This window comes from Streptomyces sp. NBC_00203, assembly GCF_045206325.1.
GTDB classification, from domain to species: domain Bacteria; phylum Actinomycetota; class Actinomycetes; order Streptomycetales; family Streptomycetaceae; genus Streptomyces; species Streptomyces lutosisoli.
Window position 1 is genome coordinate 2,393,913 of sequence record NZ_CP108126.1, and the last position, 460,092, is coordinate 2,854,004.

The 460,092-nt window shown below is 70.1% G+C and carries 408 protein-coding genes, 1 tRNA gene, 2 pseudogenes and 3 riboswitches (1 of these 414 cut by a window edge); of the genes and pseudogenes, 163 read left to right on the forward strand and 248 right to left on the reverse strand.

Features of this window, described 5'->3' with window-relative positions; all coding sequences use genetic code 11:
* The first annotated feature begins 150 nt into the window (after positions 1-150).
* A riboswitch (cobalamin riboswitch) is annotated at positions 151-292 on the forward strand.
* Positions 293-410: 118 nt separating this feature from the next.
* The 7 genes from OG975_RS11065 to cobI are packed head-to-tail and all read left to right on the forward strand — an operon-like array spanning position 411 to position 11,222.
* Positions 411-1,367, forward strand: a complete 957-nt coding sequence (locus OG975_RS11065; protein WP_406328951.1) for a cobalamin biosynthesis protein — start codon at positions 411-413, stop codon at positions 1,365-1,367.
* On the forward strand, positions 1,364-2,896 hold the full coding sequence (locus tag OG975_RS11070) for a cobyric acid synthase (protein ID WP_406328952.1): 1,533 nt from the start codon (positions 1,364-1,366) through the stop codon (positions 2,894-2,896). Before OG975_RS11065 ends, OG975_RS11070 begins: the two co-directional genes overlap by 4 nt.
* On the forward strand, positions 2,893-6,546 hold the full coding sequence (cobN, locus tag OG975_RS11075; protein ID WP_406328953.1) for a cobaltochelatase subunit CobN: 3,654 nt from the start codon (positions 2,893-2,895) through the stop codon (positions 6,544-6,546). Before OG975_RS11070 ends, cobN begins: the two co-directional genes overlap by 4 nt.
* A complete protein-coding gene (locus OG975_RS11080; RefSeq protein WP_406328954.1) occupies positions 6,543-8,552 on the forward strand; it encodes a putative cobaltochelatase in 2,010 nt (669 codons plus the stop codon). Before cobN ends, OG975_RS11080 begins: the two co-directional genes overlap by 4 nt.
* Positions 8,552-9,151: a cob(I)yrinic acid a,c-diamide adenosyltransferase gene (gene cobO / locus OG975_RS11085; protein ID WP_054232271.1), complete on the forward strand. Its 600-nt coding sequence runs from the start codon at positions 8,552-8,554 to the stop codon at positions 9,149-9,151. The genes OG975_RS11080 and cobO overlap by 1 nt, the downstream gene beginning before the upstream one ends.
* On the forward strand, positions 9,148-10,494 hold the full coding sequence (locus tag OG975_RS11090) for a cobyrinate a,c-diamide synthase (RefSeq protein ID WP_406328955.1): 1,347 nt from the start codon (positions 9,148-9,150) through the stop codon (positions 10,492-10,494). The genes cobO and OG975_RS11090 overlap by 4 nt, the downstream gene beginning before the upstream one ends.
* The gene (cobI, locus tag OG975_RS11095) at positions 10,491-11,222 is read left to right on the forward strand and encodes a precorrin-2 C(20)-methyltransferase (protein ID WP_406328956.1); all 732 of its coding nucleotides are present in this window, start codon (positions 10,491-10,493) and stop codon (positions 11,220-11,222) included. The genes OG975_RS11090 and cobI overlap by 4 nt, the downstream gene beginning before the upstream one ends.
* Before the next feature lie 17 nt (positions 11,223-11,239).
* On the opposite strand, the gene OG975_RS11100 is transcribed toward cobI, so the two are convergent.
* Positions 11,240-11,968: a ZIP family metal transporter gene (locus OG975_RS11100; protein WP_406328957.1), complete on the reverse strand. Its 729-nt coding sequence runs from the start codon at positions 11,966-11,968 to the stop codon at positions 11,240-11,242.
* 105 nt (positions 11,969-12,073) lie between these two features.
* Here OG975_RS11100 and cobM point away from each other — a divergent pair, with 105 nt between their 5' ends.
* From cobM to cobC, 6 genes are read left to right on the forward strand one after another with little or no spacing between them, the layout of a single operon-like run.
* The gene (cobM, locus tag OG975_RS11105) at positions 12,074-12,898 is read left to right on the forward strand and encodes a precorrin-4 C(11)-methyltransferase (protein WP_406328958.1); all 825 of its coding nucleotides are present in this window, start codon (positions 12,074-12,076) and stop codon (positions 12,896-12,898) included.
* Positions 12,895-14,148: a precorrin-6y C5,15-methyltransferase (decarboxylating) subunit CbiE gene (gene cbiE / locus OG975_RS11110; protein WP_406328959.1), complete on the forward strand. Its 1,254-nt coding sequence runs from the start codon at positions 12,895-12,897 to the stop codon at positions 14,146-14,148. Before cobM ends, cbiE begins: the two co-directional genes overlap by 4 nt.
* Positions 14,145-15,854, forward strand: coding sequence for a precorrin-3B C(17)-methyltransferase (gene cobJ, locus OG975_RS11115; protein WP_406328960.1), 1,710 nt, complete (start codon positions 14,145-14,147; stop codon positions 15,852-15,854). The genes cbiE and cobJ overlap by 4 nt, the downstream gene beginning before the upstream one ends.
* A 5-nt stretch (positions 15,855-15,859) precedes the next feature.
* Positions 15,860-16,489: a precorrin-8X methylmutase gene (locus OG975_RS11120; RefSeq protein WP_406336236.1), complete on the forward strand. Its 630-nt coding sequence runs from the start codon at positions 15,860-15,862 to the stop codon at positions 16,487-16,489.
* Positions 16,486-17,424 (forward strand): sirohydrochlorin chelatase, encoded by a 939-nt coding sequence (locus OG975_RS11125; RefSeq protein ID WP_406328961.1) that lies wholly within the window; start codon positions 16,486-16,488, stop codon positions 17,422-17,424. The genes OG975_RS11120 and OG975_RS11125 overlap by 4 nt, the downstream gene beginning before the upstream one ends.
* Positions 17,414-18,529, forward strand: a complete 1,116-nt coding sequence (gene cobC, locus OG975_RS11130; protein ID WP_406328962.1) for an Rv2231c family pyridoxal phosphate-dependent protein CobC — start codon at positions 17,414-17,416, stop codon at positions 18,527-18,529. Before OG975_RS11125 ends, cobC begins: the two co-directional genes overlap by 11 nt.
* A gap of 267 nt (positions 18,530-18,796) precedes the next feature.
* On the opposite strand, the gene OG975_RS11135 is transcribed toward cobC, so the two are convergent.
* On the reverse strand, positions 18,797-19,690 hold the full coding sequence (locus OG975_RS11135) for an SCO1860 family LAETG-anchored protein (protein ID WP_406328963.1): 894 nt from the start codon (positions 19,688-19,690) through the stop codon (positions 18,797-18,799).
* Between the two features lie 381 nt (positions 19,691-20,071).
* Between OG975_RS11135 and OG975_RS11140 the strand changes: the two genes are divergently transcribed.
* On the forward strand, positions 20,072-21,355 hold the full coding sequence (locus tag OG975_RS11140) for a serine hydrolase domain-containing protein (protein ID WP_406328964.1): 1,284 nt from the start codon (positions 20,072-20,074) through the stop codon (positions 21,353-21,355).
* Positions 21,356-21,443: 88 nt separating this feature from the next.
* On the opposite strand, the gene OG975_RS11145 is transcribed toward OG975_RS11140, so the two are convergent.
* The 4 genes from OG975_RS11145 to OG975_RS11160 are packed head-to-tail and all read right to left on the reverse strand — an operon-like array spanning position 21,444 to position 25,052.
* Positions 21,444-22,535: an amidohydrolase family protein gene (locus OG975_RS11145; RefSeq protein WP_406328965.1), complete on the reverse strand. Its 1,092-nt coding sequence runs from the start codon at positions 22,533-22,535 to the stop codon at positions 21,444-21,446.
* A 35-nt stretch (positions 22,536-22,570) separates the two neighbouring features.
* Positions 22,571-23,368, reverse strand: coding sequence for an amino acid ABC transporter ATP-binding protein (locus tag OG975_RS11150; RefSeq protein WP_406328966.1), 798 nt, complete (start codon positions 23,366-23,368; stop codon positions 22,571-22,573).
* Entirely contained in the window at positions 23,365-24,198 is an 834-nt protein-coding gene (locus OG975_RS11155) for an amino acid ABC transporter permease (RefSeq protein ID WP_406328967.1), read from the reverse strand. Before OG975_RS11155 ends, OG975_RS11150 begins: the two co-directional genes overlap by 4 nt.
* The gene (locus OG975_RS11160; RefSeq protein ID WP_406328968.1) at positions 24,195-25,052 is read right to left on the reverse strand and encodes a transporter substrate-binding domain-containing protein; all 858 of its coding nucleotides are present in this window, start codon (positions 25,050-25,052) and stop codon (positions 24,195-24,197) included. Before OG975_RS11160 ends, OG975_RS11155 begins: the two co-directional genes overlap by 4 nt.
* Before the next feature lie 186 nt (positions 25,053-25,238).
* On the opposite strand from OG975_RS11160, the gene OG975_RS11165 reads away from it, so the two are divergent.
* The 5 genes from OG975_RS11165 to thpD all read left to right on the forward strand — a co-directional run bounded on the left by OG975_RS11165 (position 25,239) and on the right by thpD (position 29,962).
* Positions 25,239-26,360: a pyridoxal-phosphate-dependent aminotransferase family protein gene (locus OG975_RS11165; protein WP_406328969.1), complete on the forward strand. Its 1,122-nt coding sequence runs from the start codon at positions 25,239-25,241 to the stop codon at positions 26,358-26,360.
* A 376-nt stretch (positions 26,361-26,736) separates the two neighbouring features.
* A complete protein-coding gene (gene ectA / locus OG975_RS11170) occupies positions 26,737-27,300 on the forward strand; it encodes a diaminobutyrate acetyltransferase (RefSeq protein WP_406328970.1) in 564 nt (187 codons plus the stop codon).
* Positions 27,301-27,352: 52 nt separating this feature from the next.
* Positions 27,353-28,624 carry a diaminobutyrate--2-oxoglutarate transaminase gene (ectB, locus tag OG975_RS11175; protein ID WP_406328971.1) on the forward strand — a complete coding sequence of 424 codons (1,272 nt, stop codon included), beginning with the start codon at positions 27,353-27,355 and terminating at the stop codon, positions 28,622-28,624.
* A 38-nt stretch (positions 28,625-28,662) separates the two neighbouring features.
* Positions 28,663-29,067 carry an ectoine synthase gene (locus OG975_RS11180; protein ID WP_406328972.1) on the forward strand — a complete coding sequence of 135 codons (405 nt, stop codon included), beginning with the start codon at positions 28,663-28,665 and terminating at the stop codon, positions 29,065-29,067.
* Positions 29,068-29,074: 7 nt separating this feature from the next.
* Positions 29,075-29,962, forward strand: coding sequence for an ectoine hydroxylase (gene thpD / locus OG975_RS11185; protein WP_406328973.1), 888 nt, complete (start codon positions 29,075-29,077; stop codon positions 29,960-29,962).
* Positions 29,963-29,997: 35 nt separating this feature from the next.
* Here thpD and OG975_RS11190 read toward each other — a convergent pair whose 3' ends face one another.
* From OG975_RS11190 to OG975_RS11215, 6 genes are all read right to left on the reverse strand, one after another.
* Positions 29,998-31,026: a maleylpyruvate isomerase family mycothiol-dependent enzyme gene (locus tag OG975_RS11190; protein WP_406328974.1), complete on the reverse strand. Its 1,029-nt coding sequence runs from the start codon at positions 31,024-31,026 to the stop codon at positions 29,998-30,000.
* 103 nt (positions 31,027-31,129) lie between these two features.
* On the reverse strand, positions 31,130-31,726 hold the full coding sequence (locus OG975_RS11195; protein WP_330303653.1) for a sigma-70 family RNA polymerase sigma factor: 597 nt from the start codon (positions 31,724-31,726) through the stop codon (positions 31,130-31,132).
* A 65-nt stretch (positions 31,727-31,791) separates the two neighbouring features.
* Positions 31,792-32,841 (reverse strand): aminotransferase class V-fold PLP-dependent enzyme, encoded by a 1,050-nt coding sequence (locus OG975_RS11200; RefSeq protein WP_406328975.1) that lies wholly within the window; start codon positions 32,839-32,841, stop codon positions 31,792-31,794.
* Between the two features lie 149 nt (positions 32,842-32,990).
* Positions 32,991-33,710: a DsbA family oxidoreductase gene (locus tag OG975_RS11205; RefSeq protein WP_406328976.1), complete on the reverse strand. Its 720-nt coding sequence runs from the start codon at positions 33,708-33,710 to the stop codon at positions 32,991-32,993.
* A gap of 126 nt (positions 33,711-33,836) precedes the next feature.
* Positions 33,837-34,352 carry a GNAT family N-acetyltransferase gene (locus tag OG975_RS11210; protein ID WP_406328977.1) on the reverse strand — a complete coding sequence of 172 codons (516 nt, stop codon included), beginning with the start codon at positions 34,350-34,352 and terminating at the stop codon, positions 33,837-33,839.
* Positions 34,349-35,287, reverse strand: a complete 939-nt coding sequence (locus OG975_RS11215; RefSeq protein ID WP_406336237.1) for a GlxA family transcriptional regulator — start codon at positions 35,285-35,287, stop codon at positions 34,349-34,351. Before OG975_RS11215 ends, OG975_RS11210 begins: the two co-directional genes overlap by 4 nt.
* Positions 35,288-35,420: 133 nt before the next feature.
* Between OG975_RS11215 and OG975_RS11220 the strand changes: the two genes are divergently transcribed.
* Entirely contained in the window at positions 35,421-36,806 is a 1,386-nt protein-coding gene (locus OG975_RS11220) for an MFS transporter (protein WP_406328978.1), read from the forward strand.
* 334 nt (positions 36,807-37,140) lie between these two features.
* Here OG975_RS11220 and OG975_RS11225 read toward each other — a convergent pair whose 3' ends face one another.
* Positions 37,141-37,749, reverse strand: a complete 609-nt coding sequence (locus OG975_RS11225; RefSeq protein ID WP_330303657.1) for a DUF1349 domain-containing protein — start codon at positions 37,747-37,749, stop codon at positions 37,141-37,143.
* Positions 37,750-37,799: 50 nt separating this feature from the next.
* Positions 37,800-39,329, reverse strand: coding sequence for an aldehyde dehydrogenase (NADP(+)) (locus OG975_RS11230; RefSeq protein WP_406328979.1), 1,530 nt, complete (start codon positions 39,327-39,329; stop codon positions 37,800-37,802).
* 144 nt (positions 39,330-39,473) lie between these two features.
* On the opposite strand from OG975_RS11230, the gene OG975_RS11235 reads away from it, so the two are divergent.
* Both OG975_RS11235 and OG975_RS11240 read left to right on the forward strand, forming a co-directional pair.
* Positions 39,474-40,247, forward strand: a complete 774-nt coding sequence (locus tag OG975_RS11235) for an IclR family transcriptional regulator (protein ID WP_028803360.1) — start codon at positions 39,474-39,476, stop codon at positions 40,245-40,247.
* A gap of 115 nt (positions 40,248-40,362) precedes the next feature.
* Positions 40,363-41,814: a peptidoglycan D,D-transpeptidase FtsI family protein gene (locus tag OG975_RS11240; protein ID WP_406328980.1), complete on the forward strand. Its 1,452-nt coding sequence runs from the start codon at positions 40,363-40,365 to the stop codon at positions 41,812-41,814.
* A 131-nt stretch (positions 41,815-41,945) separates the two neighbouring features.
* Here the strand turns inward: OG975_RS11240 and OG975_RS11245 are convergent, their stop codons facing one another.
* Entirely contained in the window at positions 41,946-43,397 is a 1,452-nt protein-coding gene (locus OG975_RS11245) for an NCS2 family permease (RefSeq protein ID WP_406328981.1), read from the reverse strand.
* 258 nt (positions 43,398-43,655) lie between these two features.
* Between OG975_RS11245 and OG975_RS11250 the strand changes: the two genes are divergently transcribed.
* From OG975_RS11250 to OG975_RS11265, 4 genes are all read left to right on the forward strand, one after another.
* A complete protein-coding gene (locus tag OG975_RS11250) occupies positions 43,656-44,222 on the forward strand; it encodes a SigE family RNA polymerase sigma factor (RefSeq protein ID WP_369257506.1) in 567 nt (188 codons plus the stop codon).
* Entirely contained in the window at positions 44,219-45,103 is an 885-nt protein-coding gene (locus tag OG975_RS11255) for a hypothetical protein (protein WP_406328982.1), read from the forward strand. Before OG975_RS11250 ends, OG975_RS11255 begins: the two co-directional genes overlap by 4 nt.
* A gap of 85 nt (positions 45,104-45,188) precedes the next feature.
* The gene (locus OG975_RS11260) at positions 45,189-46,019 is read left to right on the forward strand and encodes a pectate lyase (protein ID WP_369257510.1); all 831 of its coding nucleotides are present in this window, start codon (positions 45,189-45,191) and stop codon (positions 46,017-46,019) included.
* Positions 46,020-46,050: 31 nt separating this feature from the next.
* On the forward strand, positions 46,051-47,733 hold the full coding sequence (locus OG975_RS11265) for a rhamnogalacturonan lyase B N-terminal domain-containing protein (protein ID WP_406328983.1): 1,683 nt from the start codon (positions 46,051-46,053) through the stop codon (positions 47,731-47,733).
* 175 nt (positions 47,734-47,908) lie between these two features.
* On the opposite strand, the gene OG975_RS11270 is transcribed toward OG975_RS11265, so the two are convergent.
* Positions 47,909-49,066: a right-handed parallel beta-helix repeat-containing protein gene (locus OG975_RS11270; RefSeq protein ID WP_406328984.1), complete on the reverse strand. Its 1,158-nt coding sequence runs from the start codon at positions 49,064-49,066 to the stop codon at positions 47,909-47,911.
* A gap of 241 nt (positions 49,067-49,307) precedes the next feature.
* Between OG975_RS11270 and OG975_RS11275 the strand changes: the two genes are divergently transcribed.
* Positions 49,308-51,557, forward strand: coding sequence for a family 43 glycosylhydrolase (locus tag OG975_RS11275; RefSeq protein ID WP_406328985.1), 2,250 nt, complete (start codon positions 49,308-49,310; stop codon positions 51,555-51,557).
* Here OG975_RS11275 and OG975_RS11280 read toward each other — a convergent pair.
* The 21 genes from OG975_RS11280 to OG975_RS11380 form a co-directional block, all read right to left on the reverse strand.
* Positions 51,554-52,351, reverse strand: coding sequence for an HAD family acid phosphatase (locus tag OG975_RS11280; protein ID WP_406328986.1), 798 nt, complete (start codon positions 52,349-52,351; stop codon positions 51,554-51,556). The two genes, OG975_RS11275 and OG975_RS11280, sit on opposite strands and share 4 nt — an antisense overlap.
* Before the next feature lie 96 nt (positions 52,352-52,447).
* The gene (locus OG975_RS11285) at positions 52,448-53,560 is read right to left on the reverse strand and encodes a right-handed parallel beta-helix repeat-containing protein (RefSeq protein ID WP_327427774.1); all 1,113 of its coding nucleotides are present in this window, start codon (positions 53,558-53,560) and stop codon (positions 52,448-52,450) included.
* Between the two features lie 48 nt (positions 53,561-53,608).
* Positions 53,609-53,827 carry a hypothetical protein gene (locus OG975_RS11290; RefSeq protein WP_406328987.1) on the reverse strand — a complete coding sequence of 73 codons (219 nt, stop codon included), beginning with the start codon at positions 53,825-53,827 and terminating at the stop codon, positions 53,609-53,611.
* On the reverse strand, positions 53,820-54,857 hold the full coding sequence (locus tag OG975_RS11295; protein WP_406328988.1) for a pectinesterase family protein: 1,038 nt from the start codon (positions 54,855-54,857) through the stop codon (positions 53,820-53,822). The genes OG975_RS11290 and OG975_RS11295 overlap by 8 nt, the downstream gene beginning before the upstream one ends.
* Position 54,858: 1 nt before the next feature.
* On the reverse strand, positions 54,859-56,028 hold the full coding sequence (locus OG975_RS11300; protein ID WP_406328989.1) for a pectinesterase family protein: 1,170 nt from the start codon (positions 56,026-56,028) through the stop codon (positions 54,859-54,861).
* A gap of 173 nt (positions 56,029-56,201) precedes the next feature.
* Positions 56,202-57,521, reverse strand: coding sequence for a polysaccharide lyase family 1 protein (locus tag OG975_RS11305; protein ID WP_406328990.1), 1,320 nt, complete (start codon positions 57,519-57,521; stop codon positions 56,202-56,204).
* A gap of 41 nt (positions 57,522-57,562) precedes the next feature.
* Positions 57,563-58,363 carry a rhamnogalacturonan acetylesterase gene (locus OG975_RS11310; protein WP_406328991.1) on the reverse strand — a complete coding sequence of 267 codons (801 nt, stop codon included), beginning with the start codon at positions 58,361-58,363 and terminating at the stop codon, positions 57,563-57,565.
* A gap of 135 nt (positions 58,364-58,498) precedes the next feature.
* On the reverse strand, positions 58,499-59,833 hold the full coding sequence (locus OG975_RS11315) for an ABC transporter substrate-binding protein (RefSeq protein ID WP_406328992.1): 1,335 nt from the start codon (positions 59,831-59,833) through the stop codon (positions 58,499-58,501).
* 104 nt (positions 59,834-59,937) lie between these two features.
* The gene (locus OG975_RS11320; RefSeq protein WP_406328993.1) at positions 59,938-61,950 is read right to left on the reverse strand and encodes a pectinesterase family protein; all 2,013 of its coding nucleotides are present in this window, start codon (positions 61,948-61,950) and stop codon (positions 59,938-59,940) included.
* Positions 61,951-61,990: 40 nt separating this feature from the next.
* Positions 61,991-63,523: a family 43 glycosylhydrolase gene (locus OG975_RS11325; protein WP_406328994.1), complete on the reverse strand. Its 1,533-nt coding sequence runs from the start codon at positions 63,521-63,523 to the stop codon at positions 61,991-61,993.
* Positions 63,523-64,365, reverse strand: coding sequence for a PmoA family protein (locus OG975_RS11330; RefSeq protein WP_406328995.1), 843 nt, complete (start codon positions 64,363-64,365; stop codon positions 63,523-63,525). The genes OG975_RS11325 and OG975_RS11330 overlap by 1 nt, the downstream gene beginning before the upstream one ends.
* Positions 64,362-65,534: a Gfo/Idh/MocA family protein gene (locus OG975_RS11335; RefSeq protein WP_406328996.1), complete on the reverse strand. Its 1,173-nt coding sequence runs from the start codon at positions 65,532-65,534 to the stop codon at positions 64,362-64,364. The genes OG975_RS11330 and OG975_RS11335 overlap by 4 nt, the downstream gene beginning before the upstream one ends.
* Positions 65,531-66,826 (reverse strand): polysaccharide lyase family 1 protein, encoded by a 1,296-nt coding sequence (locus OG975_RS11340; protein WP_406328997.1) that lies wholly within the window; start codon positions 66,824-66,826, stop codon positions 65,531-65,533. The genes OG975_RS11335 and OG975_RS11340 overlap by 4 nt, the downstream gene beginning before the upstream one ends.
* Positions 66,827-66,840: 14 nt before the next feature.
* Positions 66,841-67,680, reverse strand: a complete 840-nt coding sequence (locus OG975_RS11345) for a carbohydrate ABC transporter permease (protein WP_406336238.1) — start codon at positions 67,678-67,680, stop codon at positions 66,841-66,843.
* 80 nt (positions 67,681-67,760) lie between these two features.
* Positions 67,761-68,696 carry a carbohydrate ABC transporter permease gene (locus OG975_RS11350; RefSeq protein WP_406328998.1) on the reverse strand — a complete coding sequence of 312 codons (936 nt, stop codon included), beginning with the start codon at positions 68,694-68,696 and terminating at the stop codon, positions 67,761-67,763.
* Positions 68,697-68,814: 118 nt separating this feature from the next.
* Complete coding sequence (gene araD, locus OG975_RS11355) at positions 68,815-70,566, reverse strand: L-arabinonate dehydratase (RefSeq protein ID WP_406328999.1); 1,752 nt, start codon at positions 70,564-70,566, stop codon at positions 68,815-68,817.
* Positions 70,563-71,471, reverse strand: a complete 909-nt coding sequence (locus OG975_RS11360) for a dihydrodipicolinate synthase family protein (RefSeq protein WP_327427788.1) — start codon at positions 71,469-71,471, stop codon at positions 70,563-70,565. Before OG975_RS11360 ends, araD begins: the two co-directional genes overlap by 4 nt.
* Positions 71,468-72,124, reverse strand: a complete 657-nt coding sequence (locus OG975_RS11365; protein ID WP_406329000.1) for a GntR family transcriptional regulator — start codon at positions 72,122-72,124, stop codon at positions 71,468-71,470. The genes OG975_RS11360 and OG975_RS11365 overlap by 4 nt, the downstream gene beginning before the upstream one ends.
* A gap of 192 nt (positions 72,125-72,316) precedes the next feature.
* Positions 72,317-73,072, reverse strand: a complete 756-nt coding sequence (locus OG975_RS11370) for an MBL fold metallo-hydrolase (RefSeq protein WP_406329001.1) — start codon at positions 73,070-73,072, stop codon at positions 72,317-72,319.
* Positions 73,073-73,329: 257 nt separating this feature from the next.
* Complete coding sequence (locus OG975_RS11375; protein ID WP_406329002.1) at positions 73,330-73,917, reverse strand: TIGR03086 family metal-binding protein; 588 nt, start codon at positions 73,915-73,917, stop codon at positions 73,330-73,332.
* A gap of 666 nt (positions 73,918-74,583) precedes the next feature.
* Entirely contained in the window at positions 74,584-74,883 is a 300-nt protein-coding gene (locus OG975_RS11380; protein WP_406329003.1) for a hypothetical protein, read from the reverse strand.
* Between OG975_RS11380 and OG975_RS11385 the strand changes: the two genes are divergently transcribed.
* Together OG975_RS11385 and OG975_RS11390 are read left to right on the forward strand one after the other, a co-directional pair.
* Positions 74,873-75,241: a CAP domain-containing protein gene (locus tag OG975_RS11385; RefSeq protein ID WP_406329004.1), complete on the forward strand. Its 369-nt coding sequence runs from the start codon at positions 74,873-74,875 to the stop codon at positions 75,239-75,241. The genes OG975_RS11380 and OG975_RS11385 overlap by 11 nt on opposite strands.
* 182 nt (positions 75,242-75,423) lie before the next feature.
* Positions 75,424-76,620, forward strand: coding sequence for an MFS transporter (locus OG975_RS11390; protein WP_406329005.1), 1,197 nt, complete (start codon positions 75,424-75,426; stop codon positions 76,618-76,620).
* Between the two features lie 433 nt (positions 76,621-77,053).
* On the opposite strand, the gene OG975_RS11395 is transcribed toward OG975_RS11390, so the two are convergent.
* Complete coding sequence (locus OG975_RS11395; protein WP_406329006.1) at positions 77,054-78,214, reverse strand: hypothetical protein; 1,161 nt, start codon at positions 78,212-78,214, stop codon at positions 77,054-77,056.
* Positions 78,211-79,152 (reverse strand): 5-dehydro-4-deoxyglucarate dehydratase, encoded by a 942-nt coding sequence (locus tag OG975_RS11400; RefSeq protein ID WP_406329007.1) that lies wholly within the window; start codon positions 79,150-79,152, stop codon positions 78,211-78,213. Before OG975_RS11400 ends, OG975_RS11395 begins: the two co-directional genes overlap by 4 nt.
* Positions 79,153-79,426: 274 nt before the next feature.
* On the opposite strand from OG975_RS11400, the gene OG975_RS11405 reads away from it, so the two are divergent.
* The 7 genes from OG975_RS11405 (at position 79,427) to OG975_RS11435 (ending at position 87,139) form a co-directional block, all read left to right on the forward strand.
* Positions 79,427-80,251, forward strand: a complete 825-nt coding sequence (locus OG975_RS11405) for an NAD-dependent epimerase/dehydratase family protein (RefSeq protein WP_406329008.1) — start codon at positions 79,427-79,429, stop codon at positions 80,249-80,251.
* Positions 80,252-80,526: 275 nt separating this feature from the next.
* Positions 80,527-81,297, forward strand: coding sequence for a DeoR/GlpR family DNA-binding transcription regulator (locus OG975_RS11410; protein ID WP_406329009.1), 771 nt, complete (start codon positions 80,527-80,529; stop codon positions 81,295-81,297).
* A 129-nt stretch (positions 81,298-81,426) separates the two neighbouring features.
* A complete protein-coding gene (locus tag OG975_RS11415; RefSeq protein ID WP_406329010.1) occupies positions 81,427-82,797 on the forward strand; it encodes an ABC transporter substrate-binding protein in 1,371 nt (456 codons plus the stop codon).
* On the forward strand, positions 82,794-83,732 hold the full coding sequence (locus OG975_RS11420; RefSeq protein ID WP_406329011.1) for a carbohydrate ABC transporter permease: 939 nt from the start codon (positions 82,794-82,796) through the stop codon (positions 83,730-83,732). The genes OG975_RS11415 and OG975_RS11420 overlap by 4 nt, the downstream gene beginning before the upstream one ends.
* Positions 83,729-84,610: a carbohydrate ABC transporter permease gene (locus OG975_RS11425; protein WP_406329012.1), complete on the forward strand. Its 882-nt coding sequence runs from the start codon at positions 83,729-83,731 to the stop codon at positions 84,608-84,610. Before OG975_RS11420 ends, OG975_RS11425 begins: the two co-directional genes overlap by 4 nt.
* Complete coding sequence (locus OG975_RS11430) at positions 84,607-85,596, forward strand: zinc-dependent alcohol dehydrogenase family protein (protein ID WP_406329013.1); 990 nt, start codon at positions 84,607-84,609, stop codon at positions 85,594-85,596. The genes OG975_RS11425 and OG975_RS11430 overlap by 4 nt, the downstream gene beginning before the upstream one ends.
* Before the next feature lie 325 nt (positions 85,597-85,921).
* Positions 85,922-87,139 carry a TerD family protein gene (locus OG975_RS11435; RefSeq protein ID WP_406336239.1) on the forward strand — a complete coding sequence of 406 codons (1,218 nt, stop codon included), beginning with the start codon at positions 85,922-85,924 and terminating at the stop codon, positions 87,137-87,139.
* 94 nt (positions 87,140-87,233) lie between these two features.
* On the opposite strand, the gene OG975_RS11440 is transcribed toward OG975_RS11435, so the two are convergent.
* Complete coding sequence (locus tag OG975_RS11440) at positions 87,234-87,800, reverse strand: TetR/AcrR family transcriptional regulator (RefSeq protein ID WP_406329014.1); 567 nt, start codon at positions 87,798-87,800, stop codon at positions 87,234-87,236.
* 136 nt (positions 87,801-87,936) lie between these two features.
* On the opposite strand from OG975_RS11440, the gene OG975_RS11445 reads away from it, so the two are divergent.
* Positions 87,937-89,379: an MFS transporter gene (locus tag OG975_RS11445; protein ID WP_406329015.1), complete on the forward strand. Its 1,443-nt coding sequence runs from the start codon at positions 87,937-87,939 to the stop codon at positions 89,377-89,379.
* 34 nt (positions 89,380-89,413) lie between these two features.
* Here OG975_RS11445 and OG975_RS11450 read toward each other — a convergent pair whose 3' ends face one another.
* The 4 genes from OG975_RS11450 to OG975_RS11465 all read right to left on the reverse strand — a co-directional run bounded on the left by OG975_RS11450 (position 89,414) and on the right by OG975_RS11465 (position 94,768).
* The gene (locus tag OG975_RS11450) at positions 89,414-90,472 is read right to left on the reverse strand and encodes a 1-aminocyclopropane-1-carboxylate deaminase (RefSeq protein WP_406329016.1); all 1,059 of its coding nucleotides are present in this window, start codon (positions 90,470-90,472) and stop codon (positions 89,414-89,416) included.
* 13 nt (positions 90,473-90,485) lie between these two features.
* Entirely contained in the window at positions 90,486-91,139 is a 654-nt protein-coding gene (locus tag OG975_RS11455; RefSeq protein WP_406329017.1) for a GntR family transcriptional regulator, read from the reverse strand.
* A gap of 83 nt (positions 91,140-91,222) precedes the next feature.
* The gene (locus OG975_RS11460; protein ID WP_406329018.1) at positions 91,223-92,806 is read right to left on the reverse strand and encodes a TROVE domain-containing protein; all 1,584 of its coding nucleotides are present in this window, start codon (positions 92,804-92,806) and stop codon (positions 91,223-91,225) included.
* Positions 92,807-93,310: 504 nt separating this feature from the next.
* A complete protein-coding gene (locus OG975_RS11465) occupies positions 93,311-94,768 on the reverse strand; it encodes an alkaline phosphatase PhoX (protein WP_406329019.1) in 1,458 nt (485 codons plus the stop codon).
* Positions 94,769-95,070: 302 nt separating this feature from the next.
* Between OG975_RS11465 and OG975_RS11470 the strand changes: the two genes are divergently transcribed.
* From OG975_RS11470 to OG975_RS11480, 3 genes are all read left to right on the forward strand, one after another.
* Positions 95,071-95,310, forward strand: coding sequence for a hypothetical protein (locus tag OG975_RS11470; protein ID WP_406329020.1), 240 nt, complete (start codon positions 95,071-95,073; stop codon positions 95,308-95,310).
* Between the two features lie 71 nt (positions 95,311-95,381).
* A complete protein-coding gene (locus OG975_RS11475) occupies positions 95,382-96,542 on the forward strand; it encodes a hypothetical protein (protein WP_381261157.1) in 1,161 nt (386 codons plus the stop codon).
* Positions 96,543-96,579: 37 nt separating this feature from the next.
* Complete coding sequence (locus OG975_RS11480; protein ID WP_406329021.1) at positions 96,580-97,026, forward strand: hypothetical protein; 447 nt, start codon at positions 96,580-96,582, stop codon at positions 97,024-97,026.
* 123 nt (positions 97,027-97,149) lie between these two features.
* Here OG975_RS11480 and OG975_RS11485 read toward each other — a convergent pair whose 3' ends face one another.
* On the reverse strand, positions 97,150-98,583 hold the full coding sequence (locus OG975_RS11485; RefSeq protein WP_406329022.1) for a hypothetical protein: 1,434 nt from the start codon (positions 98,581-98,583) through the stop codon (positions 97,150-97,152).
* Positions 98,584-98,864: 281 nt separating this feature from the next.
* Between OG975_RS11485 and OG975_RS11490 the strand changes: the two genes are divergently transcribed.
* The gene (locus tag OG975_RS11490) at positions 98,865-100,688 is read left to right on the forward strand and encodes an endonuclease/exonuclease/phosphatase family protein (RefSeq protein ID WP_406329023.1); all 1,824 of its coding nucleotides are present in this window, start codon (positions 98,865-98,867) and stop codon (positions 100,686-100,688) included.
* Positions 100,689-100,780: 92 nt separating this feature from the next.
* On the opposite strand, the gene OG975_RS11495 is transcribed toward OG975_RS11490, so the two are convergent.
* The 4 genes from OG975_RS11495 to OG975_RS11510 all read right to left on the reverse strand — a co-directional run bounded on the left by OG975_RS11495 (position 100,781) and on the right by OG975_RS11510 (position 103,244).
* A complete protein-coding gene (locus OG975_RS11495; RefSeq protein WP_406329024.1) occupies positions 100,781-101,515 on the reverse strand; it encodes an SRPBCC domain-containing protein in 735 nt (244 codons plus the stop codon).
* A gap of 19 nt (positions 101,516-101,534) precedes the next feature.
* Complete coding sequence (locus OG975_RS11500) at positions 101,535-102,203, reverse strand: ArsR/SmtB family transcription factor (protein ID WP_406329025.1); 669 nt, start codon at positions 102,201-102,203, stop codon at positions 101,535-101,537.
* Between the two features lie 250 nt (positions 102,204-102,453).
* The gene (locus OG975_RS11505) at positions 102,454-103,119 is read right to left on the reverse strand and encodes a hypothetical protein (RefSeq protein WP_406329026.1); all 666 of its coding nucleotides are present in this window, start codon (positions 103,117-103,119) and stop codon (positions 102,454-102,456) included.
* The gene (locus OG975_RS11510) at positions 103,116-103,244 is read right to left on the reverse strand and encodes a hypothetical protein (RefSeq protein ID WP_327427816.1); all 129 of its coding nucleotides are present in this window, start codon (positions 103,242-103,244) and stop codon (positions 103,116-103,118) included. The genes OG975_RS11505 and OG975_RS11510 overlap by 4 nt, the downstream gene beginning before the upstream one ends.
* A 174-nt stretch (positions 103,245-103,418) precedes the next feature.
* Between OG975_RS11510 and dapA the strand changes: the two genes are divergently transcribed.
* Positions 103,419-104,318, forward strand: coding sequence for a 4-hydroxy-tetrahydrodipicolinate synthase (dapA, locus tag OG975_RS11515; protein ID WP_406329027.1), 900 nt, complete (start codon positions 103,419-103,421; stop codon positions 104,316-104,318).
* On the opposite strand, the gene OG975_RS11520 is transcribed toward dapA, so the two are convergent.
* Positions 104,305-105,516 carry a WD40 repeat domain-containing protein gene (locus tag OG975_RS11520; protein WP_406329028.1) on the reverse strand — a complete coding sequence of 404 codons (1,212 nt, stop codon included), beginning with the start codon at positions 105,514-105,516 and terminating at the stop codon, positions 104,305-104,307. The genes dapA and OG975_RS11520 overlap by 14 nt on opposite strands.
* The gene (locus tag OG975_RS11525) at positions 105,513-106,070 is read right to left on the reverse strand and encodes a SigE family RNA polymerase sigma factor (protein WP_406329029.1); all 558 of its coding nucleotides are present in this window, start codon (positions 106,068-106,070) and stop codon (positions 105,513-105,515) included. The genes OG975_RS11520 and OG975_RS11525 overlap by 4 nt, the downstream gene beginning before the upstream one ends.
* Positions 106,071-106,206: 136 nt before the next feature.
* On the opposite strand from OG975_RS11525, the gene OG975_RS11530 reads away from it, so the two are divergent.
* A complete protein-coding gene (locus OG975_RS11530) occupies positions 106,207-106,716 on the forward strand; it encodes a hypothetical protein (protein ID WP_406329030.1) in 510 nt (169 codons plus the stop codon).
* Here OG975_RS11530 and OG975_RS11535 read toward each other — a convergent pair.
* From OG975_RS11535 to OG975_RS11550, 4 genes are all read right to left on the reverse strand, one after another.
* Positions 106,698-108,602, reverse strand: coding sequence for a M48 family metalloprotease (locus tag OG975_RS11535; protein ID WP_406329031.1), 1,905 nt, complete (start codon positions 108,600-108,602; stop codon positions 106,698-106,700). The genes OG975_RS11530 and OG975_RS11535 overlap by 19 nt on opposite strands.
* Before the next feature lie 276 nt (positions 108,603-108,878).
* Complete coding sequence (dapD, locus tag OG975_RS11540) at positions 108,879-109,868, reverse strand: 2,3,4,5-tetrahydropyridine-2,6-dicarboxylate N-succinyltransferase (protein WP_327427822.1); 990 nt, start codon at positions 109,866-109,868, stop codon at positions 108,879-108,881.
* Between the two features lie 131 nt (positions 109,869-109,999).
* Entirely contained in the window at positions 110,000-110,536 is a 537-nt protein-coding gene (locus OG975_RS11545) for a TetR/AcrR family transcriptional regulator (protein WP_406329032.1), read from the reverse strand.
* Positions 110,536-110,856, reverse strand: coding sequence for a multidrug efflux SMR transporter (locus OG975_RS11550; RefSeq protein ID WP_330303719.1), 321 nt, complete (start codon positions 110,854-110,856; stop codon positions 110,536-110,538). The genes OG975_RS11545 and OG975_RS11550 overlap by 1 nt, the downstream gene beginning before the upstream one ends.
* Positions 110,857-111,003: 147 nt before the next feature.
* Between OG975_RS11550 and OG975_RS11555 the strand changes: the two genes are divergently transcribed.
* Both OG975_RS11555 and OG975_RS11560 read left to right on the forward strand, forming a co-directional pair.
* Positions 111,004-112,107, forward strand: coding sequence for a hypothetical protein (locus OG975_RS11555; protein WP_406329033.1), 1,104 nt, complete (start codon positions 111,004-111,006; stop codon positions 112,105-112,107).
* A 282-nt stretch (positions 112,108-112,389) separates the two neighbouring features.
* A complete protein-coding gene (locus OG975_RS11560; protein ID WP_406329034.1) occupies positions 112,390-114,189 on the forward strand; it encodes an endonuclease/exonuclease/phosphatase family protein in 1,800 nt (599 codons plus the stop codon).
* A 60-nt stretch (positions 114,190-114,249) separates the two neighbouring features.
* Here OG975_RS11560 and OG975_RS11565 read toward each other — a convergent pair whose 3' ends face one another.
* Complete coding sequence (locus tag OG975_RS11565) at positions 114,250-115,254, reverse strand: sulfotransferase family protein (protein ID WP_406329035.1); 1,005 nt, start codon at positions 115,252-115,254, stop codon at positions 114,250-114,252.
* A 349-nt stretch (positions 115,255-115,603) separates the two neighbouring features.
* On the opposite strand from OG975_RS11565, the gene OG975_RS11570 reads away from it, so the two are divergent.
* Positions 115,604-116,551: an AbfB domain-containing protein gene (locus OG975_RS11570; protein WP_406329036.1), complete on the forward strand. Its 948-nt coding sequence runs from the start codon at positions 115,604-115,606 to the stop codon at positions 116,549-116,551.
* A 63-nt stretch (positions 116,552-116,614) separates the two neighbouring features.
* Here the strand turns inward: OG975_RS11570 and OG975_RS11575 are convergent, their stop codons facing one another.
* The 9 genes from OG975_RS11575 to OG975_RS11615 all read right to left on the reverse strand — a co-directional run bounded on the left by OG975_RS11575 (position 116,615) and on the right by OG975_RS11615 (position 123,733).
* Positions 116,615-116,965 (reverse strand): hypothetical protein, encoded by a 351-nt coding sequence (locus OG975_RS11575; RefSeq protein WP_406329037.1) that lies wholly within the window; start codon positions 116,963-116,965, stop codon positions 116,615-116,617.
* A 202-nt stretch (positions 116,966-117,167) separates the two neighbouring features.
* Entirely contained in the window at positions 117,168-117,506 is a 339-nt protein-coding gene (locus OG975_RS11580; RefSeq protein WP_028803403.1) for a metal-sulfur cluster assembly factor, read from the reverse strand.
* On the reverse strand, positions 117,503-117,967 hold the full coding sequence (gene sufU, locus OG975_RS11585; protein ID WP_406329038.1) for a Fe-S cluster assembly sulfur transfer protein SufU: 465 nt from the start codon (positions 117,965-117,967) through the stop codon (positions 117,503-117,505). Before sufU ends, OG975_RS11580 begins: the two co-directional genes overlap by 4 nt.
* A gap of 14 nt (positions 117,968-117,981) precedes the next feature.
* On the reverse strand, positions 117,982-119,238 hold the full coding sequence (locus OG975_RS11590) for a cysteine desulfurase (protein ID WP_327427830.1): 1,257 nt from the start codon (positions 119,236-119,238) through the stop codon (positions 117,982-117,984).
* On the reverse strand, positions 119,235-119,999 hold the full coding sequence (sufC, locus tag OG975_RS11595; protein ID WP_406329039.1) for a Fe-S cluster assembly ATPase SufC: 765 nt from the start codon (positions 119,997-119,999) through the stop codon (positions 119,235-119,237). Before sufC ends, OG975_RS11590 begins: the two co-directional genes overlap by 4 nt.
* A gap of 7 nt (positions 120,000-120,006) precedes the next feature.
* A complete protein-coding gene (locus OG975_RS11600; protein ID WP_124004478.1) occupies positions 120,007-120,336 on the reverse strand; it encodes a bifunctional 3-phenylpropionate/cinnamic acid dioxygenase ferredoxin subunit in 330 nt (109 codons plus the stop codon).
* Positions 120,336-121,517, reverse strand: coding sequence for a Fe-S cluster assembly protein SufD (sufD, locus tag OG975_RS11605; RefSeq protein WP_406329040.1), 1,182 nt, complete (start codon positions 121,515-121,517; stop codon positions 120,336-120,338). Before sufD ends, OG975_RS11600 begins: the two co-directional genes overlap by 1 nt.
* Before the next feature lie 60 nt (positions 121,518-121,577).
* Entirely contained in the window at positions 121,578-123,002 is a 1,425-nt protein-coding gene (gene sufB / locus OG975_RS11610; RefSeq protein WP_327427833.1) for a Fe-S cluster assembly protein SufB, read from the reverse strand.
* Positions 122,999-123,733, reverse strand: a complete 735-nt coding sequence (locus OG975_RS11615; RefSeq protein ID WP_406329041.1) for a helix-turn-helix transcriptional regulator — start codon at positions 123,731-123,733, stop codon at positions 122,999-123,001. The genes sufB and OG975_RS11615 overlap by 4 nt, the downstream gene beginning before the upstream one ends.
* Positions 123,734-123,894: 161 nt before the next feature.
* On the opposite strand from OG975_RS11615, the gene OG975_RS11620 reads away from it, so the two are divergent.
* From OG975_RS11620 to OG975_RS11635, 4 genes are all read left to right on the forward strand, one after another.
* The gene (locus OG975_RS11620; protein WP_406329042.1) at positions 123,895-124,731 is read left to right on the forward strand and encodes an aminoglycoside N(3)-acetyltransferase; all 837 of its coding nucleotides are present in this window, start codon (positions 123,895-123,897) and stop codon (positions 124,729-124,731) included.
* Between the two features lie 11 nt (positions 124,732-124,742).
* Positions 124,743-125,666 carry an ABC transporter ATP-binding protein gene (locus OG975_RS11625; RefSeq protein ID WP_406329043.1) on the forward strand — a complete coding sequence of 308 codons (924 nt, stop codon included), beginning with the start codon at positions 124,743-124,745 and terminating at the stop codon, positions 125,664-125,666.
* Positions 125,667-125,716: 50 nt separating this feature from the next.
* Entirely contained in the window at positions 125,717-126,433 is a 717-nt protein-coding gene (locus OG975_RS11630) for an ABC transporter permease (protein ID WP_330310053.1), read from the forward strand.
* A 64-nt stretch (positions 126,434-126,497) separates the two neighbouring features.
* Entirely contained in the window at positions 126,498-127,505 is a 1,008-nt protein-coding gene (locus OG975_RS11635; protein ID WP_406329044.1) for a COX15/CtaA family protein, read from the forward strand.
* A gap of 13 nt (positions 127,506-127,518) precedes the next feature.
* Here the strand turns inward: OG975_RS11635 and OG975_RS11640 are convergent, their stop codons facing one another.
* The 4 genes from OG975_RS11640 to OG975_RS11655 form a co-directional block, all read right to left on the reverse strand.
* A complete protein-coding gene (locus OG975_RS11640; RefSeq protein ID WP_406329045.1) occupies positions 127,519-128,283 on the reverse strand; it encodes a nucleotidyltransferase domain-containing protein in 765 nt (254 codons plus the stop codon).
* A complete protein-coding gene (locus OG975_RS11645; protein WP_406329046.1) occupies positions 128,273-129,433 on the reverse strand; it encodes an amidohydrolase family protein in 1,161 nt (386 codons plus the stop codon). Before OG975_RS11645 ends, OG975_RS11640 begins: the two co-directional genes overlap by 11 nt.
* Before the next feature lie 90 nt (positions 129,434-129,523).
* Positions 129,524-129,880 (reverse strand): hypothetical protein, encoded by a 357-nt coding sequence (locus tag OG975_RS11650; protein WP_406329047.1) that lies wholly within the window; start codon positions 129,878-129,880, stop codon positions 129,524-129,526.
* Positions 129,881-129,975: 95 nt separating this feature from the next.
* Positions 129,976-130,929: a heme o synthase gene (locus OG975_RS11655; protein ID WP_406336240.1), complete on the reverse strand. Its 954-nt coding sequence runs from the start codon at positions 130,927-130,929 to the stop codon at positions 129,976-129,978.
* 355 nt (positions 130,930-131,284) lie between these two features.
* Between OG975_RS11655 and tkt the strand changes: the two genes are divergently transcribed.
* The 5 genes from tkt to pgl are packed head-to-tail and all read left to right on the forward strand — an operon-like array spanning position 131,285 to position 137,891.
* The gene (tkt, locus tag OG975_RS11660; protein ID WP_406329048.1) at positions 131,285-133,372 is read left to right on the forward strand and encodes a transketolase; all 2,088 of its coding nucleotides are present in this window, start codon (positions 131,285-131,287) and stop codon (positions 133,370-133,372) included.
* A 35-nt stretch (positions 133,373-133,407) separates the two neighbouring features.
* Complete coding sequence (gene tal, locus OG975_RS11665; RefSeq protein WP_406329049.1) at positions 133,408-134,526, forward strand: transaldolase; 1,119 nt, start codon at positions 133,408-133,410, stop codon at positions 134,524-134,526.
* A gap of 1 nt (position 134,527) precedes the next feature.
* A complete protein-coding gene (zwf, locus tag OG975_RS11670) occupies positions 134,528-136,054 on the forward strand; it encodes a glucose-6-phosphate dehydrogenase (RefSeq protein WP_406336242.1) in 1,527 nt (508 codons plus the stop codon).
* Positions 136,051-137,112, forward strand: coding sequence for a glucose-6-phosphate dehydrogenase assembly protein OpcA (gene opcA / locus OG975_RS11675; RefSeq protein ID WP_406329050.1), 1,062 nt, complete (start codon positions 136,051-136,053; stop codon positions 137,110-137,112). Before zwf ends, opcA begins: the two co-directional genes overlap by 4 nt.
* Positions 137,109-137,891: a 6-phosphogluconolactonase gene (gene pgl / locus OG975_RS11680; protein WP_406329051.1), complete on the forward strand. Its 783-nt coding sequence runs from the start codon at positions 137,109-137,111 to the stop codon at positions 137,889-137,891. The genes opcA and pgl overlap by 4 nt, the downstream gene beginning before the upstream one ends.
* Before the next feature lie 308 nt (positions 137,892-138,199).
* Here the strand turns inward: pgl and OG975_RS11685 are convergent, their stop codons facing one another.
* The 5 genes from OG975_RS11685 to OG975_RS11705 form a co-directional block, all read right to left on the reverse strand.
* A complete protein-coding gene (locus OG975_RS11685; RefSeq protein WP_406329052.1) occupies positions 138,200-139,039 on the reverse strand; it encodes a carbohydrate ABC transporter permease in 840 nt (279 codons plus the stop codon).
* On the reverse strand, positions 139,036-140,394 hold the full coding sequence (locus tag OG975_RS11690; protein ID WP_406329053.1) for an ABC transporter permease subunit: 1,359 nt from the start codon (positions 140,392-140,394) through the stop codon (positions 139,036-139,038). The genes OG975_RS11685 and OG975_RS11690 overlap by 4 nt, the downstream gene beginning before the upstream one ends.
* Positions 140,395-140,399: 5 nt before the next feature.
* Positions 140,400-141,725, reverse strand: coding sequence for an ABC transporter substrate-binding protein (locus tag OG975_RS11695; RefSeq protein ID WP_406329054.1), 1,326 nt, complete (start codon positions 141,723-141,725; stop codon positions 140,400-140,402).
* 73 nt (positions 141,726-141,798) lie between these two features.
* Positions 141,799-143,472, reverse strand: a complete 1,674-nt coding sequence (locus OG975_RS11700; protein WP_406329055.1) for a glycoside hydrolase family 13 protein — start codon at positions 143,470-143,472, stop codon at positions 141,799-141,801.
* 162 nt (positions 143,473-143,634) lie between these two features.
* Positions 143,635-144,909 (reverse strand): ABC transporter substrate-binding protein, encoded by a 1,275-nt coding sequence (locus OG975_RS11705; protein WP_406329056.1) that lies wholly within the window; start codon positions 144,907-144,909, stop codon positions 143,635-143,637.
* A gap of 154 nt (positions 144,910-145,063) precedes the next feature.
* Here OG975_RS11705 and OG975_RS11710 point away from each other — a divergent pair, with 154 nt between their 5' ends.
* The 3 genes from OG975_RS11710 (at position 145,064) to OG975_RS11720 (ending at position 148,737) form a co-directional block, all read left to right on the forward strand.
* Positions 145,064-145,579, forward strand: a complete 516-nt coding sequence (locus OG975_RS11710) for a PadR family transcriptional regulator (RefSeq protein WP_406329057.1) — start codon at positions 145,064-145,066, stop codon at positions 145,577-145,579.
* On the forward strand, positions 145,576-146,346 hold the full coding sequence (locus OG975_RS11715; RefSeq protein ID WP_406329058.1) for an ABC transporter ATP-binding protein: 771 nt from the start codon (positions 145,576-145,578) through the stop codon (positions 146,344-146,346). Before OG975_RS11710 ends, OG975_RS11715 begins: the two co-directional genes overlap by 4 nt.
* A gap of 99 nt (positions 146,347-146,445) precedes the next feature.
* The gene (locus tag OG975_RS11720) at positions 146,446-148,737 is read left to right on the forward strand and encodes an ABC transporter permease (protein WP_406329059.1); all 2,292 of its coding nucleotides are present in this window, start codon (positions 146,446-146,448) and stop codon (positions 148,735-148,737) included.
* Positions 148,738-148,743: 6 nt separating this feature from the next.
* Here OG975_RS11720 and OG975_RS11725 read toward each other — a convergent pair whose 3' ends face one another.
* The 16 genes from OG975_RS11725 to OG975_RS11800 form a co-directional block, all read right to left on the reverse strand.
* A complete protein-coding gene (locus OG975_RS11725; RefSeq protein ID WP_406329060.1) occupies positions 148,744-149,670 on the reverse strand; it encodes a hypothetical protein in 927 nt (308 codons plus the stop codon).
* 117 nt (positions 149,671-149,787) lie between these two features.
* A complete protein-coding gene (gene pgi, locus OG975_RS11730; RefSeq protein ID WP_406329061.1) occupies positions 149,788-151,440 on the reverse strand; it encodes a glucose-6-phosphate isomerase in 1,653 nt (550 codons plus the stop codon).
* A gap of 72 nt (positions 151,441-151,512) precedes the next feature.
* The gene (locus tag OG975_RS11735; RefSeq protein ID WP_406329062.1) at positions 151,513-152,781 is read right to left on the reverse strand and encodes an MFS transporter; all 1,269 of its coding nucleotides are present in this window, start codon (positions 152,779-152,781) and stop codon (positions 151,513-151,515) included.
* A gap of 227 nt (positions 152,782-153,008) precedes the next feature.
* The gene (locus OG975_RS11740) at positions 153,009-153,344 is read right to left on the reverse strand and encodes an RNA polymerase-binding protein RbpA (protein WP_078615979.1); all 336 of its coding nucleotides are present in this window, start codon (positions 153,342-153,344) and stop codon (positions 153,009-153,011) included.
* Positions 153,345-153,580: 236 nt separating this feature from the next.
* Complete coding sequence (gene secG, locus OG975_RS11745; RefSeq protein ID WP_102907469.1) at positions 153,581-153,811, reverse strand: preprotein translocase subunit SecG; 231 nt, start codon at positions 153,809-153,811, stop codon at positions 153,581-153,583.
* A 141-nt stretch (positions 153,812-153,952) separates the two neighbouring features.
* Entirely contained in the window at positions 153,953-154,729 is a 777-nt protein-coding gene (tpiA, locus tag OG975_RS11750; RefSeq protein ID WP_327427857.1) for a triose-phosphate isomerase, read from the reverse strand.
* A gap of 6 nt (positions 154,730-154,735) precedes the next feature.
* Positions 154,736-155,947 (reverse strand): phosphoglycerate kinase, encoded by a 1,212-nt coding sequence (locus tag OG975_RS11755; RefSeq protein ID WP_406329063.1) that lies wholly within the window; start codon positions 155,945-155,947, stop codon positions 154,736-154,738.
* A gap of 128 nt (positions 155,948-156,075) precedes the next feature.
* On the reverse strand, positions 156,076-157,086 hold the full coding sequence (gene gap / locus OG975_RS11760) for a type I glyceraldehyde-3-phosphate dehydrogenase (protein ID WP_406329064.1): 1,011 nt from the start codon (positions 157,084-157,086) through the stop codon (positions 156,076-156,078).
* 192 nt (positions 157,087-157,278) lie between these two features.
* The gene (locus OG975_RS11765) at positions 157,279-160,236 is read right to left on the reverse strand and encodes a M14 family zinc carboxypeptidase (protein WP_406329065.1); all 2,958 of its coding nucleotides are present in this window, start codon (positions 160,234-160,236) and stop codon (positions 157,279-157,281) included.
* Between the two features lie 164 nt (positions 160,237-160,400).
* Positions 160,401-161,390 (reverse strand): DNA-binding protein WhiA, encoded by a 990-nt coding sequence (gene whiA / locus OG975_RS11770; RefSeq protein WP_010987695.1) that lies wholly within the window; start codon positions 161,388-161,390, stop codon positions 160,401-160,403.
* The gene (yvcK, locus tag OG975_RS11775) at positions 161,381-162,451 is read right to left on the reverse strand and encodes a uridine diphosphate-N-acetylglucosamine-binding protein YvcK (protein ID WP_406329066.1); all 1,071 of its coding nucleotides are present in this window, start codon (positions 162,449-162,451) and stop codon (positions 161,381-161,383) included. The genes whiA and yvcK overlap by 10 nt, the downstream gene beginning before the upstream one ends.
* A complete protein-coding gene (rapZ, locus tag OG975_RS11780; protein ID WP_406329067.1) occupies positions 162,448-163,470 on the reverse strand; it encodes an RNase adapter RapZ in 1,023 nt (340 codons plus the stop codon). Before rapZ ends, yvcK begins: the two co-directional genes overlap by 4 nt.
* Positions 163,467-165,512, reverse strand: coding sequence for an excinuclease ABC subunit UvrC (uvrC, locus tag OG975_RS11785; RefSeq protein ID WP_406329068.1), 2,046 nt, complete (start codon positions 165,510-165,512; stop codon positions 163,467-163,469). The genes rapZ and uvrC overlap by 4 nt, the downstream gene beginning before the upstream one ends.
* A gap of 87 nt (positions 165,513-165,599) precedes the next feature.
* Positions 165,600-166,271, reverse strand: coding sequence for a response regulator (locus OG975_RS11790; protein ID WP_406329069.1), 672 nt, complete (start codon positions 166,269-166,271; stop codon positions 165,600-165,602).
* 431 nt (positions 166,272-166,702) lie between these two features.
* Positions 166,703-169,417, reverse strand: a complete 2,715-nt coding sequence (locus tag OG975_RS11795) for a PAS domain S-box protein (RefSeq protein ID WP_406329070.1) — start codon at positions 169,415-169,417, stop codon at positions 166,703-166,705.
* Positions 169,414-170,781 carry an ABC transporter substrate-binding protein gene (locus OG975_RS11800; RefSeq protein ID WP_406329071.1) on the reverse strand — a complete coding sequence of 456 codons (1,368 nt, stop codon included), beginning with the start codon at positions 170,779-170,781 and terminating at the stop codon, positions 169,414-169,416. Before OG975_RS11800 ends, OG975_RS11795 begins: the two co-directional genes overlap by 4 nt.
* 172 nt (positions 170,782-170,953) lie before the next feature.
* Here OG975_RS11800 and OG975_RS11805 point away from each other — a divergent pair, with 172 nt between their 5' ends.
* The gene (locus tag OG975_RS11805) at positions 170,954-171,310 is read left to right on the forward strand and encodes a response regulator (RefSeq protein ID WP_406329072.1); all 357 of its coding nucleotides are present in this window, start codon (positions 170,954-170,956) and stop codon (positions 171,308-171,310) included.
* Positions 171,311-171,447: 137 nt separating this feature from the next.
* On the opposite strand, the gene OG975_RS11810 is transcribed toward OG975_RS11805, so the two are convergent.
* Complete coding sequence (locus OG975_RS11810; protein WP_406329073.1) at positions 171,448-172,266, reverse strand: hypothetical protein; 819 nt, start codon at positions 172,264-172,266, stop codon at positions 171,448-171,450.
* Positions 172,267-172,271: 5 nt separating this feature from the next.
* Positions 172,272-172,874, reverse strand: coding sequence for a papain-like cysteine protease family protein (locus tag OG975_RS11815; protein WP_406329074.1), 603 nt, complete (start codon positions 172,872-172,874; stop codon positions 172,272-172,274).
* Between the two features lie 236 nt (positions 172,875-173,110).
* Here OG975_RS11815 and OG975_RS11820 point away from each other — a divergent pair, with 236 nt between their 5' ends.
* Positions 173,111-174,058, forward strand: a complete 948-nt coding sequence (locus OG975_RS11820; protein WP_406329075.1) for a hypothetical protein — start codon at positions 173,111-173,113, stop codon at positions 174,056-174,058.
* A 63-nt stretch (positions 174,059-174,121) separates the two neighbouring features.
* Here the strand turns inward: OG975_RS11820 and OG975_RS11825 are convergent, their stop codons facing one another.
* Positions 174,122-174,544: a Rieske (2Fe-2S) protein gene (locus tag OG975_RS11825; RefSeq protein WP_406329076.1), complete on the reverse strand. Its 423-nt coding sequence runs from the start codon at positions 174,542-174,544 to the stop codon at positions 174,122-174,124.
* Between the two features lie 177 nt (positions 174,545-174,721).
* On the opposite strand from OG975_RS11825, the gene OG975_RS11830 reads away from it, so the two are divergent.
* On the forward strand, positions 174,722-175,780 hold the full coding sequence (locus OG975_RS11830) for a LacI family DNA-binding transcriptional regulator (protein WP_406329077.1): 1,059 nt from the start codon (positions 174,722-174,724) through the stop codon (positions 175,778-175,780).
* Entirely contained in the window at positions 175,777-176,688 is a 912-nt protein-coding gene (locus tag OG975_RS11835; RefSeq protein WP_406329078.1) for a carbohydrate kinase, read from the forward strand. Before OG975_RS11830 ends, OG975_RS11835 begins: the two co-directional genes overlap by 4 nt.
* 8 nt (positions 176,689-176,696) lie before the next feature.
* Here OG975_RS11835 and OG975_RS11840 read toward each other — a convergent pair whose 3' ends face one another.
* Positions 176,697-177,551 (reverse strand): helix-turn-helix domain-containing protein, encoded by an 855-nt coding sequence (locus tag OG975_RS11840; protein ID WP_406329079.1) that lies wholly within the window; start codon positions 177,549-177,551, stop codon positions 176,697-176,699.
* A gap of 100 nt (positions 177,552-177,651) precedes the next feature.
* Between OG975_RS11840 and OG975_RS11845 the strand changes: the two genes are divergently transcribed.
* Positions 177,652-178,221, forward strand: a complete 570-nt coding sequence (locus tag OG975_RS11845) for a YceI family protein (protein WP_406329080.1) — start codon at positions 177,652-177,654, stop codon at positions 178,219-178,221.
* A gap of 61 nt (positions 178,222-178,282) precedes the next feature.
* Here OG975_RS11845 and uvrA read toward each other — a convergent pair whose 3' ends face one another.
* Entirely contained in the window at positions 178,283-181,321 is a 3,039-nt protein-coding gene (gene uvrA / locus OG975_RS11850; protein ID WP_406329081.1) for an excinuclease ABC subunit UvrA, read from the reverse strand.
* A gap of 223 nt (positions 181,322-181,544) precedes the next feature.
* On the opposite strand from uvrA, the gene OG975_RS11855 reads away from it, so the two are divergent.
* The 5 genes from OG975_RS11855 (at position 181,545) to OG975_RS11875 (ending at position 186,017) form a co-directional block, all read left to right on the forward strand.
* On the forward strand, positions 181,545-182,234 hold the full coding sequence (locus OG975_RS11855; RefSeq protein ID WP_406329082.1) for a maleylpyruvate isomerase family mycothiol-dependent enzyme: 690 nt from the start codon (positions 181,545-181,547) through the stop codon (positions 182,232-182,234).
* 9 nt (positions 182,235-182,243) lie between these two features.
* Entirely contained in the window at positions 182,244-182,900 is a 657-nt protein-coding gene (locus OG975_RS11860; RefSeq protein WP_381256133.1) for an MBL fold metallo-hydrolase, read from the forward strand.
* A gap of 560 nt (positions 182,901-183,460) precedes the next feature.
* A complete protein-coding gene (locus OG975_RS11865; protein ID WP_406329083.1) occupies positions 183,461-184,345 on the forward strand; it encodes an ABC transporter substrate-binding protein in 885 nt (294 codons plus the stop codon).
* On the forward strand, positions 184,342-185,253 hold the full coding sequence (locus OG975_RS11870) for an amino acid ABC transporter permease (RefSeq protein ID WP_406329084.1): 912 nt from the start codon (positions 184,342-184,344) through the stop codon (positions 185,251-185,253). The genes OG975_RS11865 and OG975_RS11870 overlap by 4 nt, the downstream gene beginning before the upstream one ends.
* A gap of 35 nt (positions 185,254-185,288) precedes the next feature.
* Positions 185,289-186,017, forward strand: coding sequence for an amino acid ABC transporter ATP-binding protein (locus tag OG975_RS11875; RefSeq protein WP_406336243.1), 729 nt, complete (start codon positions 185,289-185,291; stop codon positions 186,015-186,017).
* Between the two features lie 24 nt (positions 186,018-186,041).
* Here OG975_RS11875 and OG975_RS11880 read toward each other — a convergent pair whose 3' ends face one another.
* Positions 186,042-187,808, reverse strand: coding sequence for an ankyrin repeat domain-containing protein (locus OG975_RS11880; RefSeq protein ID WP_406329085.1), 1,767 nt, complete (start codon positions 187,806-187,808; stop codon positions 186,042-186,044).
* Positions 187,809-187,908: 100 nt separating this feature from the next.
* Positions 187,909-188,382, reverse strand: a complete 474-nt coding sequence (gene aroQ / locus OG975_RS11885; RefSeq protein ID WP_406329086.1) for a type II 3-dehydroquinate dehydratase — start codon at positions 188,380-188,382, stop codon at positions 187,909-187,911.
* A gap of 101 nt (positions 188,383-188,483) precedes the next feature.
* Between aroQ and OG975_RS11890 the strand changes: the two genes are divergently transcribed.
* A complete protein-coding gene (locus OG975_RS11890) occupies positions 188,484-189,530 on the forward strand; it encodes a S66 peptidase family protein (RefSeq protein WP_406329087.1) in 1,047 nt (348 codons plus the stop codon).
* A gap of 61 nt (positions 189,531-189,591) precedes the next feature.
* Complete coding sequence (locus tag OG975_RS11895) at positions 189,592-190,893, forward strand: MFS transporter (RefSeq protein WP_406329088.1); 1,302 nt, start codon at positions 189,592-189,594, stop codon at positions 190,891-190,893.
* Between the two features lie 30 nt (positions 190,894-190,923).
* Here the strand turns inward: OG975_RS11895 and OG975_RS11900 are convergent, their stop codons facing one another.
* From OG975_RS11900 to OG975_RS11930, 7 genes are all read right to left on the reverse strand, one after another.
* Positions 190,924-192,024, reverse strand: a complete 1,101-nt coding sequence (locus tag OG975_RS11900; protein ID WP_406329089.1) for a calcium:proton antiporter — start codon at positions 192,022-192,024, stop codon at positions 190,924-190,926.
* Between the two features lie 96 nt (positions 192,025-192,120).
* Positions 192,121-192,423 carry a hypothetical protein gene (locus OG975_RS11905; RefSeq protein ID WP_406329090.1) on the reverse strand — a complete coding sequence of 101 codons (303 nt, stop codon included), beginning with the start codon at positions 192,421-192,423 and terminating at the stop codon, positions 192,121-192,123.
* Positions 192,424-192,551: 128 nt separating this feature from the next.
* Positions 192,552-193,541, reverse strand: a complete 990-nt coding sequence (locus tag OG975_RS11910) for a TerC family protein (protein WP_406329091.1) — start codon at positions 193,539-193,541, stop codon at positions 192,552-192,554.
* Between the two features lie 272 nt (positions 193,542-193,813).
* Positions 193,814-195,835: a TerD family protein gene (locus tag OG975_RS11915; protein WP_406329092.1), complete on the reverse strand. Its 2,022-nt coding sequence runs from the start codon at positions 195,833-195,835 to the stop codon at positions 193,814-193,816.
* A gap of 45 nt (positions 195,836-195,880) precedes the next feature.
* Positions 195,881-196,459, reverse strand: coding sequence for a TerD family protein (locus tag OG975_RS11920; RefSeq protein ID WP_327427888.1), 579 nt, complete (start codon positions 196,457-196,459; stop codon positions 195,881-195,883).
* A 160-nt stretch (positions 196,460-196,619) separates the two neighbouring features.
* Complete coding sequence (gene uvrB, locus OG975_RS11925) at positions 196,620-198,749, reverse strand: excinuclease ABC subunit UvrB (RefSeq protein ID WP_406329093.1); 2,130 nt, start codon at positions 198,747-198,749, stop codon at positions 196,620-196,622.
* Positions 198,750-198,789: 40 nt separating this feature from the next.
* Positions 198,790-199,656, reverse strand: coding sequence for an MHYT domain-containing protein (locus tag OG975_RS11930; RefSeq protein WP_406329094.1), 867 nt, complete (start codon positions 199,654-199,656; stop codon positions 198,790-198,792).
* A 279-nt stretch (positions 199,657-199,935) separates the two neighbouring features.
* On the opposite strand from OG975_RS11930, the gene OG975_RS11935 reads away from it, so the two are divergent.
* From OG975_RS11935 to OG975_RS11945, 3 genes are all read left to right on the forward strand, one after another.
* Positions 199,936-200,805: a glycerophosphodiester phosphodiesterase gene (locus OG975_RS11935; protein ID WP_406329095.1), complete on the forward strand. Its 870-nt coding sequence runs from the start codon at positions 199,936-199,938 to the stop codon at positions 200,803-200,805.
* A gap of 87 nt (positions 200,806-200,892) precedes the next feature.
* A complete protein-coding gene (locus OG975_RS11940; protein ID WP_406329096.1) occupies positions 200,893-201,447 on the forward strand; it encodes a methylated-DNA--[protein]-cysteine S-methyltransferase in 555 nt (184 codons plus the stop codon).
* A gap of 220 nt (positions 201,448-201,667) precedes the next feature.
* Complete coding sequence (locus tag OG975_RS11945) at positions 201,668-202,960, forward strand: MFS transporter (protein WP_406336244.1); 1,293 nt, start codon at positions 201,668-201,670, stop codon at positions 202,958-202,960.
* A 43-nt stretch (positions 202,961-203,003) separates the two neighbouring features.
* Here the strand turns inward: OG975_RS11945 and OG975_RS11950 are convergent, their stop codons facing one another.
* Positions 203,004-203,366, reverse strand: coding sequence for a cupin domain-containing protein (locus OG975_RS11950; protein ID WP_330303786.1), 363 nt, complete (start codon positions 203,364-203,366; stop codon positions 203,004-203,006).
* 135 nt (positions 203,367-203,501) lie between these two features.
* Complete coding sequence (locus OG975_RS11955; RefSeq protein ID WP_330303787.1) at positions 203,502-203,930, reverse strand: VOC family protein; 429 nt, start codon at positions 203,928-203,930, stop codon at positions 203,502-203,504.
* Positions 203,931-204,035: 105 nt separating this feature from the next.
* On the opposite strand from OG975_RS11955, the gene OG975_RS11960 reads away from it, so the two are divergent.
* Positions 204,036-204,941 carry a pseudouridine-5'-phosphate glycosidase gene (locus OG975_RS11960; RefSeq protein ID WP_406329097.1) on the forward strand — a complete coding sequence of 302 codons (906 nt, stop codon included), beginning with the start codon at positions 204,036-204,038 and terminating at the stop codon, positions 204,939-204,941.
* Positions 204,938-205,885, forward strand: a complete 948-nt coding sequence (locus OG975_RS11965; protein WP_406329098.1) for a carbohydrate kinase family protein — start codon at positions 204,938-204,940, stop codon at positions 205,883-205,885. The genes OG975_RS11960 and OG975_RS11965 overlap by 4 nt, the downstream gene beginning before the upstream one ends.
* A 123-nt stretch (positions 205,886-206,008) precedes the next feature.
* Here OG975_RS11965 and OG975_RS11970 read toward each other — a convergent pair whose 3' ends face one another.
* Complete coding sequence (locus OG975_RS11970) at positions 206,009-206,803, reverse strand: class I SAM-dependent methyltransferase (protein WP_406329099.1); 795 nt, start codon at positions 206,801-206,803, stop codon at positions 206,009-206,011.
* Positions 206,804-207,018: 215 nt separating this feature from the next.
* Here OG975_RS11970 and OG975_RS11975 point away from each other — a divergent pair, with 215 nt between their 5' ends.
* Positions 207,019-208,146, forward strand: coding sequence for a magnesium and cobalt transport protein CorA (locus OG975_RS11975; RefSeq protein WP_406329100.1), 1,128 nt, complete (start codon positions 207,019-207,021; stop codon positions 208,144-208,146).
* 81 nt (positions 208,147-208,227) lie between these two features.
* Here the strand turns inward: OG975_RS11975 and OG975_RS11980 are convergent, their stop codons facing one another.
* The 3 genes from OG975_RS11980 to OG975_RS11990 all read right to left on the reverse strand — a co-directional run bounded on the left by OG975_RS11980 (position 208,228) and on the right by OG975_RS11990 (position 209,981).
* Positions 208,228-208,656 (reverse strand): CBS domain-containing protein, encoded by a 429-nt coding sequence (locus OG975_RS11980; protein ID WP_406329101.1) that lies wholly within the window; start codon positions 208,654-208,656, stop codon positions 208,228-208,230.
* Positions 208,657-208,818: 162 nt separating this feature from the next.
* A complete protein-coding gene (locus tag OG975_RS11985) occupies positions 208,819-209,232 on the reverse strand; it encodes a PPOX class F420-dependent oxidoreductase (protein ID WP_406329102.1) in 414 nt (137 codons plus the stop codon).
* A 107-nt stretch (positions 209,233-209,339) separates the two neighbouring features.
* Positions 209,340-209,981, reverse strand: coding sequence for a uridine kinase (locus tag OG975_RS11990; protein ID WP_406329103.1), 642 nt, complete (start codon positions 209,979-209,981; stop codon positions 209,340-209,342).
* Positions 209,982-210,304: 323 nt separating this feature from the next.
* Between OG975_RS11990 and OG975_RS11995 the strand changes: the two genes are divergently transcribed.
* The 3 genes from OG975_RS11995 to OG975_RS12005 all read left to right on the forward strand — a co-directional run bounded on the left by OG975_RS11995 (position 210,305) and on the right by OG975_RS12005 (position 213,346).
* Entirely contained in the window at positions 210,305-211,000 is a 696-nt protein-coding gene (locus OG975_RS11995; protein ID WP_406329104.1) for a DUF2293 domain-containing protein, read from the forward strand.
* 255 nt (positions 211,001-211,255) lie between these two features.
* Complete coding sequence (locus OG975_RS12000; protein WP_406329105.1) at positions 211,256-211,735, forward strand: DUF1772 domain-containing protein; 480 nt, start codon at positions 211,256-211,258, stop codon at positions 211,733-211,735.
* Positions 211,736-211,858: 123 nt separating this feature from the next.
* Positions 211,859-213,346, forward strand: coding sequence for a glutamate synthase subunit beta (locus OG975_RS12005; RefSeq protein ID WP_406329106.1), 1,488 nt, complete (start codon positions 211,859-211,861; stop codon positions 213,344-213,346).
* A gap of 97 nt (positions 213,347-213,443) precedes the next feature.
* Here the strand turns inward: OG975_RS12005 and OG975_RS12010 are convergent, their stop codons facing one another.
* The gene (locus tag OG975_RS12010) at positions 213,444-213,971 is read right to left on the reverse strand and encodes a carboxymuconolactone decarboxylase family protein (RefSeq protein WP_406329107.1); all 528 of its coding nucleotides are present in this window, start codon (positions 213,969-213,971) and stop codon (positions 213,444-213,446) included.
* Between the two features lie 47 nt (positions 213,972-214,018).
* On the opposite strand from OG975_RS12010, the gene OG975_RS12015 reads away from it, so the two are divergent.
* Positions 214,019-215,428 (forward strand): PLP-dependent aminotransferase family protein, encoded by a 1,410-nt coding sequence (locus OG975_RS12015; protein ID WP_406329108.1) that lies wholly within the window; start codon positions 214,019-214,021, stop codon positions 215,426-215,428.
* A gap of 189 nt (positions 215,429-215,617) precedes the next feature.
* Positions 215,618-216,100 (forward strand): fused DSP-PTPase phosphatase/NAD kinase-like protein, encoded by a 483-nt coding sequence (locus OG975_RS12020; protein ID WP_406329109.1) that lies wholly within the window; start codon positions 215,618-215,620, stop codon positions 216,098-216,100.
* A 103-nt stretch (positions 216,101-216,203) separates the two neighbouring features.
* Here the strand turns inward: OG975_RS12020 and OG975_RS12025 are convergent, their stop codons facing one another.
* Together OG975_RS12025 and OG975_RS12030 are read right to left on the reverse strand one after the other, a co-directional pair.
* Positions 216,204-216,467: a DUF397 domain-containing protein gene (locus OG975_RS12025; protein WP_327427909.1), complete on the reverse strand. Its 264-nt coding sequence runs from the start codon at positions 216,465-216,467 to the stop codon at positions 216,204-216,206.
* Positions 216,468-217,328 (reverse strand): helix-turn-helix transcriptional regulator, encoded by an 861-nt coding sequence (locus OG975_RS12030; RefSeq protein WP_327427910.1) that lies wholly within the window; start codon positions 217,326-217,328, stop codon positions 216,468-216,470. It abuts the gene before it with no gap.
* 211 nt (positions 217,329-217,539) lie between these two features.
* Between OG975_RS12030 and OG975_RS12035 the strand changes: the two genes are divergently transcribed.
* From OG975_RS12035 to OG975_RS12045, 3 genes are all read left to right on the forward strand, one after another.
* A complete protein-coding gene (locus tag OG975_RS12035) occupies positions 217,540-218,193 on the forward strand; it encodes an ATP-binding protein (RefSeq protein WP_406329110.1) in 654 nt (217 codons plus the stop codon).
* Positions 218,194-218,243: 50 nt separating this feature from the next.
* A complete protein-coding gene (locus tag OG975_RS12040; protein WP_330303803.1) occupies positions 218,244-218,636 on the forward strand; it encodes a hypothetical protein in 393 nt (130 codons plus the stop codon).
* Between the two features lie 317 nt (positions 218,637-218,953).
* Positions 218,954-220,825: an ABC transporter ATP-binding protein gene (locus OG975_RS12045; RefSeq protein ID WP_406329111.1), complete on the forward strand. Its 1,872-nt coding sequence runs from the start codon at positions 218,954-218,956 to the stop codon at positions 220,823-220,825.
* 59 nt (positions 220,826-220,884) lie between these two features.
* Here the strand turns inward: OG975_RS12045 and OG975_RS12050 are convergent, their stop codons facing one another.
* The 3 genes from OG975_RS12050 to OG975_RS12060 form a co-directional block, all read right to left on the reverse strand.
* A complete protein-coding gene (locus tag OG975_RS12050; protein ID WP_327427913.1) occupies positions 220,885-221,058 on the reverse strand; it encodes a hypothetical protein in 174 nt (57 codons plus the stop codon).
* Positions 221,059-221,181: 123 nt separating this feature from the next.
* Positions 221,182-221,883: a DUF899 domain-containing protein gene (locus tag OG975_RS12055; protein WP_406329112.1), complete on the reverse strand. Its 702-nt coding sequence runs from the start codon at positions 221,881-221,883 to the stop codon at positions 221,182-221,184.
* Between the two features lie 96 nt (positions 221,884-221,979).
* Positions 221,980-223,323, reverse strand: coding sequence for an amidohydrolase (locus OG975_RS12060; RefSeq protein WP_406329113.1), 1,344 nt, complete (start codon positions 223,321-223,323; stop codon positions 221,980-221,982).
* A 128-nt stretch (positions 223,324-223,451) separates the two neighbouring features.
* On the opposite strand from OG975_RS12060, the gene OG975_RS12065 reads away from it, so the two are divergent.
* Positions 223,452-224,405, forward strand: a complete 954-nt coding sequence (locus tag OG975_RS12065; RefSeq protein WP_406329114.1) for an endonuclease/exonuclease/phosphatase family protein — start codon at positions 223,452-223,454, stop codon at positions 224,403-224,405.
* Between the two features lie 52 nt (positions 224,406-224,457).
* Here the strand turns inward: OG975_RS12065 and OG975_RS12070 are convergent, their stop codons facing one another.
* The 3 genes from OG975_RS12070 to OG975_RS12080 all read right to left on the reverse strand — a co-directional run bounded on the left by OG975_RS12070 (position 224,458) and on the right by OG975_RS12080 (position 228,690).
* Complete coding sequence (locus OG975_RS12070; protein ID WP_406329115.1) at positions 224,458-226,329, reverse strand: FUSC family protein; 1,872 nt, start codon at positions 226,327-226,329, stop codon at positions 224,458-224,460.
* A 586-nt stretch (positions 226,330-226,915) separates the two neighbouring features.
* Positions 226,916-227,647 carry a hypothetical protein gene (locus OG975_RS12075; protein ID WP_327427918.1) on the reverse strand — a complete coding sequence of 244 codons (732 nt, stop codon included), beginning with the start codon at positions 227,645-227,647 and terminating at the stop codon, positions 226,916-226,918.
* A gap of 284 nt (positions 227,648-227,931) precedes the next feature.
* The gene (locus OG975_RS12080; RefSeq protein WP_406329116.1) at positions 227,932-228,690 is read right to left on the reverse strand and encodes a nucleotidyltransferase domain-containing protein; all 759 of its coding nucleotides are present in this window, start codon (positions 228,688-228,690) and stop codon (positions 227,932-227,934) included.
* A gap of 291 nt (positions 228,691-228,981) precedes the next feature.
* Here OG975_RS12080 and OG975_RS12085 point away from each other — a divergent pair.
* Positions 228,982-229,092: pseudogene (locus OG975_RS12085) on the forward strand (ATP-binding protein); the annotation flags it as partial.
* Between the two features lie 29 nt (positions 229,093-229,121).
* On the opposite strand, the gene OG975_RS12090 reads toward OG975_RS12085, so the two are convergent.
* The gene (locus OG975_RS12090; protein ID WP_406329117.1) at positions 229,122-229,586 is read right to left on the reverse strand and encodes a hypothetical protein; all 465 of its coding nucleotides are present in this window, start codon (positions 229,584-229,586) and stop codon (positions 229,122-229,124) included.
* Positions 229,587-229,636: 50 nt separating this feature from the next.
* Positions 229,637-230,821 carry an amidase domain-containing protein gene (locus OG975_RS12095; RefSeq protein WP_406329118.1) on the reverse strand — a complete coding sequence of 395 codons (1,185 nt, stop codon included), beginning with the start codon at positions 230,819-230,821 and terminating at the stop codon, positions 229,637-229,639.
* A 1,173-nt stretch (positions 230,822-231,994) separates the two neighbouring features.
* On the opposite strand from OG975_RS12095, the gene OG975_RS12100 reads away from it, so the two are divergent.
* Both OG975_RS12100 and OG975_RS12105 read left to right on the forward strand, forming a co-directional pair.
* Entirely contained in the window at positions 231,995-233,035 is a 1,041-nt protein-coding gene (locus tag OG975_RS12100; protein WP_406329119.1) for a GNAT family N-acetyltransferase, read from the forward strand.
* A 302-nt stretch (positions 233,036-233,337) separates the two neighbouring features.
* Positions 233,338-233,745 carry a RidA family protein gene (locus OG975_RS12105; protein ID WP_406329120.1) on the forward strand — a complete coding sequence of 136 codons (408 nt, stop codon included), beginning with the start codon at positions 233,338-233,340 and terminating at the stop codon, positions 233,743-233,745.
* A 213-nt stretch (positions 233,746-233,958) separates the two neighbouring features.
* Here OG975_RS12105 and OG975_RS12110 read toward each other — a convergent pair whose 3' ends face one another.
* Entirely contained in the window at positions 233,959-234,696 is a 738-nt protein-coding gene (locus OG975_RS12110) for an aspartate/glutamate racemase family protein (protein ID WP_406329121.1), read from the reverse strand.
* A 2-nt stretch (positions 234,697-234,698) separates the two neighbouring features.
* Positions 234,699-236,192, reverse strand: coding sequence for an NCS1 family nucleobase:cation symporter-1 (locus tag OG975_RS12115; protein WP_406329122.1), 1,494 nt, complete (start codon positions 236,190-236,192; stop codon positions 234,699-234,701).
* Between the two features lie 170 nt (positions 236,193-236,362).
* Between OG975_RS12115 and OG975_RS12120 the strand changes: the two genes are divergently transcribed.
* Entirely contained in the window at positions 236,363-237,040 is a 678-nt protein-coding gene (locus OG975_RS12120; RefSeq protein ID WP_406329123.1) for a GntR family transcriptional regulator, read from the forward strand.
* On the opposite strand, the gene pip is transcribed toward OG975_RS12120, so the two are convergent.
* Complete coding sequence (gene pip, locus OG975_RS12125; protein ID WP_406329124.1) at positions 237,037-238,008, reverse strand: prolyl aminopeptidase; 972 nt, start codon at positions 238,006-238,008, stop codon at positions 237,037-237,039. The genes OG975_RS12120 and pip overlap by 4 nt on opposite strands.
* A 9-nt stretch (positions 238,009-238,017) precedes the next feature.
* The gene (locus tag OG975_RS12130) at positions 238,018-238,848 is read right to left on the reverse strand and encodes a uracil-DNA glycosylase (protein ID WP_406329125.1); all 831 of its coding nucleotides are present in this window, start codon (positions 238,846-238,848) and stop codon (positions 238,018-238,020) included.
* Between the two features lie 158 nt (positions 238,849-239,006).
* On the opposite strand from OG975_RS12130, the gene OG975_RS12135 reads away from it, so the two are divergent.
* Positions 239,007-239,603, forward strand: a complete 597-nt coding sequence (locus tag OG975_RS12135; RefSeq protein WP_406329126.1) for an RNA-binding S4 domain-containing protein — start codon at positions 239,007-239,009, stop codon at positions 239,601-239,603.
* A 64-nt stretch (positions 239,604-239,667) separates the two neighbouring features.
* On the opposite strand, the gene OG975_RS12140 is transcribed toward OG975_RS12135, so the two are convergent.
* From OG975_RS12140 to OG975_RS12150, 3 genes are all read right to left on the reverse strand, one after another.
* Positions 239,668-240,123 carry a DoxX family protein gene (locus tag OG975_RS12140; RefSeq protein ID WP_406329127.1) on the reverse strand — a complete coding sequence of 152 codons (456 nt, stop codon included), beginning with the start codon at positions 240,121-240,123 and terminating at the stop codon, positions 239,668-239,670.
* A 459-nt stretch (positions 240,124-240,582) separates the two neighbouring features.
* Positions 240,583-241,296: a class I SAM-dependent methyltransferase gene (locus OG975_RS12145; RefSeq protein ID WP_406329128.1), complete on the reverse strand. Its 714-nt coding sequence runs from the start codon at positions 241,294-241,296 to the stop codon at positions 240,583-240,585.
* A gap of 45 nt (positions 241,297-241,341) precedes the next feature.
* Complete coding sequence (locus tag OG975_RS12150) at positions 241,342-242,328, reverse strand: acyltransferase domain-containing protein (protein WP_406329129.1); 987 nt, start codon at positions 242,326-242,328, stop codon at positions 241,342-241,344.
* Positions 242,329-242,421: 93 nt separating this feature from the next.
* On the opposite strand from OG975_RS12150, the gene OG975_RS12155 reads away from it, so the two are divergent.
* Positions 242,422-242,742 (forward strand): DUF6343 family protein, encoded by a 321-nt coding sequence (locus OG975_RS12155; RefSeq protein WP_406329130.1) that lies wholly within the window; start codon positions 242,422-242,424, stop codon positions 242,740-242,742.
* A gap of 47 nt (positions 242,743-242,789) precedes the next feature.
* On the opposite strand, the gene OG975_RS12160 is transcribed toward OG975_RS12155, so the two are convergent.
* The 5 genes from OG975_RS12160 to rpsA form a co-directional block, all read right to left on the reverse strand.
* Positions 242,790-243,170, reverse strand: coding sequence for a tetratricopeptide repeat protein (locus OG975_RS12160; RefSeq protein WP_327427934.1), 381 nt, complete (start codon positions 243,168-243,170; stop codon positions 242,790-242,792).
* 50 nt (positions 243,171-243,220) lie between these two features.
* Positions 243,221-243,838, reverse strand: a complete 618-nt coding sequence (coaE, locus tag OG975_RS12165; protein WP_406329131.1) for a dephospho-CoA kinase — start codon at positions 243,836-243,838, stop codon at positions 243,221-243,223.
* Positions 243,839-243,898: 60 nt separating this feature from the next.
* The gene (locus OG975_RS12170) at positions 243,899-244,837 is read right to left on the reverse strand and encodes a PAC2 family protein (RefSeq protein WP_406329132.1); all 939 of its coding nucleotides are present in this window, start codon (positions 244,835-244,837) and stop codon (positions 243,899-243,901) included.
* Between the two features lie 177 nt (positions 244,838-245,014).
* Positions 245,015-246,541: a flavin monoamine oxidase family protein gene (locus OG975_RS12175; RefSeq protein ID WP_406336245.1), complete on the reverse strand. Its 1,527-nt coding sequence runs from the start codon at positions 246,539-246,541 to the stop codon at positions 245,015-245,017.
* A 274-nt stretch (positions 246,542-246,815) separates the two neighbouring features.
* A complete protein-coding gene (gene rpsA, locus OG975_RS12180; protein ID WP_406329133.1) occupies positions 246,816-248,318 on the reverse strand; it encodes a 30S ribosomal protein S1 in 1,503 nt (500 codons plus the stop codon).
* A 247-nt stretch (positions 248,319-248,565) separates the two neighbouring features.
* On the opposite strand from rpsA, the gene OG975_RS12185 reads away from it, so the two are divergent.
* Entirely contained in the window at positions 248,566-249,516 is a 951-nt protein-coding gene (locus tag OG975_RS12185) for a class I SAM-dependent methyltransferase (protein WP_406329134.1), read from the forward strand.
* Between the two features lie 145 nt (positions 249,517-249,661).
* Entirely contained in the window at positions 249,662-252,340 is a 2,679-nt protein-coding gene (locus OG975_RS12190; RefSeq protein ID WP_406329135.1) for an ATP-dependent RNA helicase, read from the forward strand.
* Here OG975_RS12190 and OG975_RS12195 read toward each other — a convergent pair.
* From OG975_RS12195 to OG975_RS12205, 3 genes are all read right to left on the reverse strand, one after another.
* The gene (locus OG975_RS12195) at positions 252,330-253,322 is read right to left on the reverse strand and encodes a DUF3068 domain-containing protein (RefSeq protein ID WP_406329136.1); all 993 of its coding nucleotides are present in this window, start codon (positions 253,320-253,322) and stop codon (positions 252,330-252,332) included. The two genes, OG975_RS12190 and OG975_RS12195, sit on opposite strands and share 11 nt — an antisense overlap.
* Positions 253,323-253,364: 42 nt before the next feature.
* Positions 253,365-253,499, reverse strand: coding sequence for an SPW_0924 family protein (locus OG975_RS12200; RefSeq protein ID WP_330303828.1), 135 nt, complete (start codon positions 253,497-253,499; stop codon positions 253,365-253,367).
* A 178-nt stretch (positions 253,500-253,677) separates the two neighbouring features.
* On the reverse strand, positions 253,678-255,390 hold the full coding sequence (locus OG975_RS12205) for a lytic transglycosylase domain-containing protein (RefSeq protein WP_406329137.1): 1,713 nt from the start codon (positions 255,388-255,390) through the stop codon (positions 253,678-253,680).
* Between the two features lie 273 nt (positions 255,391-255,663).
* Between OG975_RS12205 and OG975_RS12210 the strand changes: the two genes are divergently transcribed.
* Entirely contained in the window at positions 255,664-256,518 is an 855-nt protein-coding gene (locus tag OG975_RS12210) for a DUF4184 family protein (protein ID WP_406329138.1), read from the forward strand.
* Here OG975_RS12210 and OG975_RS12215 read toward each other — a convergent pair.
* Together OG975_RS12215 and polA are read right to left on the reverse strand one after the other, a co-directional pair.
* Positions 256,439-257,422, reverse strand: a complete 984-nt coding sequence (locus tag OG975_RS12215; RefSeq protein WP_406329139.1) for a serine hydrolase — start codon at positions 257,420-257,422, stop codon at positions 256,439-256,441. The genes OG975_RS12210 and OG975_RS12215 overlap by 80 nt on opposite strands.
* A 766-nt stretch (positions 257,423-258,188) precedes the next feature.
* On the reverse strand, positions 258,189-260,915 hold the full coding sequence (polA, locus tag OG975_RS12220; protein ID WP_406329140.1) for a DNA polymerase I: 2,727 nt from the start codon (positions 260,913-260,915) through the stop codon (positions 258,189-258,191).
* Positions 260,916-261,039: 124 nt separating this feature from the next.
* Between polA and OG975_RS12225 the strand changes: the two genes are divergently transcribed.
* From OG975_RS12225 to OG975_RS12260, 8 genes are all read left to right on the forward strand, one after another.
* Positions 261,040-263,319, forward strand: coding sequence for an FdhF/YdeP family oxidoreductase (locus OG975_RS12225; RefSeq protein WP_406329141.1), 2,280 nt, complete (start codon positions 261,040-261,042; stop codon positions 263,317-263,319).
* Positions 263,320-263,392: 73 nt separating this feature from the next.
* Positions 263,393-263,854: a PaaI family thioesterase gene (locus OG975_RS12230; protein ID WP_406329142.1), complete on the forward strand. Its 462-nt coding sequence runs from the start codon at positions 263,393-263,395 to the stop codon at positions 263,852-263,854.
* A 191-nt stretch (positions 263,855-264,045) separates the two neighbouring features.
* Complete coding sequence (locus OG975_RS12235; protein ID WP_406329143.1) at positions 264,046-264,708, forward strand: hypothetical protein; 663 nt, start codon at positions 264,046-264,048, stop codon at positions 264,706-264,708.
* 396 nt (positions 264,709-265,104) lie between these two features.
* A complete protein-coding gene (locus tag OG975_RS12240; RefSeq protein WP_406329144.1) occupies positions 265,105-266,325 on the forward strand; it encodes a branched-chain amino acid ABC transporter substrate-binding protein in 1,221 nt (406 codons plus the stop codon).
* 113 nt (positions 266,326-266,438) lie between these two features.
* Positions 266,439-267,371 carry a branched-chain amino acid ABC transporter permease gene (locus OG975_RS12245; RefSeq protein WP_406329145.1) on the forward strand — a complete coding sequence of 311 codons (933 nt, stop codon included), beginning with the start codon at positions 266,439-266,441 and terminating at the stop codon, positions 267,369-267,371.
* Positions 267,372-267,376: 5 nt separating this feature from the next.
* Entirely contained in the window at positions 267,377-269,146 is a 1,770-nt protein-coding gene (locus OG975_RS12250; protein WP_406336246.1) for a branched-chain amino acid ABC transporter permease, read from the forward strand.
* Between the two features lie 5 nt (positions 269,147-269,151).
* On the forward strand, positions 269,152-270,060 hold the full coding sequence (locus tag OG975_RS12255; RefSeq protein WP_406329146.1) for an ABC transporter ATP-binding protein: 909 nt from the start codon (positions 269,152-269,154) through the stop codon (positions 270,058-270,060).
* Positions 270,057-270,773 carry an ABC transporter ATP-binding protein gene (locus OG975_RS12260; RefSeq protein WP_406329147.1) on the forward strand — a complete coding sequence of 239 codons (717 nt, stop codon included), beginning with the start codon at positions 270,057-270,059 and terminating at the stop codon, positions 270,771-270,773. The genes OG975_RS12255 and OG975_RS12260 overlap by 4 nt, the downstream gene beginning before the upstream one ends.
* A gap of 81 nt (positions 270,774-270,854) precedes the next feature.
* Here the strand turns inward: OG975_RS12260 and OG975_RS12265 are convergent, their stop codons facing one another.
* A complete protein-coding gene (locus tag OG975_RS12265) occupies positions 270,855-271,511 on the reverse strand; it encodes a response regulator (protein WP_327427952.1) in 657 nt (218 codons plus the stop codon).
* Between the two features lie 98 nt (positions 271,512-271,609).
* Between OG975_RS12265 and OG975_RS12270 the strand changes: the two genes are divergently transcribed.
* The 3 genes from OG975_RS12270 (at position 271,610) to OG975_RS12280 (ending at position 274,582) form a co-directional block, all read left to right on the forward strand.
* Positions 271,610-271,684, forward strand: a tRNA-Leu gene (locus OG975_RS12270).
* A gap of 106 nt (positions 271,685-271,790) precedes the next feature.
* Entirely contained in the window at positions 271,791-272,555 is a 765-nt protein-coding gene (locus OG975_RS12275) for a helix-turn-helix domain-containing protein (protein WP_406329148.1), read from the forward strand.
* Between the two features lie 107 nt (positions 272,556-272,662).
* Positions 272,663-274,582 (forward strand): alkyl/aryl-sulfatase, encoded by a 1,920-nt coding sequence (locus tag OG975_RS12280; RefSeq protein ID WP_406329149.1) that lies wholly within the window; start codon positions 272,663-272,665, stop codon positions 274,580-274,582.
* A 53-nt stretch (positions 274,583-274,635) separates the two neighbouring features.
* Here the strand turns inward: OG975_RS12280 and pyk are convergent, their stop codons facing one another.
* On the reverse strand, positions 274,636-276,072 hold the full coding sequence (gene pyk / locus OG975_RS12285) for a pyruvate kinase (RefSeq protein WP_406329150.1): 1,437 nt from the start codon (positions 276,070-276,072) through the stop codon (positions 274,636-274,638).
* 182 nt (positions 276,073-276,254) lie between these two features.
* Complete coding sequence (locus OG975_RS12290; protein WP_406329151.1) at positions 276,255-276,989, reverse strand: SIMPL domain-containing protein; 735 nt, start codon at positions 276,987-276,989, stop codon at positions 276,255-276,257.
* A 139-nt stretch (positions 276,990-277,128) separates the two neighbouring features.
* On the opposite strand from OG975_RS12290, the gene OG975_RS12295 reads away from it, so the two are divergent.
* Entirely contained in the window at positions 277,129-278,934 is a 1,806-nt protein-coding gene (locus OG975_RS12295; protein WP_406329152.1) for a bifunctional metallophosphatase/5'-nucleotidase, read from the forward strand.
* Positions 278,935-279,080: 146 nt separating this feature from the next.
* On the opposite strand, the gene OG975_RS12300 is transcribed toward OG975_RS12295, so the two are convergent.
* From OG975_RS12300 to OG975_RS12325, 6 genes are all read right to left on the reverse strand, one after another.
* Positions 279,081-280,502: a lysine N(6)-hydroxylase/L-ornithine N(5)-oxygenase family protein gene (locus OG975_RS12300; protein WP_406329153.1), complete on the reverse strand. Its 1,422-nt coding sequence runs from the start codon at positions 280,500-280,502 to the stop codon at positions 279,081-279,083.
* Complete coding sequence (locus OG975_RS12305) at positions 280,499-281,869, reverse strand: pyridoxal phosphate-dependent decarboxylase family protein (protein WP_406329154.1); 1,371 nt, start codon at positions 281,867-281,869, stop codon at positions 280,499-280,501. Before OG975_RS12305 ends, OG975_RS12300 begins: the two co-directional genes overlap by 4 nt.
* Positions 281,870-282,326: 457 nt before the next feature.
* Positions 282,327-284,816 carry an aminopeptidase N gene (gene pepN, locus OG975_RS12310; protein ID WP_406329155.1) on the reverse strand — a complete coding sequence of 830 codons (2,490 nt, stop codon included), beginning with the start codon at positions 284,814-284,816 and terminating at the stop codon, positions 282,327-282,329.
* 92 nt (positions 284,817-284,908) lie between these two features.
* Complete coding sequence (locus OG975_RS12315) at positions 284,909-285,439, reverse strand: two-component system response regulator (protein WP_406329156.1); 531 nt, start codon at positions 285,437-285,439, stop codon at positions 284,909-284,911.
* Positions 285,440-285,555: 116 nt separating this feature from the next.
* Positions 285,556-285,900, reverse strand: coding sequence for a chorismate mutase (locus OG975_RS12320; protein WP_406329157.1), 345 nt, complete (start codon positions 285,898-285,900; stop codon positions 285,556-285,558).
* A gap of 11 nt (positions 285,901-285,911) precedes the next feature.
* A complete protein-coding gene (locus OG975_RS12325; protein ID WP_406329158.1) occupies positions 285,912-286,796 on the reverse strand; it encodes a helix-turn-helix domain-containing protein in 885 nt (294 codons plus the stop codon).
* 96 nt (positions 286,797-286,892) lie between these two features.
* Here OG975_RS12325 and OG975_RS12330 point away from each other — a divergent pair, with 96 nt between their 5' ends.
* Positions 286,893-288,710: a glycoside hydrolase family 35 protein gene (locus OG975_RS12330; RefSeq protein WP_406329159.1), complete on the forward strand. Its 1,818-nt coding sequence runs from the start codon at positions 286,893-286,895 to the stop codon at positions 288,708-288,710.
* Here OG975_RS12330 and OG975_RS12335 read toward each other — a convergent pair.
* Positions 288,602-291,655 (reverse strand): annotated as a pseudogene (locus tag OG975_RS12335) (endo-alpha-N-acetylgalactosaminidase family protein); the annotation flags it as partial. The gene OG975_RS12330 and the pseudogene OG975_RS12335 overlap by 109 nt on opposite strands.
* Before the next feature lie 193 nt (positions 291,656-291,848).
* Entirely contained in the window at positions 291,849-292,631 is a 783-nt protein-coding gene (locus OG975_RS12340; RefSeq protein WP_406329160.1) for a S1 family peptidase, read from the reverse strand.
* A gap of 260 nt (positions 292,632-292,891) precedes the next feature.
* Here OG975_RS12340 and OG975_RS12345 point away from each other — a divergent pair, with 260 nt between their 5' ends.
* Positions 292,892-293,788: a hypothetical protein gene (locus tag OG975_RS12345; RefSeq protein ID WP_406329161.1), complete on the forward strand. Its 897-nt coding sequence runs from the start codon at positions 292,892-292,894 to the stop codon at positions 293,786-293,788.
* Positions 293,789-293,895: 107 nt separating this feature from the next.
* The gene (locus OG975_RS12350) at positions 293,896-294,624 is read left to right on the forward strand and encodes an ankyrin repeat domain-containing protein (protein WP_406329162.1); all 729 of its coding nucleotides are present in this window, start codon (positions 293,896-293,898) and stop codon (positions 294,622-294,624) included.
* A 224-nt stretch (positions 294,625-294,848) separates the two neighbouring features.
* Here OG975_RS12350 and OG975_RS12355 read toward each other — a convergent pair whose 3' ends face one another.
* Together OG975_RS12355 and OG975_RS12360 are read right to left on the reverse strand one after the other, a co-directional pair.
* A complete protein-coding gene (locus OG975_RS12355; RefSeq protein WP_406329163.1) occupies positions 294,849-295,763 on the reverse strand; it encodes an SDR family oxidoreductase in 915 nt (304 codons plus the stop codon).
* 1 nt (position 295,764) lies between these two features.
* Positions 295,765-296,505: an SDR family oxidoreductase gene (locus OG975_RS12360; protein WP_406336247.1), complete on the reverse strand. Its 741-nt coding sequence runs from the start codon at positions 296,503-296,505 to the stop codon at positions 295,765-295,767.
* Between the two features lie 91 nt (positions 296,506-296,596).
* On the opposite strand from OG975_RS12360, the gene OG975_RS12365 reads away from it, so the two are divergent.
* The 5 genes from OG975_RS12365 to OG975_RS12385 are packed head-to-tail and all read left to right on the forward strand — an operon-like array spanning position 296,597 to position 300,700.
* Positions 296,597-297,379, forward strand: a complete 783-nt coding sequence (locus OG975_RS12365) for an enoyl-CoA hydratase family protein (RefSeq protein WP_406329164.1) — start codon at positions 296,597-296,599, stop codon at positions 297,377-297,379.
* Entirely contained in the window at positions 297,376-298,242 is an 867-nt protein-coding gene (locus tag OG975_RS12370) for a CoA transferase subunit A (protein ID WP_406329165.1), read from the forward strand. The genes OG975_RS12365 and OG975_RS12370 overlap by 4 nt, the downstream gene beginning before the upstream one ends.
* The gene (locus OG975_RS12375; protein WP_406329166.1) at positions 298,239-298,988 is read left to right on the forward strand and encodes a CoA-transferase subunit beta; all 750 of its coding nucleotides are present in this window, start codon (positions 298,239-298,241) and stop codon (positions 298,986-298,988) included. The genes OG975_RS12370 and OG975_RS12375 overlap by 4 nt, the downstream gene beginning before the upstream one ends.
* Positions 298,988-300,052, forward strand: coding sequence for an NAD(P)H-dependent flavin oxidoreductase (locus tag OG975_RS12380; RefSeq protein WP_406329167.1), 1,065 nt, complete (start codon positions 298,988-298,990; stop codon positions 300,050-300,052). The genes OG975_RS12375 and OG975_RS12380 overlap by 1 nt, the downstream gene beginning before the upstream one ends.
* Positions 300,053-300,061: 9 nt before the next feature.
* A complete protein-coding gene (locus OG975_RS12385) occupies positions 300,062-300,700 on the forward strand; it encodes an SIMPL domain-containing protein (protein ID WP_406329168.1) in 639 nt (212 codons plus the stop codon).
* 85 nt (positions 300,701-300,785) lie between these two features.
* Here OG975_RS12385 and OG975_RS12390 read toward each other — a convergent pair whose 3' ends face one another.
* The 3 genes from OG975_RS12390 to OG975_RS12400 are packed head-to-tail and all read right to left on the reverse strand — an operon-like array spanning position 300,786 to position 303,427.
* On the reverse strand, positions 300,786-301,943 hold the full coding sequence (locus tag OG975_RS12390) for an acetyl-CoA C-acetyltransferase (protein WP_406329169.1): 1,158 nt from the start codon (positions 301,941-301,943) through the stop codon (positions 300,786-300,788).
* Positions 301,944-301,966: 23 nt separating this feature from the next.
* Positions 301,967-302,578 (reverse strand): TetR/AcrR family transcriptional regulator, encoded by a 612-nt coding sequence (locus OG975_RS12395; protein WP_381256374.1) that lies wholly within the window; start codon positions 302,576-302,578, stop codon positions 301,967-301,969.
* A 57-nt stretch (positions 302,579-302,635) separates the two neighbouring features.
* The gene (locus tag OG975_RS12400; RefSeq protein ID WP_406329170.1) at positions 302,636-303,427 is read right to left on the reverse strand and encodes an SDR family oxidoreductase; all 792 of its coding nucleotides are present in this window, start codon (positions 303,425-303,427) and stop codon (positions 302,636-302,638) included.
* Positions 303,428-303,509: 82 nt separating this feature from the next.
* Here OG975_RS12400 and OG975_RS12405 point away from each other — a divergent pair, with 82 nt between their 5' ends.
* Both OG975_RS12405 and OG975_RS12410 read left to right on the forward strand, forming a co-directional pair.
* Positions 303,510-304,655, forward strand: a complete 1,146-nt coding sequence (locus OG975_RS12405) for an acyl-CoA dehydrogenase family protein (RefSeq protein ID WP_406329171.1) — start codon at positions 303,510-303,512, stop codon at positions 304,653-304,655.
* The gene (locus tag OG975_RS12410; protein ID WP_406329172.1) at positions 304,655-305,644 is read left to right on the forward strand and encodes an acyl-CoA dehydrogenase family protein; all 990 of its coding nucleotides are present in this window, start codon (positions 304,655-304,657) and stop codon (positions 305,642-305,644) included. The genes OG975_RS12405 and OG975_RS12410 overlap by 1 nt, the downstream gene beginning before the upstream one ends.
* On the opposite strand, the gene OG975_RS12415 is transcribed toward OG975_RS12410, so the two are convergent.
* The 3 genes from OG975_RS12415 to OG975_RS12425 form a co-directional block, all read right to left on the reverse strand.
* Positions 305,619-307,340 (reverse strand): cytochrome bc complex cytochrome b subunit, encoded by a 1,722-nt coding sequence (locus OG975_RS12415; protein WP_406329173.1) that lies wholly within the window; start codon positions 307,338-307,340, stop codon positions 305,619-305,621. The genes OG975_RS12410 and OG975_RS12415 overlap by 26 nt on opposite strands.
* 73 nt (positions 307,341-307,413) lie before the next feature.
* On the reverse strand, positions 307,414-307,974 hold the full coding sequence (locus OG975_RS12420) for a HutD family protein (protein WP_406329174.1): 561 nt from the start codon (positions 307,972-307,974) through the stop codon (positions 307,414-307,416).
* Positions 307,971-308,690 carry a vWA domain-containing protein gene (locus OG975_RS12425; protein ID WP_406329175.1) on the reverse strand — a complete coding sequence of 240 codons (720 nt, stop codon included), beginning with the start codon at positions 308,688-308,690 and terminating at the stop codon, positions 307,971-307,973. The genes OG975_RS12420 and OG975_RS12425 overlap by 4 nt, the downstream gene beginning before the upstream one ends.
* A gap of 166 nt (positions 308,691-308,856) precedes the next feature.
* On the opposite strand from OG975_RS12425, the gene OG975_RS12430 reads away from it, so the two are divergent.
* Together OG975_RS12430 and OG975_RS12435 are read left to right on the forward strand one after the other, a co-directional pair.
* Positions 308,857-309,777 carry a rhomboid family intramembrane serine protease gene (locus OG975_RS12430; RefSeq protein WP_406329176.1) on the forward strand — a complete coding sequence of 307 codons (921 nt, stop codon included), beginning with the start codon at positions 308,857-308,859 and terminating at the stop codon, positions 309,775-309,777.
* 20 nt (positions 309,778-309,797) lie between these two features.
* Positions 309,798-310,646 (forward strand): chitosanase, encoded by an 849-nt coding sequence (locus OG975_RS12435; protein ID WP_406329177.1) that lies wholly within the window; start codon positions 309,798-309,800, stop codon positions 310,644-310,646.
* A gap of 145 nt (positions 310,647-310,791) precedes the next feature.
* Here the strand turns inward: OG975_RS12435 and OG975_RS12440 are convergent, their stop codons facing one another.
* From OG975_RS12440 to OG975_RS12450, 3 genes are all read right to left on the reverse strand, one after another.
* The gene (locus tag OG975_RS12440) at positions 310,792-312,252 is read right to left on the reverse strand and encodes a glutamate synthase subunit beta (RefSeq protein WP_327427986.1); all 1,461 of its coding nucleotides are present in this window, start codon (positions 312,250-312,252) and stop codon (positions 310,792-310,794) included.
* Complete coding sequence (gltB, locus tag OG975_RS12445; protein WP_406329178.1) at positions 312,245-316,837, reverse strand: glutamate synthase large subunit; 4,593 nt, start codon at positions 316,835-316,837, stop codon at positions 312,245-312,247. Before gltB ends, OG975_RS12440 begins: the two co-directional genes overlap by 8 nt.
* 367 nt (positions 316,838-317,204) lie before the next feature.
* A complete protein-coding gene (locus OG975_RS12450; RefSeq protein ID WP_406329179.1) occupies positions 317,205-317,936 on the reverse strand; it encodes a VIT1/CCC1 transporter family protein in 732 nt (243 codons plus the stop codon).
* A gap of 284 nt (positions 317,937-318,220) precedes the next feature.
* Between OG975_RS12450 and OG975_RS12455 the strand changes: the two genes are divergently transcribed.
* From OG975_RS12455 to OG975_RS12485, 7 genes are all read left to right on the forward strand, one after another.
* Positions 318,221-319,462, forward strand: a complete 1,242-nt coding sequence (locus OG975_RS12455; protein WP_406329180.1) for an ADP-ribosylglycohydrolase family protein — start codon at positions 318,221-318,223, stop codon at positions 319,460-319,462.
* Positions 319,463-319,830: 368 nt separating this feature from the next.
* Entirely contained in the window at positions 319,831-321,057 is a 1,227-nt protein-coding gene (locus OG975_RS12460; RefSeq protein ID WP_406336248.1) for an ADP-ribosylglycohydrolase family protein, read from the forward strand.
* A gap of 7 nt (positions 321,058-321,064) precedes the next feature.
* Positions 321,065-322,237: an ADP-ribosylglycohydrolase family protein gene (locus OG975_RS12465; RefSeq protein WP_406329181.1), complete on the forward strand. Its 1,173-nt coding sequence runs from the start codon at positions 321,065-321,067 to the stop codon at positions 322,235-322,237.
* On the forward strand, positions 322,225-323,598 hold the full coding sequence (locus OG975_RS12470; RefSeq protein ID WP_406329182.1) for an ADP-ribosylglycohydrolase family protein: 1,374 nt from the start codon (positions 322,225-322,227) through the stop codon (positions 323,596-323,598). Before OG975_RS12465 ends, OG975_RS12470 begins: the two co-directional genes overlap by 13 nt.
* Positions 323,595-324,488, forward strand: a complete 894-nt coding sequence (rbsK, locus tag OG975_RS12475) for a ribokinase (protein ID WP_330303878.1) — start codon at positions 323,595-323,597, stop codon at positions 324,486-324,488. The genes OG975_RS12470 and rbsK overlap by 4 nt, the downstream gene beginning before the upstream one ends.
* Entirely contained in the window at positions 324,485-325,687 is a 1,203-nt protein-coding gene (locus OG975_RS12480; protein WP_406329183.1) for a CaiB/BaiF CoA transferase family protein, read from the forward strand. Before rbsK ends, OG975_RS12480 begins: the two co-directional genes overlap by 4 nt.
* Positions 325,684-326,520: an HpcH/HpaI aldolase/citrate lyase family protein gene (locus OG975_RS12485; RefSeq protein ID WP_406329184.1), complete on the forward strand. Its 837-nt coding sequence runs from the start codon at positions 325,684-325,686 to the stop codon at positions 326,518-326,520. The genes OG975_RS12480 and OG975_RS12485 overlap by 4 nt, the downstream gene beginning before the upstream one ends.
* A gap of 382 nt (positions 326,521-326,902) precedes the next feature.
* Here OG975_RS12485 and lgt read toward each other — a convergent pair whose 3' ends face one another.
* The 11 genes from lgt to hisI form a co-directional block, all read right to left on the reverse strand.
* A complete protein-coding gene (lgt, locus tag OG975_RS12490) occupies positions 326,903-327,913 on the reverse strand; it encodes a prolipoprotein diacylglyceryl transferase (protein ID WP_406329185.1) in 1,011 nt (336 codons plus the stop codon).
* 129 nt (positions 327,914-328,042) lie between these two features.
* Positions 328,043-328,819, reverse strand: coding sequence for a DsbA family protein (locus OG975_RS12495; protein WP_406329186.1), 777 nt, complete (start codon positions 328,817-328,819; stop codon positions 328,043-328,045).
* Between the two features lie 103 nt (positions 328,820-328,922).
* Entirely contained in the window at positions 328,923-329,738 is an 816-nt protein-coding gene (trpA, locus tag OG975_RS12500) for a tryptophan synthase subunit alpha (RefSeq protein WP_406329187.1), read from the reverse strand.
* Positions 329,735-331,027 (reverse strand): tryptophan synthase subunit beta, encoded by a 1,293-nt coding sequence (gene trpB / locus OG975_RS12505; protein WP_327427999.1) that lies wholly within the window; start codon positions 331,025-331,027, stop codon positions 329,735-329,737. Before trpB ends, trpA begins: the two co-directional genes overlap by 4 nt.
* Before the next feature lie 57 nt (positions 331,028-331,084).
* Entirely contained in the window at positions 331,085-331,480 is a 396-nt protein-coding gene (gene trpM, locus OG975_RS12510) for a tryptophan biosynthesis modulator TrpM (RefSeq protein WP_406329188.1), read from the reverse strand.
* Positions 331,481-331,487: 7 nt separating this feature from the next.
* Positions 331,488-332,297: an indole-3-glycerol phosphate synthase TrpC gene (gene trpC / locus OG975_RS12515; protein WP_327428001.1), complete on the reverse strand. Its 810-nt coding sequence runs from the start codon at positions 332,295-332,297 to the stop codon at positions 331,488-331,490.
* Between the two features lie 166 nt (positions 332,298-332,463).
* Complete coding sequence (locus OG975_RS12520) at positions 332,464-332,997, reverse strand: DUF2752 domain-containing protein (RefSeq protein ID WP_406329189.1); 534 nt, start codon at positions 332,995-332,997, stop codon at positions 332,464-332,466.
* A 92-nt stretch (positions 332,998-333,089) separates the two neighbouring features.
* Positions 333,090-333,338, reverse strand: a complete 249-nt coding sequence (locus OG975_RS12525) for an HGxxPAAW family protein (protein ID WP_406329190.1) — start codon at positions 333,336-333,338, stop codon at positions 333,090-333,092.
* 202 nt (positions 333,339-333,540) lie between these two features.
* A complete protein-coding gene (locus OG975_RS12530; protein ID WP_406329191.1) occupies positions 333,541-334,194 on the reverse strand; it encodes a TIGR02234 family membrane protein in 654 nt (217 codons plus the stop codon).
* 96 nt (positions 334,195-334,290) lie between these two features.
* Positions 334,291-335,769, reverse strand: a complete 1,479-nt coding sequence (locus OG975_RS12535; protein ID WP_406329192.1) for an anthranilate synthase component I — start codon at positions 335,767-335,769, stop codon at positions 334,291-334,293.
* 11 nt (positions 335,770-335,780) lie between these two features.
* Positions 335,781-336,203: a phosphoribosyl-AMP cyclohydrolase gene (gene hisI, locus OG975_RS12540; protein WP_406329193.1), complete on the reverse strand. Its 423-nt coding sequence runs from the start codon at positions 336,201-336,203 to the stop codon at positions 335,781-335,783.
* Positions 336,204-336,310: 107 nt separating this feature from the next.
* On the opposite strand from hisI, the gene OG975_RS12545 reads away from it, so the two are divergent.
* Positions 336,311-336,946: a TIGR03085 family metal-binding protein gene (locus tag OG975_RS12545; protein WP_406329194.1), complete on the forward strand. Its 636-nt coding sequence runs from the start codon at positions 336,311-336,313 to the stop codon at positions 336,944-336,946.
* Between the two features lie 21 nt (positions 336,947-336,967).
* On the opposite strand, the gene OG975_RS12550 is transcribed toward OG975_RS12545, so the two are convergent.
* From OG975_RS12550 to hisD, 10 genes are all read right to left on the reverse strand, one after another.
* Positions 336,968-338,239 (reverse strand): MFS transporter, encoded by a 1,272-nt coding sequence (locus OG975_RS12550; protein WP_406329195.1) that lies wholly within the window; start codon positions 338,237-338,239, stop codon positions 336,968-336,970.
* A 13-nt stretch (positions 338,240-338,252) separates the two neighbouring features.
* Positions 338,253-338,840, reverse strand: coding sequence for a helix-turn-helix domain-containing protein (locus OG975_RS12555; protein WP_330303890.1), 588 nt, complete (start codon positions 338,838-338,840; stop codon positions 338,253-338,255).
* A gap of 119 nt (positions 338,841-338,959) precedes the next feature.
* Positions 338,960-339,715: an imidazole glycerol phosphate synthase subunit HisF gene (hisF, locus tag OG975_RS12560; protein WP_406329196.1), complete on the reverse strand. Its 756-nt coding sequence runs from the start codon at positions 339,713-339,715 to the stop codon at positions 338,960-338,962.
* Positions 339,712-340,110, reverse strand: coding sequence for a RidA family protein (locus tag OG975_RS12565; RefSeq protein WP_406329197.1), 399 nt, complete (start codon positions 340,108-340,110; stop codon positions 339,712-339,714). The genes hisF and OG975_RS12565 overlap by 4 nt, the downstream gene beginning before the upstream one ends.
* Positions 340,107-340,832, reverse strand: coding sequence for a bifunctional 1-(5-phosphoribosyl)-5-((5-phosphoribosylamino)methylideneamino)imidazole-4-carboxamide isomerase/phosphoribosylanthranilate isomerase PriA (priA, locus tag OG975_RS12570; RefSeq protein ID WP_330303893.1), 726 nt, complete (start codon positions 340,830-340,832; stop codon positions 340,107-340,109). The genes OG975_RS12565 and priA overlap by 4 nt, the downstream gene beginning before the upstream one ends.
* Positions 340,829-341,476, reverse strand: coding sequence for an imidazole glycerol phosphate synthase subunit HisH (gene hisH / locus OG975_RS12575; protein ID WP_406329198.1), 648 nt, complete (start codon positions 341,474-341,476; stop codon positions 340,829-340,831). The genes priA and hisH overlap by 4 nt, the downstream gene beginning before the upstream one ends.
* Complete coding sequence (locus tag OG975_RS12580) at positions 341,467-341,631, reverse strand: hypothetical protein (protein ID WP_189187717.1); 165 nt, start codon at positions 341,629-341,631, stop codon at positions 341,467-341,469. The genes hisH and OG975_RS12580 overlap by 10 nt, the downstream gene beginning before the upstream one ends.
* Positions 341,628-342,221: an imidazoleglycerol-phosphate dehydratase HisB gene (hisB, locus tag OG975_RS12585; protein WP_280856988.1), complete on the reverse strand. Its 594-nt coding sequence runs from the start codon at positions 342,219-342,221 to the stop codon at positions 341,628-341,630. The genes OG975_RS12580 and hisB overlap by 4 nt, the downstream gene beginning before the upstream one ends.
* Positions 342,218-343,336 carry a histidinol-phosphate transaminase gene (locus OG975_RS12590; protein ID WP_406329199.1) on the reverse strand — a complete coding sequence of 373 codons (1,119 nt, stop codon included), beginning with the start codon at positions 343,334-343,336 and terminating at the stop codon, positions 342,218-342,220. The genes hisB and OG975_RS12590 overlap by 4 nt, the downstream gene beginning before the upstream one ends.
* On the reverse strand, positions 343,333-344,658 hold the full coding sequence (gene hisD, locus OG975_RS12595) for a histidinol dehydrogenase (RefSeq protein ID WP_406329200.1): 1,326 nt from the start codon (positions 344,656-344,658) through the stop codon (positions 343,333-343,335). The genes OG975_RS12590 and hisD overlap by 4 nt, the downstream gene beginning before the upstream one ends.
* Positions 344,659-344,866: 208 nt before the next feature.
* On the opposite strand from hisD, the gene OG975_RS12600 reads away from it, so the two are divergent.
* The 4 genes from OG975_RS12600 to ybaK all read left to right on the forward strand — a co-directional run bounded on the left by OG975_RS12600 (position 344,867) and on the right by ybaK (position 348,939).
* Positions 344,867-346,447, forward strand: a complete 1,581-nt coding sequence (locus tag OG975_RS12600) for an oxidoreductase (protein WP_406329201.1) — start codon at positions 344,867-344,869, stop codon at positions 346,445-346,447.
* Between the two features lie 164 nt (positions 346,448-346,611).
* Positions 346,612-347,652: a hypothetical protein gene (locus OG975_RS12605; protein ID WP_406336249.1), complete on the forward strand. Its 1,041-nt coding sequence runs from the start codon at positions 346,612-346,614 to the stop codon at positions 347,650-347,652.
* A gap of 11 nt (positions 347,653-347,663) precedes the next feature.
* Positions 347,664-348,404 (forward strand): LON peptidase substrate-binding domain-containing protein, encoded by a 741-nt coding sequence (locus OG975_RS12610; protein ID WP_406329202.1) that lies wholly within the window; start codon positions 347,664-347,666, stop codon positions 348,402-348,404.
* 31 nt (positions 348,405-348,435) lie between these two features.
* Positions 348,436-348,939, forward strand: coding sequence for a Cys-tRNA(Pro) deacylase (gene ybaK, locus OG975_RS12615; RefSeq protein WP_406329203.1), 504 nt, complete (start codon positions 348,436-348,438; stop codon positions 348,937-348,939).
* A gap of 355 nt (positions 348,940-349,294) precedes the next feature.
* Here ybaK and OG975_RS12620 read toward each other — a convergent pair whose 3' ends face one another.
* From OG975_RS12620 to OG975_RS12635, 4 genes are all read right to left on the reverse strand, one after another.
* Positions 349,295-349,951, reverse strand: coding sequence for an AAA family ATPase (locus tag OG975_RS12620; protein ID WP_406329204.1), 657 nt, complete (start codon positions 349,949-349,951; stop codon positions 349,295-349,297).
* A 34-nt stretch (positions 349,952-349,985) separates the two neighbouring features.
* Complete coding sequence (locus OG975_RS12625; protein WP_406329205.1) at positions 349,986-350,807, reverse strand: ABC transporter permease; 822 nt, start codon at positions 350,805-350,807, stop codon at positions 349,986-349,988.
* A gap of 115 nt (positions 350,808-350,922) precedes the next feature.
* Positions 350,923-351,945 carry an ABC transporter ATP-binding protein gene (locus OG975_RS12630; RefSeq protein ID WP_406329206.1) on the reverse strand — a complete coding sequence of 341 codons (1,023 nt, stop codon included), beginning with the start codon at positions 351,943-351,945 and terminating at the stop codon, positions 350,923-350,925.
* A gap of 249 nt (positions 351,946-352,194) precedes the next feature.
* Positions 352,195-353,412 carry an NYN domain-containing protein gene (locus OG975_RS12635; RefSeq protein ID WP_406329207.1) on the reverse strand — a complete coding sequence of 406 codons (1,218 nt, stop codon included), beginning with the start codon at positions 353,410-353,412 and terminating at the stop codon, positions 352,195-352,197.
* A 224-nt stretch (positions 353,413-353,636) separates the two neighbouring features.
* Between OG975_RS12635 and OG975_RS12640 the strand changes: the two genes are divergently transcribed.
* Positions 353,637-353,816 (forward strand): hypothetical protein, encoded by a 180-nt coding sequence (locus OG975_RS12640; protein WP_330303903.1) that lies wholly within the window; start codon positions 353,637-353,639, stop codon positions 353,814-353,816.
* Positions 353,817-353,975: 159 nt separating this feature from the next.
* Here OG975_RS12640 and dnaE read toward each other — a convergent pair whose 3' ends face one another.
* A complete protein-coding gene (dnaE, locus tag OG975_RS12645; protein WP_406329208.1) occupies positions 353,976-357,515 on the reverse strand; it encodes a DNA polymerase III subunit alpha in 3,540 nt (1,179 codons plus the stop codon).
* 237 nt (positions 357,516-357,752) lie between these two features.
* On the opposite strand from dnaE, the gene OG975_RS12650 reads away from it, so the two are divergent.
* The 4 genes from OG975_RS12650 to OG975_RS12665 all read left to right on the forward strand — a co-directional run bounded on the left by OG975_RS12650 (position 357,753) and on the right by OG975_RS12665 (position 362,595).
* Positions 357,753-359,081, forward strand: a complete 1,329-nt coding sequence (locus OG975_RS12650) for a DUF2252 domain-containing protein (RefSeq protein WP_406329209.1) — start codon at positions 357,753-357,755, stop codon at positions 359,079-359,081.
* A 133-nt stretch (positions 359,082-359,214) separates the two neighbouring features.
* The gene (locus OG975_RS12655) at positions 359,215-359,901 is read left to right on the forward strand and encodes a hypothetical protein (protein ID WP_406329210.1); all 687 of its coding nucleotides are present in this window, start codon (positions 359,215-359,217) and stop codon (positions 359,899-359,901) included.
* A gap of 94 nt (positions 359,902-359,995) precedes the next feature.
* Complete coding sequence (locus OG975_RS12660; protein WP_406329211.1) at positions 359,996-360,805, forward strand: thioredoxin domain-containing protein; 810 nt, start codon at positions 359,996-359,998, stop codon at positions 360,803-360,805.
* Positions 360,806-360,915: 110 nt separating this feature from the next.
* The gene (locus OG975_RS12665) at positions 360,916-362,595 is read left to right on the forward strand and encodes an alkaline phosphatase D family protein (protein ID WP_406329212.1); all 1,680 of its coding nucleotides are present in this window, start codon (positions 360,916-360,918) and stop codon (positions 362,593-362,595) included.
* Positions 362,596-362,676: 81 nt separating this feature from the next.
* On the opposite strand, the gene OG975_RS12670 is transcribed toward OG975_RS12665, so the two are convergent.
* Positions 362,677-363,246, reverse strand: coding sequence for a dienelactone hydrolase family protein (locus OG975_RS12670; protein WP_330303909.1), 570 nt, complete (start codon positions 363,244-363,246; stop codon positions 362,677-362,679).
* Between the two features lie 123 nt (positions 363,247-363,369).
* Here OG975_RS12670 and OG975_RS12675 point away from each other — a divergent pair, with 123 nt between their 5' ends.
* A complete protein-coding gene (locus OG975_RS12675) occupies positions 363,370-364,524 on the forward strand; it encodes a mechanosensitive ion channel family protein (RefSeq protein WP_406329213.1) in 1,155 nt (384 codons plus the stop codon).
* A 106-nt stretch (positions 364,525-364,630) separates the two neighbouring features.
* Here OG975_RS12675 and OG975_RS12680 read toward each other — a convergent pair whose 3' ends face one another.
* The 5 genes from OG975_RS12680 to OG975_RS12700 form a co-directional block, all read right to left on the reverse strand.
* Positions 364,631-366,217 carry a Na+/H+ antiporter gene (locus OG975_RS12680; protein WP_406329214.1) on the reverse strand — a complete coding sequence of 529 codons (1,587 nt, stop codon included), beginning with the start codon at positions 366,215-366,217 and terminating at the stop codon, positions 364,631-364,633.
* A gap of 97 nt (positions 366,218-366,314) precedes the next feature.
* Positions 366,315-366,782, reverse strand: coding sequence for a GNAT family N-acetyltransferase (locus OG975_RS12685; protein ID WP_406329215.1), 468 nt, complete (start codon positions 366,780-366,782; stop codon positions 366,315-366,317).
* Positions 366,779-367,723 carry an RluA family pseudouridine synthase gene (locus tag OG975_RS12690; RefSeq protein WP_327428032.1) on the reverse strand — a complete coding sequence of 315 codons (945 nt, stop codon included), beginning with the start codon at positions 367,721-367,723 and terminating at the stop codon, positions 366,779-366,781. Before OG975_RS12690 ends, OG975_RS12685 begins: the two co-directional genes overlap by 4 nt.
* 141 nt (positions 367,724-367,864) lie before the next feature.
* Complete coding sequence (gene lspA / locus OG975_RS12695; protein WP_406329216.1) at positions 367,865-368,488, reverse strand: signal peptidase II; 624 nt, start codon at positions 368,486-368,488, stop codon at positions 367,865-367,867.
* Between the two features lie 92 nt (positions 368,489-368,580).
* On the reverse strand, positions 368,581-369,600 hold the full coding sequence (locus tag OG975_RS12700; protein WP_406329217.1) for a TraR/DksA family transcriptional regulator: 1,020 nt from the start codon (positions 369,598-369,600) through the stop codon (positions 368,581-368,583).
* A 606-nt stretch (positions 369,601-370,206) separates the two neighbouring features.
* Here OG975_RS12700 and ileS point away from each other — a divergent pair.
* A complete protein-coding gene (gene ileS, locus OG975_RS12705) occupies positions 370,207-373,350 on the forward strand; it encodes an isoleucine--tRNA ligase (protein ID WP_406329218.1) in 3,144 nt (1,047 codons plus the stop codon).
* Positions 373,351-373,628: 278 nt separating this feature from the next.
* Here the strand turns inward: ileS and OG975_RS12710 are convergent, their stop codons facing one another.
* The 16 genes from OG975_RS12710 to rsmH form a co-directional block, all read right to left on the reverse strand.
* Positions 373,629-374,837 carry a DivIVA domain-containing protein gene (locus OG975_RS12710; protein ID WP_406329219.1) on the reverse strand — a complete coding sequence of 403 codons (1,209 nt, stop codon included), beginning with the start codon at positions 374,835-374,837 and terminating at the stop codon, positions 373,629-373,631.
* 46 nt (positions 374,838-374,883) lie between these two features.
* Entirely contained in the window at positions 374,884-375,168 is a 285-nt protein-coding gene (locus OG975_RS12715) for a YggT family protein (RefSeq protein ID WP_028803186.1), read from the reverse strand.
* A gap of 52 nt (positions 375,169-375,220) precedes the next feature.
* Positions 375,221-375,862 carry a cell division protein SepF gene (locus OG975_RS12720; RefSeq protein ID WP_406329220.1) on the reverse strand — a complete coding sequence of 214 codons (642 nt, stop codon included), beginning with the start codon at positions 375,860-375,862 and terminating at the stop codon, positions 375,221-375,223.
* A gap of 130 nt (positions 375,863-375,992) precedes the next feature.
* Positions 375,993-376,712, reverse strand: a complete 720-nt coding sequence (locus tag OG975_RS12725) for a YggS family pyridoxal phosphate-dependent enzyme (RefSeq protein ID WP_406329221.1) — start codon at positions 376,710-376,712, stop codon at positions 375,993-375,995.
* A 6-nt stretch (positions 376,713-376,718) separates the two neighbouring features.
* Positions 376,719-377,456, reverse strand: coding sequence for a peptidoglycan editing factor PgeF (gene pgeF / locus OG975_RS12730; protein WP_406329222.1), 738 nt, complete (start codon positions 377,454-377,456; stop codon positions 376,719-376,721).
* Entirely contained in the window at positions 377,453-378,643 is a 1,191-nt protein-coding gene (gene ftsZ / locus OG975_RS12735) for a cell division protein FtsZ (protein WP_330303921.1), read from the reverse strand. The genes pgeF and ftsZ overlap by 4 nt, the downstream gene beginning before the upstream one ends.
* A 275-nt stretch (positions 378,644-378,918) precedes the next feature.
* Positions 378,919-379,704 (reverse strand): cell division protein FtsQ/DivIB, encoded by a 786-nt coding sequence (locus tag OG975_RS12740; protein ID WP_406329223.1) that lies wholly within the window; start codon positions 379,702-379,704, stop codon positions 378,919-378,921.
* Positions 379,705-379,729: 25 nt separating this feature from the next.
* A complete protein-coding gene (gene murG / locus OG975_RS12745; RefSeq protein ID WP_406329224.1) occupies positions 379,730-380,821 on the reverse strand; it encodes an undecaprenyldiphospho-muramoylpentapeptide beta-N-acetylglucosaminyltransferase in 1,092 nt (363 codons plus the stop codon).
* Between the two features lie 6 nt (positions 380,822-380,827).
* The gene (ftsW, locus tag OG975_RS12750; protein WP_330303924.1) at positions 380,828-382,192 is read right to left on the reverse strand and encodes a putative lipid II flippase FtsW; all 1,365 of its coding nucleotides are present in this window, start codon (positions 382,190-382,192) and stop codon (positions 380,828-380,830) included.
* A 210-nt stretch (positions 382,193-382,402) separates the two neighbouring features.
* The gene (gene murD, locus OG975_RS12755; RefSeq protein WP_406329225.1) at positions 382,403-383,839 is read right to left on the reverse strand and encodes a UDP-N-acetylmuramoyl-L-alanine--D-glutamate ligase; all 1,437 of its coding nucleotides are present in this window, start codon (positions 383,837-383,839) and stop codon (positions 382,403-382,405) included.
* The gene (gene mraY / locus OG975_RS12760) at positions 383,821-384,894 is read right to left on the reverse strand and encodes a phospho-N-acetylmuramoyl-pentapeptide-transferase (RefSeq protein WP_381248175.1); all 1,074 of its coding nucleotides are present in this window, start codon (positions 384,892-384,894) and stop codon (positions 383,821-383,823) included. The genes murD and mraY overlap by 19 nt, the downstream gene beginning before the upstream one ends.
* Positions 384,891-386,312, reverse strand: coding sequence for a UDP-N-acetylmuramoyl-tripeptide--D-alanyl-D-alanine ligase (gene murF / locus OG975_RS12765; protein WP_327428046.1), 1,422 nt, complete (start codon positions 386,310-386,312; stop codon positions 384,891-384,893). Before murF ends, mraY begins: the two co-directional genes overlap by 4 nt.
* Before the next feature lie 4 nt (positions 386,313-386,316).
* Complete coding sequence (locus OG975_RS12770; protein WP_406329226.1) at positions 386,317-387,837, reverse strand: UDP-N-acetylmuramoyl-L-alanyl-D-glutamate--2,6-diaminopimelate ligase; 1,521 nt, start codon at positions 387,835-387,837, stop codon at positions 386,317-386,319.
* 192 nt (positions 387,838-388,029) lie between these two features.
* Positions 388,030-389,997 carry a penicillin-binding transpeptidase domain-containing protein gene (locus tag OG975_RS12775; protein WP_406329227.1) on the reverse strand — a complete coding sequence of 656 codons (1,968 nt, stop codon included), beginning with the start codon at positions 389,995-389,997 and terminating at the stop codon, positions 388,030-388,032.
* Between the two features lie 5 nt (positions 389,998-390,002).
* Entirely contained in the window at positions 390,003-390,575 is a 573-nt protein-coding gene (locus OG975_RS12780) for a septum formation initiator family protein (RefSeq protein WP_406329228.1), read from the reverse strand.
* A gap of 315 nt (positions 390,576-390,890) precedes the next feature.
* Positions 390,891-391,850 carry a 16S rRNA (cytosine(1402)-N(4))-methyltransferase RsmH gene (gene rsmH, locus OG975_RS12785; RefSeq protein ID WP_406329229.1) on the reverse strand — a complete coding sequence of 320 codons (960 nt, stop codon included), beginning with the start codon at positions 391,848-391,850 and terminating at the stop codon, positions 390,891-390,893.
* Between the two features lie 423 nt (positions 391,851-392,273).
* Between rsmH and OG975_RS12790 the strand changes: the two genes are divergently transcribed.
* The 4 genes from OG975_RS12790 (at position 392,274) to OG975_RS12805 (ending at position 397,876) form a co-directional block, all read left to right on the forward strand.
* Positions 392,274-392,822 (forward strand): beta-class carbonic anhydrase, encoded by a 549-nt coding sequence (locus OG975_RS12790; protein ID WP_406329230.1) that lies wholly within the window; start codon positions 392,274-392,276, stop codon positions 392,820-392,822.
* A gap of 265 nt (positions 392,823-393,087) precedes the next feature.
* Positions 393,088-394,125 carry a MoxR family ATPase gene (locus OG975_RS12795; protein WP_327428052.1) on the forward strand — a complete coding sequence of 346 codons (1,038 nt, stop codon included), beginning with the start codon at positions 393,088-393,090 and terminating at the stop codon, positions 394,123-394,125.
* Positions 394,125-395,489: a DUF58 domain-containing protein gene (locus OG975_RS12800; RefSeq protein WP_406329231.1), complete on the forward strand. Its 1,365-nt coding sequence runs from the start codon at positions 394,125-394,127 to the stop codon at positions 395,487-395,489. The genes OG975_RS12795 and OG975_RS12800 overlap by 1 nt, the downstream gene beginning before the upstream one ends.
* Positions 395,486-397,876 carry a DUF3488 and DUF4129 domain-containing transglutaminase family protein gene (locus OG975_RS12805; protein ID WP_406329232.1) on the forward strand — a complete coding sequence of 797 codons (2,391 nt, stop codon included), beginning with the start codon at positions 395,486-395,488 and terminating at the stop codon, positions 397,874-397,876. The genes OG975_RS12800 and OG975_RS12805 overlap by 4 nt, the downstream gene beginning before the upstream one ends.
* Before the next feature lie 246 nt (positions 397,877-398,122).
* Here OG975_RS12805 and OG975_RS12810 read toward each other — a convergent pair whose 3' ends face one another.
* The 3 genes from OG975_RS12810 to OG975_RS12820 all read right to left on the reverse strand — a co-directional run bounded on the left by OG975_RS12810 (position 398,123) and on the right by OG975_RS12820 (position 400,329).
* Positions 398,123-398,518 carry a DUF3040 domain-containing protein gene (locus OG975_RS12810; RefSeq protein WP_330303936.1) on the reverse strand — a complete coding sequence of 132 codons (396 nt, stop codon included), beginning with the start codon at positions 398,516-398,518 and terminating at the stop codon, positions 398,123-398,125.
* Positions 398,519-398,829: 311 nt separating this feature from the next.
* Positions 398,830-399,600, reverse strand: coding sequence for a methyltransferase (locus tag OG975_RS12815; protein ID WP_406329233.1), 771 nt, complete (start codon positions 399,598-399,600; stop codon positions 398,830-398,832).
* A 189-nt stretch (positions 399,601-399,789) separates the two neighbouring features.
* Positions 399,790-400,329, reverse strand: a complete 540-nt coding sequence (locus OG975_RS12820) for an SAV_6107 family HEPN domain-containing protein (RefSeq protein ID WP_327428057.1) — start codon at positions 400,327-400,329, stop codon at positions 399,790-399,792.
* Positions 400,330-400,498: 169 nt separating this feature from the next.
* Here OG975_RS12820 and OG975_RS12825 point away from each other — a divergent pair, with 169 nt between their 5' ends.
* From OG975_RS12825 to OG975_RS12845, 5 genes are all read left to right on the forward strand, one after another.
* Positions 400,499-401,269, forward strand: a complete 771-nt coding sequence (locus OG975_RS12825) for an ATP-binding cassette domain-containing protein (RefSeq protein ID WP_406329234.1) — start codon at positions 400,499-400,501, stop codon at positions 401,267-401,269.
* On the forward strand, positions 401,241-403,325 hold the full coding sequence (locus tag OG975_RS12830) for a YhgE/Pip family protein (RefSeq protein WP_406329235.1): 2,085 nt from the start codon (positions 401,241-401,243) through the stop codon (positions 403,323-403,325). The genes OG975_RS12825 and OG975_RS12830 overlap by 29 nt, the downstream gene beginning before the upstream one ends.
* A gap of 35 nt (positions 403,326-403,360) precedes the next feature.
* On the forward strand, positions 403,361-403,990 hold the full coding sequence (locus OG975_RS12835; protein ID WP_406329236.1) for a TetR/AcrR family transcriptional regulator: 630 nt from the start codon (positions 403,361-403,363) through the stop codon (positions 403,988-403,990).
* A 392-nt stretch (positions 403,991-404,382) separates the two neighbouring features.
* Positions 404,383-404,997, forward strand: a complete 615-nt coding sequence (locus OG975_RS12840; RefSeq protein WP_406329237.1) for a DUF4126 domain-containing protein — start codon at positions 404,383-404,385, stop codon at positions 404,995-404,997.
* Between the two features lie 45 nt (positions 404,998-405,042).
* Positions 405,043-406,536 carry a phytoene desaturase family protein gene (locus OG975_RS12845; protein WP_406329238.1) on the forward strand — a complete coding sequence of 498 codons (1,494 nt, stop codon included), beginning with the start codon at positions 405,043-405,045 and terminating at the stop codon, positions 406,534-406,536.
* 36 nt (positions 406,537-406,572) lie between these two features.
* Here the strand turns inward: OG975_RS12845 and OG975_RS12850 are convergent, their stop codons facing one another.
* From OG975_RS12850 to OG975_RS12875, 6 genes are all read right to left on the reverse strand, one after another.
* The gene (locus OG975_RS12850; RefSeq protein WP_406329239.1) at positions 406,573-407,562 is read right to left on the reverse strand and encodes a hypothetical protein; all 990 of its coding nucleotides are present in this window, start codon (positions 407,560-407,562) and stop codon (positions 406,573-406,575) included.
* Positions 407,563-407,619: 57 nt separating this feature from the next.
* Positions 407,620-408,543 carry a methylenetetrahydrofolate reductase [NAD(P)H] gene (metF, locus tag OG975_RS12855; protein WP_406329240.1) on the reverse strand — a complete coding sequence of 308 codons (924 nt, stop codon included), beginning with the start codon at positions 408,541-408,543 and terminating at the stop codon, positions 407,620-407,622.
* A gap of 136 nt (positions 408,544-408,679) precedes the next feature.
* Positions 408,680-409,339 (reverse strand): thiamine phosphate synthase, encoded by a 660-nt coding sequence (thiE, locus tag OG975_RS12860; protein ID WP_330303944.1) that lies wholly within the window; start codon positions 409,337-409,339, stop codon positions 408,680-408,682.
* Positions 409,340-409,432: 93 nt separating this feature from the next.
* Positions 409,433-409,813 carry an Rv2175c family DNA-binding protein gene (locus OG975_RS12865; RefSeq protein ID WP_327428066.1) on the reverse strand — a complete coding sequence of 127 codons (381 nt, stop codon included), beginning with the start codon at positions 409,811-409,813 and terminating at the stop codon, positions 409,433-409,435.
* Between the two features lie 64 nt (positions 409,814-409,877).
* Entirely contained in the window at positions 409,878-411,110 is a 1,233-nt protein-coding gene (locus tag OG975_RS12870; RefSeq protein WP_406329241.1) for an NAD(P)/FAD-dependent oxidoreductase, read from the reverse strand.
* 45 nt (positions 411,111-411,155) lie between these two features.
* A complete protein-coding gene (locus tag OG975_RS12875; protein WP_406329242.1) occupies positions 411,156-411,527 on the reverse strand; it encodes a hypothetical protein in 372 nt (123 codons plus the stop codon).
* 52 nt (positions 411,528-411,579) lie between these two features.
* Positions 411,580-411,693, forward strand: a riboswitch (TPP riboswitch).
* On the opposite strand from OG975_RS12875, the gene thiO reads away from it, so the two are divergent.
* The 6 genes from thiO to OG975_RS12905 all read left to right on the forward strand — a co-directional run bounded on the left by thiO (position 411,691) and on the right by OG975_RS12905 (position 417,625).
* Positions 411,691-412,857: a glycine oxidase ThiO gene (thiO, locus tag OG975_RS12880; RefSeq protein ID WP_406329243.1), complete on the forward strand. Its 1,167-nt coding sequence runs from the start codon at positions 411,691-411,693 to the stop codon at positions 412,855-412,857. Its footprint overlaps the riboswitch before it by 3 nt.
* Positions 412,854-413,054 carry a sulfur carrier protein ThiS gene (gene thiS / locus OG975_RS12885; RefSeq protein WP_327428069.1) on the forward strand — a complete coding sequence of 67 codons (201 nt, stop codon included), beginning with the start codon at positions 412,854-412,856 and terminating at the stop codon, positions 413,052-413,054. Before thiO ends, thiS begins: the two co-directional genes overlap by 4 nt.
* Positions 413,055-413,057: 3 nt before the next feature.
* On the forward strand, positions 413,058-413,852 hold the full coding sequence (locus OG975_RS12890) for a thiazole synthase (protein ID WP_406329244.1): 795 nt from the start codon (positions 413,058-413,060) through the stop codon (positions 413,850-413,852).
* A 228-nt stretch (positions 413,853-414,080) separates the two neighbouring features.
* Complete coding sequence (gene pknB, locus OG975_RS12895; protein WP_406329245.1) at positions 414,081-416,027, forward strand: Stk1 family PASTA domain-containing Ser/Thr kinase; 1,947 nt, start codon at positions 414,081-414,083, stop codon at positions 416,025-416,027.
* A 71-nt stretch (positions 416,028-416,098) separates the two neighbouring features.
* Positions 416,099-416,968: a deoxyribonuclease IV gene (locus OG975_RS12900; RefSeq protein WP_406329246.1), complete on the forward strand. Its 870-nt coding sequence runs from the start codon at positions 416,099-416,101 to the stop codon at positions 416,966-416,968.
* 114 nt (positions 416,969-417,082) lie between these two features.
* Positions 417,083-417,625 carry a DUF4396 domain-containing protein gene (locus OG975_RS12905; RefSeq protein ID WP_406329247.1) on the forward strand — a complete coding sequence of 181 codons (543 nt, stop codon included), beginning with the start codon at positions 417,083-417,085 and terminating at the stop codon, positions 417,623-417,625.
* Positions 417,626-417,684: 59 nt separating this feature from the next.
* Here OG975_RS12905 and OG975_RS12910 read toward each other — a convergent pair whose 3' ends face one another.
* Positions 417,685-418,317 (reverse strand): sulfite oxidase-like oxidoreductase, encoded by a 633-nt coding sequence (locus OG975_RS12910; protein ID WP_381248111.1) that lies wholly within the window; start codon positions 418,315-418,317, stop codon positions 417,685-417,687.
* Positions 418,318-418,473: 156 nt separating this feature from the next.
* On the opposite strand from OG975_RS12910, the gene bfr reads away from it, so the two are divergent.
* Positions 418,474-418,950 carry a bacterioferritin gene (bfr, locus tag OG975_RS12915; protein WP_330303953.1) on the forward strand — a complete coding sequence of 159 codons (477 nt, stop codon included), beginning with the start codon at positions 418,474-418,476 and terminating at the stop codon, positions 418,948-418,950.
* Between the two features lie 7 nt (positions 418,951-418,957).
* Here the strand turns inward: bfr and OG975_RS12920 are convergent, their stop codons facing one another.
* The 3 genes from OG975_RS12920 to OG975_RS12930 all read right to left on the reverse strand — a co-directional run bounded on the left by OG975_RS12920 (position 418,958) and on the right by OG975_RS12930 (position 422,075).
* Complete coding sequence (locus OG975_RS12920; RefSeq protein WP_406329248.1) at positions 418,958-419,200, reverse strand: bacterioferritin-associated ferredoxin; 243 nt, start codon at positions 419,198-419,200, stop codon at positions 418,958-418,960.
* A 164-nt stretch (positions 419,201-419,364) separates the two neighbouring features.
* Positions 419,365-420,717 carry a class II 3-deoxy-7-phosphoheptulonate synthase gene (locus OG975_RS12925; RefSeq protein ID WP_406329249.1) on the reverse strand — a complete coding sequence of 451 codons (1,353 nt, stop codon included), beginning with the start codon at positions 420,715-420,717 and terminating at the stop codon, positions 419,365-419,367.
* A 134-nt stretch (positions 420,718-420,851) separates the two neighbouring features.
* A complete protein-coding gene (locus OG975_RS12930; protein WP_406329250.1) occupies positions 420,852-422,075 on the reverse strand; it encodes a glycoside hydrolase domain-containing protein in 1,224 nt (407 codons plus the stop codon).
* A 120-nt stretch (positions 422,076-422,195) separates the two neighbouring features.
* On the opposite strand from OG975_RS12930, the gene OG975_RS12935 reads away from it, so the two are divergent.
* On the forward strand, positions 422,196-422,252 hold the full coding sequence (locus OG975_RS12935; protein ID WP_071528813.1) for a trp operon leader peptide: 57 nt from the start codon (positions 422,196-422,198) through the stop codon (positions 422,250-422,252).
* Between the two features lie 119 nt (positions 422,253-422,371).
* Complete coding sequence (locus tag OG975_RS12940) at positions 422,372-424,261, forward strand: anthranilate synthase family protein (protein WP_406329251.1); 1,890 nt, start codon at positions 422,372-422,374, stop codon at positions 424,259-424,261.
* Here OG975_RS12940 and OG975_RS12945 read toward each other — a convergent pair.
* The 5 genes from OG975_RS12945 to OG975_RS12965 all read right to left on the reverse strand — a co-directional run bounded on the left by OG975_RS12945 (position 424,213) and on the right by OG975_RS12965 (position 429,428).
* Complete coding sequence (locus OG975_RS12945; RefSeq protein WP_406329252.1) at positions 424,213-425,208, reverse strand: 2-hydroxyacid dehydrogenase; 996 nt, start codon at positions 425,206-425,208, stop codon at positions 424,213-424,215. The genes OG975_RS12940 and OG975_RS12945 overlap by 49 nt on opposite strands.
* A gap of 240 nt (positions 425,209-425,448) precedes the next feature.
* Positions 425,449-426,477, reverse strand: a complete 1,029-nt coding sequence (locus OG975_RS12950) for a 6-phosphofructokinase (RefSeq protein ID WP_406329253.1) — start codon at positions 426,475-426,477, stop codon at positions 425,449-425,451.
* A gap of 156 nt (positions 426,478-426,633) precedes the next feature.
* Positions 426,634-427,326: a response regulator gene (locus OG975_RS12955; RefSeq protein ID WP_406329254.1), complete on the reverse strand. Its 693-nt coding sequence runs from the start codon at positions 427,324-427,326 to the stop codon at positions 426,634-426,636.
* Between the two features lie 19 nt (positions 427,327-427,345).
* Positions 427,346-428,572: a MacS family sensor histidine kinase gene (gene macS, locus OG975_RS12960; protein WP_406329255.1), complete on the reverse strand. Its 1,227-nt coding sequence runs from the start codon at positions 428,570-428,572 to the stop codon at positions 427,346-427,348.
* A 76-nt stretch (positions 428,573-428,648) separates the two neighbouring features.
* On the reverse strand, positions 428,649-429,428 hold the full coding sequence (locus OG975_RS12965) for a lysophospholipid acyltransferase family protein (protein WP_406329256.1): 780 nt from the start codon (positions 429,426-429,428) through the stop codon (positions 428,649-428,651).
* Positions 429,429-429,598: 170 nt separating this feature from the next.
* Between OG975_RS12965 and OG975_RS12970 the strand changes: the two genes are divergently transcribed.
* Together OG975_RS12970 and OG975_RS12975 are read left to right on the forward strand one after the other, a co-directional pair.
* Complete coding sequence (locus OG975_RS12970) at positions 429,599-430,408, forward strand: alpha/beta hydrolase (protein WP_406336250.1); 810 nt, start codon at positions 429,599-429,601, stop codon at positions 430,406-430,408.
* Between the two features lie 121 nt (positions 430,409-430,529).
* The gene (locus OG975_RS12975; protein WP_406336251.1) at positions 430,530-431,216 is read left to right on the forward strand and encodes a hypothetical protein; all 687 of its coding nucleotides are present in this window, start codon (positions 430,530-430,532) and stop codon (positions 431,214-431,216) included.
* Positions 431,217-431,225: 9 nt separating this feature from the next.
* On the opposite strand, the gene OG975_RS12980 is transcribed toward OG975_RS12975, so the two are convergent.
* The 6 genes from OG975_RS12980 to OG975_RS13005 form a co-directional block, all read right to left on the reverse strand.
* On the reverse strand, positions 431,226-431,990 hold the full coding sequence (locus OG975_RS12980) for an endonuclease/exonuclease/phosphatase family protein (RefSeq protein ID WP_406329257.1): 765 nt from the start codon (positions 431,988-431,990) through the stop codon (positions 431,226-431,228).
* A 224-nt stretch (positions 431,991-432,214) separates the two neighbouring features.
* Positions 432,215-433,168 carry an ROK family glucokinase gene (locus OG975_RS12985; protein ID WP_406329258.1) on the reverse strand — a complete coding sequence of 318 codons (954 nt, stop codon included), beginning with the start codon at positions 433,166-433,168 and terminating at the stop codon, positions 432,215-432,217.
* A gap of 54 nt (positions 433,169-433,222) precedes the next feature.
* Entirely contained in the window at positions 433,223-433,708 is a 486-nt protein-coding gene (locus tag OG975_RS12990; protein WP_406329259.1) for a DUF5304 domain-containing protein, read from the reverse strand.
* A gap of 92 nt (positions 433,709-433,800) precedes the next feature.
* Positions 433,801-434,970, reverse strand: a complete 1,170-nt coding sequence (locus OG975_RS12995) for an ArsA family ATPase (RefSeq protein ID WP_406329260.1) — start codon at positions 434,968-434,970, stop codon at positions 433,801-433,803.
* A 214-nt stretch (positions 434,971-435,184) separates the two neighbouring features.
* Positions 435,185-435,628 (reverse strand): SRPBCC family protein, encoded by a 444-nt coding sequence (locus OG975_RS13000; protein WP_369246028.1) that lies wholly within the window; start codon positions 435,626-435,628, stop codon positions 435,185-435,187.
* Between the two features lie 124 nt (positions 435,629-435,752).
* Complete coding sequence (locus tag OG975_RS13005; protein ID WP_406329261.1) at positions 435,753-436,550, reverse strand: metallophosphoesterase; 798 nt, start codon at positions 436,548-436,550, stop codon at positions 435,753-435,755.
* Positions 436,551-436,846: 296 nt separating this feature from the next.
* Here OG975_RS13005 and OG975_RS13010 point away from each other — a divergent pair, with 296 nt between their 5' ends.
* Positions 436,847-438,643, forward strand: coding sequence for an AMP-dependent synthetase/ligase (locus OG975_RS13010; RefSeq protein WP_406329262.1), 1,797 nt, complete (start codon positions 436,847-436,849; stop codon positions 438,641-438,643).
* A 165-nt stretch (positions 438,644-438,808) separates the two neighbouring features.
* Here the strand turns inward: OG975_RS13010 and OG975_RS13015 are convergent, their stop codons facing one another.
* Positions 438,809-439,951 (reverse strand): glycosyltransferase family 4 protein, encoded by a 1,143-nt coding sequence (locus OG975_RS13015; RefSeq protein WP_406329263.1) that lies wholly within the window; start codon positions 439,949-439,951, stop codon positions 438,809-438,811.
* A gap of 167 nt (positions 439,952-440,118) precedes the next feature.
* On the opposite strand from OG975_RS13015, the gene OG975_RS13020 reads away from it, so the two are divergent.
* Positions 440,119-441,360: a glycosyltransferase 87 family protein gene (locus tag OG975_RS13020; RefSeq protein ID WP_406336252.1), complete on the forward strand. Its 1,242-nt coding sequence runs from the start codon at positions 440,119-440,121 to the stop codon at positions 441,358-441,360.
* Here the strand turns inward: OG975_RS13020 and OG975_RS13025 are convergent.
* The gene (locus tag OG975_RS13025; protein ID WP_406329264.1) at positions 441,321-442,637 is read right to left on the reverse strand and encodes an MATE family efflux transporter; all 1,317 of its coding nucleotides are present in this window, start codon (positions 442,635-442,637) and stop codon (positions 441,321-441,323) included. The genes OG975_RS13020 and OG975_RS13025 overlap by 40 nt on opposite strands.
* A 125-nt stretch (positions 442,638-442,762) precedes the next feature.
* Here OG975_RS13025 and OG975_RS13030 point away from each other — a divergent pair, with 125 nt between their 5' ends.
* Entirely contained in the window at positions 442,763-443,293 is a 531-nt protein-coding gene (locus OG975_RS13030; RefSeq protein WP_406329265.1) for a PadR family transcriptional regulator, read from the forward strand.
* Here OG975_RS13030 and OG975_RS13035 read toward each other — a convergent pair.
* The 5 genes from OG975_RS13035 to OG975_RS13055 form a co-directional block, all read right to left on the reverse strand.
* The gene (locus OG975_RS13035) at positions 443,281-444,477 is read right to left on the reverse strand and encodes a hypothetical protein (protein ID WP_406329266.1); all 1,197 of its coding nucleotides are present in this window, start codon (positions 444,475-444,477) and stop codon (positions 443,281-443,283) included. The genes OG975_RS13030 and OG975_RS13035 overlap by 13 nt on opposite strands.
* A gap of 32 nt (positions 444,478-444,509) precedes the next feature.
* Positions 444,510-445,532, reverse strand: a complete 1,023-nt coding sequence (locus OG975_RS13040) for an NlpC/P60 family protein (RefSeq protein ID WP_406329267.1) — start codon at positions 445,530-445,532, stop codon at positions 444,510-444,512.
* A 238-nt stretch (positions 445,533-445,770) separates the two neighbouring features.
* Positions 445,771-446,805 carry an NlpC/P60 family protein gene (locus OG975_RS13045; RefSeq protein WP_406329268.1) on the reverse strand — a complete coding sequence of 345 codons (1,035 nt, stop codon included), beginning with the start codon at positions 446,803-446,805 and terminating at the stop codon, positions 445,771-445,773.
* Positions 446,806-447,121: 316 nt separating this feature from the next.
* Positions 447,122-448,471, reverse strand: a complete 1,350-nt coding sequence (locus OG975_RS13050) for an NYN domain-containing protein (RefSeq protein WP_406329269.1) — start codon at positions 448,469-448,471, stop codon at positions 447,122-447,124.
* A gap of 34 nt (positions 448,472-448,505) precedes the next feature.
* Positions 448,506-448,745 (reverse strand): hypothetical protein, encoded by a 240-nt coding sequence (locus OG975_RS13055; protein ID WP_037624014.1) that lies wholly within the window; start codon positions 448,743-448,745, stop codon positions 448,506-448,508.
* A 153-nt stretch (positions 448,746-448,898) separates the two neighbouring features.
* Between OG975_RS13055 and OG975_RS13060 the strand changes: the two genes are divergently transcribed.
* The gene (locus tag OG975_RS13060) at positions 448,899-449,630 is read left to right on the forward strand and encodes a rhomboid family intramembrane serine protease (protein ID WP_406329270.1); all 732 of its coding nucleotides are present in this window, start codon (positions 448,899-448,901) and stop codon (positions 449,628-449,630) included.
* Complete coding sequence (locus tag OG975_RS13065; protein ID WP_327428101.1) at positions 449,627-449,908, forward strand: Lrp/AsnC ligand binding domain-containing protein; 282 nt, start codon at positions 449,627-449,629, stop codon at positions 449,906-449,908. Before OG975_RS13060 ends, OG975_RS13065 begins: the two co-directional genes overlap by 4 nt.
* A gap of 456 nt (positions 449,909-450,364) precedes the next feature.
* Here the strand turns inward: OG975_RS13065 and OG975_RS13070 are convergent, their stop codons facing one another.
* The 6 genes from OG975_RS13070 to OG975_RS13095 form a co-directional block, all read right to left on the reverse strand.
* A complete protein-coding gene (locus OG975_RS13070) occupies positions 450,365-451,741 on the reverse strand; it encodes an aminotransferase class V-fold PLP-dependent enzyme (protein ID WP_406329271.1) in 1,377 nt (458 codons plus the stop codon).
* Positions 451,742-451,944: 203 nt separating this feature from the next.
* Positions 451,945-452,061: riboswitch (SAM riboswitch) on the reverse strand.
* Between the two features lie 120 nt (positions 452,062-452,181).
* Complete coding sequence (trpD, locus tag OG975_RS13075) at positions 452,182-453,246, reverse strand: anthranilate phosphoribosyltransferase (RefSeq protein WP_406329272.1); 1,065 nt, start codon at positions 453,244-453,246, stop codon at positions 452,182-452,184.
* 161 nt (positions 453,247-453,407) lie between these two features.
* A complete protein-coding gene (locus tag OG975_RS13080) occupies positions 453,408-455,045 on the reverse strand; it encodes a cytochrome bc complex cytochrome b subunit (RefSeq protein WP_406329273.1) in 1,638 nt (545 codons plus the stop codon).
* On the reverse strand, positions 455,042-456,115 hold the full coding sequence (locus tag OG975_RS13085) for a Rieske 2Fe-2S domain-containing protein (RefSeq protein WP_406329274.1): 1,074 nt from the start codon (positions 456,113-456,115) through the stop codon (positions 455,042-455,044). The genes OG975_RS13080 and OG975_RS13085 overlap by 4 nt, the downstream gene beginning before the upstream one ends.
* Positions 456,112-456,921: a c-type cytochrome gene (locus tag OG975_RS13090; RefSeq protein WP_406329275.1), complete on the reverse strand. Its 810-nt coding sequence runs from the start codon at positions 456,919-456,921 to the stop codon at positions 456,112-456,114. Before OG975_RS13090 ends, OG975_RS13085 begins: the two co-directional genes overlap by 4 nt.
* Positions 456,922-456,985: 64 nt before the next feature.
* Positions 456,986-457,606 carry a heme-copper oxidase subunit III gene (locus tag OG975_RS13095; protein WP_327428107.1) on the reverse strand — a complete coding sequence of 207 codons (621 nt, stop codon included), beginning with the start codon at positions 457,604-457,606 and terminating at the stop codon, positions 456,986-456,988.
* 178 nt (positions 457,607-457,784) lie between these two features.
* Here OG975_RS13095 and OG975_RS13100 point away from each other — a divergent pair, with 178 nt between their 5' ends.
* Entirely contained in the window at positions 457,785-458,186 is a 402-nt protein-coding gene (locus OG975_RS13100; protein WP_406329276.1) for a hypothetical protein, read from the forward strand.
* A gap of 98 nt (positions 458,187-458,284) precedes the next feature.
* Here the strand turns inward: OG975_RS13100 and OG975_RS13105 are convergent, their stop codons facing one another.
* From OG975_RS13105 to ctaD, 3 genes are all read right to left on the reverse strand, one after another.
* Positions 458,285-459,556: an Ig-like domain-containing protein gene (locus OG975_RS13105; protein ID WP_406329277.1), complete on the reverse strand. Its 1,272-nt coding sequence runs from the start codon at positions 459,554-459,556 to the stop codon at positions 458,285-458,287.
* Positions 459,557-459,685: 129 nt separating this feature from the next.
* Positions 459,686-460,084, reverse strand: a complete 399-nt coding sequence (locus tag OG975_RS13110; RefSeq protein WP_406329278.1) for a cytochrome c oxidase subunit 4 — start codon at positions 460,082-460,084, stop codon at positions 459,686-459,688.
* On the reverse strand, positions 460,081-460,092 hold the final stretch of the coding sequence (gene ctaD, locus OG975_RS13115; protein ID WP_406329279.1) for a cytochrome c oxidase subunit I. 1,725 nt of this gene lie beyond the right edge of the window; the window shows 12 of its 1,737 coding nt (coding positions 1,726-1,737); its start codon lies off the right edge, out of view — the gene reads right to left on this strand; its stop codon occupies positions 460,081-460,083. Before ctaD ends, OG975_RS13110 begins: the two co-directional genes overlap by 4 nt.

Consider the following 460,092-nt stretch of genomic DNA (forward strand, 5'->3'; position numbering starts at 1 on the left):
ATGCCTACACTCCGTGATCATCAGCGCATCCGTGGACTGCCGCTCCCCACAGGGGAATTCGGCACAAGTCGGTCTCGGCGGGCAGGCCGGGGTGGTGGCGGTGTGGGTCTCAGCACACTCCCCCGTCGCAGGTCAACAGCAAGTTGACGGGTCTTCCAACCCCGTGGTGGACTGCCCGAGCCAAGTACGGCGGCATGAGAGGAAGCCGGTGTGAGTCCGGCGCGGTCCCGCCACTGTCACCGGGGAAGAAAGTCCCCGGGAGCCAGGAACTCTCACCGCCGGTCTCGTCGAACCAGGGCGTGGACACCCTGAGTGAGGACATATCGCCATGCGCGGCTGCCCAAGTGCCCTGCCAACGACGCGAGTGATGCGAACGACGGTCGTGCCCGACCCGACGGTCGGCTGAACCGATGCGTGCCGATCGCGTCTTCGCGTACGGCGCCACCGCCGGCCTCCTCGGCGACCTGCTGCTCGGCGACCCTCGCCGGGGGCATCCGGTCGCCGCGTTCGGGCGGGCCGCGGGAGCCGTGGAGCGGGTGTTGTGGCGGGACCACCGCGGGTGGGGCGCGCTGCACACCGCCGTGTGCGTGGGCGGTGCCGCAGGGCTGGCGGCGCTCGCGAGCCATTCCGTACGTTCCTCTCGTACCGCCTCCATCGCGCTGACCGCCGCCGCCACTTGGGCCGTCGTCGGGGGGACCTCCCTCGGGCGCGAGGCCCGCGCGATCGGCGACGCGCTCGCGGCCGGCGATGTCGAGGTGGCCCGGGAGCGGCTGCCCCATCTGTGCGGGCGGGATCCCCAGGCGCTGGACGCCCACGGGATCGCTCGGGCCGTCGTCGAGTCCGTCGCCGAGAACACCTCCGACGCGGTGGTGGGGGCGCTGGTGTGGGGCGCTGTGGGCGGCGTACCCGGGCTTGTCGCCTTCCGTGCCGTGAACACGCTCGACGCCATGGTCGGGCACAAGTCCCCCAAGTACCGGCGGTACGGGTGGGCTTCCGCACGCCTGGACGATGTGGCCGGGTGGCCGGGGGCCCGGCTGACCGCCGTGCTCGCGAGCGCGGCCGGAAGTGATCCGCGGGGTGCCGTACGCGCCTGGCGTGCCGACGCCCGTAAGCATCCGAGCCCCAACGCCGGGCCTGTGGAGGCCTCGTTCGCGGGGGCGCTCGGGGTGCGGCTCGGCGGGACTCTCGCGTACGGGGGGCGGGTCGAGCACCGGCCCGTACTCAACGGCACCGGGCGCGCCGTCCAAGTCGACGACATCGAGCGGGCCGTACGGCTGTCGCGGCGTGTGAGCTGGCTCGCCCTCGGCGTGAGTGCCGCCGGGCGACTGCTCTCCCAGAGACTTCTCGCGAAGGGGCGTACCTCATGAGTGGCGGAGCGAGCGGCGGAACGGGCGGCGGACTCCTCGTCGCCGGGACCACCTCCGACGCCGGCAAGAGCGTCGTCACCGCCGGGATCTGCCGGTGGCTGGTGCGGCAGGGCGTCAAGGTCGCGCCCTTCAAGGCGCAGAACATGTCGCTGAACTCGTTCGTGACGCGCGAGGGCGCCGAGATCGGGCGCGCGCAGGCCATGCAGGCGCAGGCCGCGCGCGTCGAGCCCACCGCGCTGATGAATCCCGTGCTGCTCAAGCCGGGGAGCGACCGCAGCAGTCAGGTCGTCCTCATGGGCAAGCCCGTGGGTGAGATGACCGCGCGCGGCTATCACGGCGGGCGCCAGGAGGCCCTTCTGGGGACCGTGCTGGACTGCCTCGCCGAGTTGCGGGGCACGTATGACGCGGTGATCTGTGAGGGGGCCGGGAGTCCTGCCGAGATCAATCTGCGGCGGACGGACATCGTGAACATGGGGATCGCGCGCAACGCGCGGCTGCCCGTGCTCGTCGTCGGCGACATCGACCGCGGGGGCGTGTTCGCCTCGTTCTTCGGGACGGTCGCGCTGCTGTCGCGCGAGGACCAGGAGTTCGTCGCCGGGTTCCTCGTCAACAAGTTCAGGGGGGATGTCTCCCTGCTGGAGCCGGGGCTCGACATGCTCCACGGTCTCACCGGGCGGCGCTCCTACGGCGTCCTCCCCTTCCAGCACGGTCTCGGCATCGACGAGGAGGACGGGCTGCGCGTCTCGCTGCGGGGTGCCGTGCGGGAGTCCGTCGTGGCGGAACCCGTCGGCGCGGACGTCCTGCGGGTCGCCGTCTGCGCGGTCCCCCTGATGTCCAACTTCACGGACGTGGACGCGCTGGCCGCCGAGCCGGGTGTCGTCGTGCGGTTCGTGGACCGGGCCGAGGAGCTGGCCGACGCCGACCTCGTCGTCGTACCGGGGACCCGGGGGACGGTGAAGGCGCTGGAGTGGCTGCGGGAGCGCGGACTCGCGGACGCGATCGCACGACGGGCCGCCGAGGGGCGGCCCGTGCTGGGCATCTGCGGTGGCTTCCAGGTCCTCGGCGAGCACATCGAGGACGAGGTCGAGTCGCGCGCCGGTCAGGTCGACGGGCTCGGACTCCTCCCCGTACGCGTGCGGTTCGCGCGCGAGAAGACCCTCACCCGGCCGGTCGGCGAGGCGCTCAGCGAGTACGTCGAGGGGTACGAGATCCATCATGGTGTCGCCGACGTCAACGGCGGCGAACCCTTCTTGGACGGGTGCCGGGTCGGCGCCGTCTGGGGCACGCACTGGCACGGCTCGCTGGAGTCGGACGGGTTCCGGCGTGCCTTTCTGCGCGAGGTGGCGGCCGCCGCGGGCCGCCGTTTCGTGCCGGCCGCCGACACGTCGTTCGCGGCGCTGCGCGAGGAGCAGCTGGACCGGCTCGGCGATCTGATCGAGGAACACGCGGACACGGACGCGCTCTGGCGGCTCATCGAGTCGGGCGCGCCATCAGGACTGCCTTTCATTCCACCGGGAGCGCCCGCATGAGCACAGTGTTGTTGTTGTCGACCGCCGACACGGATCTGCTGGCGGCCCGTGCCTCCGGCGCCCCGTACCGGATCGGCAATCCGACCCGGGTGGATGTCACGGCCGAGCTGCCCGCGCTCGTCGAGGGTGCGGACATCGCCGTCGTACGGCTGCTGGGCGGCAAGCGTGCCTGGGAGGACGGGCTCGCCTTCCTCAAGGCGTCCGGCGTCCCGACCGTGCTGCTGGGCGGAGAGGCCGTCCCGGACGCCGAGTTGATGGCCGAGTCGTCGGTGCCCGCGGGTGTGGTGGCCGAGGCGCTGCGGTATCTCGTCGAGGGCGGCCCGGAGAACCTGACCGAGCTGGCCCGCTTCCTCTCCGACACCGTGCTGCTGACGGGTGAGGGCTTCGAGGAGCCGCACAAGATGGCGGAGTACGGCGTCCACGGCGAGCGCGTGCTCGTCGAGGGCCGCCCGACCGTCGGCGTGCTCTTCTACCGGGCGCACCACCTGTCCGGCAACACCGGCTTCGTCGACACGCTGTGCGACGCGATCGAGGCGCGGGGCGTCAACGCCCTTGCCGTGTACTGCGGTTCGCTGCGCGGCGCGGACGCGGGCCTGTACGAGATCCTCGGGAAGGCCGACGCGCTGGTCGCCACCGTGCTCGCGGCGGGCGGCACGCACGCCTCGCAGGCGTCGGCGGGCGGCGACGAGGAGGCCTGGGACATCGGCGCGCTCGCCGACCTCAACGTCCCTGTCCTGCAAGGGCTTTGCCTCACCTCCTCGAAGCAGGCCTGGGACGAGTCGGACGCCGCCCTCTCCCCCATGGACGCGGCGATGCAGGTCGCGATCCCGGAGTTCGACGGCCGCCTCATTACGGTCCCCTTCTCCTTCAAGGAGCAGGGCCCGGACGACGTCCCGGTCTACGTCGCCGACCCCGAGCGGGCCGCGCGCGTCGCCGGAATCGCCGTGCGGCACGCCCAGTTGAAGCACAAGCCGAACGCGGACAAGAAGCTCGCGCTCGTCTTCACCGCCTACCCGACCAAGCACTCCCGGGTCGGCAACGCCGTCGGCCTCGACACGCCCGCGTCGGCGGTACGGGTGCTCGACGCACTGCGGGACGCCGGGTACGTCGTCGAGGGGCACCCCGACAACGGCGACGAGTTGATCCACCGGCTCATCAACGCCGGTGGCCACGACGTCGAATGGCTCACCGAGGAGCAGCTCGCCGCCGCCCCCGCGCGGGTACCGCTCGCCGACTACCAGGAATGGTTCGACAAGCTCGACCCCGAGCTGCGCGACGGCATGCTGGAGGCGTGGGGCGAGCCGCCGGGCAGCCTGTACGTGGACGGCGACGACATCGTGCTCGCTTCCCTCCAGTTCGGGAACGTCGTCGTGATGATCCAGCCGCCGCGCGGCTTCGGCGAGAACCCGATCGCGATCTACCACGACCCGGACATGCCGCCGTCGCACCACTACATGGCGGCGTACCGGTGGCTGGACAACTCGTTCGGCGCGGACGCCGTCGTGCACATGGGCAAGCACGGCACGATGGAATGGCTGCCGGGCAAGGGACTCGGGCTCAGCGGCGGCTGCGCGCCCGACGCCGTGCTCGGCGAACTCCCGCTCATCTACCCCTTCATCGTCAACGACCCCGGCGAGGGCACCCAGGCCAAGCGCCGCGGTCACGCCACGGTCGTCGACCACCTCGTACCGCCGATGGCGCGCGCGGACACGTACGGCGATCTCGCGAAGCTGGAGCAGCTCCTCGACGAGTACGCGCTCGTGTCGGACCTCGACCCGACGAAGGCCCCGGCCGTACGGGCGCAGATCTGGACGCTGGTCAAGGCGGCCGAGCTGCACCACGACCTGCATGTCGACGAGCAGCCGGACGACGGCGAGTTCGACTCGTTCGTCATGCACATCGACGGCTATCTGTGCGAGATCAAGGACGTGCAGATCCGCGACGGCCTGCACATTCTCGGCGGCGGCCCGGAGGCCGAGCCGCGTGTGAACCTCGTGCTGGCCGTGCTGCGGGCCTCGCAGGTGTGGGGCGGCGCCGCGAACGCGCTGCCGGGTCTGCGGGCCTGCCTCGCCGAGTACTTCGGCCTGGTCGAGAAGGAGCTGCTGGCCGAGCCCGGCGCGCCGGTGAAGGCGCCGGTGGAGCTGACGGACCTCGTCGAGGGCCCTGCCCGTACGGCGGCCGACGCGATCGACCTCCTTGAGCAGCTGTGCCGCCGGGTCGCGGAGGGCATGGAGGAGCGCGGCTGGGAGGCCGCGGCCGTTCCCGCTCTCGTACGAGAGGTCCTCGGCGTCGAACTCCCGGACGCCGTCGCGGTGTTGGAGTTCGCCTGCCGCGAGGTCGTACCGCGCCTCGCCCGTACGACGGACGAGATCACCCACATCCTCAAGGCACTTGACGGCGGTTACGTCCCGGCGGGCCCGTCCGGTTCGCCGACCCGCGGGCTGGTGAACGTGCTCCCGACCGGGCGCAACTTCTACTCCGTCGACCCCAAGGCCATTCCGTCCAGACTGAGTTGGGAGGTCGGGCAGTCGCTCGCCGACTCGCTCGTCCAGCGGTACCTCCAGGACACCGGCGAGTACCCGACGTCCGTCGGGCTGACGGTCTGGGGTACGTCCGCCATGCGCACCCAGGGCGACGACATCGCCGAGATCCTCGCGCTGCTCGGCTGCCGTCCGGTCTGGGACGACGCCTCGCGCCGCGTGACCGGTTTCGAGGTGGTGCCGCTCGCCGAGCTGGGCCGGCCGCGCATCGACGTCACCGTCCGGATCTCCGGCTTCTTCCGGGACGCGTTCCCGCATGTGGTCGGGCTCCTCGACGACGCGGTGCGGGCCGTGGCCGAACTGGACGAGCCCGCCGATCAGAACTACGTGCGCAAGCACGCCGACGAGGACACCGCCGAGCACGGCGACCGGCGGCGCGCGACGGCCCGTATCTTCGGCTCCAAGCCGGGCGCGTACGGCGCCGGTCTGCTGCCGCTCATCGACGCCCGCAACTGGCGCTCCGACGCCGACCTCGCCGAGGTGTACGCGGTGTGGGGCGGCTACGCCTACGGGCGCGGGCTCGACGGGCGGGCGGCGCGCGGCGACATGGAGACCGCGTTCAAGCGGATCGCCGTCGCCGCGAAGAACGTCGACACCCGCGAGCACGACCTCGTCGACGCCGACGACTACTTCCAGTACCACGGCGGCATGGTCGCCATGGTCCGGCATCTGACAGGCGCGAGCCCCGAGGCGTACGTCGGGGACAGCGCCGTACCGGACCAGGTCAAGACCCGCACCCTCGGCGAGGAGACACACCGCGTGTTCCGCGCCCGCGTGGTCAACCCGCGCTGGATGGCGGCCATGCGCCGGCACGGCTACAAGGGCGCCTTCGAGATGGCGGCGACCGTCGACTACCTCTTCGGGTACGACGCCACGGCGGGGGTCGTGGACGACTGGATGTACGAGAAGCTCAGCGCGGAGTACGTCTTCGACCCGGAGAACCGGGACTTCATGAAGAAGTCCAACCCGTGGGCGCTGCGCGGGATCACCGAACGTCTGCTGGAGGCCGCCGACCGGGGGCTGTGGGCCGAGCCGGACGCGGACACCCTTGAGCGGCTGCGCGCCACCTATCTGGAGCTCGAAGGCGACTTGGAGGGCGACGACCAGTGAGTACTCCGTTTCCGTTCACGGCCGTGGTCGGCCAGGACGATCTGCGGCTCGCGCTGCTGCTGAACGCCGTGTCGCCGGCCGTGGGCGGCGTGCTCGTCCGCGGCGAGAAGGGCACGGCCAAGTCCACCGCCGTACGCGCCCTTTCGGCTCTGATGCCGGCGGTGGACGTCGTCGCCGGGTGCCGTTTCTCGTGCGCACCCGCCGCGCCCGATCCGGCCTGCCCGGACGGCCCGCACGAGGTCGGCGCGGGCACCCAACGGCCCGCCCGTATGGTGGAGTTGCCCGTCGGTGCCTCCGAGGACCGGCTGGTCGGCGCGCTCGACATCGAGCGGGCGCTCGCGGAGGGCGTGAAGGCCTTCGAGCCGGGCCTGCTGGCCGACGCGCACCGCGGGATCCTGTACGTCGACGAGGTCAATCTTCTCCATGACCATCTCGTCGACCTGCTGCTGGACGCCGCTGCGATGGGCGCCTCGTACGTCGAGCGCGAGGGCGTCTCCGTACGGCATGCGGCCCGTTTCCTGCTCGTCGGGACCATGAACCCTGAGGAGGGTGAGCTCAGGCCTCAGCTCCTCGACCGGTTCGGGCTGACCGTCGAGGTCGCGGCCTCGCGGGAGCCCGATCAGCGGGTGGAGGTCGTACGGCGGCGGCTCGCGTACGACGACGATCCGGACGGTTTCGCCGTGCGGTGGGCGGATGAGGAGTCCGCCGTACGGGCGCGGATCGTGGCGGCGCGGGAGCTGTTGCCGTCCGTGCTGCTCGGCGACGGGGCGCTGCGGCAGATCGCGGCGACCTGCGCGGCCTTCGAGGTCGACGGTATGCGGGCCGACATCGTCATGGCCCGGACCGCGACCGCGCTGGCCGCCTGGGCGGGGCGGACCGAGGTGCTCGCCGAGGACGTACGGCAGGCGGCGCTGCTCGCGCTGCCGCACCGGCGGCGGCGCAACCCCTTCGACGCGCCGGGACTCGACGAGGACAAGCTCGACGAGACGCTGGAGGAGTTCGGCGGGCAGGGCGGGGACCAGGACGACGATCCGGATCCGGACGGGCCCGGCGGGGGCGGGCAGCCGCCGCAGGACGGGCCGGAGGGGGACTCCCCCGCCGGTGACGTTCCTGCGCAGGGCGAGCCCTCGGACGACGGGCAGGCACCGGCCGCGCGGGGTGGCGGCGAGCAGTCCCCCGTACGGGCCGGTGAACCCTTTCGCGCGAAGGTGCTGAGCGTGCCCGGGCTCGGCGAGGGTGCGGCCGGGCGGCGTTCGCGGGCGCGGACCGAGCACGGGCGGACCACCGGTTCGCGGCGGCCCCAGGGGGCGCTCACCAAGCTGCACCTGGCGGCGACCGTGCAGGCGGCGGCGCCGCATCAGCGAGCGCGTGGCCGGTCGGGGCGCGGTCTCGTCGTACGGCGGGACGATCTGCGGCAGGCGACGCGCGAGGGGCGTGAGGGCAACCTCGTGCTGTTCGTCGTGGACGCCTCCGGGTCGATGGCGGCGCGGCAGCGGATGAGTGCCGTGAAGGGTGCGGTGCTGTCGCTGCTGCTCGACGCGTATCAGCGGCGGGACAAGGTGGGGCTGGTGACCTTCCGGGGATCGGCCGCCGAGGTCGCGCTGCCGCCCACCTCTTCGGTGGACGCGGCGGCGGCCCGGCTGGAGTCGCTGCCCACGGGCGGGCGGACGCCGCTCGCGGCGGGGCTGCTGCGGGCGCACGATGTGCTGCGGGTCGAGCGGCTGCGGGACGCGGCGCGGCGGCCGTTGGTGGTCGTCGTGACCGACGGGCGGGCGACGGGCGGGCCGGAGCCGGTGGCGCTCGCGGGGCGTGCGGCGCGGCTGTTCGCGGCCGACGGGGTCGCGTCGGTGGTCGTCGACTGTGAGGCGGGGCCTGTGCGGCTCGGGCTCGCGGGGCAGCTCGCGGGTGAACTGGGCGGCACCGCGGTGACGCTGGAGGAGCTGCGGGCCGATTCCATCGCCGGTCTTGTCAGGGATGTGCAGGGGACTTCGAGGAGGGCCGCGTAATGCCGCAGGGGCAGCCGAGTGTCGTACCGGAGGACGGACTGACGACGCGTCAGCGTCGGAATCGTCCCCTTGTCGTGGTGCATACGGGGATCGGGAAGGGCAAGTCGACGGCCGCGTTCGGGCTGGCGCTGCGGGCCTGGAATCAGGGGTGGCCCATCGGGGTGTTCCAGTTCGTCAAGTCGGCGAAGTGGAAGGTCGGGGAGGAGAACGCGCTGCGCGTGCTCGGTGCCTCCGGCGAGGGCGGGTCCGTCGACTGGCACAAGATGGGCGAGGGCTGGTCCTGGGTGCAGCGCGACTCCCAGATGGACAACGAGGAGAAGGCCCGCGAGGGCTGGGAACAGGTCAAGCGGGACCTCGCCGCCGAGACGTACAAGCTGTATGTCCTGGACGAGTTCGCGTACCCCATGCACTGGGGGTGGGTGGATGTCGACGAGGTGGTGGCGGTGCTGCGGGACCGGCCCGGGACTCAGCATGTCGTGATCACCGGGCGCAACGCTCCCGAGAAGCTGGTCGAGTTCGCCGATCTCGTGACCGACATGTCCAAGGTCAAGCACCCGATGGACGCCGGCCAGAAGGGCCAGAGGGGTATCGAGTGGTGATGTCCGTCCCTCGGCTGGTCATCGCCGCGCCCTCCTCGGGCAGCGGCAAGACCACCGTTGCCACGGGGCTGATGGCGGCCTTCGCCTCGCGGGGGCTTGCCGTGTCCCCGCACAAGGTGGGGCCCGACTACATCGATCCCGGGTATCACGCGCTCGCGACCGGGCGCGTGGGACGGAATCTCGACGCCTATCTGTGCGGGGCGGAGCTGATCTCGCCGCTGTTCGCGCACGGTGCGCGGGGGTGCGATCTCGCTCTGGTCGAGGGCGTGATGGGGCTGTTCGACGGGGCCGCGGGGCAGGGGGAGCTGGCCTCCACGGCCCATGTCGCGAAGCTGCTCCGGGCGCCGGTGGTGCTGGTCGTCGACGCGTCGTCGCAGTCCCGGTCGGTGGCCGCGCTGGTGCACGGGTTCGCTTCCTGGGATCCCGGGGTGCGGGTCGCCGGGGTGATCCTCAACAAGGTCGGCTCCGAGCGGCATGAGCGGATGCTGCGGGAGGCTCTCGACGAGTCGGGGGTGCCCGTTCTCGGGGTGCTCCGGCGTGCCGCGCAGGTGGACACGCCGTCTCGGCACCTGGGGCTGGTGCCGGTCGCCGAGCGGCGCGCGGAGGCCGTGGAGGCCGTGGCCGCGCTCGCCGAGCAGGTGCGGCGAGGGTGCGACCTGGATGCGCTGCTGGCGCTGGCGCGCAGCGCGCCCGCACTGCCGGAGGATCCGTGGGAGCCGCCGTCCGGCGCCACGGGAGAACGCCCGGTCGTCGCCGTGGCCGGTGGCGCCGCCTTCACCTTCTCCTACGCCGAGCATGCCGAGCTCCTGGCCGCGGCCGGAGCCGAGGTCGTCCCCTTCGACCCGCTGCGCGATGAGCAACTGCCGGACGGTACGGCCGGGTTGGTCATCGGGGGCGGATTCCCCGAGGTGTACGCACCCGAGCTGTCCGCCAACGAGCCGCTGAGGAAGGCCGTCGCCGAACTCGCGCTCGGTGGCGCGCCCGTGGCCGCCGAGTGCGCCGGGCTGCTGTATCTCTCCCGCGAGCTCGACGGGCAGCCCATGTGCGGGGTGCTCGACGCCACCGCCCGGATGAGCGAACGGCTCACCCTGGGCTACCGGGACGCCGTGGCCGTCAGCGACAGTGTGCTCGCCGGCGTCGGGACCCGGATGCGCGGGCACGAGTTTCACCGGACCGTGGTCGAGCCGGGCGCCGGGGCGGCTCCCGCCTGGGGTGTGCACGCCCCTGAGCGGCGGGTCGAAGGTTTCGTACAACAAGGTGTGCACGCGAGTTATCTGCACACGCACTGGGCAGCCGAGCCCGGTGTCGCCCGTCGGTTCGTGGAGAGGTGCCTGACGTCATGAGCAGCAAGCTGATCGGAGTCGGGGTCGGGCCCGGTGACCCGGAGCTGGTGACCGTCAAGGGCGTCAACGCTCTGCGGACCGCCGAGGTCGTCGTCGTACCCGTGATGGACACCCTGGAGCGTGGGCGGGCGGAAGCGACCGTGCTGCACTACGTGCCCGAGGAGAAGGTCGTCCGGGTCGTGTTCGCGCTCAACGAGCGGTCCGACCGGGGGCGCCGCGAGGCCGCCTGGGACGCCGCCGGCGCGCGGGTCGCGGAGCTGCTCAAGAAGCACGCGGTCGTCGCGTTCGCCACCATCGGCGACCCCAATGTGTACTCGACCTTCACCTATCTCGCGCACACCATCGGCGAGCTCGTACCGGGTACGAGGATCGAGACTGTGCCCGGCATCACCGCCATGCAGGATCTCGCCGCCCGGTCGGGGGCCGTGCTCACGGAGGGGACCGAGCCGCTCACCCTGGTGCCGGTGACCGCCGGGGCCGAGGTGCTCAAGGACGCCCTGAACGGGCCCGGCACGGTCGTCGCGTACAAGTTCGGGCGGCAGGCGCAGGAGGTCGCGGAGGCGCTGCGCGAGACCGGGCGGATCGACGACGCCGTGTGGGGGTCCGCGCTCGGGCTGGAGGAGGAGTCGATCCGGCCCGCGGGCGAGCTCGACGGTGGACCGCTGCCGTATCTCTCCACGCTCATCGCGCCCGCCCGGCGCGACGGTCGGCGTGGCGGGAAACTGTGAGCGGTCCGGGCGGCGGGTCAGTTCGCGATGCCCACCACCAGCCAGATGAAGCCCACGCCCGCGACCGTGCACAGCAGGGTCGAGCGCGCCGGGTGCATGTGGTGTGCCTCGGGGAGGATCTCGGCGGCGGCGAGGTAGAGGAGTACGCCGCCGAAGAGGCCGAGATAGCCGCCGAGCAGCTCCTCCGGGATGGTCACGAAGAGCGTGGAGGCGGCGCCGACCACCGGGGCCACCGCGTCCGCGAACAGCATCGTGATCGCCTTGCGGCGCTCGTTCCCGTACAGGCTCGTGATCGTGTACGTGTTGAAGCCGTCCGCGAAGTCGTGGGCGATCACCGCGAGGGCGACCGCCAGGCCCATGCCGCCGCCCACCTGGAAGGCGGCGCCGATCGCGACGCCGTCCATCGCGCTGTGGCCGACCATCGCGGAGGCCGCCGTCAGGCCCACCTCGGGCGCGCGTCCGCCGTTCTCCTCGCCTCCGTGCGCGGCCTGACGGTGGGCCAGCAGGCGCTCCACCAAGTGGGCCAGCAGGAACCCGGCGACGAACAGCAGCAGGGCGGCCGGTACGCCGAAGACCTCGTTGCCCGCGGCGTTCAGCGCCTCCGGCAGCAGGTCCAGGCCGACCACGCCGAGCATCAGGCCGCCGGCCAGGCCCAGCACCAGGTGGCGGCGGTCGGTCACCCGTTGTGCCGTCCAGCCGCCGGCCAGCGTCATCAGGAACGCGCCGAGCGCGACGAGGACCGCCATACGCCCTTGCTATCCGATCAAGGCCTGTTCGCGCATGTCCAACGGCCATATAGCCACTGATCTTTTCGCAGCACCCGAGTTTTTCGTAGGAGAGGACCGATTCCCATGGCCGATGCCCCCACCGGCAAGGTGACCATCGTCGGGGCAGGGCCCGGCGCCGCCGACCTGCTGACGTTCCGCGCCGCGCGCGCCATCGCCGAGGCCGACGTCGTGATCTGGGCGGCCAGCCTGGTGCAGGCCGAGGTCCTCGACCACGCGCGCGAGGGCGCGGAGATCCTGGATTCCGCGACGATGTCCCTGGAGGACGTCGTCGCCGTGTACGAGCGGGCCGCGGCGGAAGGGCTGAAGGTGGCCCGGATCCACTCCGGCGATCCGGCCCTGTGGGGCGGTACGCAGGAGCAGCTCGACCGGTGTGCGGACATCGGCGTCGAGACCGAGATCATTCCCGGTGTCTCGTCCTTCTCCGCCGTGGCCGCGCTCGCGCAGCGCGAGCTGACGATTCCCGAGGTCGCGCAGTCCGTGATCCTCACCCGGCTCGGCGGCGGCAAGACGCCGATGCCGCCCGGGGAGGAGGTGCGGGAGTTCGCGCGGCACGGAACGACCATGGCGCTGTTCCTGTCCGCCGCCCGCAGCGGTCAGCTCGTACGGGAGCTCCTTGAGGGCGGCTATCCGACGTCCACTCCGGTCGTGGTCGCCTACCAGGCGACCTGGCCGGAGGAGCTGATCGTGAAGTGCACGATCGAGACGCTGGAGGAGACCGTCAAGGAGCACAAGCTCTGGAAGCACACCCTGTTCCTGGTCGGCCCGGCGCTCGACGCGAGCGGCACCCGCTCGCACCTCTACCACCCCGGTCACTTCCACGGCTTCCGCAAGGCCGACCCGCGGGCCCGCGCGGAGCTGCGCGCTGCGCGCAAGGGCAGTACGTCGTGATCGTCGTGGTCGGTACGGGGACGGGGGCGCCGTTGCCTCCGGACGCCGAGGCCCAACTCGCCGACGCCGGGCTCGTCGTGGGCGCCCGGCGGCATCTGGCGGCGGCGCGGCTGCCGGAGGGCGCCGAACGCATCGTCCTGGGGCCGCTGGCACCCGCCCTGGAAGCGATCGAACAGTATCTGGAGAAGCCGGACGGCCGCGTCGTCGTCCTCGCCTCCGGCGACCCCGGTTTCTTCGGGATCGTCCGGGCGCTGGCCGAGCGGTTCGGGGCGGAGCGGCTGGACGTCCGCCCCGGTGTCTCGTCCGTCGCCACCGCCTTCGCGCGGCTCGGACTGCCCTGGGACGACGCGGTGGTCGTGAGCGCGCACGGGCGTGACCTGCGCACCGCGCTGAACGTCTGCCGCTCGCACCCGAAGGTGGCCGTGCTCACCGGTCCCGGCTCCGGGCCCGCCGAGCTGGGCGCCGCCCTCGCGTACCGCTCCGGCGATCGCGTCCTCGTCGTGGCGAGCGCCCTGGGCGACCCCGGCCATGAGCGCGTGGAGCGGGTCACGCCCGCCGAGGCCGCGGTCCGTGACTGGGGTACGGCGGTGAGCGTCGTCCTGTGCCTGGACGAGTCACGTGCCCTCGCCCCCCTACGGACCGTCGCCGGACCGCCGTCCGGGCCTTCCCGATGGGCCCTGGACGAGAGCGAGTTCACCCACCGCGACTCAATGATCAGCAAGTTCGAGGTACGGGCGCTCGCGCTGGCCCGCTTGGGGCCACGCCTCGGCGAGCTGATCTGGGACGTCGGCGCGGGCTCCGGGTCCGTCGCCGTCGAGTGCGCGCGGTTCGGCGCCGCCGTCACAGCGGTCGAGAAGACGCGGGACGGGGTCGAGCGGATCCGTGCCAACGCCGAGGCGCACGGCGTGGACGTACGGGTCGTGCATGGGGCCGCGCCCACGGTGCTGTCCGATCTGGACGATCCGGACGCGGTCTTCATCGGCGGCGGCGGGCGCGAACTGCCCGCCATCGTCACGGTCTGCGCGCGGCGCGCCCGGCGTGCCGTCGTGGTCGCCATGGCCGCGCTCGACCGGGTGCCCGCTGCCCGGGAGGCGCTCACCGGCGCCGGGTTCGACTGCGACGGCGTGCTGCTGCAGTCGTCCCGGCTCGCGCCGCTGCCGGGTGGCGTCAGCCGGCTGTCGGCCACCAATCCCGTTTTTCTGCTGTGGGGCGTCCGGCCTCCGGCCCGTACCGAAGGAGTCCCCCAGTGATCGGCCTGATTTCCGCCACGGCGGCGGGGGCGGTGGCCCGCGACCGGCTGGCCACGGCCTGGCCCACACGTGTCCGTGTGTACGACGGGCCCGTCGGGGACGCCGTGCGGGCCGCGTTCGCGGAGTGCGACCAGCTGGTGTGCTTCCTTGCCACGGGGGCGGTCGTACGGCTCGTCGCCCCGCTGCTGGGCGACAAGACCTCCGACCCGGGCGTTGTGTGCGTCGACGAGGCGGGGCGATTCGCCGTGTCCCTCGTCGGGGGGCATGGAGGCGGGGCGAATGAACTCGCCCGCGAGGTCGGCGAGCTGCTCGGCGCCGAGCCTGTGGTGACGACGGCGACGGACTCCGTCGGGGTGCCGGGGCTGGATACGCTCGGGCTTCCGGTGGAGGGTGATGTCGCCGGTGTCTCCAGGGCCATGCTGGACGGGGAACCCGTGGTGCTGGAGGCGGAGTTGAGCTGGCCTCTGCCCGCGTTGCCGTCGAACGTGGGGCGCCCGGCGCAGCAAGGCGGAACCGCCGTCCTTCGTGTCTCCGACCGCGCCCATGTCCCCGCCGACCGCGAAGTGGTCCTGCGGCCGCCCTCCCTCGTCGTCGGTGTCGGCGCCTCCAAGGGCGCTCCCGTCGACGAGATCCTCGGCCTTGTCGAAGGCACCCTCCGTGACGCCGGGCTGTCCGTGAAGTCCGTCGCCGAGCTCGCCACCGTCGACGCGAAGGCCGACGAGCCCGGCATCGTCGGGGCCGCGGAGCACCTCGGGGTGCCCGTAGTGACGTACACCGCCGAGGAGTTGGCGACAGTGGAGGTGCCGAACCCCTCGGACGCGCCGCTCGCCGCCGTCGGTACGCCCTCCGTCGCGGAGGCCGCCGCGCTCGTACGCGGGGGTGAACTGCTCGTCCCCAAGCGGAAGTCGGAGCGCGCGGACGGTCTGCCCGCGATGGCCACCTGTGCCGTCGTGCGTCGCGTGGCGCGCGGGCGGCTCGCGGTGATCGGGCTCGGGCCCGGCGCCCGTGACCTGCTCACACCGCGCGCGAAGGACGAGCTGCGGCGGGCGTCCGTACTCGTGGGGCTCGACCAGTACGTCGACCAGATCCGCGATCTGCTGCGGCCCGGCACCCGGATCCTGGAGTCGGGGCTCGGTGCCGAGGAGGAGCGGGCGCGGACGGCGGTGGCGGAGGCCCGGCGCGGGCAGGCCGTCGCGCTGATCGGCAGCGGCGACGCGGGCGTGTACGCGATGGCGTCGCCCGCGCTGGCCGAGGCGTCCGACGACATCGACGTGGTCGGGGTGCCGGGCGTGACCGCCGCGCTCGCGGCCGGAGCGATCCTGGGCGCGCCGCTCGGCCACGACCATGTGTCGATCAGCCTCTCCGATCTCCACACTCCCTGGGAGGTCATCGAGCGCCGGGTACGGGCGGCGGCGGAGGCCGACATCGTGGTGACGTTCTACAACCCCCGCAGCCGGGGACGCGACTGGCAGCTTCCGAAGGCCCTCTCGATCCTCGCCGGGCACCGGGAGCCGACGACGCCGGTGGGTGTCGTACGCAACGCCTCCCGGCCGGACGAGTCGAGCCGGGTGACGACGCTGGGGTCCCTGGATCCGGCGATCGTCGACATGATGACGGTCGTGACCGTGGGCAACACGGCGACCCGTGAGATCGCCGGGCGCATGGTGACGCCGCGCGGCTACCGCTGGCAGGAGGAGCCCAAGTGAGCCGAGTGAGCCAGGTGTTCCCGGAGAGCCGGGTCGTGCACCCCATCGAGCAGGAGTCCTTCCGGCGGCTGCGCGCCCGCCTGGACACCTCGCACTTCGCACCGCTGACGCGCGCGGTGGTGGAGCGGGTCATCCACTCCGCCGCCGACCTCGACTACGCGAGCGACCTCGTCACGGACGAGGGCGCCCTGGAGAAGGCGCATGCCGCGCTGCACGCCGGGGCGCCGGTCGTGGTGGACGTGGAGATGGTCGCGGCGGGCATCACGCGCCGCGACACCGTCTGCCGGCTGAAGGACGCCAAGTCCGGCCCGGGGCTCACCCGTTCGGCGCACGCGATCCGGCTCGCGTACGAGGAGGTCGGCCCGGGGGCCCTCTGGGTGATCGGCTGCGCGCCGACCGCCCTGGAGGAGCTGCTGACGCTGGACGCCTCGCCGGCGCTCGTCATCGGTCTGCCCGTCGGTTTCGTCGGCGCGGCCGAGTCGAAGGCCGCGCTCCGCGAAAGCGGGCTGCCCGCGGTCAGCAACGTGTCCGAGAAGGGCGGTTCGGCGGTCGCCGCCGCCGCGCTCAACGCCCTTCTGTACCACCCCGTTTCACAGGCCGCCAAGGCTTCACCGTCCGTCAAGGAGAAATCGTGACCACCCCTGCCCCCGCCCTGCTCATCGCCGGACACGGCACCCGGGACGAGGCCGGAGCCGAGGCCTTCCGCGACTTCGTACGGGAGTTGGGGCGCCGTCACCCCGAACTGCCCGTCGCCGGCGGGTTCATCGAGCTGTCGCCGCCGCCGCTGGGTGACGCCGTGGCCGAGCTGGTCGAGCAGGGGGTACGGCGTTTCGCCGCCGTGCCGCTGATGCTGGTGTCCGCCGGACACGCCAAGGGGGACATCCCGGCGGCGCTGGCCCGTGAGAAGGAGCGGCACCCGGGGATCTCGTACACCTACGGGCGTCCGCTGGGCCCGCACCCGTCGCTGCTGGCCGTCCTGGAACGGCGGCTCGACGAGGCCCTCGGCGGTACGGTCCGTACGCCCGAGGACCGGGCCGACGTGACCGTGCTGCTCGTCGGCCGCGGCTCCACCGACCCGGACGCCAACGCCGAGGTGCACAAGGCGGCGCGGCTGCTGTGGGAGGGCCGGGGGTACGCGGGTGTCGAGACGGCGTTCGTGTCGCTGGCGGCGCCGGACGTGCCGTCGGGCCTTGACCGCTGTGTGAAGCTGGGCGCCCGCCGGATCGTCGTCCTCCCGTACTTCCTCTTCACCGGGATCCTCCCCGACCGGGTACGGCAGCAGACCGAGGGCTGGGCGGCCGCGCACCCGGACGTCGAGGTGCGGTCGGCCGACGTGATCGGTCCGGAGCCGGAGCTGCTCGACCTCGTCATGGAGCGCTACCGGGAGGCCATCAAGGGCGACGTCCGGATGAACTGCGACTCCTGCGTCTACCGGATCGCCCTGCCCGGCTTCGAGGACAAGGTGGGGCTCCCCCAGCAGCCGCACTTCCACCCGGACGACGACGGTCACCACCACCACGGACACCACGGTGGTCACTCGCACTCGCACTCTCACTCGCATGCGAACTGAGGGGGAGGGCGGGGGCGCCGTGCAGGACGGAAGAGCGGGCGAGGGCGTCGCGCACGATTTGCGGCACCACGGCGACGCCGAGGTGCGCGACGACGGCTCGGCGCTCACCGATCTCGCCGTGAACGTCCGTGCGGACACGCCTCCTGCGTGGTTGCGTGAGCGGATCGCCGCGTCGCTGACCGGGCTCGGGCTCGCGTCCTACCCGGACGGGCGGGCCGCACGGGCCGCGGTCGCCGCGCGACACGGGCTGCCGGTGGAGCGGGTGCTGCTCACGGCCGGCGCCGCCGAGGCCTTCGTGCTGCTGGCGCGCGCCCTGAAGGTGCGTCAGCCGGTCGTCGTGCACCCGCAGTTCACGGAGCCGGAGGCGGCGTTGCGGGACGCCGGGCACACGGTCGACCGTGTGCTGCTGCGCGAGGAGGACGGTTTCCGGCTGAACCTCGCGGCCGTCCCCGAGGACGCGGATCTCGTCGTGATCGGCAATCCGACCAATCCGACGTCGGTGCTGCACCCGGCCGCGTCGATCGCCGAACTCGCCCGTCCCGGGCGGGTGTTGGTGGTCGACGAGGCGTTCATGGACGCGGTGCCGGGTGAGCGGGAGGCGCTCGCCGGCCGGACGGACGTGCCCGGCCTCGTCGTCCTGCGCAGCCTCACGAAGACGTGGGGGCTGGCTGGGCTCCGCATCGGCTACGTCCTCGCCGACCCCGAGACGATCACCGAGCTGGAGCGCGCGCAGCCGCTGTGGCCCGTCTCCACGCCCGCCCTCGCCGCGGCCGAGGCCTGTATGTCCTCCCAGGCGCTGGCGGAGGCCGCGCATGCCGCGCACCGGATCGCCGCCGATCGGGCGCATCTCGTGGCCGGGCTGAAGGAGTTCGAGGTGGACGGGCTGCGGGTCGTGGAACCCGCGGAGGGTCCCTTCGTCCTGATCCGCCTTCCTCACGCCGCTGCCGTACGGCGGCACCTCCGGGGCCTCGGCTTCGCCGTCCGGCGCGGGGACACGTTTCCTGGGCTCGACGAGCAGTGGCTGCGGGTGGCGGTACGGAACCGCTCGACAGTCAACCGGTTCCTCCAGGCACTGGACCGCGCGGTAACGGTGACAGCGGGCTGAAGCGGACTTCTTTCGCCCCCGCCGCCCCTACCCGTCCCATCCCCCAGGGGCTCCGCCCCTTCGACCCCGTGAGGTTGTGTGTCGAGTGCGGGTGGTGGGGGTGCGCCTAAAAGATTGCGCAGTTCCCCGCGCCCCTTTTAGGGGCGCGGGGAACTGCGCGAACGGCCCCCACCGGCCCGCAGACGACACACAACACAGCGGGTCTGGGGGCGCAGCCCCCAGGGATGGGACGGGTAGGGGCGGCGGGGGCGAAAGACGCTCCGGCGGTCAGGCCCGGCGGCGGCGCGTCAGGGCGAGCGCTCCCCCTCCCGCAGCCAGCAGGGCAACCGCCCCACCCGCGACGTACGGCGTCACAGAACTCCCCCCGGTCTCCGCGAGGCCGGCCTCCGCCGCAGCCCCCTGGGGCTTCACGTCGGTCACCGGATCCGCGGGCTGGGGAGCCGCCGGAGACTCACACGTCGCCCCGGCCAGTGTCACCGTCCCCTCGACCTCGGCCACATTCAGCTTCAACGGATTGATGGACACCTTGAGTTCGAGCGCGGACGCGGCCGCCGTACGGGAGGTGGTCTCGGTCTTGGAGAGATCGAGCCGCACCTCACCGACCCCCGGCACCGTCACCACGGTCGGCCCGCCCACCGACAGCGTCACCTTCTTGCCGAGGACAGTGACCGAGCCGAGAAGGTTCGAGCTGGCGATGGGCTTCTTCCCCGCCTCGCACGTGGCCTTCGACGTCACCTGCTCGACCTCGATGAGCGACAGCAGCGGCAGCCCGGGCACATGGACCGCCGCGTGCGCGAGACTCGTGTACCCCTCGGCCTTCCCGGCGGACACCGTGGCCTTCGCGGTGGCGACGTCCGCACGCAGCACACTGAACGGACGCCCACCGTCGACGCCGTCCAACTGGGCGGTGAGCGCGGTCTTCTGGGCGCTCCGCGGCGCCTGCACCTCATTGAGGGAGACCGCGAGCGGCACGTTCACCGTCTTGTTGAGCAGGGATACATCGAGCCCGGTGCGGAGCACGACGGCGCCGGCACGACCATGGTCGGTGGTCGCGTGAGCGGAGCCCGCGCCGGCCAGCGCCACGGGACCGGCGGCGAGGACGGTCGCCGCCGCGGTGGCGGTCAAACGGCGTGCGGGCATGGGGAAATTGTTGCTGTTCAAGGGTGGGACCCCCATAAGAGACAAGCTTGGGACCCGGCAAGAATTACGCAGCGAGAGTGAACAGTCAGCAACCTGACGCGACTTCACTCCAACGTGTGGTTTCCGTGAATGAATTCGAATATCGCGGCACGGATGTTCGCCGTAGTCACCTGTTCAACTGCCCTGACTCGAATACGCCGGTGACGCTCCGGCGTATTCGCGTGCCTGCTGGAAGATGTGCTGAAGAGTGTTTAACGAGCCTGACCCGCGGCGCGTCACGTTCCGTCAAGCCGAGCACCGCCCCCGCCGCCCGACAGGCGTCCGTGCGGCAGCGCTCCTATGCTGGTGTTACAGGGCCTCGCGGCCCATGTCTTTCAGCACTCATGTGCTTGGAGTAGGCCCATGACGCACTCGTCGTCACGCTTGCGCAGGGGGGCCGTCAGCGTCATGGCGATGGGGACGCTCATGGCGCCGCTCGCAGGCGGAACCGCCTTCGGGGCACCCACGCAGGCGCACACCACGGCCATCGACAGCACGGCCACCGCCGCGGCCTCCGCCGAACCGCCCTCACCGTCCGACTCGCCCGCGACCGGCGTCCGTACGCTCACACCTGCCGTGCAACGGCAACTCGTCGCCGCCGTGCAGCAGGTCATGCAGGAGGCGAACATCCCCGGGGTGACCTTCGGGGTGTGGACGCCCGACCAGGGGACCTACGTCCGGTCGCTCGGGGTCGCCGACAAGGCGACCGGCCAGCCGATGGCGCGGGACATGTACATCCGGATCGGCAGCGAGACCAAGACCTTCACCGTGACGGCGTTGCTGAAGCTGGTCGACGAGGGAAAGATCGGCCTGGACGATCCGATCGGCAAGTACATCGACGGTGTGCCCAACGGAGACAAGATCACACTGCGCAACCTCGCCGGAATGCGCAGCGGACTCTTCAACTACTCCGAGGATCCCGGCTTCTTCAAGGCGCTGACGACCGATCCCCGGGCGCCGTTCACCCCGCAGCAGCTGCTCGACTACTCGTTCAAGCATCCCGTGCTGTTCCAGCCGGGCGAGAAGTTCTACTACTGCAACACCAACCTCATCCTGCTCGGTCTGGTCGTCGAGAAGATCAGCGGTCAGCCGCTTCAGGACTACATCAAGAAGAACGTCCTCACACCGGCCGGACTGAATCACACGGTCTTCCCGACCGACGCGGCGTTCCCGGCCCCGCACCCGCAGGGGTACACGGACCAGACCGCCAGCGGGCAGGTCGAGACCGCGACCGACTGGAACCCCTCCTGGGGCTGGGCGGCAGGCGCGATCATCTCCACTCTGGATGATCTGCGCGTCTGGGCGCCCACGGTGGCCACGGGCGTGTTTCCCAACGGCACCACCATGATCAGCCCCGCCACCCAGAAGCAGCGGCTCACGACGCCCCCGACCGGGATCGCGGGGGCCGGGTACGGCCTCGGCATCTTCAACGTCCAGGGCTGGATCGGCCACAACGGCTCACTGCCGGGCTACGAGACCCTGACCATCTATCTTCCGTCGGCGCGGGCGACCCTCGTCGTGGTGCTGAACACCGACATCAACTACCAGAAGGTCATCGAGCCCAGCACCCTCGTCGGCCAGGCGATCACGAAGATCATCAGCCCACAGCACGTCTTCAACCTGCCCGCACAGCCCGCGGCCCAATGACCGTGGCGGACCGGGTGTTCCCGGCCGTCGACGCGACGACCCGGAACCCCGGTCCCTGCCTGGTCCCTGACTGGTCCCTGCCGCGTGCCTAGCCGATCACCCGTCCGTTCAGCACGACCCTCCGCGGAGCCGCCAGCACCCGTACGTCCGCGCGCGGATCACCCTCGTACACCACGAGGTCCGCGGGTGCCCCCTCCTCAAGGCCGGGCCGTCCCAGCCACCGCCGTGCGCCCCAGGTGGTGGCGGACAGCGCCTCGACGGGCGGGATGCCGGCGGTGACGAGCTCGGCGACCTCGGCGCCGACCAGTCCGTGGGCCAGTGAGCCGCCGGCGTCCGTGCCGACGTAGACGGGGATTCCGGCGTCGTACGCGGCGCGCACGGTGTCGTAGCGCCGCTCGTGCAGCCGTCGCATGTGCGCCGACCAGCGCGGGAACTTCGCCTCCCCGCCGTCCGCGAGCCCCGGGAAGGTCGCGATGTTGACGAGCGTGGGGACGATCGCGACCCCGCGCTCGGCGAACAGCGGGATGGTGTCCTCCGTCAGGCCCGTGGCGTGCTCGACGCAGTCGATGCCCGCCTCGACCAGGTCCCGGAGCGAGTCCTCCGCGAAACAGTGCGCGGTCACCCGCGCGCCCAGCCGGTGCGCCTCGGCGATCGCGGCCTCGACGGCGTCGCGGGGCCAGCAGGCGCCCAGGTCGCCGGTGCCGCGGTCGAGCCAGTCGCCCACCAGCTTGACCCAGCCGTCGCCGCGCCGGGCCTCCTCGGCGACGTGGGCGACCAGGTCCTCCGGCTCGATCTCGTGCGCGTAGTTGCGGATGTAGCGGCGGGTGCGGGCGATGTGGCGGCCCGCGCGGATGATCTTCGGGAGGTCGTCGCGGTCGTCGATCCAGCGGGTGTCGGAGGGCGAGCCCGCGTCCCGGATCAGCAGGGTGCCGGCCTCGCGGTCGGTGAGTGCCTGCTTCTCCGAGACGTCCTCCGCGACCGGGCCGTGGTGGTCGAGCCCGACATGGCAGTGCGCGTCGACGAGGCCGGGCAGCGCCCAGCCCTCGACGGTACGGACGTCACGGGCGCCGGCGGGCCGCTCGTACGCGATTCTCCCGCCGACGACCCACAGTTCGTCCCGGACGTCGTCGGGCCCGACGAGCACCCGTCCCTTCACGTGCAGCACCGCGCGATCGCTCATGCACCGCACCTTAATTCGTGCCGAAGGGCGAGGCGCTACGGCCCCTTTTCGGCCTCTTCCTCCGTCTCCTCCACGTCTGCCATCGCCGGGTCGAGGAGCCGGGACAGGAAGTGGCGGGTGCGCTCGTGGCTCGGGTTGCCGATGACCTGTGCGGGCGTGCCGTGCTCGACGATCACGCCGCCGTCCATGAAGACGACACGGTCGGCGACCTCGCGCGCGAAGGTCATCTCGTGGGTGACGACCATCATCGTCATGCCCTCGTCGGCGAGCCTCCGCATGACGGCGAGTACGTCGCCGACGAGCTCGGGGTCGAGCGCCGAGGTCGGCTCGTCGAAGAGCATCACCTCGGGGCCCATGGCGAGCGCGCGGGCGATCGCGACGCGCTGCTGCTGGCCGCCGGAGAGGGACGAGGGGTACGCGTCCGCCTTCTCGGACAGGCCCACGCGGCGGAGGTTCTCGGCGGCGGTCCGGGCGGCCTCGGCCTTGTCCCGCTTGAGCACCCGACGCTGCGGCAGCGTGAGGTTCTCGGTCACCGACAGATGCGGGAAGAGGTTGAACTGCTGGAAGACCATGCCGATACGGCGGCGCACGGCGTCGATGTCGACGTCCGGGTGCGTGACCTCCGTACCGCCGACGAAGACCTGGCCCTTGGTGGGCTCCTCAAGGAGGTTCACGCACCGCAGGAGGGTCGACTTGCCGGACCCCGAAGGGCCGATGACGCAGACGACCTCGCCCTGTCCGACCTCCAGGTCGATACCGCGCAGGACCTCGTTGTCGCCGAAGGACTTGTGCAGGTCCTTGACCTGGACCTCCGGCGTCTGGGACGTACTCACTTGGTGGCCTCCCCGGCCTTGGCCTCCAGGCGGCGTACGACGAATCCGAGGGGCACGGTGACCAGCAGATAGCACAGGCCCGCGACCAGGATCGGCGTGGAGTTGGCGGTCTGGCTGGCCAAGTCGCGTCCGTACTTGGTGAGTTCGCGCTCCTCCAGGGTGACGCCGAGGAACAGCACCAGCGAGGAGTCCTTGAAGAGGAGGACGAGTTCGTTGGTGAGCGGCGGGATCACGATGCGGAACGCCTGCGGGATGATGATCGAGACCATGGCCCGCGCATGCGAGAAGCCCAGCGAACGGGCCGCCTCCATCTGCCCCTTGGGCACCGCCTGGATGCCCGCGCGGATCGTCTCGGCCATGTATGCGGCCGAGACCAGGCCGAGCGCGAGCGCCACCTTGCCGTACGTTCCGCCGGGGATCTCCGTACCGGGGAAGGCGAGGGGCACGGCGACGCCCACGAAGACGAAGATCAGCAGGGCGGGCAGGCCGCGGAAGATCTCGATGTAGATGCCGGCGACCCAGCGGTACGGGCCCACCGAGGACAGCCGCATCAGGGCGATGACCATGCCGAGCACGAGACCGACGACGAAGCCGGACATCGTGTAGAGCACGGTGTTCTTCAGCGCCAGCGTGATGACGTCCGGGAACATCTGCTTGACCAGGTCCCACTGCGCGAACTGGTTCTTCAGACGCCCCCAGTCGGCCGTGACCGCGAAGGCAATCACGACGGCGACGAAGACGACGTACTGCGCGCCACGTGACAGCGAGCGCTTCTGACGCCGGGTCAATCCTGTTTTGCGGGGCTGGACTTGTGCGTCGGCACCGCTCATGAAGCGGACGGGGAGGCGGCGGCCGCGGACGCGTCGTACGGGCCGATCCACTGCTCGTAGAGCTTCTCGTAGGTGCCGTCGGCCTTCGCGTCCTTGATCGCCTTGTTGATGGCGGCGAGGAGCTTGGTGTTGCCCTTCTTCACCGTGAAGCCGTACTGCTCACCGGTGTTGAGGTTGTCCACCACCGTGAAGGCGTCGGCGTTCGCCTTGTCCTTCAGCCAGCCCTGGACGACCGGGTAGTCGATGATGACGGCCTGCACCTGGCCACTGCGCAGACCGCTGAGGACCGCGTCGGAGGACTCGAAGGAGACCGGGTCGAAGCCCTGCTTCTTCGCGTAGTCCTCGCCGGTCGTCTGCGCCTGGGCACCGAGCTTCTTGCCCTTCGCCTTCACATCGGCGAGGGAGGTGACGCCGCTCTTCTTGTCGACGAGGACGGCCTGGGTGGCGTCGAAGTACGGGTCGGAGAAGTCGACGTTCTTCTTGCGCTCGGGAGTGATCGTCATGCCGGCCGCGGCGAGGTCGCACTGCTCGGAGTTGAGGAACGCGCCTGTCTTGAAGTTCTCGAAGGGCGTGTCGACGATCTCCTGCTTCACGCCGAGGTCCTTGGCCACCAGGTCGATCAGCGACACGTCGAAGCCCTGCACCTTGCCGTCGATCTCCGACTGGAAGGGCGGGTACGGGAGGTGGGTGCAGGTCGTGAGCTGTCCCGCCTTGACCACGGGGACCCCGCTGGCGGTGGCATTGCCCCCTCCGCTGTCCGAGGAGCAGCCGGCCACGAGCAGCAGCCCGGCCGTCGCGGTGGTGGCGGCCAGAATGCGGGTCCGGCGTCCCGGGACTGTGCGCTCGGGGTTCACTAGGGACCTCCTGTGAGGGAACTATGGGTTCCGATTATAAGGAAAGGTTTGACTTCCTCAAATCAATCCGATGGTCACTGGGCCGTCCGGGCTTAGATCCATATCCCGGAGGGGGTCCCGGAGATCGCCGGATACGCTCGGATCCGGGCGCCCGCATGCCGGAGCGCGCCCGCGTACCTGGAACCCGTGAGCGAAGAGAGCACCGCCGTGACCCATCCCTTCCTGGACCTGGCGCCGCTGAGCGCCGCGCACTTCGCGTCGATCGAGGACCGCGTGGCCCGGCTGCTCTCCACCGAGCAGGACGTCGTGATCATGCAAGGGGAAGCGCTGCTCCCCCTTGAGGGGGCGATCCGCGCGACGGCCGGGCCCGGCACGACCGCGCTCAACGTCATCACCGGTCCGTACGGGCAGACCTTCGGGGACTGGCTGCGGGACTGCGGCGCGACCGTGATCGACCTGGCGGTGCCCTTCCACACCGCTGTCACCGCCGCGCAGATCCGCGAGGCCTTCGCCGAGCACCCGTCGATCGACTTCGTGTCGCTCGTGCACGCGGAGGCGGCCACCGGGAACACCAATCCCGTCGCCGAGATCGGTGAGGTGGTACGGGAGCACGGCGCCCTCTTCTACCTGGACGCCGTCGCGTCGATCGGCGCCGAGCCGGTGCTGCCGGACGCGTGGGGTGTCGACCTGTGCGTGATCGGGGCGCAGAAGGCGATGGGTGGGCCCGCCGGGGTGTCGGCGGTGTCCGTGAGCGAGCGGGCGTGGGCGCGGATGTCCGCCAATCCCGCGGCGCCGCGGCGGTCGTACCTGTCGCTGCTGGACTGGAAGGAGCGGTGGGTCGACGGCGGCCGCAAGGCGTTGCTGCACGCTCCGGCGCAGTTGGAGATGCTGGCGCTGGAGGCGTGCGTCGAGCGCATCGAGGGGGAGGGGCTCGACGCGGTGATGGACCGTCATGCCGCTGCCGCGGCGGCCACGCGGGCGGGGGCCGTCGCGCTGGGCGGCGGGCTTGAGCCGTATGTGTACGCCGCGTCCGATGCGGCGCCTGTCGCTACGACGTTGCGGGTGCCAGTGGGGGTTGACGCGGCGTCGGTGGTCGCGAAGGCGGTGGCTGCGGATCCGGGGCTTCCGTTGGTCGCGGGTGGGGGTGCGCTCGCGAACTCGATGATCCGGGTGAACCACTACGGGCCTGACGCTACGCGGGGTGTGGTGCACTCCAGCCTTGCCGGGCTGGGGGCGGCGCTCGGCGAGTTCGGGGTTTCGGTGAATCTGGAGGGGGCGCGGAAGGCTGTGGCGGGGGCGTGGGGCTGAGGCCCGAGCGTTTTTCGCCCCCTCCCCCCGCTAAAAGATTGCGCAGTTCCCCGCGCCCCTAAAAGGGGCGCGGGGAACTGCGCAATCTTTTAATTAGTTCAGCGCAGCTTCCCGTATTCTCCTGCCCGATTTCCTGGCACCTAAACGCTAAGATTTCGCGAACACCAAACAACGTAATTCGGGCAGATCTCGCGGCCATTACGCGGCTGTGACGCACTCCACACTCCGCCCACTTCCTCCCGTATTTTCCGGGCAAAGCTGGAGTTAACGCCGCACAATCGCGCAGCTCCGCGGGCGCGTGATAACACATGAGCGCACCGCGCGTTACCCCGGCCGACGATGCAATTTGAACTTTCCCTCGGTAAATTCAATCCGCATGATCGCCGCACACGCAGACCTGCAAGCGGAATTCCTGGAAATGCCGGAGGGCCTTCGGATCGACCGTCCGGAGGTGGCCGACGGGGCCACGCTCTGGCGTATCGCCAAGGACTCCAGAACCCTCGATCTGAACTCGTCGTACAGCTATCTGCTCTGGTGCCGTGACTTCGCCGGCACGTCGGCGGTGGCACGCGACGCCGAGGGGACGCCCGTCGGTTTTGTCACCGGGTACGTCCGACCCGAGCGCCCGCGCACGCTGCTCGTGTGGCAGGTGGCCGTCGACGGCGCGTACCGCGGACGCGGGCTCGCCGCGGCACTGCTCGACGGGCTGACCGCGCGGGTCGCCGAGGAGAGCGAGCACGCTCCGGACACCGTCGAGACCACGATCACGCCCGGCAACACCGCCTCCGAGCGCCTGTTCACGTCGTACGCACGACGCCACGGCGCGACCGTCGAGCGCGAAGTGCTGTTCCAGGCGGGGCAGTTCCCCGACGGAGCGCACGATCCCGAGGTGCTGTACCGCATCGGTCCCCTCTCCCCTCACACCCCCCTCTCCCGCTGACCCCTCCCGATCTCCTTCTCTCTCCCCCCCACGCTTCGAGGAGCGATTCGCTGTGACCATCACCCAGCCCGACCTGAGCGTCTTCGAGACCCTGGAGTCGGAGGTGCGCAGCTACTGCCGCGGCTGGCCCACCGTCTTCGACCGGGCGCAGGGCAGCCGGATGTACGACGAGGACGGGCACGAGTACCTCGACTTCTTCGCCGGCGCGGGGTCGCTGAACTACGGGCACAACAACCCCGTACTCAAACGGGCCCTCATCGACTACCTGGAGCGCGACGGCGTCACCCACGGGCTCGACATGTCGACGACCGCCAAGCGCGCCTTCCTGGAGACCTTCCAGAATCTCGTCCTGCGGCCGCGTGATCTGCCGTACAAGGTCATGTTCCCGGGGCCGACCGGCACCAACGCCGTGGAGTCCGCGCTGAAGTTGGCGCGGAAGGTGAAGGGGCGCGAGGCGATCGTGTCCTTCACCAACGCCTTCCACGGGATGTCCCTCGGGTCGCTCGCCGTGACCGGCAACGCCTTCAAGCGGGCCGGCGCCGGGATCCCGCTCGTGCACGGCACTCCGATGCCGTTCGACAACTACTTCGACGGACAGGTCCCCGACTTCCTCTGGTTCGAGCGGCTGCTGGAGGACCAGGGGTCGGGGCTCAACCAGCCCGCCGCGGTCATCGTCGAGACCGTGCAGGGCGAAGGCGGCATCAATGTCGCGCGGCCCGAGTGGCTGCGGGCCCTCGCCGACCTGTGCGCGCGGCGCGACCTGCTGCTGATCGTCGATGACATCCAGATGGGCTGCGGGCGGACGGGGGCGTTCTTCTCCTTCGAGGAGGCGGGGATCGTGCCCGACATCGTGACCGTCTCCAAGTCCATCAGCGGGTACGGGCTTCCCATGTCCCTGTGCCTGTTCAAGCCCGAGCTGGACATCTGGGAGCCGGGCGAGCACAACGGCACCTTCCGCGGCAACAACCCGGCGTTCGTGACGGCCACCGCCGCCCTGGAGGCGTACTGGGCCGACGGCTCCGCCATGGAGAAGCAGACCGTCGCCCGCGGTGAGCAGATCGGGCAGGCGCTGATCTCCCTCACCGAGGAGAACCTCGCCGACGTCAAGGAGTACCGGGGCCGGGGGCTCGTCTGGGGCATCGAGTTCAAGGAGAAGGAGCGCGCGGGGCGTGTCGCGCAACGCGCCTTCGAACTCGGGCTGCTCATCGAGACGTCCGGGCCGGAGAGCGAGGTCGTCAAACTCCTCCCGGCGCTCACCATCACCCCGGACGAGCTCGACGAGGGACTGCGCACCCTGGCCCGCGCCATACGCGAAACCGCCTGACCCACACCCGAGCCACAAGAGAGAGGCATCGCACCACCGTGATAGTCCGTTCGTTCAAGGACCTCGAAGGCACCGACCGGCATGTCAGGTCGGCTTCGGGCACCTGGGAGAGCAAGCGCATCGTCCTCGCCAAGGAGAAGGTCGGCTTCTCCTTGCACGAGACGATCCTGTACGCGGGTACGGAGACGTCGATGTGGTACGCGAACCACATCGAGGCCGTCGTGTGCGTCGAGGGCGAGGCCGAGCTCACCGACGACGAGACCGGGCGGAAGTACACGATCACGCCCGGCACCATGTACCTCCTCGACGGGCACGAGAGGCACACCATGCGGATCAAGGAGGACTTCCGCTGCGTCTGCGTCTTCAACCCGCCGGTCACCGGACGGGAGGACCACGACGAGAACGGCGTCTACCCCCTGCTCACCGAACCCGAGAAGGCGTGACACGCACATGACCATCCTCACCGATCTCTACCCCAGCCGCGGCGCCACCGAGGTGTCCGTGCCCCGCCAGGACCCGGTCGTGTGGAGCGCACCGGGCGAGCCGGGACCGATCACGGTGTCCGAGCTCCGGGCGTACGAACGGGACGGCTTCCTCCCCGTCGAGGAGCTCATCACCGAGGACGAAGTCGCCGTGTACCGGCAGGAGTTGGAGCGTCTCCTCGGCGACCCGGCGATCCGCTCCGACGAGCGGTCCATCGTCGAACCGAAGTCGCGGGAGATCCGGTCCGTCTTCGAGGTTCACCGGATCAGCGAGGTCTTCGCCCGCCTCGTCCGGGACGAGCGGGTGGTCGGGCGGGCCCGGCAGATCCTCGGGTCGGACGTGTACGTCCACCAGTCGCGGATCAACGTCAAGCCGGGATTCGGGGCCGGCGGCTTCTACTGGCACTCGGACTTCGAGACCTGGCACGCCGAGGACGGTCTGCCGAACATGCGGACCGTGTCCGTCTCGATCGCGCTGACCGAGAACTACGACACCAACGGCGGCCTCATGATCATGCCGGGGTCGCACAAGACGTTCCTCGGCTGTGCGGGGGCCACACCGAAGGACAACTACAAGCAGTCGCTGCGGATGCAGGACGCGGGCACCCCCTCCGACGAGGCGCTCACCCGCTTCGCCGCCCGGCACGGCATCAAGCTCTTCACGGGCAGGGCCGGTTCGGCGACCTGGTTCGACTGCAATTGCCTGCACGGCTCGGCGGAAAACATCACCCCGTTCCCGCGCAGCAATGTCTTCATCGTGTTCAACAGCGTGGAGAACGCGGCCGTGGAGCCGTTCGCGGCGCCGGTCCGCAGGCCCGAGTTCATTGGAGCGAGGGACTTCACGCCGGTGAAGTAGTCGGCGTGGCCCGGCACTTCACCAGAGTGCCGGGCCTACAGCCACGCCAGTGACGCGGCCCTCTCCAGTACGTCCCTGATCGCGGCGTCGTCCCCCGCCGCGCCCCGGGGCACCTCGTCGGGCGCGTACCGGCCGCCCACCAGCAGGCAGAAGTCAACGGGATCCAGGACGAGTTCGGCCTGTACCGGCTCGTCCTCGGAACCGAGGATCCACTGGGTGTCGGGTTCCGCGCCGGTCACCGTGAAGAGGACCGGTGGTGCCGTGGGGCCCAGGGCCAGGCCGAGGATGCGGACGGCCAGGCGGACGAGTTGGCGCAGGTGGGGGTCCGGGGGTGGGGGCACGGTGAGGCCGAGGGCGCGTCCGATGTCGTCGGTGTGGATCCACGCCTCGAAGGCCCGCACGACGAAGTGGTCGGCGATCGGCAGCCGGACGCCCATCAGCGTGGTGGCGTGCGCGGCCCGTTCGGGATCCCTCGCCTCCGGTGTGGCCAGCAGCGCGCCGGCCTGCGCGCTCCACGCGGCGACGGTCTCCTCGGGCGTCCGCCCCTGCTCGTACGCGATCACGTCGGCGGTCCGCTCGGTCCAGGCGTCCTCCCATCCCGTCCCCTCCGCGATCCGGGACTCTGGCACCCGGGCTGCCAGGCCCAGCCTGCGCGCCAGCGGCTCGTCCGCCGCGATGAGATGCGCGACGGTGGCGTGCACGTCCCAGTCGTGCACGACCGGCGTGCCCCAGGGCCCGGGCCCGTCCAACTCCCGTAGCAGGGCCTGGAGTCCGGCGACGGCGGCGGCGTAGGGAGCGGCGTGCGCGGCCACCCGCGGGGCGGCCGGACGGGCGCGCAGGGCGAGGGCGAGGACGCCGTCGGGGTTGCCCGCGGCGCTGTTGCCCAGGGGCGGCCGGGGGGCGCCGTCCAGGAGTCGTACCGTCTCCCGCAGCCGTTCCGCCTCGGCCGCGCAGGACTCGCATTCCGCCAGGTGCGCGGGGACCGTCCGCTCGTCGGCGGGGGTCAGCGCGCCGAATGCCCAGGCCGCCAGCAGGTCCCGTACGTCGTCGTGGTCGGTGCTCATCACGTGCCGCCCTTCCGGGCCATGGCCGGCATGGTGGCCGCACCTCGCCCCGCTGTGGCCACCATACGCACGCCCGGCCCGGCCGGGGCCACCCGCGGCGTCATCACGCGCCCCTCTCCAGCGCCGGATCCGGTGGGTCGGCCAGGGATTCGGCGAGTTTGCGCAGGGCTGAGCGGAGGCGGGTCTTCGCGGTGCCCTCCGGGATGCCCAGCTCCACCGCGGCCTGGCGGTAGGTGCGGCCCGCGAAGTAGGCGAGGTGGACCACTTCGCGCTGGGGCTGCGGGAGTTCGGCGAGGGCGGTGTGGAGCAGGAGGGAGCGTTCGCGGTCGACCACCGTCTCGTCGGGGCCGGGCCCGGTGTCGGCGATGGCGTGCAGCGCGGAGTCGTCCGCGCGGGCGTCCTTGCGGTGCCGGGCCTCGCTGCGCACCCAGTCCACGGCCCGCCGGTGGGCGAGCATGGACAGCCAGGTGCGCAGCGAACCCCGGCCTGCGTCGAAGGCGTACGGCCTGCTCCACAGCTGCGCGAAGACCTCCTGCGCCACGTCCTCGGCGGCGGCCGGGCTGCGCGTGACCCGTACGGCGACCCGCCGGACCAGCCCGCCGTACACGGCGTACACCTCGGCCAGCGCGGTTTCGTCCCCGTACACCAGCCGCCGATGCAGTTCGGCGTCCGTGAGCGTCGGATCCACCGGCACCACCACCTCGTGGTGCCTTCCTAGCGCCCCGCCGCACCCCGCGCCAGAGGGCCAGGGCGCGTGTCCGGTTCTCAGCCGGACAGGACGTCCAGCAGCCGGTCGACATCCGTGAACGTGTTGTACAGGTGGAAGGCGGCCCTCAAGTTGCCCGCACGGTCCGACACTTCGACACCGGCACGGCTCAAGTCGGGCTGAACATGGCCGAGTTCGGGTACGGAGACGATCGGTGAGCCGGGGGCGGGGATCGGTTCGTGGCCCAGTGCCCGCAGCCCCGCACGGAAGCGGTCGGCGAGGGCGAGGTCGTGGGCGTGAATGTTCTCCACCCCCAACTCCTCGATGAGGGCCAGGGAATGCCGGGCACCCGCGTACGAGAAGAGGCTGGGGCTCTCGTCGAACCGCCGTGCGGAGTGGGCAAGTTCCTCGACCGGGCCGTAGCAGCTGTCCCAGGGCGCCTCCCCCGCGACCCAGCCCGCGAACACCGGGTTGAGCCCGCCGAGGTCCTCCGGAACGACCAGGAAGGCCACGCCCCGCGGGCAGACGAGCCACTTGAAGGCGACGGAGGAGACATAGTCGTACGCGTCCGCCTCCAGGGGGAGCCAGCCGGCCGCCTGGGAGGCGTCGATGTACGTACGGGCCCCGTGCGCCCGCGCGGCCTCACGGATTCCGTCCAGATCGGCGACCCGCCCGTCCGCGGACTGCGCGGCGCTGACCGCGACGAGCGCCGTGCCGGGGCGTACGGACTCGGCGATCCGCTCCAGCGGTACGGCGCGGACCTTGAGGTCGCCGCGGACGTGGAAGGGGGTCACGACGGAGCTGAAGTCCGCCTCGGCGGTGAGGACTTCGGCGCCCTGCGGCAGCGAGGCGGCGATCAGCCCGCTGTACACGGCGACCGAGGCCCCGGCCGCCACCCGGCGTCCGGGAACCCCTACCAACCGCGCGAACGACGCCCGCGCCGCCTCGACGTCCGCGAACATGTCGGCCGGCTGCCCGGCGGCGACGGACTCGACGGCGGTGCGCATGGCGGCCACCGCGCGGGCCGGCAGGAGCCCGGTGCTCGCGGTGTTCAGATAGGTGTTCTTCGGGGCGAACTCGGCACGTACGAGGGTCTCGAAGGTCTCCATGGGACCACTCTGCGGCCCCATGAACCCCCCGTCCATTGCGGAATTTTACGTGGTTCCGCTAAGGAACACTTATACGTGCGCCCCGACCTGCGCTTTCACCGCTTCTCACCACTTCACCGCTGATGTCGGCGCCGACGTCGGTGCAGATGTCAGTGCTGCGGCACGGCGCATCCGTCCGGGCCGCAGGCCTCCGCGTCGGCGGAAGCGTCCTGGATCAGCTTCAGTGGCGGGCGCTCGCCCCACGCCTGGGTCAGCGCCTGCGCGAAGACCTCGGCGGGCTGGGCGCCGGAGACGCCGTACTTGCGGTCGAGGACGAAGAACGGCACACCGTTCGCCCCCAGCTCGGCGGCCTCGCGCTCGTCGGCGCGCACGTCGTCGGCGTACGCCTTCGGGTCGGCCAGGACCCCGCGGGCCGCGTCGGCGTCGAGCCCGGCGGCGACGGCCAGCTCCACGAGCCGCTCGTCGTCGGCGAAGACGGTCCGCTCCTCGGCGAAGTTCGCCTTGTAGAGCAGGCCGATCAGCTCGTCCTGCCTGCCCTGCTCCTTGGCGAAGTGCAGCAGTCGGTGCATGTCGAAGGTGTTGCCGTGGTCACGGTCCCGGGTGCGGTACGCCAGGCCCTCGGCGGCGGCCTGCGTGCCCAGGTTCTCCTCGCCGGCCTGCGCCTGCGCCTCGCTCATGCCGTACTTCTTGGTCAGCATCTTGATCACGGGCTGGATGTCACCCTTGGCACGACCGGGGTCGAGCTCGAAGGAACGGTGTACGACCTCGACGTCGTCACGGTGCGGGAAGGCGTCGAGCGCCTTCTCGAAGCGGGCCTTGCCCACGTAGCACCAGGGGCAGGCGATGTCGCTCCAGATCTCGACGCGCATGTCTTCGGCTCTCCAGGTCGTACGGGTACGGGTCAGTGCGGACGCCCTCCGGGGGTCATCGGTATGTGAACGTTCAAGCGGCAGGGTTCATTCCCCTGTCGCGGTCCCCTGTCTCATTGCCCCGTCTCATTGCCCTGTCACGGAGAACCGCAGGTACAGATGGTGATCGTCCTCGGCCGGCAGGTTCTCCGGGTCGGGGATCCAGCCCAGGCGGGCGTAGAAGGCCTGGGCGCGCCGGTTGTCGACGTGCACGTCGAGGGTGGCGATGCGCTTCCCGTCGGCCTTCCACTGCTCGACGCAGGCCGCGTGCAGTTCCGTACCGATCCCGGCCCGCCAGTGGTCCGGGTCGACATGGAACTGGAAGAGCTTCACCGTGTCGGCGGGGGCGCCCTCCGCGGTGCGGAAGGACGCGATGCCCGCGATCCGACCCTCGTCGACGGCGCACAGCACGTGCCCGTCCGGCCGCTCGATGGCACTCCGCCAGCCGGCGAGCCAGTCCGTGCCGTCCTGCGGGATCCCGTCCGGGTAGTACGTCGCCCGGGCCCGGGCGTGCAGATCGGTGACGGCCGCGGCCTCGGCGGGCAGCGCGGTCCTGATCACACGGTTCACATGGTTCACACGACTCACACGGTCATTGATCACGCAACGGAGGACGTGACCGGCTTCGGGGCGGTTCCCAGGCGGCTGAACTGCGTGCGGTACGCGCTCGGGGTGAGGCCGGTACGGCGGACCAGATGGCCGCGCAGCGAGTCGGCCGTGCCGAGGCCGCAGGCGCGGGCCACCTGGTCCATGGGGAGGGGGGTCGTCTCCAGGAGTTCCTTGGCACGCTCGATGCGCTGGTGGAGGAGCCACTGGAGGGGGCTGACCCCGCTCTCGGCGTGGAAGCGGCGGGTGAGCGTGCGCACGCTGACGCCCGCGTGCCGGGCGAGGTCGGTGAGCGTGAGCGGCTTGTCGAGGTTGCGCATCGCCCAGCCGCGGGTGTCGGCACAGGCCTCGCCGCGCTCGGGCGGGAGTGGCGTCTGGGTGAACTGGGTCTGGCCGCCCGGCCGTACGGGGGCGACGAGGGCCAGCCGGGCCACCTGATTGGCGACGGCGGCGCCGTAGTCGGTGCGGATGATGTGCAGGCAGAGGTCGATCCCGGCGGCGTACCCGGACGAGGTCATGATCTGGCCGTCCTGCACGAACAGGACGTCGCCCTTGAGGTCGAGCGCCGGATACCGCTTGCTCAGCTCGTCCGCCAGTTCCCAGTACGTCGTGGCGCTGCGGCCGTCGAGCAGTCCGGCCTCGGCAAGGACGAAGGCGCCGCTGCAGATGGAGGCGATCCGCTTGCCCGCGGCGGCGGCCTCGCGTACGGCGGTCACGGTGGCCGGATCGGGCACGTACCGCTGTCCGGTGCCCGCGACGAGCACGGTGTCCGCGTCGCGCACGGCGTCGAGGCCGCGCCCGACGTACAGGTCGAGTCCGCCGGTGGTGGTGATCGGGCCGGGCTCGGGGGTGCAGACGACCAGCTCGTAGCCCGGACCGCCGTCGACCTCGACCTTCGCGAAGAGGAGCTCCGGAATGGCGAGGTTGAACATCGAGACGGGGGAAGGGGCGATGACGGCGATGCGATGGGGCGTGGCCCCCTGCACGGCGAGCATGGCCAGAACCTCCGGACGTATGGCATTCGGGCCACTACTGTACGTCGGCGGAGATCCGCAGCATGGGGTCATGCCAACGAACCCGACCACCGAAGCTCCCGCCACCAAGGCACAACTCCCGTCTCCCACAGGCGGTTCGAACACCTCCCCCTCCCCCGCCCTCACCCTCACCGCCGCCCTCCTCGGCTTCGCGCTGATCACCCTCGACGCGTCCGTGGTGAACGTGGCGCTCCCGTCGATCGGGGCGGCGCTCGGGGGCGGAATGTCGGGGCTCCAATGGGTGGTGGACGCGTACACGTTGGCCTTCGCGGCGCTGATGCTGTCCACCGGGGCCTTCTCGGACCGGGCCGGGGCGAGCCGGGCGTACGGGATCGGGATCACGGTGTTCACGCTGGCATCGGTGGCGTGCGGACTGGCGCCGAGTCTTCCGGTGCTGGTGGGCGCGCGGATCGTGCAGGGAGCCGCGGCGGCCGTGGTGCTGCCGGCCTCGCTCGCACTCGTACGACAGGCGTACGCGGATGCCGCGCAGCGGGCGCGGGCGGTGGCCCTGTGGGCGGCGGGCGGCTCGGTCGCGGTGGCGCTGGGTCCGGTGGCGGGCGGAGCGCTGACCACGGTGTGGGACTGGCGGGGGATCTTCTTCATCAACCTGCCGCTGGGGATGGTGACCCTCGCCCTGCTGACGCGGGCGCCACGCTCCCCGCGCCGGCCCGCGCCGCTGGATCTGCCCGGCCAGCTGACGGCGATCGTGGCGCTCACGGCGCTGACGTTCGCGGTCATCGAGGGCGGGGGGACGGGGCTGGTGGCGCTGGCAGTGGCGGCGGTCGCGGCACTCGTCTTCGTCCGGGTCGAGTCACGCCGGACACACCCCGTGGTCCCGCTCGGTCTGTTCCGCAGCCGGAACGTGACCGTGACCGTCGCCGCGGGTGCCACGGTCAGCGTGGCCTTCTACGGAGTGGTGTTCCTGTTCTCGCTCTTCTTCCAGCAGGTCCAAGGCCGTTCGGCCCTGTACGCGGGCCTGATGTTCCTGCCGATGACCGGGCTGATCGCGGTCACGAACATCGCGGCGGGCAAACTGGCCGGGCGTTACGGAGCACGGTTGCCGATGCTGCTGGGCCAGTCCCTGGCCACAGCGGGGCTCCTGCTCCTCCTGTACGTCGACTCGTCGACCCCGACCGGCCTCGTGGCCCTGCTCCTCGTCCCGCTCGCCCTGGGCTGCGCCCTCACCATCCCGCCGCTGACGGCCGCGATGCTGGAGGCCGTGCCCTCGGCCCGGGCGGGGCTGGCAGCGGGGGTCCTCAACTCGGCCCGCCAGGTCGCCGGGGGCCTCGCCATCGCGACGTTCGGCTCTCTGGTCTCGGGGGGATTCGAGTCGGGGATGCGGATGAGCCTGGCGATCAGCGCGGGATTGCTGACCGCAACGACAGCGGCGACGCTCACCCTGCGCCGGCCTGACTAACGGGTTCTCGCCCCCGCCGCCCCTACCCGTCCCATCCTCCAGGGGCTCCGCCCCTTCGACCCCGTTCGGTTGTGCGTTGACTGCGGGTGGGTGGGGGCTGGCCCAAAAGATTGCGCAGTTCCCCGCGCCCCTAAAAGACCCCGGGGCGGGCGGGGGATCGCGGGGCGAAGCCCCGCGCCTTCAGGGGCGCGGGGAACTGCGCGAGCCACCCCCACCGGCCCGCAGACGACACACAACCCCAGTCTTTTCAGGGGCGCGGGGAACGGCGCAATCTTTTAGCGGGGCCTGGGGGCGCAGCCCCCAGGGATGGGACGGGTAGGGGCGGCGGGGGCGATCAACTGCCGTCTCTCAGGTCCCGTGGCCAGTGGGGACGGAATTCGATCCCGTCGTACGTCACCACGCACCCCTCCCCCATCGGCGACTGAGTCATGAAGCCGACAAGGGCCGCGCCGGTCTCCTTCTCGTCGCCCAGCGTGAAGAGCCGTACGAAGGTCCAGCGCTCACCGTCACGCGAGGCATGGAAGGCGAACGCACGCCCCGTCCGGCTCACCCGGAGCCAGACGGAACTGCCGTCCACCGTGAAGGAGTTGGCGTCGTCGGAGTGCCCCCGGGTGACCACCGTGCAGACGGTGGGCACATCCGGGGAGTACTCCAGGCACAGCTTCGCCCAGGCCCGCTCGCCCACGTGGACGTAGAGGACCCCCGCGTCGAAGGAGCCCGCGAAGCCGACCGTGACGCGGGCGATCAGCTGGAAGTCCCCTTCGGGCGCCCCGAGCAGCCGGGGCGCGTCGGACGCGGGATCGAGCCCCTCCCCGGTGGGCGGCACGAACCGGTCCTGCCGAGGGCCTGCCCATCCGGCGAGCACCCCGTCCTCGTAGGACCAGTGCCCGTCGGGCCCATACGTGCGAAGGGGAAAGGGCAGTTGGGGAAGTTCGACGTCCATTGCGTGAGTCTTTCAGGTCCGGCCCGAGGACAGCCACAGCTCCAATGGGACTACCGCTCCAGACGCCCGTCGTAACGCCGGGGCAGCCCCAGCGGGTTGTCGTCACGCAGCTCCGCCGGCAGCAGCGCCTCCGGCGCGTTCTGGTAGGCGACGGGCCGCAGCCACCGCTCGATCGCCGTACCGCCGACGGAGGTCGAGGTGGAGGTCGTCGCCGGGTACGGACCCCCGTGGTGCTGGGCCGGGGCGACCGCGACACCGGTCGGCCAGCCGTTGACCAGCACACGCCCGGCGAGCGGGGTGAGCTCGGCGAGGATCTCGGCGCCGCGGCCCTCGCCGGCGGCCTCCTCCGTGGAGAGCTGCACGGTCGCGGTGAGGTTGCCGGGAAGGCGGGAGAGCACCGCGCTGGCCTCGGACTCGTCCTCGTAGCGCGCGACCACCGTGAGCGGCCCGAAGCACTCCTCCAGGAGCAGGTCGTGCGCGCCCTCGGTCGTGAGCTTGTGCGCGGGCACGGTCAGGAAGCCGGGGCTCACCGTGTGCTCGCCGCCCGCGCCCGGGGTCACCGGGGACTCCACGTCGGGGAGTTCGGCGCGTTCGGCGACACCGGCGATGAAGTTGTCCCGCATGCGGTGGTCGAGAAGGACACCGGAGTCCGTGTCGCTGACGGCGTCCGTGAGCGACTTGACCAGGCGGTCGCCCGCCGCGCCCGCCGGCGCCAGCACCAGGCCCGGCTTCACGCAGAACTGGCCGACCCCCAGGGTCATCGAGCCCGCGAGCCCGGCGCCGATCGCCTCGGCACGCTCGGCGGCGGCGGCCTCGGTGATCACGACGGGGTTGAGCGAGCCGAGCTCGCCGTGGAACGGGATCGGCACGGGGCGGGCGGCCGCCGCGTCGAAGAGGGCACGGCCGCCGCGTACCGAACCGGTGAACCCGGCGGCGGAGACCAGCGGGTGCCTGACGAGTTCGACGCCCGCCTCAAAGCCGTGGACCAGGCCGAGGACGCCGTCGGGGATGTCGTGCCGGGAGGCGGCCCGGCGCAGTACGGCCGCGACCAGCTCCGACAGCCCCGGGTGGTCGGGGTGGGCCTTGACGACGACCGGGCACCCGGCGGCCAGCGCGCTCGCGGTGTCACCGCCTGCGACCGAGAAGGCGAAGGGGAAGTTCGAGGCCGAGTAGACGGCGACTACGCCCAGCGGCACCTTGTAGCGGCGCAGGTCCGGGATCGGCGGGGTCGCGGTGTCGTCGGGGTGGTTGATCACGACGTCGAGGAAGGCGCCCTCGTCGACGATGTCCGCGAAGGCGCGCAGCTGGTAACAGGTGCGGGCGAGTTCCCCGGTGAGCCGGACCGGGCCGAGCGCGCTCTCCGCGTCCGCGGCCTCGACGAGCTGGTCCTTGGCGCCTTCGAGCTGGTCGGCGGCGGTGCGCAGGAACGCGGCGCGCACGGTGCGGTCGGCGAGCGCGGGGCGCGCGGCGTGCGCGGCGCGCACGGCCTCGTCCACCTCCTGGGCTGTGGCCTCCACCGCAACCTGTTCACGCTGCTTCCCGGTTCGGGGGTCGACACTCCAGACTGGTGCTGCTGCCACCGCGGATCCCTCCAGATGTGTTGCCGCAGTTCTTCACCGCAGTTCTTATGTCATCCACCAGGGGCGTTCGATATACTGAACGCTGTCTCTGATGATGAATATGATGCGGAGACTATTTCCCGTCCAACGAGGGGGTCAAGGGCGATGTCGGCAGGCGAGACAGGCGGCGGAGCGCAGGTCAAGTCCGCGGTGCGGACCGTGGAATTGCTCGAGTACTTCGCCGGCCGGCCCGGTATGCACTCCCTGGCCGCGGTCCAGGAGGCCGTCGGTTATCCGAAATCCAGCCTCTACATGCTGCTGCGTACGCTCGTGGAGCTCGGCTGGGTCGAGACGGACGCGACGGGCACGCGGTACGGCATCGGCGTACGGGCGCTGCTGGTCGGTACGTCGTACATCGACGGCGACGAGGTGGTCGCCGCGGCCCGCCCCACGCTGGACCGGCTGTCGGACGACACGACGGAGACCATCCACCTGGCACGCCTGGACGGCACGAACGTCGTCTATCTGGCCACCCGCCAGTCGCAGCACTACCTGCGCCCCTTCACCCGGGTCGGCCGGCGTCTTCCCGCGCACTCGACGTCCCTCGGCAAGGCGCTGCTCGCCACCCACACCGACGAGCAGGTCCGCAAGATGCTCCCCGAGACGCTCCCGGCGCTCACCGAGCACACGATCACCGACCGGGAGAAGCTCATCGAGGAGCTGCACCAGGTCCGCGAGCAGGGCTTCGCGGTGGACCGCGAGGAGAACACGCTGGGGCTGCGCTGCTTCGGCGTGGCGATCCCGTACCGCACTCCGGCCCGCGACGCGATCAGCTGCTCGGTCCCGGTGGCCCGTCTCACCCCCGCGCACGAGCAGATGGTCAAGGACGCCCTGTTCGACGCCCGCGACCGCCTGACACTGGCGACGCGCAGGCTGTGACGGTGCGGCTGCTCCCCGACTGACCCCCGGCTGACCACCGGTTTCATGAAGGGCGCATGAGAAAACCGGGCGGAAGGGAACGATCCGCCCGGCCTCGCTCGTCTTCTTGAGCGGGATGAACAAGACGATCAGGCGTGCCGCCGTCTTCTCTCTGCTGCTCGTGCTCTCCCTGCTGGTCAGGGCGACCTGGGTGCAGTTCTACGACGGCAAGGCGCTCGCGGAGGACAAGAAAAACCGGCGGAACGCGATCGCGCTCTACGCGAACCCGCTCGGGAACATCATCGTGGCCGGCGACGCGATCACCGGTTCCGCGCAGACGAAGGGCAGCGACCTCAAGTACAAGCGCACGTACTCGGACGGCAGTCTGTACGCGGCGGTCACCGGTTACAGCTCGCAGGTGTACGGGGCGACCCAGCTGGAGGGCATCTACCAGGACCTGCTCGACGGGACCGCCACCCAGCTGAAGAACCCGCTCGACACGCTCACCAACAAGCGCGCCGACCCGGGTGACGTCGTCACGACGATCGACCCGGATGTCCAGAAGGCTGCGTACAACGCGCTGGGCGACAAGAAGGGCGCGGCCGTCGCGATCGACCCGAAGACGGGCAAGATCCTCGCGGTCGTCTCGACACCGTCGTACGACCCGACGACGATCAGCGCGGGCAACAGCAGCGTCTGGAAGAAGCTGAAGAAGGACTCCGACAAGCCGCTGGTGAACCGCGCGCTGCGGCAGCCACTGCCGCCGGGCTCGACGTTCAAGCTGGTCGTCGCGGCGGCCGCGCTGGAGGACGGGCTGTACTCGGACGTGGACGCCAAGACTGACAGCCCGAACCCGTACACCCTGCCGGGCACGACCACCCCCCTGAAGAACGAGAGCTCGTCGGCGCCCTGCAAGAACGCCTCGATCCGCGTCGCGTTGCAGTACTCCTGCAACAACGTCTTCGGGAAGATGGCCGTCGACCTGGGCCAGGACAAGGTCAAGGCGATGGCGGAGAAGTTCGGCTTCAACGACACGACGCAGGATGTGCCGGTCCGGGCGTACACCAGCGTGTACCCGTCGAACATGGACAAGTCGTCCACGGCGCTGACGGGCATCGGCCAGTTCGATGTGACCGCCACCCCGCTCCAGATGGCCATGGTGTCCGCTGCCATAGCCAACGACGGCAAGCTGGTCTCGCCGCACATGGTGTCGCAGACCAGTGACGCCGACGGCAATGTGCTGAAGAACTACGACGACAGCACGGAGACCAAGGAGATCGTCAGTTCCGACACCGCCCAGCAGCTCCAGTCCGCGATGCAGACGGTCATCAAGGAGGGCACGGGAACGAACGCGCAGATCTCCGGCGCGACGGTGGGCGGCAAGACTGGCACGGCCCAGCACGGCGAGAACAACAGCAAGACGCCGTACGCCTGGTTCACGTCGTACGCGAAGTCCGACTCCAACGGCAAGGAGGTCGCTGTCGCGGTGATGGTCGAACAGTCCGACGCGGCCCGCTCCGAGGTCAGCGGCAACGGCCTGGCGGCCCCGGTCGCCAAGGCGATGATGCAGGCAGCACTGAAAAACTGAGGGTCCACTTTCCCCGCGCCCCGCACGGGAGCGCCCCAAAGGGGCGCGGGGCAGTGACATATGCGGCTCCGCCGCGTGGGCGCGACCAGCCACGTTCAACCCGCAGCCAACCACCCGCCTGCGGAAGCCACCTACTTCACGTTGAACAACTGCTCAATCGGGTCGATCGCGAAGTACACCAGGAACAGGGCCGAAGCCGCCCACAGCAGCCAGTGGACCTCCTTCGTCTTCCCCAGCACGGACTTGATCACCACGTAGGCCAGGAACCCCGCCCCGATGCCGTTGGTGATCGAGTACGTGAACGGCATCACGGCGATCGTCAGGAACGCGGGGATGGCGATCTCGTACTTGTCCCAGTCGATGTGCTTGACCTGGGTCATCATCAGGAACCCGACCGCCACGAGCGCGGGCGCCGCGGCCTGCAGCGGAACGATCGTGAGCAGCGGGGTCAGGAAGAGCGCGAGGGCGAAGAGCCCACCGGTGACCAGGTTCGAGAACCCGGTGCGCGCCCCCTCGCCGACCCCCGCCGCCGACTCGATGTACGACGTCGAGGACGACGCCGACGCCGCACCGCCCGCGACCGCCGCCGCACCGTCGATCAGCAGCACCCGGCCGAGGTTGGGCACCTTGCCCTCCTCGTCGAGCAGGCCCGCCTCGGCGCTGATGCCGACGACGGTGCCCATGGTGTCGAAGAAGTCGGACAGGATGAGGGTGAAGACCAGCAGGACGACGGTGATGGCGCTGGTCTCACCGAACGCGCCGAACAGGCTGAAGTGACCGAGCAGTCCGAAGTCCGGTGAGGCCACGACGTCGTCGGGGATCTTGGGCGTGGTCAGGCCCCAGCTCTTGATGTCGGCGGCGGAGTTGATGATGATCGCGACGACGGTCATGGTCACGATGCTGATGAGGATCGCGCCCTTGACCTTGCGGGCGAGCAGCCCGATGGTCAGCAGGACACCGAGACAGAAGACGAGAACCGGCCACCCGCCCAGCGTGCCGGTGCCGCCCAGCTGAACCGGCACGGTGGTCTGCGCGATGTCCGGGATGCGGGTGACGAACCCGGCGTCGACGAAGCCGATGAAGGCGATGAACAGGCCGATACCGACGCTGATCGCCTGCTTCAGCGGCTGCGGTATCGCGTGCATGACGGCTTCGCGCAGGCCCGTCACCACCAACACGCAGATGAGCAGGCCCTCCAGGACGATCAGGCCCATCGCGTCGTCCCAGCTCATCAGCGGGGCGATCTGGAAGGCGACGACCGCGTTGAGGCCGAGGCCCGCGGCGAGGGCGAGCGGGAGGTTGCCGCCGACGCCCATGATGATCGTCATGACCGCGGCCACCAGGGCGGTGGCGGTGGTCAGTTGGACGGCGTCGAGGTGGTGTCCGAACTTGTCCTTGGCGCTGCCCAGGATGATGGGATTCAGGACAAGGATGTAGGCCATGGTGAAGAACGTGGCGAAGCCGCCGCGTATCTCCCGGCCGAAGGTGGAGCCCCGGGCGGAGATCTTGAAGAACCCGTCGACGCTGTTCGCCGCTGGAGGCGCGGCAGTTGGCCGGTCGGCCGCCTTCTTGGTTTCGGACATGGCGATACTCCTCGTTACCTGCGTGCTGGGTGTGCGGATGCTGGCTGGATTGTTCCCTCGTTGAACCGGTTTCAGGTTTTCTCCGTGTTACGGAATCGGGTTCGGCCTGCCATACGTCGTTCGAAGCCCTGTACGACCGGCTGGTACGCTCTCGCATCTCGCCCCACGGGAACACCATTTCTTCACAGGTGACACACGGGGCCGTATATGTACGCACCTGCACCGGTGCCGAATTGCCGCAGCGAGGAGAGGTCGCCCGTGGGCACTGTCGTCGACGACGCAGCCTCCGTGGAGTTCCACGCCTTCTTCGATCGGCACTATGCCGAACTGGCCCGCCTGGCCCATCTGTTGACGGGTGAGCCGGACGCCGCCGACGATCTGGCGGCCGACGCGCTGCTCGCCCTGTGGAATCGCTGGGACCGGGTGCGCGCGGCGGACCATCCGGTGGCGTACGCGCGCGGTGTCGTCGCGAACCTGGCCCGCACCCGCATCCGCAGCGCCGTTCGTGAGCGCCGGCGGATCACGCTGTTCTGGTCGCAGCGCGAGGACAAGACCGAGAACCCCGACATACCGGGCAAGGTCGATGTCCAGGAAGCGCTGCGCAGACTGCCGTTCCGCAAGCGCGCGTGCGTCGTGCTGCGGCATGCTTTCGACCTCTCGGAGAAGGACACGGCTCTCGCCCTCGGTGTTTCCGTGGGTACGGTTAAGTCGCAGACGTCGAAGGGCATGGCCGAACTCAAGCGGCTCCTCGGCACCGAAGAGGCCCCGATGCGGGTGCACGCGGGAGTGCTGCCCACGGGCGGAGCCGGAGGAAGGGACCGATGAGCAAGGCGCAGGACGTGCACGACGAGCTGCGCGCCGGGCTGCGTGAGGCGGCCGAGGCGTACGAGCCCGACCGCGCGCGCATCCTGGCCCGGGTGGAGCGCGGGATGGCCGGTGCCGACGAGCGGCGGCCCTCGCGGCGCGCGGCGCGTCCGCCGCTGCTCGGCTGGGCCCGCGTCGTGGGCGCCACGGCCGCGGTCGCGAGCGTCCTCGCGGTGGGCGGCTACGCGGTCGCCTCGGCGGTGAAGGACGACACCCCGGCGCAGCAGACCGTCGCGGTCTCGCCGACCCCCGATCCGTCGCCGGACGCGACGAGCCGGGCGCCGGTCGACCCGGACCCCACCCACCGTTCCGGTACGTCGGAGCGGTCCGGGAAGCCGAGTTCGTCACCCTCGGGGAGCCCGACGTCCGAGAACTCCGCCTCCGTCACGGCCCAGCCGCCCGCCGCGAGCGGCATCGAGGACGGCCCCCTGTGGTCCGACGGCTCGGTCGACCCGCACAGCAACGAGTTCTGGGCGCAGAGCAATGTGACCCTCAAGAACAGCAAGCAGCTCACCTCGCTCACCGTCGAGTTGAAGATCAGGCAGACCGGCGGGGTCACCAACGCCGGCGCCTGGCGTTCGCTGCCCGAGGACGACTTCACGACGACGGTCGTCGAGCGGGACGGCTTCCTCGTCTACACCTGGGTGCTCAAGCCGGACCACACGGTCTGGGGAGGCGAGTGGGTGTTCGCCGGCCAGTACGACCACGACCGCGGCGGCCGGGACGCGAAGGACGACAGCTACTCGATGACGGCGACCGCCACGGACGGCGAACAGTCCGCCGTGAAGGGCGGCTTCGCGGCCCAGGACAGCGGCGAGACGGCATCCGACGGAGACTCGTAAAAAATCCCGAAGCGGCGGCAACCCTTTCCTCGGCGGTGGCGACCAGGAGACGTAACGATCTCCTCCCACCCAAGGAACTCGCTTCATGACTGCACGAGTTGAACAGCGCGCCAGCCACCGCCGCCGGGTCACCAAGCGGCGTGCCGTCATCGGCGGCGCCGCCGCTCTCGGCCTGACCGGAGCGGCGATCGTCACGACCACGATGCTGGGCTCGGCGGGCGCGGCGACGGCGTGGCCGGATGCCAAGGGCAGCAAGGCCGTGTCGAAGACGATCTCGGTGTCGGGCACGTACGACGGCAAGCTGACGAAGTTCTACGGCTCCGGCGACCTGGGCACCAGCAGCCAGGACGAGGACCAGGGCCCCATCTTCGAGCTCGCCGACGGCGCGACCCTCAAGAACGTGATCATCGGCACCCCGGCCGCGGACGGCGTGCACTGTCTGGGCAGCTGCACCCTGCAGAACGTGTGGTGGCTGGACGTCGGCGAGGACGCGGCCAGCTTCAAGGGCAAGTCGTCGTCGGCCGTCTACAAGGTCTACGGCGGTGGCGCCAAGGGCGCGGACGACAAGGTCCTGCAGTTCAACGGCGCGGGCAAGCTGGTGGTCAGCAAGTTCCAGGTCGAGAACTCCGGCAAGCTGGTCCGCTCGTGCGGCAACTGCAAGACGCAGTACAAGCGCACGATCATCATCAACGACGTGGACGTGACGGCGCCGCTCAAGGCGATCGTCGGTGTCAACGCCAACTACGGCGACACCGCCTCGCTGCGCAACATCCGCATCCACGGCGACAGCAAGAAGAAGATCAAGACGTGCGTGCGCTTCCAGGGCAACAACACCGGCAAGGAGCCGACCGAACTCGGCACCGGCGCGGACGGAACCACCTGCAACTTCTCTTCATCTGACATCACGTACAACTGAGTGAACCTTCAAGCATGACGGAGCACGTTCGTTGAGCACGCACAAGAAGCACCTCACGCGCAGACGTGTGCTCGGGGCCTCCGTGATCGGCGTCGCCGCCACCGGCGCAGCCGTCGCGGGAGGCGCCGGCCTCCTCTCGTCCGCGTCCGCCGCCACCTTCGGCTACACGGACGACGGGTCGAACTATGTCGTCGACACAGGCGCCGCCCTCGTCTTCAAGGTCTCCAAGTCCACCGGCGACATCACCTCGCTCGCCTACAAGGGCAAGGAGTACGAGGGTTACGGCGGCAAGCACTCACACGTCGAGTCGGGGCTCGGCGCCTCCACCGTAACCGTCAAGCAGTCCGGGTCGACCATCCTGGTCAAGGTGGTGCACGGCGCGATCACCCAGTGGTACGCGGCCCGCAGCGGCCAGAACAGCGTCTATCTGTGGACGAACAAGGCGGACGCCTCCTTCACGGCGACCCGCTACATCGTCCGCCTCAAGCCCGGGGCCTTCCCCAACGAGGGTTCGGACTCCTGGATCGAGGCCTCCGACTCGATCATCGAGGCCGGTGACGTCTGGAAGCGCGCGGACGGCACCACGCACTCCAAGCACTACTCGGGCAAGCGGACGATCGACTACGACTACATCGGCTTCAGCACCGGTTCGGCCGCGCTGTGGCTGGTGCGCTCCAACCACGAGAAGGCGTCCGGCGGCCCCTTCTACCGTTCCCTGCTGCGCCACTCGAACGACAAGGGCGCGGGGCTGTACGAGATCCTGCACTACAACGAGGCGCAGACGGAGGCCGAGCGCCTCGGGCTCCAGGGCCCGTTCGTGCTGAACTTCACGGACGGCGGCGCCCCCTCGTCCGCCCTCTTCCACGCGAACCTCGACACCTCCTGGGTGGACGGGCTCGGCATCACCGGCTGGGTGGGCAGGGCGGGGCGCGGCAAGGTGGCGGGCGTCGGGCTCAAGGGCATGGACGCGAAGTACGCCTACACGGTCGGCTTCGCCAACTCCGCCGCCCAGTACTGGGCGAAGGCCTCGGCCTCCTCGGGCGCCTTCTCCTGCCCGGGGATGCTGCCGGGGACGTACACGCTGACCGTCTACAAGGGCGAGCTCGCCGTGCAGACGAGCGAGGTGAAGGTGACGGCCGGCGCGACGACCTCGCTGCACAGCCTGACGATCACCGGGGACCCGTCCGCCGCCAAGACCCTGTGGCGGCTCGGCGACTGGGACGGCACGCCCGGCGAGTTCAAGAACGCCAAGCTGATGACGTACGCGCATCCCTCCGACGCCCGCGCGGCGAAGTGGACCGGCAACGTCACCATCGGCGACAGCGGTGCGGCCGCCTCCTTCCCGGCGTACCTCTGGAAGGACGTCAACGACGGCGTGCTCGTCTACTTCAAGCTGACCGCCGCCCAGGCCGCCGCCGCGCACACCCTGCGCGTCGGCGTGACGGACGCGTTCCTCAACGGGCGTCCACGAGTGACGGTCAATGACTGGGTGTCGGCCATCCCCTCGGCGCCCACACAGCCCTCCACACGCTCCCTCACCACGGGTTCGTACCGGGGAAACAACCACACGTTCAGTTTCAACGTCCCTTCCAGTGCGTGGAAGACGGACGTGAGCCAGTACAACGTCCTCAAGCTCAACATCGTCAGCGGCTCGTCCGGCGCGGCCTACCTCAGCCCGGGCACGTCGTTCGACTCCATAGACCTGCTGACCTGAGCCCCCCTCGGTCAGCAGAGGAACGCCCCCGCCGGTGACGACCGACGGGGGCGTTCGCACTTCATATGGCGCACCTCGTAAGACACGCCGCGTAGGCGCGCCCCGTAAGGGGCGCGGGGAACTGCGCGACCAGCCACAACGGACCCGCAGTCTCCCAACGACCCTTCTTGCAAGCTCAGTTCATCGTCGAGCCAATAGTCGTGGACCCCGTCGTCAGGAACGAGGTAACCGGCAGCGACCCACCCGACGAACGAACCCCATACGCGGCAGTCGCATCCGTCGACTTGAACGACGGCGTAGAAACCCCACTGTCCCAGTTGTTCGCCGCCGACACCGTGGACGAACCGAGCTTGTCCAACCCTCCCTTGTTGCTCACCGCAAGATTCCGCGCGAGCCGCGCCTTGCCGGTGGCGAAGTAGAACCCCGCCTCGGCATTGGCGTACGCGGTGTTCCGGTTGAGAACGATCGCGCCGGTGTTGGAGTTCTCCGTGAAGCCGTTGAGCGAGTTGTCCCACGCCGCGTTGTTGTTCACGACGTGCGCGACGGCGACACCCCCACCGCCCAGCTTGAACCCGTTGCCGTTGCCCTCGAACGCCGAGTCGCTCCAGCGGTTCTTGCCGTTGCCGAAGGCCCAGGAGTGCTCGATGGTGACGGGCGAGGAGAACTGCCAGAGGTCGAGGCCGTCATCCGAGTTGTTGTAGAGCCGCGCGCCGGTGATCTTGTTGCCGGTGCCGGAGCCGAACTTGATGGCGATGCCGTCGGCGTTCTGGCCGTGGCCCGCCGCGTCGTAGTTGCCGTAACTGTCCAGGTTCTGGACGAGGTTGTTGGTCGTGTCGTCGCCGCGCAGGGTGAAGCCGGAGTCGCCGTTGTTCGCGGTGACCAGGTTCTTGAAAATGCCGCCGACAGACGAGGTGGCGACGAAGCCCTGGGCGGGCGACTTCTGCCAGGTGATGTTCTGGACGGTCCAGTAGTCGCCGTAGATCCCGGCCAGCCAGGAGCCGGCGGCCAGCTTGGACCCGTCGATCTTCACCGTCTCGCTGCCGTACGCGGTGAGCGTGATGCGCGTAGAGCTGGTGCCGTTGGCCGTGGACTTCAGCGTGGACGTCGGGTAGTACGTGCCGCCGCGCACCTGGATGGTCGTACCGGCGGCGGCATTGGCGACGGCCGACTCGAGCTGGGCGGTGGTGGAGACGGTGACCGTGGTGGAGGCGGCCTGTGCCGATCCGTTGTCCGAGAGGCCGAGGTAGACGCCACCCGCCCCCGCGGCGACGGCCACCGCGGCGGCGATCGAAAGCGTGCGGGTCCTGCGGTGGCGTCCGATGCTCTGACGCACGGGGCGTTCCTTTCCTAGGGAAATGGGAGAGCTGCGAAGCGGGCCGGAGGGGCCGCCCCGGCCCGCTTCTGATTCCTGGTCGCCGCCGTGGCTGGAAAGGTTGCCGGGGTTCCTGCGAAAGCGATCGAAATTTTTCGCTTCCTCTCGTCCCGCCCGCACCAATTGACGCAGCGTTTCTCACTGGTGACACTCCGAGGGCACGGCATTCAACACAATCCACCAGACCCCCACAGGATGTGTCATGCGAAGCCGTACCGCCCGCACACTCTTCCTCCCCCTCTTCCCCCTCCTCGCCCTTCTGCTGGGCCTGCTCACGGCACCGCCCAGCCCCGCACTCTCCGGAGCACCGCCCGTGAACCATCAGAAGTACGCCGGCTATCTCTTCGCCTACTTCACCGGCGAGGGCACCGCCGACGGCGAGCAGATCCGCTACGCCCTCAGCCGCGGCAACGACCCCTTGCACTGGCGGGAGTTGAACGCGGGCAGTCCGGTGCTCACCTCCACCATCGGCGAGAAGGGGCTGCGCGATCCGTTTGTGATCCGCTCCCCCGAGGGCGACAAGTTCTACCTCATCGCCACCGATCTGAGGATGTACAAGAACTCCAGCGGCAGTTGGGACTACGTCCAGCGCCACGGCAGCAAGTCCATCATGATCTGGGAGTCCACCGACCTGGTCCACTGGACCGACCAGCGCCTGGTGAAGGTCGCCCCGGACAGCGCGGGCAACACCTGGGCGCCGGAGGCCTATTGGGACGACAGCCTGGGCGAGTACGTCGTCTTCTGGGCGTCCAAGCTGTACGCCGACGACGACCCGGACCACACCGGATCGACGTACAACAAGATGCTGTACGCCACCACGAAGGACTTCCGCACCTTCAGCGAGCCGAAGGTCTGGGACGACCCGGGCTACTCGGTGATCGACTCAACGGTCATCAAGAACAAGGGCAGTTACTACCGCTACACGAAGGACGAGCGCGATCCCACCTCGTCCAGCCCCTGCTCCAAGTTCATCACCGGGGAGAAGTCGGCGTCGCTGACGAACACGAAGTACGACTTCGTCTCGGAGTGCGTCGGCAGCGGCTCGATCGACCGCGGTGAGGGCCCGACGGTCTTCAAGTCCAACACCGAGGACAAGTGGTACCTGTTCATCGACGAGTACGGCGGCCGTGGTTACGTCCCCTTCGAGACGACCGATCTCGACTCGGGGAAGTGGACGATGTCGACGAACTACCAGCTCCCGGCCAGCCCGCGGCACGGCACGGTCATGCCGGTGACACAGGCGGAGTACGACCGGCTGCTCGCCGCGTATCCGGCCACCGGGACGTCGGTGGTGGACGCGGCGGCGCACGGGCAGGAGGGATACGCGGTCGTCACCGAGGCCTCGTCCAAGGTCGTCCTGCCGATGAAGCCCGGCACCGATCTCTCGCGGCTCGCGCCGAAGCTGTGGGTCGGCGCGGGCGCCGAGGTGAGCCCCAAGTCCGGTACGCGCCGCGACTTCCGCAAGCCGCGGACGTACACCGTGACGGCTGCGGACGGGACGAGCCGGACCTGGACGGTCGAGGCGGCGGTGACCCGAAGTCCGGTCCTGCCCGGTCTCAACGCCGACCCGGACATCCAGTACCTGGACGGCCAGTACTGGATCTACCCGACGACGGACGGCTACGCGGGCTGGAGCGGGACGAGTTTCAAGGCGTACTCGTCGAAGGACCTGGTGCACTGGAAGGACCACGGGGTGATCCTGGACCTGGGTCCCGATGTGTCGTGGGCGGACAAGAACGCCTGGGCCCCGGCGATCGCCGAACGGGACGGCAAGTACTACTTCTACTTCTGCGCGGAGCAGCGGATAGGCGTGGCCGTCGCGGACTCCCCCGCCGGCCCCTTCAAGGACGCGCTGGGCGAACCCCTCGTCGCCAAGGGGCAGTTCACGGGCCAGATGATCGACCCGGCGGTCTTCACGGACGACGACGGCCAGTCGTATCTCTACTGGGGCAACGGGCACGGATACGTGGTGCCGCTCAACGACGACATGGTGTCGTTCGACGCGGCGAAAGTGAAGGACATCACCCCGGCGGACTTCCGCGAGGGATCCTTCGTGGTCAAGCGGCAGGGCACGTACTACTTCATGTGGTCCGAGGACGACACCCGCAGCGAGAACTACCACGTCGCCTATGCGACGGGACCGTCCCCGCTCGGTCCGTGGACCAAGCGGGGCACGATCCTGTCCAAGCGCCCGGAGTACGGCATCAAGGGCACCGGTCACCACTCCGTGGTGAACGTCCCCGGTACGGACGACTGGTACATCGTCTACCACCGGTTCGCCCTGAACGGCCCCGGGAAGCCGGGCGGGGACGGCACGCACCGGGAGACCACCATCGACCGCATGGAGTTCGCGGCCGACGGCACGATTCTGCCGGTGGTGCCGACCCTGGAGTCGATCCGCCCCGTACGGACCGAGTCCGAGAATCAGTCCGAGAACCAGTCCGAGAACTAGCTGACGAAGTACGTCGGGTTCGGGAGCTTGTACGTCTTGTCGGCGTAGCCCCCTTCGAGGTCGGAGTACTGGTCGCCGAAGTTGGCGACGATGTCGTACCCGAGGTCGTCCTCGATGTGCTGGCGGGTGCCGGACTTGTACTGCACGGTCGTGCAGGTCCAGGTACCGGCGGTGGCGCAGTCGCTCAGGTACGCCGGCGGATTCGCCGTGTCCTTGAGGAACATGTGGTCGGCGTCGAGGTTGATGTCGACGCCGACCTTCTTGAGGTTCGCGACCGCGGAGACGCGCTGCGACTCCTTCAGGCCCGAGTTGTAGAAGACCTCGACACCCTTGGACTCGGCGTACGCGACGAGTTCGGGGGTGCCGAAGACCGCCGGACGGTCGGCCTGGGCCACGTACGTCGCCCAAGAGGCCGAGTTGTACGTGTAGTTGGTCTTCTTCTCGTAGTCGAGCGACAGCAGCAGCGTGTCGTCGATGTCGAAGACGACCGCGGGGTTCTCGCCCCGGTGGTGCGCCTTGCGCGCCGCCTGGTCGATGGTCTTCTTGGCGGCGGTGTCGATGCGCGCCAGGTCCTTGGCGTACTGGCTGTCCGCGGACGCCTGGTACACACCGTTGCTGTCGAGCGTGGTGCCGTAGTAGGTGTCGATGTCCTTGACCAGGAGCCCGATGTTGTAGGGCTCGTGGGTCGAGTTCGCCGTCGACTGGTCGGCGGTGGCGACGCCGGTGCCGTACAGGGCGGCACCGGCGACGGCACAGGTGGCGGCGATCGCCGCTATTCGCAGTGGCTTATGCATGACAGGTTTCTACGCGCGTCACCCCCTTGAAAGCGAGGCCCGTTGCCTGATCGATACATAGTCCACAGACAACTGGGCCTCACGTCCTCCAAGGGATCAGTTCATCGTGGCGCCGATCGTGCTGCTGCCCGTCGTCAGGAACGTGGTCGCGGGCAAGGAGCCGCCCGACTGGCGGGAGTTGTACGTGGTGCTCGCGTCCGTGGAGACGAAGGACGGCGTCGAGATCCCGGAGTCCCAGTTGTTGCCGGCCGACGTGACCGAGGAGCCCTTGCTGACCAGTCCGCTGCCGTTGCTCACCGCCAGGTTCTTGCCGAGTTTCGCGGAGCTGGTGGCGAAGTAGTAGCCCCACTTGCTGTTGGCGTACGCGGTGGTGCGGTTGATGACGATCGCACCGGTGTTGCTGTTCTCGGTGAAGCCGTTGCCCGCGTTGCCCCAGGCCGCCGAGTTGTTGACGACGTGGGCGACCACCTCGCCGTCGCCGCCCAGCTTGTAGCCGTTGCCGTCGCCCGCGAACGCCGAGTCGGACCAGCGGTTGACGCCGTTGCCGAAGGACCAGGTGTGCTCGATGGTCACGGGGGACGAGAAGGACCAGAAGTCGATGCCGTCGTCCGAGTTGTTGTACAGGCGGGCGCCGGTGATCAGGTTGCCGGTGCCGGAGCCGAACTTCACGGCCACGCCGTCCGCGTTCTCGCCGTGGTTGGCGGAGTCGTAGTTGCCGTACGAGTCGATGTTCTTGACCGTGTTGTTGACGGTGCCATCACCCGTGAGCGTGAAGCCGGAGTCGCCGCCGTTGATGGTCTTGATGTTGCTCCAGTTCGTGCCGGTGCAGGACTGGCAGACGACGGCGCTGTCCGGGGAGTTCTGGAAGGTCATGTTGGAGACGTTCCAGTAGTCGGCGGTCAGCTTGAAGATCCAGTCGCCGGAGGGGAGCGACGAGCCGTCGATCTTCACCGTCTCCGAGCCGTACGCCGTGAGGGTGACCGGGCTGGACGAGGTGCCGTTCGTCGTGGACTGGAGGGTGGCGGTCGGGTAGTACGTGCCGCCGCGCACCTGGATGACGGTGCCTGCGGTGGCGCTGGAGATGGCGCTGGTCAGTTCGGCGGTCGTGTCGACGACGACCGTGGCCGCCTGAGCCTGGGTGGGGAGGACGGCGAGGCCTGCGCCCAGCGCCAGAGCGGCGCCGAGGGTGAGAGCGGTACGACGAGACATGGAGTGCGGTCCTTTCGTCTCTGGGTCGATGGTGGAGGTGCTGGGGATTCAGTGGCGTCCAGCGCCGGAGTGGCGCAGGACGTAGTGCTCGACCGCCGACGGGGACGTGAACTGCCGGTAGTCGTAGGCGTCGGCGGGGTCCCAGCCGACGTCGTCCGTGAGGCCCAGGCCGGTCACCACCGCGTCGAGGCGGGCGGGGGGGCCGTTGAACCAGGAGCCGGTGTCGCGGAAGTGCGTACCTCCGTAGGCCGCGACGGCCCTACGCACAGGGGCTCCAGTCCCCGAGATACGTCTCGCGCGTGTGCACCTCGGCTTCCGCGTCGGCGAGTTGGGGCCGGTTCTCCGGAACGCTGATCAGCGCGCCCGGACCGGTGTTCCGGTACTCCCTGAACCGCATGCTCTGCCAGGGGTAGGCCTCGCGCATGTTGGTGTACGGCGCCACCGCGTCGATGCCGGGTCCCAGCTCCGTCTCGCGCACGACGAGCGAGGGCCAGGCGGTGGTCTCGTACGACGGGACCCACGGCCGGGCGATCTTGTACGCCGCGTCCTCGGCGCCGGAGGTGACCCGGCTGCGGACGGCCAGGAAGCCGTAGGGATTCGCGCGGGCCGTGGCCGGTGCGAAGACCATGCCCTCGGGCTTGAAGGTGACGTCCCGGTCGAGGGTGTGGAAGTGACAGCGCTCGAAGACGGCGGTGGCCCGGCCGAAGACGAAGTCGACGTCGCCCTCGATGTAGCAGTCCCGGTAGTACTGCCGGTCGAAGGCGGTGAGCGCCGTCGTGTCCGCGAACAGCGTGTCCTGGTGGGCCAGCAGCCGCACCCGCGAGAAGGACGAACGGTCACCGGTGATGTACGCGGCGACCGCCTGCGTCCCCGTGATCTCCGGGTGGTCCGCCCGCAGCCAGTCGTTGGCGATCGTCAGCCCGTGCACGGTCAGGCCGGGCGCCGCCGAGGTGAAGGTGGCAGAGCCCGCGGTGCCGTACGTCCCGGAACCGTCGGGCTTCTGCGTCCCGTTGGCGTGATCGAACACAATGACGGCGTCACGCGGGTCACGGGTGGCGCCGCGCAGCGTCAAGTCCACTGCGGTGACAGGGATGTTGACGACTTCGCGATACGTGCCGGGGTGGACGACGATCGTCCAGCCCGGTCCGTCCACCGCGTCCACCGCGGCCTGGACGGAGTCGCCGGGGCGGACGTGCAGGACTCGGCGGTCGTGGGCGAAGGCGGGGGCCGCGCCGAAGCCGGTCAGGGCCCCGGCCGTTCCGGCCACCGCGGCGGTCAGGAAGGCGCGTCGGCGCATCTCAGCACCCCTTCCACGGGGTCCACTCGCCGAGGTACGCCTCGCGGGTCGCCGACTCGGCCTCCTCGTCGGTGAGTTGGGGCCGGTTCTCCAGGACGCTGATCACGGCGCCCGGACCGGAGTTGCGGTACTCGGCGAAGCGCTGGCTCTGCCACGGGTAGGTGGCCGACATGTTGGTGTAGGGCGCGACCGCGTCGATCCCGGCGTCCAGGCGGGTGTCGCGGACGGTCAGCATCGGCCGGGCGGTGGTGTCCGAGCCCGGCACCCAGGGGCGGGCCAGCTTGTAGTACGCGTCCGGGGCCTCGCTGGTGACACGGCTCCGGGTGACCAGGTAGCCGCGCGGGTTGGCGACCGCGGTGGACGGCGCGAAGACGAAGCCGTACGGAGCGGCGGCCAGGTCCGTGCGGGCCAGGGTGTGGAAGTGGCAGTGCTCGAACACCGCCGTCGCCCGGCCGAAGACGAAGTCGACGTCGCCCTCGATGTAGCAGTCCCGGTAGTACTGGCGGGCGAAGGTGCCGAGCGCGATCGAGTCGGCGTACAGCGTGTCCTGATGGCCCAGGAAGCGGCAGTGCTCGAAGGCCGAGCGGTCGCCCTGCACCTTGATGGCGACGGCCTGGGTGCCGGTGATCTCGGGGTGGTCGGCGCGCAGCCAGTCGTTGGCGAAGGTGATCCAGCGGGCGGTGAAGCCGTCGGTGCGCACGGTGGTGGTGGCCGACCCCGTGGTGCCGTAGGTGCCCGAACCGTCGGGCTTCTGCTTGCCGTTGGCGTTGTCGTACACGACGACGACATCGCGCGGATCCTCGGAGGCGCCGATCCAGGTCATCTCGGTGCCCGCGACGCCGGGCAGGCCGGTCGCCGGGTCGGTCACGCCGACGGAGACCGTCTCGCGGTACACGCCGGCCGCGATGACCAGCGTGTATCCGGCACCGGTCGCGGCGGTCACGGCGGCCTGGACGGTGGTGTGGTCGCCGAGCCCGTCGGGATGGACGTACAGCGTCCGCTCGGTGAGGCGCGCGGACGGCGAACCGTAACGCCCGAAGGGCGAACGGCCTCCGGCGCTCGCGGGGGTCGTGGTGAGGCCGAGCGCGAGGGCGGCCCCTGCGCTAGCGACGAGGAAGGTTCTGCGGCTCGGGGAAGTGGCGCGGCTTGGGGAGGTGGGGCGGGAGAGCATGGCGATGCTCCTTCGCTGTGCGGCTCAGTCGAGGAGGTGGTCAAGGAGGGGGAAGACGGGAGCGCCCGCCCCTGGGTGGGGGCCGGAACGGAACGCGCCCGGAGGGGGCCGGAGCGGCGCGCCCCCGGATGAGGGGGCGGTGCGGAGCCGCTCCGGCCGGATCGGGAGGCGGGTCAGCAGATCTTTCCGGCGCCGGCGCCGTGGTCGACGATCCGCGGGACGGCCTTCGGCGGGTCGACCTTCGTCCGCAGGGTGGGCGTCCATCCGGCGCCGGACTGGAGCGTCTCGGCCGGGATCTCCGCGTTGTGCACGGCGATCAGGTCGGTGGCCGTGCCGTTGACGTAGTTGTCGTCGGCGGTGAGCGGCGCCTCCTTCCACTTCTTCAGGACCTTCGCAGCGCTGATCCCGTCCGGCAGCGTGAACGCGTTGTGCTCGGCGACGAGTTGGGACTCCATGCCGATGCCGAAGCTGTAGGAGTACGTGGAGTCGGCCACGAAGTGGTTGTTGTACGAGTCCACTTGGCCGAAGCGGACGCGCGGCGCGCGCTCGACCAGGCCGGTGAACAGGTTGTGGTGGAAGGTGACCTTCAGGTGCCCCCGGTCGACGGCGGCGGTCGACGCGCTGTCGCTGTTGCCGATCAGGATCGTCTTGTCGTGGTCGGCGAAGACGTTCCAGGAGGCGGTCACGTAGTCGGCGCCCTTGACGATGTCGAGCTCGCCGTCGTGCTGCTCGAAGATCCGGCCGTAGTACGTCGGCAGGGTGCTGTCCGGGTGGTCCCCGTCGGTGAACGTGTTGTGGTCGAGCCAGATGTGCGTGGCGCCGTACACCACCGCGCTGTCGTACTCGGAGTTCCAGTTCCCGGTGTCGCCGTCGGTCGGGTCCCACTGCGGGAAGCAGTCGAGGGGGCTCTCGAAGGCGAGGTTGCGGATGATGACATTGTCGACGGCCTTGATCTGCAGGCTCGCGCCCTTGAAGCCCGCGTCCTCGCCGATGCCGACGATGGTGGTGTTGGCGGGGACGAACGCCTTGATGGCGGCGTCCTGGTTGGCGGCGGAGGTGCGGCGCAGGCCCTCGGGGCTGTCGGCCGGTTCGGCGTCCAGGTTGGTGTCGTACCCCCAGTTCTCCGGCGAGTACTTGTCCAGGTAGGCGGCGAAGTCGTAGCCGTCGGCGGCGAAGGAGTCGCAGCCCTCGGCGTTGGCGTCGATCGTGCCCTTGACCTTGATGATCTTCGGTGCGGTGCCGCCGTCCGCCAGGGCGGCCTTGAACTCGGCCCAGCTGGTGACGGTGTAGACGTGCGCTGCGTCGGCGGCCGCACCTCCCGTGGTCCCGGTGCCGTCGGAGGCCCAGCCGTCACCGGCGGCGAGGGTCTGGCGGCCGAGGTCGCGGGGCTGGGCCTGGGCGGAGGTGCCGGTGACGGTGAGGACGAGGGCGGTGCAGCCGATCAGCGCGGCCACCCTTGCTGTGACATGCCCATGCCATCTCTGTGTGTTCATGGTGCGGCTCTCTCTTTCCATCGGGTCAGGGGGTCAGGGGGTCACGCGGTGGGCCAGGTGATCCACGACTCGGGGATCACCTCGTCGAGCCGGCGCACGTCCCGGGGCGTCAGCACCCGGCGGTGCAGCAGCTCGGCCGCGACGAGACGGGCCACGGCGATCGCACCGGGCGGGTTGAAGTGCGTGTTGTCCTGCTCGGTCTCGGTCCAGTTGAAGTACTTCTTCGTCTCCTCGACACCGAGCTTCTGCCACAGGGCGAGCGACAGGGCCTGGATGTCGAGCAGCGCGACATGCTCGTCCTCGGCGAGCGCCCGCATCGACGCCGGGTAGTCGCCATGGGTCGGCAGCGCGTTGCCGTCCGCGTCGAACTTCCTGCGCTCGACGGAGGTGGCGAGCACCGGCCGCGCGCCACGGGCCCGCGCCCCGTCGACGTACTGACGCAGGTAGTCCTGGTACGTCGTCCACGGCTCCGTATAGCGGGTCGGGTCCGCGCTCTTCTCGTCGTTGTGCCCGAACTGGATGAGCAGGAAGTCGCCGGGCCGGATCGCTTCGAGGATGACGTCGAGACGCCCCTCATCGACAAAACTCTTCGAACTCCGCCCGTTCACCGCGTGGTTGGCGACCTCCAGCCCCTCACGAAGGAAGAACGGGAACGCCATCCCCCACCCGGTCTCGGGCGCGGCGTCGGCATACTTCTGAGCGGCGGTGGAGTCACCGGCGATGTAGAGGGTGCGCACGCGTCGGGCTCCCTTGGGTGCAGCGGTCGCAGGGGCCGTCGCGGCGACGGCGAGGGGAACGGCGGCGAGGGCTGCGCTGGTGACCTGTCTGCGGGTGAGGGACACGGGGGGTGCCTTTCAACCAGGGGGTGAGGAGGGCTTTTCAGGGGCGCGGGGAACTGCGCGACCAGCCACGGCCGGTCCGGAGACGCGATACAACCCAGCACCCCCGAACCGACCGCGCACAGAAAACGAGCCGGACTAGTGATTCGCCTTCCAGTCCGCCTGCGCCTTGTTCAGCTGGTCGGCCAACGTGTTCAGGAAGTCCTTCGCCGACATCTTCCCGAGCAGCACCTTCTGGAAGTTCGGCTCGTTGTCGGTCTTCGAGATCGTGTTCCAGTCCGGCAGGTAGTACGGCAACTGCACGATCTTCGTCGTGGAACCATTCAACGCCTCGGCCGCCAGCTTCGTCGGCTCAGACGCCTGCACCCACGCGTCCTGCGCCGCCTCCGTGTTCGCCGGAACCTGCGCCGCCGACTCGTTCCACTTGCTGTTGGCCTCGTGGGACGCGGCGAACTCGATGAACTTCCAGGCCGCCGACTTGTTCTTGCTGGACTTGAACAGCCCGAGCCCGTCCACGGGGTTGGAGATCTGCACCCGCGTGCCGTCGTCCAGCGTCGGGTTCGGGATGCCCTTGAACTTGCCGCTCAGCGCCTTCTCGTGGTCCGCGTAGGAGCCGAGGTTGTGGCTCAGCATCCCGATCGTGCCGGAGTCCCACTGCGCGACCATCTTGGTGAAGTCGTTGTTGACGTCGGCGGACGGGGTGTCCTTCTTGTACAGCGCGACGTACTTCTCCAGCGCGGTCACGTTCTTCGCGTCGTTGACCGTGGTCTTGTCGCCGTTCCAGAACTCGGTGATGCCGCTCTGCCCGTACGTGGCGTCCAGGGCCTGCGCGATCGAGCCCTCGCCGCCGCGGATGGTGTAACCGAACTTGTTCTTGCCCGAGTTGGTGAGCTTGTCGGCAGCCGCGTAGAACTTGGTCCATGTGGTCGGCGCGTCCAGGCCCGCCGCCGTGAACAGGTCGGTCCGGTACCAGAGCGTGCCGTTGTTGGCGGAGGTCGGCACGGTGTACGTCTTGCCGTCGCCGCCGGCGGCCTTGACGCTGGCCAGGAAGTTCGCGCTGAGCTTGCCGTTCAGCGAGCTCTTCGTGAGCCGGCTGTCGAGCGGTTCGAGGGCGCCCTGCGCGGCGACCTCGGCGAGCATCGCGGTGCCCACCCCGCCGACGTCCGGCAGGCCGCCGCCCTGGATGGCGGTGTCGTACTTGGACTGGACGCTCGCGGCGGGCACTCCGACGTAGTTGACCTTGATGTCCGGGTACTTCTTCTCGAAGTCCTTGATGATCTCCTTCCAGACGTCGGTACGGACACCGCCGTTGTTGTCCCAGAAGGTGATCTCGCCCTTGCCGGAGCCCTCGTTGCCCTTGTCCCCGGCCGAGCCACTGCCGTCGTCGCCGCAGGCGGTGGCGGTGAGCGCGAGCACGGAGCCCAGGGCGACGGCCATGGCGGCACGCCTGGTTCTACGGATGCTGATCTTCATTGGTCGGCTCTCTTCTTCTGGATCCAGCGGGGTTGTGGTGGTGCTGCGGTGATACGAGGTACTGCGGGGGTGTTGTGGTGGTGCGGGGGTGCTGTGGGGTCTTGTCAGCGGTGCTGGGCTTGCGGCGCCCAACCGTCCGTGCCCGCGAGGTAGTTGGCGACCGTGTAGCCGGCCGCGTCGGCGTCGCTCAGCTGCGGCCGGTCGTCGGTGACGGTGGCGCCGGGTCCGTACGTCCGGTACTCGGCGAACCGCGCGTCCTTCCACGAGAAGCCGCTCATGTCGGTCCACGGCGAGGCCTTCACCGCGGCCGGCAGCTCGGTGTCGCGGAACAACACCTGGGCGACCGCGTCGGGTTCGCCGCCCGGGTGCCAGGGCCTGCCGAGGTGGAAGGACCCGGCGGGCGCGTCGCTCACGACCCTCGACCTGGTGATCAGGAACCCGTACGGGTTGTCCTTCCAGGTCGAAGCGGCCGTGAGATAGCCGTTGTTGGTGGTGGAGCCACGGCTGAGCGCGCGGATGACCGATCGCTCGATCACGGTCGTCGCGCGTCCGTAGAGGAAGTCGACATCGCCCTCGATGTACGAGTCGCGGATGTAGACCCGGCTGATGAGGTTCAGCTTGGGGCTGTCGGTCATCAGGGTGTCCTGGTTGCCCAGGAAGGCCGTGTTCTCGAAGACGATGCGGTCGCCCGTCGTCTTCATCGCCAGGGCCTGCTCGCCGCTGTACTCGTACGCGGCCTCGTCGAAGTCGTTGCTGAAGGTGAGGTCGCGCGCGGTGACGTCGTTCGCGGCGATCCGCACGGTGGCGCTTCCGGTCGAGCCGCCGAACTGTGCGGGGGTGTCGTAGACGATGACGGTGTCGGAGCGATCTTGTCCAGTCCCCTGGAGCACCAAGTTCGGCTTGGTCGCGGGAATGTAGACCTTCGCGCGGTACGTTCCGGGCGCGATCGCGATGGTCACGGGGCTGCCGTTGCCGTCGGGCACGGCGTCCACGGCGGCCTGGACGGTCGGGTAGTCGGCAGGCACGTTCAGCACGGTGCCGATCCGCGCTTGCGGACCTGAGAACTTGGCGACCAGCGAGGGAACGGCGGCCGCCGGGTCCAGCCGGTAGGCGTAGAAGTCGTGCGGGTCGAAGGCCGTGCCCCACGCGTCGTGCCGCCCGGTGGTGTTCTTCAGAATGGACCCGCGCTGCACCAACTCGGCGGTGGCGTCGGCCTGATAGGGGTGCTGGACCCCGTCGTAGTAGCTGTTCTCGATGACCATCTTGGTCTGCCCGCGCGACCAGTTGCCGTACGTCCAGACCGGGTCGCCGTCCGCCACCTGCGCCGACAGATAGTTGTTGTAGAGGTGCGCGTAGGCGCAGTTGTCGGCGGACGGATTGCGTTGTTTCGTTCCGTTGAACCAGTTGTGGTCGATGGTGATCTGCGTCTTGACGTTGGCGGTCCAGCCGATGCCGAACGCCTTGTTGTGGTTCGTGAACTGGTTGTAGGAGACGGTGATGTACTGGCTGTCCTTGCGGATGTCGAGCAGCCCGTCGCCCATGTGTGTGAACCGGTTGTGGTCGATCCAGACGTGGTCGACGGTGTCCATCTGGATGGCGTCGAAGTCCTGCGTCTTACCGTCCCAGTCGCCCTCGACGTAGGAATCGCGGATCGTCAGATTGCGAATGATCACGTTGTGCGTACCGGGGTTGAGGTGCAGCTCCCCGTGGACGATCTCGCCGGTGTCACCGACGCCGATGATCGTCTTGTTCGAGGCCACGACGATGTCGGAACCGAAGGGCTCGACGGCGACGGCTCCCGAGACCCGGATGACGTACGGCTCCTCGGCGGCCGCGTACTTCGCGAGCGAGGCCTGGTCGTTGACCGTGACGACCTTGCCGCCCGCGCCACCGGTGGTGCCGCCGTCGAGGGAAGCGAATCCGTGCGGCTGATCGCTCCAACGGTCCATCGCCGAAGGTGCTTTCGGTGCGGCTGCCGAAAGTGCTTTCGACGGGGCATCGACGGCCTTCGCCTGGCCGACAGCCCCCAGAGTCAGGGCTGCCACCAGTCCCACGACGGCGGCCAGGGTTCTCCCCAGGCCTGGACCTGGCAAGCGCTTGCTATGGAGGTGCGTCATTGCGGCTCCCAACAGGCGTACGGATGGCAGGAATCGACCCTCAGGGGGTCGCGGTGATGCGGAAGTGCGTGAACGAGGCCGCGCCGGCGTGTCCCCCGCCGACGGGTGCGAGCGCGAAGAGCCCGAGCAGGGCGCCGACCCAGCGCCAGGGGGTGGCGGCGAAGACCTGGCCGGAAGGCTGCCGGCCGTCACCGACGTCGTACGAGAAGCGGCAGCGCGCCCCGGCGCCGATCTCGATCCACAGCCGGGCCCGCCCCTCGGGCGCCGCCGGCGAATGCGCGGCGTCGCGCTCCCGGTCGGCGACCGACTCGGCGAACCGGTGCACCAGCCGCACCGATCCGTCGTGTTCCCGCTGGAGCCCGATCCAGCTGAACGCGTCCCCGAGCACCGCGAGCCCGGCCCGCGCCCCCGGCTCCTCGCTGTCGAGCCGCAGCTCGACCTCTACGGTGGCGGAGATACCGGGCAGCCGCTGCGTGAGCACGTTCGGGAGCTTGCGCAGATCGTGCGCGTCGACCGTCCGTACGCAGCTCAGCCGCAGCCCGTCCCCTGAGTGCTGTGTGGCCCAGCCGTCCTGCGGATTGGCGGTCCACTGCCACTGGCGCCCATAGCGGCCGCCGGGGAAGTCGTCGTCCGTGGCGGGCGCGGACGCCGGCTGGGGCGGCAGATCCGGCTTCTTGTGTACGGCGACGGGGGCGCCCTCGTCGCCGAGGACCGGCCAGCCGTCCGTGCCCCAGCGCATCGGCTGGAGGTGGACGACCCGCCCGTACGGGCCACGCTGCTGGAAGTGCGCGAACCAGTCCTCGCCGGCCGCCGTGCGCACCCAGCCGCCCTGGTGCGGGCCGTTGACCTCGGTGTCGCCCTGCTCCAGGACGATCCGCTCCTCGTACGGCCCGAAGAAGCCGCGTGAGCGGAAGGCGCCCTGCCAGCCGGACTCCACTCCCCCGGCGGGCGCGAAGATCCAGAACCAGCCGTCGTGCCGGTAGGCCTTGGGCCCTTCCAGGGTGAACCAGCCGGGGATCAGGTCGGCGTCGACGATCACCTTGCCCTCGTCGAGCAGTCCGGTGCCGTCGGGGCGCATCCGGTGGCCGGTGAGCCGGTTCTTCACGCCCGCGCGGGACTTGGCCCAGGCGTGCACGAGATACGCCTCGCCGGTCTCCTCGTCCCACAGCGGGCAGGCGTCGATGAGCCCTTTGCCCTCCTTGACCAGGTGCGGACGGGTCCAAGGGCCTCTGATCTCCGGGGCGTTGACCTGGAAGATCCCGTGGTCGGGGTCGCCCCAGAAGATCCAGAACCGGTCGTCGTGATGACGCAGGGACGGCGCCCACACCCCGCAGTCGTGCCGGGGCTTCCTGAAGTCGCTCGCGGGTTCGAGGAGTTGGAGGGCGTGTCCGACGAGCGTCCAGTTGACCAGGTCACGGGAGTGCAGCAGCGGCAGGCCCGGGGCGCGGCCGAAGCTGGAGGCGGTGAGGTAGAAGTCGTCGCCGACACGGAGCAGGTCGGGGTCGGACCAGTCGGCGTCGAGGACGGGGTTGCGGTAGGTGCCGTCGCCCAGGTCGGCGGAGGTCAGGGCCATCACGGGCTCACCGCCTTCCGCACCAGCGCGGCGGCCTCGGCCCGGTCGAGGGCGCCGTCCGCGACGACGGTGACGACCCGCCGTACGACCGTCTCCCCGGCCGCGACCGGCAGCCGTGCCTCGTGTGCGAGCGACGAGCCGACCCCCGGGTACTCGGTGGTTCGCACGAACCAGGGGTCGCGGCGGGTCGCATCGGTGGCCCCGGCGAAGACGAGCGTCCAGGTGGCGCCGGAGAGGGCGAGCCAGTCGGCGCGGGTGCCGTGGATCGCCTCCTCGCCCTCGGTGCCGGCGGTGAAGATGCGCGGCGCCTCGGCCTCTTTGCGGGCACGCCAGAAGAAGCCGCCGTAGGCCGCGCCGGGCCGCCCGTTGGTGGCGGGGCTACCGATGGTCAGCTCGTGATCGGTCGTGTTGGTGAGCGAGAACGTGAAGTCCAACGCCCATGCGGTTTCGGTGAGTTCGGCCGCCGCGACCGTACGGCGCTCGCGCAGCAGCTCGCCGCCCGCGGCCACCCAGCGCAGCTCCTCCACGAAGCCGTCGGGGTCGCGCAGCTGGAAGGCGGCGTGCCGCTGGGCGCCGTGGTTGTCGAGCTCGGTTGGCCCCTGGTCGCGTACATAGGTGCGCCCGCCCCAGAAGTTGTGCCCCTCGACGTCGGGAACGGCGACACCGACGCCGAGGTGGTGTGCGTGGTCGGCGGGGCTGAGCTCGGTGACAGCCGTACCGGCCAGGGTGGTGACGGGGTGCAGATACGGACGCGGGGAGAGCTTGGGCGGCAGGGCGGGCCGGGTGATGTACCGGGCGACGGGGCGGCCCGCGATACGCAGGACGAGTGACTCGTTGTTCATCGGACACTCACCTCGTTCAAGGCCGCCCAGGGGGCGCCCAGTTCGGAGTAGAGGGCGAGGGTGTCGGCGGCGGCCGCGACGAGTCCGTCGATGCCCCGGACGACCCGGCGGTTCTCGCCGGGCAGCAGCTCCCAGGCGTGGTCGGGCAGCGCGACGGGGTCGGGCGCCCGGCGGATCGCTTCGACCACCTTCATGAAGGCGCCCGTCGACTCGGGCGTGACCAGCAGTTCGGCGCCGGCCGTCAGATGGGCGACCAGGTTCTCCAGCAGGTCGGTGCGGCCGTACTCGATCTCCTCCGGGCCCCGCCCGGACCGCTGTACGAGCACGCGGTCCTGCTTGTACCAGAAGGTGATCCGCCCCTGGGCGCCGTGCACGAGGACGTACGGCTCGTCGGGCCGTTCGGCGCAGAGCGTCGCGGCGACGGTGATACGGCTCTTCGCGGTGACGACGCGCACGCACGAGGTGTCGTCGGACTCGATGTCGTTGGCGCGCAGCAGCTCGGTCTCGATCCCGGGGATGTCCTCCGCGCGGGTGGAGCCGTCCAGCGCGAGGGCCGTGGCGACGGCGTGCGCGAGGGGGTTCGTCAACACCCCGTCGACCACGTCCACGCCGTTCATGCGGCGCTTGCCCGCCCACGGCGCGCGCCGGTAGTACGCCTCGTCGCGTGCCCAGGCTCCGGCCCCGCCGATACCGATCACCTTGCCGAGCGCGCCCTGGGCGATCAGCTCGCGGATCGCGGGCACCGCGTGCGAGCCGAGCGACTGGAAGCCGATCTGGCAGACCACTCCGGCCGCGGCGACACCGTCCGCCATCCTGCGGAACTCCGCGTAGGACGGCGCGGGCGGCTTCTCCAGCAGCAGGTGTACGCCCTTCCGCGCGGCGATCAGCGCCAGGTCGGTGTGGGTGGGGATGGGCGTGCAGATCACCGCGATCGCGGCGCCGGTGGAGTCCAGGAGGGCGCCGAAGTCGGCGGACTGCTCCGGAAGTTGGCCCTGGAAGTCCTCCTTGAGCTCCTCCTCGCTGAGCGGGTTCAGCTCGCAGATGCCGACGAGTCGTACGAGACCCTTCTCCTGGAGACGGCCGATGTTCCGCAGATGCCAGCGGCCGTGACCGCGGGCGCCCGCGAGGACGACCGGCAGCGGGGTTTCCTTCGCGTGGGGCGTGCTCATCGGACCCTCCCCGCACCCGCGCCGCGCTGCACATCGCGGTCGGCCTGCCGGGCGCTGTCGATCGTCCCGTGCAGCGTGGGCGTCCAGCCGACGTCGGCGGTCAGGTCGCGCTCGCTGCCGGAGTTGTAGGCGTTGTAGATGGCCAGCAGGTCGACGGGGAAGCCGTTGAAGAGCGTCCCGGTCTGGTGCAGGGCCGTGCCGTTCCAGCTCTTCACGAGGTCGGCGACCTCGACATGGCCGGGCGTGGTGAAGGCGTTGTTCTCGGCGTAGACCGCCGACTCGGTGGAGACGCCCAGCGAGTAGCGGTACTCGGAGCCGGCGGGCACCACGTACCGGTTGTCGTAGACGTGCACCTGGCCGAAGCGGACGCGCGGCGCGCGCTGGACGACACCCTCGAACTCGTTGTGGTGCAGGGTGACGCGGAGTCTGCCGCGGTCCCCGGTCGCCGCGTCGCTGTTGCCGATGAGCATCGCCTTGTCGTGGTCGGCGAACCGGCTCCAGGAGACGGTGACCAGGTCGGAACCGGTGGTGATGTCCAACAGGCCGTCGTGACGAAGGTAGTTGCGGCCGAAGTAGGTGGGTTCGCCGGCGTCGGGGTGGCCCTTGTCGCTCGCGGTGATGTGGTCGACCCACACATGGGTGGCGCCGCTCAGCCAGAGGGTGTCGTACGACGTCTTCCAGTCGCCGAGGCCACCGGTGTTGGGCTGCCAGACGGGGAAGCAGTCGTAGGCGTCGCGGAGTTCGAGGTTGCGGACGATGACGTTGTCCGCGTTCTTGACCTGGAGGCTGGCGCCCTTCAGCACGGCACCGGAGCCGAGGCCGACGATGGTGGTGTTGGAGCCGACGAGGAGTTCGACGCGCGCGGCCTGCCGGGCGGCGGACGCCTGGCGGGCTTCCTCCTGCGCACCGCTGGGCTTGGCCGAGCCCCAGGTGCGGGGGTCGTACGCGGCCAGGTACTCCTTCAGGGCGTACCCGTCGCTCGCGTAGTCGTCGCAGTCCAGGTGATGGCCGTCGTCGTCGGTGTTGGCGTCGATCGTCCCCGCGATCTTGATGATCTTCGGGGTGGCGCTGCCGCCGTCGAGGGCGCGGACCAGCTCGGCACGGCTGCGTACGGTGAAGACATGGGCGTCGTCGGCCGCCGCGCCACCGGTGGTGCCGCCCTCCGCCGCCGCCCAGCCGTCGTCCGCGGCCAGGGTGTCTCGGCTGATGTCCCGGGCGTCGGCGCCGGCCGGAGTGCTGAGGACCACTCCCAACAGGCCGACCACGGCGACCACTTGAAGAAGGCGTCTCATCCGCCGTGGGTGCCTCATCCCTTCACCGCCCCCGCGCTGAAGCCGGTGATCAGCCACTTCTGAATGAAGGCGAAGACGATGACGACGGGGACGGCGGCGATGATGCCGCCCGCGGCCAGCGCGCCCAGGTCGACGCTGTCGGAGCTCATCAGGGTGTTGAGGCCGACCGGGATGGTCTGCTTGCTCTGGTCGCTGAGGAACATCAGGGCGAACAGGAAGTGGTTCCAGGCGTGCACGAAGGCGAAGGAGCCGACGGCGATCAACCCGGGCCGCAGCAACGGGAGTACGACGATCCGGAAGCCGTTGAAGCGGTTGCAGCCGTCGACCCAGGCGGCCTCCTCCAGCGAGGGCGGCACGTTCCTGATGAACCCGCTGATGAGGATCATCGACAGCGGCAGCTGGAAGACCGTCTCGGCGAGGACGACACTCGCGAGCGAGTTGATCATCTGGAGCTTGGCGAAGATCTGGAAGAGCGGGACCAGGAGCAGCGCCCCCGGCACGAACTGCGAGCAGAGCAGCGCCAGCATGAAGCCGCGCTTGATCTTGAAGTCGAAGCGGGCGAGAGCGTAGCCGCCGGCGAGCGCCACGACAGTCGTCATCACCAGTGTGGCGACGGCGATGAGCACGCTGTTCTGGAAGTAGATCCCGAAGCTGCGCTCGTTCCACACCTTGTCGAAGTGCTCGAAGGTCATGGGCCAGGGCACGAGCGAGGTCGAACCGGCCGGGCGCAGCGCGAAGAGGAGGATCCAGTAGAAGGGGATCAGGGTGAAGAGCAGGTAGATGCCGAGGGGCACGTAGATCTGCCAGCGCGGGACCTCGTCCCAGGCGCGGTGCCGCTTCCCCGCGGGGCGCATCGGGACGGCGATGCCCGCGCCGGACTCCGGGGTGCCCGGCACGACGACCGTGCGGGTGTTGGACTGGGCGTCCTCGGTGATCACTTGTCCCCGCCTCCGAACTTGCTCAGTCGCAGGTAGACGATCGAGCAGAACAGCAGAATCACGAACGCGACCGTGGTCAGGGCCGACGCGTAGCCGAAGTTGTGCGCGTCGACGCTGGTGTTGGCGATGTAGAGCGGGAGGGTCGTCGTCTCGCCCGCGGGACCACCGCCCGTCAGCGTGTAGAGCAGGTCGACGTTGTTGAACTCCCACACCGCGCGCAGCAGCGTGGACAGGACGATGGCGTCCTTCAGGTGCGGCAGCGTGATGTGCAGGAACTGCCGGAAGCGGCTGGCGCCATCGACCTCGGCGGCCTCGTACAGATCCTTGGACACGGACTGGAGATCGGCGAGGATCAGGATCGCGAAGAAGGGGACACCGCGCCACAGGTCGGCGACCACGGCCGCCGGGAAGACGGTGGAGGTGTCCGACAGCCAGCTCGTTCCGTACTGCCCGATGCCCGCGTCGGCGAGGTAACGCGTAATGCCTGTCTGGGAGTTGTAGAGCAGCACCCAGATCGCGGAGGTCAGCACACCGGAGACGGCCCATGGCGAGAAGACCAGCGCGCGGCCGACGGCCCGCCCCACGAAGGTCTGGTTGACGATCAGCGCCAGCGCCAGACCGAACAGCAGCTGGAGGCCCACCTCGACGATGACCCACTTGGCGCTGAAGGTCAGCGTGTCCCAGAACTGGGGGTCGGCGGTGAAGGCGTGCGTGAAGTTGTCGAAGCCCGCGAAACCGTTGCGCCACGGCTTGGTCGGGTTGAAGTTCTGCAGGCTGTAGTAGAAGACGCTGATGACGGGGTAGGCGATGAAGCCCAGCATCAGCAGCGCCGCCGGGGCGATCAGCAGATACGGGAGCCTGCGCGGGGTCGCGGAGGCACGGCGTCGCCGGGGTGGCGCGGGCGGTTTCGCCACGGCTGCGGCTTGGGCCATGACTGTTCTCCGTTTCTCGGGCGTTCTCGTGCGTTCATGCGTTCATGCGTTCGCATGGTGAAGCGCTTCGCATACGTTGTTCGATATCTCGGCCAAAGAGAGTGCGGCCGAGGGTGGATCAGCCCGCGTACGGGTCCTGCACCGTGCCCGGCCTGGCCAGGAACTCGAAGTCGCAGCCGGTGTCCGCCTGGGTGATCTGCTCGTTGTAGAGCGCGCCGTAGCCGCGCTCGTAACGGACGGGCGGCGGCGTCCACTCCGCCCGCCTGCGCTCCAGCTCCGCGTCGTCCACGTTGAGCTGAAGCGACCGTGCCTCGACGTCGAGGGTGATCGTGTCCCCGGTCCGCACCAGCGCGAGCGGCCCGCCGATGTACGACTCGGGCGCCACGTGCAGCACGCACGCGCCGTAACTCGTGCCGCTCATCCGGGCATCGGAGATCCGCACCATGTCCCGTACGCCCTGCTTCAGCAGATGGTCGGGGATGGGCAGCATCCCGTACTCGGGCATGCCCGGACCGCCCTTGGGCCCGGCGTTGCGCAGCACCAGCACGCTGTCCGCCGTGATCCCGAGTGACGGGTCGTTGATGGTCCGCTGCATGGTCTTGTAGTCGTCGAAGACGACCGCGGGACCCGTGTGCTTGAGCAGCTGCGGCTCGGCGGCGATGTGCTTGATGACCGCGCCGTCCGGGCAGAGGTTGCCGCGCAGGACGGCGACTCCTCCCTCGGCCGCCACCGGGTTCTCCCGTGTGCGGATGACGTCGTCGTTGTGGACTCGCGCACTCGCCAGCTGCTCGCGCAGGCTGTCGTGCGACACCGTCGGCCGGTCCAGGTGCAGCAGATCGGTGATCCGCGACAGGAACCCGGGCAGGCCGCCGGCGAAGTGGAAGTCCTCCATCAGGTACGTCTGGCCGCCGGGCCGGACGTTCGCGAGCACAGGGACCGTGCGGGCGATGCGGTCGAAGTCGTCGAGGGTGAGGCGGACGCCCGCCCGGCCGGCCATCGCGATCAGGTGGATCACGGCGTTGGTGGAGCCGCCGAGGCCGAGGACGGTCGTCACCGCGTCCTCGAAGGCGTCGGCGGTGAGGATGGCGGAGAGCCTGCGGTCCTTGTGGACTTGTTCAACGATCCTCATGCCGGATGCCGCGGCCATCCGATCGTGCCCGGAGTCCACGGCGGGGATGCTGGACGCGCCCGGGACGGTCACACCGAGCGCCTCGGCGGCCGCCGTCAGCGTGGACGCCGTACCCATGGTCATGCAGTGACCGGGCGAGCGGGCGAGACCGCTCTCCAGCTCGGTCATCTCGCAGTCCCCGATGAGCCCGGCGCGCTTGTCGTCCCAGTACTTCCACATGTCGGTGCCGGAGCCGAGGACCTCGTTGCGCCAGTGGCCCGGCAGCATGGGCCCGGCGGGCACGAAGACCGCCGGCAGGTCGACGGAGGCGGCGCCCATGAGCAGGGCAGGCGTGGACTTGTCGCAGCCGCCCATCAGCACGGCCCCGTCGACGGGATAGGACCGCAGCAGCTCCTCGGTCTCCATCGCGAGCATGTTGCGGTAGAGCATCGGGGTCGGCTTCTGGAAGGTCTCGCTCAGCGTGGAGACCGGGAATTCGAGCGGGAAACCCCCGGCCTGCCACACCCCCCGCTTCACGGCCTGCGCACGGTCGCGCAGATGCACATGACAGGGGTTGATGTCGCTCCACGTGTTGAGGATCGCGATGACCGGCTTGCCCAGGTGCTCCTCGGGCAGATAGCCGAGCTGCCGGGTGCGGGCCCGGTGACTGAAGGAGCGCAGACCCGACGAGACGCCGCTGCCGTACCACTGGTGGCTTCTGAGGTCCTCGGGCCGTCTGCGCTGCTCGTCGTGGCTGTTCATATGGACCATCCGGCGGCTATCGCGGCGACCTCGGCGCGCTCGCTCTCGGGCAGCGGCTTGCTCGGCGGGCGGACGTCACGGCGGCACAGCCCGAGCGAGGCCAGGGCCTCCTTGACCACGGTGACGTTGTTCGCGGAGGCGTTGGCCGCGCGCAGCTCCTCGAAGCGGCGGATCTGTTCCCAGACCTTCATGGCGGCCGGGTAGTCGCCGGATCGAAGCGCTTCGATCATGTTCAGCGAAACGGACGGGGCGACGTTCACGAGCCCCGAGGTGAAGCCCGTGGCACCGGCCGAGAAGTACGAGGGCGCGTACGGCTCGGCGAGCCCGGCCACCCACACGAACCGCTCAAGGCCCGCGTCCCGGGCGAAGGCGGCGAAGCGCGCGGCGTCCGGAACGGCGTACTTCACCCCGATGACGTTCGGGCACACATCGGCGAGTTCGGCGAGCCGTGCCCCCGCGAGCAGCGGATTGCGGATGTAGGGAACGACGCCCAGTTCGGGCACGGACTCGGCGATGGCCCGGTGGTAGTCGACCCAGCCGCCCTCCGACACATACGGATGCACGGGCTGATGGACCATCACCATCTGCGCACCGAGCGCGCGAGCGTGCCGCGCCGAGGCGACGGCGGTCGGCACGTCATGTCCGACACCGACGAGAACGACCGCCCGGTCCCCGGTCTCCTCGATGGTCAACTCGGTGACGAGCTGGCGCTCTTCGGGCGTCAGGGCGTAGAACTCACCGGTGTTGCCGTTCGGCGTGAGGGTCTTCACCCCGCCGTCGAGCAGCCGACGCAGCAGGGCCCGGTGGGTGTCGCGGTCGATCGTGCCGTCCTCCGCGAACGGAGTCACGGGGATCGCCACGACCTCGGCGAGCGCCGCCCGCTGGGTCTCGTACGTCGCTGTCATTCCTGTTCATCCTCTTCCTGGCCCTGGGGGAAGGCCCGTTGCACGAACGACGCGATATGGGCGTGCAGCGCGCCGGCCGCGCCATCGGCGTCACCGTCGAGGGCGAGCCGCAGGATCTCCCGGTGCTCGTTCGCCTCGCGCTCCCAGGACGGGTCGGCGGCCCAGGCGACCGCCGAGACCAGGGCGGCCTGGTCGCGTACTTCGTCGAGCATCCGGCCGAGCAGCGGGTTGCCGCAGGACACGTACAGGGCGCGGTGGAACTCCCGGTTGGCCAGGGAGCGTTCGGCGGTGTCGGCGGCGTCGTCGGCACGCGTCAGCGCGTCACGCGCGGCGGCGAGCGACGCCTCGCGCCGTACGGTCCGCCGCAGCGCCTCCGGTTCGAGGAGCAGCCGCACGTCGTACACCTCGCGCGCCATGTCTGCGTCCACCATGCGCACCGTGACGCCCTTGTACTGGTTCATCACGACGAGCCCGGTACCGGCCAGGGTCTTGAGCGCCTCGCGCACGGGCGTCTTGGACACCCCGAACTGTGCGGCGAGCTCGGTCTCGACCAGAGCCTGTCCCGGGGTCAACTGCCCGGTGAGGATGCGGTGTTTGATCCCCTCCAGCACGAACTGCGTGCGGGACGGGATCGGGGTGGGCACAGAGGTCATGCGCGCCTCTCGGATCTCACGTGTCGGATGGCGGGCTTCCGATCGCGTGTATCGGATCTCGCATATCGCGTCTCATATATGACGTACGAAGTACGACGGGTTGAAGGTAGGAGCGCGCCCGTGTTTCGTCAACGCTTCTGACAAAAGAAGTTGGAGTGACCGGCGAGCCGGCCCTCGGTGTCGGAGGCTGTGTCAGAGGCTCGCGATGTCGCCCTCACGGGCGGTGGAGGTCCGGCCGCCGAAGACAACGGCGGCGCGCTCGGTGGCGGACTCCGGGGTGAGCGTCGGCCCCACATGGGTGACCAGCAACTCACCTACGCCGGCCTCCTTGGCCACGCTCCCGGCATCCTCGGGCGTGAGATGTACCTGGCGTTCGCTTCCGCGATGCCGGTCGATGTCGGCCTCACAGAGGAACAGGTCGGCGCCGGCGGCGAGTTCGGTGAGCGCCGAGCAGGGCCCGCTGTCTCCCGAGTACGCGAGGACACTCCCGTCGCACTCGGCCCGCAGCCCGTACGCCTCGATGTCGTGCACAACGGCACGCGTACGAAGCCGCAGTTCACCCACACGCGTGTCATGCCCGTCGCACAAGGGCCGGAGGTCGAAGACCCCGCCCAGGAACCCGGGATCCCGCTGCCCGAAGAACCCGGCGAGCCGCTGCCCGAGCTCGGGCGGCCCGTACACGGGAAGGGGTGCGGAGGGGGTGAGCCCGCCGTACGCCAGCCCGTACACGGCGGAGAGGAGGTCGGCACAGTGATCCGCGTGCAGATGCGAGATCCAGATCGCGTCCAGCCGCACCGGATCCGTATGCCTCTGCAATTCGGCGAAGCTCCCGGGCCCGGCGTCGACCCACACCTCGGCGCCCCCGCCGCGCAGCAGATAGCCGGAGCAGGGACGGCCGGGTCCCGGGTGGGGGGAGGCGGTGCCGAGGACGGTGAGGGCGAGAGACATGCGGGGAGCGTACGGAACGGCAGCACGGCGGGCTCCCCTTTTTCCGGCACTCCAGGGACGCTTTCCGGTACTCCAGGGGCGCTGCGGCTCCCGGCATGTCGCGTGCGCCGCCACTCCGCCGGCTCCTCAGATGTCCGCGTACGCCACGGCTCGGCGACTTCTCGGGCGCCTGTATGTGCCGGTGCCCTACGGCGTCCCCGGTGTCCGTATGCACGGATGCCGTACTGCTCCCCCGGTGTCCGTAACGTGCCGACGCCCTACGGCTTCCAGCCGGGGTCGCGGCCGCTGAGCCCGATCACCCGGTCGAGCAGCGGTGCGTCGTCCGGCACCGGTACCACGGGCCCGAAGAGGCCCCCGTCCCTGCTCGGCTCCTCGGCCGCGGCGGCGAGGAGCCCATGCGACGCCTGAAGGGCAGCGGCATCGGGCTCGTACTCCTGGCCGGTGGCCCGGGCGAGATCCCACCCGTGCACCACCAGCTCGTCGGCGGCGACGGCGGCCGCCACCACACCCGGCAGGGGGACCCCGCCCGCCCGGGTCTCACCCGTCCAGGCGGCCGGGTCGCGCCAGGCCTCGGCGAGCTCGTCGAGCGCCTTGGGCAGGGCCTCGCGCCAGCCGGGCTCGATGTCGGGCACGAAGGAGCCCGGGCTGGTGGCCGTCGTAGGGCCCAGGTCCTTGCGAGCGGCGTCGCGGAAGGCGATGACCAGCCCGGCCACATGCCCGAGCATGTTGTGCACCGCGAGCCCCGGACAGGGGGTCACGCCGTCGAGCTGCTCCTCGGTCACGCCCTGCGCGAGGCGCGCCACGATCAGGGCCTGCGGTCCGAGGTCGAAAGTCTGGCCGGTCATCAAGGTCTCCTCTGTACTCAGCCTCGTGTCCACTCGCGTCCACTGATGGGGTAGACCGAGGCGGCGCCCAAAACTCATCGCTTCCGCACTCATCGTTTGCGCACTCATCGCTTGCGCCACGATGAGGCGCCGTCGCGTCCGTCGGGAATGGTTGCAGCAGCACACAGTGACATCCATCACGTCGACTTCCCGTATCAACGCGGTTCGGTAGTACATGGCGCCTGGGCGATATAGCCAGACTTGCCATCCCGAATCAGACATACGGCGCACATGATCCAATGAGATGCATCTCGCCCGGCTGTTTCACCCCGCCCGCCGGGCACAGGGGGGCTTCTGACGGAGCGCCAGACCCTGTCGCGCGCCGGTGAGCCGCGTCAGCACACCCGTGCGCCCGATTCAAGGCCGTTCGTGGACTACGAGGCCGGGTAGTAGTAGCGCTCGTTGCCGCTCACTCACTCAGGTTTTAACAATGACGGCCCCAGAAGGCGTCACCGCAGCTCAGGCACAGCGTCCATGCCGAGCCGGCCCACCGGAGGCGCACCCGCGACGACGGAGCGAGGTCCCCATGAAGCACCGCAGGAAGACGCGCCACCGGCAGATAACCATCGCTGCTGTCGTGGTGAGCGCGCTGGCGCTACCGACCGCCGCCATGGCCTGTATGAACCATCAGGGCAGCCAGGGTGCCGAGTCGTACGGCGGCCAGTGGCAGAACTGGAGGAACACGTCCTCGCAGGAGCGGTGGAAGAACGGCGAGTGGACGTCGCGGCCCTCGGCATCCGCTTCGGCTTCGGCTTCGCAGACAGCCACCACGCCCGCCACGACAGCACCCACCGCGTCCAAGACCCCCGCCCGGAAGGCAACCGCGGCACCCACCGCAACCGCCTCGAAGACGGCCACGGCACCCAAGGCGTCCTCGGCCGCCCCTGCCACGGCGGCCCCGGCAGCCTCCAGCGCCGTGGCTCGCATCGTGGCCCTGGTCAACAGCGAGCGCAGCAAGGTCGGCTGCTCTCCGCTGACCTTGAACGCGAAGCTCTCGAAGGCCGCCCAGGCGCACAGCGTGGACATGGCGAGCCACCAGAACATGTCGCACACGGGCTCCGACGGTTCGGATCCGGGCACACGGATCACGCGTGCCGGCTACATCTGGAGTTCCTACGGCGAGAACGTCGCGTACGGATACTCGACCCCCGAGCAGGTCATGGCGGGCTGGATGTCCAGCCCCGGCCACAAGCGCAACATCCTGGACTGCGGTTACAAGGAGATCGGCGTCGGCCTCGCGCAGCCCGGCAGCTACTGGACGCAGGACTTCGGCACGGCCCGCTGACGGCTCACACCGACCTCCGTCCCCGTCACGACGTACCTGCCCCTGATCCGGGCCCGAAGGCTCCAGGCACCCCCACCTGGAGCCCTCGGCCCCGGCTCAGGGGCCAGCGACGGTTTCCGCCAGGCCGGGTAAGGCACATGCCCGATCCCCCGGAAGCCGCCTTAGAACCACGATCACCTGCCATGACATGGACGGTGGCGCGTGTTCTCAGTGACCGCAACGCGGGGTTGTACCTGACCGGAGTCGTGGTCTCCGGTTTCGGATCGTCGGCGATGTGGCTGGTGTCGGGCGTCTGGGTCAAGGACCTGACGGGCTCGAACGGCCTGGCGGCCCTCTGCGTCTTCGCGCTCTGGGCCCCCACACTCATCGGCCCTCTCCTCGGCACTCTGGCGGACCGCACCCGCCGCCGCCCACTCCTGATCACCACGAACCTGGCCCTGGCCGCGCTCCTCCTCACCCTCTTCGCCGTGGACACCCCGGACCGCCTGTGGATCCTCTTCACGGTGCTTCTCCTCTACGGCGCGGCAGGCGTCGTCCAGGACGCGGCGGAGTCGGCGCTGCTGGCCGCAGCGGTCGACAAGACCCTCCTCGGCGACTTCAATGGCCTGCGCATGACGGCCAACGAGGGCATGAAGCTGTTGGCTCCCCTCGCCGGGGCGGGGCTGTACGCGGCGTACGGCGGTGCGCGGGTCGCGCTGCTGGACTCGGTGACGTTCGCGCTGGCGGCGAGCGTGTGCGCGCTGCTGCAAGTCCAGGAGCCCCCACCCCCCGAAGCCACCCCCACCAGCTGGCGAACCCGCACGGCCGAGGGCGCCCGCTTCGTCTGGCACCACCCCCGCCTCCGCCCCCTGGTCCTGGCCGGCGGTACGACCATGCTCTTCGCGGGCCTCAACGGCGCGACGATCTACGCCGTGGCCGAGGGCCTGGGTCACTCCCCCGCCTACGTGGGTCTCCTCTACGTCGTCCAGGGCGCCGGCTCGGTGGCGATCGGCCTGGTCTGCGGCCCCCTCCTGCGCCGGCTGGGCGAACGCCGTTTCGCCGGGTACGGGATCGCTCTCACGGCCGCCGCGGTGGCGCTTCGCTCGATCCCGTACGACCCCCTGGCCCTTGCCTCCTGTGCGGCCGTGGGTGTCGGTCTCCCCTGCGTTCTGATCGCGACGTACACCGCGGTCCAGCGGGAGACTCCGGCCCACCTCCTGGGCCGTACCACCGCCACCGCGAACACCCTCCTCTACGCCCCCAACGCCCTCGGCCTGGCCGCCGGCGCCGCTCTGGTCGAACTGATCGACTACCGCCTCCTCTTGGCCACCCTGGGCCTCACCCGCCTCCTCACCCTGCCCCCTCTACTCCGCGACACCCCCTCCGCACCACCGCCCTAAAAGCACTTCCTCGCCCCCGCCGCCCCTACCCGTCCCATCCCGTTCCTGGGGGCTGCGCCCCCAGACCCCCCTGAAAGATTGCGCCGTTCCCCGCGCCCCTGAAGAGATTCGTCTGCGGGACGGTGGGGGCTGGTCGCGCAGTTCCCCGCGCCCCTAAAAACACGACCCCAGGAACCGTTCGACGCACGGCACCGCCCATCCCCAGCCGACACCCGCCCGCAGCCGGCGACACACGACGGCCCCACCCACCCTCACCCGGTACGACGGCGCACCCGCAGTCGGCGACGCACCGAAGGGGCCGTGCCGGTACGTCCAGCCCGTCGCTTACGTGGTTATGGGCAAGTTCATGCTGTGGAAGCAGGCAGTAATGCCCACCGGCGACGGGCTGGACGTACCGGCACGGCCCCGACACAACACCGAACCGCACCGCACCTCACCCCAGCGCCGCCCCCACAGCCCGCAGATCCCCATCAGACGCCAACCCGGCGTGATACAGCCGAAGTTCCGTCGCGCCCAGCGAAGCCGCACGCTCCGCGTCCGCGGCGAGCGCGCCCGGCCGGCCCCCCATCCCCGACACCACGGTGAAGTTGGCGGCCAGCACGCTGCCCTCCCGCGCCACCTCCGCGAAGGGAGTCAACAACCCGGCACCACCGGTGCACGGCACGACCACCCCATCCGCCACGGACAGGATGTGCCCGGGGTCGACCCCGGCGTTCGCACCGCAGTGGTACGACACCGGATCCGCGTGCAGCAGCACCTGGAACCCGTCCGGCGCAGCCGCCCGTACCGCCGAGACCGCCGCCTCCTGGAGCGTACGCGCCACCCCGTCACGCCACACACGCGTAGCCCCCGCGGCCCCCGCCCCGAGCAGCTTCTCGACCCCCGCCCACCCACCGTCCGACGGCGCCCCCCGCCACACCGGCTCCAGAGCCCCCCGCACGGCGGCCGCCAACTCCCGCCCGTCAAGCCCCTGTTCCGCGTAACCGTCGAGGCACACCGCACAGAAGCACAGCGACATCAGGTACTGCCCGGCATCCCCGAGCCCCACCCCGCCGATCTTGTCGTGCGCGTGCAGATGCGCCAGCCCGTACCACCCCAGCGACTCCAGCTCCGTACCACGAGCCCCCGGCCGCACCGCCGCCTCCGCCGCGAGGTCGACCAGATAGTCCCGCGTCCCGGGCTGCGCGATGCACGGCGCCCAGGGATAGCGGTCCCCGTACGCGTTGACCACGGAAGTGGACGGATACTCGGCCCCCATACGGGAGTTGTGCGCGAGAACCACCCAGGTGTGGACCTCGAGCCCGGCATCGGCAAGCTCCGCGGCAGCGGCCCCGTAGGCGTCGCCCTCGGCCCAGCTCCCCGCCGCGTACGGCCTGATCCGGCGCCCCTCCCACCGCGACTCGTCCACGGGGTAGAGCACGGCCGCATGCTCGGCGGTGACGATCCGATGCCGAGGGTGCCGAGGCGTCAACGCCCGCGTCGAGTGGTACGCGGACGCGAGCGTCACCTGCCGTATCCCGAGCCCGGCGATCCGCGAGGCGGCTTCCGGATCCCCGTTGACATCCCACGGGTACAAGAACGCGGACGTCTTCACACACCCTCCTCAAGCAACGCGTACCCACGCTCGATCAACTGGGCGAGCTGTTTGACATGGTCCTCGGCCGGCTCGTGCAACGGCGGCCGTACCTCGCCCACGTCCAGCCCCCGCAACCGCACCCCGGCCTTGACGAGCGAGACGGCGTACCCACGCCCCTGCGCCCGCAGATCGACGAACGGCCGGTAGAAGCCGTCGAGCAGCCGGTTCACCACATCGTCGTCCCCGGCGTTGAGCGCCGCGTGAAAGGCCAGCGCGATCTCCGGAGCGAAGCAGAACACGGCGGACGAGTACAGCGTGATCCCGATGCCCCGGTACGCGAGCCCGGTCAGCTCCGCCGTCGGCAGCCCGTTGAAGTACAGGAAGTCCCCGGGGACCTCACTCCGCACCGCGCTCACGATCCGCTGCATCAGATCAAGGTCGCCCACCCCGTCCTTGAACCCGATGATTCCCTCGCTCCGGGCCAGTTCGACCACGGTCTCGGGCGTGAACACGGCGTTGTCGCGCTGATAGACGATGACGTCCAGCGAGGTGGCCGCGGCGACCTCCCGGTAGTGCCGCAGCAGCCCCTCCTGTCCGGCCACGACGAGATACGGCGGCATGGCGAGCAGCCCGTCGGCCCCGGCACCCTCCGCGAGCCGCGCGTACCGCACGGCGAGCGCGGTCCCGTACCCCGCCCCCGCGACGACCGGCACCCGCCCCGCCGCCGCCTCCACGGCCACCCGCACACACGCCTCGAACTCCTCGGGCGTGAGCGCGTGGAACTCACCGGTGCCGCAGCACGCGAAGACGGCCGCGGCGCCCGCCTCGACTCCGCGCCGCACATGCTCCCGGTAGACGTCGAGGTCGACGGAGCCGTCGGGGCCGTACGCGGTGACAGGGAAGAACAACGGCCCGCTGGGGATACTCAGTCGAGCGGCGAGAGGGGCTGAGGTCACGGGCTCTCCCTAAAACGGTGCTCAGCGGTGCACGTTTCTGATCCACGTCTATATTTCTGAACGCGACCACGCTAAGACGCGACCTTGGGGCCGGTCAAGCACGCAAACTCGCAACACGGCAGCGGATTCACCACCTCCGCGCGACACTTGACGCGGCAGGTCACCGCTCCTTAGCGTGTCCATGGATGTGAATGCCGTACATGAATACGGCCACTACGGCCACCCGACGCGGCACGACATGGCACATCGCCCCGCACCGAGGAGAGACACCCGCATGCCCGCTCCCCGCACCGTTCTGCTCACCGGCGCCGCCGGCGGACTCGGCACCCTGATGCGGGGGCTGCTGCCGGAGTACGGCTACGAGCTGCGCCTCCTCGACCTGCTGCCCATCGAGGGCGAGCCGGACGCGATCACCGCGGACCTCTCCGACAAGGCGGCGCTGCGCGAAGCGGTACGGGGCGTCGACGCGATCATCCACCTCGCGGGCATCTCCCTGGAAGCCTCCTTCGACAAGATCGTCAAGGCGAACATCGAGGGGACGTACAACCTGTACGAGGCCGCGCGCGAGGAAGGCGTACGACGGATCGTCTTCGCCTCCTCCAACCACGCGGTGGGCTTCACCCCGCGCCCGCGGGGAGAGGCTCCCTTCGACGACAGCGCACTGATCCCCATCGACACCCCGCACCGCCCGGACACCTTCTACGGCCTGTCCAAGTCCTTCGGCGAGGACCTGGCCCAGTTCTACTGGGACAAGCACGGCCTGGAGACGGTCTCGGTCCGCATCGGCTCCTGCTTCGCGGAGCCCACCAGCGTGCGCATGCTCTCGGTCTGGATGAGCCCGGAGGACGGCGCGCGCCTCTTCCACGCGGCGCTGACCGCCGAGGACGTACGGCACACGGTCGTCTACGGCTCGTCCGCCAACACCCGCCTGTGGTGGGACCTCTCGACCGCGCGGGCGCTGGGCTACGAGCCGCGGGACGACTCCGAGCCGTACGCCGAGAAGCTCATCGCCGAGCAGGGCGAGCTCGACCCCGACAACCCGGACCACGCCCACCTGGGCGGCCACTTCACCACGCACCCGCCGATCTGGCCGTACTGACAGCGCGGCGAGAACCGGAAATCACGGCGGGCGGGCACCGAACGGGCCCGCCCGCTTCCGTGTTCGGGCACGGAACCTGCCCGATCCCACCTCTCCCTCCGCTCCGCCCCAGGTCCGCTGCGGGCACCCGCACCGCGAAACGGTCGCAGCCGGGCACCATCGGGCACGCAACAGGCCTGGTCAGTGGCCGATACCCGCTGTAGAACTTCCCTCAAGGGCCGCACAGGGCCCGAACGGGCAGTGCGCGACGGAGCGCGAGGGAGCAGGTGACGGCCATGACGGCGATGACGGCGGAGGAACGGCAGCGCGAGATCGTCCGGGCCGCGCGCCGCACGGGCTCGGTCGACGTCACCGCGCTCGCCGCCGAGCTGGGCGTCGCGAAGGAGACCGTACGGCGCGATCTGCGCACCCTGGAGGACCACGGTCTGGTGCGCCGCACGCACGGCGGCGCCTATCCCGTGGAGAGCGCCGGCTTCGAGACGACGCTCGCCTTCCGCACCACGAGCCATGTGCCCGAGAAGCGCCGGATCGCCGCCGCGGCCGCCGAGCTGCTCGGGGACGCCGAGACGGTCTTCGTCGACGAGGGGTTCACTCCCCAGCTCATCGCCGAGGCACTGCCCAGGGACCGCCCGCTGACCGTGGTCACCGCGTCCCTGGCCACGGCGGGCGCGCTCGCCGAGGCCGAGAACACCAGCGTCCTGCTGCTCGGCGGCCGGGTCCGCCCCGGCACGCTCGCGACCGTGGACCACTGGACGACGAAGATGCTCGCCGGCTTCGTCATCGACCTGGCGTACATCGGCGCCAACGGAATCTCCCGCGAACACGGCCTCACCACCCCCGACCCGGCGGTCAGCGAGGTCAAGGCACAGGCGATCCGGGCCTCCCGGCGCACGGTCTTCGCGGGCGTGCACACCAAGTTCGGCGCGGTCAGCTTCTGCCGTTTCGCCGACATCAGCTCCCTGGAGGCGATCGTCACGAGCACGCTGCTCCCGGCGTCCGAGGCACATCGCTACTCGCTCCAGGGCCCACAGGTCATCCGAGTCTGAAAACCCAACCGACCACTTCCATAGCGTCCGGAAACCCAACAGCGTCCGGAAACCCAACTCACGTACTCCGTAGGGCACCCCCATGCCCCAACACACCCCTCTTTCTCCCCATACGTCCAGGAGTGATCCATGCGAACCCCGAGCCGACGGAGGCCGCGCGCACTGCTCGCCGCGGCCGCCGCAGGGACGCTGCTCACCCCGCTGCTCTCCGGATGCTGGACCGGAGCAGGCGGCGCGGGCTCCGGAGGCAACTCCATCAACGTCCTGATGGTCAACAACCCCCAGATGGTGGAGTTGCAGAAGCTCACCAAGGCCCACTTCACCAAAGAGACCGGCATCAAGGTGAACTTCACCGTCCTGCCGGAGAACGACGTCCGCGACAAGATCAGCCAGGACTTCGCCAACCAGGCGGGCCAGTACGACGTCGCCACACTGTCCAACTACGAGATACCGATCTACGCCAGGAACGGCTGGCTGCACGAGATGGACTCGTACGTACGCCAGGACAGCGGGTACGACGAGCAGGACATCCTCACCCCCATGCGGCAGTCCCTGACGGCCGACGACGGGAAGCTCTACGGGCAGCCCTTCTACGGCGAATCATCCTTCCTGATGTACCGCAAGGACGTGTTCGCCAAGAAGGGCCTGACGATGCCCGCGCATCCCACCTGGGAGCAGGTGGGAGAGCTCGCCGCCGAGGTCGACGGCGCCGAGTCCGACATGCGGGGCATCTGCCTGCGCGGCCTGCCCGGCTGGGGCGAACTCATGGCACCGCTCACCACCGTCGTGAACACCTTCGGCGGCACCTGGTTCGACAAGAACTGGAAGGCGCGCCTGGACTCCCCCGAGTTTGAAAAGGCGACGAAGTTCTACGTAGACCTCGTGCGGGGGCACGGCGAGTCCGGCGCCGCCCAGTCCGGCTTCGCCGAGTGCCTCAACAACATGACGCAGGGCAAGACAGCCATGTGGTACGACGCCACCTCCGCCGCGGGCCTGCTGGAGGCGGCCGACTCCCCGGTCAAGGGCAAGCTCGGCTACGTACCCGCGCCGGTCGAGAAGACCAAGTCCTCCGGCTGGCTCTACACCTGGGCCTGGGGCCTGCAGAAGGCCTCCCACAACTCGGACAAGGCCTGGAAGTTCATCTCCTGGGCCTCCAGCAAGCAGTACGAGCAGCTGGTCGGGGACACGACCGGCTGGTCCAACGTCCCGGCCGGCAAGCGCGCCTCGACGTACACGAACGCCGCCTACCGCAAGGAGGCCGCGGCCTTCCAGGACATGACCCGCGAGGCCATCGAGGGAGCCCGGCCCCGCGACCCGGGGGTACAGCCGCGACCCGCGCCCGGCATCCAGTTCGTCGGCATCCCCGAGTTCACCGATCTCGGCACCAAGGTCTCGCAGGAGATCAGCGCGGCCATCGCCGGACGTCAGTCCGTCGACTCGGCCCTGAGGAAGTCCCAGAAACTCGCCGAGAAGATCTCCAAGGAGTACGAGGGACGATGACCGCAGCGACGACAGCCCCGATGGCCACCACATCGGTACGCGCCACCCGCAGGCCTTCCGGCCGACTGCGCGGCTGGGCCACCCGCGCCCCGCTCCTCCCGGCCCTGATCTTCATGATCGCCGTGACCCAGCTCCCCTTCGTGGCCACGCTGGTGATCTCCTTCTTCGACTGGAACGCCCTCTACCCGAACGCCCGCCACTTCACGGGCCTCGGCAACTACTCGGACGTACTCACCGACGCGGACCTGCGCCACTCGGTCTGGACGACGATCCTGCTGACCGTGACCGTCGTCCTGGTCAGCCTGATCCTGGGCCTGGGTCTGGCCCTGCTCCTGGACCGGAAGTTCCGCGGCCGGGGCATTGTCCGCACCCTCCTCATCGCCCCCTTCCTGGTGGTCCCGGTGGCGGCGGCGCTGCTCTGGAAGCATGTGCTCTACAACCCCGAATACGGCCTGCTCAATGGGTTGTTGCACTACGTGGGCGGACCACAGCCCGACTGGATCTCGAACACCCCGCTGCTCGCGGTCGAGGCCTCCCTGGTCTGGCAGTGGACGCCCTTCATGATGCTGATCCTGCTCGCCGGACTACAGAGCCGCTCCCACGAACAGATCGAGGCGGCCCGGGTGGACGGCGCGAGCGACTGGCAGGTCTTCCGCCACCTGACCCTCCCCCACCTGCGCCGCTACCTGGAACTGGGCGCGCTCCTGGGATCGATCTACATCGTCCAGAACTTCGACGCGGTCTTCACCCTCACGTCCGGCGGCCTGGGCACGGCGAACCTCCCCTACACCGTCTACCAGAGCTTCTACCAGGCCCACGAGAACGGCCTCGCCTCGGCCGCGGGCGTCCTGGTCGTCATCGGCTCGATCATCATCGCGACCTTCGCGCTCCGCGTCGTGTCGTCCCTGTTCCGCGAGGAGGTGTCCCGCGCATGAGCGACATCGCCGTACGCGTCCGTGCCCGCCGAGAAAGCCGGGGAAGCCGAGCAAGCGGGGGAAGCCGGGGCAGGAGCCTCGGCCTGGTGGCCTGGCTGGCCGGGATCGTCTTCTTCCTGCCCATCGCCTGGATGGCCCTGACGTCGTTCCACTCGGAGTCGGACGCGGCGACCAACCCGCCGTCCTTCGGCGCCGCCCTCACCCTGGACGGCTACCGGGAGTTCTTCGGCACGGGAGGCGGAGCGAGCCCCTGGCCCGCGCTGATCAACTCGACGGTGGCGTCGACGGTCTCGACGATCTGCGTCCTCCTCCTGGCCTTCCCGGCGGCGTACGCGCTCTCGATCCGCCCGGTGAAGAAGTGGACGGACGTCCTGTTCTTCTTCCTGTCGACGAAGATGCTGCCGGTGGTAGCGGGGCTTCTCCCGATCTACCTCTTCGCGAAGAACACGCACATGCTGGACAACATCTGGCTCCTGGTCATCCTCTACACCTCCATGAACCTGCCGATCGCGGTGTGGATGATGCAGTCGTTCCTCGCCGAGGTCCCGGTGGCGGTGATCGAGGCGGCCCAGATAGACGGCGCGAGGCTCCCCACGATCCTCGCCCGCGTGGTCGCCCCCATAGCCCTGCCGGGCATCGCCGCCACGGCCCTGATCTGCTTCATCTTCAGCTGGAACGAACTCCTCTTCGCCCGCGTGCTGACGGGTGTCGCCGCCGAAACGGCCCCCGTCTTCCTGACCGGTTTCATCACCAGCCAGGGCCTGTTCCTGGCGAAGGTGTGCGCCGCGTCGCTCGTCATCTCCCTGCCGGTGCTCGCCGCGGGGTTCGCCGCCCAGGACAAGCTGGTCCAGGGCCTCTCCCTGGGAGCCGTGAAATGAAGGCCGCAGTCATCGAGTCCGCCGGTCGAGCGGTCGTGGCCGAGGTCCCGGACCCGACGCCGGGCCCCCGCGAGGTCGTCGTCGAGGTCGCCGCCTGCGGCCTCTGCGGCACCGATCTGCACATCCTCCAGGGCGAGTTCGCACCCAAGCTGCCGATCGTCCCGGGGCACGAGTTCGCGGGCGAGGTGGTCGGGGTGGGCACCCAGGTCACGGAGGTCTCGGTCGGCGATCGAGTAGCGGTGGACCCGTCCCTCTACTGCTACGAGTGCCGCTACTGCCGTACGGGTCACAACAACCTCTGCGAACGGTGGGCGGCGATCGGCGTGACGACGGCGGGCGGCGCGGCCCAGTACGCCGTCGCCCCCGTGGCCAACTGCGTGAAACTCCCCGAGCACGTACGCACCCAGGACGCGGCCCTGGTCGAACCGCTGTCCTGCGCGGTCCGAGGCTACGACGTCCTCCGGTCCCGGCTCGGCGCCCACGTCCTGATCTACGGCTCCGGAACGATGGGACTGATGATGCTGGAGCTCGCCAAGCGCACGGGAGCCGCGAGCGTGGACATGGTCGACGTGAACCCGCAGCGCCTGGCGACGGCGCGGCTGCTGGGCGTCTCCGGCTCGGCCGTGAGCCCCGACGAGCTGGACCGTCCCCAGGGCTGGGACGTGGTCGTCGACGCGACGGGCAACGCGGCGGCGATCCAGGACGGCCTGGGGCGTGTCGCCAAGGCCGGCACCTTCCTCCAGTTCGGCGTGGCCGACTACGCGACGCGGGTGACGATCGACCCGTACCGCATCTACAACCAGGAGATCACCATCACCGGTTCCATGGCCGTCCTCCACAGCTTCGAACGCGCGGCGGAGCTCTTCGCCACGGGTGTTCTGGACCCCTCCATCTTCATCAGCGACCGCCTCCCCCTGACGAGCTATCCCCAGGCACTGGAACAGTTCGCATCGGGCGTGGGCCGCAAGATAGTCGTGGTGCCGTAAGCCTTTGTCGCCCCCGCCGCCCCTACCCGTCCCTTCCCTGGGGGCTCCGCCCCCAGACCCCCTGGGTTGTGTGTCGGCTGCGGGTGGGTGGGGGTTGCTCGCGCAGTTCCCCGCGCCCCTTAAGGGGCGCGGGGAACTGCGCAATCTTTTAGCCCAGCCCCCACCCACCCGCAGCCGACACACAACGCATCCCGGGGTCGAAGGGGCAGAGCCCCTGGGGATGGGACGGGTAGGGGCGGCGGGGGCGAAAAAGGCCCTCCTCAGACTCATCCTTGGGTAAGGGAACGGTAAAGCGGCCCCGCTCGTTACCTCAGGCATGACAGCTATGACCCCCGGCTCGAACATCCCTCTCCCTGTCACCCACGTGACAGTGGACGTCGCCGCCCCGGTGCGGCTCGACGTATCGGGCCTGCTGCTCACCGCCGACGGCAAGGTGCGCTCCGACGACGACTTCATCTTCTACAACCAGCCCGCAGGCCCCGGCGTCACCTACCGCTCGGGCGGCGGCACGGCCCCGGACGCGATCACGGTCGACACAACCGCGGTCCCTCCAGGCATCGAGAAGATCGTCGTCACCGCAAGCCCGGACGCACAGGGCCAGACCTTCCAGGGCATCGAACCCACCGCCACGATCCGCAACGCGGCCGACAGCGCGGTACTGGCGACGTTCACCCCACCGCAGCTCGGCACCGAGACGGCCCTGGTGATCGTCGAGATCTACCTCCGCAACGGCGCGTGGAAGGCCCGGGCAGTCGGCCAGGGCTACGCGAACGGCCTGGCGGGCATCGCCACCGACTTCGGCGTCTCGGTGGAGGAACCGGCGCCGGCGCCTGCCGCGCCCCCGGTCCAGACCCCCGTAATCCCGCCCGCGCCGCCGGCCCCGCCGCTGGACCCCCGCCTCACCGCCCCGCCGGCCCCGCCCGCACCCCCGGCGCCCACCGCCGCCCCCGCGCCCGCACCCTCCGGAAAGATCAACCTGGACAAGGGCCGGGTGAGCCTCCAGAAGAACCAGACCGTCTCCCTGGTCAAGGGCGGCCGCCCGCTCCTCTCCCAGGTCAAGATGGGCCTCGGCTGGGAGCCCGCGTACCGCGGCAAGGACATCGACCTGGACGCCTCGGTCATCGCGTACGGCCCGCAGCGCAACCACATCGACAGCTGCTACTTCGGCAAGCTCTCCATCGTGAACGGCGCGATCAAGCACTCCGGCGACAACCTCACGGGCGAGGGCGGAGGCGACGACGAGGTGATCGTCGTGGACCTCGGCCGCCTCCCCCAGGACGTCACCGGCCTGGTCTTCACGGTCAACTCCTTCTCCGGCCAGAAGTTCACCGAGGTCGCCAAGGCCTACTGCCGGCTGCTGGACGCCGCCACCGGCGAGGAACTCGTCCGCTTCGACCTCACCAACGCCGAACCCCAGACCGGCGTGATGATGGCCAAGATGATCAAGCAGTTCTCCGGTGAGTGGGAGATGACGGCCATCGGCGACTTCGTGAAGTCCCGCACGGTCCGGGGCATGGTGAAGCCGGCGGCCCAGGTGCTCTGACCGCTCGCGCGGAGGCACGCAAGAGGCAGACGGCGGTGGGGACTTGAGGTCACCACCGCCGTGCTTCATATCCCGTTCCCCGTGCCCCGTGCCCCTAGGGACGCAAGCCCTCCGTCAGCAGCGAGAGATACCGGCGGATGTACTTCCCCTGCCCGTTCGCCAGTTCCGACGCGGTGGCCACGCCGTGCGCGAGCCGCAGCACCTCGATCGGCTCCACGTCCGCCCGCAGGGTCCCCTCCCGCTGAGCGGCCTCGACCAGCCGGGTGGCGGCGGCCTTCACCGAGGTCCCGCACGCGGTCAGTACGGCGGAACTCCCGTCGGTGACGGCCGAACCGAGCAGTGTCTTGAGCCCGCGGACCTGGATCATCCCCTCGCTCAGCTCGTTCAGCCACTCCACCAGGGCTTCGCCGGGTGGCAGCTCCGCCGCGATCTCGTCCGCGCGCACGGCGATCGCGTCGATGCTGTCCACGTACACGGCCTCCAGCAGGGCCCGCCGGGTGGGAAAGTGCCGGTAGAGGGTCCCGGACCCCACCCCGGCCCGCTTGGCGATGTCGTCGAGGGACGCGCCCTCCCCGTGCTCGGCGAAGGCGACCGCCGCCTCCTTGAGCAGCCGCTCATAGTTCCGCCGCGCATCCGCCCGCATCGGCTTGACCTGCGCCATTCAGATACTCCTTGCCAACCGGGGACTCTCTCCGTATCTTACCGAGTACTAAACGGAGACAGTCCCCGCTTATTGCGGCGGGCAGTTCGCGCTGCCCGCACACCACTCACCGGGGACACGAGACAGGGAGCATCCCATGTCCACCCCGTCCGCACCGTCCACCAGCAGCCCGCCCCGCTCGGCGGAAGACCACCCGGCCAGGCTCGGCACCGTCCTTCTCGTCATTGTCACCGCCTATCTGATGGTCGGCGTCGACTCCACGGTCGTCAATGTCGCCCTGCCCGACATCCAGAAGGACCTGCACTTCAGCGGCACCGGTCTCTCCTGGGTCCTCAACGCCTACACCCTGGCCTTCGGCGGACTGCTCCTCCTCGGCGGCCGGGTCGGTGACATCGCGGGCCGCCGCCGTACGCTCACCACCGGCGTCCTGCTCTTCGCCGCCTCCTCCCTGCTCGGCGGTCTCGCCACCGAAAGCGCCTGGCTGCTGGCGGCCCGCGCGCTCCAGGGCGTGGGCGCCGCCCTCGTCGCACCCAGCACCCTCGCCCTGATCACCACCAACTTCCCGGAGGGCCCGCGCCGCCACCACGCCCTCGGGATCTACTCCTCCATGGCGGGCATCGGCGCCTCCATCGGCCTGGTGCTCGGCGGCATGCTCACCTCCTGGGCGTCCTGGCGCTGGGCTCTGCTGATCAACGTACCGATCGGCATCGCGGTCGCCGTCGCCCTGCCCCGCTGTGTCACCGAAACCCCGCGCCACGCGGGCCGCTTCGACGCGGCGGGGGCACTCACCGGCACGGCCGGGATGACCTCGCTGGTGTACGCGTTCATCCGGGTCTCGGAGGACGGCTGGAGCGACATCCAGGCGCAGCTCGGGTTCAGTGCGGCGGCGGCCCTGCTCGTGGGCTTCGCCCTGATCGAGTCCCGCGCGGACCAGCCGATCATGCCGCTGCGCCTGTTTGCCAGCCGCAATCGCGCGGGCGGTTACGCGGGCGTCCTGCTGCTGCCCGCCGGCATGTTCGGCGCCTTCTACTTCCTCACCCTGATCTGCCAGCAGGTCCTGGACTACAGCCCGCTCCGCGCGGGATTCGCCTTCCTGCCCATGACCCTGGCGATGTTCACGGTCGTGCGTTTCGTGCCCCGGCTGCTCGCGCGGCTCGGCGCCAAGCCGGTGCTGCTCACCGGCATGGCCCTGCTGGTCGTCGCGGCCGGGTGGCTGTGGCGGCTGGAGCCCGGCGACGGCTATCTGGCCGGCCTGTTCGGGCCGCTGCTCCTGCTGGGCATCGGCGTCGGCCTGAGCTTCATGCCGCTCAACGCGACGATCCTCGCGGGCATCGAGCCACGCGAGGCGGGCGCCGCCTCCGGCCTGCTGCAGACCCTGCAGTGGCTCGGCGGCACCCTCGGCCTCGCCATCCTGGTCACCGTCTTCGGCACGGCGACCCGGCACGCGCACGGCTCCCCGTCCGACATCCTCACCGACGGAGCGGCCCGCGCGTTCGGCATCGGCTCGCTGATCGCGCTGACCGCCCTGCTGGTGTCGGCATTGGTGATCACGGGCACCAAGCCGAAGTCCACCGCCTAGAACCCCACCGGCCAGAGCCTCACCGTCCAGACCCTCACCCCTGGAACAACGCGCTGTATGCGTTCAGCGCCGGCTGTCCACCCAGGTGGGCGTAGAGCACGGTGGAGTCCTGCCCGATCTCACCCCGCGCCACCAGATCCACCATCCCGGCCATCGACTTCCCCTCGTAGACGGGGTCGGTGACCATCCCCTCGGTGCGCGCCGCGAGCCGCATCGCCTCCAGCGTGACCTCGTCCGGAATCCCGTAGGTCCCCGCGTGGTACCGCTCGTCCAGCTCGACGTCCACCTCCGTCAACTCCTTCTGTACGCCGATGAGTTGCCCCGTGCCGTGGGCGATCCGGGCGATCTGCTCACGGGTACGGGCGGGCGCCGCCGACGCGTCGATGCCAAGGACGCGCCGCGGCCGCCCGCCCGCCTCCTCCAGAGCGGCGAACCCGGCGACCATGCCCGCCTGGGTCGACCCGGTCACGGAGCACACCACAACGGTGTCGAAGAAGACGCCCAACTCCCGCTCCTGCTCGGCGACTTCATAGGCCCACCCGGCGAACCCCAGCCCGCCCAGCGGATGATCCGACGCCCCTGCCGGAATGGCGTACGGCTTGCCGCCCGCCTCCTCGACCTCCCGCAGCGCCTGCTCCCAGCTCTCTTTGAACCCGATCCCGAACCCGGCCCGCACGAGCCGTACGTCGGCACCGGCGAGCCGGCTGATGAGGATGTTGCCGACCTTGTCGTACACGGAGTCGGGCCACTCCACCCAACTCTCCTGTATCAGCACGCACTTGAGCCCGGCGCGGGCGGCGCAGGCCGCGACCTGGCGGGTGTGGTTGGACTGCACGCCACCGATCGAGACGAGGGTGTCGCAACCCTGCGCGAGCGCGTCGGCGACGAGGTACTCCAGCTTGCGGGTCTTGTTCCCGCCGTACGCGACACCGGAGTTGCAGTCCTCCCGCTTGGCCCACAGGGAGGCGCCGCCGAGGTGCTTGGTCAGCCGCTCCAGCGGATGCACGGGTGAGGGCCCGAAGAGCAGGGGGTAACGCTCGTACGAGGAAAGTGACGGGGAAAGAGACGAGGAAGAAGACGGGGAAAGGGACATGGGTCCTCCGGGTTCAGTGGGCCTCTTCGTCGGCGAGCGCGGCCAGGCCCCGCCAGATCTCCGCCGTGACGCGAACCGCCTCGTCCACGTCACCGTCCGCACAGGCCTCGATCAGCTGCTCGTGCAGCCCGGCCGAACGGCAGTTGCCGCCCTCGCCGAAGCGCCGTCGCTCCAGCCGGCGGATGAGCGGGGTGTAGCGGGCGATGGTGGCGGCGGCGGCACGGTTGCCGCTGACGCGGACCAGGATGTCGTGCAGTTCGTCGTCGGCGCCCAGGGCGGCGTCCACGTCGCCCGAGCCGACGGCGGCGGCGAACCGCTCGTTGGCCGTGCGCATCGCCTCCACGTCCGCGGCGAACAGCCGGGGTACCGCAACCCGCGTGACCAGCTCGTGCATGGCTCCGACCACGGCCGCCGCGTCCCGCACGTCGGCCGCCACGACCGGGGTCACCCGCGTGTAGCTCTGCGGCTTGCTCTCCAGCAGCCCCTCGTCCACGAGCCGCGTGAACGCCTCGCGCACCGGTGCCCGGGACAGCCCGAGCCGTTCCGCGAGCTCGGCGTCCCGCACCAGCGTGCCGGGCTCGATCTCCCCCGCCACGATGGCGTCACGGATCGCTTCGTAGGCGCGGTCCCGCAGCAGGGTGCGGTGCACGGGTCGTAGGGCCTCCATGAACTGAAATGTTAGATGTCAGTCCTCCGCACAAACAAGAGCGGGGCCCACACCGAAGTGCGGACCCCGCTCACTCCACGCCGTCAAGCAGCCCACGGCCAGTCGGCATCCCGCGCCGACTCCAGCAGCGGCACCATCCGGAAAGCCGCGTCCGAGAGGCCTCCGAACGTGTGCCGGTTGGCCTTCCCGGACGGGCCGTGGCCCGCCTGGTACCCGGCCAGGTTCCACGTATAGACCGGTACGTGCGCCGGGACCTGCTCGGTCGGGTCGCCGTAGTGGCTGTACATGGCCTGTTCGTCGGTGACGATCAGCACCCGGTCGTGCTTCTTGTAGTGCTTGCGCACCGCCTCGCTCGTGTTGGTGCCGCCGAGATCGCCGAAGCGCTCCAGCACCTTGAGCACCGACTCGCCCTTGCGGAACTTCACCCGGTTGCTCGTCGTCCCGAACTCGACGAGATCCGCGTCCGCCGCCCGCAGCGCGAGCGCCGTACCGAAGATCGCCGCCGCGTCCGCCCGGTTCAGCTCGGAGCGGTCGGACAGCCGCGAGTAGAACATCGAGCCCGAGCGGTCCACGAGCACCAGCGTCCGGCCGGGCAGCGCGGGCACGTTGGCCAGCGAGTGGCCGAGCGCCTGCTCCAGCGGGTACGACCAGCGCAGCGACGGCGCGTGCTGGTACGCGGCGAGGTAGCGGAACGGGAACTGCCGCGAGCGCGCGACCTCCGCCGGGTCGCTGATCTTCGCGGCGACCTGAGCCGCCACCTCGTCCGAGACACCCGCCTCGTCGAAGTTCCGCAGATTGCGGACCAGCGCCATCGCGCCCATGGACGGGATGACGGCCTCCCAGGCCGCCTTGTCCATCGGGCCCTGCAGCCAGCCGGCCAACGCCTCCCAGGTCATGCCCGCCTCGGCCAGGCGCTGTGCGCCGTGCGCTCCGGTCACGACCTTGCGCCGCTTGGCGGGCCGCAGTGCCATCAGGTCACGGTGGGCCGCGAGGACGGGCAGCGACTTGGGCACCACGGCCGTGTCCGGGTTGTGCCGCCGGTCCAGCGCGTACTGGAACAGGTCGCCCTGCCACGGCTTGTCGGGGTCCGGCGCCGCGTGCACCAGGTTGAGGATGTCGCCGAAGCGGTAGCCCTTGGACGCGGTGTCGTACTTCAGCAGCGACTTGCCGCTGTAGAGACGTCGTACGGCGTCGGCGATGCCGCGCTTGACGGGCTTGGGCACGTTGCGGCCGTACTGGGAGGTCCAGTAGGCGAGCAGCTCGCCGGGCTCGTCCGGGCGTCGCAGCACGGAGGCGATGACCTGGCGGTTGGCCGGGCCGTCGGTGGCGCCCGCGTCGAGGCGTGCCTTCACGTACTCGGCGGCGCCCACGAGCGAGGCCGTCCGCAGGTTGCCCTCGCCGCGCAGCCAGCCCAGCAGGGCGGCCGTCCACGACGGGTCGGCGACGGCGAGCTCGCGCACGAGCGTGGCGAACCGGTCGTCGCGGGCGGCGCCGGACTCGTAGAAGGTCTGCTGCGAGACGAAGTTGGCGATGGCGAGCAGGAACAGCTCCGAGCGCGCGTCGCGCTCCTGGCCACGACCGCCCTGGTGCGTCGTCAGCACGCGGCCGGTCGACGTCACACGGGAAGTGGGCTGCGCCTTGGCCGCCTTGGTGTTGAATCGCGCCATGATGAATTCCCCCGAATTCTCTGTACGACGGTGAAGTCGCGTTTCGGAGGGAGGCGCAGCAAATGGAGGGTGCCCGAGGTCAGGAGTCGGCTGCGGTTGCTTATAAACTGGCGCGTCTTCCGTTCCGCCACACCGACCCGAGGTCGATGACGGGATTCGAACCCGCATGGGTTTCCCCACCAGTTCCCGAAGTATCCGCCGCCTGCGCACCGGGCACCCACCATGAACTGCGCCTCCCGAGATCAAATCGGCGGCGGCGTGGATTCTTTGGAAGAGAAGTAGCCGCAGCCCGCGCACCGGGAGGTGCATGAAGTTGTGGTGTCCAGAGTTCAAAGCCGGCGGAACCGACGTAGGTGCTCTAACCCCTGAGCTACACCGGCGCGTTGTACCGGTGGCGGGACTCGAACCCGCGGCCGCCCCATTATCAGTGGAAGTAGGTCCTGCCTTCGCACCTGGACGTGCACTACTTTAGGAGTGCGGCCACGGGTCGAGCCATTGAATTAATCAGGCGCGCTTCTGGCGCTTCCAAGGGCCGGTGATGGCGAGCATGATGCCCGGGTCCTGGATGTTGGCGAAGAGGGTCTTGCCGTCGGGCGAGAAGGTGACGCCGGTGAACTCGCTGTACTCGGGCGCCTCGGCGGTGCCGATGTTGAGTTCGTTGCGGGCGATCGGGTACGTGCGGCCGCTGTCGGTGGCGCCGAAGAGGTGCTGGATGCCCTCGCCGTCCTCGGCGATGACGAGGCCGCCGTAGGGGGAGACGGTGATGTTGTCGGGGCCGTCGAAGGCGCCGTCGACGGACGGGTCAGGGTTCACGCCGATCAGGACCTTGAGCGTCAGGGTGCGGCGCTTGGGGTCGTAGAACCAGACGGCGCCGTCGTGCTGGACGGGGCTCTCCGTGCGGGCGTACGAGGAGACGATGTACGTACCGCCGTCGCCCCACCACATGCCTTCGAGCTTGCGGGCGCGGGTGACCTGGCCGTCGGCGAACTGCTTGCGCACGGAGGTGGTCTTGGCGTCGCGGTCGGGGACGTCCACCCAGTCGACGCCGTACACGGTGCCGATCTTGGTGGCGCGGGAGAGGTCGTCGACGAACTGGCCGCCGGAGTCGAAGCACTTGAAGGCCTGGAGCGAGCCGGCGTCGTCGGCGAGGGTGCCGAGCTGCCCGTGGCCGTGCTCGAAGCCCTGCGGGGGCGTCCAGCGGTACAGGAGGCCGTTCGGGGTCGCGGCGTCCTCGGTGAGGTAGAGGCGGCCGCGCTTGGGGTCGACGACGACCGCTTCGTGGGCGTAGCGGCCAAGTGCCTTGATGGGCTTGGGGTTCTGGTTGCGGCGGCGGTCCTCGGGGTCGACCTCGAAGACGTAGCCGTGGTCCTTGGTCATGCCGTTGGCGCCGGCCTTGTCCTCGGTCTCCTCGCAGGTGAGCCAGGTGCCCCAAGGGGTGTTGCCGCCCGCGCAGTTGGTGGAGGTGCCCGCGATGCCGACCCACTCGGCGACCTTGTCCCCGCGCACCTCGACGACCGTGCAGCCGCCGGACGCGGCCGGATCGTAGACGAGTCCCTCGGTGAGCGGCACGGGGTGGGGCCAGTTGGCGCGCGGGCCGCGGAGCTCGTGGTTGTTGACGAGGAGGGTGGCGCCGCGCGGGCCGCAGAAGGTGGAGGTGCCGTCGTGGTTGGAGGGCGTGAACTCGCCCGACTCCAGCTTGGTCTTGCCGCTGTAGGTGATGACGCGGTACGAGAACCCGGCGGGCAGCGCGAGCAGGCCGTTCGGGTCGGTGATCAGCGGCCCGTAGCCGACACCGCCGTGTCCGTCCGCCGATTCCTCGCCCGTGCTCTCGGTGTCGATGTCGGTGTCGGTGGACGCGAGGGCGTTGGGAGCGGTGGCGAGGGCGCCAACGCTGCCGGCCAGCGCGACACCGGCACCCGTGATCGCGGATCGTCTGGCGAAGTCCCTGCGGGTGAGCGACATGGTGTCTCCTGTGTCGGTGGAGTGGGACTGTCGTGGGGGGGCGGGGTGGCGGACCTCGTTTGCGGCCACACGGTCCCGCCCGTGCCTGAACGGGAGTTGAACATGGGCCAACTTCAGGGGTCCCGCTTCCGTGAATCCGTGAAACCTCTCGCACTCGAACCGATGGGCGGAATAATCTTCGTAAAGAAGGTCAACAGGCGCGAATGGTAGCGAAACTCGTGATTCATTTCAGAATGCCTTGACTCCGGGGACCCCTGGCCATAGACAGGAAGAGCACACCACCCGAACGGGAGGCGAGCCCGATGGACGCAAAGCGGGTAAGGCGCCTCCACGAAGGCCGGCTCATGAAGCTGGCCCACGTGAGCGGAGTCGGCACCGGGAGGGACGAGCACTCGGGACAGGACGTGATCATCGTCTTCGTCACCCGGAAAGTGCCCCGTGACCGGCTCCTTGAAGAAGACGTGGTTCCGGACGAGCTCGACGGCGTACCGGTGCGCGTGCTCGCGATCGGTGAAGTGAGCGCTCGGGAAGAGAACTTGTGAGCCCTGAGCGCTGAGTCACCGCGCCGCGGCCCGTAAGGAACCCAGAGCCGAAACTGAAGAGGTGGTCTGGCGTGAGCCAGCCCGAAATGATGCGAGGACCGACTGGTGGTCAGCTGAGTGACAGCTCCCGCCAGCAAGCGAATTCAGACTTCCTGCGGCCGCAGTCGCCGCTGGCCAACGTCGTCGGCTTCGGCCACGGCGTGAAGTGGATCGACGGACAGGCCACGGGCGAGGCAGCCGTGCTGGTGTTCGTGACCCAGAAGGTTCCGGAGTCGCAGCTTCCCGAGCGGGACGTCATCCCGCGGGTGATGGACGACGGCACCCCCACCGACGTAGTCGCGGTCGGCCATGTCGCCGCGCAGCGTCAGCAGCAGCGCAGGACCTCGCCCCGCTCCGAGGACCGCGGTGTCTCCTACCAGCCCGACGGCAGCATGGCCGAGCAACTCGCCGGCCTCTCACAGCCGTTGCTGGAAGAGCTCAGCGGGCTCGGACAGTTCGAGCCGCAGCTCCTCAAGCGCCGTATGCGCCCGTCCCCTTCCGGCTTCTCGGTCGGCAACGTACGGGTGACCGCGGGCACACTGGGCAGCGTGGTGTACGACTTCCTGCCGGGCGCCACCGTCGACCCCCCGGGGCCCGGCCTCGGCACACCGTCGAAGTTCTACATCCTCTCCAACAACCACGTGCTGGCCGACTCCAACCGGGCACAGCTGGGCAGCGCGATCCTGCAGCCCGGAGTGTTCGACGGCGGCACGGACCCGGCGGACCGCATCGCGACCCTGGACCGGTTCATCACGATCCAGTTCGCACCGCAGACCCCGGTGGAGCGCCACAACAACGTGGTCGACTGCGCACTCGGCGCGGTGGAGTTCCAGGACGCCACCCGTGAGCAGTACTTCAGCGGTGCGCCGCGCGCCTGGCGGCGCAAGGCCAACGTCGCGGTCGGCGACCTGGTGAAGAAGACCGGCCGCACGACGAACATCAGCTTCGGCCGGATCATCGCGGTCGACGCCACGATCGACGTCAGCTACGGCACGGCGGGGACGGCCAGGTTCAAGGACCAGATCCTGACCACGAACATCTCGGCGGGCGGCGACTCCGGTTCGCTGGTGACCTCGCTCGACAACGTCGCGACCGGTCTGCTCTTCGCGGGGTCCTCGGTCGTCACCGTGGCCAACCACATCGAGAACGTTCGCACACTGCTGCGGGTGGAAATCGCCGAGCAGCTGGCCTGACGGTCACTCAATACCCGCGCAGGAAGAGGGAATCAGCATGACCACGCAGGCCAAGCGGCAGAAGAGCCACGCCGGCTCCGAGCACCGCTTCCACAACCCGCAGGGCGCGGAGGTCAAGACCCGGGACGAGGCGTTCGCCTCACAGCAGGACGTCTCCGTCGAGGCCGTCTCCACGTCCGCCAAGCTGGAACTGCACAACGGGGCGGTCACCTTCGCCATCGAGGTGAAGTACAACCCCAACACCTACCCGCACGTCGTGACCGGCGGCCAGATCACCTCCGGCATCTGCGGCGCCCCCTGGGACATCACGGGCGGCTACGTAGGGGAAACGATCCGCCTCGACGCGAAGCGTGCCGGCCAGGGCTCCTGCGCCACCACGATCACCGTCGTCGGCGAGTTCCAGAACCCGCCGGCCTACCGCGGCACCTACGGCTTCAACGGCGCGACGTCGTCGTTCAAGCACACGACGCGGTACCACTGCTGACACATCGAGCGGTACGCCTGCCGACGCATCGAGCGGCACCACTGCCGACGCATCGGGCCGACGCATTGACCTGACGCATGGAGCGGCGGGGGCAAACCTTGCCCCCGCCGCATCGCCGCGCTCTCAACTCCCTTGCTGGGAGCGGGCCTTGAACGCCGCTTTACGAGCCTCCTTGGCCACCTTCTTGTCGGGGTGCAGCCGCCCCATGGCCTCCAGGACATCCGGCGTAGCCGGGTGGTCCACCCGCCACGCCGTGGCGAAGAAGCCGCTGTGCTGCTGGGCCAGGCCCTCCACCAGGGACTGGAGTTCGTCGGAGTTGCCCTCGGCCGCGAGCTGGGCCGCCAGGGTGTCGATGGTGAGCCAGAAGACCATCGCCTCGGACGGCGCGGGCACGTCGGGCACGCCGTGCTCGGAGAGCCAGACCCGGGCGAGCCCGCCCAGCTCCGCGTCGTCGAGCACTTCGCGCAGCGCGGGCTCGGCCTCCATGCCGACGAGCGAGAGCGCCTGCTGACAGCGCAGCCGGCGCAGCGGGGCTCCGGCGTCGGCACCGCGGGCCGCGGCGAGCAACTCCCGTGCGGCGGGCAGCGGTTCGCGCCGGGCGAGCCACTGCTCGGTCTCGGCCTGGGCCGCGGCCGGCGGGAACGCGGACGTGCCGTCCAGCAGCGTGTCCGCCCCCTTGTCCGCCAGGTCGCCCACCGCGGGAGCGGACATGCCCGCTTCGAGCAGCCGCGCCCGGATCCCGTACAGCCCGAGCGGAGTCAGCCGCACCATGCCGTACCGCGAGACGTCCGTGTCGTCGACGGCCGCCGGCTCCTCGGCTTCCTCGTCGGGCTCCGCCATCAACGCCTCGTCGACGGGCTGGAAGTCGACGAGTCCGATGGGCTCCAGCAGCCGGAACTGGTCGTCGAGCCGCATCATCGCGTCCGACACCTGCTCCAGGACGTCGTTGGTGGGCTCCCCCATGTCGTCGGGCACGATCATCGACGCGGCGAGCGCGGGCAGCGGAATGGGCCCTTCGCCGGGCCCCTCCTCGCTCACGGTGAGCAGATACAGATTGCCGAGCACCCCGTCGAGGAACTCGGCCTCGGCCTCCGGATCCCAGTCCAGGGAGGAGAAGTCGATCTCGCCGCCCTCGTCCATCGCACCGACGAGATCGTCCAGGTCGGGCACGCTCGCGTCGGCCAGCACCGTGTCCAGTGCGCCGAGCCACACGCCCAGGACGTCCTGCGGTCCTCCGGAGGTGAGGAGCGAGAGGTCCTCGCCCGCGTCGACGGTGCCCTCCTCCTCGTCCACGATCCCGACGAGCCCGGTGTCGACGGCCACCCGCCAGGCCTCACTGGCGAGGGCGGCCGCGTCGTCCCCGGAGAGCCCGAGTGCGGCGGCGGCCTCGGGAAGCTGTTCCTCGACGAGTTCGCCCCCCGCGCCGACGCGCGTGTCCGGACCCGCCCAGCGGGCCAGCCGCGCGGCGCGGGAGAGCAACGGTGCGGCGAGCGCGTCCCGCGCCAGCTCCGCTTCGGAAGTCAGCCGCACCGGCGGCAAGGGCGAGCTGTCTGACATCGGCTGGGTTCTCCTCCGAACAACCAGGACATGCAAGGTAATCGTGGCAAGCCTAGACGGATTTCCACCCATGCCGCCCGGTTCATGTCCCTGACAGGAGCCGTACACCGCTGAAACCTTGACAACTCCCCTGGTCACACACGAGATTTACGCGCGTAGAAGTTGCACGGCCACCCGGTCGCCCACACTTCCACGCGCGTCACCGGCCCGCACGCAGGTCGCGCTCCCCCCACTGCCCCACCCTCGTCCCGGCGCTCAAGTACGTCCCCGGAGGGATTCCCTTGCCGAGCAAGAGAACGACGCGCATAGGCGCGCTGACCGTCGCCGCGGTCTGTTCCACCCTTTCCGCCGTGGTGCTCACCACCCCGGCTCACGCGGACACCGTCCGCATCCACGACATCCAGGGCACGACCCGCCTCTCCCCGCTCGCGGGGACGAAGGTCACGGACGTACCCGGCATCGTCACCGCCGTGCGGACCTACGGTTCTTCGAAGGGCTTCTGGCTCCAGGACCCGGACGCCGACGACAACCCGGCCACCAGTGAGGGCGTCTTCGTCTTCACCAGCTCCACCCCGAAGGTCGCCGTCGGAGACTCCGTCACTGTCTCCGGCACGGTCTCGGAGTACGTCCCGGGCGGCGCGTCCACCGGCAACCAGTCGCTGACGGAGATCTCGAAGCCGACGGTGACCGTGCTCTCCAGCGGCAACGCCGTCCCGGCCGCGACGGTCGTCGACGCCACGTCCGTACCGGACGACTACACCCCCGCGGGCGACACCGCCGCGAGCGGCTCGATCAACGGGCTGACCCTGGAGCCGACGAAGTACGCCCTGGACTACTACGAGTCCCTTGAGGGCATGAACGTCCAGGTCGCCGACACCCGCGTGGTCACCGCCACCGACCCGTACAGCGAGCTGTGGGTCACGGTGAAGCCGCGCGAGCACGCCAACCGCCGCGGCGGCACGGTCTACGGCTCGTACACCTCGCAGAACACCGGCCGCCTCCAGATCCAGTCGCTGGGTGCGACGGCGGACTTCCCGAAGGTGAACGTCGGCGACACGCTCGCCGGCGTCACGGCCGGCCCGCTGGACTTCAACGCGTACGGCGGCTACACCCTCGTCGCCAGCCAGCTCGGCACCGTGCAGAGCGCCGGTCTGGAGCGCGAGACCACGCAGAAGCAGTCGAAGAACGAGCTCGCGGTGGCGACGTACAACGTCGAGAACCTCGACCCGTCCGACGCCACGTTCGAGGAGCACGCCGCCGCGATCGTGAACAACCTGCAGTCGCCCGACATCGTGTCCCTGGAGGAGATCCAGGACAACAACGGTGCGACGGACGACGGCACGGTCGCCGCCGATGTGACGGTGAACAAGCTGATCGACGCGATCGTCGCGGCGGGCGGCCCGACGTACGACTGGCGCTCCATCACGCCGACCAACGACACCGACGGCGGTGAGCCGGGCGGCAACATCCGCCAGGTGTTCCTGTTCAACCCGGAGCGGGTCTCCTTCACCGACCGCGCGGGCGGCGACGCCACGACCGCGGTCGGCGTCACGAAGGTGCACGGCAAGGCGCAGCTCACCGCCTCCCCCGGTCGCATCGACCCGGCCAACACGGCCTGGACGTCCAGCCGCAAGCCGCTGGCCGGCGAGTTCGTCTTCAAGGGCAAGACGGTCTTCGTGATCGCCAACCACCTCAACTCCAAGGGTGGCGACCAGGGGCTGACCTCGCAGTACCAGCCGGTGGCACGCAGCTCGGAGACCCAGCGTCACCTCCAGGCGACGGCGGTGAACGCCTTCGTCAACCAGATCCTGGACACGCAGAAGAACGCCGATGTCATCACCCTCGGCGACATCAACGACTTCGAGTTCTCCGACACCGCCAAGATCCTCGAAGGTGACGGCGAGCTCTGGTCGGCGATCAAGTCGCTGCCGAAGAGCGAGCGTTACACGTACGACTACCAGGGCAACCAGCAGGTCCTGGACCAGATCCTGATCAGTCCGTCGATCCGCAAGGACTGCTTCGAGTACGACAGCGTGCACATCAACTCGGAGTTCAACGACCAGATCAGCGACCACGACCCGCAGGTGCTGCGGTTCCGGCCGTAGGCCTGTAGCGGGCCGCGGCCTCGGCCGCAGCCCCGCACAGGGAAGAGCCCGGCCCCGTCGTCCGGGGGGCCGGGCTCTTCCCCTGCCTGGGCCTAGGCCCCGAACACGCCGTTCAACCAGCCCTGCCAAGCGGTCTCGTTCCGCTTGGCGTCGGCGTCGGCCGCGAAGTCGTGGACGCTGATGCCGACCGGCGCGCCCCAGTGGTTGCGCCCGAAGAAGCGGATGAGGGCGCTGTCGGTGCGCAGCCCGATGAAGTACGGGTCGCGGTAGTCGACCACGGCGTCGAGGACCGCGCCGTCGGGGCCCTGGGCCCGGACCCGCGCGCCCCCGGCGGTGTCGTCCGCGAGGCCGAGCGCCCGCCCGACCGTGGCGAAGGCGTCGGACGCCATGGACGCCCCGGGTCCGTCGAACGTCGAGAAGGCGACCGGGCGGCCCGCGAAGTGGGTCAGGTACTCGCGCAGGGTGTGCAGATAGAAGTCCGTGTGCTTGCTCGCGCCGTCGTACTGGTTGTCCCAGTCCTCGACGAAGATCCCGCTGTGCACGTAACGCATCCAGGAGCGGCGGCCGCCGTCGCGCGGCTCGATCGTCTCGTCGATCTGGTTGAGGGTCTGCTGGGAGATTCCCTCGACGTCCTCGACCAGGCTGGTCAGCCGGTGCGGCGGGTCCCAGTTGGTGAGCGTGGAGCCGAAGGGCCCGGCCCCGCCCTGGCGAGGCTCGAACTCCATCGGCCACAGCCAGCCGCCGGTACCGCCGGTGATCGCGTCCCACACCTCCTCCGGCGCGGCATCGACCTCGAACTCCCGGGCGATCTCGAATTCCTTGGACATGGTGATGGCTCCTGAGTGATCAGTGTCCGGCTTCTACGGCTTGCGTGGCGTCCGCGACATCCGCGATGCATGCGACTTCAGCGACTTCAGCGGCTTCAACGGCTTCGGGTTTGAGCGTGGGGTGGACGGCGACGACGATCCGGTGCGGGCGGCCGCCCTCCGCGTTGCCGTCGTGGTACTTGCGGATCAGCGCGCCGACGCCGACCGTCAACTCCTCGATGAACGCGGCCCGGTCGGCGGCGGAGGCGAAGGTCACCTCGCCGTCGAGGGCGTACGTCGCGAGCCGCTTGCGGGCCTTGGCCGCACCGGTGATCAGCGAACCGACGTCCCGTACGAGCCGGGCGGCCAGCGCGAGCAGCCAGCGGGCGGACAGCTGGTCCCGGAAGCGGTCCGGGTCGGGCTGCACGGCGGCCAGGGCGAGCGGCGAGATGACGTACGACGCCGCGGTCGCCCGCATCAGCCGCTCGGTGACATTGCCCTTGCGGCGCTCACCCGCGAGCTCGACCAGGCCGTGCCGCTCCAGCGCCTTCAGGTGGTAGTTCACCTTCTGCCGGGGCAGCCCGACCTTCCCGGCCAGCATGGCGGCCGACGCGGGCCCGGCGGCCAGCTCGGCCAGCAGCCGGGCCCGTATGGGGTCCAGCGAGACGGCGGCGGCCTCTGCGTCCTCGATCACGGTCACGTCCAACATGACTCCACCCTCCCACCGAAAACTTTTTTTGTCCAGGCGATGAGAGTTGTCGGTGGAGGGCATGGCGGGGGTCAAGGCGGAGGCCCCGATGGACAAGGTTGCCGGCGGGGGACACGACGGAGATCCCGGCGGTCAGAGTCGTCCGCGGGAGGGCACGACGGAGATCCCGACGATCAGAGTCATCGGCGGGAGGACACGGCGAAACCGGGCGGCGGCACCCTGGTGCGCGCCGCCTCTGGCGCCGCGACCCTCAGCGGGCCTGTTGCCCGCCCTCGTCCAGGCGGGCCAACTGGGTCTGGAACCAGTCGAGTCGGGCCTGCAGCAGGGCCGCCTCGGCAACGAGCTCGGAGACGCCCAGGTCGGCGGGTGCGGCCACCGCACCGCTTCCGGCCCGGACCCGCAGCCCCTCCCCCGCCAGCCGGGCGAAGGAGGCGAGCGAGAGGGACGTACGACCGCGTACGCATCCCGCGCACGCCGCCGTCAGCGCGCGCCACCCCGGCCGCCCCCAGCCCGCGTCGGCCAGGGCTCCGGCCACGGCGCCGCAGGCGCACGGGCCGACGGTCGCGGCGCGTACCCGCTGGCGGGCGTAGCGGAAGCCCTGTTCGAAGCGGATGTAGGCGCCGAGGACGGTGACGTCGAGGAGGACAGCCGCGCGATGCTCGGCGGTGCAGAGCATCGCCTCGGCGGCGGCGGAGTCGTGTACACAGTGGAAGCCGCAGTCGCAGCGGCGGTGCGGCGCCCGGTGCCGTCGCCCGTAGACACAGTGCGCCTCGTCCAGCACTCCGTACGGCAGCGCGCCACCCAGCGATACGCCGGTGAACCCGGCCCGGGTGCCGTCCTGGGACAGCACCGGGTGGGCGATCTTGTATCCGGTCGGCGGCTCCGTCGGTCGTTCCTCGGGGAGCCGCAGCCTCATCGGGCGACCGGGACCTCTTCAGGCACGGACGCCTCCAACTCCTCGACCACTTCGGGGAGTTCCTCGTCCTGCGTGTGGGCCTGCTCTTCCGCAACTCCGGTGGCGAGTGCCTTGCCGAGCCTCATGACGCCTCCCGCGAATCTGCCGCCGACTTCCGTCCTCGCCATGGTGACCCATAAGGGGCCGATCTGGCACTAGGGCCTCGGTCGCCCACGAGCCCGCATTCCGTAGCATCCGTTGCCAGTACATCGTAGGAGAATTAAGTGGAGCTTCACGGTCGAGGTGTCGAGACTGTTGACATGACGACACCGGGCACCACTCCCTTCGGCCGCGCCCTCTGCGCGATGATCACCCCCTTCACCGAGGCGGGCGCGCTCGACCTCGACGGCGCGCAGCACCTCGCCGACCGGCTGGTCTCGGACGGTTGTGACGGGCTGGTCCTCTCCGGCACCACGGGCGAGTCCCCGACCACGACGGACGCGGAGAAGTCCGCGCTGGTGCGGGCGGTGCGGGAGGCTGTCGGGGAGCGGGCGTCGATCGTGGCGGGGGTCGGCACGGCCGACACCCGGCACACTGTGGAGCTGGCCCTGGAGGCCGAAAAGGCGGGCGCGGACGGGCTGCTGGTCGTCACGCCGTACTACAGCAGGCCCCCGCAGGACGCCGTCGAGGCGCACTTCCGCGAGATAGCGGACGCCTCGGGGCTGCCGCTCGCGCTGTACGACATCCCGGGACGCACCGGCACGCGCATCGAGCCGGAGACGATGATCCGGCTCGCCGAGCACCCGAGGATCGTGGCGGTCAAGGACTGTGCGTACGACCTCCTGGGCACCCAGAAGGTGCTGGCCCGCACGGAGTTGGCGTACTACGCGGGCTGCGACGAGTACGTGCTCGCGACGCGGGCGGTCGGCGGGGCCGGTTTCATCAGCACCGTGGCGAATGTGGCGCCCCGTCAGTTCCGTGCGGTTCTCGACGCGTTCGACGCCGGGGACACGGCCGGGGCAATTCGCCGTCAGCAACGGGCCATCCCGCTGATCGAGTTGATGATGTCGGCCGGCCTGCCCGGCACAGTCACCGCGAAGGGGCTGCTGGGCGCGCTGGGGCTGCCCGCGGGGCCGGTCCGCTCACCGCTGCGGCCCGCCGGCCGGGAGACGGTCGACGGGCTGCTGGCGGCCTACGAGGAGCTGGTCAGCGTGTGCTGAACAGGGGCTCCCAGCGTCCGGCCGTGTTGTCCTTGGGCGTGCGGAAGTCGCTCAGGGGCACGATCTTGTCGCTGCCGACGGTGACGAGGACGAGCTGCTGCTTGAACTCGTTGGTGCCGGGGATGATGCCCCAGGCGATGATCCGCTTGTTGTCGGCCCAGGCGAGCAGCATCTGACCGGGCACCTTGGTGATGCGTTTGCCGGTCAGCGGATCGACGATCTCGGAGGCGATCTCCTTGCCCTCGCCCGCGAATTCGCCCGCCACCAGCTTGCCGTCGGGCGAGAGGCCCGCGTCCGTCCAGCCGAGGTGCTTCTCGTCGGCGGGCGTGGGCACCTTCTTGCCCTGGAGGTCGTGGTAGATGCGGCCGGGCGCCATCGCGATCTGCTCGTAGAGCAGCTTGCCGTCGTGGTTGAACGCGAAGTCCGCGCGGGAGTTGGGCGACCAGCCCATCTCGTCCTTCCAGTACGGCGCCTTGTGCCAGTCGCCCTTCCCCGAGGCGACGTCGATGACGGTGAACCCGGTGCGGCTGGGCACGGACTGCGGCTCGACGGTGTCGTTGACCGGGATCTTCTTGCTCCAGTAGAGCCGGTCCGGGTTCTTGGCGTACGTCGTGGCGACGAGCTTCTTGCCGTCGGGCGAGAAGTGGACGCCGGCCACGCCCTGCCCGACCGGGATCCAGCGGTCCACCTTGCCGGTCATCAGGTTGAGCAACCCGACGCGCTTCGCGGGCAGTTCACGCTCCAGGACGGCCGCGGTCCGCATGCCCGGCGCGACGTCGACGAAGGACCAGCGGGAGTCCTTCACATACTTGCCGGTCTTCTGGTCCAGCAGACTGTAGGTCCGCGTGACGATCTTGTCCTTGTTCGGCTGCTTCACCTGCTTGGTGGTGCTGAACGCGGCGACCGCCGTGTCCCCCGCCGCGATCAGATCGCGCGGTGGCGACTGGTCCGGATGGGCGATGATGTCGCTCCGGTTCATCTGGCTGGCCGGCCGGACGTCGTCCCCACCGGTGTCGAGCAGCGGCACGGCGACGGCCACCGCGACGGCAGCGGCGGTTGCCACCGCGGCGCCCGCGATCGTCCGGGTCCTGCGGCGCCTGCGGACGGCGAGCACGCGGTCGGCGAAGCCGGGCGGGGCGAACGCGCCGTCGGCGGCCTGCTCACGGAAGGAGTCACGTACGAGCTCTTCGACGTTCACGAACGCACCTCCACGGGCGAGAAGTCACGGGACGGCGGCTGTTCGGCGTCCCCCGGGCCGAGTTCGGCCAGTTCGGGAGCGAGCGCCCGCAGCCGGGCGAGCGAGCGGTGCGTCGTGGACCGGACGGTCCCGACGGAGCAGCCGAGGAGCCGGGCCACGTCGGCCTCGGGGAGATCCTCGAAGTAGCGCAGCACCAGGACGGTGCGCTGCCGCGCCGTGAGCCGGGCGAGTGCCCCGCGCATCACCATGCGCAGTTCGGCGGCGGACTGGGCGTCCGCGCCGAGTGACGCCTCGGGCGGCTCGGCGACGCTCAGTTCCCGTCTGGGCCACTTCAGCCGCCAGCGGCTCACCTGCTGCCGGTACAGGATCTGTCGTACGTACGCCTCGGGCTCGTCGATGCGGTTCCATCGCCCCACGGCCTTGACCAGGGCGTTCTGCAGCAGGTCCTCGGCGGCGTGCCGGTCGCCGCCGCTGAGCAGTACGGCCGTCTTCAGCAGCGCGGACGACCGGTTCGCCACGAACTCCCGGAAGCTCTCCTGCGCTTCGGCATCCATCGTCACCTTCTCTTCCTCGGCGGCCCCCGTGGCCCGCCCCTGTGCTCCTTGTGACGCGCGTGCCCGCCCGCCGCTATGCCTCTGGGCCGAAGTTATTTCCCGGCCTGTCCCCCTCGACGTCGCTTACGGTGACCCCGTGAGCCGACCTCTGCTCTTCCTCGACGTCGACGGCCCCCTCAACCCGTACGCGGCCCAGCCGGAGCGCCGGCCCGAGGGCTACACGACGATCCGGGTGACCCTGACCCTCGGCAGGCCCCTGCGCGTCTGGCTCCACCCCGATCACGGCCGCGCCCTGCTCGCTCTCGGCTACGACCTGTGCTGGGCCACCACCTGGATGGATGCCGCGAACCTCTGGATCTCCCCGGTCATCGGCCTCCCCGAGCTCCCGTACGTCGACTTCACGGGCGCCCTGTTCGCCGAGCGCCCCGACGGGGTGCACTGGAAGACGGAACGGATCGTGGCATACGCCGAGGGCCGCCCCTTCGCCTGGGTGGACGACGAACAGAGCCCGGCCGACGACGCGTACGTCGCCGCCCACCATCCCGGGTCCGCACTGCTCCACCACGTGAGTCCCCGACTGGGCCTGCGCGAGGGCGACTTCACGGCGCTGGCGGAGTTCGCCGCGGCTCACACGGCGGAGCGGTAGCACTCCACGGAGGAGTGGGCGTTGTACACGTCCAGGAGGCGGTCGACGGCCGAGGTGGCGTACGTCTTGGTGCAGAGCCCGCCGAGTGCGATGGGTGAGCCGTCCGCGTACGTGTATCCGTACGCGCTGGGGCTGACGTCGGCGTGGTGGACGACATCGCGGCCGGTCTGCCGCTCCAGCCCCGTCTCGGAGAGCTGGAACACCCCGAGAAGGTCGGCGTGGGCGATACAGCCCCAGGACAGCGGATCGTGGAAGTCGCCGAGCCGGTCGACATTCGGCGACGCGCCCGGGAACTCGACTGCACAGACGTCGCTCACCGTGTTGAAGGCATGGTCGATGCCCACGCATCCGACGCTGTAGGCGTCCGGCCCGAAGCGGGCGGCCACACCGAACTGCCGCGAGCAGAAATCGTTCCAGTGGGCCTCGGTCAGCGTGTTCACCTCGGGGTTGCCCGAGTTGCCGGGGTTGCCGGGCGGCGGTGCGTTGTCGTCGGGGGGCGTGTCACCCGGCGGCGCGTCGGCCGGAGGCGAGGTGGTCGAGGGCGACGGCGAGGACGAGGCCGAGGACGTGACGCTGGGCTTCCGGGACGGGGAGGTACCCGGTTCCGACGCTCCCTTCGAGCCCGGCTCGCTCTCCGGTCCGAGGGGCACACGCGAGGTGGGCGTACCCGAGTCCGCGGGCACCGGCACGGCTCCGGGCACCGCTCCGGCCGCCGGGGACGGCCCGGAAGCCCGGTCGTACGGCAGCCGCACGGCGAGCGTGCCGAGCCCGCCCAGCAGAGCGAGGAGCAGGGCCCCGGCCACCAGGAGTCCGGCCACCGGGACACGGTCGGGCAAGCGCCCCCGCTCGAATGCGGCGAGCTCCGCGAGACGCGTCTTGATGTCCGGATACGGCGGGAACCAGTGCGTCCAGTTCTCCTTCTCGGATTCCGGCCGCGGCGGGGGACCGACGAAGCACAGCTCCTCGACGAGCCGGCCGCCGCGATCCGGTGTGGTGAGTACTACTCCGAGCTCCGTCAGTATCTCGACCAACGCGGGCTTGTCGCTGGTCAGTTGTACGGCGACGGCGTCGGCGGCGACCACACGTCGTCCCACGATCTCCGCCCGGGTGACCCGCGCGAGCAGCCACGGAACGCCGAAGAGCACCAAGACGCACACCGAGGCGAGCCACAGGACCACGCCGATCGCCCTCGTGATCATGACGAGGATCAGACTGTCGACCATGTAGTCGGCCTGGCTCTGTCCCTCGTAGCGCGGCACCTCCGGGTCGCCCTTCCTGAAGCCCCGCGACACCATGCGCAGCAGCTCGGCGATCTCCCGGGCGGGCACGGCGAGGGACAGCGACCAGCCCAGCAGGGCGTACGACAGCCAGGTCGGCGTGGTGCCCCGAGCGGCCGTCACGGAGACTTCGTGCGCGGCGACTGCCTCCAGCAACTCGTCGTCGTCACCGCACAGTTCGACAAGACCCGAGGTGAAGACGATGGTGGCACCCCGGCCGTACCCGACCACGAAGGCGTTGTGCGCGTCGTCGTCGATGACGCGCACCCGCGGGACGTCCACCCCGAGCTGCGCCGCGAGACGAGCGACGCTCTCCTCCAGCTGCCGCTCGGCCGGCTCTCGCGCGCCCCGCATGCCCGCCACCGCACTCGACAGCCGCGCCGATGCCGCCACGAAGGTGAGCGTGACCACGAATGCGATGAGCGAGAGCACCACGAGTCCGGCCTTCTCGGAGCCGGTGATCGCGGCCACGACCAGAGCGACGAGCCCGGCGTTGAGGACCGCGACGCAGATCAGCACACCCAGCAGAACCCGGTGCCGAACCCGTAGCCCCGCCACATACGCGCGCGCCCCGGCAACCGCTCCCTCTTGTTCAGCCGCCGGAACCATCCCCACCACCAGCCCTCGACCGCTCACAGACGGTCACGGCAAGGGTGGCAGCATTAACCCGCGGTGAAGTCGCACAAGAGGCGTAATTCCAGCACCAGTCGAAGCACACTCAAAGCCGCGCGCCCTCCCGCCGAAACGGAAGGGCGCCGAGAAACTCCGGGGGGCCAGGAGCGCCCCTTAAGGGGCGCGGGGCTGTGACACATGCGGCTCCGCCGCGTGGGCGCGACCAGCCACGAACTACCTGCAGCCGACGAACAAACCCCTCGGTTGCGACCCTCAGTTGTGGCTGTGCAGAACCTCGTTCAGCCCACCCCACACCGCATTGTTCGGCCGCGCCTCCACCGCTCCGGAGACCGAGTTGCGGCGGAAGAGGATGTTCGAGGCACCGGACAGCTCCCGCGCCTTGACGATCTGCCCGTCCGGCATGGTGACACGGGTACCGGCGGTGACGTACAGCCCCGCCTCGACCACACACTCGTCGCCGAGCGCGATACCGACGCCCGCCTCCGCACCGATGAGGCACCGCTCGCCGATGGTGATGCGGACGTTGCCGCCACCGGAGAGGGTGCCCATGGTGGATGCGCCGCCACCGATGTCGGAACCGTCGCCGACCACGACACCGGCGGAGATACGGCCCTCGACCATCGACGTGCCGAGCGTGCCCGCGTTGAAGTTCACGAAGCCCTCGTGCATGACGGTCGTGCCCGCGGCGAGGTGCGCGCCGAGGCGGACCCGGTCGGCGTCGGCGATACGGACGCCCTTGGGCGCCACGTAGTCCGTCATGCGCGGGAACTTGTCGATGGACGTCACCTGGAGGTGCAGGCCCTCGGCGCGGGCGTTCAGCCGGACCTTCTCGACGTCGTCGACGGCGACCGGGCCGAGCGAGGTCCAGGCGACGTTGGCGAGGTGGCCGAAGATGCCGTCCAGGCTCTGGCCGTGCGGCTGCACCAGGCGGTGCGAGAGCAGGTGCAGACGCAGGTACGTGTCGTGCGCGTCGAGCGGCTTGTCGTCCAGCGAGGCGATGACCGTGCGGACCGCGACCACTTCGACGCCACGGCGTGCGTCAGGGCCGATGGCCTTCGCCGCGCCCTCACCGAGCAGCTCCACGGCCCGCTCGGCGGACAGCCGCTCGGTACCGGCCGGGCCGGGCTCGGCGGACAGCTCGGGGGCGGGGAACCAGGTGTCGAGAACAGTGCCGTCGGCGGTGAGGGTGGCGAGCCCGGCGGCGACGGCGCCGGTGGTACGAGTAGCAGTCGTGTCGGTCATGGGGAAAACCTAACTTGGCGGGGGCCGCCCGGGCGAACCGGTGCGCGGGGCGTCTCAGGTACCGGGCGGTCACCTGGTCACGGGGAGCGGGCGGGCCCACGGAATCACCGGACGGCCGGGTCCGCGCGGGTTCAGCGCATCACCCGCCCCAGCACCTCCCGTGCGCACCCCTCGTCGTACGAGGTCCCCGTCAGCAGCACCTGGAGACAGATGCCGTCCAGCAGGGCGACGAGCGCCCGGGCGGTGACGGGATCCGTGCGCCGGGCGAGGGGGTCGACGAGGCTTTCGACCCACTGGGCGGCGACGGGGCGCAGGGCGGGGCGGCGGAGGGCGGCGAGGTAGAGCTCGTACTCCAGCTCGACGCCCGTGCGGTCGCCGGCGAGCCACTCGCCGATCAGGGCGGCAAGTTCGGCGGCGACGTCGACGTGGGGGTCCTCCAGCGCGCCGTGCGCGGCGAGGACCTTGGCGAATCCCTCGTTGGCCTGGCGCAGGGCGGCGACCATGAGTTCGTCGAGGGTCTTGAAGTGGTACGTGGTGGAGCCGAGCGGCACATCGGCCTCGGCGGCGACGGAGCGATGGCTCAGCCCGGCGAGGCCCTTGGCGCCCACGACACGGATCGCCGCGTCGATGATCCGCTGCCGCCGCTCGGGGTCGTACCGGCGCGCCATCAGTGCGCCCCGCCCAGGTTCAGCAGCACGACCCCGCCGATGATCAGCGCGATCCCGGCGACCTTGGCCGCGTTGAGCCCCTCCCCCAGGAACATCATGCCGATCGCGGCGATGACGGCGGTGCCGACGCCGGCCCAGATCGCGTAGGCCGTGCCGACCGAGACGGTCTTCAGGGTCTGGGCGAGCAGCGCGAACGCGATGACGTATCCGAGGCAGGTCACCAGCGACGGCCACAGCTTGCTGAAGCCCTCGCTGTACTTCATGGCGGTGGTGGCGCCCACTTCGGCGGCGATGGCTCCGGCGAGCAGCACGTATCCCATGCGTACGAGTGTACACATCGATACGTACACCCGTACACAAAGTCCCCCCACAACCCCCGTAGGCACCATCCGGCGCACCGGATATCGTTCGCGATCACAGTGGGGGCTGGAGTCACGGGACTCCCGGAGCATCGGAGCGCAAGGGCGATGTCGGACACATCGGGGTGGGGACCATCGGGGCCGTACGGCGGCCCTCCGGGCGGCTGGGGCTGGACACCGGCGCCCCCTCCGCCCAAGCCGGGTGTCATACCCCTGGCACCGCTCGGCGTGGACACCGTCTTCGGCGGCGCCTTCGCGACGATGCGCCGGTACGCGAAGCCGCTGTTCGGGTTCGCCGTGCTGGTCAACCTCGCGCTCGCCGCGCTGATGGCGGGCGCGGCGGCCGTCGCGTACGCCGCCGTGAGCGATCATCTGCACGCGATCTACGACACGACCCGTGATCCGCGCTGGGCCGACTTCCGGCCCGTTCTGCTCGCCTTCGGCGCCGTGTGGGTCTTCGCGCTCGTGGGCCTGACGGCCGCGAGCGCCCTCGTCCAGGGCTCATGTTCGGCGACCCTGCACGACGCCGTGCTCGGCCGGCGGGCCACCCTCGGCCAGATCTGGCGGCGGACCTGGCCGCGTACCCCGTCGGTGCTCGGCGTGATGCTGCTGCTCGGCCTGATCCTGATGATCCCGCTGCTGTTGTTCGCCGCAGTGTTCGTGTCGTTCTTCCTGGCCATGGTCCTGGGCAGCGATCTGCCGTACGGCGTCTTCTTCCTGCTCATGCTGCTGACCGTGCCGCTGGCCGTGTGGCTCTGGGTCCTGTTCTCCTTCGCCCCGGCCGCCGTCGTACTGGAGGCGGCGGGACCCGTGCAGGCGCTGCGCCGCTCGGTGCGGCTGATGCGCGGCGCTTGGTGGCGCACCTTCGGCATCACCCTGCTGGGCGGTCTGACGACGCTGATCCTGTCGCTCGCGATCCGGCTCCCGCTGCAGTTCGCGATGCCCACGCCGCAGCCGTACGACCCCTCGTCGCCGCCCGCCTCGGACGCGGCGGACGTCTTCGCGCAGAGCCTGCCGCACGCGGGCGTCTACCTGGCGCTCTCGCTGCTCGGAAGTTTCGTCACCCAGCTGTTCACCATGGTGTTCCTGCCCCTGATCTCGACCCTGCTCTACATCGACCAGCGCATCCGCAGGGAGGGGCTCGCGGACATACTCCTGCACGCGTCGGCGCCGCCTCCGCCGCCCGCGGCGCCGGACTCGGCCCACGAGTGAGGCGATAGGGGGAGACGGCCACGCCGGCGGTCTCCCCCGCGGTGCGGGCGACCGCGACGCGACAGCACAGGCGATGAACAGCCAGGTCACAGCCTTGCCCGCGGTCCCGCCCGAAATTTCCGACGGATTCCCGCGCACACGATTGACGCGCGTAGACGACACGCGTAGAACACCGTCCGTACATCGGCGCGTAACACCCAGCGCCTAGAAATCTCCGCGACCGGTCAACAGCACGTCCATGCACCAACTCGCCCCGCTCTTCCCCCCGTTGAAGGGACGCACATGGACAGAACGCTCAGGCTCGGCGCCCGCGCGACGGCCGCCGCTCTCATCGCGTCGGGGGCGCTCGTCGCCCTCCCTCAGACCGCGCAGGCGGCCACCGTCACGATCTCCGCCATCCAGGGTTCGACCCGGGTCTCCCCGTACAGCGGCTCCTCGGTCACCACCACCGGCATCGTCACCGCGATCCGCTCCACCGGCTCCTCGCGCGGCTTCTGGATCCAGAGCGCGAGCGGCGACGGCAACGCGGCGACCAGTGACGCGGTCTTCGTCTACAAGGGTTCGACGACGCCGAGCACGACGGTCGGCAACAGCGTCACGGTCACCGGCAAGGTCTCCGAGTACTACCCCGACACGGACGGCGGCAGCCAGTCGCTCACCGAGATCTCCAGCGCGACCTGGACCACCAACTCCACCGGGAACACGCTGCCTTCGGCCACCACGATCAGCGACTCGACGGTCCCCGCCACCTACACGCGCACCAACAGCGGTGGCTCCATCAACTCGTACACCCTGGCCCCGACGACGTACGCCCTGGACTACTACGAGTCCCTGGAGGGCATGCGCGTCTCGGTCGGCAGCTCGCCCGTGGTCGGCCGGACCGACGAGTACAGCGAGCTGTGGGTCAACGTGAAGCCCTCGCAGGTGACTTCGGCGCGCGGCGGCTCGCTGTACTCCTCGTACAGCAGCCAGAACTCGGGCCGTGTCCAGATCAGCACGCTGCTGTCGTCCACCTTCCCGACGGCGAACGTCGGCGACACCCTCTCGGGCGCGACCGGCGTCATGGACTACATCGCATACGGCGGCTACACCCTCCAGGCCACCACGCTCGGCACGCTGACCTCGGGCGGTATCGCCAAGGAGACCACGACGGCTCAGTCGACGAGCCAGCTCTCGGTGGCGACGTACAACGTGGAGAACCTCGACCCGACCGACGCCGCCTCGAAGTTCACGGCGCTCGCCTCGGGCATCGTGACCAACCTCAAGTCGCCCGACATCGTGGCCCTGGAGGAGGTCCAGGACAACAACGGTGCCACGGACGACGGCACGGTCGACGCGAGCACCACGCTCTCCACACTGATCGCCGCGATCAAGACGGCGGGCGGTCCGACGTACTCGTACACCCAGATCAGCCCGACCAACGACGCCGACGGCGGTGAGACCGGCGGCAACATCCGCCAGGTCTTCCTCTACAACACCGCGCGCGTGGGCCTGACGTCACTCACCGGCGGCACCGCGACGACCGCCAACTCGGTGGTGAACAGCAGCGGTACGGCGCAGTTGAAGTACTCGCCCGGCCGGATCGACCCGACCAACTTGGCCTGGGACGCCAGCCGCAAGCCGCTCGCCGCGGAGTTCACCTTCAACGGCTCGACATACTTCCTGATCGCCAACCACTTCGTCTCCAAGGGCGGCGACTACTCGCTGCACAGCCAGTACCAGGCCCCGACCCGCTCCTCGGAGACCCAGCGCACCGCGCAGGCCGCGGCCGTCAACTCCTTCGTCGACTCGATCCTCGCGGTCCAGTCCTCGGCGAAGGTGATCGTCCTCGGCGACCTGAACGACTACCAGTTCTCGACCACCGCCACGACCCTTGAGGGCGGCGTACTGACCGACCTGGTGGACACCCTGCCGGCGTCGCAGCAGTACACGTACGTCTACGACGGCAACTCGGGGGCCCTCGACCACACCCTGGTCAGCTCCGCGATCACGTCGTACGACTATGACATCGTCCACATCAACAGCGAGTTCTCGGACCAGACCAGCGACCACGACCCGCAGGTCGTCCGGATCACTCCGTAGCGAACGGCCGGGCCCAGGGGCCGTCCGACGGGTCCGTCCGACGGGCCGGCCGGGCAGACCCTAGGCCCTGAACTCGGACGTGGTCATCAACTGGCTGGCCACGGGCCCCGGTTCACGCACTCGCGCCAAGCGGTCGAGCATCCGCCGCTTGGCGTGGGCGGCCCGTCGCAGGACCTCCACGCGCCGATAGCGCAGCAGTTCGGCGGGGTCGGGGCGGACGGCTCCGGCCAGTTCATAGCCGTACGAGGTGAGCCTGTCGCCCAACACGTCGTCGCACAGGGCGATCTGAGTGGGCGTCAGCCGAGTGGCCCAGTTCCCCACCCTTGAGGTGTCCACCGCGCCGTGGGTGCGCCGGTGCCAGGTCTTCCGTGCGGGCACGGCCACCTCGGCCACCCGGTACGGCTCGCTCATCTCGGGGACGTACTCCTCCCCCAAGAACCCGCACACACCGCGCAGTTGGCCCTCGGGGTCGGCCACCAGGTCCTCGAAGCGCAGTTCGTGCCAGCTGCCGGATCCCAGCCTGCGGGCGTACTTGCGCGTGGTGTCCATGACCTGCGACCAGGTGGCCACGGCCTCGTGGAAGCCGCGATGCCACCAGGGCATGCCGAGCAGCGAGGCGACACAGTCCCGTCCGTCCCGTACGAGATGGATGAACTGGGCGTCGGGGAAGAGCCGCAGGATCTCCGCCACGTGCAGCGCGTACGCGGGCCGCTTGTCCCCCCACCGGACCTTCCCGTGCTCCTCTGCGTACGCCTGGAGCGCGATCCCCAGCGCCGATCCGAGCGTGGGTGGCCCCTCGGTGATCCGCTCGGCCACGCGCCCGGGGTCCACCCCGAGCTCATGGAACCGCGTCTCCTTGCGCCCGGTGATCCACTGCGCGAGCCCGGCCCGGTTGCCGCGCTCCTTCAGATCGCCGAAGCCCAGCCGCCCCTCGTAGGCGGGCAGCACGAACCGCGTCTCGGGCGGCAGCGCGATCCGTGGATGCGCGTGCAGCATCAGCTGCAGCAGTGTGGTCCCGGAGCGGGGACAGCCGAGAACGAAGACGGGGCGCAGGGAGTCAGACACGGTTCCACGCTGCCGCGACCCGATGAGGCCGGACTGGGATCACGCTGAGAATGCCGTGTGAACGCGCCGCACCCCGAGCCGGACCGGCACCGAGTTCCTGTGGACTTCCCATGGATCACCGCGGAATCGATCAGGCATCACTGGGATATCACTGAGGGATCACTGAGGGAAACGGCTGCTCGGACGTCACCGTGTCCACTACTGTTTCACCAGTCGCGCACATGGCCTCCACGGCTACCGCCGTTCCGAGCGCCCGCGCCCCCCACTTGTGCTGAGACCAGTAGATCTCTTGTTACCGCGACCAGCCGACGAATCCGCGATCGCCACGGGCGACGCTGGAGGAACGCGCATGCCAGAAATAACCCCTGGGCCCGACCAGCCCGCTCACTCCACGGAGCTGGAGCCCTGGCGCCCCAGGCCGCACGGCACGCCCTACCCCGTGCAGACGGATCTCGACCCCGAACCCCCGGCGCCGTGGGAGACCGGACGGGTCACGGACGAGGGCCGGCTGCCCGGGACACGGCGGCTCTGGCTGGCCGGCGGGCTGGCCGTGGCGGTACTCATCGCCACGGCGACCGCAATCGCCCTACAGGACAACGGTTCTGACGACTCATCACAGAACCGGGCGAACGAGACCACCTCCGACACGGGCCTCCTGTTCCCGCCCGGTGCCTCCGCCGGGACCACCGGCTCGACCGTGGCCCCGGCCGGCAAGAACGCCTTGTCCTCGCCGCAGTCCTCCCCCTCCGCCACCGCCTCACGGGGTTCCGCCTCGCCCAAGCCCTCGGGACAGGGTTCCGACGCCCAGCCCGCCTCCGGACAGTCGAAGCCCGCCTCGTCCAGCAAGTCCCCCTCCTCCAAGCCGACTTCCTCGCTGAAGTCGATCCAGTCGGCCAACTACCCCGACCGTTACTGGCACGTGAGCGACGGCGCCGTCCGGCTCGATCCGGTGGGTTCGGGCAGTTCGGCCACGACCAAGCAGGACGCCAGCTTCAAGCTGGTCGAGGGGCTCGCGAACTCCTCCTGCTACTCGTTCGCCACCACCGACGGTACCTACCTCCGCCACCGCAACTTCTTCCTGCGCGCCGACCGCGACGACGGCTCCGACCTCTTCGAGAAGGACGCCACCTTCTGCCCCCGGACGTCGTCGTACTCCGGCGCCGTCATGCTGGAGTCGGTCAACTACCCGGGCCGCTATCTGCGCCACCGCAACTTCCAGCTCCGCCTGGACGCGTACGAGAACAGCACGCTCTATCGCGCGGACTCGGCGTTTCGTGTGGTCAAGGGCTGGGACTGAGCCCCGAGGGTTCACCGGCCCTCGGACGAGCCGGAAACCCTCGAAGGCCCCGCCCCCGCAGGATCAGCGTGTGAAGTACACCGAGCGGAGCTTGAGCCGGTCCGTGGCCGGGCGGCCGTGCGGGCGCAGGGTCCAGGAGTCGCCCGTGCAGTCGGGCTCGGTGAACACCAGGGCGTATTCGTCGGTGTCGTTGTGCGGGGCGAAGGCGGGCTCGGAGGCGTCCGGGTCCGCGACCTCGGCGAGCGTGACGCACTCACCGCTCGGCGGGTCGTGCAGCGTGGCCGACTGCGGCCGGCCGTCCAGTCCGACGTACTGGTACGAGAACTGGCCTGTCGCGGCACTGGCCGAGGCGGGCAGCGTGACGACGAGCGCGAGTGCGCCGAGGGCGGCGGCGACGGAATGACGAAGACGCATGGGAGAAATCCGTTTCCCTCAGGTGGAGTTCGAACCCGACCACCGTCTCCCATGCGACCTCACGCCAGATACGCCGACCACTCGAATGCAGTAAGCGGAATCGTTCACGCATTCACCCGCACGGATGGCCTCACGGGGCGCCGACGACGACGTGGGGCCCCGGTGCACACAGCACCGGGGCCCCACGGGCAGTGCAGAGGACTCAGACGTTGAAGCCGAGCGCCCGAAGCTGCTCGCGACCGTCGTCCGTGATCTTGTCCGGGCCCCACGGCGGCATCCAGACCCAGTTGATGCGAAGCTCGTTGACGAGGCCGTCCGTGGCGGACTTGGCCTGGTCCTCGATGACGTCGGTGAGCGGGCAGGCCGCGGACGTCAGGGTCATGTCGATCGTCGCGATGTTCGCGTCGTCGATGTGAATGCCGTAGATGAGGCCGAGGTTGACGACGTCGATGCCCAGTTCGGGGTCGACGACGTCGTACAGCGCCTCGCGGAGTTCTTCCTCCGAGGCCGGCTTCGTCGTCAAGGTCTCGTTCTCGCTCATGCCGTCTTCCTCTCGGCGCTGTCGCCCAGAGCCTGGGCCGTCGCGTCCTTCCACGCCATCCAGCTCAGGAGAGCGCACTTCACCCGGGCCGGGTATTTGGAGACACCGGCGAACGCGACCGCGTCCTCCAGCACCTCCTCCATCGCGTCGTCGGGCTCGATCCGGCCCTTGGACTGCATCAGCTCCAGGAAGGTCTCCTGGATCTTCTGCCCCTCGGCCAGGTCCTTGCCGACCAGGAGCTCGTTGAGCACGGAGGCCGAGGCCTGGCTGATGGAGCAGCCCTGGCCCTCGTACGAGATGTCCGCGATCCGCTCGCCGTCGTACTTCACGCGCAGCGTGATCTCGTCGCCGCACGTCGGGTTGACGTGGTGCACCTCGGCATCGCCATCCCGCAAGCCCCGCCCGTGCGGGTGCTTGTAGTGGTCCAGGATGACTTCCTGGTACATCGAATCAAGCTTCACGTCTCAGCCGCTCCTCAGCCGAAGAAATTCCGGACGTGCTCCAGGCCGTCGACCAGAGCGTCGATCTCGGCCGGCGTGGAGTACAGATAGAACGACGCTCGCGTGGTCGCAGGAATTCCGTAGCGCAGGCAGACCGGGCGGGCGCAGTGGTGGCCGACCCGGACCGCGATGCCCTGCTCGTCCAGGACCTGGCCCACGTCGTGCGGGTGGATGTCACCCAGCGTGAACGAGATCGCCGCGCCGCGGTCCTCGGCCGTGGTCGGGCCGATGATCCGCAGGTCCGGGACCTCCAGGAGCCGCTTCACCGCGTACTCGGTGAGCGCGTGCTCGTGGGCGAGGATCTTGTCCATGCCGATCGAGGTCAGATAGTCGATCGCCGCACCGAGACCGACCGCCTGCGCGATCGGCGGGGTGCCGGCCTCGAACTTGTGGGGTGCCGGGGCGTACGTCGACGAGTGCATCGACACGGTCTCGATCATCTCGCCGCCGCCGAGGAACGGAGGCAGGTCCTCGAGCAGCTCCTGGCGGCCCCAGAGGACGCCGATGCCCGTCGGGCCGCACATCTTGTGGCCGGTGAAGGCCACGAAGTCGGCCTGGAGGGCCTGGACGTCCATCGGCATGTGCGGCGCGGCCTGCGAGGCGTCGATCAGGACCAGGGCGCCGACCTCCTGGGCGCGGCGCACTATCGCCTCGACCGGGTTCACGGTGCCCAGGATGTTCGACACCAGCACGAAGGAGACGATCTTCGTCTTCTCCGTGATGATCTCGTTGATGTTCGAGAGGTCGAGACGGCCGTCGTCGGTCAGGCCGAACCACTTCAGCTTCGCGCCCGTGCGCTGCGAGAGCAGCTGCCACGGCACGATGTTGGAGTGGTGCTCCATCTCCGTGATGACGATCTCGGTCTCGTGGTCCACGCGGTAGGGCTCGTCGGCCCAGCCGAGCATGTTGGCCACGAGGTTGAGCGACTCGGAGGCGTTCTTGGTGAAGATCACCTCGTCGCGGCTCGGCGCGTTGATGAACGCGGCGACCTTGTCGCGCGCGCCCTCGTACAGCGCCGTGGCCTCCTCGGCGAGCACATGCACACCGCGGTGGACGTTGGCGTTGTAGCGCTCGTAGTAACCACTGAGGGCGTCCAGCACCTGGCGCGGCTTCTGCGAAGTCGCCGCGTTGTCCAGGTACACAAGCTTCTTACCGTCGTGGACCAGGCGGTCCAGGATGGGGAAGTCCTTGCGGATCGCCTCGGTGTCGAGGAGGCCCGGCAGCTGCGTCACGCGGATACGCCACCCTTCGTGTAAGCCTCGTAGCCCTCGTTCTCCAGCTTGTCGGCGAGCTCGGCGCCACCGGACTCGACGATCCGGCCGGCGGAGAAGACGTGGACGAAGTCGGGCTTGATGTAGCGCAGGATGCGCGTGTAGTGCGTGATCAGCATGGTGCCGACCTCGCCGCTCTCGCGGACGCGGTTGACACCCTCGGAGACGATGCGCAGGGCGTCGACGTCCAGGCCGGAGTCGGTCTCGTCGAGGATCGCGATCTTCGGCTTGAGGAGCTCCAGCTGAAGGATCTCGTGGCGCTTCTTCTCACCGCCGGAGAAGCCCTCGTTCACATTGCGCTCGGCGAAGGAGGGGTCCATGGAGAGGCGCTCCATGGTCTCCTTGACCTCCTTGACCCAGGTACGCAGCTTGGGGGCCTCGCCGCGGATCGCCGTGGCGGACGTACGCAGGAAGTTGGAGACCGAGACGCCGGGGACCTCGACCGGGTACTGCATCGCCAGGAACAGGCCCGCGCGGGCGCGCTCGTCGACGGACATCTCCAGGACGTTCTCGCCGTCGAGGGTGACGGTGCCGCCGGTGATCGTGTACTTCGGGTGGCCCGCGAGCGAGTAGGCGAGGGTCGACTTGCCGGAGCCGTTGGGGCCCATGATGGCGTGCGTCTCGCCCTGCTTCACGGTCAGGTCGACGCCCTTGAGGATCTCCTTCGTGGCGTTGTCGGCCTCGACGGTGACGTGCAGGTCGTGGATTTCAAGCGTTGCCATGGGTTCCTCAGGACTCCTGGGTGAGGGAGACGAGTACGTCGTCCCCTTCGATCTTTACGGGGTATACGGGGACGGGGCGCGTCGCGGGAAGGCCGGACGGCTTGCCGGTGCGGAGGTCGAACGCGGAGCCGTGCAGCCAGCACTCGATCTGGCAGTCCTCCACCTCGCCCTCGGAGAGCGAGACGTTCGCGTGCGAGCAGATGTCGTTGATCGCGAACACCTCCCCCTCGGTCTTCACGACCGAGACCGGCGTGCCGTCGAGTTCCACCCGCTTCGGGGTGTCCTCCTCCAGCTCGCTCAGCCCACAGGCGCGTAGGAACGTCGAAGAGGCAGTCATCAGACCGACGCCTCCAGCTCCTCGTCGATCTTCACGAGAAGGCGCTCTTCGATGTCGTCGACGCCGATCTGCTGGACCAGCTCGGCGAAGAAGCCGCGGACCACCAGACGGCGGGCCTCGCCGGCGGGGATGCCGCGGGCCATCAGGTAGAAGAGCTGCTCGTCGTCGAAGCGGCCGGTCGCGGAGGCGTGTCCGGCGCCGACGATCTCGCCGGTCTCGATCTCCAGGTTCGGCACGGAGTCGACGCGGGCGCCGTCGGTCAGAACCAGGTTGCGGTTCATCTCGTACGTGTCCGTGCCCTCGGCCTTGGCCTCGATGAGGACGTCGCCGATCCACACCGCGTGCGCGCCCTCGCCCTGGAGCGCGCCCTTGTAGGCGACGTTCGACTTGCAGTGCGGGGTGTTGTGGTCGACGAGGAGGCGGTGCTCCTGGTGCTGGCCCGCGTCCGTGAAGTACAGGCCGAAGAGCTCGGCCTCGCCACCGGTGCCGGCGTAGGCGACGCGCGGGTGGAGGCGTACGAGGTCGCCGCCGAAGGTGACCACGAACGACTTGAAGGTGGCGTCGCGGCCGATCAGCGCGTTGTGCTGGCCCACGTGCACGGCCTTGTCGTCCCAGTCCTGGACGGAGACGACGGTGAGCTTGGCGCCGTCGCCCAGGATGTAGTCGACGTTGGCGGCGAGCACGGCGTCACCGGTGTGGTCGATGACGACGACGGCCTCGGCGAAGGCTCCGAGCTCCACGACCTGGTGGCCGTAGGCGACCCCGCCCTCGCCGTGCACGGCGATACGGATCGGCTCGGTGAGCACCGTCTCCTTGGGGACGGTGACGACACCGGCCTTCTCGAACGCCGAGTACGCCTGGGCGGCGATGCGGTCCACCGGGGTACCGGCCTTGCCGAGCCGGGCGTCGTCACGGCCGACGGTCTCCACGATGACGCCCTCGGGCGCCTCGATGCCGACCTTCACGCCGTCGCCGGTGGCGACCGCGGTGCCGTCGTGCAGCCCGCGCAGGCGCTCCAGCGGGGTGAACCGCCACTCCTCCTCGCGGCCGTGGGGGACCGGGAAGTCCGCCACGTCGAAGGACGGGGGCGCGCTCATGCGCGTGGCGACGGTCGACTCGGCGGCCACCGCGATCTGGCCGGCGGTGGTGGACCCCACCGGAATGTTCTGAGCCTCAGCCATGGCTGTCGGTCTGCTCTCTTCCTACGTCAGAATTCGCTAGCTGGTTCCGGAGGGCGGGGCTTAGCCGACCGCGCCTTCCATCTGCAGCTCGATCAGCCGGTTGAGCTCAAGGGCGTACTCCATGGGCAGCTCCTTGGCGATCGGCTCGACGAAGCCGCGCACGATCATCGCCATCGCCTCGAACTCGGTCATGCCCCGGCTCATCAGGTAGAAGAGCTGGTCGTCGCTGACCTTGGAGACGGTCGCCTCGTGGCCCATGGACACGTCGTCCTCGCGGACGTCGACGTACGGGTACGTGTCGGAGCGGGAGATGGTGTCGACGAGCAGCGCGTCGCACAGCACGTTCGACTTGGAGCCGTGGGCGCCCTCGCCGATCTCGACGAGACCGCGGTAGGACGTACGGCCGCCACCGCGCGCCACGGACTTCGACACGATGTTCGACGACGTGTTCGGCGCCATGTGGACCATCTTGGAGCCGGCGTCCTGGTGCTGACCCTCGCCCGCGAAGGCGATGGAGAGGGTCTCGCCCTTGGCGTGCTCGCCCATCAGGTAGACGGCCGGGTACTTCATGGTGACCTTGGAACCGATGTTGCCGTCGATCCACTCCATGGTCGCGCCCTCGTACGCCACGGCGCGCTTGGTGACCAGGTTGTAGACGTTGTTCGACCAGTTCTGGATGGTCGTGTAGCGGCAGCGGGCGCCCTTCTTCACGATGATCTCGACGACCGCGGAGTGCAGGGAGTCCGACTTGTAGATCGGGGCCGTACAACCCTCGACGTAGTGCACGTAGGCACCCTCGTCGACGATGATCAGCGTCCGCTCGAACTGACCCATGTTCTCCGTGTTGATACGGAAGTAGGCCTGGAGCGGGATCTCGACGTGCACGCCCTTCGGCACGTAGATGAAGGAGCCGCCGGACCACACTGCGGTGTTCAGCGACGCGAACTTGTTGTCGCCGACCGGGATGACCGTGCCGAAGTACTCCTTGAAGAGCTCCGGGTGCTCCTTCAGAGCGGTGTCGGTGTCCAGGAAGATGACGCCCTGCTCCTCCAGGTCCTCGCGGATCTGGTGGTAGACGACCTCGGACTCGTACTGGGCCGCGACACCGGCGACGAGGCGCTGCTTCTCCGCCTCCGGGATGCCGAGCTTGTCGTACGTGTTCTTGATGTCCTCGGGCAGGTCCTCCCAGGACTCCGCCTGCTTCTCCGTGGAGCGCACGAAGTACTTGATGTTGTCGAAGTCGATGCCCGACAGGTCCGAGCCCCAGTTCGGCATGGGCTTCTTCTCGAAAAGGCGCAGGCCCTTGAGGCGGAGCTTGGTCATCCACTCCGGCTCGGACTTCTTCCCGGAGATGTCGCGGACGACGTCCTCGTTGATACCGCGCTTGGCAGAGGCACCGGCCACGTCGGAGTCGGCCCAGCCGTATTCGTACGTGCCCAGACCCTCGAGCTCAGGGTGGGCAGTCTCCTCGATGGGGAGCGTCATGCGGGGTTCCTCCCGGCGGTGCTTGCAGATGCGTTATGTGTGGTCTTGGGGATAAACGTGGTGCATACGCCATCGCCGTGGGCGATGGTGGCCAGTCGCTGGACATGGGTGCCGAGCAGCTGAGAGAAGATCTCGGTCTCCGCCTCGCACAGTTGCGGGAACTGCTCGGCGACATGGGCGACCGGGCAGTGGTGCTGGCAGAGCTGCTCACCAACCGGTGCGTTACGCGCCGTAGCAGCGTACCCGTCCGCGCTCAAGGCCTTGGCCAGCGCTTCGGTGCGCTCCTCGGGGGCGGCGGCCTCGACGGCCTTGCGGTACGCGTCGGCCTGGGTGGCCATCCTGGCGCGGGCGAAGGCGACGACGGCCTCGTCCCCGCCCTCGCGCGACGCGATCCAGCGCAGCGCGTCCGCGGCGAGCTTGTCGTAGGACTGGTCGAAGGCGTCGCGGCCGCAGTCGGTCAGGGCGAACACCTTGGCGGGACGGCCGCGCGTACGCGCTCCGTAGACCCGCTGCTCACGTGCTTCCACGACGTCGTCGGCGACGAGTACGTCGAGATGACGGCGTACGGCGGCCGGGGTCAGGCCCAGTCGTCCCGCGAGGTCGGTGACGGTCGAGGGGCCGTGGTCCAGGATGGACCGCGCGACCCGGTTGCGCGTCGAGCGCTCCCCGGTCGTGAGCTCCTCCTGCGGGGTCCCCGTGGGGGTCTCCCGAGCCTCGCGAACGTTTTTCACAACGCCATTGTTGCGTAATTCCTCAGAGCCTGACAAGCGGCGTCCTGAGGGGTGGACGGTGCCGTGCATCACTTAGGTATACCTAAGGTGACCTGCGGAAATGATCTTTGATCGATCAATTGGGTGGCGCGCCGCCGGGCTCTCGGGGAAACTGCCGAACCATGCCGACACCCCCTCCGACCGGCCCACTCGTCACTCGGGACACCGTCGCCGCACACCTTCTCTCGCTGGGCGTACAGCCAGGAGAAACGCTTCTTGTGCACTCCTCCCTCAGCGCCCTCGGCTGGGTCAACGGCGGCCCCGTCGCCGTCGTCCAGGGAATGCTCGACGCCCTGGGCCCCAACGGCACTCTGGTGGTCCCGACCCAGTCCGGCGACCTCTCCGATCCGGCACTGTGGAGCAACCCGCCCGTACCCGAGGAGTGGTGGTCGACCATCCGGGCCACGATGCCCGCGTACGACCCCCGTGTGACGCCCTCCCGGGGGGTCGGCGTGATTCCGGAGACCGTACGGAACTGGCCCGGCGCCCTGCGCAGCGCGCACCCGGAGACCTCGTTCGCGGCACTCGGCCCGCGCGCGGCGGCGGTCATCGAGGGCCACGCGCCCGACTGCCGGCTCGGCGAGCGCAGCCCGCTGGCCCGCCTGGAGGCCGACGGCGCCCGGATCCTGCTGCTCGGCGCCGGCTACGACACGTGCACGAGCTTCCACCTGGCCGAGTACCGCGTTCCGTCGCCCGTCGTCGAGGTGGGACGCCCCTCCCCGACGGGCTGGGAGGTGGTGCGTGAGGTGTCGATCACGTCCGACCTCTTCGACGAGCTCGGCTCCGACTTCGAGCGGGACCGTCCCGTCGTACGGGGCAAGGTGGGCGCGGCCGACGCACGGCTGTTCCCGGTGGCCGACGCGGTGGCGTACGCGGAGCGCTGGCTGGCGCTGCACCGGCCACGGGACCAGTACGTGGATGCGGCCCCCGGCGGCCCCGGACCTCGACGACGTCCTTAGACTTGCGCCTCATGCGAAGCGAGCCCGTGGTCCAGGTCCAGGCCCTGGTGAAGCGGTACGGCACGAAGACCGCGGTGGACGGCCTCGACCTGGCGGCCAAGGCGGGTATCACCGCCGTACTCGGACCCAATGGCGCGGGCAAGACGACCACGGTCGAGACCTGCGAGGGGTACCGGAAGCCGGACTCCGGCACGGTACGCGTCCTGGGCCTCGACCCGGCGAGACAGTCCGCGGAACTGCACTCCCGCATCGGCGTGATGCTCCAGTCCGGCGGCGTCTACTCGGGCGCCCGCGCCGACGAGATGCTCCGGCATGTCGCGAAGCTCCACGCCCACCCCCTGGACGTGGACGCGCTCATCGAACGGCTCGGCCTCGACAGCTGCGGCCGCACGACCTACCGGCGCCTCTCCGGCGGCCAGCAGCAGCGCCTCGCGCTGGCGATGGCCGTGGTCGGCCGCCCCGAACTGGTCTTCCTCGACGAGCCGACCGCGGGCCTCGACCCGCAGGCCCGGCACGCGACCTGGGACCTGGTCCGCGATCTGCGCGCCGACGGCGTCTCCGTCATCCTCACCACGCACTACATGGACGAGGCCGAGCAGCTCGCCGACGACGTCGCGATCATCGACGCCGGCAAGGTCGTCGCCCAGGGCTCGCCCGAGGAGCTGTGCCGCGGCGGCGCCGAGAACACCCTGCGCTTCACCGGCCGCCCCGGGCTCGACGTCGGGTCCCTGCTGAAGGCCCTCCCGGCCGACTCCACGGCCGCCGAGCTGACGCCGGGTGCCTACCGGGTGGGCGGCAAGGTCGATCCACAGCTGCTGGCGACGGTGACGTCCTGGTGTGCGCAGCACGGGGTGATGCCGGAGAAGATCTCGGTCGAACGCCACACCCTCGAAGACGTCTTCCTCGAACTGACCGGCAAGGAGCTGCGTTCGTGACCATCGCCGGTACGTACACCCCGAAGCCCAGTGCGGCCCCCCTCCCCCGCATGATCGCGGCGCAGGCCGCCTTCGAGACGAGGATGCTCCTCCGCAACGGCGAGCAGCTCCTCCTGACGGTCGTCATCCCGACGCTGCTGCTCGTGCTGTTCAGCTCGGTCGACATCGTCGACACGGGCAAGGGCGAGGCGGTCGACTTCCTGACCCCCGGCATCCTCGCGCTCGCCGTGATGTCGACGGCGTTCACGGGCCAGGCGATCGCCACGGGCTTCGAGCGGCGCTACGGCGTACTGAAGCGGCTCGCCGCCTCGCCGCTCCCCCGCTGGGGCCTGATGACCGCGAAGACGGCATCCGTCCTGGTCACAGAGGCCCTCCAGATCGTCCTGCTGACGGTGATCGCCTTCGCCCTGGGCTGGTCACCGCACGGCAACCCCCTCGCCGTACTGCTCCTGCTGATCCTCGGCACAGCAGCCTTCTCGGGCCTCGGCCTGCTGATGGCGGGCACACTGAAGGCCGAGGCGACCCTGGCCGCCGCCAACCTGGTCTTCCTGCTCCTGCTGGTCGGCGGCGGTGTGATCGTCCCCATGGACAAGTTCCCCTCCGGCGCCCAGGACGTCCTCGGCCTCCTGCCGATCTCGGCACTCTCGGACGGGCTGCGGGATGTCCTTCAGCACGGGGCGGGGATGCCGTGGGGCGACCTCGGGATCCTGGCCGTGTGGGCGGTCGTGGGGCTGGGAGCCGCGGGGAAGTTCTTTCGCTGGGAGTAGTCCGGAGTAGCGATTTGCGTAGGTGCGGGGCCCTCGTGAAGACATGCACAAGCAGCCCCCTACGATGGTGCGCGTGCCAAACGTGACCCGAGCCGATGCCCTTAGCGCGGTGAGCAACCCGCTCGCCTTCATCGCCGAACGCTGGACCCCGACACCCCGGACGGTGCGGCGGGCTGCCCTCGCCGCGCTCGTCATGTCGGTGGTCATCGTCGTCACCGGCGGCGCCGTGCGGCTGACCGGCTCCGGGCTCGGCTGCCCGACCTGGCCCAAGTGCACCGACGACTCGCTGACCACTACGAGCGCGATGGGCTTCCACGGGGTCATCGAGTTCGGCAACCGCATGCTCACGTACGTCCTGTGCGCGGCGGTCGGCTGGGCGATCATCGCCGCGCGCTCGCAGAAGCCGTGGCGGCGGAGCCTGACCCGGCTGGGCTGGGCCCAGTTCTGGATCGTCATGAGCAACGCGATCCTCGGCGGCATCGTCGTCCTGGTCGGCCTCAACCCCTACACGGTCGCCGCCCACTTCCTGCTCTCCACCGCGCTCATCACCGTCGCGGCGGTCATGTGGCAGCGCACCCGCGAGGGCGACGGCGAGCCGCGCCCCCTCGTCGGCGCGTCGGTGCGGCAGCTCGTCTGGTTCCTGGTCACCGCCGCCATCCTGCTGATCGCGGTCGGCACGGTCGTCACCGGCGCCGGCCCGCACGCGGGCGACTCCAGCGAGGTCAACCGGATCCCCATCAGCTGGGAGACGGTCGCCAAGCTGCACGCCGTGCTGGCCTGGATCGTCGTGACGCTGACCTTCGCCCTGTGGTTCGTCCTCAAGGCGGTCGACGCCCCCAAGGGCCCCCTGCACCGCACCCGCGACCTGTTCCTCGTCCTCCTCTCCCAGGGCGCCATCGGCTACGTCCAGTACTTCACGGACCTCCCCGAGGCTCTGGTCGCCCTCCACATGTTCGGCTCCTGCCTGGTGTGGATCGCGGTCCTCCGCGTCCTGCTGGCGCTGCGCGAACGCCCGGACGTCGTGGCGGACCTGCCGGGTCCTTCGACGGAATCGACGCTCACGCGCGCGTAGGCCGTACCGACGCTCACGCGCGCGTGGGCCGTTCATAGGCAGTCACCAGGTCGTCGATCGCGGGACCCAGGTAGCCCCGTGTCAGCTCGGCCCGGCGCGCCGTCCACTCCTCCGTGGGCGGTGCGGGGTCCTCGTAGCGCCGCCTCCTGATGTCGTCGACCACCTCCACCGGCGCCCCCAGCCCGGGGAGCAGCTCCAGGGCTTCCCTCTTCGATATCAGGCGCCCGTCCCGCAGGGTCGTGGTGGCCCGCGCGAGGGTGATCGTCCCGAGGTCGACCCACACGTCCTGTTTCCAGAGCCGGGCCTTGTCGACCGCGGGCCGCCAGAACTCCTTCTGGTCGCGTACGACGAAATCGCTGAGCTCGTGGTCCAGGAGGGGCGGCAGCAGGTCCTCGGGCGGTTTGCCGTGCAGGACGAGACCGAAGGCGTGCAGTTCGCGGCGCGTGACCGGGGTGACCGGGCGTCTCATCAGCCGGTCGTGGGCCCAGGTGACGTACGACCGCTCGGCACCGGCCATGGTGTCGGGCGTCAGATAGCTGCAGTGCAGCTTCCCGGCGAGCGGTTCGTCGGCGCGCAGCCGCCGGTGCAGTCGGACCAGCTTCCGTATCGCGCCGAGCGAGACGGGGCCCTCCAGGACGGCGATCAGGTCGAGATCGCTGCGCCCCTCCTGATAGTCGCCCCCGGCGAGCGAGCCGTGCGCCCACACGGCGACCGGGGCGAGGGCGCGCAGATCGGCGAGGAAGCGGTCGAGTAACCGGGCGGTGCCTTCATCGGTCATCCGCACAGTCTGGAGCCGCCGGGCACGCCGGTGAAGAGGGGCGACACTCCACCCCGTACACCCGCCGCGCGTTCCCCGCCGCGATCAGCCCCGCCACCCGCTGCGCGTCGGCCAACGACCAGGCCCCCTCGGCGACCCAGGTGCCGAGCACCCGTGCGAGCGCTTCACGGAAGAGGCGTGCCCCGACCACATGAAGTTCGGGCAGTCCATGTGCTCCGCTGGAGAAGAGGAGCTTGCCGAAGGGCGCCAGCTCCAGGATCTCGGCGAGGACGGCCGCCGCCCTCGCCCCCGTACGGACCAGGGCGGCGCCCAGGTCGGCGTACACATGCGGGAAGACCCCGGCGAGGTGGGCCGCGTGCCGGTGGTACGGGTAGCCGTGCAGGAGGACGAGGTCGGTGCCGAGGCCGGCCGTGGCGCGGGCGAAGTCGGTGAGCAGGACGGGGTCGGTGCGGTCGATGCGCAGTCCGGGTTCGCCGAGCCCGGCGTGGAGCTGGAGGGGCAGTCCTGACGCCACCGCGATCCACAGCAGGTGGCGGAGGAGGACGGGATCGCTCAGCGGCCCGCCCACCCGGCGGCGCGCCAGCCAGCGGCCCGCCGCGCCCCGCACCTCGCCCGGCCCGGGCGGCTCGGGCGCGAGCGCCAGTCCGTGCCGTCCGCCCGCCACGGACGTGAAGGCCACGGCGTTCGCGGCGGCCCCGTGGACGGACTCGGCAAGATTGGCGAGAAAGGACTCGACCGTGCCGGAGGTGTCGGCGACCTGTTCGGCGAGCAGCTCCAGACGGACGATCTCGTGCGCGTCGGCGGCTCCCGTGGAGGCCATCTCGCCCGGCCCGGTCAGATCGCCGGGCAGCCCGGTGTCGACGAGATACGTCGTGATGCCGCTGCCGCGCAGCAGCCTGCGGCCCGATTCCAGTACGCCGAGTTCGCGACGCCTGGCCAGATAGCGGGCGGGGGGACAGTGCGGCTCCAGACCGAGCAGCGGCGGGCACCAGCGGCGTACCGCGAAACCGGTCTGGGTGTCGAAGAAGGTGGTGCCGGCGGCCGGCGGACCCTCGGTCCTGGCGAGGTGGGCCTCGAAGGTACCGAGGCCCAGCTCCGTTCTCAGTACGCCGTGGCAGTACTGGTCCACGAGGGACGGCGTTTCGATCATCCGGACTCCCCGCGTAGACGCTGCGTTGCTTACAGGTCTTAACGGGTGGACCGGGGGTCAGGTGATGGCCCGCTGTACCTGAGGCCGGTTTCAGGAGTTGCTGGGGCCGCCCACCTGGATCCCGGCCATGCGCGTCCACTCGTACGGACCGGTCTTCACCTTGGCCGCGAACTCCCCGTCGAACGCCTCGTGAACCGTGATCCCGGCCTTCTTCACGGCTTCCTCGGCGATCGCGTACGTGGGCGCCACGAGGTCGCCCCAGCCGCCGTCCGCGCCGACGAGCACGATCCGGGCGCCCTTCTGGCCGATGTACGCGACCTGTCCCTCGGCCCCGCCGTGCGCCTTGGAGAAGGCGCCGATCTGCTGGGCGAGCTTGGCCGCCTTGCGCTCGGCCTTGGCGTCCTGGGTGGGGCCGTTGGTCTCGTCAACCTGCTGGGTGTCTGCCATGGCCAGGATGCTACCGACGGGTAGATCAAACGGCGACGGGCGGGGTGCGTGGCCTTGACCACGTACCCCGCCCGTCGCGAAGTCCCGGCGGAGTGTCAGCGCAGGAAGGGATCCACCGCGACGGCCACGAAGAGGATCGACACGTAGGTGATCGACCAGTGGAACAGCCGCATCTCCTTGAGCTTGCCGCCCGTCACCTCGGCCTTGGCGCGGTTCTGCAGACCGTGGGCCTCCCACAGCCAGAACCCGCCGGCGGCGAGTGCGACCACCGTGTAGAACCAACCCGTGTAGCCCATCGGAGTGAGGAGCAGCGAGACCGCGACCATCACCCAGCTGTAGATGACGATCTGGCGGGCGACGACCTTGTTGGAGGCCACGACCGGCAGCATCGGCACGCCCACGCGCGCGTAGTCGTCCTTCACCTTCATGGACAGCGGCCAGTAGTGCGGCGGCGTCCAGAAGAACATGACGAGGAAGAGGATGACCGGCGCCCACGACATGGAGTCCGTGACGGCCGACCAGCCGATGAGCACCGGGAGGCAGCCGGCGATGCCGCCCCACACGATGTTCTGCGACGTACGGCGCTTGAGGATCATCGTGTAGACGACGACGTAGAAGAGGAGTGCGCCGAGGGAGAGCCAGGCGGACAGCCAGTTGACCGTCAGGCCGAACAGCAGCGTCGAGACGACGGCCAGGGTGATGCCGAAGGCCAGGCACTCGCGGGGGCTGACCATGCCGGTGACCAGCGGACGCTGGGAGGTGCGCTCCATCAGGGCGTCGATGTCACGGTCGATGTACATGTTCAGCGCGTTGGCGCCGCCCGCCGAGAGGTAGCCGCCAAGGCAGGTGAGGAGCACCAGCTTCAGGTCGGGAACACCCTGCTCGGCCAGAAACATCACCGGAACGGTGGTGATCAGCAGCAGTTCGATGATTCGCGGCTTGGTCAGCGCCACGAACGCTTTGACACGGGCCCCGAACGGCCGCTGGCCCCGGCTGCTGCTCGCATTGAGCACCCCCGCTGGACGGGATTCGACGGCCGTCACGCACACCCCTGACAGAGACATCCCAGCAAGCCCCGGGTGTGAACTCCCGGTAAAGGCTCGCGCGTACCACGCCACTGTAGACGTTGCCCAGACCCCGACATTCGCGGGGGTGGGGTCGTGTTGAGCAGCACTGCTGGAAGAGCCGAGCACCACTCGATTGAGCACTCGGACGAGCGGCTCCGTATTCACTTGCCGAATGCGGAACGGACCGGTCGGGAGGCGGATCTCCGAGAGTCCCGGCAGTCTGGAATGACTCGAAAAAACGCACGTACTTACGGGGGTAGGCTCGACAACGCCGGTGGGCGCCCAGTGCACCGGATTTTCGACATGTGGAACATGTGGAGAGGAGCCCTGACCCAGGGTGAGCACCAAGCCGACCACCACAGACCTCGAGTGGACCGAGTTGGACCAGCGGGCCGTCGACACCGCTCGCGTCCTGGCCGCCGATGCCGTACAGAAGGTCGGCAACGGCCATCCCGGTACGGCGATGAGCCTGGCGCCTGCCGCGTACACCCTCTTCCAAAAGGTGATGCGGCACGACCCGGCGGACGCCGACTGGGTCGGACGCGACCGCTTCGTACTGTCCGCGGGCCACTCGTCCCTGACCCTCTACACCCAGCTCTACCTTGCCGGCTTCGGCCTGGAGCTGGACGATCTGAAGGCGTTCCGCACGTGGGGCTCCAAGACTCCGGGTCACCCCGAATACGGGCACACCACCGGTGTGGAGACGACGACCGGGCCGCTCGGCCAGGGTGTCGCCAACGCCGTGGGCATGGCGATGGCCGCCCGCTACGAGCGCGGTCTGTTCGACCCGGAGGCCGCGCAGGGCGAGTCGCCGTTCGACCACTTCATCTTCGCGATCGCCGGTGACGGCTGCCTCCAGGAGGGCATCTCCGCGGAGGCGTCCTCCATGGCGGGCCACCAGGAGCTCGGCAACCTGATCCTGCTGTGGGACGACAACCACATCTCGATCGAGGGCGACACCGAGACCGCGGTCTCCGAGGACACGGTCAAGCGGTACGAGGCGTACGGCTGGCATGTGCAGCGCGTGGCCCCGAAGCCGGACGGCGACCTGGACCCGCACGCGATCTACAACGCGATCGAGGCCGCGAAGAAGGTGACGGACAAGCCGTCGTTCATCGCGATGCGCTCGATCATCGCCTGGCCGGCGCCGAACGCGCAGAACACCGAGGCCGCGCACGGCTCGGCGCTCGGCGACGACGAGGTCGCGGCCACCAAGCGCGTCCTCGGCTTCGACCCGGAGAAGTCCTTCGAGGTCGCCGACGAGGTTCTCGCGCACACGCGTGAGGCGCTCGACCGCGGTCGTGAGGCCAAGGCCGAGTGGGAGAAGGGCTTCGCCGCCTGGCGCACCGCCAGCCCGGAGCGCGCCGCCGAGTACGACCGCATCGCCGCGACCGAACTGCCGGCCGGCTGGGAGGAGAAGCTCCCGGTCTTCGAGGCGGGCAAGGGTGTCGCGACGCGTGCGGCGTCCGGCAAGGTGCTGCAGGCGCTCGGCGCGGTGATTCCCGAGCTGTGGGGCGGCTCCGCCGACCTGGCCGGCTCGAACAACACCACGATCGACAAGACCAGCTCGTTCCTCCCGGCGGACAACCCGCTGCCGGAGGCGAACCCGTACGGTCGCACGATCCACTTCGGTATCCGCGAGCACTCGATGGCCGCGGAGATGAACGGCATCGCGCTGCACGGCAACACCCGTGTCTACGGCGGCACCTTCCTGGTGTTCTCCGACTACATGCGCAACGCCGTGCGCCTGTCGGCCCTGATGCACGCGCCGGTGACGTACGTGTGGACGCACGACTCCATCGGTCTCGGCGAGGACGGCCCGACGCACCAGCCGGTCGAGCACCTGGCCTCGCTGCGCGCCATCCCCGGTCTGAACGTCGTCCGTCCCGCGGACGCCAACGAGACCGCGATCGCCTGGCGCGAGGTCCTCAAGCGCTACACGAAGGTGTTCGGCAAGGGCGCCCCGCACGGTCTCGCCCTGACCCGTCAGGGCGTGCCCACGTACGAGTGGAACGAGGACGCGGCCAAGGGCGGTTACGTCCTGTTGGAGGCCGAGGGCGGCTCGCCCGAGGTCATCCTGATCGGCACCGGCTCGGAGGTGCACGTCGCCGTCGAGGCGCGCGAGCAGCTGCAGGCCGCGGGCATCCCGACGCGGGTCGTGTCCATGCCGTGTGTGGAGTGGTTCGACGAGCAGGACCAGGCGTACCGGGACAGTGTCCTGCCGCCGTCCGTGAAGGCGCGGGTCTCGGTCGAGGCCGGTATCGGTCTGACCTGGCACCGGTTCGTCGGAGACGCCGGACGCATTGTTTCGCTGGAGCACTTCGGTGCTTCGGCCGACGGCAAGGTGCTCTTCCGCGAATTCGGCTTCACTGCCGAGAACGTCGCCAATGCCGCCCGGGAATCGATCGCCGCAGCCCAGCGCTGACGCTGGTCATACGACACGTAGGAGATGCAATTTCCATGACAGACGCACTCAAGCGCCTCTCCGAGGAAGGCGTCGCGATCTGGCTGGACGACCTGTCGCGCAAGCGGATCACGTCCGGCAATCTCGCCGAACTGATCGACCAGCAGCACGTCGTGGGCGTCACCACCAACCCGTCGATCTTCCAGAAGGCGATCAGCAGCGGTGACGGTTACGAGCAGCAGCTCGCCGACCTCGCCGCCCGCAAGGTCACCGTCGACGAGGCGATCCGCATGATCACGACGGCGGACGTCCGTGACGCCGCCGACATCCTGCGCCCGGTCTACGACGCGACCCAGGGCCAGGACGGCCGGGTCTCCATCGAGGTCGACCCGCGGCTGGCGCACAACACGACGGCGACCATCGCCGAGGCCAAGCAGCTGGCCTGGCTGGTGGACCGTCCGAACACGCTCATCAAGATCCCGGCGACCAAGGCGGGCCTGCCCGCGATCACCGAGGTCATCGGCAAGGGCATCAGCGTCAATGTCACGCTGATCTTCTCGCTGGCGCGCTACCGCGAGGTCATGGACGCGTACCTCGCGGGTCTGGAGAAGGCCAAGGCCGCGGGCCTCGACCTCTCCAAGATCCACTCGGTGGCGTCCTTCTTCGTGTCCCGCGTGGACACCGAGATCGACAAGCGCATCGACGCGCTCGGCACGGACGAGGCCAAGGCCGCCCGCGGCAAGGCCGGGCTCGCCAACGCGCGCCTCGCCTACCAGGCGTACGAGGAGGTCTTCTCGTCCGACCGCTGGGCCGCCCTGGACAAGGCGCAGGCCAACAAGCAGCGTCCGCTGTGGGCCTCGACCGGCGTCAAGGACAAGGCGTACAAGGACACCCTGTACGTCGACGACCTGGTCGCGCCGAACACGGTGAACACCATGCCGGAGGCCACCCTGGAGGCCACCGACGACCACGGCCAGATCACCGGCAACACCATCGCCGGTACGTATGAGCAGTCCCGCGCTGAGCTCGACGCGGTCGAGAAGCTCGGGATCTCGTACGACGACGTGGTCCAGCTCCTGGAGGACGAGGGCGTCGAGAAGTTCGCGGCGTCCTGGAACGACCTGCTCAAGTCCACAGAGGTGGAGCTCCAGCGCCTCGCCCCTTCGGAGGGCTGAAATCTTGTCAAGCAGCAACCCGCTGCGTGACCCCGCAGACCGACGGCTCCCGCGTATCGCGGGGCCGTCGGGCCTGGTCATCTTCGGCGTCACGGGCGATTTGTCACGTAAAAAGCTGATGCCCGCCGTGTACGACCTCGCCAACCGGGGTCTGTTGCCGCCGGGCTTCTCGCTGGTCGGCTTCGCGCGCCGCGAGTGGGCTCACGAGGACTTCGCGCAGGAGGTCCACGACGCGGTCAAGGAGCACTCCCGCACGCCGTTCCGCGAGGAGGTCTGGCAGCAGCTCGTCCAGGGCATGCGCTTCGTGCAGGGCACCTTCGACGACGACGACTCCTTCGAGCGGCTGCGCTCCACGATCGACGAGCTGGACAAGGCACAGGGCACGGGCGGCAACTTCGCCTTCTATCTCTCCGTGCCGCCGTCCGCCTTCCCGGTGGTCATCAAGCAGCTGAAGAAGCACAAACTGGCCGACCAGTCGAACGGCTCCTGGCGCCGTGCGGTCATCGAGAAGCCCTTCGGCCACAACCTCAAGTCGGCCGAGGAGCTCAACTCGGTCGTCCACGAGGTCTTCGCGCCCGACCAGGTCTTCCGCATCGACCACTACCTCGGCAAGGAGACCGTCCAGAACATCCTGGCGCTCCGTTTCGCCAACCAGATGTTCGAGCCGATCTGGAACCGGTCCTTCGTCGACCATGTGCAGATCACCATGGCGGAGGACATCGGCATCGGCGGCCGCGCCGGCTACTACGACGGCATCGGCGCCGCCCGTGACGTCATCCAGAACCACCTGCTCCAGCTGATGGCCCTCACCGCCATGGAGGAGCCCGCCTCCTTCGACGCGGACGCGCTCGCCGCCGAGAAGACCAAGGTCCTCGGCGCCGTGAAGCTGCCGAAGGACCTGGGCAGGAGCACCGTCCGCGGGCAGTACGCGACGGGCTGGCAGGGCGGCGAGCAGGCCGTCGGCTACCTCCAGGAAGACGGTATCGACCCCAAGTCGAAGACCGACACATACGCCGCGATCAAGGTCGAGGTGGACAACCGCCGCTGGGCGGGCGTCCCGTTCTACCTGCGCACGGGCAAGCGCCTGGGCCGCCGCGTCACCGAGATCGCGGTCGTCTTCCAGCGCGCCCCGCACTCCCCCTTCGACCACACGGCGACGGAGGAGCTGGGCCAGAACGCGATCGTCATCCGCGTCCAGCCCGACGAGGGCATCACGGTCCGCTTCGGCTCCAAGGTGCCCGGCACCTCGATGGAGATCCGGGATGTCTCCATGGACTTCGCATACGGCGAGTCGTTCACGGAGTCGAGCCCGGAGGCGTACGAGCGTCTGATCCTGGACGTCCTGCTCGGCGACTCGAACCTCTTCCCGCGCACCGAGGAGGTCGAGCTGTCCTGGAAGATCCTCGACCCGATCGAGGAGTACTGGGACAAGCACGGCAAGCCCGCGCAGTACCCCTCGGGCACCTGGGGCCCGGTCGAGGCGGACGAAATGCTCGAGCGAGACGGACGGAGCTGGCGTCGCCCATGAAGACCGATCTCACGGACACCACGGCCAGCAAGATCAACAAGGCGCTCGTGCAGGGCCGCCGCGCCATCGGCACACCCGCCGTCGGCATGGTGCTCACCCTGGTCATCGTCACCGACGAGGAGAACGCCTACGACGCCCTGAGGGCCGCCAACGAGGCCTCGCGTGAGCACCCCTCGCGCACCCTCGTGGTCATCAAGCGCGTCTCGCGTTCGCCTCGCGACCGCACGAAGTCGCGTCTGGACGCCGAGGTACGGCTCGGCGTCGAGGCCGGCACCGGCGAGACGGTGGTGCTGCGCCTGTACGGCGAGGTCGCGGGCCACGCCGACTCGGTCGTCCTGCCCCTGCTGCTGCCGGACGCGCCCGTCGTCGTCTGGTGGCCGGTGAGCGCGCCGGTCGACCCGGCCAATGACCCGCTGGGTGCTCTCGCCCAGCGCCGGGTCACCGACACCTACGCGGCGGAGGCGCCGGTACGCGAGCTGAGCGCCCGCGCCGACGCCTACACCCCGGGCGACACCGACCTCTCCTGGACCCGCATCACGCCCTGGCGCTCGATGCTGGCCGCGGCCCTGGACCAGGTCGCCTGCGAGGTGGAGGCGGTCGAGGTGGAGGGCGAGGAGTTCAACCCGAGCTGCGAGCTGCTCGCCATGTGGCTCGCCGACCGCCTCGACGTCCCCGTCAAGCGCTCCAAGTCCTCCGGCCCCGGCCTCACCGCCGTCCGGCTGGGCACGAGCTGCGGCCCGATCGTCCTGGACCGCGCCGACGGCTCGCTTGCGACCCTGTCCATCCAGGGCCAGCCCGACCGTGCGGTGGCGCTCAAGCGCCGCGAGACGGCCGAGCTGATCGCGGAGGAGCTGCGCCGCCTCGACCCGGACGACACCTACGCGTCGGCGCTGCGGTACGGGGTGCACCGGCTGAACGCGACGGCGACGGAGTCCTCCGAGGAGGGCGCGGCACCGGGCGCGGTCAAGACCACGGCGAAGCCCGCGACAAAGGCCGCGGCCCCTGCCAAGAAGGCCGCCGCCAAGAGGCCTCCCGCGAAGAAGGCGGCAGCCAAGTGAGTACTCCGCAGCTCGTCGTCCACCACGACAAGGAGCTGATGGCCCAGGCCGCCGCGGCCCGGCTGATCACGAAGATCGTGGACGCGCAGGCCTCGCGCGGCTACGCCTCGGTCGTGCTCACGGGCGGCCGCAACGGCAACGGGCTCCTCGCGGCGCTCGCGGCCGCGCCCGCCCGGGACGCCATCGACTGGGGCCGCCTCGACCTGTGGTGGGGCGACGAGCGGTACCTGCCCGAGGGCGACCCGGACCGCAACGACACCCAGGCCCGTGCGGCTCTGCTGGACGCGGTGCCGCTGGACCCCGCGCGGGTGCATCCGATGCCCGCGTCCGACGGTCCCTACGGCGCCGACGTGGACGCGGCGGCGGAGGCGTACGCCGCGGAGCTCGCGAAGTCCGCGGGGCCGGAGAACCACAGCTCGGCGCCGGCCTTCGACGTGCTGATGCTGGGCGTCGGCCCGGACACCCACGTGGCGTCGCTCTTCCCGGAGCTGCCCGCCGTGCGGGAGACGGAGCGGATGGTGGTGGGCGTGCACGGCGCGCCGAAGCCGCCGCCGACCCGGATCTCGCTCACGCTTCCCGCGATCCGCTCCGCCCGCGAGGTGTGGCTGCTGGCGGCGGGCGAGGACAAGGCCCAGGCCGCGGCGATCGCCCTGTCGGGCGCGGGCGAGATCCAGGCCCCGGCCGCCGGCGCGTACGGCCGCTCCCGCACCCTGTGGCTGCTGGACGCGGCGGCGGCTTCCCAGCTGCCTCGGTCGCTGTATCCGCCATCGTCGCCCTGAGCCCTCAGCTTCCTTACTCGGCTCCACCAGAAGGCCCCAGGTCAGCGACCTGGGGCCTTCTGTGTCCATGGAGTCGCCCCCGCCGCCCCTACCCGTCCCATCCCTGGGGGCTGCACCCCCAGACCCCCGCTAAAAGATTGCGCAGTTCCCCGCGCCCCTTTTAGGGGCGCGGGGAACTGCGCAATCTTTTGCACCAGCCCCCACCCACCCGCACCCGACACACAACCCAACGGGGTCGAAGGGGCAGAGCCCCTGGGGATGGGACGGGTAGGGGCGGCGGGGGCGAACACCCCGTAGGTCCCGCCCCGTCACTTCACCGACCCCGCCATCACCCCCTGCACAAAGTGCCGCTGGAAGGCGAAGAACACGACCACCGGTACCACCAGGGACAAAAACGCCCCGGGCGCGAGCACATCGATGTTGCTCCCGAACTGCCGAATCTGCGACTGGAGTTCAACAGTCAGCGGCTGCGAGGAGCTGTCGGCGAAGAGCAGCGCGACCAGCATGTCGTTCCAGACCCAGAGGAACTGGAAGATGGCGAGGCTGGCGATGGCCGGCCGCCCCACCGGCAGCACGAGCCGCGTGAAGATACGCCACTCGGTGCCCCCGTCCATGCGCGCCGCCTCCAGCATCTCCTTCGGCATCTCCGCGAAGTAGTTCCGCAGCAGGAAGATCGCGAACGGCAGCCCGTACGACACATGGAAGAGGACGACACCCGGAATCGTGCCGAACAGGCCCAGCTGGCCGAAGAGTTTGGCCACCGGGAGCAGACCGATCTGCACCGGCACCACCAACAACGCGACCACCAGCAGGAAGAGCGGCTCGCGCCCCGGGAAGTCCAGCCACGCGAAGGCGTATCCGGCGAGCGCGGCGAGGACGACGACGAGGAAGGTCGCCGGCACGGAGATCAGCACGGTGTTCCAGAACGCCCGCGTCATCCCCGAATTGCCCAGCAGCGCCGAGTAGTTGTCGAAGGACAGCTGCCCAGGACTCCGCAACGCGGTCCACCAGCCGCCCTTCGCGGTGTCCTGCGCGGACCGCAGCGAGGACACGAACAGTCCCGCGAGCGGGGTGAGCCACACCAGCCCCACGACGACGAGAAACGCCTGCACCAGGCTGTTGCCGAGCCCTCGCCTGAGCGCGTTCATCGTTGACTCCCTCGAAAACGGCGGACGTTGAAGACCATGGCGGGGATGACGAGAAGCAGGAGCAGCACACCCAGCGCGCTGCCCAGCCCCTGGTTGTTGCCGCCACCGAAGGAGACCAGCCACATCTGGGTGGCCAACACGGTGGCGTCCTCCTGCACCGGGCCCGGCGCGATGATGTAGACGAGGTCGAAGACCTTCATCACGTTGATCACCAAGGTCACGAAGACCACGGTGAGGACGGGCGCGAGCAGTGGCACGGTGATCCGGCGGAAGATCTGCCACTCGTTCGCGCCGTCCATCCGCGCTGCCTCCAGCGCGTCGCGCGGCAGCGCGGCGAGTCCCGCGCCGATCAGGACCATGGCGAAGCCGGTCCAGATCCACAGGTAGGCGCCGATGATGGCGGGCGTGACGAGCGCGGGGCCCAGCCAGGAGACGCCCTGGTACGGCGGGGCGAAGTTCGAAGCGGGCAGTCGCACGGAGTACGAGCCCGAGCCGAGGTCCTGGAAGCGGAAGGAGCCGTCGGCCGCGGTGGTGGTGCTTGCGATCGTCTTCCCGTCGCGCACCGCCTCGACGTTCATCTCCGGCAGTCCGCTCTCCTGCCGGTCGACCTTGCCCTGTTCCCCTCCCCCGCCACGCGTGAAGTCCAGGTAGACGACGCCGCGCAGTTCGTCGGCGGCCGCCTTCTGCCCGGCAGCGGCGTACGCGGGTCGCGCGCCCTGCGGCAGGTCCTTCGGGAGTACGCCGACCAGACCGAGGTCGACGGTGTGGCCGGGGGATGCCGTGGCGGTCGTACGGTACGAGCCGTTGGCGTCCTTGGTCAGACCCTGGCCGTCGCGGGCGCGGGCGGTCGGGTACGAGGACGTGCCCGTGAAGGCGTCGTGCACGGAGACGACGGCGGCGTTCAGGACGCCCTTGTCGGGGTCCTCGTCGTAGGCGAGCCGGAAGATGATGCCCGCGGCGAGGAAGGAAACCGCCATCGGCATGAAGAGCAGCAGCTTGAACGCCGTTGCCCAGCGCACCTTTTCGACGAGGACGGCGAGGACGAGGCCGAGCCCGGTGAGCAGGGTCGGTGCGACGACAACCCAGATCGCCGTGTTGCGGACGGCCTTGAGTGTGGCGGGGTCGCGGAACATCTCGGTGTAGTTGTCGCCGCCCACGAACCGGGTGCCGGACGCGTCGAAGAAGCTGCGGCCCACCGAGAACAGCACCGGGTAGACGACGAGCGCGCCGAGCAGGAGCAGGGCGGGGAAGACGAAGGCGAGGGCGACGATCCGGCCGCGTCGCCGGGCCCGCCGCCGGCGGTCGGCCATGCCGACCGGCGGCGGGCTCGCCTCTTTGAGGAGTGTGGCGGTCATGGTGATCAGCCCTGGTACGCCTTGGCCGCCGCGCTCTCGAGCTCGGCCGCGGTCCCCTTCGGGTCGGACGGGTCGCGCAGGAAGTCCTGGAGGATCTTCCACTCGCCGGCGCCCTTGGTGCCGCCGAACGCGGCCGGGGCCTGGTCGGACATGTCGAAGCGGACCGAATCCCCGGCGGCGACCAGGGACTTGGCGGTCTCGCGGGTGACGTCGTCGCCATAGGAGGAGAGGGCGAGCTTCTTGTTCGGGGAGAGGAAGCCGCCCGCCTCGGCCCAGACCGCCGACGCTTCGGGGGTCGCCAGGTACTCCAGGAACTTCTGGGCGGCCTTCTGGTTCTTGCCGTCCTTCAGGACGACGGCCGCGTCGCCGCCGCTGACCACGGGCGCCTTGCCGTCGCCGACCGCGGGGAAGGGGAAGAAGTTGGCATCCTCGCCGATCTTCTTGCCGAACTGGTCCTTGGCGACCCCGGCCACGAAGTCGCCCTCGTAGACCATGCCGGCCTCGGGCTTGGGCCCGAAGACCTTCTCGACGGAGCCGGGGAAGTCGGTGTTCAGCGCCTCCTTCTGGCCGCCGGCCACCAGCTGCTTGTCCTTGAAGAGCTTGCCGAGGGTGGTGAGGGCGTCGACCACGGTCGGGTCGGTCCACTTGATCTTGTGGGCGGCCAGGGCGTCGTACTTCTCGGGTCCGGCCTGGGAGAGGTAGATGTTCTCGAACCAGTCGGTGAGCGTCCAGCCGTCCTGTCCGGCGACGGAGAAGGCCGCGAGGCCCGACTCGGAGACGGTGTGCCCGGCCTTCAGCATCGCGTCGTACGTGGTCGGCGGCTTGACGCCCGCCTGGTCGAGGGCGTCGGGGCTGTACCAGACGGTCGACTTGTGGGCGGCCTTGAAGTAGAGGCCGTACAGGGTGCCGTCGACGCTGCCGTAGTTCTTCCACACGCTCGCGTAGTTGCTGTCCACGGACTGCTGGGTGGTCTTGGACAGCGGCTTGAGCCAGCCCTCCTTCGCGAACTGCTGGAGCACGCCGACCTGCGGGACCATCACCACGTCGGGGGCGTTGCCGCCCTCGATCTTGCTGCCGACGACGGTGGAGACGTTGTCGCCGGTGGACATGAACTGGGTCTTGGCGCCGGTCTTCTCGCTGAAGGCGTCCAGGACCTTCTGGAAGTTCTTCTGCTCACTGCCGGACCAGACACCGGCCACGGTGATCGTCTGGCCGCTGAGCGACTTGCCGCCACCGCCTGCGGAGACGGGGCCGCCTCCGCAGGCGGTCGCGCCGAGGGCCAGGGCGAGGGCGGTGCAGCTCGCGAGCAGGGTCGTACGTCGTCGCATCATCGTTGATGTCCCTTCGAGGGCATGGGAATTGACGGGCAATCAGGAGAGGGCGTGGCTATCAGGAGGGGTGGGCTCAGGGATTGGTGCAGTCGCTGATCCACCAGGCGGCCGTCGAGCCGGGCAGGACGCCGGGCGCGCAGGGGCCGCTGGACAGCAGGGGGGTGCCGGAGACCGGCGCGGGCATCGGGGCCGTACCGAAGTTGACGGCGCAGACCAGGCCGTCGCCGCGGACGAAGCCGAGGACGCCGGGCTGGGTGTCCAGCCAGCGCAGCGCGCCCTCGCCCAACTGGGGCAGTCCGGCGCGCAGTTGGAGTCCGTCGCGGTAGAGGTGCCAGAAGGAGCGGGTGTCGGCGAGGGCGCGGTCGGTGGCGTACTCGGCGAAGTAGGCGGGCTGCGGCAGCCACGGCTTGGCACTCTCGACGCCCGAGGTGAAGCCGAACGGCGAGGCGTGCCCCGACCACGGCAGCGGCACCCGGCAGCCGTCGCGGATCCGGGCGCGGCTGCCGGTCCTGCGGAAGATCGGGTCGGTGAGCACGTCGTCGGGCAGGTCGACGACCTCGGGCAGTCCGAGCTCCTCACCCTGGTAGATGTACGCGGCTCCGGGCAGCGCCAGCATCAGCAGTGCGGCGGCGCGGGCGCGGGCGGCGCCCAGGCCGCTGCCCTCGGTGCCGAGTTCGCCGTAGCGGGTGACCGTGCGGACCTGGTCGTGATTGTTGAGCACCCAGGTGACTGTGGAGCCGGTGCCGGCGATGTCCTGCATGGCCTCCGAGATGACCTTGCGGAAGGCGTCGGCGTTCCAGGGGGCGCTGAGCAGGTCGAAGAAGAAGGCCTGGTGCAGCTCGTCGTGGCGTACGTACTGGGCGTGTTCGCGGGCGGTCGGCACGGAGACCTCGCCGACGAGCAGCCGTTCCTGGCTGTCGCGGGCGGTGTACTCCTCGCACACCGACCGCCAGTGGCGCCAGACGTCGTGCACCTCGGGCTGGTTCCAGGCGAGCGGGTTGACCGAGTCGCGGGTGCGGGCGTCGGCCTCTGGGTCGGGCGAGTCCGGGAGGTCGGGGTGCTTGTAGAGGCCGGCGGCCACGTCGATGCGGAAGCCGTCGACGCCCCGGTCGAGCCAGAAGCGCAGTACGTGGTCGAAGTGGGCGCCGACCTCGGGGTTGCGCCAGTTCAGGTCGGGCTGTTCGGGCGTGAACATGTGCAGGTACCACTGACCCGGGGTGCCGTCCTGCTCGGTGACCCGGCTCCAGGCGGGGCCGCCGAACATGGCGTGCCAGTTGTTGGGCGGCTCGGCCCCGTCCGGGCCCCGGCCGTCGGCGAAGTGGAAGCGGGCGCGGGCCGCGCTGCCCGGCGCCGAGACCAGCGCCTCCTGGAACCACGGGTGCTCACTGGAGCAGTGGTTGGGGACGATGTCCAGGAGCACCTTGATACCGAGGCGCCGGGCGTCCGTCATCAGCAGCTCGAACTCGGCGAGATCGCCGAAGAGCGGGTCCACGTCGCAGTAGTCGGCGACGTCGTAGCCGTGGTCGTGCTGCGGCGAGGGATAGAAGGGGCTCAGCCAGATGCCGTCGACCCCGAGCTTCTTCAGATACGGCAGTCCGGCCCGGACTCCGGCGAGATCGCCGATGCCGTCCCCGGTGCTGTCCAGAAAACTCCGGACGTACACCTGGTAGATCACTGCGTCGCGCCACCAGCGGTGCGTGTTGAGCTTCACCCGTTGACCTGTCTGTGCGTGCCTCCGGTTATGCATGCATGTTAAGTAGGCGTGTCGCACGGGTGTCAACGAGTAGGTTTCGTGTATCCGGAAGTTGGGACTTTATATGCTGACTTTTCCACCCGCTGAGGTGGAAGATGAGACGAGCGCGTTACCTAACATGTAACTAGGAGCCGTCGAGCACGACGGAAAGAGGTCTCAGCCCCGGCGAGAGATGTCGGCCAGCTCACGCGCCAGTCGGCGCACCGCCGCCTCGGGCGTCTCATGGCCCGTCAGCGCGTCGTGCACCACCGCCTGCACGGCCAGGCTGACCTGGTCGTAGCGGGGGCTCTTGGGACGCGGAGCCGCCGTGCGGACGCTCGCGCGCAGCGTCGGCAGATACGGGAACTCCCGGATCAGCTCCGGGTCCTGGTAGAGGTCGGCCCGTACGGGCGGCAGCGCGCCGCGCGTGAGGACCTGCCGCTGCACCCGCTCGCTGGTGAGGTACGCGATCAGGCGCGCCGCGGAGTCGGGGTGCCGGGCATGCGCGTTGACCGCGAGATTCGAGCCGCCGAGCACGCTCGTCCCCGGCCCGTCGGGTCCGGGCAGCGGCACCGCGCCGACCTTCCCGGCGACGGCCGATCCCTTGGCGGAGGCGCTGACGTAGGCGTACGGCCAGTTGCGCAGGAAGAGGAGGTGGCCGTCCTGGAAGGCCTGTTTGGACTCCTGCTCCTTGTACGTGAGCGCCTTCTTCGGGATCCAGCCGTCGCGTACGCCGCGGGCGAGGAAGCCGATGCCCTCGCGGGCCGCCGCGGAGTCGACCGTGACACGCTCGCCCTCGTCACCGAGGATCGTGCCGCCTGCCGAGTAGACCGCCTCGGCGGCGTTCACCGTGAGCCCCTCGTAGGGCAGGAACTGGCCCGCGTAACCGTCGAGTCCGTACTTCGGCGCGATGGTCTTCGCCTGTTTCTCCAGCTCGGCCCAGGTGCGCGGGGGCGCGACGCCCTCCTTGGCCAGGATGTCCTTGCGGTAGAGGAGCAGTCCGGCGTTGGTGACGTACGGGACGGCGTACAGCCTTCCGTCGTACGTCGCCGTGTTGACGACCGGCGGCAGGAAGCCGCCGAGCGGGAAACGGTCGCGCGGCAGTGGGGAGATCCAGCCCGCGGCGGCGAACTCCGAGGTCCAGGCGACGTCGATGTTGAGGACGTCGAAGCGGCTCCGGTCGCCGCCGCGCAGGTCGGTGGTCATCTGCGCGTGGGTCTCGTCCGCGGAGTCCGGGAGTTCGACGAGGGTGACCTTCTCGCCGGGGTGGGTGCGGTTCCAGCCGTCGAGCAGCGGCCCCAGGTAGTTGGTCAGGTCACCGGCGGTGGCCAGCGTGAGCGGACCGCGGCCGCCGCCGTGCGCCCCGTCGGTCTGGGCGCCCGAGGCGACGTAACCGGACAGGACCACCGCCGCGACCAGGAGGCCCCTACCGGCGGCGCGTATCCACCGCATAGGTTCCTCCCTGTACACCGGCGCCGGGCACCTTCGCCCGGAGTCAGAGGCCATGTATACCTGTTAGGTATGGGCGATACTAGGGCCTGCGGCACATTGGCCTCGGGCACGTGGGCCTGCGGCACATGACAAGGATGCGGGGAGGAGAGCACGAGTGCGGCTGTCCCTCCTGGCCCTGCTGGCGCGCGGCCCCGCCCACGGCTACGAGCTCAAGCAGGACCTTGAGCAACTGCTGGGTGCCGCGTACCCTCAGCCGAACGTCGGCCAGATCTATGTGACGCTCGGCCGCCTCGAGAAGTCGGGACTGATCGAGGGCGAGGAAGTCGAGCAGTCGAGCCGACCCAACAAGAAGATCTATCACCTCACCGACGCCGGGCGTGAGGCGCTGCGCGCCTGGTACGAGGAGACGGCGGACGAGCCGCGCGTACGGGACGAGTTCTTCATGAAGCTCGCGCTCGCACCGCAGACCGGTCTCGCCGACCAGATCGCCCTGATCAACAAGCAGCGGCGCCAGTATCTGAACACCATGCGCGATCTGTCGAAGCTCGCCGCGGCCGAGAACCGGGACAACCGCATCTCCCAGCTGCTCATCGAGGGCGCCATGCTGCATCTGCAGGCCGATCTCGACTGGCTGGAGCGCTGCCAGGAGGAGTTGGAGGAGCAGGAATGAGCCGCACCGCTCCTTCGCCGCGCATCGAGGACGCCCCCGTGCTGCGCGCCGAGGGCCTGGTCAAGACCCACTACGGCGAGGGTGCGCCCGCATATGCCGTGCGTGGCGTGGACCTCTCCGTACGGAAGGGCGAGTTCGTGGCCGTCACCGGTCCGTCCGGTGCCGGGAAGTCGACCCTGCTGCATCTGCTCGGCGGGCTCCAGCGCCCGGATTCCGGCAGCGTCTGGCTGGACGGCGAGTGCACGGACGCGTACAGCGAGGCGCGCTGGGCGGTCGAACGCCGGCGCCGTATCGGCATCGTCTTCCAGTTCTTCAACCTGGTGTCGAACCTGTCGGTCGCCGACAACGTCGAGCTGCCCGCCCTGCTCGCCGGCCTCTCCCCCAAGCAGGCGCGCGCCGAGCGCGAGACGCTCCTCGCCGAACTGGGTCTGGAGGGCAAGGAGCGCAGCATGCCGGGCGAGCTGTCCGGCGGCGAGCAGCAGCGCGTCGCGCTCGCGCGGGCCCTGGTCAACCATCCGCCCCTGCTGCTCGCCGACGAGCCCGCGGGCAGCCTCGACAGCAAGGGCACCCGCGAGGTGACCCGACTGCTGTCCCGCTTTCACCAGCGCGGCCAGACCATCGTGCTGGTCACCCATGACGCACGGCTCGCGAGCTCCGCGGACCGGGTGATCAGCTTCTTCGACGGCCGCATCGCCGACGACGCGGAACTCGACGGCACGCCGTCGCGGGGCGTGGGGATATCCGGCGTGCTGGAACTGAAGGACTGAGCCGCTGTGCGCAAGCCTCCGCCGATGAACCCGTCCCTCGTACGCGGGCCCCAGCCGATGCACCGGTCCTTCATACGCGAGCCGAGAGGCTGAGCCGGGATGCGGGCCACTCTGCGCTGGGCGCACGCCGATCTGCGCACGCATCGGGGCGAGGCGCTGTTCATCGTGCTCGCCACCGCCGGGATCGTCGCCTCGCTGCTGCTGGCCACGGCGCTCTTCGGGTACGCGACCAACCCCTGGCAGCGCGTCTTCGCCCAGTCGCACGGCGCGCACGTGTGGATCCACACCGGCCCGTCGGCCGATGCGGACAGGCTCGCCGACCTGGACGGAGTCGAGTCCGTCGCGGGCCCGTACCCCACCACCTCCGCCACCGTCGAGTCGCGCGGCACCCGCGCCTCCGTCGAACTGCGCGGCGCCGTCGAACCGCCCGCCACCGGCCGCCCGCTCCTCGACTCCGGCCGCTGGCTGGACCCCGCCAGGCCGGACGGCGTAGTGCTGGAGAGCAGCCTCGCCCGGGCGCTGTGGGCCGAGCCCGGCGACACCCTCACCGTGCCCGGCACCGCGCGGACCCTGACCGTCCTGGGCGTCACCGACAGCGCCGAGCCCCGCTACAGCCCCGGCGAGCACTCGGGCCTCGTGTGGGCGCTGCCGTCCGCCGTGCAGCGATATGCCGGGCGCACCGGTCAGGTGATCGGGCTGCGGCTGACCGATCCCGGCGACACGGACTACGCCGTCCAGCGGGCCGTCACCCTCCTGGGCGCCGGAGCGGTCACCGAGGTCTCCCACTGGCAGCAGGCGCGGGCCGAGGCCCAGGGCGACAACCGGCTGCTGGGGCAGGTACTGGGCCTGTTCGGCCTCGGCGCGCTGCTCGCCGCCGCGCTCGCCGTGCACGGCGCGATCGGCACCCGTATCCGCGGCCATCTACGGGACATCTCGGTGCTGAAGGCGATCGGTTTCACGCCCGGCCAGGTGGTGCGGATCTTCCTGCTCCAGCACGTGGCGTTCGCGCTGCTGGGCGCCGTGCTGGCCACCGCGCTCTGCGAGACGCTGGGCAGCCGGGTTCCGGGGCGTCTCGGCGACGCGGTCGGTGTGTGGCAGGGGCTCCCTGGGCACACGGCGGCTCTCTTCGCGATACCCGTGGCGGCGATGCTCTTCATCGCCGCGACGACAGGACTCGCGGCCTGGCGCGCCGGACGGGTGCCGCCGGTGCCCGGGTTGCGGGCCGCGGCGCCGCTCGGCGGGCGGCTGTCGGGCCTGGCGCGCGGGGCGCTCGGGCTGCGGCTGCCGTCCGCGCTGGTCCTGGGCTGGCACAAGGCGTTCACACGACGGCCGCGCTCGCTGGCCACGATCGCCCGGCTCGCGCTGCCGCTGCTGCTGATCGTGGTGGCCATGAGCGCGTGGACCACCATCGACCGCTTCCACAGCAGGCCCGAGCAGATCGGTCTCGCGGCCGCGCTCACGGTGCGGGCGGACGAGAACCTGAGCGATGCGGACGTACGAGCCCTGCTGGCCAAGAACCCGCAGGTCACCGACGTCCACCCGGGCGTCGAGGTGGCCGCCCTGGTCCCCGGCCAGACGGGCACGTTCGCGCTGCGCGGGCTCGGCACCCACCAGGATCCGTACCCGTTCTCGCTGGCCGAGGGCCGCCCCGCGCGCGGACCCGACGAGGCGGTGGCCGGTCAGGGGCTGCTCGACCTGATGGACGTCCACGTCGGCGACTGGGTGCGGATCACGGTGGGCGAACAGCCGCAGATCCTGCACATCGTGGGCCGCAGCATCGAGCCGGAGAACGGCGGCCGGGTCATCTCGACCTCGCTCGACACCCTCCGCGAGGACGACCCCGACCTCCGGCCGACCCTCTACCAGCTCCAGCTGCGTCCCGGCGCCGACCCGCACAAGGTGGCCACCGAGCTGGCGACAGCCGCGCACGGACGCTTCGACGTGCACACCGTGACCAACCCGGCCGACGGGCTCTCGCCACTGCGCGGGGTCGTCGTGGGGCTGATCGCCGTACTGGCCCTGATCGGGCTCATCGAGCTGCTCACCGCGATCGGCGGCACCGTGCGCGAGGGCGAGCGGGATCTGCTGGCGCTGAAGGCGATCGGGCTGACTCCGCGGCAGATCACCGCGGTCACCGTGACGGCGACGGGGTGCACGGCCCTGGCAGCGGTCCTCGTGGGTACGGCGCTGGGGGTGCCCCTCGCGCACTGGCTGATCGACTCTCAGGGCAGGTCGAACGGCATCGGGGCCGGTATCGCCCAGGGGCCGTCCCCCGTGCTTCTCCTGCTGTTCGGCACGGCCGCCGTGCTGGGCGCCGCCGCACTGGCCGCCCTGCCCGCGGCGCGAGCGGCCCGACGGCGACTGGCGGACACGCTCAGCGCGGTGGCCTGAGCCCGGTCAGGAACCGTACGGTCCTTGGCCGTAGGGGTACGGGGACGGGTTCTGCGGTGTCCCCGGCCCATAGGGGTTGCCCGGCGGGTACGGGGCGTACGGATGTCCTTGTGGCGGGTACGGGGTGTACGGATTCCCCGGCGGATACGGGTTCCCCGGCGGCGGCACGAACCCGTTGGGCGGTGGGTACGCGGGCGGTTGCGCGGGCCGCGGCGTCGGCAGTGTCGCTGGATGGGCGCCCAGTCGGATCCCGTACCGGCGGCGGAGCCGGTTCATCTCCAGGACCGCTATGGCCGTGACCGTCACCGGCGCGCCCAGGATGAAGACGATGCCCATCTTGAAGCTGAGCCCGTGCAGGTCGCCCGTGAGCAGGTCCGGGAGCGCCATCAGCCATGTCGTCACCGTGGCGAGCAGCGGTGGCAGGCACCGGTGGACGGCGGCCGTACCGAAGAAGTTCCCGGACACCTGCACCGCCCCGTAGGCCACCATGCCGGTCAGCCAGAGCGCCGTGAAGCCGAGCGGCACCAGCCAGAAGCCGCCGAGCACCGTCGTCGCCTGCCACAGGAACACCAACCCGACGACCGAGCCGATGAAGAACAGCAGCAGCTTGAGCGCGTTGACGAGCGGCACCCGCATCTGGCGGACGGTCCCGGTGCGCCGCCACACGAAGAGCATCACGCCGACCGTCAGCGGCGTGATGAACAGCACGACGACGGACGCCGTCAGCATGTTCTCCAGCACTTCTTCGAAGTTGAACTTGCGCTGCACGAAGGTGTACACGCCGAAGGCCGCGACCGCTCCGGCGATAATGCGTGCCTTCTTGAGCCGATCCACGGACGGATCGACCGACTCCGGGATCCACGCCGGGTGGTACAACGCCTGCGCCACCTGTTTCGGCTGCAGGATCGATCGCACCGTCAGCCTGCCGCTCATCCAGTTCCCGCGCGTACCGGCCAACTTCCGCTCCCCCGAGTCGTCGTCGCGTGATCGTCGGGGATTTTACGGGAAGCGGACGGACTCCCGCCGCCCGCTTCCCATACCCGCGTCCTCCTACCGGCCGCGCAGCTCCCGGTACTTGGCGACAAGTGCCTTCGTCGACTCGTCGAGACCCGGCACGTCCGCGCCGTCCGTCAGCGCCGGCTCGACACGCTTGGCGAGGACCTTGCCGAGCTCGACGCCCCACTGGTCGAAGGAGTCGATGTTCCACACGGCGCCCTGGACGAACACCTTGTGTTCGTAGAGGGCGACCAACTGGCCCAGCACCGACGGGGTCAGCTCGCGCGCGAGGATCGTGGTCGTCGGGTGGTTGCCCTGGAACGTCTTATGGGGCACCAGCTCCTCGGGCACCCCCTCGGAGCGCACCTCGTCCGGTGTCTTGCCGAAGGCGAGGGCCTGCGTCTGCGCGAAGAAGTTCGCCATCAGCAGGTCGTGCTGGGCGACCAGCCCCGGCAGCAGATCGGCGACCGGCTCGGCGAAGCCGATGAAGTCGGCCGGGATCAACTTGGTGCCCTGGTGGATGAGTTGGTAATAGGCGTGCTGCCCGTTGGTGCCCGGCGTACCCCACACGACCGGCCCGGTCTGCCACTCCACCGCACGACCGTCACGGTCCACCGACTTGCCGTTGGACTCCATGTCCAGCTGCTGCAAGTACGCCGTGAACTTGGAAAGGTAGTGCGAGTAGGGCAGTACGGCGTGCGACTGGGCGTCGTGGAAGTTGCCGTACCAGATACCCAGCAGGCCCAGCAGCAGCGGCACGTTGGACTCGGCGGGAGCCGTGCGGAAGTGCTCGTCGACGAGAAGGAACCCGTTGAGCATCTCCCGGAAGTGGTTCGGGCCGATGGCGATCATCAAGGACAGGCCGATCGCCGAGTCGTACGAGTAGCGCCCGCCGACCCAGTCCCAGAACCCGAACATGTTGGCCGTGTCGATGCCGAAGTCCGACACCTTCTCGGCATTCGTCGACAGTGCCACGAAGTGCTTCGCGACGGCGTCCTGACCGGCTCTCAGCTCGGTCAGCAGCCAGTCGCGCGCGGAGGTCGCGTTGGTGATCGTCTCGATCGTGGTGAACGTCTTCGAGGCGATGATGAACAGCGTCTCGGCCGCGTCCAGGTCCCGCACGGCCTCGTGCAGATCGGCGCCGTCCACGTTCGACACGAACCGGACCGTCAGATCCCGGTCCGTGAACGAGCGCAGCACCTCGTACGCCATCGCCGGACCGAGGTCGGAACCGCCGATGCCGATGTTGACGACGTTCTTGATGCGCTTGCCGGTGTGCCCGGTCCATGCGCCGGAGCGGACGCGCTCGGCGAAGTCGCCCATCTTGTCGAGCACCGCGTGCACCGCGGGGACCACGTTCTCCCCGTCGACCTCGATCACGGCGCCGCGCGGGGCGCGCAGCGCGGTGTGCAGCACCGCGCGGTCCTCGGTGACGTTGATCTTCTCGCCCCGGAACATGGCGTCCCGCAGCCCGAAGACGTCGGTCGCCGCGGCCAGCTCGCGCAGCAGCCGCAGCGTCTCGTCGGTGACCAGGTGCTTGGAGTAGTCGACGTGCAGATCGCCGACCTGAAGTGTGTAGCCGGAGCCGCGCCCGGGATCGGCCGCGAACAGGTCCCGCAGATGGGTGTCCGCGAACTCCTCGCGGTGCTTGGCCAGAGCGGTCCACTCGGGCGTCTGGTTGAGCCTGGTACGGCTGTCTGCGTTCATCTCGGACTTCCGCCTTCTTTCCTGCCTGTGCTGCTGCGTACCTTGCCCCGCTGCCGGTCCCAACCTAATTGATCAGGGCTTGACGCGAGCTGTCGTCACGCCGTCGTCCGGCTCAACAACAGATACGTCCGGCTTGAGCGCGGGTATCAGCGAGATGACGGCGAACGTGAAGAGCACGGCCGCCAGCAGCGCGGGCCCGTTCAGCCCGTACGCCCCCGCCACCGCGCCGCCCAGGAGGGCGCCGAGCGGGGCCCCGGAGGTGGAGGCCGTACGGAACGCGGAGCTGATGCGGCCGACCATGTCCGCGGGGCTGCGCTGCTGCATCAGCGTGACCTGGTTGACGTTCCAGACCATGTTCATCAGTCCGAGCAGCGCCATACCCACGATGAGGGCGCCCAGGTGACGGACGGTGCCCATCAGGAGCAGCGACGCCGTCTGGACGGATCCGCCCAGCAGCAGGCTGCGGGCCCGCCCGAACCGGCGCGCGACACGCTGGGCGACGAAGCCGCCGCAGAAGCTGCCCGTCGAGTACGACGTCATCGCCGCCGCGTATCCCGCGTTCCCCGCATGCAGCCAGCGCGTCACGTGCAGCACCAGGGTGGCGATGAGCGCGCCCATGCCGATGTTGCACAGCAGGGTGGCCGTGCACGTCGCCCGCAGTACCCGGTCGCGCCACAGCGCGCGCAGTCCCTCGGCTATCTCGGCGCGCAGCGTGCTCCCAGCCGGCCGGGGCTCCCGCTCGGGCGCCCGGATCCGCAGTGAGGCCACCAGCGCGGCGGCGAGCAGATAGGTGGCCGCGTCCGCCGTGAACGGCATGGCTGCCCCGACGGTCAGCAGCAGCGGCACGAAGGGACCCGCGAGCAGCCCTCCGGCGAGCCGCTGGCCGGTCATCAGTCTGGCGTTGGCGCTGCCGAGGACTTCTTTGTCCACCAGTGACGGCAGCAGGGCCGTGGCCGCGTTGTCGAAGAGGGTCTGGAGGGTGGTCAAGGTGAAGGCGAGGGTGATCAGCAGGGCGATCGACGCGTGCCCGAAGCCGACGGCCAGGGCGAAGGAGGCCACCAGTGCGCCGCGTACCGTGTCCACGGCCCACATCGCCCGCCGCTGGTCCACGCGGTCGGCGAGCGCCCCGCCCAGCAGCCCGAAGAGAAGCCACGGGAGATAGCCGCAGGCCGTCACGGAGGCGATGACGAGCGGATCGTCGGTGAGCCGCACGGCGAGCAGCGGAAGCGCGGCGGTGCGCAGGGCGTCCCCGAACCGCGACACCAGGGCCGCGGTCCACAGCCGCCCGAATCCCCCGCGCCACGCGGGCGCCCGCACGCCCGCCACTTCAGCCGTCGTCACAACGCCCCCTCTGGTTCCGCCACTTCAAGAACCGTAGAGGGCACCACTGACAATCGGCCGCCGCGCAGCCGGGCATGGGCGCGGGATCCAGTCACGGCACGGAAATCCGCGCGCGAGACAGCTCCGGCCGGCACGACCGCGCAAGGGCGCACGCCCGTACGCCCCGCGACAACCGTGCGATACAGCTCCGGCCAGGCACCCCTCGGTGCCCGGCCGGTTCTCAACTTCTAGATTTCGCCCCGCAGTTTGGCGAGCGCCTCGGCGAGGATCGCCTCGCCGTCCGCGTCACTGCGCCGCTCCCGTACGTACGCGAGGTGCGTCTTGTACGGCTCGGTGCGCGGCGGGTCCGGCGGGTTGTCCCGGTCCTGTCCTGCGGGGAAGCCGCAGCGCGGGCAGTCCCAGGTCTCGGGAACCTGCGCGTCGCTGGCGAAGCTGGGGACCGTCTCGTGCCCGTTGGAGCACCAGAAGGAGATGCGCAGCCGGGGTGCGGACTCGCCGCGCTCGGCCTCGCCCATCGGCCCCGCCCCGACCCGGCTTCCTCGGATCGCGTTGCCACTTGCCACGGTCGTAACTCCCTGCGTGATGGTGCCGCGAAGCGAGTCGGCGTGACGCTTCGCTGCGAGCGCCTCAGTCTACGTAAGGCCCAACGCGCGTCCAGTGATTGGAGTTACACCCCCGCCCCTAGACGCAAGCCCCATGATAGGCCGCGCCTGCGGGCGCGTACCGGACATGGGGCCTTACGTGCGGAATGTGCTTGCGTAATGTGCAGTTGTGCTGCCGTACCGATGTCAGCCGGTGATCAGTTGTTGACCTTCATCAGGATGCCGAGCACGATAATGCACGCGAACCAGAGCAGACCGATCACCACGGTGATGCGGTCGAGGTTGCGCTCGGCGACCGAGGAGCCACCGACGGACGACTGCATGCCGCCACCGAACATGTCGGAGAGGCCGCCGCCCTTGCCCTTGTGCATCAGCACCAGCAGCATCAGCAGCAGGCTGAAGACGATGAGGGCGATCGAGAACCCCATAACCACGGCTGGACCAACTTCCTCGGATCTGGATCGACGACGGGGGCCCGGTGGCCACGCGGCGGAGCCGCACATGGATAAGCGCACCAGACCCCCGCAAGGGTACGACGGATCGCCGCTACCGCCTACTCACTGCTCGGCTCACTGGTCGCGGAACCGGACGATCTTGACGAACTCGTCGGCGTCCAGCGAGGCGCCGCCGACCAGGGCGCCGTCGATGTCGGGCTTCGCCATGATCTCGGCGACGTTCCCGGACTTCACGGAGCCGCCGTACTGGATGCGGACCTGGTCGGCCAGCTCCTGCGAGTACAGCTCGGCGAGCTTGCCGCGGATCGCCGCGCAGACCTCCTGGGCGTCGTCGGCGCCGCAGACCTTGCCGGTGCCGATGGCCCAGACGGGCTCGTAAGCGATCACGATCGACTCGGCCTGCTCGGCCGGGAGGTCCTTGAGACCGCCCTCGACCTGCGCGAGCGTGTGCGAGACGTGGTTGCCCGCCTCGCGGACCTCCAGCTCCTCGCCGACGCACAGGATCGGGGTCAGGCCGTGCTTGTACGCGGCCTTGACCTTGGCGTTGACGATCTCGTCGGTCTCGGCGTGGTACTGGCGGCGCTCGGAGTGCCCGATCGCCACGTACGTGCACTTCAGCTTGGCCAGCATCGAACCGGAGATCTCGCCGGTGTACGCGCCGGAGTCGTGCGCCGAGACGTCCTGGGCGCCGTACTTGATCTTGAGCTTGTCGCCGTCGACCAGGGTCTGCACGGAGCGCAGGTCGGTGAAGGGCGGCAGGACGGCGACCTCACAGGCGTCGTAGTCCTTGTCGGCCAGGGCGAAGGCGAGCTTCTGGACGTGGGCGATGGCCTCGAGGTGGTTGAGGTTCATCTTCCAGTTGCCCGCCATCAGCGGCGTGCGAGTGGTCATGCGGGGTCAGTCCTCCAGTGCGGCGAGGCCGGGGAGCGTCTTGCCCTCGAGGTATTCGAGGGAGGCGCCGCCGCCGGTCGAGATGTGGCCGAATGCCGTCTCGTCGAAGCCCAGGATGCGTACGGCCGCGGCGGAGTCGCCACCGCCGACGACCGTGAAGGCCGGGGAGTCGAGAAGGGCCTGGGCGACCGTCTTGGTGCCCTCGGCGTAGTCGGGGTGCTCGAAGACGCCCATCGGGCCGTTCCAGAAGACGGTGGCCGCGTCGGCGAGCTTCGATGCGTACAGCTTGCGGGACTCCGGACCGATGTCCAGGCCCATCTGGTCGGCGGGCATGGCGTCCGCGGCGACCGTCGTGGGGTTGGTGGGCGCCTTGGCCGTCAGGTCCGGGAACCCGGTCGAGACCACCACGTCGACGGGGAGGACCAGCTCGACGCCGTTCTTCTCCGCCCGCTCGATGTACTCCTTGACGGCCGGGATCTGGTCCTCCTGGAGGAGGGAGATACCGATCTCGTGACCCTGGGCCTTGAGGAAGGTGTACGCCATGCCGCCGCCGATGAGCAGACGGTCGGCCTTGCCGAGCAGCTGGTCGATGACGGCGAGCTTGTCGGAGACCTTGGCGCCGCCGAGCGCGACCACGTAGGGGCGCTTGACGTCCTCGGTGAGCTTCTTCAGGACGCCGACCTCGGTGGCGATGAGGTAGCCCGCGTAGTGCGGAAGGCGCGCCGGGAGGTCGTACACGGAGGCGTGCTTGCGGTGCACGGCGCCGAAACCGTCGCCTACGTAGACATCGGCCAGGGCCGCGAGCCGGTCGGCGAACTCACCGCGCTCGGTGTCGTCCTTGGCCGTCTCACCCGCGTTGAAGCGCAGGTTCTCGATGACCGCGACCTGGCCGGGCTCCAGACCGTTCACGGCGTCGTGGGCGGCGGGGCCGACGGTGTCCTGGGCGAACGCGACGGGCGCGCCGAGGAGTTCCCCGAGGCGCTCGGCGGCGGGAAGCAGGGAGAAGGCCGGGTCCGGGGCGCCCTTGGGGCGGCCCAGGTGCGAGGCGACGACCACCTTGGCGCCGGCCCCGGCCAGCGCCTTGACGGTCGGCAGGACGGCGCGGATGCGGCCGTCGTCGGTGATGAGGCCTTCGGCCAGCGGCACGTTCAGGTCGGCGCGGACGAAGACCCGCTTGCCGTTCACGCCTTCGGCGAGAAGTTCGTCGATCGTCTTCATAAAGGGACTCCTAGGGAAGGCTCTTCAGATCCGAGAGGGCTGATCGATCAGTACGTAGCACAGGGCCCGGACAGCGCGGCTTTGCGCTGCCCGAGCCCTGGCTCACATCGAGGTGCCTGCTCTGGGACTTAGAGCTGGCCGCCGACGAAGACCGTGAGGTCGACGAGGCGGTTGGAGTAACCCCACTCGTTGTCGTACCAGCCGAGGATCTTCACCGAGTTCCCCTCCTGGACCATGGTCAGGGAGGAGTCGAAGGTGCAGGAGGACGGGTCGCTGACGATGTCCGAGGAGACGATCGGGTCCTCGGTGTACGACAGGTAGCCCTTGAGGTCGCCGTCCTCGGCGGCCTTCTTGAACGCGGCGTTGACCTCGTCCTTGGTGACCTCGCGCTGCAGCTCGACAACCAGGTCGGTGGCCGAACCGGTCGGGACCGGGACGCGCATGGCGATGCCGTCCAGCTTGCCCTTGAGCTGCGGGAGGACCAGGGCGGTGGCCTTGGCGGCACCCGTCGTGGTCGGGATGATGTTCTCGGCGGCGGCGCGGGCGCGGCGCAGGTCCGAGTGCGGGAAGTCCAGGATGCGCTGGTCGTTCGTGTACGCGTGGACCGTCGTCATCAGGCCCTTGACGATGCCGAAGTTCTCGTCGAGAACCTTGGCCATCGGCGCCACACAGTTGGTGGTGCAGGAGGCGTTGGAGATGACGTGGTGGTTGACCGCGTCGTACTTGTCCTGGTTGACGCCCATCACGATGGTGATGTCCTCGTCCTTGGCCGGAGCCGAGATGAGGACCTTCTTGGCGCCGCCGGCGATGTGCTTCGCGGCGTCGGCCTTCTTGGTGAAGATGCCGGTCGACTCGATGACGATGTCGACGCCCAGGTCGCCCCACGGGATGTCGGCGGGGTTGCGCTCGGAGAGCACCTTGATGGTGTGGCCGTCGACGGTGATCGTGTCGGCGGTGTGCGACACCTCGGCCTTGAGGCGGCCCAGGATGGTGTCGTACTTGAGCAGGTGAGCGGTGGTCGCGGTGTCACCCAGGTCGTTGACAGCCACGATCTCGATGTCAGCACCCTGCTCCAGCAGCGCGCGGAAGTAGTTACGACCGATGCGGCCAAAGCCGTTGATGCCTACGCGGATCGTCACGAACCGATCTCCTCGTTAGGTACGCCGACTCAGATGCCGGCGAGTTTGTATGGGATGTCCCCGACCGCCTACGACCCTACCTCCCTGAGGCTCCTGGAGTGACATCCAGATGCCCCATACACGGCAGGGTGTTCCGTACCCACCAGTAGGGGTACGGAACACCCTTGAGGTTGACGAGACCGTCACCCAGGGTCAGCCCTTGAGTGCCGTCAGCGCCTTCCCGATGAGGGCCGCGCGGTCGGCCGCCGCGGTGACGTGCTCCAGGCCGTAGCCCAGCAGCACGGTGTCACCCGTGGTGATCCCTCCGTACGTCTTGAAGAGCTCTCCGTAACGCGCCCAGTCCTTGAGGACTGCCGGGCTGCCCGCGGGCGGTCCGGGGACGCCCCAGAGGCCGAGAGAGGTCTCGAAGCCCTCGGTCTCGGTGGCCGCCCCTCCGACGACGAGCGAGGCGTTGTCCGCGAGGACACCGTGGCCGCCGGTGCTCGGGTCGGTGATGTAGCTGAGCGAGACCTCGATCGACTTGCCGGCGTAGGCGCTCAGGTCGTAGTTGACCTGCTGCCAGCCGCTGGAGGCGCCGGTGATGCTGTTCCAGGATCCGCTGGTGCCGGTGTTGGTGCAGCCGGCCGTGCTGAAGGTCAGGTACCGCTTGAGGGAGGGGTGCTCCCTGACCAGGAATCCGGCCTCGCACTCCGCGGGAACCGTGTTGCTGGTGGCGCCGCCCGCCTCGGGCAGTGTCGTCCAGTCGTCGGCCCCGGTGGTGTGGACTTCGAGCACCACGTGGTCGTAGCCGGGCTCGACGTCCCACAGGAGCTGGGAACGGAGCGTCGGCTTGTCCGCCGCTCCGACACCGGTGAGGTCAATGGTGCGGGTGAGGCGCTTGTAGGCGTCATCGGTGTGGACGGCGGCGGCCATGTACGAGCCCGCGTAGGGCCCGTACGGGTTGGCGGTCCCGGCGAACTGCCCCGCTCCGGCGCTCGACGCGAACTGCGGGTACTGCGCGGCGGGCAGCGTGTCCGAGGTGACGCTGTAGGTACCCGCCGCGTTCAGCGGGTTGCCGGGCGCGTCGCCGAGTGCCCCCGTGAAGCCGGTGAGCTTCCCGGAGCCGGTGAAGCCGGTGGCCCCCGGAGTGGACGTACGGGAGTAGGCGCCCAGGTAGTACTGGCTGAAGTCGTTCGAGAAGGTGCCGCCGCCGAGGTCGACGCTGCCGCCGGCGAGCTCGCCCGCCTCGACCAGCTTGCCGCCCTCATTGAGGAAGGCGCGCAGCTGGAGCTGGGTGGCGACGCCCGGTCGTACGGCGCCGGTGTAGTGGACGACCGTCTTGAAGTGGTCGAGCACGCCGAGCGCGTCGGGCGCGCCCAGGGTCGCGACGTCCCAGACGAGGGGCTTCTTGCCGTTGGCCTTCAGGGCGTCCACGTACGCCTGGGACTGTGTGGCGGTCGCGCCTTCCTCGGCGACGACCAGCGTGTCGGCCTTCGGCCGTTCGGCCACGGTGTACGTGAAGTGCGTGCTGGAGGTGCGCTTCCCGCTCTTCGTCCTGCCGGTGTACCAGACCTCGACCTTGTCGCCCGGGTCGCCGTCCTGGACCTTGGCGCGGTACTCGTCGAAGTAGAGGTTGTCCCTGCCGCCGTAGGTCTCGCCGCCCTTCCAGGCCTTGAGCGCCATGTCCTCCGTACGGCCGCCGTTGACGCGGTACTTGAGCTCCTTGTCGCGTACGGACCTGCGGACGACGACGGAGACCTCCTGGTCGGCGCCGCGGGAGTACGACGTCGTGAAGGTGGCCGGGGTGAAGTCGGGGGCGTCGATGCCGACCGATGAGGACGGCGTGTCGGGGTGGGCCGCGGTCTCGGCGACGGAGAGCGCGAACGGGATGTTCTTCTCGAACTCCTGCTCAATCAGCTTCTCGTCGTCCGGGAAGGTGAAGACCGAGGCGCAGTCGGCCGCGTTCCAGGCGTCGCCCGGGTCGAGGTTCGACGCGGTCTGGCAGGTCGACATCTCGGGGGTGAACATCGCGATGCCGTTGACGTTGCCCGCGTGGCCGTCCGCCTCGCCGTTGGTGGTGTAGAGCTCGGAGGAGACCTGCGGGTGGTAGCCCGGGATCGCCGAGTTCTCGGGGGTTCCGGCGAGTGACTTGTAGAGCACGTCGTCCGGGGTCGGTGTCGCCACCTGCCAGCCCACTCCGTAGAGGAGCAGTTCGGCGGCGGAGTGGTAGTTGATGCCGTACGTGAAGCCGATGCGCTTCTCGAAGGCGTCGAGGGCCTTGGTCTCGGGCTCGGAGGCGGGGCTCGTGCCGCGGTAGGTCTCGCTGGTGGGGTTGGGGGACGAACCCTCGTCGTCGTAGCCCCACTTGTAGGCGAAGTTGCGGTTGAGGTCGACGCCGTCGCCGGTGGAGATGACGCCGTCGCCGTTCACGTCCCGCAGGTTCTTGCGCCACTGGCGCGCGTCCGCGTCCTTGAACGTGTAGTCGTAGCCGTCGGGGTTGGCGGACAGCACGAACCACAGTTCGGTGGAGTCGACGATCTTCTTGATGCGCTTGTCCGTCGAGTAGTTGTCCAAGTAGTAGTGCATCAGACGCCGTGTCATCTCGGGCGTGATCCACTCGCGCGCGTGCTGGTTGGACAGGTACAGCACCGACGGTTTGGCGCCGTCCTTGGTCTTCTTGGCGCCCTTGGTCAGTTTGAGCGCCAGGATGTCCTGGCCGTTGACGGTCTTGCCGATGGAGACGACCTTGGTGAGGTCGGGGTGGGCCTCGCCCGTCTTGACGATCTCCTCCTGGAGATTGCCCTTGCCGCTGTAGGGGCGGAACACGCCCTGGGCCGCGTCCTCCACGCGCGCCTCGGCCTTGGCCGACAGGGTGTGCTCGGTGAGCTCGACGCCCTGCTTCTCCAGCTTCTTGGCCTGCTGGTCGGTGACGTAGACCTCGACCGTGCTCTTGCCGTTCTTCCAGGTCGTGTCGCCGAGTTCGTGGCCGTCCTGCCCGGCCGCGAGCAGCAGGGGTACCTGCTGCTTCGTGACCTCCGCGTGGAACACCTTCACGGCGTTCGCGTCGGGTTTGGGTGAACTGCCGTTCTGCGCCTGGGCGATGGGCGCCATGCCCGCACCGCCCAGCAGGAGCGCGCCGGTAGCGAGGATCGCTCTCGCTCTTCGTCTCATGAGCCCCCCTTGCATGAGTCCGCCACAGCAGCGAACAGATGCCAGGCTCATGACACTTCATGGTCAAGTCAAGGGTGCCTCACAGACAGGCAAACGCCGGTGCCGATGCCCCAAGTGGGGATCGGCACCGGCGTGTTGGGCTTCTGGTGATCAATCGGGGCCGGTCAGCCCGCGAGGTTGTCCGCCATCTCCTCGGTGAGGTTCGACTCCGTCCCGGGGATGCCCAGGTCCTGGGCCCGCTTGTCGGCCATCGCGAGCAGCCGGCGGATACGGCCGGCGACGGCGTCCTTGGTCAGCGGCGGGTCGGCGAGCGCGCCCAGCTCCTCCAGGGAGGCCTGCTTGTGCTCCATGCGCAGCCGTCCTGCGGCGGCGAGGTGCTCCGGCACCTCGTCGGCGAGGATCTCCAGGGCGCGCTGGACGCGGGCCCCGGCGGCGACGGCGGCGCGGGCCGAGCGGCGCAGGTTGGCGTCGTCGAAGTTGGCGAGCCGGTTCGCCGTGGCGCGGACCTCGCGGCGCATCCGGCGCTCTTCCCAGGCCAGCACGGATTCGTGCGCCCCGAGGCGGGTGAGCAGCGCGCCGATCGCGTCACCGTCGCGGACGACCACCCGGTCCACGCCGCGCACCTCGCGGGCCTTCGCGGCGATCGACAGCCGGCGGGCGGCACCGACCAGCGCGAGCGCGGCCTCCGGGCCCGGGCAGGTCACCTCCAGGGAGGAGGAGCGGCCCGGCTCGGTCAGCGAGCCGTGCGCCAGGAAGGCCCCGCGCCAGGCCGCCTCGGCGTCGCAGGTGGCCCCCGAGACCACCTGCGGGGGCAGCCCGCGGATCGGGCGGCCGCGGCCGTCGACGAGCCCGGTCTGGCGGGCCAGCTGGTCGCCGCCCGCGACGACGCGTACGACATAGCGGGAACCGCGGCGCAGTCCGCCGGGCGCCATCACGATCAGTTCGGAGCTGTGGCCGAAGATCTCCAGGATGTCCCGCTTCAGCCGGCGCGCCGCCATCGCGGTGTCCAGCTCCGCTTCGATCACGATCCGGCCGCTCACCAGGTGAAGGCCGCCGGCGAACCGCAGAATGGCGGAGACCTCCGCCTTTCTGCAGCAGGTCCGGGTGACGGGGAGCCGGGAGATCTCATCCTTCACCGCTGCCGTCATCGCCATGGGCCGATCCTTCCATGCATCCGAAAAATACGGTCGTACGCGGCGGCCAACAGCTCCGGGTCGTGCCGCGGAGATCCGTCGGTCCGGGCCACCGGCGCCAGCTCGACCGCGGCGCCGAACCGCTTGGCGGCGTCGGAAAGTGAGTCGCGGTCGGGCACGGCGGCCTCGTCGGCCAGCACCACGTCCAGGGCGAGTTTAGGGGCGTGTCGTCCCAAAACCTCCAAATGACGCTGCGGGGAGAAGCCATCGGTTTCTCCGGGCTGCGGGGCGAGGTTCAGGGAGAGTACCCGGCGCGCCTTCGTCTGGGTGAGGGCATCGAGGAGCTCGGGCACCAGCAGATGCGGGATCACCGAGGAGAACCAGGAGCCGGGGCCGAGGACCACCCAGTCCGCGTCGAGGACCGCCGCCACGGCCTCGGGGACGGCGGGCGGGTCGTGCGGCACGACGTGCACGGACTGCACCTCGCCGGGGGTGAGCGCCACGGTTGCCTGCCCTCGTACCGTGTCGACGTCGTCGGGCCGCTCCGGGTCGTGCCCCTTGACCAGGGCCTGGAGCTCCAGGGGTACGGCGGACATGGGCAGCACACGGCCGTGCGCGCCCAGCAGCTTGCCGACCAGGTCCAGGGCCTGGACGTGGTCGCCGAGCTGCTCCCACAGGGCGACGATCAGCAGATTGCCGACCGCGTGCTCGTGCAGGTCGCCCTTGGACTGGAAGCGGTGCTGGATGACACGGGCCCAGGTCTGGCCCCAGTCGTCGTCACCGCACAGCGCGGCCAGGGCCTTGCGCAGGTCGCCGGGCGGGAGCACGCCCAGCTCGTCGCGCAGGCGCCCGCTGGATCCGCCGTCGTCGGCCACGGTGACGACGGCGGTGAGGTCGCCGGTGATCCGGCGCAGGGCGGCGAGCGAGGCGGACAGGCCCATGCCGCCGCCGAGGGCGACGACCTTGGGCTGGGCACCGCGGCGGCGTGGCTTGGCACCGCGCGCCTCGGCGGGCTTGTCTCCCTTGCCCTCGGGGGTCACCCGGCGCAGCCTGCTGAGCCGCAGAGCGGCACGTCCCGTCATTCGCGTCCCATGTCCCGGTGCACGACCACGGTCTCCACGCCCTGGGAGACGAGGCGGGCGGCCAGCTTCTCGGAGGTGGCGACCGAGCGGTGCTTGCCGCCGGTGCAGCCGACCGCGATGGTCACATAGCGCTTGCCCTCACGGCGGTACCCGGCCGCGATGAGCTGGAGCAGCTCGGCGTAGCGGTCGATGAACTCCTTGGCGCCGGGCTGGTTGAAGACGTAGGCCGACACCTCCTCGTTCAGACCGGTGAAGGGGCGCAGCTCCGGTACCCAGTGCGGGTTGGGCAGGAACCGCATGTCCACGACCAGGTCGGCGTCGACCGGCAGGCCGTACTTGAAGCCGAAGGACATGACGGTGGCCCGCAGCTCGGGCTCCTCCTCGCCGGCGAACTGGGCGTCCATCTTGGCGCGCAGCTCGTGCACGTTCAGGCTGGAGGTGTCGATGACCAGGTCGGCGTCGCCGCGCAGCTCGCGCAGCAGCTCGCGCTCGGCGTCGATGCCGTCGACGATGCGGCCGTCGCCCTGGAGGGGGTGCGGGCGGCGCACGGACTCGAAGCGGCGCACCAGGGCCTCGTCGGAGGACTCCAGGAAGACGATCCGCCGGGTGACGTGCTTCGACTCCAGGTCGGCGAGGGACTCGCGGAGGTTGTCGAAGAAGCGACGGCCGCGTACGTCGACGACGACCGCGATCCTGGCCACGTTGCCCTGGGAGCGGGCGCCGAGCTCCACCATGGTGGGGATCAGGGCGGGCGGCAGGTTGTCGACGACGAACCAGCCGAGGTCCTCCAGACACTTGGCGGCCGTCGACCGGCCCGCTCCGGACATGCCGGAGATGATCACCAGCTCGGGGATGGCCGCCTCGGGGACCCCGGCCGATTCGATACCCGTACCCACCTGTGCTCCGTCTTCCTGGGGTGCTTCCTGTTCCAGGTGATCTTCGCCTGTCTCCTTGTGTGCTTCGTGAGCGCCCTGGCCCTGCGCCGGACGTTCCTCTTCACGCGCGTCGTTCTCGGTCATCTCTCCTGCCCCCGTCGCTCGTCCGAGGCTCCCGCGGTCACGGGTTCCTCCGGGGAGCCCGCCGTCGTTTCGGGCGCCCCGTCTTCCTCATCTCCCATGATCTCTCCTGTCGCCGTGTTCACGGCGGGCGCGGCCGGGGCCGCCTGGGCGAGGGCCACGGCGATCGTCTCGGCCGTCTTGCGGCCTATGCCGGGAACCTCACAGATCTGGTCGATTGTTGCGGATCGCAGCTTTTTCACCGAACCGAAGTGCTTGATCAGCGCCTGCTTGCGTGTCTCGCCCAGGCCCGGCACATCGTCGAGCGGGCTCGCCCTGAAGCGCTTGGCCCGCTTGGCGCGCTGGTAGGCGATCGCGAAGCGGTGGGCCTCGTCACGGACCCGCTGGAGCAGATACAGCCCCTCACTGGTGCGCGGCAGGACCACCGGGTCGTCGTCCTCCGGCAGCCACACCTCCTCCAGGCGCTTGGCGAGGCCGCACACGGCGATGTCGTCGATGCCGAGCTCGTCGAGGGCCTTCTTGGCGGCCGCGACCTGCGGCTGGCCGCCGTCGACGACGACGAGCTGCGGGGGGTAGGCGAAGCGCTTGGGACGGCCGTCTTCCTCCGTGAGCCCGGTCTCGCCGTCGGCCCACTCCCCCGTCTTCTCCTTCTCCGCGAGATAGCGCCTGAAGCGGCGGGTGATCACCTCGTGCATGGACCGGACGTCGTCCTGACCCTCGAAGCCCTTGATCTGGAAGCGCCGGTACTCGCTCTTGCGCTGGAGTCCGTCCTCGAAGACGACCATCGAGGCCACGACGTCGTCGCCCTGGAGGTGCGAGATGTCGTAGCACTCGATCCGCAGGGGCGCGCTGTCCAGGTCGAGGGCCTCGGCGATCTCCTCCAGGGCGCGCGAGCGGGTGGTCAGGTCGGAGGCACGCTTGGTCTTGTGCAGCGCGAGCGACTGGAGCGCGTTGCGCCGCACGGTCTCCATGAGCGCCTTCTTGTCGCCGCGCTGCGGGATGCGGAGCGACACGTTCGACCCGCGCCGCTCGGTGAGCCACTCCTGGACGGGCTCCACCGGGTCGGGCAGCGCGGGGACGAGCACTTCCTTGGGGACGGAGTCGCCCGTCTCCTCCCCGTAGAGCTGCTGGAGCGCGTGCTCGACCAGGTCACCGGTGGTGACGGCCTCCACCTTGTCCGTGACCCAGCCACGCTGGCCGCGCACCCGGCCGCCGCGTACGTGGAAGATCTGCACGGCGGCTTCCAGTTCGTCCTCGGCGACGGCCATCAGGTCGGCGTCGGTCGCGTCGGCGAGCACGACCGCGTTCTTCTCCATGGCCTTCTTCAGGGCCTCGATGTCGTCGCGCAGGCGGGCCGCCCGCTCGTACTCCATCTCTTCCGCCGCGTCGGTCATCTGCTTTTCGAGGCGGCGGAGGTACGTCCCCGTACGGCCGGCCATGAAGTCGCAGAACTCCTCGGCCAGTTCGCGGTGTTCCTCGGCGGAGACGCGCTCGACGCACGGGGCGGAGCACTTGCCGATGTAGCCGAGGAGGCAGGGGCGACCCGTGCGGGCCGCGTTCTTGAAGACACCCGCGGAGCAGGTGCGGACGGGGAAGACGCGCAGCAGCAGGTCGACGGTGTCGCGGATCGCCCACGCGTGCCCGTACGGACCGAAATAGCGCACGCCCTTGCGCTTCTGGCCGCGCATGACCTGCACGCGCGGGAACTCCTCGTTCATGGTCACCGCGAGGTACGGGTAGCTCTTGTCGTCGCGGTACTTGACGTTGAACCGGGGGTCGAACTCCTTGATCCAGGAGTACTCCAGCTGAAGTGCCTCGACCTCCGTGGACACGACCGTCCACTCCACCGACGCGGCCGTCGTGACCATGGTGCGGGTGCGCGGGTGGAGGTTCGCCAGGTCCTGGAAGTAGCTCGCCAGGCGCTGGCGCAGGCTCTTCGCCTTTCCGACGTAGATCACCCGGCGGTGCTCGTCGCGGAATTTGTACACCCCGGGAGAGTCCGGGATCTGTCCCGGCTTGGGGCGGTAGCTGGAGGGGTCGGCCATGTCACACACCCTACTGGCGAGGGCTGACAGCGCGGCGACCCTGTGGACAACGCCGGACGGCTTGCCGGGCGGCCTCCCGGAGAGGCCCTATCGGGATTCCAGGAACGTCAGCACGGCCAGCACACGGCGGTGATCGTCGGTGTCCTCCTGAAGGTGGAGTTTGCCGAGGATGCTGCGGACGTGCTTCTCGATGGTGCCCTCGGTGACCCACAGCCGGCGGCCGATGCCGGCGTTCGAGCGGCCCTCGGCCATCAGCGCGAGGACCTCGCGCTCGCGGGCGCTGAGGAAGGACAGCGGGTCGTCGCGCCGCCGGGCCGAGAACAGCTCCTGCACCAGGGAGGAGTCGACGACCGAACCGCCCTTGCGGACCCGGTCGAGCGATTCGATGAACTCGTCCACGACCGTGACCCGGCTCTTGAGGAGGTAGCCGACCTGGCGCCCGCCCGCCAGCAGCTCCAGGGCGTCCTCGACCTCGACGAACGCCGACAGGACCAGGATGCCGGTGTCCGGGTGGCGCTCGCGGATCGTGCGGGCCGCCTTCAGGCCCTCGGTCGAGTGGTTCGGCGGCATCCTTATGTCGACGATCGCCAGGTCCGGGTGCTCGTCGACGACCAGCTCCAGGAGCCGCTCGGCGTCACCGGCCTGCCCGACCACCTCGTAGCCGACCCGCTCGCAGAGGCTCGCCAGGCCCTCCCTGAGCAGGACGTCGTCGTCGGCGAGGACGACCCGTCCCCGCGCGGGCTGCTGATCGGCGTCCATGGCCCCGGCCCCCCTTGCCCGACCCGTGCGCTGCGGTGCGGTGGTGCGTTCCCGCGCGCGTCCCCAACAGCCTGTCGGACCCGATGAGTTACGGCTAGCCGGAAACCGAATTGGGGGCTGGCCGTGACGACACGGCGACCTTCCGGCGCGATGCTCGAACCAGTGCAGATGCACGGGACCGGCCGCCCCGGGCGAGGGGCGGCGGGTCGAACGGTCGAAGGGCTGCGGGAGGTACCGCGGACACGGATCGAGAGACGACGGTGGTCGGTCCGTGTCCGCCGGTACGAGGACGAGGCGGCGCCCTCCGCGACGCCCTCGACGCGCGGGACCCCGGCATCACGCGGGCCTGCCCGGCGTCTGCGGCTCGCGCAGAGCGGGTCTCCCCGGAAACGGGCCCCGTATGGGACCCCCTCCGTGTACGCCCCGGGCGGTCACACATCTGTTGGCTGTTCCCGCAGCGGCAGCCGGATGGTCAGGGTCGTGCCTCTCCCCGGCGGGCTGCTGATCGCGAGCTTGCCGCCGATCGCCTCGACGCGGTCGATGAGCCCGATGAGACCCGAGCCTCCGCCCGGTTCGGCGCCCCCGCTCCCGTCGTCGCCGATGGATACCTCAAGGACGTCGTCGTACGTCCGTGCCGCTACCTGTACGACGGTGGCGCTGGCGTGTTTGGCGGCGTTGGTGAGGCTCTCCGAGGTCACGTAGTAGACCGCGACCTCGGTCTGTTCCGGAAGGCGGACGGAGGGCAGCCGGAGATCCAGTTCCACAGGAACGGCGGAGCGGCGGGCCAGCGCTCGCAGGGCGGGGCCCAGGCCGCCCTTGGAGAGGATCGCGGGGTGGATGCCGCGGGAGATGTGCAGCAGATCCTCGAAGGTGTCGTCCAGGCCTTTGCTGATGTGCGCCAACTGCTCGACGAATTCGGCCGGCTGGTCGTCCATCATGGACTCGGCCATCCGCAGCTCCAGTTGGAGCGAGACGAGGCGCTGCTGGACGCCGTCGTGCAGATCGCGCTCGATACGGCGCCGGGAGGCGTCCGCGGCGGCCACCACGCGCGCGCGTGAGGCCCTGAGCTGGGCCCTGCTGTCGGCGTTGGCGATGGCGGTGGCGACGAGTTCGGTGAAGTCGGCGAGCCGGGACTCGGTGCCCGGGGGCAGTGGTTCCGGTCCCGTCGGGGCCGCGACGACGGCGCCCCACAGACGGTCGTCGACGACGATCGGGGCGCCGACCGAGCGTCCGGCGCGGGCCGCCCGGCGGGTCTGGGCCACCGCGGCGGCCGCCTCCTCACCCGCGCCCGCGGCCGCGTGGGCCGAGCCGAGGACCGTGACGGCGCCGTCGGCCTCGTACCGCAGGACGGCCGCGGACGCCGAGCTCAGCGCCAGTCCCACCTCGCGCGCCACCGCCGTGAAGACCTCGTGCGGCGAGTCTCCGCGGGCCACGAGGGTGGCGACGCGGCGCAGCGCGGCCTGCTCGCGGTCGGCGCGGCGGCTCTCGGTGACGTCGCGCGCGGCGGCGTAGACGAGGCCCTCTCCGGTCACCGGGCGGGCGCTCCACTGGAGCCAGCGCTCGGTGCCGTCGCCGCGTAGGAAGCGGTTCTCGAACTCGGCCAGCTCGACGCCGTCGGCCAGGCGGTCCAGGGCGGCACGCGTGCGTGCCCGGTCCTCCGGGTGGACGAACTCCAGCCAGGGCTTGGCGTGAAGCACGTCGGCGGGGTATCCCAGGGTTCGTTCGAAGGCCGGGTTCACGCGCTTGAAGTAGCCGTCGATCCCGCAGATGCACAGCAGGTCGAGGGAGAGGGTGAAGATGCTCGCCAGCTCCCGCTCGGCCTTGCGGCGCCTGCCGTGCGCGGCGGCGAAGGACGCCATGGTGTCGTTCATGCCGCCCAGCAGTTGCGCCCAGGTCCCGTCGAACGCGGCGACGTCCGCGCGGTGGCCGAGCCGGTTGTCGTCGAACGCCGTGTTCATGGTGCGGATCTCGGCGGCGAGCCGCTCGCTGGTGACATGGAGTTCGCGGAAGGTGTCGGCGACGACGCCGATCTCGTCGCGCCCCCTGTAGTGGACGTCGTACGGCAGGTCGCCGGCGGCGAGCGCCTTGGCGCCCTGGGACACCTCGGTGAGCGGGCGCGTGATGGAGCGGCTGAGGGTCAGGGCGAGGAGGGTGACCGCGAAAAGGACCCCTACGGAGAGGGCGAGTTCGCGTTCGCCCCGGTCCTGGGCGCTCTTCAGATCGTGGTCGGCGTCGGCGGCGAGTTCGACGGCCGTGGCGTGGGCGATGCCGCGCAGGGCGGTGAGCCGGTCGCCGGAGGCCGTGAGCCAGCCCTCCAGGGAAGGGAGTCGCTTGGTGGCACCCTCGGAGGCCATGAGGGTGTCGCGGGTCGCGCGCACGGTGCGGCCCGCGGGCAGCAACAGGGCGCGGGAGAGGCGGGCGCGGAGCGGCCCGGAGGCGGTCTGGCGGAAGGTGTCGAGCTGGGCGCTCTCCAGGGCGGGCCAGCGGTTGGCGGGGCCGCCGTGGCCGTCCTGGCGCGGCGCCGCGAGCAGGACGGCGAGCTCGACGCGTTCCCGCTCGGCGGCCTCGACGGCGCCCAGGATCGCCAGATAGGCGTCGCCGGAGCGGCCCGAGGCCCGCGTGGGGCGGCTGGAGTCGAGGCGGCGGACGGTGTCGAGCAGATACCTCGCGACGGTCGCGTACCGCTGCTCGATCCGCGCCGGGGTGAGCGACCCGCTGTCCGACTCCAGCCGGGCCGCGTGGAGTTGGTTGCGCAGGGAGTCTAGGACGCCGAGGACGTCGGGTTGTCCCATGTGCCCGGCCGCGGCGCCCTCGGCGGCGGTCAGGGCGCGGTGGGTGGCGCCCCTGGCCGCGTCCCGCTCGGCCGCCGTGTCCGTACGGTCCGGGGCCGCCTCGGCTAGGACCTCCGCGAGGCGCTCGCGGGCGACGGCCTCGTAGAGCCCGGCCGTCGCGAAGGACACCTTGGTCGAGGCCCTGAAGTCCTCCAGGGTGCGCGCCTCCTGCCACTGGGCCAGGGCCGAGAAGACCGTGAAGGCGAACAGTCCGGTGACGGGCAGCAGGACGAGGAGCATGAGCTTGGTGCCCACACGCAGCCGCGCGAGCAGCGGCGGACGGGCCCCGGCCGGGCGCCGGACGCCGGGTCTCATGGCCCGCCAGACGGGTAACCCTGGTGGTCGGCCAGATCCTTGTCGATCTCACGGACCGCCTGGTCCAGTGCGGGCTTGACCGGGGCAAGGTCCACGACGATCTTCGCGAAGGCCTTGGAGAAGGCCACGGTCACGGCGGGATAGGCGGGCGTCTGCGAGCGGGGCCGCGCGACCGTCCTCAGCTGCTCGATGAACAGATGCTCGGGGCCGCCCTCGGAGAAGGACGGTGAGATCCTCACGGCGCTGTTCGTCGCCGGGATCGCCCCGTTCGCCACGGTCATGCGGTGGATCTGGTCGGGCTTGAGCAGATAGGCGAGGAACCGCCAGACCGCGTCGCCGTCGGTGGCGCCCGCGGTGACGCCCCACTGCCACGACCCCATCCCGGTCACCGTGCCCTTGCCGAAGTCGGGCAGCGGGACGATCTTCACATCGCCGGGGAACGCCTTGGTGTAGTCGGGGAACATCCAGTGCCCCACCCAGGAGAGGGGGCTACGGCCCGCCACGAATGCCTTGTCGTCCTTGTCCGGGTCGATCAGCCCCTCCTTGGCCCAGCCCTGCATCGTCGTGAGCGCCCTGACCGCCTCGGGGCTGTTGAGGAAGCCGTCGGCCGTGCGATGGGTCCTGGGGTCGATGAGATCGCCGCCGGCCGACCAGACGGCGGGCGCGAAGCCGTAGGTGTTCCACTCCTGGCCCGGAACGGAGTAGTTGAGCCGCAGGTCCAGCGGGCGCTCGTAGCCCTGCTTCCGGAGCTTGTGGAGGATGCCGGTCAGCTCGGCGGCCGTCCAGGCGTCGCCCGGGCCGCTCGGGACGCGGATACCGGCCTTCTTCAGGACCGAGGGACGTACGTAGAGGCCGAGCCCGGAGTCGAAGGTGCCTACGCCCCACAACCGGCCCTCATAGGTGCCCTGTTCGCGGATCGAGGGCAACAGGTCGTTCTTCACGCTGTCGGGCACACAGGAGTCGATCGGCTCGAGCTTGCCCGACCAGGCGTAGTTGTAGAGGTTCGGGCCGTCGAAGTCGAGCAGGTCGGGCAGGTCGCCGCTGGCGGCCGCGGATTCGACCAGATCCGTGTACGGGCGCTCTTCGGGCAGGGTGATCAGCTCGACCCGGACCGCCTTCTGCGTGGCATTGAAGTCCTTGACCTGCGCGCGCAGCGTGCTGAGCTCCCCGCTCGGGCCCGCGTGGAACCACACGGTGATGTCGGTGGTGCCGTTGAGTTTTCCGTCGCACGTGGTGTCCGCGCGCGTCCTGGAACGCTTTCCGTCGTCACCTCCCCCGCCGCATCCGGCGGCGAGGAGGGCCGCGCAGAGTACTCCGGCGAGGAACGCCCGGCCTCGCAGCGGTTTCCTTCGGAGCAACGTCATCGTGTACCCCCACCCAACCGACGGGACACGGCCACCCCAGGGCATCGACATGCTACCGCCGGTGACGCGCCGCTGCTCTGCGTGAAAGCGAACCTGCCTTTCTGGCACAGGACTTCAGCACTTTCCGGCTAGCGGGAAGGCGCGAAGGTCAACCTGTTGGGAACCTGTCAGCATGTCCATGCGCTGTCTCCTCGTCGACGACAGCGCCCGGTTCCTGGAGGCCGCGCGCACCCTGCTGGAGCGTGGTGGGGTGCAGGTCGTCGGTGTCGCCTCGACGGGCGCGGGAGCTCTCGCGCGGGCTCTTGAAGCGGCTCCGGACGTCGCCCTCGTCGACATCGACCTCGACGGCGAGAACGGCTTCGACGTGGCGGCGCGACTCGCGGGCAGCGTGCCCGCCGTGATCCTGATCTCGACGCACTCCCTGGAGGACTTCCAGGAGCTCGTCGCGGCCAGCTCGGCCCGCGGCTTCCTGCATAAGTCCGCGCTTTCGGCGGGGGCGATATGGGAGTTGCTGGGGCGTGAGGGGTGAAGGGTGAGGGAGATAGCGGCCGGGGTAGGGGGCCGGTGGTGGCTCGGGATTGAGCCCTGACGCCGACTGGTGCGGCTCCTGGTGGCTGCCGGGCGGAGCGGGGACGTGACTCCGCCCGGCGCCGGAGGGGGGCGGAGTCAGCGGCGGCGTCGGCGCAGGGCGCGGGAGGCGCTCAGGGTGAGGGCCACGAGGGCTCCGACGCCGGCTGCCGCCGAGGCGATGACGACGGCGGGGCCGGGGTTCTCCGGGTCGTGCGGGCGGCCGGTCCCCGGGGACTCGGAGCCGTATCCGCCCGCCTCGCCCGACCGCGCGTACACGGAGCCGGGGAGCTTGTCCGCGTACGCCTTGTGCACGCGCGCGCGGTAGGAGGCCAGCGTCGTGCCGCGGGCGCCGATCGCGCGTCGGGCCTCCGTGTCGAGGGGCAGCACGCGCGCGTGGCGCTCGACGTACCAGGCGTCGATCTGCGGCTCCCTGAAGACCGTGCCGCCCGGCAGCAGCCGGGCACCCAGGGCCGCGTAACGCGTCTCGTCGTCTCCGGAGGCGATGTTCACCAGCTGCCAGCCGCCGCCCTGTCGCGCGGTCCACAGGGATGCCTTCCGACCGTCGGAGGAGACGGCCCGGGTCGCCAGGAACGCGAGCCGGGCGACCGGTGCGCCGGTCCTGCCGGCCACGAAGTCAGGAGACAGGTAGTACACCGGGACGGTGTCGTCGTCCACGCGCGCGTGGAGGGTTGATTCGGTCACCGAACTGCCGGGGGCCGCGAAGAACCGGGCGAGGATGTCCAAGGTCGCGGGCCCGGTGGCGGCGCGGTGCGCGGCGGCCACGGAGGCCGGGGAGGCCTGGGAGACCGGGGAGAGTCCGCCTTCGGCCCTGGCTGAGGGGGCGGCCAGGCCGAGCAGCAGGGTGGCGGCGCAGCCCGCGACGGCGGCGCTCGTGATGCGGGTACGTCGGGTCATCGCGCTCACGCCCCGATCCGGTACAGCGAGTGGGTCCAGGAGAAGGAGTCGTTGTCCACGTACCAGGCGTGGGAGGCCCAGTTGTAGCGGTCGTTGGAAGGCCAAGGGTCACCCCAGTAGACCCAGCTGTTCGTGTCGTCGTACCCGTAGAGGACATGCATGTGGCCGCCGCCGCTCGACCACTGGATCCGGGTCTCGACGGGCCGGTTCGCGTCGATCTCCGTCTCCACGGTCGAGTGGCGCAGCCATCCGGAGACGTACGAACCGGGGTTGATGCCCGCCCAGTCCAGGCCGTCCTGCACATCGCCCAGCGAGGCCTGCCAGTTGGGGCATTCGGTGCCCTGGGCGCGCCCGAAGGCGGCGTTGCAGAACTGGTTCTGCGAATAGCTCCGACCGAACCAGGTGGCGACCGTGTTCCCGCTCGCCGCCCAGCACCAGTTGCTCTTCTGCTGGGCCTGCATGGTGATGTTCAGGCGCTTGTACGCGAGGGTCGTCGCGTGGGACGTGGACGTACTGGCCGCGGGTGCCTGGGAAGCGGCGGCCGCCGTCGGGGCGGCGCCGAGGGTGGCCAGCACGGCGGCGAGAGCGAGGAGCCTTCTGTGGCGCATGCGTTCCTCCCGAGTGGGGTTCGAGGAGTGGAGGAGCGCGTCCGGACGCTGCGGTGAAGCATGTTGAGCATCAGGTGTTGTCGGGGCTTGGTCAACACGCTTCAATGCGGGGGAACTCGGGGCGTGAACGGCGAAACCCGCGTGTGAACAGCCCCCGCGCGCCGACCTGGCGGCCCCGACGACCCGCACGAACGGCCTGACCAGCCGTTGTGAACATTCACAGAAAGGCCCCCTGCATGCGGCACGGCACACAGCACGCGGACGTCGCCACGGCGGAACTGGAGACGGCTCTGCGGGGCGGCCCCTTCCATGTCGCGCTGCGCGCCGCGATCGCCGCCCGCGGGCTGCCGCTGCAGCGCGTACAGCACCATCTGTCGCGGTACGGGGTCAAGGTCGGGGTGACGAGCCTGAGTTACTGGCAGCAGGGCGCCCGGCGCCCGCAGCGCCCCGAGTCGCTGCGCGCCGTACGCGCCCTGGAGGAGATCCTCCAGCTGCCGGACGAGTCGCTGATCCGTCTGCTCGCCAAGGCCGACGAGCGCTCCGATCCGCAGCGCCCCGCGGGCCGTTCGTACCGCTCCCTGGTGGAGGCCTCCGGCGTCCTGGAGCGGCTTCTGGCCGAGCTGGAGTCACCTCTCGACGGCGGGCTGCACACCCTCGGCCACCACGAACGCGTTCGGATCGGGGCACATCGCGAGCTGCTGGGCCGCGAGTCGCACCACATAGTGCGCGCCCACAAGGACGGCGTGGACCGCTATGTGGCCATCCACCACGGAGACCCGGGGTGCGCTCCGGAACGGACGGCGGTACGCGCCCTGGAGAACTGCCGTACGGGGCGGGTGCGCTGGCACCAGGACACCGGGGTGCTCGTGGCCGAACTGCTCTTCGACACACGTCTGCGTGCGGGCGATACGTTCCTGTTCCGCTACGGCTTCGACGACGGCACGGCCGGTGCGTCCAGCGAGTACGTCCGCGGCTTCAGCTTCGCGGGCGGGCAGTACGCCCTCCAAGTGCAGTTCGCCGAGGATGCGTTGCCCGTGCGGTGCCACCGGTTCACCCAGCACTCGGCGGCGGCTCCGCGCAGCGGTCGCCAGGAACTGACGCTGAGCGGTCGCCACCGCTCGGTGCATCTGGTCGAGCCGCGCGTGCGGTCGGGGATCGTGGGGATCGGGTGGGACTGGGAGTGACCACCCGGGTCAAGGGCACGGTGTCGGTGACCGGTTTCGCCCGGCATCCGCTGCGAGAGCGCCTCAGGCGCCCGGGCCCGCGATGATCTTCCCGCCCTTCGCCTCCACGGACAGCTCCTCCAACGGCGTGGTGGCCGGCACGTGCAGCACCTTGCCCGTCATCGCGTCGAACTCACTGCCGTGGCACGGGCACGTGAGCGTCGCGCCCTCCAGCTTGTTGATGGCACACCCCGCGTGCGTGCAGATCGAGCTGAACGCCTTGAGTGAACCGTTCTCCGCACGGCTGACCACGACGTTCTCATCGCGGTAGAGCTTGGCGCTCCCCTTGGCGATCTCGCTCTCCGCGCCGAGCTCGACCGGTCCGGTGAGCCTCGTGGGAGCGCCCTCGCCACCACCGGAGCACGCGGTGAGGCCGAGTCCGGCGACCGGGGTGAGCGCCGCTCCCCGCAGGACGGTACGGCGGCTCGCGGACGGACGGCCGGGCATGGCATCTCCACTGGTCGGGGGCGGTGGAGATCGACGATACCGGCATGAATCATTCGGCCCCGGGCGGGGTGGGTCGACATCACGAGGCGGACGTAAACGCTTACGTAAGCGTTTACGTCTGCCGCCGGATGGGATAGCTTCCCGTGCGGACGACCGGGTTCCAGGGGAGGGAGCGCCATGGCGACGATGGTCGATGTGGCTCAGCGCGCAGGTGTGTCCATCGCGACCGTCTCGCACGTGCTCAATGACACGCGCCCGGTGCTGCCGCAGACCCGCCAGGCTGTCCTCGATGCCATCGACGAGCTCGGATACACGCCGAACACCCTGGCCCGTTCACTGGTCACCGCACGCACACGGTCCATCGGGCTCGCGGTGTCGGCGATCAGCAACCCGTACTTCACGGAGATCCTTCAGGGCGTCGAGGCCGGCGCCCTGGAGCACGGCTACAGCCTGCTGATCGCCGATCCGCACGACGACCCGCAGCACGAGCGGAAGATCGTCCAACTGCTGTACGAGCGACGCGTCGACGGCGTGATCATCGCCCCCTCAGCGGATCCGGAGGCGCTCCTGCGCTACCTCGGGCAGCACGACGTACCCACCGTGTTCCTGGACCGACTCGTCGGCTCCCCCGCCGAGAGCCCCTTTCCCTTCGACCAGGTCTGCACCGAGAACGCCGAGCCCACGACCCGGCTGGTCACCCACCTCACCGAACTGGGCCACCAACGCATCGGACTGGTCGCCGGCCTGCCGGGACTCAGCACCACGACCGAACGGATCACCGGCTACCGCCACGGCCTCGCGCACGCCGGACTCCCGTACGACGAACGGCTCGTGGCGCACGGCAACTCCCAGGCGGAGGCGGCCGAGGAGGCCACCCACGCCCTGCTGTCCCTCGCGGCCCGGCCCACCGCGCTCGTCACCGCCAACAACGCCATGACCATCGGCGCGTTGCGGGCTCTGCGCCGGCGGGGCCTGTCGGTGCCGGACGACCTGGCGCTGTGCTGCTTCGACGACTTCTCCTGGGCAGATCTGTTCACCCCGCGGCTCACCGCGATCTCCCAGCCCAGCAAGGAGATCGGGGCCCAGGCCGTCCGGCTGCTCCTGGAACGGCTGGCGTCGCCCGGCCGTCCGGGCCGTACCGTCCGGCTGCCCTCCGCCTTCGTCCACCGCACCTCGTGCGGCTGCCCCGAGAGTTCCAAGAGTCCCGAGCTCCACAGGAAAGGACCCGAGTCGTGATCGTCGTCGCCGGTGAGGCCCTGATCGATCTGGTACCGCAGGGCACGGGCGCCCTCGTGGGCCTGCTGCCGCGCCTGGGCGGCGGCCCCTACAACACGGCGGTGGCACTCGGCCGCCTCGGCTCCCCTACGGCCTTCTGCTCCCGGGTCTCGTACGACGCGTTCGGCGAGGCACTCCTGGGCGGGCTGGGCGAGGCGGGCGTCGACGTGTCGTCCGTGCAGCGCGGAACGGAGCCGACGACCCTCGCGGTCGCCTCGATCGGCACGGACGGCTCGGCCGCGTACTCCTTCTACGTCGAGGGCACCGCGGACCGTCTCTTCTCCGCACCGGACCAACTCCCCGACGCCACCAAGGCGGTGTCCTTCGGGACCTGCTCGCTCGTCCTTGAGCCCGGCGCGAGCGCGTACGAGGAGCTGATGCGGACCGCCGCCGCACGGGGCGTGTTCACCGCGCTCGACCCGAACATCCGGGCCGGGCTGATCCCCGACGCGGACGCCTACCGGGCCCGGTTCAAGAGCTGGCTGCCGTCGGTGTCGCTCCTCAAGCTCTCGGAGGAGGACGCCCTGTGGCTCGGCGGCACCCCACGCGAGTGGCTGGCGTCCGGTCCCGTGGCCGTGGTGATCACGCAGGGCGGCGACGGTCTGACGGTGTTCACCCGCGACGGCGCGGTGCACTCCGTACCCGGCGAACCAGTCGACGTCGTGGACACCATCGGCGCCGGCGACACCGTGAACGCGGCATTGCTGCACGGCCTGGCCGCGCGAGACGCCCTGTCATCGGCTGCGGTGGCAGCCCTCGGCGCCGACGGCTGGACCGAACTGCTGCGCTTCGCGGCCCGCGCGGCGGCGATCACCTGCTCCCGCGCAGGAGCCGAACCGCCGTACGCCGCTGAACTCGGCGACCTGTAACAGATCAGTCAGCTGCCGACCGACCGCAGCGCCCCGGGCTGCCGCCCGTTGAGCCGGTCCAGCGCGGCCGCTGTGGCTTCATCGGCGGGCAGGTGTACGACCATGCGGTGGCCGTCGTCCGGCAGGGCGAGCGTCTCGTACGACAGGCGCAGTGGGCCTGCTTCCGGGTGAGCGACCAGGTCGGTCCCGGCCCGCCGGGGCATGGCCGGCACGGCGGCGATCCGGTCGGCGAAGGGGGCGCCCGCGGTGACGGTCAACTCGTCGGCCACGGCGGCGACATGGGGATCCTGGAGCGATGCCTCGTGCCTGAGGTGGGCGACCTGTACGTCGGCCACCTGATCCCAGTTGGAGTAGGCGGCGCGCGCCCGCTCGTCGGTGAACACATACCGCAGGATGTTCGGCTGCTTGCCGTCGAGCACCCCGAGAGGTCCGGCGAACCGCCGATAGCCGCTGGTGTACGCGAGGATGTCGCCGATCCAGTTGATGAGCACGGCGGGTGTGGGTTCCAGCCGGTCCAGCATGGCCCGCACGCTGGGGCGCACGGTGCGGGTGGGCTCCACCACCGATGTGCAGAACACGGCGTCGCGACCGGCCTCCTTGACGAGCCGGCGCAGCAGGATCCGCTCCGTGACGGGCAGCTGCAACGCGTCGGAGAGCACGCCCAGGACCTGGGGTGACGGGTTGCGGTCGCGGCCCTGTTCGAGCCGGATGAGGTACTCGACGCTGATCCCCGCGAGTGTGGCCAGCTCGGCGCGGCGCAGCCCTGGAGTGCGACGGCGGGAACCCGTCGGCAGCCCCACCTCGGTGGGTGTGATCGCTTCGCGGCGTGCGCGCAGGAAGGTGCCCAGCTCGTTGTCGCTCACCTGTCGAACGTACAGCGCGTACGGCACCGGATCGTGGCCCTGTCACTACCACCATCCAGCCGGTCTCCCTACTGGCCGCCCGGCCGCGCAGGGTGGAGCCATGACTGACGACAACTCCCCGACCGCGTATGCCTCTTCCCTGCCGCTCGCCGCCGGCGACTGGGAGCTCGACCCGCTGCACTCGGCCGTCAACTTCACCATCCGCCACCTCGGGATCGCCAAGGTGCGGGGGCGCTTCGGCGAGGTGAAGGCCGGGCTGTACGTCGGTGAGACGGCCGACGACGTCAAGGTGAGCGCCGAGATCGCTCTTGCCTCTCTTGACACCGGGAACCCGGACCGCGACGCGCACACTCGCTCGCCCGAACTGCTCGACGTCGAGAAACGTCCGACGATGACCTTCCGCTCGACGCGGGTGTCCGGTGGCGGTGAGGAGTGGTCGATGGAAGGGGACTTGGCCATCGGGGGCGTGACGCGGACGGTACCTTTCGCCGTCGAGTTCGGCGGGGTCGTGGACTCCCCCGTCGACGGTCGCCGGCACGCGGGGTTCGAGGCGACGGGCGAGATACGGCGCAGCGACTTCGGTCTGGACTTCGGGACCGGGTTCCTGGGTGATGTTGTCAAGGTGCAGTTGGACATGCAGTTCGTCGAGCCGCAGGGACAGGGCGGCTGACTGTGCAACGCGCGGCGCCCCGCGGGGAGTTCCCGCGGGGCGCCGTACTTTTGGGGACTTGTCAGGCCTTGCGAGCCCGCGTGGTCTTCGCGGGGGTCGCCTTCTTGGTGGCCGTCTTCTTCGTGGCCGCGGCCGCCTTCTTGGTTGCCGTGTTGTTGACGGTCTTCGTGGTCGTCCTCTTCGCCGTCGCCTTGGCCGCCACCGTCTTCTTGGCGGCGGTCTTGCGCACGGCCTTCACCGGGGCGGCGTCGCTGATCCGGTCGGCGCCGAGGACCTCGCGCAGGAACTTGCCGGTGTGGCTGGCCGGAACGCCGGCGACCTCCTCCGGCGTGCCCTCGGCGATCACGAGACCGCCGCCCGCGCCGCCCTCGGGGCCCATGTCGACGAGCCAGTCGGCGGTCTTGATGACGTCCAGGTTGTGCTCGATGACGATGACCGTGTTGCCCTTGTCGACCAGTCCGGAGAGCACGGTGAGGAGCTTGCTGATGTCCTCGAAGTGGAGGCCGGTGGTCGGCTCGTCCAGGACGTAGACCGTGCGTCCGGTGGACCGCTTCTGCAGTTCGCTGGCGAGCTTCACGCGCTGGGCCTCGCCGCCGGACAGGGTGGTCGCGGACTGGCCGAGCCGGACATAGCCGAGACCGACGTCGTTCAGCGTGTTGAGGTGGCGGGCGATCGCCGGGACAGCCTCGAAGAAGTGCATGGCTTCCTCGATCGGCATGTTCAGGACGTCGGCGACGGACTTGCCCTTGTAGTGGACCTCCAGGGTCTCCCGGTTGTAGCGCGCGCCGTGGCAGACCTCGCAGGGGACGTACACGTCCGGGAGGAAGTTCATCTCGATCTTGATGGTGCCGTCGCCGGAGCAGTTCTCGCAGCGGCCGCCCTTGACGTTGAAGGAGAAGCGCCCGGGCAGATAGCCGCGGACCTTCGCCTCGGTCGTCTCCGCGAACAGCTTGCGGACGTGGTCGAAGACTCCGGTGTACGTGGCCGGGTTGGACCGGGGGGTTCGGCCGATGGGCGACTGGTCGACGTGCACGACCTTGTCGACGAGGTCGTCGCCGTCCACGCGCGTGTGGCGGCCGGGGACGCTTCTCGCGCCGTTCAGCTCTCGGGCCAGGTGCGTGTACAGGATGTCGTTGACCAGCGTCGACTTGCCGGAGCCCGATACGCCCGTGACGGCCGTGAGGATGCCCAGCGGGAAGGAGACGTCGATGTCCTGGAGGTTGTTCTCCCGGGCGCCGTGCACCGTGAGCTGCCGGGACGGGTCCCGGGGGCGGCGGATGTCGGGCAGCGGGATGGACTTCTTGCCCGACAGGTACTGGCCGGTCTGCGACTCCTCGTTGACGAGCAGCTCCTTCAGGGAGCCGCTGTGCACGACCTTGCCGCCGTGCTCGCCCGCGCCGGGGCCGATGTCTACGATCCAGTCGGCGACCTTGATGGTGTCCTCGTCGTGCTCCACCACGATGAGCGTGTTGCCCATGTCGCGCAGCCGGACCAGGGTCTCGATCAGCCGGTGGTTGTCGCGCTGGTGCAGACCGATCGAGGGCTCGTCGAGGACGTACAGGACGCCCACGAGTCCGGAGCCGATCTGGGTGGCCAGCCGGATGCGCTGGGCCTCACCGCCGGAGAGGGTGCCGGCCGCGCGGTTCAGCGACAGGTAGTCGAGGCCGACGTCGACCAGGAAGCGCAGCCGTTCGTTGACCTCCTTCAGGACGCGCTCGGCGATCTTCTTGTCCCGGGCGTTGAGCTTCAGCTCGCCCAGGAAGTCCGCGCAGTCGCTGATGGACATCCCGGAGACCTCGGCGATCGACTTCTCCATGACCGTGACCGCGAGGACGAGCGGCTTCAGGCGCGTGCCCTCACAGGTGGGGCAGGGCACCTCGCGCATATAGCCCTCGAAGCGCTCGCGGCTCGCGTCGCTCTCGGACTCGCTGTGCCGCCGCTTGACGAAGGGGACGGCCCCTTCGAAGGGCGTGGTGTACACGCGCTCGCGTCCGTACCGGTTGCGGTAGCGGACCTCGATCTGCGTCTTGTGCCCGTAAAGCAGGGCCTTCTTGGCACGTTGCGGAAGCCCGGCGAAGGGGATGTCGGTTCGGAATCCCAACGCGTCGGCGAGGGCTCCGATGAGCCGCCCGAAGTAGTCCTTGGTGTGCCCGTGCGACCAGGGGTGGATGGCGCCCTCGTCGAGCGACTTCTCCTCGTCCGGGACGATCAGCTCCGGGTCGACCTCCATGCGCGTACCGATACCGGTGCACTCGGGGCAGGCGCCGAAGGGCGAGTTGAAGGAGAAGGAGCGGGGCTCCAGCTCTTCGAAGGACAGGTCGTCGTACGGGCAGTACAGGTGCTCCGAGTACATGCGCTCGCGCTCGGGGTCGTCCTCGGGGAGGTCGACGAAGTCGAGCACGACCATGCCGCCGGACAGGCCGAGGGCGGTCTCCACGGAGTCGGTGAGGCGACGCTTGGCGGAGTCCTTCACCGTGAGGCGGTCGACGACCACCTCGATGGTGTGCTTCTCCTGCTTCTTGAGCGTGGGCGGCTCGGTGAGCTGGATCGTCTCGCCGTCGACCCGGGCCCTGCTGTACCCCTTGGTCTGGAGATCGGCGAAGAGGTCGACGAACTCTCCCTTGCGCTCGCGCACCAGCGGCGACAGGACCTGGAAGCGGCTCCCCTCCGGCAGCTCCAGGACCTTGTCGACGATGGCCTGCGGCGACTGGCGCGTGATGGGGCGGCCGCACTCGGGACAGTGCGGCTTGCCGATGCGCGCGAAGAGCAGGCGCAGATAGTCGTAGACCTCGGTGATGGTGCCGACCGTCGAGCGCGGGTTGCGCGAGGTCGACTTCTGGTCGATGGAGACCGCCGGGGAGAGGCCTTCGATGAAGTCCACGTCCGGCTTGTCCATCTGGCCGAGGAACTGCCGGGCGTACGAGGAGAGCGACTCCACGTAGCGCCGCTGCCCCTCGGCGAAGATCGTGTCGAAGGCCAGCGAGGACTTGCCCGACCCCGACAAGCCCGTGAAGACGATGAGCGAGTCGCGCGGGAGGTCGAGCGAGACATTTTTGAGATTGTGCTCGCGCGCTCCACGGACGATGAGACGGTCGGCCACGCCGGTCCGCACCTTTCTTGAGAGAAGTGACAGGGGCCGAGGCCCCGGTCTTTCTCAGACTAGGGGGAGCCACTGACAGCGCCGGTTGGTTTCCCTGGTTCACAACAATCCCGGGCCCTCCAGCATGCCCGACGCCACGCCCGAGCTTATAGCACGCGTATTCGATTTAGGGTGATGGTCGACCACCTTCACCCAAACGTGTGGCGGGGCTAGGGTCGGCCTCATGATTGATCATGTGCGCGACCTGGCGTCTGTACGTGACGCGACCGAACGGCTGCTCAGCGCAGCCGCCAAACTGGACAACGTTTCCGTGGCCGAGCCGTCACGGCTTCCCGGCTGGAGCCGCGGCCATGTCCTCGCCCACCTCGCCCGCAACGCTGACGCTCTCGTGAACGTCCTCGAAGGGCGCCCCATGTACGTCTCCGGGGACGCCCGGGACAACGACATCGAGCGGGACGCACCGCGCGCCCTGGGCGTACAGCTCACGGACGTGCGCGAGAGCGCGGCCCGCTTCCAGGATGCGGGGGCCGCTCCCGCGGACTGGTCCCGCACCGTGGAGCTGCGCAACGGGGTCACCGACTCCGCGGCCCGAGTGCCGTTCCGGCGGTGGATCGAGGTCGAACTGCACCACGTGGATCTGGGGATCGGGTACGAGCTCGAAGATCTTCCGGAGGAGTTCGTGGCCCGGGAGATCGGCTTCCTCACCGACCGCTTCAGCGGACACCCCGAGGTGCCTGCCACCCGCGTCACCGACGGCACGCGCGCGTGGAGCACGGGCCGCGTCACGGAGGGCGGCCCCGAGGTCACCGTGACCGGAGCCTCCCCCGCGCTGCTCGGCTGGCTCGCGGGGCGCCGCGACGGGGCCGACCTGAGCGTCGACGGCGGTCCGCTTCCCGGCCTGCCCCCGCTATAGGCTGCCGTCATGACGTACAGCGGAGCGGTGAAGGTCGGCGGCCCTGCCGATGTGCACGAGCTGCAGAACCTGATGATCTCCAAGGTCGCCGTCGGCCCGATGGACAACAACGCCTATCTGCTGCGCTGCCGGGCCACCGACGAGCAGCTCCTGATCGACGCGGCGAACGACGCCTCGACGCTGCTCACGCTGATCGGTGACGACGGCATCGCGTCCGTCGTCACCACCCATCAGCACGGCGACCACTGGCAGGCGCTCGCGGAGGTCGTGGCGGCCACGGGCGCACGCACCTACGCGGGCCGGGACGACGCCGACGGCATCCCCGTGCCGACCGACGTCCTCGTCGACGACGGCGACACGATCCGGGTGGGGCGCGTGGAACTCACCGCGCGCCATCTGGTGGGGCACACGCCGGGCTCGATCGCCCTCGTCTACGACGACCCGCACGGGCATCCGCATGTGTTCACAGGGGACTGCCTCTTCCCTGGCGGTGTGGGCAACACACGCAAGGACCCGAAGGCGTTCGCCAGCCTCATCCAGGACGTCGAGACCAAGATCTTCGGCGTTCTGCCGGACGAGACCTGGGTCTACCCGGGCCACGGCAACGACACGACGCTGGGCGCGGAGCGGCCGCATCTGCCGGAGTGGCACGCGCGGGGGTGGTGAGTCCGGCCCCAGGGGCGCGTGTTCGCGAGCACGCGCCCCGCGCGTGTTTGTGAGCGCACGCCCCGCACGTTGCGACGAGCGCGCGCCCGGCGCGTTGCCGTGACAGCCCGCTCGGCACATGATCGCGAGCGTGCGCCCAGCGCGAGCTTTCAGCGCACGCTCCCCGCGCGCGAGCCGTAGTCGTGCGCTCCGAGTGCACCTCGCTCGCGCATGTCCCGCGTACACGTCCCACGCAGCCCATGCACGCACGCCGGCGCGAATGATGCAGCACGCGCCCCGTGTGAACCGAGCGCACGCGCCGGTGTCACGCGCGCGCTCCCGGCGCGGGCGCTGGTGCAGTCCACTGAAAGCAGCCCCGCACAGGATGACGGCTCCTGCGCGGAACGGGCCGCCGGCCTTTCGATCCCCGCCCTCGGCCGGCGGCCCCGGCAGCGCTCTCATCGAGCACATGGCCGGACTTCCCGTAGAGCGTTCACGGGACTGCAACACACGTTCCCACTATGCGGACATTTGCCCTTGTGACCTCGACAAACGGCATGGTGGACTGTCACTCTCCCGCCATGCATCTCGCCCAACGCGCCCTGCGCCGCACCGCGTCCGCCACCACCGTTGCCCTGCTCGCCCTCGCCGTGGGCTGTGCTCCGCAGCCGGAGGAGAAGGCGACCGACAAGGCCTCCGGGGCAACCGGGGAGACCTGCGCCAAGGGCAAGTTGAGCACCCAGACCTCCGGCAAGCTGACGATCGCGACCGACGAGCCCGCGTACGAGCCGTGGTTCAAGGACGACAAGCCCGCCAACGGCAAGGGCTTCGAGTCGGCGGTCGCCTACGCCGTGGCCAAGCAGCTCGGCTACGACAAGAGCAACGTCGTCTGGCAGAGCGTCCCGTTCAACAAGGCCTTCGCGCCCGGCACGAAGACCTTCGACTTCGACATCAACCAGGTGTCGATCAGCACCGAGCGCAAGAAGGCCGTGGACTTCTCGTCCGGCTACTACGACGTGCGCCAGGCCGTCATCGCGCTGAAGAGCTCCAAGGCCGCGAAGGCGACCAGCATCGCGGACCTCAAGGGCCTGAAGCTGGGCGCTCAGGTCGGCACCACCAGCCTGAACTACATCAACGACGTCGTGAAGCCGACCCAGCAGCCGGCCGCGTACGCGAAGAACGACCAGGCCAAGTCCGCGCTGAAGAACGGCCAGATCGACGCCATCGTGGTCGACCTGCCGACCGCCTTCTACATCACCGCGGCCGAGGTGACCGACGCGAAGATCGTCGGGCAGTTCGAGAACCAGGGTGGTACGCCCGAGCAGTTCGGGCTCGTCCTCGACAAGGGCAGCGCGCTGACCTCCTGCGTGACGAAGGCTGTGGACGCGCTGCGCGAGGACGGCACGCTCGCGAAGATCGAGAAGCAGTGGCTGTCCGAGGCCGTCGACGCTCCGGTGCTCAAGTGACGGCCATGAAGGAGGAGTCGGGCGAGGACTCCGCCGAGGGGGACATGCCCGGCGGGGGCGACGCCTACGTCCCGTCGCAGCGGCGGATCGAGCGCGAGCGCTACCGGCGCACCCGTGCTCGCCGCTCGACGGCAGTGGCCGCGCTCTCCACGCTCGTCACCGCCGTGGTCCTGTACCTCGTCGTCGTCGACGCGCCAGGCTGGCCGCGCACCAAGGAGACGTTCTTCAGCGCGTCGTTCGCGCGCGAGGCCTTCCCGAAGGTGCTCGAAGGGCTGTGGCTGAACGTCCGGCTGTTCGTGGTGTGCGGGGTCGTGGTGCTGGTGCTGGGCACGCTGATAGCCGTGGCCCGCACCCTGCGGGGCCCCATGTACTGGCCGGTGCGCGCCCTGGCCACCGCGTACACCGACTTCTTCCGCGGTCTGCCGCTGATCATCTGTCTGTCGATCGTCGTGTTCGGTATCCCGGCGCTCCAGCTGCAGGGCGTGACCAACGACCCCGTTCTGCTCGGCGGCACGGGTCTCGTGCTGACCTATTCGGCGTACGTCGCCGAAGTCGTCCGCGCCGGCGTCGAATCCGTGCATCCGTCGCAACGGGCCGCGGCACGCTCACTGGGTCTCACCACCCGGCAGACGCTGCGCCATGTGGTGCTGCCGCAGGCCGTACGCCGCCAAGTCCCACCGCTCCTCAACGACATGGTGTCCCTACAGAAGGACACCAGCCTCGTCTCGATCGGTGGTGCGGTCGAGGCGATGCGCTCCGCGGACATCATCGTGGGCCGGAGCCTCAACTACACGGCGTACATCGTCGCCGCGCTGCTGTTCGTGGCCCTGACCATCCCCATGACCCGCTTCACCGACTGGGTGACCGCGCGTATGGACCGGCGTCGCAGCCAGGGAGGCGTCGTATGAGCCGGAACCCCGACCTCAACGGTCCCATGCTGCGGATGGAGTCCGTCCGCAAGACCTTCGGCGACTCGGTCGTCCTGCGGGACGTCGACCTGGAAGTCGCCCCGCACACGGTGACCACGCTGATCGGCGCCTCCGGCTCCGGCAAGTCGACGCTGTTGCGCTGCGCGAACCTCCTGGAGGAGATCGACGACGGTGCGATCTGGCTGGACGGCGAGGAGATCACCGACCCAAGAGTCGACCAGGACGCGGTACGCCGGCGGATCGGCGTCGTCTTCCAGGCCTACAACCTCTTCCCACACATGACCGTCCTGGAGAACATCACCCTCGCCCCGCGCCGCGTGCACGGCGTGAACCGCGCCGAGGCTGAGGCGCACGCGCGTGAGCTGCTCGACCGGCTCGGGCTCGGCGCCAAGGCGGGCGAGTACCCGGACCGGCTCAGCGGCGGCCAGCAGCAACGGGCCGCGATCGTGCGTGCCCTCGCCGTACGTCCCCGGCTGCTCCTCCTCGACGAGGTCACCGCCGCCCTCGACCCTGAACTCGTCGGCGAGGTCCTCAATGTCGTCCGGGACTTGAAGGGCGACGGAATGACCATGGTCCTGGCCACGCACGAGATGGGCTTCGCCCGCGAGGTCGCGGACCAGGTCTGCTTCCTGGACGGTGGTGTGATCCTGGAGCGAGGCACGGCCGAGGACATCTTCGGCAACCCTCAACAGGAGCGGACGCAGCGGTTTCTGCGACGGATCGTGGAGGCGGGTCGGCTCTGACGGACGTCTCGGCGGCGGCGCGGATCAGCCCAGCAGTTCGCTGCCTTCGGGTATCTCCGCCCAGCGCCGCGGCGGCCCCTCGACCGCACGTCGGTCGGTGACACGTATGCCGCCCATGTGCGAGGCGTACGCGACTTTGTAGGCGCCCCACATCCCGGAGGGCTTGTCCCACTGCCAGAAGCGGTACAGCCAGTGGAGGTCGGGCTCGTCCCCGAACACGAGGCCGATCTCCTCACGCGACTCACTGTGCCCGTCGCGCGAGAACTCGCCGAAGGTGCCTCCCTTGGCGTTGAAGTAGAGCCCGTAGGCGGTCGTGCCGGGTGAGAGGGCGTTGAGTACGTCCGAGGTGTTCAGGCGGTAGTTGGTGGGTTGGACCAGGACGCATCCGCCGCGCACTCCGGTCACGCCCACGAAGCGCCCGGAGAGCTCGTAGTCATCGGGGTCGAACCCGTGGGGTCCGGTGCCGTACGGACCCGGCTCCCGGTCGAGGTCGAGTACGGCAGCGGCAGCCGGGGCGGCCCCCAGGCGGCGTATCGCCGTCTCCTCGTCGATCCCCGCCACGAAGGCGATCGACTGGCCTTCGAAGTGCATGTCCCGGAAGACCTCGGCCCGGCGGTCGGCATCCTCCTGCGCCTTGCGCTCCTCCGGAGTCAGCGGCACAGCGTTCGGCAGTGCCTCGAAAAGTGGGGCCAGCTGTGTCGTGAGGGCGAGACGGCCCGGCGACCAGCCGCCCATCTGCGGGCTCCAGGCGTCCGCGCCCGCGGCGAGCAGCAGCTCCGCGGCCTCCCTCTGACCGTGGCAGACCGCCTCCCACAGTGGGGTGCATCCCTCGCGACCCGCCACGTCCACGTCCTCGACGTGCCGCAGGAGTTCGGCGACGACCTCGGGCGCGCCATGCTCCGCGGCGTGGTGCAGTGGGGTCTCGCCGGACCAGGAGTCGAGTTCCTCCAGAGGGTCGGCGCCCTGTGCGAGGCGTGCTCTGACGAGTTCGATGTCCTGCCATCCCTCGCGCCCCATGGCCTCCCAGTCATCACGGTCCGGGTTCGGCGGCGGAGCGGCCGGCCGGTTGTCGCGACGTCCGGCGGGGCCGACGATGCCCTGTGCGATGAGCTCCCCAGGACCCGGGCTGAGGATCGCGCAGTTGCCCGTACACCGCGCTTTCCCCTCGGAGGGTGGGGGCTCGGTCTCCGGCCAGACCGCCACCGCCTCGGCGGCCGCGGCCCGTAGTGCCGTCGCGTCGATCTCCGTACGCGTTTCGGGCACGCCGTGGTCGGGCCACTCGGCCACCAGCTGCATGGGCCCCTCCGGGGGCAACTGCGACAGGTGCAGCTCCATTTGGTAGTGGAATCCGCCGCCGCTTCCACCGTGCAGTCGCAGAGTGGGCCGTGGGGGTACCTCCGTGGGTGCGGGCCACGGGTGGCCGTCGAGTGTGGTGATCCGCCGCCCGTCCGGGAACAGCAGGCCGAAGCGCAGGGCTCCGGTGCCGGGTCGGCCCGGCCCGAAGTGGATGGGGTGCGACGGCCGGCCCTGGCGGATCGACCTCAGGAAGACGCGCAGCTGGAAAGTCACCGAACCGGGCCACACCTGCCAGCCGGTGAGCATGATGCGCGCGGCCGGGCCGGCGCCGAGTTCGGTGACCTGCGGCAGTTGGGCGGGCACGAACCAGTTCGCGGGCGGTAATGACTCGTCCGCGCCCGGCCGGTAGGCGGCCAGTCGGTGCTCCGTCTCCGGTTGCGGCTCGTCGGGCGGATCGGGCGGGTCGGGCGCGATCAATCCCTCGAAGAAATTCATGAATTGATCGTGGCACCCGCCACTGACAATCGGACTCAGCCCGTCCGCTTACCCTCCGTCAAGCGGCCGCTCACCCCCGCCGCACGGCGTCGCCTCGCGGTCAGGCTTCCGCCTGCCCCGTACCCGCAAGCGTCGCGACCCGCTCCACCGCGAAGGCGTACCCCTGCACACCACAGCCCGCGATGACCCCGTCGGCGCGGAGCGAGACGTACGAGTGGTGCCTGAACTCCTCGCGCTGGTGGATGTTGGAGATGTGGACCTCCACCACAGGAAGGCCGTCACAGGTGTTGAGCGCATCCAGGATCGCGACAGAAGTGTGCGAGTAGGCAGCCGGGTTGATCACGATTCCGGCGTGGTTCAGACGTGCTTCGTGGATCCACTCCACCAGTTCGCCCTCGTGGTTGGACTGCCGGAAGTCCACCGTGCCGCCGTGCGCGGCCGCCGCCTTGGCGCACAGGGCCTCCACGTCCGCGAGCGTGTCCGAACCGTAGATCTCCGGCTGGCGCTGCCCGAGGAGGTTCAGGTTGGGCCCGTTGAGGATCATGATCGGGGCGTTGGCGAGGGTGCGGGGCACGGCTCCTCCGGTCTTTCAGGTCTGCCGGTCCGTGGAGGACCGCTGCTCAGACCCGGTTTATCACGGTGCACCGGAGTGGTGACGGCCCATACCCTCCTGGCATGACGACGCCTTCGTACCCTCCCAAGCCCTCCCCCGGCGACCGGATAGCCGTCATCTCGCCGTCCTCAGGACTGGCGGGGATCCTCCCCCTCCCGTACGAGTTGGGCCTGGAGCGGCTGCGCAAGGAGTACGGCCTCGAACCGGTGGAGTATCCGGCGACCCGGAAACTGGGCTCGACCCCGCAGGAACGGGCCGACGACATCCACGCGGCGTTCGCCGATCCGACGATCAAGGCGGTCATCGCGTCGATCGGTGGCGAGGATCAGATCACCGTGCTGCCGCTGCTGGACCGGGAGTTGATCCGGGCGCATCCGAAGCCGTTCTTCGGGATGAGCGACAACACCAACCTGCTGGCGTATCTCCGCAACGCCGGAATCGTCGGCTACCACGGTGCGACGGTGATGTGCGAGCTGGGCCGCCCGGTTGCCATGAACCCGCACACCGCCGAATCCCTCAGGGCGGCACTCTTCACCTCCGGCGAGTACGAGCTCAGGCCCGCCGAGCGCTGGAATGACGTCAACCGCGACTGGGCGGATCCGGCGACCTTCGACGCGGAGCCGGAGACCCGGCCCGGCGCCGGATGGACCTGGGTGAACGCCGACCGGGTGGTCGAGGGCCGCAGTTGGGGTGGCTGCCTGGAGATCCTCGGCTGGCTGCTGATGGCCGACCGCGAGATCTCCCACGACCTCGCCGAGTACGACGGCGGAGTGCTGTTCCTGGAGACCTCGGAGGAGATGCCGAGCGCCCCCGAGGTCTTCCGCACGCTGCGGAACATGGGTGAGCGCGGACTGCTCCAGCGCTTCTCCGCGCTGCTGATGGGCCGCGCCAAGACGTGGTCCTTCGAGCGCCCCAACAGCCCGGAGGAGGGTGCTCGTTACGCCGCCGAGCAGCGGGAGGCCGTGCTCCGCGCCATGCGTGCCTACGCGCCCGGCACCACGATCGTCTTCGACGTGGACCTCGGACACACCGACCCCCAAATCGTCATCCCCTATGGGGGCGCGATTCGTGTCGACGGACCCGCCCGGCGCATCGCGGTCACCTATTGACCCACGCCACACTCCCGCGCGCCCCCCGTAACCGCCGATCACCGTGGGTAGTTGACGCGGCATGCACGACGTACGCACCGTAAGGGCGCCCTCCATGCTCCGGCTCGCGGCCGCCTCGCTTGCCGGGACGGCCATCGAGTTCTACGACTTCTTCGTCTACGGGACCGCGGCCGCACTGGTCCTCGGCCCGCTGTTCTTCCCGACGTTCTCACCGCTGGCGGGGACATTGGCGGCCTTCGCGACGTTCGGCGTCGGGTTCGTCGCACGCCCGCTCGGATCGGTGCTGTTCGGGCACATCGGGGACCGGCGCGGGCGGCGGCCGGTCATGGTCGCCTCGCTGCTGCTGACCGGTGCGGCGACCGTCGCCGTCGGCTTCGTACCGACGTACGACCAGATCGGCGTGTCCGCTCCCGTGCTCCTTCTTGTGCTGCGTTTTCTGCAGGGGCTCGGGCTCGGCGGGGAGTGGGGCGGGGCGGTGCTGCTGACCGCGGAGCACGCGCCCGCCGAACGGCGCGGGCTGTGGTCGAGCTTCCCGCAGATCGGCCCTTCGCTGGGGTTCGTACTGGCCAACGGCGTGATGCTGGTGCTGTCGGCGACACTGTCCGACGCGCAGTTCGCGGCGTGGGGATGGCGGGTCCCGTTCTGGGCGGCGGGGGTGCTCGCCGTGGCGGGGCTGTGGCTGCGCGGCTCGCTCACGGAGAGCCCGCGGTTTCTGGAAATGCGGGACCACGCGCGTGTGCCGCTCGCCGAGGTGGTGCGCGACCACTGGCGGCTCGTGCTGCTGACCGCCGGCGGCCTCGCGGTCGGCTACGCCGTGTTCTACGCGGTGACGACCTGGGCGCTCGCCTACGGCGTCGAACGGCTCGGTGTGAGCCGTACCGTCATGCTGGCCTGCATCATGGCCGCCGTGGTGGTGAAGGGCTCCCTGACGCCCCTGGTGGCCCTGCTGGGCGACCGTTACGGACGGCGGCCGCTGTGCATCGCGGGCTGCGCGGGCGCCGCGCTGTGGATGTTCCCGATGGTCGCGCTGCTGTCGACCGGCGAACCCCTGCTGATGTTCCTCGGTTTCCTGGTGGCGCTGCTCGCGTTCGTCACGATGTTCGCTGTGATCGCCGCGTATCTGCCGGAGTTGTACGAGCCGAGGGTGCGCTGCACGGGCGCCGCGGTGGGATACAACCTGGGCGGCGTCCTTGGGGGCGCGCTCACACCGATCGTGGCGACGGCGGTGGCGAGCGGAGAGCGCGTCCCGTGGGGCGTGGCCGCGTATCTGACCGGGATCGCGCTGCTCAGTCTGGGGTGCTTCGCACTGCTGCCGGAGACCCGGCCGGTGCCGCGGCTGGCGATCGTACCGGCGACGGAGTGACAAGACCACGCCCTTGTCGGTCGACCCCCGTCAAGGGTTGATCGCCAGTTCCAGATAGGCCGCGAAGATGACCAGGTGAACGCCTCCCTGGAGGGGGGTCGCGCGCCCGGGAACCACCGTCAGGGAGCTCACCACCACGGTCAGCGCGAGCAGCACCATCTGGGTGGAGCCGAGGCCGAGGACGAGTGGCCCGGAGAGCCAGATGGTCGCCAGGGCGACAGCGGGGATCGTCAGTCCGATGCTGGCCATCGCGGAGCCGAGGGCAAGGTTCAGGCTGGTCTGCACCCGGTCACGGCGGGCGGACCGCAGCGCGGCGATGGTCTCGGGAAGGAGGACGAGCAGCGCGATGATCACACCGACTACGGAGTGCGGCATGCCGGCCGCCTCGACCCCGGACTCGATGGTGGGCGACACGCCCTTGGCGAGGCCGACCACTCCCACGAGAGCCAGGCCGAGCAACCCCAGGCTGATCCCGGCTTCGCGGCCGGACGGGGCGCCGGCGTGGTCGTCCGCGTCGATCACCTCGCCCTGCCGGGTGATCGGCAGGAAGTAGTCCCGGTGCCGCACGGTCTGGGTCGTCACGAAGAGGCCGTACAGGACCAGCGAGGCGAGCGCGGCGAAGGTGAGCTGGGCGGTGGAGAACTCCGGACCCGGCTTGCTGGTGGTGAACGTCGGGAAGACCAGGCTGAGCGTGGCGAGTGTCGCGACGGTCGCGAGGGCGGCGCCGGTTCCTTCCGCGTTGAAGACGGCCAGCCCGTGACGCAGTGAGGCGACCAGCAGACACAGCCCGACGATGCCGTTGCACGTGATCATCACGGCTGCGAACACCGTGTCGCGGGCCAGGGTCGAGCTCTTGTCGCCGCCGTCCGCCATCAGGGTGACGATCAGCGCGACCTCGATGATCGTGACGGCGACGGCGAGGACGAGTGAGCCGAAGGGTTCACCGACCCGGTGCGCGACCACCTCGGCGTGATGGACGGCGGCCAGCACGGCCCCGGCAAGGACCAGGGTCACCAGCACGACGACCGCGCCGGGCAGGTCTCGTCCCCAGGTGAAGGCCAGCAGGACCACCGCGACCACGGGTACGACGAACGTCCACTGCGTCACGAGTGACCGGAGCCGAGCGATCATGCTGCGATCGTCGCAGGCGTACACGGGCCCCGCACTCCGGTGGCGCGGGGCCCGCTCCGCTACCGCGTTGAAGGAACCCGTTCGGTCACCGGCGCACTACTTCAGCTCGGTCATCTCCCGTACGTCGCAGTCGGTGAAGGACGGAGGCCGGGTACACAACACGGCCATCTGCTCCGCCATCTTCGTCGTCTCGGGGTCGTTGCTATTGCGCATGGCGTCCTCGTACGAATCGAATTCGATCACCACGAGGTAGTGGTTGGGCTTGTTGCGGTCGTGCAGGACGAGGCGGTGCGTGGGGCCGCCGCTGCGGCCGGCCATGCGCTTGTCGGCGTCCTCGGCCAGCTTCTGCATCTCTTCGATGCGCTCGGTCTCGAACTCGACGATCTGCACGAACTTCATGGGGGCCTCCACCCGGCCGGGGCGCCCCCGGGCCGGGAACGCGCAGAATCCAAGCAAGCACCGGGAGCGGTGGTCGGCAATTCGCCGCGCACCGCTCCCGGGGATGGTTGTTCCTACGTCCGTCGTGGTCAGACGTCGACGCTGTCCTTCGGAGCGCTCTCGACCTCTTCGAGCGCCGCCTGCTTCTTGGAGGCGACCAGGCTGGTGATCGTGGTGACCACCAGGACGCCGCAGATCACGCCGAGCGAGACCGGGATGGAGATCTCGGGGACATGGACGCCGGACTCGTGCAGCGCGTGCAGCACCAGCTTGATGCCGATGAACCCGAGGATGACCGACAGGCCGTAGCTGAGGTGGACCAGCTTCCTGAGCAGGCCGCCGATGAGGAAGTACAGCTGTCGCAGACCCATCAGCGCGAACGCGTTGGCCGTGAAGACGATGTACGGGTCCTGGGTCAGACCGAAGATCGCGGGGATCGAGTCGAGCGCGAAGAGCACGTCGGTGGTGCCGATCGCCAGCATCACGACCAGCATCGGCGTCATGACGCGCTTGCCGTTCTGCTCGATCCACAGCCTGGTGCCGTGGTACCGGTCGGCCACGCCGAAGCGTCGCTCGGCGGCCTTGAGCAGCTTGTTCTCCTCGAACTCCTCGTCCTCGCCGTCGGCACGGGCCTCCTGGATCAGCTTCCAGGCGGTGTAGATGAGGAACGCGCCGAAGATGTAGAAGACCCACGCGAAGCTCGCGATGATCGCGGCACCCGCGGCGATGAATATCGTGCGCAGGACGAGGGCTATGAGCACACCGACGAGGAGCACCCGCTGCTGGTACTGCGAGGGCACCGCGAACTTCGCCATGATCAGGACGAAGACGAAGAGGTTGTCGACGCTCAGGGACTTCTCGGTGATGAAGCCCGCGAAGAACTCTCCGGCGGGCTCGCCCCCGGAGAACATGAGCAGTCCGAGTCCGAACAGTCCGGCCAGGGCGATCCAGACGATGGTCCAGATTCCGGCTTCCTTGATGGATACGTCGTGCGGCTTGCGGCCGATGAAGAAGTCGACCCCGATCAGGGCGGCGAGGCCCACGATTGTCAGGACCCAAAGGGTCACGGAAACATCCACTGCGCCTCCGGCAGTACGTAACGGCAGATTTCAGCGTCGTCGCTACCGGAGGTCTCTTCCACCCGTGACGTTCACGGGCCGACGCCCCGGGATCTGGCCTGATCCGTATTGACGGGTACGCCGCAGCAGGTAGGGAGTACTCCCCTCCGTATGGAAAAGAGTACCCGAACCACCAAGGAAAGGTAAAGAGATCAGTAAAAGAAGAACCAAATCCCGTGGTCAGAGCGCTTTACTGATGCTTGACGCAAGCTCCTGACAGGACCTTCGCGAGGTCACCGATTCCAGGGACGACGGGCCGCCGCCACCTGTGCGAGCACCTGCTGGAGCACCTGGCTGCCCGGCGGGACGAGCGCGGGCTCATACGTCCAGGCATGCCCGACCCAGGGGTCGGCGAGATGGTCGTCGGGCACCGGGGTGATGCGCAGCAGCGAGCGCCACAGCGGGTCGAGCAGCGGTCCGTAGGCGGAGGCGTCCTCCCGGTCGGCCACCATCATCAGATGGACGCCGACGGCCGGCCCCTCGTCCGCGAGATAGCGCAGCTGGGTCACGGCACGGTCGTCGAAGCCGTGTGGAAAGTCATTGACGATCAGCAGTTGCTCGGCGGTGTCGAAGCCCGGTGGCAGCGAGTCGGCCGCGCCGCCGCGCACCGCCATCTGCACCAGGTCGACGCGCTGGGTGAGTCTGGCCAGGACGTCGGCCACACCCGCGGCACCGGCCGCGGGCGCGCCGTCGAGCGCTCCGGACTGCACCAGTGGCACGAGGGACGAGGCTCCCGAGCCGGCCGGGTCGATGACGTGCACCGTGAACTCGCCCGCGGGATAGACGGCGAGCAGCCGTGCGGCAAGCGCCACCGCCGTGTCCATGGCGAGGCGGCGCAGCTCGTCGGAGTCGGCGAGTGAATCGTCGAGGGTGGCCCGCCCGCTGTCGATCCACAGGCCGCGCTCCAGCGGCAGCCGGACCAGCATCGGGATGCTCAGGCCCTCACTCTCGGGCAGCCGGAGGTCGCCCAGGCGCAGCGCCATGGGGATCTCCATCGGCACCCGGTAGCCGTGCCAGACCGGGTTGTCCCAGCGTGCGAACGCCGGGGGCAGCGCGGGCTCGACCACCTCGGCCTCGGCGGTGAGCTGTGCGAGGTCCCGGTCGAGGGCCGCGCGGGCCTGATCGACCAGATCGGCGTGCTTGCCCCGGGCCGCATCGCGTGCGGCGTCGCCCTGTCCGCCGATCCTGCTGCGCGGGTCGGACAGGACCTTGTCGAGCTCCTGCTCCATGCGCGAGTCGGCGAAGTCGACGGCGCTGCGGTACGCGGCAGTGGTGCGGGCCAGGTCCTCGAACATGCCCCACACCTGGTTGTAGAGCCGCTCCTCCATGGACCAGCCGGTCGCGTCGCCCGCGACGGGCTGTGCGGGCTGCCCGGGCTGAGCGGGTGGTGCGGTCGGCGGGGGCGGGGGCGGGGCCCCGGTCTGCCGGCCGGGATGGCTGTAGTCGATCCCGCCGCCGGCGGGAGTGGACGGCTGGGTGACGGCCGAGGGATCGGGCTGCGCGGAGCCGCCCGGGTAGCCGGTCTGCGGCGCTGTGGCCCCTTGCGGACTCGGCACGTCGTACGGGGACTGCTGCGGCGGTACGGTCCCCGAGGCGCCCTGTGGTCCGCCGTAGGGCTGGTCAGGTCCCGGCGCCGAGGTGGCCGCCTGTCGTGAGCGGTCCCCGTCGGGCGTGCGCGGCGGGGGTGCGGCCACCGAGCGGGCCAGGCCCTGGGCCACCGCCTCGTTGATGCTGCCCGCGAGTTGCTGGGCCTCGGGCAGGCCCTGGTCGGTGAGGAGTTCGGCGAGACCACCCGCGTACCCCTGGCCGACCGCGCGGACCTTCCAGGCGCCCTGCCTGCGGTAGAGCTCCAGGGCGACGACGGCCGACTCGGCGTCCAGCCCTGTGATGGTGTAGCTGGCGACCTCGGAGCCGTCGAGGCCGGTGACCGCGATGAAGGGGGCGGCGACGGAGCCGAACCGGACCGGGCTCCCGACCCCGGACGGCAGCGCGAGCAGCACACTGACCCGGTGCACGGTCTCCGGCAGGGCGTCCAGATCGAACGCGAGGCGGTGGTCGGCCGCCGCCTGCTTGGAGACCTCGAGTCCGGGCAGGGTGGGCGCGCCCGGGTGGGCCACCCACTCGACGCCGCGGACCTTGCCCTGCTCATCGCTGAGCGTGGCCCCGGCCACGATCGGCTTGCCGGCCGAAACACGGACCTCAAGACGGACCTGGGAGAGCGGATGGTTCTGCCCCCGGACCAGCTCGGCCGTCATCGCCTTGTCCCCCTATGTCGCTTCGTGCTGTGCGCGCCGCGCTGCCTACAGATGCGGCAGGATCGCGGGCATCAGGTCCTGGAACGTGCGGCCGTTGGCCGGCGTGCCGAGGGCGGTCATCTGCCAGCCCGTGCCCGCGCGGTGCACCTTCGCCATGATCTGGGCGGTGTAGTTGCCCCCACCGTCCAGCGTGTAGCGGGCCAGCTCCTGACCGTTGGTCTCGTCGATCAGACGGCAGAACGCGTTCTGCACTTCCTGGAAGGTCTGGCCCGTGAAGGAGTTCACGGTGAAGACGATCTGGTCGATGTGGACCGGGAGGCGCTGCAGGTCGACGAGGATCGCCTCGTCGTCGCCGCCCTGGCCCACGCCGCCGACCAGGTTGTCACCCGTGTGCCGTACCGAGCCGTCGTCGCTGACGAGGTGACGGAAGAACACCACGTCGACGGGCTGCTTGTCCGCGAACAGCACGGCGGAGGCGTCGAGGTCGATCTCCCGGGTGCGCGAGCCGAACAGGCCGCGCCGGGGGGCGGCCTGCCAGCCGAGCCCCATGCGCACCGCGGTCAGGGTGCCCCCGTCGTTCTTCTGCAGACTGATGGCCTGACCCTTGGTCATGTTGACCGTCACGCGCTGTTCCCCTCTCGAACTGTCCCCTGTTGCCGCGGAGTCCGCGGATGACCAGAACCCTACGCAGCACCACTGACAGTGCCGAACCCTGGGGCGCGCTTTGTGTCGGTCTTGCAACACAGCGCGCATATGCCGAGGTCCGGCAGGGCCCGCGAGGACGTCAGACCAGGCCCGCCTCCTTCATCTGGCGCAGCTCCTTCTTCATCTCGGACACCTCGTCACGCAGCCGGGCCGCGATCTCGAACTGGAGATCGGCCGCGGCAGCGCGCATCCGCTCCGTCATCTCCTCGATCTGCCCGGCGAGTTCGGCCGCCGGGCGGTCGGTCGGCACCGTCTCCTTGGCCTTGCCCTTGGCGGACTTGGCCGCCTTGCCGCCGAGCGAGGGCACCGGGGCCTTGGCGCCCTTGCCGTCCTTCGTCTTGCGGTAGCCCGAGCCGAGCAGCTGCTCCGTGTCGACGTCCTCGCGGGCGATCTGCGCGACGATGTCGTTGATCTTCTTGCGGAGGGGCTGCGGGTCGATGCCCCGCTCCGTGTTGTAGGCGACCTGCTTCTCCCGGCGGCGGTTGGTCTCTTCGATGGCCTTCTCCATCGCCGGGGTGATCTTGTCGGCGTACATGTGGACCTGGCCGGAGACATTGCGCGCCGCGCGGCCGATGGTCTGAATCAGCGAGGTGCCCGAGCGCAGGAAGCCTTCCTTGTCGGCGTCGAGGATCGACACCAGGGAGACCTCGGGCAGGTCGAGGCCTTCGCGGAGGAGGTTGATGCCGACCAGGACGTCGAACTCGCCCGCCCGCAGTTCGCGCAGCAGCTCGACGCGGCGCAGGGTGTCGACGTCGCTGTGCAGATAGCGCACCTGGATGCCGAGCTCCAGGAAGTAGTCGGTGAGGTCCTCGGCCATCTTCTTGGTGAGCGTGGTGACCAGGACTCGCTCGTCCTTCTCGGTGCGCTTGCGGATCTCGTGCACCAGGTCGTCGATCTGGCCCTCGGTGGGCTTGACGACGACCTCGGGGTCGATCAGGCCGGTGGGACGGATGATCTGCTCGACGAAGCCGTCCCCGCGGGAGAGCTCGTACTTGCCCGGAGTTGCCGACAGGTACACGGTCTGGCCGATGCGCTCCTGGAACTCCTCCCACTTCAGGGGGCGGTTGTCGAGGGCGGAGGGCAGCCGGAAGCCGTGGTCGACAAGGGTGCGCTTGCGGGAGGCGTCGCCCTCGTACATCGCGCCGATCTGGGGAACGGTGACGTGCGACTCGTCGATGACGAGCAGGAAGTCGTCCGGGAAGTAGTCGATCAGCGTGTTCGGCGGGGAGCCGGGTTCGCGGCCGTCGAAGTGCATCGAGTAGTTCTCCACGCCGGAGCAGGAACCGATCTGGCGGAGCATCTCGATGTCGTACGTCGTGCGCATGCGCAGGCGCTGTGCCTCCAGGAGCTTGCCCTGCTTCTCCAGCTCGGTGAGGCGCTCCCCCAGCTCCTTCTCGATGTCGTTGACGGCGCGCTCCATGCGCTCGGGGCCCGCCACGTAGTGGGAGGCCGGGAACACATAGATCTGGTTGTCGTCGCTGATGACCTCGCCGGTGAGCGGGTGCAGCGTGGAGAGGGCCTCGATCTCGTCGCCGAACATCTCGATGCGGACGGCCAGCTCTTCGTAGACCGGGAAGATCTCGATGGTGTCGCCGCGGACCCGGAAGGTGCCTCGTGCGAACGCCATGTCGTTGCGCGTGTACTGGATGTCGACGAAGCGGCGCAGCAGGTCGTCGCGGTCGATCTCGTCGCCGACCTTGAGCGGGACCATCCGGTCCACGTACTCCTGCGGCGTGCCGAGGCCGTAGATGCAGGAGACGGAGGCGACCACGACGACGTCGCGGCGGGTCAGCAGCGAGTTGGTCGCGGAGTGGCGCAGGCGCTCCACCTCCTCGTTGATCGAGGAGTCCTTCTCGATGTAGGTGTCCGACTGCGGGACGTACGCCTCGGGCTGGTAGTAGTCGTAGTACGAGACGAAGTACTCGACCGCGTTGTTCGGGAGCAGTTCGCGGAATTCGTTCGCCAGCTGGGCGGCCAGGGTCTTGTTCGGGGCCATCACCAGGGTGGGGCGCTGGAGCTTCTCGATCATCCACGCCGTGGTGGCGGACTTGCCGGTGCCGGTCGCGCCCAGCAGGACGACATCCTTCTCGCCTGCGCGGACGCGCTGCTCCAGCTCGGCGATGGCCGTGGGCTGGTCACCACTCGGCTGGTAGGAGCTGACGACCTCGAAGGGCGCCACCGAACGTTCGATCTTGGATACGGGCCGCATGGAATCCACCGTACGACCCCGCACTGACAACGGGGCCGGATCACCAGCTCTGCGGGGTGCGGGAGCTCCGGTGTCCGCGGTCCTGCCCGCGGCGGGGCGCGGGACGGCGGCCGGGGTGCGGGACGGCGGGGTGCGCCGGGATGCCCGGCCTGTTCTCCACGGGCGTCCAGTCGGGCTTGCCCATGACCATCAACGGGTCGAACATCACGACCACGCCCGCCAGACACAGAAAGGCCAGCGGGCCGATCATCATGGGCGCGAGCAGGGCGGCGGGCGAGTCCCCCGAGGGAGTGCTGGTCGAGCCGTGCAGATGGACACTGAGGGCGGCCATGCCCACGTAGTGCATACCGCTGACGGCGAGCCCCATGACGAGGCTGGCGCCCACGCTCCAGAGGAATCCCCGCACTTGTCCCGCCGCCCACAGGGCGGCGGTGGCGGCGACGACGGCTATGACGACCGAGGCGGAGACGGTCAGGGTGTTGTATTCGAGCTTCCCGTTGAGGCGCATGCCGGCCATGCCCAGGTAGTGCATCGAGGCGACACCCAGACCGGTGATGGTGCCCCCGGTGAAGAGCGCCGTTCCGGCGGCGCCCTTGTAGCCGACGATGAAGATCCCGATGCCGACCATCACGATGGCAACGCCCAGGCTCGCGAACGTCGTCGGTTTGTCGTAGTGGACGGGGGTCTCTTTGACCGTGAACCCCATCATCGCGATGAAGTGCATGGTCCATATGCCCGAGCCGATCGCCGCCGAGCCGAGGGCGAGCCAGCCGCCGCGCCAGGAGCGGGCGACGAGCATCGATCTGGTGGTGCAGCGCAGACCCAGCGCTCCGCCCAGGCAGGCCATGAGGTATGCCACCAGCGGTGTGACGAGTCCGTAAGTGAAGCCGTCGACCGTGCCCTGCATGTGCGGCTGCCCTTCCCGCCCTGTTGCTCCTGAAAATTCCTGAAATGCCCCCACCCTCAGGACCGCGAGAGCGGACAGGGTCGAGGCAGAGATTATGACTCCCACCGGAATGGTCGAACGATTTTCCGGCAAAGAATCACGACCTCGCCCCACTTGTGCGTTGCCAGTGAGCGGACTTGGACAACTCCTTTCAATCTGCGGCCATCTCGCACCCCTCCTCCGTTGACCCTCTGCTGTCACTCTTGTGCTGTCCGTGATCGCCCGACGTGAGGAGAACGCATGCACGCGCGCGTTGCCGCCGCCACGACCACCGCGCTTCTAGGGGGCGCCGTTCTGATACTGCCGAGTCCGCACGCCCGGGCCAGGTCCCAGAGCGCCGGTCCCGTGCTCGTCTCCCACCGCGGCGCCTCCGCCTACGCGCCCGAGAACACCCTGGCCTCCATCGACAAGGCGGCAGCGATGGGATTCCCGTGGGTCGAGAACGACGTCCAGCGCACCAAGGACGGTGAACTCGTGGTCCTCCACGACGCCACGCTGGCGCGTACGACCGACGTCGAGCAGGTCTATCCGCACCGGTCTCCCTGGAAGGTCAAGGACTTCACCGCCGCGGAGATCGCCCGTCTGGACGCCGGGAGCTGGTTCAGCTCCCGGTACGCGGGCGTGCGCGTGCCGACGCTGAAGCAGTACATGAACCGCGTCTCGCACAACCACCAGAAGCTCGTCCTTGAGGTCAAGAACCCCGAGCTCTATCCGGGCATCGAGCGGCAGACCCTCAAGCTCCTGAGCAACGAGGGCTGGCTCGACCCGGCTCACCTGAAGAGCAGCCTGATCGTCCAGAGCTTCAGCGCGGACAGCGTGCGAACGGTCCACGATCTGCGCCCCGGCGTCAAGACGGCCTTCCTGGGCAGGCCGTCGATCGCGCAGCTGCCCGACTACGCCCGGTTCGCCGATCAGATCAACTCGGATCACACCGCTCTCTCGTCCGGCTACGTCTCCGCGGTCCACGGGTTCGACGGGCCGCACGGCAGTCCGATGAAGGTCTTCGCCTGGACCGTCAACGACGCGGACACCGCCCGGCACGTGGCGGGCTTCGGGGTGGACGGCATCATCACCAATGTGCCCGACGTGATCCAGAGGGCTCTGCAGTAGTACCGCGCGGCCCCTCGCCCGTGGTGCGGACGTATGCCGTCGTCCGCACCACGGGCGTTGTCAGTGGTGCGCCGTACGGTGGGTCGCATGGACAGCCATGGGCAGAACGAGCAGCAGGTCGTGTGGACCGTCGTCGGGACGGACATCGGTCCGCTGCTGCTGGCGGCGACGCGCGACGGCCTGGTGAACGTCGTGTTCCACGCCACGGACGCGGTGCGCGACAAGGCGCTCGACCGGCTCGCGTCCCGACTGGGCACTGAGCCCCTCGAGGCACCCGGGTCACCTCTGCTGGCCGAGGCGATACGTCAGGTCGTGGCGTACTTCGCGGGCGAGCGGCGCGACTTCGAGTTGCCGCTGGACTGGTCGCTGATCTCCGGGTTCAACCGCCAGGTGCTCCGCGAGCTGGCGTCCGGCGTTCCCTACGGCTCGGTCGTGGGCTACGGCGACCTGGCCGGGCGGGTCGGCCAGCCGGGTGCGGCACAGGCCGTGGGGATGGCCATGGGCTCGAATCCGTTGCCGGTCGTCGTGCCGTGTCACCGGGTGGTCGAGAGCGACGGCGGTATCGGCGGGTTCGGGGGCGGCCTGGAGACCAAGCGGAAACTGCTCGCTCTGGAGGGCGTGCTTCCGGAGCCGCTGTTCTGACGGCCCTCCCGTGAACATCGCGGTTCTGACGGCTCTTCGGTGAGCGCCACTATTCGGTGAGCGCCACTGTTCGGATGGCTCCGCGGTGAGCCGGACGGGACGTATCGCCCTGGGCGGCAACCCGCGTGCGTACACCCGATAACCGGTGTTCGTACTGGGGTATGAGCTGGGAAACTGCGCCGGTGACCAGACCCTGTTCCGCTGCCTCCGAGTGTTCGCTGTGACCTCCGTCGAGCGGCAGGACGCCCTCGCCCTCGACGCGGACGCGATACCGGCGCTGCGGCGCCGTATCACCGCCGTACTGATCGCCAGTCAGATCCTCGGCGGGCTCGGGGTCGCCACGGGCATCGCGCTCGCCTCCGTGCTGGCCAAGCAGGTCAGTGGCACCGAGTCGCTGTCCGGGCTCGCGCCCACCGCGACCGTCACCGGTACGGCGGTGCTCTCGGTACCGCTGGCCGCCCTGATGACCGCGCGCGGTCGTCGGCCGGGGCTCGTGCTGGCGTATCTCATCGGCGCGTTGGGTGCGGGTGTCGTGGTGGTCGGCGCGAGCGTCGGGAGTTTTCCGCTGCTGCTGCTCGGCATGGCGGGGTTCGGCGCGGCCTCGTCGGCGAATCTGCAGGCGCGGTTCGCGGCCGCCGATCTGGCCGAGCCCGGGCGGCGCGCCCGGGCCATCTCGAACGTGGTGTGGGCCACCACGATCGGAGCGGTACTGGGGCCCAACATCGCCGCGCCCGCCGGACGCAGCGTCGCCGGGCTCGGGATTCCCGAGACGGCGGGGCCGTTCCTGTGGGCGGCCGGGGTGTTTCTCGTGTCGGCGCTGCTGGTGGCCGTACTGCTGCGCCCCGATCCGCTGCTGACCGCCAGGGCGCTCGCGCCGATCGAGGAGCAGTCGGCCGACGCTCATACGCTGCGAGCCGGTCTGGCGGCCGTCAGGGCCTCGCCGCGGGCCAAGCTGGCGCTCGTGACCGTGGCCGTCTCGCACACCGCGATGGTCTCGATCATGTCGATGACCCCTGTGGACCTCGGATATCACGGGGCGAGCATCGATCTGATCGGGCTGGTGATCAGTGGTCACATCGCGGGCATGTACGCGTTCTCGCCCCTCATGGGGCGGCTCTCGGACCGGCTCGGCCGGCTCTCCGGGATCGGGCTCGCGGTGGGGCTGCTGGCCTGTGCGGCGCTGCTCGCCGGGACGGCGGGCGGCAGCCACGGACAGATCGCCGTGGGGCTCCTCGTGCTGGGCCTGGGCTGGTCGTCCGGGATGGTGTCGGGCTCGGCGCTCCTGACGGACTCCGTGCCCCAGGCGGCGCGGGCCGCCGCGCAGGGGCTGTCCGACCTGACCATGAGCACGGCAGCCGGTCTCGGTGGAGCGGCCGCCGGTCTCGTGGTCGCGCGGGCGAGCTACGGGTGGCTGAACCTCGTCGCGGCGTGTCTGCTGGTGCCGCTGAGCGGGCTGGCGCTGTTCACGCGGGGTCGGCGCTCTCGGGGATCAGAGGCCGTGAAAGGCTTCTGATGTCCGGAGGAGCCCCTCAGTCCCCTCAGTGACTCCCGGGGCCTCAGAGGCTGATGTGGTACGCCTTGCGAAGTGTCTCGTGCACGGTCCAGGTGGTGCGGTCGCCCTCGCGCAGGATCGCCGCGTCGCCGGGTCCCACCTCGATGACATCGCCGCCCTCGACCTCGATCGTGGCGCGGCCGCTGACGACGACGAAGAGCTCGTTCGCCTCCGTGTCGGTCACCACGCCGGGCGTGATCTGCCAGATGCCGCGCAGCTGCTTGCCGTCGGCCGACTCCCACAGCACCTTGCCGGTCACGACCGGGTCGCCGGAGACGATCTGGGCCGGGTCCAGGGGCTCCGGTTCGAGCTCGGCGTCGGGGATGTGCACGGCGAAGGACGGGGTGGGCTGGGTGTTCGTGGTCATGAGCGGTCACCCTAAGGGCACGTGATCCGCCGGGCGCGTTGAGGGTCACCTCTGTTCGAGGGTCCCCCGAAGGGGTGCTCCCGCGCACGGTGCACCCCTTCGCCTCCTTGAGGCCTACTCGTAGTGCCGTGGGGCCTACTCGTAGTGCCGTGCCTCGAAGACGTTCCCGTCCGGGTCACGGAAGTAGAAACTGCGCTTGGCCAGTCCGCGGGCGCCATAGGAGTCGTAGGAGAAGCCCGAGAGCGGGACGGACCGCTCCTCCAGACGTGCCCGCAGCGCGTCGAAATCGCCTTCCTGGAGGGACAGGCATACGTGATTGACCGGATGACCGGCGCTGTCGGCGCCTCCGGGGACCATGTTCATATACGCCGCCATGGGGAGGGGCATGAGGTCGAAAATGGTCTCTTCATTGAGGCGCGCTGAGGGGAACGACGCCTTTCCGGCAGCGAATTCGGTGACCTTCAGGGGCTCCAGTCCGACCGCCTTCTCGTAGAAGTCGGCCGAGGCGACCGGATCACGTACCCAGAGGACGACATGGTCGAGACGTGGCGAGTTGTCCGTCATGCTCCCAGGCTGGTGTCGTACGCCGCAGGTCGCAAGGGTTTGACCGGGCGCGCCGCCCGCCAGAGATCCAGAGATGAGGAAAGACGACCGACAGGAGGCAGGCGCGTGATCGTGGTGTCCGAAGAGGTACGGGAGGCGCTCGACGCGCGCCGGCCGGTGGTGGCCCTGGAGTCGACGATCATCGCCCACGGGCTGCCGCGCCCGCGCAATCTGCAGGTCGCGCTGGAGCTGGAGGACGTCGTACGGCAGGAGGGTGCCGTCCCCGCGACGATCGCCGTGCTCGACGGGCAGCCGCATGTCGGTCTGGACAAGGAGCAGTTGGAGCGGGTCGCGAACGAGGACGGGATCCGCAAGCTGGGGCACCGCGATCTGCCGCTCGCGGTGGCCGCCGGTGCGAGCGGGGCGACGACCGTGTCCGCGACGGCGCTGCTGGCCGCCCGCGCGGGCGTACGGGTGTTCGCGACGGGCGGGCTCGGCGGGGTGCACCGGGAGTGGACGGTGACGCAGGACGAGTCGGCCGACCTGGGCCTGCTGGCGCGTACCCGGATCACGGTGGTGTGCGCGGGCGTGAAGTCGATCCTGGACGTGCCCGCGACGCTGCAGCGCCTGGAGACGCTGGGTGTGGCGGTGGCGGGGTACGGCACGGAGCGCTTCCCCGGCTTCTATCTGTCGGACTCGGGACATCCGGTGGACTGGACGCTGGAGTCCCCCGGGCAGGTGGCGGATGTCATGCGCGCGCAGGACGCGCTGGACGCTCCCGAGTCGGCGCTCATCGTCGCGAACCCCGTCCCCGAGGAGGAGCAGCTCGATCCCGCGCTCCACGCGCGCGTGCTCGCCGACGCGCTGCACGCGTGTGAGGCGGAGGGCGTGACCGGGCAGGCGGTGACGCCGTTCCTGCTCGACTATCTGGTGCGGCACACCGACGGCGCCTCGCTGAGCGCCAATCTGGCGGCGGTGCGCGGCAACGTACGGCTCGCGGGGCGGATCGCGGCGGCCTGGGCCGGGGCGTGAGCGGGACGGATCACAGGGGCGCCGGGCGGGATACGGGGGCGCTTGCGGGCGCTCTGCTCGTCGTCGGAGACGTGGTCACCGACGTCGTCGCCCGGCACCGCGGGCCGCTCGCGGCGGGCACCGACACGGCCGCCGCGATCCGCACCGTGCCCGGCGGCGCCGGCGCCAACGTCGCGTGCTGGGCGGCGCATCGGGGCTGCGCGGACGTACGGCTGCTCGGCCGGGTGGGAGCGGAGGCGGCCGTGTGGCACGAGCGCGAGCTCGTGGCCTGCGGTGTACGTCCCCTGCTCGTCGTTGATCCGGAGGCGCCGACCGGGACGGTGATCTGTCTGGTGGACACGGGCGCTTCGGCGGAGCGTACGTTCCTCACGGACAGCGGGGCCTCCCTGCGGCTCGAACCCGACGACTGGTCACCGGCTCTGCTCGACGGTGTCGCGCGACTGCATCTGTCGGGCTACCTGTTCTTCTCCGAGCCGAGCCGGGCGCTGGTGTCGGTGGCACTGGAGTCGGCACGCGCGCGTGGCGTGCCGGTGAGCCTGGATCCGGCGTCGGCGGGGTTCCTCACCGAGCTGGGGGTGGATCGCTTCCTCGAACTCGCCGAGGGCGTCGACGTCCTGCTGCCCAGCCGGGACGAGGCGTACCTGCTGACCGGGCTGCCCGATCCCGCGGACGCGGCGGCCAAGCTGAGCCGCCATGTTCCCCTGGTCGTCGCCAAGCAGGGCGTTGACGGGGCCCTCGTGGCCCGTTCCGGAACCGTCCGGGCGCGTGTCCCGGCCGTGCCCGCGACCCCTCGCGACACCACGGGCGCCGGCGACGCCTTCACCGGGGCGTTCCTCGCCGCCCTGCTCGCGGGCGCGGAGGCCGAGGAGGCGGCGGCGGAGGGCTGCGGAGCGGGGGCGATGGCAGTGGAACGGATCGGGGGAAGGCCACCGGTGGGCATCTGACGGCGGCCGGACGGGAGACTCGGCGGCGGGCCGGCGAGGCCTGCCGGTGGGCGGCCAGGCCCGTGGCGCCCCGAGTCGGCGCGGCACGGCCCATGGCGCCCCGGGCCAACTCCCTTCTCCCGTCTACCCCTTGCGCCCCCACGCCGAGATCATCGGTGCCGTCGCCAGGTCCATGGAGCCGGTGGCTACGTTGGCCAGGTGGCGGTCGATGTCCTGGTGGGTGGCCAGGCCCGCGGTGACGAGCTGGTCGCGGATCTGACGGATCGTCGCGGACTCCAGGTCGGCGCAGGCGGGCGAGGTGACGGGGAAATACGCGTCGGCCTCCACACCGTTCAGCCCCGCCTCGCGGAGCAGGCGCGGGAGTTTGCGGCCATACGCGAGATCGGCGCCGCGCTCCGCGAGCAGACTGCGGAAGCCTTGGCGCAGCCGGTTCGCGAGCTGCTGCTCCGGGCCGTATTCGTCGGGGCAGACGAGGGGCTGCAACGCGGGGTCGCCGTCCTCGACGAGGAGCCGGCCGCCGGGCCGCAGGGCCTTGACCATCGATCGCAACGCCCGCTCCCGGTCCGGCACATGGACCAGCACGAGCCGGGCGTGCACGAGGTCGAAGCCCTCCCCCGGCGGCTCCTCGGCGCCCACGTCGTGGACACGGACCTCGACCGGCGAGCGGGCCGCGGAGGTCGCCCACGAGGTGTCGATGTCGGTGGCGACGACCCGTCCGGTCGGGCCGACCTTCTTGGCCAGCCAGGACACCACGGACGTGCCGCCCGCGCCGACCTCCCAGCAGCGCCAGCCGGACCCGATGCCGAAGCGCTCGATGTGCCGGAACGTCGTGGGGTCGAAGAGAGTGGCGAAGGCGTCGAAGCGCTGTCCCGCCTCGGTCTGCTGGTTGTCGAGGAGATACCCGTCGGTTCGCGTCATGGGGAGATCATCCCAGTTGACCGGCTTGTCTGGAATCGCCGACGCTCCCGCTGCCGCCACCTGCGCGATCCGGCGAGCGTTGACCACTCATTCACACACAAGCCGGAACGGAATGTTCCGTTCCCACAGGCTTTTCCGGCGTTCGATCAGGCCTGGCAGACTGGCGCGCCAAGGCGCAAAGTGCGGCGCGAGGAGATCCACGCAAGGAGATCCAGATGTCCATGGCAGGGAATCTGCGGAAGGTCACGGCCCTCGGCGCGGTCGGCGGCCTCCGCAAGGTGGCGCGGTTGACGCGGCGGCGCGCCCGTGTCGACCTGAGCCACCCGGCCCGGTCTCCGCTGGGCTCCGCAGTGGTGAACTGCGTGGCGTACCAGGACGGCGCCCGGGTCCCCGGCGGCCGCGATCTGGTCGACACCGTGGAGCGGATCCGCAAGAGCGACGAGGGATTCGTCTGGCTCGGGCTGCACGAGCCGACGGCCCGGGAGTTCGCCGGCATCGCCGAGCTCTTCGACCTGCACCCCCTGGCGGTTGAGGACGCGGTGGAGGCCCACCAGCGCCCGAAGCTGGAGCGGTACGGCGAGACGCTGTTCGCGGTGTTCAAGACGGTCTGCTACGTCGAGCACAAGGAACTGACGGCGACCAGCGAAGTGGTGGACACCGGCGAGATCATGGTCTTCGTCGGGCACGACTTCGTCATCACCGTGCGGCATGGACGGCACGGCTCCCTGGGCCCGCTGCGCGAGGAGTTGGAGTCCGACTCGCTCCAGCTCTCCAAGGGACCGGCCGCGGTGCTGCACGCGATCGCGGACCATGTGGTCGACGACTATGTGAACGTCACGGACTCGGTCCAGGCGGACATCGACCAGGTCGAGGCCGATGTGTTCGCCGAGAACGGAGCACGGGCCGACGCGGGCCGCATCTACCAGCTCAAGCGTGAACTCCTTGAGCTGAAGCGGGCCGTGGTCCCGCTCGCCCGCCCGGTCCAGGAGCTCGCGACTCGGCCGATACGGGTCGTCGACCCGGAGATACAGGCCTACTTCCGGGACGTCTCCGACCATCTGCTGCGGGTCACCGAACAGATCGCCTCCTTCGACGAACTGCTCAACTCGATCCTGCAGGCGCACCTCGCGCAGGTGACGGTGGCGCAGAACGAGGACATGCGGAAGATCACGGCATGGGCGGCGGTCATCGCCGTGCCGACGATGGTCTGCGGGGTGTACGGCATGAACTTCGACAACATGCCGGAACTGCACTGGAGGTTCGGCTACCCCATCGTCATAGGCGTGATATCCCTCGCCTGCCTCGTTCTGTACCGGGGATTCAGGCGCAACGGCTGGCTCTGAGACGCCCCTCGCCCGGCACGGCCGGCCGGACGAGAGCGCGCATTCGGAAACGGCTGGAAAGCGGGAACAGGATCGACGAGGTCAGGTCGTCGCGCTCGTCGCGTAGACGCCCTCGACCCACGCGGCGAGCTGTTCGTCGGTCAGGTGCCGGGCCAGGTCGGCCTCGCTGATCATGCCGACGAGCCGCTTGTTCTCGATCACGGGAAGCCGGCGGATCTGGTGGCCCTTCATCTCCTGGAGCACCTCGCCGACGTCGGCGCCCGAGTCGATCCAGCGCGGTGTGCCTTGGGCCATCTCGCCCGCGGTGACCCGTGCCGGGTCGCGCCCCATGGCCACACAGCCGACGACGATGTCGCGGTCCGTGAGGATGCCGCAGAGCCGTTCGTTCTCGTCACTGATGGGCAGGGCGCCCACGTTGAGCTCGCGCATCAGCTGGGCGGCGCGGTCCAGGGTCTCGTGGGCGGGAATCCACTGGGCACCACGGTGCATGATGTCTCCGGCGGTGGTCATGAAGTACCTCCCGGTGCCGGACGGCCGGCGCGGCGCGGAACACACCGCTAGTCCCGGCGCCCTACATTCTCGCCGCGTCCCCAGGGATACGCACCCGGAAGTCCGCGGTCGCCGAGCGGCGCCCGCCAAGCCGGCCGGGGCCAGACCGCAAGCTGCCCGGGGTCAGACGGAGAATCCGACGATCTTCCGCGGGACGACGCGGATGATCACGCGGACCTCGTCGTCCTTCTCCGCCGGAGGGTCGATGCCGAGGTACTTGTGCGAGAGCTCGTACGGGAGGCGCTTGGCGTCGTCGGGGAGGATCTCGGCGGTGCCGCGGATCTCGACCGAGGTGTAGGGGTTGGCGAGGTCGAAGACAGAGAGGCTGATGCGGGCGTCCCGCTGAAGGTTGCGCACCTTCTGGCGCCCCGCGGTCGAGGAGAAGAGGACGGTGTCGCCCTCGCGTTTGATCCAGACCACCGAGTTCTGGGGAGCGCCGCCGGGGCCGAGGGTGGCGACGCTGGCGAAGTTCTTGCCGTCGAGGAGGGTGCGAACGGAGTCGTCGAAAGAGGCCGGATTGTCGGCGGAGAGCGTCATGGACACAGGCTAACTACATGCGCATGCATATAAAAGCCCTGAGGGGTCGGCATTTTTGATCAGCCGATCAGCCTGCCAGCGGGGCGGCGGGGCCGCGGGTCGACGGGTCAGCCGTTCCACGCCGGGCGCCGCGGATCGTCGGCTCGCACCAGGACGTCGGCCGTGGCGCCCGGGTCCACCTCGTTCTCATAGCGCTCGAAGGCGGGGAGGGTCCAGTGCTCGGCCTCGGGAGTACGGCGCCGGAGGGCGCCCGGGGAGAGGAGTACGTGGACGCTGAGGTCGAACGGGAACCAGTGGCGCAGAAGGAGGGGGCCGTGCAGCAACAGCAGGCCGCCGGGCGGGAGTTGGACGGAGGAGCTGCGGGTGGCGCGGTCGGTTGCCGGGTCCCAGAGGTCGGGCAGGACACGGCCGTTGCCGCCCGCTTCGAGGGGGCCGAAGACCTCGCGCCAGAGGGCGCTGGTGTCGAACCAGCCGTCGTAGTACGCCTCGACGTCCTGGTGGCCGTCTTCGAGCCGGAGCGACGCGGGACGCAGGAAGCCCTCCGTGCCGACGACGAGCGAGGACCGGCCGCGTATGCGCAGCGCTTCGGAGACGCGGTGCGCGAGCTCGCCGGGGCGCGCGGCCGGGGCTCCGTCGAAGGCGATCCGCGGCCAGGGGCTGCCGTCGTCCGGCTTCAGGTCGAGCAGACGCTCGGCGAGGAGGTCGCCGAGCCGTTCCCAGGTGATCGCTTCGAGTCGCACAGGGCCCATGATGCCGCGATCACGAGACGTTCTCGTGGGCGTGGCGGGCGGCGAAGAGTTCAGGGAGGTGGGCCGCGCTCCAGGTATGGGCCGCGATACTCACGCCGCCCGCCCGGCCGGTACCGTTTTGGGGGCGAGACCGCACCGTACGGCGCCGCGTACCCGTCGTACACGGACCTCGCGGTGGCGGTGCTCGACGAGATCGGGCCGCCGACGCGGCACCATACGCGCCTGTCGGTCTTCAACCCGGGCTCACACCCGCGGTGATGACGCGGCCACCCTGGGCTCGCCGGCCGCGTAGATCCCGGGTCGGACGGGGGAATGAACCGCATATGGCACCGATCGCAACTCCCCCACACCGCACCGGACTTCTCGTGATCCAGCCGCTCAAGAAGCGGCACTGTGTCGAGTGCGGGACCGGGCCGCTGGCGCTGCTGGTGCTGGAGGAGGGGGCGCCGCGGTGTCTGGACTGCGCGGATCTCGGGCATCTGGTGTTCCTGCCGCGAGGGGACACCGCGCTGACGCGGAGGTCGCGGGAGGGCAGTGCGCTGTCGGCGGTGGTGGTGCGGTTCAACCGGCGGCGGAGTCGGTACGAACGGCAGGGTGTCCTCGTAGAGGAGGCAGCGCTCGCCCTGGCCGAGGAGCGGTGCCTGGCGGACGCGGAGGCGCGGCGGCGTCGCCGTGCTCGGGACGCGCGGCGGCGGGAGGCGGAGGATCTGCGGTTCACGGACGCGTTCGCGCGGGAGATACGCCGGCTGTTTCCCGGCTGTCCGGCCGAGCGGGCGCGGGCGATCGCCGCTCACGCCTCGGTGCGCGGCAGCGGACGGGTGGGGCGCAGTGCCGCGGGCCGTGCGCTGTCCGAGGCCGCGGTGACCGCGGCGGTTCGTGCCGCCGTACGGCACGCGGACACTCCGTACGACCAGCTGCTGATGAGCGGTGTGCCGCGATATGAGGCGCGGCGCCGGACCGCGGTCTCGGTGGAGGCGCGGCTCTGGGAGTGGCGCGACGAGCTCACGGCGCGCGCGTGACCGGATGCCCGGCAGACGCGCGGCCCAGAGAGCCGCCCTTCCTGTGCCTGCCCTGTCCACCAGCCCGCCTGCTTGCCCTGCTTGCCCTGCCCGTCCTGGGCGCCCTGCCCCGCCCTTCTCGACCCGGTTCTGGACGCCCGCGTATGCACCCGCGCCCCCGGGCCATGGTCACTGTCCTCGTTCAGGATTTCACTTGTGGTGACAGTTGGTGCCGTGCAGGATCTTTGGACTCGGGGGGTCGATGCGGGAGTGGACATGATCGATGGACCGTATTTCGTGCTGACGGTGTTGGGGGTGCTCGGCTGCGGGCTGGTGGCCGGGGTGTTCTGCGGGTTCTCGACGTTCGTGATGAGGGGGATCGCCGAGCTGCCGCCCGCGCAGGGGGTCGCCGCGATGAACGCGATCAACGTCGCCGCGTTGCGCCCGCCGTTCATGCTGGTGTTCCTCGGGTCGGCCGGGCTGTGCGCGGTGCTCGCGGTGGTGACGTTCGTGCTGTTGCCGGACGACGGGACGGTGGAGCTGCTGCTGGGCAGCGCTCTGTATCTGTTCGGGTCGTTCGGGGTGACGGTCGTCGCGAACGTGCCGCGCAACGAGGCGCTGCTCAAGATGGAGCCCGGAGCGCCGGAGACCGCTTTGTACTGGCGTACGTACGTGCGTGAGTGGACGATGTGGAACCACGTCCGCACGGTCGCGTCGGCCGCCGCGGCGGTGTCGTACACGCTGGCCCTCACCTGAGCGGCGGGGCCGACGGAGGCGACGTATCGTGGCGGGAAAGGAGTGCCGCCCGGAGGCCGTGGACCGATGACGTCCGATGGCCGCGCGGCCCCGCACCGGTACGCGTACATGAGGGAGACGGCCATGGCCGATCCCAAGGGATTCATGACCACCCCGCGCGAGGAGTACCCGCGCCGGCCCGTCGAGGAACGCGTGCGGGACTGGAACGAGGTGTACGTCCCCGGGGCGCTGCTGCCGATCATCAGCAAACAGGCCGACCGCTGCATGGACTGCGGAATCCCGTTCTGCCACGACGCCTGTCCGCTGGGCAATCTGATCCCCGAGTGGAACGACCTGGTCTCGCGGGACGACTGGCGGGCGGCGAGCGACCGGCTGCACGCGACGAACAACTTCCCTGAGTTCACCGGGCGGTTGTGCCCGGCGCCGTGCGAGGCGGGTTGTGTGCTCGCGATCAACCAGCCCGCGGTCACCATCAAGAACGTCGAAGTGGCCATCGCCGACCGGGCCTGGGAGGACGGTTTCACTCCACCGCGCCCGCCGGACCGGCTGTCGGGACGGACCGTCGCGGTGATCGGGTCGGGGCCCGCCGGGCTCGCCGCCGCACAACAGCTGACCCGGGCCGGGCACACCGTCGCCGTGTACGAGCGGGCAGACCGGATCGGCGGGCTGCTGCGGTACGGGATCCCCGCGTTCAAGATGGAGAAGCGGCACCTGGACCGGCGGCTGGAGCAAATGCGGGCGGAGGGAACGAAGTTCCGTACGTCGACGGCGATCGGCAGGGACATCCGCGCCGCCGAGCTGAAATCACGCTACGACGCCGTCGTGCTCGCCGTGGGCGCCACCGCCTGGCGCGAACTGGACGTTCCCGGGCGGGAGTTGGCCGGGATCCATCAGGCGATGGCGTATCTGCCGCTGGCCGACCGGGTATGCGAGGGCGATCTGGAGGTCTCGCCGTTGTCCGCGGCCGGCAAGCACGTCGTGATCGTCGGCGGTGGTGACACCGGCGCCGACTGCCTGGGGACGGCTGTACGCGAGGGCGCCGCGTCAGTGACCCAGCTGGACATCTATCCGCTGCCCGAGGCGGAGCGCGACGAGGACGCCGAGCCGTGGCCGACGTACCCCAAGATCTACCGGCTCTCGGCCGCGCACGAGGAGGCCGGCGTGCTGGAGACGGCGCCCGCGGCGGACGCGGACGCCCGGCTCTTCGCGGCGTCCACGCTCCGCTTCACCGGGGACGCGGACGGGCACGTACGTGCACTGCACCTCGTCGAGGTCGACGAGCGGCGGCGCCCGGTACCCGGCTCCGGGCGGGACCTTCCCGCCGACCTCGTGCTGCTCGCCCTCGGCTTCTCGGGCCCCGACCGCCACGACGGCCTGATCGACCAGCTCGGCCTCACCCTCGAACCGCGCGGCACGATCTCCCGGGACCAGGACTTCGCGACCAACGTTCCCGGGGTGTACGCCGCCGGGGACGCGGCCCGCGGCCAGTCCCTCATCGTCTGGGCCATCGCCGAGGGGCGAGCCGCGGCCGCCGCGGTGGACCGTCGACTGACGGGCACGTCGCAGCTTCCGGCGCCGATAGGGCCGTACGACCGACCGATGACGGTGTGACCGCGGGCGGTGTGACCGACGACGGTGTGACCGATGGCGGTGCGGCGGCGCCGAGTCGCGGGCCACGGGCCGCGCATCGACCGGAGGCTGCGGCGCGTCAGCGGCGCTCGTCCGTGCCCGCCACCTTCGCCGTCGACAGCGCCACCCGGTTCCAGGTGTTGATCGTGAAGATCAGGGCCAGCACATGGGCGAGCTCCTGCTCCTCGAAGTGGGCGGCGGCCTGCGCGTACACGTCGTCCGGCACGCCCGCGTCGGCGACACGCGTGACCGCCTCCGTCAGGGCGAGGGCCGCCTGCTCCCGCGGCGTGAAAAAGTGCCGGGCCTCGCGCCACACCGCGACCATGTGCAGCCGGTCCTCGCTCTCGCCGGCCTTGCGGGCGTCGTTGGTGTGCATGTGGAGGCAGTACGCGCAGTGGTTGAGGTGCGAGGCGCGGATCTGGATCAGTTCGACGAGGGCCGGGTCGAGCCCCTCGCGAGCCGCCACGTCGAAGCCGATGAGGGCCCGGAAGACCTTCGGAGCGGACTTCGCGAAGTCGAGGCGGGCATTTTCGGCCACGGACGCCCCACCCGAAGGAACAGTGGTGCCGGCCGTCGTGTGCGTCGTGTGCATCGTGTGCGTCGTCATGACCATGAATCTACGGGCTGGAAAGACCGGTTGTAGGGTGCATTTCCATGGCAGATTCATGGGTCAATTCTGCGGAGCGGATAGGTGCCGACCTGCACCTGGAGCTGTCGGGTTCGGGTGGGCGGCGGGCCGCGCTGATCCGTGCGCTGCGCGAGGCCGTGCGCGACGGCAGGCTCGCGCCGGGTACGCGGCTGCCGCCGTACCGCTCGCTCGCCGTAGACCTGGGCGTCGCGCGCAACACGGTCGCCGACGCCTACGCCGAGCTCGTCGCCGAGGGCTGGCTGACCGCCCGGCAGGGCTCGGGCACCAGAGTGGCAGAGCGCACCGCACCGCCGGGCGCCCCCGCGCGCGTACCCAAAAAGGCACCTCCACGCGCGCGTGGACCCCGGCACGATCTACGGCAGGGCACGCCGGACGCGTCGTCGTTCCCGCGCGCCGCCTGGCTCGCGTCGTACCGCCGGGCCCTCCAGCAGGCACCCAACGAGGCCTTCGGGCCCGGTGATCCGGCGGGGCGGGTCGAACTGCGCGAGGCACTCGCCGCATACCTGGCACGCGCGCGTGGCGTACGCACGGAGCCTGGGCGGATCGTGATCTGTTCGGGTTTCGCGCACGCCCTGCGGCTGCTCTTCCCGCATGTCCTGCGGGGCCCGCTGGCCGTCGAGTCGTACGGCCTCGGCTTCCACCGCGAACTGCTGGCCGCCGCGCCCGTACGGACCGTGCCGTTGCCTGTGGACGAAGACGGCGCCCAGGTGGGCGAGTTGCGCAGGGAGCGGGCCGTACTGCTCACGCCCGCCCACCAGTTCCCGACCGGAGGTCCGCTGCATCCCGCGCGACGGGCCGCCCTGATCGACTGGGCACGCGCGCGTGGAGGGGTGATTCTGGAGGACGACTACGACGGGGAGTTCCGCTACGACCGCAAACCGGTAGGTGCCGTGCAGGGTCTCGATCCGGAGCGGGTCATCCACATCGGCTCGGTCAGCAAGAGCCTGTCGCCGGCGGTGCGGCTCGGCTGGATGGTCCTTCCGGAGCGGTACGTCGATGCCGTACTCGCCGTCAAGGGCGAACGGGAGGCGTGGGCGAGCGCGTTGGACCAGCTGACGCTCGCGGACTTCATCGTCTCCGGGTCGTACGACCGTCACGTGCGGCGTATGCGGCAGCGGTACCGGGGGCGGCGGGACCGGCTCGTCGCCGCGCTCGCCGCTCAGGCGCCGCACATCGAGGTCACCGGGATCGCGGCCGGGCTGCACGCGGTGCTGCGGCTGCCGCCGGGGACCGAGCAGTCGACGGTCAAGGCGGCGGTCTGGCAGGGCGTCGCGCTCGACGGGCTCGCCGAGTTCCGGCATCCGGAGGCGGTGACGGCCGCTCCGGACGGGCTGGTGGTGGGCTATGCGACGCCCGCGGAGCATGCCTATGGGGCGGCGCTCGACGCGTTGTGCGGAGTGCTGCCACCGGGCTGACCTGGCCGGAAAGTGACCTCCAACTGACGTGGAGCACAAGGGCGGTGGGATCGGAGAGCAGGAGGCGTGTTGCCGTCGCGGCCGTGAACCGGGCGTGACAGTGCCCCTCCCCCATCCTTCGTTCCGTCGTCAGGCGCAGGGCCACCCCCGCGCGTCCCCCTGTTGGCGATCGGTCCTGGAGGGTGCTCGATGACGACGCTCGACGAACGTCACGAAGACGGTGCGCGCGAGGGGGGGAGGAATTCAGGGACGGCAGTGCGGGCACCCTCGCCCGAGGGCTATCGAGGGCTGGCGCGCCACGGGTTCACCACCGTCGTGGACCTGCGCGCCGAAGACCTGTCCGCGGCCCAGCTCGCCGCGCCCCGAGAGGCCGGGCTCGATGTCGTACGTCTGCCCGTCCGTGACGGGCAGACCCCGACGCCCCGCCAGGTCGAGCGTTTTCTCGACGTGGTCGGCGAGGCGTCGGAGCCGGTGTTCGTGCATTGCGGTGCGGGAGTCGGGCGTACGGGGGCGATGGCGGCGGCGTATCTCGTGCGGACCGGAGATCTACTACGGGCTGAGCCTCGGCCCGGGCCACGCGGACCAGCCGCCGTTCCCGGTGGTCGCCGTGAGCCGCCTGGTGGACGCTCCGCGGCGCATGTGGTCCCGGCTGTAGCCCCAGCCTCTCCGTAAGTCCGTGCCGTGGTAAGGATTCATATCGAAGTAAGTCATCAACTCAGTGCCACAATTAGGGAAGTCGGGGAAAGGGGAAAGGGGAAAGGGGAACACAAGTGGATCACGACAGAAGGAAGTCCGCCTCCCCCGCCTTCGCGCCCTGGATGAACGCGGTCATCTCGCCAGGCGTGTAGATCAGGGCGGGTCCGTCCGGATCCGCCGACTGGCGGACCGCGATGCGCCCGTCGGCGAGCTTCATCGCCTCCAGGCAGTTGCCGCCGTTCCCGCCGCTCCACGGCTTGTGCCAGCCCTCGTTGCCCAGTTCGCGGGCGGGCATTCCGTTGTAGATGCGCACGTCGCGTATCCGCGGCTTGATGCGTTCCATTCACAGCTCCTTGCGGAGATCCCGGAGGATCTCCTTCGTGCGATGTGCCGTGGCGGCCTGAGCCGCCATGCGGTCCATGACCTCGAGGTGGGTCGCCACCTCCGAGCGCGCGTCCAGGTAGACGGCGCCGGTCAGGTACTCGCTGTAGACCATGTCCGGGAGCTCCGGCATGGCAAAGCGGAACAGCACGAAGGGCCCGTACGTGCCGGGGTGCGGCCCCGAGGAGAACGGGATCACCTGCAATGTCACGTTGGGCAGCTTCGTGGCCTGGAGCAGCTTGTCGATCTGGGCGCGCATCACCTCGGGACCGCCGATGGGGCGGCGCAGGGCCGTCTCGTCCATCACGGCCCAGATCCGGGGCGCGTCCGCGCGGGTGAGCAGATCCTGGCGCTGTATGCGCAGCGCCACGTGCCGCTCGATGTCCTCGGGCCTGGTCTGGCCGATGGCGCCCGCCTTCATGACGCCGCGCGCGTAGTCCTCGGTCTGCAGCAGCCCGGGCACGAAGTGGGGTTCGTACGAGCGGATGAGGGCGGCCGCGCCCTCCAGGCTCACGTGCATCGAGAACCAGTCCGGCAGGATGTCGTGGAACCGCTGCCACCAGCCGGGTTTGTTGGCCTCCTCGGCCAGTTGGACGAAGGCCTCGGCCTCCTCGTCGCTGACGCCGTACGACTTCAGCAGCAGTTGGAGGTACGGAATTTTGAGGGAGACCTCGGCCATCTCCATACGGCGGACCGTGGCGGGCGCGACACGCAGGATGCGCGCGGCCTCCTCACGCTTGAGACCCGCGCGTTCCCGCAGGTCCAGCAGGCGTCGGCCGAGGACCACCTGACCGACCGTCGGCGCGGACCGCGGTTCGCTCACGTCCCACCTCCACTGAGTCCATGACAGCCCGTCCACAGAGTCCGGACAGGCCGGGCGGCGCCGTACGGGTTCTTCCTCGTCCTCTTCGACGATCCCAACTGGCGCCGCTCGGCGTGCTGTTGCGAGCAGTGTGCCACGCGCCCTCACCGCGTCACACGGCACTCTGCATTTTTCAGAGTGACACTTGCCAAGTGTTCACGGCGGGGCGATAGTGGCAAGCGTGACTCCGTCCGCGCCGTTAGGAACAGACGCCGCCGAAGACCAAATCGGTCTCCGTGCCGCCGCAGGGCTCCGGCCCGGCGCGGCCGCCGAGCGCCGGTTCCGCTTCGAGCTGGCCGCACACCCGGGCTCCGTGGCTCAGGCGAGACGTCTGGCACGTGCCCGGCTGTCCGGCTGGGCGGTGTGCGAGGACACCTGCGACACGGCGGCCCTCGTCATCTCCGAGCTGGTCACCAACGCGATCGTGCACGCCGCCGGCGAGCGCGTCCTCTGTGAGCTGCACGATGCCTCCGACGTGGTGCGGATAGCGGTACGTGACGAGGGATGCGCTCCGGGTGAGCCGCACCCCTCGCCGCAGCGGCCCGAGGAGGAGCACGGGAGGGGATTGCTCCTCGTCGCGGCCGTGTCCAGGGCCTGGGGGGCTCAGGACACGGGGCCCGGCCTGCTGGTCTGGGCGGAGCTGGAGCGCGGCGGCGCGGACGGGCAGGACGGGCAGGACGGGGCCACCGAAGCCCGGTCGGACTTGGGCTGGAGCGCGAAGAAGCCCCCGGCCGACGGCCGGGGAACCGGGACGGAAGCGTCCTGGGGAACGCGGACCCCGGGGGTCCCGCCGATCGAGCGCAACCCGGATTGGGGGAGGGTGTGAGGGGTACGCCGGCGGCAGGGCCTGGAGCCCAGGTCCTGAGCCTGGACACGATGGTCCGCATGAAGCGCGGGCAGCGGATGTCCGGGCCGCTGAGGCGTCTCCTCGTACCCGAGGGCATGACCGTGCCGCTGGGCTGCGACGCGGTGTCGGTGCCCGCCCGGTTCGGACCGCTGCTGCTGCCGCGGCTGCCCCGCGTGGGCTGTGTCTACGCGGACGGGTCGCGCTGGTGGCTGCTCGTGCCCTCCGACTCCGACGTCGCTCTGGAGTGGCCCGCGCCCGCGCACTACGCCACGGGGGCGGTCGTACCGGACGCGCCCGACGCACCCGGTCTCATCCACAAGCCGGACGGCACGCTTCCTTACACCCCGCCGATCCCCCTCTATCTGGCGCTGTGCCGGATGACGGGGACGACGCCCGTTTGGTCGCGTCCGATCAGCGCGTAAACCCTCCGGCCGGGGGCTGCCGGACGTGTCCGAAGTGCGCCGGTCGCCGCAAAACACCACCGCCTCCACGGGTGGAGCGCCGCGTTCCTGGGGAAAGCACCGTTCGTGCAGTCCCGGGGAGGCCATGGGTGGGGAAAGCGGCGAAGAAATCAGCGGGCGAGTCGGCGGGCAGGCCGGCGGAGAAGCCGACGGGCGAATCGGCTGGGAAACCGACGCGTAAGAATGGGAAGCCGACACGTAGGAAGAAGCGCGGCAACGACAAACCGCCGCCCTCCGATTCCGAACATCTGCTCTTCGGCGGCCCGCTCCGCTACGACATGGGCTGGTCCCAACACGCCGACGCGTTCCTGGAGTTGAACTTCCGCGCGATGCTGACGCGGCTGCCGTCGCTGCTCGCGTCCAGCTTCCGCCTCGCCTGGAAGGCGGACCCGCGCGCCGCCCGTGTCGTGCTGGCCGCCGAGCTGAGCCGCGGCGGCGCCCAGGCGGTCAGCCTGCTGGCGGTCAACAGCGTGCTGGGGCGGCTGATGACGAGCGGCCCGGTCGGGGACCGGCTGCGCGGCGCGCTCCCGGCGTTGGTCACGGTCGCCGCCGTGATGCTGGTCGCCGCGCTGCTGCGGGCCGCGTCCACGTATGCCACCGGACGCCTGGAGCCGAAGGTGGAGCGGGTGGCGACCGAGCTGTATCTGGAGCGGGCGGCGGCCGTGGAGCTGGCCGCGATCGAGGACGACGCGTTCCACAAGCTGCTGGACACCGCGCAGTACGGCGCCCGGTCCGCCCGAAGCATGATCACGATCGCCACCCGAGTGGTGAACGCGATGATCTCGCTGTGCGCGGCGGCGGGCGTCCTGACGGTGCTGCACCCCGCGCTGCTGCCGCTGCTCGTCACGATGACGCTGCCGAGCGCCTGGAGCGCGCTGACCATCGCCCGGCGGCGCTACGAGTCGTTCCACACCTGGGTGCAGCACGCCCGCGCCGGGCATCTCATCAGCAGTCTGCTCACCGAGCCCGCCGCGGCCCCGGAGATCCGCGTGCACGGCGTCGGACCGTTCCTGTTACGCCACTTCCGCTCGATGTCGGAGACCGCCGAGGCCGAACAGGCACGGCTGGCCCGGCTCTCCGCCCGCACCGGTCTGATCGCCGCCGCCTGGACGGGACTTGCCACCGTGGCGACGTACGCGACCCTCGGCGGGCTGCTGCTGGCCGGCGCGATGGCGCTCTCCGTCGCCGGTACGGCCGTGATCGCGATCCGCACCGGTTCCGCGAGCCTCGACACGCTCGTCCTGGAGGTCAACTCCCTTCACGAGGAAGCCCTGTTCGTGGGCGACCTGCAACGCCTGTACGTCGAGGCGGCCGAGCGCGCGATCCCGGTGGGCGGTGATCCGCTTCCCGACGATCCGCGCGAAATCCGCTTCGAGAACGTCACGTTCACCTATCCGGGCACCTCGGCCCGGCCCGCGCTCGCGGACGTCACCCTCAGCGTCCCGCTCGGCAAGATCGTGGCACTCGTCGGCGAGAACGGCTCGGGCAAGACGACCCTGGTGAAGCTGCTCGCGGGGCTCTACGCCCCCGAACACGGGCGGATCCTGTGGGACGACGTCGACGCGGCGACCGCCGACCGGCATCAACTCGCCGAGCGGATAGCGATGGTGGCCCAGGACTTCAAACGGTGGCCGTTCACGGCGCGCGTCAACGTCGCGGTCGGGCGCGCCTCGGCGCCACTGACGGACGAGCGCCTGGCCTCGTCGGTCGCCGAGGCCGGGGCGGAGGACGTGGTCGCGGACCTGCCCCGGGGCCTGGACACGCTCCTGGGCCGCGGCTTCAGCGGCGGGCACGAGCTGTCGGGCGGGCAGTGGCAGCGCCTCGGCATCGCGCGGGCCGCGTACCGGCGGGGCGCCATCCTGATCGTGGACGAGCCGACGGCGGCGCTCGACGCCCGGGCCGAGTTGGAGGTCTTCGAGAAGATCAGGGCCCTGGCGGGCACCGGCCAGACGGTCATCCTGATCACGCACCGGCTGGCGTCCGTACGCCACGCCGATCTCGTCCACGTCCTCGACCAGGGTCGCCTCGTGGAGTCCGGCAGCCCGGACGAGCTCCTGGCCACGGGCGGCATCTACGCGGAGCTGTACTCACTGCAGGCCGAGCAGTTCACGTCGAAGGTACCGGCCCCAAGGGGGGCTGACGGGGGCTGATCCCACTCGACGCTCACGAGAGGCGCGCTCGCGTACACGAGAGGCACGCTCAGCGAAGCTCACTCGACGACGTCGGCACCTCGCACGACGACCAGGAACGCGTCCGTGGAGAGATCCATGACGACCTCCACGGCCTGTCCCTCCTGGCGGCGCGCCTGTGCGAACTCCTCCGCGGGCCACGACCCGCGCGGCCCACCGGCGGGAAAGCGCTCCAGCACCGTTCGCCCGTTCACCCTGCACCTCCATGTAGTACTGCTCTCATAGAGTTAAACGCCCTGCATGGGGTGAACGGCTCGCGAAGTGACCGTACTGAGACGTAGCCGACACGGGGCGGTACACCCGGTGTGAGGGAACTCTCAGTCCTCGTACTCGTCGTGGTACCGGATCCGCTCGCTGCCCGCGGGCGCCCCCAGCGCGGACGCGCGCCCCTTGGGCTCCTCCCACTCCTCCTGCCGGCCGAGTGCCGTGAGGTCGAGGAAGCTGGTGGTGGAGCCGAGCCCGTCCAGGCCGCGCTCGTACGTCGAGTACGTGTGGAAGACCTGTTCGCGGTCCCGCAGGAAGCAGCTCACGCCCGGACGTTCACCGGGCTCGCCACCACCTTCGCCGTCGCCCGCGAACGACACCTGGAAGTCGTGGTTGAAGTCGCTGTCGTACGACGAGTACCAGGGCACCGTCCAGCCCATGCGGGCCTTGAAGGGAAGGATCTTCGTGTACGGCGCCCGGGAGACGGCGGCGAACTCCGTGCCGCGGGCCCGCAGATGCGCGAGGTGCCCGATCTGGTCGAGGAACGCCGAGCAGCTGCGGCAGCCGGCGTCCCACTCGGGCGCGAACATGAAGTGGTAGACGACGAGTTGGTCCCGCCCCCGGAAGAGGTCGAGCAGCGTCGCCTTCCCGTCGCCGCCCTCGAACACGTACTCCTTGTCGATCCCGACCATCGGCAGCCCGCGCCGTGCCGCGTTGAGCGCGTCCCGCGCACGCGTTGCGGCCTTCTCCTTGAGCAGCAGCTCCTCGCGAGCGGCGCGCCACTCCTCACGCGAGACGATCTGCGGAAGCGTCATGTGCTCCTCCTACGAAACGGTGCCCTTCCTGTAAGGGACTGGCGCAAGGAGCGGAACTCATCGGCCCGTCGCCGAGATTCTTTCCGGCACGGTGGATCACGTGTCGTACTCCTGGATCCGCCGGCCGTGGCCGCGGTCGACCAGTGCGGGCAGCCGCTCCCCCAACTCCCGTACCGTGGAAGGCAGGTCGAGCGTGAGCAGCTGACGGTTCCGCATCAGTACGCGCCCGTCGACGATCGTCGTCCGTACGTCACTGGAGCGGGCACTGTGCACGAGTGTGGCCGCGAGGTCGTGCACCGGCTGGGTGTGCGGGCCGGTGAGGTCGACCAGGATGATGTCGGCCCGCCGGCCCCGCGCGAGACTGCCGATCCGCTCCCCCAGACCGACGGCTCGCGCGCTCTGGAGGGTTGCGTGGTGCAGGGCTTGACGGGACGTCAGCCAGCGTGGGTCGCCCTCGGCCGACTTCTGTACCAGTGAGGTGAGGGCCATGGACTCCCAGATGTCCAGGGAGTTGTTCGAGGCGGCTCCGTCCGTGGCGAGGCCGACGGGGACGCCGATCTCGCGCAGGGCCCGTACCGGTGTCGGGTCCCAGGCGAACTTCAGGTACCCGCGCGGTGCGGTCGCGACGGCCACCTGTCCCGTCGCGCGCTCCAGTACGGGCAGGTCGCGGTCGATGATGCCGGTGCCGTGCGCGATGAGGAGTTCCGTGTCGAGGAGCCCGGTGCGCTCCAGGACCTCGATCGGCGTAAGACCGTGGCGGGCAAGGCTGTTGTCCGTCTGGTCGCGGCTCTCGGAGGCATGGAGGTGCACCGGAAGGCCGTGCTCGCGGGCAAGCTCGGCGGTCGCGGCCAGGTCGGCGTCGTCCACGGTGTAGGGGGCGTGCGGGGCGAGGGCGGTCGTGATGCGCCCGTCGGCGCCGCCCCGATACCGCAACGCGAACTCCAGTGACCTCTCCCGGCCTTGGGCACCCTGCGAGGAGAAGAAGGCCTGTCCCAGGTGCGCGCGCAGCCCGCTCTCGGCCGTCACGGCGGCGACGGTGCCCATCGAGAAGTAGTGGTCGGCGAAGCAGGTCACGCCTGCGCGGATCATCTCGGCGCAGGCGAGCCGCGCCCCCAACTCCACGTCCTTTTCCGTGAGGTTGGACTCGATGGGCCAGATGTAGTCGTTGAACCACTCCTCGGCCGGCAGGTCCTCGGCGATGCCGCGCAGGGCGACCATCGGCGAGTGGGTGTGGCAGTTGATGAACCCTGGCATCGCCACCTGACCGCGGGCGTCGATGTGCTCGACGGCGTCCAGTCCGCGTACGTCGTCGGTGATCGCGTCGATGACCCCGTCTCGTACGACGATCGAGGCGTTCTCGAAGAACTCGATCTCCTCCTGACCGTCGTGCACCAGTGCGGTGCATCCGGTGATGAGGAGATCGGCGGGAGACTGCGTCATCGCCTCACCGTACGACGGTGTCGTGCCGCGGAGGGAGGTGAACCGCGCATCCCGTCCCAGCCCTGTCGCCGGGCCGGTTGCGCGAGCACCCTGGCGTCACCACAGCCCGCCTTCTGGAAGGAGCCGGCATGCTCCTCGGCACCTGGAACCTGGAGAACCTGTACCGGCCCGGCGGCCCCTTCGGACCGAAGGACAAGGCCGCGTACGAGACGAAGCTCGCCGCCCTGGCCGCCGTCATCACGGAACTCGACCCGACTCTGCTGGGCGTACAGGAGGTCGGGGACCCGGACGCGCTCGCCGACCTGGCCGGAATGCTGGACGGCGACTGGCAGGTCACGCTCTCCGGTCATCCGGACGACCGGGGGATCAGGGTCGGTTTCCTCAGCCGGGTGGTGCCACAGGTGCTCGCCGACACGAACGCCTTCCCGGAGCCGCTGCGCCCCGTCCAGGCCGACGACCGCGGCGCCACCGTGTCGCACGCGGGCCGCGGCTTCCTGGCGGTGGAGGTCACGACCCGGGCCCTGTCCCTGAGGGTGGCGGTCTGCCATCTCAAGTCGAAGCTGCTCTCGTACCCCGGCGGGCGCTTCCAGCCGCGCGACGAGGGCGAACGGGCCCGCTACGGCGCGTACGCCCTGTACCGGCGGACCGCCGAGGCCGCGGCGCTGCGCGCGCTGGCCGACGAGCTTCTGGCCGGCGAGGGCCGCACCCGCGATGTGGCGGTGCTCGGCGACCTCAACGACGAGGTGCAGGCCGCGACCACCCAGATCCTCCTCGGCCCGCCCGGCTCCGAGATCGGCACCCCCGGGTACGACCACGCGGACGCGGGCGACGCGACGCGCCTGTGGGACGTGGCCCCGCTCATCCCGGCCGACCAGCGCTACTCCCGCGTCAACTCGGGGCGCCGCGAACTGATCGACCACATCCTGGTCAGCCATCAGCTGGTGCGTCGGGTCACCGCCGCCGGTACGGGTCTGCCCGGCGAGCAGCAGCTCCGGCTGCCGTCGGTGGGCGCGGATCCGGGCGAACGACGCGGGGTGGCAGGGTCGGACCATGCGCCGGTGTGGGTGCGGGTGCAGCCGTAATGGTCGGACGGTGATGGTGGCCAACGGCCCGGCAAGGACGGCGGATTGACGCTCAGACAGCGACGGGGAGCTTGTGCGTCTTGGATGTCATCAGCCCCGCCCGCTCCCGGCGCTCGGCCAGCTCGTCGAGGAGTTCGGCGATCCGCTCGGTGTGCCGAGGTGTGAGCCGTCCGGTGTCGTCGAGCTGGACGGCGCACGCCGTGGTCGTGTCGACGAGCCGTTCGAGGGTGGCCGCGACCTCGTCCGTACCCTCCGCATGCCGTGCGAGGGCGGGGAGTTCGGCGGCGGCGAGGTCGATCGCGGCGCGGGCCTCGGCGAGCGCGCGATAGGCCTCGCGCCGCAGGATCCACCGGCCGGCCCGGTCCTCTGTCGTGCCGTCGTTCAGCACATGCGTGAGATAGGCGTCCGCCGCCTCCGCGGCACGGACGATCCGCGCCCGTACCGTCCCGCCGCGCTGCCCGAGCGCAGGCAGATGCCCGACGAGCAGCACGATCCCGCAGGCCAGCAGCGTCTCGCCGATCCGGCTCCAGGAGGCCTGCGGCTCCCCGCCCACCATGACTAGGGCAAGTACGAGGACGGTGACGACGGCGGTCTGCGCGGCGAAGTGCCGTGTGGCCACGGGGATCAGGGCACCGCTGACCGCGACCAGGGCGATGAGTCCCTCCGGCCGGGGCAGCAGGGCGGCGAGCCCCGCGAAGACGACCGCGCCGAGCACGGTCCCCGCCGCCCGGCACAGCACGCGCGAGGCGAGCGGCCCCAGATCGGGCTTGACGAGGAACACGGCGGTGGCGGGGAGCCAGTACCAGTGGGAGTGGTTCCCGTACCAGCGGGCGTGGTGCAGGGCCTGCGCGACGGCCGCGCTGGCGCCGAAGCTGAGGGCGACCCGGAGCCCGTACTCACGCCCTCCGGAACCGAGCGCGGTGCGCACGAGGGAAGCAGCCGTACGACGCCGGGTGTGCAGGGTGTCTCCGGCGCCGCCCCGGTCGAAGGCGTCGGCGGCGTGCAGCAGCGCGTCGTCGAGGGCGCGCAGCGCGGGTGCGGAGCGGGCGGGCGCGGGCAGCGGCCCGGTGTGGGTACCGGTGCGCACGGCGACGGCGAGCCGCCGCGGCCCCTCCGCGGCCCGCGCGGGCACGGTCTCGCCCGCCCAGGCGAGCGCGGTCGCTGCCTCGGCGAGCGGCAGCGCGGCGGCGTACTGCGCGTGCAGCCGCCGCTCGGCCGCGGAACTGGCGTACCGCCGCAGCCGGGGCCCGGCGAGCGCGTCCTGCGCGTGATCGAGCGCGGCGGTCAGCTCGACGCGCCGCCGGCTCGCGTCCGGTCCGCCGGCCGCGTCGAGCAGCGCGGCGATCGCGTCGTACACACCACCGACGGCATCCCGCTCCCCGTCGAACCGGTAGTCCCCGGCGCTGACGCCCGTTGTCGGCAGCGCGAGCCGCAGCGCAAGAAGCCAACCCGCCCCGGCGAGGAAGAAGACCGCACGCTGCCACCCGGGTTCGGGCAACGGCATCCCGGCCCCGATGGCCGAGGCGACCAGCAACTGTGTCCCGGCCCCGGAGGCGACGGGCCCGATGGCGCTGACGGCTCCGGCGACGAGCCCGAACAGGGTGAGAAGAAGAGTGAGCGCGACGGCCCCAACGTGCAGTCCGGCGTACGACCCCACGAGCAGCCCCCCGGCCCCCGCGAGCGCGGGCAGCCCGAGCCTCTTGACGGCGGCGCGCCGACTCCCGGGCCGGTCGTTGATCCCGGCGAGCATGGCTCCGAGGGCGGCGACGACTCCGAGAGAGGTACGCCCACTCAGCACCGCCACGAGGAGCAGCGGCCCGGCGGCCAACGCACCCCGCCCCACCGCACTCCAGGGCACGGGCCCGCGCTGTGCGCGCAGGGCGTGGGCGAGCCAGGGCGGTACGGCGACGCTGGGGAGTGGCACGGGGCTCCTGTCGGACGAGGGCGGGCGGGTGCCTTCGGGCGACGTCGGCCGGGCTGTTGTCGTACCAGGGTAGATCGCGTTGCTGGAGGAAATGGAACGTACGTATTTCCAGGAGGTGACACGTCCCGGGGATGCCGCGAACTTTATGAACGCAATCGGCGACGAGCCCTTGGGAGACAGACCGCGGAGCGCTCCCGTTCCGCTGCTGACCGCGGAGCGAGCCCGTTCAGCTGCTCAACGCGGAGCGGGCCCGAGGGCGTAGCCGGCCCCCGGACCCTGTGATGCCGCCCATTTCGCACGCCGGCACGCTTGAGGACCCAGGTCAGTCGTTATGTCGCCGCGTCCTGCCTTTGGACCACCACGCATCGAGCTGCGCGGGCTGGACTTGAACCAGCATTTCGACGTCCCGGGGCCTGGGCCCGGTCGATCCGGCGATCGGCGGCGAATACTGAGTCTGGAGCAAGAGTCTGAGATTGATCGCGGCTGGTTCTGAGCCCTGGCCACTCCATCACGACAAGCTTCAGCTTCAGCTTGCGCTCCTCGCGCACCCCGGCCGTGGTGCGTGGTGGCCGGGGAGTTCTTGAGGCTACCCGAACAGGTAGCCGAACACGGCGTCCCCGACCCGCTGGTCGACGACGTCCACGCCGTTCGCCTCCTCACGGGCGAACTTGACGGCCTGCTGCAACTTCTCGACCCGGTCGAGAAGTTCATTCACCCGCCGCGCGGGCAGGGCGCCGGAGAACTTCACGGTCGTCCAGTACCCGACCGGTATGTCCTCGTAATACACCTCGACCTGAGCGGGATGCTTCTCCGTGGCCTCGGCTTTGACATGGTTCCGAGGCACTTTCTTGGTCCGCAGCGTCCGCACCGGCTCGGTCTTCCAGGCATCGGTGGACGGGTCCTGCACCCAGGACTCGGAGGCATCGAGAACGGGCAACTTCCGCACAAACGCATTGAGATCGGTGAGCTGCTTCTCAAGAAACAGCAGATACGACACCGGCACCTCGGCAACGAGCACTCGCCCGTCCACCTTCACATCCGCCCGCGCCGAGCAGTTGGCCCAGTCCTTCGTGGCGGTCACATCAAACAGCCGCGTCAGCGTCCCCGCGGTCTCCCGCAACACATCCTCAGCCTGCACCTGCACCCGAGTCGACTCGGGCGGCAACTGCTCACCCTCCTCGTCCTTCGGCTGATACGTCCGCGAGATTCCGGCCAGCAACGCCGGCTTCTGCAGCCCATGGTGAGCGGCCGTCAGGTCCTGATGAGACTTGGACTTGATGCCCTTCTCTACTGCGATGATCTGATTGAGTTTCGCCACGTGGGAGACGGTAGCAGTGGCAACTGGGCTTACTCGAAGGATTATTCGAGGTCGCCCTGCAGTACGGGCGGGAACGGACGACCAGGGCCTCGGCGAACACGTCATCCCCCCGCGGCGGCTTTGCCGATCGGATTGTCTGGACTGGCAATGCAAAGGCGCCGGAGCCAACAGCCTCAGTGCCGTCCGACTGCAGATCAGAGGATTCGCTGGAGCCGGGCAGTTTCCCGTGTGGGTCTGGTCGTGATGGAACCACACCGCGAATCTCGCCAGAGCACGGCTGACATTCAGGAAGCCTCGAAGAGCGCCTCTGCTTCGGTGACTGCCCGAACCAACGCCTCCTGGTCAGCCCGCAGCTTTCCGAGGATGTCGTCGATCCCTCTCAACCCGGCGCGCTCCAGCAACCGCTTCTCATTCGTCACCCATTCCCCCCGTGCCGCCAGGACGGCATGCCCGGTCTGCATGGCGGCTGTGGCGAGGGCACCCGCGACCTCCGTGAGACGACCGGCCGGGGCGTGATTGGCCTTCGCGTAGGCGAGAGTCGCCCGAGCTGTGCCGTACCAGCGTTCAGGAGCGGTGTGGCGGAGCTTCTCCGGATACGCGGCCGAACGGGGCAGCTCACCCCTCAGCACCTGATTGACGACGAGCTCGGCCACGACCAAGTAGCTCGGAATCCCGGCGAGATGGAAGAGCAGCGGCTCCACTCGGAAGCGGCCGCTCTCCGCCTCCGCCAACTCGTGCTCGACAACATCGAGATCGCGGTAGTGGACGTCGACGCGACGGTCGCCGATGGTCAGCCAGGCGCCCCCGTTGAAAACGCCGCCGCCCCAGCCGCCGATCGCGGAGACCTCGCCGGGCCAGCCGACGGCTCTGAGGTCTTCGGGGTCGAAGTCGCCTCGGTAGTAGATCGCCAAGTCCCAGTCGCTGTCCGGGCCGTGGGTGCCCTGCGCGCGGGAGCCGCCGAGGGCCACGGCCAGAACGGCGGGGAGGGCGGCGAGGCGGTCGGCGACGTGGGCGAGGAACTTCTCATCGTCGGGTTCGTTCACGGGCGCGGCTCTCCGATGGTCAGACCGCCGATCGTCTGGGCCGGACGACGGTGCCTGCTGCACGCCGCCGCTGATGGTGTTGTAGACGTTGCCCTTCGACTGCTCGGCTGCCGTAGGTTCCAACTCTGCCAGCAGCGCCCGGAGTTGGTCCACCACCTCCGGGTCGGCCCGCAGTGTGCGGCGGAGGCGGCTGCGCCACTCGGCCTGGACGTCGTCCGCGGCCTGCGTGTCGCCGACCTCCCGTGCGGCGACCAGTTCGACCCGGAGGATCTCCAACTCGCCCTGCACGGCCTCCTCATCGCCGCCCTCGCCGACGACTGGGGTGTCACCTCTCGCCCCGCCGCCCCCGGCAAGACCGTATGGGCCGAGCTACGCCTCCCCGCGCCGGCGGGCACACCCTGAACACGGCGCGGGGAGGCTCTTCCGCGGTGTCAGGAAGCGGGCTTGTCGGTCGAGGAGGACTCCTTGCCCTTCCCGTTCGGCTGGTGGGTGAAGACGGCCAGGTGCCACACCCCCTTCTCCCGTGTCACGGTGAACGTGTCGCGCAGGGACTTGCCTGCCTTGCCCTCAGCAACAAGGCGGGCCGATCCGGTGTTCGGGCCCATGTCGCGGTCGATCTGGACATCCTTGATCTTCCACTCCCGCCCGCCCCTGTCCGCGAGGATCTGTGCGGCCTCCTGTCGCGACCAAGCCTCGTCCTTGACGCCGCCGACCTTGATCAGTCCGGTGGCGCTCCGGGAGTTGAGAGCGTCCACGTATGCCTCGACGGCGTCGCGTGCCCCGTCGGAGGATGCCGAGTGGGAGGATTCGGCCTTGTCGTCATGGGTCGAGCAGCCGGTGGCGACGGCCAGCGCGGCCAGCACGGCCGGCACGGCCAAGAGACGTCGACGTTCCACAGCGCGCTCCTTGTTCATCTGCGGGTTCTCCTGTGGGGGGTGGCAGCCTGTCAGGTGCGGTGTGCGTACCACCAGGCACGGGGGTGATCGGACAGGAGCTTGCTCAGGCTTTTGTTGTGGGTGTCGCCGGTGTGGTAGGTCAGGTACGGCGTGCCCTGGTACTTCTTCGTGACGATCATCGAGTGGTCGATGTTGTTGTTGCGGGTCCAGTCCGCCTGGAGCACATCCGACTTGGCCAGCTGCCACACATTGCCCAGGATCTTCGTTCTCTTCGCGTGCTTCTTGGCGAACCAGTACCAGTTCTCGGCGCCCGCCCAGGTGTAGCTGGTGAAGAACTTCGTCGGTCCGTAGAACCAGTACTTGTTGCTGGTCCGCTGGATGAGGGCGCCGCCCTTGGGGCCCCATCCGCCGGCCAGCATCGCCTGGGAGATGAAGTTGGTGCAGTCGTTGCCGTAGGTGCGGTACGCGTCGTTGTGGTGATCCCAGTACCTGTCGGCGTAGGCCACCATCTTGTTGTAGTTGTAGGCGGCCGATACCCCCGGCTTGACGGCGTCGGACGCGCCGCTGTCGGGCAGCGGGGTGGTGTCGGCCACGTCGTCCTTGCCGCCCTCGTCCTCATCCGGTGCGCCGCCCCCGTCGTCGGCGGTGGCCTCGGCGTCCGTGTCGGCCACCTGCGTCGTCGGAGTCGGCCCGCCCTCGGTGTCGGCCTTGTCCGACGACAGCAGCCACGCGCCGTCGGAGCCCTGGGTGAACTTCACGGTGTGCGGGAGCGAGAGTTCCTCGTACTCCGGCGCTCCCTCCTCGACCTCCTGGGGCGTGAACGGCAGCCGGAGGCGGGTGTGTTCGGTCAGCTGAAGCGTCGCCGTCCCGCCGTCGACGGTCGTGTCGTCGACCTTCACGTCGACCTGCGCCTGCGTGTAGCCGCCGTCGACCTCCTTGTACCGCCTGCCCTTCTCGGCGAGCGCGGCGAGATCGTCCTGCGTCTGAGCGGCCATGGAGCGTGTGGCCCAGACATGGGCGAGCGCGGTCCGCGCCTTGGGAGGAGACGTGGTCAGCATGTCGGCCCGCTGTTGCAGATACCCCTCGGCGAGCCCGGCCAGTGCCGAGGCGTCGGCGCTCGCCGAGGCCGACTCGGCGGCGGAAGCGGGCTGGGCGCCGGCGGGTATACCGACGAGCGCGAGAGTCGCCGCGGCCGTGGCTGCGACGACAACGTGTCTGTGGTGCGCGGTGCGCATGGAACCCCCTGTGATCACAAGCTGACTGGTCGGGTCAGCCTGCGAGTCAAGAGATCCCGTTCGAACGCCGCGTTCCCATGTGGCAGGTTCTTGATCCTGGAATGTCTGATTCCTCGCACGTGAATCGGGACTCCGCGCATGTCGCCGCGTTGCAGCTGACACCTTCCGTCGGGACTGACGTGCGCGGGTGCTTCTCCAGCAGCCATGGCTACTTCTCCCTCACGCTCCGTGGCATCCCTCGGCATCGACCTCGGGTGATTGTCAGTGGGGCGCGTTACAAATGAGAGGTGTCGTCACAGACTGTGACCAAGAAGTGGCTACGGGGGAGGTAGCGGTGACTGGATGCCAGGAAGACGGGCAGAGGTATGTCTCGGCGGCGGGGCTGAGGGCACGGGGGTGGACCGGCGGGATAGTCCGCCGGCTGCTGGGCGCGCCCGATCGGCTCAGCGTCAATCCGCGGTTCAGGTCCGCGCCGCACACCCGGCTCTATCGCGCCGAACGGGTCGAGGCCGCGGAGCGGAGCGAAGAGTTCCGGGAGGTTGCGGAGAGTGCGGTACGCCGGTCGGATGCTGTACGGGCCGAACTGGAGCGGCGGCGGGAGGCGGTCCTGGAACGGATCAGGGCGGAGCCCATCGATGTGCCGCGCCTGGACCCGGGCAAGTTGGCGCTTCGGACCGTTGAGTACCGGGCCCGGAGGGAGGCGGAGTGGGGGCAGCGATCGGGAGGTGTCACCAGCCCGGGAGCCGGCCGCGGCTTGCCTGGCTCCCGGGATCGCACCGATCCCCGCTCCCCTGTCCCTGATCGTGAAGGTGATCGTGATCGTGATCGTGATCGCACGTCGTCCGACTCGGGTCACCGCGCACCCTCCGATTCCAGCGACCGCGCCTCGCTCCTCCGTTGGAAGGTCGACTACCTGCGGCATCGGCTGAGCCACTACGAACGGCTCCTGGACGGACTGCCCGGCGGCGAGCGGTCCCCCGGGCGGGCCGAGGCCGTCACGCTGCTTCGGCGACGGATCTACGGGGCCATCGCCGAGGCGTACCCCGCCCTTGCACAGGAGTGCGAAAGGCGAGCGCGTGATCAATGACGTGGTCCACCTCGCTGGTGACGCACCACTGGAGCGTGCCCCGAGCGCACTCCGGCGAGCCCGAGGCGCTCCTAGGCTCCGAAATCATGAAAGCCGATCTCGCCCTGCGTGTACACGAACGCCTTGCGGCCTTCCCCGGGCTGCGCCCTGTCGCCCTCGGGGAAGGGTCCGGCTTCAGACGCTGGGACCTGGCATCCATGGTCGAGGGCGCCCTGGGCACATGCGTCGACCCGCACTCGCTCACGGCCTCGCGCGAGCAGGAATTACGGGCCCGGCTGGGCGAGCTCGGGCAGGCTCGCAAGGACGAGGACACGGACGACGACGAGGACACGTACCGAAGGAGGTACTGGATCTACGCGACGGGCGAGCCGGGCCCCGGCATCGAGAAGAAGTCCGAGGACCGGCACGAGGACGGACACGAACACCGGCGCGATGGGGCACAAGGGCAAGGGCCCGTCGGCACTGTCGCCGTCGACACCTGGCCCACGGGCGCGGGGGCGTTGCGCGTCTGGTCTCTGTACGTGCACCCCGTGGCGCGGCGCCGCGGCCTCGCCTCGGCGGTGTTGGACACGGTGTACGAGGCGTGCCGCGCCGAAGGGCTGCACGGTTTCCGGCTGGACGCGTACTGGACCTGGCAGAACAGCGTTCGCCACTACCTCAACCGCGGGCTCTGGGTCACCTCGTGGAAGCACGCGCTGGGGCTGTCCCGGCTGTCGTACTTGCCACGATACGAAGTGCGCGAGAACGGAAGGGAGTTGACTTTCCTGGTGGCCGCCGGCCCCGCGACCCCGGCGAGCGGCTCGCGGGAGATGGTGCCGCTCCTCGTGGCCGGAAGCGAGGGCGGGCGGCTACGGCTGCGCGAGACCACCGAGGGGTGTGCGCTCATGCGGGACCAGCCTGACGCCGTACGGCTCTACGCGCGCTCGACCCTCGCGCTGCATCTGGCCGTGCGGGGGCGCCCGTTGATCAGAGGAGAGGCGGAGTGGGCCGAGGCGGACGGGTGGGGTGATATCGGTGAGCCGGAAGGGCTCGCGTACAAGATCGGGGTCTTCGAGCGGGTGGCGCGCGAGGCGGGTTGGCGAGTGAACACTCCGTACGCCAACCCCATGGTCTTCGGCGTGCCGTAGGAGTAGGAGGGGGAGGGAGGGCGGATGCCGGTGATCTCGCCACGGGGCCGGGGGCATACAAACGCCTGCCGAGCACCGCCTTCCGACCGCCGAGCGCCTCCTGCCGAGTACCTCCTGCCGACCGCCTCCGCCTCCTGCCTCCCGCCGACCTCGTCGATCCGCTCGACCGCCGCGCTTCGCGCATCCAGCGGCTCCCCCTGGCGCCGCAAATTCGGATGCGCCCGCCGCCCCCGGCCCCGCATGATCGGCAGGTTGTCCGTTTGTCCCTCGACTTGCTCATCGACCGTTCGACAGGGAGCCCCATGGTCCAGCGCATCACCGTCCCCAGCCTCTTCACGCCGCCCGTCTACTCGCACGCGTCCGTCGTCGAAGCCGGGACGAAGGTCGCCTTCCTCGCCGGGTCCGTGCCGCTCGACACCGACGGGAAGATAGTCGGCGAGGGTGATCATGTGCGGCAGGCCGAGCAGGTGCTGGCCAATCTCGATGAACAACTGCGGGCGGTCGGGAGCGACATGGGGCACGTCGTGTCGACCGACGTGTATGTCGTCGGGAGTGAGCCGGCGGTGTTGTCCGACGTCTGGGATGTCGTCGAGGCCTCCGGGCTCAGCATCGGCCCGCATTCGTCGACGCTGATCGGGGTGGCCTGCCTCGGGTACACCGGGCAGCTCGTGGAGATCACGGCGGTCGCCGTGGTCCCGGATCGCGGCTGAGCGCTCCGCCGGAAGTCCGGTGCGTCGTCAGCGGGCCCGCCGTGGCTGGTCGCGCCCGCGCGGCGGAGCCGCATGGTGTCGGCGGCGGGTCCGCCCCGCGCTCCACCGCCGGGTCCCCGAGACCACCCCGAGGGGAGGCAAGCCGTCAACCGGATCACCCCCACGAAGGCAAGCCCCCGCCCGACCACCCGACACAGGCGAGCCCTGCCCCGTTCACCCCGAAGGATCCAAGCCCCCCGCCCTCGGTGCCCCCCAAGTCCGCCGCTTGGGCAACGGCCTGGCATAGCCTTCGGCCCGGCTCGTCCTCAGCCCCAGCGACACCAGCGACTCGGCGAGCTTGACCGCCGCGGCGACCCCGTCGACGACGGGCAGCCCCAGCTTCTCCCCCACCGCCCGCTGCAGTCCGGTCATCCCCGCGCAGCCCAGGACCAGCACCTCGGCCCCCGCCTCACGGGCGCGCTCGGCTGCGGTCACGAAGGCGTCCTCGGTGCGCTGGGAGTCGCCGAGGTCGAGGACGCCGAGCCCGGTGCCGACGACTGCGGCGCAGTTGCGCCCCACCCCGGCCGTCTCCAGGCTGTCCTCGATCTGCCCGCACGACCGCTCCAGCGTGGTGACGACGCCGTAGCGGCGGCCGAGCAGACAGGCGAGATGGGCGGCGGCCTCGGTGATGTCGACGACGGGTACGTCCACCAGCTCCCGCGCGCCCTCGCGGCCGTGTTCCCCGAAGCCGGCCATGACCACGGCGTCGTACGGGCCCTCGTACGTCCGCAGGGTGTCGAGGACGGCCGCCGCCGAGAGATAGCTGTCGAGCCAGCCCTCCGCGGACTCGGGTCCCCACGCCGGGGTGAGTCCGAGCACGGTGGTGCCCGGGCCTGCGGCGGCCCGGGCACCTCGTACGATCTCCTCGGTCATCCCCTGCGTCGTATTGCAGTTGGTGACGACGATCCGCACGCTCAGCCCTCCACGACAGCGGAGGCGGAGGCAGAGGCGGGGACGGGCTCGGTGGTGGCGGCGCGCTCCGAGCGGCACAGCACCGCGTACAGGCCGGCCGCCAGCGCCGTACCGATGAACCAGGAGTACGGGGCCACGTCGCTGAAGTCCTTCACCAGCGCGAGCACCGCGGCAACGGCCGCCGAGGGCAGGAACGCCCACAGCGCCTTGGGGTTGACGCCCTTGCGGTAGTAGTAGCGCGATCCCGGCTGGGCGTTGAAGAGCTGGTCGATGTCGACGTTGCCGCGCTTGACCCAGTAGTAGTCGAGCATGATCACGCCGAACAGCGGGCCCAGGAAGGCGCCGAGGCCACCGAGGAAGTAGTTGACGACGGTGGGGTTGGAGAAGAGGTTCCAGGGGGTCACGACCAGTGCGGCGACCGTGCTGATCATGCCGCCGACCTTGAAGGTGATCTTCTGCGGCCAGACGTTGGCGAGGTCGTACGCCGGGGAGACGAAGTTGGCGACGATGTTGACGCCCATGGTGGCGATGGCGAAGGTCAGGGCGCCGAGGATCAGGACCCAGGTGTTGCCGACCTTGGCGACGAGCAGCGCCGGGTCGGTGATGGCCTCGCCGAACGCCTCGATGGAACCGGCCGTGACGATGACCGAGACGATCACGAAGGCCGTGGAGTTGATGGGCAGGCCCCAGAAGTTGCCGCGCTTGACGGTCTTGTAGCTGGGGGCGAAGCGTGAGAAGTCGCAGAAGTTGAGCATCAGGGTGCCGTAGGTGGCCAGGATGAGCCCGACCGCGCCGAACCACATGCGCCACTGCTCACCCACGGAGACCGGGTGCGGGGTCGCGGTGAGCGAGATGCTCCAGCCGGCCTTGGCGAGGACCCAGATGGCCAGCGCGATCATGACGAGCCAGATGGCCGGGCCGCAGAAGTCCTGGAACTTGCGGACCGACTCCATGCCCTGGCTGATGATCATGGCCTGGATCAGCCACAGCGCGAGGAACGACGTCCAGCCGAGCGCGTCCAGGCCGAGGAAGGCGTGATGGGTCCACGACTCCAGGCCCGGCCAGGCGGCGAGCAGCATGACGTTGACGGCGACGGAGGCCAGATACGTCTGGATTCCGTACCACATGATGGCGATGATCGCCCTGATCAGCGCGGGGATGTTGGCACCCCAGACACCGAAGCTGATGCGGCTGACGACGGGGAAGGGCACGCCGGTGCGCTGTCCGATGCGGCCCATCAGGTTCATGCCGCCGTAGATGATCACGAAGCCGACGAGCAGCGACGTGAAGATCTGCCAGACGTTCATGCCGAGCACCAACAGACCTGCGGCGAACGTGTAGTTGCCGAGGTTGTGGACGTCGGACATCCACATGGCGAAGAGGTCGAAGACCTTCCAGTTGCGCTTCTCGGCGGGCGCGAGGTCTTCGTTGGTGAGCCGGGGATCGGGGACGAACGCTGGGGTGCCGGTGGCTTCGGCACGGTCGGCGAGGGACACGGGGCCTCCATGGGCGAGGGAGCGGAGGACTGCATTCAGTGTGGGGGACGACCTGCAGGCGTGTTTTGGTATACCAAACTGCCGCCATGGTCTCCCCGTCAACCGTTCCGACCGATGTCCCTGAAGTTACGGCTCCGTAAAACACCCCCGGAGTCGGCGAAGATGGCAGCATGACGAAGATCGAACCTCTGGGCGCGGAGCGAGAGCCGCTGGGCGCGGTGCGCGAGCGCGTCCTCGCGACCCTGCGGCAGGAGATCATCGCGGGGCGGCTGCACCCCGGCAACCGCCTGGTCGAGCGCGAGCTTGCCGAGCGCTTCGGGGTCTCCCGGGTTCCGGTCCGCGAGGCCATCCGCGCGCTGGTCGCCGAGGGGTTCGTACTCTTCGAGACGCCGCGCAGGACCGTCGTACGCCGGCTCACTCCGACCGACGTGGCCGAACTCTTCGAACTGCGCGAGGCGCTGGAGGTCTACGCCGCCGGACTCGCCGCGTCACGCGCCACCCCGGAGGCGCTGGCCGAGCTGGCCGGGCTGCTCGACCGCGCGGCGACCGCGACCCACGCCGACGACGCGGAGGCGATCACCGACATCAACACCCGCTTCCACGACCGGATCCTGGCCATGGCGGGCAACAGCCTGCTCATCTCCGTCATGGAACCGGTCGACGGCCGGCTGCGCTGGCTCACCCGACAGAACGAGGAGTGGCCCCAACTCCTCAGCGAGCACCGCGAGTTGTACGAGTCCATCGCATCCGGCGACCCGGAGCGGGCCCGCGCGCACGCACTCGCGCACGTACAAGCCAACTACCGGTCGACGGTGCACCATCTGTTCGGTGAGGCGGAACTTCCCTAACCCGCCCAACTCTCCGCGTACTTGTCCGTGGCTGCCACCAGTACGTCCACGACCCCCGGAGCCCCCGCGTTGTGCCCCGCGTCGTCGACGACGACCAACTCGCTGCCGGGCCAGGCATGGTGGAGGCGCCACACGATGCCCAGCAGATTCCCCAGGTCGAGGCTGCCCTGGACAAGGGTCCCGGGGATGCCCTTGAGTAGCGGTGCGTCCCGGAGGACGACGCCCTCGTCGTTCCCCTCCCCCAGGAAGTGGTCGTTGCCGAAGTAGTGCGTGACCGTGCGGGCGAAGCCCATGCGGAAGGCCGGGTCCTCGTAGCGCTCCACGGACCGCGGTGGCGCGGGAACGATCGCCGTCTCCCAGTCGGTCCAGGCGCGTGCCGCCCGCGCCCGCATCTCCGGGTCGGGGGACTCGATCAGCCGGTTGTACGCGGCCGCCAGGTTTCCGTCGCGCTCGCCCTCGGGCAACTCGGCGAGGAACCGCTCGAAGGCCTCGGGGAAGATCTTCCCAAGTCCCTTGGTCAGCATGGCCACTTCAGGGTTCGAGCCGGTGGCCACCCCCGTCAGCACCAGCTCGGACACGGCGTCCGGATGCGTCTGCGCGTACCGCAGCCCCAGCACCGAACCCCACGAGACTCCCCACACCAGCCACCGTTCGATGCCCAAGTGACCGCGCAGCAGCTCCAGGTCCCGGATCACATGGGCCGTCGTGTTGACGCTCATATCCGTCTCGTAGTCGCTCGCGCGCGGTGTGGAGCGTCCGCAGCCGCGCTGGTCGAGCAGGACGATGCGGTACACCGCCGGGTCGCAGTAGCGCCGGTACCAGGCACCGCATCCCGAGCCGGGGCCGCCGTGCAGCATCACCGCGGGCTTGCCGCGCGGGTTGCCGCAGACCTCCCAGTAGACGCGGTTGCCGTCCCCGACGTCGAGCATTCCGTGGTCGTACGGTTCGATCTCCGGATACACACCCATCACGCGAGGCTAACCCGCGTACGGTCGCGTCGTCAGCCCCGCCGCCTGCGCCGCCGTACCCAGCACCTCCCGGAGCATCGCGGGCGTGAGCCGCCCGGTGAAGGTGTTCCGCTGACTGACGTGGAAACAGCCGAAGAGCTCGACGGGCCCGATCGGCTCCGGTACAACGGGCCCGATCGACATCGACTCCGATTCAACGGGCCTCATCGACATGGACTGCGATGCCACAGAATCCGGGCCCAGCGTGACCCGCGCCCCATGCGCGAACACCGGCCTGGGCCTGGGCACCGCCCACCCCGCCGCCGCGAACGCGGGCAACGCGGCCTGCCACCCGAAGGCCCCGAGCACCACCACCGCCCGCAGCGAGGGCCGCAGCAGCTCCAACTCCCGTACGAGCCAAGGGCGGCACGTGTCCCGCTCCTCGGGCGTCGGCTTGTTGGCGGGCGGGGCACAGTGAACGGGCGAGGTGACGCGTACGCCGTACAGCTCCAGCCCGTCGTCCGCGCTCACCGAAGTCCCCCGCGACGCCAGGCCCAGGTCGTGCAGCGCCGCGTACAGCACATCCCCGGACCGGTCTCCCGTGAACATCCGCCCGGTCCGGTTCCCGCCGTGCGCGGCGGGTGCGAGTCCGACGATGAGCAGCGAGGCGTCGGCCGGTCCGAACCCGGGAACCGGGCGCCCCCAGTACGTCTGGCCGGCGAAGGCGGCGCGCTTGGTGCGGGCCACCTCCTCGCGCCAGGCGACAAGGCGCGGACAGGCCCGGCACCCGGTGACCCGCGCGTCCAGTTCGGCGAGGCCCCTGGCGTCCAGGTCCCTGCCGTCCGGGCCGCTGGTGTCCATGCCTCCACCGTACGACTGGATCATCACGGCCCCCGCCGCTTCGGAGGGCGGTCGCATCCGGGGTGGTCCGTGCGGTGGTCCAGGCCGTCGTCGGTGCAGTGGTCCAGGCCGTGGAAAATCCTCCCGGTGCGGCCGCCGCGGAGGACTAAGGTCGAGGTATGGCTTCTGAGGGTGCTGACGGGGACAAGAAGGGCACGAGTAACGGCGGTGCGCACGGCTCCGGTGACACGGTGAGCGCGGCCGAGGCCGCCAAGGCCGCCGGTCCGGGGCGCGGCGAGAGTGTCCGGGTCGACAGCTGGATCTGGTCCGTACGTCTCGTCAAGACCCGCTCGATGGGCGCCACCGCCTGCCGGGGCGGGCATGTCCGGGTGAACGGCGAGCGCGTCAAGCCCGCGTATGCCGTGCGCGTCGGGGACGAGGTGCGGCTGCGGCACGACGGGCGGGAGCGGGTCGTCGTCGTGAAGCGCGTGATCCGCAAGCGGGTCGGGGCGCCGGTCGCCGTCGAGTGCTACGTCGACAACAGTCCGCCGCCTCCGCCGCGCGAGGCCGTCGCTCCCGCGGGCATCCGTGACCGGGGGGCGGGGCGCCCGACCAAGCGGGACCGGCGCGACCTGGAGCGCTTGCGGGGGCTTGCCGCCGGTACCCCTGGCTTCTCGGGCGCCTCCGGCACCTCCGGCTCCTCCGGCTCCTCCGGCTCCTCCGTCCAGGAGCGTGGTCACGGCGGGTCCGGTTCGGGGTCCGGCTCCCGGTCCTGAATCTCCCGTACGACGTCGAGGGCTCCCCCTGCTGAAAGGGGGAGCCCTTCGTCTCGTACGGCCGTCATGCCCGCCTGCGTACCAGGCGGAGAAGTTCGGTCGTGTGGCTGCGCCTGGCCCACGCGATCAGTGCGAGCGGCAGGATCAGGATGAGCGGGGTCGCCACGTACGGGCCGTGGATGACCGTGACGTTGACGATGAACGCGCCGGCCATCAGCGCGCTGAGCGCCACCGCTGCCACGGAGTCCAGGAGCGGGACCAACAGGGCGATACCGCCGGCGAGTTCGAGTGCGCCGATGACGTACATGCCCGTGTGGCCCCATCCGAGCTTGTCGAAGGCCTCTACTGCTGACGGGTGTGCGATCAGCTTGGGGAGGGCGCTCGCGATCACGTAGAAGAGGCCGAGGACGACTTGCAGGGCGGTCAGGGAGATTCGGGCGCTGCGGGGGCGGCTGGCGCCGGGGGCGGGGGCGGGGGTGATGTGGGAGACGGCGGTGGCGGGAGCCGTGGTCTCGGACATGGGGGTCTCCTGGGTGAGCGGTAGCTGTTGCTTTCACAGAGGTAGACCGGGTGCGGGGCCGTAACTCATCGGTGCGGGCGGGGATTTGTTCTCGCCCCCGCCGCCCCTACCCGTCCCATCCCCCAGGGGCTCTGCCCCTTCGACCCCGTTCGGTTGTGTGTCGGGTGCGGGTGGGTGGGGGCTGGGCGCGTCCACGCGGCGGAGCCGCATATCGACACAGTCCCGCGCCCCTTGGGTGGGTGGGGGTGGGGGTTGTTTGTTGGGTGCGGGGCTGTGGGGGCTGGGCGCGCCCACGCGGCGGAGCCGCACATCGACGCAGCCCCGCGCCCCTAACGGCGCGGGGCTGCGCCCCCAGAACCCCCTTCGGCCTCAACGGCTTCGTCCTCAAACGCCGGACGGGCCGGATGATGCCCGCCTTGGCCGAAGGGTTCCGGGCGCCGTCGCTCGCGCCCGCACGGCTCAGCCCTTCACCGCCCTCACCCACACCCCGTCCTCCGTCAGATACCGGTCCACCCGCAACCCCGCCTCCCCGAGCGCCTCCTCGAACTCGTCCTTCGTCAACGGGCGGGCCAGGAACGTCTGGGTCCACGTGGCATCCGGGAACTCGTACTCCGCGTGGACCGAGTTCACCCCGTCGGCCACCGGCTCCGCGGATGTGATCCGGGAGATGAAGCCTGAGGGGTCGACGCGCTCGCGGGGGACGTTGGTGTGCCAGTCCTCCCCCTCTCGCTGGATCAAGACGCAGCCGTCCTCCGCGACATGGCGGGCGCAGGTCTTGAGCATCGACTGCCGTTCGTCGGCGTCCCCGGTGTGGACGAGGAACGACGCGAGCATCACCACGTCGAAGGTCTCTCCCAGGTCGAGGTCCTCGATCGTGCTGCGTATGGTGCGCGCTCCTCGGACGCGCTCCAGCATCTCGGCCGACTCGTCGACGGCGGTGACCGTGAACCCGTGCTCCAGGAGTGGGTGGGTCATCCGTCCCACCCCGCTGCCCAGTTCCAGGATGTGTGCGCCCGCGGGCACCGCCGCGGTGATGATGTCCGGCTCGTCCCGGATGGGCAGGCGCGCGTACAGCTCGACCGCGCAGCCGTCCGGTGTGATGGCACCGGGTCCGGTTCCCTCGTGTCCCTGTCGCTTCTCGATCCGCATACCCGTCCAACGGGCCGCCCTCATCGGCCCGTTCCCACCCCGCCCCCATTCACTCGTTCGAGTGGCGAGCTACAGTGCGAACCATCCTTGCCCGCCATACCAGTGGCCGCCCTCGCGCAGATGGTCCACCACCGCGCGCTCGACACTGTTCCGCCGTGGCAGTTTCTCCACCGGCAGCTCCGGATCGCCGAAGACGAAGCCGATGGGCACCCCGTCGTCCGGGGTCTTGTCCTGGTAGGCGAGCTCGAAGCGGTCCTGGAAGCGGATGATGTTGGAGTCGGCGGAGAGATACCGCTTGAGCTGGGGGTCGAGCAGCCAGGAGTGGCAGACGGCGACCTCATAGCGCTCGTCGGGGTAGTGGCGGGTGAAGAAGTCCCTGGCCAGGGCGAGCGATCGGTCGCAGGCGGAGGGTGTCAGGGGGCCGCGGAAGTCTGTGATGTGCAGGCTCAGGCAGGAGTCGCCGGGGCCCAGGTCCAGTCCCGCCGCCGCGACGGCCCGGCCCGTGCGCCGGCCGAGCCGTGCCCGCTGGAACTGCAGTCGGCCCAGCTGGAAGAGCTCGCCGTGGAAGTGCAGGGCGATCCACCAGGGGAACAGCAGCCCGGGTGTGCCGAGCCGTCTGTGGTGCACGGCCACATGGCGGCCGAGGTCGGCGAGGGTGCGCCGGGACACGTCCTCCGGGACGCCGTGCTCCCGGTGGTACGCGCGCACATGGGGAAGCGCCGCGATGAAGACGTACACATGGAAGCAGCGCCCGAGCTCCCCCGTCGACTCGGGGAACGCGGGTGGCTCCCAGCCCTTGCCTATCTCCCCCATGTCCCTGACGAAGCGGCCGACGCAGCGTGCGAGGAGTGTCATCGCCTCCGGGTCGGCCGCCAACCGGGCGCGCAGCGCGACGAGTTCATTGATGTGCTCGTGGGCCACGGTCAGGTCGAGCAGGACGTCCGGCAGCTCGTCCGCGTCCGGAAGCACCGCTTCCGTCCGCGGCGGGCCCTCGCTCTCCAGGTCCCTCAGCCACTCCGCGAGTCTCGCGTCCGCCCGCAGCGCGTCCAGCAGCACCGTCGCCTCCCCCCGTGGTCGTGGATCCGACCGCTCTCCCTTGGTGAACGTGCACCACGAAGAGTACGTTTCCGAGTAGGAGTAGTGATACTGATGCGTACGGGCAGTGAACCGACGACAGCGCGCAGTGCTCTGCGGCTGCGCTTCTGGCTGAGCCTCTGGGGCCTGATCTGGGCGATCTTCGGGACGGCCGCGTTCGCCCTGGTCGGGCGGCCGGGATGGGCGGCCGCCTGCGGCGTGCTGTGGCTGATCGTCACCGTCGACATGACCATGATCCTGTGGCACATCCATCAGGGGCCGCACTTCCAGCCGGGCCGGGACATCCCGCCGTACCAGCCTGCGGATCAGCGGCCTCCGTACCGGCCGGCTGATCAGCGGCCTCCGTTCCGGCCGCCGGAGCACCGCCACCCCTGACCGGCTCAGGGCCCGCACTCACGGCCCACTCACCGCCGGCTCATGTCTTACGAGTCGAAGCGCGCCGCTTCCAGATACTGCGGCTTCGGGTCGAGCGCCGCCGCCAGTCTGAAGTGCCGCTTCGCCAGATCGGGGCGGCGCTGGCGCTCATAGGTGCGGGCGAGCGCGAAGTGCGCGAAGGCGTTGTCCGGCTCGCGCTCCAGGACGATCGTGAACTCCAGCTCGGCGGGGCGGAGTTGCGCGGCGGCGAAGAAGGCACGCGCGCGCAGCAGCCGGGCTGCCGTGTTCTCCGGATGCGCGCCGATGACCGAGTCGAGCAGCTTCACCGCGCCCCGCGGGTCCCGCGCTTCGAGCAGTCGCTCGGCGGCACGGAAGTCGATGACATGGGTCTCCGGAGTACGTCCGGTCGAACCGCTGGTCTCGGGCACGGCAGAGTCCTTCCCTCACTCGAAGGGTTCAACGCCCCCGCAGGGGGCCGCTATTCCTGGGGCTGATGGGGTTGATGGGCCCTACGCGCGAGATCCGCCCATACCTCCCGTACGCGCCGCTGCAACTCCTCCAGGGGTACGTCGTTGTCGATGACGACGTCCGCGATCTCCAGGCGCTTCTCGCGCGGAGCCTGGGCGGCCATGCGGGCGCGGGCGTCCTCCTCGGTCATGCCGCGCAGCCGTACGAGCCGGTCGAGCTGGGTCTCGGGACTGGCGTCGACGACGATCACGAGGTCGTACAGCGGTGCGAGGCTGTTCTCGGCGAGAAGGGGCACGTCGTGTACGACGACGGCCTCTTCGGAAGCGGATCTTTCGAGTTCGCGAGTGCGGGCGCCCACCAGGGGGTGCACGATCGAGTTGAGGACGGCGAGTTTCTCCGGGTCGGCGAAGACGATCGAGCCCAGCTTGGGCCGGTCCAGGCCACCGTCCGGTGCGAGCACGTCCTCGCCGAAGGCGTCGACGACCGCCGCGAGCCCGGGAGTTCCGGGCGCGACGACCTCCCGCGCGATCCTGTCCGCGTCGATCAGCACCGCCCCCTGCTCCACGAGCAGCCGCGACACCTCGCTCTTGCCGGCGCCGATACCACCGGTCAGGCCCACCTTCAGCATGCGGAGCAGCTTAGGGCCTGCCACTGACAGGCCCTCCGACAGGGAGCCCTGGAGCCAGGCTCAGGCGTCGCCCTCACGCTCCGCCAGGAACCGCTCGAACTCGAGGCCGATCTCGTCCGCCGACGGGATGTCCACCGGCTCCGCGAGCATGTTGCCCCGGGTCTCGGCGCCCGCCGCGGCGTCGTACTGGTGCTCAAGACCCTGGACGAGGGCGACGAGCTCTTCGTCCCCCTCCTGGATCTGCCGGTCGATCTCCGTCTGGGTGCGGTGCGCCTCGGTGCGCAGGGAGTGCGCGATGGCCGGGAGCACCAGGCCGGTCGCGCCGGTGATGGACTCCAGGACGGTCAGCGCGGCGTCCGGGTACGGGGAACGCGCGATGTAGTGCGGCACGTGCGCGGCGACGCCCAGGACGTCGTGTCCTGCCTCCATGAGGCGGTACTCGACGAGGGCCTCGGCACTTCCGGGGACCTGTGCCTCGTCGAAGGGGCTGCGGTGGCCGGGCACCAGCTCGGTGCGGTTGCCGTGCGGGGTGAGGCCCACGGGGCGGGTGTGCGGGACGCCCATCGGGATGCCGTGGAAGTTCACGGAGAGACGGACGCCGAGCCGCTCCACGATCTGCTGGACGGCGGCGGCGAAGCGCTCCCACTCGACGTCCGGCTCGGGGCCGGAGAGCAGCAGGAAGGGCGCGCCCGTGGCGTCCTGTACGAGGCGTACGTCAAGGGTGGGCTCTTCGTAGTCGGTCCAGCGGTCGCGCTTGAACGTCAGCAGCGGGCGCCGGGCCCGGTAGTCCACGAGCCGGTCGTGGTCGAAACGGGCCACGACCTGGTGGGGCAGCGAGTCGAGCACCCGGTCGACGATCTGGTCGCCGGTTTCGCCCGCGTCGATGTATCCGTCGAAGTGGTAGAGCATGACCAGGCCGGCCGACTCCTGGGCGAGTGCCATGTCGACAACGGCCAGGCCCTTCGGCTCCCATGCGTACAAACCCTGCGGATCAAGCACTGTGACCGCTCCTCCTCGTGTTCGTACTGCACAACGTGGTGCGGAGCGCGGGCATTCCCGGCCCGCGCTCCGCACCGCTGCCTCTTACCGACTTCTCAGCCACCACGAGCGGCTGGAAAGACATCCGAAGCGGCCGCGAAGACACTTACAGACGGCTATGAGGACAGCACACGCGTGTTACGAGGACAGCACACGCGCGTGGAGCGCGGTGACCGCCTTGCGGGCGGACGTGAAGGCACCGTGCTGCCAGGCGTCGGTGTAACTGAGCCAGTCGCCCGCGAAGTAGATCCGCCCGGTGGGCTGGTTCAGCGGCTTGTAGCGGGCGTCGTCGGGTCCGCCGGGGGTGTCGTGCCAGGCGGCCTCCAGGTGGGGCGTCTGACGCCAGTGGTGCGAGAAGGAGGACGCGAGTTCGGTGCGGTACTTCTCGCCGTAGATCTTCACGCCCGTGGCCACCGCGCGCTTCTCGCGCTCCTTGGGGGTGAGCTTCGCGTACGAGTCGGCGTCGTCGTCGTAGTTGTAGTAGCCGATCAGTACGCCGCGCTCGCCGTGGAAGCCGTACGAGGGGTGCCAGATGTGGACGACGTCCTGGTCGGTCTCGGTGATGCCGCCGTAGATGTTGTGGTCCAGCTCCCACCAGCGGGAGCGGTACTCCAGGCCGATCTTGGCGGCGGACTGCGGCGTGATCGCCTCCAGCGCGCTCTGGACGCCGGAGCCGAGGTTGTGCGGGATCTTGGCGAAGATGTTGGGCGGGAGGGCGCCGATGCAGTAGTCGGCGTCGATGGACTTGGTACGGCCGCCCTGGGTGTAAGTGACGGTAACGCCACTCCCCTTGTCGGTGATTTTGGAAACCGCGGCCCCTGTACGGATGCGATGGGCCCCGATCGCCTTGGTCAGCGCGCGCGGTATCTGGTCCATGCCGCCCACCGGCTGGAACATCAGCATCGCCTGGTCGTAGCCGAACTCGAAGGAGAAGTAGCGGCCGACGCCGGTGGCGAAGACCTCGGAGGCCGACGGTACGTCCCCGAGGAGCACGCCTGGGGTTCCCGCGGCGGCCGGGACGGTGGTGTAGCCGCGGCGCTCACCGCCCTCGTACGTCAGTTTGTCGCCCAGTTCGCCGAAGTCCTTGAGGAACTCGACGAGTTTCTCCTGGTCGGTGGCGGTCAGCTCCTTGTCGAGGGCGCCCTTGTCGGTGGCCTTGGCGAGCAACTCGGAGACATAGCCGTAGACGTCGGCCTTGGCGGTGCGGTAGCGCATCGGCTTGGTCATGCCGGTCGACTCGTTGTAGATGTACGCGTCCGCGTTCACGTTGGTGAACACCTCGATGGGGACGCCGAGTTCGCGGCAGTAGTCGAGGGTGACCATCCACTGCGGAAGACGGGCAGGGCCCGCGTTCATGTAATGACCCTCGCCGAAGCGGGCCGTCTGCGTGTTGCCGTAGAGGTCGGTGGTCGAATCGCCGCCGCGCACCGTGAAGTTGCGGCCACCGGTGCGGTCCCTGGCCTCCAGGATCGTACAGTCGTAGCCGGCCTTGCCCAGTTCGTATGCGGACGCCAGTCCGGCGATGCCGCCGCCGACGATGACGACCTTGGCGGCGCCGCGCCCGGTGAGCGTGAAATCGCTCGACTTCAGTGCACGGAAGGGCTGTTCGCGCTGTGCGGCCTGAGCGGTGGGCGCGAGGCCGAGGGCCCCCATGGTGGCGAACATCGCGCCCGCACCGCCGGTGAGACCGACGTTGCGGAGAAAGGCGCGCCTGCTCGCCGTACCCGATCGCTGCTGTGCTGCCATGACTTCGGCTCCCCTCACGATCTTGAATGACCCGGGGATCCTGGCAACGCCCTGTTACGGCACGGGAATTACTCGTGTAACTGCCACGTTTCTCTCCCCGCACACGCGCACCGAAAACAAAAAACCGATGGGCCGCACCCCCCGTAAGGGGTGCGGCCCACCGACTGGCTACTGCCTAGCGGAACCTATCGGTTCAGCTCTGGCCGCCCGCGAGCTTCTCGCGGAGCGCGGCCAGGGCCTCGTCCGACGCCAGCGCGCCGGAGGTGTCGTCCGACTCCGAGGAGTACGAACCACCCGAGACACCCGCACCAGCACCGGCGGCGGGGGCGGCAGCGCCCTCGGCCTCGGCCTGAGCGTCCGCCTCGCGGGACTTGATGACCTGCGCCTGGTGCTGCTCGAAGCGCTGCTGCGCCTCGGCGTACTGGGTCTCCCACACCTCGCGCTGAGCCTCGAAGCCCTCGAGCCAGTCGTTGGTCTCGGGGTCGAAGCCCTCGGGGTAGATGTAGTTGCCCTGGTCGTCGTACGACGCGGCCATGCCGTACAGCGTCGGGTCGAAGTCGACCGTGGACGGGTCGGCACCGAAGGCCTCGTTGGCCTGCTTCAGCGAGAGGCTGATGCGACGGCGCTCGAGGTCGATGTCGATGACCTTGACGAAGATCTCGTCGTTGACCTGGACGACCTGCTCCGGGATCTCCACGTGGCGCTCGGCCAGCTCGGAGATGTGGACCAGACCCTCGATGCCCTCGTCCACGCGGACGAACGCACCGAACGGAACCAGCTTCGTGACCTTGCCGGGCACGACCTGACCGATCTGGTGCGTGCGGGCGAACTGCTGCCACGGGTCTTCCTGCGTCGCCTTGAGCGACAGGGAGACACGCTCGCGGTCCATGTCGACGTCGAGGACCTCGACGGTGACTTCCTGGCCGACCTCGACAACCTCGGAGGGGTGGTCGATGTGCTTCCAGGAGAGCTCGGAGACGTGCACGAGACCGTCGACGCCACCCAGGTCCACGAAGGCACCGAAGTTGACGATCGAGGAGACGACGCCGGAGCGGACCTGACCCTTCTGCAGGGTCGTGAGGAACGTCTGGCGAACCTCGGACTGGGTCTGCTCGAGCCAGGCACGGCGGGACAGGACCACGTTGTTGCGGTTCTTGTCCAGCTCGATGATCTTGGCCTCGAGCTCCTTGCCCACGTAGGGCTGGAGGTCGCGGACACGGCGCATCTCGACGAGGGAAGCCGGCAGGAAGCCACGGAGGCCGATGTCGAGGATGAGACCACCCTTGACGACCTCGATGACGGTACCGGTGACGATCCCGTCCTCTTCCTTGATCTTCTCGATGGTGCCCCAGGCGCGCTCGTACTGGGCGCGCTTCTTCGAGAGGATCAGGCGGCCTTCCTTGTCCTCCTTCTGGAGAACCAGGGCCTCGATCTCGTCGCCGACCTTGACGACCTCGTTCGGGTCGACGTCGTGCTTGATCGAGAGCTCGCGGCTCGGGATCACGCCTTCGGTCTTGTAACCGATGTCGAGGAGAACCTCGTCCCGGTCTACCTTGACGATGACGCCATCGACGATGTCGCCGTCGTTGAAGTACTTGATCGTCTCGTCGATAGCGGCGAGGAATGCTTCCTCGTCACCGATGTCGTTGACCGCAACCTGCGGGGTGGTGGCGGTGGTCTCGGTGCTGCTCGTCATGTGGGAAAGGGCTCCGGTACGGACAGAGAGTCGTAGGTACTGCTTGCGCCGGGAGCCCGTTTCGCTCTGCAGAAGGCCGGACAGCCAAGGAAGCGCCCAACCCGGAGCGGCGTTTGTGACAAACACCGCCGGTGGCGCCTCGAAAACCGAGGGGACATACATACAGATGCGAGCGCAGCCTGCTACGTCTGAGGTGCGCAGGCTCGCAGCGCAACTTGTAGCATACGGGGGCAGCCGGGCGGGGTCAATGCGCGAAGGCGCACACCCGGGGCGGATCGCCGCATACCCGGCACAAGACCTGTCTCTTGAGGCCACGCGGGCCATAGCTCGCCTCTGCCGTGACACGCCGAGACGGGTTGGACGGAAGAGTACGACGAGGGAGCCGATCATCCAAGAGCCCGAACCGCTTGAGCCCGAAGCCACCCGACGCGACGCGGGCGTCACGGAGAGTTCCCGGGCCAACCGGGGCTGGTGGGACCGGAACGCGGACGAGTACCAGATCGAGCACGGCACGTTCCTCGGGGACGACCGTTTCGTGTGGGGCCCCGAGGGCCTCGACGAGGTGGAGGCCGAGCTGCTCGGCCCGCCGGAGGACCTCAAGGGCAAAGACGTCCTGGAGATCGGCGCCGGCGCGGCCCAGTGCTCGCGCTGGCTGGCCGCCCAGGGGGCCCGTCCGGTGGCCCTGGACCTCTCCCACCGCCAGCTCCAGCACGCCCTGCGCATCGGCGGGGGCGTGCCCCTGGTGGAGGCCGACGCGGGCGCCCTGCCGTTCGCCGACGGATCCTTCGACCTGGCGTGCTCGGCGTACGGCGCGCTGCCGTTCGTCGCCGACCCGGTCCGCGTCCTGCGGGAGGTACGCCGGGTGCTGCGCCCCGGGGGCCGCTTCGTCTTCTCGGTGACCCACCCCATCCGCTGGGCCTTCCCGGACGAGCCCGGCCCCGAGGGGCTGAGCATCTCCGCCTCCTACTTCGACCGCACTCCGTACGTGGAGCAGGACGAGGAGGGCCGCGCGGTGTACGTCGAGCACCACAGGACAATCGGCGACCGCGTCCGCGACGTCGTGGCCGGCGGCTTCCGTCTGATCGACCTCGTCGAGCCGGAGTGGCCCGCCTGGAACACCCAGGAGTGGGGCGGCTGGTCCCCGCTGCGCGGGAATCTGATCCCGGGGACGGCGATTTTCGTCTGCGAGCGGGACTGACCGTACGAAGGGATCGTGCGAAAAGGGGTGCCCACGCGTGCGTGGGCACCCCTTTCTGCTGCGCACGCGCGCGTGGACGGCGTTTTGACGGCTGCCGGGCACACGCGCGTGGAGGGCGTTTTGACGCTCGTACGAGACTGGGGGCGTGATTCGTTACGACGCCCTGGACGCGCTGCCTGTTCGCGGTGCCCTGCCCGCCCTGAGCGACGCCCTGGAGGGCGGCGGCAGCGCGGTGCTCGTGGCGCCGCCCGGCACCGGCAAGACGACGCTGGTGCCGCTGGCGCTCGCCGGTCTGCTGGACGACGGGCGGCCGGTACGCCGGGTCGTCGTCGCCGAGCCCCGGCGGATCGCCGCCCGGGCCGCCGCGCGGCGGATGGCGTGGCTGCTCGGCGAGAAGGTGGGCGAGAGCGTCGGATACACCGTGCGCGGGGAGCGGGTGGTCGGCCGCCACACGCGCGTGGAGGTCGTCACGACCGGTGTCCTGTTGCAGCGGTTGCAGCGGGACCAGGAGCTCGCGGGTGTCGACGTGGTCGTGCTCGACGAGTGCCATGAGCGGCATCTGGACGCCGACACGGTGGCTGCCTTTGCGCTGGACGTACGGGCCGCCCTCCGCCCCGAGCTGCGACTGGTGGCGGCGTCCGCGACGACGGACGCGCAGGGGTGGGCCCGGCTGCTGGGTGACGCGCCGGTCGTCGAGGCACACGGCGTGTCGTATCCGGTCGAGGTGGTGTGGGCGCCGCCGGTACGGCCCGTACGGCCGCCGCACGGGATGCGGGTGGACCCGGCGCTGCTGACCCATGTGGCGTCGGTGGTGCGGCGGGCGCTGGCCGAGCACGAGGGGGACGTGCTGTGTTTCCTGCCCGGAGTCGGGGAGATCGCGCGGGTGGCGGGTCAGCTGGGGGACCTTGGTCCGGTCGAGGTACTTCAAGTGCACGGGCGGGCGCCGGCCGCCGTGCAGGACGCGGTGCTGTCGCCGGGTGCGGGGCGCCGGGTGGTCCTCGCGACCGCGGTGGCCGAGTCGTCGCTGACGGTTCCCGGGGTGCGGGTGGTCGTCGACTCCGGGCTCGCCCGGGAGCCGCGGGTGGACCACGCGCGCGGACTGAGCGCGCTGACGACCGTACGGGCCTCGCAGGCGGCCGGGCGGCAGCGGGCGGGGCGCGCCGGGCGTGAGGCGCCGGGAGCGGTGTACCGGTGCTGGGCGGAGGCGGAGGACGCCCGTCTGGCCCGCTTCCCCGCGCCGGAGATCAAGGTGGCCGACCTGACGGCGTTCGCCCTCCAGGTGGCCTGCTGGGGCGATCCGGACGCGACGGGGCTCGCGCTTCTCGACCCGCCGCCGGGTGGGGCGATGGCGGCGGCACGGTCGGTCCTGTCGGCGGTGGGGGCGGTGGACTCCGCGGGGCGGGCGACGGAACGGGGTGTACGCATGTCCCGGCTCGGGCTGCACCCCCGGCTCGCCCGGGCCCTGCTGGACGCGGCCCCCGAGGTGGGCGCGGACCGGGCCGCGGAGGTCGTGGCCCTCCTCAGCGAGGAACCGCCACGGGAGTACGGCGACGACCTCGCCGCGGCCTGGCGTGCCGCCCAGCGTGGCGGCGACGCCTACGCGGGGCGGTGGCGCGCGGAGGCCCGGAGGCTGCGGGCCGCGGCGGCGCCCACGCCTTCGGCGCGGGGCCTTTCCCACCGGCCCGCCCAGAACTCTCTCCCGGGCGAACCGAGCTCCGACGCGCTCTCCGGTGGGGCCACGGAGGCGACACGCTCCGCCGACGCCCCCGCGGCGGCCCCCGACACTGTGCCGGGCCGGTCGAGCTCCGGAGTTTCCCTCTCGGCCACCGATACGAAGTCCGCCGGCGCCGGGGGCGACCGCGTGGTGGGGCTCGTCGCCGCCCTCGCCTTCCCGGAGCGCGTCGCTCGGGCGCACGGCGGCTCGTATCTCATGGCCTCCGGCACCCGTGCCGAGCTCCAGGACGGCACGGGACTGCGGGGAGCGCCCTGGCTCGCGGTCGCCGTGGCTGATCGGCCCGTGGGTGCCGGGCACGCGCGTGTGCGGCTCGGGGCCGTCATCGACGAGGAGACGGCACGACAGGCCGCGCGGAGCCTGTATGCCGAGGGCGAGGAGGTGCACTGGGCCGACGGTGATGTCGTCGCGCGGCGGGTGGAGCGGCTCGGGGCCGTGGAGCTGGCGGTGCGGCCGCTCAAGAACGCCGACTCCGGACTCGTACGGGAAGCGCTGTGCGAAGGGCTGCGGGCAGAGGGGCTCGGGCTGTTGCGGTGGTCCCCGGACGCGGAGGTACTGCGGCGGCGGCTGGCGTTCCTGCACCTGCACCTGGGCGCCCCGTGGCCCGATGTCTGTGACGACGCGCTCCACGCGCGCGTGGACGAGTGGCTGGAGCCCGAGCTGGGGCGGGCCCGCAGACGGGCCGACCTGGCGCGGATCGACGCCGGGCAGGCCCTGAACCGGCTGCTGCCCTGGGCCACCGGGGACGCGGCCCGGCTCGACGAACTCGCCCCCGAGCGCATCGAGGTGCCGAGTGGGTCCAGAATCCGGATCGACTACGGCGACCCCGAGCGGCCGGTCCTCGCCGTGAAGGTGCAGGAGATGTTCGGCCTGCACGAGTCCCCCGCCGTCGCCGGCGTACCCGTACTCGTGCACCTGTTGTCCCCGGCGGGTCGTCCCGCCGCCGTCACCGCCGACCTCGCCTCCTTCTGGAGGGACGGTTACAAGGCCGTACGGGCCGAACTGCGCGGGCGCTATCCCAAGCACCCGTGGCCCGAGGACCCGGCGAGCGCCGAGCCGACGCGGCACACGAACGCGCGGCTCAGGCGTTGACCGGCTCGGGCTCCACGGCCTGCGTCGGCGCCGCGTCGCCGGGCCTGCGGCCGCGGGCCTCCAGGTACAGCGACAGGGACAGCAGGGCCACGCCCAGGAACAGGAAGCCCCACGGCAGGTACGAGGTCAGCAGCAGGATCAGGGTGCGGTTCGACTTGACCAGGTCGACCGTGTGCTTGATGTAGTCCTCGCGCATCTTCACCTGCCCCGCGAACGCCGTGACCTTCTTGCCGTCGCCGAGCAGGGTGCCGCCGCGGAGTTCCTCTTTGTGGTCCTCTTCGCCGTAGACGGGCGCTCCGGTGACGGGTTCCACCCAGAACTTGCGGACCGTGGTGTACCACATGGTCGTGCCGGTCTTGGCGAGCGATTCCCGGGTGATGCCCTTGACGGGCATGGTCCTCGGGAACTGGACCTTGGTCCAGGGGATGGTCTGCTCGAAGTAGTAGACCTTGACTCCCCGGAAGTTCTGGGTGCCCTTGTAGTGGATGGGGTTGGTGGTGCGGGTCTGCGCGTCGAAGTACTCGTAGTCCCGCTTCTCCGTGAGGAAGGGCCACTTGAACTCGATGCCCTCGCGCGTGACCGGGTCGCCGTCGACCATCTCTCCCGTGGCGTGGACGGGGTCCTGGCTGTGCGCGTCGAAGATGTAGCGCTCGGGGATCTTGGAGATCATCTTGCCGTCGGGTCCCTGGACGTACGACAGGGAGTCCCAGACGACGACGTCCCGGCCCGCGGTCTTCTCGATCTTCTCGGAGGCCTCGACGTTGCCCTTGAGGGTCTGCACGACGGTGACCTTGGGGACCTTCTTCGCCTTCATGGTGCCGTAGTCGATGAGGGTCGCGTTCTTCGCCTCCAGGACCATGTCCTGGTACTGGTTGGCGGGGATCTTCGCCAGGCGCGGGAAGGCGTACCAGCGCATCAGGGGGGACAGCGCCGTGAAGAACACGGCGAAGGCGAGCATGATCAGGCTTGCCTTGCGGCGCATCTCGGCGTCCTTCCCTGAGAGTTACGGGTCTGAAGGCACGGTCTACGGGTGTGCGGGCACGGTCGTCAGCAGAGGCTTCGGCGATGTGCTGCCGGCCGGTGAGCCCATGGCCGTGATGGTCAGCACCAGGGCGAGCGCCACGGCGAGACCGGTCGCGGCGGCGATGAGGGCACGCATGCGGGCCTCCCGAAGGCCAGGAGCTGATACGTCGTCAGGTCCGGCACCGTAGCAACGGCGGGGCGAGATGAGAACACGTTGCACACAGGCAAAGGCGCCCCTCCGCCTGGAAGCGGGAGAGGCGCCCTGACGCGCGTATGAACTACGAGGTGCGCATGGACTGTGGGGTGCGCATGGACTACGAGGCGGCCGCCGCCACCTTCAGTTCGACGGTCAGCGTCGCGCCGCCCGTGGTGTTGATGCGGAGCAGGAACGTGCCGGTGGTGTCGTCCGCGTACAGCTTCGGGAGCAACAGCCCGCCGTCGGCGTCCGTGGTGAGGTCCGTGAGGGTGCGTACGGTCTTGCCGTCCGCGTCCTTGAAGTACGGGCCCTTGTCGTTCTCGGTCGCGTCGTCCGCCGACTTGATGAGCGTGGCGGTGGCCGCGACCTTGCCCGCGACGGCGCCGTTGTAGGTGGCCTTCACCTCGACCTGGTCGGCGAACTCGCCGCTCGGCACACAGGTCAGCTCGGTGTCGCTGGTGCGGGTGAGGGTGTCGGCCTGGCGCGGGGTGACGGTCGCCGTGTAGTCGAGGCCGGCCATGACGCGGCCGACGACGGTGGCGCGGACCGTGAAGTCGCCGGTCTCCTCACCCGCGACGAGCGCGGGCGCGGTGGCCATGCCGAGCCGGTTGGTGATCACCGTGGCGACGGTCTCGCCGCCGGTGAAGGTGGCGTCCGTGTCGTCCCCGACGATCGTGAACCGGACCCGGACCTTCGCGACCGCCTTGTTGGCATCGGTCTCGGTCCGTACGGCGATCTTCTCGGCGAACGTGTCGCCCGCCGTCGCGGTGAGCTTCCCGGTGCCCGCGTCGTCCAGGTGGTCCACGGTCTCGGTGGGCGTGGGCGTCGACGGACTCGGCGAGGGCGAGGGCGAGGCGGGCGTGGAGGGGCTCGGGCTGGGGCTCGTCGAGCCGCCGTCGCCCGGCTCGGAGGTGCCCGGCTCCGACGTGCTCGGCGTCGTGGTGCTCGGTGTCGAGGGGGACGGTGTCGAGGGGGACGACGGGCTGGGGTTCGCGCCGGAGGTGTCGTCGCTGCTGTGCGAGGGCAGCGTGCCGGTGCCGTCCGGCACCTCGTGGGTGCCCTTGCGGTAGTACTCCAGCCACGACAGGACCGTGTTGAGGTACGCCGTCGAGTTGTTGTAGCTGAGGATCGAGGCGTTCATCTGCGCCTGGACCGACATGTCGTGGTCGAACCGGCAGAGGTAGTGACCGGCCGCGAGCGCCGCGTCGTAGACGTTGTTGGGGTCCTTCTTGCCGTCGCCGTTGCCGTCGCGGCCCGCCCACGCCCAGGTGGAGGGGATGAACTGCATCGGCCCCACCGCACGGTCGTGCGTGGAGTCGCCGTCGTACGCGCCGTTGTCGGTGTCGCTGATGTTCGCGAAGCCGTTGCCGTCGAGGACCGGGCCGAGGATCGGCGAGTACGTCGTACCGCTCGCGTCGACGCGGCCGCCGCGGGCCTGGCCGGACTCGACCTTGCCGATGGCGGCGAGGAGCTGCCAGGGCAGGTTGCAGCCCGGCTTGGACTCGCGCAGCGATGCCTCGGCCTTCTTGTAGGCGTCGAGGACGGTCGCGGGTATGCCCGCCTCGGCTTCGCCCGTGACGACGGGCGTGCCCGTGGTCGGCGACGGGCTGGGGCTGTCGAGCGGCGGGAGGTCCGTGTAGTAGCGCGAGTTGCCGCTGGCGGTGTCGTCGCTGCTCGCGTCCGGTGTGGCATCGGCGCCGGTCGTCTGTCTGCCGTGGTCGTCGGTGATCACTCCCGGGGCCTGGGACGCGGACAGGGCCGCGACCGCGGCCGCGGCCACGGCGGTGGTTACCGCCCCCTTGCGCAGCCTCCTGCCGAAATGCGCCGCCATTGAGTGAGCCCCTCCCGTGGACGACCGCTTCTTCGTGCCTGTGTTGCCGGTGTTCGACCGCGCTCCCCGGCGCGGTGACCCAGGTGACCCTACGACAACTTCCGTTGCGCGGGCACCCGTTCGCGCCCGATATTCACCGGTTGGCCATGTGTGATGGTGCGCGGAACGCCGGCCCCGAGTGGCCGGTTCGCATGATTTCACAGGTCGCTCATACTGGGCGTCAGTGATCACCGGCCCGAGCCGGCCGCCCAGAACCAGCCGTAGGGGGACGACTTGCCCTTCACCCTCAGCCATGCGGCGGCCGTGCTGCCCGCCGTGCGCGGTGACGGAAGCGGGCGCGGACGGCTGGTTCCCGCCGTCCTCGTGGCCGGTTCGTTCGCTCCCGACATGACCTATTACGCGGCGAGTGTGCTGCCCGGGGCGATGGAGTTCGGCACCTTCACGCACTCGTTCACGGGTGTCTTCACGTTCGACGTGCTCGTCGCGTGGACGCTCGTGGGCGCCTGGCTGGTGCTGCGCGAGCCACTGGTGGCGCTGCTGCCGCCGGCCCGGCAGGGGCGTCCCGCCCGGCTGCTGCGCTGCGGGACGGCACGTCGGCGCCCGAGTCCGCCGACGGCCTTGTGGTGGTACGTCTCCGCGGCGCTCGGCGCGCTGACGCATGTCGTGTGGGACGCGTTCACGCATCACGACCGGTGGGGGGTACGGCTGATCCCCGCCCTGAGCCGGGACGCCGGGGGCTCACCGCTGTTCATGTATGCGCAGTACGGCAGTTCGGCGGTGGCGGCCGTCGTCATCGTGACCTTCGTGGTGATCGCGCTGCGCCGCACTCCCTCCGGCGAACCGGTGGGGGTGCCGGTGCTCTCCGCTTCCGACCGGTGGCTGGCGGGTGCCGTTCTCGGGTGCTGCGCGCTGGTGGGCGCGGTGCAGCGGGCTTCGCGCTGGTGGGACTACTGGGGCTCCAGCGCGAAGCCCTGGGAGGTGATCCCACCGTTGTGTTTCGGCGGGGGTGCGGGCCTGGTGCTCGGCCTCGGGCTGTACGCCGTGGGCGTCAGGGTGTGGCGTCCGGCTCCGGCTCGTCCCAGCCAGGCAGCAGCTCGTACGGAGCCGAGCCGTCCGACTTCTCGCTGATCGCGCCCTCCGGGGTGGGGCTCTGGATCCGGCCGCGTCCCTGGTTGAGGCCGCGGTGCACGGCCTGCGCGATGCGCTCGATGGTGCGGACGCCGTACGCCATCGTCGGATTGTCGTGCGACAGGACGACGATGCGGTAGGTGCGGTTGGTGCCGGTGAACGCGCCGACGCTGTGCACGCGCCAGCCGTGTGTGGCCCGGGGCAGCCAGCCGTTCTTCACATGGGCCGTGAGGCCGCTGGGCATGCCGGAGGGCACTCCCCAGCGCTGGTCGCTGCGGACCTCGCTCATCAGCTTCAGGCCGTAGGCGCGGGTCTTCAGGAACGAGCGGGCGTTGGTGAGGACGTCCAGCAGCCGCATCTGGTCGGCGGCCGTGATCTGGGTCAGGCCCCAGTAGCCGTCCGGGCCGAGGACGGTGCCGGTCGTCCCGACACGGGCCAGGAGGCGGTTCAGGTAGGCGTGGCCGAGGTCGTTCCACAGGCGAAGGGCGGAGGTGTTGTCCGACTTGGTGATCATGGGGCGGATGTTGGCCAGTTCCCAGTCGGTGAGTTTGCGGCCGAGCTCCTCCGCCCGGCGCAGAGTGCCCTCCATGATCGTGACCTTGACGACGCTCGCCGAGTCGTACTGCCGTTCGCTCGCGAGGTCGCAGGTCAGGCCGGTGTCGTCATCGTGCACCGCCACGGAGACGGTGCCCTGGCGTGACGACAGCACCGCCCGGATGTCGCGGGACATCCGGGCGGCGAGGTCGGGGTCACTGGTGGAGCGGCAGGCCGCGGGCACCTGCGCGGTGCTGGCTTCCGCGGCGACCGCGGGTATCGGCGCGAGCAGCGCCGAGACGACAGCTGTGGCCGCGACGACGACGGCCGTGGCTATGGCCGTGCGGCAGTGGAGCATGCGTATACCCATGCCCGCATCCTTACGCCCCCAGCCGGGCCGGGGGCGCTTTTGCGGGGGCCACGCGGGTGACGGTCCCTCCGGGGGTTCGGCGGAGTCACTCCCGGGGTTGGACGGAGTCCCTCCCGGTGGCTGAGGGGTCCCTCCGAGGCTGGGGCCCTACCGGGGTCGGAGGGTCCTACCGGGGGTGTGGGCGGTTCCTCGGGGAGCTGGACGGGTCCCTCCGGGAGCTGGACGGGTCCCTCCGGGAGCTGGACGGAGTACGAAGCCGTGTCTCCGGCTGCCGTGGGGGCCTGGGCCTTGTCCTCGCGGCCGGCCGGGATTCGGGCTTGCCCTGCGGGCGGCCCGGGCGGGATCGGACGGCCCGGGCGGGATTCAGGCAGTTCGGCACCACCGAACAGCGCCGTGTCGGCTTCTCGCCGTCGCGGCGGACATTCAAGGGCCCGGCACCTTGCGGTGCCGGGCCCTTGAATGTGCCGGGCGGAGGACGTGACTTACCGTCCACCGGTAGGTCCGTCGCGCCGAAGCCACGCAGACCTGCGGGTTGGGTTCTGCGGGCTCGGCGTCCGCGAGCCGGGGAACCCGCAGGACCGGGGCCCGCAGCCCGCAGGCCGAGGTCTGCGGCCACGGCGTCCATGAGCCGGGAGGCCGGCAGCCCGCAGGACTCGGGTCCGCAGCCCACACCCACCACCCACAGGCCGAGGTATGTGGGCCGGGGCCCGCAGCCCCCGTGACCGCGCCCGCCGCCCGCCGCCCGCCGCCCGCCGCCCGCCGGAGGCTAGTGCGCTGCCGACTCCCAGTCCGGGCCCGAGCCGATGGATACGTCCAGGGGAGCCCGGAGGTCGACGGCGGAGGCCATTTCGTGGCGGAGGAGGTTCTCGGTTGTGGTGCGCTCGCCCGGGGCGATTTCGAGGACGATTTCGTCGTGGACCTGGAGGAGCATGCGGGACTTGAGGTTCGCCTCGCGGAGCGCCTTGTCCACGTTCAGCATGGCGATCTTGACGATGTCGGCGGCGGTGCCCTGGATGGGGGCGTTGAGGGCCATGCGCTCGGCCGCCTCGCGGCGCTGCCGGTTGTCGCTGTTGAGGTCCGGCAGGTAGCGGCGACGCCCGAAGAGGGTCGCCGTGTAGCCCGTCGCCCTCGCCTCGTCGACCACGCGGCGCAGATAGTCCCGTACACCTCCGAACCGCTCGAAGTAGGTGTCCATCAGCGCACGGGCCTCACCCGCGTCGATGTTCAGCTGCTGGGAGAGGCCGAAGGCCGACAGCCCGTACGCCAGGCCGTAGGACATCGCCTTGATCTTGCGGCGCATCTCCGCGTCCACCGCGGAACGCTCGACCGAGAAGACCTGGGAGGCCACCGTGGTGTGCAGGTCCTCGCCCGACGTGAACGCCTCCAACAGGCCCTCGTCCTCGGACAGATGGGCCATCACACGGAGTTCGATCTGGCTGTAGTCCGCGGTCATCAACGACTCGAAGCCCTCGCCGACCACGAAGCCGCGGCGGATCGCGCGGCCCTCGTCCGTGCGGACCGGGATGTTCTGCAGGTTCGGGTCCGTGGAGGAGAGCCGGCCGGTCGCCGCCACCGTCTGGTTGAACGTCGTGTGGATCCGGCCGTCCGCGGCGATCGTCTTGATCAGGCCCTCGACGGTGGAACGCAGCTTCGCCTGCTCGCGGTGCCGGAGCATGATCACCGGCAGTTCGTTCTCGGTCTGCGTCGCGAGCCATGCCAGCGCGTCCGCGTCCGTCGTGTAGCCCGTCTTCGTCTTCTTCGTCTTGGGCAGGGCCAGCTCGCCGAAGAGGACTTCCTGGAGCTGCTTGGGCGAGCCCAGGTTGAACTCGTGCCCGGCCGCCGCGTGCGCCTCCTTCACGGCCTGCTGCACGGCGCCCGCGAACATCTGCTCCATGGCCTCCAGGTGGGCCTTGTCCGCCGCGATGCCATGCCGCTCCATGCGGGCCAGCAGCGTGGACGTGGGCAGTTCCATGTCACGCAGCAGGTCGGCCGCGCCGACCTCCGCCAGCTTCTCGCCGAACGCCTCGCCCAGGTCGAGGATCGTGCGGGCCTGTGCCATCAGCGCGTCGGCCTCGGCCTGCTCATCCGTACCGAAGGCGAGCTGTCCGTCGGCCGCGGCGGCCGGACCCAGCTCCCGGCCGAGGTACTCCAACGACAGGGCGTCCAGCGCGAAGGAGCGACGCCCGGGCTTCACCAGGTAGGCGGCGAGCGCGGTGTCCATGGACACGCCCTCGATGCTCCAGCCGTGCTCGGCGAAGACCCGCATCGCGCCCTTGGCGTTGTGCATGACCTTGGGCTTGTCGGGGTCGGCGAGCCACTTCTCGAACGAGGTGTCATCGGCCTCGTCCAGCTGCGTCGGGTCGAACCAGGCGGCCGCCCCGTCGGCGGCGGCGAGCGCGACCTCGGCGACCGAGCCCGTGCCCAGCGCCCACGAGTCGACCGTGGCCACACCCAGGACCGTCTTCCCGTGCTCGGCGAGCCACGGCTTCAGCTCGCCCGCGCCCAGCACCGTGCCGTCCAGCTCCACGCCCTCGGCGACCGGCGCCGTCGCCTCGGCCTCCTCGGCACCCGGGTCGACGGCGAAGAGACGCTCGCGCAGTGAGGGGTTCCGGATCTCCAGGGTGTCCAGGACCATCGCGACAGCCGTACGGTCGTACGCCGCGCGCTCCAGGTCCGGGACCGTCCTGGGCAGCTCGACGTCCTTCACCATCTCCGTGAGACGGCGGTTGAGCTTCACCGCCTCCAGGTGGTCGCGGAGGTTCTGCCCGGCCTTGCCCTTGACCTCGTCGACGCGCTCGACCAGCTCCGCGAACGAACCGAACTGGTTGATCCACTTCGCGGCCGTCTTCTCACCGACACCCGGGATGCCCGGCAGGTTGTCGGACGGGTCGCCGCGCAGCGCCGCGAAGTCGGGGTACTGCGCCGGCGTCAGCCCGTACTTCTCGACGACCTTCTCAGGAGTGAACCGGGTCAGCTCCGAGACGCCCTTCGTCGGATACAGCACCGTCGTGTGCTCGGAGACCAGCTGGAAGGAGTCACGGTCGCCGGTGACGATCAGCACCTCGAAGCCCTCGGCCTCGGCCTGCGTGGCGAGCGTAGCGATGATGTCGTCGGCCTCGAAGCCGTCGACCGCGAACCGCTGGGCGTGCATCGCGTCGAGCAGCTCGCCGATCAGCTCGACCTGACCCTTGAACTCGTCCGGGGTCTTCGACCTGTTCGCCTTGTACTCGGTGAACTCCTCGGAGCGCCACGTCTTGCGCGAGACGTCGAACGCCACCGCGAAATGCGTGGGCGCCTCGTCGCGCAGCGTGTTCGCCAGCATCGACGCGAAACCATAGATTGCGTTCGTCGGCTGGCCGGTCGCGGTCGTGAAATTCTCCGCGGGCAGCGCGAAGAACGCGCGATACGCCAGCGAGTGCCCGTCCATGAGCATCAGCCTCGGACGGCCCGCACCTGCGGTTTTCTCGGTCTTCTTCGATGCTGTTTCTGCCACGCCCCCGATCCTGCCACGGCCCACTGACATCGAGAGCCGTCCCGGCCCGCCAGGCTCCTTGTCACAGCCCCGTGCGACTATCGGTGACGTACCAGGGGATGTGTGCACGCGAAGGGGTTCAGCGATGGCCAGCAAGCCGCCGAAAAGCGATCCGGTTCAGGACGCGCCGCAGGTCACCGAGCCGAAGCAGGCAGCGGCCGGGCTGCCCGCCATCGGCCACACCCTGCGTATCGCGCAGCAGCAGATGGGCGTGCGCCGCACCGCGCTCACCCTCCTGCGCGTCAACCAGAAAGACGGCTTCGACTGCCCGGGCTGCGCCTGGCCCGAGCCGGAGCACCGGCACGCGGCGGAGTTCTGTGAGAACGGCGCGAAGGCGGTCGCCGAGGAGGCCACCCTGCGCCGGGTCACCCCGGACTTCTTCGCCGCGCACTCGGTCGCCGACCTCGCGACCCGCAGCGGCTACTGGCTGGGCCAGCAGGGCCGCCTCACACACCCCATGTACCTGGCGGAAGGCGCCGACCACTACGAACCGGTGCCCTGGGAGCGGGCCTTCGACATCGTCGCCGAGGAGCTCGCCGCACTCGGATCCCCCGACGAGGCCCTCTTCTACACCTCGGGCCGCACCAGCAACGAGGCGGCGTTCCTCTACCAGCTGTTCGCCCGCGAGCTCGGCACGAACAACCTGCCGGACTGCTCGAACATGTGCCACGAGTCGTCGGGTTCCGCCCTCTCCGAGACCATCGGCATCGGCAAGGGCAGCGTCTCCCTCGACGACCTCTACAAGGCGGACCTGATCATCGTCGCCGGGCAGAACCCCGGCACGAACCACCCGCGCATGCTCTCCGCCCTGGAGAAGGCCAAGTCCAACGGCGCGAAGATCATCACCGTCAATCCGCTGCCCGAGGCGGGCCTCGGACGCTTCAAGAACCCGCAGACCCCCCAGGGAATGATCAAGGGCGCCGCCCTCACCGACCTGTTCCTGCAGATCCGCCTCGGCGGCGACCAGGCCCTCTTCCGCCTCCTGAACAAGCTCGTCCTCGACACCGAGGGCGCGGTCGACGAGGAGTTCATCGCCGAACACACCCACGGGTACGAGGAGTTCGCGGCCGCCGCCCGCGCCGCCGACTGGGACGAGACGCTTACCGCGACCGGCCTCACCCGCGAGAAGATCGAAGAGGCCCTCCGCATGGTCCTCGCCTCCCAGCGCACCATCGTGTGCTGGGCGATGGGCCTCACCCAGCACAAGCACGCCGTGCCGACGATCCGCGAAGTCGTCAACCTCCTGCTGCTGCGCGGCAATATCGGCCGCCCCGGCGCGGGCGTCTGCCCGGTCCGCGGCCACTCGAACGTGCAGGGCGACCGCACCATGGGCATCTTCGAGCGCCCCGCCCCTGCCTTCCTGGACGCCCTGGAGAAGGAGTTCGGGTTCGCCCCGCCGCGCGGCCACGGCTACGACGTCGTACGGGCCATCGGCGCGCTGCGCGACGGAGAGGCGAAGGTCTTCTTCGCGATGGGCGGCAACTTCGTCGCCGCGTCGCCCGACACCGAGGTGACGGAGGCGGCCATGCGCCGCGCCCGCCTCACCGTGCACGTGTCGACGAAGCTGAACCGCAGCCACGTGATCACGGGCGCGCGTGCCCTGATCCTGCCGACCCTCGGCCGCACGGAGCGCGACCTCCAGGGCAGCGGCGAGCAGTTCGTGACCGTCGAGGACTCCATGGGCATGGTGCACGCCTCACGCGGCCGCCTGGAACCCGCGAGCCGGCAGCTGCTGTCCGAGCCCGCCATCGTGGCCCGGCTCGCCCGCCGCGTGCTCGGCGACGACTCCCGCACCCCCTGGGAGGAGTTCGAGAAGGACTACGCGGCGATCCGCGACCGCATCGCGCGCGTGATCCCCGGCTTCGAGGACTTCAACGCGCGCATCGCCGACCCCGCGGGCTTCGCCCTCCCGCACGCCCCGCGCGACGAACGCCGCTTCCCGACGGCCACCGGCAAGGCCAACTTCACCGCCGCGCCCGTCGAGTACCCGAAGCTCCCCGAGGGCCGCCTGCTGCTGCAGACCCTGCGCTCGCACGACCAGTACAACACCACCATCTACGGCCTGGACGACCGCTACAGAGGCATCAAGAACGGCCGCCGGGTCGTGCTCGTCAACCCCGAGGACGCACGCGAACTCAAGCTCGCGGACGGCTCGTACGTCGACCTGGTCAGCGAGTGGAAGGACGGCGTCGAGCGGCGCGCGCCCGGCTTCCGCGTCGTGCACTACCCGACCGCCCTGGGCTGCGCGGCCGCGTACTACCCGGAGACCAACGTCCTGGTCCCGCTGGACGCGACCGCCGACACCAGCAACACCCCTGCCAGCAAGTCCGTCGTCGTACGTCTGGAACAATCGGCAACCGACTGAGCGTTTGCTCAGCAGGAGTGATCACGACAGTGATCCACGACGAAGTGATCCACGACGAACGGAGCCGGGCCCGATGGGCGAGCAGCACACCGTGAAGTTCCCGCAAGAGGTCCTCGACGAGTACGCCGCCCTCGGCGTCGACCTGCCCGCGCTGTTCTCCGCGGGCCACCTCGGCACCCGCATGGGCGTGCAGATCATCGAGGCCTCCGCCGACCGCGTCGTGGGCACCATGCCGGTCGAGGGCAACACCCAGCCCTACGGCCTGCTGCACGGAGGCGCCTCCGCCGTCCTCGCCGAGACCATCGGCTCCGTCGGCGCCATGCTCCACGGCGGCAGCTCCAAGATCGCCGTGGGCGTCGACCTGAACTGCACCCATCACCGCGGAGCCCGCTCCGGCCTGGTCACCGGCGTGGCCACACCCGTACACCGGGGGCGCACCTCGGCGACGTACGAGATCGCCATCACCGACGAGGAAGGCAAGCGCGTCTGCAGCGCCCGCCTCACCTGCGTCCTCAAGGACGCCCCCAAGCGCTGACACCGCCCCGTGGGGCGCACCCACGGGCCCACACCGGAAAGGCCTGCCGTCGACGTGCCAGAGAACGGCGAGCAGGCCACCGCCGACCACCTCGGCGACCGCCCCCGGGCACCAGAACCCCCTCCACAACCGCCAACTCCCCCGCCCACCACGCCATTGGCGGAGCCCCACACTCCGGCATAGCGTGAAGCATGACCGGCATCGGGCCCGTCGAGCCGTACCACCCCGATGAAGCCGACGGCCCTCACCAGGACACGCCAAGCGACCTGCTGTGGTCGAAATCCTCCCGCGCCGGCACCCGTTGGGCCGCACTCCCCCGCACCCGCCGCCGCCTCGTCCAGGCCCTGATCATCGCCGCGGCCGCCACCGGCACCGTCCTCACCCTGCGCCCCGCACCCGCCACCCAGGCAGCCCCCGGCCTCTCCCCCTGGCCCGCCACCGTCACCACCCTCCACTACAAGGGCCGGGGAACCACCCCCGCGTCCTACCGGTTCGAAGTCGACGTCGCCCGCGGCAGCCCCGTCATCGTCCACCAAGTCGGCGCCGGACTACCCGAGTTGGGCGCCACCACCACACCCCGGCTGCCACTGACAGTGAGGGCCGGAACGCCCCGGCTGATCACCGTACGCATCTCCGTATACAAGTGCGCCGCCCTGCCACCCGCCCTCGATCTCCCCCACCTCGACCTGCTCCTCAGCAACCGCACCGCGCAGCAACAGCAGAGCTTTCTCTTCGGCGGCACCTACCCCCATGACCTGTGGACCGACCTGCGCACCACCTGCTTCCCCAACCCGGCCTCCACCGCGCCCACTTCCCCCGGCCAGGACACCCGGCGCGACCTCACACGCCGGTAACAGTGGGTTACCTCTGCCGTAATGAAGCAATGCTCGCGCCACCGCACCCCCGGCGCCGCACCCCGACGAACACCCCGCCCCACCGCCATATCGGCCGAAGCCGCCCGGCCCCATGAACCGGAACAGGGCGTTCTCACGATGCGAACACGCAGTCACCCCAGGACGGCATCCCGAAATACTCCGATCATCCACCCCGCACCCGCCAGAACACCCCCCGCATAACAAGAGCGTCACAGCCTTCCCTACGCTCCTGTGAGCTCCCCCTACCTGCGCTTATAGTCACGGCCAGTCACCGCGCCGCCGGGCGCGTCTACTGCACGGCCTGCATCACCCAGTACGGCCCGGCGAGACACACGGCCCCCACCCTGGGGAGCCGCGCCAGGGAGAGGATTCAACGTGCGACAGCGTTCTTTGGTCATACTCACTTCCGTGCTCACCACAGGAGCACTCACGCTGACCGCCTGCGGCTCGCGCGACGACAGCGGAGACAGCAAGAGCAGCAAGAAGACCGAGATCATCATCGGCGTGGACGCGCCGCTGACCGGTCAGAACTCCGCCACCGGCCTCGGCATCCAGGGCGGCGTCCAGATCGCCGTCGACGACGCCAACAAGAACAACACCGTTCCCGGCGTGACCTTCAAGGTCCAGGCCGTCGATGACAAGGCCATCCCGGCCCAGGGCCAGTCGAACGCCACCGGGCTCGTCCAGGACGACAAGGTCCTCGGCGTCGTCGGCCCGCTGAACTCCGGCGTCGCCACCCAGATGCAGCAGGTCTTCGCCACCGCCAACCTGGTCGAGATCTCGCCGTCCAACACGGCCCCCGAGCTCACCCAGGGCAAGAACTGGCAGACCGCGAAGTCCCGCCCGTTCAAGACCTACTTCCGCACCGCCACCACCGACGCCCTCCAGGGCGGCTTCGCGGCCGACTACGCCTACAACACCCTGAAGAAGCGCAAGGTGTTCGTGGTCGACGACAAGCAGACCTACGGCGCCGGCCTCGCCAAGCTCTTCAAGGCCGGCTTCACCAAGTCGGGCGGCAAGGTCGCGGGCGAGGACCACGTCAACACCGGCGACACCGACTTCTCGGCCCTCGTCACCAAGATCAAGAACTCCAAGGCCGACCTCGTCTACTACGGCGGCCAGTACGACGAGTCCGAGAAGCTCACCAAGCAGCTCAAGGACGGCGGAGTCAAGATCCCGCTGTTCGGCGGTGACGGCATGTTCACCCCGACCTACATCGAGACCGCCGGCAAGACCTCCGAAGGCGACCTCGTCACCTCCGTCGGCCAGCCCGTCGACTCCCTGCCCTCCGCCGCCGACTTCATCAAGAAGTACAAGGCCTCCGGCCTCAAGGGCGACTACGGCACCTACGGCGGCTACTCCTACGACGCCGCCACCGCCATCATCAAGGCCATCGGCAACGTCGTGAAGGACGGCAAGATCCCCACCGACGCCCGCGCCAAGATCGTCGCCGAAGTCCAGAAGACCAAGTTCGACGGCATCGCCGGCCCCGTCTCCTTCGACGAGTACGGCGACACCACCAACAAGCAGCTCACCGTCTACCAGGTCGTCGACGGCAAGTGGAAGGCCGTCAAGAGCGGCACGTTCAACGGCTAAGCCCCACTGCCGCTAGCACCACCCCAAAGGGCCGCGCGGCCAAGACCACCCGTCACCGCGCGGCCCGTTTCATACGCCCTGCTCAACACTCCCCACCACATGGAGGCCATGCGGTGAACACCCTGCCGCAGCAGCTGGCCAACGGGCTGTTCCTCGGCTCGATGTACGGGCTGATCGCCATCGGCTACACGATGGTGTACGGCATCGTCCAGCTCATCAACTTCGCCCACGGCGAGATCTTCATGACCGGCGGCTTCGGCGCACTCACGGTCTACCTTTACGTTCTGCCAAACGGCACATCCATGTGGATAGCCCTCCCAGCGATGCTCATAGGCGGCGGACTCGTCTCCGTCCTCATCGCCGTCGGGGCCGAACGCTTCGCCTACCGACCACTGCGCGGAGCACCACGCCTCGCCCCCCTGATCACCGCCATCGGCCTCTCCCTCGCCCTCCAGCAGGCCGTCTTCAACTGGTACCCCGACGCCAAGACCGACCGCAACTTCCCCCAGATCGACGGCGGCCCCTGGCACCTCGGCTCCATCAGCATCAGCAGCGGCTCCCTCTTCGTCATCATCGCCGCGCCCATCTGCATGGCAGCCCTCGCCCTCTTCGTCAGCCTCTCCCGCACCGGCCGCGCCATGCAGGCCACCGCGCAAGACCCTGACACCGCACAGCTCATGGGCATCGACACCAACCGCATCATCGTCATCGCCTTCGCCATCGGCGGCTTCTTCGCCGCCGTCGCAGCCGTCGCCTACGGCCTGCGCTACGGCTCGGTCAAGTACGACATGGGCTTCCAGATGGGCCTCAAGGCCTTCACCGCAGCCGTCCTCGGCGGCATCGGCAACATCTACGGCGCCATGATCGGCGGCCTCGTCCTCGGCCTCGCCGAAACCATGGCCACCAGCTACATCGACGGCATCCCCGGCATGCAGCAGCTCGGCGGCGGCGGCTGGGCCTCCGTATGGGCCTTCGTACTCCTCATCCTCGTACTGCTGTTCAGGCCACAAGGCCTAGTCGGCGAACGCGTCGCGGACAGGGCGTGAGCACCATGGCAACCATCGAGAACACAGCCGAACGCGGCCTGATCGCACTCCCCCAGACCGCCGCCCGCACCCTCATCGCCTTCGGCGCCATCGCCACCATCGCCAGCACATTCATGTCCTGGACCTACACGTCCGACTTCCCCGGGGACCTCACCTACTACGGCTCCCCGGCCGGACTCCAGATCCTCGACCTCGTCGCCGGCGCCCTCGCCCTCCTCTTCTCACTCACCCTCTGGAACATCCGCGGCCTCGGCTGGCTCAACCCGGCAGGCGCCACCCAGCCCGTCGTCCTCGCCGCCACCGCCGCGTTCGCCGTCAGCTGGTTCAGCGCCATCGCGATCGCCGTCGACCTCAAGGGCCTCGTCGCCCTCGACCCCGGCGCCTACATCGCCGCCATCGGCTCGCTGATCGCCCTCCTCGGCACCCTGGCACTCCCCAAGCCCGGCGACACCTTCAAGGCCTACGTCACCAAGCCGGACAACATCCCCCCGGCCGCCCAACTCCCCGCCTGGGGCGAACGCCTCGTCATCACCGGCGCCACCTCCGTAGCCCTGATCGTCTTCACCTACGGCATCGGCGTCGACCCCGACGCAAGCGAAACGTTCCTCGGCTACCTGCTCCTGGTCGTCTTCGGCACCTGGTCCCTCTTCGCCGCCGGACTCTTCGACCGCTTCGCCGCACTCAACGCCCGCCACAAGGGATTCGCCACCACCATGGCGTTCCTCGCCGCGGCGATCTTCCCCTGGGTCGCGAACAACGAGCACAACGCCAACCTCGGCGTCAACATCCTCGTAGTCGGCACCGTCGCCCTCGGCCTCAACATCGTCGTCGGCCTCACCGGACTCCTCGACCTCGGATACGTCGCCTTCCTCGGCGTCGGCGCCTACGCCGCAGCCCTCGTCTCCGGCTCCGAGTTCTCCCGCTTCTCCGGCGTCCAGTTCCCCTTCTGGGCCGCCATGCTCACCGGCATGGCCGCATCGCTCGTCTTCGGCGTCCTCATCGGCGCCCCCACCCTGCGACTGCGCGGCGACTACCTCGCCATCGTCACCCTCGGCTTCGGAGAGATCTTCCGGATCGCCGTCCAAAACATGGACGGCACCTCCGGACCCAACCTCACCAACGGCCCCAACGGCATCTCCATGATCCCGGACCTCAAGATCCTCGGGTTCAACTTCGGAAGCAGCCACGACGTCGCCGGAGTCACCCTCGGCCGCTTCGCGAACTACTTCCTGCTGATGCTGCTCATCACCGCGATCGTCGTCATCGTCTTCAACCGCGCCGCCGACTCCCGCATCGGCCGCTCCTGGATCGCCATCCGCGAAGACGAGACCGCCGCCACCGCCATGGGCATCAACGGCTTCCGCGTCAAGCTCATCGCGTTCGCGCTGGGTGCATCGCTGGCAGGCCTCGCCGGTACGGTCAGCGCCCACGTCGGCTACAGCGTCAACCCGGCGCCGTACCAGTTCGCCGGCTCCGTGCCCCCGAACTCCGCCTTCCTGCTCGCCGCGGTCGTCCTCGGCGGCATGGGCACCGTCAACGGACCCATCCTCGGCGCCACGCTGCTCTACCTGCTCCCCGAGAAGCTCGGCTTCCTCAAGGAGTACCAGCTCTTCGCCTTCGGCATCGCACTCGTGGTCCTCATGCGCTTCCGCCCCGAAGGCATCATCGCCAACCGCCGCCGCCAACTCGAATTCCACGAGTCCGACGACAGCATCGACATCCCCGAACAAGGCCTGCCCGACACCACCGTCGGCGTCACCAAGGCAGGGGCGTAACCCACATGACCACCACCACAGCCCCCAGCCCCGTCCTCGAAGCCACCGGCGTCACCATGCGCTTCGGCGGCCTCACCGCCGTACGCAACGTCGACCTCACCGTCAACACCGGCGAGATCGTCGGCCTCATCGGCCCCAACGGCGCGGGCAAGACCACCTTCTTCAACTGCCTGACGGGCCTGTACGTGCCGACAGAGGGCAAGGTCTCCTACAAGGGCACCGTCCTGCCCCCCAAGCCCCACCTGGTCACCAGCGCAGGCATCGCCCGCACCTTCCAGAACATCCGGCTCTTCGCCAACATGACCGTCCTGGAAAACGTCCTCGTCGGCCGCCACACCCGCACCAAGGAAGGCCTCTGGTCGGCCCTCCTCCGCGGCCCCGGCTTCCGCAAGGCCGAAGCCACCTCCCGCGAACGCGCCATGGAACTGCTGGAGTTCATCGGCCTCGCCCACAAGGCCGACCACCTCTCCCGCAACCTCCCCTACGGCGAACAGCGCAAGCTGGAAATCGCGCGAGCCATGGCGAGCGAACCCGGGCTGCTCCTGCTCGACGAACCGACCGCCGGCATGAACCCCCAGGAAACGCGGGCAACCGAAGACCTCGTCTTCGCCATCCGCGACCGAGGCATCGCCGTCCTCGTCATCGAGCACGACATGCGCTTCATCTTCAACCTGAGCGACCGCGTCGCCTGCCTCGTCCAGGGCGAAAAGCTCGTCGAAGGCACCTCCGAGGTCGTCCAGGGCGACGAACGCGTCATCGCCGCGTACCTCGGTGAGCCGTTCGAAGGTGCTCCAGGGGCCGACGAAGTCGCCGAGGTGGAGGCCGCCGAAGCCGCCGACGCCACCGACGCCACCGACGCCACCGAGACCTCCGGGGCAGAGAGCACCACCAGCAAGGAAGGAAACGCCCAGTGACCGCACTGCTCGAGGTCGAAGACCTCAAGGTCGCCTACGGCAAGATCGAAGCCGTCAAGGGCATCTCCTTCACCGTCGAAGCCGGCCAGATCGTCACCCTCATCGGCACCAACGGCGCCGGCAAGACGACCACCCTGCGCACCCTCTCCGGGCTCCTCAAGCCCAGCAGCGGCCGCATCCTCTTCGACGGCCAACCCCTCGCCAACGTCCCCGCCCACAAGATCGTCGCCCTCGGCCTCGCCCACTCCCCCGAGGGACGCCACATCTTCCCCCGGCTGACGATCGCCGAAAACCTCCAACTCGGAGCATTCCTGCGCAGCGACAAAGCAGGCATCGAGAAGGACATCCAGCGCGCGTACGACCTCTTCCCCATCCTGGGAGAACGGCGCAAGCAGGCAGCGGGCACCCTGTCCGGCGGCGAACAGCAGATGCTGGCGATGGGCCGGGCGTTGATGTCCCAGCCCAAGCTGCTCATGCTCGACGAACCCTCCATGGGCCTCTCGCCGATCATGATGCAGAAGATCCTCTCCACGATCGCCGAACTCAAAGCCTCCGGCACGACCATCCTCCTCGTCGAGCAGAACGCCCAAGCCGCGCTCTCCCTCGCCGACCAAGGACACGTCATGGAGGTCGGCAACATCGTCCTCTCCGGCACCGGACAGGACCTCCTGCACGACGAATCCGTACGCAAGGCATACCTCGGCGAGGACTGAGTCCACTCCGCGTGCACGCGTGTACGAAGAGGCCCGCGCCCCTCGTGGGGGCGCGGGCCTCTTTCGCTGTACGGGGACGGGCTAGCCCTTGGCGGACTTCTTCTCCTCGGCGTCCAGAATGACCGCCTCGGCAACCTGCTGCATCGACATACGACGGTCCATGGACGTCTTCTGAATCCACCGGAACGCGGCAGGCTCCGTCAGCCCGTACTGGGTCTGAAGCACCGACTTCGCACGGTCCACCAGCTTCCGCGTCTCGAGCCGCTGCGTGAGATCCTCGATCTCCTTCTCCAGCGCCTTCAACTCCGTGAACCGCGACACCGCCATCTCAATGGCCGGTACGACATCACTCTTGCTGAACGGCTTCACCAGGTACGCCATCGCACCGGCATCGCGAGCACGCTCGACGAGGTCACGCTGCGAGAAGGCGGTGAGCATGAGGACGGGCGCGATGGACTCTTCGGCGATCTTCTCGGCCGCGGAGATCCCATCGAGCTTCGGCATCTTCACGTCGAGGATCACAAGGTCCGGCCTGTGCTCCCGAGCCAGCTCGACGGCCTGCTCACCGTCACCCGCCTCGCCTACGACGGTGTAACCCTCTTCCTCCAGCATCTCCTTGAGGTCGAGACGAATCAGCGCCTCGTCCTCTGCGATGACGACACGGGTCGTCAGCGGAGGCACGTGCGACTTGTCGTCGTCGGGCGCGTCTACGGGCTGGGGCGACTCGGGGGCGGTCACGGGGGCTCCTCGTTCAGGCCGGGTACTGCTCCCAAGAGCCTACCTAGCTGCGGTATGGTGGTCTGGCAGCGGGTCGAGGTAAACCTTCGATTCATTGAGCCCCGGTAGCCCAATCGGCAGCAGGCAGTGCTCTCAAACAGCATACAGTGTGGGTTCGAGTCCCACCCGGGGCACTTTTCCTTGGATTCCAAGGTCGCCACCCAGAAGCGGATGTTCTCATTCTCGTGAACATCCGCTTTTCGCTGTGCAGGGTCACAATCAGCAACACACAGTGGCCGCATGCACGACATGGGTACACGTAAGCGAGCTCTGGCACTTGTGGCTCAGGGGCGCAGCCTGAACTCCGTGAGCAAGGAGACCGGGGTCTCCCGGTCAGCGATCCGTTCCTGGCAATCGCGCATCGAACCGTTACCGCGAATGCAGCGCACGCCGTGCTCAAGATGCGGTCCAGCGGCTGCGTCCCCCTCCAACACGGCTGCCTACAGCTATCTGCTCGGGCTCTACCTCGGCGACGGCTGCATCAGTCCCGGCGTGCGAGCGGGATACTTCCTCCGCATCGCCTGCGCCAATGCCTGGCCCGGCCTCATCGAGGCTTGCGCTGCTGCCATCGAAGCCATCAACCCCAGCATGAAGTCGAACCGAGTCCAAGCGGTGGGGTACACCTCAGTCGTGGGGTACAGCCATCACTGGCCCTGTCTGTTCCCCCAGCACGGCCCCGGCAAGAAGCACGAGCGCTCGATCGCCCTCGAACCCTGGCAACAGGAAATCGTCGACGCCTACCCCTGGGAGTTCATCCGGGGCCTCATCCACTCGGACGGCTGCCGCATGACCAACTGGACCGAGAAGGTCATCGGCGGCGAGCACAAGCGCTACGAGTATCCCCGGTACTTCTTCACCAACAAGTCGTCCGACATCATCCGCCTCTTCACGGACACACTCGACACACTCGGCGTCGATTGGAAGCAGCCGAACTCACGCAATATCTCCATCGCCCGGAGGGCCTCGGTCTCCCTCATGGACACCCACGTAGGCCCCAAGTACTGACCCCGCAATATGACCCGTCACTGCCCGCCCCGCCCCCAATTGGGAGCTGCCCCAAATCCCGAAGGAAGTGTTGACCGGCAGCAAGAGGCGGGGCGATCTTCGGCCGCATGACTCCCATGAACCGACGAGGTTTCGTCGTCGCGGCTGCCGGTGCGGCTGCGGCGGCTGTTGCGCTCAATCCGCAGTCCGCTGCCGCACTGGATGCGAGCGGCGGTGGTACGGCGACGGATGCTGCTGATTTCGAGGCCGCCGACAAGGGGTTCATCGCCGCCCTGGAGCCGGGCGTGGTGAAGAATTCGGCCGGCACTGTGGTGTGGGACAGCGACGCGTACGACTTCCTGAAGTACAACGCGCCGAAGTCCGCGAACGCGAGCCTGTGGCGGCAGTCGCAGCTCACGCGGAAGCAGGGGCTGTACAAGGTCACCGACCGGATTTATCAGGTCCGTGGGCTGGACCTCTCCAACATGACCATCGTCGAAGGCGACACCGGGATCGTCGTCATCGACCCGCTCATCTCCGCCGAGACGGCCGCCGCCGCGTTGAAGCTGTACCGCGATCACGTGGCCGACAAGAAGGTCACGGGGCTGATCTACACCCACCCGCACGTCGATCACTACGGTGGCTGCCGTGGCGTACTGCCGGACGGGGCAGGGGACGTGCCGATCCTCGCGCCCGCAGGGTTCATGGAGCACGCGGTCTCCGAGAACGTGTATGCGGGTACGGCGATGACCCGGCGCTCGATCTATATGTACGGCGCTCAGCTCGACAAGGGGCCTGCTGGGCAGATCGGGTGCGGTCTCGGCCAGAACATCTCGACCGGCACCATCGGGCTACTCGAACCGACGACGTACATCTCCACGACTGGGCAGCGGGAGACCGTCGATGGTGTCGTGATGGAGTTCCAGATGACGCCGGGGACGGAAGCCGCGGCTGAGATGAACTTCGTGTTCCCGGAGTTGCGTGCGGTCTGCATGGCGGAGAACGCGACGCACACGATGCACAACGTCATCACCCTGCGGGGTGCGCAGGTTCGTGATGCCAAGCAGTGGGCGGCGTATCTGACGGAGTCCATTGGGCTGTACGGCGGTCGGGTGGATGTCGCGTTCGCGTCGCACCACTGGCCGACCTGGGGCAATGGCGACATTGTCGCGCTGTTGGAGAATCAGCGGGATCTGTATGCCTACATGCATGACCAGACGCTGCGGATGCTGAATTCGGGGATGACGGGGCGGGAGATCGCGGAGGAGTTCGTGCTGCCGCCCGCTCTCGCCGACGTATGGGCGAATCACGGCTATTACGGGTCGCTGAGCCATAACGTGAAGGGTATTTATCAGCGGTACATGGGGTGGTTCGATGCCAATCCGGCGCATTTGTGGGAGCATCCGCCGGTCGCCGAGGCCAAGCGGTATGTGAGGGCGCTCGGGGGGATGTCGTCCGCCGTATCGAAGGCGCGCGGGTTCGTCCGTGACGGTGATCTGCGGTTCGCGGCGACGCTGCTCAACCATTGCGTGTTCGCCGAGCCTGATGCCGAGAAACCTAAGCAACTGCTGGCGCAGGTCTACGAGAAGCTGGCGTATGCCACTGAGAACGCGGTGTGGCGGAACTTCTATCTCACGGGTGCGATGGAGTTGCGGGAGGGTGTGAAGGCGCCGTCGACGACGACTGACAGTGCGGATGTGAAGGCGGCGCTCTCGGTCGACCAGTTGATCGACGCGATGTCGGTGCGGGTGGATGGGCCGAAGGCCTGGGATCTGGATCTGGCGATCGACTGGTATTTGCCGGGGCAGCCGGGGCAGGGCAAGTACTGGCATCTCCGGCTGAAGAACGGGGTGTTGACCCATACCGTCGATGCGAAGGCGAGTGCTTCCGCCGGGCTCACGCTCACCATGAACAAGGTGCAGTTGCTTCAGTTGCTGGCGGGGAAGGGGTTGGGGTCCATTCAGACGTCCGGTGACACCAGCCTGCTCGCCAAGTTGTTCTCGGTGATCGTGACGCCGACGGCCGACTTCAACATCGTGACTCCGTAGGAAAAGGGCCCCTCTTGAAGCTTGAAGAGGGGGCCTTTGCATCCCATGACGTCCTACTTGGGGCTGTCGTCCTCGCCGATGTGGTGGACGCGTACGAGGTTGGTGGAGCCGGAGACTCCGGGCGGGGAGCCGGCGGTGATGACGACGATGTCGCCCTTTTGGCAGCGGCCGTACTTAAGGAGGAGTTCGTCGACCTGGTCGACCATGGCGTCGGTGGAGTCGACGTGGGGGCCGAGGAAGGTTTCGACGCCCCAGGTGAGGTTGAGCTGGGAGCGGGTGGCGGGGGTGGGGGTGAAGGCGAGGAGGGGGATGGGTGAGCGGTAGCGCGAGAGGCGGCGGACGGTGTCGCCGGACTGGGTGAAGGCGACGAGGAATTTGGCGCCGAGGAAGTCGCCCATCTCCGCTGCCGCTCGGGCGACGGCGCCGCCCTGGGTGCGGGGCTTGTTGCGTTCGGTCAGGGGTGGGAGGCCCTTGGCGAGGATGTCCTCCTCGGCCGCCTCGACGATGCGGGCCATGGTTTTGACCGTCTCGATGGGGTATTTGCCGACGCTGGTCTCGCCGGAGAGCATCACGGCGTCCGTGCCGTCGATGACCGCGTTCGCGACGTCCGAGGCTTCCGCGCGGGTGGGGCGGGAGTTGTCGATCATCGAGTCGAGCATCTGGGTGGCGACGATGACCGGTTTGGCGTTGCGTTTCGCCAGTTTGATGGCGCGCTTCTGGACGATGGGGACCTGCTCCAGGGGCATTTCGACGCCCAGGTCACCTCGCGCGACCATGATGCCGTCGAAGGCGGCGACGATTTTGTCGATGTTGTCGACGGCCTGGGGCTTCTCCACCTTGGCGATCACCGGAAGGCGGCGGCCTTCTTCGTCCATGATGCGGTGGACGTCTTCGATGTCGCGGCCGCTGCGGACGAAGGAGAGGGCGATGACGTCGAAGCCGGAGCGTAGGGCCCAGCGGAGGTCTGCTTCGTCCTTGTCGGAGAGGGCGGGGACGGAGACGGCGACGCCGGGGAGGTTGAGGCCTTTGTGGTCGGAGACCATGCCGCCTTCGACGACGGTGGTGTGGACGCGGGGGCCGTCGACGGCGGTGACTTCGAGGGTGACTTTGCCGTCGTCGACGAGGATGCGTTCGCCGGGGGTGACGTCGGTGTTGAGGCCGGAGTAGGTGGTGCCGCAGGTTTGGCGGTCGCCTTCGGTGCCTTCTTCGACGGTGATGGTGAAGGTGTCTCCGCGTTCAAGGAGTACGGGGCCTTCGCTGAAGCGGCCGAGTCGGATCTTCGGGCCTTGAAGGTCGGCGAGGATGCCGACGCTGCGGCCGGTCTCGTCGGAGGCCTTTCGTACGTGGTGGTAGCGCTCCTCGTGTTCGGCGTAGGTGCCGTGGCTGAGGTTGAAGCGGGCTACGTCCATTCCGGCTTCGACCAGGGCTTTGATCTGGTCGTATGAGTCGGTGGCGGGGCCCAATGTACAGACGATTTTTGCTCGGCGCATGGTTTGAGCCTAGGCCTTACCGGCGGGTAGAGAATTGGTCGTGCGTGACTACTCAACAACCTTTACGTGAAGCCTTATTGACAACAGTTGAATTGTGCGCCGGGGTGCTCGGATGAGCACTGCCGGGTATTGGTGCACCCCGGCTCCATTTATGCACGGAGAAATGGTGTTGCCCGCTTGGGCTACAGCTGTGGTGGCGCCATGGTGAATCGGGCGTTGACCTGGGCGTAGACGTGTTGGCGTTGGGGTTCGAGGTCGAGGGGTGGGGTTTCGTCGTCGTGGGCGCCGCCGGCGAAGGACCTGGTGCGCAGGGTGCGGGCGGTTTGGGCTTCGAAGGCGTAGGGCTGGGCGTTCTCGGCTCCGATGTCGGCGAGTTCGATGAGGGCGGTGAGGGTGGTGCCGAGGGCTTCGGCGTATTCGCGGGCGCGTTGGACGGCTTCGCGGACCGCTTGTTGGCGGGCTGTGCGGTGGGCTGGTGAGTCGGGGCGCAGGGCCCACGAGGGGCCGTCGACTTGGGTGACGTCGAGGTCGGCGAGTCGTGTGGTGAGTTCGCCGAGGGCGGTGAAGTCGGTGAATTCGGCGGTGATGTGGACGCGGCCGTAGTAGTGGCGGATGCGTTCGCCGCGGCCGCGTTTGGTGAGTTCGGGTGTGATGGAGAAGGCGCCGGTCTCGACGCGTTCGACTGCGTCGCCGTAGGACTTGACGACGTCGAGGGCGGTGGTGTTGCGGCGGGTGAGGTCGGCGAGGGCGTCTCGTTTGTCGGTGCCGCGGGCGACGACGGTGATGCCGATGCGGGCGATTTCGGGGTCGACTTCGAGGTGGGCTTCGCCGCGGACGGCGATGCGTGGGGATTCGGGTGTTCCGTAGGGGACCGCGGGTTGGGGTTCCTCTGGGGTGGTGTCCGGGGTGGGGGTCATACGTCCCACTCTGTCACTGGGCGGGCCGGTTCCGGGTGCCTACAGGTCATCAGATCGAAACCTCCTGGACCTGTTGCGGTGGTGGTGGGTGGGTCAGAATCTACGCGCGTCGTTGACCTTTTCCCTAGGAGCCATAGACATGCCGTTGAACCGCCGGAAGTTCCTGAAGAAGTCCGCTGTGACGGGTGCGGGGGTCGCGCTCGCCGGGGCGGCTGCGGCTCCGGCGGCGCAGGCTGCCGAGTCCGTGGCGGGCAAGAAGGCCCCGAAGCGGTACTCGCTGACGGTGCTGGGTACGACGGACCTGCACGGGCATGTCTTCAACTGGGATTACTTCAAGGACGCGGAGTACACGGACAAGGCGGGCAACGCGCAGGGTCTGGCGCGGATTTCGACGCTGGTGAACGAGATCCGTGAGGAGAAGGGCCGCTGCAACACGCTGCTGCTGGACGCGGGTGACACGATCCAGGGCACTCCGCTGACGTACTACTACGCGAAGGTGGACCCGATCACCGCCAAGGGCGGTCCGGTCCACCCGATGGCGCAGGCGATGAACGCGATCGGGTTCGACGCGGCGGCGCTCGGCAACCACGAGTTCAACTACGGGATCGAGACGCTGCGGAAGTTCGAGTCGCAGTGTCGTTTCCCGCTGCTGGGTGCGAACGCGCTGGACGCGAAGACGCTGAAGCCGGCGTTCCCTCCCTACTTCATCAAGAAGTTCCATGTGCCGGGTGCTCCGGCGGTGAAGGTGGCGGTTCTGGGTCTGACCAACCCGGGTATCGCGATCTGGGACAAGGCGTATGTGCAGGGGAAGTTGACGTTCCCGGGTCTGGAGGAGCAGGCGGCGAAGTGGGTGCCGAAGCTGCGGTCGATGGGTGCGGACGTGGTGGTCGTGTCGGCGCACTCGGGTTCGTCGGGCACGTCGTCGTACGGTGACCAGTTGCCGTATGTGGAGAACTCGGCGGCGCTGGTCGCTCAGCAGGTGCCGGGTATCGACGCGATTCTGGTGGGGCACGCGCATGTGGAGATCCCGGAGCTGAAGGTCACGAACACGGCGACGGGCAAGACGGTCGTGCTGTCGGAGCCGCTGGCGTATGCGGAGCGGCTGTCGGTGTTCGACGTCGAGCTTGTCTTCGAGAAGGGGAAGTGGACGGTCGAGTCGGTTGCTGCGTCGGTCCGCAACTCGAACTCGGTCGCCGACGACCCGAAGATCACCAAGCTGTTGAAGGACGAGCACGATGTGGTCGTCGCGTATGTCAACCAGGTGGTGGGCACGGCGACGGAGACGTTGACGACGGTCGAGGCGCGCTACAAGGACGCCCCGATCATCGACCTGATCACCAAGGTGCAGGAGGACGTGGTCAAGGCGGCGCTGGTGGGTACGTCGTATGCGTCGCTGCCGGTGATCGCGCAGGCGTCGCCGTTCTCGCGTACGTCGGAGATCCCGGCGGGGAATGTGACCATCCGCGATCTGTCGAGCCTGTATGTGTACGACAACACGCTGGTCGCGAAGTTGATGACGGGCGCGCAGATCCGGGCGTACCTGGAGTACTCGGCGCAGTATTTCGTGCAGACGGCGGCGGATGCCACGGTCGACGTGGAGAAGCTGACGAACGCGAACAGCCGTCCGGACTACAACTACGACTACGTTTCGGGTCTTCAGTACGACATCGACATCGCGCAGGCGGCGGGTTCGCGGATCAAGAACCTGACCTACAACGGTGCGGCGCTGGATGACGCGGAGCAGTTCGTGCTGGCGGTGAACAACTACCGGGCCAATGGTGGCGGTGCGTTCCCGCATGTCGCTTCGGCCACCGAGGTGTGGGCGGAGTCGACGGAGATCCGTACGCGGATCGCCGAGTGGGTGACCGCGAAGGGCTCGCTCGACCCGAAGGAGTTCGCTTCGGTGGACTGGAAGCTGACGCGGGACGGCACGCCCGTCTTCTAGCGGTCATGAAGGCATGAAGGCCTCTAGATCTATAGGTCTGGAGATCTAGAGGTCCAGCGGGGATACGTCCACGGCGTCGGCGATGGTTTTTACATCGGCGCCGTGGACGCCGCTTTTTTACCCTTTTGCTTACCTTCCCTCTTTGCTTACCTTCCCTCGACGAGGGGGGTGAGTGTGCGGGCGGTGTCGCGGGCGGTGGGGATCTGGGGGTGGGGGTCGAGTCCGAAGGTGGTGAAGGCCGTTCGTCCGGGGAGGGGGTAGGGGTCTTTGCCGGTGAGGGAGTTGAGGATGGTGGCGCTGCGCCAGGCGGCGAGGCCGAGGTCGGGGGCGCCTACGCCGTGGGTGTGGAGTTCGGCGTTCTGGACGTGGACGTGGCCGGTGACAGAGGGGTCGAGGACGAGGCGGAACTGGTCGTCGATGCGGGGGCGTTCGGAGCTGTCGCGGCGCAGGTAGGGGTCGAGTCCGGCGAGGATCTGGCCGAGGGGGCGTTCGCGGTATCCGGTGGCGAGGACGACGGCGTCGGTGGTGAGGCGGGTGCGGGCGCCTTGTTGGACGTGTTCCAGGTGGAGTTCGACTTTGGTGGTGGCGACGCGTCCGGCGGTGCGGACGGTGACGGCGGGGGTGAGGACGGCGTCGGGCCAGCCGCCGTGGAGGGTGCGGCGGTAGAGCTCGTCGTGGATGGCGGCGATGGTGTCGGCGTCGATGCCTTTGTGGAGTTGCCATTGGGCGGCGACGAGGCGGTCGCGTACGGGTTCGGTGAGGTGGTGGAAGTAGCGGGTGTAGTCCGGGGTGAAGTGTTCGAGGCCGAGCTTGGAGTACTCCATGGGGGCGAACGCTTCGGTGCGGGCGAGCCAGTGGATTTTCTCGCGGCCCGGGGGGCGGTTGCGCAGCAGGTCGAGGAAGACTTCGGCGCCGGATTGTCCCGCGCCGATGACGGTGATGTGTTCGGCGGTGAGGAACTGCTGGCGGTGCTTGAGGTAGTCCGCGGCGTGGATGACGGGCACGCCGGGGGTTTCGACGAGAGGTTTGAGCGGTTCGGGGATGTGGGGGGCGGTGCCGACGCCGAGGACGATGTTGCGGGTGTAGGTGCGGCCGAGGGCTTCGGCTTCTCCGTCGGTGTCGAGTTGGGTGAAGTCGACTTCGAACAGGGTGCGTTCGGGGTTCCAGCGGACGGCGTCGACCTGGTGGCCGAAGTGGAGTCCGGGGAGGTTGTCGGCGACCCAGCGGCAGTAGGCGTCGTATTCGGCGCGCTGGATGTGGAAGCGCTCGGCGAAGTAGAAGGGGAAGAGTCGTTCGCGGGCTTTGAGGTAGCTGAGGAACGACCAGGGGCTGGCGGGGTCGGCGAGGGTCACCAGGTCGGCGAGGAAGGGGACTTGGAGGGTGGCGCCGTCGATGAGGAGGCCGGGGTGCCAGTCGAAGCCGGGGCGCTGTTCGTAGAAGACGCTGTCGAGTTCGGCGAGGGGCTGGGCGAGGGCTGCGAGGGAGAGGTTGAAGGGGCCGATGCCGATGCCCACCAGGTCGCGGGGTGCTTCGGCGGCGGGGCGTGTGGGGGTGGGCGTCGGGCTCATTGGGGTGTGTGTCCTTCCACCAGTTTCAGGAGCGTGGCCAGGTCGCCGGGCCGGGTGTGGGGGTTGAGGAGGGTGGCTTTGAGCCAGAGGCGGCCGTCGAGTGCGGCGCGTCCGAGGACGGCGCGGCCTTGGTGCAGGAGGGTGCGGCGTACGGCGGCGACGGCGGCGTCGGGGGCTCCGGTGGGTCGGAACAGGACGGTGCTGATGGTCGGCCGGTCGTAGAGCTCGAAGCCGGGGTGGGCGGCTATGAGGTCGGCCAACTCGTGGGCGTGGGCGCAGACTTGGTCGACGAGGGTGCCGATGCCTTCTCTGCCGAGGGTTTTGAGGGTGACGGCGATTTTGAGGATGTCGGGGCGTCGGGTGGTGCGCAGGGAGCGGCCGAGGAGGTCGGGGAGTCCTGCTTCGGTGTCGTCGTCGGCGTTGAGGTAGTCGGCGCGGTGTTGGAGTACGGCGAGGTCGTGGGGGTCGCGTACGGCGAGGAGTCCTGCGGCGACGGGTTGCCAGCCGAGTTTGTGCAGGTCGAGGGTGACGGTGTGGGCGCGGTCGAGTCCGTCGAGTTGGGTGCGGTGGTGGTCGCTGAAGAGGAGGCCTCCGCCGTAGGCGGCGTCGATGTGGAGGCGGGCGCCGTGGGTGGCGCACAGGTCGGCGATGTCGGGCAGTGGGTCGATGAGTCCGGCGTCGGTGGTGCCGGCGGTGGCGGCGACGAGGAAGTTGCCGCGGGGGCCGGGCAGTTCGGTGAGGGCTTCGTCGAGGGCTGCGGGGTCCATGGTGCCGGCGGGGGCGGGGACGACGACGGGGTCGGGCAGGCCGAGCAGCCAGGCGGCGCGGTGCAGGGAGTGGTGGGCGTTGGCTCCGCAGACGAGTTGTACTGCGCTGTGGGCTTCGCGGGCGAGGAGGAGGGCGAGTTGGTTGGACTCGGTGCCGCCGGTGGTGACGAGGGCGTCGCCTTGGGTGCCGTAGACCTCGTGGGCCAGGGCTTGGGTGACGAGGGTTTCCAGTTCTGATGCGGCCGGGGCCTGGTCCCAGGAGTCGAGGGACGGGTTGAGGGCGGCGGCGGCGAGGTCTGCGGCGGTGGCTACGGCGAGGGGTGGGCAGTGGAGGTGGGCGGCGCACAGGGGGTCGGCGGGGTCGGCGGCGCCTTCCGCGAGAGCCCGCACAAGGACGTGCAGGGCGTCCTGGGTTCCCTGCCGGGGCAGTACGTCGCCGACCGTGTCCCGTACGCGGCGGGCCACCGCTTCCGGGCCTCCGGCGGGCAGTGGTCCTCCGCGGGCGGTGGCGCCCTCGCGTAGGGCGTTGAGGACGGTTTCGAGCAACGGCCGCAGTGCGTCGGGGCCTTCGGGTCCTGAGGCGAGGGGCGGCGTGCTCATGGGGGTCCTCCGGTGGGCGCGCGGCAGGGGGAGTCCAAGCCTGTACGCATTTCGGGTCGGCGCGCCCGTATAGGACAACGATCCGACCCAAAAGGGGGTACTGCCGTACGGAGGAAATGTGTTGGGCAGGCGAAGGTGCTAGGCGTCACGCACGTTTGTCGCCCCCGCCGCCCCTACCCGTCCCATCCCTGGGGGCTGCGCCCCCAGACCCCCCTGGGCAGTTCGTCGACTGCGGGCCGGTGGGGGCCGTTCGCGCAGTTCCCCGCGCCCCTGAAGGCGCGGGGCTTCGCCCCGCGATCCCCCGCCCGCCCCGGGGTCTTTTAGGGGCGCGGGGAACTGCGCAATCTTTTACACCAGCCCCCACCCACCCGCACCCGAGACACAACCCCCGGGGTCGAAGGGGCGGAGCCCCTGGGGATGGGACGGGTAGGGGCGGCGGGGGCGAAGAAAGTGGTCCTTACGCCTGGCGTACCCGCAATGCTCGGGCCAGGTCGTCGAGTTGGTCGGTGAGTTTGCGGCGGAGGGCGGGGGTGGGGTCGGCGTCGCGGAGGCAGGTCTCGCCGAGGGTGAGGGTCGAGTCGGAGATGGCGTGGACGGGGAAGGCCCAGCGTCCGGCGGCTTCGGCGATGGCGGGGCCGCGGCGGGCGGCGAGCGCCACGGCGTCGGCCCAGTACCGCTCGACGTACTCCCGTACGAGGTCGGCCTGTTCGGGCTGCCAGAAGCCTTGCGCGGTGGCGGTGAAGAGGTAGTTGGAGAGGTCGTCGGTGGTGAACATCGACTCCCAGGCCGCACGCTTGGCCGCCGGGTCGGGCAGCGCGGCCCGGCAGCGGGCGGCGCCTTCCTGGCCGGTGGCGCTGGGGTCCTGGACGAGTTCGGCGTCGATGACGGCGTCGTCGACGGCGCCGAGGACGGCGAGCCGGCCGAGGATGCGCCAGCGCAGCTCGGGGTCGAGTTCGGGGCCGCCGGGGACGGTGCCCTCGGAGAACCAGGCGCTGATGGTGTCGGGGTGGGCGGCGACGTCGATGAAGTGGCGTACGGCGGTGAGCCGCAGGCCGGGGTGGGAGCCGTCCTCGGTGCGGCGGATGAGGTCGCGGCACAGGTCGGTGAGGGTGGCGAGGGCGGCCGGGCGGTCCTCGGCGGTGAGGAAGCGGTCGGCCACGTGGGCGGTCGCGAAGGACAGGACGCCTTGGACGAGGGCGAGGTCGGTCTCGTGCGGGAGGTGGGCGCGGGCGGCGTCCACGTAGGCCATGGCGGGCAGTTCGCCGTCGCGTACGGCGTCGCGCAGGGCGTTCCAGACGACGGCGCGGGTGAGCGGGTCGGGGAGGCCGGAGAGGGCCGTACGGACGGTTTCGAAGGACTCGGGGTCGAAGCGGACCTTGGCGTAGGAGAGGTCGCCGTCGTTGAGGAGGAGCAGGGCGGGGCGTTTGCCGATCGCCTCCGGTTCGGCCTGGGGGACGTCGAGGTCGAGGCGTTCGCGGAGGGTGAGGCGGCTGCTGTCGGTGAGGTCCTGGTCGTAGACGCCGACGGTGATGCGGTGCGGGCGGCTGCCGTCGCGGCGCACGGTGAGTGTGTGGCTGCCGTCGGTGCCGGCCTGGGTCGTCGGGGTGAGGGTGTCGACGCCGGTGGTGCGCAGCCAGGCGTCGGCCCAGGCGTGCACGTCGCGTTCGGTGGCTCCGGCGAGGGAGTCGATGAAGTCGGCGAGGGTGGCGTTGGCGAACTTGTGGCGGGCGAAGTGGGTGTTGATGCCGGCGAGGAAGTCCTTCTCGCCGAGCCAGGCCACGAGTTGGCGCAGGGCGGAGGCGCCCTTGGCGTAGGAGATGCCGTCGAAGTTGAGCATGGCGGACGCCGTGTCGGGGACGGCTTCCGGGTCGGGGGCGACGGGGTGGGTGGAGGGGCGCTGGTCGGCGTCGTAGCCCCAGGATTTGCGGGCGACGCCGAAGTCGACCCAGGTGTCGGTGAAGCGGGTGGCTTCGGTGAGGGTCTGGTAGCCCATGTACTCGGCGAAGGACTCGTTCAGCCAGATGTCGTCCCACCAGCGCAGGGTGACGAGGTCGCCGAACCACATGTGGGCCATTTCGTGGGCGATGACCATGGCGCGGGTCTGCCGCTCGGTGTCGGTGACGGCGGAGCGGTAGATGAACTCGTCGCGGAAGGTGACGAGTCCGGGGTTCTCCATGGCGCCGGCGTTGAACTCGGGGACGAACGCCTGGTCGTAGGAGTCGAAGGGGTAGGGCTCTTCGAACTTCTCGTGGTAGCGGTCGAAGCAGGCGCGGGTGATGTCGAGGATCTCGTCGGCGTCGGCGTCCATGTGGGGGGCCAGGGAGCGGCGGCAGTGGATGCCGAAGGGGAGGCCGCGGTGCTCGGTGCGTACGGAGTGCCAGGGGCCTGCGGCGACGGCGACGAGGTAGGTGGAGATCAGGGGGGTGGGCGCGGCTTTCCAGCGGCCTTCCCCGAGGTGTTCGGTGACGCCGTTGGCGAGGACGGTCCAGCCGTCGGGGGCGGTGACGGACAGGTCGAAGACGGCCTTCAGGTCGGGCTGGTCGAAGGCGGCGAAGACGCGCTGGACGTCTTCCATGAACAGCTGGGTGTAGAGGTAGGTCTCGCCGTCGGTGGGGTCGGTGAAGCGGTGCATGCCCTCGCCGGTGCGGGAGTAGCGCATGGCGGCGTCGATGCGCAGCTCGTGCTCGCCGGCGGTGAGGCCGGCCAGGGGCAGCCGGTTCTCGTGGAGGGTCTCGGGGTCGAGGGGCCGGCCGTCGAGGGTGACGGAGCGCAGCTCGGCGGGCTTCAGCTCGACGAAGGTGTCCGCGTCGGTGCGGACGGTGAACCGGATGACGGTGCGGGAGTCGAAGGTCTCGTCCCCGCGGGTCAGGTCGAGCTCGATCCCGTAGTGGTGGACGTCGAGGAGCTTGGCACGGGTCTGCGCTTCGTCGCGCGTCAGTACGGACATGAGGACATGCTGCCTGATGGGTCCCACAGCGCACAGGGGCGGTCCGGTACGCGGCGTATGTCCTCTGCGGATATGGCGTATGTCCGCTGCGGTTATGGGGTGCGGTCCTGCTCCAGCGTCTCGTTGCGGGGATCGCGCTGGACGGGGACGCGGGTGTCGGGGTGTGTGAGGGCGGGGCCGGGGGTGTGTTCCTTGATCAGGGCGCGCAGTTCGCGCACTTCGTGTTCCAGGCTCTGGTGGCGTTGGTGGGCGTCGTACAGGTAGCGGACCTTGGTGCGAAGGGCCCAGGGGTCGATGGGTTTCATGACGAGGTCGGCGACGCCGAGGTTGAAGGCGATGGAGGTGAGTTCGGTGTCCGGGCCGAAGCCGGTGAGCAGGATGATGGGGATGTGCTGGGTCTGCTCCAGGCGCCGCATGTAGCGGACGACGTCGAGGCCGCTGACGCCGGGCATGCGCACGTCGAGGAGGAGCAGGCCGACCTGGCCGCGCAGGACTTCCTTGAGCGCTTCGTCGCCGCTGGTCGCCCGCGCGACCTGGTAGCCCAGCGGGGCCAGGGCGCTCTCCAGGGCGTACAGCGTGTCCTCATGGTCGTCGACGATGAGGATCCTGGCATCCGACGGCATGGCCCGACGTCCCCTCGTTTGGACATTCCAGCTTATGCCCGTACGGACTCACGATGCGGGTCTGTGGTTGTGGCAGGGAGTGCTCCGCGCAGGATGCACGCTCGGAGCGCCCGGTGTCACTCCCCCGTGGCGGCGGTGGTGTTGCCGGTGCCGTCCGCGATGCGCTCGTGGTGGCGGATGACCTCGGCAATGATGAAATTCAGCAATTTCTCGGCGAAGGCCGGATCCAGCTTGGCGTTCTCGGCGAGGCGGCGCAGCCGGGCGATCTGGTGGGCCTCGCGGGAGGGATCGGCGGGCGGCAGCTGGTGGGCGGCCTTGAGGTGGCCGACCTGCTGGGTGCATTTGAAGCGCTCGGCGAGCATGTGGACGACGGCGGCGTCGATGTTGTCGATGCTGTCGCGCAGCCGGTCGAGTTCGGCGCGGACGGCGGGGTCGACTTCCTGGGGCTTGCTGGTGGTCATGACATCCAACCCTACGGGGCGTGCGGGGGCTCGATCATGGGTGGACTGTCGGGGTCGGGGATCTGGTTGCTCCAGCCGCCGGGGACGGTTCGGCCCTGCCGGTCGCGGAAGCGGACGGGGGCGATGCCGACGCGGCGGGTGAAGAGGCGGGAGAAGTAGGCGGGGTCGTCGTAGCCGACGCGGCGGGCGACGGCGGCGACGGGGAGTTCGGTGGCGGCGAGGAGTTCTTTGGCGCGGCCCAGGCGGATGCCGAGGAGGTAGTCCTTGGGGCTGCATCCGGCGCCGCGGCGGACGGCGGTGCGCAGTTCGGCGGGGGTCATGCCGTGCCGGGCGGCGTGTTCGGCGACGGACAGGGGCTGGAAGGCGTCGCGGGCGAGGGCCTGGAGGACTTCGTCGCCGTCGGGGGCGAGGTCGGCGCGGGCGCGGCGCAGGGCGACGAGGAGTTCGTGGACGGCGGCGCCGGTCTCCACTTCCAGGAGGGGGTTGCCGCGGCGGGCGGCGCGGGCGATGCGGCCGACGACGGTGCGGGCGGCGCCCGCGTCGGCGAGCGGTACGACGGGCCGGTCGGGTTCGATGTAGCCGAGTTCGGTGTACGTGGCTGTCGCGGGTCCGGTGAAGTCGACGAAGCACTCGTCCCAGCTGGGGTCGGGCCCGTAGTGGTGTGGTGCGCCGGGGGTGAGCCAGATCAGGGCGGGTGCGGTGACGGGGTGGCGGTGTCCGTCGGGGGTGCGGTACCAGCCGCTGCCCGCGCTGATGACGACGGCGACGTGGTGGTCGAGGGTGCGGGGTCCGACGACGGGCAGTTCGCCGTACTGGAGGCCGACACCGAGGCAGGCGAGGCCGAGGCGGTGGTGGGCTGGAGCGGGAGTGAAATAGCGCATCCAGGTGTGGTACATCCCGTTTCCTCCTGCCCGGCTCGGTACTGCTTGCGTCCAATCAGCGACGATCTTTGTCCATGGACGTGGCCGGCCGCCAGGGGTGATCGTGTGCCCATGAGCGAGTTCACGGTGGGGGACACGGATTTTCTGCTGGACGGACGCCCGGTGCGGCTGCTGTCGGGCGCACTGCACTACTTCCGGGTGCACGAGGAGCAGTGGGCGCACCGGCTCGGGATGCTGCGGGCGATGGGCCTCAACTGTGTGGAGACGTACGTTCCGTGGAACCTGCACGAGCCGCGCCCCGGCGACTTCCGGGACGTCCAGCAGCTGGGCCGCTTCCTGGACGCGGCCCGGGAGGCCGGGCTGTGGGCGATCGTGCGCCCGGGCCCGTACATCTGCGCGGAGTGGGACAACGGCGGGCTGCCGCACTGGCTGACGGGGAAGCTCCGCACCCGGGACGCGGAGTACCTGGGGCACGTGGAGCGCTGGTTCCGTGTCCTGCTGCCGGAGATCGTGGCGCGGCAGACCGACCGGGGCGGGCCGGTGCTGATGGTGCAGGTCGAGAACGAGTACGGCAGCTACGGCTCGGACCAGGTGTATCTGCGGTGGCTGGCGGACCTGCTGCGGGCCGAGGGGGTGAGCGTGCCGCTGTTCACTTCGGACGGGCCCGAGGACCACATGCTCACCGGCGGTTCGGTCCCCGGCGTCCTGGCGACCGCCAATTTCGGCTCCCACGCGCGCGAGGCGTTCAAGACGCTGCGCCGCCACCGGCCCGAGGGCCCGTTGATGTGCATGGAGTTCTGGTGCGGCTGGTTCGACCACTGGGGCGCCGGCCATGTCGTACGGGATCCCGGGGACGCCGCGGACGCGCTGCGGGAGATCCTGGAGTGCGGGGCGTCGGTCAACCTCTACATGGCGCACGGGGGCACGAACTTCGCGGGCTGGGCGGGTGCCAACCGGGGCGGCGGCGCACTGCACGACGGCCCGCTGGAGCCGGACGTCACCTCGTACGACTACGACGCGCCGATCGACGAACTCGGGCGCCCCACGGAGAAGTTCTGGCGCTTCCGGGAGATCCTCGCCGGGTACGCGGACGGGCCGCTGCCCGACGTACCGTCGCCGCCCGCGCGGCTCGGTACGTCCGCGCCGGTCGTCCTTCGGGAATGGGCCTCCCTGGACGCCGTACTGGAGTCGTCGGGCGACCCCGCGGGTGAGTATCCGGTGCCGCCGACCTTCGAGGAACTGGACGTGGACCGGGGCCTGGTCAAGTACGAGGTGACCGTGCCCGGTCCCCGGCAGCCGTATCCGCTCATGCTGCGCGGGCTGCGGGATCTCGCGGTGGTGTACGTCGACGGTGTGCGGGCCGGGGTGCTCACCGAGGAGGAGCCGCAGCTGAAGGAGCCGGTCGCGGGGCACGCGCGCGTGGAGCTGTGGGTGGAGTCCTTGGGGAGGGTCAACTACGGGCCGCGTACGGGTGAGCCGAAGGGCGTCACCGGGGGTGTGCTGCACGAGCGGCAGTATCTGCACCGGGTGCGGGCGCGGGGGCTGCGGCTGGACGCGCTGGACGACGTCGGGCGGGTGCCTTTCGCGGGGCTCCCGGGGGACGGCGCCCCCGGTCTGTACCGCGGCACCGTCGAGGTGCGCGGCGCCGGGGACGCCCTGCTGGAACTCCCGGGCTGGACCCGGGGGTTCGTGTGGATCAACGGGTTCGATCTGGGGCGGTACTGGTCGGTCGGACCGCAGCGGGAGTTGTACGTTCCCGGTCCGGTCCTGCGTGAGGGCGTGAACGAGGTGTGGGTGCTGGAGCTTCAGGAGACGTCGTTCACCTCGGTCACCTCGAACGAGTCCAGCGCGAACTCCGCCGAGCCGTCGTCCCCCACCTTGCGGAGCCCGACCCAGGCCTCGCCCTCGCCGGGTGCGGTGAACTCGTAGGCCAGTTCGGTGGGCTCGGTGGCCACGGGGAGGGCGGTGCGGTCGAGTTCGGTGGTCGTCGCTCCCTGGTCGGCGGCGGTGATCCAGGCGTACTGCCCGGCCTTCTCGTTCTCGTAGCGGAAGGTGACCCGGTAGCGCTTGCCCGGCTCGAACCGGACCGTGTGCGGGACGGTCCGGTAGACCAGGCCGTCGTTCTCGCCTCGTGACTTGAGGGACTCCGAGCCGTCGATGACGTCGTCGATCGCCTTGCCGTTCCAGCCGCGCTGGGTGAACGGGGCGTGCCGCTGGGCGATATGGGTGCGCGGGTCGGTTGACCCGCCCGCGTCGCCCTTGACGAAGGGGCCCCAGCCCTGGGGGACGTTCTCGAAGTCCTCGAAAACGAGGGTGCCCTGCTTCGAGGGCTGCCGTGCGGGCACGACGCGGACGTTGTCGAACCGCACGCGCGCGTGCCCGGCGTCGGCGCGCAGGGTGAGGTCGACCCGGCCGCCGCCCTCTGGCACGGTGAAGTACGTGACCATCCGCTGGAAGCGGGTGCCGTGCTTGCGGTCGGCGGCGACGTAGTTGCCCGCGGTGGAGGTCTTGGTCCAGTTGACGGCCGTGACACCGTCGGCGGTACGCACCTGGAGACAGGCTCTGCGGGTGTCGTCCGCGCTCTCGCCGACCTCGACCTGGACGGAGGCGGCGTACGGGCCGGGCTTGAGGCGGGTGAGCCGCTGGGCGACGGTGGCCGCGCCGCCGGAGGCGATCACCAGCTCGTAGTCGCCGAGATCGCTGAGCTGGACGGAGGCGGGGCCGCTGACCGTCCAGCCCTTCAGGGAGCCGGAGTTGAAGCCCGGGTCGTGGAGAGGGGTGGCCTGGCCCCAGGCGGGGTCGGGGGTGTCGGAGACTCGGGTGCGGTGGAGGACGTACGGCTGCTTGGGCGTGGCGTCGAGAGTGACCTTGCCGTCACGTACGGGGACGTACTTCTGGAACACCCGGCCCTGGTCGGTGAGCCGGTACAGGGCGATGCGGGCAAGGCCCTCCCAGGCGCGCGGGAGCTGCCAACTGGTGCTGCCGCCCTGGGGGTTGTAGTGGTAGAGCTTCGTGGGCCGCTTCGGCTCCCAGGGCAGGAGGTAGCTGCCGCCGTCGTAGACGAGCCGTCCGTCGGTGGTGATGCGGCGGGTGCCGTCGGCGTCCGACACCGATGTGGAGCCGAAGAAGGTGATCTCGTGGTCGGCCCACGTCCTGACCGGGAACGCCTGGAGGTACTTGGCGGGCAGTGAGTGGGCCCAGATGAGGTCGTAGAAGTAGGTCCAGTCGGTCTTGCCGGTCCAGCCCTCGAAGTTGCCCATGCGGGCGATGCCGAGCAGGGTGGGCCACTTGTCGGCGAAGACGTCCTTCTGGTGGTTGCGGATGAAGCGGATGAGCTGGGAGTTGATGCCGCGGGAGGTGTCGGGGCCGTAGTCGGTCTCGGTCGCCCAGTGCGACCAGAGCGAGGAGCGCTCCAGGCCGTGGCCCCATTCGGAGGTGACGTGCCAGCCCTGGTCGCGCAGGGCGCGCTGGAGGCGGTCGGAGGTCCAGCCGGACTCGCGGAAGACGTCGATGTAGAGGGAATTGAGGGCCGGGTCCGCGTCGCGTCGCAGGTCCGCGAAGCGCTGGGCGATGTCGCCGGAGACGAGGTCGCGGCGCTGGTCGATCCGGTAGGACTGGTCCAGCCAGTCCCACTGCTCGTTGGTCTTGTCGACGAGGGTCTCGGAGAAGGCGTGGGCGACGGGGTAGGACTCGGTGGCGTTGACGTGGACGGCGAAGCCGCTGTTCCACTTCTTGCCTTCCCTGACCAGGGTGTTGAGGTCGTCGAGGCCGCCGGCGCGCTGGTTGTAATTGCCCGCGTAGTCGGGGTGCGCGGAGTCGTGTCCTTCGGACTGGTAGCCCTTGAGGAGCGTGAACTGCCGTAGTCCGTCGGTGGCGAGGGAGATCCGCTTGACGTTGTCGAGGGTGACGAGGAACGGATTGGTGGCCTGCGAGGCGAAGTTGAAGGGGATGTGCGGGACGACGCGCAGATGGGTCTCGTCGGCTCCGAGCGGGGTGACCATGATGTCGCGGAAGGCGATCGCCGCGTCCTGCCAGTCGATCACGCCGTCGCCGTTGCGGTCGCCGGTGACGATGACCGTGGCGTACGGGAGGGGTTCGGTGTCGGTCGCGGTCGCGGCGCGGTGGGTCCACTGGCCGGGGGTGAGCTGGGCCTTGACGTAGCCGTCCTTGCGGATGGTCTGGCGCCAGAGGCGGCCGTTCTCCCAGGTGGTGCCGTCGGCGCTGACGGGTTTGTCGTAGACGGTGTTCGTCTCGACGGCGCCGGCGAGTGCGTGGTGCGCGACGACGGCGTACGCGCATCCGGTGGCGGTGTCGGCCGGGCTGTCGGCGGTCGGGGTGAGCAGGGTGTCGCCGCTCTTGGACTTGTCCAACTGGATGCGGGCGGCGAGGAGTTGGGCGCCGGGCTGGTCGCTGCGGACGGAGAGCAGGGCGAGGCCGGGGATGCGGAGGGTGCCGACGGGGAGGGCGCCGGTGTCGGCGATCTCCGTGACGCGCCAGGTGACTTGACGGTCCGTCACTGCTATCTCGACGTCGATGGTGGTGCCGCCGTCGAAGGCGAGGCGGTACGCGACCGCGGTGTCGCCCGCCGTGGTGGTGACCGTCGGGGTGCGCTCGGCGTTGTCGATGAGGACGGAGGTGACCTCGTCCTCCTGGCCGTGCAGGACGGCGCCGGTGGCACGGTCGGTGTAGGAGACGATCCGCGGGAAGGCGGCGGCGACGCGGACTTCGAGGGCGCCGGAGCGGATGGTGATGTCTTCGCCGGAGGCGGTGGCCGCCGAGGCCGCGCCGGGCGTGCCGAGCGCGGCCCCGATTCCGACGGCGGCGCTCGCCGCGACGACGGCACGGCGGGTGGGGGCGAAGGTGTCCGAGGGCATGGCTGAGGGCTGCAAGGCACTCCTCCTGGGGGCGGCGTTCCGTGCCGTCAGCCTGCGCCGCGTGAGGTGAACGTGCCCATGGACAAAGGAGGGACAGCAGTTGGACTAACGGGACCGGCGCAGCGGGGCGCCCGCAACCGGGGTCACGGGCGCCCACACCCTCAGACGTACGTACGTGCGACGATCGCGGCGCCTACAGTCCGGACGCCGCCCGGGCTATGTCGGCCGCGAACGTCGAGACCTCGCTGTACACCCCGGGGTACCCGGGTTCCGCGCAGCCCTGGCCCCAGCTGACGATCCCGACCTGGATGTAGGCACCCGTGTCGTCCTTGCGGAACATGGGCCCGCCGGAGTCGCCCTGGCAGGTGTCGACTCCGCCCTGCTGGACGAATCCGGCGCAGATCTCGTCACCGGGGACGAGATCGCTGCCGTACGCCTGCTGACAGGTGGCGTCGTCGACGAAGGGGACGGTGGCCTTGCGCAGGTAGCGCTGCTGGCCGCCGCCCTCGCGGGTGGCACCCCAGCCGGCGACGGTGAAGTTGCCGTTGTTGTACGCGGTGGTGGTGGCGATCTTCAGGGTGGGCTGGCTGATCGGCGTGGCGAGTTTGATCAGCGCCCAGTCCTTGCCCTTGCCGTTGTAGCCGGGCGCCTGGAGCACCTTCGTCGACTTGACCTTGATCGCGCTGCTGCTCTGGAGGTCGACGACGCCGGCGGTGGCGGTGATGGAGGTGTTGTTGCCGGAGCCGTCCACACAGTGCGCGGCGGTCAGGACGATGTTCGGGGCGTACAGGGCGCCGCCGCAGCCCATGGAGAGCCGCACCATGAACGGGAACTCGCCCTGCGCGGCCCGGGTCCCGCCGACGACGGGCGCGGGCGCGGCCTGCGCGGACAGCGGCTGGAGAGACACCGCGGCGAGCGTGACCGCTGCGATGGCGAGCACTCTTCTGATGACGCCGGACTTCTTGAGAGACTTCAACGTGCTTCCTTTCGTGGGGGGTTGAACGCGAGGCGGGGGCCTGCCGGCATGGCCCGCCGAAGTGGCCCTCCGGCAGCCATGGCATGCCCCTGCCAAGCTGGTGGGGATTATGGGGACCCTCGCGCACCCCGGGCAAGGGCCGCATTCCGGCCAGACAGGGCACGGCGCGCCCGCGCACCCCCCGCCGCCGGGAGGAACCCGGCTTAGAGTGGAAGCCACTGCTGTGGAATCCAGTGCTGGCGTCTTCAGGGGGTGCGGACGTGGCGAACGGCGGACCCGTCAAGCACGGCTACCCGCATCTGGACACGGTGCGGGCGTCGATCACCGCGCTCTACAAGCGGCTCTCGTACGACACCATCCACACCTTCGCGACCAGCGTGGCCCCCGTCGACGTGGCCTTCGCCGACACCGACGACCTGCACCTGGGCGCACAGCGCGTGGCCCGCGAGATGGTGCGGCACTACCGGCTGCCGGACGCCCGGATGATCATCGGCTTCCGCGAGATGACCCACGCGGCGAACGTCGAACTCGCCGCGGGCCCCGAGTACTTCATCGAACTCAACGACCGCTTCCGCACCCACCGCAGGGACATCGGCGCCGCCCTCGCCCACGAAGTGATGCACGTCTATCTGCACCGCCTCGACCTCTCCTTCCCCGGCACCCGCGACAACGAGATCCTCACGGACACGGCGGCGACATATCTGGGCGCGGGCTGGCTGCTCCTCGACGCCTACCGCGAGGACGCGGCCTCCTCCCAGAAGCTGGGGTATCTGACGCCGGAGGAGTTCGGGTACGTCCTCGCCAAACGCGCCCTCGTCTTCGGTGAGGACCCCTCGATCTGGTTCACCAGCCCGCAGGCGTACACCGCGTACACCAAGGGCATGGCGCAGGCCCGCCACGACGAACAGCAGCCCCCGCTGACCGCCGCCGGCTGGACGGGCCGCCGCCGCTACGCGAAGGACCGCCGTCACGCCCAGGACCACCACTCCTCCGGCCCCCACCTCGGCGTCCCCTACGACTTCACCCCCCACGGCCGCGGTCCCCTGCACGTGTCCTTCCCCTGCCCTACCTGCCACCAGCGGATCAGGGTGCCGGTGCGCGGCCGGGTACGGGCGCGGTGCGCGCTGTGCCGGACGGTGCTGGAGTGCGACACGTAAAAGCGTGAGCACGTATGGGGTGAGCTCAGGGCTGAGCACGTAAGGGGTGAGACAGAACACCCCAAAAGGCTTTGCCTCCCGGGTCCTTCGCGAGCGAGGGTCGAAGGATGAGCACGAACGACCCCGCGGCGCGTCTCTTCACCGCTGTGTACGAGGGTGACGAGGACGCGGTCGTACGGCTGCTGCGCTCCGGCGCGAGTCCGGAGTCGGTGGACAAGGACGGCCAGACGGCGCTGTATCTGGCGGCGGTGAGCGACCAGCCCGGCATCGTACGGCTGCTGTTGGCGACCGGCGCCGCCCCCGACCGGCTCAGCCAGGCGACGGACGCTCCCCTGTGCGGCGCGGCCTGCGGCGGCCATACGGCGGTCGCCCGTGCCCTGCTGGCGGCCGGGGCGTACCCGGACACGGTGGAGGCGTTCGGCTTCACGGCCCTGGCCTGGGCGGTGCGGCGGGGCCACGCTCCGGTGGTGGAGACCCTTCTCGCGGCCGGCGCGGACCCGAACCGTCCCGGTCCGACCGGTGAGCCACCGCTGGTCGCCGCCGCGCGGCGGGGGTCGCTGGGGTGCGTACGAGCCCTCCTCGCCCAGGGAGCCGAAGCGAGGTCCGAGGCCCTGGCGGAGGCCCGCCGCTGGGTTCCCCTGGACGTGGAAGCCGGACTCCGCGCGGGCCTGGAACAGATCCACGGCCCGGGCCACGAGTCGGTCGCCCATCGCCACCCGGAGGACAGCGGCATCACCATCGAGGTCCAACTCCTCGACACGGAGGGCCGCCCCTTCGCCGGCGACGACCAGCAGACGGCCCATGCCGAGATAGCCACGCTCCTGGGATCGGGATAGGCCGGTTCTTCGGCTGCGGGTGGGTGGGGGCCGGCCGCGCAGTTCCCCGCGCCCCTTAAAAGAACCCGGGGCGGGCCAGCGGTTGTTTAGGGGCGCGGGGAACTGCGCGAGCAACCCCCACTGTCCCGCAGCCGACGAACCACCCCGCATTTCAGGGGCGCGGGGAACTGCGCAGTCTTTTAGCGGGGGTCTGGGGGCGCAGCCCCCAGGAACGGATGATCGCGCTACCGCGATCCGTACACCGCCCCCGGAACCTCCGCCTCCGCCAGCAGCTTCAACGTGGCCTCGCCCGCCTCCGACGGCGTCCACCTCGCCCCCTTGTCCGCGGTCGGGCCCGGCCGCCAGCCCTCCATCACGGTGATCCGTCCGCCCTCGGTCTCGAAGACACGGCCGGTGACGCCCGCGCTCGCGGCCGAGCCGAGCCAGACCACCAGGGGTGAGACGTTCTCGGGTGCCATGGCGTCGAAGCCTGAGCCGGGGGCCGTCATGGTCTCGGCGAAGGTCTGTTCGGTCATCCGGGTGCGGGCCGCGGGAGCGATCGCGTTGACCTGGACGCCGTACCGCCCCATCTCGGCGGCGGCGACGAGCGTCAGGCCGATGATTGCGGCCTTGGCGGCGCTGTAGTTGCCCTGCCCGACCGATCCCAACAGCCCTGCTCCGCTGCTGGTGTTGACGACTCGGGCCTGTGGTGTCCGGCCCGCCCTGGTCTCCGCCCGCCAGTGCGCCGCCGCGTGCTTCAGCGGCAGGAAGTGCCCTTTGAGGTGGACGCGCAGCACGGCGTCCCAGTCGTCCTCGTCGAGGTTGACCAGCATCCGGTCGCGCAGGAACCCGGCGTTGTTGACGAGGGTGTCGAGACGGCCGTACGTCTCCAGGGCGGCGCCGATGAGGGAGGCGGCGCCGTCGGTCGTCGCGATGTCGCCGCCGTGGGCCATCGCTTCGCCGCCCGCCGCGCGGATCTCGTCCGCGACCTGCCGGGCGGGGCTGTCCGGTCCCGGTGTGCCGTCGAGGCCGACCCCGAGGTCGTTGACGACGACCCGCGCGCCTTCGGCGGCGTACGCGAGCGCGTGGGCCCGGCCGAGTCCGCGGCCCGCGCCCGTGACGATCACGACTCGCCCCTCACACAGCAGCCGTGCGCTCATCTCAGTTCTCCTTGTTGGCGGTTGCGGCATCGAGGAAGGCGGGCCGCTCCCCGCCCCCGTGGACGAGCAGCGAGGCCCCGGTGATGTAGGCGGCGGCGTCGGAGGCGAGGAAGACGGCCGCCTCGCCGATGTCGGACGGCTGGGCGAGGCGGCCCAGCGGGACGGTGCGCGCGACGGCGGCGATACCGTCCTCGCCGCCATAGTGCAGGTGGGCCAGCTCGGTGCGGACCATGCCGACGACCAGGATGTTGACCCGGATGTCGGGGGCCCATTCGACGGCCATCGAGCGGGCCAGGTTCTCCAGGCCCGCTTTGGCCGCCCCGTAGGCCGCCGAGCCGGGCGACGGCCGCGTTCCGCTCACGCTGCCGATCATCACGACCGAGCCCTTGGTCCGCTTGAGGTGTTCGTAGGCGGCGATCGATGCGGTGAGCGGGGCGGTGAGGTTGAGCTCGATGACGCGTGCGTGCCGTGCCGCGTCCGCTTCGGCGAGGGGCCGGTAGGGCGCGCCGCCCGCGTTGTTGACCAGGACGTCGAGCCGGGGCAGGGCGTCGAAGAAGGCGTGCACGGCGGCCGTGTCGCGCAGGTCGACGGGCACGAAGTCGGTTCCCTCCACCGGCACTTCGGGCGGCCTGCGCGCGCAGACCACGACGTGTGCGCCCGCCCGTGCGAACGCCCGCGCGATGCCGGCCCCGACCCCGCGGGTGCCGCCGGTGACGACGACGGTCCTGCCTCCGAGATCCAGGTTGTCCACAGGGCCTCCCGCGCGGATGCAATCGCTGCTAGCTTCGAGATGTGCCTAACAAACGTTTGGTGGAAAGGTAGCTGATGCGCGCATGGGTGTCTCCACCTCGTCCCCGGAAAAGGGGATTTCCGTCGTCACGGTCGACTTCCCGCCGGTGAACGCACTGCCGGTGCGGGGCTGGTTCGACCTGGCCGACGCCGTCCGCGCGGCGGGCCGCGACCCCGGGATCCGCTGTGTCGTGCTGACGGCGGAGGGGCGCGGTTTCAACGCGGGCGTCGACATCAAGGAGATGCAGCGGGACACCGGGGGCCATCACACGCTCATAGGCGCCAACCGCGGCTGCTTCGAGGCCTTCGCCGCGGTGTACGAGTGCGAGGTGCCCGTCGTCGCGGCGGTGCGGGGCTTCTGTCTGGGCGGCGGGATAGGGCTCGTGGGGAACGCGGACGCGATCGTGGCGAGCGAGGACGCGACCTTCGGGCTGCCCGAACTCGACCGCGGCGCGCTCGGCGCGGCCACGCATCTGGCCCGGCTGGTCCCGCAGCACCTGATGCGCGCCCTCTACTACACCTCGCGCACCGCGACCGCGGCCGAGCTGCACGCGCACGGCTCGGTGTGGAAGGTCGTGCCGCGCGAGGAACTGCGGACGGCGGCCTTGGAGCTGGCGCGCGAGATAGCCGCCAAGGACGGTCAGCTGATCCGCCTGGCCAAGGCCGCCATCAACGGCATCGACCCCGTCGACGTCCGCCGCAGCTACCGCTTCGAGCAGGGCTTCACCTTCGAGGCGAACCTCAGCGGGGTCGCCGACCGTGTGCGCGACACCTTCGGAAGGGCCGGAGAGGCCGGAAAGATCGAGAAGGAGGGGGCTGGAGAGTGAGCGACAAGACCATGACTCCCGGCGAGGCGGTCTCCCGGCTGCGCAGCGGGATGACCCTCGGCATCGGCGGCTGGGGCTCGCGCCGCAAGCCGATGGCCCTGGTGAGAGCGCTGCTCCACACCGGGATCACCGATCTCACGGTGGTCTCGTACGGCGGCCCGGACGTGGGCCTGCTCGCCGCCGCGGGACGGATACGCAAGCTCGTCACCGCTTTCGCGACGCTCGACTCGATCCCGCTCGAACCGCACTACCGGGCGGCCCGCGAGCGCGGCACCTTCGAGCTGATGGAGGTCGACGAGGCGATGTTCATGTGGGGGCTGCGCGCCGCCGCCAACCGGCTGCCGTTCCTGCCGGTGCGCGCGGGCATCGGCTCGGACGTGATGCGGGTCAACCCCGGCCTGCGGACGGTCACTTCGCCGTACGCCGACGGGCCCTCGGGGACACGGGAGGAGTTCGTCGCGATGCCCGCCCTGCGCATGGACGCGGCCCTGGTCCACATGAACCGCGCGGACCGCCTCGGCAACGGCCAGTATCTGGGGCCGGACCCGTACTTCGACGACCTGTTCTGCGAGGCCGCGGACACGGCGTACGTCTCCTGCGAGCGCGTCGTCGACACCGCGGAGCTGACCAAGGAGGCCGCGCCGCAGACGCTGCTGCTCGACCGGTCGAGCGTGACGGGCGTCGTCGAGACCCCGAACGGCGCCCACTTCACCTCGTGCGTCCCCGACTACGGGCGCGACGAGGCCTTCCAGAAGCTGTACGCCACGACGCCGTACGCCGAGTTCGCCGAGCGCTTCCTCGGCGGCGGCGAACACGCCTACCAGCGCGCCGTCCAGGCCTGGCGGAAGGAGCGGAACCAGTGACCGCGACCCGTGCCGAGTACTGCGTGATCGCCTGCGCCGAGGCCTGGCGGGACAACGGCGAGGTGCTCGCCAGTCCCATGGGCGTGATCCCGTCCATCGGCGCACGCCTCGCCAGGCGCACCTTCTCGCCCGACCTGCTGATGACCGACGGCGAGGCGATGCTCGTCGGCCTCGACGGCACACCGGAGGGCTGGCTGCCCTACCGTCGGCATCTGACGATGGTCACCGGCGGCCGTCGGCACGTGATGATGGGCGCGAGCCAGATCGACCGCTTCGGCAACCAGAACATCTCCTGCATCGGAGACTGGGCCAGGCCCACACGCCAACTGCTCGGCGTGCGCGGAGCCCCGGTCAACACCCTCAACAACCCGACCAGTTACTGGGTCCCCAAGCACTCACCGCGCGTCTTCGTCGAGCGGGTCGACATGGTGTGCGGGGTGGGGTACGACCGCGCCGCCGCGGCGGGCCCGAGCGCCACGCGTTTCCACCGCGTCCCGCGCGTGGTGACCGACCTCGCCGTCCTCGACTTCGCCACGCCCGATCACTCGATGCGCCTCGCCTCGCTGCACCCGGGCGTCACGGTCGAGCGGGTGAGGGAGGCGACGGGCTTCGAGCTGCACGTCCCCGATCAGGTGCCGTACACGCGCGAACCGACGTCACGGGAGCTGGAGTTGATCCGTGAGGTCATCGACCCCCAGGGCACCAGGAACCGCGAGGTTCCCGTAGCGGGAAAGGCCGAGCTCTGATGGAGACCGCGCTGACCCGGCTCGTCGGAGTCCGCCACCCCATCGTGCAGACCGGCATGGGCTGGGTGGCGGGCCCCCGCCTGGTGTCGGCCACGGCGAACGCGGGCGCGCTGGGCATCCTGGCCTCCGCGACGATGACGCTCGACCAGCTCCGGAACTCTGTAAGGGAGGTGGGATCCCGCACGGACCAGCCGTTCGGCGTGAATCTGCGCGCCGACGCGGGCGACGCGGGTGACCGCGTACGGATCGTCATCGACGAGGGCGTGCGCGTCGCGTCCTTCGCGCTCGCTCCCTCGCGCGAGCTGATCGCCGAACTGAAGGACGCGGGCGTGGTCGTCATCCCCTCCGTCGGGGCCCGGCGGCACGCCGAGAAGGTCGCCGCCTGGGGCGCCGACGCGGTGCTCGTGCAGGGCGGCGAGGGCGGCGGGCACACCGGTGAAGTGGCGACGACCGTACTGCTGCCGCAGGTCGTGGACGCGGTCGACATCCCGGTCGTGGCGGCGGGCGGCTTCCACGACGGGCGGGGGCTGGTGGCGGCGCTGGCGTACGGGGCGGCGGGCATCGCCATGGGCACCCGTTTCCTGCTCACCTCGGACTCGACGGTTCCGGACGCGGTGAAGGCGAAGTACCTGGCGGCGACAGTCAAGGACGTCACCGTCACCACGGCCGTGGACGGACTCCCGCACCGCATGCTCCGTACGGACCTCGTCAGCTCCCTGGAGAAGTCCGGCCGTACGAAGGCCCTCGTGCAGGCCGCCCGCCGGGCCGCCGGCTTCCGGAAGCTGTCCGGGCTCTCCTGGCCGCAGATGATCCGCGACGGGCTCGCGATGAAGCACGGCAAGGACCTGTCCTGGAGCCAGGTGCTGCTCGCGGCCAACGCGCCGATGCTGCTGCGCGCGTCGATGGTCGAGGGGCGCACGGATCTGGGGGTGATGGCAGCCGGGCAGGTGGCCGGGGTGATCGACGAACTCCCCTCGTGCGCGCAGCTGGTGGAGCGGATCATGGTTCAGGCGGAGGCGGTCATCAGTGGATTTTCCGCTCTGTCCGACCGCGAAGGTGTTTGAATCCCCCGCATGAATCAGACGATCAGACAGCCTTGGGGTCTCAGTGTGTTCGGCACGGGCAGCGTGCAGGCCGAGCCGCAGCTCGCACGCCTCAAGCTGGCCGTGGACCTGCTCGCGCCGACGGCGGACAAGGCTTTCGACAAGGCGGGCACGGCGGTGTCGGCGCTGCGCGAGACCCTGCGCCGGCACGGCATACCCGACGCGAAGGTGTCGGGCTCCCGGCTCTCACTCAAGTCCGCGTACGACGGATACGGCGCCGACCGCAAGTTCCTCGGCTACCGCTGCATGGCGACGTTCACCATCGAGACCACGAACCTGGACGCGCTGCAGCAGCTGATCGTGGACGCGGTGAACGCGGGCGCGAACCACGTCGACGATGTCCTCTTCGACGTACAGGACAAGTCCGCGCTGCGCGACGAGGCCCGGCGCAGAGCGGTCGAGGCGGCCCGCCGCAAGGCGGGGGTCTACGCGGAGGCCGCCGATGTCTCGCTGGGTCCGGTGGTGCATGTCGAGGACGTGGATCCGGATTCGGTCACGCCCTACCGCGGCCACGGCCAGAATGCCGGCGGCGCAGGCGGCGGCGACCTCGCACCGGGCATGGTGGAGGTCGCGGCCGCGGTGTGGCTGGGCTTCTCGCTGACCCGCTAGAGCTCTTGCGCCCCTGGGCCCCAGAAGGACTCGGGCTCGGGAGGCCTCGGGTTCGGGAGGCCTCGGGTTCGGGGCGGCGGAGGTGTCAGAGCCGTTCGATGATCGTCACGTTCGCCTGGCCGCCGCCCTCGCACATCGTCTGGAGGCCGAAGCGGCCGCCGGTGCGCTCGAGTTCATGGAGCAGGGTGGTCATGAGCTTCACGCCCGTGGCGCCGAGGGGGTGACCGAGGGCGATCGCGCCGCCGTTGACGTTGACCTTGTCGGGGTCGGCGCCGGTCTCCTTGAGCCAGGCGAGGACGACCGGGGCGAAGGCTTCGTTGATCTCCACGAGGTCGATGTCGTCGAGGGACATGCCGGTCTTCTTCAGGGCGTACGCGGTGGCCGGCATGGGGGCCGAGAGCATCCGGATGGGGTCCTCTCCGCGTACCGAGAGGTGGTGGACGCGGGCGCGCGGGGTCAGCCCGTGCTCCCGTACCGCCCGCTCGGAGGCGAGGAGCATCGCGGCGGCTCCGTCGGAGACCTGGGAGGAGCAGGCGGCGGTGATGGTGCCGCCCTCGACGACCGGGTTGAGGCCCGCCATCTTCTCCAGCGAGGTGTCCCGGCGCGGCCCCTCGTCGACGGTCACCTCGCCGTACGCCACCGTCTCGCGCGCGAACCGGCCCTCGTCGATGGCGCGGATCGCCCGCTGGTGGGAGCGGAGGGCGAACTCCTCCTGGTCACGGCGGCTGATGCCCCACTTGGCGGCGATCAGCTCGGCGCCGTGGAACTGGTTGACGGGCCGGTCGCCGTAGCGCGCCCGCCAGCCCTCGCTGCCGGCGAAGGGGCCGGCGGTCAGGCCCAGGGGCTCCGCCGCCTGACGGGAGGCGAAGGCGATGGGTATCTGCGACATGTTCTGGACGCCGCCCGCGACCACCAGGTCCTGGGTGCCGGACAGGACCCCCTGGGCCGCGAAGTGCACGGCCTGCTGGGAGGACCCGCACTGCCGGTCGATGGTGACGCCCGGCACCTCCTCGGGCAGTCCGGCCGCCAGCCAGCAGGTGCGGGCGATGTCCCCGGCCTGCGGCCCCACCGTGTCCAGGCAGCCGAAGACCACGTCCTCGACGGCGGCCGGGTCCACACCGGACCGCTCGACGAGGGCTTTGAGGACATGCGCGCCCAGGTCGGCCGGATGGACACCGCTCAGGCCTCCCTTGCGCCGCCCGACGGGGGTGCGGACCGCTTCGACGATGTAGGCCTCGGCCATGACAACTCCCTCACAGACATGGGTCATTCACGTACGGCGATCCCGTCGAGCACCATCGACAGGTACTGGCGGGCGATCTCCTCCGGGCTGTGCTGTCCGCCGGGCCGGTACCAGGACGCGGCGACCCACACGGTGTCGCGCACGAAGCGGTAGGTGAGCCGGATGTCGAGGTCGGCCCGGAAGACCTCGGCCTCGACGCCGCGCTCCAGGGTGCTCAGCCACGCCTTCTCGAAGTTGCGCTGCGATTCGGCGAGGAACGCGAAGCGCTGCTGGGCCGCGAGGTGCCGGGACTCCTTCTGGTAGATCGCGACGGCGGCACGGTGCCGGTCGATCTCCCGGAAGGACTCGGTGACCAGGGCCTCCAGGGTCTCCCGGGGGCCGAGTTCGGCGTCCAGGACGGCGTCGTACCCGTTCCAGAGCTCGTCGAGGAAGGTCCGCAGGATCTCCTCCAGCATCGATTCCTTGGAGTCGAAGTGGTAGTAGAGGCTGCCCGCGAGCATCCCGGCCTCGTCCGCGATCTTGCGTACGGTGGTGGCGTTGTAGCCCTGCTCGGCGAAGACCTCGGCGGCGGTGTCGAGCAGTTCACGGCGCCGCTCCGGCGAGGCGGTCACCTGGGGCTTCTTCTTGGTAGGCACGGGTCCATTGTGGTCCTCCGCGCCAAAGGACCACGCATGCCGGCCATGGCCTCGCACCTATGCATGCTGGCTGCTGACCGCGACGACTTCTCCGGTCATGTACGAGGAGTAGCCGGACGCCAGGAACACGATCACGTTGGCCACCTCCCAGGGCTCGGCGTACCTCCCGAAGGCCTCGCGCGCGGTCAGCTCCTCCAGGAGTTCGGGCGTGGTCACCTTCACGAGGTGCGGGTGCATGGCGAGACTCGGCGACACGGCGTTGACCCGCACCCCGTACGCGGCGGCCTCGATCGCCGCGCACCGGGTGAGCGCCATGACCCCGGCCTTGGCGGCGGCGTAGTGGGCCTGGCCTGCCTGGGCGCGCCAGCCGATGACGGAGGCGTTGTTGACGACGACTCCCCCGCCGCCCTGCTCCTTGAGCAGCCGCAGGGCCGTCCTCGTACACCGGAACGTGCCGTTCAGCGTGACGTCGATGACCTTCGACCACTGCTCGTCGGTCATGTCGACGAGGTCGGCGGTGCCGCCCAGGCCGGCGTTGTTGACGACTATGTCCAGGCCGCCGTGCAGACCGGCGGCCGTGTCGAAGAGGGCGTGGACCTGGTCTTCGTCGGTGACGTCGCAGGGCAGGGAGGCGACCCGCGCGGCGCCGAACTCCTCGGCGAGCGACTGCTCGCTCTCCTTGAGCCTGCGCGCGTGGGCGTCGCTGATCAGCACGCGCGCGCCCTCCTCCAGGAACCTGCGTGCCGTGGCCCCGCCGATACCCGCTCCCGCCGCGGCGGTGATCACGGCGGAGCGCCCCTTCAGCAGCCCGTGCCCGGGTACGTACGCCGGGCTCTCGACGTCGCTCATGACTCCACGCTAACCTACCAAACACTTGTTAGGGAAGGCTCAGAAGGTTGTCACCGAACGTCGTCCCCGAAGGGTGCCGCCGATGGATCTCGCCCACTCCGCCGCCGACGAGGCGTTCCGCGCCGAGGCCCGGGCCTGGCTCGACGCCCATGTCCCGTCCGTCCCGCTCCCCTCGCTGGAGACCGAGGAGGGCTTCGCCGCGCACCGCGCGTGGGAGGCCGAACTGGCAGCGGACCGCTGGTCGGTGGTGTCCTGGCCCACGGAGTACGGCGGCCGGGGCGCGGACATCGTCCGGTGGCTGGTCTTCGAGGAGGAGTACTACGCGGCGGGCGCGCCGGGCCGGGTCGGCCAGAACGGCATCAGCCTCCTCGCGCCGACGCTCTTCGACCACGGCACACGGGAGCAACGCGCGCGCGTGCTGCCGCCGATGGCCACGGGCGAGGTCATCTGGGCACAGGCCTGGTCCGAGCCCGGGGCCGGCTCCGACCTGGCCTCCCTCACCTCCCGCGCGGTGCGCACGGACGGCGGCTGGCTGCTCGGCGGGCAGAAGACCTGGTCGTCGCGGGCCGCGTTCGCCGACCGCGCGTTCGGCCTGTTCCGCAGCGAGCCGGACACCCCGAAACCCCACCAGGGCCTCACCTACCTGATGTTCGACCTGCGCGCACCCGGCGTGACCGTCCGCCCGATCGGCCGCCTGGACGGCAAACCAGCCTTCGCGGAGCTCTTCCTGGACGACGTCTTCGTCCCCGACGAGGACGTGATCGGCGAGCCGGGCCAGGGCTGGCGGGTCGCCATGTCGACAGCGGGCAACGAACGGGGGCTGACGCTGCGCTCACCGGGCCGCTTCCTCGCCGCCGCCGACCGGCTCATCAACCTCTGGCGCACCCACGCCGACCCCTCGGACACGGCCCTGCGCGACCGGGTGGCCGACGCCGTGATCGGCGCCCGCGCCTACCAATTGTTCACGTACGCGAGCGCCTCCCGCTTCCTCGACGGCGAGAGCATCGGCCCGGAGTCCAGCCTGAACAAGGTCTTCTGGTCCGAGTACGACATCGCGCTGCACGAGACGGCCCTCGACCTCCTCGGCCCGGAGGGCGAGTTGGCGGACACCGACTGGTCCGAGGACTACGTTTTCTCCCTCGCGGGACCGATCTACGCGGGCACCAACGAGATCCAGCGCGACATCATCGCCGAGCGCCTGCTCGGCCTCCCGAAGGGTCGCCGCTGATGCGCTTCCTCCTCGACACCGAACAGCGCGCCTTCGCCGCCTCCCTCGACGCGATGCTGACCTCCGCGAACACCCCTTCGGCCATCCGCGCCTGGGCCGAGGGCGACCACACCCCCGGCCGCGCCCTGTGGTCCCGCCTCGCCGACGCGGGCGTCTTCGCGCTGGCGATACCCGAGGCGTACGACGGAGTGGGCCCCCTGCCCGTCGAACTGGCCGTGGCGTTCGTCGAGTTGGGCCGCCACGGGGTTCCGGGTCCACTGGTGGAGACGGTGGCGGCGGCCGCGCTGCTCTGCGGGCTCGACGAGTCGGGCCCCGCCAAGCGGCTCCTGCCGGCGCTCGCCTCGGGCGAGAGCGTCGCCACGCTCGCCCTGACGGACTCCTACGCGCTCGACGCGGACGCGGCGACGGTCCTGCTCGCCGTGCACGGCGCCGGCCTGCGGCTCGCGCCCGGCCACGGCCCGGTGCGCCCGTCGGTGGACCGGGCCCGGCGCCTCGCCCGGCCGGAACCCGGCGGTGAACTCCTGGCCACCGGCCCCCAGGTCACCCGCGCCGCCGCCCACGCCCTGTGCTGGGCCCGACTCGCGACTGCCGCGCAGGCCCTCGGGGCGGGGCTCGCGCTCCTCGACCGTACTGTGGCGTACGTCAGGCAGCGCACCCAGTTCGGCGTCTCCATAGGCTCGTTCCAGGCCGTCAAGCATCAGCTCGCCGACGCGAGGATCGCCCTGGAGTTCGCGCGGCCGCTCCTGTTCGGGGCCGCCCTGTCGATGACACCGGCAGACGTCGCCGCCGCCAAGGTCACGGCCTGCGAAGCCGCGTACGCCACCGCCCGTACCGCCCTCCAGCTGCACGGCGCGATCGGCTACACGGCCGAGTACGACCTCTCCCTCTGGCTCACCAAGGCCCGCGCCCTGCGCACCGCGTGGGGCAGCCCGGCCGAGTGCAGGGCGGCGGTCCTGGGCGGGCTCAGTGGTGATGGTCCTCGCTCGTGAGCTCCCGGTACTCCTCCACCGTCGGCTTCGGGATCCGCGTGTCCGGTCCGTACAGGGCCCGGGCCAGCCGGGCGCGCAGCCGCCGGGCGGGGCCGACGCGGCGGACCACGCCGTTCGCGTCGACGAGCGGTCCCACCTCGTACGGCGGCGCCTGCTCGTGCTGAGTGAGCGTGAACCGCTGTGCCGGCGTGAGCGGTTCGTGGACCTCGACGTACTCGCCGTGCGGGAGCCGCTTGATGATGCCGGACTCGCGCCCGTGCAGCACCTTGTCGCGGTCCCGGCGTTGCAGCCCCATACAGATCCGTTTCGTCACGACGTAGGCGAGCGCGGGCCCGACGAAGACGGCGACCCGTACGAACCAGGTGATCGCGTTGATCGAGAGATGGAAGTGGGTGGCCCACAGGTCGTTGCCCCCGCCGACCAGCAGGACGGCGTACAGCGTCAGCCAGGCGACGCCGAGGCCGGTGCGCGTGGGCACGTTGCGCGGCCGGTCCAGGATGTGGTGCTCACGTCTGTCCCCGGTGACCCACGCCTCGATGAACGGATAGACGGCGATGGCGGTCATGATGAGCGGGAAGAGCGAGAAGGGGATGAAGACGCCCAACTGGAGGGTGTGGCCCCAGGCGTTGATCTCCCATCCCGGCATCACCCGGATCAGTCCCTCGGAGAAGCCCAGATACCAGTCGGGTTGCGCGCCGGTGGTCACCAGGTCCGGCCGATAGGGCCCGAAGGCCCAGACGGGGTTGATGGTGGCGATCGCGCCCATGATCGACAGGACGCCGAAGACGAGGAAGAAGAAGCCGCCCGCCTTGGCCATGTAGACCGGCATGAACGGCATGCCGACGACGGACTTCTGGTCGCGGCCGGGCCCCGGGTACTGCGTGTGCTTGTGGTAGAAGACCAGGATCAGATGCGCGACCACCAGCCCCAGCATGATCCCCGGCAGCAGGAGCACATGGATGGGGAAGAAGCGCGAAATGATGTCGTGCCCCGGGAACTCCCCTCCGAAGAGGAAGAAGGAGAGATACGTCCCCACGACCGGGACCGACAGGATGGCGCCCTGCGCGAAGCGGACGCCCGTGCCGGAGAGCAGGTCGTCGGGGAGCGAGTAGCCGGTCAGACCGGTGATGAGGCCGAGCATCAACAGGGTCCAGCCGAACAGCCAGTTGACCTCGCGCGGCTTGCGGAACGCGCCGGTGAAGAACACCCGCATCATGTGCACGAGCATCCCGGCGAGGAAGACGAGCGCCGCCCAGTGGTGGATCTGCCGGATCAGCAGGCCGCCGCGCACATCGAAGCTGATGTCGAGCGTGGACTCGTACGCCCGCGTCATGATGATGCCGTTCAGCGGCTTGTACGAGCCGTGGTAGACGACCTCGACCCCGCTCGGCTCGAAGAACAAGGTCAGATAGACGCCGGTCAGGATCAGGACGATGAAGCTGTAGAGGCAGACCTCGCCCAGCATGAACGACCAGTGGTCCGGAAAGACCTTGCGCATGTTGGCCTTGGCCAGCGCGTAGATACCCAGCCGCTCGTCGGCCCAGTCCGCGAGCCGCTCCCCCTTGCCGGTCTCGCCTGGCCGCCCGGCACGCGAAGTCCCGACGGACGAAGTCCTGGCAGTCGAAGTCCCGGCAGTTGAAGTCCCGGCACTCGAAGTCCCCGTAGCCCGGCCTGAGTTGCTCTCTCGCACGCCCATGCACCGCCCCCCTCGGCCCACCAGGGTGGCATGCCACCTCGCCGAAGCCAACGGGGCGTCGTGATCCCGTCGCTCAGTCCCGTGACATGAGAGCGATGACGGCGATGCGGCCCGTCGCGTGCAGCACCGCGTCCTCGTCGGTCAGCAGGGCCGCGTCGTACCGTCCGAGGGTCAGCCCGGACAGCTCGGCGGTCCCGTCGAGCACGACGACCAGTACGGCCGGGTCCGCGGGGAGGGTGAGGGGCGGCCGGGAGTGCGTGATCGTGACGGCCGGGGCCGCCTCGCCGCCCCGGCGCCACATGACGTTGAGGTTCACGACCGGGCCCCCGAGCAGGCGGCAGTCGGTGGGCAGGTCGCCGGGGAAACTCTGGGGCGCGTAGCGGGTGTCGACGCGACGGCGTTCGCCGCCGACGGTCAGGTCCATTCCCTCCCCCTCGACCAGGGTGAGGATCCGGTCCACCTCGGCGAACGCCGAGAACGGCCCGTCGGCGTCGACCTCGGCGAGGCTCACCCGCCACACGAAGTCGCCCATGTCCGCGCCCGGGGGCCATGCGGCGATCTCACGGGTCACCCCGCCGCCGTTCTTCCAGGGCACGGCGACCCGCTCGGCTGCGGGCAGCGGCTGTACGGTCACTGGACGACCCCCCGCGTCCGCGCCGCCGCCAGCCACTGCGGGAACTCGCCCACGAGCCGGTCATACAGCTCTCCGTCGGACACCTTCCGCGGATCCGAACCGGCGTGGAAGAACCCGGCGTTGTCGAGGACCCGCTTCTGCGGCACCGCCAACTCGTCGAGTTTGCGCAGGAATTCGAACTGCCGACTGTCCGGATCCCCGAACCCGATGAACTGCCAGAACAGCGGAAGCTTCGCCGACTTGCACAAGTACCGTTCCGCGGCGTGCTTGTTGATCGGTCCGCCGTCGGTCTGGAAGACGACGAGGGCGGGGTCCTTGGAGCCGCTGTCGAGATAGTGGTCGATGACGGCGTCCATGGCGAGGTGGTAGCTGGTCTTGCCCATGTGCCCGAGCCCGGCGACGATCCCCTCGATACGGCCCTGGTGGTTGTCGAGCGCGATATCGGTGACGGCGTCTATGTCCGTGGAGAAGAAGACGACCGGCACGGTTCCGTCGTCGTCGAAGTGGGCGGCGAGACCGAGCACCCGGTCGGCGAGCGCCTGCACGCTGCCGTCCTTGTAGTACTCCTTCATCGACCCCGAGTAGTCGACCACCAGATACACGGCGGCCCGCTGCCCGTTCAGCCCGTGCCGGGTGAGGGATACCCCCGCGCTCTTGTACAGACTGACCAACGCGGGCGCGGTCTCCTCCACCTTGGTCAGGCTGATCCCGGGCATGCGGGGCTCCCATCGCGCGAGGGTTGCGGAAACGCCGAGATTACGTCACCGCAGGCACCCGGGCACCCTCCGTCCCTCCTGCACACCGGCGTTCGATATTTTGTTCGCCGCCGCCCCCATCGGCACTCCTGTCACCGTCACGCAGTCACCTCCCGAGGAGCCGGCCGTGGAGCCCGAGTCCGCCGTCACCACCTGCTATCGCCATCCCAAGGTGGAGTCCCATGTGCGCTGCACGCGGTGCGACCGCTACATCTGCCCGGACTGCATGCGCGAGGCGGCCGTCGGCCACCAGTGCGTCGAGTGTGTGAAGGAGGGCGCGCGGTCGGTACGGCAGGCCCGCACGGCCTTCGGCGGCCGGATCTCGGCGGTGCCCGCGGTGACGTACCTGCTGATCGGCCTCAATGTGCTGGCCTACGTGGCCGAGGTGGCCCGTCCGTCGGTGGTCGACCGGTTCGAGATGCTGGGCCGGGGTCTGGCGGGCCCGGACGGCGGGCACTACCTGTGGCAGTACCCGTATCCGTCGGTCCTGCGTCCCGAGGGGATCGTCGACGGCGAGTGGTACCGGATGCTGACCGGCGCGTTCCTCCATCAGCCGCCCACCGAGGGCACGTTCGGGATCGCGCACATCGTGATGAACATGTTCGCGCTGTGGAACATCGGCCGGGTCGTGGAGGCCCAGCTCGGCCGGGCCCGCTACATCACCCTGTACCTGCTCTCGGCGCTCGGCGGCTCGGTCCTCATCCTGCTGGCCGCTCCGAACGACCCCACGGTCGGCGCGTCCGGCGCCATCTTCGGCCTCGGAGCCGCGTACTACGTGATGGCCCGCCGGCTGGGCGCGGAGATGCGCAGCGTCAACCAGTTCATGGGGGGCCTGCTGCTCTGGCTGGTGATCTCGTCGTGGTTCGCCTCCTGGGAGGGCCACCTGGGCGGTCTGCTGGCGGGCGGTGCCATGACGCTGGCCTACGCGTACGCGCCTCGCGACAGCCGCCGGGCTCTCCGCCAAGGGGCCGCGTGCGCGGTGCTGTTGGTGCTGCTGGTGGTCCTGGCAGTCGCCCGGACGTCCGCGCTGAAGAGCGGAGCGGCCTAGCCGGTCCCTACGCTGGGCCCATGAAACGAGGTCGTCTCCTGCTGCTCGCGGTCCTCCCCCTCGTCGCGGCGGCGGTCTACTTCTTCGCCCCCGGGCCCTCGGGCGCGGACAAGGCCGCCGGGCATCCGGGAGCCCGCCAGGACGCCGAGCACCCGGACGCCGAGGGCCTCGCAGCGCCCGGCAAGAAGGAACTGGCCCAGCAGATCGTGGCGAGCGCCGAGAACTCCACGCTGGACTGGCGCGGCGCCTACTCCTACATCGAGGACATCGGCGACGGCCAGGGCTACACGGCGGGCCTCATCGGCTTCTGCACCGGCACCCACGACCTGCTCGTCCTGGTCGAGCACTACACGAAGGACCACCCGGGCAACCCTCTCGCCCGCTATCTCCCCGCCCTGCGCGAGGTCGACGGCACGGACTCGCACGAGGGCCTCGACCCGGGCTTCCCCGCGGCCTGGCGCGAGGAGGCCTCGGTGCCGGCCTTCCGCGCGGCCCAGGACGCCGAGCGCGACCGCGTCTACTTCGACCCCGCGATCCGCCGCGCCAAAATCGACGGCCTCGGCACGCTGGGCCAGTTCATCTACTACGACGCCATGGTCATGCACGGACCAGGCACCAGCGCGACCGGCTTCTACGGCCTGCGCACCCGCGCCATGGCCCAGGCCGACACCCCCGCCGAGGGCGGCTCCGAGAAGGCCTACCTCGACATCTTCCTCGATGTCCGCCGGGCGGCCATGAAGTCCGAGAACGCCCACCGCGACACGACCCGCATCGACACGGCCCAGCGGGAGTTCTTGTACGACGGCAACCTGGACCTGCGTACGCCGCTGGAGTGGAAGGTGTACGGGGAGACGTACAAGGTGCCATGACGCGGGTGCCGTAGCCCTGTGCGGTAGCCGAACGCACCACGGCGCCCGCCAAAGTCCGGTCGGGGACAAGGCAGGCGCCGCGTTCAGTTCCGTACGCCGTTGTACGGGACGTTTGTTGGGTGGAGCGTCAGACCGCTGGTGGTCGTCAGACCATCAGGGAGCGGTCCGTCGGGCGGATCGGGGCCGGCAGGTCGCTCGCGCCCGTGAGGAAGCGGTCGACCCCGCGGGCGGCCGAGCGGCCCTCCGCGATGGCCCAGACGATGAGGGACTGGCCGCGGCCCGCGTCACCGGCGACGTACACGCCGGGGACGTTGGTCGCGAACTCGGCGTCGCGGGCGATGTTGCCGCGGGCGTCGAGCTCCAGGCCGAACTGGGAGACGACGCCGTTCTCGACGTCCGTGCCCGTGAAGCCCATGGCCAGCGTCACCAGCTGGGCGGGGATCTTGCGCTCCGTGCCCGGCTTCTGGGTCAGCTTGCCGTCGATGAACTCGACCTCGACGAGGTGCAGCCACTGGACGTTGCCGTCCTCGTCGCCCTCGAAGTGGGTGGTCGAGACGGAGTAGACGCGCTCGCCGCCCTCCTCGTGCGCGGAGGTGACCTTGTAGAGCATCGGGAACGTCGGCCAGGGCTGGCCCGCGTTCCGCTCCTCGCCCGGTCGCGGCATGATCTCCAGCTGCGTCACCGAGGCCGCGCCCTGGCGGTGGGCGGTGCCCACGCAGTCCGCGCCGGTGTCGCCGCCGCCGATGACCACGACGTGCTTGCCCTCGGCCGTGATCGGGGGCGCCACGTAGTCGCCCTCCTGGACCTTGTTGGCCAGCGGCAGGTACTCCATGGCCTGGTGGATGCCCTTGAGCTCGCGGCCGGGGGCCGGGAGGTCACGGGCGGTGGTCGCGCCGGCGGCGATGACGACCGCGTCGTACCGCTTGCGCAGGTCCGTCGCCTTGAGGTCGCGGCCGATCTCGATGCCCGTACGGAAGCGGGTGCCCTCCGCGCGCATCTGCTCGATACGGCGGTTGATGTGCCGCTTCTCCATCTTGAACTCGGGGATGCCGTAGCGCAGCAGGCCGCCGATGCGGTCGGCGCGCTCGTACACGGCGACCGTGTGTCCGGCCCGGGTCAGCTGCTGGGCGGCGGCGAGACCGGCGGGGCCGGAACCGATGACCGCCACCGTCTTGCCCGACAGGCGCTCGGGGATCTGCGGGGCGACATCGCCCGTGTCCCACGCCTTGTCGATGATCGAGACCTCGACGTTCTTGATGGTCACGGCGGGCTGGTTGATGCCCAGCACACACGCGGACTCACAAGGGGCCGGGCACAGACGGCCGGTGAACTCCGGGAAGTTGTTCGTGGCGTGCAGGCGCTCGGACGCGGCTGACCAGTCCTCGCGGTACGCGTAGTCGTTCCACTCGGGGATCAGGTTCCCCAGCGGACAGCCGTTGTGGCAGAACGGGATGCCACAGTCCATACAGCGGCTGGCCTGCTTGGAGATGATCGGGAGCAGCGAGCCCGGAACGTAGACCTCGTTCCAGTCCTTGAGACGCACGTCCACCGGACGGGACTTGGCGACCTCACGGCCGTGGTTCAGAAAGCCCTTGGGATCAGCCATTGGTCGCCGCCTCCATCATCTTCTCGGTGATCTCGGACTCGGGGAGTCCGGCTCGCTCGGCGGCGTCCTTGGCGGCGAGCACTGCCTTGTATGCGCTGGGGATGATCTTGCTGAAGCGGTCCGCGGAGACGGACCACTCGGCGAGGAGCTTCTCGGCGACCGTCGAGCCGGTCTCCTCCGCGTGCCGGCGCACCACGTCGTGCAGCCACTGCTTGTCGGTGTCGTCGAGCTCCTCCACGGCGCCCGCGTTGCCGACGTTCACGTTGTCGCGGTTCAGGTCGATGACGTACGCGACGCCACCGGACATGCCGGCCGCGAAGTTGCGGCCCGTCTCGCCCAGGACCACCGCGTGACCGCCGGTCATGTACTCGCAGCCGTGGTCGCCCACGCCCTCGGAGACCACCGTCGCGCCGGAGTTGCGGACGCAGAAGCGTTCGCCGGTGCGGCCGCGCAGGAAGAGCTCGCCGCCCGTCGCGCCGTACGCGATGGTGTTGCCCGCGATCGTCGAGTACTCGGCGAGGTGGTCGGCGCCCCGGTCGGGACGGACGATCACCCGGCCGCCGGAGAGGCCCTTGCCGACGTAGTCGTTGGCGTCGCCCTCCAGGCGCAGCGTCACGCCACGCGGGAGGAAGGCGCCGAAGGACTGGCCCGCGCTGCCGGTGAAGGTGATGTCGATGGTGTCGTCGGGCAGACCCGCGCCGCCGAACTTCTTCGTCACCTCGTGGCCGAGCATGGTGCCGACCGTGCGGTTGATGTTGCGGATCGCGACCTGGGCGCGGACCGGCTGGGCGTCGGTCGCGGAGTCCGCGGCCAGCGCGTCGGCGGCGAGCTTGATCAGCTCGTTGTCGAGCGCCTTCTCCAGGCCGTGGTCCTGCTCGATGACCTGGTGCAGCGAGGCACCCTCGGGCAGTTCGGGCACGTAGAAGAGCGGGGTCAGGTCCAGGCCCTGTGCCTTCCAGTGCGTGATCGCCCGCTCCACGTCCAGGTTCTCGGCGTGGCCGACGGCCTCCTCGATGGTGCGGAAGCCCAGCTCGGCGAGGATCTCGCGGACCTCTTCGGCGATGAACTTGAAGAAGTTCACGACGTACTCGGCCTTGCCGGCGAACCGGTCGCGCAGCACCGGGTTCTGGGTGGCGATGCCGACCGGGCAGGTGTCCAGGTGGCAGACGCGCATCATGACGCAGCCGGAGACGACGAGCGGCGCGGTCGCGAAACCGAACTCCTCGGCGCCGAGCAGCGCGGCGATGACGACGTCACGGCCGGTCTTCAGCTGGCCGTCGGTCTGCACGACGATGCGGTCGCGCAGGCCGTTGAGCAGCAGCGTCTGCTGGGTCTCGGCGAGGCCGAGCTCCCAGGGGCCGCCCGCGTGCTTCAGCGAGGTGAGCGGGGAGGCGCCCGTACCGCCGTCGTGGCCGGAGATGAGCACCACGTCCGCGTGCGCCTTGGAGACACCCGCGGCGACCGTGCCGACGCCGACCTCGGAGACCAGCTTCACGTGGATGCGGGCCTGCGGGTTGGCGTTCTTGAGGTCGTGGATCAGCTGAGCCAGGTCCTCGATGGAGTAGATGTCGTGGTGCGGGGGCGGGGAGATGAGGCCCACGCCCGGGGTGCTGTGCCGGGTCTTGGCGACCCAGGGGTACACCTTGTGGCCGGGCAGCTGGCCGCCCTCGCCGGGCTTGGCACCCTGCGCCATCTTGATCTGGATGTCGTCGGCGTTGACCAGGTACTCCGAGGTCACACCGAAGCGGCCGGAGGCGACCTGCTTGATGGACGAACGGCGCGCCGGGTCGTAGAGACGGTCCGCGTCCTCGCCGCCCTCACCGGTGTTGGACTTGCCGCCCAGCTGGTTCATGGCGATGGCGAGGGTCTCGTGCGCCTCGCGCGAGATGGAGCCGTACGACATGGCGCCGGTCGAGAACCGCTTGACGATCTCGGAGACGGACTCGACCTCGTCGATGGAGATCGAGGGGCGGTCCGACTTGAAGCCGAACAGGCCGCGCAGCGTCATCAGGCGCTCGGACTGCTCGTTCACACGGTCCGTGTACTTCTTGAAGATGTCGTAGCTGCCGGAGCGCGTCGAGTGCTGGAGGCGGAAGACCGTCTCCGGGTCGAACAGGTGCGGCTCGCCCTCGCGGCGCCACTGGTACTCGCCGCCTATGTCGAGGGCGCGGTGCGCGGGCGCGATGCCCGAGGCCGGGTAGGCCTTGGCGTGACGCGCCGCGACCTCCTTGGCGATGACGTCGAGACCGGCGCCGCCGATCTTCGTGGCCGTGCCGTTGAAGTACTTCTCGACGAAGGCCGTTTCGAGACCGACGGCCTCGAAGACCTGGGCGCCGCGGTAGGAGGCGACGGTCGAGATGCCCATCTTGGACATGACCTTGAGGACGCCCTTGCCGAGCGCGTAGATCAGGTTGCGGATGGCCTGCTCGGACTCGATGCCGGTCAGGAAGGTACCGGCGCGGACGAGGTCCTCGACGGACTCCATCGCCAGGTACGGGTTGACCGCGGCGGCGCCGAAGCCGATGAGGAGGGCCACGTGGTGGACCTCGCGGACGTCGCCCGCCTCGACCAGCAGGCCCACCTGGGTGCGCTGCTTGGTGCGGATGAGGTGGTGGTGGACGGCCGCGGTGAGCAGCAGCGACGGGATCGGCGCGTGCTCGGCGTCCGAGTGACGGTCCGACAGGACGATCAGCCGGGCGCCGTTCTCGATGGCCGCGTCGGCCTCGGTGCAGATCTCGTCGATGCGCGCGGCGAGGGAGTCGCCACCGCCGGAGACCCGGTACAGGCCGGACAGGGTCGCGGCCTTCATGCCGGGCATGTCGCCGTCGGCGTTGATGTGGATGAGCTTGGCCAGCTCGTCGTTGTCGATCACCGGGAAGGGCAGGGTGACGCTACGACAGGAAGCGGCCGTCGGCTCCAGCAGGTTGCCCTGCGGGCCCAGCGAGGAGCGCAGGGAGGTGACCAGCTCCTCGCGGATCGCGTCCAGCGGCGGGTTGGTGACCTGCGCGAACAGCTGGGTGAAGTAGTCGAAGAGCAGACGCGGACGCGCGGAGAGGGCCGCGATCGGCGAGTCCGTGCCCATGGAGCCCAGCGGCTCACCGCCGGTGTTGGCCATCGGCGCGAGGATGACGCGCAGCTCCTCCTCGGTGTAACCGAAGGTCTGCTGGCGGCGGGTGACCGAGGCGTGGGTGTGCACGATGTGCTCACGCTCGGGCAGGTCGGAGAGCTCGATCTCGCCGGCTTCCAGCCACTCCGCGTACGGCTTGTCGACGGCGAGGCCGGCCTTGATCTCGTCGTCCTCGATGATGCGGTGCTCGACGGTGTCGACGAGGAACATCTTGCCGGGCTGGAGGCGGCCCTTGCGGACGACCTTCGCGGGGTCGATGTCCAGGACGCCGACCTCGGAGCCGAGGACGACGAGGCCCTCGTCGGTGACCCAGTAGCGGCCGGGGCGCAGGCCGTTGCGGTCGAGGACCGCGCCGACCTGGGTGCCGTCGGTGAAGGTGACACAGGCCGGGCCGTCCCAGGGCTCCATCATCGTGGCGTGGAACTGGTAGAAGGCGCGGCGGGCCGGGTCCATGGAGTCGTGGTTCTCCCACGCCTCCGGGATCATCATCAGCACGGAGTGCGGGAGCGAACGGCCGCCGAGGTGCAGGAGTTCGAGCACCTCGTCGAAGGAGGCCGAGTCGGAGGCGTCCGGCGTACAGACCGGGAAGATCCGCTCCAGGCCCTTGTCGCCGAAGAGGTCGGAGACGAGCTGGGACTCGCGGGCGCGCATCCAGTTGCGGTTGCCCTTGACCGTGTTGATCTCGCCGTTGTGCGCGACGAAGCGGTACGGGTGGGCGAGCGGCCAGCTCGGGAAGGTGTTCGTGGAGAACCGGGAGTGCACGAGCGCGATCGCGGAGGCGAAGCGGCGGTCGGACAGGTCCGGGAAGAAGGGCTCCAGCTGACCGGTGGTCAGCATGCCCTTGTAGACGATCGTGCGCGCGGAGAGCGACGGGAAGTAGACGCCTGCCTCGCGCTCGGCGCGCTTGCGCAGCACAAAAGCCTTGCGGTCGAGCTCGATGCCCTCGCTGACGCCGTCGGCCACGAAGATCTGGCGGAAGACGGGCATCGTCGAGCGGGCGGTGGCGCCGAGCAGCTCGGGGGCGACCGGGACTTCGCGCCAGCCGAGGACGGTGAGGTCCTCGGCGGCGGCGATCGTCTCGATCTGTGAGACAGCCTCAGAGATGCCGTCCTCGGGGAGGAAGGCGATACCTACGGCGTACCCACCGGCCGCGGGGAGCTCGAATCCGGCCACCTCACGGAAGAAGGCGTCCGGGACCTGGGACAGGATGCCCGCGCCGTCGCCCGAGTCGGGCTCGGCGCCGGTGGCACCCCGGTGCTCCAGGTTGCGCAGAACCGTGAGCGCCTGCTCGACCAGCGCGTAGCTCGCCTCGCCGGTGAGGGTGGCTACAAAGCCGACGCCACAGGCGTCGTGCTCGTTGCGGGGGTCGTACATACCCTGCGCAGCAGGGCGAGCATCCATGAAGGACCACTTCTGGCCATTCGTGGAGTGCTGGGACGGCTGGCGCGGCGTACGCATCGGCTCTCCCGTCGTCGTCGTGGCATATGACATCTGCCGAGGGACGACGTTGGCCCTCTGCTGGGGGTGCAAAATTTCGTGCAGGTTACATGATGGGGCGGTTCCCGGTAACTGGATACACCGTTCCAACATGCGGACACCGCGGGGTCGCGGCGGGGGGTACCGCGCTCGGCGGTGGAAGGTAAGGGACCTAAGCGGACAGATCAGTGACCGTCGGCCCGGTTCGCGGCAGGCTTCGTCGCCCACCGCGAGTGGTGCGTGCAGGCCTCATTGCCCACAGCGCTTACGGCTCATGCCCGGTGGTTAAGCAATCGAAACCGCCGAGTAACGGCTACTTATGCAGTCCCTTGCATAGGTGCTCAGTGCATCATCCTACGGCGCCACCGAACAAGCTGCCCAGGACGTACGTCACACCCGCCGCCGCACCACCCAGAGCGAGCTGCCGGATCCCGCTGAACCACCAGGACCGCGCGGTCACCTTCGCCACCACCGCGCCGCACGCGAAGAGCCCGATCAGCGCGAGCAGCAGCGCGGGCCACAGGGCGGTCGCACCCAGCAGGAACGGCAGGACAGGGAGCAGGGCGCCGAGCGCGAAGGAGCCGAAGCTGGACACGGCGGCGACGGTCGGGGAGGGCAGGTCGCCGGGGTCTATACCCAGCTCCTCGCGGGCGTGGATCTCCAGGGCCTGCTCGGGGTCGCGGGACAGCTGCTTGGCGACCTCCCGCGCCAGCTCGGGCTCAACACCGCGGGCCTGGTAGAGCTCGGCGAGCTCGCGCTCCTCGTCCTGGGGGTGCTTGCGCAACTCCCGTCGCTCGACGTCGAGTTCGGCCTCGACGAGTTCACGCTGCGAGGCGACGGAGGTGTACTCGCCGGCGGCCATGGAGAAGGCGCCCGCGGCGAGGCCCGCGAGCCCGGTGATGACGATGGTCTGATGGGACACGGACCCGCCGGCGACGCCGGTCATCAGGGCGAGGTTGGACACGAGCCCGTCCATCGCGCCGAACACGGCCGGGCGCAGCCATCCGCCGTTCACATCCCGGTGGGTGTGGTTGTCGCGGTGCGCCTCGTGCAGTGTCGCTTCGATCTCGATGATGGCCATGCGGGTCCCCCAGGGCTCTAAGGTAAGGCTAACTTTAGACAAGTTCTACTCTTCGACAACGCTGAACTTACGCCCTTCATTTCGCTCCCGCCAGCAAGGAAAGGCTGGGCTAACCTGCGCTTTTGCCGGGTTCCGCTCATTCGTGCGAATGCCTGCACAGATGTCGACCGGGTGACAGTGAGGCCCACGAGGCTCCTGTCAACCGCCAATGTGGGAGAGATCCGCAAAGGGTTCCGCGCGCTCGGTTCCGCGCACTGACAGGGGCCCCGAGAGGAGAGGCACGTATGGCTTCCATCGCCTGCATTCCCTCGGTCCCGGCGCCCGGGGACGCCGCCGATCTCCGCGAACGAGCGCGCGGCGCGCTGCTCGGACTCGCCGTCGGGGACGCGCTGGGCGCGCCCGCCGAGAACATGAAGCCGTCTGAGATCCGTGCGAAGTGGGGCCGGATCACGGGGTACGTCGCCGAGCACCCGGCCGGGACGGACGACACCGAGTACGCGATCTTCTCGGGGCTGCTGCTGGCCCGGCACGGCTCGGCGCTCACCGTGTCCCATGTCGAGTCGGCCTGGCACCAGTGGATTGCGGACCGCGACGAGGGCCCGTTCAAGGGTGCGGGCTTCAGCGAGCGCGGCACGCTGGAGAACCTGCGCCGCGGCCTGGCGGCGCCGATCTCGGCCCAGCACCGGCACGCCTGGAGTGACGGCCTGGCCATGCGCGCGGCCCCCTTCGGCGTCTTCGCGGCCGGCCGCCCCGCGGAAGCCGCGAGGCTGGTCGCCATCGACGGCTCGGTGAGCCATGACGGGGAGGGCATCTACGGCGGCCAAGCGGTCGCCGCGGGCGTCGCGGCGGCGATGGCGGGCGCCCCCACGATCGCGGTGGTCGCCTCCGCGCTCGCGGTGATCCCGGACGACTCCTGGACGGCACGCTCCCTGCGCCGGGCGGTCGCGGTGGCCCACCGGGGCGAGCGCGCGGTCCGCTCGGCGGTCGTCATCGGCGGCTACCCCTGGACCGACCTCGCCCCCGAGGCCGTCGCCCTCGCCTTCGGCGCCTACGCGGCCGCCGACGGCGCCTTCACCGAGTCCGTGCTCACCGCCGTGAACATGGGCCGCGACGCCGACACGACGGCGGCGGTCGCGGGCGCCCTGGCCGGCGCGACCCACGGCGCCTCGTCGATCCCGGCCGTCTGGGCAGCGGCCATCGGCCCGGCCCGGGGCAGCTGCCTCCCCTCGATGGAGGGCCACCACGTACTGGACGTGGCGGAACTGCTGACGCCGGGGGACGACGGGAAGTGGGGGGCCGGAGGACGCACCCGAGGTGCGGGCAGGGGTGGAGGCGCGGGTGGGTTCGTACGAGATCCGGGCGGCGAGTGGTCCCTCCCCGCCCCCGACGCGCACGCGCTCCCACACCCGGACGCGTACGCACTGCCCTACGCACCTCCCCACGCGTTTCCCGACACGGACGCGAACGCGCTGCCCTACGCCGACGCGTACGTCCTCGCCGCCGATGACGACGAGGTACGACCGTGAGGCCCGGCCTGGTCGGAGACGAGCCCGGAGAGGGCACGGGCGAGGGAGCCGGCGTGGGGGCCACCCCTGCGGGGGAGGCCGTTTCGGCGACCCTCCTCACCGAGGCACCCGGCACGGAGGACACGGAGGAACAGCCCCTCATGCCTACCCTCCTCACCGAGCCACCCGGCACGACAGGGCCCGGCACGGAGGACCAACCCCTCACGGCAGCCCCTGCCACGGAGCTGCCCGGCACGGCGACGCCTCTCGCGGCAACGTCCGGCACGAAGGTGTCCAGCGCAGAGGAGCTCCTCGCGGAAGCGCTCAGCACAGTGCCGTCCGATGCGGCAGCCCCCCGCACGGCGACGCCCGTCGCGGCAACGCCCCCCATGGAGGCACTCACCCTCACGGACCCCCGCACGGAGACACCCACCTCCACAGACCCCCGCAGGGAGGTGCCCGCCCTCACAGACCCCCGCGCGGAGGCGCCCCCGCGCACGCACCCCCGTCGTATCGAGGGGCTTCTCCTCGGGCTGGCCGCGGGGGACGCCGCCGGCTGGCCCGCCGCGCGGCACCGTGCCGCGCGGATGCCCGAGTGGACGCGGCGGCTGACGCGGGAGCTGGACACGTTCGCGGAGCAGAACGCGACGACGACGCTGCCCGTACCGATCGCGCTGAACCAGCCGCCGGAGCCGCTGCGGCTCGGCCCGTCGGACGACGCGGAGTGGGCGGCGTTCGCCGCGGAGGCCGTGCTGCGGGCCGGGGAGGGCACCGCGCTCGGGGACCTGAGCCGGGAGCGGCGGATGCGGGCGTCCATCGACCTGTCGTGGAACGCCATCGCCAGCGAGGTCGCGGCGGCCGCCGAGCGCGCCCCCGAGGTCGAGTCCGCGCTGCTCCCGCTGCGCGCCCGTATCTCCGTACGGGCCGGACTCGGCAACCTGGCCACCGGTCTGCGCCCGCCCGCGACCGGCCACGACAACCCGCACTACTTCGACGACGCGGCCTGCGTACGGGCCTGCGTGCTGGCCGTGGCCCACCCGGGCGACCCCCGACTCGCCGCGGAACTCGCCGAGTTCGACGCCCACTACACCCAGGACGGCGACGGCGTGCACGGCGCCCGTGCCATGGCCGCGGCGGTGTCGCTCGCCCTCGCCGGGGCCGATGTCGACGCCTGCGTGAACGCCGCCCTGGCCGAACTCCCCGCATCGACGGAGATCGGCCGCAACACCCGGCACGCGCTGCGGCTCGCCCGCGAGAGCGAGGGCACCTTCGCTCTCGTCCCCTTGTTGGAACATCAGATCGTCGACCATGTCTACAGCTATGGCATCGCGGCCGCCGAAACCGTCCCCGTCGCCCTCGCCCTCGCCACCGCCGCGCGGGGCCGGATCGCGGAAGCGGTACCCGCCGCCGCGTGTCTGTCCCGCGTCGCCGACTCCGCCCCGGCTCTCGCCGGAGCACTCACCGGCGCGCTCGGCGGCGGCGCCGCGATCCCCGCCGCCTGGCGCGACGCCTGCCGCACGCTGTCCGGCTGCGCGCTCCCCCGCCTCACCGGTACGGATCTCATCGGACTCGCCGACCTCCTGGAAGCCACGGAACTGGCCACCCCAGAGGGATGATTCGGGCATGACGCCCAAAGGAGAAGGAACAGGATCCACCCTCGACGAACGGATCACCGGAGCCCTCGTCGGAGCCGCCGTCGGCGACGCGCTCGGCGGCCCCGTCGAGGGGTACTCCCCCGAGCAGATCACCGAACGTCACGGCGGCCGCGTACACGGCATCGTCGGCCCCTGGAACGGCGACGGCTGGCGTACGGCCCGTCCCATCGCCCCGTACCACAAGGGCGACGGGCACGTCACCGACGACACCTTGATGACCCATGCGCTGGTACGGGTGTACGCCACCGTCCGCGACCACCTCGACGCGTACGCCGTCGCCGAGCACCTCGTCCCCGACCTCATGGGCACCCCCCGCTGGATCCCCGAACTGGAGGCCGAGGCCCTCCCCCTCCAGCGGATCTTCCTCGCCGAGAAATGGCTGGTGGCCCGCCTCCACTACGGCCATGTGGACCCCCGCGAGGCGGGCAGCGGCAACATCGTCAACTGCGGTGCCGCGATGTACATGGCCCCGGTCGGCCTGGTGAACGCGGCCAACCCGGCCCGCGCCTACACCGAGGCGCTCGACATCGCGGGCGCCCACCAGTCGTCGTACGGCCGCGAGGCGGCGGGCGTCTTCGCGGCGGGGGTGGCGGCGGCGTGCGCACCCGGGGCGACCCCGGACTCCGTCGTGGCCGCCTGCCTGGCCCTGGCGAAGGACGGCACACGCTCGGCCATCGAGGCGGTCTGCGAAGTCGCCGCCCGGCACACGGACTTCGAGTCGGCGCTGGTCCCGCTGCGGGAGGCGGTGGCCCCCTACGACACGGTGGGCCCCGACTACCGGGCCCCGTCCCTCGGCGCCCGCCGCCCCTCCCGCCTGCACTCGATCGAGGAACTCCCCATCGCCCTGGGCATGTTGATCGTGGCATCCGGCGACTATCGGCACGCGGTCCTCGGCTCGGTCAACTACGGCCGTGACTGCGACTCCATCGCGACCATGTCCGGCGCCCTCGCCGGCGCCCTCGGCTCCGAGGTCCCGCACGACTGGGCCAAGACGGTGGCGGAGTCGAGCCGCCTCGACCTGGACGCCCCGGCGAGGACGCTCACGGAGGTGACCCGCGAGATCTTCGAACGGGACGTACGACGCCACCGGGCCCACGCGTCGGCGTACGCGGCGTTGACGGGAACACCATGCTCAGACTGACCTGGGTCCAACCGGAGGACCTCCTCGGCCACGAACTCCACCAGGCCTCCCAGGACGGCCGCGCCCCCTCGGCCATCGCCTCCCGCTGGCGAGCGGCCGGCGGCCCGGAGGCCCCCCTCCGCGCGGGCGCCTCCCCCACCCCGGCATCCCCCTACCTCCGGATACTGGCCAAGGACCTCCTGGACGAACTGGCAGACCTCCCCAGCAAGTTGGCAGAACACGAGCCATCAAGCCTGACGAAGATCAGAACCCACTGCCCCGACTGGCCCGCCCAGCCTGGCGCCCTGTCAGCGCCGGTAAGCGCCCCCACCCAGGCCCGCCTGGAAGCAGCCTGGCTAGGCAGAGCGGTCGGCTGCCTCCTGGGCAAACCAGTGGAGAAGCTCCCCCTCCAAGGCATCCGCGCCCTCGCCCAGGCCACCGGCAACTGGCCCCTCCACACCTGGTTCACCGCACGTGGCGTCCCCGACGACCTCCTGAACACCTACCCCTGGAACAAACGCTCCGCCCCCACCTCCCTCGCCGAGAACATCGACGGCATGCCAGAGGACGACGACCTCAACTACCCCCTCCTGAACGTCCTGTTGCTCCAGCGCCACGGCAGGAACTTCACCACCGCGGACGTAGCGAGACTCTGGCTGGACGAACTCCCCGCAGGCCGCACCTTCACCGCCGAACGCATCGCCTACCGCAACCTCCTCACCGGCATCGACCCCCCACGCACGGCCCGCCACCGCAACCCGTTCCGCGAGTGGATCGGCGCCCTGATCCGCGCGGACGTACACGGATGGACGAACCCCGGCGACCCGGCCGCCGCCGCGGAACAGGCCCACCGCGACGCCACCCTCACCCACACGGCGAACGGCGTCTACGCGGCGATGTTCACGGCGGCCACCATCGCCGCCGCGGCCACCGGAACGCACGACGTCCACGCCTGCCTGCACACCGGACTCACCGTCGTCCCGCCCGCCTCCCGCCTCGCCCGGGCAGTCCGCCACGCCGTCCAACTAGCCCGTACGACACCGGACTTCGACACGGTCGTAGACGAACTGCACACCACCCACCGCGCCTACCACTGGGTCCACGCCATCCCCAACACCGCCCTGATCGCCGCCGCCCTCACCCACGCGGACGGCGACTTCTCCGGCTCCATCTGCCGTGCGGTGTCGGGCGGCTGGGACACCGACTCCAACGGCGCGACGACGGGAAGCATCGCGGGTCTGCTGGCAGGAGACCCGCTCGCCCTCCCCGACCGCTGGACCACCCCCCTGAAGAACCGCCTCGCCACCTCGATCGCCGACTTCAACGGCATCGGCTTCGACACCCTCGCCCATCTCACGCACCGGGAGACCCGTCGCCCATGACCCATATCGCCGTACTCGGCAGCACGAACATGGACCTCGTCGCGTACGTCGCCAAGGCCCCGCAGCGCGGAGAGACCGTGACGGGACGGGAGTTCCGTACGATCCCCGGCGGCAAGGGTGCCAACCAGGCGGTGGCCGCGGCCCACGCGGGCGCCGACGTCTCGCTGATCGGCGCGGTGGGCGCGGACGCCTTCGGCAGCCTGCTCCGGTCCACGCTGGAGCACTCGGGCGTGGACACCGACCATCTGCGCACCACCGAGGGCCCGTCCGGCACCGCGCACATCGTCGTGGACGACGAGGGCGGCAACGCGATCGTCGTCATCCCCGGCGCGAACGGCACCGTCACCGCCCTCGCCCCCGGCGACGAGGGCCTCATCGCGACCGCCGACGCACTTCTGCTCCAGCTGGAGATCCCGCTGGACGCGGTCGTCGCGGGCGCCGAAGCCGCGCGCCGGCACGGCGTCCGTACGATCCTCACCCCCTCCCCCGCGCAACCCCTACCACCCCAACTCCTCGCCTCCATCGACCTGTTGGTGCCCAACGAGCACGAGGCCGCCGCGCTCACCGGCGTCACCGACCCCCGCGAGGCCGCCGCCGCCCTGCTCGACCAGGTCCCGGAGGTCGTCGTCACGCTGGGCGCGGCCGGCAGCCTGTACGCGGCCCGCGGCGCAGCCCTCCTGACCGTGCCCGCGCCCCAGGTGACCGCCGTGGACTCGACCGGCGCGGGCGACACCTTCGTCGGCACCCTCGCGGTGGCGCTCGGCGAGGGCCGGGCGATGCCGGAGGCGCTCGCATGGGCGTCGGCGGCGGCCTCGCTGTCCGTGCAGCGGCCCGGGGCGTCGTCCTCGATGCCGTACCGCTCCGAGATCGACACCCAGGCCGGCTCATGACAGCGCAACTGCAGGGCGGCCCCCTCGCCGGGCTGCGCGTCCTCGACCTCGCCACCCTCTTCGCCGGACCGCTCGCCGCCACCATGCTCGGCGACTTCGGCGCGGAGGTCATCAAGGTCGAGCATCCGGCCAAGCCGGACCCGTCCCGGGGGCACGGCCCGTCGAAGGACGGCATCGGCCTGTGGTGGAAGCTCCTCGGCCGCAACAAGCGCACGATCACCCTCGACCTGTCCAGGCCCGGCGGCCGTGAGACCCTGCTCCGCCTCGCCGCCACCGCCGACGTGATCATCGAGAACTTCCGCCCCGGCACGCTGGAGAAGTGGGATCTCGGGTGGGAGGAACTGTCCGCGGCGAACCCGCGGCTCGTCCTCGCCCGGGTCACCGGTTTCGGCCAGTTCGGCCCGTACGCGCACCGCCCCGGCTTCGGCACCCTCGCGGAGGCGATGAGCGGCTTCGCGGCGATCACCGGCGAGCCCGACTCCCCGCCGACCCTCCCCCCGTTCGGCCTGGCCGACTCGATCGCGGGTCTGGCGACGGCGTACGCCGTGATGACCGCGCTGACGGCCCGCGACCGCACCGGCGAGGGCCAGGTCGTCGACATGGCGATCATCGAGCCGATCCTGACCGTCCTCGGCCCGCAGCCCATCTGGTACGACCAGTTGGGCCACGTCCAGCCGCGTACCGGCAACCGCTCCGCGAACAACGCGCCCCGCAACACCTACCGCACGGCGGACGGTTCCTGGGTCGCGGTCTCCACATCGGCGCAGTCGATCGCCGAGCGGGTCATGCGGCTGGTCGGGCGCCCGGACGTGATCGAGGAGCCATGGTTCGCGACGGGCGCCGACCGGGCACGCCACGCGGACATCCTGGACGAGGCGGTCGGGGCCTGGATCGCCCGCCGTACCCGCGCCGAGGTCCTGGAGGCGTTCGAGAAGGCGGAGGCGGCGGTGGCGCCCATCCAGGACGTGCGGGACGTCATGAACGACCCGCAGTACGAGGCCCTGGACACGATCACCACCATCGACGACCCCGAACTGGGCCCGCTGCGCATGCAGAACGTCCTCTTCCGGCTCTCCGCCACACCCGGTGCGATCCACTGGGCGGGCCGTCCACACGGCGCGGACACGGAGACGGTGCTCGCCGAACTCGGCCTGACGGGGCCCGAGATCGACGCCCTGCGGGCGGAGGGCGCCCTGTGACCGCGGAGTTCCCTCTCACCTGGCTGTACGCCCCCGGGGACCGCCCCGACGTCGTGGCCAAGGCCCTCGTCTCCGGCGCGGACGTCGTCCTCGTCGACCTGGAGGACGCGGTCGCCCCGGACCGCAAGGAGTACGCCCGCGCCGCCACGGCGGACCTCCTCACCGAACCGACACCCGTCCCCGTCATGGTCCGGGTGAACGCCCTCGACGGCCCGCTGGCCGAGGCCGACCTCAAGACCCTCTCCCCGCTCCCCGGTCTGTCCGGTCTCCGGCTGCCCAAGGTGACCTCGCCCGACGACGTCGTACGGGTGGCGGAGGGCGCCACTCCCGCCGAGGGGGGCGCGATCCCGCTGTACGCCCTCCTGGAGACGGCCCTCGGCGTCGAGCAGGCCTTCGCCATCGCGTCCGCGCACCGGGCGCTGCGCGGTATCTCGATCGGCGAGGCGGATCTACGGGCCGACCTGGGCGTACGGGAGGACGCGGGCCTGGACTGGTCCCGTGCCCGGGTGATCGTGGCCGCCCGCGCGGCGGGCCTGCCGCCGCCGGTCCAGTCGGTCTACCCCGACATCCGGGACGTGGAGGGCCTCGCCGCGTCCTGCGCCCACGGCCGCACCCTGGGCTTCCTCGGCCGCGCGGCCATCCACCCCCGTCAGCTCCCCATCATCGAGCGGGCCTACCTGCCCACCCCGGCCGAGATCGACTCCGCCGAAGCCATCGTCAAGGCCGCCGCCACCGACTCCGGCGCCCAGGCCCTCCCCGACGGCCGCTTCATCGACGCAGCGGTAGTAGTAGGCGCCCACCGCACCCTAGCCCTGGCCCGCCGCCTGGTCTGACCCCGCCCCCGCCGCCCCTACCCGCCCCATCCCTGGGGGCTGCGCCCCCAGACCCCCCTAAAAGATTGCGCAGTTCCCCGCGCCCCTAAAAGACGGGGTGGTTCGTCGACTGCGGGCCGGTGGGGGTTGCTCGCGCAGTTCCCCGCGCCCCTGAAGGCGCGGGGCTTCGCCCCGCGATCCCCCGCCCGCCCCGGGGTCTTTTTAGGGGCGCGGGGAACTGCGCAATCTTTCAGACCAGCCCCCACCCACCCGCAGCCAACACACAACCGAACGGGGTCGAAGGGGCGGAGCCCCTGGGGATGGGACGGGTAGGGGCGGCGGGGGCGACAAAAAGGGGCGCCGCGTTCCAGAACGCGGCGCCCCCTCGACGTACCGAAAGAACTCAGCCCTTCTTGGCGGACTCGGCCTCGTCGGACTCCGTGGACTCGGCGTCAGCCGACTCTTCCGACTCAGCCGGCTCAGCTGACTCTGCCGGCTCAGCTGACTCTGCCGACTTCTCCAGGTCGACGACCTCGTCATCACCCGAGTCGTCACCCTCGCCGGAAGCACCCGCACTGTCACCGTCACCACCGCCGGAGGCACCCGGCTCCACAACCTCTTCCCGCCCAGGCCGCCGACGCGAGGAGATGACGATGTAGAGCACCGCGAGAACGAAGACCACCATCGCGGTCCAGTCGTTGAGACGCAGGCCCAGGATGTGGTGGGCATCGTCGACACGCATGTACTCGATCCAGCCCCGGCCCACGCAGTACGCGGCGACATACAGGGCGAACGCACGACCGTGGCCCAGCTTGAAGCGGCGGTCGGCCCAGATGACGAGGAAGCCGACGCCGATGCACCACAGCGACTCGTACAGGAACGTCGGGTGGTAGTAGCCCGGCACCCGCCCGTCCGTGGAGGACGTGATGTGCAGCGCCCAGGGCAGGTCCGTCGCCTTGCCGTACAGCTCCTGGTTGAACCAGTTGCCCCAGCGCCCGATCGCCTGCGCGAAGGCGATACCGGGGGCGATGGCATCGGCGTAGGCGGGAAGCGGGATGCCGCGACGGCGGCAGCCGATCCACGCGCCCACCGCGCCGAACGCGATCGCGCCCCAGATACCGAGGCCGCCCTGCCACACCTTGAACGCGTCCACCCAGTCGCGGCCCTCGCTGAAGTACAGCTCGTAGTCCGTGATCACGTGGTAGAGCCGGCCGCCGACGAGGCCGAAGGGGACGGCCCAGACGGAGATGTCGGCCACCGTGCCGACCCGCCCGCCCCGGGCGACCCAGCGCCTGTTGCCGAGCCAGACGGCTACGAAGACGCCGATGATGATGCAGAACGCGTAGCCGCGCAGCGGAATGGGGCCGAGGTGCAGCACACCGCGCGACGGGCTGGGAATGAAGGCAAGTTCCATGGCAAGGTCGACGCTACCGTGCCGGACACCACCGACGGCAAGCAGCCCTGCAACGGGTCCATAACGTGCGGTGCCCCCGGCCTGGCACAGGCCGGGGGCAGACCGGGGGCAACAGGGCCGGCGAGACGCTCAGCCCTTGTTCTCCGCCTCCACCATCTGCTTCAGCTTGGCGGGGGTCATCGTCTGGTCCGCGTAGATGTTCTTGCCGCCCAGCAGCACGGTCGGCGTGCCGGTGAAGCCGCCGCTCTGGAAGGCGGCGTTCGACTTCACGACCCAGCTGTCGTGCGTACCGTCGTTGACGCACGTCCGGAAGGCCGGGGTGTCCAGGCCGTCGACCTTGCCCGCCAGCTCGATGAGCTTGCTGTTGTCCGCGAAGGCGTCGTCGGTCTCCTTGGGCTGGTTCTCGTACAGCACGTCGTGGTACGCGGTGAACTTCCCGGCGTCCTGGGCGCAGGCCGCGGCGTTGGCGGCGTGGCGGGAGCCGCTGCCGCCCATGTTCCCGTCGATGAGGGTGACGAGGTGGTACTCGACCTTCAGCTGACCGGCGTCGACCAGTTCGTGGATCGTGGAGCGGTACGTCGTCTCGAAGGCCTGGCAGGCCGGGCAGCGGAAGTCCTCCCACACCGTGAGAGTCGACTTGGCGCTGTCCTTGCCGACGGGAATCGCGAGAGCGTCCTTGCCGGTCGCGCCCGAGGGCGACACGACCGGGCCCGACGTGTCGCTCTTCTTGTCCTTGCCGGAGTTGGCGGCCAGCACGCCGACCACCGCGGCCAGGCCCAGGACGCAGATCACCGACGCCCCCACGATCAGCGCCCGCCGGCGCTTCTCCGCGGCTCTCTGCTTCTCTCGCTCGACCGCCAGCCGCTCGCGGGCGGTGCGCTTTCCGTCACGGTTCTTCTCGCTCACATCCGGCAGAACGAACCGGGGAGGCGCAGCGCGCCTCCCCGGTCTCAGGTCCACCCGTTCGAGTGAGTGGATTGTCTCTTACGTGCCTACTTGGGCGACCGCGTTACGCCGTTCCGCGCACACCCTTCGCCAGGTCGCCCGCGAGCGCCCGTACGGCGTCCAGGCCGGCCGCCTCGTCCGGTGCGTCCAGCATCCGCTTCACGAACGCCGAGCCGACGATCACGCCGTCGGCGAAGCCGGCCACCTCGGCGGCCTGAGCGGCGCTGGAGACGCCGAGGCCGACGCAGACGGGCAGCTCGGTGGTGGCCTTGGTGCGCTGCACCAGGTCCTGGGCCTGGGCCCCCACCGACGCCCTGGTGCCCGTGACGCCCATCAGCGAGGCCGCGTACACGAACCCGCTGCCCGCCGCGGTGATCTCGGCGAGCCGGGCATCCTTGCTGCTGGGCGCGACGACGAAGACGGTCGCGAGGCCGTGCTTCTCGGCGTGCTCCCTCCACAGCGCCGACTCCTGCACGGGCAGGTCGGGCAGGATGCAGCCCGCCCCGCCCGCCTCGGCGAGCTCGGCGGTGAAGCGCTCGACGCCGTAGCGGTCGATCGGGTTCCAGTACGTCATCACGAGGACGGGCTTGCCGGTCGCCTCGAACGCCTCGCGGACCGTCCGCATGACATCCGCGATCTTGACGCCGCCGCGCAGGGCGATGTCGTCGGCGGTCTGGATGACGGGGCCGTCGAGGACGGGGTCGCTGTGCGGCAGACCCACCTCGACGACGTCCGCGCCGCCCTCGAAAACGGCCTTGATGGCCGCGATGCCGCCGTCGACGGTCGGGAACCCGGCGGGCAGGTACGCGATGAGAGCGGACCGCCCTTCCGCCTTCGCGCCGGCGAGGGTGTCGCTCAACAGCTGGATGTTGCCGCTCACTTCACGTCCCCCTCGATCTCGGCGTTCTCGCTGTCTGCGTCCGCGGCGACCACGGCGTCGACGCCGTTGTCGTACAGGCCGAAGTAACGGGCGGCCGTGTCCATGTCCTTGTCGCCGCGGCCCGACAGGTTGACGATGATCAGCCCGTCCTTGCCCAGCTCCTTGCCGACCTCCAGGGCTCCGGCGAGCGCGTGGGCGCTCTCGATCGCCGGGATGATGCCCTCGGTACGCGACAGCAGGCGCAGTGCCTGCATGGCCGCGTCGTCGGTGACCGCGCGGTACTCGGCGCGGCCGCTGTCCTTGAGGTAGGAGTGCTCGGGCCCGATGCCCGGGTAGTCCAGTCCGGCCGAGATCGAGTAGGGCTCGGTGATCTGGCCCTCCTCGTCCTGGAGGACGTACGACCGCGACCCGTGCAGGATGCCGGGCTCGCCGGCCGTCAGCGTGGCCGCGTGCTCACCGGTCTCGACGCCGTGCCCGGCGGGCTCGCAGCCGATGAGGCGTACGTCCGCGTCGGGGATGAAGGCGTGGAACAGGCCGATGGCGTTGGAGCCGCCGCCGACGCAGGCGATGGCAGCGTCGGGAAGACGTCCGGCGCGCTCCAGGATCTGCCGCCGGGCCTCGACCCCGATGACCCGGTGGAAGTCACGCACCATCGCGGGGAAGGGGTGCGGACCGGCGACGGTCCCGAAGAGGTAGTGGGTGTGATCGACGTTCGCGACCCAGTCCCGGAAGGCCTCGTTGATGGCGTCCTTGAGGGTGCGGCTGCCCGACTTCACGGCGATGACCTCGGCGCCGAGCATGCGCATCCGGGCCACGTTGAGGGCCTGGCGCTGGGTGTCGATCTCGCCCATGTAGATGGTGCATTCGAGGCCGAAGAGCGCGCAGGCGGTGGCGGTGGCGACGCCGTGCTGACCGGCGCCGGTCTCCGCGATGACCCGGGTCTTGCCCATCCTCTTGGTGAGGAGGGCCTGGCCGAGCACGTTGTTGATCTTGTGGGATCCGGTGTGGTTGAGGTCTTCCCGCTTGAGGAAGATACGGGCGCCACCGGCGTGTTCGGCGAACCGGGACACCTCGGTGAGTGAACTCGGCCGCCCGGTGTAGTGGACGAGCAGGTCGTCGAGCTCGCGGGCGAACTCGGGATCGGCCTTCGCCTTGTCGTACTCGACGGCGACCTCGTCCACGGCGGCGACCAGCGCCTCCGGGATGAACTTGCCGCCGAACGCGCCGAAGTACCCCTCGGTGCTGGGAACTTGACCGTCCGGGTCGGGAATGAAGAACTCGCTGGGCATGCGGAAACCTCACGGTGAGTTTGTGGAAACGCACTGATCGCCGTGGGGGCGGGGTCGTCAGCCGGCAGCGGGCCGGCTGTGGTTGCTCGCGCAGTTCCCCGCGCCCCTGAAGAGGCGCCATCGCATGCCGTTCACTTGCCCGGGCTCGTCACCGATGACGTACCGCACCCGGCGCCCGTGCACACGCCGTGCGGGCGCCCGGCAGCCGCGCGGCCGGCAGCCGCGGGCGAGGCGGGCGTAGGGGTTCCGGGCCGTCGAGGCGACCGGGAGCGGCGCGGCGGAGCGCACACAGGGGCGCCCGTACGAGTCCCCGTGGCCCGGCAGCCGCGCGGCCGACTCGGGGTGCGAGTCCGCATGGCCCGGGCCCGGTGCGGCCGGCCCCACGCGCGCCGGATCGCCGTCGGGGCTCAGGCCCGGACGGTGAGCGGCGAAGGCGTGGGGCGAGGTGGGCACCGGCGGGTCAGCTCCGGCCGTGCCGCAGCGCCGGGTGCTCGCCCGCCGCCACCAGGTCGGCGACCGCCGTCTTCGGGTCGCGGCCGGTGACCAGCGACTCGCCCACCAGAACCGCGTCGGCGCCGGCGTTGGCGTACGCGATGAGGTCGTGCGGCCCGCGGACACCGGACTCGGCGATCTTGACGATGCTGTCGGGGATCTCGGGGGCGACGCGCTCGAAGGTGGTGCGGTCGACCTTGAGGGTCTTCAGATCGCGCGCGTTGACGCCGATGATCTTGGCGCCCGCGTCCACGGCCCGCTCGACCTCGTCCTCGTCGTGCACCTCGACGATCGGCGTGAGCCCGATGGACTCGGCACGCTCGATGAGGGACTCCAGGGCGGCCTGGTCGAGCGCGGCCACGATCAGCAGCACGAGGTCGGCGCCGTACGCGCGGGCCTCCCACAGCTGGTACGACGTGACGATGAAGTCCTTGCGGAGGACCGGGATGTCCACGCGGGCGCGGACGGCCTCCAGGTCCGCGAGCGAGCCGCCGAAGCGGCGCTGCTCGGTGAGGACGGAGATGACGGCCGCGCCGCCCGCCTCGTAGTCCGCGGCGAGCCCGGCCGGGTCGGCGATCGCGGCGAGCGCGCCCTTGGACGGGCTGGAGCGCTTGACCTCGCAGATGACCTTGACGCCTTCGCCGCGCAGGGCGGCCACGCCGTCCTTGGCCGCCGGAGCCTTCGCCGCGCGCTCCTTGAGCTCGTCGAGGCTGACGCGCGCCTGCCGCTCCGCGAGGTCGGCACGGACTCCGTCGATGATCTCGTCGAGCACACTCACGCGAGCGGCCCCCTTCCCTGCGGTGGACGGTTGAAGCGGTTGAGCAGCTGACCCGCGTTCATCGTCTCGGACAGTAAAGACGGGTCACTCCGATGGTATCCGGAGGAAGGCGTAGGCCTCACATCCGGTTGACGCCGGTCCCACTACCTGGACATTTGCCCATGGATCAAGGATGCAACCAGCCGCCGGACGGCAGGTTCCGGACAACGGTGAAGACCAGCACCAATGCGCCCACGCTCCACAGGTGGACCGGCCCGAGATCGATCCGCATCGGCCGTCCGCGCACCGACCGGACCACCCAGACGGTCCACACCACGGCGAGGACGAGATATCCCGCGACGGCGAGCGCGTTGTCGGTGAGCGCCGCCGCGAAGTCCCCGTGCACGAGCGCGTACGCGCCGCGCAGGCCGCCGCAGCCGGGGCAGTACACGCCCGTGAAGCGCAGCAGCGGGCAGACGGGGTAGTGACCGGGCTGATTGGGGTCCACGGCCCCGACGTACGCGAAGGCGCCGACGACGGCCGCGAGGATCCCGCCGGGGACAGCGAGGCGCCGCAGCACATCACCGGCACCGGCACCGACACCGGCGTCGGCGTCGGCGTCGGCACCAGCACCAGCACCAGCACCAGCACCAGCACCGACCGTGGTCCCCGGGCTCTCGGCCCGCGTCACCCTCTGGGTTTCGGCGTTCACCCGACGCATTCTGCCCTTCCCGCGCGGGAGGCGCTCGCCGCGTACGCGAGAGGCGGCCCCGGCAGGAGTGCCGGGACCGCCTCTCGTGAAGCGCTACGGGGTCAGGCGTCGACGCCCACGGCCTCGCGCACCGCGCGCGCGGGCTGCGCGTGCACGGTCTTCGGCTGGCCCAGGCCCGCCGCGCGCATCGCCAGGCTGACGACACCGGCGAGGGCGATGATGACCATGCCGGCCCAGAAGCCCAGCGGGTTGGCCATCACCGTGAAGGCACCGGAGACGCAGAAACCGATGAAGGCGATGATGACACCGGTCCAGGCGGCCGGGGTGTGACCGTGGCTGCTGCCCGCCATGACTTGCTCCTCGTTGCTGTGTGCGTATGTAAGTCGGACGCTCTTCGTCCATTGTCCCGTACAACGACGTCCGCCGTGAGCGGGGGGTGCCCCCTCGCGCGTCGATTCCGCCAAGTCACGACGAAAGTCCCGGGGCTGAGGACCCTTCGGGCGGCGGGACTTAAGTCCCTTGAGCCGCTGCCGGATCCGGGCCCCGGCGGATCTAGGTGCCGGCCGGATCAGGTCCGGTCGGGTCCTCGCCGCGGTCGAGGGCCTTCCAGATGTCCTCGGGGCGGTCCGGGTCGACCGGCTTCGCCTTGCGCGGCCGGGGTGTGCCGTCGCGCTCGTAGCGGCCCGACATCGCGGGCCACAGCCGTCCGTAGCGCAGCGCGAGCAGTCCCGCGAGGAGGATCAGCGCTCCGCCCGCGGCCGCGACGTACGGCCAGGCGGTGTGGCTGAGCGCGTCCGCGGTGGCGGCGGTGTTGCCGGAGGCGGCCGCGGCCTTCTCGTCGAGCGCTGAGCTGTCACTGGCGCCGAGCACGGCCGCGACGACCGTGCCCGCGCCGGAGAGCGCGAGCAGTCCGGAGACCAGGAAGCGCCCGGAGCGGCGTACGGCGAAGACGGCGACGAGCGCGGCGAGGCCCACTATGGCGAGCGCCGCGGGCACGCCCGTGACGTCGCTGCCCTTGGCGGTCAGCGGAAAGTCGCCGCCGGCCACCGTCGCGGTGCCCTCCGACCAGCTCTGCCGGGTGGAGAGCAGCGCCACAGCCGCGCCGAGGGCGCCGCTGAGCAGGGCGATACCAAGGCTGCGGCGGGCGGACCGGGCGGGTCCGGCGGCTTCGGATCGGGGGTGCGGTACAGCTGTCACGTAGTCCACTATCGCCTGAACCCCGGGCGAACCGTCACCCGGGGTTCACGTGACTCTCGTCCTATTGCCCGGACTCGTACCGCCGGACCCTGGTTCTCCCGGGTTCTACTGCCCGAGCCGGTTGGCCGTGTGGACCGCGCGCAGGACCGCCGCCGCCTTGTTGCGGCACTCGTTGTCCTCGGCGACGGGGTCCGAGTCGGCGACGATCCCGGCGCCCGCCTGGACGTACGCGGTGCCGTCGCGCAGCAGGGCCGTACGGATGGCGATGGCGGTGTCGGAGTCGCCCGCGAAGTCGAGGTAGCCGACGCAGCCGCCGTACAGCCCCCTGCGGGACGGCTCCAGTTCGTCGATGATCTGCATCGCGCGCGGCTTGGGGGCGCCGGAGAGGGTGCCGGCCGGGAAGCAGGCCGTCAGCACGTCGAAGGCCGTACGGCCCGCCGCGACGCGCCCGGTCACCGTGGACACGATGTGCATCACGTGCGAGTACCGCTCGATGGACATGAAGTCGACGACCTCGACGGAGCCCGGCTCGCAGACCCGTCCCAGGTCGTTGCGTCCCAGGTCCACGAGCATCAGGTGCTCGGCGCGCTCCTTGGGGTCGGCGATCAGCTCGTCGGCGAGGGCCTGGTCCTCCTGGACGGTGGCGCCGCGCGGCCGGGTGCCCGCGATGGGGTGCACCATCGCCTGCCCGTCCTCGACCTTGACCAGGGCCTCCGGGGAGGAGCCGACGACGTCGAAGCCGTCGAAGCGGAAGAGGTACATGTACGGGGAGGGATTGGTCGCCCTCAGCACCCGGTACACGTCCAACGCGCTTGCCGTGCACGGCGTTTCGAAGCGCTGGGAGGGGACGACCTGGAAGGCCTCGCCCGCCCGGATGCGCTCCTTGACGTCCTCGACGGCGTCCTGGAAGTCGGGGCCGCCCCAGAGCGCGGTGTACTCGGGGAGCTCGGAGGGCGGCAGCGCGGCCGGGGGCTGCGAGACCGCGCGCGAGAGGTCGGCCTCCATGGCGTCGAGGCGGGCGACGGCGTCCGCGTAGGCCTCGTCGACGCCCGTGTCGAGGTCGTTGTGGTTGATCGCGTTGGCGATCAGCTGGACCGAGCCGTCCCAGTGGTCCATGACCGCGAGGTCGCTGGTGAGCAGCATGGTCAGCTCGGGCAGCTTCAGGTCGTCGCGCTCGCCGGGGCCGATCTTCTCCAGGCGGCGCACGATGTCGTAGCCGAGATAGCCGACCATGCCGCCGGTGAACGGGGGCAGGTCCTCGCCGTGCGGCGTGTGCAGCGCCTCGATGGTGGCGCGCAGGGCGGCGAGCGGGTCGCCGTCGACGGGGACGCCGACGGGCGGGGTGCCGAGCCAGTGGGCCTGCCCGTCGCGCTCGGTGAGGGTCGCGGCGGAGCGGACACCCACGAAGGAGTAGCGGGACCAGGAGCGGCCGTTCTCGGCGGATTCCAGGAGGAAGGTGCCGGGGCGCTCGGCGGCCAGCTTGCGGTAGAGCGCGACCGGCGTGTCGCCGTCCGCGAGGAGCTTGCGGCTGACGGGGATCACGCGGCGATCGGTGGCCAGCTTGCGGAACGTCTCGAGGTCCATGGCGGCTGACCTTACTGATCCAGTGACGGTACGCCAGAATCGGCGTCCTTGAGCAGCACGTCATCGTCCTTGAGCAGCACGTCGGCGTCGAAGCAGGTGCGGGCGCCGGTGTGGCAGGCGGCGCCCACCTGGTCGACCTTCACCAGGACGGTGTCGGCGTCGCAGTCCAGGGCCACGGACTTCACGTGCTGGAAGTGGCCGGACGTGTCGCCCTTGACCCAGTACTCCTGGCGGCTGCGCGACCAGTACGTGCAGCGGCCCGTGGTGAGCGTGCGATGCAGCGCCTCGTCGTCCATCCAGCCGAGCATGAGCACCTCACCGGTGTCGTACTGCTGGGCGATGGCGGGGACGAGTCCGTCGGCGCCGCGCTTGAGGCGCGCGGAGATCTCGGGGTCCAGGCTGCTGGGCCTGCTGGGCGGAGGCGTGCTGGTCATGGGTGCCATTGTGCCGCGCCGCACCGACGTGCCCCGCCGTTGTCCACAGGCCGGACCCGGCCGGTCTCCACTGTGCGCGGCGGTGGGGCGGTCGTAGGCTGATGGTCATGTCGACCCATGCCAAGCGTGAACGACTTCTCCTCGCCGATCTGTTGGAAGCCGTGGGCCCGGACGCCCCGACCCTGTGCGAGGGCTGGAACACCCGGGACCTCGCCGCACACGTGGTGGTCCGTGAGCGCCGCGCCGACGCCGCCGGCGGGCTGCTGATCAAGCAGCTCGCGCCACGCCTGGAGCGGGTGATGGCGGAGTTCGCCGACAAGCCGTACGAGGAGCTGATCCAGCTGATCCGTACGGGTCCGCCGCGCTTCTCGCCCTTTTCCCTGAAGCAGATCGACGAGGCGTCGAACACGACCGAGTTCTACGTCCACACCGAGGACGTACGGCGTGCCCAGCCCGACTGGACGCCGCGCGAGCTGGACCCGGTCTTCCAGGACGCCCTGTGGTCGCTCCTGGATCGCACAGCCCGGCTGACCGGCCGCGGCGCCCCGACCGGCCTCGTGCTGCGCCGCCCGAACGGGCAGACGACGGTCGCGCACAAGGGCACGCCGGTCGTGACGGTGACCGGCGAGCCCTCGGAGCTGCTGCTGTTCGCGTACGGGCGACAGAAGGTGGCCGACGTGGAGCTGGAGGGCGACAAGGACGCGATCGCGAAGCTGCACGAGACGAAGCAGCTGGGGCTTTAGACCGAGAGGGCCCAGGCCCGCTCAGCGGGGCAGCTCGGCGCGGCGCAGATCGCGGACGCACAGGGCGAGGACCCCGCCGAGGCCGCAGACCGCGGCGCTGGTGACGAACACGGGGCCGGTGCCCCACCAGCCGATCGCGGCGGCGGTCAGCGGCATGCTGAGCGGGGCGAGGCCCAGGCTGACCAGGCCGGCGACGGCGCTGACCCGGCCCAGGTAGGCGGGGTCCGCCTGGGTCTGCAGCAGCGCGCCGCACAGGGCGCCGCTGAGCCCCGCGAGCAGCCCGAGGACGAGGGCGACGCCGACGGCCCCGGCGACGCCCGGCACGTAGGCGAGGGCGCCGATCGCGACCGAGCCGCCCAGGATGGTCACGGCGGCGAGGCTCCCCGCGCGCGGCAGGCGTCCTCGCAGGGTCAGCAGCAGGGCGGCGGCTCCCGCGCCGGTCCCGAACGCGGCGACCACCCAGCCCATCCCGGAGGCGCCCCAGCCGCGCCGGTCGGCGAGCAGGGTCAGCCCCACGTTCAGCGGTCCGACGAAGCCGAGGTCGCCGAGGGCGATGGCGACGATGAGCGGGGCGAGGACGCGGTGGCCGCGGAGGTAGCACAGGCCGTCACGGAGGTCCCGCCAGGCGGTGCCGCCGGCCTGGTCCGGCGCGTCGTCCGCGGGCAGCTCCCGCATGCGTACGGAGATCAGCAGCGGCACCGACACGGCGATCAACATCCCCGCGAGCCCGAACGCCGCCGCCGAACCCCCGAGCGCCACTCCGAGGCCGCCGAGCGGTGCGCCGACCACGTTGGCGAAGCGGATGGCGAGGCCCCGCATGCCCTGGACCCGGGCGAGCTGGTCGCGGCTCGTGACGCGGGCCGGGAGGGCGCCCACGGCGGGCATGAAGAGCGCGTCGACGATGCCGAAGACGGTGGCGAGCACGGCCAGCAGCCACAGACTCGGGCTGGTCGCGAACAGCACCGCGGCCAGCGTGAGGACGGCGACGCAGCGCACGGCGTCACTGCCGATGACGACCTTCCGCGGCCCGAACCGGTCGGCGACCACTCCACCGCCCAGCATCAGCAGGGCGCGCGGTATGGCGCTCACGGCCATCACGAGCCCGGCCTGCGCGGGTGTTCCGGCCTGCACGGCGGCCCAGGACAACGCGATGTAGCAGACGTTGTCGCCCATCATCGACGAGGTGTAGGCGCCGAGCCAGCGCAGTACGTTGCCGTCGCGGTGAGCGGGCTTGCCGGAGGTGGCGGAGACGGAGACGGAGGCGGAGGCCGGGGATATGCCGGTCGTGGTCACGGAGCGCGTCCTCTCAGGGTCGGAACGGGAAGCCGTACACGTGCAGCGCGACGTGCTCGCGCCCTTCGGTGTCGCCGGCTGCTTCGGCGGCCCGGCTCTTCTCGTCGTACTTCTTGGCGAGGGCGTTCAGCTCCTTGCCGAATTCGGTCAGCTCGGCCGGAGTCAGGCGCATCCAGGACTCGGAGTCCTGCGAGGCGGTGTTCCATTCGGGTCCCCAGGCGGCGCGCGCGTCGAGGTAGCGCCGGTAGAGGTCGGCCCGCTGCTCGTGGAAGAGCCGTGCGGCCGCCGTGTGCGCGGCCGCCTTCTCGGGGGCATCCCGGAAGTCCGCGTCGTGGATGCTCACACCGTCGGACGCGGGCTGCCACCAGCGCTCCCTGCCGTCCCCGCTCTGCGGTTCGGCCTCCTCGATCAGCCCGTGCTCGGCGAGTTTGCGCAGGTGGTAGCTGACCAGCGACACGGCCTCGTCGACCTGGTCGGCGAGCTGCGAGGCCGTCGCGACACCCGCCACGGACAGGGCCCTGTACAGGTTCGCCCGCAACGGATGGGCCAACGCCTTCAGCGTCCCCACATCCGTGATCCGGCGGTTCTCCTTGCTTGCCATGCCTCCACGGTAGATACGAAAGAAAAGTTGCGCAACTAAAATTGCGCAACTTCTCTTGCGCATCTGAGCAGAGCTGAGCCCCGGCCACCCAGTGACCGGGGCTCATGGTCTTGCCGACGTCAGCGAACGGGATGCCCCGCCTCGCGCAGCGCCTCCTTCACCTGACCGATCCGCAGATCCCCGAAGTGGAAGACGGACGCGGCCAGCACCGCGTCGGCCCCCGCGGCGATGGCCGGCGGGAAGTCGGCGAGCCGCCCCGCGCCGCCGCTCGCGATCAGCGGCACGGTCACGTGCTTGCGGACGGCCTCGATCATCTCGATGTCGTAGCCGTCCTTCGTGCCGTCCGCGTCCATCGAGTTGAGCAGGATCTCGCCCGCGCCCAGCTCGGCGGCCTGGTGAGCCCACTCGACGGCGTCGATGCCTGTGCCCTTGCGGCCGCCGTGCGTCGTCACCTCGAAGGAGCCGCTCTCCGTCCTGCGCGCGTCCACCGACAGGACCAGCACCTGCCGCCCGAACCGCTCGGCGATCTCGCGGATGAGGTCGGGCCGGGCGATGGCCGCCGTGTTGACGCCGACCTTGTCCGCGCCCGCCCGCAGCAGCTTGTCCACGTCCTCGGCGGTGCGTACGCCGCCGCCGACGGTCAGCGGGATGAAGACCTGCTCGGCGGTGCGGCGCACCACGTCGTAGGTGGTCTCGCGGTTGCCGGAGGACGCGGTGATGTCCAGGAACGTCAGCTCGTCGGCGCCCTCGGCGTCGTACACCTTGGCCATCTCGACGGGGTCGCCCGCGTCGCGCAGGTTCTGGAAGTTGACGCCCTTGACGACCCGGCCGTTGTCCACGTCCAGGCAGGGGATGACTCGAACCGCCAGGGTCATGACCGCGCTTCCCCTCGGTACGCCTCCACCTCGACCTCGACGACCAGCCGCGGGTCCACGAAGCCGGAGACGATGATCATGGATGCGGCGGGGCGGACGGCGTCGAACAGCTCCTTGTGGGCGCGGCCGACCTCCTCCACGTCCCGGGCATGCGTGAGGTACAGGCGCGTGCGGACGACGTCGTCGCGGCCGAGGCCGAGCTGCTCAAGGGCCGCGAACGCGACGTTGAAGGAGTTGACCGTCTGCTCGTACGGGTCGCCGGGGGCGATCACTCCGTTGATCGCCGAGGTGCAGCCGGCGACCAGCACGAGGCCGTTCGGCAGCTCCACCGCGCGGGAGTAGCCGAAGGCCTCCTCCCAGGGCGCGCCGGTCGAGACGCGTCGTACGTCGCTCACTTGGCTACCGCCTCCAGGGCCTCTTCCAGGGTGAACGCCTTGGCGTACAGGGCCTTTCCGACGATGGAGCCCTCGACGCCCAGCGGGACCAGCTCGGCGATGGCGCGCAGGTCGTCCAGGGAGGACACGCCGCCGGAGGCCACGACCGGGCGGTCCGTCGCCGCGCAGACGTTCTTCAGCAGCTCCAGGTTCGGGCCCTGGAGCGTGCCGTCCTTGGCGATGTCGGTGACGACGTAGCGCGCGCAGCCCTCGGAGTTGAGGCGCTCAAGCGTCTCGTAGAGGTCGCCGCCGTCGCGGGTCCAGCCGCGGCCGCGCAGCGTCGTGCCGCGTACGTCGAGGCCGACCGCGATCTTGTCGCCGTGCTCGGCGATGACCTTGGCGACCCACTCGGGGGTCTCCAGGGCGGCGGTGCCGAGGTTGACGCGGGTGCAGCCGGTGGCGAGGGCCGCGGCGAGCGTGTCGTCGTCGCGGATGCCGCCGGACAGCTCGACCTTGATGTCCATGGCCTTGGCGACCTCGGCGATCAGCGCGCGGTTGTCGCCGGTGCCGAACGCGGCGTCCAGGTCGACGAGGTGCAGCCACTCGGCGCCCGAGCTCTGCCAGGCGAGGGCGGCCTCAAGGGGGGAGCCGTAAGAAGTTTCCGTCCCGGACTCGCCGTGCACGAGGCGGACGGCCTGGCCGTCGCGGACGTCGACGGCGGGAAGGAGTTCGAGCTTGCTCACAGTGTTCCGATCCAGTTGGTGAGGAGCTGGGCTCCGGCGTCGCCGGACTTCTCGGGGTGGAACTGCGTGGCCCACAGGGGGCCGTTCTCGACGGCCGCCACGAAGGGCTTGCCGTGCGTCGACCAGGTCACCAGGGGTGCGCGCAGCGCCGGGTTCCCGACTTCCAGGGACCAGTCGTGGACGGCGTAGGAGTGCACGAAGTAGAAGCGGGCGTCGGCGTCGAGGCCCGCGAAGAGCCGCGAGCCGGCCGGGGTCTCGACCGTGTTCCAGCCCATGTGGGGCACGATCTCGGCCTGCAGCGGTTCGACCGTGCCGGGCCACTCGTCGAGGCCCTCGGTCTCCACACCGTGCTCGATGCCGCGCGCGAAGAGGATCTGCATGCCGACGCAGATGCCCATCACCGGGCGGCCACCGGACAGACGGCGACCGATGATCCAGTCGCCGCGGGCGTCCTTGAGGCCCTTCATGCAGGCGGCGAAGGCGCCGACGCCGGGCACCAGCAGCCCGTCCGCGTTCATGGCCGTGTCGAAGTCGCGCGTTATCTCGACCTCGGCGCCGGTGCGGGCGAGGGCGCGCTCGGCGGAGCGCACGTTTCCGAAGCCGTAGTCGAAGACGACGACCTTCTTAGGGGTGCTCAATTCCACACCTCCAGTCTCATGACGCCGGCGACGAGGCACATCGCGGCGCCGATGGAGAGCAGCACGATGAGGCTCTTGGGCATCTGCTGCTTGACGAAGGAGTAGATGCCGCCGAGGAGGAAGAGTCCGACGACGATCAGGATGCTCGACAGGCCGGTCACAGCGCGCCCTTCGTGGAGGGGAGGATGCCGGCGGCGCGCGGGTCGCGCTCGGAGGCGTACCGCAGCGCGCGGGCCAGCGCCTTGAACTGGCACTCCACGATGTGGTGCGCGTTGCGCCCGTAGGGCACGTGCACGTGCAGCGCGATCTGGGCCTGGGCGACGAAGGACTCCAGGATGTGCCGGGTCATCGTCGTGTCGTACTCGCCGATCATCGGCGCCATGGTCTCGGGCTCGGTGTGCACGAGGTACGGGCGGCCCGACAGGTCGACGGTGACCTGGGCGAGCGACTCGTCCAGCGGGACCGTGCAGTTGCCGAATCGATAAATCCCCACCTTGTCGCCGAGCGCCTGCTTGAAGGCGGCGCCCAGCGCGAGGGCGGTGTCCTCGATGGTGTGGTGCGAGTCGATGTGCAGGTCGCCCTCGGTCTTCACGGTCAGGTCGAACAGACCGTGCCGGCCGAGCTGGTCGAGCATGTGGTCGTAGAAGCCGACGCCCGTCGACACCTCGACCTTGCCGGACCCGTCGAGATCGATCTCGACGAGGACCGACGTCTCCTTGGTCACGCGTTCCACGCGTCCTACGCGGCTCATGCCCTCTGCTCCTTCTTCAGTTCACGGACCGCGTCGAGGAACGCGTCGTTTTCGGCGGGGGTTCCGGCGGAGACCCGCAGCCACCCCGGTACGCCGTTGTCCCGGACCAGGACGCCCCGGTCGAGGATCTTCTGCCAGGCCTCGTGCGCGTCGGCGAACCGCCCGAACTGCACGAAGTTGGCGTCCGATTCGGTCACCTCGTACCCGATCGCACGCAGTTCGGCGACCAGCCGGTCCCGCTCGGCCTTGAGCTGCTCGACGTAGCCGAGCAGGGTGTCGGTGTGCTCCAGGGCGGCCAGCGCGGTCGCCTGGGTGATGGCCGACAGGTGGTACGGCAGCCGTACGAGCTGGACGGCGTCCACGACGGCCGGGTGCGCGGCGAGGTAGCCGAGCCGCAGGCCCGCGGCTCCGAACGCCTTCGACATCGTCCGCGAGACGACGAGATTCGGCCGACCTTCGATCAGCGGCAGCAGCGAGTCGCCGTGACTGAACTCGATGTACGCCTCGTCGACCACGACGATCGCCCCGGCAGTCGCAGCCCTGGCGGCCTGCGCGGCCTCGTACAGCGCGAGGACCGTCTCGGGCGGGACCGCGTTACCCGTGGGGTTGTTGGGGGTGGTGATGAAGACGACGTCCGGCCGGTGCTCGGCGATCGCCCGCTCGGCGGCGGCCGGGTCGATCGTGAAGTCCTCGTTGCGCGGGCCGGAGACCCAGGCCGTGCCGGTGCCGCGCGCGATGAGCGCGTGCATCGAGTACGACGGCTCGAAGCCGATGGCGGTACGGCCCGGTCCGCCGAAGGTCTGCAGCAGCTGCTGGATGACCTCGTTGGAGCCGTTGGCCGCCCAGACGTTCTCCAGGCCGACCCGGTGGTTGCCGGTCTTCGTCAGGTACTTGGCCAGCTCGGTGCGCAGCTCCACCGCGTCCCGGTCGGGGTAGCGGTTGAGGTCGCGGGCGGCCTCGCGCACCCGCTCGGCGATCCGCTCGACGAGCGGTTCGGGCAGCGGGTACGGGTTCTCGTTGGTGTTCAGCCGTACGGGCACGTCGAGTTGGGGCGCGCCATAGGGGGTCTTGCCGCGCAGCTCGTCCCGTACGGGGAGATCGTCGATGCCGGTCACTTGCTCTGGGGAACCTTCCATCCGAACCTCGCCTTGACCGCCGCGCCGTGCGCGGGCAGGTCCTCCGCCTCCGCCAGCGTCACCACGTGATGCGCCACGTCGGCCAGCGCGTCCTTCGTGTAGTCGACGATGTGGATGCCGCGCAGGAAGGACTGGACGGACAGGCCTGAGGAGTGGCAGGCGCAGCCGCCGGTGGGCAGGACGTGGTTGGAGCCCGCGCAGTAGTCGCCGAGGGAGACCGGCGCCCAGGGCCCGACGAAGATCGCGCCCGCGTTGCGCACCCGGTCGGCCACCGCGGCGGCGTCCGCCGTCTGGATCTCCAGGTGCTCGGCCCCGTACGCGTCCACGACCCGCAGGCCCTCGTCCACGCCGTCCACGAGCACGATCGCGGACTGCCTGCCGCGCAGTGCCGGGACGATCCGGTCCTCGATGTGCTTGGTGGCCGCGACCTGCGGCTCCAGCTCCTTCTCGACCGCGTCGGCCAGGGCCACGGAGTCCGTGACGAGGACGGCGGCGGCGAGCGGGTCGTGCTCGGCCTGGCTGATCAGGTCGGAGGCGACGTGCACCGGGTCGGCGGTCTCGTCCGCGAGGATCGCGATCTCGGTGGGGCCGGCCTCGGCGTCGATGCCGATCTTGCCCGCGAAGTACCGCTTGGCCGCCGCGACCCAGATGTTGCCGGGCCCGGTGACCATGTTGGCGGGCGGGCAGGACTCGGTGCCGTACGCGAACATCGCGACGGCGGTCGCACCACCGGCCGCGTACACCTCGTCGACGCCGAGCAGCGCGCAGGCGGCGAGGATCGTCGGGTGCGGCAGCCCGCCGAACTCGGACTGGGCCGGGGAGGCGAGCGCGATGGAGCCGACGCCGGCCTCCTGTGCCGGGACCACGTTCATGATCACGGACGACGGGTACACGGACCGTCCACCGGGCGCGTACAGACCGACACGGTCGACCGGCACCCACTTCTCGGTGACCGAGCCGCCGGGCACGACCTGGGTGGTGTGCGTCGTACGGCGCTGCTCGCGGTGGACGAGCCGAGTGCGACGGATGGACTCCTCCAGGGCCGCGCGCACCGCCGGGTCGAGCTGCTCCAGCGCCTCGCTGAGCGCCTGGGCCGGGACCCGTACCGACTCCAGCCGTACACCGTCGAACTTCTCCGCGAAGTCGATCAGCGCCGCGTCTCCCCGATGATGCACGGCCTCGCAGATCGGACGCACCTTCTCCAGGGCGGCCGAGACGTCGAAGTCGGCTCGGGGCAGCAGGTCGCGCAGGGCGGAACCCTCGGGGAGGGCGTCGCCGCGCAGATCGATTCGGGAGATCACAGACTCAATTCTCTCAGACGGCGATAAGGCGCCGGACGGCTGTATCAATGGCTGATACAACGCTGGCGCCGGTGGCCGTCCATGGCTGATACCGGCCACCTTCGGTTCCGCGGAAGATCCCCTTCACCAGTAGCGTTCGGGCCGTCACAGAGCGGGCATTGGACGGTTGTACGAAACCCGCGAGTAGCTGGGGAGGAAGGGAAGAGCCGTGACCGAGGGTGCCGGCATCCGCGGTGGGGACCTGCCGGACGAACTGACCGCTACCGAGGCCGGGATGTGGCAGGCCTTCCGCAACGGGAGCGTGTACGACCTGCGCAGCGGTGACATGACGGTCGACGATCCGCACGGGGGCCATCCCTGGGGCCCCGAGCGCAGCGTCCGGGCCCGGATAGTGGCCTGGCTGCTGCTGGACGGCCCGCCCGCCCTCCAGGGCCGGGTCGCCTCGCTGAAGCTGACCGGCGTGCAGATCACCGACGTGCTCGATCTCGCGGGCGGCACCGTGGTGCCGTACGTGGAGATGAAGGGGTGCCGGTTCGAGAAGGAGATCCTGCTGCCGGAGGCCCGGTTCACGACCGCGCGGTTCGTGGACTGCTCGGTGCCGCGCCTGGAGGCGGCCCGGGTGCACACGGAGGGCGATCTGCATCTGCCGCGCTGCCGGTTCCACAACGGCGTACGCCTCACCGACGCGCACATCGGCACGGATCTGCTGCTCAACCAGGCCGTGGTCTACCGGGACCGGCGCGGCCGCTCGCTCACCGGCGACGGCATGACCGTGGGGCAGGACCTCCAGGCCGAGATGCTGGAGTCGCACGGCGAGCTGAGTCTGCGCGGCGCCACCGTCGGCGTCTCGCTCAGCCTGCGCGGCAGCAAGCTGAGCAACCCGTACACACGTCTGGCCCTGAACGCACCCCAGCTGACCGTCAACCGCACGCTCTACTTGACCCCCGCGGGTGTCGGCAATCCGCTGCTGACCAGCGGGACGACCCCGGCGCGCGGCACGCTGGTGCAGCGGTTCGAGTGCCAGGGCGGGATCCGGCTCGACGACGGGCGGTTCGGGGACGCGGTCGACTTCGAGCGGGCCCGCTTCACCTTCGACGACGACCAGGAGCTGTCGCTGCGCCGGGTCCAGACGCCCGAGCTGCGCTTCCTCGGGGAGAGACCGGAGCGCGGCAAGGTGATCCTGTCCGGCGCCCGGGTCGTCAACCTGGTGGACAGGGCGTCCAGCTGGCCGGGGCCCGGCAGCCTCCACATGGGCGGCTTCGGTTACGAGAACCTCGTGCCGCAGGGCGCGTTCCCGCTGACCCGGCGCCTTGAGTGGGTGGCGGCGGCGACCGCCGAGTACAACCCGGAGCCGTACGAGCGCCTCGCCACGGTGCTGCGCAACTCCGGCGAGGACGAGGACGCCCGCGAGGTGCTGCTCGCCAAGCAGCGCCGCCGCCGCGAGACCCTGCCGCCGGCCGCCAAGCTCTGGGGGTACGCGCAGGACTGGACGGTCGCCTACGGGTACCGGCCGGGGCGGGCCGCCCTGTGGATGGCGGTGCTGTGGGCGGCGACGTCGGTCGCGTTCTCCCACGCCAGCCATCCGCCGGTCAACGGCGACGGGCATCCCCCGTGGAACGCCTCGCTGTTCGCCCTGGACCTGCTGCTGCCGGTCATCGACCTCGGCCAGGTCGGCTTCTGGCAGCTGCGCGGCGGCTGGCAGTGGCTGGCGGCGGCGGTGATCCTCCTCGGCTGGATCCTGGCGACGACGGTGGCGGCGGGGGCGACACGGCTGCTGCGGCGAGGCTGACCGAGGGGGCGCGCGGCCCCGTACACATAGACGTCGAACAGTAGAACAACAGTCACCTTTTACCCGTCCTTGACCGTCGGCCATACAACCAAACGACGGTTACGAAAGTGTCACCGCGCACCCTCTGGTACTGCTCCGACCTGCGGCTTTCAATGGTCTTCACCATGGCTCTGCTGCGCGCGTTCATCCGTACGGCACGGATGGCACGGAACACTTCCCGCCTCGCCGCCGGACTGCCGGCCGACGACGAAGTACTGCTCGACGCCCCGGACGAGCGCCTCGGCCCCGCGCTCGTCGCGGCGGGCCGCGGCGAGTACGGCCCCGCCGCCAAGCTGCTCGCCACCACGCGCGAGGCCGCCGAGTGGGAGAACCGCGACCGGTACGCGATGCGCCTCGCGACCTTCGCGCGCTCCCGCGACGAATGGCTCCGGGAATGGCAGAGCGCCTGCCCGCACGACCCGGACGCGCTGCTGGTCAAGGCCGAGCTGGCCGTCCGCCGCGGCTGGGAGTCGCCCGCCCGCATCGAGCTGCTGCGCGAGGTCGGTCCGCTGATCAGCGCCGCCGCCGAGGGAGATCCGCGCGATCCGGTGCCCTGGCGGATCGCGCTCGACCACGCCCGCGGCACACATGTCGGACACACCGAGTACGAGAAGCTGTGGGGCGAGGCCGTACGGCGCTCCCCGCACCACTACGGCTGCCATGTGGCCGCCCTGCAGTACCTGTCGGCCGCCTGGTACGGCTCGCACCGCGAGTGCTTCGACTTCGCCGAGCGGGCGGCGCAGGACGCGCTGCCGGGCTCCCTGGTACAGGCGCTGCCGGTGCGCGCGGCCTTCGCCTATCTGACCGAGGGCGGCGGGGCCGTGGTGCCGCGCGAGCGCCTCGACGCGGCGGCCGACCTCGCGATCGCGGTCTCCGCGACCTACACCGCCGCCGACGCGTGGCCCGCGGAGGTCCGCAACCTCCTCACCTACGTCCTGATCAGGCTGGAGCGCTGGCGGGACGCCCTCGACCAGCTCCGGCTGATCGGCCCGTACGCGACGTCGTTCCCCTGGGACCAGGTGTCGGACGACCCGCTCGGCCAGTTCCTGGAGCTGCGCGACGGCGTCCGTCTGGAGGTCGCCTCGGGCCTTCCGCTGGGCCGGCCGCAGCCTGACCCGCATCCAGGAAGTGGGCACGACGGACGCGCCCGCTCCGGCGACCATTAGGCTTTCGCGTCGTGACCACCGTCCGGCTTCCGCTCTTCCCCCTGAACTCGGTGCTTTTCCCGGGACTCGTGCTTCCTCTGAACATCTTCGAGGAGCGCTATCGCGCCATGATGCGCGATCTGCTCAAGACCCCTGAGGAGGAACCGCGCCGGTTCGCCGTCGTCGCCATCCGCGACGGCCACGAGGTCGCGCCCACCGCACCCGGCATGCCGGACCAGACCGCCGTGCCCGAGCGCGGGCCCGCCGCCGGTTTCGGCGACGACCCCGCCAAGGCCTTCCACGAGGTGGGCTGCATCGCGGACGCGGCGACCATCCGGGAGCGCGCCGACGGCAGCTTCGAGGTGCTGGCGACGGGGACGACGCGGGTGCGGCTGCTGTCGGTGGACGCGTCCGGTCCGTTCCTCACGGCCGAGCTGGAGGAACTGCCCGAGGAGCCCGGCGAGGAGGCGGGTGCGCTCGCCGAGGGCGTCCTGCGGGCCTTCCGCCAGTACCAGAAGCGCCTGGCGGGCGCGCGCGAACGCTCCCTGTCCACGGGCGCCGACCTCCCGGACGAACCCGCGGTGGTCTCCTACCTCGTGGCGGCCGCCGTGATGCTGGACATCCCGGCGAAGCAGCAGCTGCTGCAGGCCCCCGACACCGCGTCGCGCCTGCGTGCGGAGCTGAAACTGCTGCGCGCGGAGACCGCGATCATCCGTAATCTGCCGTCGTTGCCGGCGTCGGACCTGACGCGCGGCCCGACAAGTCTCAACTGAGGCGACTCAACTGAAGTAAGGCGTCCGCACCTTGGCGAAGAAGTCGAAGAAGCAGCAGCAGTCCGGGGGTACCCCCGCGACGGTGGCCCTGACGGCGGCGGGCGTCTCGTACACGGTGCACGCGTATGAGCACGACCCCTCGCACCCCTCCTACGGCGAGGAGGCCGCCGAGGCGATGGGCGTCTCGCCGGACCGGGTCTTCAAGACGCTGGTCGCGGACGTGGACGGCTCCCTCGTCGTCGCCGTGGTCCCGGTGGCCGGCTCCCTCGACCTGAAGGCCCTGGCCACGGCAGTGGGCGGCAAGCGCGCCGCCATGGCCGACCCGGCAGCCGCCGAACGCACCACCGGCTACGTCCGCGGCGGTATCTCCCCCCTGGGCCAGCGCAAGAAACTCCCCACGGTGCTGGACGCCTCGGCCTCCGCCCACGCCACGATCTGCGTCTCGGCCGGCCGCCGAGGCCTGGAGGTCGAACTCACACCCGCCGACCTGACGGCCCTCACGGAAGCAGTCTCCGCACCCGTCGCCCGTGCGTGACCCCTCGACGTACCTCCCGTCCTCGGCTAAGCACGAGAGACATGTCGAAGAAAACCCGCAAACGCAAGTGGCGCATCAAAAAGGGCCGCGCAAACCACGGCCACCGCCCGGCATAACCAACGGTTCCTCGCCCCCGCCGCCCCTACCCGTCCCATCCCCAGGGGCTCCGCCCCTTCGACCCCGGGGGGTTGTGTGTCGGCTGCGGGTGGGTGGGGGCTGGTCCAAAAGATTGCGCAGTTCCCCGCGCCCCTTTTAGGGGCGCGGGGAACTGCGCAATCTTTTAGCGGGGGTCTGGGGGCGCAGCCCCCAGGAACGGGATGGGACGGGTAGGGGCGGCGGGGGCGAAACCCCCTGCCTAGCCCGCCGGAGGCGCCCCGTACGGGTCAGGATCCCGCGGCCCGAACAACGCGGTGAGCCCAAGATGCACCACCAGCCCCGCCAGCGACCACGCCAGCAACGCCCCCTTCGCCCCAAGCTTCAACGGCGCGGAGAAGGTAACCCCCTTGCCCACAGCCTTGGCATGAGCGACCACGTCCTGCGTGGGCCCGAGCCAGACCCCGACCCGCCACGCCAGCAGCGACCCGAGCAGCCCCCCGACGGCCAGCGCCACCACCAGCGGCACACCCCCACGCCGCCGCACCAGAAACAGGCACAACGCACTGACCGCACCGAACCCCAGCGCAAGCAGAGTGAACGTTCCATCAACCCCGATGGCCTGCTCGCCCTCGGTGTCCTTCAGATACACCGCGCTGTCGTCCGCGATCAGCGGCACATGCGGCGCCAGCCACCACCACAGCACCCCGAGCAGCACCCCGGCGAGCGCCACCGCCACCGTCATCACGGCGGCCTCCCGCACTTCGGTCTTCATCCCGGGACCGTCCTGTCCATACGAGACTTCATACGCGGCCCGGTACGCGGCGGGAGCCGTATCCCCAGGAACGGGCGAAGCCTGCCAGGCACTGTGCGGAGACGGTTCATGCGGCGGCGGAGGCGGAGTCAACGGAGCGGTCACCCTGACATCGTGCCAGGCCCGGCTGTCCGCCGCGTCACCGGACGGCTGCCCGGCGGTACGCCCAGGTCGCCAGGGCCAGCGAGGCCACTCCGACACCGGCACAGACGGCCAGGTCACCGAGGACGGCGGCCCAGTCGGGATGCGCCCCGAACGTGCGCGCGAAGGCCTCGACGCCATAGGTCGACGGCAGCAGATCACGGGCGTACTGCACGACGGGCGGCATCCGGTCCCCCGGCAGCACCCCCAGCAGCAGCGCCGCCGACATACCCAGCTGCCCGAGCAGCGTGGCGAGTTCGGGCCGCGGCGCGAGCAGCCCGAAAGCGGCCCCCAGCCCGGCGAGGGCGGCGCCCGCGAGCGGGATGACCGCGGCGAGCACCCACAGGTGCGCCAGCGGCAGCCCGAAGAGCACACACCCGAAGACGGCGGTGACGACGGCCCCGGGCACGGTGAAGGACGCGTACGCGCCCGCCGCGCCGAGCACCACGGCGGCCGGCGGCACCGGCAGCGTCGCGTAGTGGTCGAGCCCTCCGCTGGCCCGCAGCTGCCCGAAGTACTGGGCGAGGAGGTTGAGGGCGACGAAGGCGACCACCAGGACCGTCGACCCGGCCACCACGGCGCGTGCCTCGCCGCCGCCGTCCGTCACACCCCGCATCATGATCATGATGCCGACGGACTGGAAGGTGGCCACGAACAGCAGCGGGATCCGCGCGACGCGCGCCCGGGAGAGCTGCGCCCGGTACACGGCGGCCAGCGACGGCCACAGCCGCGCACGCGGCCCCAGCTCCGCGGCATCGCCGGCGTCCTCCGCCGCAGGCAGCGCACTGCCCGGCAGAACTCCAGCGGGTACGACACTCACGTCGCGCTGCTCCCCTTCACTCCGGCAGCCGTCCTGTTCCCAACGCCCGCAGCCTCCCACGGGTTCCGTACATCCGCGGCTCCCGCCTCCCGTACGGTTCCCGGGCCCCTCGTGCTCACGCCTTCACCAGCCCCTGGGTATTGCCTCCGAGCGCGAGGTACACGTCCTCCAGGCTCGGCGTGGCCAGTGTGAAGTCGTCGAGGGCGGCGAAGGCGGCGCCTCCGGTGACCGTGGCGACGGCCGCGCGGGCCTCCTCGGGGGCGAGCCGCAGGGTCCAGCGGCGGCCCGACTCGACGGCGCGGGCGCGCAGCGCGGCGACCTCGGGGACGTCGAGCGGAGCACTCTCGCGCCAGACGAGCTCGACCCGTACCTCGCCCGCGACCCGCTCCTTCAGCCCGGCCGGGGTGTCGCAGGCGATGACGCGGCCCTTGTCGAGGACGGCGACCCGGTCGAGGACGGTCTCGGCCTCGATGACGTTGTGGGTGACCAGCAGGACGGTCGTACCGCGTTCGGCCCGGCGCCGGTCGATGGCGGCCCAGACGGCTCGGCGGGCGAGGGGGTCCATACCGGTGGTCGGCTCGTCGAGGACGAGCAGCGGCCGCTCCCCCACGAGCGCGGCGGCGACGCAGGCGAGCCGCCGCTCCCCGCCGGAGAGCTTCTTCAGTACGCGGGAGGCGAGTCGCGCGAGGCCCAGTTCGTCGAGTACGGCGTCCCGCTCGGCCCGCGCCTCACGAAGCTCCAGCCCGCGCAGCCGCCCGGTCGTCTCCGCGGCGAGCGACACGGTCAGTTCGTCGAGGGCGGTGGACTCCTGCCCGAGGTACGCGAGAATCCGCGCCGCCCGCTCAGGGTGACGCACGATGTCGTGCCCAAGAATCTCGACGCTGCCGCTGTCGGGCCGCATGAGCCCGGTCAGCTGCCGCACGAGAGTGGACTTACCGGCACCGTTCGGCCCGAGCAGCCCGAAGATCTCACCGCGCCGAATATCCAGACGCACCCCGTCGACGGCCCGCACCTCAGGCGTACCCGGAGTCCCACGCCGTCCCCGCACAGCCCGATAGGTCTTGCTCAGCGCGCGCACCGAGCACACGACATCGCCCCTGTGCCCATCCCGGACTGCCCCTGCCGTGCGCGTACTCACGAAGGACGAGCCTACGGGGTCCGATGCCCCGTTATGCGCCCGGGGGCTGATGGAGCGCCCCGTAAGGGGCGCGGGGAACTGCGCGACCAGCCCCCACCGCCCCGCCGCCAAATTCCCACCGGGGCACAGGGGCGCAGCCCCGTGCCTTCAGGGGCGCGAGGCTGTGACATTGTGCGGCTCCGCCGCGTGGGCGCGAGCAACCCCCACCGCCCCGCAGCCGAAACACGACCGAACGGGGTCTGAGGCGTCTCACTCCCCCACAGGCGCATGCTCCGCCGCCGTACGCACATCGATCTCCCGCCAGAACCCCGCCCGAATCGCATACCGATCATGCTCATCGATCTGGTCGTCCTTGTGCGCGAGCAGCCCGAAACGAGCCGCATACCGCAGCAGCTCCCCGTCCACCCGATGCGGAATCCGCGGATACATCGTGGACAGCTTCGGCAAATGGCTCTGGTCGGTGAGCCGCTCCATCCACCGCCGCGCGAACACCTGTCCCACCTCGTACGGATCGCCACCCACCGTGGTGATGTCCTCCTCCCGGTCCGCCCACCGCTGCTCGGCGGAGGTGAGCTGGGCGAGGGTGGGCAGCGCGGCGGCCTCCGCTGACTCCGTGGCGCCCCCGGGCCGCTCGACCCACCCCTTGTCCGAGGACCAGCGCAGCGTCGCGCTGGCGGGGTGCTGGGCGGCCTGTGTGCCCGGTCCGCGCAGCGCGGCCAGATCCTTGGGAGTGGGGACGCCCTTGGGCGTGGGCACGCGCTCCTCGGTGCCGTTGGGCGACTCGGCCACCGAGTGGTGTTCCGTCTCCGGCGCGGGCCGCTCCGCCGCCGCGGTGAGCGCCGACTCGGGCAGCGGCGCGGACAGGATCGCGGCGATCTCGGGGCGCGGCGCGGGCGGCGGCGCGCAGATCCCGCCGAGCTCCTTGGCGCGTACGGCCTTGGTGATCCAGGCCCGGTCGAGCACGCGCCGCTCGTCGGCCTCGGCCACCAGGTCCTCGGACTGGTTGTAGTCGCCGTCCGCGGCCTGCACGGCCCACAGGTGTACGGCGACCCCGTGCTCCTTGGCGGCCATCATGCCCGGCAGCAGATCCCCGTCGCCGGTCACCAGGACCACGTCGGAGCAGGCACGGTTGCGCGCCAGCTCGGTCAGCTCGGCGTGCATGGCGGCGTCGACGCCCTTCTGCGCCCACCGCCCGTCGCTACGGGTCAGCGCGCCCAGGCGCACTGTCACGCGCGGCATCACGCGCAGCCTGCGGTGCTCCGGCTGCGGTACACGGTCGGGGGCGCCGTCGAACCAGTAGATGCGCAGCAGGGGCCGCTCCGTGTCGGACTCGGCGCGCTCGCGCAGGCCCTGGATGAGGGCGGCGTGGTCGACGGTGATCCGGGAGCGGGAGGAATCCCCGGCGAGAAGACTGGCAGCAGCCCCGAGCAGATACCCGGCGTCCACCAGGACGATGCAGCGGTCCACTCGATCCACCCTCTTTCCGGGAGGTTTGCTTCGGGCTTCCTTCGAGTCTGCCCGACCGCGCGGAGGTTAACGGCCGGAACTCGATCTTCGGCGTGGCGTATCGAGAGAACACTCCCCGACAGGGCTTATTACGCACGGTAATTCTCCGAAATGCGCCGCTTGTCAGCCTATGTGAATCTGGTCGCGGCCCTGGCCCCTAGATCCCCCTCAGGAGGCAGATCCCCATGGCCAAGAACAAGAACCGCAAGCAGGGCACCCAGCAGGACCGCTCCTCGCAGGCCGAGCGTGCGCAGGAGCAGGCGCAGCGTTCTTCGGCGGAGGCACAGCAGTCGCCGATGTCGCAGGCGCAGGGCAGCCCGGCGGATGTTGCCCGTAAGCACCAGAAGCGCTTCGGCCACAACTGAGGCCACGCGCAGGGCTGTTGAAGCCCGACCGGGCTATTGAAGCCCAGGCACACACCGAGGGGCGCATCCCATCGCGGATGCGCCCCTCGCGTACTTCAGTTGACGTGTGCCGGCCCGCCCCGTCTCAGGCCGTGCCGCCCCGTCTTTGGCCGCCCTGTCTCAGCCCGCCAGGCAGGACGGGCCCAGCAGCACCTTCAAATCACCGAAGAGCGCCGGATCCGGCTTCACGCGGTGCCGGTCGAGCCGCAGCACCGTCGTCTTGCTCGGGCCCTGGAGCCTGATGCGGACCTCGCTCTCGCCCTTGTGGTGGCTGAGGATCTCACCGAGGCGGCTGACCATGGGCGGGGTGACCTTGAGCGCCGGGATGGTGAGGATCACGGGTGCGTTGGTGCCCGCGTTCGACAGGTCCGGGACCTGGAGCTCCATCGCGACGAGCCGCGGCACGTCCTCGCGCTTGTCGAGGCGGCCCTTGACGAACACGACGGCGTCCTCGACGAGTTGCGTCGACACCAGCTGGTACGTCGCCGGGAAGAACATGCACTCGATGGAGCCCGCGAGGTCCTCCACCGTGGCGATGGCCCAGGCGTTGCCCTGCTTGGTCATCTTGCGCTGGAGGCCCGAGATGATGCCGCCGATGGTGACCACCGCGCCGTCCGCGTGCTCACCTCCGGTGAGCTGGGAGATGCCCGCGTCGGCCTTGTCGGACAGGACGTGCTCCAGGCCGAAGAGCGGGTGGTCGGAGACGTACAGACCGAGCATCTCCCGCTCCTGGGCGAGCAGATAGGCCTTGTCCCACTCATCGGTGGTGAACTCCACGTCGAGCCCGAAGCCGGGCTCGCTGGTCTCCTCCTCGCCCATCCCTCCGAAGAGGTCGAACTGGCCCTCGGCCTCCTTGCGCTTGACCGCCACCACGTTGTCGATCATCGGCTCGAACTGCGCGGTGAGGCCCTTGCGGGTGTGCCCCATCGTGTCGAACGCGCCGGCCTTGATCAGCGATTCCGTGGTGCGCTTGTTGCAGGCGACCGCCTCGACCTTGTCGAGGTAGTCCGGGAAGGAGGCGTACTTCCCCTTGGCCTTGCGGCTCTTGATGATCGACTCGACGACGTTCGTACCGACGTTGCGGACGGCGGAGAGGCCGAAGAGGATCACGTCGTCGCCCTGGGCGGCGAAGTTCTGCTCCGACTCGTTGACGTTGGGCGGCAGCACCTTGATGCCCATGCGCCGGCACTCGTTCAGATAGATCGCGGACTTGTCCTTGTCGTCCTTGACCGAGGTGAGCAGACCCGCCATGTACTCGGCCGGGAAGTTCGCCTTCAGGTAGGCGGTCCAGTACGAGACCAGTCCGTACGCGGCCGAGTGCGCCTTGTTGAACGCGTAGCCGGCGAAGGGGACCAGTACGTCCCACAGGCCCTGGATCGCCTCGTCGCTGTAGCCGTTCTTCTTGGCGCCGGCCTGGAAGATGGTGAAGTTCTTCGCCAGTTCGTCGGGCTTCTTCTTGCCCATCACGCGGCGCAGGATGTCGGCCTCGCCGAGCGAGTACCCGGCGATGATCTGGGCGGCCTTCTGTACCTGCTCCTGGTAGACGATCAGGCCGTAGGTGACCGCCAGGACCTCTTCGAGGGGCTCTTCGAGCTCCTTGTGGATCGGCGTGATCTCCTGCAGCTTGTTCTTGCGCAGGGCGTAGTTCGTGTGCGAGTCCATGCCCATGGGGCCGGGACGGTAGAGCGCCGAGACGGCGGAGATGTCTTCGAAGTTGTCGGGCTTCATCAGGCGCAGCAGCGAGCGCATGGGGCCGCCGTCGAACTGGAAGACGCCGAGGGTGTCGCCGCGCTGGAGCAGTTCGAAGGTCTGCGGGTCGTCGAGCGGCAGGGCCAGCAGGTCGAGGTCGATGCCCTTGTTGGCCTTCACCATCTTGACGGCGTCGTCCATGATGGTCAGGTTGCGCAGACCCAGGAAGTCCATCTTCAGCAGGCCGAGCGACTCGCACTGCGGGTAGTCCCACTGCGTGATGGTCACGCCGTCCGTGTGCCGCACCCAGATGGGGGCGTGGTCGACGATGGGCTCGCTGGACATGATGACGCCGGCGGCGTGCACACCCATCTGACGGACCAGGCCCTCGACGCCCTTGGCGGTGTCGATGACCTTCTTCACGTCCGGCTCGTTCTCGTACATCGCCCGGATCTCGCCGGCCTCGCCGTAGCGCGGGTGCGAGGGGTCGGTGATGCCGCTGAGGTCGATGCCCTTGCCGAGGACGTCGGCGGGCATGGCCTTGGTGAGCCGGTCGCCCATGGCGTACGGGTAGCCCAGCACGCGCGCGGAGTCCTTGATGGCGTTCTTCGCCTTGATCTTGCCGTACGTGCCGATCATGGCGACCTTGTCGGCGCCGTACTTCTCCGTCACATACCTGATCACTTCGACGCGCCGACGCTCGTCGAAGTCGATGTCGACGTCGGGCATGGAGACGCGCTCGGGGTTGAGGAACCGCTCGAAGATCAGGCCGTGCGGGATCGGGTCGAGGTCGGTGATACCCATGGCGTACGCGACGATCGAACCGGCCGCGGAACCACGGCCCGGGCCCACCGCGATGCCCTGCTTCTTGGCCCACATGATGAAGTCGGCGACGACGAGGAAGTACCCCGGGAACCCCATCTGGATGATGACGTCCATCTCGTACTCGACCTGCTTCTGACGGTCGTCGGGGATGCCGCCGGGGAAGCGGCGCTCCATGCCGAGGCGGACCTCCTCCTTGAACCAGGTGACCTCGGTGAACCCCTCGGGGATGTCGAACTTCGGCATGAGGTTCTTCGCCTCGAACATGCCGGTGGTGTCGATCTGCTCGGCGACCAGGAGGGTGTTGGCGCAGCCCTCCTGCCAGGCGTCCGAGGAGTCGATGGCGTACATCTCGTCCGTGGACTTCAGGTAGTAGCCGGTGCCGTCGAAGCGGAAGCGGTCCGGGTCGGAGAGGTTCTTGCCGGTCTGGATGCACAGCAGGGCGTCGTGGGCGGTCGCCTCGTTCGCGTACGTGTAGTGCGAGTCGTTCGTCACCAGGGGCGGGATGCCGAGCTTCTTGCCGATCTCCAGCAGGCCGTCGCGGACCCGGCGCTCGATCTCGATGCCGTGGTCCATCAGCTCCAGGAAGTAGCGGTCCTTGCCGAAGATGTCCTGGTACTCGGCGGCCGCCTTCAGTGCCTCGTCGTACTGGCCGAGGCGCAGCCGGGTCTGGAGCTCTCCGGAGGGGCAGCCGGTGGAGGCGATGAGCCCCTCCGACCACTGGGAGATCGTCTCCTTGTCCATGCGCGGCCACTTCTGGAGCCAGCCCTCGGCGTACGCGTCCGAGGAGAGCCGGAAGAGGTTGTGCAGGCCCGTCCTGTTGGCCGCCCAGATCGTCTTGTGCGTATAACCACCCGAACCGGACACGTCGTCGCGCTTCTGGTGGGGCTGACCCCACTGGATCTTGCGCTTGTTGCGCCGGGACTCCGGAGCGACATACGCCTCGATGCCGATGATCGGCGTGACGCCCGCCTTCTTCGCCGTGTGGAAGAAGTCATACGCCCCGTGGAGGTTGCCATGGTCGCTCATGGCGATGTGGGTCATGCCCATCTCATTGCAGGCATTGAACATGTCCTTGAGCCGCGCGGCACCGTCCAGCAGCGAGTACTGGGTATGGACGTGCAGGTGCGTGAACGGCGGCTTTGACACGGCTTCGGCCTCCAAGAAGAACGATCGGCGACAGGCTGCGGACAGTCTGGGGGGACAGCGTCGAAGTCTATGACGCGGGACTGACACTCTGCGGGCGATCAGCCGTACCTTCGTGCGGGGTACCCGGGCACTCCCGCGTACCTTCGTCCGTTGGAAGTGGACGGACCAGCCGTCCGGGGGGACGGCGTGTCCGTCCTGCCAAATCACCGCACCACCTGCACCAGGAGGCACCCCGCGATGTCGGTTCCGCAGCTCAGCGCCGAGCAACGCGGCGAGCAGATCCTCGCCGTCTTCGACACCGCCTTCGGCGAGCTCCTGGCCGCCGACCCGGCCGCGTTCCGCGTGAAATTCCGCAAGATGGCGGCCTCCGCCTTCGCGTTCTACCGGGGCACGGCGGGCCTCTTCTACCACGACCTCGACCAAGAGAGGCGGGGCGGACCGTACCTCGACGAGCGGACCTCCCGGGTCTGGATCCACGGCGACCTGCACGCCGAGAACTTCGGCACGTACATGGACGCCCAGGGCCGCCTGATCTTCAATGTGAACGACTTCGACGAGGCGTACGTCGGCCCCTTCACCTGGGACCTCAAGCGCTTTGCGGCCTCCGTGGCGCTCATCGGGTACGCGAAGGCGCTCAGCGACGAGCAGATCACCGAGCTGGTCACGGTGTACGCGGGCGCGTACCGCGAGCGCATCCACGCCCTCGCCACCGGCGCCAAGAGCGACGAGGTACCGCCCTTCACCCTGGACACCGCCGAGGGCCCGCTCCTGGACGCGCTGCGCGACGCCCGCTCGCTGACCCGCTTCGGGCTGCTCGACTCGATGACCGAGATCCGTGACTTCGAGCGCCGCTTCGCGCCCGGCGGCGGCTCCATCGAGCTGGACGCGGCCACCCGCTACAAGGTGCTCGCGGCGTTCGACGGCTACCTGGAGACGCTGCCGGAGTCCTCCCTGGACCGCCCGGACTCGTACCGCGTGAAGGACGTCGTGGGCCGCCGCGGCATCGGCATCGGCTCGGCCGGCCTGCCGTCGTACAACATCCTTCTGGAGGGCAACAGCGACGCCCTGGAGAACGATGTCGTGATCTACATCAAGCAGGCCCAGACCCCGGCCGTCTCCCGGCACATCACGGACTCCTCGATCCGCGAGTACTTCCAGCACGAGGGCCACCGCACGGTGATCTCCCAGCGCGCCCTCCAGGCGCACGCCGACCCGTGGCTGGGCTGGACCGAGCTGGACGGCGCCGGGCAGCTGGTCGCCGAGGTGTCGCCGTACGCGGTGGACCTGGACTGGGGCGACATCGACGACCCGGAGGAGATCGCCTCGGTCGTCGCGGACCTCGGCCGGGCCACGGCCACGATGCACGCGGCGGCGGACGACGAGAGTGGCCACTCGGAGCTGGTGCCGTTCTCCACGGAGCGGGCCATCGACGCGGCGATCGCGGCCGACGAGGACGGCTTCGCGGGCCTCCTGGTGGACTTCGCGCACAGCTACGGCGCACGCGCGCGTGCCGATCACCAGATCTTCGTGGATCTCTTCCGCAACGGCCGGATCCCTGGCCTGTAGAGACACACCTGTAGAGACACAGACGTCCGTACGGCGCTGCCGGCCCTCCGGTAGCGGTCCCACAACGCTCCCGTAACGCACAGGAACCCTTTAGGGGTCTCTTACGGGAGCGCGTGGGAGACTCTCCTCCGCTATGGACATATCCGGGACCCAGCTCAGAGCCGTGCGCGCGGCGCTGTTCACGGCCTTCGTCGTGACGCTCTCCACCGCGTCGCACGTGCTGCTGTCCCGGGTCCCGCTGCCGCTGAGCACCGTGGCCGCGATCGCCGCCGCCGTCTTCGTCATCGCGTACGCGCTGGCCGGCCGTGAGCGCGGCTTCGGGCGGATCGCGGCCCTGCTGATCCCGCTGGAGCTGGCCGCCGACACCGTGTTCACCACGGGGCAGCACGTCTGTTACGGCAGGGCGGGCGGCCCGGTCGCGGGCCCGCTGCGCTCGGTCGGCTTCGACCTCCTGTGCGGCGGCGGCACTGTCGGCACCCCGCTGGCCCGCGTGACCGGCGGCAGCACCGACCGCGCGGCCGCCCTGCTCGCGCACGCCGACCCGGCCGCCGCCTGGCTGCTGCTCGGCGCGCACGTCGGTGTCGGGCTCCTCGCGGCGGCCTGGCTGCGCCGCGGCGAGCGGGCCCTGGACCAGCTGCTGCGCGCGGTGGCCGCGGCCACCTTCCGGCCGCTGCTGATCGCGGTCGCCGCGGTGACCGTACGGCTCGCTCCGGTCCGCCGGCTGCCGCGCACCACGCGCCGGGCGGCCACCGCCCGTACGCGCCTGTTCGTGCACTCCCTGGGACGGCGTGGACCGCCGTGTTCTGTCGCTTTCGCGTAAGCAAGTCCGCCTGAGCGACGTCATCTGAGCACCAGCAGTCCCCCTTACGTATCCCGCGTACGGCATGTGCGCGTCCCACATGGAGATCACCAATATGAGCCAGCGGAACAGCAAGGCCGCGAAGACGGCAGCCCGTGAGCGCCTGCGCGAGGAGCGCGAGCGCCAGGCCAAGCGCGACAAGGTCAAGCGGCAGGTCATCGTCGCCTGCTCCGCCGTCGGCGTCCTCGCGATAGCCGGCGGCATCGGCTACGCCGTGGTGCAGAACAACAAGCCGACCTACTGGGAGGCGGCCAAGAACGACAAGCTCGTCAAGCCGGCCAACACCACCGGCACCAACGGCACGACGGTCGTCGTCGGCAAGAGCACCGCCAAGAAGACCCTCGTGGAGTACGAGGACCCGCGCTGCCCGATCTGCGCCCAGTTCGAGCAGACCGTCGGCGCGACCGTGAAGAAGGACCTCGACGCCGGCAAGTACAAGATCCAGTACATCGGCGCCACGTTCATCGACAACAACGGCGCGGGCGAGGGGTCCAAGAACGCGCTCAGCGCCCTCGGCGCCGCCCTGAACGTGAGCCCCGAGGCCTTCTTCGAGTACAAGAGCGCGCTCTACTCGACGAAGTACCACCCGGAGGAGACGGACGACAAGTTCAAGAGCGACGCCTACCTGATCAAGGTCGCGAACACCGTGTCCGCTCTGAAGAACAACACGGCGTTCCAGAAGGCCGTGAAGGACGGCACCTACGACAAGTGGGCGCTCACCATGTCCGACAAGTTCAACAACAGCGGTGTGACCGGCACACCGACCTTCAAGATGGACGGCAAGACGCTGACCGCCTCGGACGGCAACGCCCCGATGACGGTCGCGGACTTCACCACGGCGATCGACGCGGCGCTGAAGGCCTGAGCCACCGGCACCCCCTGACGGGCGCGTTGGGCGACCAGCTCTCGAAGAGCGGGCGAACTTTTGCCAGTTCGCCCGCTCTTGGCTTGTACTGATCGGTAACCTCATCGCCCGTGACCAGTCGATACAGATCTTCCGAGCCGCACAACGTTCCGGGCGCCGTCAACTCCCGCGCCCCGCGCCGCCGTACGGTCGTCAAGGCCGCGGCCGCCACCGCCGTCCTCGCCGCTCCGCTCGCGGCCGCGCTGCCCGCCCGTGCCGCCACCGAGGCACCGGCCTTCCTGCACGGCGTCGCCTCCGGTGACCCGCTGCCCGAGGGCGTCCTGCTGTGGACCCGGGTGACACCCACCTCCGAGGCGATACCCGGTTCCGGGATCGGCCCGGACACCGAGGTCAGCTGGACCGTCGCCAAGGACAAGGCGTTCAGCACGATCGTCACCAAGGGCTCCACCACCGCGTCGGCCGCCTCCGACCACACCGTCAAGGCGGACATCCGCGGTCTGGAACCGGCCACCGACTACTGGTTCCGCTTCTCCGCCGGGGGCACCGACTCCCCCGTCGCCCGCACCCGCACCGCCCCGGCCGCCGACGCCGCCGTGACCGGTCTGCGCTTCGGTGTGGTCTCCTGCGCCAACTGGGAGGCCGGCTACTTCTCCCCGTACCGCCACCTGGCCGCGCGCGGCGACCTGGACGCCTGGCTGCACCTGGGCGACTACATCTACGAGTACAAGTCCGGCGAGTACGCGGCGCGCGGGACGGTCGTACGGCCGCACGCCCCTGCGGGCGAGATCCTCACCCTCGCCGACTACCGCACCCGGCACGGCCGTTACAAGACCGACCCGGACCTCCAGTCCCTGCACCACAAGGCGCCCGTCGTCGCGATCTGGGACGACCACGAGTTCGCCGACAACGCCTGGTCGGGCGGCGCGGTCAACCACACCGAGGGCGCCGAGGGCACCTGGACGGCCCGCCAGGCCGCCGCGAAGCAGGCCTACTTCGAGTGGATGCCGGTGCGTCCCGCGATCGAGGGCACCACCTACCGCCGGCTGCGCTTCGGCAAGCTCGCCGACCTCTCCCTGCTCGACCTGCGGTCCTTCCGCTCGCAGCAGGCGTCCACCGCGAGCGGCTCGGTCGACGACCCGGACCGCACGATCACCGGCCGGGTCCAGCTCGACTGGCTCAAGGCCGGGCTCAAGGCCTCCGACACCAGCTGGCGCCTGGTCGGCAACTCGGTGATGATCTCGCCGTTCTCGGTGGGCTCGCTCCCCGCCGACCTGCTCAAGCCGCTCGCCAAGCTGCTCGGACTGCCGCAGGAGGGCATCGCCCTCAACACCGACCAGTGGGACGGCTACACGGACGACCGCCGCGAACTGCTCGCGCATCTGCGCTCCAACGCCATCCGCAACACGGTCTTCCTGACCGGCGACATCCACATGGCCTGGGCGAACGATGTGCCGGTCGACGCCGGTACGTACCCGCTGTCCGCCTCCGCCGCCACGGAGTTCGTCGTCACCTCGGTCACCTCCGACAACCTCGACGACATCGTCAAGGTCCCGGAAGGCACCGTCTCCGCCGTGGCCTCGCCGATCATCCGCGCGGCCAACCGGCACGTCCACTGGGTCGACACCGACCGCCACGGCTACGGCGTCCTGGACATCACCGCCGACCGCGCGCAGATGGACTACTACGTGCTCTCCGACCGCACGGACCCGAACGCGACCTCGTCCTGGGTCCGTTCGTACCGCACGCGCAGCGGCACGCAGAAGGTGGAGCGGACGTACGACCCGGTGTGACGCCACGACCGGTGTGAGGCCACGACCCGGTGTGACGCCAGAGCGGCACCTCCCGGAGCCTCCGGCCTCCCGGCGGCGGCTCTACAGGCTGTCGAGGAAGCCGAGCGCCACCTTCCAGGTGGCCTCGGCCGCCTCGCCGTCGTAGTCGGGCAGGTCGGGGTCGGTGTAGAGATGGCCGGCGCCGGCATACCGGTAGATCTCCACATCGGCCCCGGTTCTCCGCATCTGCAGATACCAGGAGCTCAGCCAGTCGTCCGTCTCGAACGCGTCGGGCTCGGCGACATGCAGCTGGACCGGCAGCTCGTCCACCGACGCGTTCTGAGCGATGTCCGACGTGCCGTGCAGGAGCAGCAGCCCGCGGGCCTTCTCGTCGCCCAGGGCCAGGGTCTGCGCGATGGAGGCGCCGAGCGAGAATCCCGCGTACACCAGGCCGCGCTCGGAGTAGGGCGCGGCGGCCAGGACCGCGCGCTTGAGGAGCTCGTCCTTGCCGATCTCCTCGTTGAAGGTCATGCCCTCCTCCACGGTCTCGAAGGTGCGCCCCTCGAAGAGGTCAGGCGTCCACACCTCGTGTCCCGCGGCGCGCAGGCGGTCCGCCGCCGCGCGCACCGCGGGCCGCAGCCCGTAGGTCGAGTGAAAGAGCATGATGTTCATGAGCCCCATGGTGCCAGCCGGCACTGACAACGCTGGGCCGGGACCGCACGGCCGTGCCCGAAGCAGATCTTCGGGCCGGGACCACATGTTCATGACGGCCCCTGGCCGGATACGGTCGGAGGCATGGAGAACGTACTGCGCCCGCTGATCGTCATCGGTGGCTCGGTCGTGCTCACGCTGCTCGTCGGGTGGGTCGTGGACCGCCTGCTGCGACGGGCCGACGACCGGCACCACGAGGCCACCCCGCTGTGGGGCCTGCTCCGCCGCGCCCGTGTCCCCTTCCAGCTCGTGCTGTTCGCGGCCCTGCTGAGAGGCTCCTACGACCGGGCGAAGCTCCTGACGGACCACCGGATCGGCGTCGGCCGGTTCCTGACGCTGCTCCTCATCGGGTCCGTCGCGTGGCTGTTGGTACGCATCGCGACGGCGGTCGTCGAGACCTCCTACACCCGCTACGCGACCGCCCACCGCGACCCGGCGCGGGTCCGCCGGGTGCGCACACAGGTGACGCTGATCCAGCGCGTGGTGTCCGCGATCGTCGCCGTGGTGGCGGTCGCGTCGATGCTGCTCACCTTCCCCGCGATGCGCGCCGCCGGTGCCTCGCTGCTGGCCTCGGCCGGCATCCTCGGCATCGTCGCCGGTGTCGCCGCACAGTCCACGCTCGCCAACCTCTTCGCCGGGTTGCAGATCGCCTTCGGCGACATGGTCCGCCTCGGCGACACAGTCGTGGTGGACGGCGAGTGGGGCACGGTCGAGGAGATCACGCTGACGTTCCTGACGGTACGGACGTGGGACGAGCGCCGGATCACCATGCCGGTCTCGTACTTCACCTCGAAACCCTTCGAGAACTGGTCGCGCGGCAGCGTCCAGATGACCGGCATCGTCTTCTTCCACGTCGACCACTCCGCGCCCGTGGAAGCGATGCGCGAGCAGCTGCGCGACATCCTGCGCGAGTGCCCGGCCTGGGACGGCCGTAACTTCGGCCTGGCCGTCACGGACTCGACGCCCAACACCATGCAGGTACGCGCCCTGGTCACCGCGAAGGACCCGGACGACATCTGGACGGTACGGGTCACGGTCCGCGAGCGGATGATCCACTGGCTGACCGAGGAGCACCCCTACGCACTCCCCCGCGTCAACACGGCGGACGCGGTGCTGCCGCCGGGCAGTACATCGCGTGCGGAGCGCGGCGATTCCGACGGGGCGGACGGGGCGGCAGCGCGTCCGGATCACGGCCGCACCGCACACGAACCACCACGGACGGGCCCCGGCCGCGGTTGAGACCGTCAGACCGATCCACGGACCGCCGGGCGCAGACGGCGAGAAACCCCTACGGGAAACGTGCACTCGTCACGAAACCGGAAACGGGCAGTACGCGGGCGGGAGATCACCGCAGGCTCCGCACGTCGAGATGCCGAAGCACCCTGTCCACGATCTCCGGATCCGCCCCCGGCTCACTCCGCGCGGACAGCACCTCATGCCGAGCCGCGCTCATCATCTCCGCCTGAATCCGCCGCATCCGCTTCATCCGCCGAGCCCGCTGCACAGATGCCTCGCGCCGCTCCTCGTCCCCCATGTCGGGACTGATCCGCACCCCGATGTCGAAGGCTCTGCGCAGCAGCTGCTCGGACACCTCCTCCGGCAGCTCCTCCACCTGCTCGATCTCCCGCAGTCTCCGCTTCGCGGCCTTCGCCGCACGGATCGCCAGCTCCTTCTCGAAGGCCTTCTCGACGTCGGTGTCGGCCCGCACCCCGAGCTTCCTGACCAGCCACGGCAGCGTGAGCCCCTGGAGCACCAGCGTCGCCATGATCACCCCGAACGCGATGAACACGATCTCGTCCCGGTCGGGGAACGGCGACCCGTCGTCCATCTCCAGCGGAATCGCCAGCGCCAGGGCGACGGAGGCGACCCCTCGCATCCCCGACCACCACATCACCACGGTCTCCCGCCATGACGTCGGAATCTCCTCGTCGTAGTCCCGCTTGGCGTGCAGCCGTTTCGTCAGCCACGTCGCCGGCAGCAGCCACACCAGCCGTACGAGCACGACGACAACGACGATCGCGGCGGCCCAGCCCAGCATCTCGCCCCAGCGCCCGGCCGCCGTCCGGATCGCGTTGTGCAGCTCAAGACCGATGAGCCCGAAGGCGACCCCGGTGACGAGCGTGTCCACCACGTCCCACACGGTCGACCCGGCGAGCCGGGTCATGACGTCGTCGGCGTCGGTGGCGTACTCCGCCAGGAACAGCGCGGTGGTGAGCACGGCGAGCACTCCGGACCCGTGCAGCTCCTCGGCCAGGACGTACGAGGCGTACGGCACCAGCAGCGTCATCCCGATCTGCAGCGTGGCGTCGCCGAGCAGGTCCATCACCTTGTTCGCGGCCCAGCCGAGCGCGAGCCCGACGACGACGGCGACGACGGCGGACAGCACGAGGTCCAGCCCGGCGCCCCAGGGCGAGAAGGTGCCGCTGACGGCGGCGGCGATCGCGACGTGATAGAGCACGATGGCCGTCACGTCGTTGAAGAGCCCCTCCCCCTCCAGGATCGACACCAGCCGGCGCGGCAGTCCGAGCTGTCCCGCGACGGCGGTCGCGGCGACCGGGTCGGGCGGCGCCACGAGCGCGCCGAGCGCCACGGCGGCGGCGATCGGCAGCCCCGGCACGATCGCGCTCGCGACGGCGGCCACGGCGAAGGTGGTGACGAACACCAGCGCCACGGCGAGGAGGAAGATCGGCCGTTTGTTGGCCGCGAACTGCCGCCAGGACGTGCGCCGCACCGCCGCGTACAGCAACGGCGGCAGCAGCAGGGGCAGGATCAGCTCGGGCGGGATGCTCACGTTCGGCACGAAGTCGGCCACCGCGAGGACGATCCCGAGGAGCGTCATCAGCACCGGCGCCGGCAGACCGAACCGGTCTCCGAGCGGGACGCTCACCACGGCCCCGAGCAGCAGCACGAACAGCAGGGCCAACTGATCCACGGTCAGCGCTCCGGCGAGGTCTAGGCGATCAAGGAAAAGCCAGACCTCAAGCCTGCCACGCGCCTACGACAATCCCCGCAATCCCCGCGTACAGGGCTTACAGGGCTTTGCGCATCGCCCGGTGCGGCATCCCGGCGTCCGGGAACTCCGCCCCGTACGCCACGTACCCGAGCCGCTCGTAGAACCCCAGCGCCTGCGTCTGCGCGTGCAGGTCCACCGCGGCCAGTCCACGCGCGCGTGCCGCGTCCTCGATGGCGCCCACCAGCGCGGCGCCGACGCCGAGCCCGCGCGCCACCTTCGTCACGGCGAGCCGCCCGAGCGAGCCGACCGTCAGGTCACCGTCGGTCTTCGAGGCTGCGGCCTCGCCGGACAGGAGCCGCCCGGTGCCCAGCGGCACCCCGTCCTCCCGCACGGCCAGCACATGCAGGGCACCGGCGTCGTAGGCGTCGTACTCAAGGTCTTCGGGTACGCCCTGTTCGCGGACGAAGACCTCCTTGCGCACCGCGAAGCAGGCCTCGCGGTCGGTGGCGTCCTCGGCCACCCGCAGCACGTACGCGTCGCTCACGCGTTGCTCTCCTCGCGGACCTTGTCGAGCGCCTTCTGCAGGTCCTCGGGGTAGTCGCTGGCGAACTCCGCCCACTGCCCGTCGCCGGGGTGCTCGAAGCCGAGCCGCACCGCGTGCAGCCACTGCCGGGTGAGGCCGAGCCGCTTGGCGATCGTCGGGTCCGCGCCGTAGGTCAGGTCGCCCACGCAGGGGTGCCGGTGGGCGGCCATGTGGACGCGGATCTGGTGGGTGCGCCCGGTCTCCAGCTTGATGTCGAGCAGGCTGGCCGCGCGGAACGCCTCGATCAGGTCGTAGTGCGTGACGGACGGCTTGCCCTCGGCCGTGACCGCCCACTTGTAGTCGTGGTTCGGATGCCGGCCGATGGGCGCGTCGATGGTGCCGCTCATCGGGTCGGGGTGTCCCTGGACCAGCGAGTGGTAACGCTTGTCGACCGTGCGTTCCTTGAACTGCCGCTTCAGCGAGGTGTACGCGCGCTCCGACTTGGCCACGACCATCAGTCCGGAGGTGCCGACATCCAGCCGGTGCACGATGCCCTGGCGCTCGGCGGCACCCGAGGTCGAGATCCGGTACCCGGCCGCCGCGAGTCCGCCGATCACCGTCGGACCGGTCCAGCCGGGGCTCGGGTGGGCGGCCACACCGACCGGCTTGACGATCACGACGATGTCGTCGTCGTCGTGCACGATCTCCATGCCCTCGACGGGCTCGGCGACGATCTGCACGGGCGCGGGCGCCTGCGGCATCTCCACCTCGAGCCAGGCGCCGCCATGCACCCGCTCGGACTTTCCGACCACCGAGCCGTCGACCGTGACCTTCCCCGCCGCGGCGAGCTCGGCGGCCTTCGTGCGGGAGAAGCCGAACATGCGGGAGATGGCGGCGTCGACGCGCTCGCCCTCCAGGCCGTCGGGCACGGGCAGGTTACGGATCTCGGGAATCGTGCTCACCCGTCGAGTATGCCGGACGGGTCCGACACCGCCTGACCACGTCCCGAACATCAGTGCCCGTGGAGACTCCCCGGACGGCCTCGTACGTCAGTCGTCAGGGACCCCGTGAGCCCTTGCGGACCCGGGGTCCCTGGGAGCCCGTCAGTCCTTGTGGACCGTGCCGTCCGGGTCCAGCCCGCGGAAGGACAGCAGCACGATCAGGATGCCGCCGCAGACGATCGCCGAGTCGGCCAGGTTGAAGACCGCGAAGTGCTTGGGCGCGATGAAGTCGACGACCGCGCCCTCGAAGACGCCCGGCGAGCGGAAGATCCGGTCGGTCAGGTTGCCGAGCGCGCCGCCCAGCAGCAGGCCCAGCGCGATCGCCCAGGGCAGGCTGTAGAGCTTGCGGGCGAGCCGGGCGATGACCACGATCACGGCGGCGGCGATCACCGTGAAGATGATCGTGAAGGCCTCGCCGAAGCCGAAGGCCGCGCCCGCGTTGCGGATCGCCTCGAACTTCAGCCAGTCCCCGACGATCTCGATCGGCGCGTGGTGCTCCAGCTTCGCGACCACGATCATCTTGCTGACGAGGTCGAGGGCGTACGCCAGGGCCGCGACCGAGAACAGGACGGCGATCCTGCGCCTGCCCTTGGGCCGCTCGTCCGTAGCCGACTCGCCCGAGGCGGACCGGTCGCCCGACGCCGCGTTCTCGTCGGACTGCTCCGGCTCGGCCCCCGCCGCCCCTGGGATGTCCGGCGTACCGATGATGCGCTCCGCCTCTGTCACGTGAGTGAGTCCCTCGACCTAGGTTCCTGACTGAGGACGAGGGTACGGCACACCCTCTGGGGCCCATGTGCTCAGGAGCCCTCCCGCGCCGTTCAGTAGCGGCGTTCCTGCTTCTGCTTGCACTCGACGCACAGGGTGGCCCGCGGGAAGGCCTGCATCCGCGCCTTGCCGATGGGGTTGCCGCAGTTCTCGCAGAGCCCGTACGTGCCCGCGTCCAGGCGCTCCAGCGCGCGCTCGGTCTGCTCCAGCATCTCGCGCGCGTTGGCCGCGAGGGCCATCTCGTGCTCGCGCGTGATGTTCTTCGTGCCCGTGTCCGCCTGGTCGTCGCCCGCGCCGTCACCGGAGTCGCGCATCAGACCCACGAGCGCCTCCTCCGACGACGAGATCTCGGTGCTCAGCCGCAGCGCCTCCGACTGCAGCTCCGCGCGCGCCTCCGCGACCTCTTCCGGGGTCCAGGGGTCCTCACCGGGGCGCACCGCGAGCTCGCCGGGCTCCGCCGCCGCGATCCGCGCCTTGGGGAGAGGGGTGGGCTTCTTCGCCGCCGTGGCCGTGCCAGGAGTCTTCTTCGCAACCACCGTCGTGGCTCCCGTCGTCTTCGCGGCCTGGGCCGCGCCCTCGGCCGCGGAAGCGACCGCCTTCTTGGCCGTACTGGTGCTCTTCTTGGCTGCGGTTTTCTTCCCGGCCGCCTTCTTGGCCACCGCCTTTGTCGCCGCTGCCGCGGTCTTCTTCACGGTGGCCTTCTTCGTGGCCGCCTTCGAAGCCGCCGTCTCCGTGGATGCCGTTTTCGAAGCCGCCGCCTTCGTGGACGCCGCCTTCCTCGCCGCCGTCTCCGTAGACGCCGTTTTGGCCGTCGCGGCCTTGCTGGTGGCCGTCTTCGTGGTCGCCGTCTTCGTGGTCGCCGCTTTCTTGGTCGCGGTCTTCGTGGTGGCCGTTTTCTTCGTCGCCGCCTTGGTCACCGCCTTGGTCGCCGTCCTGGAAGCCGTCTTCACCGGCTTGACCGCGTCCGTCGCGGGAGCCCCCTGCGTGGTCTTCTTCCCACCCACATCCTTGGCCGCCGGACCCGTGGATCTGCCGGACGCCGACTGCTGTACGGCGGTCTTCTTCGCCACCATGGCCGCGGCCCCTTCACATATTGTGATCTTGCGCGCGAATCGTGCTGGGACGATAAATCGACTTCCGGCCCGCGGCAACGGGGCACGCCAACGATTCGCCCGCCCCGCGGGTCCCGCGGGACAAGCCTGCATGCGTTGTGCCCAGCTCCCCGCCCGGTAATCCGCATGGCCCGGCGTCCCAGGATCCGGACGCCCGCACCTCGCCATTCGGGTCACCGCGCAGGCCACCGGGACACCCCGGAAAACCGGTCGGCCGCTGTCCCCGAGGCGCCGTACACTGGGCGGAGCGAGAAGCGTGGATGGGGACGAGTAGCGGCGTACGCAGCCAGGAGCGACCCGGGGACGGTGGAAGCCCGGGGGCGAGCGCGACGCGAAGATCACCCCGGAGCCGCCGGAAGAAAGCCGCAGCCGAGAAGCAGCGGCCGGTAGACCCGGCATCGCGACCCCAATGAGGGGGCTCACTGGTGCACACCGAGCACCGGGGAGCCAAGGAGGGTGGTACCGCGGGAGCGCGCCGCAGACGGCGTCCGCAGCAGCTACTGAGTAGCAGCACAGGCTCTCGTCCCTCCGACGGAAGGCAGTAAGTCCGCCGGAGGAAGCTCGCCGATGAAACCGCCGCAGTACCGCCAGGTGCCCGCCCAGGTCGACCTGCCCGCCCTCGAGCACGCCGTGCTCGACTTCTGGCGCGAGCAGAAGATCTTCGCCAAGAGCCTTGAGCAGTCCGAGGGCCGCCCCGAGTGGGTGTTCTACGAGGGCCCGCCCACCGCCAACGGCATGCCGGGCGCCCACCACATCGAGGCCCGCGTCTTCAAGGACGTCTTCCCCCGCTTCCGCACCATGCGGGGCTACCACGTGGCCCGCAAGGCCGGCTGGGACTGCCACGGCCTCCCCGTGGAGCTCGCGGTCGAGAAGGAACTCGGCTTCACCACCAAGCAGGACATCGAGACGTACGGCATCGCCGAGTTCAACGCCAAGTGCCGCGACTCCGTGACCCGCCACACGGACGCCTTCACCGAGCTGACGACCCGCATGGGCTACTGGGTCGACCTGGACGACGCGTACCGCACCATGGACCCCGAGTACGTGGAGTCCGTGTGGTGGTCGCTCAAGGAGATCTTCAACAAGGGTCTGCTGGTCCAGGACTACCGCGTCGCCCCGTGGTGTCCGCGCGACGAGACGGGTCTGTCGGACCACGAGCTCGCGCAGGGCTACGAGACGATCGTCGACCCGTCCGTGTACGTCCGTTTCCCGCTCACCTCCGGTCCGCTGGCCGGTCAGGCCGCACTTCTGGTGTGGACGACGACCCCTTGGACGCTGGTCTCCAACACCGCGGTCGCCGCGCACCCCGAGGTCACCTACGTCGTCGCGACGAACGGTGAGGAGAAGCTCGTCGTCGCCGCGCCGCTCGTCGAGAAGGCGCTCGGCGAGGGCTGGGAGACCACCGGCGAGTCCTTCACCGGCGCCGAGATGGAGCGCTGGTCGTATCAACGTCCGTTCGAGCTCGTCGAGTTCCCGGAGCCCGCGCACTACGTGGTGAACGCCGAGTACGTGACGACCGAGGACGGTACGGGTCTGGTCCACCAGTCCCCCGCCTTCGGCGAGGACGACCTCAAGGTCTGCCGCGCGTACGGCCTGCCGGTGGTGAACCCCGTCCGCACGGACGGCACCTTCGCGGAGGACGTCCCCCTCGTGGGCGGTGTCTTCTTCAAGAAGGCGGACGAAAAGCTCACCGAGGACCTCCAGAACCGCGGCCTGCTCCTCAAGCACGTTCCGTACGAGCACAGCTACCCGCACTGCTGGCGCTGCCACACCGCGCTCCTCTACTACGCGCAGCCGTCCTGGTACATCCGCACCACGGCCATCAAGGACCGCCTCCTCCAGGAGAACGAGAAGACCAACTGGTTCCCGGACTCGGTCAAGCACGGCCGCTTCGGCGACTGGCTGAACAACAACATCGACTGGGCGCTGTCCCGCAGCCGCTACTGGGGCACCCCGCTCCCGCTGTGGACCTGCGAGGAGGGCCACCTCACCTGCGTCGGCTCCCGCGCCGAGCTCACGGAGCTGACCGGCACCGACCAGTCGAACCTGGACCCGCACCGCCCGTTCATCGACGAGGTCACCTTCGCGTGCCCCCAGGACGGCTGCGGACAGACGGCGACGCGCGTACCGGAGGTCATCGACGCCTGGTACGACTCGGGTTCGATGCCGTTCGCGCAGTGGGGCTACCCGTACAAGAACAAGGAGCTGTTCGAGAGCCGCTACCCGGCACAGTTCATCTCCGAGGCCATCGACCAGACGCGCGGCTGGTTCTACACCCTCATGGCCGTCGGCACGCTGGTCTTCGACAAGTCCTCGTACGAGAACGTGGTCTGCCTCGGCCACATCCTCGCCGAGGACGGCCGCAAGATGTCCAAGCACCTCGGCAACATCCTGCAGCCGATCCCGCTGATGGACCAGCACGGCGCTGACGCGGTGCGGTGGTTCATGGCGGCCGGCGGCTCCCCGTGGGCGGCCCGCCGTGTGGGTCACGGCACCATCCAGGAGGTCGTCCGCAAGACGCTCCTCACGTACTGGAACACGGTCGCCTTCCAGGCCCTGTACGCCCGCACGTCCAACTGGGCGCCCAGCGAGGCCGATCCGGCCCCGGCGGACCGCCCGGTCCTCGACCGCTGGCTGCTCTCCGAGCTGCACGCGCTCACCGACCAGGTGACGCAGGCTCTCGAGGCGTACGACACCCAGCGCGCCGGAAAGCTCCTCTCGGCGTTCGTCGACGACCTGTCCAACTGGTACGTGCGCCGCTCGCGCCGCCGCTTCTGGCAGGGCGACAAGGCCGCGCTGCGCACGCTGCACGAGGTCGTGGAGACCGTCACGCGCCTGATGGCCCCGCTGACCCCGTTCATCACCGAGCGGGTCTGGCAGGACCTGGTGGTGCCGGTGACGCCGGACGCCCCCGAGTCCGTACACCTGACGTCGTGGCCGGAGGCGGACCTGTCCGTCATCGACCCGGAGCTGTCGAAGCAGATGGTGCTCGTACGCCGTCTCGTGGAGCTCGGCCGCGCCACGCGCGCGGAGTCGGGCGTCAAGACCCGCCAGCCGCTGTCCCGCGCGCTGGTCGGCGCGGTGGGCTTCGAGACGCTCGACCGCGAGCTGCACGCGCAGATCACAGAGGAGCTGAATGTGAGCTCCCTCGCCTCACTCTCCGAGGTGGGCGGCTCGCTGGTCGACACCACGGCCAAGGCGAACTTCCGCGCGCTCGGCAAGCGCTTCGGCAAGGGCGTCCAGGCGGTCGCGAAGGCCATCGCCGAGACGGACGCGGCGGCGCTGTCGCTGGCCCTGCGCGAGGGCACGGCGTCGGTCGGGGTGGACGGCGAGACGGTGACGCTGGCCCCGGACGAGGTCATCATCACGGAGACCCCGCGCGAGGGCTGGTCGGTGGCGTCCGACTCCGGTGCCACGGTCGCCCTCGACCTGGAGATCACCGAGGAGCTGCGCCGGGCGGGCCTCGCCCGTGACGCGATCCGGCTGATCCAGGAGGCCCGCAAGAACAGCGGCCTCGACGTGGCCGACCGCATCGCGCTCCGCTGGACCTCCACGGACCCGGCCGTCGTCGCCGCCCTGTCCGAGCACTCGCCCCTCATCGCCGACGAGGTCCTCGCCACGGACTTCGCCCAGGGTGAGGCCGACGACACGTACGGTGACCCATTCACGGACGAGTCCCTGTCCCTGACGTTCCGCCTCCGCAAGGCCTAGCCGCCCCTACCCGTCCATCAGCGCAGTTCCCCGCGCCCCCTTTTTAGGGGCGCGGGGAACTGCGCAATCTTTTGGACCAGCCCCCACCCACCCGCACCCGAAGAACCCCCGAAGGCCCGGCCCCACCAAAGATCTTGGTGGGGCCGGGCCTTCGGCGTTGCGTGCCCACGTACACGTGACCCAAGGGACCCGAGGGAACAGAACAAAAGGGCGGAGCCCCGGAAAAATCCGGGGCTCCGCCCTGAACGCTGCCGACGCCTAAGGCGTACTAAAGGCCGTCAGTTGTCGTCCTCGTCGATGAGGAACCCGCGCATCGGCGAGGGCGCCTGCTGCATCGGCGACGGCCCCTGCGGCCGCACCGGAGCCATCGGCTGGGTCATCGCCGGGGACATCTGCTGCTGCCCGCCGTAGGAGGGCGCGGCCGGTGCCGGGGCACCCATGCCCTGGTTGCCGCCGTACGACGGCGCGCTCGCGCCGGCCGGGGCCATCGAGGGCGCGGAGGGCGACGGCAGGGACGCCGTGGCCGGGGTACGCGGCGGGGCGAGCGAGTCGTCCGCCTGCGTCTCCAGCTGGCGCAGCTGCGACTCCAGGTAGGACTTCAGCCGCGTGCGGTACTCGCGCTCGAAGCCGCGCAGGTCCTCGACCTTGCGCTCCAGCGTGGCGCGAGCGGACTCCAGGGAGCCCATCGCGACGCGGTGCTTCTCCTGCGCGTCCCGCTCAAGGGCGTCCGCCTTGGCACGGGCGTCCCGCTCCAGACCCTCGGCGCGGCTGCGGGCCTCGCCGACGATCTTGTTGGCCTCGGAACGGGCCTCGGCGATCGCCTGGTCGGCGGTCTGCTGGGCCAGCGAGAGGACACGGGCGGCGCTGTCGCCACCGGGGCCCTGCTGCGGCATCTGCGGGCCGTGACCGCCCATGGGGCCACCCATGGGACCGCCCATCGGGCCACCCATCTGCTGCTGCATCTGCGGCTGCATCTGCTGGCCGGGACCGCCCATCGGACCCTGACCCATCGGACCCTGACCCATCGGACCCTGGCCCATCGGGCCCTGACCCATCGGGCCCTGGCCCATGGGACCGCCCATCGGACCCTGGCCCTGCGGGCCACCCTGGCCGCTGGGGCCGGCGGGAAGCTGCGGGGCGCCGCTCGGCAGCTGCGGCGGGCCGCCCATGGGGCCACCCATCTGCTGCTGCGGCGGGCCCGATATCCCGGCGGGCACGGGAGCGCCCGGACCGCGCATGCCCTGCGGCGGGCCCTGCTGCTGGTCCTGCTGCTCGGGGGGCTTGCGCATGCCCTGCTGCTGGTTCTGCGCAGCCGCGCGCGTGGCCGCCGCCAGTTTGGCGCGCAGGTCCTCGTTTTCGCGGAGCAAGCGAGTCAGTTCGGCTTCGACCTCGTCGAGGAAGGCATCGACCTCGTCCTCGTCATAGCCTTCTCGGAGGCGGACGGTCGTGAACTGCTTGTTCCGCACGTCCTCGGGGGTCAACGGCATCTCTTCACCTCAACGTAGTCGTCGGCATTCGGCAAGACCGTATCGTTCACAGCCGGCTCACGACGGAGATCAGGATGTAGACGATGATCATCAGTACGAAGAAGGACAGGTCGAGCGCCACGCCCCCGAGACGCAACGGCGGGATGAACCGCCGCAGAAGCTTGAGCGGTGGATCGGTGACAGTGTAGGTGGCCTCAAGAACGACCACCATCGCCTTGCCGGGTTGCCATGAGCGGGCGAACTGGAAGACGTAGTCCATGACCAACCGGAAGATCAGCACGATGAGGAAACACATCAGCGCGATGTAGAGAACCTGCCCGACCACGCTCATGATCCGTGCTTCCCTCTCCCCTGTTTCCGTGCCTTGATTCCGGTCCTGCGTCTCAGCTCTGGTTGAAGAACCCGCCCTCTGCGATGCGGGCCTTGTCCTCCGCCGTGACATCGACGTTAGCAGGCGACAACAGGAACACCTTCTGCGTCACCCGCTCGATGCTGCCGTGGAGACCAAACACCAAACCGGCCGCAAAGTCGACAAGTCGCTTCGCATCTGTGTCATCCATCTCAGTCAGATTCATGATCACCGGGGTGCCCTCACGGAAGTGTTCCCCGATGGTACGGGCCTCGTTGTAGGTCCGGGGGTGCAGCGTGGTGATCCGGTACGGCTCTCGTTCCGACACGACCTTGGGCATGATCACCGGGGCGTTCTTCTCCAGGCTTTGACGTTCTTGTGTGATGGACGCCACGGGGGCGATTCGCGCCGGACGCCCGGATTCCGCGCCGAGCGAAGCGGAATGGGGCACGGGATCGCGCGGCGCCGGAGGCTGCACCACTCGTACCGATTCGTCCCGTTGGGACAGATGTGCCTGATGTGACTGGTGCGGCGGCTCGTGCCGCCGGCGGTCACGCTCGGGCTCCGGGTCAAGCTCGGGCTCGAAGTCGTCATCGGGGTCGAATCCCCTGCCGTCGTACCCATCGTCCTCCACGAGGCCGAGGTAGACCGCCATCTTGCGCATCGCGCCGGCCATGCTCTGAGTCCTCCGCTCTGTGGTGGATCGGCTGACGACTTGCCAAGTGCCCGCGATCCACGAGGTCGTTATGCCCGCCCATCGGCGGTAATGACCATATTTTCTGCTGTGGTCCGACTTCTTGGCGACGTTACCCGAGCCTGGGTCGGACTCCGAGTACCGCAGTACCGACGCGTACATGTGTCGCCCCGGCCGCCACGGCCTGTTCGAGGTCCGAGCTCATCCCTGCCGAGACCATGTTCGCAGCCGGATGAGCGCTGCGCAGGACAGTCGACAAATCCATCAGCCGCTCGAACGCCGCCTGTTGGCGGCCCGCGTACGGTCCGGTGAGCGGCGCGACGGTCATCAGTCCGTCGAGCCGGAGCCCCGGAGCCCGCGCGATGAGCTCGCCCAACTCTTCGATTCCGCCAGGCCCTACGCCACCCCGCTCCCCTCTCCCGCTCTCCTCCGCGTCCAGCGCGACCTGAACGAGACAGCCCACCTCGCGCTCCGTCCGCACCGCCTCCCTCGACAGAGCCGTGACGAGCTTGGAACGATCGACGGACTGCACAAAATCCGCGTAACCCACCACAGAACGCACCTTGTTGGTCTGCAACTGACCCACAAAATGCCACGAGAGGGGCAGATCCGAGCATTCCGCCGCCTTGGGCGCAGCGTCCTGGTCCCGGTTCTCGGCGACATGACGCACACCGAGCTCCGACAGCATCCGCACATCGCTCGCGGGATAGGTCTTGGTGACCACGATCAGGGTCACCTCTTCACGCTTGCGCCCGGCGGCCGTGCACGCCGCCGTGATGCGCTCTTCCACTTTCGCCAGGTTTTCGGCGAGTTGAGCCTTACGGTCCGTCATGCCCCATCAGTCCAGCCAGACATAGCCCGCGAGCCGCCCGGTCGTGCGGTCCCGTCGGTACGAGAAGTGGTCCTGCGACTCGCGCGTGCACACCGGCGACTGCTCCCGGTCGCGCACTCCGAGCCTTTCCAGCTGTGCGTGCACTCCGGCGGTCACATCGACCGCGGGCGTGCCCCAACTGGTTTCGGCGTACGCCGCGGACTCGACGGCGGCGACATCGGCGCGCATCTGCTCCGGCACTTCGTAGCACCGCCCGCACACCGCGGGGCCGGTGCGGGCGACGATCCGGGCGGGCTCGGCGCCGAGTTCCGCCATGGCCCGTACGGCGGCGGGGACGACCCCGGCGATCATGCCGGGCCGTCCTGCGTGGGCGGCGGCCACGACCCCGGCGACCGGGTCGGCCAGCAGGACCGGCGTGCAGTCGGCGGTGAGAACGGCGAGGGCGAGCCCCCGCCGCACCGTGACGATCGCGTCGACGGACGGAATCTCCGAAGAGAGCCACGGCCCGTCGACCACCGCCACATCCGGCCCGTGCACCTGGTTCATCCAGACGACATGGGCCGGATCCAGTCCGAGCGACTTGGCGGCCAGTTCACGATTGGTCCGTACGGCGTCGGGGTCGTCGCCAACCGCTCCGCCGAGGTTGAGCTCCTCGTACGGAACGGCGCTCACCCCGCCCCACCGGTCGGTGAAGGCGAAGTGCGCGCCGCTCACGGTGCTCGTTTCGGAGCGCTGTCCTATCACTTCAGGAAGTCCGGCACGTCCAGCTCTTCGGCCGCGCTGTCCGAGTAGGAGCGGGACGGCGGGACCGGCGGGGAGACCGGCAGTTCGTTCACCGGCTCCGGAGCGGGCTCCGGGGCCTCCTTCGGCGTGACGCTGCCGAGCGAGCCGAAGGACGGACGGCTGTCGGAGGACCGTACCGGCGTGGGCTCCTCGCGCCTGGCCGAGGACGCGCCGAGAACGGTGTCCCGCTTGGCCGGCGGCTGGCCGCCGTCGAAGCCGGCGGCGATGACGGTGACCCGCACCTCGTCGCCGAGGGCGTCGTCGATGACCGCGCCGAAGATGATGTTGGCCTCGGGGTGCGCGGCCTCGCTCACCAGCTGGGCGGCTTCGTTGATCTCGAACAGGCCGAGGTCGGAGCCGCCGGAGATGGAGAGCAGGACGCCGCGGGCGCCGTCGATGGAGGCTTCGAGGAGCGGCGAGGAGATCGCCATCTCGGCCGCCGCCACCGCGCGGTCGTCGCCGCGGGCCGAGCCGATGCCCATGAGGGCCGAACCCGCCTCGGACATCACGGACTTGACGTCGGCGAAGTCGAGGTTGATCAGGCCGGGTGTGGTGATGAGGTCGGTGATGCCCTGAACACCGGAGAGCAGGACCTGGTCCGCCGACTTGAAGGCGTCGAGGACCGAGACCTGGCGGTCCGAGATGGACAGCAGCCGGTCGTTCGGGATGACGATGAGGGTGTCGACCTCTTCGCGGAGTTCGGCGATGCCGTCCTCCGCCTGGTTGGCCCGGCGCCGTCCCTCGAAGGTGAACGGGCGGGTGACCACGCCGATGGTGAGGGCGCCGAGCGAGCGGGCGATGTTGGCCACGACGGGCGCGCCGCCGGTGCCGGTGCCGCCGCCCTCGCCGGCCGTCACGAAGACCATGTCGGCCCCCTTGAGGACCTCCTCGATCTCCTCGCGGTGGTCCTCGGCCGCCTTGCGGCCGACGGCCGGGTTGGCTCCGGCGCCGAGTCCGCGGGTGAGTTCGCGGCCGACGTCGAGCTTGACGTCGGCGTCGCTCATCAACAGCGCCTGCGCGTCGGTGTTGATGGCGATGAACTCGACGCCCTTGAGACCGACCTCGATCATCCGGTTGATGGCATTGACACCACCGCCGCCGACACCGATGACTTTGATGACTGCGAGGTAGTTCTGCGGTGCTGCCACGTCGAAGGCCTCTCGCCTCGAGTTACGTGTCGTCGCCTCGCACGCTCGCGATCCGACGACTGATGCCGAATGGGACGGTCCGAACGCCGACCCGAACCCTAACGCTGAAGTTTAGGGTTACCAGTGTGTCTGTTCCTTGGACTCTTCCGAACAGGACACTAAGTCGACAAGTGGCGCACGTTCAACGAACACGCCGAACCTCCCGTTTTTCTTTTCACCCTATGTGATCAGGCGTAGCACTGCCCAACCAGGGTGCTGGCCTGCGCGGATGTGCGTCAACTCCCCGATGACGCAGGGGCGGTGGGAGCGCTCACGTCGAAGTGCCGGGCCTCGGGAGCGGCTTTCATGAGAGCGGTGAGCGTCCTGGCCTTCGCGCGGCCCTTCTCGCCGCTGCCCCACTCGACCGTGCGGCCGCCCTTCAACTCCAGCGAGATGGAGTCGTACGAACGGACCTTGAGGGTACGAGTGTCACGGGCGACGGCGGCCGGAATGTCACCGGCGACCCGCACCGCCTCGCGCACCAGCCGGTCGGTGCCGAAACGGCGCAGCCCCGCCGACTGGGACACCGTCAATTCCAGTGCGGGAACGCCCTTCGGAGCGTCAGAAACCGTGGCGAATCGCACGCCCTTGGCGTCCACTTCGATGAACTTCGCGCCTTTTTTCACCATCAGGACCGGAGTGCGTTCGGTCACTTTCAGACCGATTCCATGCGGCCAGGAACGGACGACATCAACCGAGTCAATTCGGGGCAATTTCCGGCGTAGCCGTGCCTCAATAGCATCGGTATCGACGGAAATCAGCGGGGATCCGACCGGAACATCGGCCGCTTCCCGCACCTGCTCGGCCGTCAGCACCCGCATCCCGGAAGCCGATACGTGCTCCACGCGCAGCCATTGGGAGCCGTACAGGACCCAGCCCGAAGCGGCCCCGGCCAACACCGCGGCAAGCAAAAGGATGATGAGCGTACGAGGCCGGCGCAGCCGCCCGAGACGGGGCGGCCGGGGCGGGCCGGACTCCAGCTTCTGCCGTTCGCCACGATCGGCGGTAGTCGGTCCGGCCACGCTTCCTGCCTTCCCTCACACGTCCCTAGCGGTGGCGAGAGGCGATCGCCTCGTACACCATGCCGACGAGCAGGTCGTCGGCGTCCCGGCGGCCGAACTCGCTGGCGGCGCGGGACATCTCGTACAGCCGGTGCGGGTCGGCGAGCACAGGCAGCACGTTCTGCTGCACCCACTGGGGCGTCAGTTCCGCGTCGTCGACCAGCAGTCCGCCGCCCGCCTTGACCACCGGCTGGGCGTTCAGCCGCTGTTCGCCGTTGCCGATGGGCAGCGGAACGTAGGCGGCGGGGAGCCCGACGGCGGAGAGTTCGGCGACGGTCATCGCGCCCGCGCGGCAGAGCATCATGTCGGCCGCGGCGTACGCGAGGTCCATCCGGTCCACGTACGGTACCGGGATGTACGGGGGCATCCCCGGCATCTGATGGACCTGCGGCAGTTCGTTCTTCGGGCCGACCGCGTGCAGGATCTGGATGCCCGCCTGCTGGAGGTACGGAGCCGCCTGCTGGACCACCTCGTTGAGGCGCCGGGCGCCCTGCGAGCCGCCGGACACCAGCAGGGTCGGCAGCGCGGGGTCGAGCCCGAACGCGGCGCGCGCCTCGGGGCGTACGGCGGCCCGGTCGAGGAGGGCGATCGAGCGGCGCAGCGGGATGCCGATGTAGCGGGCGCCGCGCAGCTTGTTGTCCGGGGTCGCGACGGCGACCTGCGCCGCGTACCGCGAGCCGATCTTGTTGGCGAGCCCCGGACGGGCGTTGGCCTCGTGGATGACGATCGGCACGCCGAGCCGCTTGGCCGCGAGATAGGCGGGCAGGGCCACATAGCCGCCGAAGCCGACGACCGCGTCCGCCTTGGTGCGCTCCAGGATCTGCTCGGCTGCCTTGATCGTGCCGCGCAGCCGCCCGGGGACGGTGATCAGCTCGGGCGTGGGCTTGCGCGGCAGCGGGACGGCGGGGATCAGCGCGAGTTCGTAGCCGCGCTCGGGTACGAGCCGGGTCTCAAGCCCGCGTTCCGTGCCCAGGGCCGTGATCCCCACGGTCGGGTCCTGCCTCCGCAGGGCGTCCGCGAGGGCGAGCGCGGGCTCGATGTGGCCGGCGGTCCCCCCGCCGGCGAGTACGACATGCACCGAAATTCACCGCTCTCCGGACGAACGCGCCGCGGCGCGCCGTCGCATCGTGTTCCATCTCCGAGGCCCCGCGGCCCCCGCGGAGCCTCTCACCGCAGCCCGCTTTCTGCCAAAGCGAGGTTGCCGCAACGCGAGCGCCGCCCGCGCAGCGGGGTCGTCGCGTGCGAAGGCGATCAGCAGCCCGATGGCGAACATGGTCGGCAGCAGGGCGGAACCCCCGTAGGAGAACAGCGGGAGCGGGACACCGGCGATCGGCAGCAGACCGAGCACCGCACCGATGTTGATCACGGCCTGGGCCGTGATCCAGGTGGTCACGCCTCCCGCGGCATACCTCACGAAGGGGTCCTCCGTGCGTCCGGCCACGCGGATACCCGCATAGCCTAGAGCCGCGAAGAGGGCGAGCACCGACAGCGTCCCCGCGAGGCCCAGTTCCTCACCGGTGACGGCGAAGATGAAGTCGGTGTGGGCTTCGGGCAGTTGGCCCCATTTCTCCACGCTCGCACCGAGTCCGGAACCGAACAGCCCGCCGGAGGCGAGCGCGTAGATGCCGTGCACGGCCTGCCAGCACGAGGTGGCGCCCGTGCCGGGTTCGGTGGCGCCGATGCAGGAGAACCGGGCCATGCGGTTCGGGCTGGTCTTGATGAGGATCACACCGAGAGTGGCCGCGATCGACAGCACGCCCACGAACAGCCGGGTCGGAGCGCCCGCCAGCCACAGCAGTCCGAACAGGATCGCGGTGAGGATGATCGCCGTTCCCATGTCGCCGCCGATCATGATCAGCCCGAGCAGCATGAACGTCACCGGGACCAGCGGCACCAGCATGTGCTTCCACTGCGTGAGCAGCCGCTTGTCCTCCTTGCGCGCGATCAGGTCGGCGCCCCACAGCACCAGGGCGAGCTTGCCGAACTCGCTCGGCTGGATCTGGAAGGAGCCGCCGAGGGAGATCCAGTTCTGGTTGCCGTTGATCGCGACTCCTATCCCGGGCACCTGCACCAGGATCATCAGGAAGACCGATCCGGCCAGCATCGGGTACGCCAGCGCCCGGTGCAGCTTCACCGGCATCCGCGAGGCGACGAGCAGCAGCACGCCGCCGATCGAGGCGGCCAGGAACTGCTTGCGGAAGAAGTACGACCCGGGCAGCGACAGCTGGAGCGCCGTGATCTGCGACGCCGAGTACACCATCACGAGCCCGAGCACGGTGATCAGCAGGCTGCCGCCGAGGATCAGGTAGTACGCGGTCAGCGGCCGGTCCCAGGCCTTGCGGGCGCGCGTGTAGAGCAGGCGTACGGGGTTGTCGCGAGGGGGGCGGGGGGAAGCGGGCCGCCTCGTGGTCCGCTGGACCGGGGGGCGGCCGGTGCGGCTGCCGGCCATCAGCGGCTCCGCCCGCCGTGGCCGACGGTGCCGCTACCGCTGAGGGAGGGTGGCCCGCCTGCGGTCCTCCCGGGCCGCTCAGGCGCCGGCGGAGGGACGGGCTGGTACAGCGCCGTGCCACCGGCGGTCGGACGCTTGGACCCCAGCCACATCCGTGTCACGCGTTCCCTCCCAGGTGTGCCCGGCGCCGCCAGGCAAGGCGGACCCGGGTCAGCCGTCGACGGCGCCGATCTCGCGAACCGCCTCCGCGAAAGCGTCACCGCGCTTGTTGTAGTTGGCGAACATGTCCATCGAGGCGCAGGCCGGAGCCAACAGCACCGTGTCACCGGCGTGAGCGAGCCCCCGCGCCTCCTGAACCGCCGCGAGCATCGCCCCAGTGTCGGTCCGGTCGAGGTCGACGACCGGTACTTCCGGGGCGTGTCGCGCGAGCGCTTCGCCGATCAGCGCGCGATCGGCGCCGATCAGCACCACACCCCGAAGTCGCTCTGCCGACTTGGCGACCAGCTCGTCGAAGGTCGCGCCCTTGGCGAGCCCGCCCGCGATCCACACGATCGACTCGTAGGCCGCCAAAGAGGCTTCCGCGGCATGCGTGTTGGTGGCCTTGGAGTCGTCGATGTACGCAACTTCGTCCACATCGGCGACGTGCGCGATGCGGTGGGCGTCGGGCCGGAAGGCCCGCAGACCGTCGCGTACGGCCCGGGCGGGCACCCCGAAGGCGCGCGCCAGGGCCGCCGCCGCAAGGGCGTTGGCGATGTTGTGCGGGGCGGGCGGCCGGACGTCGGAGACCTCCGCCAGCTCCTGGGCGTTCTTGTGCCGGTCCTCGACGAAGGCGCGGTCGACCAGGATGCCTTCCACGACGCCGAGTTGGGACGGCCCGGGAGTGCCGAGCGTGAAGCCGACCGCCCGGCAGCCCTCCTCGACGTCCGCCTCGCGCACCAGGTCCTCGGTGGCCTTGTCGGCCACGTTGTAGACACAGGCGACCCGATTGCCTTCGTAGATACGGCCCTTGTCGGCGGCGTACGCCTCCATCGAGCCGTGCCAGTCGAGATGGTCGGGCGCCAGGTTCAGTACGGTCGCGGAGTGCGCGCGCAGTGAGGGCGCCCAGTGCAGCTGGTAGCTGGAGAGTTCGACGGCGAGGACGTCGTACGTCTCCTCGCCGAGGACCGCGTCCAGCAGCGAGACGCCGATGTTGCCGACCGCCGCCGTGCGCAGGCCTGCCGCCTTGAGGATCGAGGCGAGCATCTGGACGGTCGTGGTCTTGCCGTTGGTGCCGGTGACGGCGAGCCAGGGGGCTGCTTCTCGACCGTCCCGCCCCCTGAGCCGCCAGGCCAGCTCGACGTCGCCCCAGACCGGGACGCCCGCCTCGGCGGCCGCGGCGAACAGCGGCTTGTCCGGCTTCCAGCCGGGCGCGGTGACGATGAGCTCGGTGCCCGCGGGCAGGGTCGCGCCGTCACCGAGGCGCACGGTGACGCCGAGCGCCTCCAGGTCCGCGGCCTGCGCACGGGAGCGCTCGTCGTCGCCGTCGTTGACGACCGTGACGACCGCGCCGAGGCCGTGCAGCACCTTGGCCGCCGGGATTCCGGAGACGCCGAGCCCGGCGACGGTGACGTTCTTGCCCTGCCAGTCGGTCACTTCTTGGCTGCCCATCCTGCGTAGAAGAGCCCCAGACCCACGATGACGCACATGCCCTGAATGATCCAGAAGCGGACCACCACAAGGACTTCGGACCACCCCTTGAGTTCGAAGTGGTGCTGAAGTGGCGCCATGCGGAAGACGCGCTTGCCGGTCATCCGGAACGAGCCGACCTGGATGACGACCGACATGGTGATCAGGACGAAGAGACCGCCGAGGAGCGCGACCAGCAGCTCCGTGCGGGAGCAGATCGCGAGGCCGGCGAGCGCGCCGCCGAGGGCCAGCGAACCGGTGTCACCCATGAAGATCTTGGCCGGTGACGTGTTCCACCACAGGAAACCGAGACAGGCGCCCATCAGTGCGGAGGAGACGATGGCGAGGTCGAGCGGATCGCGCACCTCGTAACAGGCGGCCGGGTTGGTCAGCGTCTGCGCGTTGGCGCAGGACTCCTGGAACTGCCAGACACCGATGAAGGTGTACGCGCCGAACACCATGGTCGCGGCGCCGGTGGCGAGGCCGTCCAGGCCGTCCGTCAGGTTCACGCCGTTCGACATGGCGAGGATCATGAACAGCGCCCAGACCACGAACAGCACCGGGCCGATGGACCAGCCGAAGTCCTGCACGAAGGAGAGCTTCGTGGAGGCCGGGGTATTGCCACGGTTGTCGGCGAACTGCAGGGCCAGCACCGCGAAGGCGATACCGCCGGTCAGCTGTCCGGCCATCTTCGCCTTGGCCCGCAGACCGAGCGAGCGCCGCTTGACGATCTTGATGTAGTCGTCCAGGAAGCCGACCAGGCCCATGCCCGCCATCAGGCCGAGCACCAGCAGACCCGAGAAGGTCGGGGCGTAGCCGGTGATCAGCTTCGACAGGAAGTACGCGATGATCGTCGCCAGGATGAAGGCGATACCACCCATGGTCGGCGTACCGCGCTTGCTGTGGTGCTCCTTCGGCCCGTCGTCACGGATGTACTGGCCGTAGCCCTTGCGGGCGAGCAGCTTGATCAGCAGCGGAGTGCCGATCAGGGTCAGGAACAGACCAATGACTCCTGCGAACAGGATCTGCTTCATCATCGGGCGGAAACCTCACCCTCAACACCGCTGTCGAGCAGCGCCAGGGCCACCCGTTCGAGCCCGACCGACCTGGACGCCTTCACGAGTACGACGTCCCCCGGGCGCAGTTCACTGCGCAACAGGTCGACAGCCGCCTGTGCGTCGGACACGTGCACCGACTCCTCACCCCACGAACCCTCGTTATATGCGCCCAGTTGCAGCCAGGACGCTTCCCTGCCCCCGACCGCGACGAGCTTGCTGACGTTGAGCCGGACGGCGAGCCGTCCGACCGCGTCGTGCTCGGCGAGCGCCTCGTCCCCGAGCTCGGCCATCTGACCGAGCACCGCCCACGTACGGCCCCCTTGTGCCTGTGAGGCTTTGCCCATTGCCGCGAGCGCGCGCAGGGCGGCTCGCATGGACTCGGGGTTCGCGTTGTAGGCGTCGTTGACGACCGTCACGCCGTCCGGGCGCTCGGTGACCTCCATCCGCCAGCGGGAGAGGGAGCCCGCCTCGGAGAGCGCGCGGGCGATCTCGTCTGCGGACATGCCCAGCTCATGGGCGACGGCGGCCGCGGCGAGCGCGTTCGACACGTGGTGCTCACCGTACAGGCGCATGGTCACGTCACTGCACCCGGAGGGTGTGCGAAGACTGAAGGCGGGCTGTCCACTCTCCGTGAGACGGACGTTCTCGGCGCGTACGTCCGCTTCGTCGGACTCTCCGAAGAGGATCACGCGTGCCTTCGTACGGGATGCCATGGCGCGTACGAGGGGATCGTCGGCGTTGAGGACCGCGGTGCCGTCCTCCGGGAGGCTCTCGACGAGCTCGCCCTTTGCTCGCGCGATCTGTTCGCGGCCGCCGAACTCGCCGATGTGGGCGGTGCCTACGTTGAGGACGAGGCCGATCTTCGGGGGCGTCAGATCCGTGAGGTAGCTGATGTGGCCGAGGCCGCGGGCGCCCATCTCCAGCACGAGGAACTTCGTCTCCTCGGTGGCGCTGAGCGCGGTGAGCGGCAGCCCGATCTCATTGTTCAACGATCCGGGCGTGAACACGGTCGGCGCCTTGCTGCGCAGCACCTGCGCGATCAGGTCCTTGGTGCTGGTCTTGCCCGCGGAGCCGGTGAGGGCCACGAGGGTCGCGCCGAGCCGTTCGACGACATGGCGGGCGAGGGCGCCGAGAGCCGTCTGTACGTCCGCGACGACGATCGCGGGCACGCCGACGGGGCGCGACGCCAGTACGGCGACCGCGCCCGCCTCGATCACCGCCTCGGCGTAGTCGTGGCCGTCCACACGCTCGCCCACGAAGGCGACGAAGAGACTGCCGGACTCCACTTCACGGGAGTCTCTGACGACCGGTCCGGTGACCTGAACCGACGGATCCGGTATGTCATACGTCTGCCCGCCGACGACTGCTGCGATCTCGGCGAGAGAGAGGGCGATCACAAGTTCATCCCTGGGTCTTCTGGATAGCTTCGCGAAGCACCTGGCGGTCGTCGAAGGGACGCACCACCCCGGCGATGTCCTGGCCCTGCTCGTGGCCCTTGCCCGCGACCAGTACGGTGTCGCCCGGCTCGGCGCGGGCGACGACGGCGGCGATGGCGGCGGCCCGGTCCTCGAAGACCTGGACCTCGCCACGCTCGTGTACTGGCACGGACGCCGCGCCCGCGAGCATGGTTGCGAGGATCGCGAGGGGGTCCTCGGAGCGGGGGTTGTCGGAGGTCAGTACGGCGGTGTCGGCGAGCCGGGCCGCGGCGGCGCCCATCGGCATCCGCTTGGTCTTGTCCCGGTCGCCGCCGCAGCCGAGCACGACGTGCAGGCGGCCGCTCGTCACCTTGCGCAGGGCGCGCAGGACCGATTCGACGGCGTCCGTCTTGTGGGCGTAGTCGACGACGGCGAGGTAGGACTGGCCCGCGTCCACGCGCTCCAGGCGGCCCGGGACGCCCGGCACGGCGGCGATGCCGTCGGCGGCCGTCTGCGGGTCGAGTCCGGCGGCTGCGAGGGCGACGATCGCGGCGAGCGTGTTCGCCACGTTGAAGGGGCCCGCGAGCGGCGACCTGGCGGTGATCCGCTCGTCCTTGGGGCCGACCGCGGTGAACGTCGAGTCCATGGGGCCGACTTCGACGTCCTCGGCACGCCAGTCGGCGTCGGGGTGGCCCTCGGCGGAGAAGGTGACGACCGGGACGCCGGCTTCCTTGGCGAGCCTGCGGCCGTACTCGTCGTCGAGGTTGATGACGCCGAGTTTGCTGCGGTGCGGTGTGAACAGTTGCGCCTTGGCCCGGAAGTAGTCCTCCATGTCGGAGTGGAACTCCATGTGTTCCGGGCTGAGGTTGTTGAAGACGGCGATGTCGAAGACGCAGCCGTCGACCCGGCCGAGGACCAGCGCATGGCTGGAAACCTCCATCGCGACCGCCTCGACGCCGCGCTCGCGCATGACCGCGAACAGCGCCTGGAGGTCGGTGGCTTCGGGGGTGGTGCGCTCCGACTTGATCCGCTCGTCGCCGATCCGCATCTCGACCGTACCGATCAGACCGGTGGAGCGGACCGTCTTCAGACCGCCCTCGACGAGGTACGCCGTCGTGGTCTTGCCGGAGGTTCCGGTGATGCCGATCTGGAGCAGGTCGCGCCCGGGGCGGCCGTAGATCGTGGCCGCCAGCTCGCCCATCCGGCCGCGCGGGTCGTCGACGACGAGGACCGGCAGTCCGGTGGCCGCGGCGCGCTCGGCGCCGGTTGGGTCGGTCAGGACGGCGACGGCACCGAGGCCGGCCGCCTGGGTCACGAAGTCGGCGCCGTGCAGGCGGGCACCGGGCAGCGCGGCGTACAGGTCGCCGGGGCGCACGGCCCGCGAGTCATGGGTGATGCCCGTGACCTCCGCGATCGACGCCGGGGCGGTGGCCCCCAGCTGATCGGCCAGTTCCGCGAGGGGTGTGGCGGAGACGTGAACCGGTCGCGGCGGTCCCGGATATGTCACAGGAACGCCCTTCTGGGTGGTTTGGGACTGATCAGCGTGTGGCACGGCGGTGAGCGTACCGGGCGCACCCCCGCTGGAGCGAAGCGAGGGGTTTGTCGGGGACTGGTTCCCGGGAGCCGGGGTGATCGTTGTCACGAGCTGTTCCTGGTCCGTTGTGCGTGGAGGCTGATCAGGGCTTGCGGTCGCAGTGGATCACGGGGTGAAGGTGACGGGCAGTCTGGCGGCCTGGGTCCCGGTGGGCGGGATCTGGAGGGTCTTCAGGGCGAACTCCATGACCTGCTTGTAGATGGGTCCGCAGGTCTGGCCGCCGAAGTAGCTGCCCTCGGTGGCGTTCTGGATCGCGCAGTAGACGGTGATCCTCGGGTTGTCCGCGGGCGCGAATCCGGCGAACGAGGACGTGTAGCCCTTGTACTTGCCGGTGGCCGGATCCACGCGGTTGGCCGTACCCGTCTTGCCCGCGACTCGGTAGCCGGGGATACGCGCCTTGGCGCCGGTGCCCTGCTCGTCGTCCACGACGGACTCCAGCATATGGGCGAGGGTCTTCGCCGTCTTCGCGCTCACAACCCTTGTCTTCTTGGGCTGGGCGGCGGGGGTGAAGCGGCCGTCGGCCCCCTTCGAGCCGCGCACCAGCGTCGGCTCGATGCGTACGCCGCCGTTGGCGATCGTGGAGTAGACGGAGGCCGCCTGCAGCGCGTTGATCGACACGCCTTGGCCGAAAGGAATCGTGTACTGCTGCGACGTGGACCAGGTGTCGGGGGACGCGAGGATGCCCGCCGTCTCGCCGGGGAGGCCGAGCCCGGTGTGGCTGCCGATGCCGAACTTGCGCAGATACGAGTAGAGGACCTGGTTGGCCTCCTTCTGCGTCTTGCCGAGCTGGCCGGTCGCCAGGATGGTGCCGATGTTGCTGGACTTGGCGAGCACGCCGTTGAGCGTCAGGTACCAGGTCTTGTGGTCGATGTCGTCCTGGAAGAGCCGGTCGCCGCGGTGCAGCCGGTTGGGCACGACGACATGCGTGTCGGGCGTGGCCGCGTTCTCCTCCAGGACGGCGGCCATCGACATCAGCTTGGCGGTGGAGCCGGGCTCGTACGCGTCTTCGATGGCCCAGTCGTGCAGGGCGTTCGGGTCGGCCTGGGAGAGGTCGTTCGGGTCGAAGCCGGGCGAGTTGGCCATGGCGAGGATCTCGCCGGTCCGGGTGTCCTGCACTATCACGTACCCGCGGTCCGCCTTGGACTTCTTCACCTGCTCGGTGATGGCGTTCTGCGCGGCCCACTGAATGTCGCGGTCGATGGTCAGCTCGACGTCGGAGCCGGCCACGGCGGGCGTCTCGGTGGAGTCCACGGTCGGCACCTGACGGCCGCCGGACTGGGCGTAGCGGATCTTGCCGTCCTTGCCCGTGAGCTCCTTGTTCAGCTGCTGCTCGATGCCGCCGCCGCCCTTGCCGTCGGCGTTGACCCAGCCCAGTATCCCGGCGGCGAGATCGCCGTTCGGATACACACGCTTGCTGGCGGGGACCGCGAGGACGCCCGCGAGGACGTTCACCGTGGTCTTGTCGGTCTGGGACTTGGCCGCGAGCGTGGTCTTCAGGTCCTTGATCTGCTTCCAGACCTGGGGGGTCTGGCGGTGCGCGAGCAGGGTGTAGCGGGTGTTCTTCGTGCTCAGCTTCTTGGCGACGGTGTCGGTGTCCTGGCCGAGGATCGGGGCGAGCAGCGCCGCGGCCTGCTCGGGGGCGTCCGCCACCGTCGTGGCCTTTTGCGTGAACATCGTCGGATCGGCCGTGATGTCGTACGCGTCCACGCTCGTCGCCAGCTCGACGCCGTTGCGGTCGGTGATCCCGCCGCGCTCGGCGGCGAGCGTGCGCCCGACGTACCGGTTCTGCTCGGCCTTCGCGGCGTAGGTGCTCGCGTCCACGGCCTGCACCTGGAGCAGCCGTACGACGAAGGCGATCATCACCAGGGTCAGCGCGAGGCTGACCATGCGCAGGCGCGGCCGGGGGCTGCCGAGCCGGATGACGCGCGGGCCGTTCGGCCGGAGTGCGCTCGGGCGGGGTGCGCTCGGCCGTCGCGCGGGGCGGGCACCGGGGCCCGGGCGCCGCTGGCTTCCGGGACGTACGGGCCTGGCGGGTCCGGGCACACGGCGGCGCGGCGGTTCCCTGTCGGACACTTCCGTCACCTGCCGGGGGTTGTGGAGGGCTGCGTGGACGGGGTGGGGGCCTGAGTCGCCGGGACGGCGGCCACGGACGGCTGTGTGGCGAACGTCGGAGACGGGCTCTGCCCCTGCCCCTGAATCGGGCTCTGACTCGGGCTCGCGCTCTGGCTCTGGGAGGAGGCGAGGGCCTCGGGCGCGAGGACCATCGGGGTCCGTGCGGAGGACTGCTGGGCGGGGGCTCCCGGGACGCCCTTGACGGTGCCGTCGGGGTTGAGGAAGGCCGGGTCGCCGCCGGGGACCATGCCCAGCTCGCGGGCGCGGCGCTGGAGGGCGTCGGGGGCGGCGTAGGCGTCCACGTCCCGCTGGAGCGCCTGCTCCTCGTCGGTGAGGCTCTTGGTGTCCTTCTGCAGGTCGTCGAGGCGGAACGACCCTTCGCTGAGCGCGGAGTTCAGCACGAGGAGTCCGATGAGGCCGCCGCCGAGCAGGAGGACGACCAACAGGACGAAGGGGGTACGGGCGGCCTGACCGGCACCGGCCGGCAGCAGCCGCGTGAGCCGGGCGGCCCGTCCCTTGAGTTCGGGTTTCGTGCTCACACGCCCTCCCTGCGGGTTCGGCTTCCCGAGTTCGCGGCCGCTCGGCGGGATGGGTTTCCCGGCTTCACGGCCCCTTGGCGGGTTGTGCTTCCCGATGTCACGGACGCTCGGTGGATTTGGTTTCCCGATGTCACGGCCGCTCGCTGGGTCTGGTTTCCCGACATCACGGCAGCCGAGCGGGTTTGACTTCCCCACTCACGAAGGCTTGGCAAGTTTGGATCCCCAACCCTCAACATCCCGCGGGTTTGGACATCCAACCCACGACATCCCGCGAGTTTGGGTTTCCGACTCACGCGCCCTCCCTCTCCCCACGCCTCACTCGGCGTTGTCCTCGCGGATGCGTTGCGCCCCCCGCAGCCGGGCGGGCGCCGCGCGCCGGTTCTCGGCGACCTCTTCCTCGGTGGGAAGTTCGGCACCGCGGGTGAGCAGCTTGAGCCGGGGCTGGTAGCGCTCGGGCACGACCGGCAGTCCGGGCGGCGCGGTGTTGGCGGCGCCGGCCGCGAAGACCTGCTTGACCAGCCGGTCCTCCAGCGAGTGGTAGGACAGCACGGCGATCCGGCCGCCGACGGCGAGCGCCTTCACGGCCGCGGGGATCGCGCTCTCCAGGACGCTGAGTTCACCGTTGACCTCGATGCGCAGGGCCTGGAAGGTGCGCTTGGCGGGGTTGCCGCCGGTGCGCTTGGCGGCCTGCGGAAGCGAGTCGCGGATCAGCTCGACGAGCCGCGCACTGTTGCTGAAGGGCTCCTTCTCGCGTTCGCGCACGACCGCGGAGACGATCCGCTTGGCCTGCTTCTCCTCGCCGTACGCCCGCAGGATCCGCACCAGTTCGCCCGCCGGGTAGGTGTTGAGCACCTCGGCCGCACTGATCCCGGTCGTCTGGTCCATGCGCATGTCGAGCGGGGCGTCCTGCGCGTAGGCGAACCCGCGGTCCGCCTCGTCGAGTTGCATGGAGGAGACGCCGAGGTCGAACAGGACGCCCTGGACGCGCGGGATGTCCAGGCGGTCGAGTACGTCGGGGAGTTCGTCGTAGACCGCGTGCACCAGGGTGGCGCGGTCGCCGAAGGGGGCGAGCCGCTCCCCGGAGAGCCGCAGCGCCTCCTTGTCGCGGTCCAGGGCCACGAGACGGGCCTCGGGGAACTGGGTGAGGAGGGCTTCGCTGTGGCCGCCGAGCCCGAGGGTGCAGTCGACGACCACGGCTCCCGGCTCGGCGAGGGCCGGGGCCAACATGTCCAGGCACCGCTGGAGCATCACCGGGACGTGTCGACTCTGGCTCAAGGGGCCCTCTCAGGTCCGCGCGGCCGCACGCACCGCCGGGTCCCCGCCCGCTCGAGAAGGGGAGGCCTGCTGGCGCCGGGTGAGTGGCGTCAGCCGACCGGGAGCGGGAGGAGGCCGAGCCGTACGTACGCGCCGCGCACGCGAGGAGACACCGGAAAAGCGCCGGGTCTCCGGGGGATAACAGTCCAGCAGGGAGAGCCTCGCCTCCCGCTTCGCGTCACTTTAGTCCACGGTGTCTCGCGGTCAATCAACCGGCATGCGCGTCGCGCGGCCCACTCCCGATGAAGCCGCAAATCCGCGGTAATCACCCTTATGGGCGCGCCGACACCGCCCGTGTGGGTTACCTCACAACAAGCCACGATGACGTTCTTTGTCCCCTCTCACAGCAGGACTCCTCTGCCTGTGACCAGTAACGTCATAGCTATGACGACTTCTGCATCCGTTCCCACCGAACCCGAAGGCGCCATAGCCACCGACGGCACCATCACCGACCGTCTCGTCGATGCGAACCAGCAGTACGCCGCCGCGTTCACCGACCCCGGGATGGATGCCCGTCCCGTGCTGCACGTCGCGGTGGTCGCGTGCATGGACGCCCGGCTCGACCTGCACGCCGCGCTCGGCCTGGAGCTGGGCGACTGCCACACCATCCGCAACGCGGGCGGTGTCGTCACCGACGACGTGATCCGCTCCCTCACGATCAGCCAGCGGGCGCTCGGCACCCGCAGTGTGGTCCTCATCCACCACACCGGCTGCGGCCTGGAGTCCCTCACCGAGGACTTCCGGCACGACCTGGAGATGGAGGTCGGCCAGCGCCCCGCCTGGGCGGTCGAGGCCTTCCGGGACGTCGAGCAGGACGTACGGCAGTCGATGCAGCGTGTGCGCACCTCCCCGTTCCTGCTGCACACCGATGACGTACGCGGCTTCGTCTTCGACGTCACCACCGGTCTGATGCGCGAGATCGACCCCACCTGACCGGCTCCGCCGGACCCCCGGTCGGCACCCCTCGGCACCTCGTGGGACTCTCTCTTCACGAAAGAACCCCGGCCTTCCGGCGCCCAAAGAGCCGTAAGACCTGACATATCGCGGCCAGTTATCCACAGGCGAGTGACACGAACCGGTAACGGCAACAAGAATGCGGGTGTGGCGTCACGCGGAACTTTCCGCGCGTGGTGTCCGTGTTTCGGGGTGGGCCGGTCCGCACAGGGCGTCGGCCCGGGAAAGGGCCGAGGAGGGCCGGGTGACGACCTATGACGATCGAGCGAGCCTTACGGATCTGACCGCCACTGTGGAGCGTGTCCGCAGTTCGGTGGAAGGAGTGATCGAAGGCAAGCCTGAGGTCGTACGGCTTTCGCTGACCGTGCTGCTCGCCGAGGGACATCTTCTGATCGAGGATGTTCCGGGCGTCGGCAAGACCATGCTGGCCAAAGCGCTGGCCAAGTCCATCGACTGCTCGGTGCGACGCATTCAGTTCACGCCCGACCTGCTGCCCTCGGACATCACGGGTGTGTCCATCTGGGATCAGCAGCGCCGGGACTTCGAGTTCAAACCGGGCGCGATCTTCGCCCAGATAGTGATCGGCGACGAGATCAACCGCGCCTCGCCCAAGACGCAGTCCGCGCTCCTGGAGTCGATGGAGGAGCGCCAGGTCACCATCGACGGGCAGACCTACGAACTGCCCAGCCCCTTCATGGTGGTGGCCACGCAGAACCCGGTCGAGATGGAGGGCACCTACCCGCTGCCCGAGGCCCAGCGCGACCGCTTCATGGCCCGCGTCTCCATCGGCTACCCCAGCGCGGACGCCGAGTTGCAGATGCTGGACATACACGGCGGGGTGAACCCGCTGGACGACCTCCAGCCGGTGGCGCACGCGCACGAGATCGTGAAGCTGATCGACGCGGTCCGCACGGTCCATGTCGCCGACCCGGTGCGCCGCTACGCGGTGGACCTGGTCGCGGCCACGCGCACGCACCCCGACCTCAGACTCGGCGCCTCGCCGCGTGCCACGCTGCACCTGCTGCGCGCGGCGAAGGCGTCCGCCGCCCTGAGCGGCCGGGAGTACGCGCTGCCGGACGACATCCAGGCGCTCGCCGTAGCGGTCCTGGCCCACCGCCTGCTGCCCACGGCCCAGGCCCAGTTGAACCGCCGCACGGCCGAGCAGGTCGTCCAGGAGATCCTGCAGCGCACCCCCGTTCCTGCGGCTCCCCAGCAGCAGTCCGGCTTCACGATGGGCCGCGGTACGCCCGCGTACGGCCAGCAGCCGCCCCGGAGGCTCTGATGACGCAAGCGGGCACGGGGCAGACCGCCGAGGAGGACAAGGGCGGGCTGCGCACCGCGCTCGCCGGGCTCACCACGCGCGGGCGCTCCTTCCTGGCCGCCGGAGTCGCCGCCGCGATCTGCGCGTACGTCCTGGGGCAGAGCGATCTGCTCCGGGTCGGCCTGCTCCTCTCGGTCCTGCCGCTGGTCTGCGCGACCGTGCTGTACCGCACCCGCTACCGGGTCGCGGGCAGCCGCAGGCTCTCCCCCGCGCGCGTGCCCGCCGGTTCCGAGGCCCGCGTCCATCTGCGGATGGACAACGTCTCGCGGCTGCCCACCGGACTGCTGATGCTCCAGGACCGGGTTCCGTACGTGCTCGGTCCGCGGCCCCGCTTCGTCCTGGACCGGGTGGAGGCCGGCGGACGGCGCGAGGTGTCCTACCGGGTGCGCTCGGACCTGCGCGGCCGCTACCCGCTCGGACCGCTGCAACTGCGGCTCACCGACCCCTTCGGCATGTGCGAGCTGACCCGCTCCTTCTCGACGTACGACACCCTGACGGTCATCCCGCGCGTGGAGGCGCTGCCGCCGGTGCGGCTGACCGGCGAGGCGAAGGGGTACGGCGACGGACGGCAGCGCTCGCTGGCACTGGCGGGCGAGGACGACATCATCCCGCGCGGGTACCGCTACGGAGACGACCTGCGCCGGGTGCACTGGCGCCTGACCGCGCGCTACGGCGAGTTGATGGTCCGTCGCGAGGAGCAGCCCCAGCGCTCCCGCTGCACGGTGCTGCTCGACACCCGGGGCATCGCCTTCCAGGGCGCGGGCCCCGACTCGGCCTTCGAGTGGGCCGTATCGGGCACGGCGTCGACGCTGGTGCACATGCTCGAACGAGGCTTTTCGGTACGGCTGTTGACCGATACCGGCAACTCGGTACCCGGCGAGGGCGCCGACGGTTTCGCGGGCGCCAGCCAGGAGTCGGCGGACGCGGCCGGGATGATGATGGACACGCTCGCGGTCATCGACCACTCGGACGGCACCGGGCTCTCCCGGGCGTACGACGTGCTGCGCGGCGGAAACGAGGGGCTGCTGATCGCCTTCCTCGGCGATCTGGACGACGAGCAGGCGACGGTGCTCGGCAAGATGCGCCAGCGCAGCGGCGGGGCCGTCGCCTTCCTGCTGGACAGTGAGACCTGGGTGCGGGAACCGACCGATGTCCCCGGCCCGTTGGACCAGAGCGAGGATCGACTGCGCATGCTGCGCGAGGCGGGCTGGACCGCCGTGACGGTGCCGCGGGGGGCGGGGATCGCCGACCTGTGGCGGGAGGCCGACCGACAGCGCACGCACGTCGCGTCGACGGGGAGTACGGCGGGGGGCGACGGCTCATGAGCGGGCGTGCACGACTGTCACTGTGCGCGGCGGCGGCCACGCTGATGGCTGCCTGCGCCTTGCTGCCGCTGGTCGACCCGGCGACCTGGATCTTCCAGGCGGCGTTCCTGCTGGCGGTGCAGACCGGTGTGGGCGCGCTGACCCGGCGGGTTCCGCTGGCCCGGCCGCTGACCGTGGCGGTGCAGGCGCTGGTGACGCTGATGATGCTCACGCTGGCCTTCGCCCGGCAGCAGGCCCTCGCCGGGATCGTCCCGGGGCCCGAGGTCTTCCACAAGTTCGGCGTGCTGCTTCAGGAGGGCGCCGACGACGTCGGGCGGTACTCGATTCCGGCGCCGCTGCACGACGGCATCCGGCTGATGCTGATCGGCGGCGTCCTGGTGATCGGGCTCGCGGTGGACGCGCTCGCGGTGACGTACCGCAGCGCGGCACCCGCCGGACTGCCGCTGCTCGCGCTGTACTCGGTCGCCGCGGGGCTCTCCGGCGGCAGCGCCGCATGGCTGTGGTTCCTGCTCGCGGCCGCCGGCTATCTGATGCTGCTGCTGGCCGAGGGCCGCGACCGGCTCTCGCAATGGGGCCGCGTCTTCGGCGGGGCGCCCCGCACACCGGGCCCCGACTCGGCAATCGGCGCCGTCGCGCCGGTCCGCACCGGGCGGCGCATCGGCGCGGTCGCGCTGGGCATCGCCCTGGTGGTGCCGCTCGGCCTGCCCTCACTCGACGGCGGCCTGCTGGACGGCGCGGGGACGGGCGTGGGGACGGGCTCCGGGGGCGGCGGCACGATCTCCGCGGTGAACCCGCTGGTCTCGCTCCGCGACAGTCTGAACGTGGACGAGGACCGCACGGTCATGACGTACCGCACCAACACCGACGACACCCAGGACCTCTATCTGCGGATCGTCTCCCTGGACGACTTCGACGGCACGGCCTGGAAGCCCGCCCAACGGCGCATCCAGGACGTCCCGGACACCTTCCCGACGCCGGTCGGCCTCGGGAACGACATCCAGCGGGCCTCGATCCAGACCCGTATCTCGGCGGCCGACTGGTACGCGCAGGACTGGCTCCCGATGCCGTACCCGGCCAGCAAGGTCGACATCAAGGGCAGTTGGCGGTACGAGCCCGTGGGGCGCACCCTCGTCGGGGACCACGGCCAGAACACCCGCGGCTTGCAGTACGAGGTCACGAGCCTGGTCGTGCAGCCGACGGCGGCGCAGCTCGCGAGCGCTCCCGAGCCGTCGGCGGCGATGAAGCGCGAGTTCACCAAGGTGCCGGAGTCGTTGCCCGCGGTGGTGGCGAACACCGCGCGGAAGGTCACCGAGGGCTCGGACAACCACTACGAGCAGGCGGTCAAGCTCCAGGACTACTTCGCCGTCAGCGGCAACTTCCGCTACGACACCCAGGTGCAGGTCGGCAGCGGCTCCGCCGCGATCGCGCGGTTCCTGAAGGAGAAGGAGGGCTTCTGCGTCCACTTCTCCTTCGCGATGGCCGCGATGGCCCGGACGCTGGGGATACCGGCCCGTGTGGCGGTGGGCTTCACGCCCGGCTCCCCGCAGGCGGACGGTTCGATGTCGGTGGGGCTGCGCGACGCGCACGCCTGGCCCGAGCTGTACTTCGAGGGAGTGGGCTGGACCCGCTTCGAGCCGACCCCGAACCGGGGCACGGTGCCGGAGTACACCCAGACGGACACCCCCGGCAGCAGCGTGCCGGCCGTTCCGAAGCCCACGCTGTCCTCGTCCGCGGCGCCTTCCAGCGCCCCGTCGGCGAGCGAGAGCTGCACGGCGCAGCAGCGCAAGCTGGAGGCGTGCCCGAGCCAGTCCGCTGCGGCGGCGGCGAGCTCCCACGACGACAGCTGGCCGTGGTTCAAGATCCTGGGGCTGACCTTGGCGGGCCTCCTGGTTCTGGCGGTGCCGCTGCTGCCGATGCTCTGGCGGATGCGGATACGGGCCGTACGGCTCGGCGGGCACGGCCGCACCGAGGCGGACGCGGCGGCGTACACGCTGGGCGCCTGGCAGGAGGTGACCGATACGGCGTGGGACCACGGGATCGCGCCGGACGAATCGCAGACGCCACGCAAGGCCGCCGCGCGGATCGTCCGTCTCGGGGGCCTCGATCCGACGGCGTCGGACGCGGTGCACCGGCTGGCGGCAGCCGTGGAACAGGTTCTCTACGCCCCGCATCCCCGACCGGTGGCAGGCCTCGCGGACGACGCGCGCCGCATCGCGGAAGCCCTGCGCACCTCGGCGAGCCGCCCTGCCCGCCTCCGCGCCCTTCTCGCGCCCCGCTCAGCCATCCGTGTGGTCTGGGCGGCCTCGGCCCGCCGGGTGAGCCTGACGGCCCGTCTCGCGGCCCGCAGGGAGACCCTGCTGCGCCGCCCTTCGGGTCAGAACAGCTGACGGTCACGGACACATGTGGCGCCACCCCGTCCGGGGTGGCGCCACATGTGCGCCCGGGTCTGCCGCGGTGCGTGCGGATTCCCTCGGTACTGTCGCAAGTCCGGCAGCCACTACCGCTGGTGCGCCGACCTGTGCGCCGCCGCCGTGCCGGGCTCCTGGGCGGGTTCAGGGCGTGCGTGAGGGGGTGTCCACCACCTGGGTGGACACCCCCTCACGTGCGTCTCTTCGTCCGCGGCGCCCGGAGGGCTAGTGACCCTGTTCGTCGCGGCGGCGCTGCCAGCGTTCTTCGATGCGGTGCATCAGGGAACGGCGCTGCCGACCCTGGCGGCGAGTAGCGGGTGTGCCCGGCGCTGCCGGCTGTTCACCCGGTTTGGGGGCCTTGCGCCAACCGGTGACGGCAAGTACCGCGCAGCCCAGCATGACGAGGAAGCCCACCACGCTGAGCCAGATCTGTACTGCGACCATTCCGGCCATGAGGAGCGCGATACCCACCAGAAAGCCCGCGACCGCCTGGTAGACCCGTCGCCGGGTGTACGTACGCAGCCCGCTTCCCTCAAGCGCTGTCGCGAACTTGGGATCTTCGGCGTACAGCGCTCGCTCCATCTGCTCGAGCATTCGCTGCTCGTGCTCCGAGAGCGGCACGGAGTCCTCCTCATCGTGCAGTCGCCGGGGCGACCGGGGGTCCCCTTCAGGATAGGCAGGGAATCGCCCCCGTGAAACCCGCCCCTCTACGCCAATTCGCCAACCGGAACCCGCCATGGCGCCCCGATCCGCTGAGGCGTGCATTCCCCAGCGAACGGTCCGTCATGCCGGACGGTCTCCCTCGATCATACGGCGCCGAGCACCCGATCGGAGGATCTGTGGCGTACTCCATCTGCCGCCAAGCCCCTGATCAGCGGCGCGCCCCTCTTCGGCCTCGTTCGCCTCCGGGGCGCTCGGGCACGGGAGACGACTCAGTCCTCGGCCGTCCCCTGCGCCTCACCGAGCACATGGAGCTGGGTCGCCACGGAGTGGAACGCGGCGAGCTCGGCCGCCGCCGCCTCCAGCTTCAGCAGTGCCTCCAGGGCCCCGGGCTCGGTGTCCACGAGGACTCCCGGCACCAGGTCCGCGAAGACCCGCACGCCGTGCACGGCGCCGACGCGCAGGCCCGCGCCCTCGACCAGGGCGGTGAGCTGTCCGGCGGTGAAGCGGTGCGGTACGGGATCACCCTCGCCCCAGCGTCCGTCCGGGTCATCGAGCGCCTGCCTGGCCTCCTTGAAGTGCCCGGCGAGGGCACGGGCCAGCACGGCTCCGCCGAGGCCGGCGGCGAGCAGGCTGAGGACACCCTCGGGGCGCAGCGCGTCCACCACGTTGCGCACGCCCTCGGCCGGGTCGTCCACGTACTCCAGGACGCCGTGGCACAGCACCGCGTCATAGCCACCGCGCTCGACCACGTCGAAGAGGCCGTGCGCATCGCCCTGGACGCCCTGTACACGGTCGGCGACGCCGGCCTCGGCGGCGCGGCGCTCGAGCGCGAACAGCGCGTTCGGACTGGGGTCGACGACGGTGACACGGTGGCCGAGGCGGGCCACAGGCACGGCGAAGTTGCCGCTGCCGCCTCCGGTGTCGAGTACGTCGAGGGACTCCCGCCCGGTGGCCTTGACCCGGCGGTCCAGGGCGTCCTTGAGGACCTCCCAGACCACGGCGGTACGGAGAGAAGCGCGGGGGCGCATCGGGTCCGACACGGCAGTTGACTCCTCGGCGCGGCACCGCCTCTTGCAGGGCGGAGCGATCTTTGTGGCCTCCCGGTGAGGAGGCTGCAGGCGCCTCCACCCTATTGCCTCCGCCGTCGTGGCCGATCCTCCGTCTCACGCGGCGGATCGCGTGCTGAACGGCCGAGGGTCCGCACGGCCGTTTCTCGGCCGCGGTGCCGGTCAGCCCGCGTCCGGGATCTCGCGGTCTCCTTCCTGTCGGGGCTGGGGAAGCACGGGTTGCAGCACCAGCATCCGTTCGACGAGGCGCAGGAACATCGCCACGTCGCGTATCAGGTCGTCGGCGTCGCGGCTGCGGGCCGCGCCCTGGATGCCCGCCTCGGCGCGGGCGCGACGGGTGGCGCCGGAGGCGAACAGGGCGCTCCACTCGGTGAGTTCGGGCGCGATTTCGGGGAGCACTTCCCAGGCGCTGCGGATACGGGCCCTGCGGCGGGGCGTGGTCTCCGGGCGGCCCCGGGCGGCGAGGACGGCGGCGGCGGTGCGCAGGGCGGCCAAGTGGGCCGTCGCGTACCGCTCGTTGGGCGTTTCCAGGGCCGTCGCCTCTTCGAGTCCGGCGCGGGCCTGGGCGAGCAGATCGAGGGCGGCGGGCGGGGCCGTGGCCCGGCGCAGCACGGGGTGCACGTCGCTCGCCGGGCCGGTCAGTGAGGGGGCAGGGCCGGTGGCGCGGCGCCGGTGGGCGGCGGCTGCGGAAGAGCTGGCCATGACGAACCTCCTGTCGTCTGTGTGACGGCACTGTGGCCGTATGTGCCCATCGTGAGGTATGCCACTGACAATCCGTTCTGACCTGGCCTTTTGCTTCGATCGAAGGTTCGGGATAGTTTTTGCACTGACCAGTCAGTTCAAAAAAGTAGTTCCAGAGGATGGGGAAGCTGTGGACAGTCCGCACGGACTGGGCGTCACGGCCGAGGACTTCGGGCTCAGGGGACCCCGCGGCTGGGCGTTCCGGGGGGTCTGCGTCGACGCGGAGCCCGGCTCGCTGATCGCGATCGAGGGACCCTCCGGGTCCGGCCGTACATGTCTGCTGCTCGCGCTCACGGGCCGGATGAAGCCCACCGAGGGGACGGCTGTCGTGGGCCAGTCGAGGCTGCCGAAGCAGATGGCCGCGGTGCGTCGCGTGAGCGCGCTCGCGCACGTGCCCGGCGTCACCGACCTCGACCCGGCCCTGACCGTCGGGGAGCACCTGAGCGAACGGGCGCTGTTGCAGCGGCGATTCGGCGGCTCCCTGCGGGGGCTGCTGCGGCCAAGGGCTGAGCGGGTCGACGAGGCGAAGCTGCGGATCGACACCGCGCTGGCCGCCGCGGGACTCGACCGGGAGGCCCTGCCCAAGGGGTCCCGGACCGCCGTACGCGATCTGGAGCGGCTGGAAGCGCTGCGGCTGTCCGTGGCGCTGGCTCTCATCGGCCGTCCGCGTCTCCTTGGCGTCGACGACACCGACCTCAAGCTGTCGGACGCCGAACGGGCCGAAGTCTGGGCCCTGTTGAAGTCGCTCACCGAGTCCGGCACCACAGTGGTGGCGGTGTGCAGCGAGGCCCCCGAGGGCGCCACCGTCGTGTCCACCCAGTCCACCCAGTCTGGCGAATGCACCAAATCCGCCCAAGGTAAGGAGACGGCCGATGCGCTCGCCGAGACTGGCCGCGCTTGAGCTCAGGCGCTTCGGCAGGGGCAAGCTCCCGCGTGCCGCGCTGGCCGCCCTCCTGCTGCTGCCCCTGCTGTACGGCGCCCTCTACTTGTGGTCGTTCTGGGACCCGTACGGCCGTCTCGACCGCATCCCCGTGGCGCTGGTGAACGACGACAAGGGTGCTGTGGCCGCGGGCAGGAAGGTCACGGCGGGCGACGACATCACCAAGGGCCTGCGCGACAGCGACACCTTCGAGTGGCACGAGGTGAGTGCCACCGAGGCGCGCCAGGGCGTCGAGGACGGCACGTACTACCTGTCGCTGACCATGCCGGGCGACTTCAGCGAGAGGATCGCCTCCAGCTCCGGGGACGCGCCGGAGACGGGCGCGCTCCAGGTGCGTACGAACGACGCGAACAACTACATCGTCGGGCAGATCTCGCGGACGGTGTTCAGCGAGGTGCGGACAGCCGCTTCCACGAAGGCGTCGCGGTCGTTCCTCGACAAGATCTTCATCTCGTTCTCGGACATCCACGGGGCGACCGAGAAGGCCGCCGAGGGGGCCGACAAGCTCAAGGGCGGGATCGGCAAGGCGAAGAAGGGCTCCAAGGATCTCGCGGACGGCCTGAAGGAGGCCAAGAAGGGCAGCGGGAAGCTCTCCGGGGGCCTGAAGAAGCTCAACAAGGGCGCGGGTGACCTGGAGGACGGTTCGCGGCAGGTCGCGGACGGCACGCAGTCGCTGGCCGACAAGGTCAACGGGGTCGCGGACGAGGTGGGCCCCTTCCTGAAGGACAACGAGAAGTCGATCGGCGACACGGCCCAGCTCGTCGCCGACTCCGCCGCGGGGATCCGCCACAACCTCGACACCCTGGTGGAGACGGCTCCGGCCGCGGCCAAGGGCGCCCACACGGCCTCCACCGCGCTGAACGCCGTCTACAGGGCGCGCTGCGAGACCCTGCCGGTCCCCGACGCCGCCTGTCCCGACCTGAAGAAGGCCAAGGAAGCGGCCGCGGACGTGGCCAAGGTCGCCGACGACGTGAACACGCTGATCGACGACCAGGGCGGCGACCTCGACAAGCTCGACAAGAACCTGGCCACGCTCGAGAAGCAGGCCCAGGCACTGGCCGACCGCTCGCCGCACCTCTCCGAGGACCTCGACGACGCGGTCTCCAAGATCAACAAGCTGAACGCGGGCGCGGAGAAGGTCGCCAAGGGCACCAAGCGGTTGCACACCGGGCTCGGCACCGCCAAGACCGGTGCGACGGACCTCGACACGGGCGTGGGCAAGCTCAAGACGGGCGCCAAAGCTCTCGACGGGGGCCTGTACAAGCTCGTCGGCGGTTCCGGAAAGCTCGCCGGCGGACTGCACGACGGCGCCGACCAGATCCCCGACTACAACAGGACGACCCGCGACCAGCGCACCCAGGTCATGTCCGACCCCGTGCAGCTGGCCTCCAAGGACCTGCACAAGGCGCCCAACTACGGCACCGGGTTCGCCCCGTACTTCATCCCGCTGTCCCTGTGGGTGGGCGCGATGGTGGCGTACATGCTGATCCAGCCGCTCAACCGGCGCGCGCTCGCGGCGGGCGCCTCGGCGTGGCGCATCGCGCTCGCGGGCTGGCTGCCGGTGGCCGCCGTGGGCGTGCTGCAGACGGCGGCCCTGATGTCCGTGCTGCACTGGGCGATCGGCCTGGAGATGGTGCGGGCGGCCGGGACGGTGGGCTTCCTGTTCCTGGTGACGGCGTGCTTCGCGGCGATCGTGCAGTGGCTGAACGCGCGCTTCGGAGCGGCGGGCCGGATCCTCGTCCTCGCCTTCCTGATGCTCCAGCTGACGTCGGCGGGCGGCACGTACCCCGTCCAGACCAGTCCGGGCTTCTTCAACGCGATCCACCCCTTCTTGCCGATGAGTTACGTCGTCGAGGCCCTCAGGAGGCTCATCACGGGCGGCGGCCTCGGCCCGGTCTGGCAGGCCTGCGCCGTCCTGGTGGCCTTCACGGCGGGCGCCCTCGCGCTCACCGCCCTGTCGGCGCGCCGCAAGCAGGTGTGGACCCTCGACCGGCTGCACCCGGAGCTGAGCCTGTGAGCACGCGCACAACCGCTCCTGTGACAATCGGGGCCATGGAAAGCAGCAGCACCACGGCGGGCGGCGGCGGCCGTCGCAAGGCGACCCGGCAGAAGCTCTACGAGGCGGCCGTCACCCTGATCGCCGAACAGGGCTTCTCCGCCACCACGGTGGACGAGATCGCCGAGCGCGCCGGGGTCGCGAAAGGCACGGTCTACTACAACTTCGCCAGCAAATCGGTCCTCTTCGAAGAGCTGCTGCGACACGGCGTGGGACTCCTCACCGCCTCCCTCCGGGAGGCGGCCGAGAAGACGGCGCGGGACGGCGGCAGCAAGGTCGACGCGCTGGACGCGATGATCCGGGCCGGACTCGTCTTCATCGACCGCTACCCGGCCTTCACGCAGCTGTACGTGGCCGAACTGTGGCGCACCAACCGGGCCTGGCAGTCCACGCTGATGGTCGTCCGGCAGGAAGCCGTCGCGGTCGTCGAGGGCGTCCTGCGCGACGGTGTGGCCAACGGCGAGCTCAGCGACGAGATCGACATCCCGCTGACGGCGGCCGCGCTGGTCGGCATGGTCCTGGTGGCCGCCCTGGACTGGCAGGCCTTCCAGCCGGAGCGCTCCCTGGACGACGTCCACGCGGCGCTGTCCCGGCTGCTCCAGGGGCGCGTGAGCGGCAGCCGGTAGCCCCACCGGGCCCTGAGGCCGCCCGGCACACACGAAAGCGCCGGTTCGATGTGGCCGCGTCCCCCGCGGGCCATTCGAACCGGCGCTTCGCCGTGCTCCCCCGTACTCCCCGTGTTCCCCCGTTGGGCCCCCGTTCGGTCGTCCCCCGGGTTCCCCCCGTGCCTCGCTCCCGCCGACCGCGTCGGCGGAAGGAGCGGCCAAGGGCGCGAGATCCGTTCCGCCGCCCCGTGTCGGCGGTACCGGAGCCGCGCCCCTTTCCGTGCCTCCACTCTCCCGTTCGCGCAGGTCGGGCCCATCCGCGCGCGTACTCATCTCACTCCCTAGGTACGCGTACTCAGACCTGCGCACTCATGCCCAGGACGCACCGTTGCCGACTGGTTACGATCGCGTCCGTGTCCGTACTCCCCCTGGTCTTCACCAGCGGCTGGGCCAGCGGCATCAACGCGTACGCGGTGGTGCTGCTCCTCGGCGTCTTCGGCGCGACCGGCCTGAGCGACGACGTCCCGGAGTCCCTCCAGCGCCCTGAGATCCTGGTCACAGCGGGCGTCCTCTTCCTCTGCGAGGCGGTCGCCGACAAGATCCCGTACGTGGACTCGGTGTGGGACTCGGTGCACACCGTGATCCGGCCGGCGGCGGGTGCGTGGGTCGGGGCGCTGCTCGCCGGGCAGAGCGGTTCGCTCTCTGATCTGGCGGCGGGCGCGATCGGCGGTTCGACGGCGCTGGCGAGCCACACGGTCAAGGCCGGGACGCGGATGGCGATCAACACCTCGCCGGAGCCGTTCAGCAACATCTTCATGAGCACCGCCGAGGATCTCGGGGTCGCCGGGATCCTCACCTTCGCGATGTTCCATCCCGAGGCCGCGGCGATCATCGCGGGCGTTCTCCTCCTCGCCGGGCTCGTGGTGCTCTACTTCCTCGTCTCGCGGATCCGGCGCTTTCTGCGTCGCAGGGCACAACGCCGGGAGGAGAGACGGCTGGCGGAACGGGTGGAGCAGCCGCCCGACTGACCGCCGCGGACCGGGCTGTCAGTGGTGGCCGATAAAGTCGCTGGCATGGGACGGATTGCGGTGATCGGCGCCGGGATGGGCGCGATGGCGACCGCCGCCCGGCTGGCCGTCGCGGGCCACCGGGTGGTGGTGTACGAGCGAGCGGAGACGTACGGCGGTGCGGTGCGCCGCTTCGAGCGCGACGGCTTCGCCTTCGACACGGGCCCGGGGCTGCTCCCGCTGCCCGCGGTCTACCGCGACCTGTTCGTCAAGACGGGCAAGCAGCCGCTGGAGGAGTGCGTCGAGCTGGTCCAGGTGGACCCGTCGTCACGGCACCTCTTCGCCGACGGCACGGAGGTCTCCCTGCCGAACGCCTCGCGCGCCGGCGTCGTCACCGCGCTGGACGAGGCGCTCGGGTCGGGCGCGGGCGACCGCTGGGGCGACTTCCTGGTCCGGGCCCGCGAGGCGTGGGACCGCACCCGCAGGCCGCTCCTGGAGGAGCCGCTGTGGCCCAACTGGTCGGTGCTCGCCGATAGTGAGCCCTACCCGTCGGTGCCGCACAAGAAGCTGCTGCGCACCCGCCGGGCCACCACCCTCGCCGAGGTCGCCGCCTGGGAGCTGCGCGATCCGCGCCTCACGGCCGTCCTGGAGAGCCAGGCCCTCGCGTACGGGCTCGACCCGCGCGTCACCCCGGCGAGCGCCGCCGTGCTGCCCTACATGGAGCACGCCTTCGGCACCTGGTATGTGCGCGGAGGCATACGGGAGTTGGCGCGCGCGGTGTACGAGCGGTGCGTGGCCCGCAAGGTGGAGTTCCATTTCGGGGCCTCCGTCGAGCGGATCGTCGAGAAGGACGGCCGGGCGGCGGGCGTGGAGCTCACCGACGGCACGGTCGCGGACGCGGACTTCGTGGTCGCGGGTGTCGCGCCCGGCATGCTGGACAGACTCGTCGCCGGGACGGCGATACGGGGTGACGGCGAGGTCGCGGCGCAGCGCGGGGCGCCTAGCCGGCTGACTGTGCTGCTGGCACTGCGCGGCGGGCGGCCCGAGGGGGTGGCGCATCGGACGGTGGTGCATGCGGCCGAGCGCGAGGAGGAGTTGGGCCGGCTCTTCGGTGAGCACCCGGGACTCCCGGCCGCGCCCACCGTCACGGTGTCGCGCCCCGATGACACGGCGCTGGTACCGGACCCGGAGCACGAGGCGGTCACGCTGACCGTCACGGTGCCGTCGGGCCTGAAGGTGTCCGAGTCGGATGTGGACCGGGTCCTCGGCGTCGCCGAGCGCGCTCTGCCCGGCCTCCGTGACCGCCTTCTGTGGCACGAGGTCCGGACCCCGGCCGACATCGCGGAGGCGACGGGCGCGGACGGCGGCGCGGTCCCGGCCCCGGCGCTCGCCGCCGCGGACGGCCGACTGCTGTACCCGTCGAACGGCACTCGTGTGCCGGGGCTGTTCGCTGCGGGCGGCTGGGCCCACCCCGGCGGCGGACTTGCGCACGCGGGTATGTCGGGCGCCCTGGTGGCCGGACTGATCGTGGAGGGGCCGGAGTTCCGGGGCTCGCAGTGAGCACGCCGGCGGGCTGAAGGCTGTTGGGGGCGGCCTTCAGTAGCGGTACTGCTCGTCGTACCCGGTGCCGTTGCCGTTGCCGTTCCCCTGGTACGGATACGGCTGCTCGGGCGGGAGTTCGCCGCCGTACTCGTCGGTGCGCTGCTGCGGCACCCAGACACCGCCGGCCGGGGTCTCGCCGCCGTAGGTGCCGGTGCCGGTGGCGTACTGGTCCTGGCCGTAACCCTGCTGCTGCATGTACTGCTGCTGCTCGCCGCCGTACGTCGTGTCGTACGAGGCACCGGTGTACGTCTGCGTGCCGATGTACGGGTCGGAGTAGGCGGCGTACTGCTGCTGGCCGTTGTCGTAGCCGTACTGCTGCTGGTCGTACCCGGAGTAGCCGTCGTACGCGTACGCCTGCTGGTCCTGGGACTGGGCGGCTGCCGCGTAGGCCTGCTGGTCCTGGGACTGGGCGGCGCCGGCGTAGGACTGGTCGCCGGCCGCCGCGTACGCGTTGTCGCTGTAGATGCCGTACGAACCGGTGTCCTCGGGCAGGGGCTGCGGCTCGTACACGGCGGTGGTCTCGGCGGCCGCGGGCTCGCCGGAGCCCGGGGGCATGAAACGGTCGGACTGCGCGGGCGTGAAGACGTCGTCCTCGCCGGCGTATTCGTCGTCCTGGGCATAGGCAGAGGCGTCGGTCGCTTCGAGGTCGGAGACCTCCAGCGTCGGGTCCTGGTGGTCCGGCTCGCCGCGGCGGCGCTTGCTGGGCTTCGCGGGCTTGTCGGACGCGGAACGGCCGTTGAGGGCCCAGCCCTCGGCGAAGCCGCGGCGGAACGACAGGGTGACGTATGTCTGGCCGACCGCGAAGGCGGCCGCGCCCAGGCCGATGACGACCACGGAGGGCATCAGCACACCGAGGACCACGCCGACGAAGCCGACGAAGGCGAGCAGCCGGTAGCGCAGTCGCGCCTTGTACTGCAGCAGCACCTCGCCGAGCAGCCACAGCGCGACAATGCCGAACGCGATATAGAGGACCGTCCAGCCCATGTACGCCCCTCTCCCAGTGGCCGCTACCGCAGTCTGTCGTACGCGGGTGCGACCGGTCTAGGCCTGCTGTGGGTGGTGCAGGCCCAGATTCTCGTAGATTTCCAGCGTCGCCGTGGAGTTGTTGAGCGTAATGAAGTGCAGTCCGGGGACTCCCTCGGCCAGCAGCCTCGCGCAGAACTCCGTCGCGAACTCAATGCCAATGGAGCGTACAGCCGCCGCATCGTCTTTGGCTGTGAGGATCCGCTCTTTCAGGGCGTCCGGGAACGAGGCGTTGCTGAGCTTCGGAAGCCGCTCCAGCATCTTCACGCTCGTCACCGGCATGACCTCCGGAATGACCGGGGTCTCGCAGCCGGCCGCCGCGACACGGTCGCGCAGGCGCAAGTACGAGTCCGGCTGGAAGAACATCTGCGTGATCGCGTAGTCGGCGCCGGCGCGGCATTTGTCGACGAAGTGCGCGACGTCCAGGTCCCATTCCGCGGAGCGCGGGTGCATCTCCGGGAAGGCCGCGACGCCGACGCAGAAATCGCCGGACTCCTTGATGAGCTGAACGAGCTCGGCCGCGTATGTCAGACCCCGCGGGTGCGGCACCCATTCGCCCATGGGATCGCCGGGCGGGTCGCCGCGGACAGCGAGGATGTTGCGGATTCCGGCGTCCGCGTACTGGCCGATGATGTTGCGCAGTTCCGCGATGGAGTGGTTGACCGCGGTGAGGTGGGCCACCGGGGTGAGCGTCGTGTCGGCGACGATCTGCTCGGTCTCCTTGACCGTGCCGGCGCGGGTGGAGCCGCCGGCGCCGTAGGTCACGGAGACGAAGTCGGGCGCGACGGCCTCGACCCGGCGGAGGGCGTTCCACAGGTTCCGCTCGCCCTTGGGGGTCTTCGGCGCGGAGAACTCGAACGAGTACGTCGTCTTGCCGGTCGCGAGCATGTCGCGCACGGTGCGTGCGCGATCAGTCCTGGTGGAAGCAGATCCGAGGGCCATACCGGCAGGTTAGCCAGGGGTCGCCCGTCCCCCAACCGAACCGAGGCGAATTGTCCTATTTGTCGACTTCTTGTCCACCCCTCGGACACTCGTCGGACAACTAATCGGACAACCGGCCGGAACAGTCACCAGGTGACTACGCGTGACGCAGTCGCTTCGCGAACTCTCCCGCCGCCGCTCCCGGATCGTCCGCCTCGGTGATCGCCCGTACGACGACGACACGGCGGGCGCCCGCCTCCAGGACCTCGTCGAGGTTGCCGAGGTCGATGCCGCCGATGGCGAACCAGGGGCGGTCGCTGCCCAGCGAGGCCGTGTAACGGACCAGGTCGAGGCCGGGTGCGTGGCGGCCGGGCTTGGTGGGGGTGGGCCAGCAGGGGCCGGTGCAGAAGTAGTCCACGCCCTCCTGGACGGCGGCGGCCGCGACCTCGGACTCGGCGTGGGTGGAGCGGCCTATCAGGACGTCGTCGCCGAGGACGGCGCGGGCCGCGGGGACCGGGAGGTCGCCCTGGCCCAGGTGCAGGACGTCGGCGCCGATGGCGTGGGCCACGTCCGCCCGGTCGTTGACCGCGAGGAGCTTGCCGTGGCGTGCGCAGGCGTCCGCGAAGACCTGGAGGTGCTCCAGCTCCTCGGCCGCCTCCATGCCCTTGTCGCGCAGCTGCACGATGTCCACGCCGCCCGCCAGGACCGCATCGAGGAAACCGGCGAGGTCGCCCTGGCGCTTGCGGGCGTCCGTGCAGAGGTAGACGCGGGCGTCGGCGAGCTGGGCGCGCGCGGTGTCGGCAGCGTTCTCGGGCATGCGTGTATCCCCCGTTGTCGGTGCGTACGGACCACGGCGGCCGGGGTGGCCCTGCCCGCCGTGGTCCGTATGCCGGACGGTCTTCTGTTCAGGTCAGACGGCAAGCGCCTGGGCGCGGCGCTTCACCTCCGTGCCGCGATTCTCGCTCAGAGCCTGCGCGGGGGTGCCGGGCAGGGTCGGGTCGGGGGTGAAGAGCCACTCAAGCATCTCTTCGTCGGAGAAGCCGTCGTCCCGCAGGAGCGTCAGGGTGCCGGACAGGCCCTTGACGATCCGGTATCCCTGCTCGGCGTCACCGTCGATGAAGGCCGCGGGCACGTGCAACGCCCTGTTCTCACCACGTCGTACGGCGATCAGCAGGCCTTCCTTGACATGCTGCCGCACACGAGTCACCTCGACGTCGAACATTTCGGCGATGTCGGGGAGGGTGAGCCAGGCGGGGACGAGAGCATCAATCTTTGCGTCAATCTCGGTCACGGGACAAGCCTGCCATCCCGGACTGACAGTCGGAAGCCAAGGGCGTCCGACCTGGGGTAACGGATTAGGCCATGGCTGCCTTCAGAGGCTTCGACGGGTCCGCCAGAACTTCCGGGTCCATCGGGGTGCCCGCCTCGATGAGTCTGCGCCCCTGGGCCAGGTCCCTCGGGCGCCCCACGGCCAGAAGAGCGACCAGGCGGTTCTCGCGGAGCCAGCAGACCGACCAGGAGGCGCCCGCGGGGTCGCCGCGCCACACCGTGGCATCGGCCGGGGCATGGTGGCCGACGTACTGGACGAAGCGGCCGAACTGCTCGGACCAGAAGTACGGGACCGGGTCGTACGCCGCCGGGGCCTCGCCGATGATGTTCGCGGCGACCGTACGCGGGCCCTGGAGAGCGTTGTCCCAGTGGTGGACGAGGAGGCGGTCCTCATACCTTCCCGAAGGGAAGGAGGCACAGTCGCCGACCGCGTAGACGTCCGGTACGGAGGTGCGCAGGTGGTCGTCGGCCACGATCTCGTGGTGGGCGCCGAGTGCGATTCCGGAGCCGGCGAGCCAGGCCGTCGCGGGGCGGGCCCCGATGCCGACGACGACCGCGTCCGCGGGCACCCGGGAGCCGTCGTCGAGGACCACGGCACCCGGCTCGATGCGCTCCACGCGCGCGTGCGTTCGCAACGAGGCCCCGCTGTCCGCGTACCAGGACGCCATCGGCGCGGCCACCTCGGCGGGCAGTGCCCCGGCGAGCGGCCGGTCGGCGGCCTCGACGACGGTCACCGCGCACCCCGCCTCGCGCGCCGCCGTGGCGAACTCGGCGCCGATCCAGCCCGCCCCGACGACCACGATGTCGTGCTGCTGAGCGAGGACGGGACGCAGCCGCTCGGCGTCGTCCAGGGTGCGCAGCAGATGGACCCCGGGCACACCCTCCGCGCCCGGCAGCTGAATCGGCTCCGCGCCGGTGGCGATGACCAGGACGTCGTACGGCTCGGGCCCGGTGGCGGTGTCCAGCTCATGCTCGCGAGGCCGTACGCCGAGCGCCTCGCGCCCGAGCTGCAGATCGATGTCCAGTGCCTCGAAGTCGACGTCGAAGGCTGAGCCCTCGGCCTTTCCGAGCAGCACGGCCTTGGACAGCGGCGGCCGGTCGTACGGCTGATGGGGCTCCGCGCCGATCAGCGTCACGCTGCCCTTGAAACCCTGTTCGCGCAGGGCGACCGCGGTCTGCACACCGGCCATGCCCGCGCCCACGACGACGACCCGCCGTGCCGTACGCCCCTGCGACTGTGCCTGCGTCTGCTCGCTCACCTGATCACCATAGACAACTGACAATTCGTCAGTCAGCGGACGCGTTCAGTGACCTGTTCCACAATCCTCGCCGACCTGTCCGCCGACCTGCTCCACGATGCTCGTCCCGCTGCCCGTCCGCGACTCCCATTCCCAGGTCTCCTCCAGGCGTACGCGCCCGTCGGGCAGCTCGACCACGAGGGACACGCAGTGCCCCGACGAGGTGCTGCCGTCGTGCTTCAGCTGTACGTACCGGAAGTCGAGCCGGTCGTCCTGGCGGGTACCCAGAAGGTGGCCTCTTATGACGTCGCCGCCCGCGTATTCGGCCCAGATCTCGCCGTCCTTCTCGTGGTACGTGAAGCGGGTGCGGGTGCCCACCTGCCCGGGCGCCTGGTCGGCGACAGGGGCGAGAACGAGGCCGTCGAGCGAACGCGCCATGGGCGGAGGCTCCCTTACTGAGACAGGTGGCGGCGGGCTAGGGTGGCCACCGTAAAGCACTCGCGGGAGCCCGGACGTACTGGGCTGAGAGGGAGGCTGGGACGGCCTCCGACCGTACGAACCTGATCCGGGTCATGCCGGCGAAGGGAGGGGCTGGACGCCCATGTCGCCTACACGTACGTCAGACGTCCTCGTCATCGGGGGCGGAATCATCGGGCTCGTGACGGCCTGGCGGGCCGCGCAGCGCGGGTTCACGACCGCCCTCGTGGATCCCGAGCCCGGCGGCGGAGCGGCCCAGGTGGCCGCCGGAATGCTCGCCGCCGTCACCGAACTGCACTACGGCGAGCAGACCCTGCTGGGTCTCAATCTCGCCTCCGCGCGCCGCTATCCGGAGTTCGCCGCCGAGCTCACCGAGGTGACCGGCCAGGACCTCGGCTACCGCCAGTGCGGCACGCTGGCCGTCGCGCTGGACGCCGACGACCGCGCCCATCTGCGGGAACTGCACGCCCTGCAACGCCAGTCGGGGCTCGACTCCGAGTGGCTGAGCGGGCGCGAGTGCCGCCGTCTGGAGCCGATGCTGGCACCCGGGGTACGCGGCGGTCTGCGGGTCGACGGCGACCACCAGGTCGATCCGCGCCGGCTCGCGGGGGCCCTGGTCACCGCGTGCGAGCGGGCCGGAGTGGTGTTCCACCGGACATGGGCCGAGCGGCTGACCGTCGCGGGGGACCGGGCCACCGGAGTCGTCACCACGGCCGGCACCGAGCTCGCCGCCGGCCAGGTGGTGCTCGCCGGGGGCAGCCTCAGCGGGCGTCTGGCGGGCGTTCCCGACAAGGTCCTGCCGCCCGTGCGCCCCGTGAAGGGGCAGGTGCTGCGGCTGACCGTGCCGAAGCGGTACGCGCCCTTCCTGAGCCGCACCGTGCGGGCCGTGGTGCGCGGCAGCCAGGTCTACCTGGTGCCGCGCGAGAACGGCGAGCTCGTCGTCGGCGCCACCAGCGAGGAGCTGGGCTGGGACACGACGGTGACCGCGGGCGGCGTGTACGAGCTGCTGCGCGACGCCCATGAGCTGGTTCCCGGGATCACCGAGCTGCCGCTCACGGAGACCCGTGCGGGACTGCGCCCGGGTTCGCCCGACAACGCGCCGCTGCTCGGTCCGACCGAACTCGACGGCCTGCTGCTGGCCACCGGGCACTACCGCAACGGCGTCCTGCTCACGCCCGTCACCGGTGACGCGATGGCCCACGCCCTGACCACCGGTGAACTCCCCGACGAGGCCCGCCCCTTCACCCCCCGGCGTTTCAGCGCCGCCGCCCTCACGGAGCAGCCCGCATGAACATCTTCGTCAATGGAGAACGGCAGCGGATCGCCGCGGGGACCGCTCTCGACTCGCTCGTCGCGGCCCTCACCGTCGCACCGTCCGGCGTGGCCGCCGCGCTCAACGAAACCGTCGTCCCGCGCGGGCAGTGGTCGTCCACCGCCCTCTCCGAGGGAGACCGCGTCGAAGTCCTCACCGCCGTCCAGGGAGGCTGACCCATGGCCGACGATCCCTTCCTCCTCGGTGGTACGTCCTTCTCGTCCCGGCTGATCATGGGTACGGGCGGTGCGCCCAGCCTCGACGTCCTGGAACGCTCGCTCGTGGCGTCCGGCACGGAGCTGACGACGGTCGCGATGCGGCGCGTGAACGCCTCCGTGCACGGCTCGGTGCTGTCCGTCCTCGACAAGCTGGGCATCCGCGTGCTGCCGAACACAGCGGGGTGTTTCACCGCGGGTGAGGCCGTGCTGACCGCCCGGCTCGCGCGGGAAGCCCTTGGCACGAACCTGGTCAAGCTGGAGGTCATCGCCGACGAGCGGACGCTGCTGCCCGATCCGATCGAGCTGCTCGACGCGGCGGAGACGCTGGTGGACGACGGGTTCATCGTGCTGCCGTACACGAATGACGATCCTGTACTGGCGCGGAAGCTGGAGGACGCCGGCTGTGCGGCGATCATGCCGCTGGGGTCGCCGATCGGGTCCGGGCTGGGGATTCGGAATCCGCACAACTTCCAGTTGATCGTGGAGCACGCGCGCGTGCCGGTCATTCTGGACGCGGGGGCCGGTACGGCGTCGGATGCCGCGCTGGCCATGGAGCTGGGGTGTGCGGGGGTGATGCTTGCCTCGGCGGTGACGCGGGCGCAGGAGCCGGTGCTGATGGCTGAGGGGATGCGGCACGCGGTGGAGGCGGGGCGGCTCGCGTATCGCGCGGGGCGGATTCCTCGGCGGCACTTCGCCGAGGCGTCGTCTCCTGCGGAGGGCTTGGCGGTGCTGGATCCGGAGCGGCCGGCCTTCTGACCTTGGCTGTCCGTGGTGGGTGGTTGCTGTCAACGATTTTCCCCGCCCGCGCACCGCCCGTTTCAGGTCTGCTGGGAAGTTCAGGTCTCCTGTGGGGGTTCCCGCCGTTGGCGGCTGACCCCGCAAACGGTTCGTTGCATGCGGTGTGCGTCACAGGTCGGCTGCAGTCGCGCTGCGGTATCGGGGGAACGGGCTGTCGTGACAGTGGCGGCTCGTACACTCACCTGCGTGGATACGACCCTTCAGGACCCGCTTGTCGGGCGCGTGCTCGATGGCCGTTATCGCGTTGACTCACGGATCGCGGTCGGCGGGATGGCCACGGTCTACAGGGCCCTGGACACCCGCCTCGACCGCGTGCTCGCGCTCAAGGTGATGCACCCGACGCTGGCCGCCGACGGCTCGTTCGTCGAGCGCTTCATCCGTGAGGCCAAGTCGGTGGCCCGGCTCGCCCACCCCAATGTGGTGCAGGTCTTCGACCAGGGGACGGACGGGTCGTACGTCTATCTGGCCATGGAGTACATCGCCGGGTGCACGCTGCGCGACGTGCTGCGCGACCGTGGTGCCCTGCAGCCGCGGGCCGCGCTCGACATCCTGGAGCCGGTGCTCGCCGCGCTCGGCGCCGCGCACCGCGCCGGGTTCGTGCACCGCGACATGAAGCCGGAGAACGTCCTCATAGGGGACGACGGCCGGGTCAAAGTGGCCGACTTCGGTCTCGTACGGGCCGTGGACACGGTCACCAATACGACGGGGTCCGTTCTCGGCACCGTCTCGTACCTCGCCCCCGAACAGATCGAGCACGGCACCGCCGACACCCGCGTCGACGTCTACGCGTGCGGGGTCGTCCTCTACGAGATGCTCACCGGCGGCAAGCCGCACTCCGGGGACTCCCCCGCCCAGGTGCTCTACCAGCACCTCCACGCGGATGTACCGCCGCCGTCGGCCGCCGTGCCGGGACTGCCGTACGAGCTCGACGAGCTGGTCGGCACCGCGACCGCCCGTAATCCCGAGGTGCGCCCGCACGACGCGGTGGCGCTGCTCGGCATGGTGCTCCAGGCGCGGGCCGGGCTCACCGCCGAGCAGCTCGACGCCGTACCGCCGCAGGCGCTCGCCACGGGCCACGACAACGCCGGCGACCGTACGAGTGTGATCCCGCGCTCGCTGTCGGTGCCCCGTCTGCTGCCCGTGAACGAGGACGAGGACGACACCTCCGCCCTCGACCGGACCAGCCGGTTCGAGCGGACCAGCCGCTTCGAGACCGCGCCGGTCGCTCCCTCGCGGCGCGCCCCTCGGGGGCCCCGGCGCGGGATGCTGGTCATCGTCGCCGCCGTCCTGCTTGTGCTGGGCCTCGGCGGGGGCGTCTGGTACATCAACTCCGGCCAGTTCACCAAGGTCCCGCCGGTCCTGTCGAAGACCGAGAAGCAGGCCAAGGACCGGCTGTCCAACGCCGGGCTCGACGCCAAGGTCAAGCACGCGTACAGCGACACCGTGAAGCGCGGCACCGTCATCAGCACCGACCCGGAGATCGGCGCCCGCATCCGCGACAACGACTCGGTGACGCTGACCATCTCCAACGGCCCCGAGACGGTGAAGGTGCCCGACCTGAAGGGCTTCGCGCTGTTCAAGGCGAAGGAAGTCCTCAAGGACGACGGACTCGCCGCGGGCATGGTCACCCGGGAGTTCAGCGAGGACGTCGCCAAGGGCTTCGTGATCAGCACGGATCCGTCGGCGGGCACCAAGCGGCACGCCGGTTCGGCCATCGCGATCACCGTCAGCAAGGGCAGCCCCGTGGAGGTGCCCGAGGTCACGGGCGCGTCCGTGGAGGACGCCACCTCGGAGCTCGAATCCTCCGGCCTGAAGGTGAAGATCGCCCCCGAGAAGGTCAATTCGGAGTTCGACAAGGGCCAGGTCGCCGAGCAGTCGCCGGGCGCGGGCCGCGAGCTCGCCACCGGTGACACGGTGACGCTGACGATCTCCAAGGGCCCCGAAATGGTCCAGGTCCCGGACGTCGTGGGCGACAGCGTGGACGACGCGAAGAAGGCGCTGGAGGATGCCGGGTTCAAGGTCGACGAGGACCGCGGACTGCTCGGGCTCTTCGGGGACAAGGTCAAGAGCCAGTCGGTGGACGGCGGCGAGACAGCCCCCAAGGGATCGACGATCACCATCGAGATCCGCTGAGCCGGGGGCGGGCTTCACGGCCTTGAGGACCGCCGACGGGGCACCCCGCAGCACGTGACACCCTGAAGAGCGTGACCAGCAAGCAGCTCCGTAACCCCGTCGGCGGCCATGTCCCCGTGGCCGGCGGCCTCGACTCCGTCGGCCTGACCTACGCCCGCGATCTGTTGGCCGAGACCGTCCAGGTCTTCGTCGCCAACCCGCGCGGCTGGGCCACGCCCGCCGGAAACCCGAAGCAGGACGAGGCGTTCCGCGCGGCCTGCGCCGCCGAGTCGATCCCCGCGTACGTCCATGCCCCGTATCTGATCAACTTCGGCTCGCACACCGAGGCGACGGTCGAGAAGTCGGTGGAGTCGCTGCGGCACTCGTTGCGGCGCGGGCGGGAGATCGGCGCCCTGGGCGTGGTCGTGCACACCGGCAGCGCCACCGGCGGGCGGGACCGGTCCGTCGCCCTCAAGCAGGTACGTGAGCACCTGTTGCCGCTGCTGGACGAGCTGACGCATGACGACGACCCGTTCCTCCTGCTGGAGTCGACCGCCGGTCAGGGCTCCTCGCTCTGCTCCCGCACCTGGGACTTCGGGCCGTACTTCGAGGCGCTCGACGCCCACCCCAAGCTCGGCGTCTGCCTCGACACCTGCCACATCTTCGCGGCCGGCCACGACCTGACGGGGCCGAGCGGGATGCACCAGACCCTCGACCTGCTGGTCGACACCGTTGGCGAGGGGCGACTCAAGCTGATCCACGCCAACGACTCCAAGGACGTCGTCGGCGCGCACAAGGACCGCCACGAGAACATCGGCTCCGGCCACATCGGCGAGGACCCGTTCCGCGCCCTGATGACCCACCCCGCCACCGAGGGCGTACCCCTGATCATCGAGACGCCCGGCGGCAAGGAAGGGCACGCGGCGGACGTGGAGCGGCTGAAGAAGCTGCGCGACGGCTGAGCCATCGGCCGAGGCCACCATCACGGCCACTTTCGAGACCGTTGAGGAATACCCCCAGGGGGTATACGGTTCCTGCCTGATGCAGGAACCGTTACCTGACGTTGGGGGCTTCTCATGCAGCACGAGGCACACGCCGAGCACACCCACACCGAGCACACCCACACCGAGCACACCGAGCACTCGCACCACGAGACGTACGCTCACGCGCATGGCATGGGCAAGGCCACCTGGTCCATGGCCGCGCAGGCGACCCTGCACTGCCTCACCGGCTGCGCCATCGGCGAGGTGCTCGGCATGGTGATCGGCACGGCGTTCGGCTGGGGCAACGTGCCGACGATGATCCTGGCGATCGTCCTCGCCTTCGTCTTCGGCTACTCGTTCACTCTGCGCGGAGTGCTCAAGGCCGGCGTCGACTTCCGGACGGCGTTCCGGGTCGCGCTCGCCGCGGACACCGTGTCCATCGCCGTGATGGAGCTGATCGACAACGGCGTGATCGTGCTGTGGCCGGACGCGATGGACGCGGGCCTGGCCGACGCACTGTTCTGGTTCTCGCTGGCCATCTCACTCGTGATCGCCTTCGTGGTCACCACGCCGGTCAACAAGTGGATGATCGGCCGCGGCAAGGGGCACGCGGTGGTGCACCAGCACCACCACTGAATCCCGGAGTTCAGCCGGTGAATCCCAGAGTTCAGCCGGCCGGAAAGACGAAGCAGGAGTCAGAGCTCGGGGCCGTCCCCGGGCTCCTCCTGGTACGAGTAGCGCTGCTCGCGCCAGGGGTCGCCGACGTTGTGGTAGCCGCGCTCCTCCCAGAAGCCACGGCGGTCGGCCGTCATGTACTCGACGCCGCGGACCCACTTGGGGCCCTTCCAGGCGTACAGATGAGGGACGACGAGGCGGAGCGGGAAGCCGTGTTCCGCCGTCAGCAGTTCGCCGTCCTTGTGGGTGGCGAAGATCGTGCGGTCGGAGGCGAAGTCCGCCAGGCGCAGGTTCGAGCTGAATCCGTATTCGGCCCAGACCATCACATGAGTGACGGTGGGCGCGGGCGGGGCGATCTCCAGGATCGTACGGGCGGGGATGCCACCCCATTCGGCCCCGAGCATGCTGAACTTCGTGACGCAGTGCAGATCGGCTACGACGGAGGCGTACGGCAGGGCCGTGAACTCCTCGTGGGTCCAGCAGTGTTTCTCGCCGTCGGCGGTGGCGCCGAAGACCCTGAACTCCCAGCGTTCGGGGCGGAACTTGGGGACGGGACCGTAGTGCGTGACCGGCCAGCCGCGCTGAAGTCGCTGCCCCGGCGGAAGCTCCGACTGTGCCGCTTCTCCAGATTCACGCTCCACCGGCTGACCCATGACTCCATCCTGACAGACCGGGGGCAGTGCCCATGACCAGCCGAGGTCGTATTCGGGCAACTCCTACTAAGCGTGCACTTACTGGACGACCTTGTACACCGGTGCAAAGATGCGGCGCAACCTGCCCAGTCCCCCCGCTTGGAAGGAGCCTCTGCGATGCAGGGCGACCCCGAGGTCATCGAATTCCTCAACGAGCAGCTGACCGGCGAGCTGACGGCGATCAACCAGTACTGGCTGCACTACCGCATCCAGGACAACAACGGCTGGACGAAGCTCGCCAAGTACACGCGTGAAGAGTCCATCGATGAGATGAAGCACGCGGACAAGATCACCGAACGCATCCTCATGCTGGACGGCCTGCCGAACTACCAGCGGCTGTTCCATGTGCGGGTGGGGCAGACCCTCACGGAGATGTTCCAGGCCGACCGGCAGGTGGAGGTCGAGGCGATCGACCGCCTCAAGCGCGGTATCGAGGTGATGCGCGCGAAGAGCGACATCACATCCGCGAACCTCTTCGAGTCGATCCTCGAGGACGAAGAGCACCACATCGACTATCTGGACACGCAGCTGGAGCTCATCGAGAAGCTCGGCGAGGCGCTCTACATCGCGCAGCAGATCGAGCAGCCCAGCTAGGCCGGAGCTAGGCCGCGTCTTCCAGTTCGGCGAGTTCGGCGAGGACCGGACTGCCCCGGTCGGCCAGCTCACGGCGCGGGCAGGCATCCCTGCCCAGCAGCGCCTGGATACGGCGTACGCACGACCCGCAGTCCGTACCCGCCTTGCAGGCCGAAGCTATCTGCCGGGGGGTGCAGGCACCGCCATCCGCGTGCTTCTTGACCTGCGCCTCGGTCACGCCGAAGCAGTTGCAGACGTACACGCGGGTCACCTCCCGACGGGATCGAAGAGTCAGTCGTGCCATCCCGATAATCGGTGAGGCTTACCTAACCTTACCCGGCACACAGCTGTCGTAAAAGTGGGGTGGGGCGCGGATCGTATGTGATCCGCGCCCCACTTCACATGCCGGTAACAGGCGAAATGCCTGCTGATCTGCTACTGGTCCCGGTACATCTCGGCGACCAGGAAGGCCAGGTCAAGGGACTGGCTGCGGTTCAGACGCGGGTCGCAGGCCGTCTCGTAGCGCTGGTGCAGATCGTCGACGAAGATCTCGTCGCCGCCGCCCACGCACTCGGTGACGTCGTCACCGGTGAGCTCGACATGAATGCCGCCCGGGTGCGTACCGAGGGACTTGTGGACCTCGAAGAAGCCCTTGACCTCGTCGAGCACGTCGTCGAAGCGGCGGGTCTTGTGGCCCGAGGCCGCCTCGAAGGTGTTGCCGTGCATCGGGTCGGTCACCCAGGCCACGGTCGCGCCGGAGGCGGTGACCTTCTCGACCAGCTCGGGCAGCTTGTCGCGGACCTTGTCCGCGCCCATCCGCACGATGAAGGTCAGGCGGCCCGGCTCACGGTCGGGGTCGAGGCGCTCGATGTACTGCAGCGCTTCCTCGGCCGTCGTCGTCGGGCCCAGCTTGATGCCGATCGGGTTGCGGATCTTCGAGGCGAACTCGATGTGCGCGCCGTCCAGCTGACGGGTGCGCTCACCGATCCACACCATGTGGCCCGAGACGTCGTACAGGTGGCCCGTACGCGAGTCGACCCTGGTCAGCGCCGACTCGTAGTCGAGGAGCAGTGCCTCGTGGGAGGCGTAGAACTCGACGGTCTTGAACTCCTCCGGGTCGGTCCCGCAGGCCCGCATGAAGTTCAGCGCGTTGTCGATCTCGCGCGCCAGTTGCTCGTAGCGCTGGCCGGACGGGGACGACTTCACGAAGTCCTGGTTCCAGGCGTGCACCTGGCGCAGGTCGGCGTAGCCGCCGGTGGTGAAGGCGCGCACCAGGTTGAGCGTGGAGGCGGAGGCGTTGTACATCCGCTTCAGGCGCTCGGGGTCCGGGATGCGGGACTTCTCGTCGAAGTCGAAGCCGTTGACGGAGTCGCCGCGGTAGGTCGGCAGGGTCACGCCGTCGCGGGTCTCGGTGCCCTTGGAGCGCGGCTTGGAGTACTGGCCGGCGATGCGGCCGACCTTCACGACCGGCACCGAGGCGGCGTACGTCAGCACGGCGCCCATCTGGAGCAGGGTCTTGAGCTTTTGACGGATGTGGTCGGCCGACACGGCGTCGAAGGCCTCGGCGCAGTCGCCGCCCTGGAGCAGGAACGCCTCTCCCTTGGCGACGGCCGCCATCCGGGCGCGCAGCTGGTCGCACTCGCCCGCGAAGACAAGCGGCGGATACGACTCGAGGTCCGCGATCACATCGCGCAGAGCCTCGGCATCGGGGTACTCGGGCTGCTGCGCCGCGGGCAGGTTTCGCCAGGTGTTGCCAGCGCTTGCGCTGGACTTAGCGTTCACGGTCACCTCCACAACATTACGGGGTCGTGTCGGGCGTCCATTCACGTGCTCATCAATTGAGACGGGCCGCGCTCGATCGGGGGTGTTTCCAGGCGGCCGTACGACGGGTCCGTGCGGCCGCCCGGAGCAGGTCAGGCCGCTCAGTCCACGTCGAGCCGGTCGCGGTCGATGTCGATCGTCACTCCGCCGTGGGTCTCGGTCGTGTCGCCCCGGTACTGGTGGATGCGCTGGTGATTGGCCCACAGATCCTTGGGGATCGCCGCGTCGGCCGTGGTGTACACGAGGTTCCAGCTGGCGAAGTGGATCACGTCGGGCAGGGTGACGCTGCTCCGGTGGGCCACCAGGTCGGTGACCAGGGACGCGACGCTGCCGTACGCGCCGGAGCGGTAGCCCAGCGTGTGCAGACGCTTGGTGTAGGCCTTGAGGTAGCCGAGCACCCGGGTGGTCACGGCTCCCCCGGTGGGATAGGCCTCCAGGTCGAGGTAGATCACCGTGCCCTTGCCGAGCCCCAGGGCCGCGGCCTGCACGGCCGCGTCGGAGGCGGCCGTGGTGCCCTGGGATGCCGGACTGGTGATCGCGGCGCAGTTGCCCTGACAGCTGCCGCCGTCCGCGGAGGGCTGCCGGCCGACGTACAGCGGGAAGAACCGCCAGCCGGCCGTGTACTGCTTGCGCACCCATCCGGCGGTGAGGTTCGGCTGGGCGCAGGCGCGGTTGATCCCGCCGATGTAGACGCCGACGGCGCCGTAGCCGGACGCCGCCCGCCAGGCGTTCATGGCCGACTGGCTGGGGGCGGTGCAGGCGTCGAAGCCCTTGCCCCGGAAGGACGTGGCGTCCGCGGGGAGGGGCGCCGCGGCGGGCGTCGCGGAGGCCTCCTCGGCCCGCGCGGCGGCGACGGGCAGTCCGGCGCTGCGCAGGACGTCCTGGATCCGCGTACGGTCCTCGCCGTACGCGGCGGTCACGGTGATGCGGTCCGCGGTGGCCCGGTAGGTACGGGTCGTGCGGTTCTCGGTGACGGCGTTCCCGCCGGCAGGTACGGGGGCCGGCTGGATCAGGAGCGCTTCCGTACGTCCCTTGGCCCGGGCCGGGCACCGCTGCCGGTCGCCGGGCGCGCCGAGGTACACGGCGTGCCGGTCGAACCGGACACAGGCGTCCGGGTGCTCCGCCAGGTCCACGACCTCCCAGGAGGCGGGGACGGTGAACTCATGGCCCCGGTATGCGACCTGGACGGTGTCCTCGGAGTCCGCGGGGCGCGGGGCCGAGCGGGCGGCGCCGAGCGAGCCGGCGGCGAGGGCCGCGGCCGCGGCGAACACCGTGAGCGCACGGGCACCGCTCCGGCGGAGCTGGGGTGAACGGGCTGCGGGCATGGCTCTCTCTCCTCGGTCGGGCTTCGTGGCCATGCATGGCCGGTGACCGGGCAGTCCGAACGCGACACGGGAACGGTTCACGCTGTTGCCCGACCCCCGGGGTCGGGTAGGGTGCGGCGCATGTTCGCGCATTCGACCCAGAACTGGTGGTGGACCGCTCATCCGGCGGCCCACTGACTGCGCGTACGCAAGACTTCGCGAAGGCCGCCCGAGGGGCGGCCTTCGGTGTTTCCCGGGGTCGTTCCTCTCCCAGTGAGCTCGCTGACCGAGCTCCACCACGAGAAGGAACAGGACCGATGAACCTGCTCGACCTGCTGGACGATCCCCGTCCGTTCGCCCTGCTGCGCCGCCGCGCCCCGGGCCACGATCACGACGTCGTGGAGCTCCTGCTCGGCCCGGTCACCCACTGCGACCGCCTCGCGGACATCCCCGTCGGCGACCGCCCCTCCCTCGCCCTTGTCCCGTTCCGCCAGATCCGGGAGCGCGGCTTCGACGTCCGTGACGACGGCACGCCGCTGGCGGTGCTGACCGCCGAGGAGACGTACGAACTGCCGCTGGAGCACGTCCTGTCACAGCTGCCGTCGCACGACGTGCGCGTCGAGGGCGGGGGCTTCGACGTCGCCGACGAGGAGTACGCCGGGATCGTGGGGCGGGTGCTGCGCGAGGAGATCGGGCGGGGCGAGGGCGCGAACTTCGTGATCCGGCGTACGTACGAGGGTGAGATCCCGGGGTTCGGGAAGGCCGACGCGCTGGCGCTGTTCCGGCGGCTGCTGGTGGGTGAGCGGGGCGCGTACTGGACGTATGTCGTGCACACCGGGGAGCGCACGCTGGTCGGGGCGAGCCCCGAGGTGCACGTCCGGATGTCGGGCGGGACGGTCGTCATGAATCCGATCAGCGGGACGTACCGCTATCCGGACGGGGGGCCGACGCCCGAGGACCTGCTCGCCTTTCTCGCCGACGGCAAGGAGATCGAGGAGCTCTCGATGGTCGTCGACGAGGAGCTCAAGATGATGTGCACCGTCGGTGACATGGGCGGGGTGGTGATCGGGCCGCGGCTCAAGGAGATGGCCCATCTCGCGCACACCGAGTACGAGTTGCGGGGCCGGTCCTCGCTGGATGTGCGGGAGGTGCTGAAGGAGACCATGTTCGCGGCGACCGTCACCGGCTCACCGGTGCAGAACGCCTGCCGGGTCATCGAGCGCCACGAAGTCGGCGGGCGGGGCTACTACGCGGGGGCGCTGGCCCTGGTCGGGCGGGACGCGGGCGGGGCCCAGACCCTCGACTCCCCCATCCTCATCCGCACCGCCGACATCGACGCGGACGGGCGGCTGCGGGTGCCGGTGGGTGCCACGCTCGTACGGGGATCGGATCCGGCGAGCGAGGTCGCCGAGACGCATGCGAAGGCGGCGGGCGTGCTGGCGGCCCTGGGGGTGCGTCCCGGCAGGCCGCGCGCGGAGGGCGTACGGCCGAAGCTGGGCGACGACCCGCGGGTGCAGGCGGCGCTGGACGGGCGGCGGGCCTCGCTGGCGCCGTTCTGGCTGCGGATGCAGGAGCGCGCCGCGGAGCTCACGGGGCACGCGCTCGTCGTGGACGGCGAGGACACCTTCACGGCGATGCTCGGGCATGTGCTGCGGTCGAGTGGGCTCGATGTGACCGTGCGGCGCTACGACGAGGAGGGGCTGCGGGAGGCAGTGCTCGCGCACGAGGGTCCTGTGGTGCTGGGCCCGGGGCCGGGGGACCCCTCCGACGCGGGCGACGCGAAGATGCGGTTCCTGCGAGCGCTGACCGCCGAGGTCATCCGGGAGAACCGGCACGGCGTCCTCGGCGTCTGCCTCGGGCACGAGCTGATCGCGGCCGAGCTGGGCCTGGAGATCGTACGGAAGGAGGTTCCGTACCAGGGGGCGCAGACGACGGTCGACCTGTTCGGGCGGGCCGAGACCGTCGGCTTCTACAACAGCTTCGTGGCGCGCTGCGACGACGAGGCGTTCCGGGAGCTGGGCGCGCACGGTGTCGAGGTGAGCCGGAGCGGGTCCGGGGAGGTGCACGCGCTGCGCGGGCCGGGGTTTGCCGGGGTGCAGTTCCACCCCGAGTCGGTGCTGACGCTGAACGGGGCGGCGATCGTACGGGAGTTGGTCGGTCAGCTGCGGGGCACCAGCACGTTCTCCGAGCGGCGGCCCGCCCTGTAGTCGAGGACGTTCTTGACCGTGGCGTCGATGATCTGGCCCACGGCGTCCTCGGTGTAGTACGCCTGGTGGGACGTGACCAGCACGTTCGGGAAGGTGACGAGGCGGGCCAGGGTGTCGTCCTCGATGGCCTCCAGCGACTTGTCGAGGAAGAAGAGCCCGGCTTCCGCCTCGTACACGTCGAGGCCGACGCCCGTGAAGCGGCCCTCGCGCAGCTCGGCGACGAGGGCCTGGGTGTCGATGAGGCCGCCGCGGCTGGAGTTCACCAGGATCGCGTCGTCCTTCATCGCGCGCAGGGCGGCGGCGTCGATGAGGCGCTCGGTCTGCGGCAGCAGGGGGACGTGCAGGGTGATCAGGTCGGACTCGGCGAGGAGCCGCTCCTTGGGGACGTACTTCATGCCGAGTTCTACGCAGGCCGGGTTCTCGGCGATGTCCCAGCCGAGCAGGTTCATGCCGAAGCCGTGGGCGATCCGGGTGAACGCCTCGCCGATCTTGCCGGTGCCGAGGACGCCGGCGGTGCGGCCGTGCATGTCGCGGCCCATCAGCCCGTCGAGGCGGAAGTCGAAGTCGCGGGTGCGGGTGGCGGCGCGCACGATACGACGGTTGACGGCCATGCCGAGGGTCCAGGCGAACTCGGCGACCGAGTAGGGCGAGTAGTACGAGACCCGGGCGACCGTCATGCCGACGCGCTCGGCGACGTTGAGGTCGATGTTGTTGAAGCCGGTGGAGCGCTGGGCGATCAGCTGGGTGCCGCCGGCTGCCAGGGTCTGCAGGACGCGGTGGCCCAGGCCGCAGTTGACGCTGGTGGAGATGGCCTCGTAGCCGGCCGCGATGGGGGCGGTGTCCTCGTTGAGGAAGACGTCCAGGCTGCGGACCTCGTGGTGTCCCGCGAAGGCCCGCTCGATCAGGGGCTTCTCGTCGGACTGGACGCCGAAGGCGAGAATCTCCACGGGGCCCTCCGGGGGTTGTGCCGGACTTGTCTGGTGCCGGTGAATATACGGGGGGTTGCGGGTTTTTCGCCTGCGGATTGGTGGGGGGCGGGGCCGGGTCGGGGGTATCCGTCCTCGGTCTGGCGCGGAATCGGTCGGGTTCCGAGGAACCGGCGTTGACGCGCCAGCCGCTGCGGGCGGACACCCCCGACCCGGCCCCTTGCCGCCGTTCGCGGCTGACCGTCGTCGGGGGCTTGCGTGTCAGCCGAAGAAGACGCCTACCTCCTCGTAGAGCTTCGGGTCCACCGTCTTCAGTTTGGCCGTGGCCTCCGCGATGGGGACGCGGATGATGTCCGTGCCGCGCAGGGCGACCATCTTGCCGAAGTCGCCGTCGCGGACGGCCTCGATGGCGTGCAGGCCGAAGCGGGTGGCGAGCCAGCGGTCGAAGGCGCTGGGGGTGCCGCCGCGCTGGATGTGGCCCAGGACCGTCGTACGCGCCTCCTTGCCGGTGCGCCTCTCGATCTCCTTGGCCAGCCACTCGCCGACCCCGGAGAGGCGTACATGGCCGAAGGAGTCGAGGGACTCGTCCTTGAGGACCATCTGGCCGTCCTGGGGCATCGCCCCCTCGGCGATGACCACGATCGGGGCGTACGAGGCCTTGAACCGTGAGGTCACATAGGCGCACACCTGGTCGACGTCGAAGCGCTGCTCGGGGATGAGGATGACGTTGGCGCCGCCGGCCAGGCCCGAGTGGATGGCGATCCAGCCCGCGTGGCGGCCCATCACCTCGCAGACGAGGACGCGCATGTGCGACTCGGCGGTGGTGTGCAGGCGGTCGATCGCCTCGGTGGCGATGCCTACGGCGGTGTCGAAGCCGAAGGTGTAGTCGGTGGCGGACAGGTCGTTGTCGATGGTCTTCGGTACGCCGACCACGGGCACGCCGTACTCGTCGGTGAGGCGCGCGGCGACGCCGAGCGTGTCCTCGCCGCCGATCGCGATGAGCGCCTCGACCTCCTGCTTGGCGAGGTTCTCCTTGATGCGGCGGATGCCGTTCTCCTGCTTCAAGGGGTTGGTGCGTGAGGAGCCGAGGATGGTGCCGCCGCGGGGCAGGATGCCGCGCACGGCGGGGATGTCCAGCCGGACGGTGTCGTTCTCGAGCGGTCCGCGCCAGCCGTCCCGGAAGCCGACGAAGTCGTATCCGTACTCCTGCACGCCCTTGCGGACGATGCCCCGGATGACGGCGTTGAGTCCGGGGCAGTCGCCGCCTCCGGTCAGTACTCCGACCCGCATGGAAAAGTCCCTTCGCCGCGGTTGCCTGATGGAACTCACGCTAATAGTGATCCAGGTCACTTCGGCATGGTGCGGAAGGTCAATTCCGGTGAATTGTGCGGGTGTTGATCAGTCGTCCTCGCCTGAGGCTTCACTCGAACGAGGGGTGCGTGAGGTTTACGCCTCGTCAAGGCCACGTTCTATGGCGTAGCGCACCAGCTCGACACGGTTGTGCAGTTGCAGCTTGCCCAGGGTGTTCTGCACATGGTTCTGGACCGTGCGGTGGGAGATGACCAGGCGCTCGGCTATCTGCTTGTAGCTCAGGCCCTTGGCGACCAGCCGGAGCACCTCGGTCTCGCGGTCGGTGAGTTGAGGAGCCCTGGGCTCGTCGGTGCCCGTGGCGGAGGCCGGTTCGGAGGCCAGCCGGCGGTACTCGCCGAGCACCAGGCCCGCGAGGCCCGGCGTGAACACCGGGTCGCCGACGGCTGTGCGGCGGACCGCGTCGATCAGTTCCTCCGTGGACGCCGACTTGAGGAGGTAGCCCGTCGCACCGGACTTCACCGCCTCCAGGACGTCCGCGTGCTCGCCGCTGGCCGACAGGACCAGGACACGGAGGGCCGGGTTGGCGCCGACCAGCTCCTTGCAGACCTGGACGCCGGGCTTGGCGGGCAGGTTCAGGTCGAGCACAAGGACATCGGGCGCGGCGGCCTGGGCGCGGCGCACCGCCTGCTCGCCGTCCCCCGCGGTGGCGACCACGTCGAAGCCGGCCTCGGCCAGGTCGCGCGCCACGGCGTCGCGCCACATGGGGTGGTCGTCGACCACCATGACCCTGATCGGGGCCTGCCCAGCCACGTCCTTGACCTCCGTCATCGCCGTCCCACCGTCTTCTTCATCGCCGTTCCGCCTTCCCCCGGGAAACCTTCGGTACCTTCAGCTCGACCTCCGTGCCCTGGCCCGGGACCGAGATCAGCTCCGCCGTGCCGCCCAGGTCGCGCAGCCGGCCGCGGATCGACAGGGCCACCCCGAGCCGTCCCTCGCCCTCGGCCTGGGCGAGCCGGCCCTCCGGGATGCCGGGGCCGTCGTCGCGGACGGTCACCACCACCTCGTCCGGCTCGTCCTCGACCAGGATCCAGGCCCGGGCGTCCTCGCCGACGTGCTTGCGGACATTGTCCAGGGCGGCACCGACGGCGGCGGCCAACTCCCGTGCGGCGGCCGGGGGAAGCGGGACCGGGGAGCCCGGCTCGGAGAAGGTGACGCGCGCCGTGGCGTACGGGGCGAGCAGGGCGCGCAGGTCGACGGGGGCCGCCGAGCCCTCGTGGTCGTCCGGCTCCTCCACCGCTCGTACGACGGCGCCGAGCGCGGCGTCCTCGGACACCCGGGAGACGGGCACCAGGCCGCCCGAGACCAGCGTGCGCAGCGCCACCTCCTGCTCGCCGGCCATCCGGCCCAGCTCCGCCGCCTCGCCGCCGAGCGCGGAGGCGCGCCGCTGCACCATGGCGAGGACCTGGAGTACGCCGTCGTGGATGTCGCGGGCCAGGCGCTCCCGTTCGCGGGTGGCGGCCTCGATCTCCAGGGCGCGGGCGAGGGTGAGCTCCGAGGCGCGGGCGACCTCGACGACGTATCCGATGGCGATGGAGGCGACCCAGACGAGGATCACGTTGTGCACGGTGTCGCGGGTCGGGGCGCCGCGCTCGACGATGTTGACGGCGGCGACGAGCGTTGAAGCGAAGGCGGCCCAGCGCCAGCCGCCCTTGATCGCGAAGGCCAGGACGGAGCCGGCGGTCCATATCGACGGCAGGGTCGGGCCGCCGGCCTCTATCCGCGAGGAGGCGTCGGCGACCCGGGTGAGCAGGATGCCGGCGAGCGCGATGGTGAGGTCCGCGGTGAGGAACCGCTTGGTGCAGCTGGCCGCGTTCGCGACCCTGGGGAGGGTAGCCAGGGTCCACACGAACAGCAGTGCGTAGAACGCGATCGCCACCCAGGGGCGGGTGAACTTGTCGTACGCGGTGGCGAACAGGCCGATCGCGTACAGCATGGTCAGCACGCGGTACGCGGTGAGCGCACGCCACAGCGGCTGCTCGACCGACATCCTCATGACTCTTTCGCGCTTCGCCATGTCCCCCCCTTATGGCTCGTTCGCCTCCGGGGCGCTCCCCCACCCCGTCCACTCCCGCACGTCCAGACGGACGCGCCTAGGAGCCGGACCGTTCCTTCTCCGCCTGCTCGGCTTCCTTGGCGGCCTGCTTCTCGGCTTGCGCGAGCGCGGCCTTCGCCGCCTTCTCCGCGTCCTTGTCGGCCTTCGCCGCCTCCGCGATCTGCCGCTTGGCGGCGGTCGCGTAGATGTCGACGTACTCCTGGCCGGAGAGCTTCATGATCTCGTACATGACCTCGTCGGTCACCGCGCGCAGCACGAAACGGTCGTGTTCCATGCCGTTGTAGCGGCTGAAGTCCAGCGGCTTGCCGATGCGGATGCCCGGGCGCATCAGCTTGGGCATCACCTTGCCCGGAGGCTGGATCTTCTCGGTGTCGATCATCGCGACCGGGATGACGGGCGCACCGGTGGCGAGCGCCACGCGCGCGAGGCCGCCGGGCTTGCCGCGGTAGAGGCGGCCGTCGGGCGAGCGCGTGCCCTCCGGGTAGATGCCGAACAGCTCACCGCGCTCGATGACGTCGACGCCGCTCTTGATCGCCGCCTCGCCCGCACCGCGCGCGCCGGAGCGGTCCACCGGGAGCTGGCCGACACCCTTGAAGAAGGCGGCGGTCATCCGGCCCTTGATACCGGGCGTCGTGAAGTACTCGGCCTTCGCGATGAAGGTCACCTTGCGGTCGAGGACCGCGGGCAGGAAGAACGAGTCCGAGAACGACAGATGATTGCTCGCCAGAATGGCGGGGCCCTCGGCGGGGATGTTCTCGAGGCCTTCCACCCAGGGCCTGAAGGCAAGCTTCAGTGGCCCTCCGATGGAAAACTTCATAGCGCCGTAGATCAACCGAGTGCCTCCTGTGTCGTCGATCAGACCTTAACCCGGAGCACCGTCAAAGGACCCGACGACCCTGGTCGGTGTCAGTGCGGTCGCGTACGGTGAAGTACGCCTCGAAGCCTCGGGGGTTCCGTTCCGTCCGCCTCATGAACAGGAGACCGAAGGTGCCGGTCCTTCCGGGAGCCGAGCCGTTCCGCCACGAGGGCGGAGAGGTCGGCGTCCTTCTCTGCCACGGTTTCACCGGGTCCCCGCAGTCGCTGCGAACCTGGGCGGAGTATCTCGCCGAGCGCGGCCTGACCGTGGCGCTGCCGCTGCTGCCGGGACACGGCACGCGCTGGGAGGACATGCAGCTCACCGGCTGGCAGGACTGGTACGCGGAGCTGGACCGCGAGCTTCGCGCCCTGCGGGACCGGTGCACTCAGGTGTTCGTCTTCGGGCTCTCCATGGGCGCCGCGCTGACCCTGCGGCTGGCGGCCAAGCACGGTGACGAGGTCAGCGGCATCGTGGTCGTCAACCCGCTGAACAAGGTGCACGGTCCGGCCGCGCACGCCCTCCCGGTGCTCCGGCACTTCGTGCCGTCGGTGAAGGGAATCGCGAGCGACATCGCGAAGGAGGGTGCGGACGAGCTCGGGTACGACCGGGTGCCGCTGCACGCCGCGCACTCGCTGCGGAACCTCCTCGGGGTCGTCGACGCCGATCTGCCGCAGGTCACCCAGCCGATAGTGCTGCTGCACAGCCTCCAGGACCATGTGGTGTCCCCCGCCGACTCGGCGCGCGTCCTCAGCCGGGTGTCGTCCACGGACGTGACGGAGATCCTGCTGGAACAGAGCTACCACGTCGCGACGTTGGACCATGACGCGGACCGGATCTTCGAGGAGAGCTACGCGTTCATCGCCCGGCTCGCGCCCAGCGTCGGCAAGGAGTCCGACGCTGGTCAGGTGGGTCAGCAGGAAGGGACGGCCACCGGTGGCTGAGCACGACGCGGAGCGCGGCGACTCCGAGGAGAAGGGCGTACCTCTCGGCGAGCCCCTCGACGGGTCCGTCGACGGGACTCTCGGTGAGCCTCTCGACGCGACTCTCGGGGAGGAGCAGAGCGTGCCCTTCGACGAGGACGCCGCGTGGCAGGCGATCGTCGCCGGGTACGGCGAGGAGCCGCCGGACCCGCCCGGCGCGAAACCGTTCAAGTCGATCGAGGACCTGGCTCTCCTCGACCCGGAGACGAACGACGAGACCGACGGCGGCGGCAACGGAACCGGCCGCGGCAACAAGAGCGGCAGGGGCGACGGCGGCAACAGCGGCGACGGGGATAGCAAGAGCAACAAGGGCACTGCCGAGTCCGGGGACGGATCCGACGCCGGTTCCAGCTCCGGCTCCGGTTCCGGTTCCGGTTCCGGTTCCGGTTCCGGTTCCGGTTCCGAGTCCGGATCCGGGGGCAAGCCCCTCGGCAGCTCGATCGCCTTCGCGCCCGGTGTCGGGGGCCCGCGCGACTACCAGGCGCCCGAGCCCACCGAGGACGACTTCGACGAGGACGACGAGGGCCACTTCGTGCCGCCCGAGCCGCCCCCGCTGCCGGACGCCGACACCACCGCCAAGTTCGCCTGGCTCGGCGTCATCGGCGGCCCCATCCTGCTCCTGCTGGCCGTCCTCCTCAGCTGGGAGATGACCTGGTGGCTCGCCACCGTCAGCATCGGCGGCTTCGTCGGCGGCTTCGCCACGCTGGTGGCACGTATGAAGACCGACGACGAGGACGGGGACGATCCGGGGCGGGGCGCGGTGGTCTGACCCGCCGCCTCAGGACGCGGGCACTCTGAGGGCGGCCAGGACCGGCAGGTGGTCCGTGGCCGCCCTCAGGTCTGTCTCCGTCACGCCCGGGAGACCCACCGGCACCCCGCACCCCAGGACCTCCACGCCCTCAGTCGCGAAGATGGCGTCGATGCGCTGGTGGGGATTGGTGTGCGCGGAGGTGTTCTCCGCGCCCCACGGGTGGGTCGCCCAGCCGTCCTGGAGGGCGGCGGCGAGGCGCTTGAAGGTGCGCCCGTCGGGGCGGTCGTTCAGGTCGCCGCCCGCGACGGCGTACCGGGTGCCGAGGCCCGCGAGTCGGTCGAGGAGCATGCCCCCCTGCTCGTACCGCTCGTCCTGCCGCAGAGAGAGGTGGCAGCTCAGGACGCCGAGGCGGGCGCCCCCGAAGCGGACGACCGCGGTGGCGAAGCCGCGGCGGTGCTGGCCGGGGGTGAGCGGGAGCAGGACGTCCTCGGTGCGCTCGACCGTGGCGCGCAGGGAGCAGAGGAGGGCGGGGCCGGCCGCCGTGGCTCCGCCGGAGAGGATGACTTGGCCGGAGGCGGCCGCGAGCCTTGCCAGCTTCTTGCGCCAGCGGAAGAAGCGGGGGGCCTCTTGGATCAGGACGAGGTCCGGTTCGCAGGCGCGGATGATGCGGGCGAGTGCGGTGGTGTCGTCGCGCATGGAGCGGATGTTGTAGCTGAGGACCCGGATGACGGCTGAACCGTCGGGTTCGGTGCGGGGCGCTGGTAGCGGACTGGCGGAAGGGCTGGTCGGCATGGCGATCAACATACGCGGTGACGGTTCGCTGGGAGAGGCGAAAAACTACGGAAGTTCGTCGGCTGCAGGCCGGTGGGGGCTGGTCGCGCCCACGCGGCGGAGCCGCATCATGTCACAGCCCCGCGCCCCTTAGGGGCGCTTCCCTCAGCGGAGGCTATATGGCACCGCCCGCCGTTCCCGAAAGGGGCGCGGCGGGCGATGTGCGGCGACATGGTGCGTGGGGGTTACATGATCGGGTCCGGCTCGCGGGCCAGGTCCGCCGCGCCCACCAGGCCCGCCTTGTTGCCCAGCTGGGCGGCGATCACGTCGGCCACCGGGCGCCAGTTGCCGCCGACCAGCCAGCGCTTGTACGACTTGCGGATGGGGTCGAGGACGAGCTCGCCCTCGTCCGAGAGGCCGCCGCCGACGATGAAGGCGGAGGGGTCGAAGAGCGAGGCCAGGTCGGCGAGGCCGGCGCCGGCCCAGCGGGCCAGCTCGCGGTAGGAGTCCACCGCGACCGGGTCGCCCTGGCGGGCGGCCACCGAGATGTGCTTGCCCTCGATGCCGTCGGGCGTGCCGTTGCCCAGTTCGAGCAGGATCTCCGCGTTCTCGGGGGTCGCGTTGGCGCGCTGCTTGGCGTAGCGGACGAGGGCGCGCCCGGAGGCGTACTGCTCCCAGCAGCCCTGCGAGCCGCAGCCGCACAGCAGGCCGTCCGGCACCATGCGGATGTGGCCGAACTCGGCGGCCACGCCGAAGTGCCCGCGGCGCAGCTTGTTGCCGATGATGATGCCGCCGCCGAGGCCCGTGCCCAGGGTGATGCAGATGACGTTGCGGTGGCCCTTGCCCGCGCCGAACTTGTACTCGCCCCACGCCGCCGCGTTCGCGTCGTTCTCGACGACGACCGGCAGGCCCACCCGGGCCTCGACCTCGGCCTTGAGGGGCTCCTGCCGCCAGTCGATGTTCGGCGCGAAGTAGACCGTCGAGCGCTGGCGGTTCACATATCCGGCGGCACCGATGCCCACGCCAACGATGTCGTGACCGGCGCGCGCGCCCTCCACGGCGGAGGCGATGGCATCCACGATGGCCTGCGGCGTGCTGGGGGTCGGCACCTTGTGCGTCGAAAGGATGTTGCCTTCCTCGTCGACCACACCGGCCGCGATCTTCGTGCCGCCGATATCGACGCCGATGGTGAGTCCCATGAATCCCTCAGTTTCGGTCGAGCCCCGCTACGGCCAACCGTACCCGAGGGGCCTTTAGTCCAAGTCGATGTGTTCCCCTGGACCGGTCCCCTCGTCGCGAGGGCCCGTGTCCCGGGTCGTCCAGCGCCGTTCCTGGGCCTCGACGGCCGAGCGGTAGGCGGCGAGCAGCTCGGAGCCCGCGGCCGCGAGGTGGTCGAACACCTCGGGGTTGCGCTCTATCACGGGCTCGACGGCGGCCTTGGCCTGCTGCACGACCTGGTTGACCATCTGCTGGGCCGTACCGGAGGCGACCGCGCCGAAGAGCGGCGAATTCAGTCCGGACAGCTTGTCGGCGACGGCGTCGACGAGCTTGCGCAGTTCCTCGGCCGCGGTGCCCGGTGGCGTGCCGTGCTGGGCGCGGCGGCGGGCCTTTTCCGCCGCGAGATCCTCGGCACAGGCCTTCGCCCAGGCGTCGGCGTCGGTCGCGCGCGCCTCTTCGGCACGCACCTCGTCAGCCACGTCCTCCTGAGCGTCGTCGGACGTGGGGCGCTCTTCGCTCATGGCGGACTCCTGCCTACGTTTCGTGCCTTCGACGTTACCCGAACGGGGGTACACCGTTCACCGTGTCCGCCGCCACAGAGGGGGCGACTCGGTCATGTCGTGCGTGGCCACAGACCGGGATCCGGCGCGAAACGGATCCTCAGCTCGCCCTCGCGGAGCGCCGCGCCGGCCACCGTGCAGCGGCGCAGGGCCGACGGCAGTGGCACGATCCGGCGGAACTGTCCGGCCGTGACGACGAGTTCGTCGCCGCGCCGCACGAGGTCCAGTTCCTCGCGTATCGCGCCGAGGAGCGGGATGTGCCAGACGAGCACGCCGTCGTCCGCCAGCTGGTCGACGACGGGCCACTCGACCGGGGGTGGCGTCTTGTTGACGCCGGGCACGGGGAGTGCGGCGAGGTCGGCGGTGCCGCGCGGGTCGTGTCCGAGGTGCGGGACCTCGTGCAGGTCGTAGGTCTCCCGCCACTCGTCCAGCGCCTTGCGCTGCTGGGCGGCGAGGGCGGCTAGCCAGGTGTCGTTCGTGGCGCCGGGCAGGACACGGCTGGCGACCAGCGCGTCGACGGACAGACCGCGCAGGGCGAAGGCGGTGGTGGCGGTGCGTACGGCGTCGGAACCGGCCGGGCCCGGCTCGGCGACCAGCCGTACGGTCGTGGCGCGGTCCTCGACGACCGCCTCCACGGCGGCCAGCTCCAGGTCCCAGCGGGCCGCCGTCTCGTACAGCCATTCCGCGGGCATCGGGACGCCCGCGAGCCGGCCGAGGACGGGGCGCAGGGCGCGGGCCGCCTGGCGCTCCGGCGGGAGCAGGCGGCGCAGATAGCGGCGGAGTTCCTCGGGGAGGGCGAGGAGGGCGAGGGCCTGGGGGGCCGGGGGGAGGTCCACGACCAGGAGGTCGTACGTCTCCGATGTCGCCGCGTCGCGCAGGGCGCGCAGGAGGGCGAGTTCCTCGGCGCCGGGGAGGGGGGTGACCTCCTCGGCGTCCAGGCGGGAGGCGCCGAGCAGGTCCAGGGCGGTGGTGGCGCGCTGCTGGAAGGCGGTGAGGTCTTCGCGGAAGCGTTCCGCCGCGTCGGGACGCCAGGCGGTGAGGTTCGGCTCGGCCTCGATGGGCTCCGTGCCGGTGGGTACGCCGAGGACGGCACCCAGGGTGTCCGTGCGGTCGGCGCTGAGCACCAGGGTGCGGGTGCCCTGGCGGGCGGCCTGCAACGCCGTGGCGGCCGCGACGGTCGTACGGCCTGTGCCGCCGGGCCCGGTGATCAGGATGGTGCGCATGAGGGTGAACGGTACCTGGGGCTCCGCCTTGGGCCGCGTTCGGTTGTGTCTCGGGTGCGGGTGAGTGGGGGCTGGTCGCGCAGTTCCCCGCGCCCCTAAACAACCGCCGGCCCGCCCCGGGTGCCTTTAAGGGGCGCGGGGAACTGCGCGACCAGCCCCCACCGGCCCGCACCCGACACACAACCGAACGGGAGCTGCCGTCACCCCCGGAGGGTCACGCTTCGCCCGACTCCACGCGCTTCTTCAGGCCCGCCAGCGCCCGGTCGATGATGACCTTCTCGGCCTTGCGCTTGATCATGCCGAGCATGGGGATCTTGACGTCGACGGTCAGCTGGTAGGTGACCTCGGTGGCGCCGGCACCCGCGGGCTTGAGGATGTACGAGCCGTCCAGCGAGCGGAGCATCTGGGACTTGACCAGGGTCCAGGAGACCTCGTGGTCGCCGGTCCAGGTGTAGCCGAGGGTCTGGTCGTCCTTGATGGCGCCGGCGTCCATGACGAGGCGCACCTGCTCGGCGCGGCCCTGCTCGTCCGTGGCGAGTACCTCCGCCTCCTTCACCTCGCCGGTCCAGTCCGGGTAGCGGGCGAAGTCGGCGATGACCGCCATGACGTCAGCCGGTGCCGCCTCGATCGTGATGCTCGAGCTGGTGTGTTCCGCCATCGCGGTGGCTCCTCCAGATGCGGTCCGGTGAGGGAGGGTGGTGCGCACGTGTGTGCAGCGTGAAGGCTACCGCGCACAGCCACGGGCGCTATCACCCCACCTGGGGTTCACCGCGGCCGGCGGCTCACCACTCCAGGGCCCACGGCCGGCCCGACCCCGCGAAGTGCCCCACATTCACGCATTCCGTCGCCCCGATCCGCATCCGGCTGGCGAGCGGCTGGTGGACATGGCCGAAGAGCGAGTAGCGCGGGCGGGTGCGGCGGATCGCGTCCAGCAGGGCCCGGCTGCCGCGCTCGAAACGGCGCGCCACGGTGTCGTACACCAGCTCCGGCACCTCCGGCGGGATGTGTGTGCACAGCACGTCGACCTCGCCGACCGCCTCGATCTTCGCCGCGTACTCCTCGTCGCTGATCTCGTACGGCGTCCGCATGGGTGTCTGGAGTCCCCCGCCGACGAACCCGAAGACCCGGCCGCCGATTTCCACCCGCTCGCCGTCGAGCACGGTCGTGCCGGGTCCGGCGTACTCCGGCCACAGGGTCGGCATGTCGACATTGCCGTAGGTCGCGTACGTCGGTGTGGGGAACGCGGCGAACATCTCGGCGTACTGCTTGCGCACCGCCTTCTCGATGGCGGCGCCCCGGTCGGCGCCGATGCCTGACCACAGCCGGGCGCCGAACGCGCGGGCCTCCTCGAAACGGCGGGCGGTGCGCAGTTCGACGATGCGGTCCGCGTTCTCCTCGCCGAACAGGTCCGGGAAGATGCCGCGCGAGTGGTCGGCGTAGTCGAGGAAGAGGACCAGGTCACCGAGGCAGATCAGGGCGTCCGCGCCGTCGCCGGCTCTGGCCAGGTCCCGGACGTTGCCGTGCACGTCACTGACCACATGAATGCGCGTCCTCGGATTTCCGACCGGTGTAGGTGCCATGACGATCAAGCGTAAGCCTGTGGGGCAAACGTGAATAGAGGCGGTCGGACCTGCGGTTACTGGCTAGTCAGTAACCGCGTGGACTACTCTGCGCGAAGGAACGCCAACCTGTGTGACGCAGGGAACATCTCGCCGGGACCCCCTATCTAAATGGCCGTACCGGTGGGTAACGTCCGGGCAGTCCAGTCGTACTCAGGTTTTCAACAAGTGATCTCCTGAGTACCTGCCCGAGCCTTGGACCGCACCGTCGCATCACACAGAGTCGTGGCGTCGGCGCCCTATGAGGAGCAGCAGTCTTGCGCGAGTTCAGCCTTCCGGCTTTGTACGAGGTCCCTGCGGACGGAAACCTGACCGACATCGTCCGCAGAAACGCCGCGCAGCATCCCGACGTAGCCGTCATCGCCCGCAAGGTGGGCGGCACTTGGACGGATGTCACCGCCACCACCTTCCTCGACGAGGTGCGTGCCGCCGCCAAGGGCCTGATCGCCTCCGGCGTCCAGCCGGGCGACCGGGTCGGCCTGATGTCCCGTACCCGCTACGAGTGGACGCTGCTCGACTTCGCGATCTGGAGCGCCGGCGCGATCACCGTGCCGGTGTACGAGACCAGCTCGCCGGAGCAGGTGCAGTGGGTCCTCGGCGACTCGGGCGCGACCGCCTGCATCGTCGAGCTCGACACGCACGCGGCCTCCGTGGAGTCGCTGCGCGACCGGCTGCCCGCTCTCCAGCATGTCTGGCAGATCGAGGCCGGCGGGGTGGACGAGCTCGGCCGCCTCGGCAAGGACGTCAGCGACGCGACCGTCGAGGAGCGCAGCTCGCTCGCCAAGGCCGACGACCCGGCGACCATCGTCTACACAAGCGGCACGACGGGCCGCCCCAAGGGGTGCGTCCTCACCCACCGCGCCTTCTTCGCGGAGTGCGGCAACATCGTGGAGCGGCTGCGCCCCCTGTTCCGTACGGGCGAGTGTTCGGTGCTCCTCTTCCTGCCCCTCGCGCACGTCTTCGGGCGGCTCGTGCAGGTCGCGCCGATGATGGCGCCGATCAAGCTCGGCTGCGTCCCGGACATCAAGAACCTCACCGATGAACTGGCCGCGTTCCGGCCGACGTTGATCCTCGGTGTGCCGCGCGTCTTCGAGAAGGTTTACAACTCGGCGCGCGCCAAGGCGCAGGCGGACGGCAAGGGCAAGATCTTCGACAAGGCGGCGGACACGGCGATCGCGTACAGCCGCGCCCTGGACACCCCCTCGGGCCCGTCCCTCGGCCTGAAGATCAAGTACAAGACGTTCGACAAGCTCGTCTACAGCAAGCTGCGCGCCGTGCTGGGTGGTCGTGGCGAGTACGCCATCTCCGGCGGCGCCCCGCTCGGCGAGCGCCTCGGGCACTTCTTCCGCGGCATCGGCTTCACGGTCCTTGAGGGCTACGGCCTGACCGAGTCCTGTGCGGCCACCGCCTTCAACCCGTGGGACCGTACGAAGATCGGTACGGTCGGCCAGCCGCTGCCGGGTTCCGTGATCCGCATTGCCGACGACGGCGAGGTGCTGCTGCACGGCGAGCACCTGTTCCAGGGGTACTGGAACAACGAGGCCGCGACCGCCGAGGCGCTGGCCGACGGCTGGTTCCACACCGGTGACATCGGCACCCTCGACGAGGACGGCTACCTCCGCATCACCGGCCGCAAGAAGGAGATCATCGTCACCGCGGGCGGCAAGAACGTCGCCCCGGCCGTGATCGAGGACCGCATCCGTGCGCACGCGCTGGTCGCGGAGTGCATGGTGGTCGGCGACGGGCGCCCGTTCGTCGGCGCGCTGGTCACCATCGACGAGGAGTTCCTGGGCCGCTGGGCCGCGGAGCACGGGAAGCCTGCCGGCTCGACCGCGGTGTCGCTCCGCGAGGACCCGGATCTGCTGAGCGCGATCCAGGACGCGATCGACGACGGCAACGCGGCGGTGTCCAAGGCGGAGTCGGTGCGCAAGTTCCGACTCCTCGCCCACCAGTTCACCGAGGAGTCGGGGCACCTCACGCCGTCGCTGAAGCTCAAGCGGAATGTTGTGGCGAAGGATTACGCCGACGAGATCGAGGCGATTTATCGGGGCTAGGGCGCCTTCTCGCCGTAGGGGTGGATGTTCTGGCGACTGCGGGTCGTCAGTGGTTGCTCGCGCAGTTCCCCGCGCCCCTGAAGGGGCGCGGGGAACTGCGCGGCCAGCCCCCACTCACCCGCAGTCGCCCGGAGTCCGAAAGCCCCACCCCACTAGGCGCTACGGCTACAACAGCTCCCGCAAGCGCTCGGCCAGCAGGTCCCAGCGCCACTTCTCCTCCACCCACGCCCGCCCCCGCTCCCCCATCCGCCGGCGCAGCTCCGAGTCGCCGAGGAGGGTGACAACGCGGTCGGCGCTCTCCTCGGCAGAGGCACCGCGGACGACCCAGCCGGTCTCGCCGTCGAGTACGGCGTCAGGCGCCCCGCCGGAGTCGCCGGCGACCACAGGAAGGCCCGTAGCGGAGGCCTCCAGGTAGACGATGCCGAGCCCCTCGACATCCAGCCCGCCCCGGCGGGTCCGGCACGGCATCGCGAAGACGTCCCCCGCGCCGTAGTGAGCCGGCAGTTCCGACCACGGCACCGCGCCGGTGAAGCGGACCGCGTCGGCGACCCCGGTGTCGTAGGCCAGTTTGCGCAGGTCCCGCTCGTACGGTCCGCCGCCGACGATCAGCAGGACCGCTTCCGGCTCCTTGGCCAGGATGTGCGGCATGGCGAGGATGAGGGTGTCCTGGCCCTTGCGCGGGACCAGACGGGAGACGCAGACCACCACCGGGCGGTCGGTCAGGCCGAGCCGGGCCCGGACCGCGTCACCGCCCGAGCCGGGGTGGAAGGTCTTCTCGTCGACGCCGGGCGGCAGCTGGACCATCCGCGCGGCGGCCTCGGGGGTCAGCGCGGAGGCGATCCGCGAGCGCGTGTACTCGCCGAGGTAGGTGAGGCTGTCCGTGGACTCGCCGATACGGCGGAGCAGCTGACGCGCGGCGGGCAGCTGTGCCCAGCCGGCCTCATGGCCGTGCGTGGTCGCCACGATCCGTCGCGCGCCCGCCCTGCGCAGCGCGGGCGCCATCAGGCCGAGCGGTGCCGCCGCCCCGAACCACACCGACGTACAGCCGTGTTCGCGCAGCAGTCCGACGGCGCGGCGGGTCGCGCCCGGGGTCGGCAGCAGCATGGTCGTACGGTCCCGTACGACGGTGAAGGGCTGCTCGGCGTCGAAGGCGGCGGTCGCCTCGACGCCCTCACGGCCGCGCTTCCACGTGGAGGCGTAGACGACGAGCTGCTCGGGGTCCAGGCGCAGCGCCATGTTGTGCAGAAACGCCTGGATGCCGCCGGGGCGGGGCGGGAAGTCGTTCGTCACGATCAGGGTCTTGTGCATCGTGTTCGACAGTACCGAACCTATACTCACAGCTCCGCACGACCGCGCTTGATGGCTCGCGCACAGGGCGGCGCGACATCATGGCACCGCGAAATCGCAGCGGCACAGCACATGAGTTCCGGACGGACATCCGGACGGACATCCGGACGGACAAAGGCCAGGTGGGCATGGAGGGCGCTAGGACGGAGAGGTTCCCGTTCGGAGTGCTCGGGCTGGTGGGAACCTGGGGCCTGACCAGGCTGGTGCTGCTCCTCTTCGTGTTCAAGGTGTACGTCTTCCCCGGCCCGGATGTCACGAGCGATGTCTCGGTGATCTACCAGGGCTGGTACGAGGTCCTCAAGCACGGCACCTTCCCGCTCGACGACGTCACCTGGCAGTACCCGCCGGCCGCCGCGCTCGCGATCCTCTCCCCCGCGCTGCTGCCCTTCCTCGAATACGCGCAGGCCTTCTTCGTGCTGGCCTTCCTCGCCGACTTCGTGGTGTTCGGGCTGCTCCAGTACGCGGGCCTGCGCTCCGGCAAGAGTCTGCGCGGCGCCTGGGTGTGGGTGATCGGCGTACCGCTGCTCGGGCCGACCGTGTACGCCCGCTACGACGTGATGGTGACGGCCGTCGCGGTCGCGGCGCTGCTCGCCGGTGCGCGCCATCCGCGGGTGATGGGGATGCTCGTGGGCTTCGGCGCGCTGGTGAAGGTGTGGCCGGTGCTGCTGCTCGTCGGGGCCGTCCGGCGCCGGGCGTGGGCCGCGGCGGCGGTGTCCGCCGGTGCGATCGCGGTGCTGTTCGCCGTGGCGATGCCCGGCGCCTTCTCCTTCCTGACCTTCCAGCGCGACCGCGGCACCGAGGTCGAGTCGCTCGGCTCCCTCGTCTTCCATGTGGCCCGGCAGTACGGCTGGGACGGCCAGGTACTGCTCAACTACGGCTCCGTGGAGTTCCTCGGCCCGTACGTCGACGTCGTCAGCACGGCGGCCCTGGTGCTCACCGCGGTCGCCTTCGGCTGGCTGCTGCTGTGGCGGCTGTGCGCCAAGCGGTTCCTGCCGCACACGCTGGCCGACGCCGCGTTCGTGGCCGTGCTGATGTTCACGACCACCAGCCGGGTCATCAGCCCGCAGTACATGGTCTGGCTGGTCGGGCTCGCGGCGGTCTGCCTGTGCTTCCGCGGCAGCCGCATGGCCCTGCCGGTCGGTCTGGTGCTGGCCGCGTGCTTCGTGACCGTGCTGGAGTTCCCGATCTGGTTCTCGCACGTGGTCTCCAGCGACCGGCTCGGCATCACCCTGCTCTTCGCCCGCAACGGCCTGCTGGTGATCGCCACGCTGCTCGCCGCCCTGGAACTGTGGCGGGGCACGGTGTCCGAGCCCGCCCCGACGGTCCCCTCTCAGGCCGCCCGCACCAAGGAGACCCTCGCGTCCTCCTGACGGTGACGCGCGACCCACACGAACAGCACGGCGCACTGCACCGTCATGGACAGCGCCAGCGCGAGGCAGATCCCGGGCAGCCCCAGCCCCGACAGCGCGTAGGCGAGCGGGAGCTGGACCGCCGTCCCGGTCACCGTCACCCGGAGCAGCAGCGGCGCTCCCCCGCTGCCCTCGAAGACCCCGCCGAGCGCGATGAAGCAGGCCATCAGCAGCAGGTAGGGCCCGACACAGCGCAGGAAGAGGACTCCGTCGTGCGCGACCGCGGGTCCGGCGCCGAAGGCCCGCATGATCCAGGGGGCGAGGAGAGCGAGCAGGGAAGCGGCGAGCACGCCCACCGTTCCCGAGACGAGCACGGCCTGCCGCCCGATGGCACCCCGCTCGTCCCCGCCCGCGCCCCGCGTGTGCGCGGTGTGGATCGAGGCGGCCTGCCGGACCGAGTAGAACGCCATGGTCGCGATGTACATGACCTTGTAGGCGATCGAGTACGCGGCCACGGCCGTCACCCCGAGCCTGGCCACGATGGCGACCAGGACCAGCGCCCCGCCCTGCCGGACGGTGAAGTCGGCGGACATCGGCAGGCCGGTGGTCAGGGTCCTGCGCAGGGCGGCACCGGTGGCCTCCGAGGGCCGGACGGCTGCCGCCCGGCGCAGTAGCGCGTTGCGGCGCAGGGCGAGCAGCCCGACGGCCAGGGCCACGCAGCGGCACAGCACCGTGGAGGCGGCGGCGCCCTGGACGCCGTACGCCTGGATGAGCAGCGGGTCGAGGCCGAGGATCAGACCGTTGGCCAGCAGGGCGAGCCGCATGGGGGTGCGGGTGTCGCCGGTGCCCTTCAGGATGCCGTCGACGAGGTTCTGCGCGAAGAAGACGGCGATGCCGGGCAGGGAGACCGCGAAGTACCCGACGGCGAGTGACAGGGCGCGCCCGTCGCCGCCCAGCACCAGCCGGGCCAGCGGCTCCCGCAGCAGATATCCGCCCACGGCGACCACGGGCGTGACCACCGCGCACAGCGCCCATCCGCCGCGTACGGCCGCCCGGACCGCGCCCGGATCCCGTGCGCCTCTGGCGTGCGAGACCAGGACGGTCGTCCCGGAGGCGAAGACCAGGGCGACGCCGAGCAGCACGTTCTCGGTGTTGGTGGCGACGGCGACGGCGGCCACGGCGGCGCCGCCGAGCCGGGAGACCCAGACGGTGTTGATGATCCCGGCGGCGACGGAGGCGAGCAGCGAGAGGTAGACGGGGTGGGCGAGCGCTATGAGCTGCTTGCGGTGGGCGTTCACAGGGGCTCCCTCGATGGGCAAGCGATCTCGATACGAGCTACCTCTTATCGAGCTACCTCGTTTAGAGGTAGCTCGATAAGAGGTACCATGCCCGTACGACGACTTCAAGAAGGGGGCCGAACCGGATGCTGGAGCTGTCGATCCTGGGCTTTCTCGCCGAAGAGCCCTTGCACGGCTACGAGTTGAAGGAGCGCATCAAGGCGCTCAACGGACACGTCCGCCCGGTGAGCGACGGCGCGCTCTACCCCGCGATCACGCGGCTGGTCACGGCGGGCAAACTCGGTCAGCACACGGAGCCGGGCAGCGGCGCGGCCCCGCGCCGCATCCTGTCGCTCACCGACCAGGGCCGCGAGGACCTCCTGGAGCGGCTGCGCCGTCCCAAGCAGGCCGAGATCACCGACCAGGTGCGCTTCAACACGGTCCTGGCCTTCCTGCGGCACCTGCCGGACCCCCGGGAGCAGGCGGCCGTTCTGCAGCGCCGTCTGGACTTCCTCACCACCCCCGCGAGCTTCTTCTACCGCGACGGAGAACCCGTACGCGCGGAGGAGACGGACGACCTGTTCCGCCAGGGCATCCTGCGGGTGGCACGAGCCACCGGAGAAGCGGAACGCGCATGGCTCACCGAGGCGATCTCCCAGCTGCGTCAGCCGAGTTGAGCCCTGAGGTAGGCCCGCCACTGCTCCGTGAACTTCTCCGGCGTCGTATGCAGCACATCCCGCAGCGCGCCCTCGACCGCCCCGGCCCGCTTCCCGTGGTCGCCCACCGCCCGGTAGAAGTCGTTCAGCCGGACCTCGCCCCAGTGGTCGGCGATCAGCCGGCAGGCCATCCAGCCGCCCTCGTACGCCTGCGCCAGCTTCGCCGCGTCCCCGGAGAACCCGAAGTCCTTGTCGACCGGCAGCGCGGCCGGGACACGCCCCTCCCGCACGGCCTGCTCCAGCTCCGGCGCGACCTGCGTGGCCGTCCGCCCGCTGCCGCGGTAGCCGACCCAGTCCGCGTAGCCCTCGGAGAGCCACAGGGGCGTGGCGGCCGTGGTGTGGGCGCGGGTGGCGACGTGCGTCGTCTCGTGGGTGAGCACGACCTGTTTGCCGAAGTCGCCGAGGATGCCGTACGCGTCGGGGTTGACGATGATCCGGTCGGCGGGCGCCTTCGCCGAGCCCCCGGCCTCACCGGTGGTCACCGCCGCGATCCCCCGGTACCCGGACGCCGGGGCGCCGAGCAGCCCCGCCATCCCCTCCAGCGACTTCGGTACGAGCACGACGACGTGCCGCGACCAGTCGGTGCCCCACGCCTGGGACACGGCGGGCACGGCATGGTCCGCGAGGTCCGCGTACGCGCGCAGCCGCTCGCCGGTCTGCCCGACCCCCAGGACGAGGCTGTGCGCGCCCCGTACGACCGTCACGGCCCCCTGCTCCCACAGCTGCTCGCCCGACTTCTTCGCGGGCTCGTCGGAGGCGACCCGCCAGCTGCCGTCGGTGCGGGTCAGGCTCAGTGTGCGGGCGGCGCTGACGGGCGCGGTGTCGTACCCCTTGATCCGGTAGCGCAGCTCGGCGTCGGCCGTGGCCCGGTCGCCGGAGCGGTGGAGGGCGGTCAGGTGATACGACCAGGCCGTCAGCGGGACAGCGCCCAGGTTCGCGAACTCAGCGGTCCCGGCGGCCGATCGATCCGTTGCCCGGTACGCCGGCTCGTCCCGGTCGAGTACCGCCACCGCCCGCTGGTCGAGCACCCGCTGCACCTCGGCCGCCGCACTGTCCGACGGCGCCCGCCCGCCACAGCCGACGAGCACGGCAAGCAGCAGCACCAGGGAGAGCCCCGCTCGCGACGCACGCCTTCGACCAGCCATGTTGCCGATCGTACGGCGGGTTCGCCCGGTGGTCAGACCCGTGTCACGGACGAGATCGGCATCATGCCCACCGGGTCGTAGCGCACCGGGGCGCCCGGGTAGGGCGCGTGGATCACCTGGCCGTTGCCGACGTACATCCCGACGTGGCTGGCGTCCGAGCGGTAGGTGACCAGGTCACCCGGCTGCACCTGGGAGAGCGGCACCTGCCGTCCGGCGTACCGCTGTTCCTGCGAGGTGCGCGGCAGACCGACTCCGGCCCGCGCGTACGACCACTGCATCAGGCCCGAACAGTCGAAGCCGCTCGGCCCGGTGGCACCCCACACATACGGGCGGCCGAGCGCCGAGCGGGCCGCGGCGACGGCGGCGGCCGCACGCGCCGAGGACGGGACCGCGCCCCCGAGGTCGGGCATGTCGCCGCGCGCGGAACGCGACGCCCGGTCGTAGGCGGCGCGCTCGGCGTACGGCAGGGAGTTGAGCAGCTCCTGCGCCTTGGCCAGTTTTCGCTCGACGGTGCGCTTGTTCTGGGCGACGGCCTTGCGGCTGCGCTCCAGTTCGGCGAGTTTGCCGGTGGCCTCCTCGCGTTTCTGGGCGAGGGCGCGCATGGCGAGCTGGAGGTCCTTGAGTTCGCCGGCCTGGTGGGCGGTGATCCGGTCGAGGGCGGCGGCCCTGTCGAGGTAGTCGGCCGGGTTGTCGGAGAACAGCAGCGCGAGCGAGGGGTCGAGGCCGCCGGACCGGTACTGGGCCCCGGCGAGCGAACCGAGCGCGTCCCGCATGGTGTTGATGCGTTCCTGCTGCCGGGCGATCTCGTCCTGCGCCGTGGTGATGTCCTCGCGCAGCGAGTCGGCGCGCTCGTCGGCCTTGTTGTACGCCTCGGTGGCCTTCTCCGCCTGCGTGTAGAGGCGGTCCACCTCGGCCCGGGTGTCGTCCTGCGGTGCTGCGGCTGCCGGCAGCGCGCCGAGTGCCGCGACCGCGGCGGACATCACGCTGACCGCGATGCCGGCGGCGCCGGCGCCCCGGTCGAAGCCGGACGGTGCAAGGCGGCGATGGGACCCCACGAGTAGCCGCTCTCCCTTCCGCTGACGGTCCCCCTGAGTTGGGGGAAACGCGCCAGACAGTAGCCGTGCGACTACGCACCGACCAAAGACCTCCGCGGGCACACAAAGTGACGCCCCGCCGGAGACGCAGGTCACCGACGGGGCGTGGGGTCAGCTGGAGTTACCGCAATTCGCCCGTTTGGGCGGCGTGGTGAGGGGCCCCTTCAGGGGGCGTTCATCAGATCCGGACGCCGGAGCGTCAGATGCGGACGCCGAACTGGAAGGGCATGTTGCTGATCGACTCGTAGCGCACGACCGTGCCGGTGCGCGGGGCGTGCAGCACCTGGCCGTTGCCCGCGTACAGGCCGACGTGGTGCTGGTCGCCGTAGAAGATGACCAAGTCGCCGACCTGGAGGTCGCTCTGCGAGTAGATGCGCGTGCCGTAGCTGGCCTGCGCCTGCGAGGTACGCGGGATGGTGACGCCGGCCTGGGCGTAGGCCCAGGACGTCAGGCCCGAGCAGTCGAAGGAGGAGGGGCCGGAGGCGCCGTAGACGTAGGGCGAGCCGAGCTTGGTCTGTGCGGCGGAGAACGCGGCGGCGGCGCGCCCGGAGGCGGACTTGGTGTTGCCGAGGTCGACGCGCTCGCTGGCCCGGGTGGAGCGCTCCTGCTCGGCGGCCGCGAGAGCCGCCTTCTCCTTGGCGGTCAGCGTGTTGAGAAGCTTCTGCGCAGAACCGAGCTTGTTCTGGACTTCCTTCTTCTTCTTGGCGAGCTCCGCCCGGGTGTCGGCGAGGTCCTTGAGCTTGTCGGCGGCTTCCTTGCGCTGCTGCGCGAGTGAACGCTGCTTCTCCTGGACCTTCTTCAGCGCCTCGACCTGCTGAGCGCTCAGCTGGTCCATCGTGGACGCCTGGTCGAGGTAGTCGTCCGGGTTGGAGGAGAGGAAGAGCGCCACGGAGGGGTCGATGCCTCCGGTGCGGTACTGGGCGCTGGCCATCGAACCCAGGCCGTCGCGCAGCTCGTTGAGCTCTTCCTGGCCGCGGGCGACGTTGTCCTGCAGGGTGCTGATCTGCTTCTGCAGCTTGTCCTGCTTCTCCTTGGCCCCGTCGAGCTTCTCGGTGGCCTGCTCGGCCTCCTCGTAGAGCTTGTCGACCTTGGCCTTGACCTCGTCCTTGCTCAGCTTCTCGCTCGGCGCGGCGTTGGCCACATTCGCGCTGAGGGCCACGGCAGCGGCGGCGGCGGTGGTGAGCACGGTCACACGGGTGCGGCTCGGCTGCTTGGGTCGACGGTGGGACGCCACGAAGGCGAGCTCCTTCTTCCTTCAGCCGCCTGCCGAATGCGCCGACGGGCGGTGCCCCTTCGCCGTCACTCCCAATGAGTGATCACCCGAGCGGAGGTTCGAGGCCTGACCCTAGTGACCTTCTTGTGATCAGTTCAAATCCTCATAGGAAAAATCTCGGTCACCGAGCGCATTCTTTGCCGACAACTCACATGCAGTAATGCGCGCTTGACACTACGTTGCGTGAAGGTCGGCTCAATTCGGGCATTGCGCCTGGACGTTACGCATGGGACTTACGTTGCCTATGAGGCTTACGGCCCAGATGGGCGGCCGCTGCTCAGCCGCGCGAAAAGCGCTTGAGAAGCACCACCGAAGCGACCGGTCGCGCACCCGCTTTGGCGATGCCGTCGGCCACCTCACGGTCGGTGGAGACGACGATCACCGGCCGCCCGGGCGGCTCGGCGCGCACCAGCTGGCGGATCAACTCGTCCGCGGTGACGCCGGGCTTGGAGAACAGCACCCGTACCCCGCGCGGCGGCGCGAGCAGCACGGGCGCGGCCAGCTCGGCCCCGTCGAAGACACAGGTCACCTCGGCGCCGGTCTGCGCGGCGAGCTGCGAGAGCTGCCCGAGGAGCCGCAGCCGCTGCTTCTCGAGCGGCATCTGCGGGTAGCCGGTCTTGGTGACGTTGTAGCCGTCGACGACCAGATGCGCCTGTGGCAGCGCGAGCAGTTGGTCGAGGATCGCGGGATCGTTTTCGGACAACGCCCGGGCCGCGATGTCTTTTGGCGTCATTCGTCCCGGTTCGACCGCATCCACGGTCTCCGCGGGGCGTACGGACACGGGTGGCAACGCCAGCTCCCGCCGCAGCCCTTGGGTCGCCTCCAGCACGGTGTCGAGCAGCAGCCGTACGCGCATGTCCTCGACACTGCGCCCCTCGCGCGCCGCCTTGCGGGTGGCCTCCAGGGCCGCCTCGGCCTCCGCGAGCCGCGCCTTGAGCCGCCGGGTCTCGCTCTCGGCGGCGGACACCTGGGCCTGCCCCTCCGCCCGGCCGGTGTCCATCTCACCCTGGAGCTTGCGGAGGGCCGCCTCGCCGCGCTTGACGTCGCTGAGGGCCCCGCGCAGCTTGCGGTGAAGCGATTCCGCTTCCTTCTTCGCGGCCTCCAACTCCGTGCGCATCCGCTCGGTTTCGGCCCTGGTCTGCCCGCGCGCCTCGGCGAGCTCCTCGCGCAGCCGTTCCAGCTCGGCCCGGCTCTCCTCGTCGGCACGCTCGGCGTCCGCCCGCAGGGCCTCCTCGCCCGCGGCGGCGACCAGCTTCACCCAGCCCGCGGGGCGCAGCACATAGGCCGCGGCCGCCACATCCAGCGGATCCGCGGCCGGGGGCGGCGCGCCCGAGTCGAGGGCACCGGTGAGTTCCGGTTGCGCCTCTCTCAGCTTCTCGGCGATGCGCTGTCTGAAAAGAGGCTCCGTCTCCAGGGCCGCCGCCATCGCGTTACCGGCGAACTTGGCCCGCCGACTGGGGGTGAACCGGGCATACTGCCGCAATTGGGCGGGCAGTTCACCGATCGTCAGTCCACCGAACCCATCGGAGACGATCTGTACGACCCGCCGGCGCACGCCGTCGGGCAGCGGACGGTCGAGCACCTCAGCGGTGCCGTCGTCCGGCTCCCCGCCTGTGGTCTCCACCATCCGTCACCCCAATATCCGTGCGGGGCCCGCTCCCTCAGGAGCCGGCGCCCGGCCTGTCCACGAGTTCCACCTGATCCACGGCATTGCACCAGCGGCACCGCACCGACTCGATGGTCTCACTGACCACCTCGCGCTCCTCGACCTTCGGCTCACCGGCCAGGTCGAGGTGCACATACTCGACGACCTTCGACGAGCGGGTCACGTCGAAACGCGTGAGATTGCCGCAGAGCGTGCAGCGCCAGCGAGTCTTGGCATCCGGCAGGGGAACCGTCATGTGGCAGTCGCTTTCCTTCTAGTGTCCGTCCAGCGCCAGTCTCCCGGTGCGTGTGGCTCGTAACCCTAAGGCCTGGCGGGTACCCGACGCTCGGCCGTCCACGGCGGCGAGGCGGTCTGTGCGCATCGGTCCCGTTACGCCATGCTCTGCACCATGATCAGCAACGGGATGACGGCGGTCGGCAGGGCGATGCGGAGCCAGTCCGCACCGGTGACATACGGGCTGATCGCCCTGTGCTGCCTGATCTTCGTGATCGGCCCGGCGGCGGGCCTCAATCCGGCGTACGGCACCGGGGACGAGCTGCTGGTCGCGCAGCATGCCTACTTCCGGCGCTGGGGCGTGGTGCCCACCGAGCTCTTCGGCGGAGCCCCGCGCGAAGCCCTCACCCCCGCCACGGCCCTGTTCATCCATGGCAGCTGGCTCCACCTCCTCGGCAACATGCTCTTCTTCTACGTCTTCGGGGCGATGACCGAGGAACGCATGGGCCACGTCCAGTTCGCCTTCTTCTACGTCGGCTGCGGCTACCTCGCCCTGCTGGGCTACGCCGCCGCCAACGCCGCCTCGCAGCAGTCCCTGGTCGGCGCCTCCGGGGCGATCTCCGCGGTCCTCGGCGCGTTCCTGTACCTGTTCCCCAAGGCCCGGGTGACCAGTCTCTTCCCGTTCCTCTTCTTCCTGCCGCTGCGCTTCCCCGCCTGGGTGGTGCTGCCCTTCTGGGTCACCCTGCAATGGCTGGCGGCGGGCCGCGACACCTCCGGCCCCGGGGTCGCCTATCTGGCCCACCTGGTGGGCTTCTCGCTGGGGTTCGTCTACGCATGGGTGCGTTTCGGCCGGGCGACTAGAGTGAAGGCCCCAACGACCGCCCCCGAGGGAGAGAACCAGCCGTGATCACCGCGATCGTCCTCATCAAGACCAGCGTGGACCGGATCCCCGAGATCGCCGAGTCGATCGCCGCGCTGGACGCTGTCAGCGAGGTCTTCTCCGTCACCGGCACGTACGACTTGATCGCCATGGTCCGGGTGAAGGCCCACGACGACCTCGCGGACGTCATCCCCGGCCGGATCAGCAAGATCCCGGGTGTCGAGGCCACGGACACCCACGTCGCCTTCCGCACGTACTCCCAGCACGACCTCGAGGCAGCGTTCGCGATCGGCCTCGACAACTGATTTTCGCCCCCGCCGCCCCTACCCGTCCCATCCTTCTGGGGCTCCGCCCCAGACCCCGTTCGGTTGTGTGTCGGGTGCGGGTGGGTGGGGGTTGCTCGCGCAGTTCCCCGCGCCCCTGACGGCGCGGGGCTCCGCCCCGCGATCCCCCGCCCACCCCGGTTCGTCGGCTGCGGGTGGGCGGGGGCCGTTCGCGCCCACGCGGCGGAGCCGCATATCGACACAGCCCCGCGCCCCTGACGGCGCGGGGCTTCGCCCCGCGATCCCCCACCCACCCCGGTTCGTCGGCTGCGGGTGGGCGGGGGCCGTTCGCGCCCACGCCGCGGAGCCGCATATCGACACAGCCCCGCGCCCCTTTTAGGGGCGCGGGGAACTGCGCAGTCTTTTGGGGGTCTGGGGGCGCAGCCCCCAGGAACGGATGGGACGGGTAGGGGCGGCGGGGGCGAAGAAACTGCCGGCTCAGACCGCGGGGACGCAGCGGCCGTCCTCCGTGCGGTACTGCCACTTCGCACCGTCCCGGACGAGTTCCCGCACGGCGGTGACGAAGCGCTCGACGTGCTCGTCGGGGGTACCCGCACCGAAGCTGACACGGATGGCGTTCAGGGACTTCTCGCCGGGCGCGGCCTCGGGGGCACCGCACTCCCCCTGGGTCTGCGGGTCGCTGCCGAGGAGGGTGCGCACCAGCGGATGGGCGCAGAACAGACCGTCGCGCACCCCGATGCCGTACTCCGCGGAGAGCGCCGCGGCGAAGTGCGAGCTGTTCCACCCCTCGACGACGAAGGAGATCACGCCGACCCGCGGGGCGTCGTCACCGAAGAGGGAGAGGACGCGCACCTCGGGGACCTCGGCGAGACCCGCGCGGACCGTGTCGATCAGGTGCTGTTCACGGGCGACGAGGGTGTCGAAGCCGGCCTCGGTGAGGGCCTTGCAGGCGGACGCGATCGAGTAGACGCCGATCACGTTCGGCGAGCCGGCCTCGTGCCGGGCGGCGCTCTCGTGCCACTCCACGTCCACGCCACCGTCCGTACGGCGGGACACCTTACGACTGGCGCCACCGCCCGCGAGGTACGGCTCGGCCTCGCGCAGCCAGTCGGAGCGGCCGGCGAGCACACCGGAGCCGAAGGGCGCGTACAGCTTGTGGCCGGAGAAGGCGACCCAGTCGACGTCCAGGTCACGGACGGACACCGGGTGGTGCGGGGCCAGCTGCGCGGCGTCGAGGACGATACGGGCGCCGTGCGCGTGGGCGGCGGCGGCCAGCTCGCGCACCGGCCACAGCTCACCGGTGACGTTCGAGGCGCCGGTGACGCAGACGAGGGCCGGGCCGTAGCCCCCTTCAATGGACACAGTGCGGCCGGCGAGGGCGCGCTCCAGCGTCTCGACGGCCTGGCGCGGGCTGCGCGGGGCGTTGAGGTAGGTGACCTGGGCGTCCTTCCACGGCAGCAGGGACGCATGGTGCTCGGTCTCGAAGACGAAGACCTGGCAGTCGGCCGGAAGAGTGGCGGCGAGCAGGTTGAGCGAGTCGGTGGTGGAGCGGGTGAAGACGACCTGGTCGCCCTCGCGGCAGTCCAGGAACTCGGCGACGGTCTTGCGGGAGTTCTCGAACAGGTCGGTGGACAGCTGCGAGAGGTAGCCGGCGCCACGGTGCACGCTGCCGTAGTAGGGGGCGTACGCCGCCACGTCGTCCCACACCCGCTGCAGGGCCGGGGCGCTGGCGGCGTAGTCGAGTGCGGCGTAGGTGACCTCGCCACCGGTGACGAGCGGGACGGTCACATCTCGCCCCAGAACAGGCAGAGGGGCACAAACGGTCTGGTCGGCGGCAGCGGTGGAGACAGACATGGCGAGCTCCTGTGAGAGGCAGGCGGGATCGCTGCGCGAGCGGGTACACCGGGGTACGGACGGCTCAGCGCAGGAAAGGCGAAGAAGGTGAAAAGGGGTACGCGGAAGTGGGGCGCTACGCCCTATCGCATTCGCTTGCTCACAGAAGGCTCCCTCGAACGACCAGGACCCCTGGGCTGTATCCACTCAAGTGAGTGGCGAGGGGTCCGCGCTTGCCGTAGACCTCGCTGCCTACGACCTGGTCTTCACCCGGGGCACCCCGCCACGGACGGAGGGTTGCCGGACAGTCGGCCGGGGCCTCATGACTGTCACTCATGACCTGATACAGCATCCTGCCAGAAGATCTTCGACGCGCAAGGCGCAGTCCAGGATCCGGACTGCGCCTTGCATCACATCGCGTACGGCGTAGGAGCCTGCGTACGGCTCAACGACTCAACGGCTCAGGCGCTGCTGGCCGCCACCCACCGCTCAAGAGTCCGCTTCGCGGCCCCGGAGTCGATCGACTGCGCCGCCTTCTCCATCCCGGCGCGGAGCTGGTCCACCAAGGGCACGTCGGTCGGCGACAGGGCCACCAGGGCCGCCGCCGAGTTCAGCAGGACCGCGTCCCGCACCGCGCCCGTCTCGCCGTCCAGGAGCCGTCGGGCGACCCCCGCGTTGTACTCGGGGTCGGCGCCCCGCAGTGCCTCCACCGGGACGATCTCAAGGCCGACGTCCCGCGGGTCGAAGGCCTCCTCGGTCACCTTGCCGTCGCGGACGACCCACACCCGGGAGGTGGCCGTGGTCGTCAGCTCGTCGAGGCCGTCGTCACCCCGGAACACCAGCGCGGACGAGCCGCGTTCGGCCAGTACGCCGGCAATGAGCCCCGCCATCCGGGTGTCGAAGCAGCCGACCGCCGAGGCGGTGACCCGGGCGGGGTTGGTCAGCGGGCCGAGGAGATTGAACGAGGTCGGAATCCCCAGATCGCGCCGGACCGCGCCGACGAACCGCATCGAGGGATGGAACTTGGCCGCGAAGCAGAAGGTGATCCCGGCCTCCTCCACCACCTGTGCCACCCGCTCGGGCGACAGGTCCAGGTTGATGCCGAGCCGCTCCAGCACGTCGGACGAGCCGCTCGCCGAGGACGACGCCCGGTTGCCGTGCTTGACGACCTTCGCCCCGGTACCCGCGATCACGATGGCGGACATCGTCGAGATGTTGACGGTCTTGGCCCGGTCTCCGCCCGTACCGACGATGTCGACGGCCGGCCCCGGGATGTGCAACGGCTTCGCGTGGGCGTACATGGTCTCCACGAGGCCGGTGATCTCCTCGACCGTCTCACCCTTGGCCCGCAGCGCCACCAGGAAGCCCGCGATCTGGGCGTCCGCGGCCTCACCGCTCATGATGCGGTCCATGGCCCACGCCGTGTCACCGGCGCTCAGGTCCTGCCCGGCGAGCAGCGCGCTCAGTACGTCGGGCCAGGAACGGCCCGCCGCGGTGTCGCCTCCAGCGGGGTTCACAGCGCTCATAAGCCGCTCCTGGGTCGGTCCCCGGAAAGGGACTCTGTGTGGGTCCTTGTGGGACTCCTTGTGGATGGGAACACCCTATCCAGGCCCGGGGACGGCAAAGAGCCCCCGTCCATGCACTGGACGAGGGCTCTTGCCGTGGCGATCAATGCCCGGTCAGGGGATCAGTGGTGGCCGTGGCCGCTCGTGATCTCCTTGTACTCCTCGACGGTGGGCTTGGGGATCTGGTTGTCGTCCCCGTAGAAGCCCTTGCTGAGCTTGGCGCGCAGCCGCTGCGTGCCCGGCACCTTGCGCTCGACACCGTTCTCGTCGACCGTCGGGCCGATCTCGGCCGGCTTGTACTGCTCGTGCGCGGTGAGCGTGTGCAGCGAGTCCTGGCTGAGCGGCACGTGCACCTCGATGAACTCACCGTGCGGCAGGCGCTTGATGATGCCCGACTCGCGGCCGTGCAGCACCGTGTCCCGGTCGCGGCGCTGGAGGCCGAGGCAGATCCGCTTGGTGGCGACGAACACCAGCACCGGCACGACGAAGAACGCGATCCGGACGAACCAGGTGATCGAGTTGATCGACATGTGGAAGTGCGTGGCCCAGAGGTCGTTGCCACCACCGATGAGCATGACGGAGTACCAGCTGATCCAGGCCGCACCGACGGCGGTCCGGGTCGGGGCGTTGCGCGGGCGGTCCAGGATGTGGTGCTCGCGCTTGTCGCCGGTGACCCAGGACTCGACGAACGGGTAGATCGCGATCGCAACCAGGACCAGCGGGAAGATCACCAGCGGGATGAACACGCCCAGGACGAGCGTGTGACCCCAGAGGTTGATCTCCCAGCCCGGCATCGTACGGATCAGGCCCTCGGAGAAGCCCATGTACCAGTCGGGCTGGGCACCCGTGGACACCTGGTCCGGACGGTAGGGGCCCATGGCCCAGATCGGGTTGATCTGCGCGATCGCCGCGATGGCCGCGATGACACCGAAGACCAGGAAGAAGAAGCCTCCGGCCTTGGCCATGTAGACCGGGAGGAGCGGCATGCCGACGACGTTGTTGTTCGTCTTTCCGGGGCCCGCGTACTGCGTGTGCTTGTGGTAGAAGACCAGGATCAGATGGCCGACTACCAGGCCGAGCATGATGCCCGGCAGCAGCAGGACGTGGACCGAGTAGAAGCGGGCCACGAAGTCGCCGCCCGGGAACTCGCCGCCGAAGAGGAAGAACGAGAGGTACGTGCCGACGATCGGCACGGACAGGACCGCGCCCTCCATGAAGCGGACACCGGTGCCGGAGAGCAGGTCGTCCGGGAGCGAGTAACCGGTGAAGCCGGTGAACATGCCCAGGACGAACAGCAGGAAGCCGAACAGCCAGTTGATCTCACGCGGCTTGCGGAACGCGCCCGTGAAGAACACGCGCATCATGTGCGCGAACATGCCTGCCAGGAAGACCAGCGCCGACCAGTGGTGGATCTGCCGGATCAGCAGACCACCGCGCACATCGAAGGAGATGTGCATGGTCGAGTTGAACGCCTCCGACATCAGCTGTCCCTGGAGCGGGACATAGCTGCCGTTGTACGTCACCTCGTTCATCGACGGGTGGAAGAACAGCGTCAGGTACACACCCGTGAGGATGATGATGATGAAGCTGTAGAGGCAGACCTCACCCAGCATGAACGACCAGTGGTCGGGGAAGATCTTGCGCATGTTGGACTTGGCCAGGGAGTAGATCCCCAGGCGGCCGTCGGCCCAGTCGGCTACCCGCTCACCGGCGGGTGCCTTCTCGCGCGAGCGCGAGTCGGAGGTGGTCGCAGTGCTCATCCGCGCTCCCAGAATGCAGGACCGACGGGCTCTTCGAAGTCGCCGAGCGCCTCGAGGTAGCCCTCGTCGTTCACACCGATGCGCAGCTGCGGCAGCGGGTGACCGGCCGGGCCGAAGATGACTCGGGCACCGTCGGAGAGGTCGAAGGTGGACTGGTGGCACGGGCAGAGGACGTGGTGCGTCTGCTGCTCGTACAGGGAGATCGGGCAACCGACGTGGGTGCAGATCTTCGAGTAGGCCACGATCCCCTGGTAGGACCACTCGAGTTCTTGCTTGTCCTTGATGTTGTCCGGCTGCAGCCGGACGATCATCGTGGCCGCCTTGGCGATCTGCGCCTGGAAGTCCTCGTCGTCTTCCTCCAGGCCCTCGGGCTTGACGAAGGTGAGCGACCCGACGGCGATGTCCGAGGGACGCAGCGGCTCGTTCGTGTTCACGTTGACGAGCAGCTTGCCCTTGGACCAGATCGTGTGGCGCAGCTTCGTGCCGGGCAGCGGACCGAGGTCGCGCAGCAGAATGACGCCGGAGAGCGGGAACAGGGCCAGCGCGCCGAACATGGTGTTGCGGATCAGCTTGCGGCGGCCGAGCGCGGACTCCTTGGCGCCCTGCCTGAAGTCGTCCAGGACCTTGGCTCTGACCTCGGGCTCGGCCGAGATCGCGTGACGCTCGTCGGCGATCTCCACGTCGGACATCAGGGTGCGAGCCCAGTGGACCGCGCCCGCGCCGATCGAGAACAGCGCCGTACCGAGGGTCAGGCCCAGCGCGAAGTTCAGCGCGCTGATGTGACCGATCGGGAAGACGTAGATCGACTTGTCGACCGGGATCGCCACGTACGAGGCGATGAAGGCGACGGTGGCCAGCATCGACAGCGTGAACAGGAAGGCGACCACGCGCTCGGACCGCTTGGCGGCCCGCTCGTCGATGTCCTGGATGCGGTGCTCGTGGGGCGGCAGACCGGGGTCGGCGAACGGGTTCGTCTCGTCCGCGACGGCTACCGCGCCCTGACCGTGCGCATCTTCGTCGGTGGCCCGCTCAGCAGGCACGTTCTCTTCTGGAATGTCTTGGCTACTCATGACTTCTTGGCCTTTGCGGTCCGAGCGGCGACCCAGACGGCGACGGCGATCAGGGCGCCGAGACCGAAGATCCAGCCGAACAGGCCTTCACTGACCGGCCCGAGGCCGCCCAGGTCGAGACCGCCGGGGTTCTCGGTGTTGTCACCGTTGACCGCGTCGAGGTACGCGATGATGTCCTTCTTGTTCTTCTCCGACAGCGTGGTGTCGGGGAAGGACGGCATGTTCTGCGGGCCGGTCTGCATGGCCTCGTAGATGTGCTTCGGGTCGACACCCTCCAGGCTGGGCGCGTACTTGCCGTGCGTCAGTGCGCCGCCCTTGCCGATGAAGTTGTGGCACTGGGCGCAGTTGGTACGGAAGAGCTCGCCACCCTTGGCGATGTCCCCGTCCGCGGGGTCGACCTGGCTCTTCGTCGGGACCGAGGGACCGGCACCGAGCGAGGCGATGTACGCCGCGAGCAGGTCGATCTCGTCCTGCGAGTAGATGACCTTCTTCTTCGGGATCTGCGCGCCCGGCTGCTGGGCCGGCATGCGGCCGGTGCCGACCTGGAAGTCGACCGCCGCGGCGCCGACCCCTACGAGGCTCGGACCGTCGGAGGTGCCCTGACCGCCGGTGCCGTGGCAGGTTGCGCAGCCTACGGCGTAGAGCTTCTTGCCCTCGTCGATGGCGAGGGACTGGGCGGTGTCATCGGCCTGCGCCTTGCTCGCGGGTGCGAACGCGGCGTACAGCCCCCCGGTGACCGCCAGCGCGAGGAGTAGGACGACGACCGCCGCCAGCGGATGGCGTCGTCGTGCGGAGAGCTTTTTCACGGATTACCCCGGTGTCAGGATCTTCAGCGTCGATGCTTCTGGATGTTTCGGGCGGAGGGCCCGATTACTTGATCATGTAGATCGTGGCGAAGAGGCCGATCCAGACGACATCGACGAAGTGCCAGTAGTAGGACACGACGATGGCCGCGGTCGCCTGCTCGTGAGTGAACCTCTTGGCCGCGTAGGTGCGGCCGAGGACCAGCAGGAAGGCGATGAGGCCGCCCGTCACGTGCAGGCCGTGGAAGCCGGTGGTCAGGTAGAACACCGAGCCGTACGGGTCCGAGGAGAGCGAGAGCCCGTCCTTCTTGACCAGTTCGGTGTACTCGAAGACCTGACCGCCGATGAAGATCGCGCCCATGATGAAGGTGACGGAGAACCACATCCTGAGCTTCTTCACGTCCCCGCGCTCGGCGGCGAACACGCCGAGCTGGCAGGTCAGGGAGGAGAGCACCAGGATCGTGGTGTTCGTCGCGGAGAACGGGAAGTTCAGGCTGGACGCCATTTCCTTCCAGTGCTCCGGCCCGGTCACCGATCGCAGGGTGAAGTACATCGCGAAGAGGGCCGCGAAGAACATCAGCTCGGAACTCAGCCAGATGATGGTTCCGACGCTGGTGAGGTTCGGCCGATTGACCGACGGGTGCGCGTGCCCGGTTTCTACTGTCGTTGCTGTCGCCACGACCGACATTATGTCGGTCGCTTATCCCGCCCTCACCCCGGGGGGTGCCGTTCGGAGTGTTGATGGGGTGTGTCCAGCCCGTATGGCCCATCGAAGCGGTGTCCGAACCGGTGTTGACGAGGTGTCCGGAGGAGTAGCATCCGCGCCATCGGTACCACGAGTTCCCGACCAAAGACGCGGAGGAACAATGCAGCCGACCGCCACGGTGCTGGTCTACAGCGACAACTCCAACACCCGAGAGCAGGTACGGCTGGCGACGGGGCGCAGGCCTGCCGCCGATGTCCCCCAGGTCGAGTTCGTCGAGTGCGCGACGCCTGCCGCCGTCATCACGGAGCTGGACAAGGGCGGGATCGACGTCTGTGTGCTGGACGGTGAGGCCGTGCCGATGGGTGGCATGGGGGTGTGCCGGCAGATCAAGGACGAGATCTTCAACTGTCCGCCCGTGCTGGTGCTCATCGCACGGCCCCAGGACGCCTGGCTGGCCACGTGGAGCCGTGCGGACGCGGCGGTGACCCTGCCGGTGGATCCGGTGGAGTTTGCCGCCTCTCTGGCCTCTCTGCTGCGCACGAAGGCCCTTTTGGGCGCCTGATAGCTCGGGGCGTTCGGTACGTTGGCGGCTGCGGGCCGTTTGTGGTTGCTCGCGCAGTTCCTCGCGCCCCTGACGGGGCGCGGGAGCGGGCGTCCGGCTCACACTGACTCGGGGCGCAATCTGGCCCTGTCCTGCGGGGTCGGGCCTTCGGGGGTGCCGGATACCAGGGCGCTGCCGTTGCGCCACTTCGTCCAGTCGAGGTTCCAGTCGCCGAAGCCGTTGCCGAAGGGGTCCATGGTCTTGCCGTTGGAGTTCTGGACCTTCACGATGTCGCCGGCGCGCACGTTGTTGAAGAACCACGCGGCGTTGGCGGTGCTCATCCCTGTGCAGCCGTGGCTGACGTTGGCGTACCCCTGGTTGCCCACGGACCAGGGCGCCGCGTGCACGTACTCGCCGCTCCAGGTGACGCGGGTGGCGTAGTAGACGGGCAGGTCGTACGAGTCGGCGCTGCCCTCGGCGATGCCGACGGTGGTGCCGCGCATGCGTACGAAGTACTCCTTGCCCAGTACGACCTTGACACCGTTGCGGGTCTCGAAGCCGGGCTTTCCGGTGGTGACCGGGATCCGCTTGATCTGCTGGCCGTCGCGGTAGACGGTCATGGCGTGCGCGGCGGCGTCCGTGACGGCGATGAGCTGGTCGCCCGTGGTGAGGTTCAGGGATTTGGCGTTGCCGCCCCAGAGGCGCTCGCCGATCTTGATGCCCGCGAGGTTGCTGTGTGCCTCGATGGTGGCGTCCGTGGGCCAGTACTCCTTGGGACGGTAGTGCAGTGTCTTGTCGTCCACCCAGTGCCAGGCGCCCTCTACGGAGGGCTCGGAGTCGACCTTGAGGGCGCGTTCGACGATCGCGCGGGAGGCCTGGTCCTTGACGGGGACACTGAGTTCGGCCGTGACGGGCTGGCCGACGCCGTACTCGCCCGCCTCCGGCCCGAACTCGACGTTCACCACCTTCTGGGTCGTGGGGGTGCCGGTGTCGAAGTCGAGGACCTTGCGGCCGGGGGCGCCGTCCCCGTTCTCGGTGCTCACCCGCACCGTGTAGTGGACGCCCGCGGCCAGCGGTGAGGTGCTGTGCCAGCGGCTGCCGTCCGCGGCGAGTTCACCCGAGACATAACGCCCTGAGGCATCTATCGCCGTGACGTCGGTGATGCGCCCGTCGTCGCCCGTGGCGAGGATTTCCAGCGGCTTGTCGGGGTCCACCTTGACGGCCTTGCCGCGGTCGCTGGTGGGGCTGTTGAAGGAGATCTGTCCCGCCGCGTCGTACGGCTTCGCCGAGAGCGGCTGGTCGCCCGATCCACAGGCGGTGACGCCTGCGCCGAGGGCGACCACCAGCGTGGTGCAACTGACGACCGTGCGGATTCGCGGTGAGAGGTTCATGGCATCACGCTATGAACGCCCGTCAGCCACGGCGCGGCGAGTGAGCCGTGTGAGGGAACGAGATGTGGCAAAAGAGGGAGCCCGGACTCTCCTGGCGGAGTGTCCGGGCTCTCTCGTGTTCAACGCGTGTTACTGAGTGCGGTTCTCACCGTGGTAGTACTCGAAGACCCAGCCCCACAAGCCGATCATGATGATCGGGAGCGAGAAGTAGAGCAGCCACCAGCCGAAGACCACGCCCAGGAAGGCGAGCGCGCCACCGACACCGAGCGCGAGCGGCTGCCAGCTGTGCGGGCTGAAGAAGCCCACCTCGCCGGCCTCGTCCGCGACGTCGGCCTCCTTGTTGTCCTGCGCCAGCGCGTCGACCCGCCGGGCCGTGAAGGCCAGGTAGTAGCCGATCATCATGCTCAGGCCGAAGCCCATGAAGAGGGCCGTGGTGCCGGCCGGCTCCTTGGACCACACGCCGTAGACGATCCCCATGATGAGGATGAAGACAGCCAGCCAGATGAACATCTTGCCTTGGATCTTCACTTGCCGGC

Coding starts and splice junctions, on each gene's coding strand:
- OG975_RS11065 (WP_406328951.1), top strand. CDS start 411: ATGCGTGCCGATCGCGTCTTCGCGTACGGCGCCACCGCCGGCCTCCTC.
- OG975_RS11070 (WP_406328952.1), top strand. CDS start 1,364: ATGAGTGGCGGAGCGAGCGGCGGAACGGGCGGCGGACTCCTCGTCGCC.
- cobN (WP_406328953.1), top strand. CDS start 2,893: ATGAGCACAGTGTTGTTGTTGTCGACCGCCGACACGGATCTGCTGGCG.
- cobO (WP_054232271.1), top strand. CDS start 8,552: ATGCCGCAGGGGCAGCCGAGTGTCGTACCGGAGGACGGACTGACGACG.
- cobI (WP_406328956.1), top strand. CDS start 10,491: ATGAGCAGCAAGCTGATCGGAGTCGGGGTCGGGCCCGGTGACCCGGAG.
- OG975_RS11100 (WP_406328957.1), bottom strand. CDS start 11,968: ATGGCGGTCCTCGTCGCGCTCGGCGCGTTCCTGATGACGCTGGCCGGC.
- cobM (WP_406328958.1), top strand. CDS start 12,074: ATGGCCGATGCCCCCACCGGCAAGGTGACCATCGTCGGGGCAGGGCCC.
- cobC (WP_406328962.1), top strand. CDS start 17,414: ATGCGAACTGAGGGGGAGGGCGGGGGCGCCGTGCAGGACGGAAGAGCG.
- OG975_RS11140 (WP_406328964.1), top strand. CDS start 20,072: ATGACGCACTCGTCGTCACGCTTGCGCAGGGGGGCCGTCAGCGTCATG.
- OG975_RS11145 (WP_406328965.1), bottom strand. CDS start 22,535: ATGAGCGATCGCGCGGTGCTGCACGTGAAGGGACGGGTGCTCGTCGGG.
- OG975_RS11155 (WP_406328967.1), bottom strand. CDS start 24,198: ATGAGCGGTGCCGACGCACAAGTCCAGCCCCGCAAAACAGGATTGACC.
- ectA (WP_406328970.1), top strand. CDS start 26,737: ATGATCGCCGCACACGCAGACCTGCAAGCGGAATTCCTGGAAATGCCG.
- thpD (WP_406328973.1), top strand. CDS start 29,075: ATGACCATCCTCACCGATCTCTACCCCAGCCGCGGCGCCACCGAGGTG.
- OG975_RS11190 (WP_406328974.1), bottom strand. CDS start 31,026: ATGAGCACCGACCACGACGACGTACGGGACCTGCTGGCGGCCTGGGCA.
- OG975_RS11200 (WP_406328975.1), bottom strand. CDS start 32,841: ATGGAGACCTTCGAGACCCTCGTACGTGCCGAGTTCGCCCCGAAGAAC.
- OG975_RS11205 (WP_406328976.1), bottom strand. CDS start 33,710: ATGCGCGTCGAGATCTGGAGCGACATCGCCTGCCCCTGGTGCTACGTG.
- OG975_RS11215 (WP_406336237.1), bottom strand. CDS start 35,287: ATGTTCAACCTCGCCATTCCGGAGCTCCTCTTCGCGAAGGTCGAGGTC.
- OG975_RS11220 (WP_406328978.1), top strand. CDS start 35,421: ATGCCAACGAACCCGACCACCGAAGCTCCCGCCACCAAGGCACAACTC.
- OG975_RS11225 (WP_330303657.1), bottom strand. CDS start 37,749: ATGGACGTCGAACTTCCCCAACTGCCCTTTCCCCTTCGCACGTATGGG.
- OG975_RS11235 (WP_028803360.1), top strand. CDS start 39,474: ATGTCGGCAGGCGAGACAGGCGGCGGAGCGCAGGTCAAGTCCGCGGTG.
- OG975_RS11240 (WP_406328980.1), top strand. CDS start 40,363: ATGAACAAGACGATCAGGCGTGCCGCCGTCTTCTCTCTGCTGCTCGTG.
- OG975_RS11245 (WP_406328981.1), bottom strand. CDS start 43,397: ATGTCCGAAACCAAGAAGGCGGCCGACCGGCCAACTGCCGCGCCTCCA.
- OG975_RS11255 (WP_406328982.1), top strand. CDS start 44,219: ATGAGCAAGGCGCAGGACGTGCACGACGAGCTGCGCGCCGGGCTGCGT.
- OG975_RS11260 (WP_369257510.1), top strand. CDS start 45,189: ATGACTGCACGAGTTGAACAGCGCGCCAGCCACCGCCGCCGGGTCACC.
- OG975_RS11275 (WP_406328985.1), top strand. CDS start 49,308: ATGCGAAGCCGTACCGCCCGCACACTCTTCCTCCCCCTCTTCCCCCTC.
- OG975_RS11280 (WP_406328986.1), bottom strand. CDS start 52,351: ATGCATAAGCCACTGCGAATAGCGGCGATCGCCGCCACCTGTGCCGTC.
- OG975_RS11285 (WP_327427774.1), bottom strand. CDS start 53,560: ATGTCTCGTCGTACCGCTCTCACCCTCGGCGCCGCTCTGGCGCTGGGC.
- OG975_RS11295 (WP_406328988.1), bottom strand. CDS start 54,857: ATGCGCCGACGCGCCTTCCTGACCGCCGCGGTGGCCGGAACGGCCGGG.
- OG975_RS11300 (WP_406328989.1), bottom strand. CDS start 56,028: ATGCTCTCCCGCCCCACCTCCCCAAGCCGCGCCACTTCCCCGAGCCGC.
- OG975_RS11305 (WP_406328990.1), bottom strand. CDS start 57,521: ATGAACACACAGAGATGGCATGGGCATGTCACAGCAAGGGTGGCCGCG.
- OG975_RS11315 (WP_406328992.1), bottom strand. CDS start 59,833: ATGAAGATCAGCATCCGTAGAACCAGGCGTGCCGCCATGGCCGTCGCC.
- OG975_RS11320 (WP_406328993.1), bottom strand. CDS start 61,950: ATGACGCACCTCCATAGCAAGCGCTTGCCAGGTCCAGGCCTGGGGAGA.
- OG975_RS11325 (WP_406328994.1), bottom strand. CDS start 63,523: ATGGCCCTGACCTCCGCCGACCTGGGCGACGGCACCTACCGCAACCCC.
- OG975_RS11330 (WP_406328995.1), bottom strand. CDS start 64,365: ATGAACAACGAGTCACTCGTCCTGCGTATCGCGGGCCGCCCCGTCGCC.
- OG975_RS11335 (WP_406328996.1), bottom strand. CDS start 65,534: ATGAGCACGCCCCACGCGAAGGAAACCCCGCTGCCGGTCGTCCTCGCG.
- OG975_RS11340 (WP_406328997.1), bottom strand. CDS start 66,826: ATGAGACGCCTTCTTCAAGTGGTCGCCGTGGTCGGCCTGTTGGGAGTG.
- OG975_RS11345 (WP_406336238.1), bottom strand. CDS start 67,680: ATGCGCCCCGCGGGGAAGCGGCACCGCGCCTGGGACGAGGTCCCGCGC.
- OG975_RS11350 (WP_406328998.1), bottom strand. CDS start 68,696: ATGGCCCAAGCCGCAGCCGTGGCGAAACCGCCCGCGCCACCCCGGCGA.
- araD (WP_406328999.1), bottom strand. CDS start 70,566: ATGAACAGCCACGACGAGCAGCGCAGACGGCCCGAGGACCTCAGAAGC.
- OG975_RS11360 (WP_327427788.1), bottom strand. CDS start 71,471: ATGACAGCGACGTACGAGACCCAGCGGGCGGCGCTCGCCGAGGTCGTG.
- OG975_RS11365 (WP_406329000.1), bottom strand. CDS start 72,124: ATGACCTCTGTGCCCACCCCGATCCCGTCCCGCACGCAGTTCGTGCTG.
- OG975_RS11370 (WP_406329001.1), bottom strand. CDS start 73,072: ATGTCTCTCGCCCTCACCGTCCTCGGCACCGCCTCCCCCCACCCGGGA.
- OG975_RS11375 (WP_406329002.1), bottom strand. CDS start 73,917: ATGACCGGCCAGACTTTCGACCTCGGACCGCAGGCCCTGATCGTGGCG.
- OG975_RS11380 (WP_406329003.1), bottom strand. CDS start 74,883: ATGCGAGCCACGGCGCTGGAGGCTGCCGGGGCCGCCGTGGCAGGGGCG.
- OG975_RS11390 (WP_406329005.1), top strand. CDS start 75,424: ATGACATGGACGGTGGCGCGTGTTCTCAGTGACCGCAACGCGGGGTTG.
- OG975_RS11405 (WP_406329008.1), top strand. CDS start 79,427: ATGCCCGCTCCCCGCACCGTTCTGCTCACCGGCGCCGCCGGCGGACTC.
- OG975_RS11410 (WP_406329009.1), top strand. CDS start 80,527: ATGACGGCGATGACGGCGGAGGAACGGCAGCGCGAGATCGTCCGGGCC.
- OG975_RS11415 (WP_406329010.1), top strand. CDS start 81,427: ATGCGAACCCCGAGCCGACGGAGGCCGCGCGCACTGCTCGCCGCGGCC.
- OG975_RS11420 (WP_406329011.1), top strand. CDS start 82,794: ATGACCGCAGCGACGACAGCCCCGATGGCCACCACATCGGTACGCGCC.
- OG975_RS11425 (WP_406329012.1), top strand. CDS start 83,729: ATGAGCGACATCGCCGTACGCGTCCGTGCCCGCCGAGAAAGCCGGGGA.
- OG975_RS11430 (WP_406329013.1), top strand. CDS start 84,607: ATGAAGGCCGCAGTCATCGAGTCCGCCGGTCGAGCGGTCGTGGCCGAG.
- OG975_RS11435 (WP_406336239.1), top strand. CDS start 85,922: ATGACCCCCGGCTCGAACATCCCTCTCCCTGTCACCCACGTGACAGTG.
- OG975_RS11440 (WP_406329014.1), bottom strand. CDS start 87,800: ATGGCGCAGGTCAAGCCGATGCGGGCGGATGCGCGGCGGAACTATGAG.
- OG975_RS11445 (WP_406329015.1), top strand. CDS start 87,937: ATGTCCACCCCGTCCGCACCGTCCACCAGCAGCCCGCCCCGCTCGGCG.
- OG975_RS11450 (WP_406329016.1), bottom strand. CDS start 90,472: ATGTCCCTTTCCCCGTCTTCTTCCTCGTCTCTTTCCCCGTCACTTTCC.
- OG975_RS11455 (WP_406329017.1), bottom strand. CDS start 91,139: ATGGAGGCCCTACGACCCGTGCACCGCACCCTGCTGCGGGACCGCGCC.
- OG975_RS11460 (WP_406329018.1), bottom strand. CDS start 92,806: ATGGCGCGATTCAACACCAAGGCGGCCAAGGCGCAGCCCACTTCCCGT.
- OG975_RS11465 (WP_406329019.1), bottom strand. CDS start 94,768: ATGTCGCTCACCCGCAGGGACTTCGCCAGACGATCCGCGATCACGGGT.
- OG975_RS11470 (WP_406329020.1), top strand. CDS start 95,071: ATGGACGCAAAGCGGGTAAGGCGCCTCCACGAAGGCCGGCTCATGAAG.
- OG975_RS11480 (WP_406329021.1), top strand. CDS start 96,580: ATGACCACGCAGGCCAAGCGGCAGAAGAGCCACGCCGGCTCCGAGCAC.
- OG975_RS11485 (WP_406329022.1), bottom strand. CDS start 98,583: ATGTCAGACAGCTCGCCCTTGCCGCCGGTGCGGCTGACTTCCGAAGCG.
- OG975_RS11495 (WP_406329024.1), bottom strand. CDS start 101,515: ATGTCCAAGGAATTCGAGATCGCCCGGGAGTTCGAGGTCGATGCCGCG.
- OG975_RS11500 (WP_406329025.1), bottom strand. CDS start 102,203: ATGTTGGACGTGACCGTGATCGAGGACGCAGAGGCCGCCGCCGTCTCG.
- OG975_RS11505 (WP_406329026.1), bottom strand. CDS start 103,119: ATGAGGCTGCGGCTCCCCGAGGAACGACCGACGGAGCCGCCGACCGGA.
- OG975_RS11510 (WP_327427816.1), bottom strand. CDS start 103,244: ATGAGGCTCGGCAAGGCACTCGCCACCGGAGTTGCGGAAGAGCAGGCC.
- dapA (WP_406329027.1), top strand. CDS start 103,419: ATGACGACACCGGGCACCACTCCCTTCGGCCGCGCCCTCTGCGCGATG.
- OG975_RS11525 (WP_406329029.1), bottom strand. CDS start 106,070: ATGGATGCCGAAGCGCAGGAGAGCTTCCGGGAGTTCGTGGCGAACCGG.
- OG975_RS11535 (WP_406329031.1), bottom strand. CDS start 108,602: ATGGTTCCGGCGGCTGAACAAGAGGGAGCGGTTGCCGGGGCGCGCGCG.
- dapD (WP_327427822.1), bottom strand. CDS start 109,868: ATGACCGACACGACTGCTACTCGTACCACCGGCGCCGTCGCCGCCGGG.
- OG975_RS11545 (WP_406329032.1), bottom strand. CDS start 110,536: ATGGCGCGCCGGTACGACCCCGAGCGGCGGCAGCGGATCATCGACGCG.
- OG975_RS11550 (WP_330303719.1), bottom strand. CDS start 110,856: ATGGGATACGTGCTGCTCGCCGGAGCCATCGCCGCCGAAGTGGGCGCC.
- OG975_RS11555 (WP_406329033.1), top strand. CDS start 111,004: ATGTCGGACACATCGGGGTGGGGACCATCGGGGCCGTACGGCGGCCCT.
- OG975_RS11560 (WP_406329034.1), top strand. CDS start 112,390: ATGGACAGAACGCTCAGGCTCGGCGCCCGCGCGACGGCCGCCGCTCTC.
- OG975_RS11570 (WP_406329036.1), top strand. CDS start 115,604: ATGCCAGAAATAACCCCTGGGCCCGACCAGCCCGCTCACTCCACGGAG.
- OG975_RS11575 (WP_406329037.1), bottom strand. CDS start 116,965: ATGCGTCTTCGTCATTCCGTCGCCGCCGCCCTCGGCGCACTCGCGCTC.
- OG975_RS11580 (WP_028803403.1), bottom strand. CDS start 117,506: ATGAGCGAGAACGAGACCTTGACGACGAAGCCGGCCTCGGAGGAAGAA.
- sufC (WP_406329039.1), bottom strand. CDS start 119,999: ATGGCAACGCTTGAAATCCACGACCTGCACGTCACCGTCGAGGCCGAC.
- OG975_RS11600 (WP_124004478.1), bottom strand. CDS start 120,336: ATGACTGCCTCTTCGACGTTCCTACGCGCCTGTGGGCTGAGCGAGCTG.
- sufD (WP_406329040.1), bottom strand. CDS start 121,517: ATGGCTGAGGCTCAGAACATTCCGGTGGGGTCCACCACCGCCGGCCAG.
- sufB (WP_327427833.1), bottom strand. CDS start 123,002: ATGACGCTCCCCATCGAGGAGACTGCCCACCCTGAGCTCGAGGGTCTG.
- OG975_RS11620 (WP_406329042.1), top strand. CDS start 123,895: ATGCCGACACCCCCTCCGACCGGCCCACTCGTCACTCGGGACACCGTC.
- OG975_RS11625 (WP_406329043.1), top strand. CDS start 124,743: ATGCGAAGCGAGCCCGTGGTCCAGGTCCAGGCCCTGGTGAAGCGGTAC.
- OG975_RS11630 (WP_330310053.1), top strand. CDS start 125,717: ATGATCGCGGCGCAGGCCGCCTTCGAGACGAGGATGCTCCTCCGCAAC.
- OG975_RS11635 (WP_406329044.1), top strand. CDS start 126,498: ATGGTGCGCGTGCCAAACGTGACCCGAGCCGATGCCCTTAGCGCGGTG.
- OG975_RS11640 (WP_406329045.1), bottom strand. CDS start 128,283: ATGACCGATGAAGGCACCGCCCGGTTACTCGACCGCTTCCTCGCCGAT.
- OG975_RS11645 (WP_406329046.1), bottom strand. CDS start 129,433: ATGATCGAAACGCCGTCCCTCGTGGACCAGTACTGCCACGGCGTACTG.
- OG975_RS11650 (WP_406329047.1), bottom strand. CDS start 129,880: ATGGCAGACACCCAGCAGGTTGACGAGACCAACGGCCCCACCCAGGAC.
- tal (WP_406329049.1), top strand. CDS start 133,408: ATGACAGACGCACTCAAGCGCCTCTCCGAGGAAGGCGTCGCGATCTGG.
- opcA (WP_406329050.1), top strand. CDS start 136,051: ATGAAGACCGATCTCACGGACACCACGGCCAGCAAGATCAACAAGGCG.
- OG975_RS11685 (WP_406329052.1), bottom strand. CDS start 139,039: ATGAACGCGCTCAGGCGAGGGCTCGGCAACAGCCTGGTGCAGGCGTTT.
- OG975_RS11690 (WP_406329053.1), bottom strand. CDS start 140,394: ATGACCGCCACACTCCTCAAAGAGGCGAGCCCGCCGCCGGTCGGCATG.
- OG975_RS11695 (WP_406329054.1), bottom strand. CDS start 141,725: ATGATGCGACGACGTACGACCCTGCTCGCGAGCTGCACCGCCCTCGCC.
- OG975_RS11700 (WP_406329055.1), bottom strand. CDS start 143,472: ATGCATAACCGGAGGCACGCACAGACAGGTCAACGGGTGAAGCTCAAC.
- OG975_RS11705 (WP_406329056.1), bottom strand. CDS start 144,909: ATGCGGTGGATACGCGCCGCCGGTAGGGGCCTCCTGGTCGCGGCGGTG.
- OG975_RS11715 (WP_406329058.1), top strand. CDS start 145,576: ATGAGCCGCACCGCTCCTTCGCCGCGCATCGAGGACGCCCCCGTGCTG.
- OG975_RS11720 (WP_406329059.1), top strand. CDS start 146,446: ATGCGGGCCACTCTGCGCTGGGCGCACGCCGATCTGCGCACGCATCGG.
- OG975_RS11725 (WP_406329060.1), bottom strand. CDS start 149,670: ATGAGCGGCAGGCTGACGGTGCGATCGATCCTGCAGCCGAAACAGGTG.
- pgi (WP_406329061.1), bottom strand. CDS start 151,440: ATGAACGCAGACAGCCGTACCAGGCTCAACCAGACGCCCGAGTGGACC.
- secG (WP_102907469.1), bottom strand. CDS start 153,811: ATGGGGTTCTCGATCGCCCTCATCGTCTTCAGCCTGCTGCTGATGCTG.
- tpiA (WP_327427857.1), bottom strand. CDS start 154,729: ATGACCACTCGCACGCCGCTGATGGCGGGCAACTGGAAGATGAACCTC.
- OG975_RS11755 (WP_406329063.1), bottom strand. CDS start 155,947: ATGAAGACGATCGACGAACTTCTCGCCGAAGGCGTGAACGGCAAGCGG.
- OG975_RS11765 (WP_406329065.1), bottom strand. CDS start 160,236: ATGAGACGAAGAGCGAGAGCGATCCTCGCTACCGGCGCGCTCCTGCTG.
- whiA (WP_010987695.1), bottom strand. CDS start 161,390: ATGGCGATGACGGCAGCGGTGAAGGATGAGATCTCCCGGCTCCCCGTC.
- yvcK (WP_406329066.1), bottom strand. CDS start 162,451: ATGACGGGACGTGCCGCTCTGCGGCTCAGCAGGCTGCGCCGGGTGACC.
- rapZ (WP_406329067.1), bottom strand. CDS start 163,470: ATGACCGAGAACGACGCGCGTGAAGAGGAACGTCCGGCGCAGGGCCAG.
- uvrC (WP_406329068.1), bottom strand. CDS start 165,512: ATGGCCGACCCCTCCAGCTACCGCCCCAAGCCGGGACAGATCCCGGAC.
- OG975_RS11790 (WP_406329069.1), bottom strand. CDS start 166,271: ATGGACGCCGATCAGCAGCCCGCGCGGGGACGGGTCGTCCTCGCCGAC.
- OG975_RS11795 (WP_406329070.1), bottom strand. CDS start 169,417: ATGAGACCCGGCGTCCGGCGCCCGGCCGGGGCCCGTCCGCCGCTGCTC.
- OG975_RS11800 (WP_406329071.1), bottom strand. CDS start 170,781: ATGACGTTGCTCCGAAGGAAACCGCTGCGAGGCCGGGCGTTCCTCGCC.
- OG975_RS11805 (WP_406329072.1), top strand. CDS start 170,954: ATGTCCATGCGCTGTCTCCTCGTCGACGACAGCGCCCGGTTCCTGGAG.
- OG975_RS11810 (WP_406329073.1), bottom strand. CDS start 172,266: ATGACCCGACGTACCCGCATCACGAGCGCCGCCGTCGCGGGCTGCGCC.
- OG975_RS11815 (WP_406329074.1), bottom strand. CDS start 172,874: ATGCGCCACAGAAGGCTCCTCGCTCTCGCCGCCGTGCTGGCCACCCTC.
- OG975_RS11820 (WP_406329075.1), top strand. CDS start 173,111: ATGCGGCACGGCACACAGCACGCGGACGTCGCCACGGCGGAACTGGAG.
- OG975_RS11825 (WP_406329076.1), bottom strand. CDS start 174,544: ATGCCCGGCCGTCCGTCCGCGAGCCGCCGTACCGTCCTGCGGGGAGCG.
- OG975_RS11830 (WP_406329077.1), top strand. CDS start 174,722: ATGGCGACGATGGTCGATGTGGCTCAGCGCGCAGGTGTGTCCATCGCG.
- OG975_RS11845 (WP_406329080.1), top strand. CDS start 177,652: ATGACTGACGACAACTCCCCGACCGCGTATGCCTCTTCCCTGCCGCTC.
- OG975_RS11855 (WP_406329082.1), top strand. CDS start 181,545: ATGATTGATCATGTGCGCGACCTGGCGTCTGTACGTGACGCGACCGAA.
- OG975_RS11860 (WP_381256133.1), top strand. CDS start 182,244: ATGACGTACAGCGGAGCGGTGAAGGTCGGCGGCCCTGCCGATGTGCAC.
- OG975_RS11865 (WP_406329083.1), top strand. CDS start 183,461: ATGCATCTCGCCCAACGCGCCCTGCGCCGCACCGCGTCCGCCACCACC.
- OG975_RS11875 (WP_406336243.1), top strand. CDS start 185,289: ATGGAGTCCGTCCGCAAGACCTTCGGCGACTCGGTCGTCCTGCGGGAC.
- OG975_RS11880 (WP_406329085.1), bottom strand. CDS start 187,808: ATGAATTTCTTCGAGGGATTGATCGCGCCCGACCCGCCCGATCCGCCC.
- OG975_RS11890 (WP_406329087.1), top strand. CDS start 188,484: ATGACGACGCCTTCGTACCCTCCCAAGCCCTCCCCCGGCGACCGGATA.
- OG975_RS11895 (WP_406329088.1), top strand. CDS start 189,592: ATGCACGACGTACGCACCGTAAGGGCGCCCTCCATGCTCCGGCTCGCG.
- OG975_RS11900 (WP_406329089.1), bottom strand. CDS start 192,024: ATGATCGCTCGGCTCCGGTCACTCGTGACGCAGTGGACGTTCGTCGTA.
- OG975_RS11905 (WP_406329090.1), bottom strand. CDS start 192,423: ATGAAGTTCGTGCAGATCGTCGAGTTCGAGACCGAGCGCATCGAAGAG.
- OG975_RS11915 (WP_406329092.1), bottom strand. CDS start 195,835: ATGACGGCCGAGCTGGTCCGGGGGCAGAACCATCCGCTCTCCCAGGTC.
- uvrB (WP_406329093.1), bottom strand. CDS start 198,749: ATGCGGCCCGTATCCAAGATCGAACGTTCGGTGGCGCCCTTCGAGGTC.
- OG975_RS11930 (WP_406329094.1), bottom strand. CDS start 199,656: ATGCAGGGCACGGTCGACGGCTTCACTTACGGACTCGTCACACCGCTG.
- OG975_RS11935 (WP_406329095.1), top strand. CDS start 199,936: ATGCACGCGCGCGTTGCCGCCGCCACGACCACCGCGCTTCTAGGGGGC.
- OG975_RS11940 (WP_406329096.1), top strand. CDS start 200,893: ATGGACAGCCATGGGCAGAACGAGCAGCAGGTCGTGTGGACCGTCGTC.
- OG975_RS11950 (WP_330303786.1), bottom strand. CDS start 203,366: ATGACCACGAACACCCAGCCCACCCCGTCCTTCGCCGTGCACATCCCC.
- OG975_RS11955 (WP_330303787.1), bottom strand. CDS start 203,930: ATGACGGACAACTCGCCACGTCTCGACCATGTCGTCCTCTGGGTACGT.
- OG975_RS11970 (WP_406329099.1), bottom strand. CDS start 206,803: ATGACGCGAACCGACGGGTATCTCCTCGACAACCAGCAGACCGAGGCG.
- OG975_RS11975 (WP_406329100.1), top strand. CDS start 207,019: ATGTCCATGGCAGGGAATCTGCGGAAGGTCACGGCCCTCGGCGCGGTC.
- OG975_RS11980 (WP_406329101.1), bottom strand. CDS start 208,656: ATGACCACCGCCGGAGACATCATGCACCGTGGTGCCCAGTGGATTCCC.
- OG975_RS11985 (WP_406329102.1), bottom strand. CDS start 209,232: ATGACGCTCTCCGCCGACAATCCGGCCTCTTTCGACGACTCCGTTCGC.
- OG975_RS11990 (WP_406329103.1), bottom strand. CDS start 209,981: ATGGGCCCTGTGCGACTCGAAGCGATCACCTGGGAACGGCTCGGCGAC.
- OG975_RS11995 (WP_406329104.1), top strand. CDS start 210,305: ATGGCACCGATCGCAACTCCCCCACACCGCACCGGACTTCTCGTGATC.
- OG975_RS12000 (WP_406329105.1), top strand. CDS start 211,256: ATGATCGATGGACCGTATTTCGTGCTGACGGTGTTGGGGGTGCTCGGC.
- OG975_RS12005 (WP_406329106.1), top strand. CDS start 211,859: ATGGCCGATCCCAAGGGATTCATGACCACCCCGCGCGAGGAGTACCCG.
- OG975_RS12010 (WP_406329107.1), bottom strand. CDS start 213,971: ATGACGACGCACACGATGCACACGACGCACACGACGGCCGGCACCACT.
- OG975_RS12015 (WP_406329108.1), top strand. CDS start 214,019: ATGGCAGATTCATGGGTCAATTCTGCGGAGCGGATAGGTGCCGACCTG.
- OG975_RS12020 (WP_406329109.1), top strand. CDS start 215,618: ATGACGACGCTCGACGAACGTCACGAAGACGGTGCGCGCGAGGGGGGG.
- OG975_RS12025 (WP_327427909.1), bottom strand. CDS start 216,467: ATGGAACGCATCAAGCCGCGGATACGCGACGTGCGCATCTACAACGGA.
- OG975_RS12040 (WP_330303803.1), top strand. CDS start 218,244: ATGGTCCGCATGAAGCGCGGGCAGCGGATGTCCGGGCCGCTGAGGCGT.
- OG975_RS12045 (WP_406329111.1), top strand. CDS start 218,954: ATGGGCTGGTCCCAACACGCCGACGCGTTCCTGGAGTTGAACTTCCGC.
- OG975_RS12055 (WP_406329112.1), bottom strand. CDS start 221,883: ATGACGCTTCCGCAGATCGTCTCGCGTGAGGAGTGGCGCGCCGCTCGC.
- OG975_RS12060 (WP_406329113.1), bottom strand. CDS start 223,323: ATGACGCAGTCTCCCGCCGATCTCCTCATCACCGGATGCACCGCACTG.
- OG975_RS12065 (WP_406329114.1), top strand. CDS start 223,452: ATGCTCCTCGGCACCTGGAACCTGGAGAACCTGTACCGGCCCGGCGGC.
- OG975_RS12095 (WP_406329118.1), bottom strand. CDS start 230,821: ATGCGCACCGCGCACCACAGACACGTTGTCGTCGCAGCCACGGCCGCG.
- OG975_RS12100 (WP_406329119.1), top strand. CDS start 231,995: ATGAAAGCCGATCTCGCCCTGCGTGTACACGAACGCCTTGCGGCCTTC.
- OG975_RS12105 (WP_406329120.1), top strand. CDS start 233,338: ATGGTCCAGCGCATCACCGTCCCCAGCCTCTTCACGCCGCCCGTCTAC.
- OG975_RS12120 (WP_406329123.1), top strand. CDS start 236,363: ATGACGAAGATCGAACCTCTGGGCGCGGAGCGAGAGCCGCTGGGCGCG.
- pip (WP_406329124.1), bottom strand. CDS start 238,008: ATGGGTGTGTATCCGGAGATCGAACCGTACGACCACGGAATGCTCGAC.
- OG975_RS12130 (WP_406329125.1), bottom strand. CDS start 238,848: ATGGACACCAGCGGCCCGGACGGCAGGGACCTGGACGCCAGGGGCCTC.
- OG975_RS12135 (WP_406329126.1), top strand. CDS start 239,007: ATGGCTTCTGAGGGTGCTGACGGGGACAAGAAGGGCACGAGTAACGGC.
- OG975_RS12140 (WP_406329127.1), bottom strand. CDS start 240,123: ATGTCCGAGACCACGGCTCCCGCCACCGCCGTCTCCCACATCACCCCC.
- OG975_RS12145 (WP_406329128.1), bottom strand. CDS start 241,296: ATGAGGGCGGCCCGTTGGACGGGTATGCGGATCGAGAAGCGACAGGGA.
- OG975_RS12155 (WP_406329130.1), top strand. CDS start 242,422: ATGCGTACGGGCAGTGAACCGACGACAGCGCGCAGTGCTCTGCGGCTG.
- coaE (WP_406329131.1), bottom strand. CDS start 243,838: ATGCTGAAGGTGGGCCTGACCGGTGGTATCGGCGCCGGCAAGAGCGAG.
- OG975_RS12175 (WP_406336245.1), bottom strand. CDS start 246,541: ATGTTCGCCACCATGGGGGCCCTCGGCCTCGCGCCCACCGCTCAGGCC.
- rpsA (WP_406329133.1), bottom strand. CDS start 248,318: ATGACGAGCAGCACCGAGACCACCGCCACCACCCCGCAGGTTGCGGTC.
- OG975_RS12185 (WP_406329134.1), top strand. CDS start 248,566: ATGCGCGAAGGCGCACACCCGGGGCGGATCGCCGCATACCCGGCACAA.
- OG975_RS12195 (WP_406329136.1), bottom strand. CDS start 253,322: ATGCGCCGCAAGGCAAGCCTGATCATGCTCGCCTTCGCCGTGTTCTTC.
- OG975_RS12200 (WP_330303828.1), bottom strand. CDS start 253,499: ATGCGTGCCCTCATCGCCGCCGCGACCGGTCTCGCCGTGGCGCTCGCC.
- OG975_RS12205 (WP_406329137.1), bottom strand. CDS start 255,390: ATGGCGGCGCATTTCGGCAGGAGGCTGCGCAAGGGGGCGGTAACCACC.
- OG975_RS12215 (WP_406329139.1), bottom strand. CDS start 257,422: ATGGGTATACGCATGCTCCACTGCCGCACGGCCATAGCCACGGCCGTC.
- OG975_RS12225 (WP_406329141.1), top strand. CDS start 261,040: ATGGCCAGCAAGCCGCCGAAAAGCGATCCGGTTCAGGACGCGCCGCAG.
- OG975_RS12230 (WP_406329142.1), top strand. CDS start 263,393: ATGGGCGAGCAGCACACCGTGAAGTTCCCGCAAGAGGTCCTCGACGAG.
- OG975_RS12235 (WP_406329143.1), top strand. CDS start 264,046: ATGACCGGCATCGGGCCCGTCGAGCCGTACCACCCCGATGAAGCCGAC.
- OG975_RS12250 (WP_406336246.1), top strand. CDS start 267,377: ATGGCAACCATCGAGAACACAGCCGAACGCGGCCTGATCGCACTCCCC.
- OG975_RS12255 (WP_406329146.1), top strand. CDS start 269,152: ATGACCACCACCACAGCCCCCAGCCCCGTCCTCGAAGCCACCGGCGTC.
- OG975_RS12275 (WP_406329148.1), top strand. CDS start 271,791: ATGCACGACATGGGTACACGTAAGCGAGCTCTGGCACTTGTGGCTCAG.
- OG975_RS12280 (WP_406329149.1), top strand. CDS start 272,663: ATGACTCCCATGAACCGACGAGGTTTCGTCGTCGCGGCTGCCGGTGCG.
- pyk (WP_406329150.1), bottom strand. CDS start 276,072: ATGCGCCGAGCAAAAATCGTCTGTACATTGGGCCCCGCCACCGACTCA.
- OG975_RS12290 (WP_406329151.1), bottom strand. CDS start 276,989: ATGACCCCCACCCCGGACACCACCCCAGAGGAACCCCAACCCGCGGTC.
- OG975_RS12295 (WP_406329152.1), top strand. CDS start 277,129: ATGCCGTTGAACCGCCGGAAGTTCCTGAAGAAGTCCGCTGTGACGGGT.
- OG975_RS12300 (WP_406329153.1), bottom strand. CDS start 280,502: ATGAGCCCGACGCCCACCCCCACACGCCCCGCCGCCGAAGCACCCCGC.
- OG975_RS12305 (WP_406329154.1), bottom strand. CDS start 281,869: ATGAGCACGCCGCCCCTCGCCTCAGGACCCGAAGGCCCCGACGCACTG.
- pepN (WP_406329155.1), bottom strand. CDS start 284,816: ATGTCCGTACTGACGCGCGACGAAGCGCAGACCCGTGCCAAGCTCCTC.
- OG975_RS12315 (WP_406329156.1), bottom strand. CDS start 285,439: ATGCCGTCGGATGCCAGGATCCTCATCGTCGACGACCATGAGGACACG.
- OG975_RS12320 (WP_406329157.1), bottom strand. CDS start 285,900: ATGACCACCAGCAAGCCCCAGGAAGTCGACCCCGCCGTCCGCGCCGAA.
- OG975_RS12325 (WP_406329158.1), bottom strand. CDS start 286,796: ATGTACCACACCTGGATGCGCTATTTCACTCCCGCTCCAGCCCACCAC.
- OG975_RS12330 (WP_406329159.1), top strand. CDS start 286,893: ATGAGCGAGTTCACGGTGGGGGACACGGATTTTCTGCTGGACGGACGC.
- OG975_RS12350 (WP_406329162.1), top strand. CDS start 293,896: ATGAGCACGAACGACCCCGCGGCGCGTCTCTTCACCGCTGTGTACGAG.
- OG975_RS12355 (WP_406329163.1), bottom strand. CDS start 295,763: ATGAGCGCACGGCTGCTGTGTGAGGGGCGAGTCGTGATCGTCACGGGC.
- OG975_RS12365 (WP_406329164.1), top strand. CDS start 296,597: ATGGGTGTCTCCACCTCGTCCCCGGAAAAGGGGATTTCCGTCGTCACG.
- OG975_RS12380 (WP_406329167.1), top strand. CDS start 298,988: ATGGAGACCGCGCTGACCCGGCTCGTCGGAGTCCGCCACCCCATCGTG.
- OG975_RS12385 (WP_406329168.1), top strand. CDS start 300,062: ATGAATCAGACGATCAGACAGCCTTGGGGTCTCAGTGTGTTCGGCACG.
- OG975_RS12390 (WP_406329169.1), bottom strand. CDS start 301,943: ATGGCCGAGGCCTACATCGTCGAAGCGGTCCGCACCCCCGTCGGGCGG.
- OG975_RS12400 (WP_406329170.1), bottom strand. CDS start 303,427: ATGAGCGACGTCGAGAGCCCGGCGTACGTACCCGGGCACGGGCTGCTG.
- OG975_RS12405 (WP_406329171.1), top strand. CDS start 303,510: ATGGATCTCGCCCACTCCGCCGCCGACGAGGCGTTCCGCGCCGAGGCC.
- OG975_RS12410 (WP_406329172.1), top strand. CDS start 304,655: ATGCGCTTCCTCCTCGACACCGAACAGCGCGCCTTCGCCGCCTCCCTC.
- OG975_RS12415 (WP_406329173.1), bottom strand. CDS start 307,340: ATGGGCGTGCGAGAGAGCAACTCAGGCCGGGCTACGGGGACTTCGAGT.
- OG975_RS12425 (WP_406329175.1), bottom strand. CDS start 308,690: ATGCCCGGGATCAGCCTGACCAAGGTGGAGGAGACCGCGCCCGCGTTG.
- OG975_RS12435 (WP_406329177.1), top strand. CDS start 309,798: ATGAAACGAGGTCGTCTCCTGCTGCTCGCGGTCCTCCCCCTCGTCGCG.
- OG975_RS12440 (WP_327427986.1), bottom strand. CDS start 312,252: ATGGCTGATCCCAAGGGCTTTCTGAACCACGGCCGTGAGGTCGCCAAG.
- gltB (WP_406329178.1), bottom strand. CDS start 316,837: ATGCGTACGCCGCGCCAGCCGTCCCAGCACTCCACGAATGGCCAGAAG.
- OG975_RS12450 (WP_406329179.1), bottom strand. CDS start 317,936: ATGGCCATCATCGAGATCGAAGCGACACTGCACGAGGCGCACCGCGAC.
- OG975_RS12455 (WP_406329180.1), top strand. CDS start 318,221: ATGGCTTCCATCGCCTGCATTCCCTCGGTCCCGGCGCCCGGGGACGCC.
- OG975_RS12460 (WP_406336248.1), top strand. CDS start 319,831: ATGGAGGCACTCACCCTCACGGACCCCCGCACGGAGACACCCACCTCC.
- OG975_RS12465 (WP_406329181.1), top strand. CDS start 321,065: ATGACGCCCAAAGGAGAAGGAACAGGATCCACCCTCGACGAACGGATC.
- OG975_RS12470 (WP_406329182.1), top strand. CDS start 322,225: ATGCTCAGACTGACCTGGGTCCAACCGGAGGACCTCCTCGGCCACGAA.
- rbsK (WP_330303878.1), top strand. CDS start 323,595: ATGACCCATATCGCCGTACTCGGCAGCACGAACATGGACCTCGTCGCG.
- OG975_RS12480 (WP_406329183.1), top strand. CDS start 324,485: ATGACAGCGCAACTGCAGGGCGGCCCCCTCGCCGGGCTGCGCGTCCTC.
- lgt (WP_406329185.1), bottom strand. CDS start 327,913: ATGGAACTTGCCTTCATTCCCAGCCCGTCGCGCGGTGTGCTGCACCTC.
- trpB (WP_327427999.1), bottom strand. CDS start 331,027: ATGCCCAGCGAGTTCTTCATTCCCGACCCGGACGGTCAAGTTCCCAGC.
- OG975_RS12520 (WP_406329189.1), bottom strand. CDS start 332,997: ATGCGTCGGGTGAACGCCGAAACCCAGAGGGTGACGCGGGCCGAGAGC.
- OG975_RS12525 (WP_406329190.1), bottom strand. CDS start 333,338: ATGGCGGGCAGCAGCCACGGTCACACCCCGGCCGCCTGGACCGGTGTC.
- OG975_RS12535 (WP_406329192.1), bottom strand. CDS start 335,769: ATGGACCTCGAGACGTTCCGCAAGCTGGCCACCGATCGCCGCGTGATC.
- hisI (WP_406329193.1), bottom strand. CDS start 336,203: ATGACCAGCACGCCTCCGCCCAGCAGGCCCAGCAGCCTGGACCCCGAG.
- OG975_RS12545 (WP_406329194.1), top strand. CDS start 336,311: ATGTCGACCCATGCCAAGCGTGAACGACTTCTCCTCGCCGATCTGTTG.
- OG975_RS12555 (WP_330303890.1), bottom strand. CDS start 338,840: ATGGCAAGCAAGGAGAACCGCCGGATCACGGATGTGGGGACGCTGAAG.
- hisF (WP_406329196.1), bottom strand. CDS start 339,715: ATGACCCTGGCGGTTCGAGTCATCCCCTGCCTGGACGTGGACAACGGC.
- hisB (WP_280856988.1), bottom strand. CDS start 342,221: ATGAGCCGCGTAGGACGCGTGGAACGCGTGACCAAGGAGACGTCGGTC.
- OG975_RS12605 (WP_406336249.1), top strand. CDS start 346,612: ATGGCTCTGCTGCGCGCGTTCATCCGTACGGCACGGATGGCACGGAAC.
- OG975_RS12640 (WP_330303903.1), top strand. CDS start 353,637: ATGGCCAAGAACAAGAACCGCAAGCAGGGCACCCAGCAGGACCGCTCC.
- OG975_RS12650 (WP_406329209.1), top strand. CDS start 357,753: ATGTCGGTTCCGCAGCTCAGCGCCGAGCAACGCGGCGAGCAGATCCTC.
- OG975_RS12655 (WP_406329210.1), top strand. CDS start 359,215: ATGGACATATCCGGGACCCAGCTCAGAGCCGTGCGCGCGGCGCTGTTC.
- OG975_RS12660 (WP_406329211.1), top strand. CDS start 359,996: ATGAGCCAGCGGAACAGCAAGGCCGCGAAGACGGCAGCCCGTGAGCGC.
- OG975_RS12670 (WP_330303909.1), bottom strand. CDS start 363,246: ATGAACATCATGCTCTTTCACTCGACCTACGGGCTGCGGCCCGCGGTG.
- OG975_RS12675 (WP_406329213.1), top strand. CDS start 363,370: ATGGAGAACGTACTGCGCCCGCTGATCGTCATCGGTGGCTCGGTCGTG.
- OG975_RS12700 (WP_406329217.1), bottom strand. CDS start 369,600: ATGGTGGCGAAGAAGACCGCCGTACAGCAGTCGGCGTCCGGCAGATCC.
- ileS (WP_406329218.1), top strand. CDS start 370,207: ATGAAACCGCCGCAGTACCGCCAGGTGCCCGCCCAGGTCGACCTGCCC.
- OG975_RS12710 (WP_406329219.1), bottom strand. CDS start 374,837: ATGCCGTTGACCCCCGAGGACGTGCGGAACAAGCAGTTCACGACCGTC.
- OG975_RS12715 (WP_028803186.1), bottom strand. CDS start 375,168: ATGAGCGTGGTCGGGCAGGTTCTCTACATCGCGCTGATGTGTTTCCTC.
- OG975_RS12720 (WP_406329220.1), bottom strand. CDS start 375,862: ATGGCCGGCGCGATGCGCAAGATGGCGGTCTACCTCGGCCTCGTGGAG.
- OG975_RS12725 (WP_406329221.1), bottom strand. CDS start 376,712: ATGACGGACCGTAAGGCTCAACTCGCCGAAAACCTGGCGAAAGTGGAA.
- ftsW (WP_330303924.1), bottom strand. CDS start 382,192: ATGGCCGGCAGCCGCACCGGCCGCCCCCCGGTCCAGCGGACCACGAGG.
- murD (WP_406329225.1), bottom strand. CDS start 383,839: ATGGGCAGCCAAGAAGTGACCGACTGGCAGGGCAAGAACGTCACCGTC.
- mraY (WP_381248175.1), bottom strand. CDS start 384,894: ATGATGAAGCAGATCCTGTTCGCAGGAGTCATTGGTCTGTTCCTGACC.
- OG975_RS12790 (WP_406329230.1), top strand. CDS start 392,274: ATGACGACTTCTGCATCCGTTCCCACCGAACCCGAAGGCGCCATAGCC.
- OG975_RS12800 (WP_406329231.1), top strand. CDS start 394,125: ATGACGCAAGCGGGCACGGGGCAGACCGCCGAGGAGGACAAGGGCGGG.
- OG975_RS12805 (WP_406329232.1), top strand. CDS start 395,486: ATGAGCGGGCGTGCACGACTGTCACTGTGCGCGGCGGCGGCCACGCTG.
- OG975_RS12820 (WP_327428057.1), bottom strand. CDS start 400,329: ATGGCCAGCTCTTCCGCAGCCGCCGCCCACCGGCGCCGCGCCACCGGC.
- OG975_RS12830 (WP_406329235.1), top strand. CDS start 401,241: ATGCGCTCGCCGAGACTGGCCGCGCTTGAGCTCAGGCGCTTCGGCAGG.
- OG975_RS12835 (WP_406329236.1), top strand. CDS start 403,361: ATGGAAAGCAGCAGCACCACGGCGGGCGGCGGCGGCCGTCGCAAGGCG.
- OG975_RS12845 (WP_406329238.1), top strand. CDS start 405,043: ATGGGACGGATTGCGGTGATCGGCGCCGGGATGGGCGCGATGGCGACC.
- OG975_RS12850 (WP_406329239.1), bottom strand. CDS start 407,562: ATGGGCTGGACGGTCCTCTATATCGCGTTCGGCATTGTCGCGCTGTGG.
- metF (WP_406329240.1), bottom strand. CDS start 408,543: ATGGCCCTCGGATCTGCTTCCACCAGGACTGATCGCGCACGCACCGTG.
- thiE (WP_330303944.1), bottom strand. CDS start 409,339: ATGCCCGAGAACGCTGCCGACACCGCGCGCGCCCAGCTCGCCGACGCC.
- OG975_RS12875 (WP_406329242.1), bottom strand. CDS start 411,527: ATGGCGCGTTCGCTCGACGGCCTCGTTCTCGCCCCTGTCGCCGACCAG.
- thiO (WP_406329243.1), top strand. CDS start 411,691: ATGTCGCCTACACGTACGTCAGACGTCCTCGTCATCGGGGGCGGAATC.
- thiS (WP_327428069.1), top strand. CDS start 412,854: ATGAACATCTTCGTCAATGGAGAACGGCAGCGGATCGCCGCGGGGACC.
- OG975_RS12890 (WP_406329244.1), top strand. CDS start 413,058: ATGGCCGACGATCCCTTCCTCCTCGGTGGTACGTCCTTCTCGTCCCGG.
- OG975_RS12905 (WP_406329247.1), top strand. CDS start 417,083: ATGCAGCACGAGGCACACGCCGAGCACACCCACACCGAGCACACCCAC.
- OG975_RS12910 (WP_381248111.1), bottom strand. CDS start 418,317: ATGGGTCAGCCGGTGGAGCGTGAATCTGGAGAAGCGGCACAGTCGGAG.
- bfr (WP_330303953.1), top strand. CDS start 418,474: ATGCAGGGCGACCCCGAGGTCATCGAATTCCTCAACGAGCAGCTGACC.
- OG975_RS12930 (WP_406329250.1), bottom strand. CDS start 422,075: ATGCCCGCAGCCCGTTCACCCCAGCTCCGCCGGAGCGGTGCCCGTGCG.
- OG975_RS12940 (WP_406329251.1), top strand. CDS start 422,372: ATGAACCTGCTCGACCTGCTGGACGATCCCCGTCCGTTCGCCCTGCTG.
- OG975_RS12950 (WP_406329253.1), bottom strand. CDS start 426,477: ATGCGGGTCGGAGTACTGACCGGAGGCGGCGACTGCCCCGGACTCAAC.
- OG975_RS12955 (WP_406329254.1), bottom strand. CDS start 427,326: ATGACGGAGGTCAAGGACGTGGCTGGGCAGGCCCCGATCAGGGTCATG.
- macS (WP_406329255.1), bottom strand. CDS start 428,572: ATGGCGAAGCGCGAAAGAGTCATGAGGATGTCGGTCGAGCAGCCGCTG.
- OG975_RS12965 (WP_406329256.1), bottom strand. CDS start 429,428: ATGAAGTTTTCCATCGGAGGGCCACTGAAGCTTGCCTTCAGGCCCTGG.
- OG975_RS12980 (WP_406329257.1), bottom strand. CDS start 431,990: ATGCCGACCAGCCCTTCCGCCAGTCCGCTACCAGCGCCCCGCACCGAA.
- OG975_RS12985 (WP_406329258.1), bottom strand. CDS start 433,168: ATGGGACTCACCATCGGCGTCGATATCGGCGGCACGAAGATCGCGGCC.
- OG975_RS12990 (WP_406329259.1), bottom strand. CDS start 433,708: ATGAGCGAAGAGCGCCCCACGTCCGACGACGCTCAGGAGGACGTGGCT.
- OG975_RS12995 (WP_406329260.1), bottom strand. CDS start 434,970: ATGCGCACCATCCTGATCACCGGGCCCGGCGGCACAGGCCGTACGACC.
- OG975_RS13000 (WP_369246028.1), bottom strand. CDS start 435,628: ATGGCGGAACACACCAGCTCGAGCATCACGATCGAGGCGGCACCGGCT.
- OG975_RS13005 (WP_406329261.1), bottom strand. CDS start 436,550: ATGGCACCTACACCGGTCGGAAATCCGAGGACGCGCATTCATGTGGTC.
- OG975_RS13015 (WP_406329263.1), bottom strand. CDS start 439,951: ATGCACAAGACCCTGATCGTGACGAACGACTTCCCGCCCCGCCCCGGC.
- OG975_RS13020 (WP_406336252.1), top strand. CDS start 440,119: ATGGAGGGCGCTAGGACGGAGAGGTTCCCGTTCGGAGTGCTCGGGCTG.
- OG975_RS13030 (WP_406329265.1), top strand. CDS start 442,763: ATGCTGGAGCTGTCGATCCTGGGCTTTCTCGCCGAAGAGCCCTTGCAC.
- OG975_RS13035 (WP_406329266.1), bottom strand. CDS start 444,477: ATGGCTGGTCGAAGGCGTGCGTCGCGAGCGGGGCTCTCCCTGGTGCTG.
- OG975_RS13050 (WP_406329269.1), bottom strand. CDS start 448,471: ATGGTGGAGACCACAGGCGGGGAGCCGGACGACGGCACCGCTGAGGTG.
- OG975_RS13055 (WP_037624014.1), bottom strand. CDS start 448,745: ATGACGGTTCCCCTGCCGGATGCCAAGACTCGCTGGCGCTGCACGCTC.
- OG975_RS13060 (WP_406329270.1), top strand. CDS start 448,899: ATGATCAGCAACGGGATGACGGCGGTCGGCAGGGCGATGCGGAGCCAG.
- OG975_RS13070 (WP_406329271.1), bottom strand. CDS start 451,741: ATGTCTGTCTCCACCGCTGCCGCCGACCAGACCGTTTGTGCCCCTCTG.
- trpD (WP_406329272.1), bottom strand. CDS start 453,246: ATGAGCGCTGTGAACCCCGCTGGAGGCGACACCGCGGCGGGCCGTTCC.
- OG975_RS13080 (WP_406329273.1), bottom strand. CDS start 455,045: ATGAGCACTGCGACCACCTCCGACTCGCGCTCGCGCGAGAAGGCACCC.
- OG975_RS13085 (WP_406329274.1), bottom strand. CDS start 456,115: ATGAGTAGCCAAGACATTCCAGAAGAGAACGTGCCTGCTGAGCGGGCC.
- OG975_RS13095 (WP_327428107.1), bottom strand. CDS start 457,606: ATGTCGGTCGTGGCGACAGCAACGACAGTAGAAACCGGGCACGCGCAC.
- OG975_RS13100 (WP_406329276.1), top strand. CDS start 457,785: ATGCAGCCGACCGCCACGGTGCTGGTCTACAGCGACAACTCCAACACC.
- OG975_RS13105 (WP_406329277.1), bottom strand. CDS start 459,556: ATGAACCTCTCACCGCGAATCCGCACGGTCGTCAGTTGCACCACGCTG.